A 450920-nucleotide genomic window follows, 5' to 3' on the forward strand; every position below is an offset into this window, starting at 1 on the left:
AGGCCATGGGGGGCGCGGGGGTGCCGGCTGGGGGTCACTGCCCCTGGGTTGCTCAGGTCGCCTGGTGCTCACGTCCTGGTCCTCGGCGTCGTCGTCCGGCGCCTGGGCTCGAGCTCGGCGCCGAGCCTGACGGCGGTGTGAGAGCCGATGCAGAGCGGACCGCAGGGAGTGAGCTCGGCTCGGGCCTGCTTCGCTTCCGCGAGGTCTGCCCAGAACGTCCACTCGGCGGTGCCTGACACGCTCGGGTCGGGATGGCAGACGAGCACAGCGCGAAAGGCGTGTTGATCCTGGTCATCGGTGGGTGTCATGTCTGCTCGGTCCAGGTGCGTAGGCGCTTGCGGCCCGGCGCGGATGCTGTGAAGAAGCGGCGCGGCGGCGGTGTCTTGCCTGGCGGGTGCAGCCCGACCTCGGCCCATGCGGAGTCGTTGTCATCGCTTACGTTGGCCCTGGTGTCCCAGTCGGCTTGCGTGTAAGGCGGGTAGCCGATTTCGGTTAGGACTCCGTATGTTTCGGTCAGTGTCGCGCGCAGTCGTTCGGGGTCTAGAGTGACGCGGGTTGAGATGTAAAGCGCCTCGATCTGGGCTGACTGTGCGCGCCAGGATGGAAGTTTGGGGCTGCCGGGTGGGCGTTGGTGGGGTATGGCGTTGAATGCTCGGATGCGGCCGAGGACGAGATCGAAGCGCCGGTCGTTTCGAACTTGCTGTTCTAACTGCGGCATGCGGATACCGCGGCCTTGGGGGCTTCCGAGTGTGCCGTGTAGCCCTAGCTTGATCAGCCGTTCAGACTGGTCGAGTGCCCGGTACCGGCAGGCTGACGCGTGTTGAACGTCGGCGAGGTTGACCGAACCGTAGAGGCCGCAGGTGCAATCGCGGTGTGGCGGCGTGTGTTCGGGGTTGAGTGGGCAGACGGCATGTGTGACGCCACGAACCCACGGCGACACATCTTTCGCGGAAATGTTGCGTAGGTTGCGGCGCTGGCCGCGTTGCGTAGGGACATGCCAGTAGCGCCACAGGGTGACGGCGGCGATGAAGTCGCCGAAGGGGTCGTCGTTGACGACCGTCATTGCGCGTGCTCGATGAATTGGCGTAGAGCCTCGGCCAGTCGCACTTGCTGGCAGGGGTGCCCGCACGACTGGCAGATGAGGCAGCACGTGCAGCAGGGCCGGTGCGCGAGTCGGACTTCGGCGAGCAGTTCGCAGGCGGCGTGTTCGTCGAGTATGCGGCGGTAGGTCACGGCTAGGGCTCCTAGGTGTCGAACAGGTCGGCTTGATGGATGGGCTCAGTGATGTCCCGGACAGCCACCGGCGGCGTGCTGTTGTGGGTGCATCGCCTCGCTGGTTCGATCGGTGTGTGGTCCGGGCCCAGTCGCCAGCCGCATGGGTCGCAGCGATGGCACCGCGCGATCGCGGACAGGCGTTCCTCGCGCGCGGTCTGCTCGGTCGCTCTGGTGCGCCTCATCGGCCACCCCGGACGCGGCCTTGCGCGCGCGTTGGTGACGTTCCCGAGTAACGCAACGACAGGCTGCCGCCCTCGCTTCGCTCGGTTGCCACGTAAATGGTTCTGGTCGCCAGCCGTTGTTCGAAGTTGCCGTGCTGTTCTCGACGGGAAGGTCGTCTGCGTTGCGTCGTTGGGCGCGCACGACGGCTGATCGACAACGGCTGGTGACCAGAAATCGGATACGTGGCAAGGGAGCGGAGCTCCCGCGGCAGCCTGTTTTTGGGTCTGGACGGTCGCGCTGTGAACGCGGCGGCGGTTACGTCTGCAAACTCATCGCTGACACAAGCTGGCGTGGGTTCGAGACGTACCCAGGTGTCCCGGTGGGACATTGCGCCGTTTATGCAGGTCCCCGGATGTGCGGTTGTAGCAAGGTCTGACACTGCCTTTACCTTGTCCCACCCGGTGTCCCACTGGGACAAGCACTTTCCAGCAAACACATTCACCACCCGCCGGCGGCATCGTCGGACGGCCGGGGCGCGCGCTGTCCACGCTTGCGGCTGGCGTCCTTCGATCGCTTCTCGTAGAACGTCTTGGGCTTGTTCTCTTCTCGCAGATAGACATACCGGTAGCCGCCCAGAACCGGAATCCAGATACTTGCTTCAACCAATTGCTTGGCTTCGCGAGTCGACTTCCAGTAGCGGATCTGCCCGTCGGGGATGAACCACGAATCCAGGTCGCCGAGCACCGATTTGGATGCCAGGAAATCGCGGCCGCGGGTCTGATCTTTCGCCCAGGCGAGCGCGGTCCAGTACAAGCCCCGCGCAGCCATTCCGACGTTGTTCAGCCAGGGGTTGTCCCAATCCTCGTCGCTCATCAGGATCCACATCGACGGGTCGGAACGCTCGTTGGTCGGGCCGGCCCCTGCGGACAACTCCGCATAGGTGCGCATCGTGTCGAGCGCCCGATCGAATAGGGCACGCCGCGACGGCCGGCCTGGTCGACGGCGCCGCCGCGGCATACCCCAGAACGCCAGTTGCTCTGTCATGTCGCCGAGGCGGCGCTTCGCACGTCACGCGACTCAATTTCTCGCAGGTCACGTGATTCGGTTGCCGCGTCGAGCAGCCGGCCGGCCAGTTCGATCGCGAACTCAGGCGTCACCGAGAACGGGTCCGTACCGGAGCCGACCGCGATTGTTACCCGACCGGGCTGACCGGCATTCGGCCCGACATGGACCTGGGGCTCGTCGGCGGGCTTCATGCGCCGCTACCGCTCCGCGCTGTGGCGTTGGCCGGCCGGAACAGTTCAGCGAGACGGATCCTTTGCTCATCGTTCAGCGGCGGCGCCTCGGCGAGCACCTTCTCGATGTAGGCGGCTGCCTGTGCCTCAATCAGGCTGCGCTTGGCTTCGAGCAGTTCTGGGTCATCGCTGGACCGGGACCGGCTCAGGGCCCCGATTTTCGCGCGATGATGTGCTGCGGCCTTCGATAGGGCCATCGTGGAACCTCTTCAAGCAGGAGGGATTACCCTCCGCGAGAGGCTTCTGTAAACCACCCGACCCCTTGAGGCGCCTGTGCTACGACCTCAACATAGCAGCGAGTGTCCTCAAGCCGAGTTCTGGCGCGCCGGATTCGAGCGACACTGGAAAAGTGCTGGCGGCGGCGGCGATTCGGTCGAATACTGGCTCGATCCGTTCTGCGGGCGATGGCAGCGTGAACTTGCACGAGTTGCACTTAAAGTCGAAGTGGCGCCGATAGCCCCGCCCGGCGGTGGCACTCAACCCGTGCCGGTGTTTCCCGTCTTGGTCGAGAATTTTGACTACTCGCGGGCGCGTGCCGCGGTGGCGCGGCTCGCCGTCGATGAGTTCGATAAGTGCTCCCTCACGGCTGGATTCAACCCACACAGCGCCGAATCGGCCCATCTGCCGGATGAATGTCCAGTAGCACGTGGGCTGGTCGTCGGTGTGCGAATCACTACACGCCACGGTCACTAACGCGACCTGAACACCGCCGTCGGCGTTCACTGTCCAGACCTCCGCGACGCCCACTCGAACATCACGCTCTCTGGATCAAAGCCGGGGCCCGGGCGAGTGCGGTTGATGACGACCCGCAGCCCGAGCGCGCTCAGCACCGCGCGCCGCTGCGCCATCGTCATTTCGTCCCAACGCTGCGCGGCGTGCGGGCCCGCCAGCGGTCGCAGCGCTTCGAGGTCCAGCGATACCACCGACGCGGCGCGGCGCTGCTCGGCCTCGTCAAGCTCCGGTTGCAGACGCGCCGTGATCCGGCGCAGCTGCTCGGCGGTGATGGCGCCTTCGGCGAAAGCGTCCGCGGCGTCGGCCATACGCCGGCTGACTTCGTCGATACGCTCCGACCATCGCCGAGCCTCGGCATCGTCACCGAGCAGAAAGTCGAGCGCGTCAGGCATCGACATACGACCAATCACAACACCTTTGACCAGATCGTCAACGGCCGGCTCGGAGCGGCCGACGCAGCCCTTTCCATCGCACACGTAGAGGTCGAGGGGACGACCATACGGTCCGCGCTTGGTGACCGCCCGTAGCTTCTCACCACAGACGCCACATTCGCCGATCCCCCACGAAAGCAGATGCCGGCGCGCCCCCGGCCTGGTGGTGCCGTTCGACTGCCTACCCGGATCAGATAGCAGCGCGACGACCTTCTCGTGCTTAGCGCGATCGACCAGCGCGGGCCAGCACCCGTCGAAACGTTCCTCGTCGGCCTGGGCGCGGTGATGGATCCGCTGCGCGATGTTCGAGTCGCGCAACGCCAGCTTCTTGACCGACGTCTTGCCCCACCGCGACGACTTCGGCGCCATCTCGCCTCGATCGTTCAACCGGTCCGTGATGCCGCGCAGCGACTCACCTGACAGCAGGCGGTCGACGACTTCGCGGACGACGTCGGCCTCGCGAGGGTGTTCGGTCCACGTGGCCGTGGATCCCGTGCCGTGTTTCAACCACCCGTACCCGAGGTCGCCGGATGGCCGGCCAGACTGCGCGCGCCGCACCGCGGCGGCGGTGACGCGCTCGGACTTAATCTCCGACTCCCATGTCGCCAATGCGCCCTGAATATCGACCCAGCTGCGGCCGGCCGCGGTCGACAGATCGTAATCGCCGCCCTGCGCTTCTGAGACGTTGACCTTGCAGGCGTGAAAAGAGTCGATGAACTCGGCGCGCTCGCCGCGGTTCCTTGTCATCCGGGTCAGCTGGTAGACGATGACGCGGTCGATCTTGCGATCCCGAGCCAGCCTCAGCACCTTCTGATAACCGGGGCGCTGCGCGCCGCGGAATGCGCTGATGTCGTTGTCAGAGTGCTCGACAACGATCTGGTAATCCCGCGCGGATGCGAACGTGCGCGCGTGTTCTAGCTGGTTAGCTACGCCTATCGCTTGGCCCGTGGTGTCCTGGCTTATACGCGCGTAAAGGGCGACTCTCTCCTGTTGCGGTGTATTCACGTTTCAGAACCTACTCTATTCCCTGGTGGTGTCGGCAAGACCTGGCAGCCTGGCGATTTCGAGCAGCTGATCGATGACGTGACCACCCGGGTGTTCGACCGCTTCGGCGACGACACCATGGTCTACCCCGGCCACGGCGACGACACCACGCTCGGCGCCGAGCGACCGCATCTGGCCGAGTGGCGCAGCCGGGGTTGGTGAGCGGTGGGTAAACAGCGCCGCGAAACGCGGTGCAGCCCCTAAACTCAGCCCGATGAGGGTGGGGATCGACTTCGGCACTACCTACACCGTGGTTGCGATCGTCGATCGGGGCAATTATCCCGTGGTGTCGTTCGACGGAGTCGATTCGTGGCCGTCGCTGATCGCGGCCAACGGATCCGGCGATCTGCGCTACGGGCCGGAGGCCGCCGCCGTCCGGCATGACCCGGCCTGGTCGGTGCTGCGTTCCTTCAAGCGTCTGCTCAACGACGCCGGACCGACGACCACTGTGGAGTTGGCCGGCCGCTCGCACCGGCTGGCGGACTTGTTCGCGGGCTTCCTGGCCCAGCTGAAATACGATGTGCAGCACCGGTCCAACGCCGAATTGTCGCCCGGCGAGCATGTCGAGGCCGCGATCAGCGTGCCGGCGAACGCCTCGAGCTCACAGCGCTTCTTGACGCTGGACGCCTTCGCGCAGGCCGGCTTCGAGGTGGTCGCTCTGCTCAACGAGCCGTCCGCGGCGGGCTTCGAGTACGCCCACCGGTACCGCTCGACGATCACCGCCAACCGGGAGTACGTGCTGGTCTACGACCTCGGCGGCGGAACGTTCGACGCGTCGCTGCTGCGGATGACGGGCCGGCTCAACGAGGTGGTCAGCAGTGAAGGCATCCAGCGGCTCGGCGGTGATGACTTCGACGAGGCGATCCTCAAGCTCGTTCGCAGCGGCGCCGGACTGCGCAGGCTGCCGGCGGGCGCTCGCGAACTGCTGCGCGAGGAATGCGCCGTTCGCAAGGAGTCCATCGGCCCCAACACCCGCCGATTCCTGGTCGACCTGAGCGCCGTCGGCAAGCAGACGTTCACCTGCCCGATCGACGACGTCTACGAGGCCTGTATTCCTCTGGTGGACAGGACGATTGCTGCCCTCCCCCGCGTTCTGCGCGATCGGGGCAGCGGCGATGTCGACTGGTCCGAGATCGCGGGCATCTACGTGGTGGGCGGTGCCGGCAGCTTCCCGCTGGTGGCTCGGGCGCTGCGCAACGCGTTCGACGAGAAGCGGGTCAAGCGTTCGCTGCACCCGTTCGCTGCGACGGCGATCGGCCTGGCGGCATTTCTCGATCGAGAGGCCGGATTCGCTCTGTCGGAACGTCTTTCGCGCCACTTCGGCGTCTTTCGCGAGGCGTGCGCCGGCGAGGACGTGTACTTCGACCCGATCGTGCCCAAGGGTGCCGAGCTGCCCACCGCGGGCCAGCCTCCCGTCGTTGTGACCCGCAGCTACCGCGCCGCGCACAACATCGGGCATTTCCGGTTCGTGGAATGTAGCCGGCTACGCGACGGCCGACCGGACGGCGACGTCACTCCGTATGACCCGGTGTTTTTCCCGTTCGATCCGGCACTCGACGACGATCGGGATCTTCCGCGGCGCCCGGTGCACCGTCGCGACGACGGCCCGGATGTCGAGGAGCGCTACGTCATCACGTCCAGCGGAGCCGTCGAGGTCACCCTCAGCACGCGCCCGGAGCGGCTGAGCCGCACCTTCCGGTTGGAGCGCCGCGACCTCGCCAGCGCGTAGCGCTTACGAGGTGTGAACGATCAGAACGTCGACTTTCGCCCGACGCGAGACGTTGGCGGGAACGGATCCCAGCAGTCGACCGGCGATCGTGCTGAGGCCGACGTTGCCCACGACCAGCAGATCGGCGCCGACCTCCTCGGCGAGCCCGACCAACGCGTCCACCGGGGCGCCGACGATCGAGCGCTCCTCGACGTTCGCAGCCCCCGCAGCGGCGGCCCGATCTTTGGCCTCACGCAAAATCGCGTAGATCGGGGCACTCCCCGACACCTTGTAGCTCTCGTCCTTCAGAGCGTCGGCAGCCCGCGAGTCCTCGTGTTGAGGCAGATAGGCCGTCGCGACAATCAGCTTCGCGTCCGCGCCGGCGATGCTGCCTGCCTTCTCCACCGCGCGCAGCGACGAATCCGATCCGTCGGTTCCTACCACCACGGTCCGATAGGCGCTCATTTACCCTCCCAGGTGTGTTCGGTTGCTACGCCAACCCCAGACAGTAACGGTTTGCCGCACGCAGATGGTCGAATTGAAATACGCCGATCCGGCTCACAATGCTCGGCTCGCGGTGTGGCACGCGAATTCTGACGCGCCAATCCGACCCGCGGCTTTGCCGGCGTTCGGTCCAGTTCATTCAAATGTGTTGAGGTGCAGATTATTTCGTTGATAACCCACAAGCGGCGGCGCGCTCACGGATGCGGTCACACGAGCAAAAGTAGTGCGTGAGCAGCCACGACAGGTAAGCAGGTTCACCAGAGTGCCTTTACAGTGACACACATCATGGTTGCCACCACAGTCGAGGAACCGACCACAGCGGTCGCCTCAGATGATCCGCCTCCGCGGCGCCCGGGTCGGGCGCTGGACCCGCTCGCGGTCGCGATATCGGCGAGCATCATCGGCAGCGTGGCAGCGGGACATCCCTCGCTGTGGTTCGACGAGAGCGCAACGATTTCAGCCTCCGCCAGTCGTTCCCTGCCCGAGCTCTGGGGCCTGCTGGGCCGAATCGATGCCGTCCACGGATTGTTTTACCTGCTGATGCACGGCTGGTTCTGCCTTACTCCGCCGACCGAGTTCTGGTCGCGCGTGCCCAGCTGCGTGGCCGTCGGGATCGCGGCGGCCGGGGTTGTGGTGTTTGGCAAACTGTTTTTGCCGCGGACCACCGCGGTCTGCTCGGGCCTGGTGTTCGCCATCTTGCCGCGCGTGACGTGGGCAGCGGTCGAAGCCCGCTCGTATGCGCTGACCGCGGCCGTGGCGGTCTGGCTGACCGTGTTATTGGTCACCGCGGTACGACGGCACCGCTGGTGGCTGTGGGCGCTCTATTCGCTCGCGCTCATGTTGGCGATCTTGCTCAACGTCTATCTGGTGCTGCTGGTGCCGGCGTACGCCGTCGTCACACCGGTGCTGCGGCGCCAACGCTCCGTCATCGTGGGGTGGGCGGTCTCGTCGGCGGTTGCGGTGGCCGCACTGACGCCGCTGATGCTGTTCGCCCGGGGGCAGAGCTTCCAGGTCGCGTGGATTCACTCGTTGAGCTGGCACAGCGTGCTCGACGTCGTGTTGCACCAGTACTTCGACAACAGTGTCCCGTTCGCGATCCTGGCGGCACTCATTGTCGTTGTTGCGCTGACGATTCGGATCACTGGCCAATGGCACGCGGTCGTCGACACCCGCCGGATGCTGGTCATCTGCGGGGCGTGGATTGTGATCCCGACTGCTATCAGCCTGATCTATTCGGCGATCAGCGATCCGTTCTACTACCCGCGGTATCTGTTCTTCACCACGCCCGCGATGGCGATCGTGCTGGCCATCTGCATCGTGGCAATCGTCCGCCAGCCGCGGTGGATCGCGCTGATCCTGGTCGTTCTTGCCGCCGCGGGTGTGCCCAACTATCTACTCTCGCAACGCCAGCGCTATGCCAAGGAGGGCTGGGACTACAGCGACGTCGCCGATCTCGTCACCGCCCAGGCGTCGCCCGGTGACTGCCTGCTGGTCGACAACACGGTCAGCTGGCTGCCCGGGCCGGTCCGCGCTCTGCTCGCGGCCCGTCCAGCCGCCTTCCGGCCCCTGGTGGACATCGGCCGTGGCGTGCCGGCACCCAAGCGGGAGACGCTGTGGGACGGCCATATCGCGGTCTGGCTGATCGTCGGCCGACTCTACAGATGCACGACACTGTGGACGATTTCCGACCACGACACCAAACTGCCGGATCATCAAGCCGGCACAAGGCTGCCGCCGGGACGGGTGCTGGCCCACACCCCCGCCTATCTGGTGCCGCAGAACGTGGGGTTCCGCATCGTCGAGCGCTGGCAATTCCATCGCGCTCAGGTGGTCAAGTCGATCCGCTGATCGGGTCGCGGCAGGCGCCCGCCGAAATCGCTTGCGCGCGAACCTGAGCTGCTCACCGCAGACCGCGGACAGCGCGATAGGAAGCGAGCGCGCCCAGCACGCCGACGGCGGCGAACACCGCGAACAGTGCCCGCGCGGCGATCACCACACCGCCCTGCGCGCTGTTGACCACGACACCGGCCAGCCCGGCGCCGCACGCCCCGGCGATCACTTCGATCGTGTTGATCGCGGCGCCCGCTGCGGCCCCGTCCTGCTCGTCGACGCTTTGCATCGCCCACGCGGACAGATGAGGCCAGCCCGCGCCGATGCCGGCTCCGGTGAGTGTCAGCGCCAGCGCCCAGGTGGCGACAAGACTCACCGGCGCGTTCTCGACCTGGGTGACGGCAGCCAGGAGCAGTCCGAGCGCTATCACCAGCGGCGCGGCGATGACGACGCGATTGACGGCTTTCCTGCTTTTCAGCGACGCGCTGAGAAGTTCGCTGACCGCCCAGCCGATTGCCAGTGCTGCGCCCAGGAATCCGGCCACCACGGGAACCAGATGCGCCAACCGCTGCCCGAACAACGGCACGTACATGTCGACCATCGCCGAGGTCATCAGCACCGCCAGCGCCAAATAGATCCATTTCAAAGGCCCTGGCCCAAATACGCTCGGCGGCAGCACCTTTACCGACATCCGTCGGTCCACGACAACGAACAGGACGATCAGGACCACGCTGATCACGAGCAACACGGCGGTCGCAGCGACGTCGGTCGGAACCTGGGCGATGCTAACGGTCAGCGCCGCGGCACTCAACAACAGCACCGACCACACCGGTACCTGCAAGTCAGTCACAACATGATCGGGATCGACGTGACCGGCCGTCAGCACGAGCGGGACGAGGGCGCCCATCGCCACCGACAGCATCGCCATGACGCCGAATGCCCAACGCCACAAACCGAATTGAGCGAACAGGCCACCTGCCGCCGGGCCCACCACCGTGGCGACACCCCACATCGCCGAGACCAACGCTGACGCCCGCGTCCACAGCACCCGCGGAAGAGTGGTCGTGATCAGCGCATAGCCCAGTCCGGCCAGTAGTCCCCCGGCCGCACCCTGCAGCGTGCGGCCCAGCAACAACACCCCCATGCCCGGCGCGATCGTGCACACCACGCTGCCGATCCCGAAGACGGCCAGGCCCATCAGGAATGACCGTCGGGCTCCGAGCCGCAACAGCATCGCGCTGACCGTCGCGGCTGCGACCACGGACCCGACCAGGTACAGCGTCGTCACCCACGCGTAGAGCCGCTCCCCGCCGATCTCGGCGATCGCGCTGGGCAACAGGCTGACCGTCAGGAATTCGTTCGTCGCATACAGCGCCACACCGCCGGCCAGCAGTGTCGATGTGCCGAGGAATTTCGGGCCCAGCAGCGCCCGCCAGCTGTCGTCGGCCGTCGTGCCGCGAGCCGCGCTCACTTCAGCCCGGCGGCGTCCATCCCGCGCAGCTCCTTTTTCAGATCAGAGATTTCGTCGCGGAACCGGGCGGCCAGCTCGAACTGCAGGTCGCGGGCGGCGGTCATCATCTGCGCGGTGAGATCCTTGATTAGGTCGGCCAGCTCGGCCCGGGGCATGTTCGCGGTGTCGCGCCCCTCGAAGACACCGGCGCTGACCGCCCGGCCCGGCTCGCCCTGGGCACGGCGGCCGCGCGAGGAGTTACGGCCGGAACCGCCGATCTCGATGGCGTCGCTGTCGTCGGCCTCGCGGCAGACCTGGTCGAGGATGTCGGCGATCTTCTTGCGCAGTGGTTGCGGGTCGATGCCGTGGGCCTCGTTGTAGGCGACCTGCTTGGCGCGGCGCCGGTCGGTCTCGTCGATCGCCTCTTTCATCGAGTCGGTGATCTTGTCGGCGTACATGTGGACCTCACCGGACACGTTGCGGGCGGCGCGGCCGATGGTCTGGATCAGGCTGCGCGACGAGCGCAGGAAGCCCTCTTTGTCAGCGTCGAGGATCGCGACCAGCGACACCTCCGGCAGGTCCAGTCCTTCTCGCAACAGGTTGATGCCGATCAGCACGTCGTACTCACCAAGCCGCAACTGACGCAGCAGCTCCACCCGCCGCAGGGTGTCGACTTCGGAGTGCAGGTAGCGCACCCGAATACCGAGCTCCAGCAGATAGTCGGTCAGATCCTCGGCCATCTTTTTGGTCAGGGTGGTGACCAGGATGCGCTCGTCGGCCTCGGCTCGCTTGCGGATCTCGCCGATCAAATCATCGATCTGACCCTTGGTCGGCTTGACCACCACCTTCGGGTCCACCAGCCCGGTCGGACGAATCACCTGCTCGACGAACTCCCCGGCGGCCTGGCTCAGCTCGTAGGGACCCGGCGTCGCCGACAGGTACACCGTCTGGCCGATCCGGTCGGCGAACTCCTCCCACGTCAGCGGCCGGTTGTCGCATGCCGACGGGAGCCGGAAACCGAATTCGACGAGATTGCGCTTACGCGACATGTCGCCCTCGTACATGCCGCCGATCTGCGGCACCGTCACGTGCGACTCGTCGATGACCATCAGGAAGTCTTCCGGGAAGTAGTCGATCAGCGTCGCAGGGGGCGAGCCGGGCCCGCGGTCGTCGATGTGCCGCGAGTAGTTCTCGATCCCGGAGCAGAACCCGACCTGCCGCATCATCTCCACGTCGTAGTTGGTCCGCATTCGAAGGCGCTGAGCCTCCAGCAGCTTGCCCTGGCCCTCCAACTCGGCCAGCCGATTCTCGAGTTCCTGCTCGATGGTCGAGATGGCGTGGGCCATGCGTTCCGGTCCGGCCACGTAATGGGTCGCCGGAAAAACGCGCAGCGAATCAACTTGGCGCACAACATCTCCGGTGAGCGGATGCATGTAGTACAGCGCCTCGATCTCGTCGCCGAAATACTCGATGCGAAGAGCGAGCTCCTCATAGGACGGGATGATCTCGACGGTGTCGCCGCGCACCCGGAACGTGCCACGGGTGAATGACATGTCGTTGCGGGTGTATTGCACGTCGACCAGCAGCCGCAGCAGCGCGTCCCGCGGGACCTCGCTGCCGACTTTCAGCTCCACCGACCGATCCAGGTAAGACTGCGGCGTGCCCAGCCCGTAAATGCACGACACCGACGCCACCACCACCACGTCGCGGCGCGACAGCAGCGATGACGTCGCAGAGTGCCGCAGCCGCTCGACGTCGTCATTGATCGAGCTGTCCTTCTCGATATAGGTGTCGGTCTGCGCGATGTACGCCTCGGGCTGGTAGTAGTCGTAGTACGAGACGAAGTATTCAACCGCGTTGTGCGGCAACATTTCTCGCAGCTCATTGGCCAGCTGCGCGGCCAGCGTCTTGTTCGGGGCCATCACCAGGGTGGGCCGCTGCAGCCGCTCGATGAGCCAGGCGGTGGTGGCTGACTTACCGGTACCGGTTGCACCGAGCAGGACGACGTCGCGCTCCCCCGCCCGAATCCGGCGTTCGAGATCTTCGATCGCGGCCGGCTGGTCACCGGCCGGCGCGTACGGGCTGACCACTTCGAAGCGGCCGCCGGCCCGCACCATGTCCTCGACGGGACGGTATTCAGAGTGCGCCAGCACTGGATGTTCGGTAGCAAACGCCATGGTCACCAGGGTAGAGCCCGGCACCGACACGTGCGGCAATCGTCGTGGGTCAGACTCCAGCTGGGGTGATGAGCTCGTCGACAACCCACTGTGCAACGCCGACCGGGAACGGCGCGGTTAATCCCAGCACCAGGTGAGTGAAACCTGCATCAACGGCTTCGCCGATCACGGCGCGGGTGGCAGGGGGTCGGTCGTAGTCCACCGGTACATACATCGAACGCGTGATCGCGCCGGGCTCACGTCCGATCTCAGCGCAGTAGCCATCCAGCAGAGCGCTCCGCTCGACCGCGTCGCCGAGGTCGCCGCCAGGGATGTTCCACAGGTCGGCGTGGCGGGCGGCGACACGCAGTGTCCGCTTCGAGCGACCACCGATCATGATTGGCGGATGCGGGTTTTGGACCGGTTTCGGATTGCCGAAGGCTCCGGTGAGCCGGACATGTTCGCCGGCGAAATCGAACGGCTCGGATGCGGTCCATAGCCGCTTGATCACCGATATTGCCTCATCAAGACTGTCCACCGAGTCAGCGAACTCGTGATAGGGCAGACCGTGCGCCTCATACTCTCGTCGGGCCGCCGGCACGCTCGGGCGCGAGCCCGCACCGATGCCGAAGTCCAGGCGCCCACCGGAGACCACATCGACTGTGGTGGCGATTTTGGCAAGCATGGCCGGCGGGCGAAAGCGGTTGCTGGTGACCAGAAGTCCTAATCGCAACCGGCGGGTCTGCGCGGCCAACGCCGACAACAATGTCCACCCCTCGAAAATCGGACCGTTGGAGTCGCCGGCGATCGGCAGCAGATGATCGAATAGCCACGCATGACTGATCAGTGGCAGCGCGTCGGCCTCACGCCATACGCGAACGATGTCGTCGTAACAGACCTGTTGAGGAGCAGTCGCGATACCGAAACGCACTTCTGAAGTTAGTGACATGCAGACTCCTCTACGATGCAGTAAGCGGAACAACGTTCCAATTTTCAGAATACGGAACCATGTTCCGCTTTTCAAACCGGGAGAGGCTATGGCCGATGGCGGAACGGAAGCGGCCGCGTCGCGGAAGCGATCCGATGCACGGCGCAACGAGGCGACCCTGCTTGCCGCGGCCGCCGCGGCCTTCGTCGCTTCGGGTGTCGACGCGCCCGTCCGTGACATCGCGACTCGAGCCGGGGTCGGCGTCGGGACGATCTACCGGCATTTCCCGACGCGGGCCGATCTCATCGAGGCGGTCTATCGCCATCAGGTCGAGGCGTGTGCGCAAGCCGGTCCAAATCTATTGCGCGACAGCCACTCCCCGCTGGCGGCGCTGGTGGAGTGGGTCGACCAGTTCATCGACTTCCTCATCACCAAACACGGGCTTGCCAGCGCCATTCGGTCAGATTCAGCTGCGCTGCAGGCGCTGCATGCCTTCTTCATCGATCGGCTGGTTCCCACCTGCGCCCAATTACTCGAAGCAGCTGCGGCAGCGGGTGAAATCCCCCCTGAGGTCAACGCCTACAGTCTGATGCGCGCGATCGGCAACCTCTGCATCGGCGCCGACAACGACCCAACCTACGACGCACGAGAGATGGTGTGGCGCCTCATTGCGGGCCTTCGCTCCAAATAAGATTGGGTGGGCAACTCCCGTCAGCTGTGCTGGCTGCTCCAGATCCGAGTACCGGGGTCGCATTCGATGAGATGCCCGTCCTCGGACTTCGACATGGTGAACACCGGTGTATCGGTGCACGCGGTTCCGACCGGATGCACGCCTGTGGTGGCCGGCGCCTTGTCCCAGATATTGGTCTCGCAGACGACCTGCTCGTTGGACGTCGAGTCGTAGGCGACTTTGTCGATGTCGGTACACGGCCCGCCCAGCACGGTCGGCGCCGGGGCCCCGATCGGCGCGGGGGTCTGGTTGGCGGCCTTCGCCGGATCGGCGGTAATCACCTCCGGCGGAATATCGCCGGTGCGCGATCCGACGACCGGGATCCGCAGCGTTGCGCCTTGCGAGCCGCACTCGTTGGTCTGCACGGCCTGGGTTTGGACGCCGCGCAGCGTGCCATCGGGTTCCGGCGTCAAAGACCACACCACCGTCTCGGATTGCGTGACGATCGGCGCCCCACGCGTTTTCTGGCACTGGGCTTGCATCTGCCGCGGCTCGCTCTGCCAGTGACCGTCGACGTAATGCAGGACGCTGGCGTTGCCGGTGCCGGTGCTCTTGGCGGACGTGTGGCTGGCCGCGTCGAGTTTGGTGCCGGTCGCCGCGCACCCGGATGCGGTGCAGGCCGACGAGAAGGCCCACCACGTCGTGTCGCCGCCGTTGGTCCGGATGACGCCATTCGATGTCTGCTTGGCGCGGTCGTAGTCGAGCCGGTAGCTGCCGTTCAAGGGGGGCACCGCCAGAGCCGACCCCGAGGTCGACGTTTTGCTCACCCGCGGCGGTGACGCGTTGTTCACTTGCGGCTGGTCGTCCCAGGAGAAGAATGAGATCGACCACGTGACGGCCAGCGATAGCAGCGCCAGAATCAGGGCGGCGGCGATGCCGGTCTTGAGCGTCAACTTCCGCGCGCGGACCCTGGTGCGCGGACGCCGGATCAGCGGTCGCGGTCGATCGCCCTCGCCGCATCCGGAGATCTGTTCGCCGAACGCCGCCGCGAACTGACGGCACCGCTCGAATCGGTCCGCGGGCTCTTTGGCCAGAGCTTTGACGAACAGGTCGTCCAGCCCGGCCAAATCGGGGCGGTAGTCGCTGAGCCTCGGTGGCGCCGCGTGCAGGTGCTGCCCGATCACCGCGACCGGGTTGGGGTTCGAGAACGGCGGGGCGCCGGTGAGTAGGTGAAACGCCGACGCCGCCAGCGCGTACTGGTCGGCGCGGCCGTCGATGTTGGAGCCGACGAGCTGTTCGGGTGCCGCGTAAGCGACGGTGCCGACCGCGACGTTGGTCTCGGTGATTCCGCTGATGTCGGCGAGTTGACGGGCAACGCCGAAGTCCGCCAACAGGATTCGGTGATCGTCCTCGTCAGGGTGGGTCAGCAGGATGTTGGCGGGTTTGACGTCCCGGTGCAGCAGACCACGGGCGTGCGCGTAGTCGAGCGCGCCCGCGACCGCGGTGACGATCGCGCAGACATCCTGCTCGGGCATCCCGCCCCGGAACTTCTCCCGCATCAACCGGGCGGCATCCGTGCCCTCGACGTAGTCCATGGCGATCCACAAGTGACCGTCGAACTCACCACGATCGTGCACTGCCACGATGTGCGGGTGCCACAGCGTGGCGGCGAGATCGGCTTCCCGGTTGAATCTTTCGCGGAACTCCGCATCCGAGGTCGTCCCTTCGCTCAAGATCTTGAGCGCATCCCGGCGCGGTAGGCGCGGATGTTTGGCGAGGTAGACGTCGGCCATCCCACCGGATCCCAGCGGCCGCAGGATGGTGTAGCCCGCGAACGACGTCGGCGTGGCAAGCGCGCTTTCCGAGGAGTCGTTGGCGCTACGCCGACCGACGGCCACCTCGTCGCGCCGAGGCCGCGACCCGATCAGGGGCACCCGGGTCAACAGCCGAGTGATCCCCATATCCGGAAGCGATGCGTAGCCACGTTCCAGCAGACTGCGCTGGCGCGGCGGTGCCGCCGGCTTCGCGACCGGCCCTGATTGGGCGTCCCAGCGCTGGGTAGCTCTGGTCGCCTCATCCATCGACGCGTTCCCCTTACTTCGCTCGCCCGGCGTGTGCTCCACCACTCGTCCGGTCACCCGCCTGACTCAGATTTGAATCACTTGCGGGCCGGGCATTTTCAACGTCCGCCGTGGTGCCCGAACTGGCTCACCATGGACGATCATGCCGCGGGATGCGGTGCGCCCCTGTTGTGCGTCGTATGAAACAGCTGTGAATCGAGGTCGTGGCGGCAGCTCGCGGCGATACATAGCTGAATCACAGTGCGTCTCTTGCAAGCCATGCCGTCGTGGAGTCGATACTGGTGTGGTGAGTCGACCAGCCCCGCCCATTCTGACCATTTGGCACAACGGCTCAGAAAGCACTTTCGTGCCGGGTCACGACGTCATCATCGGCCGCGACCTGCGTGCCGATGTCCGGATCGCCGACCCGCGGATTTCTCGCGCGCACTTGATTCTGCGTTTCGACGACGGCAAGTGGATCGCCATCGACAACGGCTCGGTCAACGGGACGTTCGTCAACGGCTATCGCCGTCCGGTGATCGACGTCCACGACGGGCAAAGCATCAACGTCGGCAACGCGGGCGGGCCGCAACTGACGTTCGAGATCGGGGAGCGCCGAGGTAGGGGCGCACCGGCCCCCGCCGGTGGACCTCCGCCAACCGCGCAGCAGACGATGTCGTGGTCCACTCCCGCCCGTCCCGTGGCGCCACTGGTCCAGCAGCCGCCTTCGCCTCCCGAACCGCGCCGAGCCGTCGCGCCGCCGGCACCCGTCCCGCAGGGCCGACTCGCTCCGCAGGTCAGGCTGGCGCCGCCGCTGTCACCCTCGGAGTATCCGACCACGGTCCAGGGCGGGCGCCCGCCGCCCGCCGGCCCACCGCCCGACGAGGTCACCGTGACCAACGCGCGCCCGGCACCGGCACAGCACGGCGCGCTACCCACCGAAGTCACCATGCTGGACGCCCGCGTTGGCGAGGGCGCGAATTTCGCCACCCGCTTCGTCAAGCGCATCGCGCCGCGAGCGACGCCGTCCGCCAAGCCTGCCGGGTCGGTCACCATCGGCCGGGCGTCGGACAACGACATCGTGATCCCCGACGTGCTGGCCTCCCGGTATCACGCAACGCTGACCTTGACGCCGCTGGGCACCGAGATCCGCGACACCAGCGTCAACGGCACGTTCGTCAACGGCACCCGGGTCGGGTCGGCGATCCTCAGCGAAGGCGACGTCGTCACCGTCGGCAACATCGACCTGGTGGTCAACGGTGGCTTGCTGGTCCGCCGCAGCGAAACCGAGGCCGCCACCCGCACCGGCGGCCTGGAGGTGCGCAACGTCCAGTACGTCGTCGAGAACGGCAAACAACTGCTCACCGACATCTCGCTGACCGCGCGGCCGGGGACGCTGACGGCGGTGATCGGCGGATCCGGCGCGGGGAAGAGCACGCTGGCCCGTCTGATCGCCGGTTACACCACCCCCAGCGGTGGCTCGGTGACGTTCGAGGGCCACGACATTCACGCCGAGTACGCCTCGCTGCGCAGCAGAATCGGCATGGTCCCGCAGGACGACGTCGTGCACCGGCAGCTGACGGTCAACCAGGCGCCAGCTACGCAGCTGAGCTGCGGCTGCCTCCTGACACCAGCAAAGCCGACCGGACCAAGGTCGTCGCCCAGGTGCTCGGAGAACTTGATCTGACCAAACACGCCCACACGCGGGTCGACAAGCTCTCCGGCGGCCAACGCAAACGCGCCTCGGTGGCGCTCGAGCTGCTCACCGGGCCGTCACTGTTGATGCTGGACGAGCCCACGTCGGGTCTTGACCCGGCGCTGGACCTGCAGGTCATGACGATGTTGCGTCAGCTGGCCGACGCGGGCCGGGTGGTGCTCGTCGTCACCCACTCGCTGTCTTACCTCGACGTCTGCGACCAGGTACTGCTGGTCGCGCCGGGCGGAAAAACGGCGTACTGCGGGCCGCCGGACGGCATCGGCGAGGTGATGGGCACCACCAACTGGGCCAGGATCTTCAGCCAGGTCGGCGCCGACCCCGACGAGGCCAACCGCCGGTTCCGGGAGCGCGACGAGCCGCAGCCGCCCTCGAAAGCGGACGCGCCGGCCGATCTGGGTGAGCCGGTGCACACCAGCGTGCCCCGGCAGATCTCGACGATCGCCCGCCGACAAGTCCGCCTCGTCGTCGCGGACCGCGCGTATTTCATGTTCCTGGCGCTGCTGCCGTTCATCCTGGGGGCGCTGTCGCTGACCGTGCCGGGCGACACGGGATTTCGCGCCACCGGCCCCCATACCGGGACGCCTGACGAGGCGGCGCAGATTCTGGCGTTGCTGTTGCCGGCCGCGGCATTCATGGGTATCGCGCTGACGATCCGCGACCTGGTCGGTGAACGGCCGATCTTCCAGCGCGAGCAGGCCGTCGGGTTGTCGACGACGGCGTACCTGCTGGCCAAGACGCTGGTGTTCTGCGGGTTCGCGATTCTGCAGGCAGCCATCGTCACCACGATCGTGGTGGTCGGCAAGGGCGCACCGAGCAGTGGGGCGGTGCTGCTGGGCCACTCGACGGTGGCCGCTACCGGCGAGCTGTTCCTGACCGTCGCTGCGGCCTGCGTCGCCTCAGCCGTTCTGGGCCTGGCCATTTCGTCGTTGGTTCGCTCCAGCGAGCAGATCATGCCGTTGTTCGTGGTCGCGGTGATGGCGCAACTGGTGCTGTGCGGCGGCATGGTCCCCGTTACCGGCCGGCTCGGCCTGGACCAAATGTCCTGGCTGATGCCCGCGAGGTGGGGCTACGCGGCCGCCGCATCGACCGTCGACCTTCGCCATCTGGTGCCTCCGACGCTGCTCCCCCAGGATCAGTTCTGGCAACACACCCGACATTTCTGGCTGCTCGACATGGGCATGCTGGCCGGCCTGACGGTGTTCTACGCGTGCTTCGTCCGGTGGAAAATCCGGCTGAGGCGCTAGACGGCACATGCATCCGCCCAAGCACGAGACATTCGACCTGCGCGCCCGCACCAACACCGACCCCAAGGGGATTGTGCGGGCGGTCGACGAGTACACCGTGCGGCCTTGGGGTCTCTACCTGGCCCGCCCTACCCCCGGCCGCGCGCAATTCCACTATCTCGAGTCGTGGCTGCTGCCGTCATTGGGCTTGCGGGCCACCGTCTTTCATTTCAACCCGGGCCACGAACGCGACCAGGATTACTACCTCGATGTCGGCGAGTACGCGCCGGGCGCGGACGAGTGGACCTCCGAAGACCACTACCTCGATCTCGTCGTCCGCACCCATGCCGGGGTGGAGCTGGCCGATGTCGACGAGCTACTGGATGCGGTGCGGCACGGCCTTCTGACACCCGAGGCCGGCGAATTGGCGGTGCGACGGTCCGCCGCCACCGTCGATGGCCTGGCCCGCAACCGCTACGACCTCAACGCCTGGCTCGCTGCCGAAGGTATGCAGCTGACCTGGCGTTGAAGGACGTACTCCGTTGAGCGACAATAGATTCAGACGGACAACAGCCGATCGAAGAATTCGCGGTACTGCATCAGGGCCACCCGAAGATCTTCAGTGGAAGCATCGTGGCCTTGAGACCATTGTCCTTCCAGACGTGAGCGCGTCTCGGCGAATCCCGTTGTGAGTTGCTCGACGACGTCGGACACCAGGTGGTCCGCCTTCTGGACACATTCCTTGGGATTGTCGACGAACGCGGCCTGAACGCCCGCCCACCGGGCACGCAGGTCCGCGACATCATCGCCACCGAAAAGTGCTTCGCTGCCGGATGATTCGTGCTCCGGCTCTGTCACGGCGACATCGTCCGGGGCGGGTGCCGGGACATCGTCCGCGGCGGGTGCCGGCTCACGCACGTCGACGCCGGCCTCGTCTGCGACGGTGCCCTCGTCTTCGATCCGGGGTTCGTCGCCGACGGGCGCCGCGAATTCATCACGCGGATCGTCGACGGTGTGTTGTTCGTGAGTGGTCATGCGCTCGCCTCCTGTGATGCGGCGTTGTCGGTAGGGATTTCGAGCAATTTCTCGAACAGTGCGCGATAGTGCATAAACGCCTCCCGTTGCTGCTCGGTATCTGCTTGCTGCTCCGAGGTGTGGATACCGTGCGCCGCCCGGTAGTTGTCCACGATCTGCGGATGGTCGACGGAGATGTCCGCGGCGCGCTGATCGAAATCGTCGACGGGATAACCCCGTTGGCTCATCACCTCAGTCACCAAACGGTCCGCCACGCCGACGGCCGTCGCGGGGTTGTCCACGAAGCCGGCCTGCACCTCTTGCCAGCGGGCGGTGAACTCCGAGAGCGCCGAAGGCGTGAGCGGGACTATGTCGAGCTTGTCGTGCTTGTGTTCCCGCGTTTTGAGTTCGCGGACCGCACCTTTCTCGCTCCCGGTCTCGTCGACCACCCGCTCGTATTCGGTGCCGTAGTGCTCTTTGAGCCGCTTCGTCTTGGTGCGAAACCTGATCATGCCCGCTGCGACCACCGCAGCGACAACCACCACAACGACGACGGCCCCGATCAAAATCCATTGCCAGATAGGCATCGCGTGCTCCTTTCATGCGTGTGTCGAATAACCAGCCGGTCTGCGATGCAAACGCATTTTTGTGACCTGCTGCACAAAAGACCCGTTCGCGCTCAGAAGTAGTGGCGACGGCCGCCGATGGCGTGTCCGGTGGAGCCCACGATGGCCAGGATTGCGCCGACGACGAGAGCGACGATGCCGATGGTCCACAGGATGGAGATCTTGAGTACGAACCCCGCGATCAGCAGGATGATGCCGAGAGTGATCATGACTGAGCCTTCCTTCGATGATGGTGCCTGAACGATCGGATTGACCGATGCACAGAAGTCGACCACCCGTAAGGGGGGTGGCAATACACCCCTAGGGGGGTAATGTCTGTCGGCATGTCACAAAGCTTGAGGGCGCCGATCACCGTCGCACTGGTCGATGACTACGACGTCGTCGTCAAGGGCGTGGCCAACATGCTCGAGCCTTACCGCGACCGGGTCGTCATCGCAGAACTCGACTCCACGATGCCGGTGAAAGACGCTGTCGACATCGTGTTGTACGACTCGTTCGCTCAGCCGGAGTCGGATCATGAGGAGATCGGCGTCCTGGTTGCCAATCCGCAGGCCAGCCGAGTTGTGGTCTACACCTGGAACTTTCACCCTGAACTCGTGGAAAGCGCGCGACGGCACGGTGCGCACGGGTACCTCTCCAAGACCTTGCCCGCGCGCGAATTGGTCGCGGCGTTGGAGGCCGTACACGCCGGCGAGGTGGTGGTCACCGAGGCCGGCGGCCGGGCCCGCGGCGCTCCCGGACAGGACTGGCCCGGTCGCAGCGAGGGGCTCAGCGAGCGCGAGGCGGAGATTCTCGCGCTGATCACCCAAGGCAAGAGCAACGCCGACGTCGCGCGCCTGACGTATCTGAGCCCCAATACCGTGAAGTCCTACATCCGCACGATCTACCGCAAGCTGGGCGTCGACAGCCGCACCCAGGCCGTGTTGTGGGGGGTCCAGCACGGATTTACCCCCGACCATCACCGCATCGAGCACTGGCGCGGGGGTCCATAGCGTCGCCCAGGCGACGAGACCGAGGCGGGAAACCGACCCACGGGGTCGCGGTAATCTATCTGGTCATGGGCACGATGCACAGATGGGTGGCTCTCGCCACGGCGGTTGCCTGCGCGCAACTGATTCCCGCGACAGCGCAAGCCGACATGCACAACATCACATATGTCGCGCGGGTCGACGGTGTGGCACCCGGTAGCCAGGCGACCTTCATCACGGCTGAAAATCAAACCAACATGGCCCAGTTGAGTGCATTGCCCGGCAATGCGTTTCAGGCCAACGCGGTGTTGGCCGATCCCCGTCAGGCCGGCATGCAGGTAGCGGTCAAGTGGCCGTATTCGGCGAATGTGCACTGCGAAATCGAGGTCGACGACAAGGTTTTCGTCCAGGTCGACCAAGTGGTGCACCCGGCCCCCGGCAGTACCGACCCGCTGAACGGCGTGCTGTCCTGTGGCGCAGCGCTACCGGCTACCCCTTAACTGCGCCAGCCCGTCGCGTCCGCCCAATCCCACGCCTCGCGGTAGGCATCGGCAAACCACGGCTCTTTGGCCGCCACATAGGTCGCCATGTCGTCGGTCTGCTCGGCTTCCCGCTTGACGCTCAGATACCGTTCCCGCGCATCAGGATTGGCCGCCAGCCAATCGACGAAGAGCAGTGCGAATTGCTGATTGGGCCAGCCGTCGACGCGCAGATGGACGTATGTCGGTCGGCCCGGATCGGCCGATGCATGAATTCGCTTGTGCCACAAAGCTTCGTCGCTGCTGTGGTCGAACTCTGCGGCGGCGCTGCGAGCGTCTGGCTTGCTCACGTCCGCGGTGATCGGCCGACGCAGATATCCCGCGCTAGTCAGCGCCCCGGCCAAATCGTCGGCCACGTCGAGCGCGGCGACCGTCACCTGGACGTCGATGGCGTCCTTGGCGTCGAGGCCCTCCACCGCTGTCGAACCGATGTGGTCGATGCGGACGGCGTGGTGTCCGCACGCGGTGTTCAGCCGTGCCACGATGCGGCGGGCCTGTTCCGGCCAGGATGGGTCATAGGGCACCAGCATCGGGCCTGCGCGCGCCGGCTCGCCGGCCTCGAGGTTTCGCGCGAACGGCAGGATCCGCCGATGCCACAGCTCACGCGCCCGCTCGACCAATTCCGCTGTGCTGCCGGTGTTGTCGAGCCACACGTCGGCGACCGCGCGACGCTGTTCCTCGGTGGCCTGCGCGGCGATCCTGGCCCGGGCGTCCTCCTCGGTGAAGCCGCGATGTTCGATCAACCGCTTCACCCGGAGGTCTTCGTCGGCGTTCACGATCACCACCAACGGGAACATCGGCGCCATTCCTGATTCCACGAGCAGCGGGATGTCCTCCACCACGACGGCGTCCTCGCCGGCACCGGCGATCAGCTCGGAGCGGCGCTTGCCGACCAGCGGATGCACGATGCTGTTCAGCGTCTGGCGCTTCTCCTCGTCGCTGAACGCGATCGCGGCCAGCTCCGGCCGGTTGAGTGAGCCGTCGCCGGACAGGATCTGGTCACCGAAAGCCTCGACGAGCTTGGCCAGACCCTCGGTGCCCGGCTCGACGACCTCCCGGGAGATCACGTCGCCGTCGACGACGACTCCGCCGAGTTCGCTCAATGTCGAGGACACGGTCGACTTTCCGGCGCCGATCCCGCCGGACAGGCCTATGCGCAGCACCGCACCAGTGTGTCAGGGCCCTGCGGGGCCGGATCCTGCGGCTGTCGCCGGAAACACGAACGCCCCGACTCATGTGTGAGCCGGGGCGTTCGTTGCGATCTGACTGTCAGGCGCTACCTGCGAGCTTCTCCCGCAGTGCGGCGAGCTGCGCGTCGCTGGCCAGTGAGCCACCGGTGGGCGCGTCGTCGCTCGACGAGCTGCTCGACTGCGGACGGGCGGCCTCTTCGGCCTCGGCTGCGGCGAACTTCTCCATCTGCGCGGTGTGCATCTTGTGCCGCCGCTCGGCCTCGGCGTAGCGGGCCTCCCACTCGATGCGCTGTGTGTCGAAACCTTCGAGCCACTCATTGGTTTCGGCGTCGAAGCCCTCGGGGAAGATGTAGTTGCCCTGGTCGTCGTAGCTGTCGGCCATGCCGTACTTGGCGGGGTCGAATTCCTCGGTGTAGTCCTCGTTGGCCTGCTTGAGGCTCAGCGAGATCCGGCGACGCTCCAGGTCGATGTCGATGACCTTGACCATCGCGTCGTCACCGACGGCGACGACCTGGTCGGGCACCTCGACATGGCGCTCAGCCAGCTCCGAGATGTGCACCAGGCCTTCGATGCCCTCTTCGACACGGACGAACGCGCCGAACGGCACCAGCTTGGTGACCTTGCCGGGCACGATCTGGCCGATGGCGTGGGTGCGGGCGAAGTGCCGCCACGGGTCTTCCTGAGTCGCTTTGAGCGACAACGAAACCCGCTCGCGGTCCATGTCCACGTCGAGCACCTCGACGGTGACCTCGTCGCCAACCTGGACCACCTCGGACGGGTGGTCGATGTGCTTCCAGGACAGCTCGGACACGTGCACCAGACCGTCGACGCCGCCGAGATCGACGAACGCGCCGAAGTTGACGATCGAGGACACCACACCCTTGCGAATGGCGCCCTTCTGCAACTGGTTCAGGAACTCGCTGCGCACCTCGGACTGGGTCTGCTCCAGCCACGCACGGCGGGACAGCACTACGTTGTTGCGGTTCTTGTCCAGCTCGATGATCTTGGCTTCGATCTCCTTGCCGATGTACGGCTGCAGATCGCGGACCCGGCGCATCTCGACCAGCGACGCCGGCAGGAAGCCACGCAGACCGATGTCGAGGATCAAACCACCCTTGACGACCTCGATGACGGTGCCCTTGACGGCCTCGTCCTTCTCCTTGAGGGCTTCGATGGTGCCCCAGGCGCGCTCGTACTGAGCCCGCTTCTTGGACAGGATCAGCCGGCCTTCTTTGTCCTCTTTGGTGAGGACCAGGGCTTCAACTTCATCTCCCACGGAAACGACCTCATTGGGGTCGACGTCGTGCTTGATGGACAGTTCGCGAGAAGGGATGACGCCTTCGGTCTTGTAGCCGATGTCGAGGAGGACCTCGTCCCGGTCGACTTTGACGATGGTCCCTTCGACGATGTCGCCATCGTTGAAGTACTTGATTGTTTTATCGATGGCGGCGAGAAAATCCTCGCTCGAGCCAATGTCGTTGACGGCTACTTGCGGCGAGGTGACGGTGGGACTCGGCATATTGTTGGGTTGCTCCGGACAGGTTGAGGTCGTAGGGACAAGTGCTGGATTTAATTCGATCGCCCGGAATTGCTGCCGGACTACCGTGTTGAGGCTACTCGACTAGGCCTATGCAGGCCAAACCCGGCCCACCGGCATCGTGCGACGGGACCGGCGAACTTCTCGTCATCGTTCGGCGGCTGGACGCTAGTGCGCCGCGGTGTCCCAGCTCGGCCCGTAGCCGACCGAGACCTCCAGCGGCACGTCAAGTGGGTATGCGTCGCCCATCTTGTCCCGCACCAGGGCTTCGAGTTGCTCGTGTTCCCCTTCGGCGACGTCGAACAACAACTCGTCGTGGACCTGCAGCAGCATCCGCGACGCCAGGCCGGCGTCGGTCAGCGCCTTATCGACCTCGATCATCGCCACCTTGATGATGTCGGCCGCGCTGCCCTGGATCGGCGCGTTGAGCGCGGCCCGTTCGGCGGACTCGCGGACCTGCCGGTTGCTGCTGTCCAGCTCGGGTAGGTATCGACGGCGGCCGAGCACCGTCGACGTGTAGCCGTCCTTGCGGGCCTGCTCGACGACGTTGTGCAGGTAATCACGGATACCGCCGAACCGGGCGAAATACTGGTCCATCTGCTCCTTGGCTTCTTCGGTCGAGATCTTGAGCTGCGCGGACAGGCCGTACGCGCTCAACCCGTACGCCAAGCCATAGGACATCGCCTTGACCCGGCGCCGCAGTTCGGCGGTCACCTCGTCGATCGGCACGCCGAAGGCCCGCGACGCGACGAACGAGTGCAAGTCCTCGCCGGTGTTGAAGGCTTCGATCAGGCCCTCGTCGCGGGACAGGTGCGCCATGATCCGCATCTCGATCTGGCTGTAATCGGCGGTCATCAGCTCTGCCATTGATCCGTCTGGTCCCCTGCCCACCACGAACGCGTCCCGGATTTGCCGGCCGGCGTCGGTGCGGATCGGGATGTTCTGCAGGTTGGGCTCGGTGGACGACAGCCGGCCGGTCGCCGCGATCGTCTGGTTGAAGGTGGTGTGGATACGACCATCGCCGGCAACGGCATTCAGCAATCCGTCGACGGTAACCTTCAGCCTGGTGACGTCGCGGTGCGCGAGCAGATGCTGCAGGAACGGATGCCCGGTCTTGTCGAACAAGGTCTGTAGCGCATCCGCGTCGGTGGTGTAGCCGGTCTTGGTCCGTTTGGTTTTGGGCATCTCCAACTCGTCGAACAGCACCACCTGCAGCTGCTTCGGCGAGCCGAGGTTGATCTGCTTGCCGATCACGGCGTAGGCCGCCTCGGCGGCGTCGCGGATCTGGTCGCCGAATTGGCTTTGCAACGAGCTCAATTGGTCCAGATCGACGGCGATGCCGACGGCCTCCATGGCCGCCAGCACCCGTTGCACCGGCAGTTCCATTCCCGCCAGCAGCGAGGTGGAGTCGATGCGGTCGAGCTCGACATCCAGTGCGTCGGCGAGATCGACGACGGCACGCGCGCGTAGCACCGAAGTCTGCACGGCCTGCTCGTCGACGCCGTCGCTATCATCGAGCAGCGAAAGCTGTTGCTGCTCCGATGTTTCCGCCCGCAGTTCGCGGCGCAGATAGCGCAACGACAAGTCGTCGAGTGTGAAACTGCGCTGGCCAGGCCGAACCAGGTAGGCGGCCAGCGCGGTGTCGGAGCTGACGCCGTTCAGGGGCCAGCCCCGCCCGGCGAGGTCGTGGATCGCCAACTTGGCCTCGTGCAGGGCTTTCGGCTGCTGCGGGTCGGCGAGCCAGGCAGCGAGCGCGGCGTCGTCCTCGGCCGTCAGCGTCGTGGTGTCGATGAAAGCGCCGTCGCCGTCAGCCGCGGCGATCGCCAGCGCCGTCGCATCGCCGTCGTAGGGCAGATGGGTGCCTACCACCGCCAGGCCGGCTCGGCGTCCGTCAGAGGCGTGGTCGGCCAGCCACTGGGCGACCACGCCGGGCTCCAGCGCTCCCCCGCGGACGTCGAAGCCCTCGTCGACCTCGGGTTCGACAGCGGCCAGGGTGTCGAACAGCCGGTCGCGCAGCACCCGGAATTCCAGCTGGTCGAACAGCTGGTGGATCTGGTCGCGGTCCCAGGGCTGCATCCGCAGCGTGTCCGGCGTCTGCGCCAGCGGCACGTCGCGCACCAGGTCGGTGAGCTCACGGTTGAGCACGACGCTGGACAGATTCGCCCGCAACGCATCACCGACCTTGCCGCGCACCGACTCGACATCGTCGACGAGCGCTTGCAGCGAGCCGTATTCGATGATCCATTTGGACGCTGTCTTCTCCCCGACGCCCGGGATGCCGGGCAAGTTGTCGCTCGGGTCGCCGCGCAGCGCAGCGAAGTCCGGGTACTGCGTGGGCGTCAGGCCGTACTTTTCGACCACGGCTTCCGGGGTGAAGCGGGTCAGTTCGCTGACACCTTTGCGCGGATACAGCACCGTCACGTCGTCGGTGACCAGCTGGAGCGAGTCCCGGTCACCGGTGACCACCAGGACCCGATAGCCCTCGTTTTCGGCCTGGGTCGTCAGCGTGGCGATCAGGTCGTCGGCTTCGAAACCCGGTTCGGCGAGCACCGTGATACCCAGTGCGGCAAGGACTTCCTTGGTGATGTCGATCTGCCCACGGAACTCGTCCGGCGTCGACGAGCGGTTGGCCTTGTATTCCGGATAGCGGTCGGAGCGGAACGTCTGACGTGACACGTCGAATGCGGCGGCGATGTGGCTGGGCGACTCATCCCGCAGCAGGTTGATCAACATCGCGGTGAACCCGTACACCGCGTTCGTGGTCAGCCCACCCTGCGTTTTGAAATTCTCGGCCGGCAGCGCATAGAAAGCACGGTATGCCAGCGAATTGCCGTCCAGCAGCATCAACGTTGGTTTGTCGTCGGTGGCCTTGCCGGCCTGTGTCTTCTTGCTCGCGGTCCTGGCTGGGCTCACGGCCTCAACTCTAAAGCGTGTCGACTAACTGTTGAGGAGTCGGCACCGCCCTTCTCGGGCGTCCTCGGTTCAGGCCGCAGTTGCGGCATGAACGTCGGTTCCCGCGTCTTTAGGGTTGGTTTCGCCGGCACGCGAGTGCAGGTCAGCGCCTTCCCGTCGGCGGGCATTGGTGGTCCGGCCTCCTGCTTGGGGGTCCGGGGATCGATAGGGGTCGTGAGTGGTCTGGCACCCGCGGGCCGGCGCTACGCCCGCCCACACGGAGACTTCGTCTACCCCAGGCAAGTCGCCCTACAACTGCCGCTGCTCGCTGCCCACCTCGTACTCGCACACCGAGGCGGAAACGATCTGGCCTTGTTGCTCGCCGCTGGGCCCACTACCGCGAAATTCATCAAGGGTGGCTCGCGACTCCCAGCGTTCGAAGATGTCGATGCGATCCGGCTCAATCAAGTCGGCACTGATCGCGAAGTCGAGGCAGCCCGGCGAATTTCGGCCTTGCCGCACGACCGCCCTGCATTCTTCGAGGTAGCTGTCGCGCTGCATTGCGTCTACGACGAGGTAACCCGCGACAATCAACATTGGCTGCTCCTTCGGTTGACCCACACATTGACACTGTGACCCCCCATGCCTGCGGAACTCATCGGTGACAGCCACTAACTGCAACACGTTTCAGTTTTATGCCCACGCTGGGTACGCTGACTCGGTGCCCCAGGTCACCAGCCCAGAACCGGCAATCGACGGATGGTTTGCCACCGACGAGACCGGTAACCCGCATCTGATCGGCAGTAAGTGCCCGAAGTGCGGGACCTACGTCTTCCCGCCGCGGGAGAACAACTGCCCCAACCCGGCCTGCGACAGCGATGTACTGCAGGCCGTCCCGCTGTCGCGCCGCGGAACATTGTGGAGCTACACCGAGAACCGCTATCCACCGCCGGCGCCCTATCCCGCCCCGGATCCGTTCGAGCCGTTCGCCATCGCCGCAGTGGAACTCGCGGACGAGGGAATCATCGTGCTGGGCAAAGTCGTCGAGGGCACCCTGGCCGCCGATCTGAAAGTCGGGATGGAGATGGAGCTGGCCACCATGACCCTGTTCACCGACAGCGACGGGGTCGAACGCCTAGTCCACGCTTGGAGGATCGCCTGATGAGCCCCGATCCGCTCTACATTCTCGGCGCCGGCATGCACCCCTGGGGCAAATGGGGCCGCGACTTCACCGAATACGGCGTCGTCGCCGCCCGCGCGGCGCTGGCGGAAGCCGGCCTGGGCTGGCAGCAGATCCAGTTGGTCGCCGGGGCCGACACCATCCGCAACGGCTATCCGGGCTTCATCGCCGGGTCGACGTTCGCCCAGAAGCTCGGCTGGAACGGCGTGCCGGTCAGCTCCAGCTACGCCGCGTGTGCCAGCGGTTCACAGGCACTGCAGAGCGCACGTGCCCACATTCTGGCCGGGTTTTGCGACGTCGCGCTGGTCATCGGCGCCGACACCACCCCCAAGGGCGCGTTCGCCCCGGTCGGCGGCGAACGCAAGAACGACCCGGACTGGCAGCGCTTCCACCTGATTGGCGCGATGAACCCGGTCTACTTCGCGCTCCTGGCCCGTCGCCGGATGGACCTGTACGGCGCGACGTCGGAGGACTTCGCTCAGGTGAAGGTCAAGAACTCCCAGCACGGGCTGCAGAACCCGAACGCCCGCTACCGCAAGGAATCCTCGGTCGAGGACGTGCTGGCCAGCCCCGTCGTCAGCGACCCGCTGCGCCAGCTCGACATCTGCGCCACCTCCGACGGCGCGGCCGCCCTGATCGTGGCCAGCGCGGAGTTCGCGCGTAGGCACCTCGGCTCGCTCGACGGCGTGCCCTCGGTGCGTGCGGTGAGCACGGTGACCCCGCAGTACCCGCAGCACCTGCCCGAATTGCCGGATATCGCAACGGATTCCACTGCCGTCGCACCCGCTCCGGAGCGGGTGTTCAAGGATCAGATCCTCGACGCGGCCTACGCCGAAGCCGGCATTGGACCCGAAGACGTGAGCCTGGCCGAGGTGTATGACCTATCCACCGCGCTGGAGCTCGACTGGTACGAGCACCTGGGCCTGTGCCCCAAGGGTGAGGCCGAGGCGCTGCTGCGCAGTGGCGCCACTGCCCTCGGCGGCAAGGTGCCGGTCAACGCATCGGGCGGGCTGGCCTGCTTCGGTGAGGCCATCCCGGCCCAGGCGATCGCCCAGGTCTGCGAGTTGACCTGGCAGTTGCGCGGTCAGGCCACCGGCCGGCAGGTGGAGGGCGCGACAGTCGGCGTCACCGCGAACCAGGGCCTATTCGGTCACGGATCCTCGGTGGTCGTCGCGCGCTAACGCATGCGCCGAGCAGACAAAGAATCGCACTCCACTGCACGAGTCCGTGCGATTCTCTGGCTGCTCGCGGTTACGCGTCTTTGGACGTATCGAGGGTTTCCAGGACAACCTCAGCGACGTGCTTCATGGTGGTGCGCCGGTCCATCGCCGCGCGCTGGATCCATTTGAACGCCTCGGGCTCGGTCATGCCCTGGTTTGCCTGCAGCAGCCCTTTGGCCCGCTCGACAAGCTTGCGGGTCTCCAGCCGGTCGGACAACGTCTCGACTTCTCGCTCCAACGCCTTGATCTCGCTGAACCGGCTGAGCGCCACCTCGATCGCGGGAATCAGGTCCGAGATTGTGAACGGCTTCACCAGGTAGGCCATCGCCCCGGCATCACGTGCCTTCTCCACGAGGTCGCGCTGGCTGAACGCGGTGAGGATCACGATCGGCGCGATGCGCTTGCTGGCGATCTCCGACGCAGCGTCGATCCCGTCGCGACGCGGCATCTTGACGTCCATGATCACCAAATCGGGCTTCAGCTGTTCGGCCAGCTCGACGGCTTCCTGGCCGTCGCCGGCCTCACCGACGATCTCGTAGCCCTCTTCGCGCAGCATCTCAGCCAGATCAAGCCGGATCAGTGCCTCGTCCTCGGCGATCAGAACCCGGTGCGTCGGACGCGCGTCGTCGTCGGTCATGGGGACATTCTCTCGTGAACCGCGCCGATCCACGACTGCGGGGCTGTGAGTCGGCTCGCACCGGCCGATCCTCTATGGTGGGAGGCCGTAGCGAGCGGGCCCTCGTATCCCAACTGGCAGAGGAAACGGATTCAAAACCCGTCCAGTGTGAGTTCGAATCTCACCGAGGGCACCCAAGTTGGCGCGACGGGCGACTGGTGGCCGGAAGGGTCGACGCCAAATGCGCTCGGGTCGTAAAGGTTGACAAGGTAAGAAAACGGGTTGTCAACAAAAACGCTGCTCCAACCCGTATGGAAGTTGTCCACGCTGGTGTCCAAGGGGTCGGGCTGAACGTCGCCAAATCCGTGTCGGCCCCGGTGGTCCAGGCGTTGATCCCGGTATCGAAAAGGGACTCGAACGCGTCAGATTCGGTGTCGGCGCTGGCTTCGGGAGCGTCGGCCTGGCCGATCAGCGCGACCGCGAAGGCCGCTGCGCCCACACCTAGTAAGGACCGGCGGCGACGCCGGTCTGCTGTAGGACCGCTGCGACTCATCTGCGAGCCTCGTCTTCACAGTTCCCTGCGTGTCTGAATGCGGCGCCGCCATCGATGAGCCGGGTTGTCTGCCGGCATTCGTCGTTGTCGGGCACGCGAGTCCTCGGTCGAATCTCACAGAGGGCACACCAAGACCCCCAAAGCTGTCACCCCAGCCGTTATTCTTTTGTTGTGGTGGCTAAACGGTGCGCCGCCCGACAACCAGCGGGTTCGCGGCGATCACCGGATTGTGTAGCAGCAGTGCGGGCGCAACCACGTGCCCGCAGTCAGGTCTATGCCGAGCGCATCGAGGGGCGCCGCAGCATCCTGACCCTCACCGCGACGATGGCGATGTTTGTCAGCGGGGGTTTCGGCTTCGTCCAGATTTTCACCGCGCCGCAGCTGTGGTGGATCGGCGTCGTCAACATCGTCGCCGCCGCGATCTACGCCACCGTGCCGATGCTGAACCGCTTCGGCGAGTTGATCCCCCCGCTGACCTTCATCGGCACTGCGTATCTTTCGATCTTCACGATCTGCTGGTTTGTCGGTACCGGCTCGGGGTTGCAGTTCTACTTCCTGGTCGCGGCTTGCCTGGTCGTCCTGCAGCTCGGCGTCGACCGCATTTTTCTTGCCGCGATGCTGGCCGCGATCGCAGCCGGCATGGTGATCACGTTGCAATTCCTGGTCCCTCACGACACCGGTGCCCAGCCGGGGTGGGCGCTGTCGCTCAACTTCATCGTCACCACCATCTCGGCCTGTGTCATGGTCGTCACCACGGTCTGGTACGCGGTGCGCGAAATCGTCCGCGCCGAAGCTGCCATGGAAGTGGAGTACGAGCGATCCGAAGCACTGTTGGCGAATATCTTGCCGGCCAGCGTCGCCGAGCGGCTAAAAGACCCGGTGCACAACATCATTGCCGATAAATACGAAGACGCATCAGTGCTGTTCGCTGACATCGCCGGGTTCACCGAGCGTGCCAGCGATATGCCACCGGACCAGTTAATCCTTTTCCTCGACCGGCTTTACGGTGACTTCGATGCACTGGTCGACAAGCATGGTCTGGAGAAGATCAAGGTCAGCGGCGACTCCTACATGGTGGTCAGCGGTGTGCCGAAGCCGCGAGCCGATCACATGGAGGCGCTGGCGTCTTTCGCCCTTGATATGGCTGAAGTCGTACGCGGTTTGAGAGATTCACGGGGTGACCCGTTGCCGTTGCGAATCGGGCTGGCATGTGGGCCCGTCGTCGCGGGTGTCGTGGGATCACGCCGGTTCTTCTACGACGTGTGGGGTGACGCGGTCAACGTCGCGTCGCGAATGGAATCCACCGATTCGATCGGCCGGATCCAGGTGCCGGACGACGTCTATCACCGACTGAAGGATGACTTCGTGCTGCAGGAGCGTGGCGAGGTCGAAATCAAGGGCAAAGGGTGCATGCACACCTGGTATTTGATCGGGCGTAAGCCGGACACCGGTTCCGGTGGCGTCCGTACCGAGGCACCGCAGACCGCTCGCGTCTGAGGCCATCCAAACCTCCCACCCTGGTGGCCGTTTGTGCGAAGATCCGGGCATGGAAACCACTGCCGCTCCAAAACTGTTGCCGCACCTGTGGAAGTCGACCCTGCTGTCGGGGATTCTCTCGCTGACCCTGGGCATCCTGGTTTACGTTCTGCCCGAGCACTCCATCGTCATCGCGGCTGCGCTGTTCGGCATCTACCTGCTGGTCACCGGTGCCGCTCAAGTCTTCTTCGCATTCACCCTGCACGTCAGCGCGGGCGGGCGGGTGCTGTCCTTCATCAGCGGTGCTGCGTCACTGGTGCTGGCGGTGCTGTGTTTCCGGCATTTCGGACAGGGCTATGCGATTCTGCTGCTTGCCATCTGGATCGGCGTCGGCTTCATTTTCCGCGGGGTGGCGACGTCCATCTCGGCGATCAGCGATCCGCACCTGCCGGGCCGTGGCTGGCAGATCTTCCTCGGCTTGGTCAGCCTGCTGGCCGGCGTCGTAATGCTCGGATCTCCCCTGGAAACGATCGAGATCCTGACGCTGGTCGTCGCGATCTGGCTGATCGTGATCGGGGTCTTCGAGATCGTGTCGTCGTTCGGAATCCGCAGCGCGTCCCACCGGATCGAGAAGGCCGTGACAGGAGCGCCGGCAAACACCGCGTAACGGCCGGGCAAGTACTGCACGGACGGCCAATTGGGTTGTGCGCTAAGCCCGAATGCTCAATTCGCGGGTGCGCCGACGCGTATTCTGGGTTGAAGTCGTCCATGTCGCCCGAGCAGAGAGCGAGCCATGACCGGATCGCCGGATCAGCCGGTTAGACGGAAGAACGCCACGGGGGCTCCGCACGCTGGGCCGCTGCTTCCGCACCAGCCCGGTCATGCACCGCCCTACTACGCGCCCCCGACACCGGTAGACCCGAAGAACGGGCTAGGTATCGCCGCGCTGGTGCTGGCCGTGATCGGTCTGTTCAGTGTCGCGACCGTGTTTGCCCCGATCGTTCTTGGTGCCGTCGCGGTGGTGATCGGCGTTGGCGCGCGCGGGCGGGTCCGGCGCGGCGTCGCCGACAACGGCGGCGTCGCGATCGCCGGTATTGTGTTGGGCGGCTTGGCAATCGTTGTTGGCCTGGCGTTCATCGCATTCTGGTCGACGGTCTGGAAGGACGTCCGGGGCGGCGACTACATCGACTGCATCCAGAAAGCCGCGGAAAACCAAGTCGCGCAGCAGCACTGCGCCGATCAGTTCCGGCACACCGTTCAGGACCGGTTGAGCGTCACGTTGACGCCGGCGGCGGTGCCCTGAAATCGTTCTATATTAGAGCTTTTCGCGGTCTTAGCGCGTTTCCGGGAAGTATTTCACCAGGCCCTCTTGCACCACGCTGGCCACCGGACGCCGGGCCCGATCGAAAAAGTAGCCGGTTCCGAGTCCGCGGGAATCCGCCGCCACCGGCGAGGACGTGGAATACAGCACCCAGTCGTTGAAATCGACCTGGCGGTGAAACCAGACCGAGTGATTCACCGTCGCGGCGAAGATGCGGTCGTATCCCCACGACAAGCCGTGCGTTGTGATGATCGAATCCAGCACCGTGGTGTCCGAGGAATACAACAAGGTGGCGTTGTGCAGTACCGGGTCGTCCGGCAGCAGACCGTCGGCTTTGACCCAAACCCGGTTGTAGTCAAGCCGATTGCCCTTATCGCGCATCACCCAGGACGGGTCATTGGTGTAGCGCCACTCGATGGGCTGCAACGCGTTGACGAACAACGGAACTTTATTCTCGTAGCCCTGCAAACGCTCCTTCAGCGGCGGCACGTCCTCCGGATCGGGGACGTCGGGCGGCTCGACACTGTGCTCGATTCCGCGGCCGCCGGCCAGATACGAAACGAATACGGATGCCAAAAGGGTGCCGTCCTGCGTCACGTCGACGCGACGGTTGGCGAAGCGGCGCTCGTCGCGCAGGCGGACCACCTGAAATTCCAGGTCTCGGTCGATGTCGCCGCCGTTGACGAAGTGTGCCGACAGCGCGTTGGGCGGCAGGTCGCGGGTGCGGGTCCGGCTGGCCGCCACGAAGGACTGCGCCATCATCAATCCGCCGAACGTGCGCGGTGGGTTCTTGCTGGGCTGGGTTCCGGCGAACAGGTCGTCGCCCTTGTCCTGTAGGTCCAGCACCGCCATCAGCTCGTCGAAGTCAGACACCGGGCACAGCCTAATCGCCCGACTCCTCAGCCCTCGGCTGCGCCGAACGCATCGTCGACGGGCGGCTATTTAGTAGGCCGCCTTGGCCGAGTCAGACGTCCTCTTCGCCGATGCGATGCACGTGAATCAGGTTGGTCGACCCGACCGTACCCGGCGGAGCGCCGGCGACGATCACCACCAAATCGCCACGTTTGTAGCGGCCCAGCGACAGCAGCGACTTGTCGACCTGGCGGATCATGCCGTCGGTGGTCTGCATGATCCCGACGATGAACGTCTCAGTGCCCCACGTCATCGCCAGCTGGCTGCGCACCTCCGGCAGCGGCGTGAACGCCAGCAACGGAAGCGGCGTGTGCAGCCGGGCCAGCCGCCGAACGGTGTCGCCGGATTGGGTGAACGCGACCAGCGCCTTGGCGTCGAGCCGTTCACCGATATCGCGGGCGGCGTAGCTGATCACGCCGCGCTTGGTCCGCGGCACGTGCGTCAGCGGCGGCGCGGCCGTCGAATTCTCCTCCACCGCACAGATGATGCGAGCCATCGTCTGCACCGCGGCCAACGGATATTTACCGACCGACGTCTCGCCGGACAGCATCACCGCGTCGGCGCCATCAAGCACGGCATTGGCGACGTCGGAGGCCTCGGCCCTGGTCGGCCGCGAGTGCTCGATCATCGACTCGAGCATCTGGGTCGCCACGATCACGGGTTTGGCGTTCTCCCTTGCCATTTGGATGGCCCGCTTCTGAACCAGCGGCACCTCCTCCAACGGCAGCTCCACACCCAGGTCCCCGCGGGCGACCATTACCGCATCGAAGGCCAGCACCACGGCCTCGAGATTATCGATGGCTTCCGGCTTCTCGAGTTTCGCGATGACCGGAACACGGCGGCCCACCCGGTCCATCACCTCGTGTACGAGCTCGACGTCCGAAGGCGAGCGCACGAACGAAAGTGCCACCATGTCAACGCCCAAGTGCATCGCGAACTCGAGATCGTCGATGTCTTTCTCGGACAAGGCGGGCGCCGAGACACTCATCCCCGGCAGCGACATTCCCTTGTTGTTACTGATCGGGCCGCCTTCGGTGACCCTGCACACGACGTCGTCGCCCTCGATGTGGTCGACCACCAAGCCGACGTTGCCGTCGTCGACCAAAACCCGGTCACCGGGCACGGCGTCCTGAGCCAACTGCTTGTAGGTGGTCGAGACTCGGTCGTGGTTGCCGGCACAGTCCGTGACGGTGATCCGCACGAATTCACCGTCGGCCCAATACGTCGGCCCGTCGGCGAATCGGCCGAGCCGGATTTTGGGGCCTTGCAGATCGGCCAGAACGCCCACCGCACGGCCAGTGGCATTGGAGGCGGCCCGCACCCGGTCATAGGAAGCTTTGTGGTCGCTGTAGTCGCCGTGGCTGAAGTTGAGTCTGGCGACGTCCATTCCGGCTTCGACCAGCGCTTTGACGGACTCGTCGGAACTGGTGGCCGGACCGAGAGTACAGACGATCTTTCCGCGTCTTGCCACGAAATCAGCATAGTCGCGCCAGCTGATCATCTCGCGTCAGCTCCGCTTCGCGCAGCAGACTAATGAGTGAGCAACGTGGGAAGCAACGGGAATCCCGGCAGGTTGCGGACCACCGTCCACGCGACAAGTGTGATCATCACCGCTGCTGCGGCCGGGAGTGTCAACGGTAGCTTTCCGCCGCGGCGGCGCAGTGCAACCCAACCCGCCAGCAGCGGGAGGCCGACCAGCATGACAACGTTGTCGTTGATCGCCGCGGCGAGATTGCCGTGCAACACGTCGTGGATCATCCGCAGCGTGCCGCATCCGGGGCAGTTCAATCCGGTCAGCAGCCGGAACGGGCAGATCGGAAAAATCGAGTCCGGCTTGTGCGGGTCGACCAGGCCGATGTAGCCGAGCGTGCCCGCCAGCAGCGCGCCCGTGCCCAGCACCGCGAACAGATTCCGCCGAGACCAGCGTGCGGCGGGCCGGCTGGCACCGTGCGCCGCTGGGCTGGACATCACTCCGCGTCCGCTTTTTTCTCGCTCGAATCGGGCTGCTCGGACTCGGCAACGGTGTCCGCGTCGTCCTGTGTGTCGGCCTGCAGCGGCGTCGCCGCGACCTCGACTTCCCGCGAGTCGGTCTCGGCCGGATCTGCCTCCGCATCGACGGCCTCAGCGTCGGCGTCGACCGCCACGTCCTCCACCGGCACGCCGGGCGCCGCGTCATCGGCAGGTGCCGAGTCGTCGTCCGCAGGCGCCGCGTCGGCATCGAGGGAGTCCGGTTCCAGCAACTCAGCGGCCGAGCCACTCAGCGTTGCCGGGTCTTCGCGGCCCTTGGGCGCCAAGATCAGATACACCACCGCACCGATCAGGACGAACGTCGAGGTGAAGGAGTTGATCCGAATGCCGGCGATGTGCGTGGCGGTGTCGTCGCGGAGCAGTTCGACCCAGAACCGGCCGATGCAGTAGCCCGCGACGTAGGTCGCGAAAAGCCGGCCGTGGCCAAGTGTGAAGCGGCGGTCCACAACGATCAGAACGACGAAAATCAGCAGGTTCCAGAGCAATTCGTACAGGAAAGTGGGTTGGACGACCATCGCCAGCTGCCCGGTCGATACCCCGTCGAGCGAATGCACATCGACGAATCCGGCCGGGTCTCGGCGGTAGAAGATCTCCAGGCCCCACGGCATCGTGGTTTCGCGGCCGAAAAGCTCTTGGTTGAAGTAGTTTCCGAGGCGACCGATCGCCTGCGCGAGAACGAGGCCGGGCGCGATCGCGTCGCCGAACGCCGGAAGCGGGATGTCGCGGCGCCGGCAGGCGATCCACGCCCCTACGCCGCCCAGCGCGACCGCCCCCCAGATTCCCAACCCGCCGTCCCAAATGCGCAGCGCTGCAATGGGTCCGGCGCCACCCTCGCCGAAGTAGGTCCGCCAGTCCGTGGCCAGGTGGTACAGCCGGCCGCCGACCAACCCGAACGGCACGGCCCACAGTGCGATGTCGTAGATCACGCCGCGCTCGCCGCCGCGCGCTTCCCAGCGCCGATCGCCGATCAGCAGGGCAGCGATGATCCCGACGATGATGAACAACGCGTAGGCCCGGAGCGGGATGGGGCCCAGATGCCACACCCCCTGGGGCGGGCTGGGAATGTAGGCAAGCACCGTCGTCGTCATGATGCCGAAAGCCTCTGGCGAACACCGACAGCGAGTTCTTCACTCAAAGCACGCATGGCGGGCAGGCCATCGGTGAGCGCGGAGACCAGCGCCGAGCCCACGATGACACCATCTGCGTAGCCGGCGATCTCGGCGGCCTGTTCGCGGGAACGGACGCCCAATCCCACCCCGACGGCGATGTCAGACACTTCTTTGACCCGGCTGACCAGTTCCGGCGCGGCGTTCGACACCACATCGCGGGCACCGGTCACCCCCATCGTGGATGCGGCATAGACGAATCCGCGCGATGCCGCGACGGTGTCCGACAGGCGCTGGTGCGTCGAAGACGGCGCGACCAGGAAGATCCGATCGAGCTGATGCTGCTCGGATGCCGCCAGCCAGGCGTCCGCCTCGTCGGGAATGAGGTCCGGAGTGATCAGCCCGTAGCCGCCGGCTGCGGCCAGATCACGGGCGAACGCGTCAACTCCGTAGCGCAACACCGGATTCCAGTAGGTCATGACGACGGCACGGCCACCCGCTGCGCTGATCGCCTCGACCGCGTTCAACGTGTCGCGCACCCGCACACCACCGCGCAACGCGACCTCAGCGGCGTTGGCGATCACCGGTCCGTCCATGCCTGGATCGGAATACGGGACACCGACCTCGATCAGGTCGCAGCCGGACTCGGTCAGCGCCTTCATGGCTTCGATCGACGTCGGGACATCGGGATATCCGGTTGGCAGATATCCGATCAGCGCCGCCCGCTGCTCACCGCGGCACGCGGTGAAAAGTGCTTGCAGACGACTCTTTTCGCTCTGCTCGACGATCATGATTTGTCCGGACCCGATTGTCCGTCCAGCAGATCGAACCACTTCGCAGCGGTCTCGACGTCCTTGTCTCCGCGGCCGGACAGGTTCACCACGATGATTGCGCCGGAGCCCATCTCGTGGCCCAGCGTGATCGCGCCGGCGATCGCGTGCGCCGACTCGATCGCCGGGATGATGCCCTCGGTCCGGCACAACAGCCGGAACGCGTCCATCGCTTCGGTGTCGGTGATCGGGTGGTACTGGGCACGCCCGGTGTCTTTGAGCCACGCGTGCTCTGGACCCACTCCCGGATAGTCCAGGCCCGCCGAGATGGAATGCGATTCGATCGTCTGCCCATCCTCGTCCTGCAGCAGAAACGAATACGACCCCTGGAACGCGCCCGGTGTTCCGCCGGTAAAGGTGGCGGCGTGGCGGCCGGTTTCGACGCCGTCACCGGCTGCCTCGTAACCGACCAGTCGCACACCCGGGTCGTCGAGGAAGGCGTGGAAGATCCCGATCGCGTTGGATCCGCCGCCCACGCAGGCGGTCACGGCGTCGGGCAACCGGCCGGCCTGATCCTGGATTTGCACCCGAGTCTCGAGCCCGATCACCCGCTGGAAATCGCGGACCATCGTCGGGAACGGGTGCGGCCCGGCCGCGGTGCCGAAGCAGTAATAGGTGTTGTCCGCGTTGGTCACCCAGTCACGAAACGCTTCATTGATGGCGTCCTTGAGGGTCTTCGAGCCGGACTCGACTGAGACGACCTCAGCGCCGAGCAGTCGCATCCGCGCGACGTTGAGTGCCTGCCGCGCGGTGTCGACGGCGCCCATGTAGATCACGCAGTCCAGGCCGAGCAACGCACACGCGGTCGCGGTGGCCACCCCGTGCTGGCCGGCGCCGGTCTCGGCGATCACCCGGGTCTTGCCCATCTGGCGTGCCAGTAAGGCCTGACCCAGCACATTGTTGATCTTGTGAGAACCGGTGTGGTTCAGGTCTTCTCGTTTGAGAAAGATGCGGGCACCGCCGGCATGCTCGCTGAGTCGGGTCGCCTCGTACAGCGGTGACGGCCGACCGGTGTAATGCGTCTGCAAACGGTCGAGCTCGTCGAGGTAGGCCTGGTCGGTACGCACCTTCTCGTAGGCCGCTGTGACTTCCTCGATGACGGCCATCAAGGCCTCGGCGACGAACCGGCCCCCGTAGACACCGAAATGACCACGGGGGTCAGGGTCGTGGTGGGTCGGTTCAGCGAGTGCGGCGCTGGAACGCGGAAGTTCCGGACGCAAAATGTCTGCCATTACAGATGCTCAACAGGTAAGCGGCGCATGGAATTCAACCACCGCGCCGGGCTAGCGGGCCGGCTTGGGGCAAGACGGATGCTTGCCGGCGGTGACCAGGTCGGCGACCGCCGCGCGGGGATCCCCGCTGGTGACCAGACCTTCGCCGACCAGCACGGCGTCAGCGCCGGCGCCGGCGTAGGCCAACAAATCAGCCCGGCCCCGCACGCCGGATTCGGCGATCCGGATGATGTTCGATGGCAACCCCGGCGCGATGCGTGCGAAGCAATCCCGATCGACGCGGAGTGTGCGCAGGTCGCGAGCATTAACGCCGATCACCCGGGCGCCGGCCGTCAGGGCGCGGTCAGCCTCTTCCTCGGTGTGCACCTCGACGAGTGCCGTCATGCCCAGTGACTCGGTGCGCTCCAGCATCGACTCAAGCGCCGGCTGGTCCAGCGCGGCGACGATCAGCAGCAGCATGTCGGCGCCGTGCGCGCGGGCCTCGTGGATCTGGTAAGGCCCCACCACAAAGTCTTTGCGCAGCACCGGGATTGACACGGCGGCGCGCACTGAGTCGAGGTCGGCCAGGCTGCCGTGGAAGCGGCGCTCCTCGGTCAGCACACTGATGATCCGGGCGCCGCCGTCTTCGTAGGCGCACGCCAGCGCGGCGGGGTCGGCGATCGACGCGAGTTCTCCCGCTGACGGGCTGGCGCGCTTGACCTCGGCGATGACCCCAATACCGGCCTCGCGCAGCGCCGCCAGCACGTCACGAGGTGGCGCAGCAGCTTCGGCTGCGGCCTTGATCTCCGGCATGCTCACGACCGCTTCACGAGCGGAAACGTCGGCGCGAACTCCCTGAATGATGGAGTCAAGCACGCTTGCCGAGCTCATGCTGTCGGTTCCTCTCCCCGGCCGCCACCAGAATATTGACGGCGTCCATCGAAGGGTAGCGAGCGCCGAGGTGGCGTTCGTCACCGACCCTCGGTGTCAGGTTCGGGTGGCGGATCGTGCGCTGGATCGGTCGGATCGCGGCCCTCATCGAGCTCGTCCCACATCGTCCGCTCCGACGGGGCTTCCTGGTCACCCCGTGCCGCCGACCGGCGCGCGGCGGGCGCCAGGTACTTCGTGGCCGTCCGGCCCGCCGAGGCCGCCGCCCGCATCAGCAACACCGCCGCGATCAGCGTTCCGGCTGCGGCCAGCAGCGTGATCACCGGGCCCGCATAGTGCCGCCTACTGCCCACCAACGCCATGACCGGCACGTGCGCGAGTTCGGCACCCCGGGCGGCGACGTCGCGGATCTCCAGGGAGCTGATCGCCAGATATCCCGTCGCCAGGCTGGCGAGGGCCAGCAGCGCCGCCAGTACCCGCAGCGCCCAACTCCGCACCGCCAGTGCGGCCAGTGCGGTCGCCAGCAGGAGCAGGGCCAGCGGGACCAAAGCCGACGACCATCCCGCGCCGGACAGCGCGATGAGCTTCGGCGGCCCCAACCCGTCAAATGTCTGAAGCTCGACCCATTTCAGCCGCGATGCCGCCCACAAACCCGCGGCCGACAGAACCAGCAGAACCTGGGCCGCTCTGATGGTCAGCCGGCCCCCGGTGGCCGTCTGGGCATCAGGCATCCCGGTCGGCGTCCGGGCTGCGCAGCGTCTCCGCGGCGGCGATCGCGCTGAGCACCGCACGCGCCTTGTTGGTCGCCTCGGTGTACTCGTAGGGCCCGTTGGAGTCCGCCACGACCCCGCCACCTGCTTGCACGTACGCGGTTCCGTCACGCATCAGTGCTGTCCGGATGGCGATGGCGAAGTCGGCGTTTCCGGCGAAGTCGAGATAGCCGAGCACGCCGCCGTAGAGGCCGCGCCGGGTTTTCTCGACCTCCTCGATCAGTTCCATCGCACGCACTTTCGGAGCACCCGACAGTGTGCCCGCCGGAAAACACGCGGTCACCGCATCCAGTGCGGTACGGCCGTCGGCGAGCACCCCGGTCACCGTCGAGACCAGATGCATGACGTGGCTGTAGCGCTCGATATGGCTGTAGTCCTCGACGCGGACACTTCCGGGCACGCAGACCCGGCCCAAGTCGTTGCGGCCCAGGTCGACCAGCATCAGGTGCTCGGCGCGCTCCTTCTCGTCGGCCAGCAACTCCTTCTCGAGCAACTGGTCCTCGTCTTCGGACTCCCCGCGCCATCTGGTACCGGCGATCGGGTGCGTGGTCGCCCAGCGGTCCTGCACCGTCACCAACGCTTCCGGGCTGGAGCCGGCAATCGAAAATGCGCTTCCGCCTTCGTCATTGGGCACGTGGAGCAGATACATGTATGGGCTGGGGTTGGACACCCGAAGCATCCGATAGACGTCGATCGCCTCGACGTCGGTGTCCATCTCGAAACGCTGCGACGGCACCACCTGGAAGGCTTCGCCCCGCTCGATCTCGCCGACCAGCCGTTCGACAATCGCGCCGTACTCCTTCACCGTGCGCTGCGCGCGGTGCTGCGGCTCGGGTCTGGTGAACGTCGCGACGGTCGAGGGCAGCGGCTGCTCCAGCGCCGCGGTCATCACGTCCAGCCGGGCGATCGCGTCGTCGTAGGCCTCGTCGACCCGCTCGTCGGTGCCGTTCCAATTCACCGCGTTGGCGATCAGCGTGATGGTGCCCTCGTGGTGGTCGACGGCGGCCAGATCAGTCGCCAGCAGCAGCAGCATGTCCGGCAGGTTCAGGTCGTCGACCGCGAGTTCGGGCAATCGCTCTAGGCGCCGCACCAGGTCGTAGGCGAAAAAGCCCACCATGCCGCCGGACAGCGGCGGCAGCCCCGGCAGCGCCGCCGTGGCCAGCAGCTCCAACGTCTCGTGCAGGGCCTGCAGCGGATCGCCGCCGGTGGGCGCGTCGTGCGGCACCGTGCCGAGCCATACCGCCTGCCCGTCGCGAACGGTCAGCGCGGACGGCGCGCCGGCTCCGATGAACGACCACCGCGACCACGACCGTCCGTTCTCCGCCGACTCCAGCAGGAACGTCCCGGGTCGATTGTCGGCCAGTTTGCGGTACGCAGACAGCGGCGTCTCAGCGTCGGCCAGCACCTTGCGAGTCACCGGCACCACCCGATGCTCGGCCGCCAGGAGGCGAAAATGCTCCCGCGATGTGGTGGCGGCGGCGAGGTTGGCGTGCACGGAGTCATCTTCCCAGATGGGCAGATCGACTCCGCTCGCCACTGGCGTAGCGTGACGGCCATGAAAACCGGTGACACCGTGGCTGACTTCGAACTTCCCGACCAGACCGGCACCCCCCGCAGGCTCAGCGCCCTGCTGTCGGACGGGCCGGTCGTGCTGTTCTTCTACCCGGCGGCGATGACCCCCGGATGTACGAAGGAGGCGTGCCATTTCCGCGACCTGGCCCAGGAATTCGCCGCTGTCGGCGCCAACCGGGTCGGGATCAGCGTCGACCCCGTGGCCAAGCAGGCGAAATTCGCCGACTCACAGGGTTTCGACTATCCGCTGCTGTCGGACACCGACGGCACGATCGCGAGCCAATTCGGGGTCAAGCGCGGGCTTTTGGGCAAGCTGGTGCCGGTCAAGCGATCGACCTTCGTCATCGGCACCGACAGCAAGGTGCTCGACGTGATCTCCAGCGAGTTGAGCATGGACTCCCACGCAGATAAGGCGCTGCAGACGCTGCGTGCCCGCAGCTAGTCGACGGTGTCGCTGCACAACGGCGATGTGTTCGCCGGCTACACCATCATCAAGCGGCTGGGGTCCGGCGGCATGGGTGAGGTCTATCTGACGCAGCACCCACGACTCCCCCGCCGAGACGCCCTCAAGGTCCTGCCGCCCGCGCTGACCGCGGACCTCGAGTTCCGCCAGCGGTTCAGCCGGGAAGCGGACATCGCCTCCGAGTTGTGGCATTCCCACATTGTCGGTATCCACGACCGCGGCGAGTTCGAGGGTCAGTTGTGGTTGTCGATGGACTACGTCGAGGGAACCGATGCCGCCGAACTGCTGCGCAGCCGCTACCCGTCCGGGCTGCCGAGGACCGAGGCGTTCGCGATCATCAGCGCCATCGCCGACGCGTTGGACTACGCGCATCAGCGCGGCCTGCTGCACCGCGACATCAAGCCCGCAAACATTCTGATCAGCGACACCGACCCGCGTGGACGACGGATCTTGCTGGCCGACTTCGGTATTGCCCGACAAGTCGGTGACATCAGTGGTCTGACCGCCACCAATATGGTGATGGGAACGACGGCCTACGCCGCGCCCGAACAACTGCTGGGCCGCGACATCGATGGCCGCGCCGACCAGTACGCGTTGGGCTGCACCGCATTTCACTTGCTGACCGGTGCGGCGCCCTATGACAACTCCAACGCGGCGGTGGTGATCTCCCACCATCTTTCCGCGCCGCCGCCCCAGCTCAGCGCGCGGCGGGCCGACCTCGCCGACCTCGACGCCGTCATCGCCAGGGTGTTGGCGAAAGATCCCGCCAGCCGCTACGTGAATTGTTCGGAGTTCGCGGCAGCTCTGACGGGTGTCGCAGCGGACGCGACGGTCGCCGGTCACGCGGCGGATGGCCCCACCAGACAGATCTCCGCGCCGACGAAGCCGGTCCCGGCACGACGACGGCTGCGCCCCGCGGTGCTGGTTGCTGCTGCAGCTACCGTGATCCTGCTGGTGCTGGCGGGGATCGTCGGGGCTGACGTCCTGCGGCACAGATCGGCGGAGTCCCCCGACAGCGCCACCGCGCCCACCGACCAGCCGAACGCGGCGTCGTTGGTACAGCTCACCCGCTACATCACCGATCCGTCGGGCAAGCTCACCCCTGCGGGTCATACCGCCGTGGAAGGCGCCTTGTCGAAGTTGTCGACCCGACTCAACGTCCATCTCTGGGTCGCCTACGTCGACGACTTCTCCGGACTCACACCGATCAAGTGGGCCGAAAACACTATGCGCGGCAACGGATTCACCGATACCGACGGACTGCTGGCCATCGACACCACCAATCACACCTTTTCGTTTCGGGCACCGAAGGTGATGAAGGTCAACACCGAATTGATCCGTAAGGAGCGAATCGCCCCCGCGGTGCATCGTGACGAATGGGCCCGTGCAGCCGTCGCGGCGGCCACCGGATTGGAAACGGCCGGATAGTGTCGTGAGTCGTTAATTCGTTAGCAGAGTTGCCTGGTCTAGATCCGTGCGCGGGCGCACCGATTGTGCCGCTCAACTACGTGATTTCGCCCCTGCCCGCGCACAAGCTTTACAGTCGGCGCGGACGAGATCCCGAAAGCCACGGCGGACCGTAAAGACGCCTGCGCGCGGGTCGATAGAACCTGACCGATCAAGTCGCGGTCAACCTCGACGTCAGCGCCGGTAGCTTGTGCCAACACGATTCTGGCTTCGTACGTCCAGAGCATGCGCCTGGCGCTGAACTGCACCGACCGTGCCCGCATAGGGCACAGCCAGTGCAGTCCAAGTAGGAGCAGAGTGCGCGGGCACGTGCTGGATCGTCGTCGTTTCGACCACATCGTGCGGTCGCTTGGAGTGATCGAAGCAAGCTTCGCGCGATTAGATCAGAACAGGCCGGTCAGCCACGAGCCGTCCAGGAAATCGGTCAGCCACGAGGCGTCCGTCCCACCGAACAAGTCGGCCGCAGAGTTGGCCGCTGTCAGTGATGGCTCGATGTCGACCGCGTTACCACCTACCGCAGATGCGTTGACCAGGTCTCCGAAGGCGATGGCGAGGTTGTTGTTACCCAGCCCGGCGAACGCCGTGCTGCCATCGCCGAACACGGCGGCGATGTTGTCGTCACCGCCACCAGCGGTCGCGGTGCCCGTAGCATCGGGAAACCCGTTGTCGTTGCCGTTGCCGAAAATTGCGGCGATGTCGTTGGTGCCGTCGGTGAACGCCTGGACGTCGTTGTTGCCGACGATGGTGAGAATGTCTTGGCTGCTGCCGGTGTCGGCTAGGTCATTGGCACCAGACACGCTAGCGAAATCGTTGCTGCCACCAAGGATCGAGACGGTGCTTCCCGTGCCGTTGACGAAGACGTCGTTCCCGTTGCCCAATACCGCGCTCGCACTGCTCTGGTAGCCGGTGGCGTCGACGAAGTTGCTGTTGCCGTTGACGTTGGTGATGCTGTCGGCGCCGTTGGCGATGCTGACGTTGCCCATGCCGCCGCCGACGTATGAGGTGCTGCCGGCGCCGTTGGCGTACACGCTATCGAGCGAGCCGTTATCGATCGCCCTGCTGCCGTCGCCATAAGCGATAGCCAAGCCGAAGTTGCCGGTCACGGTGGTGGCCGACGCGTTGCCTTCCTGAAATAGCGACATCCCGTCGAAGGAGATCGCGATGTCTTGGGTGGACGGCGTGGCTGCCGGTAGGGCAGACGCGTCGACTAGCGACGCCCAGTCGATACCGGCGTCGGCAGAGGCGGTCCCGGTGGTGGCGGCAACCGTCGCGCCGACGCCGAGTCCAGCCGCCAAGATCCCGAGTCGGCCAAGTGCTTTCGTACGATTCATAACATTCCCTCCCGCCGCGCCGAAGGCGCGGATTGTTGACTGCGCTCTTCAGCGCGGATGTAAGCACGCCCCCCGAAAATGCGCAGATTTCGACGCACTCCCCACAGCACGCTTGCCAGAATCGGCCCGGGCGCAGCTTCTCGGCCAGAGCCAACAATTACTGACAGTACCCTAGGAATTGCATAAGGCAAGCCGTGAGTATTCTCAGTTTCGACCGAAGTGTTGTCGCTCGTTCCCGAACGAAAGCCTGCTCCTGCACACGCGGATAGGTTGACGAAATTGAGCGGAATTTCGTTGTGCGCCAGCACATCGCCACTGCGCGGCTGAAGAGCATCAGCGGCGTTCAGTCTGCGTCCAGGGAGAAGACACGCCGAGGAGCACCGCCCTCACCGCAGAATCAAACCGGCCACGCTCTAAGTGCAAATGGACCCACCGAACTTATTACTGCCCCGCGCTCCTCGATCATCGTCTGACCGGCGAGATGGGCCGCGTTGAGTGCGCGCGTTGGAAGAATGTGCGGCGGCGTGCTCGACCGCTGCAAATTCAAACATCATCTGCGCGATCGCATCAGAACAGGCTGGTGAGCCAGGAGCCGTCCAGGAAGTCGGTGAGGAACGAACCGTCCGGGACCGAGCCGCCGAACAGGTCTGTCGCTGCGCTGGTGGCCGCGGGGGTGAGCCCCATGATGGTGGTGAGCCCGTTGGTTCCGTCAGCATCCGCGGTGAGGCCGCCGAAGGCGACGGCGAGGTCGTTATTGGCGAACCCGGCGAAGGCGTTGCTGCTGGTGCCGATGCCGATGGCAATATCGTTGTTGCCGTCTTCGGCAGAAACGATACTGGGGGCGCCGTCGGCGAAGGCAATATCGTTGTTGCCGCTAGCTTGAGCGATGCTGCCATCGCCGTTGGCGCTGGCGAAGTCGTTGTTGCCGCCGTAGGCCGAGGCTGAGGTGTTGGCGCCGTCGGCGCTGGCGAAGTCGAAGTTCCCGCCCGTTGCGAAGGTCGAGCTATTGGAGCCGTCAGCGAACGAGGAGTTGAAGAGTCCGCCGGTGGCGCCGGCGTTCGCGCCGTCGCCGTCGGCGATCGCGAAGTCGAAATTCCCAGCGGTGCCCGAGTTGACGGTCGCGGTGCCGAAGTCGAAGTTCATCCCGTCGAACCCGATAGCGAAATTATTCGGATCGAATGCCTCGGCTGGGTAGGCAACGAGGGTCCCCGCAGCCGCGTCCACCGCCGACCCGACTGATGGGTCGGCAGAAGCGGTACCCGCCGTCGCGACCACCGCCGCTCCGATACCCAGCCCTACTGCCAGCCCCCCGAAACGACCGATATACCTAGCAGATCCCATTGCATTACCTTTCTCATTGGCCGCACCCCTGCCGGACACGGAACTCCCCACCCCAGTCCCGACCACTGAGAATCCTGAGAATACCGCAAGTTCGCGGTATCCGCTCAGCAAAGTTTTAGGCGCCGCTCAGCGGTTCTTTACGTGGGATGCCGAAAGCTGAGCTACGCGAGCGGCGTTGCGGGACAATTGATCACGTGTTGAAGAGACCGCGAGATCCTCACTCGTCCGATTCCAACAGAACGTCGGCGTCGAAGCAGCTGTGGTCGCCGGTATGACAGGCGGCGCCGACCTGGTCGACCACCAGCAGCACCGCGTCGCCGTCGCAGTCCAACCGCACCGAATGCACCCGCTGGGTGTGGCCGGAGGTGGCGCCTTTGACCCACTGCTCACCGCGGGACCGGGAGTAGTAGGTGCCCTCCCGGGTTTCCAGGGTCCGGGCCAGCGCGTCGTCGTCCATCCACGCGACCATCAGCACGTCACCGCTGCCGCGTGCCTGCACGATGGCCGTGAACAGGCCGTCGGCGTTGCGTTTGAGGCGTGCCGCGATGTCAGGGTCGAGGCTCATCGCACCGTGATCCCTTCTGTGGCCATGGCGTGCTTGACCTGCCCGATCGTCAACTGCCTGAAGTGAAACACGCTGGCGGCCAATACTGCGTCGGCACCGGCAGCGACGGCCGGCGCGAAGTGGTCGACCGCTCCGGCGCCGCCGCTGGCGATCACCGGCACCGTCACCGTCGCTCGAACCGCACGCAGCATCGCCAGATCGAACCCTGCTCGGGTGCCGTCAGCATCCATCGAGTTGAGCAGGATCTCCCCCACCCCCAACTCGGCGCCGCGGGCGGCCCACTCGACGGCGTCGATGCCAGTGCCGCGCCGCCCGCCGTGGGTGGTGACTTCCCAACCCGACGGAGTCGGATCCGACCCGGCCGGCACCGTGCGGGCGTCGACCGACAGCACGATGCACTGCGAACCGAACTGGGCTGCCATCTCGGCCAGCAGGTCTGGGCGCGCGATCGCGGCGGTGTTGATCGACACCTTGTCGGCGCCCGCGCGCAACAACACGTCGACGTCGGCGACCGTACGCACGCCACCGCCGACGGTCAGGGGGATGAACACCTGCTCGGCGGTCCGACGGACTACCTCCAGCATGGTGGTGCGACCCGACGACGACGCGGTCACGTCGAGGAAAGTCAGCTCGTCGGCCCCCTCGGCGTCGTACGCGGCGGCCAGTTCCACGGGATCGCCTGCGTCCCGTAGGTTTTCGAAGTTGACGCCCTTGACCACCCGGCCGTCGTCGACGTCCAGGCAGGGAATGACGCGCACCGCAAGGCTGGTGCCGGCGCGAAAGTCAGTAGTCATTGGGCCGTCCTACGCCAAGCAGCATGTCGAGCAGCTGATCGTGCACCCCGGGGGCGGCGGCCAGGGCGGAACGCGAATCGGGTGTCCATTGTTCGCCGGTGAGACTGGTGACGACACCGCCGGCGGCTCGGACCAGCGCCACCCCCGCCGCGTGATCCCATACGTGGTCGCCGAAACTGATCGATCCGCCGAGGACTCCGTCGGCGACGTAGGCAAGGTCGATGCCAGTGGCGCCGTGCATCCGCATCCGCGATGACACCCGGCTGAGCTCTTCGAGCACCGCCACCCGGTACCGCCCCGGAAACCGGCCGCGGGAATCCGCGTTGAAAGTTCCGACCCCGATGATCGATGCCGTGAGGTCGGTCTGTGTCAGCGGCGGTTGCGGCACACCGTTTTTCAGCACCGGACCGCCCACCACCGCGGCGTAGCGTTCGTTCATGAACGGCAGCCAGGTCAGTCCGGCCACCGGGTCGCCGTCGTGCAGCAGACCGAGCAGGATCGCGGCCATCGGAGATCCGGCCGCGTAGTTGAACGTCCCGTCCACGGGGTCGAGCACCCATACCCATTCCGAGTCGAGGTCGGCACCGCCGAACTCCTCACCGTGCACCAGGATTCCGGTCGCCGACACCAGTGCGTCGACGACCTGACGCTCAATGGCCAGATCTACGCTGGTGGCGAAGTCGTCGCCGCGCTTACTGACCGCGGAATCCGCTCGATGACCGGCGACGAACGGTTTGGCGGCCGCGTCGAGGATCGCCGCCGCCTTCGCGACCAAAGCGTCGAGATCCATTGCCGCGGCCCTAATCCGCCACCGCGGCCAGAGCCTGCGGCAGCGTGAATCGTCCGGCGTAGAGCGCCTTGCCGACAATCGCGCCCTCGACCCCACTGTCGGTCAAGGTGGCGATGGCGCGCAGATCGTCGAGACTCGATACACCACCGGAGGCGATCACCGGAATGTCGGTGCGGCCGGCGACCGCACCCAGCAAGTCGAGGTTGGGTCCGGTCAACGTGCCGTCCTTGGTGACATCGGTGACGACGAATCGCGAACAGCCTTCACTGTCAAGGCGATCCAGCACCTGCCACAGATCGCCGCCGTCGGTCTCCCAGCCGCGACCCCGCAGTCGATGGTCACCGTCGATGATGTGCACGTCCAGGCCCACCGCCACCTTGTCGCCGTGCTCGGCGATCGCCCGCGCGCACCATTGCGGGTTCTCGCACGCGGCCGTCCCGAGATTGACTCGCGCGCAGCCGGTGGCCAGCGCGGCGGACAGCGAGTCGTCATCGCGGATACCGCCGGAGAGTTCGACCTTCACGTCGAGCTTGCCGACCACCTCGGCCAGCAGCTCGCGATTAGAGCCTCGGCCGAACGCCGCGTCCAAATCGACCAGGTGCACCCACTCGGCGCCGTCGCGCTGCCAGCCAAGCGCCGCGTCCAGCGCTGAGCCGTAGTCGGTTTCGCTGCCGGCTCTGCCCTGCACCAACCGCACCGCCTTGCCCTCGACGACATCGACGGCGGGCAACAAGATCAACGACACGTCACAACCCTTCAACCCAATTGCTCAAGACAGCCGCTCCGGCATCACCGCTCTTCTCGGGGTGAAACTGGGTCGCGGCCAATGGACCGTCTTCGACCGCGGCCAGGAATGGCACACCGTGGGTGGCCCAGGTCAGCAGGGCGTCGGCTCCGCCCTCCCACTGTTGCGCCGCATAGGAATGCACGAAGTAGAACCGGGCACCGGCATCCAGGCCTTTGAACAGTGCGCTACCAGGCGCGGCGTTCACCACGTTCCACCCCATGTGCGGGATCACCGGCGCTTTCAGCCGGGTCACCGCCCCCGGCCACTGTCCGCAGCCGGCGCTCTTCACCCCGAACTCGACGCCGTGGGCGAACAGAATCTGCATGCCGACGCACACGCCCAGCACTGGGCGGCCGGCGGAAACCCGGTCGGCGATGGCTTGTTGCCCGTTGATCCCCCGCAACCCGGTCATGCACGCCTCGAACGCCCCGACGCCCGGAACAACCAGTCCGTCTGCGGCAGTGGCCTTTTCGAGATCAGCGGTGACCACGACATCGGCGCCCACGCGCTCCAATGCGCGTTGGGCCGAACGGAGGTTACCCGAACCGTAGTCCAGCACTACAACCGCTTTCCGGCGGGAAAGCGCTCTCACAGAGCACCTTTGGTGGACGGCACGCCGGACACCCGTGGATCGGCCTCGACCGCCTGCCGCAGTGCCCGGGCGACCGCCTTGTACTGCGCCTCGGTGATGTGGTGTGGGTCGCGGCCGTAGAGCACTCGGACGTGCAGCGCGATGCGGGCATTGTTGGCGAGCGTCTCGAACACGTGCCGGTTGATCACCGTGTGATACGGCACCGAGCTGCCGGCGATCGTGGTGTGCCGCAGATGATCCGGCTCGCCGGTGTGCACGCAGTAGGGCCGGCCGGAGACGTCGACGATGGCGTGCGCCAGCGTCTCGTCCATCGGAATGAACGCATCACCGAACCGGCGGATGCCTTTCTTGTCGCCGAGTGCCTCGCCCAGCGCCTGACCGAGCACGATCGCGGTGTCTTCGATGGTGTGGTGCCCTTCGATCGCCACGTCGCCCTTGGCGCGCACGGCCAGATCGAAGCTGGCGTGGGTGCCCAGTGCGGTCAGCATGTGGTCGTAGAACGGGACACCGGTGTCGATGTGCACCTGACCGGTCCCATCGAGGTCGAGCTCGACGACGATCTCGGACTCTTTGGTGGTGCGCTCAACGCGTGCGCGACGGCCGGTGGTCATGACGCTCCTAGGGGCTGGGCCAATTCGGTGGCGGCCAGATCTGCGCTGGCTGACAGGAATGCGTCGTTCTCGGCGGTCAGCCCGATCGTGGTGCGCAGGTGTCCGGGAATGCCGACATCGCGGATCAGGACCCCGGCATCCAGGTAACGCTGCCAGGTGGCCGGCGCGTCGGCGAACAGCCCGAACAACACGAAGTTGGAGTCGCTCGGAACGACGTGAAAGCCCATCCCGCTCAACGCCGTTGCCACCCGCTCCCGCTCACCGATCAATGTCGCGACGCTGCCCAACGTGTCGTCGGCGTGGCGCAGCGCGGCCCGCGCAGCCACCTGGGTGACCGAGGACAGGTGATACGGCAGCCGCACCAACAGCATGGCGTCGATGATCGCCGGGGTCGCAACCAGATACCCGAGGCGGCCGCCGGCGAAGGCGAAAGCCTTGCTCATGGTGCGACTCACGACCAGCTTGGTCGGATACTCCTTGAGCAGCACCACAGCGCTGGGCTGCGCGGAGAACTCGCCGTACGCCTCGTCGACAATCACGATCCCGGGGGCGGCGTCCAGCAGGCGGCGCAGATCGGGGAGCGAAACACTCTGACCCGTAGGGTTATTCGGGCTCGTGACAAAGACGACGTTGGGACGTCGGTCGACGATCGCGATCACCGCGGCATCGGTGTCGAGGCTGAAGTCGGCGGCGCGGGGAGTTTCGAGCCATTCGGTACGGGTGGCATCGGAGATGATCGGGTGCATCGAATACGACGGCACGAAGCCGATCGCGCTGCGCCCCGGGCCGCCGAAGGCCTGCAGCAGCTGCTGCAGGATCTCGTTAGATCCGTTTGCCGCCCAGAGGTTTTCCACACCGACCCGCGCCCCGGTCTGCATGCGGACATAGGCGGCCAGGTCGGTGCGCAGGGCCACGGCGTCGCGGTCGGGATAGCGATTCAGATCGACGCCCGCATCGCGGACCGATGCGACCACGTCGTCGACGAGCGCCTGACTGGGCGGGTGCGGGTTCTCGTTGGTATTCAGCCGCACCGGAACGTCGAGCTGCGGCGCGCCGTAGGGCGATTTGCCGCGCAGGTCCGCACGCAACGGAAGGTCATCGAGCGACGGGTGGTTGGGCGATCGGCGGTCGGTCATTGCCCGAACCTCCTCCGTACCGCCTCGCCGTGCGCGGGCAGATCCTCGGCGGCGGCAAGGGTGATCACATGCCCGGACACGTCTTTGAGCGCCGCCTCGGTGTAGTCGACGACGTGGATGCCGCGCAGGAAAGTCTGCACCGACAGACCGCTGGAGTGCGCGGCGCTGCCCGCTGTCGGCAGCACGTGGTTGGAGCCGGCGCAGTAGTCGCCCAGGCTCACCGGTGAATACGCGCCGACGAAGATCGCTCCGGCGGAACGGATCTGCGCGGCGACCTTGTCCGCGTTGACGGTCTGGATCTCCAAGTGCTCTGCCGCATATGCGTTCACGGTGCGAATGCCGGCGTCGATGTCGTCGACCAGGATGATGGCCGACTGGCGCCCGGCCAGCGCGGTCGTCACCCGCTGACGGTGCACGGTGGTCTCCAGCTGGGCGGCCAGCTCGGCGTCGGTGGCGTCGGCAAGCTCGGCGCTGGGTGTCACCAGGACGCCGGCGGCCATTTCGTCGTGCTCCGCCTGGCTGATCAGGTCGGCGGCCACATGCTCCGGGTCGGCCGTGTCATCAGCCAGGATCGCGATCTCGGTGGGCCCGGCTTCGGCGTCGATACCGACCCGCGAGCGGACCAGGCGCTTGGCCGCTGTGACGTAGATGTTGCCCGGCCCGGTGACCAAGTCCACCGGCGCCAGTTCGGCGCCGTCGGTGTCGATGCCGCCGTAGGCCATCAGCGCCACCGCCTGGGCCCCGCCGACCGCCCACACCTCGTCGACACCGAGCAGCCGGGCGGCGGCCAGGATCGTCGGGTGGGGTAGCCCTTTAAACCGGCCCTGCGACGCGGCCTGCGGCGGGCTCGCCACCACCAGCGAGCCGACACCGGCGGCCTGCGCCGGCACCACGTTCATCACGACGCTCGACGGGTACACGGCAGTGCCGCCGGGGACGTACAGGCCGACCCGGTCGACCGGCACCCACCGCTCGGTCACGGTGGCACCTGGGCCCAAGGTCGTCGTCACGTCGGATCGGCGCTGATCGGCGTGCACCGCACGGGTGCGCTCGATCACCACCTCCAGGGCCAACCGGACGTCACGGTCCAGACCGGCCAGCGCGGCGTCCAATTCGCTGCTGGGCACCCGGACCGACGGTGGCCGGACCCCGTCCAGGGATTCGCCGTATGCCAGTGCGGCCTCAGCGCCTCGATCGGCGACGGCGTCGACAATCGGTCGCACCGTGGACAGGGCGGCCTCGACGTCCACTCCGCCGCGGGGCAACGCCGCCCGCAACCGGGCGACGGACAAGTCAGCACCCCGCAGGTCGATGCGCGCCATAACAGTCACGCCAACCATTGTCCCAGAACAGGGCAACTGCATATCGGACCGGTAGTGTGACCGCACCCGAAGAAAACGGAGTCGACATGTCCCGCAAGGACCATCCCAACAACACCCCGGGCATCCCGATGATCTTCCCGGTCTGGTTCGAGAACTTTCAAGTCAAGTACTTCAACCCGTTGGTGAAGCCGATCGCGCGTTACCTTCCGACGTTCTCGGTGATCAAGCACCGCGGCCGCACCTCCGGTAAGCCATACGAAACCATCGTGACCGCCTACCGCAAAGGCAACGTGCTGGCGATCGGATTGGCCCACGGCAAAACGGATTGGGTCAAGAATGTCCTGGCCGCGGGCGAGGCCGACGTGCATTTCATCCGCAAGGACGTGCACATCACCAACCCGCGGGTGCTGCCCCCCGGCAGCGACACCACGGGCCTGCCCTTTTTCGCCCGCCAGCAGATCGGGCGGGTCGCGGTCTTCGTCGGCGATATCGCCTAGGACCGGGTAAAGACGGTCTTGCCGCTCATCGTCGGCCAGGCCTCGGGCGCGTCCGCCCAGTCGACGACCCGGTCGACGACGGGCAACAGATCGCAACCGCCGGCCAACACGTCGAGAATCTCCGGGATCACCGCGCGCGCACTGACCCGGCCAGTGACGAAACGCACACCGCGGGTGTACATCGGCAGCAGCGGCATCTCCACCGTCGGCAAGTAGTAGATCCCGGTATCGGTGCACACTCCGTCCGGCCAGGTGGCCCGCAATGTCGCAGCGAGCACCGCGGGATCGGCGGTGGTGTGCACCGTGACGGGGTAGGGCGCCCAGGATTTGTCGGGCTTGGCCCTGTCGTGCACGGCGGCACCGAGCGACTCGGCGGCGGCCAATCGGGCTGGGTCGGTGTCGATGTAGTCGACGTGAAAGCCGTAGGCCGCGGCGAAGGCCGCCGCATACAGCCCGATGGACAGCCGGCCGATCACCAGTACGCGTCGGTCCGCCGCGTCCAGCTCGGCCAACTCGGCGCGTAACGGTCCGACGGTCCGCCACCCGTCCGGGATGTTGTCCGACAGCGACGCGACCGCGATCGGGTCGACCGTCGGCGGGATCGGGATCAGCATCGCGTCGGCGTAGGGCACCAGCACCAGGTCCGACATGAACCCGCCGCCGTCCAGGCCGGCCAACGGGCCCAACCCGTACATCGCCATCAGCGGCAGCGATCCGCACGACCCGGTGACTCCTCGGCGGCATTCGCGGCAGTACCCGCAGCTGATCTGGAACGGCACGACGACCCGGTCGCCGACGCCGACGGTCGAGACATCGTCACCGACCGCGACCACCTCCGCCAGGCCTTCGTGCCCGACGGCATAACCGGGTGGCAACGGCGCCGCCCCTCGCGCGGCGGCGACATCGAGGTCGCAACAGGCCACCACCAGCGGCCTGACCAGCGCATGTCCTGGCTCCGTGAGGATCGGTTCCGGACCTTCGCGCCAGGCGTACCGCCCGTTGTCCACGCATGTCAGCTGCCTCATCATTGCATTCTTGAGCGATCACTCAAGTAAAGTCAATGGCATGCCCCGACCCGATCGCAGTCGGACCGCGCTGATCGACGCCGCGGCCACCCTGTTCCGCCGTCAGGGCTACGCGGCGACCGGGCTCAACCAGATTCTCGAGGAAGCGGGTGTGCGGCCTGGCTCGCTGTATCACCACTTCCCGCTGGGCAAGCAGCAGTTGGCCGCGGCGGCGGTCGACGGCGGCGGGGCTGCCATTGAAGGGCTGCTGCGCCGACTACTCGCCAAGGATGTTCCGGCGGCCGACATCGTCGATCGCTGGGCCGACCTCCTGATCGCCGGCCTGGCCGTGGACTGGCGAGACGGTTGCCCGATCGAGCCGGTCGCCACCGAGTCCGTCCATGCCAGCGCGCTGGTCCGCGAGGCGTCGGCGCGTGTCTTCCACGGTTGGTGCACGGCCATCGAGCAGCGGTTGCGGCAGGACGGCTGGCCCCCGGACGAAGCGAAAAGCGTTGGAGTCGCGGTTATCTCCCTGATCGAAGGCGCTCTCATCCTCGCCCGGGTCTCCGGAACGCCGGCGCCACTGCAAAGCATCAAACCCGCGGCGCGGCGGCTACTGAACCGCGCTAGACGTCCAACCCGACGTCGAGCACCCGCACCGAATGGGTGAGCGCGCCGACGGCGAGATAGTCCACACCGGTGCCGGCGTACTCGGCGGCGGTGTCCAGCGAGAGCCCGCCCGACGACTCGAGTTTGGTGGCCGGTGACTGCGCATCCCGGCGCTGCACCGCGATCTGGGTCTGCCAGATCGGGAAGTTGTCCAGCAACACCAATTCCGCAGCTTCGGCAAGTACGTCGTCAAGCTGTTCGAGCGAATCGACCTCGACCTCGCACGGCAGATCGGGCGCAGCGGCCCGCACGGCACGCAGCGCCGCGACGACCGATCCCGCGGCGGCGACGTGGTTGTCCTTGATCAGTGCCGCATCGCCCAACCCGAGGCGGTGGTTGACGCCGCCGCCGACGCGGACCGCGTACTTCTGCAGCGTGCGCAGCCCGGGCAGCGTCTTGCGGGTGTCGCGGATCTGGGCCTTGGTGCCGTCCACCGCGTCCACCCACGCTGCGGTGGCGGTCGCGATCCCGGACAGGTGGCACACCAGGTTCAGCAAGGTCCGTTCGGCGGTCAACAGGCCCAGCGTCTGGGCGTCCACCGTCAGCAGCGGCCCGCCCGGCTGCAGCCGAGTCCCGTCAACGACGCGGTCGAGCACGCGGTATCCGTCGGCGCCGAGGACCTCGTCGAGCACCAGCAGGGCGATGTCCACGCCGGCGACCACTCCGGCCTCGCGGGTGATCAGCGACGCCGTCGTCCTGGCGCCGTCGGGGACCGTCGCGCGGGTTGTGATGTCGGGTCCGTAGCGCAGGTCTTCGTTGAGCGCACGGCTGATCGTGGCGCGAGCCTCGACGAGCTCGCCGCTGGACAACATCAGCAGACCGCCGCCAACGTCTCGACCTGTGCGCTGTCGTCGGCGGCCAGCCGGACGATCAGGCTGCGGGCCGGAATCCCTGCGGCATCGGAATATTCGGCCCGATGGTGGCAGCCCCGACTCTCCTCGCGAGCCAGCGCAGAGGCGGCCAGCGCGCGGGCGGTGGCGGTCAGTGCGGCGTCTTCGAGGCCGGCTCGGGTGGCGACCGCGGCGAATGGCGCGGCCGACAACGTGTCGATCAATCCGTGCAGACCGTCAGCGTCGCGAACCACCGACGCGTCGCGGGTCATCGCCCGCTGCAGGTCGCTGCGGACCAGCGCGGCGCGACCGACGGGGTCCGCCGTTCCCGCGCGCACCGGCCCGGAATCCGCCGCGTGTCTGGCCGCGGCCTTGCCGGCCCGCCCACCGACGACCAGACCCTCGAGCAGGCTGTTGGACGCCAGTCGGTTGGCGCCATGCATCCCGGTGCGGGCGACCTCGCCCGCGGCGAACAACCCGGGCAGCTCGGTCTGGCCGTGCACGTCGGTCACCACCCCACCGCAGCTGTAGTGCGCGCCCGGAACGACCGGGATCGGCTGGGCGACCGGGTCGACGCCGGCGGCACGGCACGATGCGGTGACCGTCGGGAAGCGGTGTGTGAAATCGGCGATACCGCGGGCGTCGAGAAATACGCACGGCTCGCCGGTGGCTCGCAGCCGGGCGTCGATAGCGGATGCCACCACATCGCGAGGGGCCAGATCGCCCATCGGGTGCACGCCTGCGGTCACCGAATTGCCTTGGCTGTCAACCAAAAACGCGCCCTCACCACGGATCGCCTCGGTCACCAGAGGTCGGCGTCCCCCGCTGCGGCCGTCATAGAGCATCGTCGGGTGGAACTGGATGAACTCCAGGTCGCTCACCGCAACACCGGCCCAGAGGGCCAGCGCGATCCCGTCGCCGGTCGAGCCCTCGGGGTTGGTGGTCGCACTGTAGAGATGGCCCAGCCCCCCGGTGGCGAGGATGACCGACGGCGCGTGGATGACACCGATCCCCTGCCGACTGGCGACCAGCACACCGGTCACCGACCCCGAGTGCTGCAGCAGTCGCAGCGCGGTGTGCTTGGTGCGGATGTCCAGCGTGCCCGCCGCGTGGTCGAGGGCGCGTTGTACCTCTGCCCCGGTGGCATCGCCGTTGGCATGCACGATGCGCCGCCGGGTGTGCCCGCCCTCGCGGCTCAACGCCCAACCGCCCGAGGCTGACTCGTCGAATCGCGCTCCGGCGTCGACCAGTTCGGTGACGGCCCGGTAGCCGTCGGTGACGATCGAGGTCACCGCGTCCGGGTCGCACAGCCCCGCGCCGGCGGCGAGGGTGTCGGCGACGTGCGCGTCGACCGAGTCCTCGTTACCCGGCAACACCACCGCGATGCCGCCTTGCGCGTAATGCGTGGCCGTGCCACCGGGTTTGCGTCCGGCTTTGCTGAGTACGACGACCCGGCGGCCGGCCCGATGCGCGGCCAGCGCGGCAGCCAAACCGCCGACGCCGGTACCGATGACGACGACATCGGCGCCCTCCTGCCAGGCCGGATGCGGGCTCATTCGCCGCCGCCCGGCTGGCCGATCGAGATCATCCGCTGCACGCTCGTGCGCGCGCGCTCGGCGGTCTGCGCGTCGACCTGGACTTCGTCAGCACCCTCGAGAAGGCAACGCAGCAGCGCGGCGGCGGTGATCATCTTCATGTACTTGCAGGACGCCCGGTCGTTCACCGCGCGGAAGTCGACGTCCGGGGCTGCGTTGCGCAGCTGGTACAGCATGCCCACCTCGGTGGCGACCAGCACCTGCCGGGCGCGGGTCTCCCGGGCGGCGTCGAGCATCCCGCCGGTCGACAGGATCTTCACCCGGTCTTGCGGGAATGCGCCCTCGCCGGCCAGATACAGCGCAGATGTCGCGCAACCGCACTCCGGGTGGACGAACAATTCGGCATCCGGGTGCTGGCGCGCCTGCTCGGTGAGCTCCTCGCCGTTGATCCCGGCGTGCACGTGGCACTCGCCCGCCCATACGTGCACGTTGTCGCGGCCGGTCAGGCGGCGCACATGCGCGCCGAGGAACTGATCCGGGCAGAACAGCACCTCACGGTCGGGATCGATGGAGGCGACGACGTCGACGGCGTTGGACGAGGTGCAGCAGATGTCGGTGAGCGCCTTCACCGCGGCGGTGGTGTTGACGTAGGCGACCACGACCGCGCCGGGGTGTTCGTCCTTCCACGCCTGCAGATCGTCGACGGTGATCGAGTCGGCCAGCGAGCAACCGGCCCGCTGATCCGGGATGAGCACGGTCTTGTCGGGGCTGAGGATCTTCGCGGTCTCGGCCATGAAGTGGACGCCGCAGAACACGATGGTGTCTTCGGGCGCCTCGGCTGCGACCCGGGACAGCGCCAGCGAGTCGCCGACGTGATCGGCGATGTCCTGGATCGCGGGAAGCTGATAGTTGTGCGCCAGGATGGTGGCATTGCGCATATCGGCGAGCCGACGGATTTCCGCGGCCCATTGCTCGTCGGCCTCGACGCCCGCGTAACCGTTGGGGGAGTTCGTGATTCCCGCGGCCAGATCGTGTGTCATGTCTTTTGCCAGCCCGTTCGACAGCAGATCGGTGCGATTCACGACTGTCATAGTCGAAACCTTTCGCCACAACCCGGTTTTCGACTTACAATCGAAAACATGGCCAATGGTAGCACTGAGCACGAAGTGCTCGCTGTCGTGTTCCAGATTCGCGGCCTCGGACCTGACGCGAAATCTGGAAAACCCGAGCTCAGCGTTCTGCTTTGGCAGCGCGCCCAAGACCCTGAACGCGGTGCGTGGGCGCTGCCCGGCGGACAGCTGCGCCACCACGAAGACATGATGACCTCGGTGCGGCGCCAGCTGGCCGAGAAAGTCGACCTGCGAGAGGTTGCTCACCTCGAACAACTCGCGGTGTTCTCCGAGCCCGACCGACTGCCCGGCACCCGGACGATCGCGTCGACCTTCTTGGGCCTGGTGCCCTCCCCCGCCATCCCCGAGCTTCCACCCGACACCCGCTGGCATCCGGTCACTGCGCTGCCGCAGATGGCGTTCGACCACGGGACCATGGTCGACCACGCCCGTACCCGGTTGGTCGCCAAAATGTCCTACACGAATATCGGTTTTGCCTTGGCGCCAACCGAATTCGCGTTGTCGACGCTGCGCGACATCTACAGCGCCACGCTGGGGCACCAAGTCGACACCACGAACTTGCAGCGAGTGCTGGCCCGTCGGGGCGTGATCAGCCCGACCGGCACGGTCGCACAGTCCGGGCGCAGCGGCGGGCGCCCGGCCGCGTTGTACCGCTTTGCAGATTCCCAGTTGCGCGTCACCGACGAGTTCGCGGCGCTGCGACCTCCCGGTTCGGCATAAACGCGCACGCCCCGGCGGGCCGAGTGGATTCTTAAAGCCTTCTTAGGCAAGAATGCCCCGATGGACATTGGCAACCTTGCAAGCGCAACCGGTGCGGAGTGGATCGGTCGTGCGCCCCACGAGGAATTGCAGGCCAAGGCACGCCCCCTGCTGCCGACCGACGACTCGTTCTACCAGCCGCCGCCCGGATACCAGCACGCGGAGCCCGGCACCGTCCTGCGTTCGCGCGACGTTGAGCTGGCGTTTCTCGGCCTGATCCCGCAGCGGACGATGGCGACCCAGCTGCTGTACCGGACCACCGACATGAACGGCCAGCCGGAGGCGACGGCGACGACGGTGATCGTGCCCGCCGACGCCTCTCCCGACCGTCCCTGCCCGGTGCTGTCGTACCAGTGCGCGATCGACGCGGTGTCGTCGCGCTGCTTCCCGTCCTATGCGCTGCGACGGCGCGCCCAGGCGCTGGGTTCGCTGGCGCAGCTGGAATATCTCCTGATCGCCGCCGCCCTTGCCGAGGGCTGGGCCATCTCGATACCCGACCACGAGGGTCGGACCGGAATGTGGGGCGCGCCGTTCGAGCCCGGATACTTCATTCTCGACGGCGTTCGGGCCGCGCTGAACTACGAACGGCTCGGATTGTCCGCATCGGCGCCGGTGGCGCTGTGGGGCTATTCCGGTGGCGGGCTGGCGACTGCCTGGGCCGCTGAGCTGTGCGCCGACTACGCGCCCGAACTCGACATCGTCGGCGCGGTTCTCGGCTCACCGGTCGGCGACCTCGGCCACACCTTCCGGCGGCTCAACGGCACGTACCTTTCCGGCCTGCCTGCGATGGTGATCGCCGCGCTGATGCACGTCTACCCCGACCTGAACCGGGTCATCCAGGAGCACACCAGCGACGAGGGCCGCGCGCTGCTGCGCCGACTGGAAAGCATGACCACGGTCGGTGCGGTCATCCGGATGGTCAAGAAGGACGTCGGTGTCTACCTCGACCGGCCGCTGGACGAGATCCTGAGCATGCCTGAAGTCCAGCACGTATTCGACAGCATCCGGCTGGGAGCCAAGGTGCCCACGCCGCCGGTGCTGATCGTGCAGGCCGTCCACGACTACCTGATCGACGTCGAGGACATCGACCGGTTGGCCGATGCCTACTCCGCCGGCGGCGCTGACGTCACCTATCACCGCGATGCGTTCAACGAGCACCTACTGCTACACCCGCTGTCGGCGCCGATGGCCTTGCGTTGGTTGCAGGATCGCTACGCCCGCAGGCCGCTGTCCGACCACCTGGTGAGGACGAAGTGGCCGACGATGTTCAACCCGACGACCTACATCGGAATGGCCAGGCTGGCCGTGATCGCGGCCAAAGTCGTCACCGGCAAGCCGGTGCATCGCCGTCCGCTATGACGGTGTCGCGGTAGCACTTTCGGCCTGCGGGTACGCCGTCGCGATGGGCGGATAGCCGCCGAGGTCATCGCGCGAGGTGGCCGCGGCGGGCACCGCGTATACCAGCGCAGCCGTCGCTGCCGGCAAGAGCAACGTGCAGGCGATCTGCAGCCGCGAAGGGCCGAAGAACACCGGTGCCGCCTCGGTGAAGTAGTGCAGCGGATGGTCGTGACTCACCGGCACCGTCGCGAAATCGATTGTGCCGTAACGCAAGTGGGCCAACAGTACGCCGACGCCGATCGCGGCAGCGGCCGCGATCACCGTGCCGGTGCACAGCGCGACGACCATCCCGGGTCCGCGATGCGCCCGCCACTGCCAGGCCAGCACCGCCGCCACCGCGGCGACCACGTTGAGCAGCCCGAGCATCAGGAACGCGGCGACGAAAAAGTGATCGGATTCGCTACCCAGGTAGTCGTGGAGTCGCTCACCGCTGTGGGTCAGTGCCACGACGCCGTTGATCGGCGGGGCCAGCCACGCCCACAGGCCACCCACGAGCGCGCCCGCCGGCAGTAGACCCGCAACGACCGCTAGCGCCGCCCGCCGTCGGGTGAAGCGCGGGGCGCCGGGCGCCTGCGCTTCGGTCATCGGTGCGCCTCGAGTTCGGAAGAATCCACCAGCCCGTGGCGCGAACATTTGGCCCACCATCCGTCGGGGCGAACCTGCACCACCATCCGGCGGCCACACTCGGCGCAGAACCGCGGCGGCTCCAGACCCAGCTGAGCCGCTGTCGGGACAGCGCTGCCGGCCGAATCGCCGGTATAGACGTTGTAAGCGCCCGCCCCGACCGGTGCCGGCAGATCGCTGATCATCACCGTCTCGTTTTACAGGCTCGCGTTGAGCGCCTTGATCGGCATCTGCAAATCATCGAGCAGCTCCAGATCGGCTTCGGCGGGACGCCCCAGCGTGGTCAGGTAGTTGCCGACGATCACCGCGTTGATACCGCCCAGGATGCCCTGCTTGGCGCCCAGGTCGCCCAGCGTGATCTCTCGGCCACCGGCGAACCGCAGCATGGTGCGCGGCAGGGCCAGCCGGAACGCAGCCACCGCCTTGAGCGCTTCGCCGGCCGGCAGGACGTCGAGGTCTCCGAACGGCGTGCCCGGTCGCGGGTTGAGAAAGTTCAGCGGCACCTCGTCGGGGTCCAGCTCGGCCAGGTTCGCGGCGAATTCCGCGCGCTGCTCGACGGTTTCACCCATCCCGAGGATGCCGCCGCAGCAGACCTCCATACCGGCCTCGCGCACCATCGACAGCGTCTCCCAACGCTCCTCCCAGCTGTGGGTGGTGACGACATTGGGGAAGAAGGACCGCGCGGTCTCCAGGTTGTGGTTGTAACGGTGCACACCCATCGCGGCCAGCCGCTCGACCTGCTCGGCGGTCAGCATGCCCAGCGAACAGGCGATCTGAATGTCCACGGCGTCGCGGATGGCTTCGATACCGGCGGCCACCTGTGCGAGCAGCCGCTCGTCGGGGCCGCGCACCGCGGCGACGATGCAGAACTCGGTGGCGCCGGACTTGGCGGTCTGCTTGGCCGCCTCAACCAGGCTCGGGATGTCCAGCCATGCGCTGCGTACCGGCGAGGCGAACAGACCCGACTGGGAGCAGAAGTGGCAGTCCTCGGGGCAGCCGCCGGTTTTCAGGCTGATGATGCCTTCGACCTCGACTTCGGGGCCGCAGTGAGCCATCCGCACCTCGTGCGCCAGGGCAAGCAGCTCTTCGAGCCGCTCGTCGGGCAGCTGCAGCACGTCCAGCACTTGCTGCTGGCCCAGCCCTTCGCCGCGCTCCAGCACCTGCCGGCGGGCCACCGCCAGAATGTCGGTGCTGTCGGTGTCAGATGTCGGCCGAGTCGCCGCCTGCGTCACCAGCTACTCCTTAAGTCTTCGTGTTTGTCTTGTCCATCCGCGCGGGACGCAACGTGCTCCCGGCTTATCGCAACCAGCGGTGGACGGTGCCCAGGCTAGGCTAGCGGTGTGCACCTGCACAAACGTCATGCGGTCCGCTCGGCTGTCGCTGGGTACTCCCCCTCGGTGTGCAGCCGAGCAGCGGGTGTGGCCGAAATTGACTGATGCACATGTCGAGTACGTCGCCCACCATTGGTTGCTGCTCGCCGGGCCCGCGTTCTTACCGGCGGTGATCGTGGTCGCCGTGGTGTTGTACGTGGCGATCAAAGACCGGCGGACACCCGACGACGACGATGCACAGCGCAGCGACTCGCCTGCCGACCCGGCTGACAAAAAACGCGACTGAAACACGCCGGTAGCAAATCCGTCGAAGTTTGAGCGTAGGACCCCCGGACTACCTACTGTTGGGTAAGTTCAGCGCCCGACAGACCTCGGGCGGGCCGGTGCAGTGGGAGGTAATTCGGTGAATCTGACACTTCTTGCAGCGGAGCCGCCGGCGCGCGGTGCGGGCCTCAATCAGGTCATCGGGCTGTCAGTCGCCGCGATGATCATCGGCGCAGCGATGCTGTACATCGGCTGGGCGCATCGCACGCACCGCATCACCTGGCTGACCTCCGCCGGAGAATGGCTGGGCGGCAAGTTCAACCGCCCGTCCTGGGTCGCGCTGCCCGTCCTGGTGTTCACCACATCGATCATCTGCGCCCTGTTCGGGTTCATCTGGGACGTCAGCTGGCACATCGGGAACGGCCGCGACCCCGGCCCACTGGCCAACCCGGCGCACTACTTCATCATCATCGGCCTGTTCGGCATCTTCGTTGCCGGCATGCTGGCCGTGGTCATGCCGTTCGACAAACCGGGACCGGCGGCGCTGCGCATCACCCGCAACTGGCACGCGCCGGTCGGCGGATTGCTGATGGCGGCCTGCGGAATGTACGCGATGATCGGCTTCCCGCTCGACGACGTCTGGCATCGCATCTTCGGCCAGGACGTGACGCTATGGGGCCCAACGCATCTGATGATGATCGGCGGCGCTAACTTCTCCCTCTTTGCGGTGCTGATGCTGGAGTACGAAGGCGAGCGTTACCTACAGGCCAGTGCACCGGCCGACGGACCGGAGCGCAAGGACCGCGCCTTCGTCCGATTCGTCCGCTACCTGTCCTGCGGCGGGTTGCTCATCGGAATGTCGGTCTACCAAATCGAATTCGACTTCGGCGTCCCGCAATTCCGGTTGGTGTTCCAGCCGATGCTGATCGCGGCGGCCGCCGCGATCGGAACGATCATCGCGCGCATGACGTTGGGCCGCGGGGCGGCGATCATCGCTGCGCTGTTCGCCATCGCTCTCCGCGGCATCGTCGCGCTGATCGTCGGACCCATTCTGGGCGCACCCATCAACTGGTTCCCGCTGTATCTCGGACCGGCGCTGGTCGTGGAGCTGGTGGCGCTCACTCCGTTGTTCCGCCGGCCGATCCTGTTCGGCGCGGTGTCGGGTCTCGGTATCGGCACGGTTGGCCTGTGGCTCGAATCGCTGTGGGTCGGCAGGGTTTACCACTACCCATGGCCGGTCGATCTGTGGCGCGAGGCTTTGCCGACAGCGGTGCCGGTGGCCATCTTCGCCGGGGTGTGCGCGGCCTTGCTCGGTATGGTGCTGACGGGCCAGCAGCTACCGGGCCGCGCCTTCGGCATCACCGCTGTGGCCCTGACGGTGCTCGTCATCGGCGGCACGGTCGCCAACGGCTTGCACATCAGCGTGCCGAAGCAGGACAGCGCGACCGTCAAGCTGACCGATCTGCCCAGTCCGCCCGGAGAACGCTTGGCGTCGGCCGACATTCAGCTCCACCCGGCCGACATGACCGGCGACCACCCGGATTGGGTCACCATCTTGGCCTGGCAGGGCAAGATGAAAAACCACCGCGGCCTGTTCATCAACCGGCTGCAGAAAGTCGGACCCGGTCACTACGTTTCCACCGAACCCGTTCCGGTGTGGGGCGATTGGAAGACGCTGCTGCGTGTGCACGACGGCCGGGATCTCGCCGCCGTACCGCTGTGGGCGCCGGCCGACGCCGCCATCCCGGTGCCGGAGATTCCGGTGTTGAGCAACGGGACGCGCAACTTCGCCTTCGAGGTATCGATCTTGCAGCGAGAACGTGATCCCGGTGTCCCGGCATGGCTGTTCACCGCGGGCGGAATCGTGGTGCTGTTCTTCACGTTGACTGTCATCAGCTCCCTGACGTGGGGCGCAGGCCGGATCAATGCGAGGGACGCGGTGCCGCCGCAACCGCGGGAACCGGCATTGGACCACCCCACCCCGAAGGCGGCATGACGGCGGCCACGTTGCGTTCAGCATTCGTGTTCCTTGCGGTGGTCGGGGCGACAGCATTGGCGGGGTGCGGTAGCTCACCGAAAACGACTATGGGCGGCGGACTTTCGGTCGACATCACCATCGCACACGGGCAAGTGACACCGGCCAACGCGACGTTGCAGGCAGGCGTTCGACAGCCGATCACGCTGCACGTCACCAGCGATGTACCCGATGAGTTGCATGTGCATTCGGTGCCCGACCACAAGTTCGAGGTAGCCGCGGCCGTTAACCAGACATTCCAATTCAGCGTCGACGTTCCTGGCAGCGTCGACGTCGAGTTGCATCATCTCGACCGGACCGTCGCCACCATCCACGTCAACCCGTGACACGCGCCATCCTCGCTCACGGCCTCGGCGGGTCGAGCGATCTTCCAGTGCCGTATGCCTTTTCGGTCATCGGTGCGGCGTGGGCTCTGACGTTCACCTTCGCTCTCGTCGCGTTCGCGTGGAAGCGGCCACGATTCGATCCGGAAAATCCCGCTCGCCCGCTACCGACGGGGGTGACCACGTTCGTGGACTCGCCCATCAGCCGCGGCATCGCGGCGGCGGTGGCGCTGGTGTTCATCGGGTGGGTGTTGATGGCCGGATTGTTCGGGCCGCAGACACCGAGCAACGCCCTACTCGGCGTCTTCTATGTGCTGTTATGGGTTGGGCTGGTCGCGATTTCGCTGCTGGTCGGCCCGGTGTGGCGGGTCATCTCCCCGGTGCGAACGGTGTATCTGGTGCTACAGCGCGTCACACCGGACCGCGTGGCCCGGTCACGTTTCTCCTACCCAGACTCATGGGGGTACTGGCCGGCGGCGGTGGGGTTGTTTGCGTTCGTCTGGCTGGAATTGGCCAGTCCCAACCCCGCCGCGCTGACGTGGGTCAAGACCTGGCTGCTGGTCTACTTCCTGGTGCTGTTGGTCGGGGCATGGCTGTGCGGGCAACGCTGGTTCGCCCGAGCGGACCCTTTCGCCGTGTACAGCATGGCGGTGTCGCGGCTCTCGCCTTTTCGCCGCTATCCGAAGACCCGAAGGATCGCGGTCGGCAACCCGTTCGACCATCTACTGTCGCTGCCGATTCGACCGGGCGTCGTCGCAGTCCTGGCAGTGTTGCTCGGCTCCACCGCATTCGACAGTTTCTCGTCCTCGGCCACGTGGCGTAACTTCGCCGATGGTCTCGCCCGCACCGTGCACGGCGTGCCGGTGTCAGTGTCGACGTCCGCGTTGCGCACCGCCGGGTTACTGGTCTTCGCCGCGGTAGTGGCGACCACCTTCTCCTTGGCTGCGCGTGCCACCGGCGGTCTCGACCGTGAGCGGCGCCGAGAATTACCCGGTCAGTTGGCGCACTCGCTGATCCCGATCGTGGTGGGCTATATCCTCGCGCACTACCTGTCGTACCTGGTGGAGCGTGGACAGCAGGCGGTTTTCGCTTTGGCCGATCCACTTGGCCGAGGCTGGAATCTACTCGGGCTGGGGCATTTACACGTCGCCTATCTACTGTCCCTGCATCCGACGGTGCTGGCCGTGGTCAAGGTGACGTCCGTGGTAACCGGGCACATCGTCGCGGTGATCGCGGCACATGACAAGGCGCTGCGGTTACTGCCCTCGGGCCATCAGCTCACCGGCCAGCTCACCATGATGCTGGTCATGGTCGGTTACACCTTCACCGGTCTGTATCTGCTCTTCAGCGCCTAGCCCACTGTTCCGGCGAACAACTCGGTGTTGCGGCTGTAGTCGACCAGCACGTCGATGATCGTCACTCCCGGCTCGATCAGCGAGCGAGTGAACGCTTCCTCGAACTCGGCAAGGCGGCTGACCCGGACGCGGCGTGCGCTGATCCGGCTCGGCGGGCCGTACGTTGCCGTCGCCCCCGTAATTGGTAGCAGACGCGTCGAGCACCAGCATCTCGCCGTCCAGACCGTTGACGGTTCCCAGGCCGAAGTTGCCGTCCCGCAGGTTGTGTCGCCGACGCGGACCCTGCTTGGTGTGTGCTGTCACGGTGGTGAAGGCTGGAGGCACCCGGCCTCAGGAGTCAAAGGAGACTGTTATGGCGAAAGTACTGCTCGTTCTTTATCCAGACCCGGTCACCGGATATCCCCCGGTCTACGCGCGGGACAGCATCCCGCAATTGCCCGGTTACCCGAATGGCCAGACCCTGCCGACCCCGTCCGCGATCGACTTCAAACCGGGTCAGTTGCTGGGCTGCGTGTCCGGTGAGCTCGGCCTGCGCACCTTCCTGGAGAGCGGTGGGCACCAGTTGGTCGTGACGTCGGACAAGGAAGGCCCGGACTCGGAATTCGAACGCGAGCTGCCCGATGCCGATGTGGTTATCTCGCAACCATTTTGGCCGGCATACCTGACGGCCGAGCGGATCGCCAAAGCCGAGAACCTCAAACTTGCCCTCACTGCGGGCATCGGTTCAGACCACGTCGACCTCGACGCGGCAATCGCGCGCGGGCTCACCGTGGCCGAGGTGACCTTCTGTAACAGCATCAGTGTGGCCGAGCACGCGGTCATGCAGATCCTGGCGCTGGTGCGCGACTTCGTCCCGTCCCATCAATGGGTGATCGACGGCGGCTGGAACATCGCCGACTGCGTCGAGCGCGCCTACGACGTCGAGGGCATGGACGTCGGCGTGATCGCCGCCGGTCGCATCGGCCTGGCCACGCTGCGCCGGCTGGCCCCATTCGACGTCAACCTGCACTACACCGACACTCGCCGCCTTGCCGACGAGGTCGAAAAGCAATTGAACGTCACCTACCACCCTGACGCCGCGTCGCTGGCGCGTTCGGTTGACGTGGTGTCCATCCACGCGCCGCTGCACCCGCAGACTTATCACCTGTTCGACGAGAAGCTGATCTCCTCCATGCGGCGCGGCTCCTACATCGTTAATACGGCGCGCGCCGAGATCTGCGTGCGCGACGCAGTCGTGACGGCACTGAACAGTGGTCAGCTGGCCGGCTATGCGGGCGACGTCTGGTATCCGCAGCCACCGCCGGCCGATCACCCGTGGCGCAGCATGCCGAACGAGGCGATGACGCCCCACGTGTCGGGGACGACGCTGTCGGCCCAGGCCCGCTATGCTGCGGGAGCTCGCGAGATTCTCGAAGATTTCTTCGCCGACAAGCCGATTCGCGACGAGTATCTGATCGTCTCCGGCGGCGGGCTGGCCGGTACCGGCAAGGCGTCCTACACCGCCGGCGGTGGTTCGAGCCCGGGCAGCAGCGGCAGGTAGGTCAGCCGATCGGATACTCGACCCGTTCGGTGCCGTCCCAGCGGCGCAGACCGGCCAGCCGGCCGCGGATCTCGGTGGGCTGACCCGCTATTCGCAGCACCGGACCCACGTGAGCGTTTTCGATACGGCGGGCCAGCGTGACATGCGCCGTCCACCGATCGGGCAGGCTGTGCGGCAGCGGCCCGGGCAGCAGGTGCGGGCCGCAGACCCGATGCACGTCGGCGTGCAGGGCGAGGAGCGCGGCGGTCGGCACGATCAGCCGGGCCAGCACCGCGTTCGATTGCCCGAACAACACGGGCGCCCCGACGTCGCACTCCAGTGGCAGCCGCTGCGCGATCGGCCGCAGCAAGGCGTCGACGTCGGGTGCGATCCGCTCGGCCACGGCAACCGTGACGTGCGGGCGGCCCGCCGGGAGGCGGCTGGGCAGATCGCCGGCGGCCAGGTCATCCCAGATCCGGCGCAGTGTCGCCTCGGTGTCGGGATCGAAAAGCAGCTCGACCGAGTGCGCCATCAGCCGAGCAAGCTGGTCAGCCAGCCACGGTCGAACGCGTGCGCGCTCATCGCGGTGAACTCCGCGGTGCTCAGCTGCCCCGCTCCCGCGGGCAGCTCGGCGCGCATCGGCCCGAGGCGCACCAGCGCAGACCTGTTCGACGCCTCCACCACACCGGGTGGCAATGGCCAGTTGCCGATCACCAGTCCCGCGAAGGGAAGGTGATGGGCCGCAAGCGCTTCCACCGTCAGCGCGGTGTGGTTGAGGGTCCCGAGCTCGGCGGTGGTCACCACCAGAACCGCGGCTGAAAGATCAGCGGCGAGATCCCGCAACGTCACGCCGCCGTGGGCGAGCTCGACGAGCAGGCCACCGGCACCCTCGACCAGGGTCAGCTGGCCCGGGTGGTCCACTGCGCGAATGAGTTTGAGAATGGTGTTGCGGGTGGGCAGAGCCCGTCCGGCCTGTTCCGCGGCAGCCAGCGGCGCCAGCGGCTGCGGGTAGCGCGCCAGTCCGACCACTTTGTTCAGCCCGGTCAGCCGGGTCACTTCGGCGAGGTCGTCATCCCCAACCGCGATCCCGGTCTGCACCGGTTTGCAGACGGCGACGGCGATAGCGGCCTGTCGCGCGGCCGCCGCCAGGGCCGCCGTCGCGACGGTCTTGCCGACCCCGGTCCCTGTCCCGGTGACGACCAGGACGGTCAACGCCGTGCCGCGGCCAGCACGTCGGTCAGCACCGTCCGGGCCAGCTCGAGGTCGTCGTCATCCAGCGACGCACGGGCGGTCAGGCGCAGCCGTGAGGTGCCGGCGGGAACGGTCGGGGGCCGGAAACAGCCCACCCGGACGCCCGCATCCAGGCAGGCCGTCGAGGCGGCCAACGCCACCTCCGGCGTGCCGAGGATCACCGACACCACCGCGGAGTGCGGCAGCTGCGTCACGCCGCAGATCTCGGCCAGAGCGGTTGCGTGCCGCAAGACAGCGTCGGGCCGCCACGGCTGCGCCTGCAGCACCCGCAAAGCCGCCAGCGCTGCGCCGACCGCCGCCGGCGCCAGACCGGTGTCGAAGATGAACGGTCGGGCCGCGTCGATGAGGTGATCGCGCACCGCAACCGACCCCAGCACCGCGCCCCCCTGACTGCCCAAGGCCTTGGACAGTGTCGTGGTCATCACCACGTCGGACGTGCCGGCCAAACCGAGCTCGTGGAGTAACCCGCGCCCACCGGTGCCGCGCACACCCAGCCCGTGAGCCTCGTCGACGATGAGCAACGCGCGATGCCGGCGACACACCTCGTGCAGGGGACGCAGCGGAGCCAGGGCGCCGTCGGTGGAGAACACCGACTCGGTGACGACGACGGCACGTTCTTCGGTCCGCGCGGCCAGCGCCGCATCGACGGCGTCGACGTCGCGGTGCGGCGTGACCACCACCCGGGCCCGGGACAGCCGGCACGCGTCGACCAGCGAGGCGTGTGACAGCGCATCCGACACCAGTAGCGACCCCGGCCCGGACAGCCCGACGACAGCGCCCAGGTTGGCGGTGTACCCGGACGAGAACACCAAACCCGCTGCGGCGCCGACGAATTCGGCTAGGCTGGCTTCCAGCTCCTCGTGCAGCGACGTGTTGCCGGTGACCAGCCGCGAGCCGGTGGCCCCGGCGCCCCAGGTGCGCAGCGCGTCCACCCCACCCTCGATCACTTGCGCGTGCTGCGAGAGGCCGAGATAGTCGTTGGACGCCAGATCGAGCTCGGCCGCGACCGCCGGGCGCAGCCGCAGTGCACGCCGCAGCCCGGCCTGTCGCCGCTGCTCGGCATGCGCCTCCAGCCAGGCCAGCGGGGGAGTTTCGATCTGCGTCATCGCACTAGAGTTTACGAGAGCCGGTGAGCCGGGCCACCTCGACCATCGCCGAGGTGACCTGCGCGATCTCGTCCGGCGTGCAGATGAACGGCGGCATCGCGTAGACCAGATTGCGGAACGGCCGTAGCCAGACGCCGCGATCCAGGGCCGCCGGCGTGGCGACGGCCAGGTCGACGGGGCGGTCGCATTCGATCACGCCGATGGCCCCGCACACCCGCACGTCGGTCACCCCCGGCATTGTCCGGGCCGGCTCGAGTCCGGCGGCCAGTCCGGCGCCTATCCCGGCGACCGTCGAGCGCCAATCCTGGCCCAGCAGCAGTTCCACGGCGGCCACGGCGACGGCGCAGGCCAGCGGGTTGGCCATGAAAGTCGGGCCGTGCATCAGCGCCCCGGCGTCACCGGTGCTGATCGTGTGAGCGACGTCGGCGGTGCACAACGTCGCGGCAAGGCTGAGGTAGCCGCCGGTCAGAGCCTTGCCGACGCACATGATGTCGGGGCTGACGCCGGCATGGTCGGCGGCGAACAATTCGCCGGTGCGGCCGAACCCGGTGGCGATCTCGTCGAAGATCAGCAACACGTTGTGCCGTCGGCAGATGTCGCGCAGATCGCGCAGGTACCGCGGGTCATGGAAGCGCATCCCGCCGGCACCCTGGACCACCGGCTCCACCACGACCGCCGCCAGCTCGCCGGCGTGCTCGGCCAGCTGCGCCTCGAACGCCGCGATGTAGGCCGGCTCGTAGTCGCGGGGCACCTGCGGGGCGAACACCTGCCGGGCCAGCACCTCGGTCCACAGCTCATGCATGCCGCCGTCGGGATCGCAGATGCTCATCGGAGTGAATGTGTCGCCGTGATATCCCCCCCGCCAGGTCATCATCCGTCGCTTGCCGGGCAGCCCGCGACTACGCCAGTACTGCAGCGCCATCTTTACCGCGACCTCCACCGACACCGATCCGGAGTCGCTGAAGAACACCGTCTGCAGACCGGCCGGGTGATCTCGACCAGCAGCTGGGCCAGCCGCGCCGCAGGCTCGTGGGTGAGCCCGCCGAACATGACGTGGCTCATCGTCGCCAGCTGGCGGGTCATCGCCGCGTCCAGCACCGGGTGGCCGTGCCCGTGGACCGCCGTCCACCACGAGCTCATTGCGTCGATAACCTGCACCTGGGCGCCGTCGCGGACCAGCGTGAGCCAGGCACCATGGGCGCCTACCGCGACCACTGGGGGGATGGCTTCGGCCCCGATCGTGCTGTAGGGGTGCCAGAGGTGGGCCGCGTCGATCGCGCTGATCTGCTCGGGGGTGAGCCCGCGGCTCGTCGCGACCATAACGAACGAGGGTAAAGCAGCCGGCCCGCGTCCCGGATGCCCGGACTTTTCTGGGACCATTGAGTCACCATGGCTTCGCCGCAGCAGTTCGATGACCCGTCCCCCACCCACCACGGCGACCCTGCGCCGCGTGTTCTGCGGCTGCGGCTGGTTCCGTGGGATGTCGTCTCGTTGCTGGCGCTGGTGACGATGCTTGCCGCGCTGGCCTTCGGGACCAATTGGTACACAAGGCTTTTCGGCTTTCTCAAAGACGTCTGCGTCGGCGATTGCCCGCCCGCTCCGTTCGGCGTCGACTATTACATTTACCCGATTGTGTGGGGCGGGATCGGCGCCGCGGTCGCTGCCGCGTTACTCGGGCCACTGGTTGTCACTGCTGAAGGGTTGGTACCTGTCCTTCTGGCCAGCACTGGCGATCGCGCTCCTGCTTTTCGCATCGGTGGCCGGCACGGCGCTGACCGACTTCAGCAGCACGTACTGGCACAGCAACCCCGATGTCGTCGACACCCCTGAGTGAGAGCGAAATCACAACGGCGGCCGTAGTTTTCGAACTAGACGGCCGCAGCGATCACCGTTCGGTCACGGTACGACAAAAAATCCCGCTCAGAGCCCCTGCGAGGTAGCTCTACGAGGCATTTGTTGCCATAGTGTTCGTAGTGACTGTTGTGAATTCAGCGGTTCACCAGCGGGAGCGGTGCGGCTCCCAACGGGGGCGGGACACGCACGAGCTTCTGTGGTGAATCGGCGGAATGGCGGCCGAGGCGTGCAGTCACAACGCTGACGCCACAGAGAGGTGATCCACATGAGACGCAGCATCGCCGTCCCGACGAGCCTGGCCCTGTTGTTGACGCTGCCGATGGTCAATCCTCACATCGCGAGCGCCGACCCCACGGGCCCGACTCTGGTGGGCTACCAGCAGAGCACGAACTACGTGATCCAGCGCGCGCTGTCGCAGCGGAACGTGCCGTTCCTCTACGGCGGCGGCAACTCTGCGGGACCGACCCGCGGCACCGGTCTGAACGCCAACGTCGTCGGCTTCGACGCGTCCGGATTGATCCAGTACGCCTACGCAGGCGCCGGCGTGAAGATGCCGCGTACCTCGGCCGAGCAGTGCAGCGTCGGCCACAAAGTCGCACCCGCGCAGGCACGCCCGGGCGACCTGCTCTGCTACGGGCCCGGCGGTACCCAGAGCGTGGCGCTGTACCTCGGCAGCAACCAGATGATCGAGGCCACCGAGCCCGCCGTCACCGTCACATCGGCCCGGACTACCAACATGGTCCCGTATCTGACTCGCATCCTGGAGTCCTGACCGGAGCGCTCCCCGGCTGGTTTTCGGGCCCACGCGTCGGCCAGCGGGTTAGGTAGATTGTCTGTCAATCATGACGATCTCCCCGACCCGCTCGGCCGACTCCGGCGTTGTGCGGCCCGCGCAACCCGCAGCGGAAAACCGGGCCGGGTTCTACCGCCTCGATCTCGACGGGCTGCGCGGCATTGCCATCGCCCTCGTCGCGATGTTTCACGTATGGTTCGGCCGGGTGTCCGGCGGAGTGGACGTGTTCCTGGCCCTGTCGGGTTTCTTCTTCGGCGGCAAATTGCTGCGCGCGGCGCTCAATCCGACATCGACACTGTCGCCGGTCCCCGAGGTCCTTCGGCTGGTCCGGCGACTGCTGCCGGCGCTGGTGGTGGTGTTGGCGGGATGCGCGGTGCTGACCATCCTCATCCAGCCTCAGACGCGCTGGGAGACCTTCGCCGATCAGAGCCTAGCCAGCCTGGGCTACTACCAGAACTGGGAATTGGCCAGCACGGTCGCCGATTACCTGCGGGCCGGTGAATCGGTCAGCCCGCTGCAGCACATCTGGTCGATGTCGGTGCAGGGCCAGTTTTACATCGCGTTCCTGACGCTGGTTTTCGGCTCCGCGTATATGTGCCGGCGGCGACTGGGCGACCACCTGCGCACCGCGTTCGTGGTAGTGCTCAGCGCACTGGCGATCGCGTCGTTCGTCTACGCGATCGTCGCCCACCAGAACGACCAGGCGGTGGCGTACTACAGCAGCTTTGCCCGCGCGTGGGAGTTACTGCTCGGAGCCTTGGTCGGTGCGCTGGTCCCCTACGTCACCTGGCCGATGTGGTTGCGCACCGCCGCGGCCACCATCGCGTTGGCAGCGGTGCTGTCCTGCGGCGCGCTGATCGACGGCGTCAAGCAGTTCCCCGGCCCGTGGACCTTGGTCCCCGTCGGCGCAGCCGTCCTGTTCATCCTGGCCGGCGCCAACCGGACCGAGGGCCTCGCGTTGCCGCTACCCAACCGGCTACTCGCGACGGCGCCGCTGGTGCGTCTCGGTGAGATGGCCTACTCGCTGTATCTGTGGCACTGGCCGCTGCTGATCTTCTGGCTCGCCTTCAGCGGCCACGCGCACGCCAACGTCGTCGAGGGCACCGCGGTGCTGCTGATCTCCGGCGCGCTGGCGTATCTGACCAACCGGTACATCGAAGAACCGCTACGCCAACGCAAGCCCGCCAGTGCCGCACCCGAGAACACCGTGCCTTGGCGTACCCGGCTGCGCCGACCGACGATGGTGCTGGGTTCCGTGGTCGGACTGCTGGGCGTGACGCTCACCGCGACGGCTTTCACCTGGCGCGAGCACGTCAACGTCGAACGTGCCAGCGGCAAAGAACTCACCGCCCTGAGTTCCAGCGACTATCCCGGTGCCCGCGCACTGATCAAGCACGTGCGCGTGCCCAGGCTGCGGATGCGACCCACGGTGCTCGAGGCGCAGACCGACTACCCGCCGTCCACCCGAGACGGCTGCATCAGCGATTTCAAGAACACCGATGTGCTCAAGTGCAGCTACGGGGACAAGAACGCCAGCAGGACCATCGCGCTGGCCGGTGGCTCGCACGCTGAGCACTGGCTGACCGCGCTGGATCTGCTCGGACACCGGTACCACTTCAAGGTCACCACCTATCTCAAAATGGGATGCGCGCTGTCGACCGAGCAGATGCCGCGGGTGATGGGCAACAACGACCCCTACCCGGAATGCCGCGACTGGGTACCCAAAGCGATGGACGCGGTGGTGGCCGAGCACCCGGACTTCGTCTTCACCACCTCCACGCGGCCGTGGAACATCAAGCCCGGCGACGTGATGCCGGGCACCTACGTCGGGATATGGCAGACGTTCTCCGACAACAACATTCCGATTCTGGCCATGCGCGACACCCCCTGGCTGGTGAAAGACGGCCAGCCGTTCAACCCGTCGGACTGCCTGGCCAAGGGTGGTGACGCAGTGTCGTGCGGCATCAAGCGCTCCGAGGTGCTTGCCGACCGCAATCCCACCCTCGACTGGGTCGAGCAGTTCCCGATGCTCAAGCCGCTGGACATGAGCGACGCGGTCTGCCGCGCCGACATCTGCCCTGCCGTGGAGGGAAACGTGTTGGTATATCACGACGCTCATCACCTGTCCGCCACCTACATGCGCACCATGAGCAACGAGCTGGGGCGCCAGCTGGGACCTGCGACAGGTTGGTGGTAGCCGGGCGACGATGCAGGCCGCGAGGCGGCCTGAGGAGGAGCCCGGCAGTCGGATGTAGCCGGGCGACGATGCAGGCCGCGAGGCGGCCTGAGGAGGAGCCCGGCAGTCGGATGTAGCCGGGCGACTGGACCCCACCGCTACTAAGGTCGAGTGATGCCCCCGTCAGACCGGATCAGTGGCGCCCCCGCGTCGCCACCTGCGCTGGCCACCGTGTGGCCAGGGTCCAGCTACCCGTTGGGCGCCAACTACGACGGCACCGGCACCAACTTCGCCCTGTTCTCCGAGATCGCCGAGAAGGTCGAGCTCTGCCTGATCGACGAGGACGGCCAGGAAACACGCATCCGATTCGACGAGGTCGACGGCTACGTCTGGCACGCCTACCTGCCCGATGTCACCCCAGGACAGCGCTACGGCTTCCGGGTGCACGGCCCGTTCGACCCGCTGGCGGGCCACCGCTGCGACCCCAGCAAGCTGCTGCTCGACCCGTACGGCAAATGCTTCGACGGCGAGTTCAAGTTCACCCAGGCGTTGTTCTCCTACGACCTGGCCGTCGCCGCCGAAGACCCCACCGAGACAGGCACGCCGCCCCGGGTCGACTCGTTGGGCAGCACCATGACCAGCGTCGTGATCAATCCGTACTTCGACTGGGCCAACGATCGCCCGCCCCGCACGCCCTACCACGAGACGGTGATCTACGAGGCGCACGTCAAGGGGATGACCCAGAACCATCCCGCCATTCCCGAGGCGCTGCGCGGCACCTACGCCGGCCTTGGTCACCCGGCGATCATCGAGCATCTCAAGTCGCTGAACGTCACCGCGATCGAACTGATGCCGGTGCACCAGTTCATGCACGATCACCGTCTGCTGAATCTGGGTCTGCGAAACTACTGGGGCTACAACACGTTCGGATTCTTCGCCCCGCACAACCAGTATTCGGCGAACCGGCGCGCCCGCGGCGCGGTCACCGAGTTCAAGTCGATGGTCCGGGCATTTCACGCCCACGGTATCGAGGTCATCCTCGACGTGGTCTACAACCACACCGCCGAAGGCAACCAACTCGGGCCCACCATCAACTTCCGCGGCATCGACAACGCGGCCTACTACCGGCTGATGGACGAGGATCTCTGGTTCTACAAAGACTTCACCGGCACCGGTAACAGCCTCAACGCACGCAACCCGCACACCTTGCAGCTGATCATGGACTCGCTGCGCTACTGGGTGACCGAGATGCACGTCGACGGCTTCCGGTTCGACCTGGCCTCGACGCTGGCCCGCGAGTTCTATGACGTCGACCGCTTGAGCGCGTTTTTCGATCTGGTGCAACAGGATCCGATCGTCAGCCAGGTCAAACTGATCGCCGAACCGTGGGATATCGGCGAAGGCGGATATCAGGTCGGCAACTTCCCAGGTTTGTGGACCGAGTGGAACGGGAAGTATCGCGACACTGTGCGTGATTACTGGCGGGGCGAGCCCGCGACACTCGGCGAGTTCGCGTCCCGGCTGACCGGGTCGTCGGACCTCTACGAGGCGACCAGTCGCCGGCCCGGTGCGAGCATCAACTTCGTCACCGCCCACGACGGCTTCACCCTCAACGATCTCGTCTCGTACAACGAGAAACACAACGAGGCCAACGGCGAACACAACCGGGATGGCGAGAGCCACAACCGGTCGTGGAACTGCGGCGTCGAGGGCCCGACCGACGACCCGGAGATCCTGACCCTGCGTAGGCGACAGATGCGCAACATCATGGCCACGCTGATGCTGAGCCAGGGCACGCCGATGATCGCCCACGGCGACGAAATCGGCCGCGGCCAGCAGGGCAACAACAATGTCTACTGTCAGGACTCCGAATTGTCCTGGATGGACTGGTCTTTGGTCGACGCGAACAGCGAGCAGCTGGAGTTCACCCGTACGGTCACCGCGCTGCGCAGAAAGCACCCGGTGTTTCGCCGCCGCCGGTTCTTCGACGGCGAGCCGATCCGCAGCGGCGACGAGGTCCGCGACATCGCCTGGCTGACATCGGCGGGCAAGGAGATGCAACCGCAGGACTGGGGTGGCGAATTCGGCAAGAGCATCGCGGTGTTCCTCAACGGTGAGGCGATACCCGAACCCAATGCCCGCGGTGAACGGGTCGTCGACGACTCGTTCCTGATGTGCTTCAACGCCCACGATCACGAGGTCGACTTCGTCATCCCGCCCGACGATTACGCCACGCAATGGACAGCCGTACTGGACACCACTGACGCCACCGGATCGGTGGCGCTCGTCGTCAATGACGGCGACGAGGTGTCACTGCCCGGACGGGCACTACTCGTGTTCCGTAAGACCAAGTAACGCATGGTATTTCCAGTCTTATCGACCTATCGGCTGCAATTGCGTGGCGCTGACAGCGGCTTCGCCTTCACCTTGGCCGACGCCGAGCATCTGCTCGACTACCTCGACGATCTGGGGGTCTCGCATCTCTACCTGTCGCCGATTCTGACCCCGGTGGTCGGATCGGCACACGGCTACGACGTCACCGACCCGACCACGGTGTCTGCCGAACTCGGTGGGCCGGCAGGATTGGCCCGACTGTCCGCGGCGGCGCGGGCGCGCGGTCTGGGCTTGATCGTCGACATCGTGCCCAACCACGTCGGGGTGGACCGACCCGAGCAGAACCCCTGGTGGTGGGACGTGCTGCGGCATGGCCAGTCCTCAGCGTACGCGTCGTTCTTCGACGTCGACTGGGACCTGGGCGATGGCCGAATGGTGTTGCCGCTGCTGGGTTCTGACGACGACGTTGCCGATCTCACCGTCGACGGCGATCTGTTGCGGCTGGGCGATCTCGCATTGCCCATCGCGCCGGGCACCGGCGACGGCACCGGCCCGCAGGTGCACGACCGTCAGCATTACCGGCTGATCGGTTGGCGCAACGGCGTGTGCGGATACCGCCGCTTCTTCTCGATCACATCGCTGGCCGGGCTGCGCCAGGAAGATCGCACGGTGTTCGACACCAGCCACGCCGAGGTGGCGCGCTGGTTCGCCGACGGGCTGGTCGACGGGGTGCGCATTGACCATCCCGACGGTCTGGCGGACCCGACCGGATACCTGGCCTGGCTGCGCGAGTTGAGCGGTCCGGATGCTTGGATCGTGATCGAGAAGATTCTCGCCGTCGACGAGCCGTTGGATCCGTCCCTGCCGGTGGCCGGCACCACCGGATACGATGCTCTGCGCGAGATCGGCGGGGTGTTCATCGATCCGCAGGGGGCGCAGGCGTTGACGGAGCTCGTCGCATCCGTCGGGTTCGACTATGGGCAGATCGCGCCGATGCTGGCCGATCTGAAGGTGTCCTCGGCTACCGAGACTCTGGCCAGCGAGCTGGCCCGGCTGCGGCGCTGCATCGTCGCGGCTGCCGGCGCTGACCACCCGCAGCTGCCTGCCGCGGTGGCGGCGCTGCTGACTCACATCGACGTCTACCGCAGCGACTACCTGGGGTTGGCAGCGACTTTGCCGACCGCCCTGGCCGCAACCCAATTGGAGCGCCCGGAGCTCGATGTCGCGCTGCAGCTGATCGCTGCCGCGGTGGCCGACGGAGAGGCGGCGGTGCGACTACAGCAGCTGTGCGGGGCAGTGACCGCCAAGGCGGTCGAAGACTGCCTGTTCTACCGCGATGCCCGACTGGTGTCGCTCAACGAGGTCGGCGGCGAGCCGCAGGAATTCGGCGTCGGTCTGGCCGAATTCCATTCGCGCGCAGCCACGCGGGCCCGGCTGTGGCCGCAGGCGATGACGACATTGACCACCCACGACACCAAACGTGGCGAGGACGTCCGCGCCCGCATCGGCGTGCTGTCCCAGGTGCCGTCGCTGTGGACGGAATTTGTCAGCCGCTGGGAGAAAATCGTCCCATCACCCGACCCGGCGACCGGATTGTTCCTGTGGCAGAACATCTTCGGTGTCTGGCCGGCCGACGGTGAGGTCACCGATGAGCTCCGCGACCGGTTGCACGCCTACGCCGAGAAAGCGATTCGCGAAGCGGCCTGGCACACCACCTGGAACGACCCGGACACCGACTTCGAAGCCGCTGTGCACGGCTGGCTGAACGACATGCTCGACGGCCCGGTGGTGCGTGAGCTCACCAATCTGGTTCTCCGCCTGGACTCACACGCCGAGAGCGACGCGCTGGGCCAGAAGCTGCTGTCGCTGACCTCCCCCGGCATCCCGGACGTGTATCAGGGCACCGAGCTGTGGGACGACAGCCTGGTCGATCCCGACAACCGGCGCGCGGTGGACTACGCCGCCCGCCGCGACGCGCTGAAGTCTCTGCAGCACAGCAAAATTCGGGTCGTCACGGCCGCCCTGCAGCTGCGACGCACCCGGTCAGACACCTTCCTGCGCGGCGACTACCACCCAGTGCTGGCAGTCGGAGCCGGCGCCGATCACCTGGTGGCGTTCCGGCGCGGTCATGACGTGCTGGTCGCGGTGACCCGTTGGACAGTGCGACTCGAGCAGTCCGGCTGGGGCGACACCACCGTCACACTGCCGGACGGCTCCTGGACCAATGCGCTGACCGGCGCTGTGGTAGGCGGGACGCTGCCGGCCACCGAGTTGTTCGCCGAGCTACCGGTCGCACTCCTGGAGCGCACCGATGCCTGAATTCGCGGTCTGGGCACCGAAACCCGACACCGTCCGCCTCCAGGTCGACGGTGCGGTGTCGCCGATGACCCGCGACGACGACGGCTGGTGGCGGGCAAGCGTCGACGCTGCCCACGGCGCGCGCTACGGCTATCTGCTCGACGACGATTCGACGCCACTACCCGACCCGCGTTCGCCACGCCAGCCCGACGGCGTGCACGAGTGCTCCCAGGTCTGGGAGCCCAACCCGCACGAGTGGACCGACGGCGACTGGGCCGGTCGCGCGGTGCAGGGTGCGGTGATCTACGAGTTACACATCGGGACCTTCACCCCGTCAGGCACTTTCGAGGCGGCCATCGACAAGCTGGACTACCTGGTCGATCTCGGTGTCGACTTCGTCGAGGTGATGCCGGTCAACGCATTCTCCGGCACGCACGGCTGGGGCTACGACGGTGTGCTGTGGTACGCCGTCCACGAACCCTACGGCGGCCCAGACGGTTTGGTCCGATTCGTCGATGCCTGCCATCGCCGCGGGCTGGGCGTGTTGATCGACGCGGTGTTCAACCACCTCGGCCCGTCGGGCAACTACCTGCCGCGGTTCGGGCCGTACCTGTCCTCGGCAAGCAACCCGTGGGGCGAAGGCATCAACATCGCCGACGCCCGGTCAGACGAGGTACGCCGCTACATCATCGACTGTGCGCTGCGCTGGATGCGGGACTTCCATGCCGACGGCCTGCGGCTGGACGCCGTGCACGCGCTTTTCGACACCACCGCGATTCACCTGCTCGAGGAAATGGCCGCCGACACCGACGCGCTGGCTGACCAGCTCGGCCGCCCGTTGTCTCTGATCGCCGAGAGCGACCTCAACGACCCGCGAATGATCACCCCCCGCCCCGAGCACGGCCTGGGTATGACCGCGCAGTGGGCTGACGACATCCATCACGCCATCCACACCGCGGTGTCCGGCGAGCGACAGGGCTACTACGCCGACTTCGGCTCACTGGCGACGCTGGCGAAAACGTTGCGCCACGGCTTCTTCCACGCCGCCACCTACTCTTCGTTCCGTCAGCGGCGGCACGGTCGGCCGCTGGACGCGTTCACGATTCCGGCCACCCGGCTGCTGGCCTACACCTGCACCCATGATCAGGTCGGCAACCGCGCGCTCGGCGACCGGCCGTCGCAGAACCTCAGCTACGGTCAGCTCGCCATCAAGGCCGCGCTGGTACTGGCATCGCCCTTTACGGCAATGCTTTTCATGGGCGAGGAATGGGGCGCATCGACGCCGTTCCAGTTCTTCAGCTCGCATCCAGAGCCCGAGCTGGCGCGCGCCACCGCCGAGGGTCGCAAGCGGGAGTTCGCCGATCACGGATGGGACGCCGACGAGATCCCCGATCCGCAGGACCCACAGACCTTCCAGCGGTCGAAGCTGGACTGGTCCGAGCTCGACCGCGCAGACCATGCGAAATTACTCCGGCTCTATCAGAATCTGATTGCGTTGCGCCGCAGCGAAAGCGACTTGCGCGACCCCTGGCTGAACAGCCTGGACGTCGAGTACGACGAGGACGGCCGCTGGATCGCGATGCAGCGCGGCAGCTTGACGGTCGCCTGCAACCTCGGCGCCGAGCCGGTGCCGCTGCCCATCACCGGTGAATTGGTGCTGGGTTCGGAACCGATCAGCGTCGGCGAGCTGAGCACCGAACTACCACCGCATTCGTTTGCGATCGTGCGCACTGTGGATAACTGACTACCAACCTCGTCGTCGACCGCTGATGATGCGCGGATGACCCATTCCGAGCTGTTGCCGATTCCGCCCATCCAGACCGCATGCGATCCCGTCTATTCGACGCAGGACTTGCGTGAGCGGTGGCGTGCGTTGATGGGACCGTTGGGATTTGGAACCCGCCTGCTGTGGTTCGGCCTGATCGGGCCGGACCGTTGCTTTGCCAAGAAGCTCAGCCGCGTCCCCATTCTCCCGCGGCCTCGCGGCCGGATCGTCTGGAACCTGATGTCGTCGCTGCGCACACTGCTCGACGACCTGGACGCGGGAACCACAGTGGCCCTGCTGCTTTCCGGACCGGGCCGCGGGCCGGCCTCGACCATCGAACTGGTGTGGTCGAGATCGTTGACCGACATGGCCGAGCGATTCGCCGTCCCGCTCGAACCGATTTTCCGCGCCAATGACGAATCGGTTGTACTGCTGGGCTAGCTGTCGTGAATCGGGTAGCTTTCGCGGGTGAGCGAAATCGACTGTCGAGAAGCAGCGAAGATTAACGAGCAGGGCTTTCTAGTTTAACTAGATTGCGGCCGTTGTAGGTCGTGCCACTCGTCGATTCGCGCGTTCCTGCTAGCTCTAATACCAACTTGTTCAATACGGTCAGGTCATCGCGGTCTGCAGCCACGATGTCCTAGGCGCCGGTTCGGGATCGCTCGTCCTCATACCTGCCGCCCGTAGGGGTTGGCTCATAGACGGCTTGCGTCCCGGGTCGGTGCCGTCGGCCGGGAGTGGCTGAAGAGAGGCCTGCAAAGCCGAGTTGGTGTGCCCTCCCGCTTCCATTCACCTGAAGCGCAAGGAGGAAGTCCATCCCGTGACTCGAACACAACTCACCGATCGTGTCGTGATCGCCGTTGACCCGCATAAGGCGTCGTGGACGGCAGCTGCTGTCGACGCGTCGCTGCAACCGCTGGATGTCATCCGGGTGGCGGTCAGCCCGCAGGGTTACCGGCAGCTGCGCCGGTTCGCCCGACGGTGGAACGACCCTGGCTGGGCGATCGAAGGTGCGTCCGGCTTGGGTGCCCCACTGACCCAGCGGCTCATCGTCGACGGCGTGGAGGTCACCGACGTGCCCGCCAAACTGGCTGCCCGGGTGCGGGTGCTGTCCACTGGGCATGGGCGCAAAACCGACGAGGCCGATGCGATCTCGGTGGGTATCGCCGCACTGACGGCTACTCGGCTCAATTCCGCCACCATCGACGCAGCAGTTACCGCCATGCGGGCCCTGGTGGAACACCGTGATGACTTGGTGAAAACCCGCACCCAGACCGTCAACCGCCTGCACGTGCTGCTCACCCATTTGACCCCCGCAGGAGCTGCGCGTGGTCTGACCGCAGACCGCGCCGCTGACATCTTGCGCCAAGTCAAGCCTCGCGACCATGCCTACAAGACGCTGCGCAGCCTGGCTGTCGACCTCGTCGGCGAGGTCCGTCAACTCGACCGCCGCATCACCAAGGCCGCCACCGACATCGAGGCCGCCGTCGAATCGTCGGGCAGCACGCTGACCGAGCTTTACGGGATCGGAACGCTCAACGCCGCCAAGATCCTGGCTCGCGTCGGTTCGGTCCATCGCTTCCGCTCCGCGGCCGCGTTCGCCTCCTACACCGGCACCGCCCCCATCGCGGCATCTTCGGGTGACGTCACCCGGCATCGCCTCTCCCGCGCCGGTGACCGCCAGCTCAACTGTTGTCTGCACACCATGGCCATCACCCAAATCGCCCGTGACACCCCAGGCCGTGATTACTACCGACGAAAGCGCGCCGCCGGCAAGAGCCACCGAGAAGCGTTGCGCTGTCTCAAACGACGTCTTTCTGACACCGTTTACCGACAACTTCTGCGTGACGCGACAACATCGATAGGGGCAGGCCCGGCGGGACATGTGGGGGCGACTCTAGCGTCCAGCGCGGCCGGCTCACACCCCATCACCAGCACTTCGGACAAGTCACTCACCGGGCCGGCCAACCGTCACCCTACAACCGGTAACCGCAACGCTTGACACAGAGAGGCGCCGTCTACTGCCACTACGACAATGGACAGATTCATTGATGATTGTCAGTGACGACGACATGACTTTGACTTCAGAATTTCACCGATGACTTCCCGAGAGACTTCATATTTGAAGCGGTGGTGAGACGCGCCGATGTGCCTCTCCGGCAGCCGTTGATGACGTCGTCCGCGGAACCCGCCAAGAAGTATGGTGTGCATCGTGCCTCTCATCGACCATTTTGCCAATCAAATGGTAATCTGGTGCCATGAACGTGACGGTGGATCGACTAGGACGGCTAGTCATTCCGAAAGCCATGCGGACGGCGCTCGGGATCACCCCCGACACACAGCTCGAACTGATTCCGGACGGATCTGGTCTGCGGATTGAGCCCGTCCAGCGGCGTGCCCGCCCCGTCGAGACGCAAGACGGTCTTCCGATGCTCAGCCGGGTGGAAGGTGCGGTGCTGACCGATGACGATGTGCGCCGACTTCGCGATGACGCCCAACGATGACCTTTGGGCATGCGACACCAGCGTTGCCGTCGCCGCTCTTGATTCGACCCACGAAGCCCACACGGTCTGCCGCCGAGCCCTTGTTCAACGTCGCCCCGCGCTCGCGGGCCACGCGGCGTTCGAGGCGTATTCGGTGCTCACCCGCCTTCCACTCCCGCTACGCCTGAGCGCAACTCAAGCAGCCTCTGTGCTGGTGAAGGCATTCCCGGCCGAGTGTTGGCTCGACGCACGTGTGACCGGTGAGCTTTTCGAGCGGCTCGCCGACCTCGAAATCGTCGGCGGATCAGTCTATGACGCGCTTGTCGGTCGGGCCGCGTCGACGAATCGGCGCGTACTGCTCACCCGTGACCGTCGGGCCGAGCGCACATATCGCGCCCTCGATGTGCAGTACCAGTTCGTCGACTGACCAGGTCGGCGCGCCTGACGTAGCATGTCGTACCTCTTCGGAAGACTTCGGCGTATGAGCAGACGCAACCGAAAGAAGCGGGCAGCCAAACACAACGACCGGCGCCGGGACAAGCAAGACCGCGTCGGCTTCGATCCGGGACTGGACCGCGAGCTGCTCCTCAAAAGCCTCGCCGTGGCATTGAGCACGGCCGCTTCGTGTTCTGCCGACCAAGTGCCGCGTCGCGCCACCGAAGTGCTCAAGGAGTGCCGGGCCTTCGTGCGCGAGTTAGCCGTTGCGGCTGACCTGACTATGAATGAGGCCATCAGGGCGGCATGGGAGCATGGCTGGCAACCGTCCGACTTGCACCAAATCGCTTGTCGCCAAGTGCAGCCCGCCGAGGTCCGGTACCTCGACGAGGCCATCGTCATCGAGTCCCGGCGGTACGCCACCACCACACTGCACCCCGACTGGCGCGCCGACATCGCCGAGGTTGCGGCCACAATCGGCGCGAGTACACAGCCGCCACAGATGTGGCGGTGGGCGGCCTCCAACGCCGTCGACCAGTGCGAGGCCCTGACCGTCGTCCTCAAACTTCTCAATTTTCTCGGCAGACTTCCCGTGCTCGAAGTAACCCTCCCGCTGCCCGGTGCTCACCGGCACACGGGAACGGCGGTCAGCGATGCGGGCGAAAAGGCGCTCAGCAAGGTGCGCGCGCTGCTAGTCAAAGCCGAAGCCACCGAGTTCCCCGATGAGGCGGAGGCCCTTTCGGCCAAGGCCCAAGAGCTGATGAGTAGGTACTCCCTGGAAGAGGCGCTGGCCCAGCATGACCGCGGCCGGAAGCCGGCTGCGGCCGCGCGACGGATCTGGATCGACAACCCCTACGCCGCCGCCAAGGTGACGTTGGTGCAAGTGGTGAGTCGGTCCAACCGTTGTCGCGCAGTTTGGGCGGAGCGCCTCGGATTCGTCACCGTCATCGGCTGCGACACCGACCTCGACCTGGTCGATGTGCTCACCACGTCGCTGCTCGTGCAAGCCAACCGGGCAATGCTCAGCGCCGGACGCGACGGCAGTGCGCTAGCACGGTCTAGGTCATTCCGTCAGTCGTTTCTCGTTGCGTACGCCCAACGCATCGGAGAACGGCTCGATAGCGCGAGCGCATCGGTGACCGCTGAGGTGAAGTGCGACGGTCGACTGCTTCCCGTGCTGGCGGCCAACAGTCGGGCGACCGAAGAACTCACCGAACGGCTCTTCCCGTCGACAGTGCCTCGCTCGGTGACGGTGTCCAACGGCGCCGGCTGGGGTGCCGGCCGCGCAGCGGCGAACATGGCGGTGCTTGACACCCGCGATTCGATAGCGGGCTGAAACCGCTTCTCCACCTGGCGTTACTGAAGCACCGCACTTGAGTGCCACCCACGGCGAAACCTCGATGACAGCCGTGTGCTCTTCAGCGAAGATCAGCAAGCCTCCGCGACACGCCGAAGGTTTCTCAAAGTAGGCAGGCGTATTTTGTCAATCTTCGCTGCATCTCGACATCGACATCGACATCGACTACGGCGCCAGACCCCGTCTCGATTACATCGCAACGCAACTCCAGGCGCTGTTCCCCGACAGCTACGTGCCCGCCGGCTTGGCCGAGGCGAAACAGGCCGTCGAAGCGATGCGATGAACCGGTGCGCGTAGTCCCACGGCAATGGGGTATCCCCGTGGAACATGCTCAATACACCGGCCCATGACTTGGCGCAGCGCATGGCCGAGTTGGCCCGATCAGTCGCCGCGCCGCGCGACCTCAACGGCGTCCTGAGCGGCGTCACCGCCACCGTCGTCGAACTTCTCCCTGGCGCCGATACGGCGGGCGTATTACTGGTGTCCAAGGGCGGAAAATTCGAATCGCTGTCCGGCACCTCGGAGCTGATCTATGAAGTGGATCGGCTGCAGGAAAAGCACAACGCAGGTCCCTGTGTCGAAGCGGCGATCAACGAGTTAGTGGTCCGGACCGAGGATTTCGAGACCGAGACGCGCTGGCCCGAGTATTCGCGGGAAGTCTGCACGCTCGGCGTCCGCAGCAGTATCTCCTTCAAGCTCTACACCGGCGAGCGGACCGCAGGTGCCCTGAACGTGTTTTCGCGAAGCCCGCACAACTTCGACGCGGATTCGGAGGTCATCGGGTCGATACTCGCGGCCCACGCGGCCGCGGCCATCCTGGCCAGCCAGGACAGCCAACAGCTCCAGGCCGCCTTGCTCAGCCGGGACGTGATCGGCCAGGCAAAAGGGATCTTGATGGAACGCTTCAGCGTCGATTCCGTGGGCGCATTCGAGATGCTGCGCAAGTTATCGCAACAGATGAACGTCCGGCTGGCCGACATCGCTCAACGCGTTGTCGACACCCGCTGAGCGCTTACAGCAGGTAGCGATAAGCCGGCGAGCCCGGCTCGATGGCTTCGATCTGCATCTCGGTAGCCCGGATACGTTCCAGTAATCCGTCCAGGTCAGCGGCCGACCCGAGCTCGATGCCGACCAGCGCCTCACCGGTCTCGCGATTGTTGCGCTTGACGTATTCGAACAGCGTGACGTCGTCGGTTGGGCCGAGCACGCCGTCCAGGAAGCGGCGCAGCGCCCCGGGCTCCTGCGGAAAGTCGACCAGGAAATAGTGCTTGAGACCGAGGTGGACCAGCGACCGCTCCAGGATCTCCCCGTAGCGCGAGACGTCGTTGTTGCCGCCGGAGACCAGACACACCACCGTGGATCCCGGTTCGATGTCGGCTTCCAGCAGCCCGGCTACCGCGAGCGCACCGGCGGGCTCGGCAATGATCCCCTCGTTTTGGTACAGGTCGAGCATCGCGGTGCACACCGCTCCCTCGTCGACCGTCGTGATCGAGACCATGTTGCCGGCCGCGGCCAGCGCGGCATAGGTCAGCGTGCCGGCCCGGCTCACGGCGGCGCCGTCGACGAACTGGTCGACGTGATCGAGGGTGACCGGTCCGCCGTTGGCGAGTGCGGCGATCATCGCGGCCGCACCCGCGGGCTCGATGCCGAGCACCGAAGTCTTGGTCGTCCGCTCGGCGAGGTAGGTGGTGATGCCGGCGATGCATCCGCCGCCGCCGACCGGGACAACCACCAGGTCGGGCTCATTGTCGAGCTGATCCAGGACTTCGACGGCGATAGTGCCCTGACCGGCCATGGTGCGCGGATCGTCGAACGGCGGCACCAGCGTCGCGCCGGTGCGCCCCACGTCGGCGAGCGCCGCTTCCGCGGCCAGGTCGTAGGTCGATCCGCCGACAATCAGCTCGATGAACTCGCCGCCGTGGTAGCGGATGCGATCGCGCTTCTGCTTCGGCGTCTTGGCCGGGACGTAGACGCGGCCCCGGACGCCCAGCGTCCGGCACGCGTAGGCAAAGCCCTGCGCGTGGTTACCCGCCGATGAGCACACCACGCCGGCGGCTCTTTCGTCAGCGGACAATTGCACGAGCAGGTTGTAGGCGCCGCGCAGCTTGTAGGACCGCACGGTCTGCAGGTCTTCGCGCTTGAGATATACGGTTGCCCCGGTGATCGCGGACAACCGCTCGGACAGCTCCAGCGGAGTGGGCCTGACAACACCGGCAATTCGGGTGGCCGCACTGTCTACGTCGGCCGCTGAAAAGGACGTCAGCGGCCCACCACCCCGCATGCTCGGGCTTTGACTCAGTTCGGCGGACACCGGTCAATGGTGCCACCACGCTGGGCGTTCAGTGCACAGGGGTCAGCACGAACAACGGAATTTGTCGCTCGGTCTTCTGCTGGTAGTCGGCGTAGTCGGGGTAAGCGGCTACGGCCCGCTCCCACCAGACGGCCTTCTCATCTCCGAAAACCTCGCGGGCGTCGTAGTCCTTGGTGACGGTGCCGTCCTGGAGTTCGACCTGCGGGTTCTTGGCGATGTTGAAGTACCACACGGGATTTTTCGGCGCCCCGCCCAGCGAGGCCACCACGGCGTATTCGCCGTTGTGCTCGACTCGCATCAGCGGAGTCTTACGGAGCTTGCCGGTCTTGGCGCCGACCGTGGTCAGCAGGATGACCGGCATGCCCTTCATATCGGTGCCGTCAGTTCCACCGGATCCGGCAATTTTCTCGGCTTGCTCGCGGGACCAATCCCACGGTGATGGGGCATATTCACCTTTAAGTGGCATGCCTGCCACCTTAAACCCCCAGGCTCTGGCATCGAGATCAAGTGGGAACCATGTTGTGATGCGTGCCGTGTAGTGTTCGGCGTGCGACACCGACATAGCACGGTCAGACGGACGGCGTAGAGCCGATAAAGCAGGTACTCACACCCATGCCCCAGCTGTTCAGCTGGCCGTCGCGCGTCTCCGTGCGAACAGGGCCACCCGGCGATCCGGCGTCAGGCCGGTAAGCGTCGATGGCCATCACTGAAATTCCCGAATACGCGCATCTCAACGACGCGGACATCGAGGCCCTCGCGGCCGAGTTGGAAACAATTCGCTGCGACGTCGAGGACTCCCGCGGCGCCAAAGACCGTGAATACATCCGTCGCGCCGTCGCTTTTCAGCGATCCCTGGAGATCGCGGCGAGGCTGACCATCGGCGTGAGCAAGACCAGGTCCGGATGGATGCTCGGAACCGCCGCGCTGGCGGTGGCCAAATGCATCGAGAATATGGAACTCGCCCACAACGTCATCCACGGTCAGTGGGACTGGATGAACGACCCGGAAATCCATTCCGCGACATGGGAATGGGACATGGTTGGGCCCTCGTCACACTGGCGGTCTTCGCACAACCACCGCCACCATGTGTTCACCAACGTCGTGGGTGTGGATGATGATCTCGGCTTCGGCGTCTTGCGGGTCACCCGCGACCAGGATTGGGGACCGAGCAATCTGTTGCAGCCGTTACGCGCGGTGCTGCTGGCTGCCGCCTTCGAATGGGGTGTGGCCTTTCACGACTTGTACTCGATACAGGAAGCCGAAACCACGCAGGAGGGCAAAGATGCCCACCAAAAAGCGTTGCTCCGCAAAATGGCTCGCCAGGCCAGCAAGGATTACCTGTTCTATCCGGCGCTGAGCCTCCGGCGATGGCGGCGCGTACTCGGAGCCAACGTGATGGCCAACGGGCTGCGCAACGCTTGGGCCTACATCGTCATCGTCTGCGGCCACTTCGCCGACGGCGCAGAGAAATTCGACGAATCGGTGTTGGAGAACGAGACGAAGCCGGAGTGGTACCTGCGGCAGATGCTGGGCACCGCAAACTTCCGGGCCGGCCCAGTGTTGTCCTTCATGAGCGGCCACCTCTGCTACCAGATCGAGCATCACCTGTTCCCCGATCTGCCGAGCAACCGCCTGCCCGAGATCTCCGTGCGCGTGCGGGAATTGTGCGCCAAGTACGACTTGCCTTACACGACAGGTTCTTTCCTTCGCCAGTACCTGCTCACGGTGCGCACCATCTGCAAATTGGCCCTGCCGGTGGGATTCATGTCCGCCACTGCGGACGATGCACCAGAGACGGCTTCGGAGAACAAGTTTCGCTACCCGGAGAAGCGACCGTCGGTTTCGGCGATCCCCGACGGCTCCCGGCGAAGCGGACTCGCGACCGCCATCGTGGCCCACCGGGCTCGGCGCAAGGCCAGCTGAGCTTTAGGCCGGTTGGGTCGTTGTTGCCCGAGCAGGCTCGTGGACATCGGGGCCCGGCTCGGCCGCATACAAGTCTTCGATTTCGGCGGCGTACTTCGCCATGATCGGGCGACGTTTCAGTTTCATCGTCTGGGTGATCTCGTCGCCGCCCGGCTCCCACAGCGTCGGCAGCACCCGGAAGCGTTTGATCTGTTCCACCCGCGACAATTTCACATTGCCCTCGGCCACCCCCGCCGAAATCTGCGCGAGTACCTCCGGGTGGGCCGCCAGCGCCTCCGGCGATGCGTCGGCGATTCCGTGCCGTTCCGCGTACGGGCCGACCGAGTCGGCGTCGAACACCACTAACGCGGTGTTGTAGGGACGTCCGTCGCCGATCGCGAGCATCACCCCGATCATCGGGCAGGCCGCCTTCACCGTGTTCTCGATGTTTGCCGGCGACATGTTCTTGCCGGCCGCATTGATGATCAGCTCCTTTTTGCGGTCGACGATCCGCAGGAAACCGTCGGCGTCCTCGTCCAGGATGTCGCCGGTGTGCAACCAACCGTCGGCGTCGACGGCCTCAGCCGTTTTGGCCGGCTCCTTACGGTAGCCCTTCATCACCAGCGGTCCCCGGACCAAAAATTCGCCGTCATCGGCGATCTTGGACTCCAGCCCGGGCAGCAGCTTGCCCACCGAACCCAGTCGCGCCTCGTCGGGATGACTCACGCTCGCAACACAACTCAGCTCAGACATGCCCCACACCTCGGCGATTGGGATGCCGATGCCAATGAAGAAAGCCAGCGTCTCCCGCGGGATGGGCGCGGCCCCCGACACGGCCCAGCGCAACTCGTCGAGCCCCAATTTCTCGCGAAGCTTCGACAAGACCAAGTCGTCGGCCTGCGCCCACTCGGCCGCCACATCGTCGGGCAGCGGCTCGTCGGCGACCAAGGCCGCCGCGCGTTTGGCGGCGACCGACAGCGCCCACTGCAAAGCTTGACGCTTCGTCTCGTCCTGTTCGTGGGCGACCGCGAATTCGACTGCGGCTTTGAGCTTTTCCCACACTCGCGGAACCGCGGCCCACACGGTCGGCCGGGCGTCGGACAGCGCGGCCGCGATCTCGCGAATGTCGGACACGACGGTGACCTGCAGGCCGTACCACTCCTGGTTGTACAGCCCCATCATGCGGTCGGCGATATGAGCCGACGGCAGATACGACGTGGTGCGATCATCCGACCGAACGTCGAGGACAGCGCCGAGTGCGTCGGCCTCGAAAAGCAGGTTGGTGTGCGTCATCTCGACCCCTTTGGGATTGCCCGTCGTCCCCGAGGTGTAGATGAGGGTAATCACGTCGCTGGGCTGTACCGCACGCCAGGCCGCCTCGAAATCGAAATCGTCGCGTCCGGCGGCGTAGAGCTCCTCGAGGGACATCGTTCCCTCCGGCGCACCGTCGATGCACACGATGTGGTCGAGCGTCGCGCCACTGGCCCGGATCCGGTCGACGTACTGCTCCTCGCACATGACGACCTTGGTGCCGGCGTTGCTGAACAGGTAGGTCAACTGCTCGGCGGGCAGGGTGTTGTAGACGGAGAAAGAGGTAACGCCGAGGTGCTGGGCGCCGACTTCCAACGGGTAGAACTCGATCCGGTTGGCCATCATCAGTGACACGGTGTCACCGCGACGGACCCCGATGCCCGCCAACCCGGCCGCGACGCGACGGACCTCGGCGGCGTAGTCGCGCCAGGTCAATGTCTGGGCGTCGCCGGGAGTGCGGAGCGCGACGGCATCGGGTGCTATCGCCGCGGACCGCTGAAACGCCTCGCACATGGTGGTCGGGCCGCTGGGATTTGAATCGCTCACGCAGCCGAGGTTAGTCCTGGGAGTACCTTGCCGGTATGGGTATTGCGATCACCGGCTTGACGCCCGTCGAGCAGACCGCGTTCGTCACCCAGTACGCCCGTGCGGTCGACAGCCGTTGGCTCAGACCGATACTCGGCGACACCCTGGCCGACGACATCGTCGGCAAAATCGACTACGACTTCGACGGTCTGGGCGTGCCAACCAGCGCAATCCGTCAGACCGCGCTGCGGGCGAAACTCCTCGACGACCGGGCCCGCACCTTCATCGCCGAGCATCCCGACGCCGTCGTCGTCGACCTCGGCGCGGGATTGGCCACACCCATGCAGCGGGTCGCACCGCCGCCGACGGTCGACTGGTACAACGTCGACCTGCCCAATGTCATCGCGCTGCGTGAGCAGGTGGTGCCCGCCGATGAGCACGCGCATTCGGTGGCGGCGTCGGTTGCCGATGACTCGTGGAGCGACCAGATCCCCTCCGATCGACCCACCATGCTGATCGCGGACGGCTTGCTGGCGTTCGTCTCCGAGCAGGTGATCGTCAACCTGTTCCGCCACATTCCGGAACACTTCCGCTCCGGCGAAGTAGCGATCAACGATTACGGACGGGTCAGCCCCCTTAACATCGCCGCGATGAAGATCGTCTTCAGCGCGGTCGGAACCCAGTGGGATTACCGGGGTTTCGACGATGCACACGTTCCGGAGAGCTGGAGCCCCAAGCTGCGGTTGATCGAAGAGACAAGCCTGTCGCAGGTGCCGGAGGTCGATCTCTACCCGACCGCCGCCCGGGTGTCGACCCGCCTGATGGGTAAGACCAAATCCGGCGCCCGCACGGCGCGGATCCTGCGCTACCGCTTCTGAAAGGACCACCATGGCTTCGGTGTCTCCGACGCTGATCACGGGTGCGAACGTGTGGGATGGAGTCTCGGCGCAGGCGCAACCGCGGCAGGTGTTGGCGGTCGACGGTCGGATTCAGCGCGTCGCCGAGGTGATCGAAGCGCCACCTGACGCGCGGGTGCTGGACCTGTCTGGGCACACAGTGACGCCGGGGTTCATCGACTGCCACACCCACGTCACGCTGGCACCACCGGTGGGCCTGATGCTGGCTCTCGACTCCTCCACGGCCAAGACGCTCAAGGCCTTACCGGTGATGCGGGCGCTGCTGAACAACGGCTTCACCACGGTGCGCGACGTCGGTTGCGGCGACGTCGATTACCCCACCATCGATCTTCGCAACGCGGTGGCGGCCGGGCTCGTCGTCGGCCCGCGGATGGTGGTCGCGCCGCACATCATCTCGGCGCGGGGCGGCCACGGCGACTTCAGCGGCATGGTGGCCGACGAATACCAAGGCTGCTGCCGGAATTTGGAGTTGGCATCGGCTGACGGCGCCGACGAGATCCGCACCCGGGTCCGGCAGCAGATCCGGGCCGGCGCCGACTGGATCAAGTTCGCGGCTACCGGTGGTTTTGCCTCACCGTCGGACGATCCCGGGCACGCCACCTACAGCCAGGAGGAGATGGACGTGCTGGTTGCGACGGCCTGTGACCTCGACGTCCCGGTCACCCCGCACAGTTACGGCGACGAGGGCATCCGGCGGGCCGTCCGGGCCGGTGTGCGCAGCATCGAGCACGGCAACCTCGCATCGACGGAGACGCTGACGATGATGCGGGACGCCGGGGTGTTCATGGTGCCCACTCAATACGTGATCGTGTCCAAAGCCCGCAACGGCGATGACGATCCGAGCTTGGCCCTCCTGCCGGAGTATGCCCGCCACAAATTCGCGAAATACCGCGGTGCGTTACTGGACGCGGCAGAAGCCTTGGCGGCCAGCGAAGTTCGGATCGCTTTTGGCACGGACGCCGGAATGTTTCCGCATCACGAGAATTGGCGCGAGTTTCCGATGATGGTGTCTAACGGCATCACCCCGTTGCGGGCGTTGCGGGCCGCCACCAGCGAGGCCGCCGAACTGCTGCGCCTCGACGACCTCGGGGTGATCGCCGAAGGCAAGACCGCCGACCTGATCGCCATGCCCGGTGATCCTTTCATCGATATCGACGTCACCGGCAAGGTGGATTTCGTCATGAAAGCCGGCGTGGTCCATAAGGATCCGGCCCCCAGCCCTCAAGCGCCCGGCTAGCGGGGCGCTCGGCGCCCAGCGCTCCGCTAGCCGGGCGCTCGACGAGCCATCCCGCGGGCGAGCTGACACTAGCCGCCCAGGCACCCCGGGCCGAGCAGCGCCTTGAGGTCGCCCATCAATGCCGGGGACATGGTCACCCGCAGCGAGGCGTCCAGCTCGAGGGTGGTGATCCGGTCGCCACTGAGCAGCCGCAGATGTACCTGCGACGTGCCAGGGTGTTGCGCCAGTACCTGTTTGAGCGCGCTGACCTTGTCGATGGTGCACTGACGCGTCGGCAGGCTGACCGCGAGCGGTCGGTTCGCTTGGGCGTTGCTGAAATCGGGCACCACCAGATCGTTGGCGATCAACGAAATCCGGTCGTCGCGGATCGCGACCTTGGCGGTCACCACCACCACGGTGTCGTCGATGACGTCAGCGCCGAACGCGGAGTAGGTGTGCGGGAAGAACATCACCTCGATTCCACCGGTCAGATCTTCCAGTTGAGCTGACGCCCAGGGCATTCCGTTCTTGTTCACCCGTCGGTTCACCGATGCCAGAATGCCGCCGACCTTCACCATCGTCTCGTTGGCGACGTCCCCGTCGAGGATCGCCGGGATGGCGGTGTCGACCTGAGTGGCCAGTAGATGAGCGATCCCGTTGAGCGGATGCCCGGACACATACAGGCCCAGCATCTCGCGCTCCAGCGCGAGCTTGTGCTTGTCGTCCCATTCCTCGTCCGGAACCCTGATGGTGAACACCGCGTCGGCGCCCGCTCCCCCGTCGTTCGGGTCGCCGCCGAACAGGTCGAACTGTCCCATCGCTTCGGCCTTTTTGGTGCCCAGCACCGAGTCGACGGCGTCGGTGTGGACCAGGAACAGCCCCTTGCGCGGGTGCTTCAGCGAGTCGAAGGCGCCGGCTTTGATCAGCGACTCGGTGACTTTCTTGTTGCACGCCGCGATGTCGACTTTGTTGAGGTAGTCGGAGAAGTCGGTGTACCTACCCTTTGCGGTGCGGGTACTGATCAGCGATGCAACGACATTGGCGCCGACGTTGCGTACCGCGCCCAACCCGTAGCGGATGTCGGTGCCCACTGAGGCGAAGTTCAGCCCGGACTCGTTGACGTCCGGCGGCAACACGGTGATGCCGAGCTTGCGGCAGTCGGCCAGGTAGACCGCGGCCTTGTCTTTGTCGTCACCGACCGAGGTAAGCAAGCCGGCCATGTACTCGCCCGGGTAGTTCGCCTTCAAATACGCCGTCCAGTAGGACACCAGGCCGTAGCCGGCGGCATGGGACTTGTTGAACGCGTAGTCGGCGAACGGCAGGACGGTGTCCCACAACGCTTTGACCGCTTTGGTCGAAAATCCGTTGGCCTGCATGCCTTCTGAGAAGCCTTCGAACTCCTTCTCCAGCACTTCGCGCTTCTTCTTGCCCATCGCTTTACGCAGAATGTCTGCTCGGGCGAGCGAGTACCCGGCCACCTTCTGCGCGATGCGCATGATCTGCTCCTGATAGACGATCAGGCCGTAGGTTTCGGCGAGGATCTCGCGCAGCGGTTCCGCCAGCTCAGGATGGATCGGCTTGATCGCCTGCCGATTGTTCTTGCGGTCGGCGTAGTCGTTGTGGGCGTTCATGCCCATCGGGCCGGGGCGGTACAGCGCGAGCACCGCGACGATGTCCTCGAACCCGGTGGGCTGCATGCGGCGCAGCAGGTCGCGCATGGGGCCGCCGTCGAGCTGGAACACCCCGAGCGTCTCGCCGCGACCCAGCAGTTCAAAGGTGGCCGGGTCGTCGAGCGTGAGCGATTCGAGGTCGAGATCGATCCCGCGGTTGTCTTTGATGTTCACCAGCGCGTCACCGATGATCGTCAGGTTGCGCAGGCCAAGGAAGTCCATCTTCAGCAGGCCGATCGCCTCACACGACGGGTAGTCCCAGCCGGTGATGATCGCGCCGTCTTGCGCGCGCTTCCACAGCGGGATCACGTCGGTCAGCGGCTCGCTGCTCATGATCACCGCGCAGGCGTGCACGCCGGAGTTACGGATCAGACCCTCCAGGCCGCGGGCGGTCTGATAGATGGTGCGCACGTCGGGATCGGTGTCGATCAGACCGCGGATTTCGGCGGCCTCTTTGTAGCGTTCGTGGTTGGGGTCGGTGATGCCGGACAGCGAAATGTCCTTGGCCATGATCGGCGGCGGCAGCGCCTTGGTGATCCGGTCGGCGATGGCGAATCCCGGCTGACCGTAGTGGATCCGGGCGGAATCCTTTAGGGCCGCTTTGGTTTTGATGGTGCCGAAGGTGATGACCTGTGCGACCCGGTCATGTCCCCACTTCTCGGCGGCGTAACGCACCATCTCACCGCGGCGACGGTCGTCGAAGTCGATGTCGATGTCGGGCATCGACGCGCGCTCGGGGTTGAGGAACCGCTCGAAGAGCAACCCGTGCTGGATCGGGTCGATGTCGGTGACGCCCAGCGCGTAGGCCACCAGCGATCCGGCCGCCGAACCACGGCCGGGGCCGACCCGGATGTCGACCGAGCGCGCGTAGTTGATCAGGTCGGCGACGATCAGAAAGTAGGACGGAAAACCCTTGTCGCAGATGACTTCGATCTCGTACGCGGCCCGTTCGGAGTAGCCGTCGGGCAGCGTATCGGGGAAACGGCGTTGCAGGCCGGCGGCGACCTCGTGGCGCAGCCAGGAGGCCGGGTTATGGCCCTCGGGCACCGGGAAGGCGGGCATCCGGTCCTTGGGCGCCCACACGTCGGCGTACGAAGTGACCCGCTCGGCGATCAGCAGGGTTGAGTCGCAGGCGCCGGGCACCTCGCCGTCCCAGATCTGGCGCATCTCGGCGGCTGACTTCAGGTAGTAGCCGTCGCCGTCGAATTTGAACCGGGTGGGGTCGGTGAGCGTCTTGCCGGTCTGCACGCACAGCAGCGCCTCGTGGTTGTGCGCGCCGTCGCGGGTGACGTAGTGGCAGTCGTTGGTGGCCAGCGGCGGAATGTTGAGTGCACGACCGATTTCCAGCAGTCCGTCGCGCACCCGGCGTTCGATGGACAGGCCGTGGTCCATCAGCTCCAGGAAGAAGTTCTCGGGGCCGAAGATCTCGCGCCATTTGGCGGCCGCCTCCAGCGCTTCGCGTTGGTGGCCGAGCCGCAGCCGGGTCTGCACTTCCCCGGAGGGGCAGCCGGTGGTGGCGATGATGCCGCTCGCGTTCTCGGCGATCAATTCGGCGTCCATCCGCGACCACTTGCCGAGCTGGCCTTCGAAGGACGCCAGCGACGAAAGCTTGAACAGGTTGCGCAGACCGGTGGCGTTTTCGGCCACCATCGTCATGTGCGTGTAGGAGCCGCTGCCGGACACGTCATCGCTCTTCTGGCCCGGATCGCCCCACAGAATGCGCTTGGTCTCGAAACGGGAAGCCGGCGCGATGTAGGCCTCGATGCCGATGATCGGCGTGATCCCGACCGCGGTGGCCCCGTTGTAGAACTCGCTGGCGCCGAACATGTTGCCGTGGTCGGTCATCCCGATCGCCGGCATCTGCAGTCGTTGCGCCTCCGCCAGCATCGGCGCAACCTTCGCGGCACCGTCCAACATCGAGTATTCGGTGTGGTTGTGCAGGTGCACGAACGACGCGCGATGTGGGGGCACCTCCCGCTTGCGGGGGACGCTTGCGCGAAGAGCAGACGGATCGGCCATAGGGACGCCAGTCTAGGACCGCACGCCGACACACACCCGGCGTGTCGCGGAGTGTGTCGCGCCGAAATGCCCACTCACGAGCGAACGGCCACCGTGTCCGGATCGCTGCGGGCGTGCCGGCCGTGCTGACTCGGGACAAGGGCGTCAGCGGCGCCGTTCGACATTTCGGGCGCTGGTTCCGCGACGGGCGTGGCCGGCGGCGCTGCCCGCCGGAGCGACGTGGGCGGCGGCGGCTTGGACGGCCACCAATTCCACTTGCCGACAAGCACGGCGACTGCCGGCACGGTGATGGTGCGCACCAGGAACGTGTCCAGCAGCAGTCCGGTACCGATGATGAAACCACACTGCACCAAGGTGCTGATGCTGGCGAACAGCATGCCGAACATCGACGCCGCGAAGATGACCCCGGCCGCGGTGATCACACCACCGGTCGAGCTCACGGTGTGGATGACGCCGGACCGGATCCCGTGTGGAGACTCTTCGCGCAATCGCGAAATCAGCAGCAGGTTGTAGTCAGCCCCCATGGCGACCAGCACGATGAAGGTCAGCCCGGGAATGCTCCAGGTCAGCGGTTGGCCGAAGATGAACTGGAAGACGATCACACCGATGCCGAGCGCCGATAAGTACGAAAGCACCACGGACGCAATCAAATACAGTGGCGCCACCACCGCGCGCAGGATCGCGACCAGAATCAGGAACACGATCAGAATGGTCATCACGATGATGAGATTGATGTCGTCCCCGTAGTAGGCGCGGGTGTCTCGAAGCATCGCGGTGACACCCGACGCCGAGATCGACGCCTCTTTCATCAGTGGGCGCGGGTGTGGACCCCGGGCCGCGTCGGTGATCCCGCGAATCTGATTCATCGCCTCGGTGCCGAACGGGTTGAGTTTCGTCTGCACCAGATACCGGGCGGTATGTCCGTCGGGCGAGATGAACGCGGTCAGCGCGCTGTTCAGGCCGCCGCCGGTTTGCGAGGTGTCCTTGATCAGTGCCTTGATTTCGTCGATCATCTGCTGGATCGCGTCCGCGTACGTGTGCGGATCCTTCGGCGGGGGTGCGCTGGCCTTCGCGAGCGGACCGTCGTTGCTCAACGTGCGCAAGTCGTTGCGAGCGTTTTCCACGATGCGGCGGAATTCATGGGAGGCCGCCTCGATCGAGGGCTCATCGGGAAACGACGACAGCTGCTCGGCGAACTCGGACATTTTCTTCAGCGCTCCGCCGTCCCGGTCGGCGGTTGCGACCACGTCGAGCACCGTCACTGGTGCGGCGTTGACCGTGTTGGCAATCTCTGCGACGTCGACGGACATGGCAAAGCCCAGTCCGCGAATAGTGCTGACGAACGTCCCCGTGTCGTCGGCAACTTTTTCCTGGGCCGGCGGGGCGGTCGGCAGGGTCACCCCGGGCGGCAGATTGAGGCTGCTCAGATCCGGTGTCAGATCGACATTTCCGGAGCTGGAGACCGAATACAACAGGGAGGCCACGTTGGGGAACCCTTCGGCCCCCTCGAGGTCTTTATTACCCGATTGGCTGCCCTTGTCGTGCCTGGGGAGCAGTCCGCCGTCGGCCGTGGATTTCTTGTCCGATTTCGCTGATGGCACCGGTGCTTGCCGGATCGCGGCGATGTCACTGAGTTGGCCGACCCGCTGTTCCATTTGCTTCAACTCGACAAGCGCCTGGGGAGTCCGCAGGTCCTGATCCGAATGGACCACGAGATACTCCGGAATAGTGGCATTCAACGGAAAGTGTTGCGCCAGAGTGTCATATCCAACAGAGCTCTCGACGTCTTTCGGAAGGGTCTTGCTGTCGTCGTAGTTGAAATGGGTGAACATCGAGCAGCCCGCCAAGACCAGCAGCACGGTGAGGCTGGCGGCCAAGTGGATCACCGGCTTGCGGACGATACGTGTTCCGGTCACCCGCCAGAAGCGGCTGGCGAGGTCGCGGCGAGGCTTGATCCAGCCGCGCCTACCGGTCAGGACCATCAGGGCCGGAAGGAAGGTCACGGCCGCAATCAGTGCTACCGCAATGGAAATGGCCAACGCCGGACCGACGTTTCGGAACGCGCCGAGCTTGGTGAAGATCATCCCCAGGAAGGTGACAGCCACCGTCGCCGCAGACCCGGCGATGACCTTGCCGATTGACGTCAGCGCCTTCTCGACGGCTTCGTCGGAGTCCAGTCCCTGCCGGAGATAGTCGTGATATCGGCTGATCAAGAAGACCGCGTAGTCGATTCCCGCCCCGAACATCATCGTGGTCATCAGCGTGATGGTCTGGGTGGAGACCCCCAGGCCGAGTTGGGCGACGCCGGATACAAGCGCCTGCGCCACACCGACCGATAGGCCGATGGTGAACAGCGGCAACATCATGGTGAGCAGATTGCGGTAGATCACGAACAGGATGATCAGGACCATCGCCACGACGGCCGCCTCGATCACATGCATGTCGCGGATACCGATGTACATCAGGTCGTCACCGGTGGCCGCGGGGCCGGTCAGGTTCGCCGTCAACGTCGAACCGGCGACGGATTTTTTGACGATGTCAGCGACGCGGCCGAATCCCTCGTGCAGTTCGGGGGTGCCGACCCCGCCCGACAGCACCATCGGCAGATACCAGGCTTTGTGGTCCTTGCTGGTCATCGCCTCACGCAGCGCCGGCGTGTGGACGAAGTCCTGGAGCAGGACGATGTCGCGAGTGTCGGGGCGCAAATTGTCGGCAACCGTGCGGTAGGCGGTCAGGTCAGACGGGTTCAGCCCATTATCGTCGGTCAGCACGACCAGCAGGACATTCTCGTTTTCGGACCCGGACTGGTGATACGCCTCGGAGATCAGTTTCGTCGTCTGCAGCACCGGAGCGTCGTTCGGCAGGATCGGAACCGGCCGTTTGGCGGCCATCTCGGTCAGCGGGGGGAACGTCACCGACAGGACGGCGGCCAGCGCAATCCAGAATCCGATGACGGCCCACGGCCAGCGCCGCACGAGCACGCCGATCCAGCCGAAGGTCCCCCGACCGTCGGCCACCTTGTCTCCATGGCCCCCCAGCAACATCTGGCCAGGCTACCGGCACCATGACTGCCACGTGGGTGTTCGGTCGTCGGCGGGTCGGCCGCGCGGGCTATCCGTACAGCTCGACGAACTGCGCGAGAGATTTCTCGACGTCGCCCTTCACGGCCCGGGCGGCGGTCGCGCCCACCGGGCCGAACAGCGCCCGGCCGCCGAGTTCGAGCCGCACTCCCAGGTTCGATCCCTTTTTGGTGGGCGCAACGCTGAGCGTGACGGTGTATTTCGCCCCGCCCTTGCCGGATCCCGACAGGGCGATCTGATTCGGCGGATCCCAGGTGGTCACCGTCCAGGTGACGCGGTTACGGAAGCCCTTGGCGCGGGCGACGCCGACGATTTGAGTGCCTTCGCTGAGTTCGTCGGGAAGCTCGCTGCGCCACCCCTCGTGCATCGTCAACCATTCGCCGAGCTGGGACAGGTCGGATACGTGGTCCCACATGTCCTGCGGGCTCATCGGCACATCGGCCGTGACGTCGACTTTGGCCATCAGCGGCTGGGGCCGCCGCGGAAGCGGTTGCCGAGCCGCAGGCCGGGCAGCAGCAGGCTGCGCGGTACGTAGCGGCCCCCCATGCTGACGGCTTTGGGCACGATCCCGGGCACGACGCTGCGTTTGCCGGCCAGCATGCCGCCGATCGCCTCCTCGGCGACGTCGTGCGGCGACACTTGGGCGATCGGGATGCTGAACCGCTCGGCGTTGGCGATCTCGCCCCATTCGGTCGGCACCGGGCCCGGACAAAGCACCGTCACCGACACCCCCGTCCCGTGCAACTCCTCATGGACCGCTTCGGAGAAGGTCTGCACGAAGGCCTTGGTCGCCGAATACACCGCCATAAAAGGCATCGGCTGGAAACCGGCGATTGATGCGATGTTGAGCACCGCCCCGGCTCCCCGATCGGCCATTCCGGGCAGGGCGGCATGGGTCAGCTCCATCAGCGTCAGCGAATTCAGCACCACCTCTTCGCTTTCGCGCTCAACCGGCAGCGTCTGAAATACACCGCTGGTGCCGAAGCCCGCGCTGTTGCACAGACCGGCGATCGGCTCGTCGCGCAGCCGCCGGGCCAGTTTTTCGCGGGATCCAGCATCGGACAGATCGAGCGCCTGCACCTCGACGCCGACCGAATACTGGGTGCTCAGTTCGTCGGCAAGCTCGTCCATGCGTTCCTTGCGACGGGCTACGAGCAGCAATGGGTAGCCGCGGCGGGCCAGTCCTTTGGCAAGTTCGGTGCCGATGCCGGACGAGGCACCGGTGATGACGACGGTTGCCTGGTTGTTCGGTTTAGGAAGACTCATGATCGCCTCACCAGTGAATTCCGCGGGTGGCCCGCACGAATGTTTCGCTTCGGTTGTTGAAATCTGTTGTGCTGCTGTCAGATTGGTCGCCTTTTGCTGCGGTCGAATCACCGAACATGCTGAAGGCCCGGTTCCGCACCCGGTCCATCACGGCAGGGTTGACCGCATCGACGACGGCGGCGAACTGGCCGAGCGGCGAGCTGGCCCGCCGGGGGCGCTGCACGATCGCATCGGTGATCACGCCGGCGGCCTGGTCCGGTGTCAGCGCCGGGAACTTGTCATACATCTTGGTGGGGCTGATCATCGGCGTCCGGACCAGCGCCATGTGCACCGTGGTGAATTTGATGTCGTCGTCGACCACCTCGGCCTGCAGCGCGTCGCAGAGGCTGTCCAGCGCGGACTTGCTGGCTATGTAAGCGCCGAACCGCGGCGCCCGGGTCTGCACCCCGACCGAGGACACGTTGATGATCTGTCCGAATCCGCGTTCCCGCATGCCCGGAATGAATTTGAGGATCAACTGCACCGCGCCCAGGTAATTCAGCTGCATAGTGCGCTGATAGTCGTGGATACGGTCATAGGACAGCGCCAGTGAACGCCGGATTGACCGCCCGGCATTGTTGATCAGTATGTCGACGCCGCCGAGGTCGGCCAGCACTTTGTCGGCCATCGCGGCGATGGCGTCCATGTCTGTCAGATCGCACGCGTAGACATGAGCCGTGCCGCCGCTGCTGCGGATGTCGCCGGCGACCTTGTCCAGGTTCTCCTGGGTGCGCGCGACGAGAACCACCTCGCCGCCGGCCTCAGCGATCTTCTTGGCGGCCGCTTCACCGATGCCCGACGAACCGCCGGTGATCAGCGTGATCGTGCCGTCGACGGCGTCGTGCAGCGTGCGGCCCTGCACCGCGTCAAGCAGATTGCGCAGGTAGAAGGGCCGGTATCGGCCGGCGGAGTTCGGCGTGTTGACGAGGCTGGACACGGCGGCGAACGGTTTCTCGACGAGACCGGTCAGATCTCCCAGATTCATAGCTGTTCTCACGCTTCCGCTCGGTGACGTCCCTGGATTTTCACCGAGTCTGCTACACCAGTGCGAGGTAAAGGTGATTCTCCGGCAATCCGGTTGTTACGCCAGGTAATCGCGTGGTGATGGCACCCTAACGGTCGGGCAATGCCGACGTGGTCCGCTATGTCGCATGGGAATGCTCACCCGATTTCGCCGACCCGGGGCGGTCTCGCTATACGACAAGATCGGCGGTCACGACGCCCTCGAAGTCGTCGTCGAGGATTTCTATTGCCGGGTGCTCGACGATGACCTGCTGGCCGGTTTCTACGCCGGCTCGAATATGAAGTGCGTGAAGGCCCGTCAGGTCGAATTCCTCAGCTCCGTGCTCGGCGGCCCGAGTCCCTACACCGGCTCGTCGATGCGGCAGGTCCACGAGGGACGCGGCATCACCATGCATCACTTCGCCATGGTTGCCGCGCACCTGGCCGACTCGCTGTGCGCGGCCGGACTGCACACTGACACCATTACCGACATCCTCCATGCGATCGCGCCACTGGCCGGGGAGATCGCCTCGAAGGACATCAAGGCGGTCGTCTGAGCACCGCCCCCAAGCTTCGCCGAGCGTGCGTGTTCCGCCAGTAAACGGCCTGGTTTATCACGCGGCCGCACGCTCGGCGATCCCCTCGGCGGAATCTGTAAATCTGCCGAATTCTCCTACGGGGCATAGATTGGAGTTCATCGGTTTGTCTGGCGATGAATTCAGCAGAACGGAATCCCGGCCATGTTTTCCGCAGTCATCCGCCGCCTTCCCCACTCGCTGACTGCCGCTGCCCTCATTGCCACGGCGGTGTTCTCGACACCTGCAGCGGCAGTGGCGGACCCGGGTCAGGATCAGAAGTTCTTCGATCTCCTCAATCAACAAGACATTCCTCCCGTCGACAACGACAACAGCCTGATCGACGTGGCTAGAAAGACGTGTTCGCGACTTGATGAGGGCATGTCGGTGGGCGACCTGGTGGAGCTCATCCGAAACAACGGATTCAACGAAAACCCGCTCACCCGTTTGCAAAACCAGGGCCGCATCACTAGAACCATCGACCGATTCATCAACGCTGCAGTGCAGGCCTATTGCCCGAACAACAGGGGCAAGATAGCCTCCATCGCCGCTTACCACAGGCGGCCGGACGGCTCTCGAATCGTCGTGCTGGCGTCGTTCGTCGAACCCCTACCCGCCGGAGACATCCTGCCGACGAAGCCGCTACCGGTTCCCGCGCAGCAGCCCCAGCCGGTACCGCAAGAGATCCAGCCCCAACCTCAACAACCGCCACCGCCGACGCGTCGGGTGCAGCCCGCGCCGCCACAGGCACCGGCACCGGTGCAACAACCCGACCCACCACCCGCAGAGGCGCCAGCCCCGGAGCCCGGACCGCCCGCCGAAGCTCCCGCACCGGGGAGCGGGCCAACGGGTGGGGGCGGTCCAACCGTCGGGGGCGGTTCGCCCGGCGGCGGTTCGCCCGGCGGCGACGCTCCGGCACGCCCGACGCCGGACCAACCCGCACCTCCGGGACACATCAGGCTCGCGCCTTGAGTCACTGACTTCCGTTGGCCGACAATGCAGTGATGGGCCCGACATTCGACGAGCTGGTTACCGAAGCCGCCGCGGCGCCGATCGACGGCTGGGATTTTTCCTGGCTCGACGGTCGCGCCACCGAGGAGCGCCCGTCGTGGGGCTACCAACGACTGATGAGTCAGCGGCTGGCGACGGCGTCGGCGGGTCTGGACATCGACACCGGTGGCGGCGAGGTGCTGGCCGGGGCGGCGGCCTTCCCGCCGACGATGGTCGCCACCGAATCATGGCCGCCGAACGCAGCCCTTGCCACCGCGCTGCTACACCCGCTCGGGGTCGTCGTGGTGGCTACGCGCGACGAGCCGCGCATGCCGTTCGCCGACGAGGCGTTCGACCTGGTGACCAGCCGGCACGTGACCGTGGTGCGGTGGGCGGAGATCTTTCGGGTGTTGCGCCCGGGAGGCAGCTACCTGGCTCAGCAGATCGGGCCCGCAACGATGAGGGAATTGTTCGAATTCTTTCTGGGACCTCAGCCGACCAAATGGGCTGAACTGCAACCGGATACGCAAGCGGCGCAGGCGCGGGACGCCGGGCTGCAGGTCGTGCAGATGCGGATGGAACGTCTGCGGGCGGAGTTCTTCGACATCGGCGCGGTGATCTATTTCCTGCGCAAGGTGATCTGGACGGTGCCGGATTTCACGGTCGAACGTTATCGCGAGCGGCTGCTCGCGATGCACGAGCAGATCGAGGCCGACGGCCCGTTCGTCGCGCACTCGACGCGATTGCTCGTCGAAGCCCGCAAGCCGTAGCGATCACCGCCCGCGGGTGCGCGGCTAACCCTCGGCCCGCAGCACGTCGAGCGCGTGCTGCAGGTCCGCGGGATAAGGGCTGACGATCTCCATCTGCCGGCCATCGCCAGGATGGGTGAACGACAGCGACCGCGCATGCAGCCATTGACGTTCCAGCCCAAGCTTTTCCGCCAGCTTTGGGTTGGCACCATAGGTCAGGTCCCCGCAGCAGGGGTGATGCAGCGCAGCGAAGTGCACCCGAATCTGGTGTGTGCGGCCGGTTTCCAAGTGCACGTCGAGCAGGCTGGCGGCAACGAAAGCCTCGACGGTGTCGTAATGAGTCAGGCTGTGCCGGCCGTCTGAGGTGACGGCGAACTTCCAGTCGTGGCCGCGGTGGCGGCCGATCGGTGCGTCGATGGTGCCGCTGGACGGGTCCGGATGTCCTTGCACCAGAGCGTGATAACGCTTGTCGACGGTGCGCTCTTTGAAGGCGCGCTTGAGCAGGGTGTAGGCCCGTTCGGAGATCGCTACCACCATCACCCCGGAGGTGCCGACGTCGAGTCGCTGAACAATCCCCTGCCGCTCGTGCACGCCGGAGGTGGTGATCCGGTAACCGGCCGCGGCCAGCCCGCCGAGCACTGTCGGCCCAGTCCATCCCACCGAGGCGTGCGCTGCGACGCCGGCCGGTTTGTCGACGGCGACGATGTCGTCGTCGGAGTAGAGGATCGTCATGCCCTCGATGTCGACCGGCGTGTTCTCTACGGGCCCCGGCGGTTCGGGCAGCCGCACCTGCAGCCACGCCCCCGCGGTCAGCCGATCCGATTTGCCCGCCGGCGTACCGTCCAGCTCAACGCCACCGTCCTGGGCCATCGCGGCGGCCGCGGTGCGCGACACCCCTAGCAGCCGCGCGACCCCGGCGTCGACACGCATGCCCGCGAGGCCTTCCGGCACCGGCATCGATCGGTCGGTCATCGCGGCTCGTCGACACCCTCGGCAGGCTCGTCGGCCCTGTTGCCAGCTGCGTCGTCAACCTCGTTGGCCTCGTCGTCGTGCTTAACCCAGCGCCGCTCCTCTGCATCGCTTCGCTCTGCATCGTCGTCGTCGCGGCGGCGGCCGACGGTGTCGAAGTCGAACCCGAGTGCCGACAGCGTGACCAACAGAATCGCTCCGCCGACTACCGACGGGTCGGCGACGTTGAACACCGGCCACCAGCCGATCGACAAGAAGTCCACGACATGGCCGCGCAGCGGTCCCGGCGCGCGGAAAAACCGGTCGACCAGGTTTCCCGTCGCGCCGCCCAGGATCATTCCCAGGCCGATGGCCCACCACGTCGACACGAGCCGGCGGCCCATCCAGAAGATGCCGACCGCGACGGCGCTGGCGATCAGCGTCAGCATCCAGGTGTAACCGGTGGCCATGGAGAATGCGGCGCCGGAATTACGCACCAGCGTCCACGTCACCGTGTCGCCGATGATCGGGACCGGCTGGCCCGGCGTCAGCAGCTTGACTGCCAGCACTTTCGTGACGATGTCCAGCGCCAGCACGACGGCCGCGACCGACAACAGCAAAGACTGCCGCCGCCGAGGAGTGTGGGGTGACACCCCGATGCCCGCGGCTGTGTCGGCCTCGGTCACCGGATCCGCCGATCCTGTCGGTTGGTCAGTCACTCCCACATCATCCACTAGGGCCTGCGGCGACGACGACCCGCCGCGCAGGGCTGCGCCGCCGGCTATCGCCGGGCACGCTATGCGGGATGATCGCACGATGAGTCGCGTGACCGTCATCGCCACCGGCGGGACCATTGCCACCACCGCTGACGCCGACGGCGTTCGGCGACCGACGCAAGGGGGCGCGCAGTTGACCGCGGGCTTGGACGTCGACGTCGTCGAGGTGATGTGCAAAGACAGTTCTGAGCTGGCCCCGCGCGACTGGGATGTCATCGCCGCGGCGGTGCGGGCGGCGGCTCATGGCGGCGCCCGGGGCATCGTCGTGACGCACGGCACCGACACGCTCGAGGAGACCGCGCTGTGGCTCGATATCACCTACCCCGGCGGTGTTCCGGTGGTGCTGACCGGCGCGATGCGCAGCGCGGACGCATCCGATGCCGACGGACCGGCAAACCTCCGGGACGCCATCGCTGTGGCAACCCACCCCGCCGCTCGTGATCTGGGCGTGCTGGTGTGTTTCGCCGGCCGGGTGTTGCGGCCGTGGGGTCTTCGCAAAGTCGCGGCGCAGGGCGGTTTCGCGGGCGATCTGGTGGGCACGGTCGACGGCGGTGTGAGGCTCGAGCGGACCGGGCAACGTGCATTCCTGGCCGAGCTGAGTGCGGCGACCGCCCCACGGGTTGACATCGTCGCGGTCTACCCGGGCAGTGATGCCGTCGCGATGGACGCCTGCGTGGCGGCCGGGGCGCGCGGCATCGTGCTCGAATCGTTGGGAGCGGGCAACGCTGGGGCCGCGGTGGTCGACGGCGTGCGGCGACACTGTGCCAACGACGTAGTGGTAGCGGTATCCACCCGAGTCCCGGGAGGACGGGTCACCCCCGATTACGGCCCCGGTCGCGATCTCGCTGACGCGGGCGCGGTGATGGTTCCGTGGTTGGCGCCCAGCCAGACCCGGGTTCTGACGATCGCCGCGTTGGCAGCGGGGCTACCCCTGCGCGACGTCGTCGACCGACTGTTCTGACGCGGCGTCGGCGAGAACCGTCATATAGCCGGGCCAGTCCAGGCTGTCGAGCGGGTTCGCGGGGGCGATGTCGTCGCTGCCGGAGGCGAAGGTCCGCGCCGGGCCCGGCCCCGTGCCGCGGGTCTCGAAACGCACGGTGACCACGCCGTGGCCCGCGCCCTGGACCCAGCCGTGGCCCCACTCGCGGTGCGTGACGTCGTCTCCGATCCGCCATGTCTGCGACGTCGACGGCACGACAGGGTCACGTTCGGCCGGCGCGCTCTCGGCACTGGGTTCGGCGTCCGACGCCTCCAGCTCCAAATCCGGAAACAGGGAATCTTGCCGAACACTGCTGAGGCCCGAAAAGCCAACGCCCACAAGCCGAATCGGTCCGATCTGGAGTGGGTCGAGCAGCAGCTTCCGGGCCATCGCCGCGAGCGCCGCGGCGTCGGTGGTCGCATAGGGCAGGGTGGCCGAGCGGGTCAGCGTGCTCATGTCCGATTTCTTCAGCTTGACCGTGACCGTTCGGGCGCCGCGGCCGTCACGGCACAGCCGTTCGTGGGCATGCTCGGCGATCGGCACGATCGCGTCGCGCAGTTGCTCGAGGGTGGTCAGATCGACCGCGAAGGTGGACTCGGCGCTGATCTGTTTGGCGACTGCGCGTTCGGCCACCGGGCGGTCGTCGATCCCGCGGGCCAACCGGTGTAATGCGGGCCCGATCGTCGCACCCAGGATGTTGGCCACCTCGGTGTCACTCAAGGCGGCCAGTTGCCCGATCGTGTCGATGCCCAGCCGATGCAGCTTCTCCTCGGCGACCGGGCCGATCCCCCACAGCTTGCGCACCGCGAGACCGTCCAGCATTCGCGCCTCGTCGGCCCGCCGGATCACCGCGATGCCATTGGGTTTGGCGATTCCTGAGGCGATCTTGGCGATCTGCTTGCCCGAGCCGGCACCGACCGAGGCGATCAGCCCGGTCTCCTCGCGCACTCGTTGCCGCAACAGCGCGCAGAACTCTTCGACCTCGATCTCGGTAGCGCCAGCCAGTTCCGCAGGCTCACCGAACGCCTCGTCGAAGGAGAGCTGCTCGACGACCGGCATCACGGTGCGGACGGTGCGGAAGACCCGGCGGCTGGCGACGCTGTACACCGCCCCGCGCGGCGGTAGCACGACCGCCGTCACACCGATCAGCCTGCGCGCCTGGTGCATCGGCATCGCCGACCGCGCCCCGAACACCCGTGACTCGTAGCTGGCCCCGGCCACCACGCCACGTCCGCCCAAACCGCCGACCAGCACCGGCCGGCCTCGCAGGGTGGGCCGGGTGAGCTGCTCGACGGACGCGAAGAACGCGTCCATGTCGAGGTGCAGCACCCAGCGAGAATCCACAATCACCGATGCTATTGCGCGGTCAAGCCTGGACCGCCGTCGAAAGTGCAACCAGCGGGGCGTCTACTCGAGAAATGCCCCGGCAGCCGCACTTTCGCGGCGTCATACCTGCCAGCCGCGTTCGCGTAACGCGTCACGGACCCGGGATATCAGCACATCGGGACGATAGCGCAGCAAGTCAGCGCTCACTCGGACGAGGATCCACCCCAAACGCTGTAATTCCGCGGTGCGGTCGATGTCATTCGTGCGGATACGCGCGTCCGTCCAGTGCTGCGCACCGTCGTACTCGATGCCGACCTTGACCTCCGGCCAACCCATGTCAATACGGGCCAACACCTTGCCCCAGTCGTTGAGAACCTCGATCTGCGTGTGCGGCCGCGGCAGGCCGGCAGCAATCACGAGCAGCCTGGTCCGCGTCTCCGGCGGAGATTCGGCACCGGCGTCCACGAGCGGCAGGACCCGTCGCAACTGCTCGAGACCTCGAGCGCCCCGGTGGACGTCGATCAGCGCTTCGACGTCGGCGACCGTGACACCGGTGGCGCGGGCCAAGGCGTCGATGTGAACCACCGCGGTCTGCAGTCCCGCGCGCCGGCCCAAGTCGAAGGCAGTGCGCGTCGGTGACGTCACTGGAATCCCGTTGACGGTCACCGTCTCACCGGCGAGCAGCGTCTCGTTGCGCGTAATGATCAACGGCGGTGGACGTTTGCGACTCGTAATGAGCTCGGCGGGTGCCCGCGCCTCTACCCACTTCGCACCGAGCAGCGCGGCCGCCGAATTTCCCGCGACCACGGCTTCCTTTCCCGACCACAGCCACGCGGCGACGGCCCGGCTCTCCGCGCTGAGCTCCACTCCACGGCGCAGGTAGACGTTGCGGTAGACCCGCGTGCAGGAGCGCCGCAGCTCATGATCGGTCAACGTCCCCGCACGCAACGCATCCGTTCCGACGAACGGTGAATCCACGGCCTGTCCTCATCGCCGAGAGTGCAGCCAGCGCGGCCTCTACTCGAGAAATACCTCTACAGAAGCACTTTCGCAGTCAGATGGTAGGGACAAACGCTTGGACGCTGGCACCGCCGTCCACAGCCCTGGTACAGCCGAGTTCGTGGTGTAGATGTCGGACACATGTCGATCGAACAGCTGCCGCACCAGATGCGTCAGGTAGCAGAGTCATTCGGAATAGACGCCGACCGGTACGACCGGGCGCGGAGCAGCTGAACACCGTCCTGGAAACGTTGGCGCAGCGATTGATTTGATCGGTGGCGAGTTCACCATGCAGTACGTCACCCTCGCCACCGCTGCCATTCTCAGCTCTTCGAGATAGCGGCCCGAACACCGTCGCCGATCTCGGCGGCGTCGGTTGCCTCGCCGAACTCGAAGCTGGTGGCCAGGATTTCCCCGGCGATCAGAGCACGATGCGCGGCCGCCCACTCCGCCCGTTCCGCGGGAACCGACATCACCACGCTGATCCGGTCGGACACATCGAGGCCCGCCGACTTGCGCAGCTCTTGCAACTCGCGGATGCGGTCCTTGGCCCAGCCCTCGGCCTCGAGGTCGGGAGTCAGCGTGGCGTCCAGCACCACCAGACCGGCGCCGCCCGGCAGCGGTGCGGTGTACTCTGGGTCCGCCGCGACCAACCGCGAGCTGTATTCCCCGGGCTGCAGCACGGCCGGACCGGCCTTGAGCGTGCCGTCGGCGTTGACGACACCCTCGCCGGCCTTGACGGCTTTGATCGCGGCCTGCACGTCCTTGCCCAGCCGCGGCCCGGCGACCCTGGCGTTGACGGTGAGCTCGAAACGGCCGTAGCTGTCGATGTCGTCGGTCAGCTCGACCGCCTTGACGTTCAGCTCATCGGCGATCAGATCGGTGAACGGCGCCAACCGTTCCGGGTTCTCCACCGCCACAGTCAGTTTCGGCAATGGCAGTCGCACCCGCAGCTTCTTCGCCTTCCGCAGCGAGGACGCCACCGAACAGACTTCGCGCACCTGGTCCATCGCGTCGACCAGCGCGGCGTCCGCGGGCAGGAGCCCCTCAGCCGGCCAGTCGGCGAGGTGCACCGAGCGCTCGCCGGTGATGCCGCGCCAGATGATCTCGGTCGTCATCGGTAGCAGCGGCGCCGCGAGCCGCGCCGTCACCTCGAGCACGGTGTGCAGCGTGTCGATGGCGTCGGGGTCCTCTTCCCAGAACCGTGAGCGCGACCGTCGCACATACCAGTTCGTCAGCGCCTCGGTGAACTGGCGCAACTGCTCGCAGGCCCCCGAGATGTCGCACCCGTCCATCGAGGCCGTCAGGTCGTCACGCAACACCGCCAGCTTGGCCAGGATGTAGCGGTCCAGCACATGACGCGAATCGGCCCGCCAGGTACCGACTTTCGGGGCGTAGAGGGCCAAGAAGCTGTAGGCGTTCCAGAACGGCAGCAGCACCTGGCGCACCCCGTCGCGGATGCCCTGCTCGGTCACGATCAGGTTGCCGCCGCGCAGGATCGGCGAAGCCATCAGGAACCAGCGCATCGCGTCGGAACCGTCACGGTCGAAGACTTCGCTGACGTCGGGGTAATTGCGCAGCGACTTGCTCATCTTCTGACCATCGCTGCCGAGCACGATCCCGTGCGCCACACAGGTTTTGAACGCCGGCCGGTCGAACAGCGCGGTGGCCAGCACGTGCAGGGTATAGAACCAGCCGCGAGTCTGCCCGATGTACTCGACGATGAAATCACCGGGGTAGTGCGTGTCGAACCAGTCACGGTTCTCGAACGGATAGTGCACCTGCGCGTACGGCATCGATCCGGAGTCGAACCACACGTCGAAAACATCCGCGATACGCCGCATGGTCGATTGACCGGACGGGTCGTCGGGATTGGGCCGGGTCAGCTCGTCGATGTAGGGCCGGTGCAGATTGTCGGGCCGAGTGCCGAAATCGCGCTTCAACTCGTCGAGGCTGCCGTAGACATCGATGCGCGGGTAGGCCGGATCGTCGGACACCCACACCGGAATCGGCGTGCCCCAGTAGCGATTTCGCGAGATCGACCAGTCGCGTGCCCCCTGCAGCCACTTCCCGAACTGGCCGTCTTTGACGTGCTCGGGGTACCAGGTGATCTGCTGGTTGAGTTCGACCATCCGGTCGCGGAAGTCGGTGACTTTGATGAACCACGACGAAACCGCCCGGTAGATCAGCGGATTGCGGCACCGCCAGCAGTGCGGGTAGGGGTGGTCGTAGGTCTCCTGGCGGATCAGCACCGCACCGTTGGCGGCGGCCGGACCGGTGTGGTTCTTCAGGTCGCGGGTGATCTGCGGGTTGGCCGCGAAGACATGCTGGCCCTGATAGTCGGGGACGGTGGCGTCGAAGCGGCCCTTGGCATCGACGGGTGTCACCGGCACGATGCCGACCCGATCGGCGGTCGCCTTATCGTCCTCGCCGTAAGCTGGTGCCAGATGGACGATCCCGGTTCCGTCGTCGGTCGTGACGAAGTCTGCGTGCAGCACTCGGAAAGCGTTGGGCGAATCCACGAAGTACGGGAACGGTGGGCGGTACCGCGTGCCGACCAGTTCACTGCCGCGGTAGGTGCCCAATACTTCCGGTTCGTCGCCGAATTCCCTTGCGTAGGAAGCCAGTCGAGCCTCGGCGAGGATGACGCGGTGCTCTCCGGCCCGCACCTGCACGTAGGTGACGTCGGGGTTGACGGCTACCGCCTGGTTGGACGGCAGGGTCCACGGCGTCGTCGTCCACACCAGCAGGTGCGTGCCCGCCAGATCGCCATCGGTCACCGCGAATCCGACCGTCAGGGCCGGATCCTGCCGGTTCTGGTAGACGTCGTCGTCCATTCGCAGTTCGTGATTGGACAGCGGCGTTTCGTCGCGCCAGCAGTACGGCAGCACCCGGTAGCCCTCGTAGGCCAATCCCTTGTCCCACAGCTGCTTGAACGCCCAGATCACCGACTCCATGTAGGGCAGGTCAAGCGTCTTGTAGTCGTGGTCGAAGTCGACCCAGCGGGCCTGACGGGTTACGTAGGCCCGCCATTCGTCGGTGTACCGCAGCACTGAATCGCGGCAGGCGTCGTTGAATGCTGCGATACCCATCGCGTCGATCTGAGATTTGTCGGTGATGCCCAGCTGTCGCTCGACCTCGAGTTCGGCCGGCAGGCCGTGAGTGTCCCAGCCGAAACGACGCTCGACCTTGAATCCGCGCATGGTCCGGTAGCGCGGGACGATGTCCTTGACGTAGCCGGTGAGCAGATGCCCGTAGTGCGGGAGTCCGTTGGCGAATGGCGGCCCGTCGTAGAACACGTATTCGGGGCCGTCCGCGCGATGGGCGATGCTGGCCCGGAAGGTGTCGTCACTCGCCCAATAGTCGAGGACCTCGAGTTCCAGCGCCGGCAAGTCCGGTGCACCGCCGGCCGGCTTGGCATAGGTGTTCTCGCTCACTGCGTGTCGTCTCCATAGTGGCCCCAGTGCCGTATAGGCACCATGTGCCGCTGTCAGGCACGGGGACGACGGAGTGCTGTGTGCACTCGCGCCGCGGTACCACCCCGCTTGCCACACCTGGATGTGGCCGCTCGTCATTCGGCTGTGACGGGCCAACCCGTCCGGTTCTACTGAGCCGCTGCGACTACACGTGCCGGCTGTTCTTCCGAAGGCTCCCCGGTGATGGCCGGATCGACGCCGCCGGTTGATTCTACGGCGCGGCGCAAGCTTGGACGGTCACGCCCCGCTGACTCACGGGAATCAGTGTCAGCGGCGCTACGCTGGCGGAATGAGTCCGACATCCGACGTCATGACGTTTCGTGGCCGCATCCCCGGCGAGGATCGGTCGATCGCCCACGAATCGTGCCCCATCGAACGCGCGCTGACGGAGATCGGCACCAATTCCGCGATGCTGCTGCTTCGCGAGATCTTCTGGGGTGCACGACGGTTCGACGAGCTGGCCCGCAGAGCCGACATCACCGAGCAGATGGCGGCGATCCGGCTCAAACAACTTGTCGAAGCCCGGATTTTGACCAAGCAGCCGTATCAGGAACCCGGTCAGCGAACCCGCTACGAGTACGTGCTCACCAGCCGCGGTCGCGAACTCTTCCCGGTGATCGTCAGCCTGATGGAGTTCGGGCTGCTGCTGCAGGGCGATTCCAAACGGGTCGACCTAGTGCACGGCGACGGCTGCGGGGCGAAAATTTTCTCCCAGGTGCAGTGCACGCAGGGCCACGTTGTGCCGCTGGATCAGACCGTAACGCGGATCAGCAAGAAGAAGCGGTGAGTAGCTAACCCTTGAAATAGACGATCTGATAAGTCGTGGCGAGCAATTCGCCGTCGCGGCTCCACAGTCGCGCACTCTGGTCGAAGAATCCCCGGTCAAAGCGGTCCGCGTGCGCCGTCGCGAGAATGTAGTCGCCGTCGAGTGCGCTCAGCTGCTGGCTGTCGGCGTGGAAGTACGTGGTCATGGAGATCGTGCCGGACGGAATCGCACCTCGGCGCAGAAACACTCGCGGAAAGAAAATGTCGGACATCGCCGCGACGGCCGGAAAGTCGACCTGACGCCGGGCGGCGTCGCGCACCCACAACGTGGTCGTCGACGACGGACCGGTCTTTACAACGCCGCCGGAGAACGAGCCCTCGGCAAAACGCATGTCGTACATGTCAATCCACACCGGCAGGTTCTCGCGACTGCTGCGCGCGATCTCCTCCGGCGGCGGCGCATGCGGCGGCATCGCTTCGGTGTCTGACCAGGTGTCGCGGCGGATGCCGAATATCGCGGTGGCCGTCGTTGCGACCACTCCGCCCTGACTGAGCTCGAGCATCCAATGCTGATTGGTGCGGTTGGTACGCGCGGCCCGGCGGGAGATCTCGAATTCACCGTCAGCGATCGGCGTCGCGAAATTCACTGTCAGAGCGACCGGCTCACCGAGACAGTCGGGATGGGATTCGATGGCCCGCAGCAGGACCGCAGCGGTGACTCCACCGAAGGGGCCAACCATGTTCGCCCACTCCGGATGCGTCTTCCCCCACACCACGTCCGGACTCACCACCTCGAGTTCGATCGAGCGGTCCAGCGCGTGTAGTTCGGTCACCGATATGACGTCTCCTGAGTTCGACTCTGCTACAGCAGGGTTCACGATACATCTGGCTCAACAACCCTCAAGACAGGCCATCGATAGCTACACTCCGGCTATGTCATTCGATCCTGCGTTTGCCCGTGACGTGGTGCTGCCGCTCGCGCAGGCCGCCTACACGGTGATGGACGGCAACCCCGCCGTCCTACCGGCCGGCTACAGCCAAACCAGTCTTATCCAGGCCGATGCCGTGATGCTCACCGCATTGACCGATCCACATCCCGCGGTGGTCGCGATGACGAAGAACACCAACATCTTCGGGCTGATGGGCCGTAACGCGACCACCCGCACTGCGTTTCTGTCGTTTCGCGGCACGTCCGATGCCGCGGAGTGGGTGGCCGACATCGACGCCTTACCTGAGGACTACCGCCCGATCAATGGATTTGGACAGGTGCACTCGGGCTTCCAGGCGGTGTACGAGGTTGTCCGCGACAACATCGCCGCTAACCTGGCCATCGCCACAGCTGGCTGCGATCAGATCGTGATCACCGGGCACAGCCTCGGTGCGGCGCTCGCCGTTCTCGCAGCGCCCGACGTCGCCCGCAAAATGCCGCCGAACCCGATCGAGCCCCGGCTGATCACCTTCGCCGGCCCCAAGGTCGGCCTGGGCGATTTCGCCGCCGCGTTCAATGCGCTGATCGAAAGCTGCTATCGGGTGGTGAACAGCCTCGACATCGTTCCCTTCCTACCGCCAACACCGCCGACGGCGTATGTACATGTGGGTGCGCAAATCTCGGTCGACAGTGGCGGAGCAATTTCAGTCGGCTGGCGGCACAGCCTCGCCGCGTACCAACAGGGATTGACCGCGTTCATCGCGGCTCAGCAATAACGCAAAGCTCCCGGTACCGAAGAGCCTTCGGGTACCGGGAGCGTCAAGCGGTATTCAGGCACCGACCTCGATGACGCCGGCCCGCCACAGCGCGGCATAGAGCTGACGCAGCGGGACACACAGCAGCCGGGCAGCCCCGTCGACCAGCGGGTCGGCACCCGTCGTCTGGGGGTTGGGCCGGATGGCGGTCTTCGGCGTCGGCAGGGCCGTCGGCTCCAGGTCGGGCACGACCGTGAGCCGGGGCGCGGACGTCGCCGCTACTACTACTTCGTCGTGCAGAACAGCGGTCATGATCGCCTCCTACGCAGAAAGTCAAACGGGACAAGGGGATTCGGTGTCCGTCCGATACGGCGTCAACCAGGCGAGATGCAGTGTGGGCCGAGAAAGGCTCAGATCAAAGCAATGCGCCGCAGGCCGGATCGGGACGAACGTACGGATATCGACTCGGACTAGAACTGGAACTCATGCGTCCCTCACCTCCTCGCGGCCGCAGCACGTGCGGAACTCCGCACATTTCACACGCAAACAGGGATACAGAACCCGAAAGTTTCGGGACCACACCCCACTCGTAAAAGTTTCGGCACTACACGACGTATCCGGATTTACACCACATAGTGCAATGCCGGAAGCCACTTGGGCTCAACCCTTAAGCCGGGAGGAGCTGTCCTGACCCTGGGCGTCTCTCGACGTTCGGGGTCAGTGGCCTGTATCCGTGTAGACGCCTCACCTAACGAGGTGCTTACCCCGACGACTATGCCCGAACATCCGGCCCAGGTCAATTCGCCACGCCGATCGCTCTGACCTGCCGTTATAGTTTCGTGACCGCACCGCTGGTGGCGCTCGGACGCAATCCGTTCATCACGAAGGAGACGACGAAGTCGGCGGCGTCGGCGGCTGCGGAACAGCAGCTTGGTGGCGGCGCGATCGATGTCGCGCCAAAACCGTTGCGCGCGAACACTTTCTTCGCAGCCGCCCTGATCTGGCCACGGCGCCCATTGGTCAAGGCAAGCCAAGCGCTCCCCTGCAGGTCCGCGTCACGGGTCGACGAGCTCATCAAGCCGCCCCACGGTATCGATGAACTCCGAGACCATTTCCAGCACAACCGCTGAAGTCGGCTGAACCTTGTTCATCGAACCCACCACCTGACCGACGAAGTACGTGGCGAGCTCACGAGCATTCGAATCGCTCTGAGCGGCAGCGCGATTGATTCGGCGCTGCGGATCATCGATCAACGCGGTCTGCAACGGCATTCCCAGCGGGTCGGGACTGTCGGCCCGTTCCCACTCATCGGTCCACGCGGTGCGCAGCATGCGCGCGGGCTTGCCGGTCAACGATCGCGACCGGATGGTGTCCGACGAGGTGGCCGCCAAGAACTTGTCCTTCACGACTTGCGGCGTCTCGGCTTCCTCAGTGGTCAGCCACACCGAACCGCACCACACTCCCTCGGCCCCCAGGGCCAGCGATGCGGCGATCTGTCGGCCGCGGGCAATGCCGCCCGCCGCCAGCACCGGCACCGGGGCCACCGCGTCCACCACGTCGGGGACCAGCACCATCGTCGCCACCTGACCGGTGTGCCCACCGGCCTCGGTGCCCTGGGCAACGATCAGGTCGACGCCGGCCGACGCGTGCTGGCGCGCGTGCGCCGTGGTCCCGGCCAGCGCGGCCACCAGCACGTCGTTGTGGTGCGCGCGGGTGACCAGCTCCGGTGGCGGCGAACCGAGCGCGCTCGCGATCAGCCGGATGCGGTGGGCGAACACGACATCGAGCAGCGGTTCGTAGCCCTTGGGCGAGATATTGAGGCCACCGGATTGCTGCCGCTTCTCTGCGGTCGACGCCGGGACGCCGTAGCGGGACAGCAGATCGTCGACGAATCGACGGTGCTCCTCGGGCAATAACTCCTCGACCTGCGTGGAGTCGATCCCGCCCCGCTCTGCTCCGACGTACTTGGGCGGCAGCAGCAAGTCGACGCCGTAGGGCCTGCCTGCGGTCTGTTCCTCGATCCAGCTCAGCTCGGTCTCGAGCCGCTCCGGGCTGTGCGCGACCGCGCCGAGGACGCCGAAACCGCCCGCATTGGACACCGCGGCCACCACGTCGCGGCAGTGGCTGAACGCGCAGATCGGGAACTCCACGCCAAGCATATCGGCGACCCGTGTTCGCATTGGCGGAACGCTATGACGTGGCCGATCAGCGTGTCAATCGGGCAGGGCTCACCCTGGCGGCTGACCGTCCGGCGGCCAGCTCACCACGTCATCCTCGAGCGGAACGTCCAGGCTCTTCAGGATCGAGGCGATCATTCGCCACGCGCTGATCGCGGTGACCAACTCCACCAGCACGGCCTGATCCGCACCGAACTCCTGCTTGCAGGCCGTCCAGCTTTCGGCGCTCACCGCACCGTCGCGCACCACATCGTCGGTGGCGGCCAACACCGCCCGCTCGGCCGACCCGAATTCTGCACGGGACTGCCAATCCCGCACGCCGGCCAGATCATCGGCGCTCACCCCAAGACCCTGTGCGACGCGCCAGTGTTGTGACCACTCGTATTCACACGCCGTGAGCCAGGCGATCCGCATGATCGCCAATTCCCGCAAGCGGGTGTCCAGCTCGCCCTGCCACAGCATGCGCGCGAGCAGATCGTTGAGACCGAATGCCAGTTTTGGATGGTTGAGCAATACCCGGAAAATGGCGAGTTCGGCCATGTAATCCGGGACACCCGCTTCATCCGCGGCGGCCTTGGCCTCGTCCAGGGGAAGACGGGGAACGCGGGCTTCTCGGTCAGGCGTCACACTCATACGGCAAACCCGTTACCCGGCGACCGCTCCCGCTTCGGCGAAGGGCGAACCGAAGTCGGCCACCCGCTCAAAACCCTCCCTGCGCGCCGCGGCGGCACCCCGTCGGCACAACGCACTGGTCGCGACGAGCCCGGCATGATCAACGAGCACGAACGGCGTCAACAACCGGTTGTGCACGAATCCGATCGCCAGGCCGCTGTCCGGGTCGGCCCACCCGACCGATCCGCCGAGACCGACATGCCCGAACCCGGGAACCACATCCAACGGCAGGCGGTGGTATCCGAGGTGGAAAGCCAGCGGGATCACCAGGTTGCCGTCTGGCCGGAGACTGCGTCGGCCACTCAGGCCCGCGGTCACTTCCGGCGAAAGGAATTGGGTGCCGTCGATCCGCCCGCCGTTGGCGATCGCGCCGTACATGCGCGCCAGACCGCGTGCCGTCGCCAACCCGTTCGCCGCTGGGATCTCCGCGTCCAGCAATGGGATATCCCCCTGGGCAACGGCTTTCACGCCCGGGAAATACATCGAGCTGAAACCCGCGGCCCGAGGGATCGCGGCGATCATGGGTGCGACCGCGTTGAACACCGGATTCTGGAAAGCGCTCTGCGGCATGATGATCTGGGCAGGCCGCGTCGGCGCTTCGACCGGTGGACGGCCCAGATGCAAACCGTCGGTTCCCAGCGGCTCCGCGAGCTCGGTGCGGATCAGTTCACGCATGCCCTTACCGGTCACCGCCCGCGCCAGCCCGGACAACAGCCAGCCATAGGTCAGCGCGTGGTAGGCCGATTTCCCGAACGAGTAGCCCGGGCGCGCTGCGGCAAGGCGGCGTTCCATCAATTCGTGGTTCAGCAGGTCCTGCCCGGTGGCGCCACGCAACGCCGACAGTCCGGCCTGATGACGCATTATCTGCCGGACCGTGATATCGCCTTTCCCGTTGGCGCCGAACTCCGGCCAGTACTGGGCGACCGGGGCGTCGTATTCGATCAGACCGCGATCGACGAGGCGGTGAATGACAGTAGAGGCCATGCCCTTGGTCGCGGAGAACACCATGGTTGCCGTATCCGCCGACCAGGGCACCCGACCGCGCCGATCCTCGTAGCCGGTCCACACGTCGACGACAGGTTCCCCATCGAGGTAGACCGCCAGTGCCCCGCCGCCGAATCGGCGGCCGCGGAACGTGCTGGCGAAGCTGCGCACCGCGCAGGCGAAATGCGGATCGGCTGCGCCGTGAACTCCGCGCGGCAGCACGGAGCGGCGATTGCCCACTACTTCGAGGGTCATACCGTTGAATGTACCGTTACACCTTGCCGAGAACTTGGAAATTACGCTTCCGTTATCGACGCGAGCTTCAATATTTGCTGAGCAGCTAAGGCGGGCGTCAATTCGCCAGTAAGAACTCGACGTTCTATGTCCGCGCGACCTTTGCGGACAGCGCGGTTGGACAGCACCCTGTCCAGCACGGTGTCGCGGACCATCTGCCAGGTCCAATCGACCTGTTGGGCCCGCCGCCGCGCCTCGAAGTCGCCTGCCTCGGTCAGCACATCCCGATGCCGTTCAACGGTGTCCCACAACTCTTCCAGCCCAGTGCCTTCCAGCGCGCTCATGGTGAGAACCGGTGGACGCCAGAGGGTTTCGCGAGGATAAATCAGCCGGATGGCACCGGACAACTCACGGGCGGCTTTGCGGGCCTCCGTAAGGTGATCGCCGTCCGCCTTGTTCACCAGGACGATGTCGGCCAGCTCGAGCACCCCTTTTTTGATGCCCTGCAGCTGATCTCCGGCGCGCGCGAGGGTCAGGAAGACGAAGGTGTCGACCATGTTGGACACCGCGACCTCGGACTGGCCGACTCCAACCGTCTCCACCAGGATCACGTCGAAGCCGGCCGCCTCCAGCAGCACGATGGTTTCCCGGGTGGCTTTGGCCACGCCGCCGAGTGTTCCCGATGTCGGTGACGGGCGGATGTAGGCGTCGGGATGTGTTGCCAGTCGCGGCATTCGGGTCTTGTCGCCGAGGATCGATCCGCCGGTGCGGGTCGACGACGGGTCGACGGCGAGGACGGCGACCCGATGGCCGCGCCCGATCAGGTACATGCCGAGCGCTTCGATGGTGGTCGACTTGCCGACTCCTGGCACCCCGGTGATACCGACGTGCAGCGCGGTGCCGGCCGCCGGCATGAGGTGCAGCAGCAATTGCTGCGCTCGGTCGCGATGATCAGCGCGGGTAGATTCCACCAGCGTGATCGCCCGCGGCAGCGCCGACCGGTCACCGGAACGCACCGCCGCGGCGAGGTCGTCGATTGCGTCGCCGTTGTCAGTCGCCATATGGCTAGAGGGTGTATCCGAGTCGCTCGGCCAGCTTATGCAGCAGATCGATTGCGGCGTCGGCGATCACGGTCCCGGGCGGGAAGATCGCGGTCGCGCCCGCCTGGTACAGCTCGTCGAAGTCACCGGGTGGGATCACCCCGCCGACCACCACCATGATGTCGGCACGGCCCACGTCGGCCAGCGCGTCGCGCAGCGCTGGCACCAGCGTGAGGTGGCCTGCCGCGAGTGAGGACACTCCGACCACGTGCACGTCGTTGTCGGCGGCTTGACGGGCCACCTCGTCCGGCGTGGAGAACAGCGAACCGACGTCGACGTCGAATCCGATGTCGGCGAAGGCCGTTGCGATCACCTTCTGCCCGCGGTCGTGGCCGTCCTGCCCCATTTTGGCCACCAGTATCCGGGGTCGCCGACCATCGGCCTCGGCGAACTTCTCGACGAGGTCGGTGGCATCAGAGAAGGCGGACATGTTGCAACCTCCTTCAGCTCCCGATGCTTCGTCGCGGTAGACCCCGGCGATGGTGCGGATCTCGGCTTTGTGCCGGCCGTAGACCTTCTCCAGCGCGTCGGAGATCTCGCCGACCGTGGCCTTCGTACGGGCCGCGGCGATGGCCAGGGCCATCAGGTTGTTACCGAGTCCGTCCGCCCCGGCACGCCCGCGCGCTTCGGCCGCCCGGGACAGCTCGTTCAAAGCGGCCTCGACGGCGGCGGTGTCCCGATTCGCCCGCAGCTCGTCGAGTTTGGCCAGCTGCTCGGAACGCACCCGGCTGTTCTCGACCTTGAGAACCTCGACCTCTTGGTCCTCTTCGACCTGATACTTGTTGATCCCGATCACCGGCTGGATGCCGGAGTCTATGCGCGCCTGGGTACGCGCGGCCGCCTCCTCGATCCGCAGCTTCGGAATGCCTTCGCTGATCGCCTGCGCCATACCGCCGTGCTCGGCGACTTCGGCGATGTGAGCACGCGCCCGCTGCGCGAGCTGATAGGTCAGCCACTCCACGTAATACGAGCCGGCCCACGGGTCGATCGGCCTGGTGGTACCGGACTCCTGCTGCAGCACCAACTGGGTGTTGCGGGCGATGCGGGCCGAGAAGTCGGTCGGCAACGCCAGCGCCTCGTCGAGGGCGTTGGTGTGCAACGACTGGGTGTGCCCCTGCGTTGCGGCCATCGCCTCGATGCAGGTGCGCGCGACATTGTTGAACGCATCCTGCGCCGTCAGCGACCAACCGGAGGTCTGCGAATGGGTGCGCAATGACCTGGATTTTGGGCTTTGGCTTCCGAGTTCAGCGACCAGCTCGCTCCACAGCAGCCGACCGGCCCGCAGCTTGGCCACCTCCATGAAGAAGTTCATCCCGATGCCCCAGAAGAAGGACAGCCGGGGCGCGAAGGAGTCGATGTCGAGATCGGCGTCCAGGCCGGCCCGGATGTAGTCGACACCGTCGGCCAGTGTGTAGGCGAGCTCCAAATCGGCTGTGGCACCGGCTTCTTGGATGTGATAGCCGGAGATCGAGATGGAGTTGAACTTCGGCATCTTCGCACTGGTGTAGGCGAAGATGTCGGAGATGATCCGCATCGACGGCTTCGGCGGATAGATGTAGGTGTTGCGCACCATGAATTCTTTGAGGATGTCGTTCTGGATGGTGCCGGCCAGCTTCTCCGGGGGCACTCCCTGCTCTTCGGCGGCCACAACGTAAAGCGCCAGGATCGGCAGTACGGCACCATTCATGGTCATCGACACCGATACCGTGGACAAGTCGATGCCGTCGAACAACTGTCGCATGTCGAGAATGGAATCAATGGCGACACCGGCCATTCCGACGTCGCCCTGGACGCGGGGATGGTCGGAGTCATAGCCGCGGTGGGTGGCGAGGTCGAATGCCACCGATAGACCCTTTTGCCCGGCGGCCAGGTTGCGCCGGTAGAACGCATTCGACTCGGCCGCCGTGGAGAATCCGGCGTACTGACGGATCGTCCAGGGCTGGTTGACATACATCGTCGGGTAGGGCCCGCGGACGAACGGCGGCTCACCCGGGAAGGTGTTCAGCGGGTACCCGTCGGACTCGACGGCCGCGCGGTCGGCCGCGATGTAGACGGGTTTGACGTCGATGTCCTCCGGGGTGTGCCACATAAGTTGGTCAGGGGAATACGAGTGGGCAGCAGCCGCGGCCTCGACGTGCCTGCGCACCGCGTCATCGGTCGGCGGTGCGACGCCGCGATCGCTGTGCAGCGGGACGTCGGAGAAGCTGCCCACGGCGGGCGTAGTGGTCGTCATCGCTAAGCTCCCAACCGGTCGAGCAGCTGCGAAAGAGTCTCCACCGCATTGATCTTCGCCGTCAGGAATTCGTCGGGCTGGTGGTCGGCCTCGGTCACCGCTTTCTGCGGACCGGCCAGACAGACATGCGACACCCCCGCGTGGTGAGCCGCCTCGACAACTGCGGACGCCTCGGTGCCGTATCGGCCATCGGTACCGCAGATCACTACGACCGACGCCGATCCCGCGTCGGAGACCGCCTTGGCGACACCGTCGACATCGACTGTCCCCGGGTTGACCGCTTCGATGCCGCCGGATGCCAACAGGTTCGACGCAAACGTCGTGCGAATGTTGTGTTCAGCCAGCGGTCCCAGCGGCAGCAGCAGCGCCTGAGGACGGGTGCCGGTGCGGGCCAGGTAGACGTCCGAGCGGTCACGCAGCGCCTCGAACCCGGCTGCGTAGCGGATCAGTTTGCCCGCCGCCAGCGGTGAATACGACGAATCAGGCTGCGGCAAAGCCGGTTCGGTGAGATTCGGATATTCGTTGACACCGGTGATCGCGGTCTTGCGATGCGCGACGTCGTCGGCGCGCCGGGCGGCGATCTCGGCGATCTGTTCGGCGATGTAATCACGGGCGTCGATGAATCCGCCGCGCTGCTCCACGCTTTGAAAGCTCTGCCACGCCTGGTTCGCCAACTGGTCGGTGAGGTCCTCGACGAACCACGACCCGCCGGCGGGGTCCAGGATCCGGCCGACGTGCGACTCCTCGAGCAGCAGCAGCTGAATGTTGCGGGCCATCCGGCGCGCGAAACTAGTGGCCATACCGGGGAAGCCGCCCTCGATGGCGACGTCGAACGGGAACACCAAGACGGTGTCGGCGCCCCCGACGCCCGCGCCGAACGCGGCCAACGTCGTTCGCAGCATGTTCACCCACGGATCGCGCTGCGTCATCATCGGCAACGATGTCTCGGCGTGCACCACGGCCGCGCCGCCGTCGGGCTCACCGATCACCTCAGCCACCCGCGCCCACAGCCGACGCAACGCCCGGACCTTGGCGATCGTCAAGAACTGGTCGTCGTCGGCGGCCAGCCGGAAGCTGATCTGCGACAGCGCCTTTGCCGCCGGAAGGCCGAACTCGGTGAGCACACGCAGGTAGGACACCGCAGCGGCGATACTGCCGGCGAGTTCCCACGTCGCGTTCGCACCGAGGTTGTGGAACGCCGGCCCGTCCACGGCGATCGCCCGCACCCCGTGGTCGTCGGCCACCTTGGCCGCCATGCCGACAACCTCCTCGAGCGGCGGGGCGGGCCGGTCGCTGAGCGGCGCGGTGAGTGGATCGGCCCCTAAGTCGATCGACAGGACGGCGCGCTGGTCGTCGTCGACACGGCTGACCAGCTCCAGCATCGCTTCACCGGCAGCCCGGTATTCGGCCCCGGCGTCGAGAATGACCGGTGCCATGCTCAGGTAGACGCCGTCGAACACCTTCTCCAGCTGCGCCGGTGTGATACCGGACTCCCCTACCCGCACCAGTAGCGCGCTGACGCCTTCGGCCAGCGCCGCCAGCACGGCCGAATTGACGTCTTCCGCCGCCACCCCGGCAACCCGGTTGGCCGGAATGGCCTCGGCGACCTTCCAGCCGGACTTGACGTCGCGCAATGCGTCGGCGCCCCGCAGGAAGGGCCATTCGCCCGGCAGGGGCGGTTCGGGCAGCTCGTCGAGCGCGGTGTAGAGCGCCCGGATCGCGACGGCCTCGTAGGTCGGTGTTTCCAGCATCTGCTCGGGTTCGGGCCCGAGCTCGTCGACCTCGCGCCCTGTGCTCTTGGCCAGCACCCCGGCCACCGCGGTGCGCCAGCGGGCGCGACACTTGGCCAGGTCGGCAGGTTCAGCGGACACATCGACTGACACCGGCGGCTCCCCATCTCAACATGTGGTAGGTCAGCACGTGACATCCCGACACTGGTCTGTCACCCGACAACCAGGCTAAATGATGCTAGTCAGTGTCGCGGCACACACTGCTGCGACGGGCGTGACGAGCCATGACGCCCATCGGGTACGGAGTACCTTACTAAGGTAGAACGGCTAACGTTAGGGTGATCATGCGTACTCCACCGCAGAGCGCACGCGATCAGTCCGACTCGGTGATCGTGCTCGCCGAATTGACGCCCGGAAACCGTGCCACGGTGGTCGGCACGGTCGCGCAGGCGAACCCGCTCATTGCGAAGCGTTTGGGACAGTTGGGCTTTCGAGCGAGGGCTCACGTCGACGTCATCCGTCGGGCGCCGCTGGGCGATCCGACCATATATCGGGTACACGACACCGAGCTGTGCCTGCGCCGCCGCGAGGCGCAGCTCATCGAAGTGCTTCCCGAAGCAGACCGATGACCGCTTGCCATGACGTCGAAGGCTCCCAGGTTGCCGTTGCCGGCATCCGGCGAGTGGCGTTGGTCGGCAGTCCCAATTCCGGCAAGACCAGCGTCTTCAACCATCTCACCGGGCTGCGCGCCAAGACCGGCAACTACCCGGGCGTCACTGTGGGACGCAGCGTCGGCACCACCAGCGTCGACGGCGTCTCGATTGCAATCGAGGACCTACCCGGTACCTACAGCCTCGACCCGATCAGCCCGGACGAGCAGGTGGTGACCGACCTGTTGGCCGGCACCTACCCCGGCGTCGATGCGCCCGACGCGCTGGTGTTGGTCGCCGACGCCACCACGCTTCGTCGGTCGATCCTGTTGATCGGCCAGGTGCTGCGGCTCGATCTGCCGTGTCTGTTGGCGCTGACCATGGGCGACGAACTGGCCTCTCGCGGCGGCCGCATCGACGTGGCGGCGATGTCGACGGCGCTGGGTATCCCGGTGGCGGCGGTCGTCGCGCATCGCGGGTCAGGAATCGACGACCTGCGATCACAGCTGGCGTCGTTCGATCAGTGGCAGCGCCCGCCGGTGCTGCCACCGACCGGCCAGGACGACATCGACGCCTGGGGCCAGTCGGTGCTCGACGCCTCCGAATACGTTGCCCCGCAAGCGGATCAACGCACCAGGCGAATCGACCGGGTGCTGCTGCACCCGTTGTGGGGCACGATCATCTTCTTCGCGGTGATGTTCTACTTCTTCCAGGTGCTGTTCACCGCCGCAGCGCCCCTGCGCGACGGTATCGGCAACGCCCTGACCTGGCTGGGCGGCCAGGTCGCCGACCATGTCGGCAATCCGATCGTCCGCGGTCTGCTCAGCCAGGGCATCATCGGCGGCGTCGGCACGGTGCTGCAGTTCATTCCGCAGATCGTGTTGCTGTTCTGCCTGCTCGCTTTCCTGGAGAACGTCGGCTACATGTCGCGGGCGGCGTTCCTGATGGACCGCGTGATGGCCAAGACCGGCCTGGAAGGCCGCGCATTCGTCGCCATGCTGTCGTCGTATGCATGCGCGATCCCCGGGATCATGGCCACCCGGACCCTGCCGTCGTCGCGAGACCGGATCGCCACCATCGTCACCGCGCCATTGATGACCTGCTCGGCGCGGCTTCCGGTCTACACCTTGCTGATCGGTCTGCTGGTGGCTCCGCAGACGCACTGGTGGGGGTTCAGCGCGCAAGGCGTCACGATGTTCCTGCTGTATGTCGGTGGCGGGTTGTCCGCGTTGGTCGCGGCGTTGCTGGTCAAGTCGACGGTTCTGCGCGGCGATCTGCTGCCGTTCACCATGGAGCTTCCGCCCTATCGGCTCCCGTCCCCGCAGGCGATGCTGGCCGCGATGTGGAGCGCCACCAGTATGTTTCTGCGCAAAGCCGGAACCATCATCCTGGCCACCTCACTGGTGTTGTGGGCGCTGCTCAACCTGCCCGTCCGGGAGGCGCAGACCCGGGGCATGTCGTCGACCGAGGCCACCGCGTACGTGATGAATCACAGCTACGCTGCGGACGTGGGTCATGCTGTGGCACCGGTGTTTTCGCCGCTGGGTTTCGACTGGCGGACCGACATCGCACTGGTCGGCTCGCTGTCAGCCCGCGAAGTGTTCGTCTCGACGCTGGGCCAGGTGGCGGCCGCGACCGATCCGGCGGCTCCAGAGCAAGCGCTGGCCACCATGACCGACGACCACGGCAGTCGAATCTTCACCGCGCCCACGGTGATCGCGCTGATGGTCTATTTCATGTTCGCGCTGCAGTGCATGTCGACGATCGCGGTGATGCGTCGGGAAACCAACAGCTGGCGATGGCCCGCGTTCGCCTTCGGCTACATGTTCGTCCTCGCCTGGGGCATGGCCTTCGCCGCGCGCTCGATCGCGATCGGACTGGGCGCATGATTCCCATCCACGCCACCGCCACCGCGAACCCGCAACAACTCCGCTGGGCGGCTGCTGCAGACCGGTTGCCGGCCCGCGGCGCAGTACGTCAGGCACCGGGGCGCCTCGGCGCCCTGCTCGGCGACGGTGTCATCGACCACATCGAGGTTCGCCCAGCCGATGTGGTGATCACGCTGCACGCTGGCAACAGCTGGCGAGAATGGGGCGATGACGTGCGTCGAGCGCTGTGCGACGCCCTGCTCGATCCGGCGGGCTGGAGCGTCGATGCGCCCGACGACGGTGGGCTGGCGGCGATCGCCGCCGAACTACTCGCCGGACCGATTGGCGCGCTCGCCGCTTCCCACGGCGGGTCGATCGAGTTGGTGTCGGTCGACGGCGACAACGTCAAGGTGCGGTTGTCCGGGGCGTGCCACGGCTGCCCGGCGGCAGCGGCCACCTTGCATGACAAGCTGCAGCACGAGTTGCGCCGGCAGTGGGGCCGCACGGTGTCGGTGCACGCCGAAAACGAGTCGGCGGCAGTGCCATTGGGCAGAAAGCTGCTCTCGTTGTTCGTCCGCTGACGGTCCTGCTCGATGGCGCCGTAGGCTGTGGCGCGTGACGCGGCCCGCCATCACCCGAACCTTGGACACGCTGCGCGCGCTGGGCTTGACGATCGTGGCCACCGCTCGTCAGCTGTCCACCCGTCGCTTGGTCCTGACCGCCGCGGTGGCAATCGCCGTGGTCGCCATCGCGCTGCTGGTCCGGTTGCCGACAGCGGTGGAGTTGAGGGACTGGTCGACATCGATGGGTCCGTGGTTTCCGCTGGCTTTTCTGGCTGCTCACATCGTGGTGACCGTGTTGCCGTTTCCGCGTACGGCGTTCACGCTGGCGGCTGGGTTGTTGTTCGGGCCCGTACTCGGGGTGACGCTCGCGGTGGCCGCCAGCACGGCCAGCGCGGTGATCGCGCTGGAGTTGGTCCGGGCGGCCGGCTGGCAACTCAGCCGGCTGGTCCGCCATCAAGCGATCGAGATGGTGGATGCCCGACTGCGCGAACGCGGATGGGTTGCGGTCATGTCGCTGAGGCTGATTCCCGCGGTGCCGTTCGCCCCGCTGAACTATGCCGCGGGCGCGTCCGCAGTTCGGGTACTGCCGTACACGCTGGCGACCGTTGGGGGCGTGTTACCAGGCACGGCGGCGGTGGTGACCTTGGGCGACGCGCTCACCGGTCACGTCAGCCCGCTGCTTTTTCTCATATCGCTGTGCACCGGCCTCGTCGGAATGGCGTTGTTGGCGTACGAGATTCGTCTGCACCGTCGGCATCACCGCGCGCCGGCAACCGACGTCGACGACACCGCCGATAAGGCGTTGCGCGGCTGATCGGGCTCGGCGGCCGAATCCGGATCCGCGTATTTCGCTCCTCGCCATAGCCACAGGTCACGTATAGAATTGGGCGTTACCACAATTCGAGACGGCAAGACGGCGACAGATCGCCGTTGGTCTTCCGCTCAGCGACTAGGCAGCTAGTAACCAGCGTGGTGACAGTCTGGGGAGGCACCCGCACCATGAACTCCAAGCGCATAGCCGCAGCGGCGGCGATCGCCGTCAGCGTGTCAACGCTGACCACCTGGATAGGGTCGGCCAACGCCGCGCCGACGGGCCCGCCCCCGAATTGCCCTTCCTGCCAGCAGGATGCGGATGGCCAATGGGGCATTCCGGCCGCAAAATGCTGGGCCTACGGGCGCGTCGGGCCGGGCAGCCCCTTGGGCGGCGGAGGGGTTCCGGGATACCTGCCGCAATGCAAGGTGTCCGCACCGCTGCCAAGCTGACCGCGTCGCATTTGCCTTCTCGCAATAGCCGCATGTCAGGTCTAGTATTGGGCGTTACCACGATTCGAAGGGCAAGACGGTGAGATACTTCGCCGTTGGTTTTTGCCACGTAGCCGGCTAGGCAGCTGATAACCAGCGTGGTGACAGTCTGGGGAGGCACCCGCACCATGAATTTCAAGCGCGTATCCGCCGCGGCGGCGATCGCCGTCGGCGTCGGCATGTCGTTGTCGACCGGCGGGATGGCCCTCGTCAGCGCCGCCCCGTCCGATCCGCCTCCGGGTGTTCCGGTGGTGCAGCCGGATCCCGGCGGTCCGGCGCCGGGCCTTCCAGCCGAAAAATGCTGGCGGTACGGGCGTTCCGGGGGCGGTAACCCTCGAGGCGGCGGCGGAGTACCGGGGTTCTTGCCGCCGTGTGCCGGCCGCTCCTGATCGAGCCGGCGTCGGCTTAGCCGACTCGGCGAGTTCTCCCATTTCTTAGCGAAGTTTTCTCAGCGCTCGGCACGTGGTTATCTCCCCAAATCTGGGTACTCGGCAAACTGGCGTTCGCGCAGCGTGGCGAGGGTGATTTCGGTGTCGCCCAGCCGATCAAGCGCGACAAATGAAAACACACGAAGGAACACGAGCCATGGATATTTCGCGCAAGGCCAAGACTGCGGTTATTGCCGCCGCCGTCGGCATATCAGCATTCACCTTCGGCGTCGGCCCGGTCAGCGCATTTCCGCTGGACCCGCCGCCGTCCCCGGCACCGGGTGGACCGGCGATGAAGGGTCCGGACGCATCCTCACCGGCAACGACAAACATTCCGCGCCCTGGCGTCGGGCCCGGCGGAGCGCACGGCGGCCAGAACCAGACCAAGGCACCCGGAAATTGACAGAGCGAAAGACCCACTACTGAGCCAGTTTCGGGCCGGCGGCACGAGTAGAGCTAGTCGAACCCCTCGACCAAGTCGCGGGCTTCTTGCTCGGTCTCGACCGTCGGCGGCGACCCAGGAAGCCGCTTGCCGGCGACCTCGGGGGTGAACGCCAGCGTCACAATGCCGACCAACCCGGCCACCATGAGCATGTACGCCGGCACCATCGGGTTGCCGGTGCCTGCGACCAACGCTTGGGCAACCAGCGGCGTCGTCCCGCCGAAGGCCGATATCGAGACGTTGTAGGAGATGGCCAGCGCTCCGTTGCGGACTTTGGTCGGAAACAGTGCCGGCATCGTGGCAGGCGAGGTGCTGTCGAAGCACAGTTCCATCAGACCGATCAGCAGCACGCCGAGAAAAATCAGCGGGTAGCCGCCGCCGTGTCGGATGAGGAGGAAGGCCGGGATCGACGCCGCGATCAACAGCACACAACCCGTCCGCATGATGGGTTTCACCCCGATCCGGTCGGACAGCGCAGCGACGAACACCAGCAGGATCGCCAGGATGGTCAACGCCCCGGTGATCATCGCCAGCCCGGCTGAGTGTCCGAGGTGGACGACGACCCCCAAGTAGGTCGGCAGGTACCCGGTCAACATGTAATCGGCGGCGTTGGAGGTGTAGACCAGTGCCGCGCAAATCAGCATCGGCCTCCACTGCTCGGCGATCGTCTGGCGGTACCCCTGCGACTCTTCGCCGGCGGCTTCGGCGTTTCGCTGTGCCTCCTGGAAGGCAGGAGACTCCTCCAGCCTCATCCGCAGGACTATTGCCATGACGCCCAGCGGCGCGCTCAGTAATAGCGGCACTCGCCATCCCCAGGTCAGCCAGTCGTGGCTGGGCAGCCAGGCCTGCAGCGCGGTGACCATCAGACCCGCGGCGATGAACCCGCCGAGATTGCCCAGCGGCAGGAAGCCGACGATCATTCCGCGTTTGCGATCCGGCGCCTGCTCGACGACGTAGGTCATCGCGCCGACGTACTCGCCGCCGGTGGACAGCCCCTGAAAGACTCGTCCGACGACGAGCAGGATCGGCGCCCAAACGCCGATGGCGCTGTAGGTCGGCAGCAACCCCGTCCCCGTGGTGCCGATCGTCATCAGCACGATGGTGATCATCAGCACCCGCTTACGGCCGATCCGATCACCGAGCGGGCCGAAGATGAACCCCCCGATGGGACGCACCACGAACGCTGCTGCCAGCGTGCTGAACGTGGCGATCAGATGGACCGAGCTGACGCTGTTGCCGGGGTAGAAGACCTGCGCAATCGTGGTGGCGATGTAGCCGTAGACGCCGAAGTCGTACCACTCCATGAAGTTGCCGATCGACGCGCCCTTGATGGACCGACGCGTCATCTCGGGGTCGGCAACCTGGATCTGGTCGAGGGTCCATCTGCGCCGGCGCCGCCGACCCAGACCGGGCAACCGGCGCGCAGTATTCATCGCGGCGTTAGGTACCCATTGCCTGCCATTTTGAACGCGACGCGGTCAATGCCGCCTACGGAACGGTTGGGCAACCAGCACCCTCATGCCTGTCTCCGATCGCGCTCGTCCCACCACTTGCGGCGATGGTAGAGGCGAGCCCTGACAAGCCCGCCGCGTTAAGCCTGGTCCGGTCCCTTGGCGGTCAGCGCCGCGTACGTCGCCAGAAACGACGCAGCCGGTATGACGTTGACGAGGCGATCACGGACCCGGAGGTGGGCGCCGACGGCGAGCACGAAGTACAGCGTCAGCATGGCCGTGGTGAGGCGCGCCAACCCCGGAAACCGGCTGGCGGAAACCAGTCCGATCGCCGAGGCCGCTTTCGAGACCGGAAATATCCACCGGATGTCTTGCGGAACTCCAAGACTGTCAAGGGTTTTCGCGATCGGCGCGACCGGGATCGCACACGCTACGGCGTCGACGGCCTGGAATGCAGCCAAACCCGCATAGGTCTTCGGCGACGTCAGAGCGCTCATGTCACGGCCTCAGCTCGTGCTGGGGCGGCAACGTGCCGTCTGAGGTCAGACGCGCGTCCGCCTCCGCCTTGGCTACCGCCTGGACGATCGCCGGGTCGGTCTCGGTGGAGAACCAGCCCTCCATGTCCTCGTCGTCATGCTCTGGCGCCGGGGTGGTGTCGACCGGCGATGGCTCGTACCGGAACACCCCGTCCTGGCCCTGAGTGCCCAGCTGCTTGGCGAAACCCTGCAACGCCGCGTTGAAGTCGCTGGGCACTACCCACACTTTGTTGGCATCGCCGCGCGCCATCTCCGGCAGGGTCTGCAGATACTGGTAGGCCAGCATCTCCGGGGTGGGCCGGCCGGCCTTGATCGCGGCGAACGTCTTCTCGATTGCCTTGGCCTGCCCCTGCGCCCGCATATAGGCCGCGGCGCGCTCACCCTGAGCGCGCAGCATCTGAGACTGCCGACCGGCCTCGGCGGACAGGATCGCGGCCTGCTTTGCGCCCTCGGCGGCCAGAATCTGTGCTTGCTTGGCGCCTTCGGCCTCCGTGATCGCGGCCTGCCGATTCCCTTCGGCAGTCAGGATCATCGCCCGCTTCTCCCGGTCGGCCTTCATCTGCTTTTCCATCGAAGCTTGAATCGACGGCGGCGGGTCGATGCTGCGCAGCTCTACCCGGGCCACCCGCAGACCCCACCGGCCGGTCGCCTCGTCGAGCACGCCGCGCAGCTGACCGTTGATCTTGTCGCGGGAGGTCAGGGTCTGCTCCAGCGTCATGCCACCGACCACGTTGCGCAGCGTGGTGGTGGTCAGCTGCTCGACGCCGACGATGTAGTTGCTGATCTCGTAGACGGCTGCCTGTGGCACGGTGACCTGGAAATACACCACCGTGTCGATGTTCAGCGTCAGGTTGTCCTCGGTGATCACCGGCTGCGGCGGGAACGACACCACCCGTTCGCGCAGGTCCACCCGGGCGCGGACCCGATCGATGAACGGGATCAGCAGGGTCAGCTGCCCACTGATCGTGCGGCTGTAGCGACCCAGCCGTTCGATCACCGCGGCCTCGGCCTGCGGGATCAGCGTCACCGACTTGGCCACCACGATGATTGCGAACACCACCAATACAGCGAACAGCAACAACCCGGCACTAGCGGCCATGAGATTTCTCCTAGTTCTTCAAAAGATTACGGACTTTTCCAGACCACCGCGGTGGCCCCATCGATACGCATGACGGTGACCCGTTCGCCGGGCTCGAACTCGTCACCCTCATTCATTGGCCTCGCGGTCCACACCTGACCGTCCAATTTCACCTGGCCCGCATCGCGCGTCACGTGGTCGAGCACCAGCGCGGGCTTGCCTTCCAGCGCTTCGATTCCTGTCGACAGGCTTTTCGGCGGGGTCAGGCGCCGTCTCAGCTCGGGCCGCACCAACGCCAGCAGCAGCACCGACACCACCAGGAACACCGCGCCGTCGACCCAGATCGGCGCGCCCAGCAGCCAGCTGGATCCGGCCGCGGCCAGCGCGCCGCCACCCAACATGAGCAGGAACATGTCCCCGGTCAGCGCCTCGGTACCGGCCAGCCCCAACGCGACGATGAGCCAGATCACAGCCGCAGACATGCCGTCAGGATATCGCGTGCTCGGCCACACCCATGGTGAACAACTAGACTGCCAATCCATGTGGTGCCCAAGCGCAACGCTCTCGGTCTGGGCCAATGCCTGGCTGGCCGGCCAGGCTGCGCCCGATGACGTCCTTGACGCGTTATCGTGTTGGGCGCCAACACAATCCGTTACCGCCTATGACGCGGTCGCGGCTGGGCATACCGGGCTTCCGTGGCCCGACGTCCATGACGCGGGAGTAGTCTCGCTGCTCCAGACGCTGCGGATGGCCGCTGGACGCCCAGCAACGGGCGAACCGTCGATCACGGTGGTGCTGCCGATTCCCGGCGACGTCCGGCGCCTGCCGCCAGGCAGCCAGTTCGGGCGCGACGCGATCACCGCGGGTGAGGCGGTTATCGTGACCCACCCGGACGATCCCGGCAAGGCCGTCGGCCTGGTGCCCGAATTCGAGTACGGCGACTCCGGGGACGAATTCGAGGCACCGGAACTCGCGGCGCTGTCCTGGACGGTGTACTCGCTGCCCAACGCCCCGGTGATCGACCGCATCGAGTTGGGCGAGGCCGAATACGACCTACGGCTGGCTGTGCGATCCGCCGCGGACACCCTCACCACCATCGGGCTCGGCTCGGCCGGAGTCGATGTCGACGATCCGCGTGGAATGGTAGAGCAGTTGCTGGAATCGACTCGGCACCACCAGATTCCCGAACCGGCGCCGTCACGGGCACTGCGAGTGCTGGAGAACGCCGCCCATGTCGACGCGATCATCGCCGTCAGCGCCGGGCTGAGCAGAATCGGCACCCAGTCGCTTTCGGAGGCACAGATCGCCACTGACGCGTTGCGGCCGTTGGCCGCGGTCGTGCGATCGGCGAGAACGGCTGCGCTCACCGCGATTCTGCACGCCGCCTGGCAGCGCTAGTCCTGACCCGACTGGGCCGGCCAGACCTCAGCGGCGCAGTGCGGCGGGCGGCACGGCTGCCCGTTGATACCAGCCGCGCAGCCGGGCACCGGGTCCGGTCCGCTCACTCGGGCGGGACCCCGGTCGCCGCGAAGTTCGTCGATCAGGTCCACCGCAAGCTGAGCGAACCGTGGGTCGGCGTTGGGCGTGCTCACCCGGGCCAACGCGACCGCGGCCGCATCGGTTTGCTCCCGTAGCTCGGTGTCGAGGTCCCACACCACCTCGATGTGGTCGGCGACGAAACCGATCGGGCAGACGATGACGGCCTTCGTGCCGGCCGCGGTGAGGGCGGCTACGTGGTCGGCCACGTCCGGTTCCAGCCACGGCACTTGCGGCGGGCCCGACCGTGACTGCCAGACCACGTCGTAGTCGTCGTATCCCGCCCTCACGGCGACAAGCTTTGCGGCATAACGCACTTGGCGGCTGTACAGCTGTGGTCCGAGGCGGTCGTCGGCGGCCACCGGCACCGAGTGCGCGGTGAACACCAGCCGCGCGCCGGTGGGCACAGTGCCCGCCGCTTCGACGACGTTGTCGGCGAACATCTCGATGAAGAGCGGGTGGTCGAAGTAGCGCCGCAGTTTGACCAGCTCGGGCGCATCGGGACCGACCGCGCGCCGGGCCCTGTCGAGATCCTCGGCATATTGACTGCAGCCCGAGTATCCACTCCACGCCGACGTGGTGAATACCGCTGCACGCCGAATACCGTTGTCGCGCATGGCCGCAACCGCATCCTCGACGTACGGACCCCAGTTGCGGTTGCCGAAGTAGACCGGGATGTCCAGCGCCGCCTGCAGCGTGGCGATCAGCTCTCGGTTGATCCGGTTGATCGGCGACACCCCGCCGAAGTGCAGGTAGTGCTGCGCCACGTCGTCGAGCCGTTCCGATGGCACATTGCGGCCCCGGGTGACGTTCTCCAGGAACGGTCGCACCTGTTCCGGACCTTCTGGGCCCCCGAAGGACAGCAGCAAAACGGCATCGAAGTCCATTGCGTACTAAAGCAACTGCGTGCTGGCGCCGCCGTCGGCGTAGATGATCGACCCGGTGGTGGCCGGCAGCCACTCGGACAGCAGTGCACACACCGTCTTGGCCACCGGTGTCGGGTCTTTCATGTTCCACCCGATCGGAGCGCGCTGGTCCCAGCCCTCTTCGAGCAACTGCATCTGGGCGCCCGCCTCGTCGCCGAGCGCGCCTCCGACGATGGCGCTCATCGCCAACGTCCGAATCGGGCCTGCGGCAACAAGATTCGACCGGACACCGTACTTACCGGCTTCGCGCGCGACGAAGCGGTTGACCGACTCCAGCGCGCTCTTGGCCACCGTCATCCAGTTGTACGCCGGCATGGCCCGCGTCGGGTCGAAGTCCATTCCGACGATCGAGCCCCCGGGATTGATGATCGGCAGCAGAGCCTTGGCCAGCGAGGCGTACGAATACGCCGAGATGTGAATACCTTTGGAGACATCCTCGTAAGGCGCGTCGAAGAACGGGTTGATACCCATCCCGGTCTGCGGCATGAAGCCGATGGAGTGCACGGCGCCGTCGAGCTTGTTGCCCTCGCCGATCTCGGCGGTCACGCGCTCAGCGAGTGTGTCGAGATGCTTTTCGTCTTGCACGTTGAGCTCGATCAGCGGCGCCTTCTCCGGCAGCCGGTCGGCGATGCGCTGGATCAACCGCAGCCGGTCGAATCCGGTCAGCACCAGCTGAGCGCCCTCTTCCTGGGCCACCCTGGCGATGTGAAACGCGATCGACGCGTCGGTGATGATCCCGCTGACCAGGATCCGTTTACCTTCGAGCAGTCCTGCCATGTCCGTCCCAGTTCTTCAGTTCTCGTGAATCATTCAGTGGCCCATGCCCATACCGCCGTCGACCGGGATGACCGCACCGGAGATGTAGCTCGCATCCTCCGACGCGAGGAAGCTGACGACCCCGGCGACCTCGGCGGCGGTACCGACCCGCTTCGCCGGGATGAAATCCAGCGCACCCTCCTGGATTCGTTCGTCCAGCGAGCGCGTCATGTCGGTGTCGATGTAGCCCGGAGCGACCACGTTGGCCGTCACATTGGCCTTGGACAGCTCTCGGGAAATCGAGCGGGCCATCCCGATCACACCGGCCTTGGAGGCCGCATAGTTGGCCTGGTTGCCGATGCCCCACGTCCCCGAGACCGAGCCGATGAAGATCAGGCGGCCGAACCGCTTCCGCTGCATGCTGCGCGAGGCCCGCTGGACCACCCGAAACGCGCCGGTGAGGTTGGCGTCGATGACCTTTTCGAATCGCTCCTCGGTCATCCGGATGAGGAACGCGTCCGCGGAGACGCCGGCGTTGGACACCACGACCTCGACCGGGCCCTGATGCTCTTCGACAGCGGCGAAGGCGCGATCGACGGCGTCGTTGTCGGTGACGTCGCACTCGACGCCGAACAATCCCTCGGGCGCGCCGGATCCGCGGTGCGTGACGGCGACCTTGTGGCCGTCCGCGGCCAGCCGCTGCGCGATGGCCAACCCGATCCCGCGGTTTCCGCCGGTGACCAGGACCGAACGAGGTACGAACGCAGGCTTACCGCCGTCGGTGGCTATCTCAGTCACCCCGACAACCTATCGCTTGACCGCGGCATCGCCGAAATCGCCCGGCGTTGGTGTGGGGGCCCCGAGCGTAACGCCACAGCCCGATCCGCCGCGTTTCCCCGCGCTGGCGTTACGTTGGCCAATGGTGTCGGCCTGACGCGGCACACTGCCGGTCATGGACTCGCCATTCCTAGGGACCGAGGCGCTTGCCGCGGGCCACGTGACGCCATACGAGCTGCGGACCAAGTTCATCGCACTGCACCGGGATGTGTACCTCGCCAAAGAACTACAGCTGACGCCGGTGCGACGGGCGAAGGCTTGCTGGCTGCGATCGCGGCGGCGCGGGATACTCGCCGGCTTCTCGGCGTCCGCGCTGCACGGTGCGCGTTGGATCAATCCTGCTTGGCCGGCGACGATAATCGATACCAACCGCCGCCCGGTCGAGGGTGCACGGGTCTGGGAAGAAAGCATCGAAGGCGACGAGGTCGGCCTGGCGGACGGCATGCGGATCACCAGTCCGGCTCGAACCGCGCTCGACCTGGCTCGACGGTATCCACGTGACGTGTCGGTCGCTGCCATTGACGCGCTCGCGCAGGCGGTCGAGCTGAAGCCTGCCGATATCGACCTGCTCGTCGAACGCTACAAAGGCCGCCGCGGGATGAGTCGCGCCCGGGTGGCCCTGGAGTTGATCGACGGCGGCGCCCAGTCGCCGAGAGAGACGTGGCTGCGACTGTTGCTGTTGGGCGACGGGCTACCTCCACCGCAGACTCAAATCGCTATTCGCAACGAATTCGGCTATGCCGAAGCATATTTGGATATGGGCTGGGAAGACATGTTGGTCGCCGTCGAGTACGACGGCGACCAACATCGAACCGATCGCGCACAGTATGTCAAGGACATCCGGCGGTCCGAAATGCTTGGCCGCCGCGGCTGGATCGTCGTTCGGGTGATCGCCGAAGACCATCCGCAGGACGTTCTGAGGCGTGTCCGTGAGGCGATGGCCCGCCGCGGGTGGCGCCCAGCGTAACGCTGCTGCCGGAAGCACCGCGATTTTTCGCTGCGGCGTTACGCTCGCCGGCCAACGGACTAGGCCGGCAGCCGCCGGTTGATCAGCAGTGCTGCCAGCCCGGCCAACGCCAGCACCAGCGAACCCAGCCGGAGCCAGCCGACGCTCGCGTCGCCCCGGATCGTCTCGTAGCCGATCTGCTCCTGCAGCGAGGCGTAGACCTGCTTGAGCTCCTGCAGGTTCGACGCGTCGTAATGGCTGCCATTGGAGAGCTCGGCGACCTTCTTCATAGTGCTGTCGTCGACCGGGACGGGCTGACGCTGACCGTTGATCTCCACGAAGCCGTACGGGGTCCCGAACGAGATCGTCGAGATCGGCACGCCCTGGTCTTTAGCGGTACGAGCCGCGGTGAACGCCCCTTTCGGATTGTCCGGGTTCGTCGGCATCGTCTCCTTGCCGTCGGAGAACAGCACGATACGAGCCGGCGGCGGGGTGTCGCCCCCGCCGATCACCGCGCCGACGGTCGCAATGGCCTGCAGCGCGGTGAAGATGCCCTCGCCGGTGGCGGTGCGGTCGGCGAACTGCAGCTTGTCCAGCGCGGCTTTGGTCGCGTCGCGGTTGGTGGTCGGCTGGACGAGCACGGTCGACGTTCCCGCGTAGGCGATCAGGCCGAGGTTGATGCCCGGGGTCAGCTCACCGGCGAACTCCTTGGCCGCCACTTCGGCCGCGGCCATCCGGTTGGGTTCGACATCGGTGGCCCGCATCGACTGCGAGACGTCGATGACGAGCATCACGACCGCGCGGTTGCGTGGAATCCGGACATCGTGGGTCGGGCCGGCCATCGCGACAGTGAACAGCAGCAGCGAGGCCACCAGCAGGATCGCCGACAGGTGACGCCATCGGGTGGGTTGTTTGGGCGCAACGCTTTCCAGCAGCTCCATGTTGGCGAACCGCAGCATGCGCCGCTGGCGGGCCAGCTGAGCGATCACATACAGCGCGGCCAGAGCCAGGATCACCAGCAGGAAGAGGAAGAACCACGGGTGCGAGAACCCGGAAAGCGTCATCGGCCCGAGCAACGGCAATGTCATAGCAGACCCGTCTTGCTGTTAAGGCCCGCCGCGAAGAAAGCGTGAGTCACTGGCGCCCCGCCAGTGCACCGCGTCGGCGGGATTCGACGAAACGGACGATGTCGGCGATCCAATCTCGATCAGTTCGCAGCGACATCAGCGGCGCCCCGCAGCTGCGCAGGGTGCGCGACACGTCGGCGCGATGCGCCGCGGCGGCCTTCGCGAAGTCGTCGCGCAGTTGCTCGTCGATGGTGAATTCGCGGGAGCGCCCCGTCTCGGCGTCCTGCAGGAGCACATCGCCGACGTCGGGGAGCTCGACGTCGCGCGGGTCGAGGATCTCGATGCCGAGCACCTCGTGGCGGGCGGCGATCGCCCGCATCGGCCGCATCCAGTTGATCGGTCCGAGGAAGTCACTGATGACGACTGCCATCCCGCGGCGGCGTTCCGGACGGCGCAGCGCGTCGATGGCCAACGACAGATCACCACGCACCCCGACCGGAGCCTTGGGCATGGTGGCGATGGTGCGTAACAGCGTCTGCTCGTGCTGACGCCCGGAGCGGGCCGGCACCCGAGTTACCCTCTCGCCGTTGGCAATCACCGCGCCGAGCCGGTTTCCGCCGCCACTGTTGAGGAAGGTGATGGCAGCCGCGGCGGCCACCGCCAGGTCGCGCTTCTCGCAGATAGCCGTGCCGAAGTCCAGGCTCGCCGACAGGTCCACCACCACCCAGGTTTCCAGTTCCCGGTCGGCGATCATCTGCCGCACATGCGGGTGGCTGGTACGCGCGGTGACCGCCCAGTCCATCCGGCGCACGTCGTCGCCGGGCTGATACTCGCGCGACTCCCCTGGCTCCGACCCCGGACCCGGGATCAGGCCGAGGTGGTCCCCATGCAACACACCGTCGAGCTTGCGTTTGACCGTGAGCTCGAGGGTCCGCAACGCGGCCGACAGCTTGGGGTCGTCGATGTTGCCGCGCTGCATCGACGGCGGACGATTGGCCGCAGACGAGTCCGCTGCGGATTTGCTATCGGTCACCGACCGCTAGCCGCACCCGCGGCCTGCATCGCCGGGGGCACCGAATGACCTTGTTGCGGAACGGCATTCACCTGCGGCATCCCGATGGTCTGCAGCACCCGGTTGATGACAATTTCCGACGAGATTTCGTCAGCCAGTGCGTCGTAGGTGAGAACCAGCCGGTGCCGAAGCACGTCCGGGATCACCTCGACGATGTCTTGCGGGATCACGTAGTCGCGGCCACGGACCAGCGCCAGCGAACGCGACGCGGCGATGATGCCCAGCGAGGCACGCGGCGACGCGCCGAACGAGATCCAGCTCTTGACGTCGTTCATCCCGAGTTGTTCGGGGTGCCGGGTGGCGGTCACGACCCGGACGACGTAATCGACCAGGGCGTGGTGCACGAAGTTGTTCGCGGCGAGGTCCTGCAACCGCAGCAAATCACCGGTGTCGAGGATCTGCTTGGGCTCCGGGGGCTTGACGCCCATCCGGTAGATGATCTCGCGCTCTTCCTCCGGCGACGGGTAGGTCACGTTGATCTTGAATAGAAAGCGGTCCCGCTGCGCCTCGGGCAGTGGGTAGACGCCCTCGTGCTCGATGGGGTTCTGGGTGGCCATCACCAGGAACGGGTTGGGCAACGGGAATCGCTTGCCACCGATCGACACCTGGCGCTCCTGCATGACCTCCAGCAGAGCCGACTGCACCTTGGCCGGTGCACGGTTGATCTCGTCGGCGAGCAGGAAGTTGGCGACAACCGGGCCGAGTTCGGTGTCGAACTCTTCTTTGCCCTGCCGGTAGATGCGGGTACCGATGATGTCGGTGGGCACCAGGTCGGGGGTGAATTGGATGCGGGCGAACGTTCCGCCGACCACCTTCGCGAAGGTCTCCACAGCCAGCGTCTTGGCGACACCAGGCACACCCTCGAGGAGGACGTGGCCCTTGGACAGCAGGCCGACAAGCATCCGCTCGACGAGCTGGTCCTGGCCGACGATGATCCGTTTGACCTCGAAGATCGCCCGCTCCAAGGTGTGCACTTCGGCCGCCAGGCCGTTGCCGCCACCGCCGGGGGCCGCGTGCGCAGGTGCCGTTGAAGCGCTGCCCGGACCCGAGTAACCGCTGGTGCCCGGCGGCGGCCCGCCTGCTGATGTCATCGATTACCCTCCACGGCTCAACCTTCCAAAGCTCAATCACACACGACTGCTCGCACCACGAACATCGCGGGGCAGCGGCGTGCCCTGGTTCAACTATTCCAGGCCAGTTGGGATCCGTCGACGTGGCCGCCCGCCCGGCGACGATTCAGGCCGCGGGCGGCCTGCGGAGGAGCCGGGCAATCTAGCCCCGCCCGGCGACGATTCAGGCCGCGGGCGGCCTGCGGTGGGGGCACCCCCAGCCGCGCAGCGGCGAGGGGGCGAGCCGGGCAATCCAGCCCCGGCCGCGCCCACCCAAAGCACGTCTCAGTACTCGATGATCCGGGTCAGGAACGGCGTCATGCCGCCCTTGCGCACCGGGCTGACGGTCACCTTTCCGGCGCTCCCGGACGCCTCCAGCATCTGACCGTTACCCAGATAGATGGTGACGTGCTGGCCTCCACCCGGGCCGTAGAAGATCAGGTCGCCGCGCCTGGCCTGCGAGGGCGGAATGTGCCGACCGGCCTTGTACTGGTCGCCGGAGAACCTGGGCAGCAGCACGCCCACCCCGGCGAAGCTGTAACGAACCAGGCCCGAGCAGTCGAACCCGACGATGTTGGCGCCGGAGTCGATGCCCTTGCTCGGCGAGTTGGGAGTACCACCACCCCACGAATACGGAACGCCCATCTGCGAGGAGCCGCGGCGGATCACATATTCGACCGCCTGCCGGCCGTAGACCCGCGGGATCCCATTGGCGCCGGTGCTGGGCGGACTACCGCCCAGGTTGATTCCGAGGCCGCTGAGGAATTGCTGTCCCAGGCCGAGCGTCGTCTGGGTGGCCTGAGCGGTGGCCTGCAGCGACTGGTTGGCCATGGCCACCGGATCCCCCGGCGCCCCCGCGCTGATCGTCGGCGGCAGCGTCGGATCCCACGCGCCGTCCTCCGCGTTCGCGGGAGCCGCCAGCCCGATCAGCAGGCTGACAGCAACCAGCACCGGCCAGGCCACCCTGGTCCGGCGCACACCGCGCGAGTCGTCAAACCCTTGGCGCATAAGTCCTTTCACCGCATCAGTATTCGATGTAGCGGATCACGTACGGCGTCATGCCGCTGGTGCGGACCGGCGCGATACGGACCTTCAGCCCGACATCGGGGGCCTCGAGCATCTGCCCCTGGCCCAGATAGAGCGTCACGTGCTGGCTGCCGCCGGGGCCGTAAAAGATCACGTCGCCGCGGCGCATCTGCGAGGCCGGGATCTTGCGGCCGAGGTCGTACTGCGCGCCCGAATAGTGCGGCAGCTTGATGCCCACACCGGCGAACGCGTAGAGAATCAGGCCGGAGCAGTCGAAGCCGGTGGTGCCCGAGCCCGACCCGATGCCCTTGCCCGGGCCGGCCGCGGTGCCACCACCCCACGAATACGGGACACCGATCTGCGAGCCGGCACGGCGGATCACATACTCGGATGCCTGCCGACCGTAAACCCGCGGGATCTTCCCGTTGGTGAAACCTGATGGCGTAGGCGCCAATCCGAGCTGCTGCAAGAAGCTGCGACCCATGTTGGAGGTGACCTCCGACGAGGTCGACATCGTCCCGAGGACCTTGTTGAGAACCGCGACCGGGTCACCGGGCACGTTGGCGCTGGGCACCATCGGCAGCGTCGGGTCCCACGCGCCGTCCCAGTTGGCACCGTTGCCCTGCGGCCGGTTGGGCGAGCCCGGCGCGGCCGGGTCCCATCGGTCTCCGGGGGACGACACCGCCCGCTGGCCGGCATCCGGTCCGCCCGCGGATGCCGTCCAATTGCGGGCGGCGTCGAGTCTGGATTGGGCCGCGCTACGTTCGTCGGCCAGTCGGGTGACTTCTTGCTGCTGTTCACCGAACTTGTGCTGGGCATCGGTCAGCGCGGCCACCGCCGCGTTCTGGCTGGATTGTGCGTCCCCGACGGACTTGTCGGCCTTCTGCTTGGCCAGCCGCGCGGTGGATTCCTTGTTGAGTTGCTCGGTGCGGGCGCGCTGCAGGTTGTCCATCACCTGCTGCGATCCGGCAGCCAGGGTCTGGCCGGCGGCCGCGGTCGCGATCATGTCGTCGGGATTCCTGGCCGTGAGGTAGCTGTCCGACGGGCCGTTGACGTAGCTGGCGACCGCGAAACGGTCGAACCGCTTCTGCGCGGCGGCAATTGCGACGTCGGCGTCTTTGACCGAGTGCTGGCTGGTTTCGACATCGTGTTGCGCAGCCGCCGCGTTGTCGCGCGCCGTCTCGACATCGACGACCGCCTTATTGACGCTCTCTTCCTCGCTCTGGATCTGCGCATTGAGATCCTGCAGGCGCTGATTGGCCTGCGCCACGTCGGCGATCAGCTTGGCCATCGTGTCCGGGTCGGCTTTGGCCAGACCAGGCGTGCCCAGCAACATGGCCACGCTGAGTACCGCCGGGCAGAGCCGGAGGATGAACGGTGTCGCCGATCGGACAGACGAGCCGCGGCAGTTGCGTCTCATTCGACTCGGGTCTCCTTGGCTCAACGCGGGCGGGCGGCGCTGGAAATTCGGAACCCCAGTTATCACTGGAAGCACGAATAAACCAAATGCATCCTCTGCACGGTAAGTCACATCTGACCCAGTTGAAACTTATGTCACAAATTACAAGTCTGTTCTTCTGAGAACTGTGACCCTACGGTGACATCACTAATTAGCCCGCATTTGCGGTGGCGGCGCCGACGCTATGCGACACACGCGGAATAACTGCCGTTAGGCGTGGTGATCAGCACCGTCTGCGGGGGCCGCGGCGCTCGCGGTGGGCGTTGCTGACCGCCTGCCGCGCAGTTGTATGAACCGGGTGCCGACGACTGCGGCCAGAACCCCGATCAGGACCACGACGGTGAATGGGGTCCAGGGGAACTGCGGCGTCTCGAGTTGATGCAACACATTCTGCGCGGAGAGCACCGTGTTGCCGGTCTTGGCGTGGTCCTCGCCGATCTCCAGCGTCGCCCGCGGAAAGTGGGTGCTGTACGTGCCGACAAAGTTCGGGCTCAGGACCAGCACGGTCGCGTCGGGATGTTGGGAGCCGATCACCGTCGCGATGTCCCGCAGCGGGGTGTCGTTCGGCGGGTTGTGATCGAGCACCACGATCTTCAGATCGATGTTGTGCTTGTGCGCCTGGTTGATCACGTCGAGCAGCGCCGGCGTGACGGCCGGTGGTGCGCTGATGTTTCCCGTGCTGACCTGTTGCTGGACCACGGCCAGGCAGTCGTCGGGCTTGGTCGCTGGATCGAGACCGATGGTGCCGCAGAGTTCACCAGGTATGTAGAGCGGTGCGTGCGGGGTAGTCACGGAGGAAACGGTACCGGCTGACGACGCCTGCGTGACACCAGGTGGCCGGCCGAAAGAGAAGAAATTTCTGAGTCCGGCGCAATGCAGGACAAGCGTACTGTTAGACTCGTCAGTGCCCGTCGACACGGCCCGTCGGCGAGCGGAACGAGCGAGGATCGCCAGCCCGGCCCGGCCGGCGCAGTGGGTCACCGCCGACAACAAAATCTCGGGAGTTGATGTGAGCAGCAAAGATTCGGTGAATTCCTTCGGAGCCCACGACACCTTGAAGGTCGGCGGGGACAGTTACGAGATCTACCGGCTAGACGCGGTTCCGGGTACCGAAAAGCTTCCCTACAGCTTGAAGGTCCTCGCCGAAAACCTGCTCCGTAACGAAGACAGCAGCAACATCACCAAGGACCACATCGAGGCCATCGCCCACTGGGATCCCAAGGCCGAGCCGAGCATCGAAATCCAGTACACGCCGGCACGTGTCGTGATGCAGGACTTCACCGGCGTTCCGTGCATCGTCGACCTCGCCACGATGCGGGAGGCCATCGGCGATCTGGGCGGCAACGCAGAGAAGGTCAACCCCTTGGCGCCGGCGGACCTGGTGATCGACCACTCGGTGATCGCGGACCTGTTCGGCACGGCCGACGCGTTCGAGCGCAACGTCGAGATCGAATACGAGCGCAACGGTGAGCGCTACCAGTTCCTGCGCTGGGGGCAGGGCGCCTTCGACGACTTCAAGGTGGTGCCGCCGGGCACCGGCATCGTGCACCAGGTCAACATCGAATACCTGGCCAGCGTCGTCATGACCCGCGACGGGGTGGCCTATCCCGACACTTGCGTCGGCACCGACTCGCACACCACGATGGTCAACGGACTGGGCGTGCTGGGCTGGGGCGTCGGCGGCATCGAGGCCGAGGCTGCGATGCTCGGCCAGCCGGTGTCGATGCTGATCCCCCGCGTCGTCGGCTTCAAGCTCACCGGCGAGATCAAGCCGGCGGTCACCGCCACCGATGTGGTGCTGACTGTCACCGAGATGCTGCGCAAGCACGGCGTGGTCGGCAAGTTCGTCGAATTCTACGGCGAGGGCGTAGCCGAAGTGCCGTTGGCCAACCGCGCCACTTTGGGCAACATGAGCCCTGAATTCGGCTCCACCGCAGCAATTTTCCCGATCGACGAAGAGACCATCTCGTATCTGAAGTTCACCGGCCGCAGCGATGAGCAGTTGGCTCTGGTCGAGGCCTACGCCAAAGAGCAGGGATTGTGGCACGACCCCAAGCACGAGCCGACGTTCTCGGAGTACCTGGAGCTGGACCTGTCCGAGGTGGTGCCGTCGATCGCCGGGCCGAAACGGCCGCAGGACCGCATCGCGCTGTCGGACGCAAAGTCATCGTTCCGCAAGACCATTCCGAGTTACGTCGGCGACGACCCAGACAAGAAGGACTACTCCAAGCTGGACGAGGAGCTCGACGAGACGTTCCCGGCAAGTGACCCCGGTCAGGTCGCCAATGGACACGCCGACGACCGCGCTCCGGAGCAGTCGGCCGCCGCGCACGCGAAGGGCCGGGTGAGCAATCCGGTGGAGGTGAAATCCGATGAGCGCGGCGAATTCGTCCTCGACCACGGCGCAGTGGTGATTGCCGCGGTCACCTCGTGCACCAACACCTCCAACCCCGAGGTGATGCTGGGCGCGGCGCTGCTGGCCCGCAACGCCGTCGAAAAGGGACTCGCCACCAAGCCATGGGTGAAGACCACAATGGCGCCGGGCTCGCAGGTGGTCAACGACTACTACGAGAAATCCGGCCTCTGGCCTTACCTGGAAAAGCTCGGCTTCTACCTGGTCGGCTACGGATGCACGACCTGCATCGGCAACTCCGGCCCACTGCCTGACGAGATTTCGAAGGCGATCAACGACAACGATCTCTCCGTGACTGCGGTCCTCTCGGGCAACCGTAACTTCGAGGGCCGCATCAACCCCGACGTCAAGATGAACTACCTGGCGTCGCCGCCGCTGGTGATCGCCTACGCGCTGGCAGGCACCATGGACTTCGATTTCGACAAGGACCCGCTGGGTCGCGATAAAGACGGCAACGACGTGTTTCTCAAAGACATCTGGCCGTCGCAGAAGGACGTCTCGGACACCATCGCGTCGGCGATCAACCAGGAGATGTTCACCAAGAACTATGCCGACGTGTTCAAGGGCGACGAGCGCTGGCGCGACCTGCCGACGCCGAGCGGCAACACCTTCGAGTGGGCCGAGGACTCGACGTATGTGCGCAAACCACCGTACTTCGAGGGGATGTCGGCAGACCCCGAGCCGGTGAGCGACATCAGCGGCGCCCGGGTGTTGGCACTGCTCGGTGATTCGGTGACCACCGACCACATCTCCCCCGCCAGCAGCATCAAGCCGGGAACGCCGGCGGCGCAGTACCTCGAGGAACACGGCGTGCAGCGCAAGGATTTCAACTCCTTCGGTTCGCGGCGCGGCAACCACGAGGTGATGATCCGCGGCACGTTCGCCAACATCCGGCTTCGCAACGAGTTGCTCGACGACGTCTCGGGTGGCTACACCCGCGACTTCACCCAGGATGACGCCCCGCAAGCGTTCATTTACGACGCGGCGCAAAACTATGCGGCACAAGGTATTCCGCTGGTCGTGCTCGGCGGTAAAGAGTACGGCTCGGGCTCGTCGCGAGACTGGGCGGCCAAGGGCACGTCGCTGCTGGGAGTCCGCGCGGTGATCACCGAATCGTTCGAGCGCATCCACCGGTCCAACCTGATCGGGATGGGCGTGATCCCGCTGCAATTTCCGGAGGGCAAGTCGGCCGGGGACCTGGGTCTGGACGGCACCGAGGTCTTCGACATCACCGGCATCGAGGAGCTCAACAACGCTAAGACGCCGAAGACGGTTCACGTCAAGGCCACCAAAGATGGCGGAAAGGCCGTGGAATTCGACGCGGTGGTGCGCATCGACACCCCGGGTGAAGCCGACTACTACCGCAACGGCGGCATCTTGCAGTACGTGTTGCGCAACATGCTGAAGGCCTAACGGAGAGCGGCCGTGCCCAAGGTCAGCCAGGATCATCTGGAGGCCCGGCGCCGTCAGATCCTTGACGGCGCCCGCGGCTGCTTCGCCGAGTTCGGCTACGACGGGGCGACGGTGCGCCGCCTGGAGCAGGCGATCGGTTTGTCGCGAGGTGCGATATTCCATCACTTCCGCGACAAGGACACGTTGTTCTTCGAATTGGCGCACGAGGATGCCGAGCGGATGGCCGATGTCGCGTCCCGCGAGGGTCTGGTCCAGGTGATGCGCGACATGCTCGCGGCGCCCGAGCAGTTCGATTGGCTCGCCACACGATTGGAGATCGCGCGAAAGCTGCGCCACGAGCCGGAGTTCAACAAGGAGTGGACCGACCGGTCAGCGGAGTTGGCGGCGGCGACGATCGAACGCCTACGCCGGCAGAAGCTGGCCGGCCGGGTCCGCGACGACATCCCCAGTGACGTGCTGCAGTGCTATCTGGATCTGGTTCTCGACGGGTTGGTGGCCAAGGTGGCCTCCGGCGAAGACACTCAGTTGCTCACTGCTGTCCTCGATCTGGTCGAGGGCTCGGTCCGACAGCGCTAGCTGGGCGCGAGACTAGTGCGTTCTGGTGCGGTGGTTGGGCCCGCCGCGGCTGCGCATCGTGGTGCCGGACTCGCGCAGCATGCTGTGGATCGACCCGTACGACCTTCCGGTCGAGCCGACCAGCGTGCGAATGCTGGCTCCGCTCTCGTAGGCACTGCGTAATTCGCGCAGCACCTGATCGCGCGGCTTTTTCGATTTCCTCACTTGCCCCTCCCCGATTGAACTCAGATCCCCAAAGCACAAAGAGTAGGAAGGGAGGTCGGGTTGCGGGCCGAATTGGCGAAATCCTCTGCTGCACCCCAAAGATTGCGGCAGCAGGCTCAGGCGAGCTCGATGAGATCCCGGTATTCGTCGGACCAATGGTCCTCGGTTCCGTCGGGCAGTAGCACCACGCGTTGCGGGTCGAGGGCTTCGGCGGCGCCCGGGTCGTGGGTGACAAGCACCACCGCGCCCGCGTAGCTGCGCAGCGCATCCAGCACCTGTTCGCGCGAGGCCGGATCGAGGTTGTTGGTCGGCTCGTCGAGCAACAACACATTGGCCGTGGAAGCCACCAAACCGGCGAGCGCCAGCCGGGTCTTCTCGCCGCCGGACAACGTGCCGGCCGCTTGGTCGAGCTGGCTACCACTGAACATGAATGCGCCCAGTAGTCCGCGCAACTCCTGCTCTCCGGTGTCGGGTGCGGCGTGGCGAATGTTCTCCCACACCGTCGTGGCATCGTCGAGCGTGTCGTGCTCCTGCGCGAAATACCCGATTTTCAAACCATGTCCGGGCTCGATCACTCCGGCGTCGGCCTGCTCGACGCCGGCCAGCAACCGCAGCAGGGTGGTCTTGCCGGCACCGTTGAGGCCAAGCACAACCACCCGCGAACCGCGGTCGATGGCCAGGTCCACCCCGGTGAAAATCTCCAGCGAGCCGTAATTCTTCGTCAGCCCGGACGCGGTCAGTGGCGTGCGTCCACACGAGGACGGGCTCGGGAATTTGATCCGGGCCACCTTGTCTGCCACCCGCTCGGCGTCCAGCGCGGCCATCATCCGGTCGGCACGCCGCAGCATATTCTGTGCCGCAACGGCTTTGGTCGCCTTGGCGCCCATCTTCGCGGCCTGGGTGCGTAGCGCGGTGGCTTTCTTCTCTGCGTTGGCCCGCTCACGGCGACGGCGCTGCTCGTCGGTGGCACGGGCATCCAGGTACTTCTGCCAGCCCATGTTGTAGACGTCGGCCTCGCCGCGGACCGCGTCGAGGAACCAGACCCGGTTGACCACGTCGGCCAGCAGGTCGACGTTGTGACTGATCACCACCAGGCCGCCGGTGTGGTTGCGCAGGAAGTCCCGCAGCCACCCGACCGAGTCGGCGTCGAGGTGGTTGGTCGGCTCGTCGAGCAGCAGCGTGGTGGCCGACCCCGCACCGCTGTCGGATGCGGCGAACAGGATCCGGGCCAACTCCACCCGGCGGCGCTGCCCACCGGACAGGGTGCGCAGCTGCTGGGTCAGGACGCGGTCGGGCAGGCCGAGACTGGCGCAGATGCGGCCCGCTTCGCTTTCGGCGCCGTAGCCGCCGAGCGCGGCGAACCGCTCCTCGAGTTGGCCGTAACGACGGATCGCACGATCTCGGGCGGCGTCGTCGGCGACTTCGGCCATCAGCGCCTGCTGCTTCTCCAGATCGGTGAGCAGGCGGTCCAGACCGCGCGCCGACAGCACCCGGTCGCGGGCGAGCACGTCGAGGTCGCCCTCTTTGGGATCCTGCGGCAGATAACCGATCTCACTGGTGCGGGTGACAGCACCCGCGTACGGCTCCCCCTCGCCCGCCAGGATGCGCATCGTTGTGGTCTTACCAGCACCGTTGCGCCCGACGAGCCCGATTCGGTCCCCCGGCTGAATCCGCAGAGCCGGCCCGTCCGCGTAGAGCAGTGTGCGCGCACCTGCGCGGACCTCGAGGTCCGTAGCCGTGATCACGGTCACTCTCCTTGTACGTTGTCCGGCTCCTACGCAGGTCCATGCTGGCCTGCATCGTCGCCAGACGGCACGGATTAACTACTTGTCGTCGGTGAACACCGGCGGGCGCTTCTGGGCGCGCGCGGCAACCGCTTCTTCGAAGTTGCCAGTGAGTAGGCGGACGAAGAGCTGTCCGAGACCTTCGGCCTGCATGTGCCCTTCCAGGCTAGCGGCGTCCAGTCCACTCCATAGTGTCCGCTTGGTCAACTCGACGCCCGGCCGGGAGAACGCGGCGATGCGCTCGGCCATGTCATAACAGGTCTCCAGCAATTGGTCTTCAGGCACTTGGCGGGACACCAGCCCGATCCGCTCGGCCTCCGCGGCGTCGACATCGCGACCGGTCAGCATGATCTCGAAAGCCCGGGACGAACCGATGGCCCGCGGCAGCAGGTAGCTCAGGCCCAGTTCGCTGGCGGTCAGCCCGTTGTTGATGCCCGCGGCCCGGAAATACGCCCCGTGCGCTGCGACGCGGATGTCGGCGGCCAGTGCCAGGCACAGCCCACCGCCGATCGCGGCGCCGTTGACCGCGGCGATCACCGGCTGGTGCAGCCGTCGCAGCGCCAGGATCACGTCATCGAGAAGCGCCATCGAGCGCATTGCATAGGTGGGCCGGGTGAGGTCCTGGACGTGCGGAACCGAGCCGGCCGACTTGTGATCGGCGCCCGAGGAGAAGCCGTTGCCGGCGCCGGTCAGCACCACCACCCGAACGGAATTGTCGTAGGTGATGTCTTCCAGCACCTCTTTGAGCGGGACCATGACGTCGAACGCCATGGAGTTCATCCGCTCCGGACGATTGAGGGTGACCTGTGCGACGTGCGGCCGCGGATGTTCGACGAGGACCATACTCACCGTTGAACGGTAACGCCTCGCGTCGGTGCGGGCAGCAAAGCGTCAGCTCAGGATGGGTCGCCTTGCTGCGTGGCGGCGGCCGCGTCGACATCGAAGGCCTTCACCTGCTGAACCAGGTCTTCCAACGCGGCGCCCGGCAGTGCACCAGCCTGGTTGAAGACCAGCTTGCCCTGTTTGAAGGCCATCAGCGTCGGGATGGACCGGATCTGCGCGGCAGCGGCAAGTTCCTGTTCGGCTTCGGTGTCCACTTTGGCGTGCACCACGTCAGGGTGCTTGTCGGCGGATGCGGCAAACGTTGGCGCGAACTGCCGGCACGGGCCGCACCAGGAGGCCCAGAAGTCGACGAGCACGATGTCGTTGCCGTTGATCGTTTCGTTGAACTGTGCGGCAGTGAGTTCTTGGGTGGTCACCCGCTGATCAACGTTGCAAACCGTCGCTGTGTTCCCCGCGATCAGGTCAAGTGGTCGTAGTCGCCGCGCAGGTCCTGCACAGCCAGAACATGATTAACTTTAATTCGCTGGCGCCGCACCACGAGCCCATCGGGGGCCTCTACCGCCAGCGTTAGACATCCGCTTGCAGCGGGTATCCCGCCCGGTTATGTTCGCGATCGGAGAAGCGTCGATGTGGATCACTTTGCCAGCTCCCTCGCGGACCCGTTTGGTAACCCCTCTACTGGCCGGAGCTGCCGCTTTGTCCATCGCCGCGTGCGGCACATCGAACCACCCAACCCCGCCACCGCCTGGCACCGCGGCAAGCCAACCGACGTCCGCGCCCACGCCACCGCCGCCACCGCCCCCGCCGGTGGGCAAAGATCACGTCGAGGGCCTAGTCAGATCGGTGTCCGGTAACACGTTCCAGCTCACCCAACGGGACCGGAGCGCGGCGACGGTGGACTCCGCCCCGGAGACGATCGTCACCGAGCTCGGCTCGGCCGCGCTGACCGACGTCCAACCCGGCAGTTGCGTCGACGTCAGGTCTGCGCCGCAGAGCGCTTCGCCCGGCGGTGCGATCACTGCGGAATCCGTGGAGATCAGCCCGGCAATAGCCCGCAGGTGCCCCCCGCCGCCGGGGCCCGCGCCAGCCGTTTACGGCACCGTCGACTCCGTCGCGGGCAACGCCATCGAAGTCAACACCACCGATCTCACCGGCAAAACGACGCGTAGCACCGTTACCGTCACCAACACGACCACCTACACCAAACACGCCGTTACCAATGTCCAAGCGGTCCAGGATGGTAAGTGCATGGCGGCGCAGGGAACCAAGGACGGCAGTGTGCTGCACGCTGAGTCGATCGACCTCGAACCGTGTCCGCCGATGGGTGGCCCGCAGCACCATTTCCACCTCCCATGGTGGCTGCACCATCACCACCATTAGAACCGAAACGCGACTCGTCCAACCGCTTTCGCGCGGCCGACCCAGATACACAGCAGGCTCATAATCGGGCCCTCGCCGGCACTCAGCTGAGGCGCCGACAGTGAGAAACGTTGCATGACCGGCCTGCGCAGCGCAGCCGTCAATGGGAAAGGTCCTTCCATGTCTGTCACTTCCCCACCCGCCCGGCTGAGCCGATTGGCGATCGTGATGCTCACCGGTGTCAGCGCGCTTTCGATTGCCGCGTGCGGCGCATCCAACAATGCCAAGCCGACTTCGGCGAATTCGACTAGCCCCGCGCCCTCATCATCGTCGCCGTCGGCCAAGGGCAAGGACTGGGTGAATGGGCTGATCGATTCGGTGTCGGGCAACACAATTCAGGTCAGCCAACGATCCGGAACCGCCACCGTCGACTTCACACCGTCGACGGCGGTCTCCGAAGTCACCCCGGCCCAACTGACCGACATCACCAACGGCAGCTGCGTCAGTGTGCATCCGGACCGGCACAACGCCTCGGGGGATCGCAGCGCGATCACCGCTCGATCGGTGCGTATTAGCACCGCCGTCGACGGCAAGTGCGGCGGCGCGACCAACGCGCCACCGGGCGCACCCGCCGCGCATCACCAAACACGTGGTCAGGTCCTATCCATGACGGGCAATACGATCATCCTGAATGACGCTGATGCAGGCGGCAATTCGGCGCGAACCAGCGTGACGGTCACCAATACCACCACATACACCAAACAGTCAGCCGCTGACGCACAAGCGATCACCCAAGGCAAGTGCATCGAGGCGCACGGGACCATGGATGGCGGCGGCACACTGCAAGCGCGGACCATCTCCGTTCAACAATCCGACAACAGCAGCTGCCCCCAACTCGGCGGTAAGCACCACCGCCATTAGCCGGCCGAAGCGTCGATACCACCGCGGAAATCCGGGGCCGTGGCGCTGCCGCGCCATTACTTCTTGCCGCGCCAGGCCCGTTCGAACGGCAGTCGCCACGAGCGGGGGGCGATCAGCGGATGGACGGCGTTGGGCCCCCACGAGTCGATGTCGTAACTACGCACCGGTGGCGGATCCTCGAGCAGTGGCGCCGAAACCTCCCAGAGCCGTTCGATGCCCTCGGCGGTGTTGTACAGCGTCCGGTCGCCGCGCATCGCGTCGAGGATCAGCCGTTCGTAGGCCTCCAAGACGTCGCCGGCATGGCCGCTCTCTTCCATGGTGAACTGCAGGCTGAGCTTGTCCAGCTTCATTCCCGGCCCCGGTCGCTTGCCGTAGAACGACAACGACATCTTGGACACGTCGGCGAGGTCGAACGTCAGGTGATCGGGACCCTTTTGTCCCACCCCGGATCCCGGCGGGAACATGCTGCGCGGTGGCTCGTGGAACGCGATCGAGATGATGCGCTGCCCCTCGGCCAAGCCCTTGCCGGTCCGCAGGAAGAACGGAACCCCGGCCCAGCGCCAGTTGTCGATCTCGCATTTGAGCGCGATGAAGGTCTCGGTGTCCGATTCAGGCGACACGCCCGACATGTCGCGGTAGCCGCGGTACTGCCCGCGGACCACGTGAGCCGGGTCGAGCGGACGCATGGAGCGAAATACTTTGTTTTTCTCGCTGCTGATGGCGTCCGACGCCAGCTCGGTCGGTGGCTCCATCGCGACGAACGCCAGGATCTGGAACAGGTGGGTGACCACCATGTCTTTGAAGGCCCCGACGGATTCGTAGAACTGGGCCCGGTTTTCGACGGTCAGCCGCTCCGGCACGTCGATCTGGATGTGATCGATGAACTGACGGTTCCAGATCGGCTCGAACAATCCGTTGGCGAACCGGAAGGCAAGAATGTTCTGCGCGGCTTCCTTGCCGAGGAAGTGGTCGATCCGGAAGATCTGTTCCTCGTCGAACCGCTCATGGATGGCCTTGTTGAGCTCCTGCGCGCTCTTGAGGTCGACGCCGAACGGCTTTTCCATGATGACCCGCGAGTTCTCCGCCAGGTCCGCCTTGTGCAGGGTGTCCATCACGGCCATCACCGCTTTGGGCGGGACACTCAGGTAGTGCAGCAAATGCACTTCCCCGCCCAGCGCCTCGGTCTGTTCGGCTACCGCGCTCGCCAGCGCCTCCGGACCATTTTGCTGGGGAACGAAGGTCAAGTTTGCGATGAACTGATCGAACAGCTCATCGCTGACGGCGTGGTGGGCGAACTCCTTGCAGGCCTTATGCGCCTGCTTGCGGAACGCGTCGGTATCGATCTCGTCGAGCGACGTTCCGATGACCCGCATCTCGGGAGCAAGCTTCGAACACGACAGATGCAGCAGACCCGGCAATAGTTTGCGCTGAGCCAAATCACCTGTGGCGCCGAACATTACGACGACGTGCGGAGGAACTTTTGTTCCGGACGGCGTGGGCCCAGGCGTTTTCACGGCATCCGTCACATTCTCGATGGTAGCCAAGGCTGCTTGGATTTAAACCCTGCGCAGGTGAACACTGAGCGGCCCAGGCGACCGATTAGTCCGGAACCTGGTACCAGCCCCGCTCGTCCCCGTACCGCCAGCCGCAGGGCGTGTACTGGAACTTCGTACCGTCATCGCCGCCGTACCCCGCGCATTTCGGGGAGTTAGGGTCGGGTGCCGGTCCCGGTGCGGGGTCTGCGTGGGCGACCCCGGTGCCCAGAAGTGCGGTAGCTGCGCAGAACGCGGCGACAACCAACTTCTTCTTCAACATGCAATCTCCACTCTGGCTCGGTCAGGTGGTGCAATTCTGCGGGAGATCGGCGGCTAGCGCGACACGAACAGTAGCGACAGCCGACGGCTTAACAGGACGTTTACAGCAAGTCAGACGGTGAAGCCTAAAGCGCGCAGCTGATCGCGGCCGTCATCGGTGATCTTGTCGGGACCCCACGGCGGATTCCACACCCAGTTGATCCGCAACTCGTCGACCAGGCCCGCGCCGATCAGCGCGTTACGTGACTGGTCTTCGATGACGTCGGTCAGCGGACAGGCCGGAGACGTCAACGTCATGTCGATCAGCGCGACTGTCCCCTCTTCGGCGTCTTCGAGGTTCACGCCGTACACCAATCCCAGGTCGACGACGTTGATGCCCAATTCGGGGTCGACGACATCGCGCATCGCCTCTTCGATGTCACCGAGCAGTTCGTTGTCCGGTACCGCGGTCTCGCTCATCTGATCTCCTCCACGTCGTGGCTGGCCTGGGCCAACGCATCCTTGAATGCCATCCAACCCAGCAGTGCGCATTTGACCCGGGCCGGGTACTTCGCGACGCCGGCGAACGCCACCCCGTCTCCGAGGACGTCTTCGTCACCCTCGATGTTTCCGCGCGACGACACCATCTCGCTGAACGCGGTGACGGTCTTCAACGCCTGCCCGAGACTCTGGCCAATGACCTGCTCGGTGAGCACCGATGTGGCGGCCTGGCTGATCGAGCAGCCCTGTCCGTCGTAAGAGACGTCGGCGACAGTCTCCCCGTCTTCCGACAGCGCCACCCTTAGCGTGATCTCGTCTCCGCACGTCGGGTTCTTGTGATAGACCTCGGCGCCGAATGGCTCGCGCAGACCGCGGTGCTGCGGATGCTTGTAGTGATCGAGGATCACTTCCTGATACATCTGCTCAAGACGCATGACGCCTCACGCCCTACCGAAGAAGTCGATGGCGCGACGGACCCCCGCGACCAGTCGGTCGACCTCGTCCAGAGTGTTGTAGATCGCGAACGACGCGCGCGCAGTGGCCGCAACCTCGAAGCGGCGGTGCAGCGGCATCGCGCAGTGGTGGCCGACCCGAACGGCGACGCCGTCGTCGTCGAGCACCTGGCCGACATCGTGCGCGTGCACACCGTCGACCACGAAAGACACTGGCGACCCGCGGTCTTCAAGGGTCGTGGGCCCGATGATCCGCACCTCGTCGATGCCGGACAGCCCGTCGATCGCGGCGGCGACCAGTTCGCGCTCGTGGGCTTCGACGGTCGCCATTCCGATGGCGTCGAGGTAGCGAGCGGCCGCACCCAGGCCGACGACCTGAGAGGTCATCGGCGTCCCGGCCTCGAAACGCTGCGGCGGGGCGGCGTAGGTCGTGTTGTCCATTGTCACGGTCTCGATCATCGAGCCGCCGGTGATGAATGGCGGCAGCGCACGCAGCAATTCGGCGCGGGCGTAGAGCACGCCGATTCCGTTGGGGCCCAACATCTTGTGCCCGGAGAACGCGCCGAAATCGACGTCGAGGGCGTGGAAGTCGACCGGCTGGTGCGGCACCGACTGGCAGGCATCCAGCACGGTCAGGGCGCCGACGGCCTTGGCCCGCTGGACCAGTTCGGCAACCGGGGCGATCGCGCCGGTCACGTTCGAATGATGGCTGAAGGAAACGACTTTGACGCTGCCGTCGAGCTGCAGCGAGTCCAGGTCGATGCGACCGTCGTCGGTCACGCCATACCAGCGCAGCGTGGCGCCGGTGCGACGGGCCAGTTCCTGCCACGGAACGAGGTTGGCGTGGTGCTCGAGTTCGGTGACCACAATGACGTCGCTGGGCCCGACAGCATCAGCGAAGCGGCTGTCCCCCAGCACGTAGGACACCAGGTTGAGCGATTCGGTGGCGTTCTTGGTGAAGACCAGTTCGTCGGAGGCAGCTCCGACGAACGAAGCGATGTCGGCGCGGCCCTGCTCGTAGGCGTCGGTGGCCTCCTCCATCAGCTGGTGCGCGCCGCGGTGCACCCCGCCGTTGGAGGTGAGCAGGAATTCCCGCTCGGCATCGAGAACCTGAACCGGCCGCTGTGATGTCGCTCCGGAATCCAAGTACACCAACCGATTTCCGCCCCGCATGACGCGGCGCAGGATCGGGAAGTCGGCCCGGATCGCGGCGAGATCCAGCGCCGCCGAGTGAGTGGCCGAAACCGTCATATATCAGGACCCCGAGGCGGCCGTCCGCGACGATCGCAAGCGCGGCGAAGCCACGCGCAGCGGGTCGTCGCTGTCGGTGTGGGCGAAGCGTTCGTAGCCGTTTTCTTCGAGTGCATCGGCCAATTCCGGGCCGCCCGATTCGACAATCCGGCCGCCGACGAAGACGTGCACGAACTGCGGCTGGATGTACCGCAGGATCCGGGTGTAGTGCGTGATCAGCAAAACGCCACCCTGCTCGGCCTCGGCGTAGCGGTTGACGCCCTCGCTGACCACCCGCAGCGCGTCGACGTCCAGACCGGAGTCGGTCTCGTCGAGGATCGCGATCTTGGGCTTCAGCAGGCCCAGTTGCAGGATCTCATGGCGCTTCTTCTCACCGCCGGAGAAACCTTCGTTGACACTGCGCTCACCAAAGGCCGCGTCGATGTCCAGGTCCGCCATAGCGGCCTTGACCTCTTTGACCCAGTGCCGCAGCTTGGGCGCTTCGCCGCGGACCGCGGTCGCCGCCGAGCGCAGGAAGTTCGACATCGACACGCCGGGAACCTCGACCGGGTACTGCATGGCCAGGAACAGGCCGGCCCTGGCGCGCTCGTCGATGCTCATCTCGAGAACGTCCGCACCGTCGAGGGTGATCGACCCGGAGGTCACGGTGTACTTCGGGTGGCCGGCGATGGCGTAGGACAGCGTCGACTTGCCGGACCCGTTCGGGCCCATCACGGCGTGGGTCTCCCCGGAGCACACCGTCAGGTCGACGCCCTTGAGAATCGGAACTTCTGCGCCCTCGGGGGTGAACACCGAGGCGTGCAGGTCTTTGATTTCCAGAGTGGTCATGGTCAGTTGCTTCTCTCGTAGTTCAATTGATCCCAGCAGTGATCGCCAGTTCTCGTTCAATGGCTTCGGTCAGGCGCTCGCGCACGGCGGGGACGGCGATCTTCGCGATGATCTCGTTGAAGAACCCGCGCACCACCAAGCGTCGGGCCTGTGCTTCGGGAATGCCGCGAGCACGCAGGTAGAACAGCTGCTCGTCGTCGAATCTTCCCGTCGCACTCGCGTGTCCGGCACCGGCGATCTCGCCGGTCTCGATCTCCAGGTTGGGCACCGAGTCGGCGCGGGCACCGTCGGTCAGCACCAGGTTGCGGTTGACCTCGAAGGTGTCCGTCCCCTCGGCTTCGGCACGGATCACCACGTCGCCGATCCAGACCGTGTGCGCGTCCGGCTTCTTGGAATCCGGATCACCTTGCAGCGCACCCTTGTACAGCACGTCGGACTTGCAGTTCGGCTGTGAGTGGTCGACCAACAGCCGGGCCTCGAAGTGCTGGCCGTCGTCGGCGAAGTAGGTGCCGAGCAGCTGCGCGTCGCCGCCAGGGCCGTCGAAGCGCACGGTCGCTGTGGTGCGGACCACGTCGCCGCCCAGCGTGACATTGACGTGTCCCAGCACCGCATCCTTGCCGAGGCGGGCGTGATGGGAGCTGACGTGCACCGTGTCGTCGGCCCAGTCCGCGATCCAGATGACGCCCAAGCCCGCCGAATCGCCGACGATGATCTCGACGTTGTCGGCAATGGTGCCGCTGCCCCGCAGGTCGACCACGACGATCGCGCGCGACAGTTCCTCGACGCGGATCTGCAGGTGCCCATAGGCCACCGCACCCTCGCCGGGCCCGGTGACGTTGATCTCGATCGGCTCGGCCACCTCGGTGTCCCGCGCGACAGTGACGACGGTCGCCGAGTTGAACGACGAGAAGGCTTGCGCGGCAACACGATCAGCGGGAACGCCACCCTGACCGAGTCGCTGGTCACCGCGCCGTACCGATTCGACCGTGACGCCCGGTCGATCGTTGACCTCGATCGTCGCGATACCGGTCGCCGGCGCGGATCCGTCGTGCAGTCCTCGTAGCCGTTTGAGCGGTGTGAAACGCCACAGCTCGTCGCGACCGCCGGGAACCTCGAACGCGTCGACGTCGAACGAGGAGAACCGCTCGCCCTTGTTGGCAACGGCGAAGGCTGAACCCTCAACCGCTTCAGTCAATCCGACCACTAGCCGACCGAGCCTTCCATCTGCAGCTCGATCAGCCGGTTGAGCTCGAGGGCGTATTCCATCGGCAGTTCCTTGGCGATCGGCTCGACGAAGCCGCGGACCACCATCGCCATCGCTTCGTCTTCGGTCAGTCCGCGGCTCATCAGATAGAACAGCTGAGTGTCGCTGACCTTGGAGACGGTGGCCTCGTGGCCCATCGTGACGTCGTCCTCGCGGATGTCGACGTACGGGTACGTGTCACTGCGGCTGATCGTATCCACTAGCAGCGCATCGCATTTCACGCTGGAACGCGATCCGTGCGCCCCTTTGTTCACCTGCACCAGCCCCCGGTAGGAGGCGCGACCGCCACCGCGGGCGACCGACTTGGACACGATGTTGCTCGAGGTGTTGGGCGCCAGGTGCAGCATCTTGGCGCCGGTGTCCTGGTGCTGGCCCTCGCCGGCAAACGCGACCGAGAGCACTTCACCCTTGGCGTATTCGCCGGTCATCCAGACCGCCGGGTACTTCATCGTGACCTTCGATCCGATGTTGCCGTCGACCCATTCCATGGTGGCGCCGGCCTCGGCCCGGGCCCGCTTGGTGACCAGGTTGTAGACGTTGTTGGACCAGTTCTGGATGGTGGTGTAACGGCAACGGCCACCGGGCTTCACGATGATCTCCACGACCGCGGAGTGCAGCGAGTCGCTCTTGTAGATCGGCGCGGTACAGCCCTCGACGTAGTGCACGTAAGCGCCCTCGTCGACGATGATCAGCGTCCGCTCGAACTGGCCCATGTTCTCGGTGTTGATCCGGAAGTAGGCCTGCAGCGGGATATCGACGTGCACGCCCGGCGGGACGTAGATAAACGATCCCCCACTCCAGACGGCGGAGTTCAGCGCTGAGAACTTGTTGTCGCCGGCCGGGATCACCGTGCCGAAGTACTTCTGGAAGAGCTCCGGGTGCTCACGCAGACCGGAGTCGGTGTCCAGGAAGATGACGCCCAGGGCCTCGAGGTCTTCGCGGATCGAGTGGTAGACCACCTCTGACTCGTATTGCGCCGCAACACCGGAGACCAGTCGCTGCTTCTCCGCCTCGGGGATGCCGAGCCTGTCGTAGGTGTTCTTGATGTCCGCAGGCAGGTCGTCCCAGGTGGCGGCCTGCTTCTCGCTGGAGCGCACGAAGTACTTGATGTTGTCGAAGTGGATCCCTTCGAGGTCGGATCCCCAGTTCGGCATCGGCTTGCGTTCGAAGATGCGCAGCGCCTTCAACCGGTGCTCCAGCATCCACGCCGGCTCGCTCTTCTTGCCCGAGATGTCGCGCACCACGGCCTCGGACAGCCCGCGCTGCGCGCTGGCGCCGGCCACGTCGGAGTCCGACCAGCCGTAGCCGTAGCGGCCCAGCGAGGCGATCGTTTCTTCCTGTGTCAGCGTCTCGGCGGGCAGAGCCGTCTTAGCGTCCGGGGTGAGAGTCATGATGACACTCCTTTGGTGCTCGTGGTGGCTTCGGCACGGGCTGTGCGCCGAAGATCAGTCGATGGGGCTTCCGCAGCGGCGAGCGGAACGTGAGTGGTGCAGGCGCAATCACCGTTGACGATTGTCGCCAGACGCTGCACGTGGGTACCGAGTACCTCCGCTATCGCCTGCTGCTCGGTTTCGCACAATTCCGGGAACTCCTCGGCGACGTGCGACACCGGGCAATGATGCTGGCAGATTTGCACACCGTGGATCGGGCCCCCCACCTGCGTGGTGGTCGCGACGTAACCGGCTTTGGACAATGCGCCGGCGATGCGCTCGGCGGTGGCTTCGATCTCTTCGTCGGAGTCCGAACCGGCCGCCTCGACATCGGACAGGATCGTGTCGATGCGCTGCCGCGCGAAGCGGCGGACCGCCTCTTCGCCGCCGATCTCTCGCAGTTGGCGCATCGCGGCCGACGCCAGGTCGTCGTAGCTGTGGTCCAGCTTGGCCCGGCCGGTCGCCGTCAGCCGGTACCGCTTGGCCGGCCGTCCCCGCCCCGCTTGCTGCCATGGCGCTGCGGGCGCCGACTCGGCTTCACCCACGTCGATCAGCACGTCGAGGTGGCGTCGCACCCCGGCCGCGGACAGCCCAAGCCGTTCGCCGATCTGCCCGGCGGTGATGGACCCGGACTCCAACAGCAGCCGAATGACGGCGCTGCGCGTCTGACCGTCGTGCGTCGCCGCAGCAGTTGCTGCTTCGACGCTGGGGACAGAGGGTGCGAATTCCACAACACCAGTGTGACGCAATTCCGGGGACGGGTCTAGCAAGGTTACCCTCTGCCATGGTTGCGCTGGTCACACCTGACCGGTTCGGCAGGGTCGCGGGGGCGATTGGTCACATGGCGGCGACCCGCTGCGCCCGGCTCCGCCGCGCTGGCGATCGCCGCTACGCTGCTGTGATGGCAGACCGCCACCACTCGCTGAGTTCCTCGATCGCCAGCCTGCACGGCGACGAGCAGGCGGTCGGCCAACCCCTCCACAACGCCGAGCGGGTCGCGCTCGGTCGCACTCGGGTATTCGGCGCCACCGGCACGGTCCTGATGGCCATCGGCGCGCTCGGCGCCGGGGCCCGGCCGGTGGTCCAGGACCCGACGTTCGGGGTCCGGCTGCTCAACCTCCCGTCCCGGATCCAGACGGTGTCGCTGACGATGACCACCACCGGCGCGGTGATGATGGCCCTGGCCTGGCTGATGCTGGGCAGGTTCACGCTGGGTAAGCGACGGATGTCGCGGGGCGACCTGGACCGCACGCTGCTGCTGTGGGTGCTGCCGTTGCTCATCGCGCCGCCGATGTTCAGCAAGGACGTCTACTCGTATCTGGCCCAGAGCCGGATCTGCTGGCTGGGACTCGACCCCTACAAGGTGGGCCCGGCGACCGGCCTGGGCCTCGGCCACGTCTTTACACTGTCGGTGCCCAGCCTGTGGCGGGAGACCCCGGCACCCTACGGGCCGCTGTTCTTGTGGATGGGCCGCGGCATCTCCGCGTTGACCGGTGAGAACATCGTCGCCGCCGTGCTGTGCCACCGGCTGGTGGTCCTGCTCGGCGTCGGCCTGATCGTCTGGGCCACGCCGCGACTGGCCCGGCGCTGCGGGGTGGCCGAAGTCAGCGCGCTGTGGCTCGGGGCGGCCAATCCGCTGCTGATCATGCATCTGGTCGCGGGCATCCACAACGAGGCACCGATGCTAGGGCTGATGCTGGCCGGCACCGAGTTCGCGCTGCGCGGTGTCGACTCGACGCGCCCGCTGTGGCCCCGGCCGTGGCCGCGGGCCACCGGCGACCGGGCCGACTGGACGCCGCTGTGCATGTTGTTGGTCGGGGCGATCCTGATCGTGTTGTCGTCGCAGATCAAACTGCCGTCGCTGCTGGCGCTGGGCTTCGTCACGATGGCCCTGGCCCAGCGATACGGCGGCGGCCTCAAGGCCTTCCTGCTGACCGGAACCGTGATGGCGGCGCTGTCGCTGGCGGTGATGGCGGCGGTCGGCTCGGCCAGCCGGCTGGGCTTCGGCTGGATCTACACCCTCGGGACGGCCAACGTGGTGCGCAGTTGGATGTCGCCACCGACGCTGATCGCGCTGGGCACCGGGCAGGTCGGGATCCTGTTGGGTCTGGGCGATCACACCACCGCCGTGCTGTCACTGACCCGTGGCATCGGTGTCCTGATCATCGGCGTCATGGTCGCCTGGCTACTGCTGGCGGTCCTGCGCGGCCGGTTGCACCCGGTCGGTGGCCTCGGCGTCGCGCTCGGCGGGACGGTGTTGCTGTTTCCGGTTGTGCAGCCCTGGTACCTGCTGTGGGCCATCATCCCGTTGGCGGCGTGGGCCACCCGGCCCGGCTTCCGGCTTGCGGTGATCATCGTGACGATCGTCGTGGGCATCTTCGGCCCGACGGCCAACGGTGATCGGTTCGCGTTGTTCCAGATCGTGGACGCGACGGTGGCCAGCACGATTGTGGTGCTGATGCTGATCACGATCACCTACGACCGCCTGCCGTGGCGCCCGCTGCTCGCGGGGGAGCTCACCCACGATGTGGCGAAAGACAATCCGCCGCCTTCCGACGAGACCCCGCAGCCTGATCCGCTGCCCGGCGCTTACGCTCAATCGTCGTGAGCTCAGCATCCGATACCTCTGTGCGGCTCCGCGGGGTGTGCAAGCAGTACGGCTCGGGTGCTGCCGCGACCACCGCCGTCTCGCAGCTCGACCTCGAGGTGCACACCGCGGAGGTGCTGGCGTTACTCGGCCCCAACGGCGCCGGCAAGACCACGACCGTGGAAATGTGCGAAGGATTCGTCCGTCCCGATGCCGGAACCATCGAGGTGCTCGGGCTGAATCCGATCGCGGACAACGCGCGGCTGCGGCCGCGCATCGGGGTGATGCTGCAGGGTGGCGGCGGCTATCCCGCGGCCCGGGCCGGCGAGATGCTCAAGCTGGTGGCCTCCTACGCCGCCGACCCGCTCGACCCGCAGTGGCTCCTGGACACGCTCGGCCTGACGGAAGCGGCCCGAACCACCTACCGGCGACTCTCCGGCGGCCAACAGCAGCGGCTCGCGCTGGCCTGCGCCCTGGTCGGCCGGCCCGAGTTGGTCTTCCTCGACGAGCCCACCGCGGGTATGGACGCGCAGGCCCGAATCCTGGTGTGGGAGTTGATCGATGCGCTGCGCCGCGACGGTGTGACGGTGGTGCTGACCACTCATCAGCTCAAAGAAGCCGAGGAGCTGGCCGACCGGCTGGTCATCATCGACCGCGGGGTGACGGTGGCATCTGGAACGCCGTCCGAGTTGACCCGCAGCGGCGCCAAAGGCCAACTCCGGTTCAGCGCTCCCCCGCGCCTCGACCTGTCGCTGCTGGTGTTGGCCCTGCCGGAGAATTACCAGGCGTCCGAGGCGACGCCGGGCGAGTATCTGGTGGAGGGCGCCGTCGATCCGCAGGTGCTGGCCACCGTCACCGCGTGGTGCGCCCAGATCGACGTACTGGCCACCGATCTGCGAGTGGAACAGCGCAGCCTGGAGGACGTGTTCCTCGAGCTGACGGGACGGGAGCTACGGTCGTGACCATCCAGAGTCATTTCGCTGCAGGGACTTTCGCTCCCAACCCGCGGCCCGCCGCGGTGCCCAAGATGCTGGCCGCGCAATTCGGCCTCGAGCTGAAGCTCCTGCTGCGCAACGGTGAGCAGTTGTTGCTGACGATGTTCATCCCGATCACCCTGCTGGTCGGTCTGACGCTGCTGCCGTTGGGTTCGTTCGGCGACCACCGCGCTGCCACGTTCGTCCCGGCGATCATGGCGCTGGCCGTGATCTCGACAGCGTTCACTGGCCAGGCCATCGCGGTCGCGTTCGACCGTCGCTACGGCGCCCTCAAACGACTGGGCGCGACGGCGCTACCGGTGTGGGGCATCATCGCCGGCAAATCGGCGGCGGTCGTCACAGTCGTATTCCTGCAGTCAATCATCCTGGGCGCCATCGGTTTTGCGCTCGGTTGGCGACCGCATCCACTGGGCCTGGCACTTGGTGCGGCGGTGATCGCGCTGGGCACCGCGGTATTCGCGGCGCTCGGCCTGCTACTCGGCGGCACGCTGCGCGCCGAGATCGTGCTTGCGGTGGCCAACCTGTTGTGGTTCGTCTTCGCCGCCCTCGGCGCGCTGACCGTCGAATCCGGCTTCGTCGGGTCCGGGGTCAAGTGGGCGGCGCGGCTGACCCCCGCCGGTGCGCTGACCGAATCGCTGTCGCGCGCGATGAGCCTGTCGGTGGACTGGTTCGGCGTGCTGGTGCTGCTCGGGTGGGGCACGCTGGCCGGGCTGGCCGCGCTGCGCTGGTTCCGGTTCACCTGAGCGCGAGAGTGACGCTGACTTTTAGCTCGACCCGGCCCTACTACGCGACGTAGTTGCCGTTGCCCTACGATCGGGCGATGCCTGTCGGGCAATCATTGCGGCGTTTCTCGCGGCCCAGCCTTCGCGTGCAGCGGATCATCGCGGCGGCGGTGATCGTGACCCAAGGCGGCATCGCCGTTACCGGGGCGATCGTCCGTGTCACCGCATCCGGGCTGGGCTGCCCGACCTGGCCGCAGTGCTTTCCGGGCAGCTTCACTCCGGTTGCCGTCTCCGAGGTGCCTCTGATCCACCAGGCCGTCGAATTCGGCAACCGCTTGATCACCTTCGCGGTGGTGCTCACCGCGGCGTTCGCGGTGCTGGCAGTCACCCGCGCCCACCGCCGCGGCGAGGTGTTGTTCTACGCCTGGCTGATGCCGGCATCGACGGTGTTGCAGGCGGTGATCGGCGGCATCACCGTGCGCACCGGGCTGCTGTGGTGGACGGTGGCCGTCCACCTGCTGACCTCGATGACGATGGTCTGGCTTTCGGTGTTGCTGTACGTCAAAATCGGCGAGCCCGATGGCGGCCAGGTCCGCGACCACGTCGTCAAGCCGCTGCGACTGCTCACCGCGCTGAGCGCGGTGACGCTGGCCGCGGTGCTCCTGGCCGGGACCTTGGTCACCGCCGCGGGCCCGCACGCCGGTGACACCAGCCCGAACCGGACCGTGCCGCGGCTGCGCATCGAGATCACCACGCTGGTGCATGCGCACGCGTCGCTGTTGGTTGCCTACCTGGCGTTGCTGGTCGGCCTTGGGTTCGGGCTGCTGGCCGTGCAGGCGCCGCGACCGGTGCTGCTTCGGCTGGCCGTTCTGTTGGGGGCGGTGTTCGGCCAGGCCGCGGTGGGGACCGTGCAGTTCTTCACCGGGGTTCCGGCGGCGCTGGTCGCGGTGCACGTCGCCGGAGCGGCGATATGCACGGCAGCCACCGCGGCGCTATGGGCCTCGATGCGAGAGCGGGCCCAGCCCCAGCCGGTCGAGGGCTGACTCGACGCACAGCGCGAACTGACGTTGCGCGTCGTCGCGAGCACCGCCGGAGAGCAACCGCCAACCAAGCGATGGGGCAATCAGATTCAGCTCCCCCAGCTCGGCGTCGCCGGCATCCTGGATCACAACCGCGCGGGCATAGAGCAGCTCGTCGACGCCGACGCCGGTACGGTCGGCGGCCGCCACCAGGGCGGCCTGACCGATTTCCCACAGTTCGAAGTCGGCGTCGACCGGCGCGTCCTCGACGAACGCGTGGGCTTGCACGCCGCCCAGAAACACCAATGCGGTGCGCACCGCGGAGGCTGAGGGACGACGGCCTCGCAGGACCGGCACTCCGGCGCGGCCGAGGTCTCGCAGATGATGCCGGCCGGCGTTCCAGGCCACCACATCGGGCGCGTTCAGCAGATTGGGCACTCGCTTGGTCCACGCCAAAAACTCGGCGTGATCGCGGCTGTCCCGCAGGATCACCAGATCGGCGTCGAGCGTCCGCGGGTCGTCCCAGGCCAGCCAGCGCGCATGCAGGCCGCGCTTGCGCAATGCAGCCACCAAGCCGGCGTCGTCGCCGTCCGCGGATCCGGCCAGCACAATCCGGGGATGACGAATATCGGGGCGGGCCAACTTCATGCGGACTCCATAAGCCAGATATGCGCGGGGGACGACGCCCGTTGGTGTCGGTGCCGGCAGTTACTTTGCGGGTGTGTCTCGCTTTCGATTGTTGCCCACTACGGCTCAGCAGACGGTGTTGGTCGAACATTGCCGGCATGCCCGCTTCGTCTGGAATCTGGTCGTCTCGGCAGCGCTGTCCACCGGGGAACTGCTCCATTCGCCTACCCTCTCACCCAGTGAACGGCTCCGGCTGCGCCGGCAGCAGCAACGCCTCGCGCGCGCCACGCCTGGTTCCAAACGCCGAGCACGCACCAAGCTGGCGATCGCGAAACTTAAAGCCCGGGAGACGGACCGAAGACGGGATTGGGTGGAAAAGATCACCACCGATCTGGCGCGCCGCTTCGAAACCATTCGAGTAGAGGACCTCGACGTACGGGCGATGACCCGTTCTGCGCGCGGCACGGTGGACCAACCGGGTAATCAGGTTGCACAGAAGCGAGGTCTTAACCGCGCGATCAGTCGTCAGGGGTGGGGCCGAATGGTTGCTCGACTCGACCACAAAGCTGCGGGACGCCTCGAACGGGTCCCGGCTGCGTACACGTCGCAACGATGCTCGGCATGTGGGCACGTCGCACCCGAAAACCGCAAGAGCCAAGCGGTGTTCGCGTGCGTGGTCTGCCAGGCAGGGCCGTGCAACGCTGATGTGAACGCGGCCCGTACCATCGCCGCCGGACGGGCGGTGCCAGCACAGGGAGACCTCGCCGCGGGGCGGTCTGTGAACTGTGAACCTCAACCCAGCTCTCCTGCCCCTAGGCTCAGGTGAACGGGTGAAATCTCCGGACGTAAGTCCGCGGAGGACGTCAAGATAGTCAGCATGCACGCAATCGAAGTCGCCGAAATCGGCGGTCCCGAAGTCCTGAGATACGTCGAGAAGCCACCGCCGTCCCCCGCACCGGGTGAGGTGTTGATCGAAGCCGGGGCGATCGGCGTCAACTTCATCGACACGTACTTCCGCTCCGGCACCTACCCACGCGAGTTGCCGTTCGTGCTGGGCAACGAAGTGGCCGGGACGGTCGCCGCGATCGGTGACGGCGTGACCAACCTCGACGTCGGTGACCGGGTTGCGACCGCCGCCGCAGCATCGGGGTCCTACGCCGAATTCAGCACGGCACCAGCACAGTTCACAGCCCGCGTGCCGTCGGAGATCGGACTTGACGTGGCCGCTTCGGCCCTGCTGAAGGGCTTGACGGCGCACTACCTGATCTCGTCGGTGTACCCGGTGCAATCCGGCGACTCCGTCCTGGTGCACGCCGGCGCCGGCGGAGTCGGCCTGATTCTGACGCAGTGGTTGACGCACCGCGGTGCCCGGGTGATCACGACGGTGTCGACACCGGAGAAGGCCGAGCGGTCGCGGCAGGCCGGCGCTGCCGAGGTGCTGGATTACCCCGACGATCCGGCCGCGTTCGGGCAGCGGATCCGCGACCTGACTGACGGCGCCGGGGTTCCGGCCGTGTACGACGGCGTCGGAGCGAGCACCTTCGACGCCAGCCTGGCCAGCCTTGCCGTGCGCGGCACCCTGGCGCTGTTCGGCGCTGCCAGTGGACCGGTGCCGCCCGTCGACCCGCAACGGCTGAACACTGCGGGATCAGTATTTCTGACCCGCCCGGGACTGGTGCACTTCACCCGCACGGGCGAGGAATTTGCTTGGCGCGCAGGCGAATTGTTCGACGCGATCGGCGACGGCACGCTCAGCGTCGCGGTGGGCCACAGCTACCCGTTGGCCGACGCCGCTCAAGCACACCGCGACCTGCAGGGCCGTCAGACCATCGGATCGATCGTGCTTACGCCGTAGGCCTCACTGCTGCCCTCCGTCGGACTCCCAGCTGCCCGGCACCATCGGGATGGTCGGGCCGCTGCCGAACCCATCATCGGCCAGGGTGGCCAGCCCCGCTGCACGCCCGATGGCCTCGTTGCGCATCGCACCGGCAAATCCCAATGGACCCGCGCCGTTGCTTGACGCCAGCGACTCGCCGTCGGGGGGCGCGTCCCAGTCTGGATTCACTTCGATGTTCATGTCGGCGAACTCGTCGCCATGATCGCGCGAAATCGCGCGCCGACGGCGCCGCGCTTGGCGCTGACTACGCACGGCCGCGGCAGCTGCCGCGGCAGCGCTGTCGGGCTCGGGCGCTTTGCGCTTGGCACGCGACGCCGCGGCGGCGCTCATTCCTGAGTCGAACCCGATGCCGGGCGGGCCCACCGCGTACGGCGGCACAAAAGGTGCGCCCGGGGGCGGCAACGCCGGCGCAGGGCCAGCCACCGTGGCGGTGGGCGCCGGCGCCGGTGGGCTCGCCGGGGCGGGAGCCGATGTCGGCGCCGCCGCAGGGGCTACGGCCGATACGACGACGGTCGGGGTCGTCCCGACGGCCGGCACGGCAAGGGGCGCCGGCGCGAACACTGCGGGAATAACGGGCATTGTGATCGGCGGAATCGCGGCCAGGCCCGCGAGGCTGCCGGCAGAGCCGACGGAGGCGATCGCGAAGGCGGGGGCGATGGCCGGCGAGATCAGCGGATACAAGATGGTCGGATAGTCGTCGGCGCTGAGGAGCAATGTGAACGGATTCTGCAGCACCCCAAGCGGATTGGCCAGGAAATTGCTGATGATGTGCTGTACGAATCCCACCGGATCTGTGAGCAATTCGAAGATGTGGTCGCCGCCGAAGCCGTAGTAAAGGTCGGACAGCACAGGGAAGTTGTTCACGAACGATTCGAAGATCTGCTGGGTATATCCCACCGGATTCTGCAGGAACGCCGTCACGTTGAAGTTCTGCACCACATTCAGCAACGACGACTCCAGGTCGGACAGGTTGAGCGTGGACGCGTCATGCAGCAGCTGCTCGATCGCCGCGATGGCGTTGTTTACGCTGGTGCCATACGACGCCGCTGGGCTGATCACCGTCGGCGCCGGTTGGGTTTGCGGCGACATGGCCACCGCCGCGGCAGAGACCGCCTGATAACTCGTCATCGTGGTGGCGGCTTGGACCCACATCCGGACATAGTCGGCCTCGTTGAGCGCGATCGGAATCGTGTTGATGCCAAAGAAGTTGGTGGCGAGCAACACCCCGTGGATCGCATGATTGGCGGCCAGTTCGGCGAGGGTCGGCATGGCCGCCAGCGCGGCGATGTAAGCCGCGGCCGCGGTCTCCTGACGGGCGGCCGCTGCCGTGCTGTCCGTGCTGGCCTGCATCAACCAGGCCAGATAGGGCACATGCGCGGCCGCATACGATTCAGCGCTCGGCCCCTCCCATCCGCCAGCCTGTACCGACGCCAACACGGCGGTGAGTTCGTCAGCCGCCGAAGCGTATTCGGCACTCAACGAACTCCACGCCGCGGCGGCAACCAACAGCGAACCCGGCCCCGGACCGCTGCTCAGCAGGGCCGAATGCACTTCGGGCGGCGAGGCCATCCAAACGGGCGCGGTCATCGTCAGGCGGCGTCGATCGGATGAAAGACTGGTGCCGCGATATCTTCTGCGGCACTGCGGGATTGGGATTCGGCTGCCCCGGCTCGGGTCGCAAGCATCCTGATAACACGGTCGACGACGTCGCAGCGGTATGAATCTGATTCGATAACGACCGACGGAGTTAGCATTGCCTAAGCTAACACGTCGAAGCGCCTAGGTGAAGCGGCGGGGGGCTGCGGGCACTTCTGCAGCGGAGAATCACATCCGCTTGGTCAGCCGCCCCACTTGGCGCCTTCGGCCGAGTCGCGGGCCAGCATCGAGGTGGTGTTGTTCTCATGGGTGTTCGCCATCGCCCGATACGACAACACCAACTGCTCCAGCGCCTGATTCCACTGCGCCTGCCACGCTTGATAACTCAGCCCGGTGTCACCCTGCCACCCCGACTGCAACGCAGCCTGCTCGGCAGAGATATCGGCACCCAAGCTCTGCATCGTGCCCGCATACCCGGCCATATCTGCCGAATGCGCCAGCATCGCCGGGTAGTTGTACATGATCTGCGACATCACAAACCCTTTCGCTTAGAGGTCGACTCAGAAACCGGGGTAGCTGCTCGCCGCAGCACTGTCCGCGGCCACATACGTGCCCGCCGCATCACCCAAGTTGGCCTGAGCGATATCCAGCAGCGAATTCACCTTCGCCGCCGCCGCCACAAAACGGGCATGCGCGGCCTGAAACGCCGCCGCCGAATCACCGGCATGAAACGCCTGCGACGCCATCGCTTCCTGCTCGGCCTGACCGATCGTCGACCGCATCAACCCCGCCTTGGCCCCAAACGCCGACTGCGACGCCACCAACTGCGGAATGTGAGCATCCAACAAACTCATCCCGAAATCCTCTCCTCGTCCGATTACCGTTGCCACACAGACACATTCAGCTGCCACTCCCCTCGTCTGGCGACCCTTCGGGTGACCAGGTGTTGGGCAACATGGGCATTGTCGGCCCGCTTCCGAAACCGTCGTCCGTCAGCGTAGCCAATCCGGTCGCCTGTTCACCGCTCTTCGTCACGGTGCCCGAGAACCCCAGCGGACCCGCGCCGTGGCCCGACGCCTCCGTCGAAACACTCCAGACCGGGCTGACACCGACGTTCATGTCGGCGAATTCGTCGGCGTGGTCGTGCTGCGTCGCGCGCCGGCGCCGCCGTTGCGGCTTTTCAGCGGCGGCGGCGACCGCCGCTGCGGCGGCCTCGGGCGCCTTCGACGCACCGCGCGATGTCGGCTCTTGGGTCTTGGCTTTGGTGCTCATCCACGACTCCGCCGTGGGGCCGCCGACGATATACGGCGGCGAAAAGCCTGGCCCAGCCGCAGGCGGCGGCGACGGGGCGGGTGGCGGCGGTGCGGCCGGTGCGCTTGCTGGACTGGCAGGCGTCGGAGACGGGGGCGGGGCGGTGGGAGTCACAGACGACGCCATAACAGCAGGAGCCGGAGCACTGACCGGGAACAGCGCGGGCGCGCTGGCGGGGTCAACGGGTAGCACCGTCGGCGGTTGAGCCAGCGCACCGAGGCCGGCCAGCCCAGCTGCGCCCGCTCCCAGGGGTGCGAGCGCCGCGCCTCCCGCCGCGACAAAGAGCGCCGGACTCTGGCTGAGGAAAATCGCGACTTCCTCGATGTGAAGCGGAAAGTCGAATAGCTCCCAGCTGAAGAGGTATTGGAAAGCCGCCACCGGGTTTTGCACGAGGTCGGTGCCGAACTGTTGAAAGTCCTCGAAGAGTTCGAGTGCTCGAGCAACGTAGTAGATCGCTACGCCCGGGTTCGCGTAAGAGTCGTAGCTGGCGCCGTTGACGGTGCCCGCCGCCGGGTCCCAATTAATTCCGAAGTCTTTGAGGAAGTTCGCCAGGGCGTCATCAAATGGGTAATCGAGCGTCGGGGCGTGGGCAACCGGGGAGTTTCCAATACCAAGTTTGTCTAAGAAATCCCGGAGCCACTGCGGAAGCCCCAAGGGGTTATCGCCGCTGAGCCCGCTGTAAGGATCCCCGCTATCGGCAGCCCGCGCGCCGTTGGTTTTCAGAATCACGGGCGCAGCGTCGGTGGCGGGCGTCGATGCTACCGCGGTATCGGCGACCATCTGGTAGGCGCTCATCGTGGTGGCGGCCTGGACCCACATCCGGACGTAGTCGGCTTCGTTGACCGCGATCGGAATCGTGTTGATGCCAAAGAAATTCGTAGCCTGCAGCACCCCGTGCACCACGTGATTGGTGGCCAATTCCGGCATGGTGGGCATCGCTGCCAAAGCGGCGGTGTACGCGGCGGCCGCGGTCTCGTGCTGTGTAGCGGCGGCGGCACTGTCGGCGCTGGCCTTGGTCAGCCAGGCCAGATACGGCACGTACGCCGACACGAACGATTCGGCACTGGGCCCCTGCCAGGCTCCGGTTTGTACCTCGGCAAGCACCGAGCTGAGTTCTTCGGCCACCGAGGTGTATTCGGCGCTCAGCGAGTTCCACGCCCCCGCGGCCTCCAGCAGCGAGCTGGGTCCGGGACTACTGCTCAACAACGTCGAGTGCAGCTCGGGCGGCGCTGCCATGTAGATGGGCGCCGTCATCGTCAGCCCCAGACGCCGTGATACGAGCCCGCTGCGGCGGCATCGGCGGCGGCGTACGTTGCGCCCGACTCGGCAACCCCGACACTGGAACGGCCGAGCTCCTCGGTGCCTTGGGCGGCTACCGCCGCGTGCTGGCCCCCGCGGAGACTGAAGTCGGCCGCGGTCTGCAACGACACCGGGTCTGCCGCGGCGGGAACCACTGCGGTGATCAGCGGCGCCGAACCCGCTTGCGCCGACGCCAGCCGAGCCGTCAGGGCTTCGATCCGCGCGCTGGCGGCCACGAGACCTTCTGGTACGACGCGCAGTGTCATGACAGCCCTCCGGAATACCGTGATGAATATGATTTTCATTAGCATTTGTAGCACACCGGGGAGGGATTGGAAACTCGACCGGCCGACGGCGTTTCCTCCCGGTGGCTACCGGCGGGACGCCAGCAGCCGATAGCCGGGCTCGGCGAAACGCTGGGCGGCTTGTCTCATCTCGTCGGTGATCGGACGGCGCTCCGGATCATCGCCCGAAAATTGTTTCGCTTCCATGTCTTTCGAGTAGAACGCGGACAGCTCGGTCATGCGCTCAATCGCCGCGGCGTCAACCTCGATCCCGAAGTGCGGTGCCACCTGCCGCCACACCGCGGTGGGCAACTCGGCGTGGTCGACGCAGACCCGGCGGGCAGGGCCGGTGGCTGCCGAGAACAACATCGCGCCGAGCGCGCGGGCGGCGAACTCAACGCGCGTCATGCTCGACACGGTCGCCGGGTCGATGCCGAATTGCCGCGCGGTCTGCGGCGGCGGTGCCTGGTGTCCGAGCCAGCCCGGCGGAGTCGCCAGCAGCGACGCGACCACCTGCGCCGGGTCGCGCTGAACCCAGACCCACGGCGTGTCCGGAAAGGCCGCGGTCAGGATTTCCTGGCGGCGGATGTTCCAGCTGGTGCACTTGAGCACCAGCAGGTGTTCGTCCCCGTGGCGGCGTCGGCCCAGCGCTCGTACCAACATGCGGACCACCTGGACCAGCACTGCCCCGTCGACTCGCTGCGGGTCGAGGCCCAGAAGCGCGTTCAGCGGCGAGGGCTCGGCAATGACGACGACCCCGGGAACCGTTGCCAGCAAACGTGATACGACCGTCGAACCGCACCGCGAGAAGTGAAAGACCATGCCGGCCGGGGCAAGCGACGGCTCGTCGTCGAGGGCCAGCAACGCATCGAGTCCGGTTCTGACAAGCGGCCGGGCCTGCGGTCCGGTGGCCCAGCGCGCAACGGTCTGGTCGAAGAACGGCTCGACGAAACGCTCGGCCGAGAGATCGGCCCAGTCGACGGTCGGGGTGGACCCGGAGAAGTCGAATCGTATCGGCGTCCACCGGGCCAGGTCGGCGACGTCCATCAGTCGTCCGGCAGCCGGATCAGGAAACCTTGCAGGATCAAGCTTCTGGCGAGCTCGAGACGCTGCACCTCGGACAGCCCGGGCAAATCGCGAATCCGAAAAGGCGCAGTGCTTTTCGCGAGGAACGCCGCGGCGCCCTTGTGGTCAGCGGTGAGATTCACCACGGACTGGGCGAAATGCAACGCCACGGCATCGGATGTCTCGGTTACCCGCGCGTAGAGAGGTTGGCATTTGATTACGCGGGTCTGGTCGCCGATCGCGACCGCGTCCGAGATCCCGGCGACCAGCGGTGTGCATCGGCCGCGCTTGACGAGATCAGCCTCGAGCGAATCGAGGCCGGCGGCAATGGCTTCCGGTTGTTCCAGCGCTTCGGTGATCCCGCGCACGAAGGCGCCCAGACCGGACCGCACGCCAGGATCGGACAAGTAGCGCGGCGGCAGTTGAGCGTGGATACCATCATCAGAGTTGTGCAATGCGTTCAGCGCCCGGGTGGCAAGCAGGAAGAGCGTGGGTGCGTGCAGGCCAACCGTCAAGTGCACCGACAGCTCCGACGTCGATTCGGCGGCATGCACCCGCCCGCGTGGCACATAGAGCACATCGCCGGCCTCCAGACGCATGTCGACCGGGGCGGGCAAATCGGCGGTGGACATCGCTTCATGGCGCCACATCTCGTGCGGGGCCACATCGACGCCCTGGTAGATATGCCAGATCTTGGATCCCTGAAGTTGCACGATCAGCGCGTCGTGGTCGTCGGAATGAGCTGAGAATCCTTGCGATTCCGGCGGGGTGAAATACGCATTGACCTGGGTCGCGAAGTTCAGCTCGACCTCGATGGAGTGTGACAACGCGGCGATCGCGCGCGCATAGCGCTGAACGCTGTCGAGAACGATGGTGTAGCCGTCGGCAAAGTCTCGGCTGATGGCCGCCGCGTCGAAACCACCATCGGCGAGTCGGTAAACGTACTGATCTTTTCGCGTGCTCTCCCGCACCAGGCTGACCAGCGACAGGTGCGGCCGAAACAACGCGAGTAAACCGTCGACCGAGTCGGCGTCTTCACGAAGGCCGTCGAGATAGTCGGCACGATCTCGGCTGACGTGGTGATGGGCGCTCCCCCAGATCGCGCCGAGAAATTCGTCAACCGTGAGCGGGTCGAGCAACCAGGCCAACGAAAAGTGTTCCGGCATCAGCTGTTCTCGGCGCTGCTCAGCGGAGCCAGGAATCCACTGATGATGAGGGTCCGAGCGAAATCCGTCTGCTGGTCGGCGCGCAAGCCCGGCAGCTCGCCGACCCGAAAGGGCTCGACGCTGTGCGCAACGAATCGCATCGCATCTTCGTGGTCGGCGCCGGCTTCGATCGACAAGCTGGCGAACCGCAACGTCACACCATCGCCGGCAGTCTTGACATGTGCATACAGGGGTCGGTGCTTCACCACCCAAGTCTGCCCGTCAATCGCGTTGGCGCTGGTTATTTTTCCGACCGGCGGACATGTTCCGCGCCGTACCAGGACATCCGCCAGTAAGCCGACGCCGTCGTTTAGGGCCGCTGAGTCATCGACCCCGGCAATCGCGTCGCGCACCAGATCCCGGACCGTGGCATCGAGATCGTGGTCGTCGAGATGCCGCGCCGGCAACCGGGCGTTGAGCCGGTCATCCCGGAAACTCTGTGCATGTAGCGCACCGATGGCGAGCATGAGCACGGTGGGCGCGTGGATTCCAACGGTCAGGTGGACCGATGGCTCGGTGTGAGTCTGCGCGGAATGGACACGACCACGGGGGACGTACAACACGTCGCCGGCCTCCAACAGCAACTCCGTTGGCGTCGAGAGGCTTTCGAGCGCGACGGCTTTGTCGGCGTCGCGTTGGATCTCACGGGCCGCCCGGTCGGCGCCGACATAGAGATGCCAGGTTTTGGACCCCTGGAGTTGCAGGACCATGACGTCGTGGTGGTCGTAGTGCGGGACGAGGCCGCTGGATTGCGGCGGCGTGATGTAGGCGTTCACCTGCGTCGGAAAGTTCAGCTCGACCTCGAGCGACCGGGCCAACGTGCCGATCGTCCGGACGTACTGCTCGATGCCGTCCATGACGATGGTGTAGCCGTCGGCGAAGTCGTTGCGGACACCAGCGACATCGAGACTGCCGTCGGCGAGTCGGTAGTTGTCCGGGCCCTTTTTGTCGTGTCCCCGAACCAGTCGTATCCCCGACGGCTGGAGTCGCAACAATTCCAGGAGGCCGTCAGGCGTCGCCGGTTGCGGGAAGAGGCCGTCGAAATAATCGGCACGGCCCCGCGCGACGTGGTGGTGGTCGTTGCCCCAGCTCTCGCCGAGAAAAGTGTCGACGGGAATTGGGTCAAGCAGCCATGCCAGCGACAAGACGGGGGGAACGCCCGGTGAGCGCTGCCGCATCAGTCGTGTTCTCCGCCTGCTTCCACTTCGCCGTCCTGATCGGCGTTCCAGGTGCTCGGCACCATCGGCAGCACCGCGCCGCCGCCGAAGTCATCATCGTCGAGGGTAGCCAAACCCGCTGCGGCCGAGACCTTTTTGCGTGCGGTGCCGGCGAATCCCACCGGTCCGGCGCCGCGGTCAGAGGTCGAGGTCGATCCCGCATGGGTCTCAGCCCATACCGGAGCGACATTGATATTCATTTCCATAAACTCGTGAGCGTACCCGCGCATCCCCGCCCGTCGGCGCCGCCTCGACCGGAGTTGCCCGCGCGCTGCCGCAGCGCCTGTGGTGGCGGCGGCAGTGGGCTCAGCGGCGTTGTTCTTATTGCCCGCACCGGCGCCGCTGCCCATGCCTGAACCCGACCCGATCCCGGGCGGCCCGACGGCGTAGGGCGGGACAAAGCCTGGCCCCGCGGCGGCCGGCGGCGGCGGCGACGCGAGGGTCGCGACGGATCCCGCCGGGGAAACCGGCGCCGATGTGGGCGCTGCCGTCGGCGTGCCCGGGGCTCCGATCGCGACGGGACTGCCGGTCGCGGCCGGCAAGGTCGAGATTTGGGGCGCCGGCGCCGGAACCTCGGCAGGGATCTGCGCGGCCTCGGGCTGAACTCCAGCCAAGCCGGCCAAGCCGGCGACGCCCCCCGCCAACGCGATCGGCGCGATCAGCGGAAGCGCGTACACCTCGGGGAACGCGCTGAGAAACTCCCCGACGTGGCCCACCTCGTCGGTGACCAGTCCGCCGATGTCCGCCGAGAGCTGCGTCAGCCCCTGAACCGGGTTCTGTTCGATCAGGCCGATGTCGCGCTGCAGGGTCTGGGTGATCTCCGTGATGCGATTGACGTACCAGCTCAGTTGGTACGGGTCCCCGGAGTCGTCGTCGACGATGGGCAGTGTCGAACTGTCTCCGGACTGGCTGTCCGCGGGCTGGGCACTGGTGGCATTGACGATCTTCGGCGCCACGTCGGTCTGCGGGGCCGCAGCCAATGCTGTGGTCGACACCGCGTGATAAGTGGTCATGGTGGCGGCGGCCTGGACCCACATCCGCACGTAGTCCGCCTCGTTGAGCGCAATCGGAATGGTGTTGATACCAAAGAAGTTGGTCGCCGTCAGCACGCCGTGCACCACGTGGTTGGCGGTCAACTCCGGCACGGTCGGCATGGTCGCGAGCGCGGTCGTGTACGCGGCCGCCGCCGTCTCGTGCTGGGTGGCCTCGGCAGCGCTTTTGGCACTGGCCTGCATCAGCCACGCCAGGTAGGGCACATGGGCTGCCACGTAACGCTCGGCACTCGGGCCCTGCCATGCGCCGGCCTGCACCCCGGCCAGCACGTCGCTGAGTTCGTCGGCGACTGAGGCGTATTCGCCGCTCAACGAACTCCACGCATTCGCCGCGGCCAGTAGCGACCCCGGCCCCGGCCCGCTGCTCAGCAACGCCGAATGCACCTCCGGCGGCGCGGCCATCCACACCGGTGCCGTCATGGCCTCGTACCCGAGGCACAGCCGACACCGGTCCAAATCATGTCAGAAGTCAATACGACGGGCTGTCGTAGAACAAGACGGGATACAGGTAAGGGGTATCTGCGGCGCAGCTCAGCGCCGCTTTTCGGCGGGCGCCCAGGTGCTGGGCAACATGGGCATGCTCGGACCCCCGCCGAACCCCTCATCGGACAGCGTCGCGAGCCCGGTCGCCCGCTCGGTGCCGGTGGCGGTCGTTCCGGAAAATCCAAGCGGACCCGCGCCGCGACCCGACTCCGCCGTCGGCACCGTCCATTCCGGCTCGACGCCGACGTCCATGTCCATGAACTCACGCGAGTGCAGGCGCATGCGCTGCCGTCGCCGCGTCCGGGTGCGGTCCGGCGCGCCGGCGGCGACCGCTGCGGCTGCCGCGGGCGCTTTCGAGCCGCCACGCGAGGTCGGCTCCTGGGTCTTGGCCTGCGCACTCAGCGCAGACGCCAGCGATGCGCCGCCGACCGCGTAGGGGGGCGAGAAGCCCGGCCCGCTTCCCGGCGGCGGGCTGCCAGATGCGCTGACAGTGCTCGGCGCCGGAGCGCTGGACACGGCCGGCGTATGGCCGGCGCCGGGTTCGATGCTGCCGATGCCGGACGTCGACGGCGTCGCGCTGACCGGCGCGGGAGTGACCGGGGTGGCTGGCACCGCCGCGACCACCGGGACAGACGCACCCGGGATGCCCGCTACCCCGGCGAGGCCCGCGAACCCGGCGAGGCCCGCCCCTAAGGCCGCGGGGATGGCAAAGGGCAACAGGAACGGCGCTGCCTGCACCAGAGGCCAGAACAGGACCAAGGTGTGAAAGACCGTCCAGCCCAGCGCGGAGGCCAACGCCGGCGAGAGGCCTGGGATCGCCGACTGCAGCGCGCTGGCCACGCCGCTGGCGAACGGAAACGCCGGCAACGGCCAGCCGTTCGGATAGAGCAGCTCGCCCAGCGGTTGAGCGAAACCCTGGGTGTAGTGGCTGAGTAGGGTGGCGAGCTGGTCCTGCCAGGAAGTGCCCGCGGCTTGCGTTGCGGCAGAGGATGATTGGGCGACGGCCGTCAATATCTGCGGCGCGGGCTCGGCGGTCGGTACCGCGGCGAGGGCCGATCCGGCGACGGCCTGATAGGTGCTCATCGTGGTGGCGGCCTGCACCCACATCCGCACATAGTCGGCCTCGTTCAGCGCGATCGGAATGGTGTTGATGCCAAAAAAATTCGTCGCCGTCAGCACGCCGTGCGCCACGTGGTTGGTGGTCAACTCCGGCACGGTCGGCATGGCTGCCAGCGCGCCGATGTAGGCCGCGGCCGCGGTCTCGTGTTGCGCGGCGGCCGCCGCGCTGTCGGCGCTGGCCTGTGCCAGCCAGGCCAGGTACCGAGCGTGCGCAGCGACGTACTGCTCAGCGCTCGGGCCCTGCCAGGCGCCGGATTGCACGCCCGCCAGCACGGTCGTCAGCTCGTCGGCGACGTCGGCGTATTCGGTGCTCAGCGACGACCACGCGCCGGCGGCAGTCAACAGTGACCCCGGACCGGGGCCGCTGCTGAGCAATGTCGAATGCACTTCGGGCGGCAACGCCAGCCAGATCGGCGCGGTCATGAAGTTCGGTCGGAATCGTACACGGAGTCAGCCGTCGAAGAGGTCACGACAGCATTGAAAACTACACCGCGTCGTAGTCGCAAGACCCCGTCGGGGTATAGGGTATTCGCAGGTCCGGGACCTTGCGGCGAGTATCAGACCTTCAGAACCGTCGGCAGCGCCAGCGCCGAATCGAGCGCCAGAGCACAGAACACGACGGCCAGATAATTGTTCGATTGCAGGAACAAGCGCAGCGGTTTGACCGGCTCTCCGCGACGCACGCCGGCGTAGAGCTGATGGGCCATCGCCAGGAACCAGACACCAGCGACCGCGGCCACCGCGGTGTAAAGCCAGCCGGCGGCCAGCGACAGCGCCAACGTCGCCGCCACGGTCAGCCAGGTGTAGATGAGGATCTGCTTGGTGACCTGACGCTCGGTCGCGACGGCCGGCAGCATGGGGATCCCAGCCGCCTGGTAGTCCTCCTTGTAGCGCATCGCCAGCGCCCAGGTGTGCGGCGGCGTCCAGAAGAAAATGATCGCGAACATGACCAGGGCCGGCCAGGCAATCGTCCCGGTGACCGCGGACCAGGCGATCATCACGGGCATGCAGCCGGCGGCACCGCCCCACACCACGTTTTGCGATGTGCGGCGCTTGAGCAGCAACGTGTAAATGAAGACATAGAAAGCGATCGTGCCCACCGCGAGCAGACCCGACAGCACATTCGTCGTCCACAACAACCAGGCGAACGACGCGGCGCTCAACGCCAGCCCGAACACCAGTGCGTGGGAAGTCGGCACCGCCGCGCGGGCCAGCGGACGTCGCGCGGTCCGCTTCATCAGCTTGTCGATGTCGGCGTCAGCCACGCAGTTCAACGTGTTGGCCCCGCCGGCGGCCAGCATTCCGCCGATCAAGGTGTTGAGGATCAGCAGCGGGTGGACGCTGCCACGATGAGCCAGCAACATCGCCGGAATTGCGGTGACCAGCAACAGCTCGATGACCCGCGGCTTGGTGAGCGCCAAATACGACAGCACAACGGTGCTGATTCGGCTCGGCGCAACGCGCTCGCGAATGCTCACGCAATGACTCCTCGGATCACAGCAGCGCGCAGCTTCTACTACGCACGATGGTAGACCGGACAACTTGCACAGCATGCACCGCACGGGCCATCGACAGCCAATCGGCAGACCTGAGGGCGCGACACATCGTTGACGGCGGCTGAACAGTCGGGAAGCTGAACAGCCTTTGACACGCACGCAGCGTTCCGGCATTAGGGTGGGCTTGGAGCCTTCTAAAAAAACATCGATCAATCTGCCGACCCCGAGGACTGCAGTTCGTGACCACACTCGAAGACATCTCGTCCCTGACCCAACCGCACCACCCGGATGACTGGACCGAGCTCGATTCGGCCGCGGTCGACACCGTCCGAGTGCTGGCCGCCGACGCGGTTCAAAAGGTGGGCAACGGCCATCCCGGGACCGCGATGAGCCTCGCGCCGCTTGCCTACACGCTTTTCCAGCGGGCGATGCGGCACGATCCCAGCGACATCCACTGGCTGGGCCGCGACCGCTTCGTGCTCTCGTGCGGACACAGCAGCCTGACCCTGTATCTGCAGCTCTACCTCGGCGGTTTCGGGCTCGAGCTGTCCGACATCGAGTCGCTGCGTACCTGGGGATCCAAGACGCCCGGGCACCCGGAGTTCCGACACACCGACGGGGTCGAGATCACCACCGGCCCGCTGGGCCAGGGCCTGGCCTCTGCCGTCGGATTCGCGATGGCGGCCCGCTACGAGCGCGGCCTGTTCGATCCGGACGCCCCCGAGGGGACCAGCCCGTTCGACCATCACATCTACGTGATCGCCTCAGACGGTGACATGGAAGAAGGGGTGACCTCGGAGGCGTCGTCGCTGGCCGCAGTGCAGCAGCTGGGCAACCTGATCGTGTTCTACGACCACAACGAGATCTCGATCGAGGACGACACCGACATTGCGCTGTGCGAGGACACCGCCGCCCGCTACGAGGCCTACGGGTGGCACGTGCAACGCATCGAGGGCGGCGAGAACGTCGTCGATATCGAAGAGGCCATCGCCAACGCCAAAGCCGTCACCGACAAGCCGTCGTTCATCTCGCTGCGGACCATCATCGGCTACCCGGCGCCGAAGTTGATGAACACCGGCAAAGCGCACGGGTCCGCTCTCGGCGACGAGGAAGTCGCAGCGGTCAAGGAAGCCCTGGGCTTCGACCCCGACAAGAAGTTCGAGGTCCGCGACGCGGTCCTTGAGCACACTCGCGAGCTGGTGCAGCGCGGCAAGGAAGCCCACGAAAATTGGAACGCTGCCTTCGAAGCGTGGGTCGAGCGTGAACCCGAGCGCAAGAAGCTGCTGGACCGACTGACCGCCGAGGAATTGCCGGACGGCTGGGATGCGGACATTCCGCACTGGGAGCCGGGCGATAAGGATCTCGCCACCCGGGCGGCGTCCGGCAAGGTGCTCAACGCGGTAGGCCCGAAACTGCCCGAGCTTTGGGGCGGATCGGCCGATTTGGCCGGCAGCAACAACACCACCATGGACAACGTCAAATCCTTTGGTCCGCCTTCGATTTCGACGAAGGACTTCACCGCGGACTGGTACGGCCGCACGCTGCACTTCGGAATCCGCGAGCATGCGATGGGCGCAATCCTGTCCGGCATCGTGCTGCACGGCCCGACCCGCGCCTACGGCGGTACGTTCCTGCAGTTCTCCGATTACATGCGTCCGGCGGTCAGACTGGCCGCGCTGATGGACATCGACACGATCTACGTCTGGACCCACGACTCGATCGGGCTCGGCGAAGACGGCCCTACCCACCAGCCCATCGAGCACTTGGCCGCCCTGCGCGCCATCCCCCACCTGTCGGTGGTGCGCCCCGCCGACGCCAACGAAACCGCGTTCGCGTGGCGGTCGGTGCTGGCCCGGGGCAACGGCAGCGGTCCGGTGGGGCTGATCCTGACCCGGCAGGGCGTGCCGATCCTCGAGGGCACCAACTACGAAGGTGTGACCAAGGGTGGGTACATCCTGGGCGACGCCGGCGGAGACCAGCCCGATGTGGTGCTGATCGGTACCGGATCCGAGGTTCAGCTCGCCGTCGAGGCGCAGAAGTTGTTGGCGGACAAGGACATTGTCGCGCGGGTCATCTCGATGCCATGCGTCGAATGGTTCGAGTCCCAGTCCGAGGAATACCGCAACAGCGTGTTGCCACCGTCGGTGTCGGCTCGGGTCGCGGTCGAGGCCGGCGTCGCGCAGAGCTGGCACAAGCTGGTCGGTGACACCGGTGAAATTGTTTCGCTCGAGCACTACGGGGAATCCGCTGATGCGAAGACCTTGTTCCGCGAATTCGGGTTCACACCGGAAGCCGTTGTCGACGCCGCTGAACGAACGATAGACAACTAACCGAAAGGTTTTCCCATGACTCAGAATCCCAACCTCGCCGCTCTGTCCGCCGCCGGCGTCTCCGTCTGGCTGGACGACCTGTCCCGCCAGCGTCTGCAGTCCGGCAACTTGCAGGAGCTGATCGACACCAAGAGCATCGTCGGGGTCACCACCAACCCGTCGATCTTCCAGAAGGCACTGGCCGAGGGCGACGCCTACGACGGCCAGGTGACCGAGCTCGCCGAGCGCGGCGCCGACGTCGACGCGACCATCCGCACGGTCACCACCGACGATGTCCGCAACGCCTGCGACGTGCTGACCCCGCAATGGGAAGCCTCCGACGGAGTCGACGGGCGGGTCTCGATCGAAGTAGACCCGCGACTGGCGCATGACGCGGATAAGACCGCCAAGCAGGCCATCGAATTGTGGAAGATCGTCGACCGACCGAACTTGTTCATCAAGATTCCGGCCACCGAGGACGGCATTCCCGCGATCAGCGCGACGCTCGCGGAAGGCATCTCGGTCAACGTAACGCTGATCTTCTCGGTCGAGCGCCACCGCGCGGTGATGGACGCCTACCTCGAGGGACTCGAAAAGGCCAAGCAGGCTGGGCATGACTTGTCCAAGATCCACTCGGTTGCATCGTTTTTCGTCTCGCGGGTCGACACCGAGATCGACAAGCGCCTGGAGAAGATCGGCTCGGACGATGCGAAGGCGTTACTGGGCAAGGCTGGCGTGGCCAACGCTCGGCTGGCATACGCCGCTTACCAAGAGGTCTTCGTCGGCGGCGAGCGTTTCGCGAAGCTCGAGGCCGACGGGGCGCGGGTCCAGCGTCCGCTGTGGGCCTCGACCGGCGTGAAGAACCCCGACTACTCCGACACGCTTTACGTCACCGAGCTGGTCGCACCGAACACGGTGAACACCATGCCGGAGAAGACGATTGACGCGGTCGCCGACCACGGCGAGGTGACCGGCGACACGGTCACCGGCACCGCTGCCCTCGCCCGGGAAGTCTTCGACAAGCTCGACGCGATCGGGATCGACCTGACCGACGTGTTCTTGGTTCTCGAAGACGAAGGTGTGCAGAAGTTCGAGGAGTCTTGGACCGAGCTGCTCGAGGAGACTCAAAAGCAGCTCGACTCTGCCGACAAATGAGTCGTGCCAACACTCGGACAGGCGCCGAGACTTGGCAAAACCCGTTGCGGGACAAGCGCGATAAGCGTTTACCGCGGATTCCCGGCCCCTGTGCCGTCGTGATCTTCGGCGTGACCGGGGATCTGGCCCGTAAGAAGGTCGTGCCGGCCATCTACGACCTGGCCAACCGCGGCCTGCTGCCCCCGACCTTTTCCCTGGTTGGATTCGGACGACGGGATTGGGACGACGAGGCCTTCGCCAACGAGGTCCTCCAACTGGTCAAAGACCATTCCCGCACACCTTTTCGGCAGGCGATCTGGGACCGGTTGGCGGAAGGATGCCGATTCGTCACAGGCGCCTTCGACGACGACGAGGCCTTCGCCCGGCTCGCCGAGACGCTGGAGAAGCTCGACGCCGAGCGTGGCACCGGAAGCAATCACGGGTTCTACCTGGCGATCCCACCGAAGAGTTTTCCCGCGGTGTGTGAGCAGTTGGACCACGCCGGGCTGGCGAAGCCGCAGGACGGCAGTTGGCGACGGGTCGTCATCGAAAAACCGTTCGGCCACGACCTCGACAGCGCACGCGAGTTGAACAAGGTCGTCAACAGCGTTTTCCCTGAAGAGTCGGTCTTCCGCATCGATCACTACCTGGGCAAGGAGACGGTCCAGAACATCTTGGCGCTGCGATTCGCCAATCAGTTGTTCGACCCGATCTGGAACGCCCATTACGTCGACCATGTGCAGATCACCATGGCCGAGGATATCGGCCTGGGCGGACGCGCCGGCTATTACGACGGCATCGGCGCGGCGCGCGACGTGATTCAGAACCATTTGATGCAATTGCTTGCCCTCACCGCGATGGAGGAGCCGGTCAGCTTTCGTCCGTCGGAGTTGCAGACCGAGAAAATCAAGGTGCTCTCGGCGGTCAAACTGGCTGAGCCATTGGATGAGACGACGTCGCGCGGGCAGTACAACGCGGGCTGGCAGGGCGGCGAGCACGTGATCGGGCTGCTCGACGAGGACGGCTTCTCCAAAGACTCGACCACCGAAACATTCGCAGCGATCACCGTCGAGGTCGATACCCGTCGCTGGGCCGGTGTGCCGTTCTACCTGCGCACCGGAAAACGACTGGGACGCAGGGTGACCGAGATCGCGCTGGTCTTCAAGCGGGCCCCGCATCTCCCGTTCGACGCCACCATGACCGACGAGTTGGGCGCCAACGCGCTGGTGATCCGGGTCCAGCCGGACGAGGGCGTGACACTGCGATTCGGGTCCAAGGTGCCCGGCAGTGCCATGGAAGTCCGCGACGTCAACATGGATTTCTCCTACGGCGCTGCGTTCACCGAGGAGTCGCCCGAGGCATACGAACGGTTGATCCTCGACGTGTTACTCGGTGAGCCGTCGTTGTTCCCGGTCAACGACGAAGTCGAATTAGCTTGGGAAGTACTGGATCCCGCGCTCGATTATTGGGCGGAGCACGGTAATCCCGATCCGTACGAGGCGGGTACCTGGGGTCCGGCATCGGCCTTCGACATGCTGCGCCGGACCGGGCGTGAATGGCGGAGACCATGACGAACCCGGCCGGCAATGACGAGGAGCGGCGCCGATGATCGTGGATTTGCCGGAGACCAGCACTGCCCAGATCGCCAAGAAACTCACCTCGCTGCTCGAGGAATCCGGCGCGGTCAACCTCGGCCGTGTCTTGACGCTGGTGATCGCACCGGGCAGCGACACGCTGCTCGAGGAATCGATCAAGGCCGCCAACGCCGCCAGCCATGAGCATCCCAGCCGGGTCATCGTCGTGACGACCGGTGATGCCGATGCCGCCGAGGCGCGCCTGGATGCGCAACTACGGGTGGGCGGTGACAGCGGCGCCGGCGAAGTCGTGGTGCTGCGACTCTCCGGTTCGCTGGCCGGGCACGACGGTAGCGTCGTCGTGCCGTTTCTGTTGCCCGATATCCCTGTGGTGGTGTGGTGGCCCGATGTCGCTCCCGCCGTACCGGCACAGGATCCATTGGGCCAATTGGCAATTCGCCGGATCACCGACGCAACCAACGGAGTCGATCCCCTGTCGGCGATCAGAAGCAGGCTGCCGGGCTACACCCCGGGTGATACCGACCTGGCCTGGAGCCGCATCACGTACTGGCGCGCGCTGCTCACGTCGGCGATCGATCTGCCACCACATGAGCCGATCAACTCGGCGGTGGTGTCCGGCCTCAAAGACGAACCCGCGCTCGACATCCTGGCCGGCTGGCTGGCCAGTCGAATCGACGGACCCGTCCGTCGTGTCGTCGGCGAACTCAAAGTCGAACTCGAACGGCTCACCGAGACGGTGACGCTGCGAAGACCGCAGAAGGGACTGACCGCGACGTTGAGCCGAACCGGTAAACCCGACGCGCTCGTTCCGCTGCAACGCCGAGACGTGCCCGAGTGCCTCGCCGAAGATCTCCGCCGGTTGGATGCGGACGTCATCTATTTTTCAGCGTTGGAGGGTATCGACCGGGTGGAGTACGCGTGAGCGTGCCGCGACGATGCAGATTGCAGCGATGAGGAGGAGCGGCACTGGTGAGTGAGACGTCAGTGGAGAAGTTCGACGACAGCGACGGACTGGTGGCCGCGGCAGGCGAACGGCTGATCGGCGTGGTCGAGGCCGCGATCGCTGCTCGCGGCAAGGCCCAGGTCGTGTTGACCGGAGGTGGCAACGGCAACAAGCTGATGCGTTTCCTCGCAGCGCAGACCGGGCGGGTCGACTGGGCCAAGGTGCACCTGTTCTGGGGCGACGAACGATATGTCACCGAGGACGACGACGAACGCAACGACAAGCAGGCTCGCGAGGCCTTGCTGGATCACGTCGACATCCCGGCGCGCAACGTGCACGCCATGCCCGCGGCCGACGGTGAATTCGGTACCGACCTCGCCGCTGCCGCATTGGCCTACGAACAACTTCTGGCCGCGAACGCCGACCCGGGTGACCCGGCGCCGAATTTCGACGTCCATCTCCTTGGCGTTGGTCCCGAGGGCCACATCAACTCGCTGTTTCCCGATACTTCGGCCGTGCACGAGACCACGCGATTGGTGGTCGATGTCGAGGATTCACCGAAGCCTCCGCCATTGCGAATCACGCTGACGCTGCCCGCGATTCAACGCTCGCGCGAGGTATGGCTGCTGGTGGCGGGCGAAGAAAAGGCCGAGGCCGTCGCCGCCGCGGTCGGTGGCGCCGACCCGGTCTCGATTCCGGCGGCCGGCGCGATCGGCCGCGAGCACACCGTCTGGTTCCTCGATTCCGGAGCCGCCAGCAAGCTGCCCGGTTAGCGCGCCCGCCGCTCGGCCCTCCCGTCGTTGTAGCCGCGCTGGTATTCCTGCAGCCGTCGAATGACGTCGGGCGGTATCGCGTTGCGGATCACTGCTGCACAGCAGTGATCGCCATTTTGCCGATGCATATCCGATCAGATGGATATTCGGTCCCCGAGGTTCCGTCGACCGCCATAATGAGCGGCATGGCAGATAACAGCGCCGGCGATCGCCCAGCGCGGCAGCGGATCAAGACGCTCACCCAAGCGGCGATGAACGCCGACGTCACCGTCAACCAGCTGGAAGACGTGTTGGGTGGCCTCGGCGACACGTTGGGGGACCTGAACACCTCACTGTTGAACCTCAACAGCGCGGTCGACCGCCTCGACAACGGGCTCGACCACTTCGAAGCCACCCTCGGCAGGATCGACGACCTGATGAAGCGGCTGGTGACCCTCGTTGCGCCGGTCGAGGCCATCGTCGAACGCATCGACTACATGGTCGGCGTCGGCGAAACCGTGATGTCGCCGCTGTCGGTCACCGAACACGCAGTCCGCAACGCATTCAACGCCTTGCGCAAATCGCGGTAGTCGCTAGACCGTGCCGCATCCCCGACCGGCTCCCGATCCGCCGTACGCCGAGAACACCGGCCTGCCGTGGGATGTCTCGGTCGCGGACGCGGTCGCCGCCATCGCGGAAGCCCGCGCCCAGCACGGCGACACATTCGCCCTGCGCAGCGGCGACGATCACTACCTGTTCACGTTCTCCCCCGCCGGTGTCGAATCGTTCTATCGCTTGCCCGAGGACAAGGCCAGCAAGGGCGTCGCGGACTACCTGATGCTGCGGCGCAAGCTGCCCGACGAGATCTTTCAGGGGCGTCGCATTTTGCCGAGCACACTGTTCCGGCGCGACGACGTCGCCGGTTATCTGACCAATCTGGATCGGGCGCTCGACCAGACCATCGACGAGTTGGGCTCGTCGGGGTCCGTGGACGTCTTCGCCCTGACGCGCCGACTCGGCCACCGGATGGGGCTGGCCTCCTGGGCCGGGCCGGGGTCGGCGCACGGCGAGGCGTTCGAGCGCCTGGTGCGGGCCTTCGACACCTTGGACGGCTCGGACGCGTTCGTCCATCCCGACGCGATGGCCGCGGTCGCCGCATCCGGGAAGCGGGCCGAGCGCGCAGCTCTCGACGAGGTGGCCGAGATCGTCGCCGACGCCGTGCACCGTCCGGCGGATGACGACGGCCTGTTCGGCAGAATCGTCGCCGAATGGCGGAACGACCCGGACGACAACCGGATTCGCGGTATCGCCCTGGACGTTGCGCTGATCCACATCGCGTCGATGTCCAACCTGGCTGCCGCGCTGGGATGGGCGCTGGTGGACCTGCTCGAGCATCCGGGGTATCTGACGCGCGTCGTGACCGATGCGGATCTTGCGCAGCGATGCGCGCTGGAATCGACCCGGCTGGCGCAACGATCGATCATGGCGCGCAGCGTCTTGTCGCCGGTCGACCTCGACACCGGCGACGTGAGCTACCAGGTGCCACCCGGGTGGACCATTGCGACGCTGCTACCGCTGCTCAACACCACCGTGGCGCCCGGGCTCGAGAAATGGGATCCGGATCGCTGGTCTCGGCATCGGCTCACCGACGAAAAGTCGCTCCCGTCGCCGATGTTGGTGACGGCATTCGGACACGGACGGCATTCCTGTCCGGCGCAGCCTTTTTCACTGTCAGCCATGACCGCCACCATGACGCGGTTGCTCGGCCGCTACCAGATGACGCCGGAATGGACCGCGCATCCGCGTCCGGTGCCGGCCCAGATCGGCGGTGTGGCGCGTGCGGATGGACCGTGTCTGCTCAGCTACACCGCGGTCTGAATCGGCAACTGCAGATACGACGCGCGGCTCCCGCCGGTGTGGATGACGTGCGTGCCGGTGTTCTGCGGCACGTATTCGCGGAGGGCGGGCATCCATGGGCCGAACAGATTCTGCGCGCCGATGACCAGCCGCAGCTGCTCGCCAGGGTGGAACACCAGACCGATTGGCAGCAGGTCGATTTCGACCTCGACGACCGCGCCGGGCGTGAGTTTCTCGACTCGGTCGAAGCTGTGGACGGGCACGTCGTCGGTCGAGAGTCGCTCGTCCAGGTGCCGCATCGACACGCGCAGACGACCGGCGGAGCCCTTGTAGCGCAGGATGGACGCACCTCGCTCGGTGACGTCGTGAATCATCGCGCCGCGATTGGGCACGGTGAATCCCTGCAGCGGCGTGCCTTGCACATTCAGCTTCTGGACGAAGACGAAGAGGTCCATGTCGTCGGCGCCCTCCGCTTCGACCCATAGACGTGCCTTGGGGTAGCCGACCAAAGTGGTCTCCTCGGGGAATCGGGTGATGAACGAGACCAGGCCCGGATTGGTTTCGGCGCTATAGGCCGTCGTCACCTCCCCCGCGGGCGCCTCGGTGCGCAGCGTGCGCGAGCGGCCGTCCAGGTAATACTTGGTGTTGACGACGCCGCGCGGGGGGAACTGGTCTGCGGGCAGGTTGACGCGGTCTGCCCCTTCGAGGTCGAGAACGGAGTAGCGGACCCGTGGGGTGTGCTCCCAACCGTTGTCCTCGCCCTTGAGGAAGTGATCGAAGAATCGGCGCAGATCTTCTCGGCTGGCCTCGTCGTAGTAGTCGGGCCATTCCTGGCTGTTGTGAATGCGCAGCCATTTCTCCTCCGAGCCCATCCGCCGCCACGCACGGAATGTGCCGCCCGTATGCAACGAATTCGAATAACTTGCCACGACGTAGGCCGGCACGGTGATCCGGTCGACGCGCGGAATCTTGTTGCGCCACAGGTCATTCATCAGTGGATAGCGCTCGGCCTCGGCGAGAATGTCTTCCTTGCGGCCGTTGCCCCAGTAGCTGTTCTCCTGGAGCTGTCGGGCGAAACCGGTGTCGGGCATGCCGCCGCGCAGCACGAGGTCGCGGTAGACGTCGCTGACGCCTTCCCACGGATTGATCGCCGCCAGATGCTTAGGCTGTTCGGCGGCGGCAAACCATTGTGCGACCGCGAGATAGGAGGTCCCGCTCATCGCGACCTTGCCCGTGCACCACTCCTGGCCGGCCAGCCACTCGATCAGATCGTGCGCATCCTCGCCCTCTTGGCGATCCCATAAAACGCTGTCGCCCTGCGAATCTGAGACACCTCGCACGTCGGGGTTGCAGATCGCGTAACCGCGGGCGCACCAGTAGGCCGGATCAGGCCCCTCGAATTTGTGCAGACCCGAGACGATCCCGTTGTCAAGACCGACCAGCTCGAACACCCCCCTGGCGGCCGGAGAGCTCCCCTGACCTTTGCCGTACGGGCTCCACGCCACGATGACCGGGACCTGCTCCGAGCCTGCCGGTCGCAAGATATCGACGTAGGTCGTCACACCGTCACGCATGGTGACGCTGACGTCCTTGTCCAACACGATGTCGACCGGCAGCGCTGTGAATTCCGGCGCAAGCCGAAAGCCCGCCGCGAGCGTGCGGGTGCCCGGGTCGAACCCGCTCAGCACGCCGTATCTATCACCTGGCTCCAACGGGAGCGACGGCGTGAATAGCTTCTCAACGTCGGTCATTGCCGCCTCTAACTTCAGTGAACTCATGCGTCTACTCGACCGTAGATGTTCGGAAGGATTAAATCAACATCTGTTTATATTTTTACGATCCACGGTAAGTTCTCCTCTGTGACCACGAAGAGCGCGCAGACGGCACCGGTTCGCCGAGGACGGCGCCCCGGCGCGAGTACCACCCGTCAGGCCATCCTCGACGCCGCCCGGGTCCGGTTCGCCTCCGACGGATTCGCCGCGACGACGATCAGGCGGGTCGCATCGGAAGCGGGGGTCAACCCGTCGCTGGTGATCCAGTTCTTCACGTCGAAGGAGGAGTTGTTCGCCGCGGTGATGTCGATATCGTCAAAATCGTTGGAGCGCATCAACACTGTCTTCGACGGACCCGACGAACATCTGGGTGAACGGGTCGTGCGCGCTCATCTCCAAGTATGGGAGGGAGCTCCGGAAGATTCGGAGCCCATGATGGCGATGCTGCGGGCCGCCATCACCAACGAGCAGGCGGCGTCACAGCTGCGGGAGTTCATCCAGGCCCGACTGCTCGACGCCATGGGTGCGGGTCGAGGCAACGCTCCTGACGCCGCTCTGCGAGCGGGGCTGGCGTCGTCGATGCTGGTCGGCGTCGTCGTGGGCCGGCGGGTCGTCGGAGTTCCCATCCTGGCGCAGGCGGATACCGAAACGCTCGTGGCGATGATCGCACCGGCCATCCAAAGCGTGCTGGTCTAACCACCACACCAGGTATGGAGCAGCGCCGCGGTTTGGGTGGCGGCAAGCAGAGTCGGGGTGTTGCCGTGACCGAGTGCATCGCGCGCCTCGGCGATCCGCTCACGTGCCTGGTCGAGAAGATCCGAGCCGATGCAGACCGGCTGATCCGGTAGCTCCGGCGGTAGTGGCCGGCTCATCGACGCTTCAAAGGCCGATGCGTCGCTGGGCACAGCGGGCTGATGGAGAAACGGTGCGGCGAGTATCTCCTCCATGGCACGGATTTTGATGGCGCACCTGCGGTATTCCTCACCGACCCAGCCGATCACATCGCCGGCGACACCGAACTGTGCGGCATCGTCGTCGGCAATACCTTCGACGCGACCAAATTTGGCGAAATGGGCGAACTGGTGGGCGACACTGTCGAAACACGCCGCGGCGAGTTCGAGCCGAAGGGCGTCGAGATCAGGACTCAGGGACATGGGCGTTCTACCCGCTGTTGCGCAGCGCGCTGGCCAGCCCGTTCATTGTCAACAGGATCCCGCGCTGGACCAATTCATCGTCGTCACCGGAGCGGTAACGCCGTAGCAATTCGACCTGCAGATGATTCAGCGGCTCCAGATACGGGAAGCGGTTGAACACCGAACGGGCCAACGCCGGGTTGTCGGCGAGCAGGTTGTCCTGGCCGGTGATCAGCTTGTGCGCGTTGATGCTTCGCTGGTGTTCCGCAGCGATCTTGTCGAATACCCGTCGCCGCAGTGTTTCGTCTTCAACAAGCTCGGAGTAACGGGCCGCCAGACCGAGGTCAGTCTTGGCGAGGACCTGCGCCATGTTCGACAGCACGGTCTGGAAGAACGGCCAACGCTCATAAAGCTCACGCAGTGTTTCCAGGCGGCCTTCGCCGCCGGCGATCCACTCCTCGATCGCCGTACCGGTTCCGTACCAGCCCGGCAACATCACCCGCGACTGGCTCCATGCCATCACCCAGGGAATCGCGCGCAGGTCGGAGATCGACGACGTCTGTTTGCGCGACGTCGGGCGGCTGCCGACGTTGAGCGCACCGATCTCGCTGACTGGCGTGGACTGCAGGAAGTACTCCACGAAACCCTCTGTCTCATGGACTAATTCGGAATATGCCCGCTGCGCCCGGTCGGCCAGCTCGTCGAGAATCTCGTAGGCCGGGCCGGCCGCGTCGCCGAGTCCCTCGACGTCGAGCAGGGTCGACTCCAGGGTCGCCGCCAGCAAGGTCTCCAGATTGCGCTGGGCGATGATCGGCTCGGCGTACTTCGCGGCTATCACCTCGCCTTGCTCGGTCAGTCGCAGGGAGCCGTTCACCGCTCCCGGCGGCTGAGCGAGGATGGCTTCGTAACTGGGCCCGCCACCGCGGCCCACGGTGCCGCCACGGCCGTGGAAGAGCCGCAACCGAATTCCGGTTTTGCGGGCCGATTCGACGAGGTCGAGTTCGGCGCGGTAGAGCGCCCAGTTGGCGGTCAGATAACCGCCGTCTTTGTTGGAGTCGGAGTAGCCGAGCATCACCTCTTGGCTGTCACCGCGAGCCCGGACTACGCTTTGATAGACCGGAAGATCAAGTGCCGCTTCGAGAATCGATGCGCCGCGGTGCAGATCGTCGATTGTCTCGAAGAGGGGGACGATGCCGACCGGACAGTAGGGCTCGTCGGCGGCCGCGTCGATCAGTCCGGATTCCTTCAGCAGGATGCCGGCCTCGAGAAGGTCGGAGACAGAGCGACACATCGAGATGATGTAGTTGGGCACCGCGGGTGGGCCGTAGATCTCGACTGCCCGCGCCGCCGCCGCGATGATCGCGAGTTCTTTTTGAGCAAGCTCCGACAACTGCTCGCGATCACCGATCAACGGTCGCCGGGTGCCCAGCTCCTCGGCCAGGATGTTGACCCGCTCGTCTTCGGTCAGCGAGAGGTAGTCCGGGTGGACTCCGGCCCAGGCTAGGAGCTCGGCGACCACTTCTTCGTGAACGTCGGAGTTCTGCCGCAGGTCCAGGCCTGAGAGGTGAAACCCGAAGACGTGCAGGGCTTCCCGCAGTCGTGCCAGTCGATCATCGGCCAGCAGCCGGCTGCCGTTCGCGCGCAGCGAGGCGTCGACGGTGTCGAGGTCGGCCAGCATCTCCCCCGGCGTCGGGTACGGCGGCAGACCGAGGTCGAGGAGATTGTCCGGCTCTTCGTCCAGGATTTGTTTGGCGGTGGCGGTGAGCCGGCCGTGAATGACGCGCAAGGCGCGGCGGTAGGGCTCGTCGCCACGCGCCGGCTCGTCGCAGTCCTCGGCCAGGCTGCTCAGCTCGTCGGTCACGGCGACCAACCGCGACGACATCGACAACTCCTGCTCCAGCGCACTCAGCTCGGCGGTGTAGTGGTTCAGCGCGGTGTAGGCGGCGCTGCCGGTGGCCAGACGCACCACGTCGGCGGTGACATTGGGGTTGCCGTCGCGGTCGCCGCCGATCCACGAGCCGGGCCGCAGGATCGGTTCGGGGAGTAGCTCGGCGTCGGGCCAGCGACCGCGCAACGCGTCGCGAACTCCGGCGTTGACCTTGGGTACCACGTCGAAAAACGCTGTTGCGTAATACCGCAACCCGACGGCGATCTCGTCGGAGATCTGCAGGCGGGACAGCCGCACCAATGCCGTCTGCCACAGCATCAGCACTTGGCGTCGCAGCTCGGTTTCGATGTCGCCGCCGTCGTCGGCCTCGGTGTGGCCGTGCGCGCGCAGCCGCATCAGCTGGGTGATGCGGTGCTGGGTGTCGAACACCGTGCGGCGGCGGGTTTCGGTCGGATGGGCGGTGATCACCGGCGAGACCAGGGCGCCGGTCAGCGCCTCGGCCACGATCGCGGAGTCCAAATCCGCCGCATCCAGCTTCTGGTAGGTGGCGGCCAGGCTGCTGTCCTGCGGCGGGTCACCCGCCTCCACGTGGATGGCGCGGCGGCGTTCCCGGTGGATGTCTTCGGCGACGTTGGCCAGCAACGCGAAGTGACTGAACGCGCGGATCACCGGGATTGCCCGGCGGATGTCGATCCCGTCGAAAATCTGCGCCACCTCGGAACGCTCGATCTCCGAGCGACGCACCCGGAACGACGCGACGCGGGCCCGCTCCACAAGGTCAAAGACCTCGTTGCCGTGCTGCTCGCGGACGGTGTCACCGAGGATGGCGCCGAGCAGCCGGATGTCGTCGCGCATCGGCTCGGTCGCTTCGCGACCTATTCGGGTGCGTTTTACCGCGCCGAAGGGCTCGAGCGAGTCGGGTGCTTCAGCCATACCTACCAGTATCAGGGTGGTTGGCTGTCTTCGCCGTTCGTGGGTCAGGCGTTGTCACCACTCCGCACGCCCAACATTAGAGCGTGATGATGTGCAGGAGCGGCTGCAGACCATCGAAATCGTAGGTATTGCGGGTGGCCAGCGCTGCCCCGTCCCCGATGGCGGTCGCCGCAATCATCAAATCGATGCGACGCTTACCTCCCGGAGTCCGTCCTGCGGTCGCGACGAGTGAGCAAAGCTCGCGGTAAATATCAGCTTCACGCTGACTGAAGGGCAGGCCACCGCCATAGGCGGCCCGGTGCTGTATGAGATCGATGCGCGCCCGCGCGGCGACGTCCGGGTTGGGATGCACTGTGCCCTCGCTGAATTCAGCGAATACCAGCGCCGAAACCAGATATTCGTGGTCTCCCGGAGGTAGCAGCTCCCAGCGGGGCTTACTGATCAGCAGGTTGGTGTCCAGGTGAATTCTCACTGTGCGCGATCGCCGACGCGCCCCGACTCGTCTCGGCCGCGCTCGACCATCTCCAGCATGGCCTCCTCGTAACCGTCAGGGGCTGTCTGCGCGTAGGTGCCAGCCTGTTCGATGTGGTTCAGGGTGACGCCTCGTCGACGTTGAGCAGGAGGCATGGATGCCCGCTTGGCGATGACGACGCCGGTGTCTTCGCCGCGGACGGTGACGTGAAATGCCTGGCCGGCCTCGGCGGCCTTGATGATCTCCGAGGCGTTTTGACGTAGCTCACGGATACCGACGGTGTCAGCCATCCGAGCAGAGTAGCACTTATGTAGCACAAGCGGCGGGACGTCGCGCCTACGGCCGGAACGCCGGCCGCCGAACCTCAGGCGTTGTATTTGATGCGCAGCGCCACGCCGACGATGGCGACCAGCCAGATGCCGACGACGAACAGCGTCAGCCGGTCGAGGTTCTTCTCCACCACGGTCGACCCGGACAGGCTGGACTGCACGCCGCCACCAAACAGCGTCGACAGACCGCCACCCTTGGCGCGGTGCAACAGCACCAACAAGACCACCAGGATGCTGGTGACCACGAGGGTGATCTGCAGAGCCAATTCCATGGCCCACACCTTACCGGCCGGTGACTGACCGGGATGGACCGGCGCCAGCCGAGCCACGGGATGAACGGGCTGAAATACGTCGTGCCGGTCGCTCCGGTGTCGTAGTCCAGCTAGACCGAGTAATTCAGGAACGGCAGCACGCCGATGTCGATCGAGTTGCCCGAGACGACCGTTGGGCTGTCTGACACCAGCTTCGTGCCGATATCGAAGTTGTCGCTCGTCGTGTAGGTGTGGTGCACCTGATGCGCGGCGTTGGTAACCGCTGAACGGGATCGTCCCGGACACGCCACCCGAGTCGATGTTGTTGGACCCCGCGACGGGCGGGCCGTCGTGGAGTGACTCGAGCTTTCTGCCAGACAACTCGGATGCGTACCACACTAACCATTTTGGGGTATCCACCCTCGGAGAACGCCAAGCGCGAGCTCAGGTCGGTCCTAGCTGCCCGCTACGTCAAGCGATGTCGTGTCGTGGGCGTAGTCGATGTAGAGCGCATGGGTCAGGAACGGCTCGACGCCGCTGTCGATTGTGGTTCCCGACGCGATATCCGGTGACCCGCCGGCGCCCACTGCGTAGGAGTACAGCACCGTGCTGCCCTCGGACACCGTGACGATGTCACCCTGCGCCAGACCCGATGACGAAATCGACGACGGGATCGTTCCGTAAACGCCGCCGGTGTCGAGGTCATCAGAGACCGGGACCGCGCTGCTCCCGACGACCGCCCCGGTGTTGGTCGTCACCGTTTCGGTGAGACCACTGCCGATGGACCCATTGCCTGAGACGGTGTCGAGGACCGAGTACGGGTTGGTTCCGCCGATGACGAGCTCGCCATGCTTGAGATCGACGAGCGCGCTGCCGTAGCTGTCAAACGGACTCGCACCCGCCGCGCCACCAACGTTGTCGCCTATGCCCAGGATCCCGCCTTCCGAGGCGTTGCCGGACAGGAAAGTTTGGAAGGCGTCGTTGGTGAAGTAGCTCAAGAAGTTAGACGGGTCCCAGGAGTACACCTCAACCTCGACGGGACCGGTCGTGCCGAGGCCATCGGCGTAACTGACGGGCACGCTGTTGTAGGTCAGGTAGATGTAATCCACCCCGCCGCTGTAGCCGCTCTCGCTGATGCCGGTGGGGGTGCCGAGGCTGAACAGGCTCTCGAGCTGCGAGAAAGGGTTCGAGCCGAGATCGGTATACGGGACAACCAGGCCGCTGGACCCGGAATCGACGAGCACCGGCAATGAGCTACCGCCGTCAACGGCGGCGTTCACGGTCGGCTCGGTGCCTTCGGAGAGGGTGATGGGAAGGTCGTAGGTGGCGGCGGCTGCAGCGGCGGGCTCAGCTGCTGTCGTGGCGGCTGCCGCCGCGGTGTCGGTCGTCGGCAGCGCGAAATCGAACGACGTGTTCAGGCTGGCGAGCAGGCTGTCGGTCCAGCTGGTCAAATCCAGGGCAGCCGCCGGGTCGAAGACCGCAACCGAGTCGGTGAATGACGTCAGCAGCGGTTGGATGATCGGGTCAAGGAGATCCTCGAAGTCCGCCTTGGCGGGTGCCGCTGAACCGGTCGCCATCGCTGCTGCGGCAACAAATGCGCCGACAGCTGCGCCCATGACAACGCCGCACCGCCGGATGGACGTGTTGCGTGGGCGCTGTTTACCGTTCCGACCAGCCATTAGTCGCCTTCCCCCGGTGTACGTGGACCTACAAGCAAAACTTAACGACCCTGTGGTTCTGACAGGTTTCCTTAAGCTAAGCGTGACCTCACCGAGATCGCAACCCGTACTGCCGATGTTTTACGGCAGCGGTCCCCCGGCGGCGATCGCCGACAGCGTCGCGAATTGCTCGCCGTCCAGCGAAGCGCCGCCCACCAGGGCGCCGTCCACGTCTTCCTGCGCCACGATGTCGGCGATGTTCTTGGCATTTACCGAGCCGCCGTAGAGCACCCGGACGGTGTCGGCGATCTGCGCTGACGCCAGCGAGCTCAGCTCCTTGCGAACTGCCGCGCACACTTCCTGCGCGTCGGCGGCACTGGCCACCCGCCCGGTGCCGATCGCCCATACCGGTTCATAGGCGATGACGGTCTGGCCGATCTGCTCGGCTGACAATCCAGCCAGCGAGCCGCGCAGCTGATTCTGGCAGTGGTTGACGTGCTCGCCGGCTTCCCTGACTTCGAGGTGTTCGCCGATGCAAACGATCGGCGTCAGCTCGTGCTTGAGCGCCGCAGCGGCTTTGGCGGCAACCAGCGCATCGTCCTCGTGGTGATAGGTACGCCGCTCGGAGTGCCCGACGACCGCGTAGTGGCAACCCAGCTTGGCGAGGAACGCCCCGCTGATCTCGCCGGTGTAAGCACCGGAATCGTGCTGCGAAACGTCCTGTGCGCCATAGGTGAGTCGCAGTTTGTCACCGTCGACCAGCGTCTGCACGCTGCGCAGGTCGGTGAATGGCGGAATGACAGCGACATCGACCCTGTCGAAGTACTTGTCAGGCAAGGAGAATGCGATTTTTTGCACCAGAGCGATGGCCTCGAAGTGGTTGAGGTTCATCTTCCAGTTGCCCGCAATCAGCGGCTTGCGACTCATACCCACCGCCGACGATGCAGAGCGGAGCGATGAGGAGGAGGCGGAACAATCATCGAGGTCCTTTGCTCACGTGTTCAACACTTCGAGGCCGGGCAGCGTCTTGCCCTCAAGGTATTCCAGTGACGCCCCGCCGCCGGTGGAAATGTGCGAGAAGCCGTCGTCGGGCAGGCCCAATGCGCGCACCGCGGCCGCCGAGTCGCCGCCGCCCACCACACTGAACGCGCCCTTGGCTGTTGCGGCGGCGATCACTTCGGCGAGGCCTTTGGTGCCTGCAGCGAAGGCCGGGAACTCGAAGACGCCCATCGGGCCGTTCCAGAAGATGGTCTCCGCGTTGGCCAGCAGCTTGGTGAACCGGGCAACTGATCCCGGGCCGATGTCGAGGCCCATCATTTCGTCCGGAATCGACTCGGCGGCAACGGTTTCCGACCGAGCATCGGCAGAGAACGTGTCGGCCACCACGATGTCGACCGGCAGGCGGATGACGTCGGCGTAGGTGTCGAGTAGTTGGCGGCAGGTGTCGATCATCTCGGTCTGCAGCAGCGACGTCCCCACCGAATGCCCCATCGCGGCGAGGAACGTGTAGCACATGCCGCCACCGATCACGATGCTGTCGGCTTTGGTGGCCAACTTCTCGATCACGCCGAGTTTGTCGGAAACCTTGGAGCCGCCCAAGATCACCGCGTACGGCCGCTTCGTCGAACCGGTCAGGCGCTCGAGCACACCGACCTCTTCGGCCACCAAGGTACCGGCATAGTGCGGCAGCAGCGTCGCGACGTCGTAGACCGATGCCTGCTTGCGGTGCACCACCCCGAACCCATCGGACACGAAAGCGCCGTTGCTGCCGACCAATTCGGCAAGCTCCCTGGCAAGTGCCAACCGCTCCCCGTCGTCCTTGCTGGTTTCCCGCCGATCGAAGCGGATGTTTTCCAGCAGCAGGACGTCGCCGTTAGTCAGCTCCGCGGCGCGGGTCCGGGCGTCATCGCCCACGACGTCGGCGGCCAGCGGCACGTCCTTGCCCAGCTGGTCACTCAGCGCGGCAGCGACCGGCGCGAGTGACAGTGACGGGTCGAACTCGCCCCTGGGACGTCCCAGGTGCGCGGTTACCACGACCTTGGCGCCGGCATCGGCGAGCGCCTTGATCGTCGGCACCGATGCGGTGATGCGGCCGGGATCGGTGATGATTCTAGCGTCGTTGAGCGGCACGTTCAGGTCGGAACGCACGAGCACGCCGCGACCCGAAACTCCCTGTGCCAGAAGGTCGTCCAGGTTGTGGATGGCCACGGCTACAGGGACTTGCCGACCAGCGCGACCAGGTCGACGAGGCGGTTGGAGTAGCCCCACTCGTTGTCGTACCAGGACACCACCTTGGCCTGGTTGTCGATCACCTTGGTCAGCCCGGAGTCGAAGATCGAGCTGTGCGGGTCGGTCACGATGTCGCTGGAGACGATCGGGGCGTCGTAGTACTTCAGGATGCCCTTCATCGGTCCGTCGGCGGCGGCCTTCATTGCGGCGTTGATCTCCGCGGCGGTACCCGACTTGGCCAGTTCAACCGTGAGGTCAGTGACCGAGCCGGTGGGGATCGGCACCCGCAGCGCGTAGCCGTCCAACTTGCCCTTGAGTTCGGGCAGCACCAGACCGATGGCCTTGGCGGCACCGGTCGAGGTGGGCACGATGTTCAGCGCCGCGGCCCGGGCCCGGCGCAGATCCTTGTGCGGACCGTCCTGCAGGTTCTGGTCCTGGGTGTACGCGTGGATCGTGGTCATCAGGCCTTTGACGATGCCGAACTCGTCATTCAGCACCTTGGCGATCGGCCCGAGACAGTTCGTCGTGCACGACGCGTTGGAGATGATGTTCTGGCTGCCGTCGTACTTATCGTCGTTGACGCCCAGCACGATGGTGATGTCCTCATCGGTGGCCGGAGCGGAGATGATGACCTTCTTGGCGCCGGCGTCCAAGTGGCCCTTGGCTTTCGCTGCGTTGGTGAAGATGCCGGTGGACTCGACCACGACGTCGACACCAAGGTCGCCCCAGGGCAACGCGGCCGGGCCCTCTTTGACCTCCAGCGCCTTGATCTTGTGGTCGCCGACGACGATGGTGTCGTCGCCTTCGAGGCTGACGTCGTAGGGCAGCCGGCCCAAGATCGAGTCGAACTTCAGCAGATGCGCCAGCGTCGCGTTGTCGGTCAGGTCGTTGGCCGCGACCAGCTCGATGTCGGTGTCGGCGCCCGCGGCCTGCTGCAACAGCAGGGCCCGGTAGAAATTGCGCCCGATGCGACCGAAGCCGTTGATGCCTACCCGGACCGTCACATTTATCTCCTTCGATGCCGACGAAATGCTCGCTGCCAGCCTAGTAGCTGCGGCAATGCCTAGCGAATTCGGTGGTTCAGGTCACCCCGAGCGGGCCCTTCACCGCGTCGTGATCGGGTGGACCGGCAGTTCGTCGCCGGGTTCGGGCCAGGGCTGGCGCGCCAGCATGTCGTCGACCGCGACGTAGCCCTCCTCGATCGATCCGGTCTTGGCGTCGACGATGCGATACCACTGCTTTTTGGTCTGGATCGGCTGACCCTCCAGGATGATCACCCGCAAGTCACCCTCTTCCAGTTGGCAGCGTCGCTGCACGGCCTCCACCAACTGCTCGTTGTGCAGATGACCTTCGCCGAAGTTCCAGCCGATCAGCGGCCCGGCGACGGTTTCGCCTTCGCGTAGGGAGTACTCGGCCTCGTCGTCGATTGCACGCTGCACCAAACCGTTGAGCGCGCGACCATGGACGTGCATGGACCGGAAGGCGCGGGCCTTGTCGCTGATGATCTCCGCGGTACTCGCGTCGTACAGCCGGGCAATCTGTTTGGCGGTCAGTGCGGAGCTCTTGATGACGCCGGCCTCGATCTTGTCCTCCACGCCCGCGCGGAAGCACCAGACACTCGATGCCCAGTTACCGGCGTAATACCGCAACGCCGGCAGGAAGGAAATCTGTTGCGGGAACATGTTTCCCACGACTGGGATCACGGCCAGGGTCGCCATGAGTATCGCCAGCAGCAAAGGTGAGCTGAGGTCGTAGATCACGATGTTGCTGTAGTGACCGAACAGGTAGAACAACGAGAAGATGAAGAAGATGTTCCACTCCAGCGGAACACCCATCGGCAGGTTGGAAATGATGTTGAGGTGAAACATCACCATGAAGGCGATCAACGCCCACCGCCAGGGGTGGTTGCCGGCGGCGAACACCAGGATCGCCGGCACGATGAGTTCCGCTGTGGTTCCGCCGACGTGGGCCATCACCTTCGGAATCCAGGTGGGGCGGATGTCGTTCACCGGATCGCGGTAGAGCCTGCGCTTCAACCAGTTGAACGGCTTGCCGCGCAGCAGTGCGTTGTTGCTCGTCATCGCCGCTACGACGTACGGGAAATGGTGATTGAGCTTGGAAGTCGCTGCACCCCACCACAATCCGAGCATCACAATCTTGAAAGCCGCGATCTGGTCGGTGAACGGGAAGAAGAAAATCACGAGCTTCAGCCAGTAGTGCTCGCCGCGGGCGGCCAAGAAGATGGTCTTGTCGCGCAGGCCCAGGAGCGCGAGGGCGACGATTGTCGGCAGCAGCAGGAGTGGGTCGATCAGGCCCACATCTCCGCTGTCGGTGACCGACCCGCCGTGCCCGGGAGCGAGCAACGCCCAGACGCCGGAGCTCAGCACGATCGCGTACAGGGCGACGTCGAAGATCGTGCGGCTGTCGCCGCGAGTGAACGGAACCTCGTTGGGCCACGGTGGCAGGCGAATCGTCTTGGGCCGCAGCCAGTACAGGAAGCCACCGATCGGCGGCCAGAATCGCGCGGTCAGCGGTCCCGATCCGCAGCCCAGGCCCAGCACCTCGAACAGCAGCGTGAAGACGATCAGTTTTTGATAGACGATCGGCTGCGTCCACCACAACGCGATGTCGGCCAGTCCACCGAGGCCTGGGGTGAGCGAGATGACCGCGGCCGCGCCCCCGGTGTAGGCGGCCATCTTGAATACGTACAGCAGGTAGATCGCCGACGGAGTGCCGAAGCCGTGCTCGACCCAATGGCGGGTCACCACCTGCATCCGGTCCGCTGCGGACCGGGTGTGCCAGGTTTCGGGGTCGACGTCCGGAAGATCCGGGGTGATGAATCCCATCACGGCCTCGTTTCAGGTCTGCCACCGTTGGCGAGACCAATCTAGCGGGATTGCCAAGCCGGTCTCGAGGACTCTCGGCCTTTAGGCGTCTTCCAGCAGATCCGGGGTCACCGCGGACTCGGTGTCGGGAATCCCGTCGACCTTCGCTTTACGATCGGCCATCGACAGCAGCCGCCGAATACGGCCGGCCACAGCATCTTTCGTCATCGGCGGGTCGGCCAGCCGGCCCAATTCCTCCAACGAGGCCTGACGATGTTCGACCCGCAGCTTGCCCGCCGCGGCCAGATGGTCGGGGACACCGTCGCCGAGAATGTACAGCGCCCGTTCGACGCGCGCGGCGGCTGCGACTGCGGCACGCGCCGAGCGGCGCAGATTGGCGTCGTCGAAGTTGGCCAGCCGGTTCGCCGTCGCCCGGACCTCGCGGCGCAGCCGCCGCTCCTCCCAGATCAACCGGGTGTCCTGGGCGCCCATCCGGGTGAGCAGCGCTCCGATGGCCTCGCCGTCGCGCACCACCACCCGGTCGGCGCCGCGAACCTCACGCGCCTTGGCGCTGATGCCGAGCCGGCGAGCTGCGCCCACCAGCGCCAGCGCAGCCTCGGGACCGGGGCAGCTGACCTCCAGTGCCGATGAGCGACCCGGCTCGGTGAGCGAACCGTGTGCCAGGAAGGCGCCGCGCCAGGCAGCTTCGGCGTCGCCGATGCTGCCCCCGACGACCTGGGCCGGCAAGCCACGCACCGGCCGTCCACGCAAATCGAGCAACCCGGTCTGTCGAGCCAAGGCCTCGCCGTCGTTGGCAACGCGCAACACATAGCGCGTGGTCTTACGAATTCCACTGGCGGACAACACATGTACGACGGCGTTGTAGCCGTAGAGATCGAAGATGTCCTTGCGTAGCCGTCGCGCGATGCTGCCCAAGTCCACTTCGGCTTCGACGACCACCCGACCAGCCACGATGTGCAGCCCGCCGGCGAACCGCAGCAGCGCCGTCACTTCGGCGCGCCTTGCGCTCACCGCAGTCACCGTCAGGCGGCTCAATTCGTCTTTGACTTCGGCCGTCATCGCCACGCGTCGTCACCCCTTGGTCCGTTGCGACCCCGTTCAACTGCGTCGGTGGACGTCGCGGCCGGCAGCGGCCGACCGGTATCGCGCACCCCTACTCCGTCCAGCTCAGCAGCCAGTTTGCCCGGGTCATGTAAAGGTGTACCAGGCCTGGCCACGTCGGCGAATTGAACCTCGGCATTGAGCAGAGTCGCCGTCCGCCGCAGTTGCTCACGCTCTCGCTCGCTCGGCACCCGCTCGGCGTCGATGATCACGTCGTGAACGGTGAAGCCCGGCGCGTGCTGGGCCAGTACATGCAAATGGCGTTCAACCGAGAACCCGGCCGTCTCCCCCGGTTCGGCCACCAGATTGAGCACCAGCGCACGTCGGGCCGTGGTCGCCTGCAGCGCCGCGGCCAGTCCGGGCACCAGCACGTGCGGCAGAACGCTGGTGAACCACGACCCGGGACCCAGCACCACCAGATCGGCGGACATGATCGCGTCGACGGCCTGACGGGTTGCGGGCGGATCTGCGGGCAGCAGTCGGACCCGGCGCACCTTGCCCGGTGTGGTCGCGATCGCCACCTGACCGCGGATCGCCCGGAACATCCGCGGGTCGGTTTCCAAGCCGGAAACGTCCGCCTCGATCTGCAGCGCGATCGGACACATTGGCAACACCCGCCCACGCACGCCCAGAATCCGGCCGACCTCGTCGAGCGCGGCAACGGGATCGCCGAGCACCTCGTTGATGCCGGCCAGCAGCAGATTGCCGATCGGGTGCCCCGACAGGGCGCCGCTCCCGCCGAACCGGTGCTGCAGGATGGTCGCCCACAGCCGGCCTTGCGGGCTGTCAGATGCCAACGCCGCCAACGCCATTCGCAGGTCTCCCGGCGGCACCACGTCGAGCTCGCTGCGCAGCCGCCCGGACGACCCGCCGTCATCCGCGACGGTGACGATGGCCGTCACGTGCGGGGTCAGTCGCCGGGCAGCCGACAGCGTTGCGTACAAGCCGTGCCCTCCGCCCAGGGCGACGATGCGGAGGCTCATTGGCGCCGCTCCTCTTGTCCATCTCTGATCGCACTGCCCTGTCTATCGTCGACGGCGCGGCTCATTCGCGGCCCAGATCCCGGTGCAGTACCCGCACCGTCAGCTGCTCGTCAGGCTCGAGCAGTCGCGCTAATGCCTCGGCGATGGCGACGCTGCGGTGTTTACCACCGGTGCAGCCGATCGCCACAGTCATATAGCGCTTCCCTTCCCTGCGGTAGCCGTCGACAATCAGGGACAGCAACCGATGGTATGTCTCCAAGAACTCTGCCGCGCCGCTCTGGCCAAGCACGTAGTCACGAACCTCGGGATGTTGACCGGTGAGCGGGCGTAGCTCGTCGACCCAGTGCGGATTGGGCAGGAATCGGACGTCCATCACGGTGTCGGCGTCCATCGGCAGACCGTATTTGAAGCCGAAGGACTCGACGGTGACGGCGGTCTGGGCGACCGTCTCGCCACCGAAGGCGCGCTCGATGCTCTCCCGTAGCTCGCGCACCGCGAGCGTCGAGGTGTCGATGACCAGGTCGGCGGTGGCGCGAACCGGGGCGAGCATCTCGCGCTCGGCGGCAATACCTTCGGCCAACGTCTGCGCACCCTGCAGCGGGTGGCTGCGGCGGTTCTGTTCGTAGCGACGCACCAACATGTCGTCGGAGGCCTCCATGAACAACACCTGCGGGGTGATGTCGCGAGTTGCCAGGTCGTTACGCACCCAGTCCAGATCACCGGTGAAGCCGCGCGAACGGACGTCCATCACGATGGCCAGCTGCGTGATCCGGGAGCCCGCATCCAGGCCGAGGTCGACCATCCGGGTGATCAACTGCGGCGGAAGATTATCGGCGACATACCAGCCGAGGTCTTCGAGCACCTTGGCCGCAGTGCCGCGACCGGCACCGGACAGCCCAGTAACCAGAACCACGTCGATACCGGATTCGCTTGTGGCAGCTTGACTGTCAGCCTGTTCCAGCGAGCCCGTTTGATTCGAGCCTTCCATCCCCTCGCCCGTCATCCCGATGCCCGTTCCGCGATCCGGTCTTGCGCCGCAGTGTCCGTTCCAGCGTCGTCCGATCCGGCGGCGTCTCCCCGCAGCGCATCGAGCACGGCCGTGGCCGTCGCAACCCCGATGCCCGGAACGGAAGTGATCTCGTCGACGGTAGCCTCCCTGAGCCGGGCCAGTGAGCCGAAATGCGCAACCAGTGCCTTGCGGCGATGCTCACCCAGCCCGGGAACCGAATCGAGCGCCGACGCTGTCATCCGTTTCGACCGCTTGCTGCGGTGGTAGTTGATCGCGAACCGGTGTGCCTCGTCGCGGACCCGCTGCAGCAAGTACAGCCCCTCGCTGTTGCGTGGCAGGATGATCGGATCGGGCTCCGAGGGCACCCACACCTCTTCGAGTCGCTTCGCCAGTCCGATCACTGCGACATCGGTGACGCCCAACTCGTCCAGCACCGCGCTGGCGGCGTTGACCTGAGGAGCGCCGCCGTCGACCACGTACAGGTTGGGCGGATAGGCGAACCGGCGCGATTTGCCCTCCGGTGACAGGATTTTCGAGTCCTCTTGGTCTTGGAGGTGCCGAATGAAACGACGGCGGGTGACCTCCGCGATCGACGCGACGTCGTCAGAGCGGCCTTCGCCGGCTGCTTCCCGGATACCGAAATGGCGGTAATCAGACTTGCGCGGCAACCCGTCTTCGAACACCACCAACGACCCCACCACGTCGGTGCCCTGCACGTGGCTGATGTCGACACACTCGATCCGTAGTGGCGCGTCCGCCAGGCCTAGAGCCTCTTGAATATTCTGCAGCGCAGCGGATCTGGCGTTGAAGTCGCCGGCGCGCTTCAGCTTGTGCTGCTGCAACGCATCTTTCGCATTGCGCTGCACGGTCTCGGCCAGCGCCCGCTTGTCGCCACGACGAGGCACCCGTAGCGCAACCCGCGAACCACGAAGGCCGGACAGCCACGTGCCCAACTCCTCGGCGTTCGGCGGCAGGCACGGAACCAGGACCTCGCGGGGCACCGGGTTGGCTGATTCGTCGGCGGCTCCGCCGAGTTCGGCCTGATCGCCGTAGAACTGGGTCAGGAATTGCTCGACCAGTTGCGCCTCGCCGGAATCACCGGGATCGCCGGGCTTTTCGACGATCCAGCCGCGTTGCCCCCGAACGCGTCCTCCCCGGACGTGGAACACCTGGACGGCGGCTTCGAGATCGTCGTCGGCGAAAGCCATCACGTCGGCGTCGGTACCGTCGCCGAGCACCACCGCCTGCTTTTCCATCGCCCGTCGCAGCGCACCGAGATCGTCGCGTAGTCGTGCGGCGCGCTCGAAACTGAGTTCGTCGGACGCGACGTGCATCCGGTGCTCTAGCTCGCGGGCGAACCTCTCGGTCTTGCCGGACAGGAAATCGCAGAAATCCAGCACGATCTGTCGATGTTGTTCGGCGCTGACCCGCCCGATGCACGGGGCCGAACATTTGTCGATGTAGCCGAGCAGGCATGGGCGATCGATTTGGTTGTGCCGCTTGAAAACTCCCGCGGAGCAGGTTCGCGCCGGGAAGACCCGGGTCAGCAAATCCAGGGTTTCCCGAATGGCCCAGGCATGCGAATAGGGCCCGAAGTAGCGGACGCCTTTCCGGCGCGGGCCGCGGTAGACCATCAGCCGCGGGTATTCCTCGTTGAGGGTGACCGCGAGTACCGGGTAGGACTTGTCGTCGCGGTAACGAACGTTGAATCGAGGGTCGAACTCCTTGATCCAGTTGTATTCCAGCTGCAGCGCCTCGACCTCGGTGTTGACCACCGTCCACTCCACCTTGGCAGCGGTTGTCACCATCTGCCGCGTGCGCGGATGCAGGCTTGCGATGTCAGCGAAATAGGAGTTCAGCCGGCTGCGCAGGCTCTTGGCCTTGCCGACGTAGATCACCCGGCCGTGCGGATCGCTGAACCGGTACACGCCGGGCTGGACCGGGATGGACCCGGTAGCAGGGCGGTAGGTCGCGGGATCAGCCACGGTATCTAAGGCTAGTCGTGCCAGCCGACGCCGACGACGCATACTCGAGGCGCAGCGAACGTGAAGCCAGCTGCACGCTCGGCGACCAGCGTGCAGCTGGCTTCACGCTCGACGATCGCCACTGACACGTCAGTGCGTTGCGAGATCAGGCCGGTAGCGCGCCAGCACATCCCGCACGGTGTCCATCGCGGCCACGGCGCGGTCTTTGTCGACGGACTGGATGGCCATCAGCGGCACGTACTCGTCGTCGGGCAGGTCGATGCGCGCCCAGCGGGCACCGACCGGAAATGACACGCCGACAACGTCGCTCCAGGGCACCAAGCGGTCGCTGAGCACGTTACGCACCGACAGCCCGGCCGCGCCGACCCGCAGCCGCGGCCGGGCGAACAGCAACACGAGGCCCGCGAGAACGACGCCGAGCAGCACCATCGCGATCTGATCGGAGGTTTGGAAGATCACGCCGGTCGATCCCATTTTGAGGAGCAGACCGATCACCACGTGCGCGACGACGAGGACAACCGCCACGGCGTAGGCGGCGTACGGCGTCCGGCGCGGCCGAAGCTCTGCGTCCCAGGTGTCCTGGTCGGGTTTGGCGGTCACTTTCCGAGAAGCTGACGCAGAGTCAGTGCGGTGCTCAGCGCCGCGGCTGTCGCCTGGCCGCCGTTGTCCTCCGCGGAGTCCGGTAGTCCAGCTCGGTCCAGTGCCTGCGCTTCGTCGTTGGTGGTCAACACACCGTTGGCCACCGGAGTGGACTCGTCCAGTGAAACCCGGGTCAGACCCTGGGTTACCGCGTCGCACACGTAGTCGAAATGCGGTGTCTGCCCGCGGATCACCACACCCAGGGCGACGACGGCGTCATGGTCACGCGCTACGGCTTGCGCGACCACCGGAATTTCGATCGCGCCGCGTACCCGCACCACTGTGGGGTTTTCCACACCCCAGTCGTCGGCAATGCGCTGAGCACCGCTCAGCAGTGCATCGCAGATCTGGCTGTGCCAGGTGCTCACTACGATTGCCAACGTGAGTGCGGATGCGTCCTGTGACGCGATGTCGGGGACACCGGCACCGCTCATCTACGCCGCTCCTCGGTCACAAAGCACCGCCGAATTCACCTGGCAGATGCATGGATTCGTGGTAATCGTCCAGCCCGACCAGGTCGTGACCCATCCGGTCGCGCTTGGTCATCAAATAGCGGATGTTCTCCGCGTTGACCCGCACCGGCAGCGGCACTCGCTCGAGGATGTGCAGGCCGTAGCCGTCCAGGCCGACCCGCTTCGCGGGGTTGTTGGTCAGCAGTCGCATGGAGCGGACGCCGAGGTCGACCAGGATCTGGGCGCCGGTGCCATAATCCCTTGCGTCAGCGGGCAATCCGAGCTTGAGATTCGCATCGACGGTGTCGTCGCCGGCGTCCTGCAGCTGGTACGCCTGCAGCTTGTGCATCAGGCCGATGCCGCGTCCTTCGTGGCCGCGCATGTAGAGCACCACACCCCGGCCTTCGCGAGCGACCATCGCCATCGCGGCGTCCAGTTGCGGGCCGCAGTCGCAGCGGCGTGAACCGAACACGTCACCGGTCAGACATTCGGAGTGGACGCGGACCAGTACGTCGTCGCCGTCGAAGTTGGGTCCGGCAATCTCGCCGCGGACCAGCGCCACGTGCTCGACGTCTTCGTAGATGCTGCTGTAACCGACCGCCCGGAATTCGCCGTGCCGGGTCGGGATGCGGGCCTCGGCGATCCGCTCGATGTGCTTCTCGTGTTTGCGGCGGTACTCGATCAGGTCGGCGATGGCGATCAGCGCCAGGCCGTGCTCGTCGGCAAAGACCCGGAGTTCGTCCGTCTGCGCCATCGCGCCTTCGTCTTTTTGGCTGACGACCTCACAGATCGCCCCGGCCGGCGACAGTCCGGCCATCCGGGCCAGGTCGACCGCTGCTTCGGTGTGACCCGGACGGCGCAGCACGCCACCATCCTTGGCCCGCAATGGAACTACGTGACCTGGCCGGGTGAAGTCCTCGGCGACACTGGTCGGGTCGGAAAGCAGCCGCATGGTTGTCGCTCGGTCTGAAGCCGAAATACCGGTGCCGACACCGTTTTTCGCATCAACCGTCACTGTGTAGGCGGTACCGTGCTTGTCCTGGTTGATGGCGTACATCGGCAGCAGCCCGAGTCGGTCGCAGATCTCGCCATCCAGGGGCACACACAGGTAGCCCGACGTGTAGCGCACCATGAACGCGACCAATTCCGGGGTCGCCTTCTCGGCCGCGAAGATGAGGTCGCCCTCGTTTTCCCGATCTTCGTCGTCCACGACGACGACCGCCTTGCCCGCCGCGATGTCGGCGATCGCGCGCTCGACCGAGTCCAACCTCGTCATCGCAGCCACCTCGTCAGAGAATCACACCTGACCTTCTCAGGTGTTGTGTCCAGTATGAACCACCACGTCGCCACAGTTATTGCCACTGCTCACTGACCGGACATCTTGGTCAGGCGATTCCGCAGAAGTTTTCCAGAGGCCGCTCGTAGCTATTTCATAGCAAGGCTATCTAACGTTCAGCACGTGGGGGCAGGCGTCCGTTGAATAGCCGACTAGACAGGTGAAGGACATGAAACTCAAGCAACTGATGGCCGGAGCGACCATCGCCGGTGCCCTTGGCGCTGCCGCACTGGGGGTGGGCACCGGAATCGCCAGCGCAGCACCCGTGCCACAACCCGGCGGCCACGGCGCACCCGCCGTCGCACCCGCGCCGCAGGACCCGGGTGGCGGCCACGGTCCGGGGGGACCTGGCGGACCGGGCGGCAGTGGACCCGGCGGACCGGGTGGTCCCGGTCCGGGCGGTCCCGGTGGTCACGGGCCTGGTGGCCCGGGCGGACCCGGCGATCACGGGCCTGGCGGACCTGGTGGCGCGGGTGGACCCGGTGACCACGGACCCGGCGGACCTGGATTCCACGGACCGGGCGGACCGGGTGGTCCGGGTGGTCCGGGTGGACTGTGGCACGGTGACGACCACCGCGGCTACTTCAACGGAGCTCCGTGGGGTAACGGTCCCGCGCCTTGGGGTGCCGGCGAGCCGCCGCGGCCCAACTGGGGTCGGCCGCTTCCCCCGCCCGGCGGGCCCTGGAACTACGGGCCGATCAACTATTACGGGTACAACGAAACTCCGTTCTGGAACCCGCAGTTCAACCAGTTCGGTTTCAACTTCTTCGGAGTTTGGATCCCGCTGTAAAGACTCACCTCACCAGACGCCCGCTTCGCCGATTGGCGGAGCGGGCGTTGCCCTTTTCGGGGTTCGCTGAATCTTTCCGCTGAGTAACGCTTTGCCTACAACCTGGTGCTACTTCGGCGACGGCGCACAGAATCTCGGCAAAGGTGCCGGCGCCCGGAGTTATTGTGAATGCATGGCGATGTTGCCTAAGAAGCAGTTCGTGCGGGCCCTGGCCGTCGGGCTGGCCCTCGCTGGAGCCGCATTTGTCGGCCCCGGACCCGCAGCACACTTCTCGGCATCCGCTCACCGTGGTGTGCCGGCTGTTGTCGAGGAGCCACCCCCACCACCAGACCCGGTGCCCGTCATCGACAGACCAGCGAACCCGGCACCCAACGACGAGTCACCGATGCCGCGTCACCGTCGTCATCACGGCGACCCGGTCATGGGTAGGTGACGGCGGACCACCCCGCCTCCTACGTGTGCGTTATCAGCCGCTCAACGTATTTCGCGATCACGTCTACTTCCAGGTTGACCTGGGCTCCGGCTTCGGCCGGGCCCAATGTGGTCAGCTCGCGGGTGGTGGGGATCAGCGACACCTCGAACCAGTCGTCGCCGAGCGCGGAAACCGTGAGCGAGATGCCGTCGACTGTGATCGACCCTTTCTCCACCACGTAACGGGCCAGTTCGACCGGCAATCCGATCCGAACGACTTCCCAATGCTCAGCGGGTGATCGGCTCAGAATCTGGCCGGTGCCGTCGACGTGGCCCTGCACGATATGCCCGCCGAGCCGACTGTTCAGGGCCGCGGCCCGCTCGAGGTTGACCGGACTGCCCGCGACCAGCCGGCCCAAACTGGATCGGCTCAGCGTCTCGCCCATCACGTCTGCGGTGAATTGGCCGCCGGGCAGTACCTCGACGACGGTCAGACACACGCCGTTCACCGAGATCGAATCGCCGCGACCGGCATCGGAAGTGACCACCGGACCCTCAATCGTGAAGCGCGCGGAGTCGCCCAGCTCATCCTTGCCGACGACCTCACCCAGCTCTTCAACGATTCCGGTGAACACCGCCTCAGGTTAATGAGTCTTGCGCCCCTGCGCGACGTCCCCGTCACCTTGCGCGTCGCGGGCCGGTCAGCGTGACCCGCTACGCTGCAACTTATGCAGACGCCCCGCCCTGTAGGCCCAATCCTCGCCGTTCTCGCCGCCTTCTCCATAGCCGCCGCTCTGATCAGCGGTTGCTCGTCGTCCAAGCCCTCCGGTGGTGCGCTGCCGGACGCGGCGACCCTGATCAAGGAATCCATCCAGAGCACCAACAAAGTCACGAGTGTTCACTTGGCCCTGTCCGTCAACGGCAAAATCAAGGGACTCCCAGTCAAGTCGTTGACTGGCGACCTGACCACCACCCCGCAAACTGCAGCCCAGGGCAATGCGAGCATCATCTTCGGCGGCTCCGACATCGACGCGCCGTTCGTGGTGATCGACGGAACGCTGTATGGAGCACTGACACCCGGGCAATGGGACAGCTTCGGCAAGGCCTCCGACCTGTACGACCCGTCCACCATCCTCAAGCCCGATCTCGGTCTGGCCAACGTTTTGACCAATCTCAGTAACCCGAAGGCCGAGTCACGGGAAAACGTCGGCGGGCAGACCACCATCAAGATCACCGGAACGGTCTCTGCGGACGCCGTCAACGGCATCATGCCGCGGTTGAAGGCGACGCAGCCGCTGCCCTCGACGGTGTGGATCGAGGAGAACGGCGACCACCAGCTGGTGCAGACCACGCTGGAGCAGAGCCCCGGTAATTCGCTGCAGCTGACGCTGTCGAACTGGAACGCGCCGGTGCAGGTGACCAAGCCCCCCGTGGCCCCAGCTCCGTGACGGCACCCCAACCGCACCAAGCGGGGCGAGTCGTCGCGATCAGCGCCGGCAGCCTGGCTGTACTGCTCGGTGCCCTCGACACCTACGTCGTGGTCACGATCATGCGCGACATCATCGGGACCATCGGGATCCCGGTCAACCGCCTGCAGCGGATCACCCCGATCATCACCTGGTACTTGCTGGGCTACATCGCCGCGATGCCGTTGCTGGGCCGGGCCTCGGACCGGTTCGGGCGCAAGCTGCTTCTGCAAGTCAGCCTGGGCACCTTCCTGATCGGATCGGTGATCACAGCGCTGTCCACCGACCTGGACATCCTGGTGGTGGGCCGCACCATCCAGGGTGTGGCCAGCGGCGCTCTGCTGCCGGTGACGCTCGCACTGGGCGCCGACCTGTGGTCCCAGCGCAACCGCGCGGGAGTGCTGGGCGGGATCGGTGCCGCACAGGAACTGGGCAGTGTGCTCGGTCCGCTCTACGGAATCTTCATCGTCTGGCTGACCAGTCGCTGGCAGGACGTGTTCTGGATCAACGTGCCGCTGGCGCTGGCTGCGATGGTGATGATCCACTTCAGCCTGCCGTCGCGGGACCGCAGCGCCGAGCCGGAGAAGATCGATGTGATCGGTGGGCTGTTGCTGGCGATCACGCTGGGTTTGGCAGTCGTCGGTCTGTACAACGCAAATCCGGACGGCAAGCAGGCGCTGCCCAGCTACGGGCCGCCGCTGATTGTCGGGGCCGTCGTGTTCGCGGTGATTTTCTTTGTGTGGGAACGGTTCTCACGGACCAAATTGATCCAGCCCCAGGGCGTGCACTTCCGACCGTTCCTGTCCGCGCTCGGCTCGTCGCTGTGTGCCGGCGCCGCGTTGATGGTGACACTGGTCGACGTGGAGCTCTTCGCCCAGGGTGTGCTCGGCAAGGATCAGGACCAGGCAGCGATCATGCTGCTGTGGTTCCTGGCCGCGTTACCGGTCGGGGCGCTGGTGGGTGGCGCGATCGCGACCAAGATCGGTGATCGAGCGGTGGCCTTCGCGGGACTACTGCTCGCCGCGGGTGGCTACTGGCTGATCTCGAAGTGGTCGATCGATCTATTGAAGATGCACCACAACATCTTTGGACTGTCGCTGCCCGCGATGGATACTGATCTGGCAATCGCCGGCATCGGTCTGGGTCTGGTAATCGCGCCGCTGACATCTGCCAGCTTGCGGGTGGTGCCGTCGGCCCAGCACGGCATCGCCTCTGCAGCAGTGGTGGTGGCGCGCATGACCGGCATGTTGATCGGCGTAGCCGCCTTGAGCGCGTGGGGCTTCTACCGGCTGCCGCAATTGGTCGCCAAGTTGGCCTCGCAGGTTCCCAAGGATGCCAGCCTGGCCGAGCGGGTCTTGCATCAAGCCACCCTGTACCGCGAAGCCTTCGCCGGAATGTACGGCGAGATCTTCACGGTCACCGTCGTGGTCTGCATCGTGGGTGCCTTACTGGGCCTGTTGATCGGCAGCCGACGCGTGCACGCCGACGAACCCGAGGCACTGGAAGCCGAACCCGTCGCGCCCCGGCTCTAATCGCGCATACCGTTCGCGAGGGGCGACAGGGCGCTGATCCAATCGTCGTTGGACGCGACGTAGAACGCGACCTCGCCCGAGCGTAATTGCACGATCATGCGAACGGCCGCCCCGGACAGACGTTTTGAACACCTTCGCTTCGCGCACACCGATGATGTGGGCAGCCGGAATGTCAATCTGCCTGCCGGTCACGGTGATAAAGATCAGCCGCCGCGCGGTGAGCGCGATGGTCCCGTTGTTACTGACGGCGGGATATCCCGGGGCAGTTGCCCCGCGGTAAACACCCTTCTCCGGTAGACGGATGGCGGTCTCGGATTCGATCGCCGCGGCACGCTTGGCCTTGGCGGCGCGGGCCTTGCGTCGCCACCGCCGGATGATCGGAATCCAGATGAGAGCCTGAACGGCAGCGATTCCCAGAACAAGCAGCGCAACGAAACTGACGATGTTCCCGGCGGTGTGCACGATGCCCTCCAGCAGCTACGGCGAACGCGGCTGAGTCTTGACGTCGAACTCGATGTTGTCACCGTTGACCTTTGTGATGCGCATGTGCGCGACGTAGGGCCCCTCGGGTCCGGTGAAGCCGCAGTCGAACTGGCCGCCGACTTTGGCTTTCACCGCTGACGGACAATGCACATCGCTGGGCTTGAATCCTGTCTGGCGCGAGACCACGTCGACGACCGATCTCGCGGCGCCGTCCGGTTTGACGGTCGCGCCGCAACCGCTCAGCTGAAGAGTCGCGACGCCGATTAGTGCGCCCAAACCACACCGCAAACCGATGTCGAGGCATTTCATCAGGGCCCTAGTATGGATTACGGCCTCAGTTATTCACAGTCTGTTCGCAGGTAAAACCACTGGCGTGATTCAACCAGCACGCCTCGGGACCTTTGGCCATGTATCGTCTTGACTTCTAGCAACGGTCAGTTTTTTTCGCTCGTGGTTGGGGACATGGTCGAATACCAGCTGTCCGGCGCGGTAGGTGCACGCGTCGGGGGGGCAGTAGCGCCTCTGGGCGGCCCGAAACAGCGCTGCGTCCTGGCGGTGCTGTTGGCCCACCATGGCACGGTCGTCAGCGTCGATCGGCTCATCGATGCCGTTTGGGACGACACACCCCCGCCCAAGGCATTGGCCTCGCTGCGCGCCTACGTCACGAATCTGCGCCGCATCCTGCCGCTGTCGCCGGATACCGGCTCTCCGGCGAAAATGCGGCTGGCCTCTCGGGCCTACGGCTACCAGCTCACCCTGCTTGACGAAGACTCTGTCGATCTGCACCGGTTCGAAGCACTGGTCAAGGACGGCCGGACCGCACTCGTCCGAGGCGCGGCGGCGGACGCCTTCGAGAAGCTCAGCACCGCACTGACGTTGTGGCGAGGCGATCCTTTCGGCGAGTTCACCCATCGCGACTTCGCACACGCAGATGCGACGCGCTATATCGCGTTGCGCCACACAGCAATCGAAGCCCGGTTCGACGCGGCCCTGCAGTCCGGCGACGGGGGCGACCTCGTGCCCGAAATCGAGGCCGCCATCGCGTCCGATCCGACCGAGGAACGGCTGTGGGGCCACTTGATGGTCGGGCTGTACCGGGCGGGCCGCAGCTCCGACTCCATCCGCGCCTTCGACCGGGCGCGGGTGGCGCTGGATCGCGAACTCGGCACGTCACCCGGCGACGGGCTGCAAACCCTCTACCGCAAGATCAGCGAGAAATCCCCCGACCTCCATTTCACACCTCCGCCGGCTGAGTCGGCCGTCTCCCCCGGACCCGACCCGCACGGAAAGTTACCGTTTGTCGGGCGCGCTTCGGAACTGAACACCATCACCGCCGCGCTGAGCAGCGCCCGCGCGGGATCCGGCGGCCTGATTCTGCTCACCGGCGACAGCGGAATTGGTAAAACCGCTCTTGCGCAAGCTGTTTCGGCGCAAGCGAAGCAAGCCGGGATGGCGGTCGCGTGGGCCGCGCACCCCCCTGGCATCCGGCTGCCACTGATGTGGACGTGGATTCAGCTCTTACGCCGACTCGGTGACGAACTCGGCGAGCTCGGCCGGCAAGCGGTGCGACGCGTAGGCCCCGGTGTGGTTGATGCGCTGGTCCCGGAATGGACGGATCGGGACACCCTGAGCTCGGGTGTGCGTGCGGCTGCGACCGGTTTCGCGCTCATCGAAGGTGTGGTCGCCGCGGTATGCGAGCTGTCGACCATTCGCCCTTTGCTGTTGGTTCTCGACGATCTTCACCTTGCCGACCCGCCATCCGGTAATGCGTTGTCCGTCCTGAGCGCGCAGCTCGGCCGCGCTCCGATCCAGGTGATTGCGAACTGGACGTATTTCGGCAGCGGCCGACCGGTCAATCGGTCCACCCTGGAGCGGCTGGTCCGACTGGAGGCCGCGAGGTCCATCCACCTCGACGGAATCGGGCCGGATGCGGCTGCCGCGCTCGTCGATGCGCTGGCCGGAACCGCGGCCAAAGACGAAGTGTCGCAGTATGTGTGGAACCGCACCGGTGGAAACCCGTTGTACATCCGGGAACTCGTCTCCGTCCTGGCTGCCCACGATCGACTGCATGACGTGTCCGACGGTCATAGCGACGACGTGTCTGCGGGACTCGCGGGCATGGTCGGCCAGCGGCTGAGCCACCTCGACCGACCCAGCCGGCGGGCGCTGGCAGCCGCCGCGGTGATCGGCCCGGAGTTCGACATCGCCGACCTTGCCGACGTCGTCGACCTGTCCGTGTCGACCGTCCGAGCCCGGTTACGACCCGCATACGAAACCGGACTCCTGGATGAGGTCGCCGACCGCCCGGGCTGCTACCGGTTCGGCCATGGCCTGCTGCACGACGCCGTTCTGGTACAGATTCCCGGCTCCGAACGGGCCGGAGTGCATGCGTCCATCGCCGCCAACAGTGCCGCGGGTGTCGCGACCGCCGCCTATGAGGACGTCATCTCCGTCGCCGACCACGCATGGCAAGCCGGGTCCGAGCTCAATCCCGAGACCGCGCTGGAGATTTACGAAATCGCGATCCAGCGCGCGCTGACCCGTTCGGCGTACGACGACATCGCCATCCTCGCCGAACATGCGCTGCAGGTGTGCCGCCGGCTTCCGCCCAAACCCGAACCGCTGCAACGCCAGGCCTCGCTTTGGCTGCATTTGGCCGGTGCGCACGCAATCCTGGACGGCCAGAACAGCCCGGCGGCCGCCGCTGCCGTCCAACGCGCGTTCGACATCGGCGAACACGCCAGCGGCCGGCACTACCACGGCGCGGTCGCCATGCAGTGCTACATGCTGTGTGTGCGTGGACGTCTCGACGAAGCACAGGCCTTGGCCAGCGGGCTGGCTGCGCAGTACGCCGCGTCCGGCGATCCTGATATCGGCCTGTCGAGTCACTTCGTCACGGTCATGCTGCACACGCTTCGCGGCGAACTCGACGCGCAGGAGGCGGCCGCCGGAGCCATGATGGCGCGCTTTCCCCCACCTGAGACGGTTGCCGACCCGCTGGTGTTCTTCCATCCACGGGTGTACTGCTGGCTGGCTCTGGGCAGGGCGCTGCGCGGCGACCGAGCGGGCGCTCACCGGCAGCGCCTGGTCGCATTGGAATTGGCGCAGAGCCGGCGGGCCCACTTCGATGTCCTCGCCGCCAAGTTGGCGCTGGTCGAAATCGACGCGATCCTGGGTGTCACCGACGGCACGGTCGCCGCGGCAGACGACGTGTATCAGGAGATGCTCGCCGCGGGCTCTCCCCAATGGGCGGCATGCGCTCTGATGATCAGCGTTTGGGCTCAGACCCTTTCGGGCGGCGGTGGCGATCCCGAGGTCGCGTTCGAGGCGTTCGACGACTACACCCACGACGGCAGCGTAGTCATGACGCCGTTCTTCCTGGGGCTGCTCGCCGAGATCGAAAACCACCACGGCCGCGTCGACCACGCAGAACAACTGCTGGCGCGCGCCCGCGCGGTGGGCGATGCCACCGGCGAACACGCGTGGGACGAGCAACTGTCGCGCCGCGCCGCGGTTGCCGCGGCCGCCAACAGGTAGTCCGAGTCCCGCCGCTCCAATCAGGATCCAATTCGGCCTGGCTAGCCTCGCGGCTTACGAATGCGCCCTCAGACAGCCGGGTAAAGGAGATTGGCCGATGACCACCAGCGAACCGCCGCCACCGGAGCGCGGACTGACCCGTGCCGAGCGGGGCCGCGACGTCAGTGCGGCTCAGGCTGAGGCAGAAGCGGAAACATCGACGGGCCGGCGCCTTCTGCTCTCGATGAGCCCGCGTTTCGTCTTGTCCCAGGCCGACGGCTACCCGGTCGTGATCAAGCAGTTTCTGCAGTTCTGCCTCATCCTCATCTACCCAGCCTGGGTCTTCGGGGTTCTGGTCTCGGCGGCGGTCTACTACGCGGTGTATTCCGTTCTGTGGATGCTATTTTGGCCCGTCCGGGCGTGGATGAAGAAGAACCGTCCCGAGGACTACGCCGCGAGCCAACTGAAATAGTGCGACGTCTACTACGCTCGGCCCGCGCGCAGGTCACCGTATCGCCATCCGTCGTCGCACCGTGTCAGTCGATCGACGTGCGGGTGAGCTCGCCCAAACCCATCCGCGACGTGACCTCGGCACGAATCGAATTGGGCTACGACAACTTCTTTCGGTACCGGTGGGCCGGGCACGCCGACGCGGCGGCGACCGCCGCGACCAGCGCGATGTGGTTGACCGAGGATGTGGGCACCACCTACGGCACCGATCGCAACACCAAGGAATGGATCGGTATCTTCGCAGCTGAGATACCCACGCCGACATCCGAATTCACGGAGGGATCGGCGACATTTCGGATTCCCTCCTGGGCGCCGGCGTCGTCATCCCAGATCGCCGGCTGGTCGTGTCGTCTGGTCGTACAGCGTCGGGGGGTCGATATCGACGAAGCCGCCGAATTCAGCGTGGTCACCGGCGTTAACGACGCCCCGAACGATGTCGGGGTGCTGGAACAGGTCACCGGTGGTGCAGCATCCCGGCTCGATATCGAGTTGCCGCGAGCGGTGTTCCGGGCCGGTGAGACGATCAAGGGCGCGGTCATTGTCACGCCAAGCCAGATTCTTCCGCCGGGTGACGTCCGCGTGAGGTGGCAGTGGCAGCGGGACTCCCATCCACGAACTCGCACACCGGGATTCGATGAAGTGGCCAGCGGGCGGACCGTGCAGCTCGAAAAGCACCTCGTACTCCGGGAAGGCACACCGGTGCGACTGCCGTTTCAGACGGAGCTGCCCGTGGACGCCGCTCCCAGCGCCAGCGCCGTCAACTCCTCGATGCGCTGGTTCGTCAACGCGACGATGTGCTACGCCGGATTCTCCAGTCCCGGTACCGAATCCGTGCGACAACCCATCACCGTGGTCAGCGCCGTAGCGGCGGAATAGCCACTTTCTCAGTCGCGCAGAACACGGCCATGAGCGTCCTGCACTTTGCCGGTCAGAATCATGACGGCATCGATCAACGGCCATAACCCGCCGATGCCGCAGGTCAACCAGGTCACCGCGATCTGCGCGATACCCATCCCGGCATAGCCGAGGTAGAACCGGCCGAGACCGAGGGATCCGAAGAAAATGCCCAACAGACCAGCGGTGACTTTGCTTCGGTCCGAGAGTGGACGGCCGTAGGCATCCACGGCCATTGGCGGCCAACCGGGGGGCGGCGGGTATGCCGGCGGGTAACCGGGGCCCGGCGGCCGGTTGGGGAAATCCTCGTCCGAGTACGGGTATTCGTGCGTTGTCATATCAGGGAAACCGGCCTGCCTCGTTGAATGCGCCTTGCCGTTGCGTCGTCTTGGGTTGGGCCTGTCCGCCTTGCCCACTTGGGCGGCCTTGCCCGTTTTGGCGGCGCGCGAGCACACGCCGGATGCCAATCACGCTGAACACCACCACGCCGGTCAGCGCCAGAGCCGCGTAGATGCAGAATGCGATCACTAACACGCTCATCAGCACTTCGACCACCGCAACTACGGCACCCAGAGCCATAAAACCCATGGAGAACCCCAGAAGTGTGAACACGGTCAGCGGGTCACGCAGGCTTTGGCACCGTTCATCACCCCATCGCGGTACGCGTCGACGCGAACCGAACCATGCCCTTGCCGCTCGACGTCACCGGAACCGCGGAAGACGATCAGCGCGGTGATCCCCTTGTCGAGGTCACCCGGTGACATCTTGAAGCCGCTCTCCGGGCGGTCCTCGAGCAGAATGCTGGCCGCCCACGCACCGGCCATGCAGTCCGCACGCAGCGACGTGAGCTTGTTGGTGGCGTCCTGACCGCCGTGCGAGAGCACTGCCAATCCGTACTGGGTCGCGATCAGCGTGGCAACGGCGAAATCACCGCCCTGGTCGTAGATCTGGGGCATCGCCTTCACCGCGTCGAACCCGACGTAATCCTCCGGGACACAGTAGAAGAGGACATAGTCGGCGGTGGGCTGACCGCCGCAGGTGGGCGCATCGGCCGGGTTGAACGCCTTGGCGGGTTGCAGCGGCGCCCATGGCTGGCCGGTCAGTTTGGGAAAGACCTGCGACCAGTAATCCTCCAGGTCGGTGGGCACGCCGGTGATGATGTCCTGGTAGGGCGCGTTGCCCCCGCTCTCCACATCGGCTGCGCTGTTGAACGGTATCTCGACCACCGGCGGGTCACCGACCTTATAGCCCTTGCATGCCCCCGCCCCATTGTCGAACCCGGTTTGAAACGAATTCACCCGATCGAACCCGCTGCCGTGCGCTTGCGGGTCACGCTTCTCGGTGCCGGGCTCGTCGCGCAGAAACAGGAAGCCAGCCAGTGCGTTGTCGAGGTCGTCGGCGCTGGGCTTGAACGCGTCGCTCTTGGACGCGTGCGCCGCCCAGGCTCCGGCGAAGCAGTCGGCCTGGATCTCCTTGACCACCGTCGGGCCCTGGAAGTTGGCCCGGGCCTGGATCGCGTGGCCCCACTCGTGGGCCAACACGACCGGAATGACGAAGTCGCCGAAACGCTTTCGCAGATCGGGCAACAACTGCTCGATGTCCCAGGCGACGTCGTCGGCCTTCGAGCAGTAGAACGCGTTACCCGAAATGTCGGAGGCCGCCGTCGCGCACGGCGCCAGCTGTCCGGACGACGGCTTGACCGCGTAGAAGCCGCCCTTCACCGGTGTGTAGTCATGGCCGTACAGCTTGGGGAACTCGCCACCCCAGAACGTCTGCAGGTCGGCGATCGCCTTTACGACGATTTTGTTCACCGGGTCGGAGGCATCGCCGTGGATCTGCACCGAATCAGCCGCGCTGTTGGCGCTGCTCGCCGGTGTCGACGACTTGCCAGAGCTGCAGCCGGCACATGCCAGCAGTAACGCCGCAGCAAACACTGCCGCGCGCGAATACCAATTAATTGCCGGCATCAGCCGCCCTTCTAGAGCCACCATTTATGCATGCTGGCGCGAAGACCATACGCAGCGGTGTTTGGAAATCTATTGGAAAACGATTGCGTCTATTGTTTTGCCTGATCGTCGACCTTGAAATCGAAGTGCACGTCGCCGGCGTCAACGTCGGTGACCGTTACGGTGACGCCGTAAGTCTGGCCGCCGTCCTTGAGGTCGCAGCGCAGCGTCGAACCCGGGGTGCCCTTCAAGTTGTCAGGGCACGTCACGGCGTCCGGCTTCTGCCCGACCTTTTGGGTGAGCCCCTCGCTCACCTTGCTCGCGACCAGGTTTTTGTCGACCGTTTCCACCATGTCGAACTCGACGTCGTCGCCTTTCACGCTGGTAGCGGTCACGTTGACGTTGTAGTCCTGCCCCTTGATCTTCATCCCGCAGTTCAGCTGCGCGCCCACTTCGCCTTTCAGCCCGTCCGGGCAGGTGACCGAATCCGGCTTGTTGCCCTGCGCGTCGGTCATCTTGGTGGTGATCTGCTTGGCGATGTCGTCCTTGCTCACCATCTTCGGGCCGCTCGAGCAGGCCGAGACGCCGATCAGGGTGCCTGCAATTGCACCAGCGACAAATAAAGTCCGCGAAATCGAGTGAGCCATGTCCGCCTTTCAGGCATCTGAGATGGATGAATCGGGCGAAGTATTGCATGTGAAAGGAGCACTTTGTGTTGCAATAAATGTAAATATTAGGTTAACTGCGACCGTAAAAACCCAATAACTATCGACATCGACAGCCGGGCATCAGTTACGGTGCCAGCAACCCCGGAAGCGTTTCGCACCCCACGGCGGGACGGACGGGCTACTCGACAAGGAGCGCATTGATGAAAACCCCGATGATCGCGGTAGCGGGCGTGACGGCAGCTACCGTGCTGGTGGTGGGTCTGTCCGTGACGGGCTGCAGCAGCAAGTCGGACAAACCGGCGGCAACGTCGTCGTCAGCGTCGGCCACCACCAAGAGTTCCGCCAGCTCGGAACCGAGCTCGTCGGACACCGCGTCGGGTGGCTACGCCAAGCTGTTGATCAAGCCCGAAGACATCGCGCTCCCCGGTGACACCTTCAGCGTGGCCCCTCCGACCGAGAACCCAAACGGAAAAGAGGGTGTTGCAGCGGTTTTCAGTAACCAGGGCGACACGCGTGAAATCGGCGACACCATCATGATTTTGCCGGACTCGGCCGGTGCCGCGACCGCCCTGGACGGTGCGAAGTCGGCGCTCAGCAGCGCTGTGACCGGCGGAGAACCGCAACCTGCCGCCGTCGGCGAAGGCGGCACGATCGTGCAGGGAGCCTCACCGGACGGCTCTAAGTCGGTGACGGTGTTGATCTTCACCGAGGGCAGAGCCTTTGTCACGCTTGAGTTTGACGGCAAGCCGGACGACGCCGTGCCGCCCGCGTTCGCCACAGACATCGGCCAGAAGCAGGACGCCGCCATCAAGAGCGGTCTGGCCGGCTGATCAGCTTGGTGCCGCGATTCCGGGACGGCGCTCTGCGTCTATCGCGGCACCAAGCTCAGCACCCTGGAGGACAATAGCGCTGTGAGCCAAAGCAGTGGGCCTGCGCCGCGACCCGCCGGCAGTGCCGCGGGTGGTGTTGCTGTCGCGGTCTACGGCGTGCTCGTCTACGGCCTTTTTCTTCTCGTATTCCTGTACCTGATCGGGTTTGTCTCCAACGCCGACGTCACGGTCGGTCGTGTCGCGCTGATCGGGAAGAGTATCGATCGCGGCGGCGACGGCGCCGCCACGGTCGCGACGTTGATGATCGATGCGGCGCTGCTCATGCTGTTCGGTGTGCAGCACAGTCTGATGGCACGGCCCGCCTTCAAGCGCTGGTGGACCCGCGTCGTCCCGCCCAGTGCAGAACGATCCACCTACGTCCTTGCCACCAACGTGTGTCTGATCGTTCTGGTCGTCGCGTGGCATCCCGTCACCGTCGATGTCTGGCACGTGACCACCCAGCCTTGGCGAGCCTTACTGATCGCCGTCAGCGCCGTCGGTTGGCTCATGGTGCTGGTCAGTACTTTTCTCATCGATCATTTCGACCTGTTCGGTCTGCGTCAGGTGTTCGCGCGGTTGACCGGCCGGCGTCCTGCCGAGCATGAGTTCTCGACGCCCTTCCTGTACAACATGGTCAGGCACCCGATCTACACCGGCTTCATCTTGGCGTTCTGGGCTGCGCCCTCGATGACGTTGGGACACTTGAGTTTTGCGGCAGCAATGACTGGATACATCCTGCTTGCCGTGCAATTCGAGGAACGCGACCTGATCACCGTCTTCGGGGATCGATACCGCGACTACCGGCGCCGCGTGCCGATGCTCATCCCGCGCCTGGGCGGTCATTCCTGACCGCGGAGTCGCGCGGCACCAAGCTCAGCAACAGGTCCGGCCCGACGCGCTCGACGCCGTCGTAGCGCCAGCGCAGGGCTCGGGCGATGCTTGGTACCCCGACGTCGTCGACCGCACTGATCGGTCCGCCGAGCAGGATGGGCGCGACGTAGGCCAAGATGCGGTCGATCAACCCCGCCCGCAGGAAGACTCCGGCGAGTGTCGGGCCACCTTCGAGCAACACGTCGGTGCGATCGGACATTGCTTTGAGCACCTCGGCCGGTTCGTGCGTGCGAATCACCATCGTGCGTGAGTCGTCGTTGAGAACCTTTGCCTCCGAGGGTATGTCGCGCATTCCGACCACCACCCGCATCGGCTGGCGATCCGCGAGACTGCCGTCGGCCAGGCGGGCGGTCAACGTCGGGTTGTCGACGAGTACCGTGCCGGTGCCCACCACGATCGCGTCGGCAGTTGCGCGTCGACGGTGCACGTCGGCACGGGCGGCGTCGCTGGTGATCCATTGACTCGAGCCGTCCGCGGCTGCGCTGCGGCCGTCGATGCTGGTGGCGCACTTCCACGTCACGTGGGGCAGGCCCGTGCGCTGCTTGTGCAGCCATTCGCGCAACGGTCCGGCCGTGACCAGATCGGCCTGCACCTCGCCGATGACGTCCACACCAGCCGCGGCCAACCGCGCCGCGCCTCCGGCGGCAGTCGGATTCGGGTCACTGACCGCGTAGACGACCGTGGCGACGCCGGCGTCGATCAGTGCGTCGACACACGGCGGTGTCTTGCCTTCGTGGTTGCAGGGTTCCAGGGTGACCACGGCGGTTCCACCGGCCGCCAGTTGTCCCGCTCGGCGCAACGCCATCACCTCGGCGTGGGCGCTGCCCGTTCGCTGGGTGCCGCCGACGCCGACGACTCGGCCGTCACGGTCCAAGATGACCGCTCCGACTGGCGGATTCGGATACGTCTTTCCCTTGACCAGATCGGCTTGCTCGACCGCCAGCCGCATGGCGGCTTCATAGCCCAGAGCCGGGTCAGTCATCGGTGCAGATGCGGTGACACGGCACCGGCCTGTCGCCGCAATGCCTCGACCGCGGCGGCCGGGTCATCGGCACCGTAAACGGCCGATCCGGCGACGAAGCAGTCGACCCCGGCCTCAGCGGCCTGCTCGATCGTGTCGGCGTTGATGCCGCCGTCGATCTCGACCAGGATCGTCAACTCACCGGAGTCGACGAGCTTTCGCACCGCGCGCACCTTGCTCAGCACCTCGGGGATGAATTTCTGGCCGCCGAAACCGGGCTCGACGGACATCACCAGAAACGTGTCGAAGTCTTTGAGGATGTCCAAGTAGGGGTCCAGCGGCGTGCCGGGTTTGATACTCAGCCCGGCTTTGGCGCCGGCGGCGCGGATGTCGCGCGCCACGCTGACCGGGTTGTCGGTCGCCTCGGCGTGGAACGTGACGTTGTAGGCGCCGGCTTCAGCATACGGCGGGGCCCAGCGGTCGGGATCCTCGATCATTAGGTGGCAGTCCATCGGAATGTCGCTGGCGGCCAACAGGCTTTCCACCACCGGCAGCCCGAGCGTGAGGTTCGGTACGAAGTGCGCGTCCATCACGTCGACGTGTAACCAGTCCGCGCCTTCCACGTCGGCGGCCGCTTCGGCCAGCCGGGCGAAATCGGCGGCCAGTATCGACGGTGCAATCAGCGCCCGGTCGGTCTTGCCTGACATGAACGTCACCTTACTGGGGGCTAGCCGTCCGACTTGATCAACGCGGCGGCGAACATCGCGTCGGTGCCCTGGCGGTGCGGCCACAGCTGGACGTACGGGCCGTCACCCAGATCAGTGGCCGGCTCGAACAGCGGCCGGGTGTCCAACGCGCACAACGGATACCGGCGAAGCGCGTCACCGACCACGCCGACCGTCTCGGCCAGATGCGGCGAGCAGGTCGCGTACAGAATCACGCCGCCGGCCCGGGTCAGCGCGATCGCGGCAGCCAGCAATTCGCGTTGCAGCCGGGCCAGCGCCGGCACGTCGGCGGGCTGACGCCGCCACCGCGCGTCGGGGCGCCGCCGCAGAGCGCCGAGACCCGTGCACGGTGCGTCGACCAGCACCCGGTCGAACCCGGGGTCGAGGCCGCTGCTGCGCCCGTCGACTCGTACGACGTCGACCGGGAGGCCGCGAGTGTTCTGGACGACGAGGTCGGCGCGGTGTTCGGCGGGTTCCACCGCGGTGACCCGGGCACTCGACCCGGCAGCCAGCGCGGCCAGCAGCGCAGTCTTTCCGCCGGGACCGGCGCACAGGTCCAGCCATCGGCCGGCATCGTCGGCGACCGGTGCCAGAGTGAGTGCGCGAGCGACCAATTGGCTGCCTTCGTCCTGGACCAGCGCCTGGCCGTCGCGCACCGCCGCTATCTGCGCGGGATCCCCGGCGTTCAGGTACACGGCGTACGGCGAGTACCGGCCCACGCTGCCGTCGACGGCCGCGGCCAGTTCCTCGGCGGTCAGCACGCCGGGCCGGGCTGCAAGATGCACCTGGGGGCGGGCATCGTCGGCGGCGAGTGCCGCGCTGAGCTCGCCAGCGGCGGCGCCCAGCGCGTCGACGAATGACTGTGCGACCCAGCGCGGGTGTGCATGCAGGAACGCGGCGTTGCCCACCGGGTCGACCGATCGGTCGGGAGCCAACTCCTCGAGCCAGGACTGCTCGTCGCGGGTGGTGATCTTGCGCAGCACGCCGTTGACGAAACCTGCTCGGGCCGAGTCGAATTCGACGGCTGCCTGCTCGACTGTGGTCGAGACAGCGGCGTGCGCGTCGACGCGGGTGCGCAGCAGTTGATACGCCCCGAGCCGCAGCAGGTCGAGCAGCACCGGGTCGATGGTGTCCGGCGACCGGTCGGCCGCGGCGCCGATGATCGCGTCCAGCACTCCTCGCACTCGGCTGCTGCCGTAGGTCAACTCGGTGGCGAAGGCGGCATCGCGGCCGGTGATTCCGCGCTCGCGCAACAGAACTGGCAACAGCAGGTTCGGGTAGGCGTCGCGCTCACGGACGGCCTGTAATACATCGAACGCGGCACGACGGGCTGGATCCAGTTGCTTGCGCCGCGGTGATCCTTGGGAGTTGCGCGTAGCGGACCGATCACGGCGCGGCTTCCCCTGCTGTGGGCTCATGATGCGCGCACCTCGGCGTCGAGACGGGCTCCCCTGGCCCAATCGACGGCGTTCATCAGCTTCTTGCCCGGCGCCTGAACCTGGCCGAGGCGCACCGCCTGCGACGCGGTGCCGATTCGCACATTGCGGCGATCCATGTGAATCTCACCGGCTGCCAATGGTTTTGGGAGAGTCGTCCCGTCGGTGTCGAGATATACCGGTCCAAGTTTGACCCGTAGGTCGCCGATCAGGGTCCATGCCCCCGGATTCGGCGTGACAGCCCGGATGCGTCGCTCAACGACTTCGGCCGGAAGGTCCCAGCGCACCCGCGCCTGCTCGACGGTGATCTTCGGCGCAACGCTGATGCCATCGACCGGCTGCGAAACCGCCGTGAGCGTCCCGTCGGCGATGCCGTCGAGCGTTGCAGACATTAACCCGGCCCCTGAAATGGCCAGCCGGTCAAGCAAATCCCCGGCGGTGTCGATCGGGCGCACCGCCTCGGTGACGACTCCGTAGACCGGCCCAGAGTCCAGGCCTGATTCGATCTGGAACGTCGTCGCGCCGGTGACAGTGTCGCCCGCGGCGATCGCCGCCTGAACCGGAGCCGCCCCGCGCCACGCGGGCAGCAGCGAGAAGTGCAGGTTCACCCATCCGCGCGCCGGCACCGCCAGAAGGTCGTCACGCAGCAGCGCTCCGAAAGCCACCACCGGACAGCAGTCAGGCGCCAACTCCGACAGCTCGGCGACAAACTCGGCTGAGTTCGGCCGCTCCGGTCGCAGCACCGGGATGTGTTGCTCCAGAGCCAAGCGGGCGACCGGTGATGGCTTGGGTGTGCCGTTGCGGCCCGACGCGGCGTCGGGCCGGGTGAGCACTGCGATCACCTCGTGGCGCGGTGAGTCGATCAGACTCTGGAGCGCGGGCAGCGCGGGTTCGGGGGTTCCGGCAAAGACGAGGCGCACCGGCACAGTGTAGGAAGTAGTCGCGGCAAACGATCAAACTAGCTGGCTGAGGAGCGCGCGTTGACGTTGACCACGATTTCGGGGCTTCCCGCCCACGTGCTGCTCGTACACGCTCTGGTGGTGTTAGTGCCGCTGACGGCATTGCTGGAAATTCTGTGCGCGCTGTGGCCGGCAGCGCGGCGGCGCTTAGTCTGGCTTGTGCTGACGTTCGCCGCGGTCACGACCGTGCTGACGCCGATTACCGCCGATGCCGGCGGGTGGCTCTACGAGCAGGAACACCATCACCGCGACATCTTGAACACCCACGCCGACCGCGGTAGCCGGCTGATCTACTTCTCGATCGCATTGCTCGTCGTCGCCGTGGTGTTGGCACTGCTGCACCGGCGCGAAGGCCGAGCGACCCAACCCGGGTCCGTCGTCCGCGTGCTGGTGGTCGTCCTCGCGATCGCGGTGGGCGCCGCCGCCATCGTGCAAGTGGTCCGTATCGGCGACTCCGGCGCCCAGTCGGTGTGGGGCAATGAATTGACCAAGTCGGACAAACCCTAGTCACGTCGGGGTGAACTCGCTCAGGTCGTAGATGCTGAGGCTCTTCTCGATATCGGCGACCCTTTCCACCACGCCTTGGAAGCCGGCCTGACCGAACCGCTGGTGCTCCTCGTCTTCGAAGCGTTCAGCAAGGTCACGAAACTCCCTAGGCGCCAGCACATCCCGCAAAGCCGGGAATACGACGGTGTCTTCGCGCGCCTCATGCGGCTCATACATCCGGATAAAGGCCGACATGTCGTGCACCAACGCTTCTCGCGCGGGTGGATCAAGCGCAGTCGCTCCAACGGTCGCACTGAGCATCCGATCCGTGAGCGCGCGCCCACGCTGGTGCTGAGTACGCAACACACTGGTGATATCGGTCAGCCGCCCTGCTTGTTCCAATTTGGGGAAGACGTACTGCTCTTCGAGGTGTTCGTGGTAGTCCTCGATGAAACTTCGGATAATGCCTGCGCTGGCATTGAGCGCGTGCGATAGATCCTGCTCGTCAGCCTGCAGGCGGCGGATGCCTTCTCGATAGATCAGCAAGATGCGCTTGAGCACGCCATGCTCGCGCATCAGATCCTCGGGTGGCGTAACTGGCACATCCTGTGCGTCGGGTGCGCCGGCCTGAGTTGGGCCTGGCTTGGGTGGCGTGCTGCCGCACGCCGACAGCGCAATCACGCTGACTGCGGATATCGAGATTCCGAGGAGGTGACGCCGGCCGACGGCCGGTGGCATCGGGTCTGTCACGGCCACAGCCTACGCGCTATTTGTCGTCTTCGGCGAGCTGTGAAATCAGTCCGCCGGCCAAAACATCGTGGACCTGCCGCTGCGAAAGACCTTGTCGCACTGTGAAAAACGAATCCTTCGTACCCCCATAGGTCAGACACCAAGCGTCACGCCTATGCGGTGATCTTGGTCTTCTCGTCGATGGTGATCGTCGCAGGCAGCGCCTTATCTACCTGGTCTTCGAGGCAGTCAGCGTTGAGTCGCAGCAGATAGAGCGCGCCGCCGGCCGGAATGACGACCGTTTTCTGCGCAACAGCTTTGGTTCTGCCGTTGTCGGACCAGGTGCCGCCCAGTTCATAACCCGGAAAGTCACTCAGGGTGGTGGACGATCCATCGCTCATCGGCTTGAACTCGGGCGCGTTCCTGTCGGACGCGCTCACCACCCGCGCCAGGGTAGCGATAGCAGACGGTGAGCCGGAGCAGACCGAGCGCGACGCGCAGGACGCGCTCGCGGGTGCTGCCGAAGTCAAGGCGTACCTGTTCGTCCCGGACATCCTGGAGTGCCTCGCCACTCTGGCCGGTCAGGACGACAGCAATCGCGAAGCCGCCCGCCTATTCGCTGCGGCATCCAGCATCCGGCAACGTATTGACTCAGTCCGGTTCAAGATCTATGACGCCGACTACGACGCCTCGGTGACGGCGGTGCGAGAGGCGCTGGGTCAGAACGACTTTGACTCCGCGTGGGCCGAAGGAGCGGCCCTGTCCACCGAGGAGGCGATCGCCTACGCTCAACGCGGCCGCGGCCAACGCAAACGCCCGGCCAGCGGCTGGGCGTCACTCACGCCCACCGAACTTGACGTCGTGCGACTGGTCAGTGAAGGGCTGACCAACAACGACATCGCGGCAAGGCTTTTCGTCTCACCCCGTACAGTGCAGACCCACCTCACGCACGTCTACACCAAGCTCGGCCTCACGTCCCGCGTGCAGCTTGTTCAGGAAGCGGGCCGCCACACGTGACTAATCCGCCTGCTCGCCGAGTTCGCGGCGATCGAAGCTGTCGTGTATCACCCGCCACGACGAAAACCCATCGCCTGCAACGTGCACCGTGATCTCCGGCTCGCAGCCACATTCCTCGACGCGATGGGGCTGCACATCATCGATCGGGACGACATGGATTTCACGGGGTCCGATCCAACCCGCCCACCAGCGATCACCGGGACGGATGCAGCCCGTCTCGGCGCGCTGGAGGGGATCAATGATCACGCCGACCGCGGCCACGCGTCGATGAACTCGTCCATCACCGCATGCCACTGCATGGCCCGGATCTCATCGCCGGCAGCGCGGGCCTGGTTGAGGTGATCGCGCACGAACACCAGGCAGCGTCCAATCCGGGTGGTGTCTGCGATTGTTGCCATATCTGACCTCCCTCGACACGGGAAAGAAAGACCGGTAGTCGTCATTGGCGCTCGGCCGACACTCGCATCGTCGCATGGAAAACATGGTCTTCGCGCGCCGACACACGGTGTGTTAGCCGATATGGAGGGGATCGATCTGCACCCGGACCGGCTCGTGGGCCTGACGGGCGCTGACCACGGCGACGCCACGACGCAGCTCCCCGGCCAGCGCCAGACCCTGCTCGCGGTCCACCCGCACCAGCATCCGGCTTACCGGCTCGTCGGCCGCCATACCCGGCGGTCGGCGGACTCCCAGCGGCAGCGGAACTGGCCCGAGCAACTCGGCGGTGTCCGGCAGACGGACCTCCTCGAGCAGCATCGTCACCGCTGCGCCGGGGCCGTCGAGCGCGGCCATGTGCACAGTCGGCGGCAACGCGACCTCGGTGCGGGCGGCCAACTCGGCGTCGGCGTGGGCCACCGGGTCCCAGCGGATCAGCGCCTGCACGGTCGGCACGGATGCCTCCGCGACGACGGCCACGACTCCGCCGTCGCCCCGGGATCGGACAAGCGATGCGGCCGCCATCCACCGCCGCAGGGTGTCCTCGGCCGCGCGTAGATCCTGGCGGCCCAGCAGCGCCCAACTGTCCAGCAGCAACGCCGCCCCGTACCCGCCGGCCGCGCGCGGTTCGGCGCCGGGCGTGGCGACCACTAAGGCCGGGCGGTCATCGACCTCGGACACCATGGCTTCACCCGCGGAGGTGATCACCGGGGTGCCGGGAAACGCGCGGCCCAACTCCTCGGCCGTCCGGCGGGCGCCCACCACGACGGCGCGCACTGCGTCCGATCCGCAAGCGCCGCAGCGCAGCGCGGCATCCGCGCGGCCACACCAGCGACATACCGGCGCTGTCGGATGCCGGTCGTCCAGCGACAGCGGGCCGGTGCAATGCCGGCAGCGGGCGATCGTCCGGCAGCGTGCGCAGGCCAACGAGGGAACGTAGCCCCGCCGCGGCACCTGAACCAGCACCGCCGCCTCGGCCTGCAGCGCGGTCCGAGCGGCGCGCAACGCCACCGACGGCAGCCGGGCGGTACGCGCTGCCGGGTCGCGTTCTTCGGCGTACCCGCCGTCGTCGAGGGCCACCACGCGCGGGGTTCGTGCGCGCACCACCGCCCGCGTCGCCACCAGGTCGTGCGCCCAGCCGCTGCGCACCAGCGCCTGGGCTTCGGCGGTTCGGGCGTATCCCCCGATCATTGCGGCGCAACGCATTTGGTGGGCGCGCAGCATTGCCACCTCCCGCGCATGCGGATAGGGGGCCCGCGGCTCGGACAGGGTGTCGTCGCCGTCATCCCACACCATGACTAGACCGAGATCGCGCACCGGCGCGAATACCGCGCTACGGGTGCCGATCACCAGCCGTGCGCTGCCCCGCAGCGCGGCCAGCCAGCGGCGGTAGCGCGCAGACGGACCCAGGCCCGCCGACAAAGCCACCACCCCCGCCTCGTCGAGCAGCGCCGTCGCGGCGCGCGACAACGCGTCCACGTCGCGCTGATCCGGAACGATCGCCAGCACCGCGCGACCGGCCTGCACGGTCTGCGCGGCAGCTTCGGCAAACCGGTCGGCCCACGATTCGCCGGGCAGCGCCTGCCACACCGCGCGGGCGGCGCGCGTCGCGGCAAGCGCCGTCAGGAACTGAGCGCCGCTGCCGTAGGCCTCCCACCCGGTCCGGTCGACCTCGGCCACTGCGGAAAGCTTTGGCGCCAATGGGTTTTCGCGCTCGACTTTGGCGTGCCGCGGCGGAACCGCCAATCGCAGCACGTCGGCGCGGGTGCCGGCATACCGCGCCGCGACGGCATCGACGAGCCGGCGGATCTCCGGGGTGAGCACCGCCTCGGCCGACACCACCCGGTCCAGCCAGGCCAGCTTGCCGACATGGTCGGTGTCGGTGCGGCGCTCCAAGACGAATCCGTCGACCAGCCGGCCGTGAAACCGCAGCCGGACCCGCACACCTGGCTGCGCGTCATCGGACTGCTCTTCGGACACCAGATAGTCGAACTCGCGGTCCAGGTGCGGCACCGAAAGCATCGGTAGCACCCGGGCAATCGGCTCGAATGCGGCGGCCTGCCGAGTCCGCGTGGTCACTCGCCAGGTGTAGCAGAACTGGTCGACATGCGGCCGAAGAAGAAGCCCGCTGTGATCAGCACCTGCGCCGCCGCATACGTCCACCAGATCGGCACTGCCAGCGCCTCGGTGCCGAGGACAAATCGGCTGGTCCCGATCATCGCGTCCGACCAGGCGAAGCTCACCGCACCGAACGCCGTCCACAGTGTCGGCAGCCGCGCCAGCAGCGCCGCCGACACCATGGCGACCAGCACCAGCATGTACACCGTGACCGGAATCGTCATGCCGTTACGGCCCAGTTGCGGCCAGAACCACGTCAGGAGCGCCACGCACGCGACGCACACCAACGCGACGGCGATCAAGCGGGGACGCGACCGACCCGACCCTCTCGCCAAAGGCAGCAGCACGCCCAGGAAACACAAGTGCGCCAACAGAAATGCGCCCAATCCGGGCACGAAGGACGCCGCCCACCAAGGAACGGCCAGCAGCACGTCGCCGACCGCCGAGAACAGCAGCGCCAACATCAGCCAGCGCCGTTCGCGGACAATCGGATGCGCGGCGGCCGCCAGAGCCAGCAACAGCGCCATCGAGGCCTTGAACGCCGGCTGCGCGCCCCACTGCCCGGTCAGCTCGATCCCGGGCGGCAAGCGCAGCGCCACGATGGTCAGGAAAACGCCGTACGCGACACCGGCCCAACCGGCGGCGACCCAGGCGCCGAGCATGACCCGCGGTGCGTACGGTGTCTGCATGCCCAGCGTCGCCGACCCCGGATCCGCCATCGATCCCATCCTGCAGAAGGTACTGGACGCGGTCCCGTTCCGGTTATCCGCCGACGACGGGGTCGATGCGGCCCGCCGCGCGCTGCGTGAACTGCCACGGCGCAGCTTCCATACCGAGCTTCGGGTAGAAGACCGCGCCATCGACGGGCCGGGCGGTCCGCTCAACATCCGGATTTACTGGCCGCCAACCGATGACGCCGCTCCGCCGGTGGTGATGTTCTTCCATGGCGGCGGTTTCGTCGTCGGCGACCTGGACACCCACGACGGGACGGCCCGTCAGCACGCCGTCGGCGCCTCGGCGGTGGTGGTGTCAGTCGATTACCGATTGGCGCCCGAACATCCCTACCCCGCCGCGATCGACGACGCCTGGGCCGCAACACTATGGGTCGCCGGACACGGCGACGAGCTCGGCGCAGACGCCAGCCGGCTCGCAGTTGCCGGCGACTCGGCGGGTGGCAACATCTCCGCCGTGGTCGCGCAGCGTGCGCGTGACGAGGACGACGCGCCGATCGCGTTCCAGTTGTTGTGGTATCCGGCCACGCTGTGGGATTCGTCGCTGCCCTCGTTCAGCGAAAACGCCGGTGCGCCAGTCCTGGACAGCGCAGCCGTCGCCGCGTTCAGCCGCTACTACGCCGGTGAGATCGACCTCTTTAATCCCCCGGTCGGCATGGCACCAGGCCGGGCGGCGAACCTGGCCGACCTGCCCGCCGCGTATATCGCAGTGGCCGGGCATGATCCGCTGCGCGATGACGGAAAGCGATACGGCCAATTGCTCGCCGCCGCCGGTGTTCCCGTCGAAGTCCACAACGCCGAGACGATGGTCCACGGCTATCTCGGCTACGCCGGGGTGGTCCCGGCGGCCACCGAGGCGATGGACCGTGGGTTGTCCGCGCTGCGTCAGGCGCTGCACGTACGGTGAGTCCATGACGGAGCCGACCACCCGACCGCAGATCGATCCGATGCTGAAGGCGCTGGTCGACGCATTCCCGATGACGTTCAAGGTATCTGACGGCGTCGAGGCCGCCCGCGAGCGGCTACGCCTGCTGAAAGCGCCGCCGGAGATGCTGCCGGATCTGCGCATCGAGCACCGCAACGTCGGCTACGGCGACGTCACCGACGTTCCGGTCCGCATCTACTGGCCGCAGTCCGAGCCCGGCAACCTGCCGATCGTCGTCTTCTATCACGGCGGGGGCTTCGCGCTGGGAGACCTCGACACCCACGACCCGGTCGCGCGGGCACACGCCGTCGGCGCCGACGCCATCGTGGTGTCCGTCGACTACCGGCTGGCACCCGAGCATCCCTACCCGGCCGGGCTGGACGACTCCTGGGCCGCCCTGCAGTGGACCGCCGAACACGCCACCGAACTCGGTGGCGACCCCGCCCGGATCGCCGTCGCCGGCGACTCGGCCGGCGGCAACTTGGCCGCGGTGGTCGCCCAGCGGGCACGCGACGAAGGCGGACCCGCGCTGGCGTTCCAACTGCTCTGGTACCCGTCGATCACCGCCGACCTGTCGCTGCCGTCGTTCACCGAGAACGCCGACGCGCCGATCCTGAACCGCGACGTCATCGACGCATTCCTGACTTGGTACGCGCCCGGGGTGGACATCAGCGACCCGAAGACGCTGCCGGCCGCGCTGGCGCCCTGCAACGCCTCTGACTTCTGCGGGCTGGCCCCGGCCTTCATCGGCAGTGCCGAGCACGACCCGCTGCGCGACGACGCCGCCGTCTATGCCGGGCTGCTGAACGCCGCCGGCGTACCCGCCGAACTGCGCAACGAGGGCAACCTGGTGCATGGCTACGTCAGCTTCGCGCTGATCATCCCGGCCGCCGCTGAGGCGACCAACCGCGGCCTGGCCGCCCTGAAAGCGGCGCTGCATTAGCTTCACTCCGCGTCCAGAACGCGGTACCGTCGGTACCGACTAACCGGACTGGCGGTTCGCGAAGGAGGCATAAGTGAGCGGCAATCGACCCGATTACCACTGCCTGATCGTCGGTGCGGGATTCTCCGGCATCGGCGCTGCGGTCAAACTCGATCAAGAAGGCTTCGGCGACTACCTCATCGTCGAGGCCGGCGACGCGGTCGGCGGAACCTGGTACTGGAACACCTATCCCGGCATCGCCGTGGACATTCCTTCGGCGTCGTATCAGTTCTCGTTCGAGCAGCGGCCGGACTGGTCGCGCACCTACGCCCGTGGCAGCGAACTGAAGGCCTACGCCGAACACTGCACCGACAAGTACGGGATCAGGTCGAAAATCCGGTTCACCACCACGGTGCTGGCTGCCGAGTTCGACGACGAGCGCTCATTGTGGCGAGTCCAGCTCAATCCGGGCGGAGAAGTCACCGCGCGATTCGTGTACAACGCCAGCGGCGTTCTCACCGTGCCCAAGCCACCCGACATCGACGGCGTCGACTCCTTCGACGGCGCCGCCGTGCACACTGCGCGCTGGGACCACGATCTCGACCTGACCGGCAAACGGGTCGCCGTGATCGGCACCGGCGCTTCGGCCGTGCAGCTGATCCCTCAGATCGCGCCAATTGTCAAAGAGCTGACCGTATTTCAGCGCACACCGATCTGGTGCTTTCCCAAGTTCGACGTTGCGCTGCCCAAGCCGGCGCACTGGGCGCTGCGGCTGCCCGGCGCCAAGACGTTGCAGCGGCTGTTCACCCAGAGCTACGTCGAGGTGACCTTTCCGCTGCCCGCCCAGTACTTCACCGTGTACCCGCTGGCCAAATGGATGGAGTCACTAGGCCGCGCGTATCTGCGGCGGAAGGTGCGCGACCCCGCGGTACGCCGGCAGCTCACCCCGAAATATGCGATCGGCTGCAAACGGCCCGGTTTCCACAACAGCTATCTGGCGACTTACAACCGCGACAACGTCCGACTTGTGACGCAGCCGATTGACAAGATCACGCCCTCGTCGGTGGCCACCACCGACGGCACCAATCACGAGATCGATGTCTTGGTGCTGGCCACCGGTTTTCACGTCTTCGACGCTGAGAGCACCCCGACGTTCGCCGTCACCGGCAGCGGCGGCCGGCCGCTGCAACGGTTTTGGGAAGAGAATCGGGCGCAGGCCTACGAGGGAAACTCGATCCCGGGCTTTCCCAATTTCTTTTCCACGATGGGTCCGTACGGCTATGTCGGCTCGTCGTATTTCGCGTTGATCGAGGCCCAGACGCACCACATGGTGCGCTGCATGAAGCGGGCCCGGCAGCGCGGCGCCACCCGCGTCGAGATCAGCGAAGAAGCCAATGCGCGCTACTTCGCCGAGCAGTTGAGCCGTCGGCATCGGCAGGTGTTCTGGCAGGACAGCTGCCAGGGCGCCAATAGTTACTACTTCGACAAGAACGGCGATGTGGCGCTGCGGCCCGCGAACACGTTCGAGGTCTACCTGCGCAGCCGGCGTTTTGACCTCGACGACTATCGGTTCACCGGTTAGGCGGCAATCCCCAGTGCTGCGGTCGCAGCCGAGAAACGCAGCCCGCCGGGGCGTCAGCGGTCGCCGTCGCGTAGCGGGGGTTCGCCGATGAAGATCGCATCCGTGGTCGCCCGCCAGCTGCTGGACTGCAAGGCTCGGCCGCTGGTGGAGGTTGAAATCACCACCGACACCGGCCATGTCGGTCGCGGCGCGTCGCCGACCGGCAGTTCGGTCGGTGTGCACGAGGCGTTCGTGCTGCGTGACGGAGACCGGGCCGAATACAACGGGTTGGGCGTGCACCGGGCCGTCTCCGCCGTGGCCGACGAAATCGCCCCCGCTCTGCTCGGTGCCGAACTCGACGACCCGCGGACCCTGGACCGGGTCATGATCGAACTCGACGGCACGCCCGACAAGCACCGCTTCGGCGGAAACGCGATCTACTCCACCTCGGTCGCGCTGCTGCGCGCGGCGTCCGCGGCCGCGGGCCTGCCCGCGTATACCTACATCGGAGCTCTGCTGGGACTCGAGCCGCCGACCACCGTGCCGTTACCCAGCTTCAACATGATCAACGGTGGCCGCTACGGGGATGTCTTCCAGCCGTTCAACGAGTTCCTCGTGATGCCCTACCGCGCCGACTCCATCGAATCGGCAGTCGAGAAGGGCGTGACCTTGTTCGGCGTGCTGGGCGACGTGCTGGCCGAGCGGATCGGCCGCGCGCCACTGATAGCGCCGTCCTACGGGTACGTCGCTCCCTCCAGCGATCCCCGGGTCGTCATGGAGGTGTTGGCCGAGGCGGTCGAGCGTGCCGGCTGCGCCGACGTCATGGCTTTCGCCTTGGACTGCGCGTCGAGCGAGGTGTACGACAAGAACTCGCAGACCTACCCACTCAACGGCGAGCGGGTGACCGCGGAGGCGCTGATCGACTACGCCCGGGTCCTGTCGGAGGACTTCCCGATGGTGTTCATCGAGGACCTGCTCGACGGGGACGACTGGGATGGCTTCACCAAAGCCGTCCACAGCATTGACCGCTCGATCATCCTCGGCGACGATCTGATCGTCACCAACCGCGACCGCCTTGCGCGGGCCGTAAAGACCTCAGCCGTCGAGGGATTCATCCTCAAGCCCAATCAGGTCGGGACCATCGCCGAGGCACTGGACTGCTTCGAGTACGCCGCGCAGAACTCTATTTTGGCGATCCCGTCAGGCCGATCAGGCGGCGTCATCGGCGATATCGTCATGGACCTGGCGGTGGGACTGAGGGCGCCGTTCCAGAAAAACGGCGCGCCGCGCTCGGGCGAACGCATCGAAAAGCTCAACTTCCTGCTGCGCGCGGCCGAAGGCATCCCCGGTTGCGCGCCGGCGGACGTGCCGGCACTGGTGCGGTTCTGACCCAGAACCGGCTACCCGCCCAACGCCAGCTGCGCCGCCACGGCGGCCGCGCACACCACCGCCGCGATCGACAGCGCCACCCAGTCAGCCCGTTTCGGGCGCGACGGGGCCGCCGAGATCTGACCGATGCCGCCCCGGGCGGTGATCGCATCGCCCATCTCGTCGGCGCGGCGCAGCGTTACGGTGACCACCGCGACGGTCAGGTCGAGGACCTCCGTTGCCAGTCGCCGGAGTCGGGCCCGGCGGGTCGGCGCGCTCTGTTTGGGCCGCAACCGGCGAGCGGCCAACAGCACCCCGAACTCGTCGACCAGCATCGGGAAGGTGCGCAGCGCGAGCGCCACCGCCGCCGCCCACTCGTCGACCGGTATCCGGACCAGCCGTAGCGGTCGGCCCAAAGTCGCAATGGCGGGCGCGATTTCGGCGACATTGGTGGTCCACGACACCATCGCGCCCAGACCGAGCAGCACGATCGACAGCGCGGTGAGACGCAGGAAGTTCAACAGGCCGCCGAGCCCGAGGGCGACGGTGCCCAGGTGGACCACCGGAGCACCGCCGGCCAACGCCGTAACGATGCCGGCGATGACCAGCAGGATCCACAAGCCGCGCGGCACCGACGGCAGCGCGCCACGCGGAATGCGCGCAACCCGAGCGGCCACCAGCACCAGCGCGGCCAACAGCCCGATCGGCGCCCATCCCGGGTAGATCGTCAACAACAACGAAATACCAAAGACGACAACCAGTTTGGTGCCGGCCCACAACTCGTGGATGGGTGAGCGCCCGGGCACCGGGCGCAGCAGCACCACCGGGCGCGGCGGGCGGCGGGTCGGGCGCTTGGCCGGTGCGGTCGCGGTCACATCAGTCCCCCAAGGCTTTCCCCAGGGAAGGAACCGACGCCGCTTCCAGCACACCGTTGTTCAGGTGCACGGTGCGCGGGCACAGCTCCTCCATCCCGGCGAAGTCATGTGAAATGACCACCACGGTCAGACCGGTGTCACGACGCCGATCCGCGAGCAGCCGCAGCAGCCGGCGCTGGCTGGCGGCATCCAGCCCCGCCAGTGGCTCGTCGAGGATCAGTGCCCGCGGCGAGCGCGCCAGCAACCCGGCCAGCACCACGCGGCGCATCTGGCCGCCGCTGAGCTGGTCGATGCGCCGCTTCGCCACCGCGGCCTCCAGGCCGACCACGGCCAGCGCCGCGGTCACCCGGTCGTGATCGTCGGGCGAAAACCCGGCCGCCGAGGCCACTTCCAGGTCGACCCGGGGGCGCATCAACTGCAACCGGGCGGCCTGGAATTTGAGTGCGACCGCGCCGACCTGCTCGGCGATCGGGCGCCCGTCCAGCAGGCAGGTGCCGGTGGTCGGCGTCGTCAACCCGGCCATGATCCACGCCAGCGTCGACTTACCGGAGCCGTTGCCGCCGTGGATCAGCAACCCGTCGCCCTCATGCACCACGAAGCTGATATCGCGCAGCGCGGTCTTCGCCCAGGGGGTGCCGGGGGCGTATTCGTGGCCGACACCGGCGAGTTCGAGCATCGGCGCCCGCGAGTGGTGGCCCACCGCGACGGTCGGCGCCGGCGCGGCCGCGGTCTCGACCATCGCGGTGTTATCCAGTGAATCGCTGAGGTTGATTGTGCGGTCGGCGGACTCGGCCTCGTTGTTGTAGTGGGTGATGTACACCAGGGCCGTTTTATGTCGATCGGTCAGGCCGGACAGCACGCCCAGCAGCGCCTCCCGGCCGCGCTGATCGACCATCGCGGTGACCTCGTCGGCGATGAGCAGCGCCGGCTCCCGCGCCAGCGCCCCGGCCACGGCCAGCCGCTGCAGTTCACCGCCGGAAAGCCCGCCGGTGTCGCGTTCGGCGAGGCCAGCCAGCCCGACTTCGCCGAGCAACCGGTCGACGTCGGTGACCTTGCCCGGCGGCAGTCCCCAGACCACGTCGTCGGCGACCCGGGTGCCCAGCACCTGGCTTTCGGAGTGCTGCACGACGACGGCGGTGCCACCGAGCTGACCCAGGCCCACCGCGCCGGGGCGTTCGACAGTGCCCGACGTCGGTTCGCGGCCGGCCAGGATCAGCGCAAGCGTGGACTTGCCGGAGCCGTTTTCGCCGGTGACTGCGACGTGTTCACCCGTCTGCACGTCCAGGCTGATCGCACGCAGCGCGTCGTGCTCGGTGTGCGGATAGCGGTAGCGCACGTCGTCCAGCCGGACCGGGACCGGCTGAATGGCCCCGCCGCCGACCGGTGCGTCCAGTTTGTGCACATCGGGAATGCCGCGCAGCCGCTGCAGCACCCGTGACAGCGCCCACCAACCGATCACCGAGGCGCCCACGATCGCGACGGCGGCGTATCCCAGGACCAGCCACGGCCAGTAATTCAGCGCGCCGGCGACGAACCGCGTGAGGTCCTGGGCGGCCTCCCGCAGGTGCGGCACCAGGGCGATGGCCCTCGCGACTCCGTCCGCGGTGGCGGTGATCGTGTGGAAGGCCAACTGCCGTAGACCCGTCAGGATGGTCAACGCGATGACGGCCGCGCCGCCGATGGCGAGACCCGCGATTAAGGACGCGACGATCACGGTCGGCGTGCCGCGACCGCGGCGTTTCACGGTTCCGGCCAGCCCGCCGACATAGGCGCAGAGCGCGACTGTCAAAAAGCCGCTGAAGCCGGCTATCAGGAAGCCGATCACACCGGCGGCGATCGTCGCGGTGATCGCCGCGCGGATCCGGTAGCGATAGGCCAGCAGCCCGATCGGAAGGGTGCCCAGAAGTCCCAGCTCCCCGCCGAAGGGGATGACGACCGCGATGATGGCGATCGCCGCGCACAATGCGCCCATCACCGATGCCTGCGCGAGCTCGCTGGGTGGTAGCGATCGAGCCGGCAGCGCCGACGTCGCAGGGACGGGCAGGGTCACGACGCGCGCTAGACGGCGCGCTTGAGGTCGTCGACCTTGTCCAGGCGCTCCCACGGCAGGTCGATGTCGGTACGGCCGAAGTGGCCGTACGCGGCGGTCGGAGCGTAAATCGGCCGCAGCAGGTCGAGATCGCGAACGATCGCACCCGGCCGCAAGTCGAAGACCTCGGGCACGATCTTCTCGATCTTGACCGGGTCGACGGTGGCGGTGCCGAACGTCTCGATGAACAAGCCGACCGGGGCCGCCTTGCCGATGGCATAGGCCACCTGCACCTCGACGCGCTCCGCCAGTCCGGCTGCGACGATGTTCTTGGCCACCCAGCGCATCGCGTACGCCGCCGACCGGTCCACCTTTGACGGGTCCTTGCCGGAAAACGCGCCGCCGCCGTGGCGGGCCCAGCCGCCGTAGGTGTCGACGATGATCTTGCGACCGGTCAGGCCGGCGTCACCCATCGGTCCGCCGACGACGAACTTTCCAGTCGGGTTGACCAGCACCCGAGTCGAGGAGGAGTCCAGCGTCTCGTGCGCCAGCTCCTTGAGGACGGTCTCGAGGACGTGCTTGCGGATGTCGGGATCCAGCGTCTTCTCCAGGTCGATCCCGTCGGCGTGCTGGGTCGAGACCACGACGGTGTCCAGCCGGGCAGGGACGTTGTCCTCGTACTCGATGGTGACCTGCGTCTTGCCATCCGGCCGCAGGTAGTCCAGGGTGCCGTTCTTGCGGACCTCGGTCAGCTTCCGTGCCAACCGGTGTGCCAGCGCGATCGGCAGCGGCATCAACTCCGGGGTGTCACTGATCGCGTAGCCGAACATCAGGCCCTGGTCGCCGGCGCCTTGAGAGTCCAGCGGGTCCGCAGCACCCTCGACCCGCGTCTCGTGCGCGGTGTCCACCCCCTGGGCGATGTCGGGCGACTGACGGCCGATGCCGATGTTGACCCCGCAGGTCTCACCGTCGAAGCCCTTGTCCGAGTGGTCGTAGCCGATGTCGAGGATGCGCTTGCGGACGGTGTTGGTGATGTCGGCGAAGGCCTCCTTGGCCGACGTCGTCACCTCGCCGACGACGTGCACCTGCCCGGTGGTCACCAGCGTTTCGACTGCGACACGTGAGCGCGGGTCCCCTGCCAGCAGCGCGTCGAGCACCGAGTCGCTGATCGCGTCACAGATCTTGTCTGGATGCCCCTCGGTCACCGATTCGCTGGTGAACAACCGACCGTTTTCGCTCACACTCTCTCCCCTTCAAGACACACACGGAAAATCGTTAGTTAGGCAAATTATATCGCCGGGCTGGTACATGCTACCGAGCAGTCCGCGGTGCTTCGAACGCTAGGTGGCTTCTCCGGTACCGCGCTGCAGGAACGTGGCGATCGCGTCCACGATACGGCTGGCCATCAAAGTCTTCGAGCCGGGCTGCAGCGCCGACTCGGTGCCGTCAGCCGCCAGCAGCCAGCCGTCGTTGTTGTCCACCTCGAACGCTTTGCCGTCGCCGACGGCGTTGACCACCAGTAGGTCACATCCCTTGCGCCGCAGCTTGGCCCGCGCATGAAACAGCACGTCGCCGTTGGCGTCGCCGGTCTCGGCGGCGAAGCCGACGATGGCCCGCATGTTCGGCAGCTGCCCGGCGGCGCGGGCCTGCACGGTCGCAGCCAGCACGTCGTCATTGCGGATCAGGTCGATTTGCGGCGCTGAGTCCTCGGTGGCGCTCTTTTTGATCTTGGCGGTTGCGACGTGCGCGGGCCGGAAGTCGGCGACGGCGGCCGCCATCGCCAGCACATGGACGTCGGGTGCGTGCTTGGAGACCGCGTCCCGCAGCTGTTGGGCCGTGCTGACCTGCACCACCTCGACACCCGCCGGGTCGATCAGCCCGGCGGTATGCCCAGCGATCAACGTGACCTCCGCGCCGCGCTGGGCGGCGACCCGGGCCAGCGCGTAGCCCTGCTTGCCCGAACTGCGGTTGCCGATGAAGCGGACCGGGTCGATCGGTTCGCGGGTGCCGCCGGCGGTGACCAGCAACCGAACGCCGGCCAGGTCGTAGGGCATCGCGTCCCGGCGGTCCAGCAGCAGCTGGGCGAAGGTGGTGATCTCTTCGGCTTCGGGCAGCCGGCCCGCGCCGCTGTCCTCTCCGGTCAGTCGCCCGGACGCCGGTTCAAGCACGACCGCGCCGCGGCGTCGCAGCGTGGCGACGTTCTCGACGGTGGCGGGGTGCTGCCACATCTCGGTGTGCATCGCCGGGGCGAACAGGACCGGGCATCGCGCGGTCAGCAGCGTGGCGGTCAACAGGTCGTCGGCACGGCCGTGGGTGGCACGCGCCAGCAGGTCGGCGGTGGCGGGGGCGACGACAACCAGGTCGGCACCCTGGCCTATCGCGACATGCGGCACCCGCGGCACGTCCTCGAACACCCCGGTCTGGACCGGCTCGCCGGACAGCGCCTCGAAGGTGGCGGCCCCGACGAACCGCAGCGCGGATTCGGTGGGTATGACGCGGACCTGATGGCCTGCCTCGGTGAGCTGGCGGACGACGGTGGCGGCCTTGTATGCGGCGATGCCCCCAGCGACCCCGACGACGATCCGCTTCCGGTCCGTCCGCTTCTCACCTGAGAGGCTCATTCCAGGCCCGCCTCGATCCCGCTACTCGCCTTCGGTGTGCTCGAGCAGGTCGCCGTGGATCTCGCGCATCGCGATCGACAGCGGCTTCTCCTGCAGGCCCGGCTCGACCAGCGGGCCGACGTATTCGAGGATGCCCTCGCCGAGCTGGTTGTAGTAGTCGTTGATCTGCCGGGCACGCTTGGCCGCGTAGATCACCAGAGCGTATTTGCTGGACACCCGGGCGAGCAGCTCGTCGATGGGCGGGTTGGTGATACCCAGCGGCGTGTCGTACGCGCCGATGCCACCCGCTGACGGGTCGAACTGGTCGGGGACGGCGGTCAATGCTGCGTCGGTCTGCGAACTACTCACGTAAATTCTCCTGGCGGCCTGTGGCCATGTGGGGCTAAATCATGAATTGAGTCTGTTGAGACGGTCACGCCGTATCGGGCGCGGGTCCGACCAGCAATGATACCAATTCTGAGCACGCTGTTTCCAATTGACGATTCACCACGACCTCGTCGAAGTCGCTTTGAGCCGCCAATTCGGTGCGTGCGGTGGCGAGCCGGCGCTCGATCACCTCGGGTGTCTCGGTCCCGCGGCCGACGAGCCGGGCTTGCAAAGTCGCCCAGCTCGGCGGCGCCAGAAACACCGTGATCGCCTCCGGCATGGCCTGCTTCACCGCGCGGGCCCCGGCCAGGTCGACCTCGATGAGAACCGGGTGTCCGGCGGCGACGGCGTCGCGGACCGGGTCGGCCAGCGTGCCCGATCGGTGCAGGCCACCGTGGATTTCCGCCCATTCGAGCAGCGAACCGTCATCGATCAACTGCTGAAAGCTTTCCGTCGACACGAAGTGATAATCGACCCCGTCGACCTCCCCGGGCCGAGGGGCCCGAGTGGTCGCCGAGACGCTGAAATGGAGATCTGCGATCCGCTCGCGAAGGCAGCGGACCACCGTCGATTTCCCCACCGCGGACGGACCGGACAGCACGATCACGCGTCCCGTGCCGACCGGTCCCCCGTCGGTGCTCAACGACTCTCCGGGCTTACCCGCCGGTCCGACTCTCCCCCGTGCCGCTGCGCGGCTGGGGGTACCCCCACCTCAGGCCTGCCGGCCTGCATCGTCGTCGGAACTAAGAGAAGTCGAACTTTTCCAACAGAGCCTTGCGCTGACGGTCGCCGAGACCGCGCAGACGGCGCGTCGGGGCGATCTCCAGCTCGGTCATGATTTCCTGCGCCTTGACCTTGCCCACCTTCGGCAGTGCCTCCAGCAATGCGGAAACCTTCATCTTGCCCAAGACCTCGTCGGTCTCGGCATCCTTGAGCACCTGCTTGAGATTGGTGCCGCCACGCTTCAGCCGGTCTTTGAGCTCGGCTCGCGCTCGGCGTGCGGCGGCAGCCTTCTCCAACGCTGCCGCGCGCTGCTCGTCGGTCAACTGGGGAAGGGCCACGATTCCTCCGTATCGATCAGCAACAGATTTTCGATCTTTATTTGTCCTGGCCAGGTAGTCCAGCCAGCGGTGACGACCGTACCCACGCCTCCAGACGAAATCTAACCCGCCCCCCTGCTTGAAGCTACAAAGACGCAGCTTATGGCGTCGAGAAGGTGCCCCCGCCAGTGCGCCGAAGGGGGTTCGTCGACCGCGGATTCGCTGCTGCCGACCAGTCGCTTCCGGCTCCGTCAAATTGCTTCTACCTGGACTTTTGTCGCGCGCGGCAGGATCGGCCAGCTGCTGGAAAACGCTTCGCCTGACCAACTCGACACTGGTCAAAAACCCGAATCCGGCCCGATAAGGAATTTTGCGGCGTGTCGCGCGTGTCGTCGCGAACAGCCGGTCTGGTGGAAAGTGAACGACGCCGTGTTGTAGGTCGGCCCGGAAGCGAATCAACCGGCCAGGTAGGCCACTGCGTCGCGCATCCGCTCCGCCGCTGTACGCACCGCTGTGACGTCCGGTCCGGCCCGCAGCACGTCGCGCGACACTGCGGGCAGGAGCTGGCCGGGCAGCGCTCCACCGAGGCCGCTGAGGGCATCGGGTTGCCCGCCCTGAAAGCCGACACCGGGGACCAGAACCGGCCCGCCGAGTCCGCTGACGTCGGGCACCTCGGTCACGGTGGCGCCGACAACGACTCCCACGGTTCCAGGGCCCAGGACCTGGTTGGCGGCGGCGGCCTGGTCGACGATCATCTGCGCGACCGGGCGGCCCTCGGTCAGGGCGCGCTGCACGCTGGCACCCTCCGGGTTGGAGGTCGCCGCCAGCACGAACACCCCTCGACCGTGCTCCGCGGCGCTGTCCAGCAGCGGCTGTAGCGAGCCGAAACCCAAGTAGGGCGACGCTGTCACCGCGTCGGAGGCCAGTGGCGAGTCGCCGGTCCACGCGGCCGCGTAGGCCGCCATCGTGGATCCGATGTCACCGCGCTTGGCGTCGGCCAGCACCAGCACACCGGCGGCGCGCAGGTCCGCGATAGTGCGTTCCAGCACGGCATAACCCGCGGCGCCGTAGGTCTCGAAGAACGCCACCTGAGGCTTGACGACGGCGAAACCGGCATACGCCGCCACACAGGTCTCGCAGAACGCTGCCAGTCCCTCTACGCTCACCGGCAGACCCCAGGCCGTCAACAGCTCTGGATGCGGGTCGATACCCAGGCACAGGGGCCCTCGACGGGCTACCGCATCGGCCAGCCGGGCGCCAAACCCGAGCACGGTTACTTGCCACCGCGATTCAGCGTGCTGTGCAGCTCCTGCAGAGAGCGCACACCGATGTCGCCGCGGATGCCGGCTTCGATGCCCTGCACGGCCGCCGACACGCCCTGGACCGTCGTGACGCACGGGATGTTTACTCCGACTGCCGCCGAGCGGATCTCGTAGCCATCGATGCGCGGGCCGGAGTTTCCGTACGGCGTGTTGAACACCATGTCAACCTCGCCCGCGCGAATGGCGTCGACGGCCGACATCGAGGGCCGGCCCGGCTGCGCCTCCTCGAAGTGCTTGCGAACCTCGTCGCACGGAATCCCGTTGCGGCGCAGCATCTCCGCGGTGCCCTCGGTGGCCAGCACCCGGAAACCCAAGTCGGCCAGCCGCTTCACCGGAAACACCAGCGAACGCTTGTCCCGGTTGGCCACCGAGACGAAGATCGTCCCCGAGACCGGCAGCGACCCGTAGGCCGCGGTCTGGCTTTTCGCGAACGCGCTGCCGAAGTCGCGGTCGATGCCCATCACCTCGCCGGTCGACTTCATCTCCGGGCCCAGCAGCGGGTCGACACCGGAGCCGTCGGCGCGGCGGAACCGGTGGAACGGCAGCACCGCCTCCTTGACCGCGATCGGCGCGTCCGGTGCCGCGTTGCCGCCGTCACCGACGGCTACCAGCAGTCCTTCGTCGCGAAGTTGAGAGATCTTGGCGCCCAGCATGATCCGGGCACACGCCTTGGCGAGCGGTATCGCGGTGGCCTTGGAGACGAACGGCACGGTGCGGCTGGCCCGCGGATTGGCCTCGAGCACGTAGAGCACGTCGTCCTTCAGCGCGTACTGCACATTGAGCAGACCCACCACGCCGATGCCGTGCGCGATCGCCTCGGTCGCTTGGCGTACCTTCTCGATGTCGCTGCGGCCCAGGGTCACCGGTGGCAGCGCACACGCCGAGTCGCCGGAGTGGATGCCGGCCTCTTCGATGTGCTCCATGATGCCGCCGATGTAGACCTCGTCGCCGTCGCAGAGCGCATCGACGTCGATCTCGATGGCGTCTTCGAGGAAACGGTCCACCAGCACTGGGTGTTCGGGCGAGAGCTCTGTGGCGCGGGCGATGTAGCCCTGCAGCGTCTCGTCGTCGTAGACAATCTCCATGCCGCGCCCGCCGAGGACGTACGACGGCCTCACCAGTACCGGATATCCGATGTCGGCGGCGATCCGCCGCGCCTGCGCGAACGTGGTCGCCATTCCGTAGCGCGGCGCCGGCAGCCCCGCCACCGACAGCAGTTCACCGAACGCGCCGCGGTCCTCGGCCAGGTCGATGGCCGCGGGCGGCGTGCCGACGATGGGGACACCCGCGTCGGCGAGCCGCTGCGCCAGCCCGAGCGGGGTTTGGCCGCCGAGTTGCACGATGACACCCACCACGCCCGGCCCGCCGGCGCCGGAAAGCTGCTCGGCGTGAAAGACCTCCAGGACGTCCTCGAACGTCAACGGCTCGAAGTAGAGCCGGTCGGCGGTGTCGTAATCGGTGGAGACCGTCTCCGGGTTGCAGTTGACCATCACGGTCTCGAAGCCGACCTCCGACAGGGTCGTGGCGGCGTGCACACAGCTGTAGTCGAATTCGATGCCCTGACCGATCCGGTTCGGTCCCGAGCCCAGGATCAGCACCTTGGGTCGCTCGGTCTGGGGGGCCACCTCGGACTCCGCAGACGGGTCGAGCTCGTAGCTGCTGTAGTGGTACGGCGTCTTGGCCTCGAACTCCGCGGCGCAGGTGTCGACGGTCTTGTAGACCGGGTGGATGTTCAACCGCCCCCGCAGCGAGCGCACACCGTCCTCGCCGGCCAATTCCGGTCGCAGCGCGGCGATTTGACGATCCGACAAGCCGTTGTGCTTGCACCTTCGCAGCAGGTCGCCGTCAAGGACGGGTGCACCGGCGACCTCCTCCCGCAATGTCAGCAGCTCCGCGATCTGGGCGACGAACCACGGGTCGATCCCGGAGGCTTCGGCCACCCGGTCCACCGATGCGCCCAGCCGCAGTGCCAACTCGACGTCGTAGAGCCGGCCCTCGGTGGGTGTCAGCAGCCGCTCCAGGGCATCCTCGGCGGTACCTTCGGTGTCGGGCTTGGTCCAGAAGCCGGCGCGGGTGGTCTCCAGCGAGCGCATCACCTTGCCGAGCGCCTCGATGAAGTTGCGGCCCAACGACATCGCCTCGCCCACCGACTTCATCGTGGTGGTCAGCGTCGGGTCGGCACCGGGAAACTTCTCGAACGCGAAGCGTGGCGCTTTGACGACCACGTAGTCCAGCGTGGGCTCGAAGCAGGCCGGGGTCTCCTTGGTGATGTCGTTGAGGATCTCGTCGAGGGTGTAGCCGACCGCGAGCTTCGCGGCGATCTTGGCGATCGGGAAGCCGGTGGCCTTGGAGGCCAACGCACTTGACCGCGACACCCGGGGGTTCATCTCGATGACGACCAGCCGCCCGTCGTGCGGGTCGACGGCGAACTGGATGTTGCAGCCGCCCGTGTCGACGCCGACCTCCCGCAGGATGTCGATGCCGAGGTCGCGCATCCGCTGGTATTCCCGGTCGGTGAGCGTCATCGCCGGCGCCACCGTCACCGAGTCGCCGGTGTGCACGCCCATCGGGTCGACGTTTTCGATCGAGCATACGACGACGACGTTGTCATGGGAGTCGCGCATCAGCTCGAGCTCGAATTCCTTCCAGCCGTAGATCGATTCCTCGATCAGCACGTTGGCGCTCGGCGACGCGGCCAGCCCGGCGCCCGCCATCCGGTCGACCTCTTCGGCGGTGTGGGCCAGGCCCGAGCCCAGCCCGCCCATGGTGAACGACGGCCGGACCACCACCGGCAGGCCGAGTTCATCGACGGTGTCGCGTACCTCGTCCATGGTGAAACAGACTCGGCTACGGGCTGATTCACCGCCGACCTTGGCGACGATGTCCTTGAACATCTGCCGGTCCTCGCCGCGCTGGATGGCGTTGAAGTCGGCGCCGATCAACTCGACGCCGTGGCGCTCCAAGGCGCCGTTCTCATACAGCGCGACGGCGGTGTTGAGCGCGGTTTGACCGCCCAGGGTGGCCAGCAGGGCGTCGATCTTGTTGCCCCGCTCGGCCTGCTGGATGATCACCTTCTCCACGAAGGCAGCGGTGATGGGTTCGACGTAGGTGTGATCGGCGTATTCCGGGTCGGTCATGATCGTCGCCGGGTTGGAGTTGACCAGGCTCACCTGCAGGCCCTCGGCCCGCAGCACGCGGCAGGCCTGGGTTCCGGAGTAGTCGAATTCGCAGGCCTGTCCGATGACGATCGGCCCGGAGCCGATCACCAGGACGTGCTTGAGATCAGTCCGCCGTGGCATTACGTGCTCTCCCCTGTCATCAGGTCGACGAATTGGTCGAACAAGTACTCCGCATCGTGTGGCCCGGCCGCGGCTTCGGGGTGGTACTGCACCGAAAATGCTTTTCCGTCCACCAGTTTCACGCCCTCGACGACCCCGTCGTTGGCGCAGGTGTGGCTGACCACTGCCGCACCGAACGGAGTGTCGAACCGTTGCCCCGCCTCACCTTCGAGCGCGAACCCGTGGTTCTGGGCAGTGACCGCGACCCGTCGGGTCTCGTGGTCCATCACCGGGATGTTGATGCCCCGGTGTCCGAAGGCCATCTTGTACGTCGACAGACCCAGCGCGCGTCCCAGGATCTGATTACCGAAACAGATGCCGAACAACGGGATTCCGGCGCCGAGTACCTCGCGGGTCACCGCGACGATGTGGTCAGCGGTGGCCGGGTCCCCCGGGCCGTTGGACAGGAACACTCCGTCAGGTTTGAGTTCGGCGATCTGCTCGAACGGCACCGACGAGGGCAGCACGCGGGTGCGCACTCCACGCCGGGCGAAGTTACGCGGGGTGTTGGTCTTGATCCCGAGGTCGATCGCGGCAACGGTGAACCGTTGCGGCCCTTCGGCGTTTACGATGTAGGCGTCGGCGGAGCTGACCTGGCCGGCGAGGTCGGCACCGAGCATCGGGTGCTGGCCACGTACCCGTTCGGTCAGCTCTTCGGGCGGCGCGAGCGAGTCGCCCGAGAACACGCCCGCCTTCATCGAGCCGCGGCTGCGCAGGTGCCGGACCACCGCGCGGGTGTCGATGCCGGCGATACCCACGACCTGTTGGCGGATCAGTTCGTCCTCCAGCGTGCCGGTGGCACGCCAGTTCGATACCCGCGGCGACGGGTCGCGCACCGCGTAACCGGCGACCCAGATCTTGTCGCCGCGACTCTCCCCGTCTTCACCGTTCCAGCCGGTGTTTCCGATCTGCGGGGCCGTCGCCACCACGATCTGCCGGTGATAACTGGGATCGGTCAGCGTCTCCTGGTACCCGGACATCCCTGTGGAAAACACCGCCTCGCCCAGTGTTTCGCCGATCGCGCCGAAGGCCGCACCGCTGAATGTCCGGCCGTCGTCGAGAACCAGCATCGCCTTCACTGCGTGACTCCTTCCGGCCAGCTCTGCAGCCATCCTTTGTACTCATCCCGATTGTCGGCGCGAAACCCGGTGTCGATCTTGACGCCGGACGGTAGCCGCCATCGAATCGCCAAGATTCCGTCGCGGGCGGCGACCTTTCCGGCGATGACGTGTTCGGTGCGGATCCCGGAGATCGACTTGCTCGGAATCCAGATCGGCTGCGCGCGAACCCGTTGCACCAGAATGCCTTCGGGGTGACGAGTCAGCACCGCCTTGCTGCGGTAGCCGAGGTCGCCGGCGGTGATCCGTTGGCTCCAGGCCGGAGCCATGGTGCAGCCGACATAGACGCCAGGCGTGCTGATGACCGCCGGGCCGACCTGGGTCGGGAGCTCGGGCAGGGTGCCGAGCATTTCGGTCTGGCGTTGGGCGCGTTTTCGCCAGCCACGCATCATCATTTGGATGACGAACGCGATCACCAGCACCAGCACCGCGGCGACGATCAGCGACGCGACCAGCGTTCCGGAGTTCATATGCGCCGCTCCTCCCCGGGACCGCCCGCATCGTCGCCAGCGCGATTCAAGCCGGGCTCTTTCCGTCGCGTGCGGTGAGCTTGCCGCGCAGCAGGGTTGCCGTCACGGTGGCGGGCAGCGTCATCGTCTCGTAGGGGGTGTTGGCCGATCGGCTGGCGAACTCGGCGCCGACGACGGTCCAGGTGGCGTCCGGGTCCACGACCGTCAGGTTGGCCGGCTCCCCGATCTCCAGCGGACGGCCCTGATCGGGCAGCCCGGCGATACGGGCCGGGTTCTCGCTCATCACCCGAGCGACATCACGCCAGCTCAGCAGGCCGGGAATCACCATGGCCTGCACCACGGCCGACAATGCGGTCTGCAGACCGAGCATCCCCGGCAGCGCGGCGGCGAACTCGACGCACTTCTCGTGTTCGGCATGCGGCGCGTGATCGGTGGCCACGCAATCGATCACCCCGTCGACCAGTGCCTGCCGCAGCGCGCCCGCGTCGGCGGCCTCGCGCAGCGGCGGGTTGACCCGGTTCACCCCGTCATAGCTGGCGAGGCGACTGTCGTCGAGCAGCAGGTGATGCGGGGTTACCTCCGCGGTGATCGAAATACCCTGCGCCTTGGCCCATTTGATCAGCTCGACAGTGCCCGCGGTGGAGGCATGGCAGATGTGTACCCGGGCTCCGGCATCGCGGGCCAGCAGCGCATCACGGGCCACGATGGACTCTTCGGCCGCCCTGGGCCAGCCGGACAGCCCCAGCCACGCGGCGGTAGGACCCTCGTGCGCGACCGCACCGACGGTCAGCCGCGGCTCCTCGGCATGCTGGGCGATCAGCACACCCAGACCGGTGGCGTATTCCAGTGCACGGCGCATGATCAGCGGATCGTCGACGCATTTGCCGTCGTCGGAGAACATCCGAACCTGAGCGGCGCCGGCGGCCATCATGCCCATCTCGGTGAGCTCTCTTCCGGCCAGACCCACGGTGACAGCGCCGACCGGGTGGACATCGACCAGACCGACCTGCTGCCCGCGGTGCCAGACGTGGTCGGTGACCACCGGGCTATCGGCGACCGGGTTGGTGTTCGCCATCGCGAACACCGCCGTGAAACCGCCGAGGGCCGCTGCGGCCGAACCGGTTTCGATGTTTTCGGCGTATTCGCGGCCGGGTTCACGAAGGTGCGTGTGCAGATCGACGAACCCGGGTAGGAGGACCTGCCCGGTGGCATCGATGACGTCGGCATCGTCGGGGATATCGAGAGCGGTGCCGATGTCGGCGATCTGCCCGTCCGCAACCAGAACGTCGACCGCGTCGCCCTCGCCGTACAGCCGTACCCCGCGCAACGAAACGCTCATGCCATCACCCCTTTGCCGGCGAGACCCGTGGCGGCCGACTCGGTGCCCACCAGCACATGAAACAGCACCGCCATTCGGATGTGAACACCATTGGAAACCTGTTGCAGCACAACCGATTGCGTCGAATCGGCCACCGATGACGATATCTCCATGCCGCGTAGCATCGGCCCGGGATGCAGCACAATCGCGTGACCCGGCAGCAGCACCTGGCGTCGGTCGGACAACCCGTAGCGCACCGAGTACTCCCGGGCAGACGGAAAGAAGCCGCCGTTCATCCGTTCGGCCTGCACGCGCAGCATCAGCACGGCGTCGGCGGCCGGCAGTTCGGCGTCCAGGTCGTGCGACACCGTCACCGGCCATTCGGCGACACCGACCGGCAGCAGTGTCGGCGGCGCCACCAGCACCACCTCCGCGCCGAGGGTGGCCAGCAGGTGGACGTTGGACCGGGCGACCCGGCTGTGCAGGATGTCGCCGACGATGACGACCCGGCGATCCTCGATGCCGCCGAGCCGCTGCCGGATGGTCAGAGCGTCCAGCAGTGCCTGGGTCGGGTGCTCGTGGGTGCCGTCGCCGGCATTGATCACCGCCGGTCCCGAGTCGTCCACCGTGGACGTCCATTGCGCAAGCTGGTGTGCCGCACCGGAAGCCGGGTGCCGGATGATCAGGGCGTCGGCGCCGGCCGCACGCAGGGTCAGCGCGGTGTCCCGCAGCGATTCACCTTTACCCACCGACGATCCCGCGGCGCTGACGTTGATCACGTCCGCGCTCATCCATTTGCCCGCGACCTCGAAGGAGACCCGGGTGCGGGTGGAGTTCTCGTAGAACATCGTGATGATCGTCCGGCCGCGCAGCGTCGGCAGCTTGCGGACCTCGCGCCCGACCAGCGCCTGGGCGAAGCGGTCGGCGTCGTCGAGGATCGCGGTCGCTTCGTCGCGGGACAGATCGCCGGCGGCCAGCAGATGCCTGCTCATGGCGCCTCCTCCCGGGAGATGATCACGGCGTCACGACCGTCCTGCTCGGCCAGTTGTACATGCACGTTCTCGGTTCTGGAGGTCGGCACGTTCTTACCGACGTAGTCGGCCCGCAGCGGCAGCTCGCGATGGCCGCGGTCGACCAGCACCGCCAACTGGACCGCCCTCGGGCGGCCGACGTCGCGCAGAGCATCCAGCGCGGAGCGCACCGAGCGGCCGGAATACAGCACGTCGTCGACGAGGATCACCAGGGCGTCATCGATCCCGCCGGCCGGGATCGAGGTGTTCTCCAGCGGCCGCGGCGGCTTGGTCATCAGGTCATCGCGGTAGAGCGTGATATCCAGTCCGCCGTGCGGAACCTCGGCGCCGGAGAATTCGGCGATGTTGACCGCGAGCCGGCTGGCCAGAGTCACTCCGCGGGTAGGGATTCCCAGCAACACCACCCGAGGTGCGTCGGCACCGTCGAGGGCGGTCTTTTCGATGATCTGATGCGCAATGCGCGAAATGGTACGAGCCACATCGGCCGCCGACATCAATTCCCTAGGTCCGCTGCGGAACGCGGCGTCACCCACGGCACCCATTCGAGATCCTGACCTCCTTCTCCGCCTCTCTGGACGGATCGTTAAAGGATGTCGACTGCCGGGCAGCGTAGCATTCGCGGCTCACCCTGGGAAAATGACAGGCGCACATTCAACCTCAGAATCATCGACACAGCCAACAGCCTTCCCCCAGGAATGCTCGGTAGCCTCATCCGCGTTCCAACGAGTCACGGCTGCCCAGCCTGTGGCAGTGTTTCCGCCGATGACGACCGTCAAGTGGACCAGCGGTCGCCGCGGCGGATTCGCGGCGTTCGCCCTCTATTTACTCGTGGCCGTAGTCGTCACGCTGGGCGCCTGGCGAGGCCCGACGTCCGGCTGGGCCGGCGGCTGCTGCGATCAGGAACAGGCGATCTGGTACCTCGGTTGGACCCCGCACGCGCTGGGGCATGGCCTCAATCCGTTCTTCACGACCCAGATCGGTGCGCCCGCCGGGGTGAACGTGATGTGGAGCCCCTCGATGCCGCTGCTCGGGATTCTCGGCTGGCTCCCAGCAAAGATCGGCGGTCCGCTCTTCGGGTTCAACGTCCTTGTAGTCGTGGGCATTTCGCTCAGCGGACTCGCGGCGTGGCTGGCGATCCGCCGCTGGAGCGGTGACGGCTTCAGCCCGATCATCGGCGGCGCGGTGTACGCCTTCTCCCCCTATGTCGTCTCGCACGCGGCGCTGCATCTGAATCTGGCCACAGCCTGGGTCCCGCCGCTGCTGGTGATCGCGATCGACGAGATTCTTGTGACGCGCCGCCGACCGCCATGGCAACCGGGGGTGGCGCTGGGGGTCCTCGCCGCCGCTCAACTGCTGATCAGCGAGGAAGTGCTCGCGACCAGCGTGGTGGCGGCCGGAATCTTGGTCGCCGTCATGGCTGTCGCCCGCCGTGACGGGCAGATCCGCCACATCGCCGTCACCCGTGTGGTCCCGGCGTGTGCGGCGGCCGCCGCGGCATTCCTGCTACTCGCAGGCTGGCCATTGGCCGCGCAGTTCTTCGGGCCGCAACGAATCAGCCGGCAGGTGCAGGATCCGGCGACCTTCTCGACAGACCTGCTGAACCTCGTTTTGCCGACCCGCCATCAGCTGATCGCGCCCGCAGCGGCGACTCGGATCTCCGACGAGTTCAGCGGCTTATCCCACGAGGCGACCGGGTATCTCGGCCTGCCGCTGCTCGTCCTCCTGGTCGTGGTGACCGTCCGCCGCTGGGACGATCTGCGGATCCGCGTCGCCAGCGTCACCGGGGTATTGATCCTCGTGCTGTCGTTGGGGCCGTGGCTTCACATCGGCGACGTCGGGCTGCATATCCCGCTTCCGTGGCTGGTGTTCGGGAAACTGCCGCTGCTCGAGCACGTGCTGCCGGGCCGTTTCACCGTCTTCGTCTGGTTGGCGGTGGCCGTTGTCGTCGCGGTCGTCATCGCTGGGGCGACCCGCCTCGCCCCGCGACCGGCAGCGCAATGGATGCTGGCGGTGAGCGCGTCACTGATTGTGCTGCTTCCGGCTCCGCTGGCCCGGGCACCCTTCGCGACGCCGGCCTTTTTCCGCACCTGGGCAAGCCACCACATCGGACCCGCCGAAACAGTGCTCGTCGCACCGTATTTCGTCAATGGAGGCGAGGCCGCGCCGATGGTGTGGGCCGCGGTGGCCGACTACGGCCTGCGGATGCCTGAGGCCTACGCGTACGTGCCGCAACCCGACGGCGGGACCTATTCTGGGCCGCCACAATCGCAGCTCACCTTCACCATGTTCGTGATCCAGCAGCGCGGCGCCCGGCTGGTGGCGCGCGGCGCGGTACGGGCGCAGATCGCGGCCGACCTCAAAGACACTGACGTGCGCCACGTGATCGTCGGACCTACCGAGCACTGGCGGGAGCTGCTTGCCTTCTTCACCGACCTGTTCGGCCGGGCACCCGAGCTGGTCGACGAGGTCGCGATCTGGCGTGACATCAACGTCCGGGAAATCGCCGCCACACCCGCCCACTAGCCTGAATCGGGTGAACCTCGACGGCAATCAGGCCTCCATTCGCGAGGCCTGCGACGCAGGCCTGCTCGCCGGCGCGGTGACAATGGTGTGGCAGCACGGAAAAGTGTTGCAGGTCAACGAAATCGGCGACCGCGACGTTGACGCTCGATTGCCCATGCAGCGCGACACGGTGTTTCGTATCGCCTCGATGACCAAGCCGGTCACCGTCGCCGCCGCGATGAGCCTGGTCGACGAGGGCAAACTGACGCTGCGCGACCCGATCGTGCGCTGGCTGCCGGAATTCGCCGATGTGCGAGTCCTCGACGACCCGACCGGGCCGCTGCACCGGAGGCATCCGGTCGAACGGGCGATTCTGGTGGAGGATCTGCTCACCCATACCAGTGGCCTCGGATACGGGTTCTCGGTCGGCGGCCCGATCTCGCGGGCCTACATGCGACTGCCTTTCGGGCAGGGTCCCGACGCGTGGGTGGCCGCGCTAGCCGACTTGCCGCTGGTGCATCAACCGGGTGAGCGAATGACCTACGGCCACTCCAGTGACGTGGTCGGTGTGCTGGCCTCGCGGGTCGCAGGTAAGCCGTTCCGCGAAGTACTCGACGAGCGAATCCTGCACCCGCTGGGCATGATTGATACCGGCTTCCACGTAACCCCGGAGGGCCGCCGTCGAGCCGCGACCATGTACCGGCTGGACGAAAAGAATCAACTTCAGCACGATGTGATGGGCCAGCCGCACGTCGCTCCGCCGGCGTTCAGCAACGCGGGCGGTGGACTGTACTCCACTGCGGACGACTACTTGCGATTCATCGAAATGCTGCTCAGCGACGGGACTCTCGACGGCGTGCGGGTGCTCTCACCGGAATCGGCACGGCTGATGCGCACCGACCGGCTCAGCGTCGAACACAAGCGTCATCCGTTTCTCGGCGCACCATTCTGGATCGGACGTGGCTTCGGGCTCAACCTGTCGGTGGTGACCGACCCGGCGAAGTCGATGCCGTTGTTCGGGCCCGGCGGTGTGGGAACGTTCAGTTGGCCCGGCGCCTACGGGACCTGGTGGCAGGCCGACCCGGCTGCCAACCTGATTCTGCTGTACCTGATCCAGAACATGCCCGCGCTGACCGCCGATGCGGCTGCGGCTGTCGCGGGTAACACGTCGCGCGCGAAACTACAAGCGGTACAACCGAAATTCGTGCGCCGGACCTACCGGGCGCTCGGGCTGTAATGGCCGAGTTCACTCCCGAGCGCATCGAGGGACCGCGGCTGCTGTTACGCATGCCGGCGATCGACGACGCCGGCCCGCTCTTTCAGCGCGTCGCCCGCGATCCTCAGGTCACCAAATACCTGCTGTGGACACCGCACCCCGACATGGCGGTCACCCAACGAGTGATCGCCGAACGAATGAATGTCGACGCACACCTACGGACCTGGGTGATGGCGTTGCAGCACAGCGGCGAGATCGTCGGGATGATCAGTTGCGGCCGCCCACTGAGCTATGCCGCCGAGGTCGGGTACTGCGTCGGTCGACGTTGGTGGGGCAAAGGATTGATGTCCGAGGCGCTCGGCATGCTGCTGAACACGCTGCAAGCCGACCCCGACGTCTACCGGGTCTGGGCGACCTGCCATGTGGACAACGAGCGGTCCACGCGCCTGCTGGAGCGTGCCGGGTTCACCCGTGAAGGTCGACTCGCGCGTCATTGCGTCTATCCCAACCTCGGGACCGAGCCACTCGACAGCCTGTTGTTCGCCAGGGCGATGCGCTAGACCATCGCGATGGCATTGCTGATCACGCTAGCCGAGTACGGTGTCGGAGCCGCGTGCCGCGTTGATCCGTTTCAGCACGTCCTCGGTGAACACCGACAACCCGAGATCGGGGTTGTATCCGTGAATCTCCTTGACGTCGAGTTGAGCCAGGAAGTACAGGATCTGCTTGGACACCAATTGCCCGGGCACCAGCACCGGGAAGCCCGGCGGGTAGGGTACTACGAATCCGGTTGACACCAAAGACTTTCCGTCGGCGAGTCGTCGACCCGCCTCCCCCAGCATGACGTGTTCGCGGTCGGCGTCTTCGTAGCCCGCGTAGAACGCCGAGCGCATGTCGCCGAAAGAGCTGGCGTCATCCGGCCGGAAGGCGTTGTCGAAATGGCTGAAGTCCGGCAGTGGCGGCAGGTCCTCGGTGATCTCTTCGACACGGCGTTGGTGCAGGGCGCGGTCGTCTCGACTCGCCGCGTCCTCGGTGTGGTCGAAGTCGGTGGCGACCCGGCGCAACACGTCGAGCAGGTAGTGCACGCTCGACCAGGTCACCCCGATGGTGAAGATCAGCAGCACACTGTTGATCGACGTCTTGTTGATCTGGATGCCGAACCGGTCCATCAGGATCTTCTCGCGGAAGTCGTAGCCGTTCATCCCGGTCTTGCCGATGAACAGGGTCACCCGGGTCGGGTCGAGCACGAACTGGTCGGACCGCCACGCCTCGTTCCAATCCGCCAGCGCGCCTTGGCGCACCTGCCGGTACGAGCTGACCGCCGACAGCCTGAATTCGTCTGGCACCAAATCGGATTCGTCAAGGATGCGGAACCACTTGCTGATCAACCGGTCCTTGCGGACGCGATGGCGGAAGACCAGCGCCATGTCGTAGACGTAGCGCACCATCTGGAAGCCCTCGATGTCGACCTGACGACGGGCCAGGTCCAGCGAGGCGAGCAGTTGCTGGTTGGGCGAGGTCGAGGTGTGCGTCAGGAACGCCTCACCGAACGCGTCGCGGGACTGCGAGTTGAAGTCCTGGTCGCGGACGTGGATCATCGACGCCTGCCGCAGCGCCGACAGCGACTTGTGGGTGGAGTGGGTGGCATACACCCGGACCCGAGCCTGACTGGGGTCAGGTAGCAGCCGATGCTCGCCCCACTGGCTGCGGTCGATGCCTTGCATGTCCTGCTTCCACTGCAGGTACTCCTGGGCGTACGCCGGCGACGACAGCATCAGTTCGAGTTGCTCGGCGGCGACCATCGCGGTGCGTTGCCGCGCCCACGGGACAGCGGTGGCGAACGCGTACCAGGCCTCGTCCCACAGGAAGCAGATGTCCGGCTTGATTGCCAGCACTTCCTCCATCACTCGCCGCGGGTTGTAGACGACACCGTCGAACGTGCAGTTGGTGAGCAGCAGCATGCGCACCTTGCCCAGCTGCCCAGCGGCTTCGAGGTCGAGCAGCGCCTTCTTGATCGTCTGCAGCGACACGGCGCCGTAGATCGCGAACGGCTGCAGCTCGTAGGCGTCGAGGTAGAGCGGGTATGCCCCGGCCAGCACCAGGCCGTAGTGGTGCGACTTGTGGCAGTTGCGGTCGATCAGCACGATGTCGCCCGGCCGGGTCAGTGACTGCACGACGATCTTGTTCGCGGTCGAGGTTCCGTTGGTGACGAAGTAGGTGTGGTCGGAGTTCCAGGTGTGCGCGGCCTTGTCCATCGCCTTCTTGATGTTGCCGTGCGGGTCAAGCAGCGAATCCAGGCCACCCGAGGTGGTCGAGGTCTCGGCCATGAAGATGTTGCGGCCGTAGAACTCGCCCATGTCCTGCAGCGTCTTGGAGTTGAAAATGCTGGCGCCGCGCGCGATCGGCAGCGCGTGGAATTGGCCGGCGGGGCGCGCCGCATAGGCGCGCAAGGCATCGAAAAACGGTGTGGAATAACGGTTTCTGATGCCACCGAGCACCGTGCTGTGAAGGTCGGTGACGTCGTTGAGCCGGTAGAAGGTGCGGTCGTAGACTCCCGCGTCGTCCTCGGTCTCGGCCGCGATCGACTCGTCGGTGAGCAGATAGAGATCGATGTGCGGCCGCAGCTCACGGATCCATTCGCCGCACTCGATCCAGTCGTGGGTGCGGTCGGTGGCCACCACCTCGTCGTTCGGCCCGAGCAGCGTGGTCATCAGCGGCACCCGGTCACCGGACCGCAGCGGGATGTCGTGCCGGATGATGGCGGCTTGGATCTCGCCGTTCAGCGCGACCGCGGTGATGGCGTCCTCGACGCTGGAGACCACCAGCAGCTCGAACTGCACGTCGTCGCCGATGTCGCGGATCGCGCGCAGGCGTTCGGCCAACCCCTCGGGCGCGCTGATCGGCGCATCGTCGGCGAGCAGGACCGTGTAGAACTGCTGCTCCTTGGCCCGCGACACCAGCTCCTGGTCGGCCAGCGACAGCGATGTATCGAACAGGGCTGCGCGATCGCCGTATTCGGAGAGCAGCCGGACCGCCAGCGACACCTGCTCGGCCAGGCTGACGGTAGCGAGCTGATCCAGATAGGCGCAGTACGTCGCGAGGTTCTCCGGGCCCGGGTAGATCCAGTAGCGCTCGTAGGCGCTGAGCCGATTGAGCAGGCGCCGGACCCGCGCGGCCTCGTGGGTGGTGTCCATCCCGGCGCGGTCGACGACGGCCAGCTGGTGACACGCGTCATCGAGCAGGTTCCAGGTGTCGATGCGCGAATAGGACGGGTTCGCCACCGCCGCCAGCGCGGAGACACACAGCCGCCTTGGATGTCTGCCGTCTCGATCCATCACGCCAGTGTGTCCCTCCGTCCACGACGATGCGGGCGTTTTGTCACCTGTACCCGCATTGCCCCATCTGTCACAACAGGCTGGTGTCAGACCTCGAAGTCGTCGTCGGTTTTTCGACCGCGGGTGATCGGAATCCAGCGCCTCGGCGGCGTCACCTCGGTGACATCGGTCAGGGCTCGCACGACGACCTGGGTCAGCGCCATGATCGCGGCCATCACCGGAAGCAGCGGTCGCAATGGCGTCGCCGCGGTGCGCACCGTCTCGATGCGGCGGGCCAGCACGAGACGCTCGATCGAGTGATACAGCCACGCACCGACGCCGAGCGCGTAGATCGCCAGCGCCGCCGCGATCGCCGCCTGCCCGTAGGCCGCGCAGAGCACCGCACCCAGCACCACGGTCGCCGCGAGGATCGCGGCGATCGCGACGCGTAACTCCAACCTGGTCATGACTCCGCGGCGGGCTCGGGGTTCGATCGACCGGATGGGCCTGATTGGCTCGCCTGGACCGCCTGCGCGGCCGCCCGGATCTGGGGGGTCACCAACATGACCTGGCCCAGCACACCGTTGACGAAACCCGGTGAGTCGTCGGTGGACAGCTCCTTGGCCAGCTCCACCGCTTCGTCGACGGCGACCGGCGCCGGTACGTCGTTGGCGTGCAGCAGCTCGTACACGGCGACCCGCAGTATGGCGCGGTCCACCGCGGGCAGCCGATCCAGTGTCCAGCCCTGCAGGTGCGAGGCGATCAGGTCGTCGACGTGGACGGCGTGTTCGGTGACGCCGTGAGCGACGGTCACCGTGTAGGGATGCAGGGCCGCGACATCGTCTTTGGCCGCCGCCAGCGCGGTGCGCGAGTCGGCTGCCTCGGCCGGGGTCAGCCCGCGGGCCTCGGCTTCGAACAACAAGTCGACGGCGCGCTTACGAGCCTGGTGGCGTCCTTTGACAGGACGCGCGGGTCGGCTCACGCGTTGACACGTCCGAGGTAGCTGCCGTCGCGGGAGTCGACCTTCAGCTTGTCGCCGGTGTTGATGAACAGCGGAACCTGAAGCTCGGCGCCGGTCTCCACGGTCGCCGGCTTGGTGCCGGCGCTGGACCGGTCGCCCTGCAGGCCGGGCTCGGTGTGGGTGACGACGAGTTCGACGGTCACTGGCAGCTCGAGGTACAGCGGCGCGCTGTTGTGGAACGCCACCTGCACCGGCAGGCCCTCCAGCAGGAACCGGGCGGCGCCGCCGACGAGCGACTCCGACAGCGGGTGCTGCTCGTAGTCCTGGCTGTCCATGAACACGAAATCGGTGCCGTCGCGGTAGAGGAAGGTGGCGTCGCGCCGGTCCACCGTCGCGGTCTCCACCTTCACTCCGGCGTTGTAGGTCTTGTCGACGACCTTCCCGGAGAGCACGTTTTTCAGCTTGGTGCGCACGAAGGCCGGGCCCTTGCCCGGTTTGACGTGCTGGAAGTCGGTGATCTGCCACAGGTTCCCGTCGATCACCAGTACAAGTCCATTTTTGAAGTCGGCAGTGCTTGGCACGGTCGGTGAATCTCCTACAGGATCGCCAGTTCCTTGGGGAACCGGGTGAGCAATTCCGGTGCGTGTCCGGAGGTCTCGCCTGCCACCACCAGCGTGTCCTCGATGCGGACGCCGCCACGCTCGGGCAAATAGACGCCGGGCTCCACAGTCACGACAGAGCCCGCACGCAGTGTACCGGCGGCGGTGGCGCCGATTCCCGGCGCTTCGTGGATCTGCAGGCCGACACCGTGGCCCAGACCGTGGCCGAAGTGCTCGCCGTGGCCCGCATCGGCGATGACCAGCCGTGCGGCGGCGTCGACGTCGCGTAGGTCGGCCCCGGGTCGCAGCGCTTCCCGGCCGGCTCGTTGCGCGTCGACGACCAGCTGATACACCTCCAGCTGCCAGGCCGCCGCTTTACCGGCCTTGCCCAGCACGAAGGTGCGGGTCATGTCGGAGTGATAGCCGCCGACCAGCGCACCGAAGTCGATCTTGACGAAGTCGCCGGGGGCCAGCACTGCTTCGGTGGGCCGGTGATGCGGGATTGCCGAATTCGCCCCGCTGGCCACGATCGTCTCGAAGGAGATCCCGTCGGCGCCGTGGTCGAGCATCAGCGCCTCGAGCTCGCGGCCCACCTCACGTTCGGTGCGGCCGGGTCGCAGCTCCCCGCGGTCGACCAGATCGGTCAGCGCGTTGTCGGCGGCCTCGCAGGCCAGCCGCAGCAGCGCGACTTCGCCGGCGTCCTTGATCTCCCGCAGCGCCTCCACGGTCTGCGAGGCGCGAACCAACTCGGTGCCACCATCGGCATCTACCAGCGAAGCCACCAGCGCGTCGTAGCCGTCCACGGTGACGACATGACTCTCGAAGCCCACCCGCCGTGTCTTGGCGGCCGCCGCGCGCCCAGCCAGATACCGGCCGCAGGCCCGTTCGATCGCCACTTCGAGGTCGGGCGCCTGCTGGGCGGCCTGGGTGCGGTAACGCCCGTCGGTGGCCAGGACGGCGTCATCGCTGTCGGCAAACACCAGCAACGCCGCATTCGACCCGGTGAAACCTGACAGGTAACGCACGTTGACAAGGTCCGTGACCAGCATCGCGTCCAGTTCGGCCGCGCGGAGTTCAGCTCCGAGTGCGGCTCGCCGCTGGGAATGTGTCACGCCAACTGACGCTACTCGCTACGCTGTGGCCCCATGACTAACTGGATGCTGCGCGGCCTGGTCTTCGGCGCCGCGATGGTCGTCGTTCGGCTGTTTCAAGGAACGCTGATCAGCGTATGGCAGACACAGGCGGCTGTGATCAGCATCGTCCTGCTGGTTCTGTTCATCGTGGGCGTGGTCATCTGGGGTGTCATCGACGGACGCGAGGACGCCTCATCCAACCCCGACCCGGACCGCCGCGAAGACCTGGCGATGACGTGGCTGCTGGCCGGTTTGGTCGCCGGGTTGCTCAGCGGCGCGGTGACGTGGCTGATCGCAGTCTTCTACAAAGCCCTCTACGTCGGCGGCCTGATCAACGAACTCACCACGTTCGCGGCGTTCACAGCGCTGGTGGTGTTCCTCGGCGCGATCGCCGGGGTGACCGTGGGCCGCTGGCGGGTCGACCGTTCCGGCGCGTACAAGCCGAAAGACGGCTCAACCGCTGGGGGCGACGACGAGCGCGCCGACACTGACGTCTTCGCCGCGGTTCGGTCAGAGCAGCCCGCCACCGAGGGGGGTGCGGTCGCCGAATGGCCGCACGAGCAGTCGACCGCGGTCGCGACCGCCGAGCGCGGCGAGCACCACCACGCGCCGACGGCCTACAGTCACGAAGCCGCGGAGACGGCCGAGGCTCCCGCGCGCGGCACCGAGAAGACCGATGCGCTGCCGTCCCACGAACCGGCCACCGAGCACATCGAGAAGCCGAAGGCCGACAGCTAGCCGTTCAGGCTGGCCAGAAAACGCAGCGCGAGCAGGTAGCCCTGCACGCCGCAGCCCACGATGATGCCGGTCGCGACCGGGCTCAAGTACGAATGGTGCCGGAACTCTTCGCGGGCAAAGACATTGGAGATGTGTACCTCGATCAACGGCGCCCTCAACTCCGCGCAGGCGTCGCGCAGCGCGATCGACGTGTGCGTCAGCCCACCGGCGTTGAGGATCACCGGCTCCCCGGCGTCAGCAGCCAGGTGGACCCAATCCAGCAGCTGAGCCTCGCTGTCACTTTGGCGGACAACGGCTTTCATCCCGAGTCCGGCAGCCTCGCGTTCGACGAGTGCCACGAGGTCGTCGTGGGTGGTGTCGCCGTAGACCTCCGGCTCGCGGCGGCCCAGCCGACCGAGGTTGGGCCCGTTGAGGACATGTACCGTCGCGCTCATCGCGTGCCCACCTCCGCGTAGGCGGCCGCCAACAGCGCCGGGTCGGGGCCCTCCAGTCGGCCTGGCTTGGCCAGCCCGTCGAGTACGACGAACCGCAGCACCCCCGCCCGGGTCTTCTTGTCGCCGACCATCGACTCCAGAAGTTGCGGGAGCGCGTCGGAGTCGTAGCTGATCGGCAGTCCGAGGGAGGTCAGGATGTCGCGATGGCGCTGCGCGGTGGCGTCATCGAGACGCCCGGCCAGCCGGCCCAGCTCGGCGGCGAACACCATGCCCACCGAGACCGCGGCGCCGTGACGCCACTGGTAGCGCTCGCGGCGCTCGATTGCGTGGCCCAGAGTATGGCCGTAATTCAGGATTTCGCGCAGGTCCGATTCCTTCTCGTCGGCGGCCACCACCTCGGCCTTGACGGCGATCGCGCGCCGGATCAGCTCGGGCAGCACCTCCCCCGACGGGTCCAGCGCGGCCCGCGGATCGGCCTCGATCAGGTCGAGGATCACCGGGTCGGCGATGAAGCCCGCTTTGACGACTTCGGCCATACCGGCCGCGATCTCGTTGGGCGGCAACGTCTGCAGCGTTGCGAGGTCGACCAGCACGGCGGTCGGCTGGTGGAATGCGCCGACCAGATTCTTGCCGGCATCGGTGTTGATGCCGGTCTTGCCGCCGACCGCAGCATCGACCATCGCCAACAGCGTGGTCGGCACATGCACGATCGATACACCGCGCAGCCAGGTCGCCGCGGCAAAGCCGGCGACGTCGGTCGCGGCGCCACCACCGAGACTCACCAATGCGTCCTTGCGGCCGATCCCGATGCGGCCCAGCACTTCCCAGATGTAACCGACAACGGGCAGGTCCTTGCCGGCCTCGGCGTCTGGGATTTCGATCTGGTGTGCATCAATGCCCTTGTCGGCCAGATGGTTTCGGATCGCCTCGGCGGTGTGGACCAGCACGGGCTGGTGCAGGATGGCGACCCGGTGCCGGCCGGCGAGCAGTTCGCCGAGCTCGCCCAGTAGCCCGGTGCCGATGACGACCGGATAGGGCGGCTCGACGGCCACTTGCACGGTGACCGGTTGGCGGGAGTCCGTCATCTGCCCGCCTCGCGACGAGCCGCGGCCAGCGCTGCCGGCGTGGCGGGCGTCGGCGGTGGTCCGGTGCGGGCCTCGGGCGCGCTGGACTCCCCTGGGGCCGGCGTGCGGCGCCACGGCGGTCGGCGTCGATTGCGGGCAGCGATGCCGAGTTTCGGATCGTTGAGGCGGCACACGATGTGGCGGACCACGGCGCCGGGGTTGCGACGGTTGGTATTCACCCGGATCGTGGCGACCTTCCGATAGAGCGGCACCCGCTGGGTCATCAGCGCGCGGAACTTCTCAGCGCGGTCCGGTCCGGCCAGCAACGGCCGCACGGTGTTCCCGCCGGTGCGCCGAATCCCCTCGGCTGCAGTGATTTCCAGGTATACGACGGTGTGACCGGCCAGCGCGGCGCGCACCCCAGCGGTGGTGACGGCGCCGCCGCCCAGCGACAGGACGCCGTCGTGGGATTCCAGCGCCGCCCGGATCACCTCTTCCTCGATCCGGCGGAACTCCTGTTCCCCGTCGGTGGCGAAGATGTCGGCGATGGCGCGTCCGGTCTGCTGCTCGATGGTCGCGTCGGTGTCGAGCATGGCGACGTCGAGCGCTTTGGCCAGGCGTCGCCCTATCGTGGACTTACCGGATCCCGGCAGTCCCACCAATACGGCTTTGGGGCCCATGAGCAGCTACCCGGACGCCCGAGCTTCGCTGACCGGCTCTCGCTCGGCGACCGACCGCAGGTACGACTCGATGTTGCGCCGCGTCTCGGTCAGCGAATCTCCGCCGAACTTCTCCAGCGCAGCGCGAGCAAGGACCAGGGCCACCATGGTCTCGACGACGACGCCGGCAGCCGGCACCGCACAGACATCGGAGCGCTGGTTGATCGCGACGGCTTCTTCGCCAGAGGTCATGTCCACGGTGGCCAGCGCGCGCGGAACGGTGGAGATCGGCTTCATGGCGGCGCGCACCCGCAGCGGCTCACCGTTGGTCATGCCACCCTCCAGACCACCGGCCCGGTTGGTCGAGCGGATCACACCGTCGGGACCGGGGTACATCTCGTCGTGGGCACGACTGCCGCGTCGCCGGGCGGTTTCGAAACCATCGCCGATTTCGACGCCCTTGATCGCCTGGATGCCCATCACCGCGGCGGCGAGCTGGCTGTCGAGTCGATGGTCGCCGCTGATGAACGATCCCAGACCGACGGGTAGACCGACCGCGACCGCTTCGACCACGCCGCCGAGGGTGTCGCCGTCTTTTTTGGCCGCTTCGATCTCGGCGATCATCGACGCCTCGGCCGCCTTGTCGAATGCCCGCACCGGGCTGTCGTCGATCGCCGCGAGGTCAGCAGCCTGCGGCGGCGGACCGTCATACGGCGTGGAATCGCCGATCGAGACGACGTGGGAGATCACCTCGACGCCGAGGGCCTGTCGGAGGAACCGCCGCGCGACGGTGCCGGCCGCGACACGGGCGGCGGTCTCGCGGGCGCTGGCCCGCTCGAGCACCGGTCGGGCGTCGTCGAATTCGTACTTGAGCATGCCGGCATAGTCTGCGTGGCCGGGCCGCGGACGGGTCAGCGGGGCATTGCGCGCCCCACCTTCCTGGTTCAACGCGCGTTCGTCGACCGGATCGGGGGCCATCACGGTTTCCCATTTCGGCCATTCGGTGTTGCCGATCTCGATGGCGATCGGACCGCCCAACGTCACACCGTGCCGCAAGCCAGCCAGCACGGTGACCTGGTCGCGCTCGAATTTCATCCGGGCGCCGCGGCCGTAACCGAGACGGCGCCGGGCCAGCTGCTCGGCGATGTCGTCAGACGTGATGGTCAGCCCGGCGACCATGCCTTCCACCACAGCCACCAACGCGCGGCCGTGGGATTCACCAGCAGTAGTCCATCGCAACACGAGTCCCATCTTCCCACGACGAGCCCTGTCAGAGAAAAAGCCTTACAGCCGACGCAAGGGTTTACTTACTCGTGAGTAGGGTAATCCCCGCCCGCGTGACCACGGTCACATCGTCCGCGAGCGAGAGGCAGTGAATGACCACACCCCTGAGAAGTGCACTGCGCTGGGCCCGATCCCCGGCTAAAGATGTGGATTCGACGTCCGGCTCATGGGTCAACATGGTCCGCGGCCTAGCCGCGCGAGCGACGACACCGCTGCTCCCGGACGACTACCTGTCGTTGATCAATCCGCTGTGGTCGGCTCGTGAACTGCGCGGCGAGATCGTGGCCGTCCAGGCCGAAACCGATGACACCGCAACGGTCGTCATCCGGCCGGGATGGGGGTTTTCCGGCGACTACGAACCGGGCCAGTACGTCGGAATCGGCCTGCGCGTCGACGGCAAGTGGCATTGGCGGTCGTATTCACTGACGTCGGTTCCCGAACGCGGCGACGAGAAGATCTCGATCACCGTGAAGGCCACTCCCGAAGGCTTCTTGTCAGCCCACCTGGTCAACGGCGTCGAACCGGGCACCATCATTCGGCTGGCATCGCCCAAGGGTGACTTCGCGCTGCCGAACCCACCACCGGAGACGCTGCTGTTCATCACCGCCGGCAGCGGTATCACCCCTGTGATGGCGATGCTGCGAACGTTGCGGGCGCGGGGCCAGACCCCGGACATCGTCCATCTGCACTCGGCCACGTCGAAAAACGCGGTGATCTTTCACGACGAGTTGCGCCAGATCGAGCAGGAGCAGAACGGCTACCGGCTGCATCTCCAGCTGACCGATACCGACGGCAAGGTCGACTTCGCCGAACTGGACGACATCGTCGCCGATTGGCGAGACCGTTCGGCCTGGGCCTGCGGGCCCGGGGCCATGCTCGACGCGGTCGAGAAGGTGTGGCGGGACAACGACATCGACGACGTTCTGCACATGGAGCGGTTCAACATCGCCGCGACCGACAAGGGCGGTGAAGGCGGCACGGTCACGTTCGCCATCTCCGACCAGGAAATCGAGATCGATGGCGCGACAACCATTCTGGAGGCAGGCGAGGAGCAGGGCATCCAGATGCCGTTCGGCTGCCGAATGGGCATCTGCCAGACCTGCGTGCTGCCACTGGAAGACGGCCACGTTCGTGACGTGCGCTCGGGTCAAGAGCATGGCGCCGGCGATCGCATACAGACATGCATCTCAACAGCATCGGGAAACTGCACCATCAAGGTTTGAGAGGAAACCGGTTTCTATGGCTATCACTGACATCAAGGCGTACGCCCATCTGAGTCCACAGGACGTCGAGGATCTGGCGGCGGAATTGGACGCTATCCGCAGCGACATCGAGGAATCGCGCGGCGAACGCGATGCGCAGTACATCCGCCGCGCGATCCAGTTGCAGCGCGGCCTCGCCGCGTTCGGGCGCCTCGCGTTGTTCGCCAGCAGCAGTAGAATCGCTCGCCTGGCCGGTATCACATCCCTGGCGAGCGCCAAGATCATCGAGAACATGGAGTTGGGGCACAACATCATTCATGGTCAATGGGACTGGATGAATGATCCCGAGATCCACTCCACCGAGTGGGAGTGGGACACCGCGTGCCCGTCGTCGCAGTGGAAGCACTCGCACAATTTCGTGCACCACAAGTACACCAACGTCGTCGGTCTGGACAGTGATGTCGGCTACGGGATCATGCGAGTGACCCGAGACGAACGCTGGTCGCCGTGGATGATCGGCAACCCGGTCTACAACCTTTTGCTGGGAACACTTTTCCAGTGGGGCGTCGCGCTGCACCACGTCGAGTCCGCGAAGATCCGGAAGAAAGAAAAAACGTGGGCCGAGGCGCGAAAAGACTTACGCGTCATGGGAAAGAAGATGGGCAAGCAGGCCGGTAAGGATTACATCATCTACCCGGCCCTGGCCGGCACCAACTGGAAGCACACGCTCAAGGCGAACGCCATCGCGAACCTGATCCGGAACTACTGGGCCTACATGGTGATCTTCTGTGGCCATTTCCCCGACGGCGCAGAGAAATTCACTCGGGAAAGCTTCGAAGAGGAGACCCGCGGCGAGTGGTACCTGCGCCAAATGCTCGGCTCGGCGAACTTCAATGCCGGCCCGATCATGGCGTTCATGAGCGGAAACCTCTGCTACCAGATCGAACACCATCTGTTTCCCGACCTGCCCAGCAACCGATACGCCGAGATCGGCGTGCGCGTGCGCGCGGTCTGCGAAAAGTACGACCTGCCCTACACGACCGGGCCGATTCTGCGGCAGTACTGGCAATCGTTCTGGACCATCCTGAAACTCGCCGTCCCGGACAGCTGGCTGCCCGGCACCACCGACGATGCGCCAGAGACCCATTCGGAACAGAAGTTTTCGGATCGGGAGCCGCGCGAGGTCAACGGCAAGCGCTACGGATTGCGCAGCGCGATCGAACGCCGCAGCCCCGCGGCGGCCTAACGCCGCCGCAGCGCGGTCAGCTGCCAGGTACCCAACACCAGCATGACGGCGGCCGCGTCGGCCAGCGCCCAGTTGCCCGCACCGCTCAATCGCGGCCAGCCGAACCATGCCGCCGCTGCGGCGAGCGGTGCCAGCAGGAAGTTGGTGACCACGAAAGCGGCCACCAGTCCGCGCGTCGGTCGGGTCCGGTTTACGACCAGGAGCAGGATCGGCCCGAGGATGGCGAAGGCCAACCCGCCATCGAGAAGCACCGCCTGCGGAACACCCCACCAGTGGGCCAGCGGTCCGCTGAGTGCGGCAACCACCGCGCCTGCGGTGGTCCAGAAGGCGAGGTCGGCGTTGATCGACCGGCGGCGCGGTGCATCGGCTTGCGGTGATCTGGCTGAAAGTGATGTCGTTGTCATACCCAAATGGTCCGACACGATGCGCTGCCGACTCCAGTAACGGCACTGCCAAACGCTGCCAATCAGCGGCGGAGCTGAACTTCAACCGCAGTCAAAATCTGTTCCAGGTCTGCTTGCGCGGCAGGTGAGAACGTATCGGCTTACCGACCGCGCGACTCCTCGGCCCTTTTGCGGCCGAGGAAGGCACCGAAGTCGAACGGTGTCGAGGTGCCGCTGCGTTCGCCGGCGTCGAGTGCTTCGCGTAGTGCCCGCAGCTGAGTCTCGCGGTCCTCAGGCAAACGCATTTCTTCCCTCCCTGCCGCATCAATTATGTGGGTGAGCTTCGCCCGTGGTACTAGCCTGCTCCCTACTGCGAGCTCCGACGCCGATCCGGGGCTGATGTCAGTGTGGGTACCCACTGTTCGACTCGCGACCATCACGATGACGGCGCCAAATAAATATATTTCACTAATGAATTGCTATATAATCGGCGTATGTCCAGACGTACAACCATCGACATCGATGATGCACTCCTGACCAGTGCGCGAGCTGCGCTCGGCACTACCGGGTTAAAGGACACGGTCGATGCCGCCTTGCGAGCGGCGGTGCGGCAGTCGGCACGCGCACGGCTTGCTGCGCGAATCGTCTCGGGTGCGGGTATCGATCGGTCCGAGACACTACTTGCGCAGACTCGTCCTGCGCGGTGACATTGTTCTGCGTCGATACAAGCGCGTGGCATCACGCGGCGACGCCGCAAGTCGCGAACCGATGGTTGGCGGCCTTGTCTGCGGATCAGGTCGGTATCTGTGACCAGGCGCGGTTGGAGATTCTTTACTCGGCGAGGTCCGCCGCCGACTACGACGCACTCGCCGATGAACTCGAAGGCATGGCCCGGATCCCGATTGACAGTGAAACCTTCGCTCGCGCATACCAAGTGCAGCGTGAGCTCGCCCACGCCGGCGGTCTGCATCACCGCAGCGTGAAGATTGCGGACCTAATCATCGCAGCGGCGGCCGAACTCTCGGGCACTGTCTTGTGGCATTACTACGAAGACTACCGACCGGGTCGCTGCGATCACCGGCCAGCGCACGGAGTGGATCGCACCTCGCGAAACCCTTTGACAGGCAGCGTATTTCGGCCTTGCACGACAACGGGGTAAAGACGTCCGGGGTGCGCCAATCGCGTGTCCGATCACCGGGGCCCCCAAGACTTTCAGTTAAGCGCTAGCGCGACGGCAGCCGCACTCGTCAGACACATCGACGGACCGTGCGGCACCGTCCTGGCCGACCAGCCGATCCGCGCCACAATGCCGACTAGAGCGGTCAACAAGGGCGCCGCAATCGCGGCGAGCAACCACACGTCGGCACCGAAACACCCTGTCAACGCGCCTAATCCGAGGGCCAGCTTCACGTCGCCGGCGCCCATCGCCGACGGAGCCAGCAGATGCACCGTGAGATAGGCGAGCGCCAACGCCGCGGCACCGGCCAGCGCCGCCCGACCGTGGCCCGCGCTAACCGCGGCCAGCGTGATCGCCGCGAAACCCGGAATGGTCAACCGATTAGGCAGCCGGCGCTGTCGCACGTCGTAGCGGCTCAGCACCGCCATCCACGCCAGCACCACACCGATCAGCATGGACGGCAGGCTAATCCAACGCGGCCTCCATCGCCGCTCGCGGCGCGGGTAGGCCTGTGAATTGTTCGACTTGCGCGAACGCCTGATGCAGGAGCATCTGCAGACCGCCGATCACCCGACCGCCGGCGGCGCTCACCGCGGCCGCCAGGGGCGTCGGCCATGGGTTGTAGATCGCGTCCAGCAATACCGGCGCGGCGGCGAAGTCGTCGGAGTAGCCCGCAGCCACGTCGGCGGGCAGCGTGCTGACCAACACCTGGGCGGACGCGACCGCATCGGCGACCGAGCCGCCGTTCAGGTCGCAGAACCGCGCGGTGACGCCGACCCGATCGGCGAGCTCGACCAGACCGGTGGCCGAGTCCGCATTGCGGGCTGCCACGGTGATGTCGGTGACGCCCAACTCGGCCAGCGCCACGATCGCCGCCGGTGCGGTGCCGCCGGAGCCGGCGACCACGGCCGCTCCGGACGCGGCGCCGAGTGCACCCATCACGCCGTCGACATCGGTGTTGTCCGCCCGCCAACCACGCGCTGTCTGCACCAACGTGTTGGCCGACCCGACCAACTCGGCCCGGTCGGTGCGCTCGTCGGCACATCGCAGCGCGGCGAATTTCCCGGGCATCGTCACCGACACCCCGACCCATTCAGGCCCCAATCCGCTTACCAGAGCCGGTAATTCATCGGCGTTGCATTCGATGCGCTGGTACGTCCAGCCATCCAGACCCAGTGCCCGGTACGCGGCCAGGTGCAGCTGCGGAGAGCGCGAATGCGCGATCGGCGACCCGAGAACTGCTGCCTTCTTGGGCGTCCGACTATCGGGCACTGTCGAGTACACCGTTGCGCTTGGCCAATTCGATGTTGGCCAGGTGCTGTTGATAGTCGCGGGTGAACAGCGTGGTGCCCTGCGGGTCGATGGTGACGAAGTAGAGCCAGTCACCGTCCTCGGGATGCTCGGCCGCTGTCAGCGCGTCGGTGCCGGGCGAACAGATCGGTGTCACCGGGAGTCCGTCGGTCGCGTAGGTGTTCCACGGCGTGGTCTGGGCGCGGTCGCCGTCGGTGGTGGCCACCTCGCGCCGATCCAGTGGATAGTTCACCGTCGAGTCGAACTCCAACTTGCGATGCTCCGTGAGCCGGTTGTAAATCACCCGAGCGACTTTCGCGAAATCCTGCGGCTTGGCCTCACGCTGAACCAACGACGCCACCACCAGAACGTTGTACGGCGACATGTTGATGACGGTGGCGTTGTCCTGCAGACCCAACTTCGAGTACAGCTGCGAACTCGAGTTGATCAGCCTCGATAAGATCTCTTCCGGCGACGCCGACGGGTTGACGTTCCACGTTCCAGGCGCGATCAGCCCCTCGATCCGGCGGTGATCCGAAGCCATCGCCGTCACCGACGACACCGCCCAGGGCGGCACCAAAAGTGAAGGCCCGGATGCTTTTTCGGCAGCCGCGCGCAAATCGGCGTCGGCCACGCAGTGCTTGTTGCCGTCCAATTCGACGCAGGTGGCCTTGGCGATCATCGTGAAGATGCCGGGCGTGGTGGCGTTGGTCTTGACGTCGGAGGTGTCGTCGAGTTGCTGACCCTCGGGTATCACCAGCTTGCCCACTCGGCTGCCCGGATCGACGAGCCGCTTCACCGCCGTCGCCGCCGGAAGCTCGGTGCGTAGTCGGTAGTAACCGGGCTGGATCGCCGAGATCGCCTGATTGCCTTGCGCAGCTTCGAGAAACACCTTGACGGTCCGGACCACATCTTGCTTGTGCAGCGTCTCGCCGATCGCCGTGGTCGAGTCTCCGGCGTGCACCTCGATCACCAGATCTTGCTTGCCGTCACCGGCGAAGTCGTTCTGCGGGCCGAACCCATGCCACACTTTGGACCCGACGAACACCGCGGCGATGACAACCCCGATCGCCAGGCTGACCAGGATTCCGCGGGTCGTTTGGCGTCGACGACGTTCCCGCTCGGCACGCATCCGATCGGCGCGCGAACGCCCGCGACGCGATGACCCGACCGACACTGGACGAGCACGAACGCTGCTACCGGCTTCGCCGGCCTTGCGAACGCCACGGGTCTCTGGCGGCGTCCCGCTGCTACCGGCTTCGCCGGCCTTGCGAACGCCACGGCGCCGGGCGCGCTGTCGGCCGTCAGACACCGTTGACCTCCCCGGGCAGCATGGCACGGCGCTCATCCAGCCATCCCTGAAGGATCGCCACCGCCGCCGCCTGGTCGATGACCCTACGCTGACCTTTGGCCCGGACCCCGGCCTGGCGCAGCGAGCGCTGCGCGCTGACGGTCGTCAATCGTTCGTCGGCCATTCGGACCGGGACCGGCGCAATCCGGCCGGCCAACGTGTCTGCCAACTCGATCGCGTCGAGGGCGGATGGGCCGGTGCGGTCGGCCAGGGTTCGCGGTAGCCCGACGATCACTTCGACGGCCTGCAATTCCGCGACCAGTTCGACCAGCCGTCGTACGTGTTTGGCATTACGGTCGCGGCGGACCGTCTCCACCGGGGTGGCCAGGATCCCGTCCGGGTCGCTGGTGGCCACACCGATGCGCACGCTGCCCACGTCGATGCCGAGCCGTCGTCCACGTCCAGGGTCGTCCCCGCCGGGCCGGTCCGGCAGCCGATGCAACGGGTCCACTCAACCGGCCCTAGCGATCTCGGCCCGCAGCGCGTCGAGCGCGGTCTCGATGCCCGACGAGTTCTTCCCCGAGCCCTGGGCGAGATCGGCCTTGCCGCCGCCGCGACCGTCGACCGCTGCGGCGAGCTGTTTGACCAAGTCGTTGGCGCGCAGGCCGAGATCCTGGGCGGCGGAGTTGGTTGCGACGGCGTAGGGGACGCTACCGCCGTCACCCTCGGCGATCAGCGCGACGACCGCGGGGTCCTCGCCGAGCTTTCCGCGGATGTCACCCACCAGGGAACGCAGATCGGTGGCCGTCATGCCGGCCGACATACGCTGCGCCACTACCCGGACGTTACCGATGTGCTGCGCTCCGGCCGCGGCGTTTGCCGCACCCACCCGCGCACTGGCCAGCCGGTTGCGTTCGATCTCTTTCTCCGCGGCCTTCAGCCGCTCCACCAGATTCGCCACCCGCGCCGGTACCTCGTCGGAGGGCACTTTGAGCGACGATGCCAGCCCAGCCATCAGCGCACGTTCCTTGGCCAGGTGCTGATAAGACTCCAGACCGACGTAGGCCTCGACGCGGCGCACCCCGGAGCCCACCGACGATTCGCCGAGGATCGTCACCGGCCCGATCTGCGCCGAATTGTGCACGTGGGTTCCACCGCACAATTCCAGCGAGAACGGCCCGCCGATCTCTACCACGCGCACCTCGTCCGGGTAGGCCTCACCGAACATGGCCATCGCGCCCATCGCCTTGGCCTTCTCCAGCTTTTCCAGGAACGTGTGCACCTCGAAGTCGGCTTGGACGGCCTCGTTGGTGACTTCCTCGACCTGGCTGAGCTGCTCGGCGCTCAGTGCGCCCTGGCTGTTGAAGTCGAACCGCAGGTAGCCCGGGCGGTTCAGCGATCCGGCCTGAACAGCGTTGGGTCCCAACACTTGCCGCAGCGCCGCGTGCACCATGTGCGTGCCCGAGTGTCCCTGGGTCGCGCCTTTGCGCCAGTCGGGGTCAACGGCCGCGACGACGGTGTCGCCCTCGACGAACTCCCCCGACTCCACATTGACGCGGTGCACCCACAGGGTTTTCGCGATTTTCTGCACGTCGGTGACGGCCGCCTTGGCTGTCCCGCTGGATCCGGTGCCGCTGATGGTGCCTGCGTCGGCGACCTGGCCACCCGACTCGGCGTAGAGCGGCGTGCGGTCCAGAACGAGTTCCACGCGGTCGACGCCCGCCGATTCCTCGGTACCGTGCGCGACCACCGGCACCCGCTTGCCATCAACAAAGATCCCCAGAATTGTTGCCTGCGAAGTCAATTCGTCGAAGCCGGTGAACTCGGTTGGCCCGGCGTCGACCAGTTCGCGATACGCCGTCAGGTCGGCGTGCGCATGCTTGCGCGCGGCCGCGTCGGCCTTCGCACGTCGGCGCTGCTCGGCCATCAGTTCCTGGAACCCGAGCTCGTCGACCTGCAGATTCGCTTCGGCGGCCATCTCGAGGGTGAGTTCGATCGGGAACCCGTAGGTGTCGTGCAGCGTGAAAGCATCCGAGCCGGACAGCACGGTCGCACCGGATGCCCTGGTGGCCCGCGCCACGTCCTCGAAGAGCCGCGAGCCCGACTGCAGCGTCCGGTTGAACGCGGTCTCCTCGGCGACCGCGATGCGGTTGATCCGGTCGAAATCGGCGACCAACTCGGGGTAGGACGGGCCCATCGCCTCGCGGACGGTGGCCATCAGTTCACCGACGATCGGGCCGTCGATATCGAGCAGCCTGGCCGAACGAATCACCCGTCGCAGCAACCGGCGCAGCACGTAGCCGCGTCCGTCATTGCCGGGGCTGACACCGTCGCCGATCAGGATGGCCGCGGTACGGCTGTGATCGGCGATGATGCGGTAGCGCACGTCATCGGAGTGATTGCCGGCGTCGTACCCGCGAGGGGCGCGCCGGGCTACTACGTCAATGACCGGACGCAGCAGGTCTGTCTCGTAGACGTTGGCCACGTTTTGCAGCAGGAACGCGACCCGCTCGACCCCCATGCCGGTGTCGATGTTCTTGCGTGGCAACGGACCCAGGATCTCGAAGTTGTCCTTGCTGGTCCCCTCGCCGCGCTCGTTCTGCATGAACACGAGATTCCAGATCTCGATGTAGCGGTCCTCGTTGGCTTCCGGGCCGCCGTCGATGCCGAACTCCGGCCCCCGGTCGAAGTAGATCTCCGAGGACGGGCCGCACGGGCCGGGGATGCCCATCGACCAATAGTTGTCGGCCATGCCGCGCCGCTGAATTCGCTCAGCGGGCAGGTCCGCGATCTCGCGCCACAACTCCACTGCCTCGTCGTCGTCGAAATAAACTGTGGCCCAGAGCTTCTCCGGATCGAGACCGTACCCGCCGTCGTCGACCGGGTTGGTCAGCAAAGTCCAGGCCAGCTCGATGGCTTCGCGTTTGAAATAGTCGCCGAAGGAAAAGTTGCCGGCCATCTGAAAAAACGTGTTGTGCCGGGTGGTGACCCCGACCTCGTCGATGTCGGGCGTGCGGATGCATTTCTGGATGCTGGTCGCAGTCCGGTACGGCGGCGTGCGCTGGCCGAGGAAGAACGGCACGAACTGCACCATGCCCGCGTTGACGAACAGCAGATTGGGGTCGTCGAGAATCACCGAGGCGCTTGGCACCTCGGTGTGGCCCGCATTCACGAAATGATCGAGGAACCTCTTCCTGATCTCGTGTGTCTGCACTTCTTCGCTTCCTCTTCGCCCAGCATTTGTCCGGCCGTATCGGCTGGGGATCCAGCCTCTTTCGACCGCACCACAGTACCGGGCCGCTTATTCGAGGCGGACACGCGACGAGCCGGACTCCGGTTCAGCCCGGGAGGAACGACAAGCGCACCGAGCGCCGTGGGTTGTCCCGGTTCAGGTCGACCAGGACCACGCTCTGCCAGGTGCCGAGCAGAGGCTCCCCCGCCTGGACCGGCACCGTGATCGACGGCGCGATGATCGCGGGCATCACGTGGTCAGCGCCGTGACCGAACGACCCATGGGCGTGCCGGTAGCGATCATCGCGTGGTAGCAGCCGCTCCAGGGTGTCGATCAGGTCGTCGTCGGAGCCGGCGCCGGTTTCGATGATCGCCACCCCAGCCGTCGCATGCGGAACGAAAATGTTGCACAAACCGTCGCCCCGCGGAAAGCAGAACGCGCGCACTGAGTCGGTCAAATCGACGATACGGCGACGCGCGGTGTCCACGTCCAGCACATCGGTATTCACCTGACCAGCCTACGTATTTGCCCATTGCCACGGCGAATCCAGCGGAGGAAGGTGGTCAAAGGACCGGTGGCGCCACCGGGGCGCCGCCATCCTGGCGAAGTCGGGTCGAACAGAAAGGTGTGTTCATGTACGCGCGCTCCACGACAATCCAGGCGAACCCGTCGTCCATCGACGCCGGAATCGCGCACGTTCGCGACGCGGTGATGCCCGCGCTGCGCGAGGTCGACGGTTGCGTCGGCCTGTCGTTGCTGGTCGACCGCGAGTCGGGCCGCTGCATCGCGACTACCGCATGGGATGACGAAGCTGCCATGCACGCCAGCGCCGAAGCCGCCCGCCCGCTGCGCGATCAGGCCGCGCAGACCTTCGGCGGCAGCCCGGCGATCGACGAGTGGGAGATCGCCGTGTTACACCGCGACCACCGCTCCGGCCCGGGCGCCTGTGTCCGCGCCACCTGGCTGCGGATGCGGCCCGACCAGTTCGACCGGGCCATCGGGTTCTACCGCGAGTCGGTGCTGCCCGCGATCGAAGAACTCGACGGCTTCTGCAGCGCCAGCCTGATGATCGACCGAGCTTCGTGGCGGGCGGTGTCGTCGTCGACGTTCGACAGCCGGGAGGCGATGCAGCGCAACGAAGATCGGGCCCGGTCGCTGCGGACCGCCCGGCTACGCGACCTCGGCGCCGACCAGCACGACGTCGGCGAGTTCGAGCTGGCGCTGGCACACCTGCGGGTGCCCGAGTTGGTTTAGCGTTTCGTAGCCTCGCGGCTACGGCAGCGAGTCGCCAGGAAACCCGAGGCAACCGTGCACCTCGAAGGTGAACACTCCGGCTTGCACGCCTGGATCGTCGTTCATTACTGCGACGGTCTCGTCGACGGTCCCGGTGAATACCGCAACTCCGCAGACATCGGAGCCATCGGGAACCAGCAACACCACCGCGAGCACGCCGCCGTGGCGTAACCCGAAGTTACGCCGGCCGTGCTCCCAGATGACCGCCGGCGCCGTGTCGTCAGCAAAGTTCGGGCCCCGCTTGAGGATCATCACGCTGTATGCCTTGGCGGTGGGCAGCAGCGCACCCATCTTGTCGTCGGTGAACGCCTTCATCCGCCGTCTCCTCCACGCCCGATCAGGGCGGCGCGCGCCAGCGTCGCCTGAGCCATCTTGACATGCGCCGCGTCGACCAGAACCCCGTTGACTCCCACCGCACCGAGGCCCTTCTTCTCCCCTTCGCGGTAGGCCGCGACATTCCGTTCGGCGAGCGCGATCTCTTCGTCGGTCGGCGCATAGACCCGGTTGGCCACCTCGATCTGACTCGGGTGAATGGCCCACTTGCCGGTGTACCCCATCAGGGCGGCGCGTCGCGCGTCGCGCTCGTAGCCCGCCAGATTGCCGTAGTCGGGGTAGGGCGCGTCGATCGCATCGATGCCGGCGATCCGGGCGGCGACGATCACCTTGTTGCGGGCGTAGGCCCAGAAGTCACCGGGGTATTCGCCCAACGGCTCGAAGTTGGTGTCGACCCGGGCTCCCTGGGATAGCGAAAAGTCACCGACGCCGAAGATCAGCGCGTCCAGTCGCGGGCTGGCGACGGCGATCTCCTCGGCATTGGCCAACCCCTCGACTTCTTCGATCAGCACCTCGAGGCGAATCTGACGCGTCAGGCCGAGCTTGGCCTCCAGCTGGGTGAGCAACACATCGACCCACCAAACATCGCGTGCCCGAACTGCTTTCGGGACGATGATGGTGTCGAGGTTTTCCCGCGCGCCGGTGACAACCTCGATGACGTCGTCGTGGCACCACTGGGTGTCGAGGCCGTTGATCCGGATCGCCCGCACGGTTTGACCCCAGTCGAGGTCGTTGAGCCCCGCGATGGCTTTGGCGCGGGCCGCCTCTTTGTGCGCGGGCGCGGTGGCGTCCTCGAGGTCAAGGAAGACCAGATCGGCCTCGGACGCCGCAGCTTTGGCGAACATGTGGTCGTTGGCTGCGGGGACGGCGAGCTCCGAGCGGCGCAGCAATGCTCGTTTCGAGGTCATGGGTCCGTTCCTTTCACAGGACGCCCCGGGCATGCAGGTCGTCGATGTCATTGCGGCCCAGGCCAAGTAGCTCGCCGTACACCTCGGCGTTGTTCGCACCGATCCGCGGGCCGAGATGATCCACGCGACCGGTCGCGCCGGAGAATCGTGGCACCGGAGCCTGGACCGTCATCGCTCCCAGTTCGTCGTCGGCGACCTTGACGAAGACCTCGCGGTGGGCGAGCTGCTCGTCGGCCACCAGATCGGTGATGTCGTAGACCGGCGCGGCGGCCACCTCGGCGGCGTCGAAGATCGCCATCGCCTCGTCCAGCGTCTTGGTGGCCACCCACTCGGCGACCACCTGATCCACCTCGCGCGCGCGCGACAGCCGCCCCTGCGGACTGGAGAAGTCGACGTCGTCGACCAGATCGGCGCGACCGATGGCGCGAAAAACCCTCAGTGCCAACGTCGGCGAGCTTCCCGACATCGCCAGCCATCGATCGTCGGCGGTGCGATAGGTGTTGCGCGGCGCTGAGATGTCCCAGCGGTTGCCCGCCCTGGTGGGTACCAGGCCGAGCTGGTCGTAGCCCAGCAGAGTCTGCTCGAGCAGCCGAGCCAATGGATCGATCAGGTTGATGTCGATCAGCTGTCCCGATGCGCCGTGCACGTCGCGGTGGTAGAGCGCCATCATCACCGCGTACGCAGCGTTGAGTGACGCCACCCCGTCGGCAAGCATGAACGGCGGCAACGTCGGTGGGCCGTTCTCCTCGCCGGTGATGTTGGCGAACCCACTCATCGCCTCGCCGAGCGTGCCGAAACCGGGCCGCTCGCTTTTCGGCCCGGACAGCCCGTAGCCGGTGATGTGCAGCATCACGATCTTGTCGTTGACCGCGCGCAGCGCCTCGTAGTCCAGCCCCCAGGTGCGCAAGGTCGCCGGCCTGGTGTTGACGATCACCACGTCGGCGTGGTCGACCAGTTGCCGTAGCAATGCCTGGCCTTCGGCCACCCGCAGGTTCAGCGTGATCGACCGCTTGTTGCGCGACAACGATTTCCACATCAGCCCGACGCCGTCGACCTGGTTTCCCCAGGTACGGATCGGGTCGCCGCCGTCGGGTTGCTCGATCTTGATGACGTCGGCGCCGAATTCGCCGAGGTACGTCGCCGCCAAGGGTGCCGCGGCCAGCGTCGCGACGTCGAGAACCCGGATGCCTTCCAGCATCATGCGTTGACAGGCACGCCGGCCGGCCGTTGCAGCCCGAGGTGATCGCGCAGCGTCGACCCGCTGTAGGAGTCGCGGAACAACCCGCGGTGTTGCAATTCCGGGATCACCATCCGAACCACGTCTTCGAACGCTCCGGGCAGATGCGTTGCGGCCAAGACGAATCCGTCGCAGGCACCACCATGGAACCACTCCTCCATCTGGTCGGCAACCTGCTTTCCGGTGCCGACGAAGCGCGGGCCCTGCAGCAGGGTGGCGCGGTGGCCGGCGAGGTCGCGCAGGGTGATCTTGTCGCCGATGTGGGCGCGCAGGTTCTGTACCAGCCCACGGATCCCGGACACATTCTCGATGAGTTCGTCGGTGATCGGGTCGTCGAGGTCGTGCTTGGCGAAGTCGTAGTTCATCAACTCCGAGAGTAGGGTCAACGACGCCATCGGGTGCACGAGATCGTTCAGGAACACCTGCTCGCGTTCCTTGGCGTGATCCTCGCTCTCGCCGACCACCGCATAGGCCATCGGGCAGAGCTTCACCGAGTCCGGGTCGCGGCCGGCCGCCCCGAGGCGCTCTTTCTGGTCCGCGTAATGGTTGCGGGCCACCTCGATGCCCGGGTCGCCGGTGAAGATCAAATCCGCCCAGCGCGAGGCGAATTCGCGCCCACGACCTGACGATCCGGCCTGGATGAGCACCGGACGCCCCTGTGGGGTGCGTGGCACGGTGAGTGGTCCGCGCACCGAGAAGAACTCACCTTTGTGATGCAACTCGTGGACCTTGTCGGGGTCGGCGTAGATGCCGTTGACCCGGTCGTGCAGGATCGCGTTGTCTTCCCAGGTGTCCCAGAGTCCGACGGTGGCCTCGAGGAATTCCTCGGCGCGGTCGTAGCGGGCGTCGTGGCCCAGATGTGTTTCCAGGCCGAAGTTTTGCGCCTCGCTGTCGTTGACCGACGTGACGATGTTCCACGCCGCCCGACCGCCGGACAAGTGGTCGAGGGTGGCAAAGGTGCGGGCGATGTGGAACGGCGTGTAGTACGTGGTGGAACCGGTCGCACCCAAGCCGATGTGCGATGTCGCCTGCGCGAGCACGCCCAGCACGATGGACAGGTCCAGCTTCACCGGGCGCGCGCCGTACTTGACCGCGTCGGCGACCGAGCCGCCGTAAATACCCGGCATGGCCAGCCGATCGTCGAAGAACATCAGGTCGAAGCAGCCTTCTTCGAGTGTCCGGCCGATCTTGGCGTAGTAGGACGCGTCGAGGTATCCGTGCTCGGTGGCGGGGTGACGCCAGGAGCCGGCGTAGACCGACGTGCTGCCCGCTTGCATAAAGGCGACGAGCGCCATCTGTCGATTAGTCATCACTGATGTTTAACATCTGATATATTAGATTTCAAGTACGTCACCCATGTGAATCCCCACTGCCTTTAAGGTCCTCGCCATGGCTCCGAACGACGGTGTTGATATCGGCGGCACGGTCCGCGAGCGGGCCGCGCGCGAGCTGCGCGACCGCATCCTCACCGGTGCGTTGCCCGCTGGCACCCGCCTCGACCTCGACGCGATCACCAAAGAATTCGCCACTAGCCGCACACCCGTGCGTGAGGCCCTGCTGGAGTTGTCCTACGACGGGTTGGTGCGTGTCGCGCCGCGCAGCGGCATCACCGTGATCGGCATGAGCCCCCAGGACGTGCTGGACAGTTTCACGATCTTGGGCGTACTGACCGGTCAGGCCGCCGCGTGGGCAGCGCAGCGGGTGACTGACGAGGGCATCGCCCGATTACGTGCGCTGGCAACCGATGTCGAGGCCCACGCCGGCGAAGGCGGCATCGTCGACGCGAATTGGCAGTTCCACCGGGAGATTCATCGGGCATCTCATTCGCGGCGGTTGATGGCGCAGATCCGACAGGCCGTCCGGGTGGTCCCGTCGAATTTCTTCGGGATGTTTCCCGAGCACGAGCACAACGCGATCGAGGAGCACGAGGCCTTGGTGGCCGCGCTCGCCGATCGCGACGTCGACAAAGCCCGCCACATCGCCGAGCGACACGTGCTCGACGCGGGCCGGTCGCTGGCGGACTGGCTCGAACAGGCGGACACCGCTACCCCGTGAAGCTTCGACACGTAAACCGTTGCGAAGACTCGCCGATGCACGTCGCAGTGCTTTGACTCTCGGCGATGGCGACCGCCGCCGTCACCCCCGCTTGCGCCGGATGATCGCTCGCAGCTTGTCGAGCCGACCGCCGATCTCCCGTTCGGCGCCGCGGTTGGTCGGCTGATAGTAGTCGACGCCGACCAGCTCGTCCGGCGGATATTGTTGCGGCACAACACCATCTGGGTCGTCGTGCGCGTACTTGTAGCCTTGAGCGTTGCCCAGCGCCGCAGCCCCCGAATAGTGACCGTCACGCAGATGCGGCGGCACCAGACCGGCCTTGCCCGCGCCGATGTCTCCCATCGCCGCCCCGATCGCGGTGGCGACGGCATTCGACTTCGGCGCCGTAGCCAGATAGATGGTGGCGTGCGCCAAGGTCAGTTTGGCCTCCGGCATGCCGATCAGCGCCACCGTCTGCGCGGCGGCGACTGCGACCTGTATTGCGGTCGGGTCCGCCATGCCGATGTCCTCGCTGGCGAGGATCATCAGTCGGCGCGCGAGGAAACGCGGATCCTCTCCGGCGACGAGCATTCGGGCGAGGTAGTGCAGCGCGGCATCGACATCGGAACCGCGCACCGACTTGATGAAGGCGCTGACCACGTCATAGTGCTGGTCGCCGTCGCGGTCGTAGCGGACTGCCGCCTTGTCCAGCGATTGCTCGACGGTTTCGACGGTGACCTCATCCCCCGCCTCGGCCGCCACCTCCAATGCGGTCAGCGCCCGCCGGGCGTCCCCGGCCGCCAGCCGGACCAACAGGTCAACTGCCTCGGGTGTCAGCTGCACCCGGCCGTCCAGTCCACGCGGATCATCGATCGCGCGCTGCACGACCGCGCGGACGTCCTCGGCGGTCAACGGATGCAACTGCAGGATCAACGACCGTGACAACAGCGGCGCGACAACGGAAAACGACGGGTTCTCGGTTGTCGCCGCGACCAGCAAGACCACCCGGTTCTCGACCGCGGCCAGCAGTGCGTCCTGCTGTGTCTTGGAGAACCGGTGTACCTCGTCGATGAACAGCACGGTCTGCTCGCCGTGCACGGCGGCTCGTCGCGCCGTATCGATCACGGCGCGGACTTCCTTGACCCCGGCCGACAACGCCGACAGCGCCTCGAACCGGCGTCCGGTGGCTTGCGACACCAGCGACGCCAGTGTCGTTTTTCCGCTGCCGGGCGGGCCGTAGAGGATGGCCGACGCCATGCCCGAGCCTTCGACCAGTCGCCGCAGCGGAGAGCCGGGCTGCAGCAAGTGAGCCTGCCCCACGACCTCCTCGAGACTGGCCGGGCGCATCCGTACGGCCAGCGGCGCGGCGGCCGAGGCGGCGTGCGTGAGATCGCCACGACTGGTCTCGTCGGGGACGTCGAACAGACCGTCGGACACGGAGTCAGGCATACCACGTCGGCACGACACGTGGACGCGCAGAGTGAGGTCTGAGCGTCGCCGCCGAATACTTGCTAAGTTCGCGAAGGCGCACGCCAGGACAACTCCCCGACGACGATGCAGGAGCGGCTATGAGCCACCCTCCGGAGCACCCCGGCAATCCGAACCAACCCTATGGCAGTAACCCCAACCCGGATGACTATCCGCCACCGCCCGCCTACGGGCCTCCTCCGGGGTACGGACCCCCAGCAGGGCAGCCGCCGCCCGGCTATGGGCCGCCACCAGGGCAGCCGCCGCCCGGCTACGGACCGCCGCCCGGATATGGCGGGCCCCCACCGCCTCCCGGCTACGGACCGCCGCAACCGGGCTACGGTCCTCCTCCCGGCTACCCGCCACCACCGGGCTACGGGCCGTCGCCCGGTTACCCGGCGCATCCCGGATACGGGCCCCCGCCCGGGTCGGGTTTCGACGTCGGGCACGCGTTCGGTTGGGCGTGGAACAAGTTCACCAAGAACGTGGGCCCATTGGTCCTCGCGGCGCTGGTGTACCTGGTCCTCTTCGCCGTCGTGCAGTCCCTGGTATTCGTCGTATTGGGTGGCGCCTCGGCCAACACCAATACCGACGGCGAGTACGGCGCGTCCTTCTCGGCAGGTCTGGACGCCGGCGGACTGTTCATCCTGCAGATCGTCACCTTCATCTTCGGCATTTTCGTGCAGGCGGCGATTTGGTCGGGATTGCTCGACATCCTCGACGGCAGGCCGGTGACTGTCGGCTCGTTCTTCAAACCGCGCAACTTCGGCAACGTCATCCTGGCCGGAGCGCTGATCGCGGTGATCTCAGCGGTGCTGAACTCACTGTCTCTACTGCCCGGCTTCGTGTTCGCACTGCTGTCGCTGGTGTTGATCTTCGTCTTCGCGTTCTTCACGCTGTTCACGATCGCGTTCGCGTCCGATCGCGCCCTGCCACCGATCGACGCGGTGAAGGCCAGCTACGGAGTGGTGAAGGCGAACATCGGCGCAACCCTGCTGTCGTTGCTCGTGCAGGCCTTGATCCTGGTGGCCGGGTTCATCGCCTGTGGCATCGGCGTCATCGTGGCCGGCCCGGTTGCCCTGCTGATCCAGGCCTACACCTACCGTCGGCTTTCCGGGGGGCCGATCGCGCCGCTTACTCCGTAACCGCTGGGGCTAGAACCGCTACGGCTGGGTGACGAAGTCGATCAGCTCTTCCACCCGGCCGATCAGCGCCGCGTCGAGGTCGGTCCAGTCGCGGACTGTTCCGCGGATGCGGTGCCACGCGGCAGCGATGTCGGCCTGGTTGGCGTGCGGCCAGCCCAGCGCCTGGCAGATGCCGTGTTTCCACTCCGTTCCGCGTGGGATCACCGGCCACTCCGACAGCCCGAGCCGGGCCGGTCTGACGGCCTGCCAGATGTCGACGAACGGATGGCCGACGACCAGCGTGTGCGCGCCACCCGAGCCGCGGTGCACCGCGTCGGCCAGCCGCGATTCCTTCGAACCGGCGACCAGGTGATCGACAAGCACCCCCAGCCGCCGTCGCGGGCCCGGCCGGAACTGCTCGACGATGCCGACGAGATCGTCGACGCCGCCGAGGTATTCGACCACCACACCCTCGATCCGCAAGTCGTCGCCCCACACCTGCTCGACGAGTTCGGCGTCATGGCGGCCCTCGACGTAAATTCGGCCGGTCCGGGCGATCCGGGCACGCGCCCCGCTCACCGCCACCGAGCCGGATGCGGTGCGGGCCGCGGCCTTGGGTGCCGGGCCGCGCGGCGCGGTCAGGATCACCGGCTTGCCGTCGACGAGATAGCCCTGGCCGACCGGGAACGGCTTGCGGCGACCGTGCCGGTCTTCGAGTTGCATGCGGCCGTACTCGACGCTCACCACCGCGCCGACGTAGCCGGTCTGCGGGTCTTCCACGACCACGCCGATTTCGACGGGCATCTCAGCGGACCGCGGTCTGCGCCAGTTATGCGGGTCGCGGGCGAGAATGTCTGAGCCGTAACGATCATCCACTCGAGCGATCCTAGGAACACTTGGCGGCCATTCCCGGTTACGCCACTCCCAACTCCACCCGAAAAGGCTGACTATGCTGCGCTGCGTCAATCAGGTTCGCGTGATGAGATGGCGGTTATGACCATCAAAGTTGCGCTGGAGCATCGCACCAGTTACACCTTTGACCGGCCGGTCCGGGTGTTCCCACACGTCGTAAGGCTGCGTCCGGCGCCTCACTCGCGCACGGAGATCGAGGCCTACTCGCTGCGAGTCGAACCGGCGGACCATTTCGTCAACTGGCAGCAGGATGCCGTCGGCAACTTCGTCTACCGGCTGACGTTTCCCAATCCGACGGACCGGCTGACCATCACCGTTGGGCTGATCGCCGACCTCAAGGTGATCAACCCGTTCGATTTCTTCATCGAGGATTGGGCCGAAACGTGGCCCGCCGGCGGATTCACCTATCCCGAGCCGTTGGCAGATGAGCTCAAGCCCTATCTGCGACCGGTCGACGAGGACGGCGCCGGCTCGGGCCCCGGCGAACTGGTGCAGGCCTGGGTGCGCACCTTCGCCGTGCCACCGGGCACCCGCACGATCAACTACCTAGTGGAACTCAACAGACGAATCAATGCAGACCTCGGTTACAGCGTGCGAATGGAACAGGGTGTGCAGACACCGGATTTCACGCTGCAAACTGGAATCGGGTCGTGTCGTGACTTCGCCTGGCTGCTGGTCTCGGTGGCGCGGCAGATGGGTCTGGCCGCCCGATTCGTGTCCGGCTACCTGGTCCAGCTGACCTCCGACGTCAAGGCACTCGACGGGCCGTCCGGCCCATCCGCCGATTTCACCGACCTGCACGCCTGGGCCGAGGTCTTCATCCCCGGCGCGGGTTGGATCGGTTTGGATCCGACATCGGGTCTGTTCGCCGGCGAGGGCCACATCCCGCTCGCCGCCACACCGAGTCCGGCGAGCGCGGCGCCGATCACGGGCGGCGTCGAGCCGTGCGAGTCCACCCTGGAATTCTCCAACACCGTCACCCGCATCCACGAAGATCCGCGGGTCACCCTGCCCTACACCGACGAGGCCTGGGCGACCATCCAGGACGTCGCCCGCAGGGTCGACGAGCGACTGACCGCCGGCGATGTCCGGCTCACCGTCGGTGGCGAGCCCACCTTCGTGTCGGTCGACAACCAGGTCGACGACGAGTGGAGCACTGACGCCGACGGCCCGCACAAGCGTCAACTCGCCTCCGAGCTGGCCGCTCGACTGAAGAAGCAGTGGGCACCGCAGGGCCTGGTGCACCGCGGACAGGGCCGGTGGTATCCCGGTGAACCGTTGCCCCGCTGGCAAATTGGACTGTACTGGCGCACCGACGGTCAGCCGCTGTGGCCCGACGACACATTGCTGGCTGACCCCTGGAGCACCGCTCCGGCCGGGCCACCGGCGGACATCACGACGGCCCAGGACCTGCTTGCGGCCATCGCCGCCGAGTTGGGCCTGCCCGATTCGCAGGTGCGTGCCGCCTACGAAGATCCGCTGACCCAGTTGGCGACCGAAACCCGTTTGCCCCAAGGCGATCCGGTGGAGTCCAGTGCCGATCTGAACCCCGAGACGGACAGTCCGGCCGCCCGGGCAGCGCTGGTGTCTAAACTCGACGAATCCACCATCACACCAAGCGCATTCGTGCTTCCCATTCACCGTCGCGAGGACGACCTGGGCTGGGCCAGCGCCAATTGGCGGCTGCGGCGCGGCCGCGTCGTACTGATCGCGGGCGATTCGCCGGCGGGTCTACGGCTGCCACTGAGTTCGATCAGCTGGAAGCCGCCGCGGGTGTCATTCGTCACCGATCCGACCGCGGTCGGTGAGGACCTCACGTCGTCGGAGGTCGAGGCCGTCGTCGATGACGATGACGACGCACCGACGACAGCGATGGTCGCCGAGGTGCGCGACGGCTTGCTGTACGTCTTCATGCCGCCCACCGAAGCCCTGGACAACTTCGTCGACCTGATCGGCCGGGTGCATGCGGCGGCCGCGAAAATCGGCCGCCCGGTGGTCATCGAGGGTTACGAACCACCGGCGGACCCGCGGCTGATGTCGACGACGATCACCCCCGACCCCGGTGTCATCGAGGTCAACGTCGCACCCACCGCCAGCTTCGCCGATCAGACCCAACAGCTTGAAACCCTCTACGAACAAGCCAGATTGGCGCGCCTGTCCACGGAGTCATTCCAGTTCGACGGCAGTCACAGCGGCACCGGCGGTGGCAATCACATCACCCTGGGCGGCGTCACTCCGAAGCACTCTCCGCTGCTGCGCCGCCCAGACCTGTTGGTTTCGCTGCTGACGTATTGGCAGCGACACCCCTCGTTGTCCTATCTGTTCGCCGGCCGGTTCGTCGGGACCACCTCGCAAGCGCCGCGCGTCGACGAGGGTCGCGCCGAGGCGCTGTACGAGCTCGAAATCGCATTCGCCGAAATCGACCGGCTGACTTCGGGTTCCGCGGCAGATTCGCCCCGGCCGTGGATCATCGACCGGGCACTTCGGCATCTGCTCACCGACATCACCGGCAACACGCATCGAGCCGAATTCTGCATCGACAAGCTCTACAACCCGTACAGCCTGCGGGGCAGGTTGGGTCTGCTGGAGTTGCGCGGTTTCGAGATGCCACCGCACCTGCGAATGGCGATGGTGCAGTCGCTGCTGGTGCGCTCGCTGGTGGCGTGGTTCTGGGACGACCCGCTGCGGGCTCCGCTGATCCGACACGGTTCGAACCTTCACGGTCGATACCTGTTGCCGCACTTCTTGATTCATGACATTGCCGATGTCGCCGCAGATCTGCGGGCACACGGCATCCCGTTCGAGACCAATTGGCTGGACCCGTTCACCGAATTCCGTTTTCCACGGATCGGCACCGCGGTCTTCGACGGCGTCGAGATCGAACTGCGCGGGGCCATCGAACCGTGGAACACCCTCGGCGAGGAGTCCACCGCGACCGGCACCGCTCGCTACGTGGACTCCTCGGTCGAACGTATCCAGGTACGGGTCATCGGCGCCGACCGCCACCGCTATCTGCTGACCTGCAACGGATATCCGGTGCCGCTGCTGGCCACCGACAACCCCGACGTGCACGTCGGCGGCGTGCGGTTCCGCGCGTGGCAGCCGCCCAGCGCGCTGCACCCGACCATCGCGAAAGACGGTCCGCTGCAGTTCGAGCTCATCGACCTCACCACCTCGACGTCGCGTGGTGGCTGCACGTACCACATCGCTCATCCCGGCGGTCGCGCGTACGACGAGCCTCCCGTCAACGCCGTGGAAGCCGAGTCTCGGCGAGCGCGACGTTTCGAGGCAACCGGATTCACCCCGGGCAAGCTCGAGCTGTCCGACATCCGGGAAATGCAGGCGCGAATTTCCACCGACATCGGCGCGCCGGGCATCCTTGATCTGCGGCGCGTGCGTACCGTTCTGCGGTAATGGCTATTGGCGACATGGCTGAGATAATTCAGCAACCCAGCGATTCGTCGGCAGCTTTTCACGACCGCTCCGACGTCGATCGGCTGCTTGCCGGGTACCGAACCGCACGTGCTCAAGAGACCCTGTTCGACTTGCGGCCACCCTCCCTTCAGGGGCCGGTGATCGGCTTCGACGAATTCCTCGACGAGAACGGGAACGTCCGCCCGGCGTGGTCCGACCTCGCCGACGCGGTCGGTGATCGCGGACGGGCCGGCATGAGTCGGTTGAGCTCCGCTGTACGCCGGCTGGTGGACAACGACGACATCACCTACACCGGTGTCGATCCCACCAAGCCGCCCGTCGCCGGTAGTCACGACGAGTCCCAGCCGTGGCGGCTGGACCCGCTGCCACTGGTGGTGTCGGCTCCCGACTGGGACGTGCTTGAGACCGGACTGGTGCAACGATCCCGGGTGCTCAACGCCGTGCTGGCCGATGTGTACGCGAGCCGACGCTCGCTGACCGAGGGCGTGCTGCCGCCGGAACTGCTATTCGCCCATCCCGGTTATGTGCGTGCCGCCAACGGAATCGAGGTGCCTGGGCACCACCAGCTCTTCATGCACGCCTGCGATGTCGGCCGGCGCTCCGATGGCAGCTATCAGGTGAATGCCGACTGGACCCAGGCCCCGTCCGGGGCCGGATACGCCCTCGCCGACCGGCGGGTGCTTGCGCAAGCACTGCCCGACCTCTACGAGAAGGTCGGACCTCGGCCGACGACGCCGTTCGCTCAGGCGTTGCGGCTGGCGTTGATCGATGCCGCGCCTGACGGTGTGCAAGACCCCGTGGTCGTCGTCCTCAGCCCAGGCATCTACTCCGAAACCTCGTTCGATCAGGCGTATCTGGCCACGCTGCTGGGTTTCCCGTTGGTGGAGAGCGCGGATCTGGTGGTTCGCGACGGGAAATTGTGGATGCGCTCCCTGGGTACGCTGAAACGCGTCGACGTGGTCTTCCGCCGCGTCGACGCGACCTACACCGACCCGCTCGATCTGCGCGCCGACTCGCGGCTCGGCGTGGTCGGCCTGGTGGAGGCACAGCATCGCGGGACGGTGACCGTGGTGAACACCGTCGGCAGTGGCATCTTGGAAAGTGCTGGGCTACAACGATTCCTGCCCGAGCTCGCCGCACGACTGCTCGGCGAAGCGCCGCTGTTGTCGACCGCACCCAGCTATTGGGGTGGCATTGACAGCGAACGCTCCCATCTGCTGGCGAACCTGCCGTCGTTGTTGATCAGGCCTACCATCGGCGGGCAAACGCTTGTCGGCCCGACACTTTCGTCGGAACGACTGGAGGATCTCACCGCCTGCATCACCGCGATGCCGTGGCAGTGGGTCGGTCAGGAGTTGCCGCAGTTCTCCTCCGCTCCCACCAGTTCCGACACTGAACTGTCGGCCGGTGGGGTGGGCATCCGGCTATTCACCGTGGCGCAGCGCGGCGGCTACGCCCCGATGCTCGGCGGCCTCGGCTACGTGCTGACCCAGGGGCCATCGGCGTACACCCTGAAAACCCTTGCGGCCAAGGATGTCTGGGTTCAACCCACCGACCGGTCGCGGACCGAGACGGTCACCCTGCCGGCCCCGGAGATACCCGCGAAGACAGGTGCGGGCACGTTGGGAGTCAGCTCGCCGCGCGTGCTGTCCGATCTGTTCTGGATGGGACGCTACGGCGAGCGCGCCGAGAACATGGCCCGGTTGCTGATTGCTGCTCGCCGGCGGTACTACGAATTCCGGCACCGCCAAGAGATTTCCGAAAGCCAGTGTGTGGCAGTCCTGATGGCTGCGCTGAGCCGCATCACCGGGACTGACCCCGGACCCGAAGACCAAGCCGAAACGATCGCGATCGCCCCGTCGACGTTGTGGTCGCTGACCATGGACCGCGATCGCCCCGGCGCACTGGTGCACTCGGCGGACCGGCTGGCGCTGGCCGCCCGTGGCGTGCGTGACCAGTTGTCCAGCGACACCTGGGTCGTGCTGGCCGGCGTCGAGCGAGCGCTGGCCCACAAGGCCGAACCGCCGGACTCCCTCGCCGAGGCCGACGCCGTGCTGGCGACCGCGCAGTCGCAGACCCTGGTGGGGATGCTGACGCTGGCCGGCGTGGCCGCGGAGTCGATGGTGCAGGACGTCGGCTGGACCATGATGGACATCGGCAAACGCATCGAGCGCGGCCTGGGCCTCACCGCTTTGTTCAGCGCTACGCTGACCACCGTCCTGGCGCCGGCGGCCGAGCGAACGGTAATCGAATCAACGCTTATCGCAACGGAATCCGCGGTGATCTACCGGCGCCGCACAGCCGGCCGGGTCAGCGTTGCAGCCCTGGCAGAACTGATGCTGTTCGACGCGACCAACCCCCGGTCGCTGGTATACCAATTGGAGCGGCTGCGGACTGATCTCGGCGACCTGCCCGGATCGTCGGGGTCATCACGACCGGAGCGAATGGTCGCCGAGATCGGCACCCTGCTTCGGCGGTCGTCGCCCGCCGAGTTGGAATCGGTCTCCGAGGACGGGCACCGCAAGAACCTGGCCGAGTTGCTGACCGCAATTCACGCGGCATTACGCGAACTCGCCGAAGTGATCACCGCGACCCAATTGGCGCTGCCCAGCGATATGCAGCCGCTGTGGGGTGGTGACGAGCGGAGGAGCATGCCGTGACGACGGGCGCGGTCAGGCCCGGACCGGGTCGCGTTTGCCGCTCAACGCCGTCACCTCGTCGATCACGTTGTGGATGAACTTCATCTTCTCCAGCACCTTGACCGGCAGCACGAACGGATAAAGATCGTCGTGACCCATTGACCGGTTGACCATGTTCAGTGACCACGACACCGGGAGCCACATGTCGATGATGGTGGCGAAAGCGCTGGGCCCCAACACCGGTCGATCGAAGGTTGCCGTGGCCGGCGCGAAACCCGACCAGGCCGCGGTGTCCAGCGTGTCCCGGATGTGCAGGTAGTGCGCGAACGTCTCGGCCCAGTCCTCGGCCGGATGCATGGTCGCATACGACGACACGTAATTCTTATGCCAACCGTCGGGCGCACCCTCGCTGTAGTGCCGGTCCAGCGCTTCCTGGTAGTCCGCGTTGGCGTCGCCGTACAACGCGGTGAACCGCTCCACGTATTCAGCGGACGGCGTGATCAGCCGGTAGTAGTAATAGTGTCCGATCTCATGTCGGAAGTGGCCCAGCAGCGTGCGGTAAGGCTCGTCCATCTCCACCCGCAATTGCTCGCGGTGCACATCGTCGCCCTCGGCGAGATCGATGGTGATGACGCCGTTTTCGTGCCCGGTCAGCACCTTCTCGTGTGCGCTGGACAGCAGCCGGAAACCCAACCCGTAGTCGGGGTCCTCGAGACGGCCGACGATCGGCAGCTTCAGCTCATGCAGTTCGACGACGAGTCGACGTTTGGCCGCCTCGGCGCTGGCGAACTCGACAAGGCCATCTTTGTCGGCGTCGTTGGGCCGCTCGATGGTCAGCCGGCAGGACTCGCACAGCCCGCCGGAATTGATGGGTACCAACCAATTGCATTCGGCGACATAACGGTTGGAGCACAGGTCGTAGTCACTGGCGCTGACGAAGCCGGCATGATCGGCGTCCTCGCCCGTCGTGATGACCAGCAGGGCCATCTCGTCGAGCGAGAATCCCAGGGCGCTGCCACACGCCAGACACGCCGAGTTTTCGAACGTCAGACGCTGGCCGCAGTTGGGGCAGTGGAAATCACGCATACAGTTCGTCACCTTCATAGGGCACAACGTCGACCGCGACGTCGATCTTGCTGGTCTTGGAGTTGGTGTAGATGATGCCGCGCAGCGGCGGCACGTCGGCGTAGTCGCGGCCGCGCCCGACGATGACATACCGCTCGTCGACCGTCTGGTCGTTGGTGGGATCCAGTCCAAGCCACTCGAATTGGCCCGGCGCTTGCGGCGTCCACACCGCCGCCCAGGCATGGGTCGCGTCGATACCGATCATGCGCTCCTTTCCGGGCGGCGGGTTGGTGGCCAGGTATCCGGACACGTAGCTGGCTGCCAGCCCATGAGCGCGCAGGCAGGCGATCGCCAGTCGCGCGAAGTCCTGACATACCCCTTCCCGCGCCGATAGAACCTCATTGACGCCGGTGGAAACCGTTGTGGAGCCGGAGCGGTAGGCGAAGTCGGTGTGGATCCGCGTCGTGAGGTCACGCAGCACCTCCACCAGCGGTCGTCCGGGGGCGAAACTCGGTGCGGCGTATTCGCGCACCTCGTCGGTGATCTCCGGCGGGTTCAGGTCGAGGGCGAACTCGGTGGCCAGCGCTCCCCGCGCACCCACCGGACGGGCTTGTTCCCACGGTGCCAGCGCCGGTCCGGCCCCCCACCGCTCCGGCGGTGACGGGTACACCTCGACGATTGACTCGCTGGTGACCGTCAGCGTCTGATGCGGCTCGGTGACATGGAAGTACGAACTGATGTTGCCGTAGGTGTCCGGGCTCGTCGAGCTGTCTGCGGGTGTCGGCGAGATCCGCAACTCGTGAAACAGACAGCGCTGGCGCAAAAGGTCCCGCGGAGTGAGGAATCCGCGACCGTAGGAACTGGTCACCACGTCCGAGTAGCGGTATTGGGTGCGATGGGTGATCTGGTAACGGGCGCCCAAGCCCGCCGGGTGCAGATCCCGTGACTGCCCTGGATCGCCGGCAGGGCTCAACGACGTCACGCTGCAACACTAGTGAGGCCCGCGGTCACGCGCAGCGGCGCTGCCTGATCTGCTCCTTGGCGTGCCCACCGGGAGCACAATGGGTCATGGCCACCTGGGATGACGTCGCCGGCGTTGTCGGAGAGCTGCAACTCACCGGGGAGTCGTCGCCGCACGAATGGCGGGTCGGCAAGAAGCTGATCGCCTGGGAGCGTCCGCTGCGGACCTCCGACCGTGAAGCGCTGGCTGCAGGTGGGACCCAGCCGCCCCGGGGCGACATTCTCGGCGTCCGGGTGGCCGATGAAGGCGTCAAGTTCGCGCTGATCGCCGACGAACCCGACGTCTACTTCACCACGCCCCATTTCGACGGCTATCCGGCCGTGCTGGTCAGGCTTGCGGCCATCAGCGAGCGCGGCCTCAGGGAGCTGATTGTCGAGGCTTGGCTGACCCAGGCGCCAAAACGCCTGGTCCAAGAGTTTTTGGGCCAAACGCGCTAGTGCGTGCTTCCGCTCCTTCTGTCACTTGGGTAACAGGAGTATCACAGGCCACTCTAGTTTACTTCATCACGACAAGATAACTTGAACCGCATATAACACTCTAGTTATGAACAGCCCCAATGGGCTCAGTAGTTAACTTCAATAGACATCAGCAACAGAAAACGCATATTAAACAATTATCTCACTGAATTGCTAATGTCCCACGCATTGACTCTTTTCCCGCGTGTTTGTTAGAAGTGTTAAATGAGTCATTTAGGTGGGCTATTGAGCACGATGTGCAAGCATCTGGTGATAGCCGCGCTAGTCGTTCTGGGCATGACGCTGCTGGTGAATCCGACCACTGGGGTCGCGTACGCAGACGGTATGAACTGGGACGCTGTCGCGCAGTGCGAATCGGGTGGCAACTGGCACGCCAACACCGGCAACGGGTTCTACGGTGGGCTGCAGTTCAAGCCGTCTACCTGGGCCGCAAACGGCGGCATGGGTGACCCGGCCATGGCGTCGCGGGAGCAGCAGATTGCGGTGGCGAACCGGGTGCTGGCAACTCAGGGTCCCGGAGCGTGGCCCAAGTGCGGCGGAAATGGCCAGCTGTTCCCGATCCAGATCGTGAACATCTTCTTGCACCCGGTGCGCGGCACGCTGCAAACGATCATGTCGCTGGTCCCGCACTAGCCACTTCGAGGTGGTGTAACCGCCCCGTGATAGGCGCCGTGATTGCGCCGTGACCGGACGCTTCCCCGGGTCGGTTGACGACCTAACTACGCGGCTGGGCTAACTGGCCGGCTGCAGCTCGAAGACCGGTATGATCCTCGTGGTTTTTGCCTGATACCCGGCGAACCCCGGGGAGGCCGCAGCGATTCGGCCGAACAGATCGTCGCGCTCATCAGACGGCAACTCGCGGGCGATCACGTCTGCGGAGTCGTTGCCGAACTCGATGTGCGCCGACGGATTCGCCCGCAGATTGTGCACCCAGGCCGGGTTCACGTCGGCGCCGGCGAAGGACCCGATGATGAGCAGCTTTCCGTCGACCCGGAAGTAGGCCAACGGCGAGAGTCGCGGCTGGCCAGATTTGGCGCCCGTCGTGGTCAGCAGCAGCAGGTTTGCACCTTCGAACTGGCCGCCGACCTTGCCGTTGTTCGACCGGAACTCCTCGGCGATGGTCTCGTTGAACGCTTTGATCGCGTCGGTGTCGGGCATTTCACTCATGCCTGGTCAACTCGTCGGGCTTCACATCGATTCCCGACTCCTTGCGCTGCTGCGCGGTGATGGGTGCCGGGGCATTGGTCAGCGGGTCGACGCCGCCGCCGGACTTCGGGAAGGCGATCACCTCGCGAATGGAGTCAGCACCGGACAGCAACTGGACGATCCGGTCCCAGCCAAACGCGATCCCGCCGTGCGGCGGCGCACCAAAAGTGAACGCGTCCAATAAGAATCCAAATTTCTCCTGCGCTTCGGCGGCGCCGATCCCCATCATCGCGAATACGCGTTCCTGGACATCGCGGCGATGGATACGAATGGAACCGCCACCGATCTCGTTGCCGTTGCAGACGATGTCGTAGGCGTCGGCGAGAGCGTTGCCCGGGTCGCTGTCGAAGGTCGCCTCCGACTCGGCCTTGGGCGAGGTGAAAGCGTGGTGCACCGCGGTCCACGCACCGCTGCCCAGCGCGACGTCACCGGCGGCGGTCGCGTCGTCGGCCGGCTCGAACAGCGGGAAGTCCACCACCCAGGTGAACGCCCAGGCAGCCGGATCGATCAGGTCGAGTCGCTTGGCGATCTCGTCACGGGCAGCACCGAGCAGCGCACGCGATGCTTTTGCCGGCCCCGCCGAGAAGAAGATGCAGTCACCGGGTTCGGCGCCGACGTGGGCCGCCAAGCCGTCACGCTCGGCGTCGGAAAGATTCTTGGCGACCGGCCCGCTCAGCGTGCCGTCGTCGCCGACCAGCACATAGGCCAGGCCCTTGTGGCCGCGCTGCTTGGCGAACTCTTGCCAGCCGTCCAGCGTCCGGCGCGGCTGCGACGCCCCACCGGACATCACGACCGCGCCGACGTAAGGCGCCTGGAACACCCGAAACGTGGTGTTGGAGAAAAACTCTGTGCATTCGACAAGCTCAACCCCGAACCGCAGGTCGGGTCGGTCCGTGCCGAACCGTGTCATCGCGTCGGCGTAACTGATCCGCGGCACCGGCGTGGCAAGGTCGTAGCCGATGAGCGCCCACACCGCTTTGAGCACCCGCTCGGCCGTGGCGATGACGTCGTCGGCCTCGACGAAGCTCATCTCCATGTCGAGCTGGGTGAATTCCGGCTGCCGGTCGGCCCGAAAATCCTCGTCCCGGTAGCAGCGAGCGATCTGGTAGTACCGCTCCATGCCGGCCACCATCAGCAACTGCTTGAACAGCTGCGGGCTCTGCGGCAGGGCGTAAAAGGAGCCGGGCTGCAGCCGGGCCGGAACCAGGAAGTCGCGCGCGCCTTCCGGCGTCGAACGCGTCATCGTCGGAGTCTCGATCTCGACGAAGTCACGACCTGTTAGCACCGCACGTGCCGCGGCATTTACCTTGGAGCGCAACCGAATCGCGTTGCCCGGACCTTCGCGGCGCAGATCCAGATAGCGATAGCGCAACCGAACTTCCTCACCGGCGGGCTCGTCGAGCTGAAAAGGCAGTGGCGCGCACTCCCCCAGCACCGTCAGCGACGTCGCGTTGACTTCGATATCTCCGGTGGCGATCTCGGAGTTCGCGTTACCCTCCGGGCGGATTTCGACGATGCCTTCGACGGCCACGCAGAACTCGGCGCGCAGACGGTGGGCTTGATCCAGCACGTCGGCGGCACGGAACACCACCTGCGACACACCGGTGGCGTCGCGCAGATCGATGAAGATCACCCCGCCGTGATCGCGCCGGCGTGCGACCCAGCCGGCCAGCGTCACCTGTTGACCGGCGTCGGTGGCCCGCAATGAACCTGCGGCGTGACTGCGCAGCACAAATACTCCTCGCGAAGGTGGAAACGACAGCCCAGTCTATGAGGCGGTAATTTCGAGGACGGTCATGGATGTCATTGGAGATGTAGCCGTTGTCGGTCCAGGTGCCGTCGGCACGACGGTCGCCGCTTACCTGTCCGCCGACGGGCACCGGGTCCGAGTCTGCGGACGGACCCCGCGATCGCAGATCGAGCTTCGGCCCGACGGCGCCGATCCGATCACGGTGCCGGGTCCGGTGTGCACCGAGCCCGCCGAGATCACCGAGCCGGCCGGATGGGTTGTTCTGACGGTCAAGGCAACTCAGAACGCCGACGCGGGGCGCTGGCTGACCCGGTTGTGCGATGAGAACACCACCGTCGTCGTCCTGCAGAACGGTGTCGAACAGGTCGAGCAGGTGCAGCCGCTCTGCGCATCGTCGACGGTCATCCCCGGCATTGTCTGGTTCTCGGCCGAGACACAGCCGGACGGCTGGGTACGACTGCGCACCGATCCGCGGCTGGTGTTGCCGACCGGACCGGCTGCAACGGCATTCGCCGACCTGTGGTGCAGCGCGGGCGGCTCTGCGGACTGCGACCCTGACTTCGTCACCGCCGCATGGCGCAAGCTGCTGGTCAACGCGGTGGCCGGACTGATGGTGCTGACCGGCCGGCGGTCGGGGATGTTTCGTCGGCATGATCTGGCGGAGCTCGCGCGCCAATACGCCGGCGAATGCCTCGACGTCGCCCGCGCAGAAGGCGCACAGCTGGCCGACGACGCGGCCGCCGGCACGGTAGCGATGTTTCGCGAGGCGCCCGCCGACATGGGCACCTCGATGCTGGCCGACCGCGAAGCCCGTCGCCCGCAGGAGTGGGACATCCGCAACGGGGTGATCGTTCGCAAGGCCCGCGCCCACGGAATCGCGACGCCGATCAGCGACGTGCTGGTGCCGCTGCTGGCCGCGGCCGGCGACGGCCCGGGCTAGTCAGAGCCCGGCGAACGCCAGACTGCCGATCAGCTCAATCTGTCCGGGCAGGATGAATTCGTCGATGATCGACTGCGCGTTGAGCAACGCCGCGTCGGCGAAATCGGTTGTGGGCAAAGCGTTGATCATGCTGATCAGCGTGGTGGCGCCCTCGGTGTAGATCGTGTTGGCCTCGGTGATGGATTCAGCGGCGCTGGTCGGCGCGGAGAAGTCGAACGGCAGGGCGGAGCCGATTTCGAAATCGGTGGGCGAGATGACCGCCACGCCCTGGAGCTCGTCGGTCAAGGCCACCTCGAGAAAGTTCGGCACACCGATCAAGTCGTCGTCGAGACCGATGAACAGCTGCGTCAAGCCCGCGGCTTCGGTGGCGGGACTGGCCAAGTCCGACTCGGCGAGCCCGAAGGCGGTGTTGGCCGCGGACTCGATGGCGGTGATGTCGGTGATGATCGAATCGTCGGCGTGGGCGGCCGGTGACGAGATCATGGCTACAGCAACGACGGCGCCGAATGCACCGACCGCCGCGCCCAGGATGGCCTGGGGGTGCACATAACTCATGGAAGCTCCAATCTCTTGAAGCCCGAACATATCCGGGTTACTGAGAGAATGAGCAGCGGGACCTGAGAATTTCCTCAGTTGTCTACCTGTCGTTCGCAATCAACGCCGAGCACGTGCAGTGGTTTGCCGGTTTTGTCCGAGAGTCCGAATGCTTGGTAGACGGACCCGGGTCGGCCCGGATCGTAGTGTGCGAAGCTGATCTGGCCGGGCGAAGAAAGCCCAACAGCGATGCCATGAACCGCAACGGAGAATGCGATGACCTTCAACGAGGGTATGCAGATCGACACCAGCACGACGGCGTCGTCCGGCGGCGGTGGGGGGCGAGGAATCGCGATCGGCGGCGGACTGGGCGGCCTGTTGTTCCTCGTGGTCGCGTTGCTACTCGGGGTCGACCCCGGCAAGGTGGTCAATCAGTTGCCGGCGCCGGGCGCCAGCCAGGACGTCGCACCCGGGTTCGATCTAGGCAAGTGCAAAACCGGCGCCGACGCCAACCAGTACGTGCAGTGCCGGGTGGTCGCCACCGGCAACTCCGTCGACGCGGTATGGAAGCAACTGATGCACGGCTACACCCGGCCCCATATCCGGTTGTTCAGCGGTCAGGTCAGCACCGGATGTGGACCGGCCAGCACCGAGGTGGGCCCGTTCTACTGCCCGGTGGATAAGACTGCCTACTTCGACACCGGCTTTTTCGACGTGCTGCGCACCCAATTCGGTTCGAGTGGTGGACCCTTGGCACAGGAATACGTGGTGGCTCACGAATTCGGCCATCATGTGCAGGATCTGCAGGGTTCACTCGGCCGCGCTCAGCAGGGCGCGCAGGGCGCCGGCGGCAATGGGGTGCGCACCGAGCTGCAGGCCGACTGCTACGCCGGGGTGTGGGCTCATTACGCCTCCACGACCAAGCAGGAAGGTAGCGGCGTGCCGTTCTTGGAGCCGTTGAGCGACAAGGACATTGCCGACGCATTGTCGGCAGCTTCGTCGGTCGGCGATGACCGCATCCAGAAGGCCTCCACCGGCCGCGTCAACCCCGAGTCGTGGACCCATGGTTCCTCGGAACAGCGCCAGCACTGGTTCACTGTCGGCTACCAGACTGGCGACCCCAATCAGTGCGACACTTACCACGCACCGGACCTTAACTAGCTCAAAACAGCGTCGGCGGGGCCGATTCGGCGACCTGTTGCGGCTTTCCGGTCCCATGCCGACGCCGGTCGCCGGCCAACCCGTGTCTGACGATCAGCGGGTCCGCTTTCGCCCGTAGCTCGTCCCGGTAAGCCGGCGGCAAATAGGCTCCGCGCCGGAATAATTCGCGATACCGGCCGACCAAGTGCGGATAGGTCTGCGACAGCCACGACATGAACCAACTACGGGTCGAGCCGCGCAGATGCAGCCCGAACACCGTGGCACCGCTGGCCCCGGCCGCCGCGATCTCGCCCAGCAGACCGTCGAGATGCTCGACGGAATCCGTGAGATAAGGCAGCACCGGCGCCACCATCACGTGACAGTTCAAGCCGGCGTCCCGGATCGCGGCGATCAAGCCCAGCCTCGCCTGCGGGCTCGGTGTGCCGGGCTCCAGTTGCTTATGCAGGTCAGCGCCGCCGACGGCAAGGGAAACCGAGACCCCGACCGGCACCTGTTCCGCGGCAGCGGCGATGAGAGGCAGATCGCGGCGCAGCAGAGTCCCTTTGGTCAGAATCGACAGTGGCGTTCCCGACTCGGCGAGCGCGCCGATGATGCCCGGCATCAGGGCGTAGCGACCCTCGGCGCGTTGGTAGGGATCGGTGTTGGTGCCCAAGGCGACGGTCTCGCGACACCAGGACCGCCGGCTCAGCTCGCGGCGCAGCACGTCGACGACGTTGGTCTTGACGACGATCTGGGTGTCAAAGTCATTGCCGTAGTTGAAGTCTAGATACTCGTGTGTCGGCCGGGCGAAGCAGTACCGGCAGGCGTGCGAGCAACCGCGGTAGCCGTTGATGGTGAATTGAAACGGTAGGACGGCACCGCCGTTCGGAACTTTGTTCAGCGCCGACTTGCACAGCACCTCGTGGAACGTGACCCCGTCGAACTGCGGCGTGCGCACGCTGCGGACGAAACCGATGCGCTCCAGGCCGGGCAGCGCGCCGTCGTCCACCCCGACACTCTGACCGTCCCATCGCATACTGTATTCGAACTTACGTTCGATAAAAAGTCAACCCTGTTAGCGGCCTGAGAAAGCCCGCGTTCATTACCGGCCCGCAGTCAAAACACCTGCGGTAACGGGGTTGTCATTTAAGCTGATCCACCGTGACGTCTGATACTGACGGCCCAAAAGACAATAGAAATCTGAAATGGGCCATGGGTGGGGTCGCTGCGGTTGCTGTGTTGGCAACAATCGTTGCGGCGGTATTGCTGTTCGGCGACGGGGGTTCCGGGGGGCCGAAAGATGGGTCCGACAACGGGCCAGGCCAGGAGACCGCGGCGGTAGCCAGCGCGAAAGACACTGGGCCGGTGGCGGTGATCACCGACGACCCGAGCTGCACGGCGTGGGCATCGATCAACAACGAATTGGCGAACAGCGGCCAGGGGCTCTGGAACGACCGCGACCGGTCGGTGCCGGCATCAGCGTGGACACCGAAGCAGCGTGCGCAGTTCATCGCGGCGGGCCAGTCGATGCGCAGCGCGGCGGCGCAGACGGTCGGTTTGGTCAAGCTGACGCCGCACCGCGTCATGCGCGAGCTGTATCAGCAGTTCATCGCTTACGCACGCGCATACTCCGAGCGGATCCCGAAATACACTCCGGCAGACAACAATCTGGCCGGCGCGGCAAACAGCGCCTCGTCGGCGCTGGGATCGATCTGCGCATCCATCAGCGACGGTCCGGCCGCGGCGCGGGGCCCGCTGGTGACGCCGTCGGCGCCGCCATCCGACATCGCCCCGGTGGGTAATCTAGCGAGCCCGCAGCCTTTCCTGACGTCAGACAACAATGTCTGCCCGGAATGGAAGTCGGCGCTGGATCAGTTCGGCCAGCAGACCGCTCAATGGCAGCAACTGGATCCTAACGTCCCGTCGATCTATTGGAACAAAGAACAGAAGGCAGTCAATTACGCGGTCGGACCGGTGATGAACTCGTTCGCCGGCAAGCTGGAACAGCTTGGCCGGCAAAGCGATAATTCGATCTGGCAGGACATCGCCAACCTTTCGGCTCAGTACCGTCGCGCGTTCGTCACCGCACTCCCGACCTACACGCCGACCGACAACCATCTGGCCAACGCGGCCAACTTTGCGTCGACCACCATCCTCGGTGGTTGCGCCGCTGTTGCGGAGTAGGCACCGGGCTGACGCCTACTCGCGCACCTGGTTCGCTAGAACAGCGTGAAGAGATCGACCACCGAGCCACTGGCACTGGGCGCAAGGTCGCCGGTCAGCAGCGAAGTGACGTCCGCGGTGGCGGCGGGCACTTGCTGCTTAAGCATTGAGAAATCTCGCGCGACCTCCCGAGCAGCCCGGAAGGTTGTCACCTGGGGCGCCCTCATAGCTCGCCACGCCTTGAAAAAACGCGAGGTCGCTGAACGTCTGCACGGGCGACATCTCGGATGCTATTCCCGTACCTGTGCCCTGATGCTCCGCATGCCTTTGGAATCAGCCTGCACCCGGGGGTGCGCGATAAGCACTTGAATCAGGATTGGCTGCAACGGGTTTGGCCGCGACGAATTCATCAAGTGGCCACAAAGCAAAACACACCGGGCATCGAGATGCGCGGTGTGTTTTGACCCCCAGTGGGGTTGAGCGTCAAGCCCAGCTGGACCCGACGGCGGAGTCGGTGCTCGACATGTTGTTGCCGGCGGTCTGCACCTTCTGGCCGTGGCTGTTGGCCTGCTCGTAGATGGTCTGGAAGTTGCGACCCAACTGGGTGATGAACTCCTGGCAAGCTACCGAACCCGAACCACCCCAGAAGTCACCGGCAGCCAGCACATCGCGAACGATGGACTGGTGCTCGGCCTCCAATGAAGCGGCCTGCGAACGGATCATCGCGCCGTGGGCATCGACATCACCGAACTGATAACTGATCGACATGACTGTTCTCCTACAGGGTTTCGGTGATCGACTAGCTGGACAGGATCTGCTGCGAGCCCTGCTCTTGGGCCTCGTAGTTGTTCGCGTCACGGATCAGCCCATCGCGCACACCGTGCAGCATGTTGACGATGTTGCGGAACGCGGTGTTCATCTGGCCCATGGTGTCGTGCGACGTGGCATCTGAGCGGTACCGCTCCAGCCAGCTCCGGCGATGTTCTGCGAAGACGCCCACATCTTGCGGGCCTCGTCCTCCACCGTCTGCGCATGCACGTCGAAACGGCCCGCCATCGACCGCATCTCGTGCGGATCAGTCATAAAACGAGTAGGCATATCTCTCTCCTTATCTACCTGTCATGTCCTGGGTTAATGCGTCCTGCATCAAAGGCATCCCCCACTTCTCATCCGCCGGCCGGCGTGCGAGTCTCAACTTTCACGGACGCCGTCTTGGCGGCCTGCGTGCCCATGCCGCGTCCGTTCATTGCACCCATGAGGGCCTGCGTGTAGGGGCTGGTGGGCAGGTTCGCGGAGGTAATGGGTGACGCGATGCTGTTGGGAGGCAATACCGGCGCGGCGCGAACCATCTCCGGTGCGGCCTGCGCCCAGCCGTTCGGAACCGACATGCCGCCCAGCCTCCCGGCGCCCGCCAGCTGCGCGGTGATCTGGGATCCGAACCCGCGCATCTGGCCGGAAATGCTGGCCAGCAACGCCTTCAGCTTGCCGTCGACCAGCGTCTGGACTTCGGCGAGCATGGCCTGCTGGCCAGCCTGCATCGCCTGGCTAGCGCCCATCGAGTTGCCTAGGCTGATCAGCATCTTGGCGGGCATGCTGGCGAGCATGGTCGCGTAGTAGGTGCCCTGGATCGGGAGCAGCGTTCCGGCTGCCGAGCCAAGCAAACTGGTAACCGGAGCCGTGGTGGCCGCCGTCGTGGCACCCGAGGTGGCTGCGGCTGCCTGCGCGCCCGTACTCGCGCCGCTCAAGTTGCTCGCGGCCGAGGTGAGCGCGGACGACACGGTGTTGGCAGACGTGCCCGCAGTGGTGTTTCCGCTCAGCAGCCCCTGGAGGGCCGAGGTCAGGTTGTTCACCGTGTTGGTGACGGAGTTCTCGATGGATTGCACGGCCGCGGCAAGATCGGAGGACAGCCCGCCGTCGCTGGTCGACGGCGCCGGGGTCTGCTGCGGCAACACGACTGCCTGCTGCGAGGCCGCCGCGTAGCTGTCCATCGTCAGGCCGTCCTGAAACCACATCTCCATGTAGTGCGCTTCGGTGGCCATGATCGCCGGGGTGTTCTGCCCGAGGAAGTTGGTGGCCACCAATGCCGCCAGCAGCGCTCGATTGGCCGCAATGACCGCCGGCGGAACCGTCGACGCGAAGGCGCCCTCGTACGCCGCGGCGGCAAACTGGGCCTGAGCCGCGGTCTGCGCGGCCTGGCCCCCGCTGGTCACCAGCCAGTCGATGTAGGGAGCCGTCGCCGCGGCCATCCGTGCCGACGACGGACCCAGCCACGTGGACCCGGTCAGCTGCGCAAGCACCGACTGATACGCGGCGGCGGTTGATTCGAGATCGGCAGACAGCTCGCTCCACGCTGACGCGGCCGCCATCAGCGGCCCCGACCCCGCGCCGCTGTACATCAAGCTGGAGTTGATTTCCGGCGGAAAAATCATGAAACTCATCGACCCAGGCCCCCCTTAGCCGGCAGCAGCTGCATTCGCCGCCTCAGTCAGCGCGTATGCGCCCGCCCCGGACCGCAACGCGGCTACTACTTGTTCGTGCACCATCGCCGCTTGGGCGGCGATCTGCTGATATGTGGCGCCCTGCTTACCGAACTGCGCCGCGGTCACTGCCGAAACCATATCCGAAGCGGCCGGTGCCAGGCCGGTAGTCGGCGTCGCGGCAGCGGCGTTTCGTGCCGCCATCGCATCGCCGAGACCTGCGAGATTGGCGGCTGCCCCGGATAGATCCTCCGGCTGTGCAGTTACGAACGACACCGACCCTCCTTCACACAGGCGTCAGACCCTCCGATGGCTGCGAGATAAGTTAATGTAATTAACTTATCTGAAAAGAGCGCATGTTCGAGGTCTGACAGTTGCGCAATCTTAAATCACAGAAGTGCATCCTGTGCTGAGAAAAACCAAAGAGACATTGTGGCGACGACAATTTTCTTCGCCGCACATACAGGAAGTTCCCAGATAGCCCGGGGCGGACGTGAAAAGGCTCCTAACGGGAGGTAGCTATTAGGCATAGGTCAGCGGCTTCCACGGCGCTAACCCTCTCCGGACCCGAGGGTGGCGCCCGGCGCGGAGCTAACGCCCGATCTGGGGCGTCGGCCGGCAGAGGATGCGCTCTGCCCCGCTCATCGATGACGGGCTTCGAATTGCCGTAAATGCCTTGCAATCTTGATGATTGGGTTGCCGCGGCGGGATCGCGCGGCCGGTGCGGATGGACCCCCGCCGCCGCGCCGCGATGACGCCACCCGTCTCCCTCGTCGCGGGGAACGCGCCTCCTCGGGGCCGCGAGGCCATCGCGAAATGACACCCGTGCGCTACGCGAGGGATTGCCAGGTAAAAGCTTGTCGACCATTGTCCAGTTGGCGTTGATTGTGAACAGAACCCGCCCCTATTCTCCGGCCGTTGAACATCATGATCGAAATTTCGGATACATCACGAAAGCTGAGGAAAATACTGAAAGATCGAGTTTTCACCGTGCCACCGATCGACGCAGCGGTGGCGGACCGGCGAGCCAGGTGTTACGAAGCCTCGATGAGTGAGCTGCTGTTCTCGTACGGGACCCTCCGACAACGTGAGGTCCAAATTGCCACATTCGGCAGGGAATTGGACGGCTACGTCGACGCGGTCATCGGCTATGAACTACATCACCTCACGATCATAGATCCGCAGGTCATCGCTACCAGCGGTAGCGACAGGCATCCGGTTCTGCGGCCCACCGACCGGCCGGAAGCGCACGTGGACGGGATTGTCTTCGCCATCAGCGAGGCCGATTTGGCCGCGGCCGACAACTACGAAGTCGATGACTACCGCAGGATCTCCGTGCCGCTGAGGTCCGGACCCCACGCCTGGGTCTACGTCTTCGCCGGTTAGCGTCGAGCGGCCCACGGGACCAACCCAGGTAAGAAAGAAGAATGGCCGAAGCGTCGCAGCCGGAAAGCAACGGCGACCCGGTGCCGGGCATCAGCCGCCGAACGCTGCTGACCACCGGCGCGGCAACGAGCATCGTCGGTGTAGGTCTCGGCGCCGGCGCCGTCGCCCTCTTCGGGTCGCCGGGTCGCGGGCCGAGTTTGTGGACCCGGCCCGATCGCAGCGGCGCTCAACCGGTGGGCGGACTGCATCTGCAATTCGGCCGCGATGCCTCGTCCGAGGTCGTCGTTTCCTGGCACACCACCGATCCGGTGAGCAATCCGCGAGTCATGGCAGGCACGTCGACCGCCGGCTTCGGCCGTACCGTGCCGGCCGAAACCCGTACCTATCGGGACGCCAAATCAAAGACCGAAGTGCAGGTCCATCACGCACGGCTCGACAATCTCACGCCCGACACCGACTACGTCTACGCCGCAGTGCACGACGGCACCGACCCAGACCTGGGGGCCGTTCGGACCGCGCCCTCGGGCCGCAGTCCCTTGCGCTTCACCAGCTTTGGCGACCAGGCGACGCCGACTCTGGGCCGGCTCAACAAGAAGAGATATGGCAGCGACAACTTGGGAGCGCCGGCGGCCGGAGACATCACCACCGCGATCGAGAAACTCGGTCCGCTGTTCAACTTGGTCAACGGCGACCTGTGCTACGCAAACCTGGCCCACGATCGCATCCGCACCTGGTCGGACTGGTTCGACAACAACTCGCGCTCGGCACGCCATCGGCCGTGGATGCCTGCCGCGGGCAACCATGAGAATGAATTGGGCAATGGCCCAATCGGTTTCGCGGCCTACCAGACTTACTTCACCCTGCCCGACGCTGGATCCGACGGCGAGCTGCGCGGTCTGTGGTACTCGTTCACAGCCGGCTCGGTGCGGATCATCAGCCTCAACAACGACGACATCTGCTTCCAGGACGGCGGCAATTCTTACGTCCGCGGATACTCTGGCGGTGCGCAAAAGCGTTGGTTAAAAAAAGAACTCGCGAATGCGCGGGCAGACAACCGCGTCGACTGGGTGATCGTCTGTATGCACCAGACCGCGATTTCGACGGCCGATCACACCAATGGAGCCGACCTTGGCATTCGTCAGGAATGGCTGCCGCTGTTCGACGAGTACCAGGTCGACCTGGTGGTCTGTGGTCACGAGCATCACTACGAGCGCTCCCACCCGCTGCGCGGCGCGCAGGACAGCGAAACCAGGACGCCGATTCCGGTGGCCGACCACGGCGATGTCATCGACACCACCAAAGGGACCGTGCACATGGTCATCGGCGGCGGCGGTACATCGTCGCCGTCGAACGGTCTGTTCTTCCCCGAGCCCCGATGCCGGGTGCTGACCGGCATCGGTGCCGCAACCGACACGCTCGGACGTAAAGCCCCCATCTATGTGGTGGAGGAAGCGCCGTGGTCGGCGTTCAGAGACAGCCAAAACCCCTATGGCTTCGTCGCGTTCGACGTCGAGCCCGGGCCGCCCGGCGGTAACACGACGATCAAGGCGACCCACTACGCGGTCAACGGCCCCTACGGCGCGATCGGCGTGGTCGAGCAACTCACGCTGTCGCGGCCTCGCGGCGGCTGAGCGTCTAGCCGATCCCGGTCCGCCGACCTGCTGATAATGTCATTACCGCTTTAAGTTAATGAAACTCTCGGAGGCGGTATATGACGGAGTCGGTGGCGGAATTCGCCCGGCGGGCCCGGGCTTGGCTGGCCGACAACATGCCGCGCATCGACGACCCGGCCGACCCGCCGTTCGCCGATCGCGGCGAGGCCGACTCCTGGCAGCACGTCCGGCAATTGCAGCGACGGCTTCACGACGGCGGCTTCGCCGGAATCTGCTTCCCTGCCGAATACGGCGGGCTCGGCCTCGACATCGCTTACCAGAAGGCATTCGACGACGAGAGCGCCGACTACGAGATGCCGCTGATTCTGAACACGCCGACGTTCACCATCTGCTGCCCGACGATCCTCGACACCGGCAGCGAAGACCAGAAGCGGCAACACATTTCGGCGGCGCTGCGCGGCGACGAGGTGCTCGTCCAGCTGCTGTCGGAGCCCAGTGGCGGCTCAGACCTAGCGGGAGTGATCACCCGCGCCGAGCGACGCGGCCACACGTGGATCATCAACGGCGCCAAGACATGGAGCACCGGTGCCTTCGCCGCCGACTACGGACTGCTGCTGGCACGGACCAACTGGAATGTTCCCAAGCACGAGGGTCTGACGATGTTCCTGGCGCCCCTGGACAGCCCGGGCATCACGTTGCGCCGGATCAAGCAGGTCAACGGCTCCACCGAGTTCTGCGAGGAATTCTTCGACGACCTCGAACTCGGCGACGACGCGGTCGTCGGCGACGTCGACCAGGGCTGGGCGGTGGCCTCGCGGCAGCTATACCACGAGCGGCGCGCGGTGGGCGGCGGCTCGGAGTTCGCCAGTGGCAGTGGCGCCGAGAACAACCAGGAGCAAGCGCCCGACTACCACGCGATGATGCGTGCGGCCGGGCTCACCGACAACGAGCGGGTGCGCGAGTTGGCCGGCCGTGCGCTGACGCGTCGCGCGGTCTGGGAGCAACTGATCGACCACGTCTACCACGGCGTGCTGGACGGAACGCTGCCGCCGACCGGTGGCTCACTGATCCGCCTGTTCCAGGCCGAGGAGGTGGCGCTCGAGATCGACACTGCCCTGGCCATCGTGGGCAGCGCCGGCGTCGTGGACGGGGCTGCCGACCTGATGTCCATCGGCGAGCGCTACCTGTCCCGGCAAACGTCCGCGCTCGGTGGCGGCACAACGGAGATGGCACGCAACGTGATTGGCGAACGGATGCTCGGCTTCCCGCGCGAGTTCGCCGCCGACCGGGGCGTCCCGTTCAACCAGGTCAAGCACGGCCGGTCCTGACCTCGACCTCTTTCGCCGAGTGTGAATCCTTGGCGTCGAGTGTGAATGTAGGGCGGCATTTTCGCGCTTTTCCCGCCCTGGCTTCACACTGAAAGCCAGTAGTTCACAGTGGATGCAGACGCGAAAGCACGTCGCCGACAACGGCATCGGTTGCTACCTCGACCTGCTCGCCCGTCATCAGGTCCTTGATCCCGATCGTGCCTGCCTCGATGTCGCGATCGCCGGCTACCAGCGCCACGCGTGCGCCGGACCGGTCGGCCGCACGCATCGCGCTCTTGAGGCCGCGGGCGCCGTAGGCCAGATCGACACGTACACCCGCCGCGCGCAGTTGCCCGGCCAGCACCGCCAGCCGTAGCTTGGCCTGCTCGCCCAGTGGAGCACCGAACACGTCGCAACGCGCGGTGGGTCCGACGTCTTTGCCCTCGGCACGCAGGGCCAGCAGGGTGCGGTCGACACCGAGGCCAAACCCGATGCCCGAGAGGTCTTGTCCGCCGAGCTGACGCATCAGCCCGTCGTAGCGACCCCCGCCGCCGATACCGGACTGGGCACCCAGCCCGTCGTGGACGAACTCGAAAGTGGTCTTGGTGTAGTAGTCCAGTCCGCGCACCATGCGCGGGTTGATCACGTAGGGCACACCCATACCGTCGAGGTTGGCCAGCACGGTGTCGAAGTGCTGCTTGGCCTCGTCGGAGAGATGGTCGAGCATCACCGGGGCACCAGCCGTCATCGCCTTGATCTCGGGACGCTTGTCATCGAGCACCCGCAGCGGGTTGATCTCGGCGCGCTTGCGGGTTTCCTCATCGAGATCGAGATGAAACAAGAAGTCCTGCAACAGTTCCCGATACTGCGGTCGGCAGGTGTCGTCGCCCAGTGAGGTGATCTCCAGGCGGAACCCGTCAAGGCCCAGCGAGCGGAAACCCGCATCGGCAACCGCGATCACCTCGGCATCCAGCGAAGGGTCGTCCACGCCGATGGCTTCGACACCGACCTGCTGGAGCTGGCGGTAGCGGCCCGCCTGCGGGCGCTCGTAACGGAAGAACGGTCCGGCATAACAGAGCTTGACCGGCAGCGCGCCGCGGTCCAGACCGTGCTCGATCACCGCACGCACCACTCCGGCGGTGCCCTCCGGCCGCAGCGTCACCGAGCGGTCCCCGCGGTCGGCGAAGGTGTACATCTCCTTGGAGACGACGTCGGTGGACTCCCCGACCCCGCGGGCGAACAGCGCGGTGTCCTCGAAGATCGGCAACTCGATGTCGCTGTACGCGGCTAGACGGGCGGCGTCCAGCAGTGCCGCGCGGACCGCGACGAACTGGGCCGACTCCGGCGGGATGTAATCCGGTACACCTTTCGGCGCGGAGAACGACGACATTGCGCTCACGGGCTGAGCCCCTCGATGTAGGGATTGAAGCGGCGCTCGTCCCCGATGGTGGTGGAGTTGCCATGGCCGGGCAGCACCACTGTGCTGTCGTCGAGCACCAGCAACTTGTCCACGATCGACCGCAGCAGGTCGCGGCCGCTGCCGCCGTACAGGTCGGTGCGGCCGACCGATCGCTGGAACAGGGTGTCGCCGGTGAACACGAGATCTTTGGGGCCGGTCACCCGGAACACCACCGATCCGCGGGTATGGCCCGGTGTGTGGTTGACGGTGACGCTGATCCCGGCGAGATCGATTTTGTCGCCGTCGCGGTCGAGTTCGACGACCTGCTTGGGTTCGCGGAAGATCGCGGCGAGCAGCAGTTGGCCCAGCTTGGGCCCGAAGTCCTTGATCGGATCGGTCAGCATGAACCGGTCTTCGGGATGGATGTAGGTCGGGCAGCCGAACGTGTCGGACACCTTCTGCGCCGACCAGATGTGGTCGATGTGGCCGTGGGTGAGCAGGACCGCCGCCGGCGTCAGCCGATTCTCGTCGAGGATGCGCCGCAGTTGACCCATGGCGCGCTGGCCAGGGTCGACGACAATCGCGTCCGCTCCGGGGTGCGGTGCCAGCACGTAGCAGTTGCACTGCAGCAACCCGGCGGGAAATCCGGTGATCAACACGCTGTCCAGTTTCCCATCCAGGTGATCGCCGACGGGTCGCGCCACCCTCAATGAGCGTGAAATGGCACACTCGTGCTGACCCAGCCCGCGATCACGAAGGGACAGGCGGTGCCGAGCAACGAACAGCGACGAGAGACAGCCAAGCGCAAATTGGAACGGCAGCTCGAGCGCCGCGCCCAGCAAGCCCGTCGTCGTCGCACCCTTGCCATCGTTGGAGGATCGGTCGCAGCAGTTGTCGTGGTCACCGCGATCGTGGCCACCGTCATCGTCACCAACCGTGACGACAAGAAGGCCACGGCCAGCTCAGACACGTCGGCCAGCGCCGCTGCCAACGCGTCCGGTCCGGCGCTGCCGGCCTTCAAGCCCAACCCCGACCTCGGCGCCAACTGCCAGTACCCGGCGTCGACCGAGCCGGCGGCCAAGCCGGCCAAGCCGCCCAGAACGGGCAAGGTGCCGACGGATCCCGCGAAGGTCAGCGTCAGCATGGAAACCAACCAGGGCCACATCGGCCTGTTGCTCGCCAACAACGAATCACCCTGCACAGTCAACAATTTCGCGAGCCTGTCAGGGCAGAAATACTTCGACGGCACCAAGTGCCACCGCCTGACCTTGTCGATCCTGCAGTGTGGCGACCCGAGCGCCGACGGCACCGGTGGACCGGGCTACAAGTTCGCCGACGAATACCCGACGGACCAGTACCCGCCGGGTGACCCCGCGCTGCGCGAGCCGGTGATCTACCCGAAGGGCACGTTGGCGATGGCTAACAGCGGGCCGAACACCAACGGCAGCCAATTCTTTCTGGTGTACAAGGACACTCCGTTGCCGCCCGCGTACACCGTCTTCGGCAAGATCCAGCAGGACGGGCTGGACACCCTGGACAAGATCGCCAAGGGCGGCACCGCCGGCGGTGGCGCGGACGGACCGCCGGCCACCGAGGTCCTCGTCAAGTCGATTCTGCTGGACGAATGACAAAACTCACCCGAATCGCGGTCGCGCTGGGCCTCGTCGCCGTGGCCATCACGGCGTCGTGTAGCCGGCACAACTCCGGCACGACGGCCACCGCCACCTCGGCCAGTCCAGCGGCGACGTCGACCTCGACGCGACCACCGGCCGCACCGGTGACCGGCCCGCTCCTGCCGCCGTTCTTCCCCTCGGCCAGCGTGGGAGCGAACTGCCAGTACCCGCGGACCACCGAGCCGGCCGGTAAACAGGCCGCGCCGCCGCCCACCGGCAAGGCGTCGACGGATCCCGCGCAGATCGGGCTGACCATCGTCACCGATCGCGGCCGGATCGGACTACAGCTCGCCAACAACGAATCACCCTGCACCGTCATGAGTTTCGTCACCCTGGCCCAGCAAGGATATTTCGACAACACCGAGTGCCATCGGCTGACCACGGCACGCGCGCTTTCAGTGCTGCAATGCGGGGACCCCAAAGGCGACGGAACCGGCGGACCGGGCTATCAGTTCGCCAACGAATTCCCTACTGTGCAATATCCGCCCGGGGAGCCGGCGCTGAAGGTACCCGTCATCTATCCCAGGGGCACACTGGCGATGGCCAATGCCGGGCCCGGCACCAACGGCAGCCAGTTCTTCATGGTCTACCGCGATTCGCTGTTGCCGCCCACCTACACCATTTTCGGGTCGATCACCCCGGCCGGTCTGGGCGTCGTCGACAGGATAGCGTCCGGCGGTGTCACCGGCGGCGGCGACGATGGCGCGCCGGTCGACGAAGTCGGCATCACCTCAGCGCGCCGGGACTGACCGCTCTAGATAGGTGTGCGCCGCGCTCCGGATGAAAACTTCGGTGGGCGTCGGCTGCCAGCCGAGTTCACGGGTCGCTTTGGCATGGCTGGCCGGCGAGGTCAACTCCACCAATCTCGCGCTTTGCCTGCTCATCGGAAGATCCTTACCCAACAACGCTTTCGCCACGTCGGACAGCCAGCCAACGCCGTACATCACCGCCATCGGGAGCCCCACCCGCGGCGGCCGGGCGCCGACGGCCTGCGCGGCGATGGTGATCAGTTCGCGCTGGCTCATGTAACGCTCGGAGATGATGTAGCGCTGCCCGACCCGCCCGCGCTGCGCGGCCAGCAGCATGCCGTCGGCAGCGTCGTCAATGCCGACCACCTCGGAGCCGACGTCTCGAACATAGAACGGTAGTTTCCCCTGGGCGGCGAGCTTGACGAACATCCCTTGGCGCGGCTGCCAATCGGGTGGCCCGTAGGGATTCGACACGTTGGTCACCACGGCGGGCAGCCCGTGATCGGCGACGTAGGACAACAACAGTTGCTCGGCGGCGCGGCGAGATTCGATGTAGCTGCCGGCTTGGTCGGCCCAGTTGAAAGGGGTGTCCTCGTCCACGGTTTCGCCGTTGCGGCTTACGGCGATGGTGCCGATGGTGCTCAGGAAGACGAACCGCTGAAGGTTCGCCCGCACCGCGACATCGAGTACCCGACGCAGGGCTTCGACATTGGTCTTGAACAGCGGCGCGGGATCTCGCAGCTCTGCCCGGGTGTCGACGACGCAGTAGTATACGACGTCGCGGTCCGCCATCGCGGCCGCCACCGCCGCGCTGTCGACAAGATCACCGTACGCGCGCTCGAGGTCCAGCCCGTCGATTCCCTTGGTGGAACTCGACTTTCGCAGCAACACCCGAACATCGGCGCCGCCGGCTACGAGACGCCTGGTCACGCATGCGCCGACGTTGCCGCTGGCTCCCATCACCAGCGCACGCTGTCCGGCTACGCGCACCCGTCAGGCCGCCGACGTCACCCGGTAGACGTCGTAGACGCCTTCGACATTGCGGACCACATCGAGCAGATGCCCGAGATGCTTGGGGTCGCCCATCTCAAAAGTGAAGCGGCTGATCGCTACTCGATCGCCAGCGGAGGTGGTCACCGACGCCGAGAGGATGTTGACACGCTCATCGGCCAGCACGCGGGTGACGTCGGACAGCAGCCGGTGCCGGTCGAGAGCTTCGACCTGGATGGCCACCAGGAACACCGACGACGGTGACGGCGCCCAGTGCACCTCGATGATGCGCTCGGACTGCTGCTGCAGCGAGGTGGCATTGGTGCAGTCGGTGCGGTGCACGCTCACTCCCCCACCGCGAGTGACGAACCCGAGGATCAGATCGCCGGGCACCGGTGTGCAGCACTTGGCCAGCTTGCTCAGCACACCCGGAGCTCCCGGCACCGCGACGCCGACGTCGTCGCTGCGCGGGCGGCGCGGGATCGCGGTCAGCGTCGAGCGTTCGGCAAGATCTTCTTCGGCCTGGTCGATCCCGCCGAGTTCGACCAGGAGGCGTTGCACCACGTGCTTGGCCGAGATGTGACCCTCGCCCACCGCCGTGTAGAGCGCCGACACGTCGGTGTAGTGCAGCTCGTTGGCCACTGCGCCCATGGAGCCGCCATTGACCAGGCGCTGCAACGGAAGCCCGCCACGACGCACCTCGCGGGTGATCGCATCCTTACCGGTCTCGAGCGCCTCTTCACGACGCTCTTTGGCGAACCATTGCCGGATCTTGGTCTTGGCGCGCGGTGAGACCACAAACTGCTGCCAGTCGCGCGACGGTCCGGCGGTGGCCGCCTTCGAGGTGAAAACTTCGACCACTTCGCCGTTTTCCAGCTTGCGTTCCAGCGCCACCAACCGGCCGTTGACCCGGGCGCCGATGCAGCGATGACCCACCTCGGTGTGCACGGCGTAGGCGAAGTCGACGGGCGTGGACCCGGTGGGCAGCGTAATCACATCGCCCTTCGGGGTGAAGACGAAGATCTCTTGCACCGCAAGGTCGTAACGTAGCGACTCGAGGAACTCGCCGGGGTCGGCAGCTTCCCGCTGCCAGTCGAGAAGCTGGCGCATCCAGGCCATGTCGTCGATCTCGGCTGCGGCCTGCAGATGCGGAACTCCGTTGCGGCCCTTGGTCTCTTTGTAGCGCCAGTGCGCTGCAATGCCGTACTCCGCGGTGCGGTGCATGTCGCGGGTCCGGATCTGCACCTCCAGCGGTTTGCCCTCCGGCCCGACGACCGTGGTGTGCAGTGACTGATACACCCCGTACCGCGGTTGGGCGATGTAGTCCTTGAACCGGCCGGCCATCGGCTGCCACAGCGAATGCACCACGCCGACAGCGGCGTAACAGTCCCGGATCTCTTCGCACAAGATGCGGATGCCGACCAGGTCGTGGATGTCGTCGAAGTCGCGGCCTTTGACGATCATCTTCTGGTAGATCGACCAGTAGTGCTTGGGCCGTCCCTCCACCACCGCGTTGATTTTCGATGCGTTGAGGGTGTTGGCGATCTCGGCGCGGACCTTGGCCAGATGGGTGTCCCGCGACGGCGCGCGGCCGGCCACCAGTCGCACGATCTCCTCGTACTTCTTGGGATGCAGGATCGCGAAGGACAGATCCTCCAACTCCCACTTCACCGTGGCCATCCCGAGCCGATGTGCCAGCGGCGCAATGACTTCCAGTGTCTCGCGGGCCTTACGGGCCTGCTTTTCCGGCGGCAGGAAACGCATGGTCCGCATGTTGTGCAGCCGGTCGGCCACCTTGATCACCAGCACCCGCGGGTCGCGTGCCATCGCGGTGATCATCTTGCGGATCGTCTCGCCCTCGGCGGCGCTTCCCAGCACCACCCGGTCGAGCTTGGTCACCCCGTCGACGAGATGACCGACCTCGTCGCCGAAATCTTCGTTCAACGCCTCCAGCGTGTAGCCGGTGTCTTCCACCGTGTCATGCAGCAACGCCGCCACCAGCGTGGTGGTGTCCATGCCCAACTCGGCCAGGATGTTGGCCACCGCCAACGGATGGGTGATGTACGGGTCCCCCGAATGCCGCAGCTGGCTGGCATGCCGGTACTCGGCCACCTCGTAGGCCCGCTGCAGCAACGACAGGTCTGCCTTCGGATAGACCTCCCGGTGCACCGCCACCAATGGCTCTAGCACTGGGCTGAGCGTGCTGCGCTGCGCGGTCATGCGTCGCGCCAACCGGGCGCGGACCCGGCGCGAAGCACTGCTGGGCGCCTTGAGGCCGATCCCGGGCTCGACCGACGTCGAAATGTCGGCGAGTTGCAGTGGCTCGGTGGGCGGCTGTATCGCCGTCCCCTTGTCGTCCGCCACGTCTGTCACCTCCGGAGCCTCAAGGATAACGTCCGTCGCGCTGTGCGCTAGAGAACCGCAACGCTGTGCACCGGCAGCGGCGCGACCAGCTCACGGCCGGCCAGCCCGGCCAATTCGATGACCACCGCCGCAATCCGCACCTGCGCGCCCGCACGTTCGAGCAGCCGGTGCGCCGCCGCGAGCGTCCCGCCGGTGGCCAGCACGTCATCCACGATGACAACGCTGCGACCGGTCACATCGATCCCGTCGGCAGGCAGCTCCAGGCTCGCGGTGCCGTACTCGAGCTGGTAATCCTCGGTGTGCACCGGCGGCGGCAGCTTGCCGCCCTTGCGAATGGCCAGCACGCCGGTGCCCAGCCGGGCCGCGAGAGCGCCACCGAGCAGGAATCCGCGCGCGTCGACACCGGCGATCAGATCGGCCCCGGAGGCAACGTCCGCCAGCTCGTCGGTGACCGCGGCCAAGCCGCGCGCATCGGCGAACAGCGGGGTCAGGTCCTTGAACTGGATTCCCGCCGAGGGGAAGTCGGCGACCTGCCGGGTCAACGCAGCGACCAGCTCGGCTGCCGTCACCTCACCAGCACCCATCGGTCCATGTTCCAGCCGGCGCCCCAACGGCTGGGATTGGTGCCGACGGCGTACATCTTCTTCGACGTCAGCAGGGTCCGCTGTTGGCGATAGAGTGGCAACGTTGGCATTCCGGCCCACAGCACCGGTGCGCTCTCGGTCAGCAGCCGGACCAGGTCGGCAGGATCGGCCGACACCGCGAGCGAGGCGATAATGCCGTCGATTTGGCCGTTGGTGTAGCCGGACACGTTGTTGCCGTTCCCGGTGTGCAGGTCGTAGGCGTCCATGGCGGGCGATCCGCTCGAACCGCTGCCGGTCGCTCCGCCGGTGCTGGCCAGGAGCACGTCGATCTTGCCGTCCTTGAGCGCTTGGGGGCCGACCGAATCCGACGTGACATCGGAGACTGTGATGCCGGCTGGGCCGCAGGCCTTGGCGATCGCGCCGACGATGGCGGCCAGTCGCGCGTTGGGCCCCCGATAGCCGATCCGCACCGGCAGCGGCTTGTTCTTCAGCTCCGCGCGCGCCGCCACCGGGTTGGCTGCGACGAATTGGCCTGCCTCAGGCACGTTTTCGGCCTGACCGATGGCGTCATCGGCGGCCGCATGCAGCCGCGCGTTGGCGATCGGCGACTGTGCGTCGCGCGCGATCACGTCGCGTGGGGTGCAGAACGCGACCGCGCGCCGGGCCGCGACGTCGCCGAGCGGCCCGCTCGGCGCGAAGATCAGCTGCTCGATGCCGTCGGCCGCCGCGTCGGTGCGGCGGTAGGTATCTGGGGTTGCCAGAGCTCCCGACGAACCGGCGGCTACGTCGACAACGTCGGCGCTCTTGGCGTTGACCCGATCCTGGATGTCGGCCTTCTGCGGCCAGACCGTGACTCGCTTGGTCATCGGCTTGGCGCCCCACCATTTGTCGTTGGCGACGAGAACTACTGCGCCACCGTCTAATACCGATTCGATCTTGTACGGCCCGGTCGACGGAAAGTGCTTGGCGACGACGCCCGGGTCGGTGCCTGACTTGAGGTTCCAGGTGGTGTTCCACAGCTGCGCGATGCGCGCGATGACTGGGCCGTTGTTGCCCAGCAGCGCTCCGGTGACGTCCACGCCGAGCTCGTCGGCGATGACGTGCGAGGGCATGATCGAGGTCGCGGTGAACAGCTGGTTGTAGTCGACGATGTTGCGGTCGGGAGCGAACGAGACCCGCGCTTTCTTCTGCCCCGGTTGGCAATCGATCGACGTGACATCGACGTATCCCGCCTGGCTGGCCGCATCGAAGCCGGGAAAGCGGCCCGATTGGGCAGCCCAGGTCAACACCAGGTCGTCGCAGGTGACCGGCTTACCGTCGGAATAGGCGGCGTTGTCTGCGATCTGGTAATCCAGCACCAGCGGCGAACCGCCGACCAACGAGATCGCGCCGAAGTCGCGGTCGGCGACGACCTGGCCGTCCGGCCCGTGGTAGCCGAAGCCGGTGAGCGTGCGCGCGAAGGCCTGCGCTCCGGCGGAGGCCGCGCCGCCGACCGTGTTGGTGTTGTAGGTGTCCAGCGCGCCGTCGACGACGTAGTCGACCTGCCCCGCTGCGCTTCCGGAGCACGCCGTCAGCGCAGCCGTTGCGGCTGCGGCGAGCGTGACCGCCAGACAGCAGGCGGCCATCCGCCGACGCCAGGCCATCATCGGGTTAGCGTTTGTTCTGCTTGCCGGTCGGACGCGCATGGCGGCCGGCGGATTGCCGCACCGGCCGGGCACCCGGGGCCGGCTTGCTGGGCGCCGCTTCGCCGGTGTCGACGAGGGACGCCCGCGTCGGCGCCGAGGACCCAGTGAGCTCCTTGTCCGCACTGTCTGCCTTTGCGCCAACCGGCCCGCGTCGCCGGAGCACCCGGCGGGTGTGGGTCTGCACCAGTTCGGTGCGCTCGCGCAGCGTGACCAGAAGCGGAGTGGCGAAGAAGATCGACGAGTAGGTGCCGACGATGATGCCGACCAACTGCACCAGGGCAAGATCCTTGAGCGTCCCCACCCCGAGCAGCCACACGGCCACCACCATCAGAGCCAGCACCGGCAGCGTCGAGATCAAGCTCGTGTTGATCGACCGCATGAACGTCTGGTTGACCGCGAGATTGGCCTCCTCGGCGAAAGTTCGCCGAGCCGTGTGCTGAAAACCATGGGTGTTCTCTTCGACCTTGTCGAACACGATGACCGTGTCATACAGCGAGAACCCCAAGATCGTCAGCAGACCGATGACGGTGGCCGGGGTGACTTCGAAGCCCACCAGCGAGTAGATCCCGGCGGTGACCGTCAGGTCGAAAACCATTGTGGTCAGCGCCGACACCGCCATGAAACGCTCATAGCGGACGGTGATGTACAGGCTGACCAGCACCAGGAAGACCACCAGGGCGATGACCGCCTTTTTGGTGATCTGCCCGCCCCACGTCGAGGACACCGCCGAATCCGAGATGGCCTTCTTGCTGGGCTGACCGTCGGGTCCCGTGGGGTGGTACTTGTCGAACAGCGCGTCGCGCAGCTTCTCGGTCTTGTCGTTGGGCAACGTCTCGGACCGGAGTTGCACGGTCGCCGACGAGCCGCTGCCGACGATCACCACGGATTCCGGGTCGTGGCCCAGTGCCTGGCGGAAGACGCCCTCGACCTCGCTGACGGTTGCGGTCCCGCGCGGGAATGACACCGTGGTGCCGCCCTTGAAATCGATGCCAAAAGTGAATCCGCGCAACAGAATGCTGAGGACCGCGACCGCGACGATGACCCCGCTGACCGCGTACCACAGCCGACGGCGACCGACGACCTCGAAAGCACCGGTACCGGTGTAGAGCCGGGAGAAGAAGCCGTGCTGCGGCCCGGCGCCGGTGTCCTTGCCGAGCTCGACGGCAGTCGTGCTGTCAGCGCCGCTCGTGTCCGCCTTTGAAGCCATCTCGCTACCCCCGTCCCGTCGGGTAGGCCCCAGTGGTCGCGGCGCGGCGCTCACGGGCGATCTGCTGGACCGCTCCCAGGCCGTTGTAGGCCGGCTTTGCCAGCGTCTTGGAGTTACCGGCCAGGTAGATCAGTGGCCACGTCACCAGGAACACCACGACGGTGTCGAGTGCGGTGGTGAGCCCCAAGGTGAATGCGAACCCTTTGACCTGACCGATCGCCAGCACATACAGGACGGCGGCGGCCAGGAAGGTCACGGCGTTACCCGACAGGATTGTCTTCCGGGCCCGTCGCCAGCCTCGCGGGATCGCCGACCGGAACGATTTACCCTCGCGCATCTCGTCTTTGATGCGCTCGAAGAACACCACGAACGAGTCCGCTGTCGTACCGATACCGATGATCAGACCCGCGATACCGGCCAGGTCCAGCGTGTAGTTGATATACCGGCCGAGCAGCACCAGGATCGCGAAAACCATTGCGCCAGAGGCTGTTAACGACAATGCGGTCAGCACGCCCAGCGCCCGGTAGTACAGCAACGAGTACAGCAGAACCAGACCCAGTCCGATCGCGCCGCCGATCAGGCCTGCTCGTAGCGACGTCAATCCCAGTGTTGCCGAGACGGTTTGGGCTTCCGACGACTCGAACGACAGTGGCAGCGAGCCGTACTTGAGGACGTTGGCCAGCTCCTTGGCCGAGCTGGCGGTGAATGGCGGGTCTCCCCCGTTGATCTGGGTGCGGCCGCCGGGGATGGCCTCCCGGATCTGCGGCGCGCTGACCACCTGTGAGTCCAGCGTGAACGCGGTCTGGGTGCCGATGTGAGCGGCGGTGAAGTCGGCCCAGGTGTTGGCCGCGCCGCTCTTGAACTGCACGTCGACGATGTAGCCGCCGCTGCGCTGGTCCATGCCCGAGCTGGCGTTGTCGATCTGGTCGCCGCTGATGATCGACGGCGCCAGCAGGTAGGCCTGCTTGTGTTGCGTATCGCAGGTCACCAGCGGCAGCTCGGGGTCGTCGTTGCCGGCCAGGATGTCGTCCTGGAAGCAGCGGGTGGCCTGATATTGCAGTGCCAGGAATTGCACACCCTTGTTGGTGCTCTGCCGCCACTCTCGCTCCTTGGCGATGCGCTCCGCGAGATCCTTGCGGGGGTCCGGCGGTCCGGGCTGGATCGGCGGAATCACCGGAGGTGCGGGCTGCGCAGTTGCGTCGGGCGCGGGGGCGGGTGCAGGGGCCGGCGGTGCGGGCGTCGGCGTGGAGGGCGCGTCCAGGGGGTAGGGCCGGGGCTGGGGTGGGACGCCGGGGGTGTCGGGCAGCAACGGCAGGTCGCCCGGCAGGCCGGGGTCTAGCGCGGGGCCGCCGGGCGCTGCCCCCGGTGCGGGTGCACCCGGGATGCCGCCGGGTGCCGGTGCGCCCGGTGCACCTGGCACTTGACCGCGCGGTCCCTTCGGCCCCCCGCGCGGCACGGGCAGCCGCGGGCCACCCTGGGCGCCGGCGCTGTCCACCGGCAGAGCGTTGATGACGGGGCGGATGTACAGCCGCGCGGTCTGGCCGAGGTTGCGCGCCTCGTTCCCGTCGGTTCCCGGCACGGTGATGACCAGGTTGTCGCCGTCGACAATGACCTCAGAACCGGATACGCCCAGTCCGTTGACCCGGGAGCCGATGATCTGCTGCGCCTGCGACAGCGCCTCTTTTGTCGGTCGTGACCCGTCCGGTGTGCGTGCGGTCAGCGTGACCCGGGTGCCGCCCTGCAGGTCGATGCCGAGTTTTGGGTCGGCGTGCTTGTTGCCGGTGAGGAACACCAACAGGTAGACGCCGATGAGCAGGACCAGGAAAACCGCCAGGTAACGGCTGGGGTGCACCGGCGCCGATGGCGATGCCACGTGTTGAGTCTCCTCCGCTCATGCGCGATGCGCTTTGGTGCAGGTCGTCAGCCCGCCGTTCGCCGCTCGCGTCCCGATCAGTTCGACCGCATCGAAAGGGTACGTGGCGGACCGTCGACCTCAGTCGTTGGGCAGTCGGCCCGGATCGTCGGCGGGTTCGCCGACCTCGGCAATCTCGTCATCTTCGGTGTCGAGAACCTCCGGATCGACGCGGCTCCCGATCGCCATCTTGACCCACGTCGTCACCACTCCGGGGGCGATCTCGAGGTCCACCGTGTCGTCGGTGATGTGCGTAATGGTGCCGTATAGCCCGGAGGTGGTCTGCACCTTGTCCCCGGTCGTCAGCGAATCGTGCAGATCGATGGTCGCTTGCATCGCGCGCTTCTGCCGGCGCGACGCGAAGAACATGAACGCCCCCAAGACGATCAGCATCGGCAGGAAGACAACCGTTTGGTTCATGACGGCGTAGATCTCTCTCGTCGAGGTCGTGGGACGTCACCAGTGTGCCATCAGGCCGTCTCGATACCTGATCATTGGGAAATGGAGCTGACTGAAGCGTTGCGCACCACCGGCGCCGTGCGTGACTTCACCGACCGGCCCGTTGACGACGCCGTACTGGCGCGGGTGCTTGATAGCGCACGTTTTGCGCCCAGCGGAAGCAACGCTCAGGCCTGGCGGGTGGTGGTCGTCAAGGATCCGGCACACCGGCGCCGATTACGCGATTGCTACCTGCGCGGTTCCCGGGACTATCTGGCCCTGGCGGCCGCCGGCCTGCGACCGTGGTCGCCGACCAGCGATCGCGAGGCCGAGGCACGGGCCCTGGCCGCCGAAAATACTGCGACCCCAGGGGATTTCGCGGAGAAGTTCGACGAGACGCCGGTGTTGCTGGCGCTGTTCGCCGACTTGTCGAAGCTGGCGGCAATCGATCGGGACGCGGACCGATACACCTTCGCCGGCGGTGCGTCGATCTACCCGTTCGCATGGAATGTCCTGCTGGCCGCTCGCGACGAAGGTCTGGGCGGCGTCATCACCACCATCGCGATTCGGGAGGAAGAGCAGGTGAAAACCATTCTGGGAGCGGCGGACCCGCTGGCACTGGCCGCGGTGATCGCGCTGGGCTATCCGGTCCGGCAGCCTCGTCGACTTCGACGCGCGCCGGTGAGCGCCTTTGTTACGGTCGATTCGATCGAGGGTCCGGCATTCGGGGTTTAGACCCGGCCGGAATGCGGCAAGAATGTATTTGTCGCTTTCCAGTGTGTTCACACGCTGGCTACCGAGGAGGATCGAATGAGCAACCTAATCGGCCGGTTTTCGGGTGCCGTAGTGCTGGCGGCGGCGGCCGTGGCGTTCGCAACGCCGTCCACGAGCTGGGCCGACCCGCCGGGCTGCCAGTCCGGCGAGTACTGGGACGGCTACAGCAACATCTGCCGGCCGGTCGGTCAGGGTCCGGCACTCAACTGTCCCCCGGGCCAGTACTGGGACCCGACGACCAACGTGTGCCGCGAATTGGGACACACCGCCGCCGGCTGATACCACGGGTAGCCGGGCGCTCGACGTGCCGCGATTCACCGTCTCGTCATCTCGTCGAGCCTCGCGGCCCGCAACGTCGTCGAGCTAGGCTTTCGGCGTGTCTGCCATCGAACAGAGCCGCCATCTCGCCACCGAAATTCCCGGTCCGGCATCGCTCGAGCTGACCAAACGCCGCGCGGCGGCGGTGTCGGCCAGCGTCGGCAAGACCATGCCGGTATTTGCCGCTCGTGCCGCGGGCGGGATTGTCGAAGACGTCGACGGCAACCGGCTGATCGACCTGGGCTCTGGCATCGCGGTCACCACCATCGGCAGCTCCGCCCCGCGGGTCGTCGACGCGGTGCGTGCACAGGTCGCCGACTTCACCCACACCTGTTTCATGGTGACGCCCTACGAGCAGTACGTCGCGGTCGCCGAACAGCTCAACCGGCTCGCCCCGGGCTCGGGGGAGAAACGTTCGGTGCTGTTCAATTCCGGCGCAGAGGCGGTGGAGAACGCCGTCAAGATCGCGCGGGCCTACACGCGCAAAGACGCGGTGGTGGCGTTCGACCACGCTTACCACGGCCGCACCAACATGACCATGGCGCTGACCGCCAAATCCATGCCCTACAAGAGCGGATTCGGGCCGTTCGCCCCGGAGATCTATCGGGCGCCGCTGTCCTATCCCTACCGCGACGGACTCATCGACAAGGAACTGGCCACCGATGGCGAGGTGGCCGCCCGACGAGCCATCGAGGTCATCTCCAAACAGGTCGGCGCCGACAATCTCGCCGCGATCATCATCGAACCCATCCAGGGCGAGGGCGGTTTCATCGTCCCGGCCGAAGGGTTCCTGCCCGCTCTGCTGAGCTGGTGTCGGCAGAACAACGTCGTCTTCATCGCCGACGAGGTGCAGACCGGTATCGCGCGCACCGGAGCCATGTTCGCCTGCGAGCACGAGGGCATCGAACCCGACCTGATCTGTATCGCCAAGGGCATCGCCGACGGGCTGCCGCTCTCCGCGATCACCGGCCGCGCCGAAATCATGGACGCCCCCCACACCGGCGGCATCGGCGGCACCTTCGGCGGCAACCCGCTGGCCTGCGCGGCGGCGCTGGCCACCCTCGCCACCATCGAGGCCGACGGGCTCGTCGAGCGGGCCCGTCAGATCGAACGACTGATGAAAGACCGGCTCCAGGCTCTGCAAGCCGGCGACGATCGCATCGGCGACGTCCGTGGGCGCGGCGCGATGATCGCCGTGGAGTTCGTCGAACCCGACAGCGCCGAGCCCGATGCCAAGCTGACCAGCGCGCTCGCGGCCGCCGCACACGCCGCCGGCGTCATCGTGCTGACTGCAGGCACATTCGGCAATGTCGTGCGTTTTCTGCCGCCACTGACGATCAGCGACGAGCTACTGATCGAAGGACTCGACATCGTGGCCGGTCTGCTGGCTGACATCTAGACGGTTAGCCACCTCACATTTCCTGATCTTCCATTGTCTATCGGAAATATCGTTACCTTTGCTAACGTAGTAGTCATTAGGCGCAGCGTTGCGTCCGTTAGATTTTCCAAATTCGCACATTGTGAGGTTCCCTTATGTCGATAGACACCCAAGAAGTCCAGGAACAACGCGCCGCGAAGTTGGCCGCCGCCGACGCCGAGTTCGCCGCGGCGCAGCCTGTTCAGGCCGTCAGCGACGCCATCGAGGCCGCCGCGCCGCACCTCGCCTCGGTCGTCGAGGCCGTGCTGCAGGGTTACTCCGACCGACCCGCGCTGGCCCAGCGCGCATACGAGCTGGTGACAGACCCGCAAAGCGGGCACACCACCGCCAAGCTGCTGCCCTGGTTCTCTCATGTCAGCTATGGCGAATTGGCCGACCGCGTCGGCGAGGTGTCCCGCGCGCTGACCGACGGGCTGATCAACGCCGGCGACCGGGTCTGCGTGCTCGGCTTCACCAGCGTCGACTACACCACCATCGACGTCGCTCTGGGCGTCGCCGGCGCCGTCTCGGTTCCGCTGCAGACCAGCGCGGCGATCACCCAGCTTCTGCCGATCGTCACCGAGACCGAGCCCGCCGTTTTCGCCGCCAGCGTCGACTACCTGTCCGACGCTGTCGACGTGATTCTGGCTGGCGCCGAAGCGGGTCACACGCCCGGACGGCTGGTGGTGTTCGACTACCGCGGGGAGCTCGACGACAACCGCGAAGCGCTCGAGAGCGCACGGCAGCGGCTGGCCGACCTGACGCTGGTCGTCGAGACGCTCAACGACGTCCGCGATCGCGGCGCCGCACTGCCCCCGACCACCGCCGCAGCCGACGGGGACGACCCGCTGGCACTGCTGATCTACACCTCGGGCAGCACCGGCGCCCCCAAGGGCGCGATGTACCCCCAGAGCAACGTCGCCAAGATGTGGAATCGCTCGGCCAAGAACTGGTTCGGACCCAGCGCCGCGTCTATCAGCCTGAACTTCATGCCGATGAGCCACGTCATGGGTCGCGGCACCCTGTACGGCACGCTCGGCAACGGCGGCACCGCCTACTTCGCCGCCAAGAGCGACCTGTCGACGCTGCTGGAGGACCTGCGGCTGGTGCGCCCCACCGAGCTGAACTTCGTTCCGCGCATCTGGGAGATGCTCTACAGCGATTTCCAGGGCGAGGTCGCTCGGCGGACCGCTGAAGGTGTCGACCGGAAGACCGCCGAATCTCAGGTCATCGTCGAGCAGCGCCAAGAACTGCTCGGCGGACGCTTCATCTTCGCGATGACGGGATCGGCTCCGATCTCCCCCGAGTTGCGGAGCTGGGTTGAGTCGCTGCTCGACATCCACCTGGTGGACGGCTACGGCTCCACCGAGGCCGGCATGGTCCTGCTCGACGGCGAGATCCAGCGCCCGCCGGTGCTCGACTACAAGCTGGTCGACGTGCCGGACCTGGGCTACTTCGCCACCGACCGGCCGCACCCCCGCGGTGAGCTGCTGCTCAAGACCCCGAACATGTTCCCCGGCTACTACAAGCGGGCCGAGACCACGGCAGGCGTCTTCGACGAGGACGGCTACTACCGGACGGGCGACGTCTTCGCCGAGACCTCCCCGGACCACCTGTTCTACGTCGACCGGCGCAACAACGTGCTGAAGCTGGCGCAGGGCGAGTTCGTCACCCTGGCCAAGCTGGAGGCAGAGTTCGGCAACAGCCCACTGGTCCGCCAGATCTACATCTACGGAAACAGCGCCCAGCCGTACCTGTTGGCGGTCGTCGTGCCGACGGACGCGAACGCGTCGAAGTCGGAAATCGCCGAGTCGTTGCAGACCGTCGCCCGCCAGGCGAACCTGCAGTCTTACGAGGTGCCGCGTGACTTCATCATCGAGACAACGCCTTTCAGCCTGGAAAACGGCCTGCTGACCGGGATCCGCAAATTGGCGTGGCCGAAGCTCAAGCAGCACTACGGCGAGCAACTGGAGCAGTTATACGCGGACGTGGCCGAAGGCCAGGCCAACGAGTTGTCCGAGTTGCGGCGCACCGGTGCGGGCGCGCCTGTGTTGACGACCGTCAGCCGGGCCGCCGCGGCGATGCTCGGTGCGGCCGAGTCCGATCTGACGCCCGACGCCCACTTCACCGACCTTGGTGGAGACTCGTTGTCCGCGTTGACATTCGGCAACCTGCTGCATGAGATCTTCGACTGCGACGTGCCGGTCGGCGTGATCGTCAGCCCGGCCAATGACCTGCAGGCCATCGCCGACTACATCGAGGCTGAGCGACAGGGCAGCAAGCGGCCCAGCTTCTCTTCGGTGCACGGTCGCGACGCCGTCGAGGTGCACGCCAGTGACCTGACGCTGGGCAAGTTCATCGACGAGGCAACCTTGGCCGCCGCGCGCGGGCTGCCCGGGCCTGCCAGCGAGGTGCGCACCGTGTTGCTCACCGGCGCAACAGGATTCCTCGGCCGCTACCTGGCGCTGGAGTGGCTGGAGCGGATGGACCTGGTCGACGGCAAGGTGATTGCCCTGGTGCGCGCCAAGTCAGATACCGACGCCCGGGCGCGCCTTGACAAGACGTTCGACAGCGGAGATCCGAAGCTGCTGGAGCACTACCAGAGCCTGGCCGCCGATCACCTCGAGGTCATCGCCGGCGACAAGGGTGAGGCCAACCTGGGCCTGGACGACGCGACCTGGCAGCGGCTGGCCGACACCGTCGACCTGATCGTGGACCCGGCCGCTCTGGTCAACCACGTGCTGCCGTACAGCGAGCTGTTCGGCCCCAACGCGGTGGGCACCGCCGAGCTGATTCGGATCGCGCTGACCACCAAGTTGAAGGCGTTCACCTACGTCTCGACAATCGGTGTGGGCGACCAGATTCAGCCCGGCAAGTTCATCGAGGACGCCGACGTCCGGCACATCAGTGCCACCCGCCAGATTCACGACGGCTACGCCAATGGCTACGGCAACAGCAAGTGGGCCGGCGAGGTGTTGTTGCGCGAGGCCAACGACCTCTGCGGGCTGCCGGTCGCGGTGTTCCGTTGCGACATGATCCTGGCCGACACCACCTACGCGGGTCAGCTGAACCTGCCGGACATGTTCACCCGGCAGATGCTCAGCTTGGTCGCCACCGGTATTGCACCCGGCTCGTTCTACGAGCTCGACGCAGAAGGTAACCGGCAACGCGCCCACTACGACGGGCTGCCAGTGGAATTCGTCGCCGAGTCGATCTCGGAGCTGGGACCACGGTCGGCGGAGGGGGAAGCCGGCTTCCAGACGTATCACGTGATGAACCCGTACGACGACGGCATCGGCTTCGACGAGTACGTCGATTGGCTGATCGACGCGGGGTACTCGATCCAGCGGGTGGGCGACTACGGCACCTGGCTGCAGCGGTTCGAGACGACGCTGCGGGCGCTGCCCGAGCGTCAGCGTCAGTACTCGCTACTGCCGCTGCTGCACAACTACCAGAAGCCGCAGGCGCCGCTCAACGGGTCGATGGCTCCGACAGACCGGTTCCGCGCCGCGGTGCAAGAGGCGAAAATTGGTCCCGACAAAGATATTCCGCACGTCTCGCAGCCGGTGATCGTCAAGTACGTTACCGATCTGCAGTTGCTCGGACTGCTCTAAACAGAAGCCTGGGTCGTGGATGCTCGTGATCCACGACCCAGGCTTCTGTCTGGCGTTTCCGCGGTGTCAGTGGCTCGTCGCGCCGGCACTGGTGCGCCTGAACAAGCCGCCCTTGCTCTCGCGCCGATGACGTCGGGGCGCGGGCGTCAACACTTCAGTTCGCGCGGACTCCGCGAAGGCGTCAAAGGTGTCCGATGCTGCGCCCGTGGATAGCTCGGCGGCCCGCTGAGACCACTCCACATCCTTCGCCGTCCGGATCGTCACTCGCGCCAGGACCGCCCCACCGATGAAGACGATGAACGCTCCCAGTCCGGAAAAGGATGCGATCTCGATGGCGGCGCGTTTGGCATCGGTGGCCGCGATCGGCTGGCCGACGTCGCCAAGGCGCAGTGTCGACGCCAGCGTGCGGCCGACGACGAACCAGGCGCCGGCGATCACTGCGAGCCAGCCGCCGAACATCGCAGTTGCGCGGTTCCCGGAGATCAACACCAAGAACCCACCCGCTGCGGTGACGGCTCCGGGCAACACCTCCAGCCAGGCTCGTGCCGTGTTCCACACCCAGGCTTGGCCGGGCTCGTAAGCGAAATGAAAGTAGGGGCCTATGAAGGGGATCAACGCACCCCACACACCGAGAACGAGTAGGAGCAATCCGCTCACTGCGCCGCGGCTGCGCGGCATGTGCAGGCTACCGAAGCCTGATCGTGAGTCCGTCATTTCGAGTTCTCCTCAAACAGTGGACACAAAAGTGTCGTTTGCGTGCTGAGTGCCCCTTCGCCGACGAGCAAACCCATGCTGTCAGCGTGCGCGTGACGCTAGCCCTCGCGCCTTAGATCCACCTCAGAGCTGACCGGCTCGAACGGCGCCCGGCAACGACACGGTGCGGGGTCAAAACGGCTAGTGCAAGCTTTATCAGCAAGGTAACCGATCTCAGCAACTGCTGAGTTTATTCAGAATCGGACTAGTGGAGTCCCGCGACGAGTAGGACGACGGCGATTGCCGGCAGCGTGCCCTGGGTCAGCGCCGCCCGCGCCTTGTCCGGCGCCGAGGCCAGCAGCACGGCCGCCGCGGCCGCCATCGACCCGACGCCCGCGAAGATCAGGGCAGCGCCAATACCTATGTGTCCCAACTCGATTGCCCCGATACCCACGCCGGTGACAATCGCCAGGAAAAGGTTGTAGAAGCCCTGGTTGAATGCCAGCAGCTTGGTGGTCTCCGCTTCCTCGGCGGTGGTACCGAACGCGGCACGAGTGCGCTTACTGGTCCAGGTCAGCGACTCCATCGTGAAGATGTAGACGTGCAGCAGCCCGGCCAGCCCGGCGAATACCAATGCGGCAGTGATCATTCCGACCTCCTCGTCCTCGTCAAAGGCGTCGACCCACTTCGCCCGGCTCCGCCGCGCTCGTGATCGCCGCTAGTCGAACAGTCCCGACTGCCCTAAACCACTGGCTCGCGGGGGTGGTGTCATCCCTAAGTGCGTCCACGCCCGCGGGGTCGCCACCCTGCCGCGCGGCGTGCGGGCGATCATGCCCGCCCGCACCAGGAAAGGCTCGCACACCTCCTCGACGGTGGTGGCCTCTTCGCCGACAGCGACCGCCAGCGTCGACACACCGACCGGGCCGCCGCCGAAGCTACGGGTCAGCGCCGACAGCACCGCCCGGTCCAGCCGGTCGAGACCGAGCTCGTCGACGTCGTACACCGCGAGTGCGGATTTGGCGACGTCGCGGGTGATCACACCGTCAGCGCGCACCTCGGCGAAGTCGCGTACCCGGCGCAGCAGCCGGTTGGCGATGCGGGGGGTGCCCCGCGAGCGTCGCGCAATCTCCGTGCCCGCCTCGGCGCCCAGCTCGATACCGAGAATCCGGGCGGAGCGGGTCAGCACCCGCTCCAACTCGGCCGGCTCGTAGAAGTCCATGTGTGCGGTGAACCCGAACCGGTCGCGCAACGGGCCGGTCAGCGCGCCGGACCGAGTGGTCGCACCCACTAGGGTGAACGGGGCCACCTCGAGCGGAATCGATGTCGCCCCAGGGCCTTTGCCGACGACGACGTCGACCCGAAAATCCTCCATCGCCAGGTACAGCATCTCTTCGGCAGGACGGGCGATGCGATGAATCTCGTCGATGAACAACACGTCGTGGTCGACGAGGTTGGACAGCATCGCCGCGAGGTCTCCGGCGCGTTCCAGTGCCGGACCTGATGTCACCCGTAGCGAGGAACCGAGTTCGGCAGCGATGATCATCGCCAACGACGTCTTGCCCAGCCCCGGCGGACCCGAGAGCAGGATGTGATCCGGTGTGCCACCGCGGTTCTTGGCGCCCTCGATGACCAGCTGCAACTGTTCCCGCACCCGCGGCTGGCCGATGAACTCCCCTAGCGAGCGGGGGCGCAGGCTGGCGTCGACGTCGCCCTCTCCGACGGTCAGCGCTGCGGAGACCTCCCTGTCCTCGGGGTCTTCGTCGTCGGCGTGATTCATTTCGTCTTCCCCAGCAACGACAGCGCCGACCGCAGCGCGGTTGACGTGGTGGCCTCCTCGTCGGCCGCCAATACCTTATCGGTGGCCTCTTCGGCCTGCTTAACCGCAAAGCCAAGCCCCACAAGGGCTTCTATGACAGGGCCGCGGACACCGTGGCCGCTCGGCAATGTCGACGTCCCGCCGGTGCCCACCGGGCCGATTTTGTCACGCAGCTCGAGCACCATCCGCTCGGCGCCGCGCTTGCCGATGCCGGGGACGCGGGTCAACGCAGTGACGTCGCCGTCGGAGAGCGCCTGCCGCAGCGCGGTCGCGTCGTAAACGGCTAGCGTGGCCAGCGCGATCTTGGGGCCGACCCCGGAAACGCCGAGCAGGGTCAGGAAAAGGTCGCGGGCGTCCGCGTCGGGAAATCCGTAGAGCGTCATCGAGTCTTCGCGGACGATCATCGCTGTGATCAAGCGGGCTTCGTTGCCGCGACGCAGAGTCGCGAGCGTGGACGGGGCCGCCATCAGCTTGTACCCCACGCCCGCCGCCTCGATCACGACGTGATCGAGCGCCACGTCGAGCACCTCGCCCCGCACCGACGCGATCATCTGGCCGCCCTGAGCTTGGCCTTGTAACTGCGAAGCTGTTCGGCCGCGAGCGCCTCGGCGAGGGCCATCCGCGCAATCATCGGTGCGCGCCAGCAGTGGCAGATCGCCAACGCAAGTGCGTCTGCGGCGTCCGCCGGCGTCGGTTTCGTCTGCAGTGCAAGGATTTTCGTGACCATGGCGGTCACCTGAGCTTTGTCAGCGCGGCCGTTGCCGGTCACGGCGGCCTTGACCTCACTGGGTGTGTGGAAGTGGACACCGATGTTGCGCTTAGCGGCGGCAAGTGCGATCACGCCGCCGGCCTGCGCTGTCCCCATCGCGGTGTTCGCGTTCTGATTGGCGAACACCCGCTCGATCGCGATGACGTCCGGCAGGTGGGTGTCCATCCAGTGGTCGACGGTGTCGCTGATGGTGAGCAACCGGCGCTCCAGCGGCTCATCGGACGGCGTGCGCACCACATCGACGTCGAGTGCGATGAGCTGGCGGCCACGTCCGCTCTCGACGACCGATAGCCCGCAGCGCGTCAGGCCGGGGTCGACGCCCATCACACGCACGCGCACTCCTAGCTGTACCGAACGGTTGTTCGACACCTTAACGGGCGGGGCAAACAGGCCCGGGTAGGACACGCGGTTCCTAATGTCTTGGAATACGTGTCGCGGTCGTCACTGATGTCTGCCACCCCTGCCCGAGAAAGTTCGTTGAGCAAATACCGGGAAAGCGAATCGGTGTCTGTCGGGGCTATTCGACATAGCGCGAGGCCACGTCGCTCAGGCTGCCCTGAGGTCAGGGACGCACAGCGCGACCGGCTGCTGCTGGTCCAGTACGAAATCCTGACCACTGACCCAGCCCCCGGCGTGGACGCCGCCGATCATCCGTAGAACTCGAGCCGCTGCGAAGCGAAGCTGCTAGGTTTCACCCCCGGGGGCTAGAAGGTAGGGAAGGCCTGGGATGGGCACTGTGCTGCTGGTACTCGCGGCGGCGCTCTTCATCGCGGCGGTGGTCGTCTTCGTCGTTGCGTTGCGCCGCCCCAAGCAACCGCACAGCGGCCGCCAAGACCCGCTCGCGTTCGCCGCGGCGGCACCGCAATTCGGACCGCGCCAATTGGGCCCCGGCGCGATCGTCAGCCACGGTGGAATCGACTACGTCGTCCGCGGCTCGGTCACCTACCGCGAGGGGCCGTTCGTCTGGTGGGAACACCTGCTGGAAGGTGGTGACGAGCCGATCTGGTTCAGCGTCGAGGAGGACGACGGGCGGCTCGAGCTCGCGATGTGGACTGCCCGCAAGGATCTCCAGCTGCAGCCGGGCGGCGAGCATGTCATCGAAGGCTTGACATATAACGAGTCGGAGCGCGGACACGCCGGCTACACCACCGAGGGCACCACGGGTTTGCCCGCCGGCGGAGAGATGGACTTCGTCGACTATGCCAGCGCGGACAAGACGGCCTTACTCTCCTTCGAGCGCTGGGCGCCGGACACGCCCTGGGAGGTGTCGACCGGCAAGTCGGTGCTGACCGGCGAGCTCACCGTGTACTCAGCCCCGGCGCCGGAATCCGAGTAGGGCCGACATCAGTGCCCCTTCATCACCTGTCGGTCATCCCTGTCGACGTCCGCGGCTCTGAGCTCGGGCTGGCGCTCAACAGCCCGGCCCCGCTCCCGCTAGCCACCTGCCGCCTCGACCATCCCGACGGCGGCGCGCTGGTGCTGGGCGTCTTGGGGGCCTCGCACGTCGTCACGGTTGAGCATTCCAACACCGTTTTCTCCGAGCAGGTTTCGTGCGACCTCGAGGGCGATCTCCCCGATCAGACGCGGGCACCGGGTTACCATCTCGAGTCGCGGATCGACCTCCACGACGAGTCCGAGTTCCGTCAGCTTGCCGACCAATTGCGTGAACAATGCTCAACCGAGACCGGTTGGCTCGGCGGCACATTCCCGGGTGACGATGCCGCGCTCACCGCGCTTGCCGCCGAGCCCGACGGCGCCGGGTGGCGTTGGCAGACCTGGCACCTCTACCCTGCCCCGGGCGGGGGCACGGTCGTCTACACCACAAGCCGGTGGCGCCCATGAGCCGCAACGCATTGTTCGTGATGGCAGTGGGTCTGGCCGTATCGTCGATCATCAGCCTGGTCCTTGGAATATCGCTGCAGCACAAGGACATACGCTCGTATATCGCGTCGCACTACCAGGAGTATTCGCGCGATGCGAGTGGCACCCGGTACCTGTGCACCGGCTCGCCCACCCGGGTGGCCGACACGCTCAGCAATTACCAGAGCCCGGCAGCGCGCGCCGCCAACGGCGGCAGCCAGTACCTGCGCTACGACGACGCGATCGTGTCGGTCGGCGCCGACGGGACACATCCGTGCAGCATCCGGGTCGAGGACCTGGCCGCCGGCTACAGTCACGGGTCGTTCATTTTCCTCGGGCCCGGGTTCTATCCCGGCTCCCCCTCGCGCGGCTCGGGCGGGAGCACAGGCGGCCCGGGTGGAACCAAATGACCTGCGGGAAAAGGAGATAACAATGTATCTAGCAGTCGAATTAGGGTCCATCGACCTCAACCCAGTTTTGCAAGGCGCGCTCGCAACCATTTCATACTTCTTGGTCGGCACCGCGGTACTCATCCTCGGTTTCGTCGTCGTGGACGTGCTCACGCCGGGAAAGCTGCGGGAACTGGTGTTCATCGATCGCCGCCCCAATGCCGTGATACTCGCCTGCGCCAACTACATCGCGGTGGCCGCCGTCGTCATCTGCGCCATCACCAGCAGTTACCGCCAACTCGGCCAGGGACTGATCGGGGTGGCGGTGTACGGGCTCATTGGCGTCGTTCTGCAGGGGGTCGCCGTTCTGACCATGCACTGGGTCATCCCGGGTAATTTTCATGAACACATCGACGAACCCGAGTTGCATCCTGCTGCGTTCGCCACGGCTGTGATGCTGCTGGCCGTGGGAGGAGTGACCGCCGCCGCGCTGTCATGACATCGACTGATCAGCAACCCGATTCGGCGGTGAGCACACCCTGGCGTGCGGTGTTGCTAGCCGCGGTGGCCGCGTGCGCGGCATGCGGCATCGTGTACGAACTCGCGCTGCTTACCCTGTCGACGAGCCTGAACGGCGGCGGCATCGTCGCCACCTCACTGATTGTCGCGGGTTACATCGCCGCGTTAGGCGCTGGCGCACTGCTGGTCAAGCCGCTGTTACGTTGGTCGGCAATCGCTTTCGTCGCGGTCGAGGCACTGTTGGCGATCGTCGGCGGGCTGTCTGCCGCCGCGCTGTATGTGATGTTTTCCTTCGTCGGCGGGTCGCTGCTGATGTTGGCACTGGGCACCGGGCTGGTCGGCGCGCTGGTCGGCGCCGAGGTGCCGCTGTTGATGACGCTGCTGCAGCAGGGTCGAACCGCTGGTGCCACCGATACCGGCCGGACGCTGGCCAACCTCAACGCCGCAGACTATCTGGGCGCGTTGGTCGGCGGGCTGGCGTGGCCGTTCGTGCTGCTGCCCCACCTGGGCATGATCCGTGGTGCCGCCGCCACCGGCATCATCAATTTGTTTGCCGCGGGAGTTGTTTCGATCTTCCTGCTGCGGCGTGTGGTGAGCGCGCGACAACTGGTCACCGCGCTCGGTGCCTTGGGCCTGGCGCTGGCGCTGCTGGCTGCCCTGCTGATCCGCGCCCAAGACATCGAAATGACCAGCCGCCAGCGGCTTTACGCCGACCCGATCATCGCCTTCCGGCAGTCGGCGTACCAAGAGATCGTAGTCACCCGCCGCGGGAACGACATGCGGCTCTATCTTGACGGTGGTCTGCAGTTCTCCACCCGCGACGAGTACCGCTACACCGAGAGCCTCGTCTACCCCGCCCTAGGGGCCGGCGCGCGGTCAGTCCTCGTGCTGGGTGGCGGCGACGGCCTGGCGGCGCGCGAACTGCTGCGCGCTCCCGGCGTCGAGAACATCGTGCAGATCGAACTCGATCCGGCGGTCATCGAATTGGCCCGCACCACAATGCGTTCTGCGAACGGCGGGTCGCTGGACAATCCACGCGTGCACATCGTGACCGGCGACGCCATGACGTGGCTGCGTAAAGCAACGGCGCCGTCTTTCGACGCCGTGATCGTGGATCTCCCCGATCCCGATACTCCGGTGTTGGGCCGGCTGTACTCCACCGAGTTCTACGCGTTGGTGTCCCGGGTGCTCGCGCCCAAGGGGCTGATGGTGGTGCAGTCGGGGAGCCCGTATTCGACCCAAACAGCCTTCTGGCGAACGGTTTCCACGATCACGGCCGCCGGGTACGCGGTGACGCCGTACCACGTGTTCGTGCCCACCTTCGGCGACTGGGGATTCGCGCTGGCGCGCCGGGGTGACACCGCCCCGGTGCCAGTCCTGCCGCGCAATGCCCCTGCGCTGCGATTCCTCACCAGGCCGGTGCTCGAGGCGGCGACGGTATTCGCGGCCGATGTGCAACCGCGCACGTTGGAGCCCTCGACGCTGGAACACCCGCGCATCGTCGAAGACATGCGCCACGGATACGACTAGCTACACCGAGATCGACGTCAGCGCGAGAAAGTGCGAGAGGGCAGCACGCTGGCGTGGATCTGGATGCCACCCGCGACGAGCCAGGGCGCGATATACCCGGCTGACGGTGTGGCGGGGCCGGTGCTCGGAGACCACCCGGATGACGATCCAACCCTCGTCCTCAGCAAAACCGAGTTTGTCGATGTCCTTGACGAACCGCTTACGGTCGCTGCGGTGATAGTCGCCGTCGTACTCGGCGGCGACCCGGTATTCCTCCCAGCCCAAATCGAACACAGCGATCAATTGCCGACCACGAAGCAGGGGTAGCTGTGAGGTGGGCTTCGGGAAGCCGGCGTCAAGCAGCAACAACCGTAGCCAGGTTTCCTTTGGCGACATCGCGCCTCCGTCGACCAAAGCCAGCGTCGACCTCAACTTGCGCACACCGCGCACTCCTTTGCGCTGCGCCGCAAGCACATTCACCTCGTCAGCCGAGAACGAGGTGGCCCGCATGAGCGCATCCAGTCGCGGCACTGCCGCACGGCGGGGCAGGTGTCGGCCCAAGTCGAAAGCGGTGCGGCATACCGTCGTCACGGGCAGCCCTCGTAACTGGGCAATCTCATGACATTCGAGCGATTCGTCGCGGACCACCAGACCGCGTTGCGGGCGGACACTCTTCCCGATCAACTCGATCGGGACATCCACGTCAACCCATGCTGCGCCGTGCAGAGCGGCGGCAGCCGCGCCGGCAACCACCCCGCGTCTGCGCGACCAGAGCCAAGCCCCGACAATCCGATCAATCAGCGACGGCTGGCGGTCCCGCGGGACGTAGACGTCACGGAATATCGGTCGATACCAACGGCGCAATTGGTGCTCGGTCAGCGCCGCTTCGCGCAGCGCTTCGCTGCCGCGGAAGACCTCGCCCATGAACGAGATCCTGCTTGGTATCGCCGAAGCGGCGCCTACCACTGTCCACACCCTCACCGAGATCGACGTTAGCGAGCTTGTCACTCGAGATAACGCCTCGCTGATGTCGATCTCGGCGACAAGCCGGCGACTATTCCGAGTCGAGCGCGGCCAATACCTCGTCGGACAGATCCACGTTGGTGTAGACGTTCTGCACGTCGTCGCTGTCTTCGAGCGCGTCAACCAATTTGAATACCTTACGCGCCCCGTCGACGTCGACCGGCACGCTGACCGACGGCTGGAAGCTGGCCTCGGCGGAGTCGTAGTCGATCCCGGCGTCCTGCAGCGCGCTTCGCACGGCCACCAGATCGGTGGGTTCGGAGACGATTTCGAAGCTCTCACCGAGATCGCTGACGTCCTCGGCGCCCGCCTCCAAGACCGCGGCAAGGACGTCGTCCTCGCTCAGGTCGTTCTTGTCCAGCGTCACGACCCCCTTGCGGGAGAACAGGTAGGACACTGATCCCGGGTCGGCCATGCTGCCGCCATTGCGGGTCATCGCCACCCGAACCTCGCCCGCGGCACGGTTGCGGTTGTCGGTCAGGCACTCGATGAGCACGGCGACGCCGTTGGGGCCGTAGCCCTCGTACATGATGGTCTGCCAGTCGGCCCCGCCGGCTTCCTCGCCGGCTCCACGCTTGCGGGCCCGTTCGATGTTGTCGTTGGGCACCGACGTCTTCTTGGCCTTCTGGATGGCGTCGTACAGCGTCGGGTTGCCCCCCGGGTCACCACCACCGGTTCGCGCGGCGACCTCGATGTTCTTGATCAGCCGGGCGAATTCCTTGCCGCGGCGCGCGTCCTTGACGGCCTTCTGGTGCTTGGTGGTGGCCCACTTGGAATGGCCGCTCATCGGCTAATTACCTCTTCTGTCGCTCACGATTCGCTTGCCGAGTCTACGTGTGCCCGGCGATCAGGGCGCCCCCGCGGCACCCAGCCTGACCAGCGGCAAGAAAACGTCATCGACGATCTCCTCGATCACGTGGTCGGGAACTGGGCTAAGCGTCATCATCCGCTCGTGACGGAACAGGTCGATCGGCAGCCGTGCCACCCGCTCGCTGATCTGCCCCGGTCTGACTTCGCCACGCGCCACGGCGTGTTGAATCACTTCGTCGAGAACGGTGTCGACGTGGCGTGCCGGCATGAGCTTGGCGGGCAGAACATTCGGAAGCCTCGCCGTGGAGAAAATCGCACTGCCGGACTACTCGCTCACCCCGGTTTGATCCACCGCCACTGCATCGATCCCCACGAGCCGGCGTCGGGCAGAGTGTCGCTGACCGCGTCCACCACGCCGGCCCACCAGTCGGGCTGGTAGTCGTCGCCGGACAACCAGCCGCCGGGTACCACTTTGGGCGCCCATGCGCGGATATCCGCGACGACGCTGGCGTAGTCATGACGGGCGTCGATGTGCACCCAGGCGAACGACTCGTCGGCGAACAACTCGGCTGCCACGACCGAGTCACAAATGACCAGTTGAATGGTGTCGGCCAGTCCGCAGTCAATGATGTTGCGGTGCAACAGGCCTGCGAAGGTCCCGCCGCCATGGTCGACCGCGGCGCCGTGTGCGTCGATATCACCGCGACCTTCGTGCCCACTGCCCCGCGCAGTGTCGACCCCGACGATCCTGGTGCTCGATCTCGCTTTCCGCACCACCTCGCCCAGCGAGCAGATGCTGCGTCCCAGATAGCAGCCGACCTCGGCGAACCGGCTCGCATTCGGGAACTGAGCGACGGCCTCCTCTTGGAGCGCCCGCCACTGGAACCAGCCCGGAATATCGCGCCAACTCCGGACGGGATCGTCGAAGGCACTGGTGGCCGCACCGCCAGCAGAAGAATTCATGCTCAGCCTTTACACCACAATGCCTCACTTCAAACGCTGCGTAGGGTGGTTATGTGACGACACAAAGCCCGCTGCGAGCGGTACGGGACGCATTGGGCAGCAGCTTGTTCGAAATGGTCGCCGGTCCCGACGGTCCGGCGCAGCGCGAGCGCATCCACCACACTCCGGGTCCGCGCTGGTTCGCCGACGACAGCCCGATCCGGCAGGTGCACGCGGACGCCTCGATGTTCGTCGGTGGATTGCGCGCCCTGCTGCTGCAGTCGTTGCATCCCTTGGCCATGGCCGGTGTCGCCGAACACTCGAACTATCGCGAGGACCCCTGGGGCCGACTGCAGCGCACCAGCACCTTTCTGGCCGAGACGACTTTTGGGTCCGCGGCCGACGCGCAACGTGCGGTTGATCGGGTCCGCGGAATCCATCGGTACGTGCACGGGGTGGCGGCCGACGGCAGGGCGTACACCGCCACCGATCCGCACCTGCTGGAGTGGGTGCACGTCGCCGAAGCCGACAGCTTCCTACGGGCCCATCAGCTCTACGGCGCCTCGCCGCTGGACCAGGCCGGCCGGGACCGCTACGTCGCCGACATGGCGGAGATCGCGTCCAAGCTCGGCGTGATCGACCCACCACGCTCCGAAGATGAACTGGCGCAACGGCTTCAAGCCTTCCGGCCGGAGTTGCACAGCACGGCGGTGGCACGCGATGCGGCCCGTTTCCTGCTGTTGACGCCGCCGCTGTCGTTGCCGGCGCGCGCCCCCTACGGCGTGCTGGCCGCGACCGCGGTCTCGATGCTGCCGCTGTGGGCTCGGGTGCCGCTGCTGCTTCCCTACTTTCCGCCTGTCGAGCTCACCGTCGTGCGCAGTGTCGGTCGCGTTCTGATCGGCGGCATCCGGTGGGCGCTGCCGGCCCCCGAGGTCAACGCCGGCCGTTGACAATGTCGACGAACAGGCGATGGATGCGGCGATCGCCCGTCACCTCGGGATGAAATGCCGTCGCCAGCACCGCGTCCTGACGTACCGCAACGGGGTGGTCCGCGGCCCGCGCCAGCACCTCCACACCCGCGCCGAACCGTTCCACCCACGGCGCGCGGATAAAGACCGCGTGCACCGGCTCATCGAGGCCCTCGAACGCTATGTCGCCTTCGAATGAGTCGACCTGGCGTCCAAAAGCATTGCGCCGCACCGAAATGTCGATTGCCGACAGCGGGAGTGCCTCGCGGCCGACCGTTCCGGCGTCACGGATCTCGCTGGCCAGCAGAATCATTCCCGCACATGCACCGTAGGCGGGCAGCCCACCGGCCAGCCGGGCACGTAGTGGTTCCAGTAACTCGAGCTCGCGAAGCAGATGAGTCATTGTGGTGGACTCCCCACCGGGAAGCACCAGCCCGTCAACAGCTTCCAGTTCGTCGCGCCGCCGGACGCTGACCGCGTCGGCACCGGCATCGCGAAGTGCCGCAAGGTGCTCGCGAACATCGCCCTGCAGCGCCAGAACGCCGACTCGGGGGCCAGTCACTGGCCGGACAGCCGCGGTTCGCTCGGGAAGCGCGTCAGCCCCTCCTGCATCACGGCGGCGACCATCTCGCCGTACTGGTTGAAGATCTTTCCCTGGCACAGCGCACGGCCACCGCACGCCGATGGCGACGACTGGTCATACAGCAGCCACTCGTCGGCGCGGAATACCCGCATGAACCACATCGCGTGATCCAGCGAGGCCACCTGCAGATGCTCGCGCTCATCGAGGTGGGTGACCTGCGCCGACCCCAGCAGGGTGAGGTCGCTCATGTAGGCCAGCGCGCAGATGTGCAGCACCGGGTCGTCGGGCAGCGGATCGCGGTGGCGAAACCACACCTGTTGCTGGGCTGCCTTGCCCGGCAGTTTGTGCACCTGGTCGCGCGGCACGATACGGATGTCCCACTCCTGGAACTGCTTGAATCCGTCGTCGTCGAACACCTTCATCGACTTGAGCCCCGGCAAATCGTCCGGCGGCGGCGCCGAGGGCATCACGTCCTGGTGGTGGATCCCCTCCTGATCGGTCTGAAACGACGCCGACATCGAGAAGATCGTTTTGCCGTGCTGGATCGCGTTGACCCGCCGGGTGGCGAACGAACCACCGTCGCGTAGTCGCTCGACGATGAAAATCGTTGGTGCCGAGGAATCTCCGGGCCGGATGAAGTAGCCGTGCAGCGAGTGCACCAGGAAATGCGGATCGACCGTGCGCACCGCGGAAACCAGCGACTGGCCGGCGACCTGCCCACCGAAGGTGCGCTGAAAGTTGCCCTGCTCGGGGCTGAACACACTGCCGCGGTAGATGTCGACCTCGAGTTGCTCGAGATCAAGGATCTTTTCGATCGACACGGAGTTGTTTTTACCAGCCGCGCTGGGCCAGGCGATGCGGCTCCGGAACCTGCTCGACGTTGATGCCGACCATCGCCTCACCCAGCCCGCGGGACACTTTGGCCAGCACATCGGGGTCGTCGTAGAAGGTGGTGGCCTTCACGATCGCCGCGGCGCGCTGTGCCGGGTCCCCGGACTTGAAGATTCCCGAGCCGACGAACACGCCTTCGGCGCCGAGTTGCATCATCATCGCGGCGTCTGCCGGAGTGGCGATACCACCGGCGGTGAACAACGTGACCGGCAGTTTGCCTGCCCGCGCGACCTCGACGACAAGGTCGAAAGGTGCGGCCAATTCCTTTGCTGCTACGTACAATTCGTCTTCGGAAAGCGAGCCGAGCCGCCGGATCTCTCCCCCGATGGCACGCATGTGAGTGGTCGCGTTGGAGACGTCACCGGTGCCGGCCTCACCCTTGGACCGAATCATCGCCGCGCCCTCGTTGATTCGCCGCAGCGCCTCGCCGAGATTGGTCGCGCCGCACACGAACGGCACCGTGAACTTCCACTTGTCGATGTGGTGGGTGTAGTCGGCGGGAGTCAGCACCTCGGACTCGTCGATGTAATCCACCCCGAGGCTCTGCAGAATCTGCGCTTCGACGAAGTGACCGATACGCGCCTTGGCCATCACCGGGATGGTGACCGCGGAGATGATGCCCTCGATCATGTCGGGGTCGCTCATCCGCGACACCCCACCCTGAGCACGGATGTCGGCGGGTACCCGCTCCAGTGCCATCACCGCGACGGCGCCGGCGCCCTCGGCGATCCGGGCCTGTTCCGGGGTGACGACGTCCATGATCACGCCACCCTTGAGCATCTCGGCCATGCCGCGCTTGACGCGCGCGGTTCCGGTCCGCGCGGTGCCGTTCACGCCATTGGGCTTAGCGCTTTCCACTGCTACCTCTATCGTCGGTGTCTCTGTGCCCGATATCGCCACCCATTCTAGTGGTCGGACACCAGCCGATTTCCTCCCGGCAGCCGAGCGGGACTGTCAGCGGGTGGCGGCGTCGAGAAGCAGCGCCGCGGCGGTTCTCGCCGACGCCGCAACATCTGGATCGCGATCCATCTGCGCGGCCAGGCCGCCGCCGTCGTACAGCAATTGCAATTGCCGGCCCAACGCTGCGGGATCGGATGCGCCGGCCTCACCGGCGAGCCCGGTGAGCAGGTTGCGGATGTCGGCGCGGTAATCGTCGGCGGCGTGTTCGATCAGCCCGCCCTCAGGTGCTTCGGCGCTGGCCGTGATGAACGCGCAGCCGTGGAACGCCGGTTCGGCGAACATCTCGGCCTGGGCGTCGAACACCGCCAACAGCCGCTGCCTGGGGTCGTCGTGTTGCCCGACGGTGCGCAGCAGCCGTTGCAAAGTCGCTTGGTGCCGAGTCTCCAGATAGGCCTGAACCAGGTTCTCCTTGCTGCCGAAGGTGTTGTACAGCGAGGCTTTGGCCACTCGCGCGCGCTCGATCACCCGGTCGATGCCGACGGTCTGCACTCCCTCGGCGTAGAACAGTTCGTTGGCCGCCGCCAGCAGCCGTTCGCGGGCAGTCTGCCTGGTCGCGGTCGTCACGACTGGCCCACCGGCTCCAACACCAGCACGGGAATCTCCCGGGCGCCGGCCTTGGCGCGGTATTCGGGAAAGTGCGGCCAGAATCGCTCCGCGACGGCCCAGGCTCGGGTCTTCTCGTCGCCGGACACCTCTCGAGCCCGGAATCGGCCTTTCGCCGCCCCGTCCTGCACCCAGAGCTCGGGATGCGCGGTCAGGTTGCGGTACCACGCCGGGTCGGTTGCCGCACCGGCATACGACGCCACCGCAATGTAGTTGTCGCCGTCGGGAATTCGCATCACCGGGTTCTTGCGGATGGCGCCGGTGCGGGCGCCGGTCGTGGTCAGAATGACCACCGGACGCCCTTCCAGGGTGCCGCCCTCTGCCCCATTGCTCGCTTCGTAACGAGCCACCTGGTCCGCGACCCGCTCAGTGGGGCTGGGTACATAGGCGTCAGTCATGGTCGTGTCGTCCTTTCCGGGTTTGACGGCTCAGATCGCGGTGCGTCCACCGTCGACGGGGATCAGTGCGCCGGTGATGTAGCTGGCCTTGTCGGAGGCCAGGAAGGCGATCACGTCCGCCAACTCCTTCGGGTCAGCCGCCCGGCCCAGCAAGGTGGTGGCACCGAGGCCGTCGAAGAACTCCTTGTCCGCGGCGTTGGTGTACACCGGTCCGGGCGCGACGGTGTTGACTCGCACGCCCGACGGGCTGAATTCGGCGGCCCACGACTTGCTCATCGTCGTCAATGCCGCCTTCGTTGCGCCGTAGGCGGCCGAACCCGACATCCCGACGTGGCCGGCCATGCTGTCCACGCTGACGATGCTGCCATGCCCGCGCGCTGCCATTCCTGGCGCAAAGGCGGCGACCAGCTGATAGGCGCTGCGGACGTTGGCGGCGAACATCTCGTCGAAGGTGACCTCGTCGAGCTGGTCGGTCGGGCCGAACCAGGCGAATCCGGCGTTGTTGACCAACACGTCAACCGGACCCACTGCAGCGGCCAGGTCAGCGGCCGCACCGGAGGCGGACAGATCCGCGGCGACGAAGCGGGCCCGGCCACCTCTACTTTCGATGGTCTTGACAGTCTCGGCGCCGCGAACGACGTCGCGCCCGTGCACGACGACCTCGTAGCCTTCATCGGCGAGCGCGAATGCGGTGGCCCGGCCGATGCCGGAGGTAGCTCCGGTGACCAGGGCTTTGCGCTCGGTGGTGGTGGTGATGGTGGTCATGACGACTCCCTTAGTTGATTAGACCTGTCTGGCTGCTGATTAATTAGACAGACAGGTCTAATCAATCATTCCACGGATGGGTGTGACTTCGCTCTCACCGCGAGCCTTGCGAATATCAGCGGATGGACTGCAGCTGCCGCGGTCGCTCCGGCGCTCCGGCCAGCACTGCCGCCTCGGCGAGCAACTCGGAGAGCTGAAGCGGATACACCGTCTCCCCCGCGTCGGCCAGCTCGTTGATATCGGCGGGCGCGCACCATCGGTGGCCGTGGATGTAGCGGCTCTCCAGCTCGGTGCGGCCTACAGTCGACGGCTCGAAGCGCCGGGTGCGGTGGACGAAGAAGAACTCCTCGCTGTCGATCTCTGCGCCGTTGAAATCGAATACCGCATCACGCCGCCAGACAGGCCCGATCAGATCGGCCGCGTCGACCTGCAGACCGGTCTCCTCGGCCAGCTCGCGCGCGGCTGCCTGGCCGAGCAACTCCCCCTCGCCGACCTGACCGCCCACGGTGAACCACCACCGCGGCGCCCCCGCGCCGACCTGGTCGGGCGCCGCGGGGTCGGACCCGCACAACAGCAACACCGCGCCGGTCTCATCGAGTAGCACCACCCTCGCCGAGGTTCGCCGGCCAACGGCCGGATGATCGGCATGGCGGAGCGCATGCGAGCGCTCGGCAATCTCGAAATAGCTTGGCAGCTTGGCTGTTCCGGCCAACCGGAACAACCGGACCAAACGTCGCTCGCGGAGCGAGAGCGTGTCACGGACCGCGTCGTTGTGGAATCGGCGGGCCAGCACCACGCGCGCCTCGGCATCGGCCAGCTCCGCGATCACACCGGTCGGCACCGAGGCTGGTTCGATCATCGCCAGCGCGGCCGCCAACTCGTTCTCGCAGCGTTCACGAGCCGCGCGCGCAGCACTCTCGGCGGCGTCGGCACGCACCACCAACTCCCGGGCCGCAGCGTCCGAATGCCCGCCGAACGCGTTCGCCGCAACCGCGCGGGCCACCACGGCCCGGCGGGCTAGCGCCGCGTCGAGAGCCTGCCAGGACAGGTCGTAGCGCACGTGCAGTCGGTCCAGCCGGTTTGCCGTGCGAAATCCCCACGCAACTAACGCAAGTAGCACGGCTACCAACAAGACCGAGGCCGCGACCAGCCCAATTGTCCACCACATCAGCTCGCCACCTGGACCTTGCTGCCGCGCACGGCGACCGTCTCGTAGACCCGCATGATCTGGTTGGCCACCACCGACCAGTCGTAGCGTTGCACCGCCACAGTGCCTGCCGCGGCGTAGCGGTCGGCCAGCGACTTGTCGTCGAGCACCGCGATCAGACCTTCGGCGAGCGCAGCGCTGTCGTCCACCTGCACCAGGCGTCCGGCCTCTCCGTCGCGCAGCACCTGCCGGAAGGCATGCAGATCGCTGGCCACCACCGGGGTGCCGGCCGCCATCGCCTCGACGAGCACGATGCCGAAGCTTTCCCCGCCGAGATGCGGTGCACAGTAGACGTCGGCGCTGCGCATCGCGGACGCCTTGGCGGCATCGTCCACCAGACCGAGGAATCGCAGATGGCCGGCCAGACCGCCCACCTTGTCGCGCAATTCGTCTTCGTCGCCGCGGCCGACGATCAGCACCTGCAGTCCCGGAAACCGCTCGATCAGGCTGGGTAGCGCTTCGATCAGCACCGCCATGCCTTTGCGGGGTTCGTCGTAGCGGCCCAGAAACAGCACCGTCTTGGCCGGCCGGGGATACCCGTCCAGCAGCGGCGCCGAGGCCATCGCGTCCACGTCGACGCCGTTGGGTATCTCCACCGCGTCAGATCCCAGCGCCTCCATCTGCCAGCGCCGGGCCAAGTCGGACACTGCGATGCGGCCGACGATCTTCTCCTGCATGGGCCGCAGCAGACCCTGAACTACCGAGAGTGTCAGCGATTTGGTGGTCGAGGTGTGAAACGTGGCCACGATGGGTCCCTCGGCGATCCGCAGCGCCCACATCGACAAGCTGGGCGCATTGGGTTCGTGCAGATGCAGCACGTCGAAGTCGCCCTCGGTCAGCCAGCGCCGGACCTTGCCGTGCACGGTCGGGCTCACCTGGATGCGGGCCACCGAACCGTTGTAGGGAATCGGCAGGGCCCGGCCGGCCGAGACCACGTACTCGGGTAACTCCACGTGCGGTGAGGCGGGCGCCAGCACGCTGACGTCTTGGCCGCGGTCCCGCATCACCTCCGCCAGCTGCAGCACGTGCGACTGCACACCGCCCGGCACGTCGAATGAATACGGGCACACCATCCCGATCCGCATCAGGCTTGCCCTTGATCCCCGGGTGGCTCCGCTCCCCCCCGCTGAACCCCCAATCGGTCCTGGCGTTCCTGGGACAGATCCGTTAACCACTGCGGCTGAAGCATGTGCCAGTCGGCGGGATGCGCGGCGATGTTATGGGCGAAGACGTCGGCCAGTGCCTGGGTGACGACACCGACGTCGCCGCTGCTGCAATCCACCGCCGGATCGATGTCGACGCGACAGATGTCGCCGTCGTACCAGCTGTGTGTCGGCAGCAATGCCGCCCCGGTGTCGATCGCGAGCTTCGCCGGACCGGCCGGCATCTGGGTCGCCGCACCGAAGAAGTCAACCTGAACGCCGGTCCGGCTGAGGTCACGCTCGGCCATCAAGCAGACCACTTTGTTGTCTTTTAGCCGCTCGCTGAGCAACGGGAACGGTGGCTGTTCTCCGCCCGACAGCGGAATCACCTCGAAGCCAAGGCTTTCCCGGTACTCGACGAATCGCAGATACAGCGACTCGGGTTTGAGCCGCTCAGCGACAGTGGTGAACCGGCCGTAGTTCTGCACCATCCACACCCCGGCCAGATCCCAGTTGCCGCTGTGCGGCAGGGCCATCACTACGCCTCGGCCAGCAGCCAACGCGGCAACGAGATGTTCTTGTCCCACCGCTGTTTCGGCCATTTGCCGGCCGATTGCGGAGTGATCCATCGACGGCAGCCGAAACGCCTCGCGCCAGTACCGCGCGTACGAGGCCAGCGACGCTCGCATCAGGCCGGCGGGCACGTCTTTCGGCGCGACGCCGGTGACGCGAGCGAGATTCTTGCGAAGTTGGTCCGGTCCCCCGCTGCGCGACGCATACAACGCTCCCGCATCGAAGACATTGCGGGCCGCGAATTCCGGTATGGCGCGCACCGTCAGCCAACCGGCCGCATATCCCCAATCGGCTAAACGACTCCCGAGCGAAAGATCGCTGAGACCAGTCAGTTTCAGGCCGGCCGGGACGATCACGAGTCGGCCTGTCCCGGCGTGCCTGGCGGCGGCAGCGGGGTCGCCGCGCCGGTCGAGTGCCGCACGGTGTGCAGCCGCTGAGCACAGGTGACCATGCTGGCCGCGGCCAGAAACCACAATGCCACCGGCAACGCCCACGGCAACGGGAAGATCGGCAAGTCGGACAGGCCCACACCGGCCAGCACGATGATCAACCGTTCCGGTCGCTCGATGAAGCCGCCATCGCCGCGCAGCCCACTGGCTTCGGCGCGGGCCTTGATGTAGGAAATCACCTGAGAGGTCACCAGGCAGATCAAGCTCGCCACCACTAACGGCCGGCTTTCGAGGCCGAACGTCGCCCACCACGCCAGCCCGCAGAACACCGCGCCGTCGCTGATGCGATCGCAGGTGGCATCCAGCACGGCGCCAAAGCGCGTGCCGCCGCCACTCTCTCGCGCCATCGCCCCGTCGACCATGTCGAACATCACGAAGAAACAGATCACCACGGCCCCGGCGAACAACCGGCCGGTCGGAAACAGCGTCAGCGCCGCCAGCACCGCAGCCGCGGTGGCGACTATCGTCACGCCGTCGGCGGTGAAGCCCGCGCGCAGGAACGCCCGGGCCACCGGCGTGGTGACGCGCGCTACGCCCTCGCGGGATAAAAGTTTGCTCATGATTGCCGGGCCCACTCGGTGGCCAGCAGGCGACGGGTGTCGCGCAGCAACTGCGGGATCACCTTGGAGTCGCCGATGATCGTGATGAAGTTGGCGTCGCCGCCCCACCGCGGGACCACATGCACGTGCAGGTGCTCGGCCAGCGAGCCGCCCGCCGAGTGGCCCAGGTTGACCCCGACGTTGAATCCGTGTGGCCGCGACACGTTCTTGATGACGCGAATTGCCTTCTGGATGAAGGCCATCAGCTCGCCGCTCTCCGGCTCGGTCAGATCCTCGAGTTCGGATAGCCGGCGATACGGCACCACCATCAGGTGGCCGGGGTTGTACGGATAGAGGTTCAGCACCGCGTAGACCAACTCACCGCGCGCCACCACCAGCCCGTCCTCGTCGGACAGTTGCGGGATGTCGGTGAACGGCTGCTCCTTATTGCCGTTGTCCTGCTTGAGCGGACCCTCGGCCAGGTAGCTCATCCGGTAGGGCGTCCACAGGCGCTGGAGGTGGTCGGCCTCGCCGGCGCCCCTGTCGACGAGTGAATCGTCCTCAGCCACGCGTGCTCACTTTGACGAAATCGGCAGTGGGAAAGTCGTTTTCACGATCGGCGATCCACTGCTTGATGACGGCAACGGCCTCGTCGCGGGGAACACCGTTGATCTGCGTGCGATCACCGAAACGGAAACTGACCGCGCCGGCTTCGACGTCGCGATCGCCGGCCAGCAACATAAATGGCACCCGCTGGTTGGTGTGGTTGACGATCTTCTTGGCCATCCGGTCGTCGCTGGCGTCCACGTCGACACGGATGCCCTGCGACTTCAGCTGCGTGGCAACGTCTTCCAAATAAGGCACGTGACCGTCGGCGACCGGAATCCCGACCACCTGGACCGGCGCCAGCCAGGCTGGGAAGGCGCCGGCGTAGTGCTCGGTGAGGATGCCGAAGAACCGCTCGATCGACCCGAACAAAGCCCGGTGGATCAGCACCGGGCGCTGCCGCGAACCGTCAGCGGCGGTGTACTCCAGCTCGAAGCGATCCGGCATGTTGAAGTCGACCTGCAACGTCGACATCTGCCAACTACGCCCCAGTGCGTCTTTGACCTGAACCGAGATCTTCGGCCCGTAAAACGCCGCGCCGCCGGGGTCCGGCACGAGTTGCAGGCCGGAGGCCTCACCGACTTCGCGCAGAATCTCGGTGGCCTCGTCCCACACCTCGTCGGAGCCCACGTATTTATCGGGGTCCTTGGTGGACAGCTCCAGGTAGTAGTCGTTGAGCCCGTAGTCGGCCAACAGGTCGAGCACGAACCGCAGTACCGAGGTCAGCTCGTCGCGCATCTGCTCGCGGGTGCAGTAGATGTGCGCGTCGTCCTGGGTCATGCCGCGCACCCGGGTCAGACCGTGGATCACACCGGACTTCTCGTAGCGGTAGACGCTACCGAATTCGAAGAGTCGCAACGGTAGTTCGCGGTACGACCGTCCCCGCGACCGGTAGATCAGATGGTGCATGGGGCAGTTCATCGGCTTGAGGTAGTAGTCTTGGCCGGGTTTGCGCACCGTGCCGTCTTCGTTGAATTCCGCGTCGAGATGCATCGGCGGATACATGCCGTCGGCGTACCACTCGAGGTGGCCCGACGTGACGTACAACTGCTCCTTGGTGATGTGCGGGGTGTTGACGAACTCGTAGCCCGCCTGTTCGTGTTTGCGCCGCGAGTACTCCTCCAGCTCCCGACGGATGATGCCGCCCTTCGGGTGGAAAACCGCTAAGCCCGAACCGATTTCGTCGGGAAAGCTGAACAGGTCCAGTTCGACGCCCAGCTTGCGGTGGTCGCGACGCTGGGCTTCTTCCAGCAACTCCAGGTGGCGGTCGAGCGCCTCCTGTGATTCCCACGCCGTCCCGTAGATGCGTTGCAGGCTGGCGTTGTTCTGATCGCCCCGCCAGTAGGCGGCCGAGCTGCGAGTGAGCTTGAACGCGGGGATGTGCTTGGTGGTGGGGATGTGCGGGCCGCGACACAAGTCGCCCCAAACCCGTTCGCGGGTACGCGGATTCAGGTTGTCGTAAGCGGTGAGTTCATCGCCGCCGACCTCCATGATTTCGGCCATGTTCTCGGTTCCTACGGACTTGTCGTCAACGAGTTCGAGTTTGTAGGGCTCACCGGCCAATTCGCCACGGGCCTGGTCCTTGGACTCGTAGACCCGCCGGTCGAAAAGCTGCCCCTCTTTCACGATCTGGCGCATCCGCTTTTCCAGCTTGTCCAGATCCTCGGGTGTGAACGGCGCCTCGACGTCGAAGTCGTAGTAGAAGCCGTCGGTGATCGGCGGCCCGATGCCGAGCTTGGCGTGCGGGAACAGATCCTGCACCGCCTGGGCCAGCACGTGCGCGGCCGAGTGCCGGATCACGCTGCGTCCGTCGTCGGTGTCCGCTGCCACCGGGATGACGTCGGTGTCGGTGTCGGGAATCCAGCTCAGGTCGCGCAGTGCACCGTCTGCATCGCGCACCACCACGATCGCGTCGGCAGCGCCCCGCCCCGGCAGTCCGGCTTCGCGGACCGCGGCCGCCGCAGTCGTGCCGGCAGCGACCCGGATCGGGGCTGCTGGCGCGGGGTGTGCGAGGGCGGTCATCGACGCGGTCTCCGTGACTTTCAGGTGTTCAAACGGACCCGACCATGCTATCGGGGCGTTTGTCGCCCGACGGTTGCAGCCTTAAGGCTGGTCCGGTTTCAGGAGGACGAACAACGCCTCGGCGTCGGCCAGTACGGTGTCCCCGTCGCTCAACCGGCCAGCCACGAAGATCTTGCGGCCCTCGACCCGGTCGACGGCGGCGTCGATGTCCAGCTTCTTCTCGATCGGCACGATCTGGCGGTAGTTGATGTGAAGGTAGGCGGTGCGTTGCCGCGGCCCGCCGGTGAGCACTGATGACGTCAACCCCAACACGGTGTCGAACAGCATGCCGACCGAGCCGCCGTGAACCGCGCCGTTGCGGCCCAGGTGAAAGCGGGCGAACCGGGCCCAGCCCTGGATGCGACCGTCCTCGGTTTTGTACGCCGACATCGGCACGGTCAAGATGTTGCCGCGCACCGGCAGATCCATCCGCCGACCCGACGGCGAGGACCACTCGTCGCTGTCGAACGGAGTGAGCAGCGTCGACACCGTGTCCAGTAAGTCGGCAGCCTCGGTGATCACCTCGTCGGGCGCGTCCGCGGCGCGCGCGTGGTCCTGCAACCGGCGGACAGCGTCGATGAATCGGCCGTAGTCTGGCCCGCCCCTGATTGTCGGTTCGGGCGGGTTGAATCCGCCGCCCGGATGTCGTGCATGTTCGCCGGTCACGAGAACACCGTATGGCCCGGCGGCTCGTGTCGGCCGGAGGCTAGTCGTTCTGTTGCTCGCCCAGCGCGCTGAGCTTCTCGAACTCGTCGTCGCTGAGCTCGATCTCGGCGGCGGCAACGTTCTGCTCCAAATGCGCCACGCTCGAGGTCCCCGGGATCGGCAGGATCACCGGCGATCGTTTCAGCAACCAGGCCAGTGCCAGCTGCGACGGACTCGCGTGACCGTGCTCGGCGCCGAGCTTCGCCAGCGGTCCGTCGGGAGCGGCCAGCGGACCGGAGGCCAGCGGGAACCACGGGATGAAACCGATCCCCTGCCTGGTCACTTCGTCGACGAGTGCTTCGGCCTTGCGGGTCGTCAGGTTGTACAGGTTCTGCACCGAGACAATCTCGGCGATCTTTTGCGCCGCGTGCAGCTGGTCGACGTCGACCTCCGACAAACCGATGTGCCGAATCTTGCCTTCCTCCTGCAGCTTGACCAGCTCTCCGATCTGGTCCTCCAGCGGAAACTTGTCGTCGATGCGATGCAGCTGGAACAGGTCGATGGTGTCGACGCCGAGCCGCCGCAGGCTCAGCTCGGCTTCCTGGCGCAGGTAGGCGGGAAAGCCCAGCGGAACCCAGACATCGGGTCCGGTGCGCAGCAGCCCAGCTTTGGTGGCAATGACCAGCCCGTCGTAGGGATGCAGCGCCTCGCGGATGATCTCCTCGGCGACGTAGGGGCCGTAGGAGTTTGCGGTGTCGATGAAGTTGACGCCGAGTTCCGCCGCGCGGCGCAGCACCTGCACTGCATCGGCGCGGTCGGCGGGAGGGCCCCAAATCCCCTTGCCGGTCAGACGCATCGCGCCGTAGCCAAGTCGGTTGATGGTGAGATCCCCACCGAGGGTGAACGTTCCGGACGCTTGAGCGGGAGCCTGGGTAGTCACATCGCCGACGGTACGCGAGCCGGGAAAAACCGGCCACGCCCCCGTGGCAAGCTGGACCGGTGGATTTGCACACCATCGCCCAGTTGCCGTACACGTATCCGGAAGTCGGAGCGACCGCTGGGCCGTTTCCACCGGGCTACAAGCACATGGGCTACTCAGCTCACATCGGCATGGGGCAACTGCGCTTCGAAGAAGCTGCCGAACGGATCATGCAGTGGGGCATGCAGCGGGGGTCCGGTTTGAAGGTTCAGCCCAGCAGCGAGCTCATCACCGCCGGCACGGTGGTCGTGGTGAAAGTCGGTTTTCTCAAAGCGCCGTGCCGGGTGGTCTACGTCGTCGACGAGCCGCATGTGCGCGGCTTCGCCTACGGCACGCTGCCGGGTCATCCCGAGTCCGGTGAGGAGCGATTCGTGGTGCGCCATGATCCCGTCACATCCGCGGTGTTCGCGGAAGTCTCGGCGTTCTCCCGGCCGGCAACGTGGTGGAGCAAAGCCGGCGGACCGTTCACCTCGCTGATGCAGCGGGTGATGAACAAGCGCTACGTCCGGGCGGTCTGACCCCGGTATATCTGTCGGAGTACGCAACTAGTCGTCGCCGACTCGCTGACCCCAGCCGGTGAGGAGGTCGTGCGCGCCGGTGCACAGGCGGTCGATGACCTCGGCCACCGGCGACACATCGGTCACCATCCCGACACCCTGGCCCGCGTCGACCGCCGCGATTCGACAATCGTCGGCAGCGATCGCCGAGGCGAATTCGGCTTGCGCGTCGGCGTCGTCGGCCAAGGCATCCTCATGCCCGGTCCAGCGCGCGACGAAGTCGTTACGCAATACGCGCGACGGAAACCGCTCTGCCCACGGCAGACGACGGACGATGTCGTACACCCGGGTGCTGGTGGTGTCGGTTTCGCCGGCCGCCACCAGCGCGTGGCGTCCGGCGTCGGTGGTCAGGGCCTCCACTGACGCGGACAGGCAGGTGCCCAGCCAGGCTCCGCTGGCCCCGGCGGCCAGCACCGCGGCGAGGCTGCGCGCCGATGCGATTCCGCCGGCGGCCAGCACCGGCACCGACACGGCGTCCAGCACCACGTCCAGCAGCGGCAGTGTGCCGATGGTCGCGTCCCCGTGGCCGCCGCCTTCGCAGCCGCGAGCCACCATCACGTCAATGCCGGCGTCTTGCGCTCGGCGGGCCTCGTCACTGTTGTAAACCTGTGTGGCGGCAGCGATTCCGGCATCGTGAACACGGCTCACCCAGGACAGGTCGGTGCCGAAGCTGACCGATATCAGCACCGGCTGCGCGGCCAACGCAGCCTCGAAGAGTCCCGCTTCTTTGCGCATCACCCAGTCCACCAAGCCAATTCCGAAGGTCTGAGTCACATGCGGCAGTTCGGCGTGCAGCGCCGACGTCGACCCGGCGGTGCCCATGCCGACCATCCCCAGACCGCCGGCAGCGCTCACCGCGGCGGCCAACCGTCCGCCGGCAACGCCGCCCATCGGCGCGTTGACGATCGGCACCCGCAAGCCCATTTCCCGGGACCACGGCGTCGACAGCATCTGATTACGCGGAAGGGAGGCTCTTGAAAACAGTCAGCATGACCACCGAATCGTCGACTGCCTGCAGGGAGTGCCGTTGCGGTGGGATTACGACGTAATCGCCCGTTTTGCCGTCCCACATATCGTCACCGGCAGTGAGGTGCACATGTCCTTGCAAGACCTGCAGTGACGCCTGTCCGGGGCTGTCGTGTTCGGAGAGCTCATGCCCGGCAACTAAGGCCATCACGGTCTGCCGCAGTTCGTGGGTGTGCCCCCCATGCAGTGTGTGGGAGGCCCGACCACTGTGCGCCTGTTGCGCCTCTGCCAGCTTTTCGGCGGCCAGGCTGGTCAGCGAAACGGTTTGCATCAATATCCTTCCGTCGGCCGGTTGTCTCAGCTGGATAGTAGAAGAACACCGCCCACGGCCAAGGCGAACACCTTGATCGCCTCGAGACCTAAGTAGATGTAGTGGCCTCGCGAGCGCGGCGCATCCAGGCCGGCGAGCACCTGGTCTGCACGGCGAACCAGGCTGGGCCGCACTCCCACGATCTGCACGGCCAACGCGCCACATGCAACTGCCAGGGGTGTGATCACGCGAGCCGGTGGCGGGCTCGCGATGACGGCCGCCAAGACGACGATCGCAAGCAGGACTTCGACGGTGTTCAGCGCGCGAAAGACCAGCCGGCCGATACCGAGGCCGATCAGCAGCGTGACGTTGGGTGCACGGAATTTCAGTGGCGCCTCCAGGAACGAGATAGCCAACACCATGCCCAGCCAGACAAAGACGACCGCGACGGCCACCGCTGCCGCGGGGCTCATGTCATCGATCCGCGAAGGCGAAACATGCCGCGCCTCCCGTGTCGTCGGCCTCAGGCCCCAATTCGAACGTACCGCCGATGCGACCCCGAGAAAGCCGGTTGGCGGCTGGTCGCCGCCGCCACCTGACGACGGGTCGGGCATCCTTTACGCATGACGGTGGATGCCCTCTTGCAGTCGGTCCCCCCGCTTGCCGTGTACGGCATGGTCGGCGCCGTCGTTGGTCTGGAGAGCCTGGGCATCCCCCTGCCCGGCGAGATCGTTCTGGTCAGCGCCGCGTTGCTGTCCTCGCGGCACGAGCTCGCGGTCAACCCCATCGGAGTGGGTGTCGCCGCGGTGATCGGGGCGGTGATCGGCGATTCGACCGGCTACGCCGTCGGCCGCCGCCTGGGCTTGCCACTGTTTGACCGGCTGGGACGTCGTTTCCCGAATCATTTCGGTCCCGGCCACGTCAGGTACGCCGAGCGGCTGTTCGACCGCTGGGGGGCCCGGGCGGTGTTCTTCGGCCGGTTCGTCGCGCTGCTGCGGATCTTCGCCGGGCCGCTGGCCGGTGCACTGAAGATGCGTTACGCCCGATTCCTGCTCGCAAACGTCTGCGGCGCCCTGTGCTGGGCGGGCGGCACGACGGCTTTGGTGTACTACGCGGGCATGGCCGCCGAGCGGTGGTTGACGCGGTTCTCCTGGATCGCGTTGCTCGTTGCCGTGGTGGGCGGGGTGACCGCCGCAATAGTGCTGCGCGAGCGGACATCCCGCGCGATCGCCGACCTCGAAGCCGAACCCGTCGACGAGTCTGGGCCGGCTGCCCGATAGACGTGGCCGGCGGCACCAGGAAATTGACCGCGCCTTCCTAGCAAACAATTCTTCGCATTTTGCAAAATCGGACAAAAATCCGGCAGCAATTGTGGCCCATGAGTTTCAGGGATTGCCGACCATCGACCGACTCAGCTCACTGCGGTCACCACTTGATACAGCGACTGACCCGACCTCGTTCAACCAGATGAAATACCATGTCTGAGCATACTTTCAGTTTTCATCGAGCCCACAATTCCGACGTCGACGACGGCTCGACACTGCCGCCAGAGTTCGTCCATAAGCCCACAGTTTTCCGCCTTTCTCAACCAATTCTCAGGCGGTCTCACATGGACACGGCCGATACCTTTCTGTTATAAATGTTTACATCTGCTAACGACGTCAGTCTTAAGCTTCTAGGGCAGGCATCCATATCGAGGCGCCAGCCGCCCGTGGATCAGGAACACTATGAGCACTTTCGCTATCGCCGATTCGACTTTCCACCCGCTGATGCTGAGCAGCCGTCTTATCTCAGAACTTTCTCGAGCGCGAAGCACTCTGCGAGCGACCACCGAGCGCAGCGGCCTCGCCGTGATCGTCAGCGCCGGCGGTGAACTGGATGCGTCCAACGACGCCACCTGGCGGCGCCTGTTGAGCGAAGCAACTGCCGCGGCGGGCCCTCCCGGTCCGCTCGTGATCGACCTCAGCGGTCTCGACTTCATCGGATGCTGCGCGTACGCGGCTCTCGCCGAGGCGTCCGAGGTATCCCGGGACCGCGGCGTCGAAGTGCGACTGGTGAGCAACCAACCGGTCGTCGCGCGGATCGTCCGGGCGTGCGGGTTGAGCGAACTGCTGCCCGTGGATACCAGCGTGGACGCTGCGTTGTCCGCCTTCATTCCCATCGACTAATCCGCTTCTCAGCGAAGCGAATTCGACGCGTCAGGTCGGAAGACCGAACAGCTGAACCACTCCGTGATCGCGGCCGGCGGTGTAGCCGCCGTCAACCGCGATGGCTTGTCCACTGACAAACGACGCGTCCGGCGACACCAGGAATGCCGCCATCGCGGCGACTTCCTCGGATCGGCCCATCCGCTGTAAAGCGTGCTCTTGGGTGACCGAGGCTCGTGGACCTTCCATCCCCGGCAGCCCGAATACGCCTACGGTCAAAGGTGTTTCGATGAAGCCGGGGCAGATCGCGTTGGCCCGGATACCGCTGGGTCCGTAATCCAAGGCGATGTTCTTGGTCAGCAACACAACCCCGCCCTTGGACGCGTTGTACACGCTGCCGCCCGCGGTGCCCTCCAACCCCTCCACGCTGGCCAACGTCACGATCGAGCCCCGTTCGCCGTCGACGCGGGGTTGTTCGATCATGCGGGCCAGTGCCGCCTTGGCGACGACGAAGGTGCCGGTGAGATTGATCGCGATCACCCGTTCCCATTCGGCGCGATCAAGCAGATGGACCGGACCTCCGCCGGCGACACCCGCGGCGTGGACGATGCCGTCGAGTCGGTCCGGTACGGCAGCCAGCACCGCCGCGATCGCCGATTCGTCGGTGATGTCGGCCGTCACGCAATGGAAGCCGGGGCCGAGGTCAGGAGGCGCGGCCAGGTCGGCGCCGACGACGGTGCCGCCTTCGGCCAGCAGACGTTGCGCTGTGGCCAGACCGATGCCGGATGCGGCGCCGGTCACCACGAACGTCCGGGAGCGGGCCCGATCAGCGTTCACCATGGCTGTCCTCTCGGAATCAATTGCGGCGCAGTCAGAGTCCGAACTGGTCGTCGACGATACCGAGCCAGATCTGCGCGACGTCCATGGCCACCTTCTCGCTGATGAACGCGTGCTGGGTGCCGGTGTAGATGTCGCGGAAGGCACGCTCGAGTCGGCTGCCCTCTCTGATCGCGGTGGTGCCGGCCACCAGGTGTGCCCATTCCGCGACCGCCCGCGCGGTGTCAGTGGCATAGACCGCCGCCACCCTCATGTCGGCACGCAACCGGGGTGTCAGGTCGTCACCGGATTCGACGGCCGCCTCGGCCACTGCGAACGCGTCGAGCACCAGCAGTCGGGCCGCCCGCCAGGCCGCGACGTGATGCGCCAGTCCCTTCTGGAAGGTTTGCCGGCTGGCCAGCGTGGCCATGTCGCTCATCCGCACTTTTGTGGCGGCCAGCTCTTCGACGTCGTCGAGCATGCTCTTGGCGACGCCCAGCGCGAACGACGCGTGACCGGCGGCGGTGACGGGCATCAGACCCATCCGACTCGCCGCGGAATTACCCCGCGCCGGCTCACGGGTGAACAGTGGGATGGTTCGGCACTCCGGCACGAAGACGTCAGCGACGGTGTAGTCGTAGGAGCCGGTTCCCTTGAGCCCCTGGACATGCCAACCGTCGGCGAAGGTCACCTCGTCACGCGGCAGAAAGGCCACCCGCATATCCGGGATGCCTTCACTGACCCACCGCATCTCGCCGTCGTCCATCGGGAAGAACCCCGCACCGATGTATGCCGAGTGTCCGGTGCCGGAGCCGAAACTCCACGTGCCGCTCAGCCGGTACCCGCCGTCGACCGCCGAGCCCTGGCCGTTTGGAAAGTACTGGCCGCCGATGGTGATGTGGTTGTCGTTCGCGGTGAACATCTCGGCGAAGCCATCGTCGGGAAGATACGTCGCGGCCGCGAATGTCGACGGCAGGTTCGCAATGCCGATCCAGCCGAAAGAGCCGTCTTGCCAGGCCATCTCGATCCAGGTATCGATCATGTCCCGAAAAGACGGCTCAACACCTCCGGCCGCTTTCGGGTTGAACGCCGGCATCAGGCCGCACGCCCACATCCCGTCGACGATGACCGGCGACAAAGTGCGCAATCGTTCGGATTCGGCGGCCTCAGCGCGGACCAGGTCGCGCATCCCGCGAGCTCGATCGATCACCGACACGTCAGCCATCGCGGCGCTCCTCTCGTCTGCCGCCTCACATCATCGGCGATGGAGACCGCTTCGCGTCACTGATTGGCTTCCGGCCAGACCTCACTGGTCGGGAAGGCTCCCTGACTACGTCCGGGGCGCCAATCCTTCACCCGTGCCTTTTCCGCCGCCCGGGCTTTGGCTTCGGCCTTCTTTCGGGCCTCGAAGGTGTCGGGGTCCTCGTCTTCCTCGTCGTCGGGGTTGTCGTCGACCTCGAAGACGACCTCGTACCACCGCTTGTGGGGCTGTACCCGGGTCTCGACGTCGCCCGTTGGAGTTGCTCGCCTGATCTGAACGTTCTCCAGGGACGGATCGCGTCGGGTGATAAAGATTTCGAGTGCCTCGCCCAACGGATGTCCGGTGAGATTGATGTCCGCGAGCGCTCTGCCTTGGTACATAGCCACGCCGCACATCTTGCAACGGAATTGGGACGGACGCATTCTTTTCCGGCCGCGTGGCGCCACACCGTGGCCGACAGCGCAGACGGCTGACCTCCCGCCTTCGTCGCAGTCGCGTGGAAGACGGGAGGTCAGCCGGGTTACGCCCGACTCAGGTCAGTACAGCGGGATCCAGGTACCGAAGAACCAGAAACCCCAGCCGCCGAACACCGGGTTGAAGAGCGGTGTGGCGTTGTACCCGTTGTAGTTGAACGCGCCATAGTTTGTCTGCCCCCAACCGATGTCGTGGGCCGGTCCGTCCCAGTGTTGGTTCCAGCCTCCGGGAGGAGGCGGTCCGTTCCAACCACCGGGAGGCGGCGGACCATCCCAGTTGGGCGGCGGCGCTCCGGGAGGAGGCCCATCATGCCACCCGAATCCGTTCGGGGGCGGAGGCGGGGGTGCACCGTAACCCGGGGCGCTGAAGCCGTGCGGTGCGTCCCGCGGACCACCCCACTGCGGGCCGCCGCGGTCGTAGTGGCCGCGTTGCACATATGGCGGCGGTGGCGGTCCACCGGGACCGCCCGGTCCACCGTGCTCCGTTCCACCGTGCTCCGGTCCACCGTGCTCCGGTCCACCGGGACCACCAGGTCCACCGTGCTCCGGACCGCCGGGGCCATTGGGGCCACCGGGTCCGCCCGGGCCAGCAGGTCCGTTGGCACCAGCCGGGCCACCGGGGCCATTCGGCCCGCCAGGTCCGCCGGGTCCATTCGCTCCAGGACCACCGGGTCCACCAGGTCCACCAGGACCATTCGGTCCAGGACCACCAGGTCCACCGGGACCATTCGGTCCGGGGCCGCCGGGACCACCAGGCCCATGAGACCCACCCGGTCCGCTGGGTCCATTCGGTCCAGGACCACCAGGTCCACCGGGACTACCCGGACCACCCGGTCCTCCAGGGCCGCCGGGCCCATGAGACCCACCCGGTCCACCTGGGCCACCCGGGCCACCCGGTCCTCCGGGTCCACCCGGGCCACCAGGCCCGGGACCACCAGGACCGGGACCACCAGGACCACCCGGGCCACCAGGCCCAGGACCACCAGGTCCAGGACCACCTGGGCCAGGACCACCTGGGCCGCCGGGACCTCCAGGTCCTGGCGCATCAGCCACCGATCCGCAGTGGATGCAGGCCGGATCTGTCTTGAGTGGGACGGCGTTGGAGAACCCCGCGCCGACCGTCAGTCCTGACACGCCGAGTGCTGCCGCGAAGGCCGCGCCTGCCACCCGCTTCACATACATATCTGTCGGTTCCTTCCGAGCTTGAAGTGCAACCACATCTGCTTGTTGCGTCGATGGCGACGGCACCCTAGGGGCACGTCACGTCGATCTCGAACGGCTTGGAGATCGGCTGGTCCGGATTCGCCTGATTGACGCCGGTCGCGGTGCCCTTGATCGTGTAGGCGTTACCGCTCTTCATGGCTTGGGCGTTCGCTTGATTAGGCGCCCCCGCCGAATACCCCAGCGTGGCGCCGGTCAGGTTGCCCAGCCCGACCGCTTGAACGACCGGCGGGTCAGCGTTGGTCACCACCGCGCCGATGCCCGTCGACGGGTCACCGATTCCAATGCTGAGATTGCCGTTCACCTGAGTGCAGCTGACGGGCCCGGTGACGTTCTGAGCCTGGCCGTCGATGACGACCTTGTTGCCGACCGGTGCCGCGGAGCCAGCGCTACTGCTTGCGCCGGTGCTGGACTTGTTGCTCGAACAGCCGGCCAGACCTGCGACGACCGTGGCCGCGGCCGCGATACCTACTAGAAACCCGTGCTTTGCCACCGTTCTCCTTTGCCTTTCGCTGTCCATTCCGACGCCCTCAGACTCACAGTCGGCCCGTCGGAACCGAACCATACGCCGACCAAGCCGCCTGATACAGCGTTGATCTCCTCGACGTCCTACACGGACTTCTGTGAATGGTATTGCCGTGAGCCAACATCGGACTTGACGTCGGTGAATCCGATTGTTCCAGTCGGCAGAATCCTCCCCACTCGCTGCGATGTGACGACCCATCAGTGCTACCCGGGCGCGGCGCGTCTAAACGCGAAAGGTCGTCTCGAATTTTCAGACCTCGGCCGACGGTGGCGACGGTCCTACCGTGGCCAATTCACTGAAGCCGCTGATGTCGAAAATGCGGACCAAGAAGGGGTGGGCGATGACGCAGAGCCGTTCGGCGTAGGGAAACAGCACATTTACGGCCGCACTGTCGAGGTAATCCACACCAGTGAGATCGAGGGTCAACGTCCTGTCACTGCCCGCGACGGCGGTGTTAAGCGCGTCGCTGAACTGTTGGACGTTGCTCAGGTCGATTTCTCCCGTCGCGGTCAACACGAGTCTGCCGTCGACAGACGGCGCGGTATCGAGAGTAAGCAAGGTGGGCATCAGACAATCCTGGCCGTCAAATGCACTGTGGTCCCGTCGGTTTCGGGATGAATCGTGACGTCCTGCATGAGTGCCTGCATGAGTTTGATACCCCGACCGCGATGGTGCTGGTCGGCCGACTGCGGTGGCTTCCACGAGCCGGAGTCGACGATGCTCAACCGCACTAGGTCTGCGCTGGCAGTTGCGCGCAACGTGATGACCCCACCTCGCCTGTCACGGTGCCCGTGCTCGATGGAGTTGCTGACGGCTTCGCCGGCGGCGATGAGCACGTCGTGAGTCTGGTCGGAATTCACATCGGCGTCAATCAACCAGTCGCGCAACGTATTCCTGACATCGGCCAGACGATTGACATCGGCCGGAAACTCGATCTGGAGTGGTGCAGGATGGCGGTAGAGCAGTAATGCCACGTCATCCTGATAGCCGTCGCTTGGCGCAAGCCGCTGCATGATCTGACTTGCCAGATGCTCCAATTCGGCGTTGCGACCCTCGCGCAGGAGCATGCAGACCTCGGCAATGCCGTCGTCCAACCCGCTATGACGACGCTCGACCAGACCGTCGGTGTACAGCAGCAAGACCGCGCGCGCCGGCAGTGTCATCCGAGCTTCGGGGCGGCTTCGGTCGGGCCGCACACCTATCGGAATGGTGCGACCGTCCTCGATGACCTGCGTGCTGCCGTCCGGGTGCATCATGATGGCGGGCGGATGCCCGGCACTGGAATACACCAGTTCACCGGTTTCCGAATTGATTACCGCGCAGATGGCGGTGGTGCATCGAGCACCCGGAAGGCGGGTGGCGAAGCGGTCCAAACCCGCGAGAGCTAAACGGGGACTGGGACGTTCGAGCAGCAACGCTCGGCACGCACTGCGCAGTTGGCCCATGATGGTGGCGGCGGCAAGGCCGTGTCCGACACAGTCGCCGACGACCAACCCGATACGCCCGTCTTCCAGATCGATAACGTCGTACCAGTCGCCGCCTACCTGTAACGGCCGGCTGGCTGCCTGGTAACGCACCGCGAATCCCTGTGGGAGATAAGCCGGCCCCAGGATCGCATGCTGCAGCGCCAACGCCGTTTCGCGTTGTTGGTCGACCTGATGCACCCGGTGCAGAGCCTGGCCGAGGCGACCCGCTTGCATGGTGAGCAAGGTCTGATCCTCGAGAGTGAATGCGCGTTGCTCCGCGAGTTCGATCCACACAACGAGCACACCGTCTGGATGTTGGAGTGCGATGCCCGCGGTCCCCGGCTCCGGTGCGTACGGCCTGAGCTGATCGCCGTCGCGCAGCGAAAACAGCCGCTGCTGGAGATCGGTTGGTAATTCCGCCCACTGCACGGCGTCACCCACCGATATCAAATCTATTCCGTCACTGGATGTTTCGGCGGCATGCCGACTATCGGAGAAAGTGACGATGAGAACGCGACGAGCTCGCCACAGTCGTCGCAGCTCTTCAGCCGCGACGACGAGCGCGTCGTCGACGGTATCGGCTTGGGCGAGTTGCCTGTTGAGAGCGTGTTCGCGACCTGCTGCGAGCGCCAGGGCCAACGCGGCATGCCGCGCGAAGTCGCTGACCAGGTCCAGGTAATCGCCGCCGAACGACGGCTGCTGCGGATTCCGCGCCACGGCGATGACGCCCAGCGCAGCGTCATCGGCAACCAGAGGCATGACGATCGCCGACCGCTCGCCCACGTCGGTGAAGCCTTCGATCGGGTATTGAAATGAATCGGTGATCAACGGAATACCGCGCCGCGCAACACCACCCGTAGTCGAACCGTCCATCGGAATCTGTTGGCCGATCACCTGTGTGGAATAGCGGCCCGCCGTCGCCGCGACGACGAGAGTGTCGATGTCGTCGGCGATCACGTCGGATTCGATGGGCACGAGCAAGATCGCCTGTTCCGCTTCGGACAGTTCGAGCGCACGGTTCACGATGAGCTGCAGCGGTCCGGTCTGAGGGTCGCCCGAGAGCAGGGCGGTCGTGATCTCGCGACTGGCCCGCGTCCATTTGGCGGTCTCGCGTTCCTGCTCGAAAAGCCGTGCGTTGTCGATCGCCACAGCCGCCGCCGATACCAGGGCCCGCACGGCCCGCTCCTGGGAGTCGGAGAAAACGCGTCCCGGTTGGTCGTCGGCCAGATAGAGGTAGCCGAAGTCAGCTTTGCGTACTCTGATCGGTATCGCGAGCACTGCCCGCATCGGTGTTGCGCCGCCGTCAGGGCTCACCGCCAACGAGTGAGCAGCGAGGTCGTCAATGCGGAGACCTTCGCCGACCGTCAGGGTGCCGAACAGCCGAGTGACATTTGCATCGACACCGGCGTGGATGAAGGAGGAAAGTCCGCCGTCGGCCGCGGAAACGGACAGGGCGCCAAGACGGGCCCCAGTCAGCTCGATCGCTGCTTTGACGATCCGGTGCAGCGTCCCGTGTAATTCGCGATCAGAACCGATTTCGACGATGGCTTGGACAAGCTGCTCTATCTGGTCTTGAGCTACCTGCAGCTCGCTGAGCTGATTAGTCATCGAGCTCACCCGCCGACCCCGGCAGGATTGCGATGATTGCGCTTGTCGTTTGGTCGCAGTCCATTAGCGCCAACCCTACGTTTCGGTGATTCCGCGCGCCGTAACTATTGGCGGCACCAGGTCACGATCGTCCGGGAATGCCGAAGGGCGAAGATGAGGGGTGGTCCCGGCTGGGTTCGAACCAGCGACCTCCCGCGTGTGAGGCGGGCGCTCTTCCACTGAGCTACGAGACCGGTGCCGAGAGGCGAACGAGGACGAAGATTAGCACGTGTCACGCTACCGGCAGAAAGTACCGTCTGAGTTCACCGAGCGGCGCGCCATTGCCGTCAAGGAATTTGTGCGGCTCCGCTCAGGTGGACTATCGTCGTGCTTCGCACCGGGCGACGATCTCGTCCGTTGCGCGCGGATGTAGCGCAGTTGGTAGCGCATCACCTTGCCAAGGTGAGGGTCGCGGGTTCGAATCCCGTCATCCGCTCGAAGGTGCACATGGCATCAATCCAGCGGTGGAGTGGCCGAGTGGTGAGGCAACGGCCTGCAAAGCCGTGCACACGGGTTCGATTCCCGTCTCCACCTCCAGATTTGTTTCCCCGGCGCGATTAGCTCAGCGGGAGAGCGCTTCCCTGACACGGAAGAGGTCACTGGTTCAATCCCAGTATCGCGCACCACGTTCTAGCAGCTAAAAGGCTGTATCTAGTCTAGCTACACGAACCGCGTGCCAAGCTCGTGCCAATGCAGCGCATGAGCCCGCCGCGGTCTACGGGAGAGTCCCGCAGGGGGCGGGTCTCCTCGCGTGAACAGGGCGGCCAGAAACACTCCCCCCGCTGGGTATATCTCCCCTCGACGAAAAACCGAATATTCTTCTGGCTGCGAAACGCGCGCCGCGGCAGCAGGTTTCCCAAGTTCACGGGGTGCTTGTACAACAACGATGTCGCCGAACAACCGAACGCGGGGCGCGCACCTTGACGACGCCGTTCTAGCCGGTGGTCCGGGGGAAGTGGCCAGCGTGATTCGCGCCCAAACTAGGCGACGTTCGCGCATTGCAGCGGGCGGGGAATTCTGGCTTGGAGGCCGGTATCGATCCGAGCGTCCTTCATTTTCATCACCAGGGAAGCAGCCGTTACCCCTCCACCTTCAGGCGGTGGCCGAGGGTTCGTCGGGGACGCCAAGCCCAAGGTGTTCGATGTGGTACACGGCTTCGTCGAGGAGCATCGCGACGTGGTTGTCATAGAGCGCGTAGATCACGCTGCGCCCGTTGCGAGCTCCGGTGACCAACCCCATGGCACGTAGTAGGCGTAGCTGGTGGGAGACCGCGGACTGCTCCATTTCCACAGCTGCGGAGAGGTCGTTGACCGAGCATGCGCCGTGACGAAGCCGGGTCAGGATCCGCAGCCTGCTCGGTGTCGCCAGCGCCTGTAGCGTGGCCGCGACCGATGCCGCGGAATCCGCGTCGAGTTGTGCAGGCGGAGTGTTTCTCCCCTCGATGCCGTGACCCATGCAGGCATCATACCTAATGAGCTTATGAAGACGTGTTCATACTTTCCTGTATGGTGGCGGTGTCCTGCCGTCTTGCCCAACTGGAGTCCGCTATGTCGCGTCCGGTCTTGGACCGCTCCCGCGCCGCCGTTGCCCCCGATCGCCAACCACGAACCCGGACAAGGCCTTTCGCGTTGCCCGAGGTCCGGTGGGCATCTGTGGCGACAGTCCTGTTCGTGCTGGGTTTGGCCGCCCAGTTCGGCGGAGCTCCGGTGTCGGTGTGGTGGGCGCTGTATCTGGCTTGCTATGTCACCGGCGGCTGGGAACCCGCGCTCGCCGGCCTGCAGGCGTTGCGTGAAAAATCCTTAGATGTCGATCTGTTGATGATCGTCGCTGCAATCGGGGCGGCCGCGATCGGCCAGGTCCTCGACGGCGGACTCTTGATCGTCATATTCGCCACATCAGGTGCGCTGGAAGCGTTTCTGACGCAACGCACCGCCGACTCAGTGCGCAGCCTGCTTGATCTCGCCCCGGAGAGCGCCACCGTCGTCAACGAACCCGCAGACGAGACCGTGGTCGATGCGGCCACGCTGTCGGTCGGGGACGTGATCGTGGTGCGCCCCGGTGAGCGGATTAGCGGCGACGGGCAGGTAATCTCCGGGGCCAGCGACGTGGATCAGGCTTCCATTAGCGGTGAACCGCTACCAGTCGCCAAAAACCTCGGAGATGAAGTGTTCGCCGGGACTTTGAACGGCACTGGGACACTGCGGATTCGGGTCGACCGCGCTGCCGCAGACACCGTCATTGCGCGCATCGTGACGATGGTGGAGGAAGCCTCGGCCACCAAGGCGAAGGCCCAATTGTTCATCGAAAAGGTCGAGCAGTACTACTCGATCGGCGTTGTGGCCGCCACTTTGGCGGTGTTCTTCATCCCCCTGGCCTCGGGCGCAGCGTTGCAACCGGCGCTGCTGCGGGCGATGACGTTCATGATTGTCGCCTCGCCATGCGCGGTGGTGCTGGCGACCATGCCACCGCTGCTGGCCGCGATGGCCACCGCCGGACGTAACGGCGTGTTGGTCAAATCGGCGGTTGTGATGGAACAACTCGGCTCGATCACCGCCGTCGCCTTCGACAAGACCGGCACCCTCACCGAGGGCACACCCCGACTGACCGATGTTGCGGCGCTCGAAGAGATGCGCTGCGCCGCCGACACCATCCTTGCCTGGGCTGCAGCTGCCGAACACCCCAGCGAACACCCGCTGGCGCGAGCGATCGTGGCCGCCGCCGCCGAACGCGGTCTGCGCCTGCCGGTGGCCCAGGATTTCGGCTCTACGCCCGGACGCGGTGTCCGTGCAACCATCGACGGTCGTACCGTCCAAGTCGGCAGCCCACGGCATCTACTGTCCGACGTCGGCAATCCGACCGTAATTAGCGAGGCGGTGGCCGACTTGGAAGCCGCCGGCAAAACCGTGGTCATCGTCGTCGCCGACGGTGTCCCAGTCGGCGTCCTCGCACTGGCCGACCAACTTCGCCCCGGGGCCGCTGACACCGTCGCCGAATTGACCACACTGACCGGTATCGCGCCGGCCCTGCTAACTGGCGACAACGCCCGCGCCGCAACCGCGCTCGCCGCCCAGATCGGAATCACCGACGTGCGCGCCGGGCTACTGCCGCAGGACAAAGTCACCGCCGTCCGTGACCTTGAAGACACCGGACAGCGTGTTCTTCTCGTCGGGGACGGCGTCAACGACGCCCCTGCCCTTGCCGCCGCACACACTGGCATTGCGATGGGCCGCGCCGGATCCGATCTGGCCCTTGAGACCGCCGACGCCGTCATCGTCCGTGACGACCTGGCCACCCTTCCAGCAGTGATCACCTTATCGCGCCGTGCGCGCCGCATCGTGATCGCCAACCTAGCCATTGCGACCACCTTCATCACCGGACTCGTGCTTTGGGATTTACTGGGACACTTACCGTTACCGCTCGGCGTCGCTGGACACGAGGGATCCACTGTCGTTGTCGGACTCAACGGCATGCGCCTGCTTGGCCGACGTGCCTGGACTTCCACCTGACACCGACCACCCCCAGTAAAGGAAGGCTCGCGAAACGCCGGCTGGTCCGCACCGCTGTCTGCCCAAGGCGGATCAACTCGGCCGACGGTCAATGTCATTGCGCTGGAACTCAATCGTTTCCCCGAAACGCATCGCGCACCGACCATGGGCGTCCAGACGCTGCTCGGGCACTGCTCGATCGTCACAACAGAGCGGCACCTCGCGGTCGACGACGGAGACCCGCGGCGATGCTCTCGGCGCTATGACAGGGGCCGAGTCGCCGTAACACGCGCCTGATAAACCCAGACGGGTATTACATCAGGTATTGAAGTCCGGGAGCGGTCCGGCGGGCTTGGTTTCCGTCGGCAACTCCTGGTCTTGTTCAGCTCCTTGTTGGATGACCTCTTCGGTGCGGCGTACGTCGTCCTCTGCGCTGTCCGCGCCTTCGGCTGGTGTGCTCATGGCGTTGTGTACCCGCATGTCGTTCGCTGTAGGCGTAGAGGGGCACGCCAATCCGAGCAACGTCGCCCGCACGCCTAGACCGGGCTTTGGTCGATAACCTCCATCTCGCGGAGTCCCCGTCGACGTCAGGTTTGAAATCCGGCTGAAGCGGTATCCGAGATTGCCGTCAGCCGGGGCGTCTGACGGACCCTGACCGTCGTCGCTATTTGAAGGAGACTCGTCGTGGTCCTACACATCATTTTGATGATCGTTCTCGGTCTCGTTGTCGGCCTGATTGCGCGAGCTGTCGTGCCAGGCCGGCAGCCCATGGGTTGGATCGCAACCGCAGCGCTCGGCATCGTCGGCGCCTACGTCGGCGGCACGCTGGGTAGCGTCGTTTTCCCCCCGCACCAGTTCGATATCCACCCACCGATCAAGCACGCATTCCTGGGAGCCCTGGTCGGCGCGGTGCTACTGCTGTGGATCTTCAAACTCGTCACTTCGCGTACGCGGACCTTGTAGGAGCGAGTGAAAAGCGATTCGCTGGGTATCCAAACTGCCGCGGAGACCGCCCAGATGTTGCGTATGGGGTTGCCCGCCTTCAGCAGTTAGCCAGCAGCTGCCGAGCCCCACCCGGCCGGTCGTCGGGGGCTTGTATTACTTCGCTGGAGGAGCCGCGCGCATGATCGGTGACCGCGATTTCGCTCAAGCCGAGGCGCTGATTCACGCCTTGAACAACGTGCGAGCCGAAATGGTGAGTCGAATGACGCGGCTGGAAAAGCACAACGCGCAGCGAGGTGCGGCGGCGCTACGGCGAGACATCAACGAAGCCGAGGCGCACATCAGTCGTTTGCAAAGTCGTTATCTTGGTCGCGAGATTCCAGCGCCGGCCCCGCGCGTCCAGGCGAACCGGCGCACCTCCTAGCTCGGAAGCTGCCGTCGGCTGAGAAACGGCGTCCTCACTCTCTCCGCGAGGGGGGCGCGTCTTCGGCGAAGGTCTGTCGGACCAAGCAGACCTTCTTCGTCATATACGTAGATGCGTGAAATGCGCGAAAACACGACGGAGAAGGAAACGCAGTGAACATCAAACTCGACGACACCGCACGCCGGCTCATTGGTTCCAATCCTGCAACGCTGGTCACGATCAATCGCGACGGCAGCCCGCAAATCAGCTTGGTCTGGGTGACGGTGCAGAGAACGGCCGACGGCGGTGATGAGCTGGTCACCGCTCATCTGCAGGAGCATCAAAAGATCCGTAACATCCGCCGCGATTCCCGCGTGGCGGTGACCATTGTGTCCACCGACCGCAGCGGGCCGCAGACTCCTTATCTGTCGATCAAGGGCATCGCCAATGTCGAGGAAGGCGGTGCTCCCGAACTGCTCGACGAGATCGCCACGACCATCTTCGGCCCCGGCACCGGATTTCCGCCGCCCGACGCACCTCCCGGGTATCTGACTCACATCACAGTCGAAAAGGTCGCCGGCGTGGGCCCCTGGGCGACTTGACCTCGGCTCCGCACGCGGCTGCGATGACAAACCTATGGATCCCAGCGACTATGAGTCGACCGCCCGATGAGATCGCGGCGGATGTGTTGGCGAGAGTTCGCGCCCGGAACTTGGTCCGCGACGACGCGGAACTGAGCCTGCTTCCACTCTGCCTTCCATTACTTATCACTTGCGCTCAGTCGGGTACGCCTGGTGCTTCTCGAAGATGTGCACCGGGGTTCCCTTGCCGCACAACGTATCCCGTCTACGTCTGGTGACGCGTCCCTGACGCCGGACCAACGCTGGAAAAGCCGACGTCGTCGCTGACATACGGATCGGTGAGATGGCGCGGGCAATAGACTTCCGCTGATACGGCGATGAATCTGATCGCGGTTCGATGAACTCGACCGGACTCTTGGCGGAAAGCAGGATTATCGTCGAACATGAAGTTCATCTCTTCGTCTACCACGGTGTACACCGAGGCGCCGCCGTCGAGTTCGCCGCAGATTTTATGAGCCCGGGCGACCAGAGCAGGCAAGTTATCGACGACGGGAACCTGATCTTGTTCGAGCAGCGCCACAAACTGATCCTGCTGGCTTGGGTCGGCGCTTGCCGCGCCGGCGCACACAATTGCGACGGTCAGCACCGACGAGGCGCTGACCAAAGCGTCTATAAGGCTGGTGATGCCGGTGCGCACGGCAGAATTTCTATTCCTTCGGTGTCACTGCTCGGTAACCAAATTCAACCCGAATGACGACAGGACGTCCATAGGCAGCCACGGATCTGACCGCCGGCAACGAGAACGCGGTGTTGTTACGTCCGTTGTATCGCGGGTTCTGGCAGGCTTCTAATCATGGAATTTGACGAGACACGGTGGCGCGAGATCCAAGGGTTCGCGTCTGTCCCAGGCACAACAGCACCGCAGGCGGTCGTTGTCGCATTGAATTCCGTCATCGACAAGTCGGTCAGCGCGGCGACCTGGTCGTCGATGGAGACCACGGCATCGACAACGGTGTGGAAATGCTGGGCCGTCACCGAGCGGTCCGTCGGCTACGTCCTCATCAGGTACAAGAAGGCTGATTATGACGAACGTGCGGAGCGCCAGAACGCGCTCACCCCGTCGAACTGGTCGGTCTGGGTCCGCCCGCTTACCGACATCATCGGAATTCGATACGGGGCGTTCTCCGCGGCCGAAGGCAACCCGACTGTGTTCTATCCGGCCCAACCCATCAAGGTCATCTTCAGTGATGGCGCAGTGAGTATCCCAGCCACTCCCATTCCGATCGATCAACGTGCAGAGGTAGGCCGGGTCATTACCGCACTCCGCGAGTTCGTGAAGTTCTGAGACCGATCGGCGCCGCGTGACGTCTAGGGACGCACGTTCGCCGAATAGCTGCGCCAGCCGTCCGCGCGACTCCACAGGAGCACCCGCGGAGACCCCGCAGGCGCCAGCCACAGATGTGTGACTGAATCGGGGACCACCGGCGGGTCGGGCGGCAGAGTCTCCTTGAACATGAGTTCCGACGACACGCTGACGGGCAGCGCGCTGTCATGCAACGCGATAAAGAGGTGGCGCTCATCGGCGTCGGCTCGTGCGAGCTTGTCGAAATGCTCCTGAATGTGCGGCTTCTCAAAAGCTTTGGCGAGTCCGGCAGCGAATCCTGACAGCCTTTCGTCCGCGAATCCGGCTCCGACCCGCGGCACGACCTCCGTCATCGGGCGTTTCAGATTCTTGGCCGGAGTGTTCGGAAAGCCGGTCATCTCCGAGGATGACTCGCGGACCAGCCATCGCAGATTTGGGTGCGTAGGCCATCCGCCCTCGACGCGGCGCGGGTCCGGTTCCCCCGCGGCTTCACAGATCTGAACGATTTCGTCGTAGCACAGCTTCAGCCGATCCAGGTCGGCGACCGACCCAACCGCGATGCGCCAGAACCAATCCCCCACCACGGGCCACTTGTACTTGATCTTTTCCAACAACCTCGCCAGAGCGAGCGCGTCGTCTTGGCCAAGGTTCGTCACCTCGACTGCGGCCGTCCGACCGTCGCGCAAGTTGAGCATCACATCGACAGCATCATGCCGGTGATCGACATCCCACGCTTCCGCCTGCGCAACATCTAGCGTCTGCACGACCAACAAGCACGCGGCCCGCTCTTGCGCATCCAACTCAGAAAGTCCGATGAGGCGCGGCTGTGGTCGAGTCACGCAGCCAGGCTACGTTTCCACCCCTAGCCGGCGATCTGCGCCTGTGCCTCCGCGTTCGCGGTCTGGTCCGGGCAGTGCTGGCGGATGGTGGTGCCGGTCAGGACGCCGGCGTTCGTTGCGTTATAGCCGCGGGCTTCGAGGGTGGTTTCGATCGCCGCGAGAGTGGTGCCACCGCGCAGGGCGGCGCAGATGTCGTAACGAGAGTCGATGGTGGCGGCCTCCGCCGGCTCGGCGAGCGTCAACGTCGCGATCAACGCGGCCCCGGCCGCCAACAAGGACAAACGGAAGACGCTGTGCCCGTTGATCGTGGTGTGTCGCATCTGGGCCTCGCCGGTCCGTGGTCACCGTTCTGATTTAGTGGCCGTTGCCGTCTACCAACGCCGCGGTCGCCCGAAGGCTGCCCGATTCAACAAGAAGGTGACCCAAGTCACGATGGCGGCCCATTATCGTTTGTTGCGCGCGCTCAGCACATAAGCTGGAGCTCGCCCAAAGTCGCACCGAGATCCGCACGGAGGCCTGCTATGACAGGGTTTCTTGGCCGTATCGCCGCCGCTGTTGTGGTCGGGGCAATCCCGCTGTCGGCTGCCGCGGTCGCGACGTCGGCCGTCACCGTCGCAGCGCCCGGAGTCAGTTCGCCGCGTTGCGACGAGACCGTGTCGTCACATTGTGTGAGCAGTTCGCCGCAGTGCGACCCCAGCTGGTCCCGCAATGTCTGGACGGGTGAGTGCCATCCGCAGCCAGCATTGCCGGATTGGTACGTGGTCCGGCCGGCTTACGCACCGCCGTACGCACCCGTCGACGTGCCGCCGCCTCCTCCCCCGCCGCCATGGGCACAGCACATGCAGCCGAGGTGGGACGAAGGCAGTCAGCGCTGGTTCTGGGCCGGGGTCTGACGGCGGCGCAAGCTATTTTCGCCTGGGCCGCCAAACCGACTTTCACCACTAACCCCCGACGACCGTCACGCTATTGCTGAACACTGCCGCTGACCCGCTTCAGATGTTGAGGACAATAGGCGCTCGCCGCGATCGCGGTGAATTTCGCGGCGCTCACAATACCGATGTCCGAATTCTGTTGCGTCACAAGCTGAACGATCTCAAGTTGCGACCTCCCCTGATCCATCAATCCGCACGCCGCCTTGCCCGCGTCGATGGCGCTGGAAGAATTGTTGAAGGAGATGCCGGCTTTGGTCAGCGCGTCGATGAAGCTCGCGTCCACGTTCGGGTCGGCGTGTGCCGGTACCGCGAGGGTCAGCGCCGAGGCGACGACGAGCACAGCCACGAGACCTCTCATCGCCCCATCATCCACGCCGGTGCGCCAGTGCGACGTCTAACCCGCCGGCGGCGCAGTGGCACCCGTCGGCGGCGCTGCAGTGGCACCCGCGGGCGGCGGCTCAGCAGCGTGCTGGAGGTGTTCCGGGCAGTAGGCGCTGGCGGCGATAGCGGTGAACTGCGCCGCCCGGGTGGTATCCAGACCCGGGTTCTGCTTCGTCACGAGTTGGACCACATCGATCTGCGGCCGACCCTGGTCCATCATTCCGCAGGCGGCTTTCCCGGCCTTGACCGCGCCGCTTTCGCTCTTGATGGTGATGCCCGCTTTGGTGAGCGACTCGAGAAAGCTCGCGTCGAGGGCCGGGTCAGCGTGAATTGGACCCGCTTGCAGCAGTGCGGCCGAACCCAGCGCGACGACTCCCAGCAGGATCGCCAGCCGAGGTGTCATCGCTCCATGGTCGCGCACTCCGACACCTTTGTCTCGCTCACCGAAGCGCCACATCGATTCCGGCGTCCTGCAAAGATCGGACGAATGGCCGAAAGAATCGAAGTCCAGCGCACGATCACCGCCCCGCCAGCCGACATCTTCGCCGTGCTCTGCGATCCGCAGGGTCACGTCGCGATCGACGCATCCGGGATGTTGCAGGATGCCGACGGCGCAGCGGTCGCCGCCGCCGGGGACAGCTTCGTGGTGCACATGGACCGCGACGCCCTGAACGACTTTCCGGAGCTCGGCAAATACGACGTGACGGTCACCATCCGCGAGTTCGAGCAGGATCGGCTGATTGCGTGGACGGTGCTGGGGCAGATTCGCCCACAGATCGGCCACGTGTACGGCTACCGCCTCGAGCCCGATCACCAGGGCGAGGGCACGATCGTGACGTCGTTTTACGACTGGTCGCGGATCGACGAAAAGTGGCGCGAAGCCGGCATCTTCCCGGTCATCTCCGAGGCGGCTCTGCGGGCGTCGTTGGGAATTTTGGATCGCACAGTCCGGCGGGGCTACCCGAAGGGCTGATCTACCCACTCGAAGACGGCAGTCGCCGGCCGCCGGCAGGAAAGTCTGAGGGTTGTGCATCCGCGCAACGTGAGCCGCGCGGTGTGCCATCATGCGATGGTCTCCGAGGAGGAAAGATGCGCCGCCATTTGGTTGTCGCGAGTACGGTCGTCGCCGCCACGTTGATCGCGGTACCCGGCGCGTCCGCCGGTGACGCACCGATCGGCCACCTCGGCGACACGCTGCGGGTCGACACCGGAAAGATGATCGCCGACATCACGGTCAGCAGCGTGCAGCCGGTCGACCCGCCACCCGGGTTCGGTTACAACCGGGTTGGCGTCCCGGTCAAGAGTTTCCCAAACAGCGCGGTCATGCGAGCCGACGTCGCGATCCACGCGGTTCGGATGCCGAATCCGTATCAGATGGCCACCGACTTCACCTTCGACGGCGTCACCCCGTTCGGCGACGCATACAAGTCCCGTGCCTCCGACGCGCCCGACGCGCTCGACGCTGTGCTGATGAACGCGCCGGCCGGCACCATCGTTGGCGACGGCGTGTTTTGGGAGGCCTACCGCGATCCGGTTTCCACGGTTGTTCTGCTGGACAAGAAGACGGGTTATCACTTAGCGCAGTGGAACCTGTAGCTCGCATCGCCACCGCGGATTCGGTCGACGCGGTCGAACTCGCTGCGGTCGCCGCGCGCACGTTCCCGCTGGCCTGTCCCCCGTCGGTCGCCCTCAACGACATCGCGTCGTTCATCGACGCCAACTTGTCGGATGCGCGCTTCGCCGACTATCTGGCCGACCCGCAGCGGCTGATCGTCACCACCCATCAAGACGAGCGAATTACCGGTTACGCCATGCTGATCGACGGGGTGTCCGACGATCCCGACATTGCGGCCGCGGTGCACGTTCGACCCGCGGTCGAGCTCTCGAAGATGTATGTACTGCCGGCGCATCACGGCTCGGGTGTGGCGGCGGCATTGATGGAGACCGCGCTCACCGCGGCAGCGGGCCGCGATGCTGCCTGCGTCTGGCTCGGTGTCAACCAGAAAAATCAACGCGCTCAACGGTTTTACACCAAGCACGGCTTTACCGTCAGCGGCAACAGGACCTTTCGACTGGGCGGACACCTCGAGAGCGACTACGTGATGGTCCGACCCTGCTAGGCGTTGACGGCGGCGCCGAGCGCCAATAGTCGCGCAGTGGCCCGCTCGCAGAAGCGTCGGCAGGCTCCGACGGCGACGGACTGGGTCGGCTCGGCCGGTACGACACGGTCGGCTGCCGGTCGACCAGCAGAGCAACCCCGTGCATGCACGCACCCTATCGACGTGTTGCAATCAAGCACATGGCTGACCAAGCAGCTGACGACTCCGGCGCGGTGCAGTTGCGGCTGCTCGGTTCTTCACGCGACGTCGACGGCGGCGAGCTGCCCGATCTCTACGACTACCCCGCCGATCACACCGGCGTGTGGCTGCGCGCCAACTTCGTCGCCAGCCTCGACGGCGGTGCGACCTTCAGCGGTAAGTCCGGCGAACTGGGCGGCCCCGGCGATCAGGCGGTGTTCGCCGCACTGCGGGAGATGGCCGACGTGATCCTGGTCGGTGCCGGCACGGTGCGGACCGAGGGCTACGCCGGCGCGCGACCAACCGTCGCGCAGCGGCAACGCCGGCAAAGCCGCGGGCAGAGCGAAGTGCCCCAGCTGGCCATCGTCTCCAAATCCGGCCGCCTGGAGCGGGATATGCCGGTATTCACCCGCACCGAGGTACCGCCGCTGGTGTGCACCTGCACGACCGTGGCCGACCAGACCCGACGAACGCTGACCGGCCTCGCCGAGGTAGTCGACTGCTCGATCGACGACCCCGACAGCGTCGACTCGGCCGCAGTGCTGACCATTCTGGGCGACCGCGGGCTGCCGCGCGTGCTGACCGAGGGCGGCCCGACGTTGTTCAGCTCGTTCGTCGAGCGCGACCTGCTCGACGAGCTGTGCCTGACCATCGCGCCGACCCTAGTCGGCGGTGAAGCCGGACGTATCGCCACCGGCTCGGAGCAGGTGCACACGAGGATGCGATGCGCGCACGTCCTCACCGACGACGACGGCTACCTGTACACGCGCTACGTGCGGCAATCGGCCTGATCGGTCAGCTACTCGCTACTGTGGTCGGCATGAGCAGGCGCGCCGCATTCACCACCTCGCTGATCGTGGTGACCGCGTTGCTGGCTGGCTGCGCGCCCGGACTGGCCGCCAATCCTCGGTTCGCCACCAACGCCGGAGCCCGGCCGCAGGGCAAGCCACCGAAGACAACCACGTCCAACGGGCCGGCGCCGATCGCCAAGCCGAGGAACGAGTTGTCCTGGCACGACTGCACTTCGAAGGAATTCAGCCAGGCCGCCGCCCCCGCGCCCGCCGGCGTCAGACTGGATTGCGCCAACTACGACGCCGACCTCGACCCGGTGAACGGCGCGGCCGGGTCGTTGAGCATCGGTGTGGTGCGCGCCCGCTCGCCGCAGACGCCCGACGGCGCCGGGCCGCTGGTGTTCACCACCGGGTCCGACCTGCCGTCGTCGCTGCAGTTGCCGGTCTGGCTGGCCCGCGCGGGCGCCGACGTGCTGAGCAAGCACCCCATCGTTGCCGTCGACCGGCGCGGTATGGGCACCTCGAGCCCGGTGGACTGCCTCGAGCAGTTCGATCGGCAGGAGATCCACGACCAGGCGCAGTTCGAGGCCGGTAACGACCCGGTCGCCAATCTCGCTGACATCGTCCAGACGTCGACCACCAGCTGCACTGACACCATCGCGCCCGGCGACTCCGCCTACGACAACACCCACGCCGCCACCGACATCGAGCGGCTGCGCAGCATCTGGGATGTGCCGGCGCTGGCGCTGATCGGCGTCGGTAACGGTGCCCAGGTGGCGTTGTCGTACGCCAGCTCACACCCGGACAAGGTGGCCAGACTGATCCTCGACTCTCCGGTGGCGTTGGGTGTGGGCGCCGAAGCCGCCGCCGAGCAGCGGGTCAAGGGCCAACAGGCGGCCCTGGACGCCTTCGCTGCTCAGTGCGCCGCGGTGAACTGCCCGCTGGGACCCGACCCGAAAGGGGCCGTCAGTGCACTGCTGGCCGACGCCCGCGCCGGCCACGGGCCTGCGGGCGCCTCAGTCGCCTCGATCGTCAGCGCGATCAGCACCTCGCTGGGTTTTCCCACCGGCGACCGGATCGGCACGACCAACGAGTTGTCCACCGCGCTGGCCACCGCCCGCAGCGGCGACACCAATCTGCTGGCCGGCCTGATCACCCGGGCAGAGGGCATGCGCGGCACCGACGGTCAGTTCGTCAACACTTGCAGCGACGCGGTCAACCGGCCCACCCCCGACCGCATCCGGGAATTGGTCGTCGCCTGGGCAAAGCTCTACCCGCAGTTCGGCACTGTCGGCGCGCTCAGTCTGGTCAAGTGCGTCTCCTGGCCAAGCGCGACGCCGCCCCAGCCGCCGAAAAAGCTCACCGTCAATGTGCTGCTGATGGGGGTCCAAGACGACCCGATCGTCGGATCCGAAGGCGTCTCGGCCACCGCCGCCACCATCATCAACGCCACCGCCGCAAGCAAGCGCGTGATGTGGCAAGGCATCGGCCACGGCACCAGCATCTACTCGTCGTGCGCGGTCCCGCCGCTGGTCGGCTACCTCGACAGCGGCAACTTACCAGCCACCGACACCTACTGTCCCGCCTGATTCAGCGAGCCTTATAAAGTGCGCTCGTGACTGCAGTCGACTCACCACGTAGCGGTTTGCGCGACCGGGTGCACTCCACCTTCGCTTCCCGTACTGCGGCGCCGAGCACCGCGACCGTACTGCGCTCGGCACTGTGGCCGATCGCCATCCTCGCGGTCATCCACCGCACCATCGTGGTCACCACCAACGGCAACATCACCGACGACTTCAAGCCCGTCTACCGCGCGGTGCTGAACTTCCGGCACGGCTGGGACATCTACAACGAGCACTTCGACTACGTCGATCCGCACTACCTGTATCCCCCCGGCGGCACGCTGCTGATGGCGCCGTTCGGCTACTTGCCGTTCGCCGATTCGCGATACCTGTTCATCGCGATCAACAGCGCCGCGATCGTCCTCGCCGGGTATCTGCTGCTGCGAATGTTCAACTTCTCTCTCACCTCAGTCGCGGCCCCGGCACTCCTGCTGGCGATGTTCTGCACCGAATCCGTCACCAACACACTGGTTTTCACCAACATCAACGGCGTCATCCTGCTGCTCGAGGTGCTGTTTCTGCGGTGGCTGCTCGACGGCCGCAAAAGTCGGCAATGGTGGGCCGGCATTGCGATCGGATTGACCGTCGTGGTCAAGCCGGCGCTGCTCCCCCTGCTGCTGCTGCCGCTGTTGAAACGGCAGTGGCGCCCGCTGGTGCCGGCCTTCCTCGTGCCGGCGGCATTCAACCTGGTCGCATGGCGTCTGGTCGTTCATCCCGAAGACTTCATCCGCCGCACGGTCCCTTACATGTTGGGCGTCCGCGACTACTTCAACAGCTCGATCGAAGGTAACGGCGTCTATTTCGGTTTGCCGTTCTGGCTGATCCACCTGCTGCGAGTCCTGTTCACGCTGTTGACCATTGGCAGCCTGTGGCTGCTATACCGCTACTACCGGACCCGCGACCCGCTGTTCTGGTTCACCACCTCGTCGGGCGTGCTGCTGCTGTGGTCGTGGTTGGTGCTGGCACTGGCCCAGGGTTACTACTCGATGATGCTGTTCCCGTTCTTGATGACGGTGGTGCTGCGCAACTCGGTGATCCGCAATTGGCCCGCGTGGCTGGGCATCTACGGATTCCTGACCATGGACCGCTGGCTGCTGTTCAACTGGATGGACATCGGCCGGCCGCTGGAATACCTCAAGATCACCTACGGGTGGTCGCTGCTGCTGATCGTCGTGTTCTGCGTGCTGTACTTCCGCTACCGGGACGCCAGGGCCGAAAACCGCTTGGACCATGGCATTGACCCGGCCTGGCTGACGGCCGAGCACGCTGACGCTAACGTGGAGGCATGACCTCCACTCCGGCGCCGAAGCTGCAACTCAGCGATGACGAATGGCGTAAGAAACTCAACCCGCAGGAGTTCGACGTGCTGCGCCGCGCCGGCACCGAGCGCCCGTTCGTCGGTGAGTACACCGACACCAAGACCGAGGGCGTCTACCAGTGTCGGGCCTGCGGCGCCGAGCTGTTCCGCAGCAGCGAGAAGTTCGAATCCCACTGCGGCTGGCCATCATTCTTCGATCCCGCGGACTCCGACGCGGTGATTTTGCGCCCTGACCACTCATTGGGTGCGAACCGGGTCGAGGTGCTGTGCGCCAACTGCCACGGCCACCTGGGCCATGTATTCGAGGGCGAGGGCTATCCGACGCCGACGGACCAGCGCTATTGCATCAACTCGATTTCGCTGCGCCTCGTCCCCTCCTGAAGTTCACGGCTGCGGTCAGCCCGTGTTCCAGGACGCCGATCCCGGGCTGCTCGACCATCCCGTCTGGCCCGCGCTCACCGGACCGCATCGCCGCTTCGCAGTTGCATCCACACGTCCCGCGCGCGCCCACCGATACCGCCTCGATGTGGCACCCTTCGCCGCCCTATGTGATGTCGCGGATCCAGCAGCCTGGGACGAACTCGCCGAGCTGTGCGGACCCCAGGGACGTGCGGCCCTCGAAGCACCGACAGTGATCAGCGCGCCGGCTGGCTGGACGGTGACTACCGTTTTCCCGATCGCGCAGATGATCGCTCCGACCGACGGGCTGACCACCGATGGCGCGTCGGATCTCGTTGTCCGACTTGGCAAGAACGACGCAGCCGAGATGATCGCCCTGGCCGAGCTCACTCATCCCGGCCCGTTCGCGGCCTCGACCGTCGAGCTGGGCGGCTACCTGGGAGTGCGGCGCGAAGGTCAGCTTGTCGCGATGGCCGGGCGTCGCATGCACCTGCCGGGCTGGATCGAGATCAGCGCGGTGTGCACCCACCCGGACTTCCGTGGCCAGGGGCTGTCCCGGCTATTGATCGCGGGCGTCGAGACAGCGATCCGCCAACAGCGCCACCGGGCGTTCCTGCACGTGCTGCACGACAACACCGTTGCCATCGCGCTTTATCGCAAGCTGGGTTTCACCACGCGCGCAGACATGACGATCACGGTGGTGCGCTCAGACTCCTAATCCACCCGGGTGGCGTGCACTTCCCAGAAGGGTGCATGCACGCGGCCATTGGTCAACCACGGCTCGAACGTCCGGAAGCGTTCGGCCACCGGCTTCATCTGCTCAGCCCGCTCGGGATCGCGCTGCAGCATCCGGTCGAAGTTCTCCGAGCTCATGTTGATCAGGTAGGTCGTCGGCCCCAGATAGGTGATCTCCCAACCGGCGTCGGGCAATACCGTCCGGAAGTCGTCCTCGGACAGCGCACGCGGCATGTAGAACCCGTTGACGTTTCCCGCACCGAATTCGAACATGAAAAGCCTCGCCCCTGGTTTGGTAGCTCGATGCAAGGCTCGGGCATAGGACCTCTGCAGCTCCGGCTCAGTCGAAAAGACATGGTAGAACGCGCAATCCACGACGGTGTCGAAATGGTCATCCAGGCCGTCGAGCTTGGTCGCATCAGCCAGCTGGAAGTTCACCGACACCCCGGCTTTGCGGGCATTCTCGCGGGCCCGCGCCACCGCGGTCTCCGAGCCATCAATTCCGGTGGCCGAGTAGCCCTTTGACGCGTAGTAGATGGCGTGATGACCCGGGCCGGTGCCCGGATCGAGGACCTCGCCTCTGATCGCGCCGAGCGCGACCAGTTGCTGCACCACCGGCTGCGGACCGCCGATGTCCCACGGGGTGGCGGCCGGCAGTCCGTGCGCGACGGAGGCGTCGCGGTACATCTCTTCAAAGCGGGCGGGATCGTTGGGATCGAATTGCGTGGTCATGTTTCCCCTTCTGATTGCCCACTCAGGGCAGCGAATTCACTAGCTGCTCGACCGGCACCCGCGGCCCGGTGAAGAACGGCGTCTCTTCACGGGTGTGCCGACGCGCATCGGTGGCCCGCAGTTCCCGCATCAGGTCGACGATGCGGTGCAATTCCGGCGCTTCGAACGCCAGCAGCCACTCATAGTCGCCGAGCGCGAACGCGGGCACGGTGTTCGCCCGGACGTCCTTGTACTCGCGGGCCGCCATGCCGTGCTCGGCCAGCATGCGCCGCCGCTCCTCGTCGGGCAGCAGGTACCACTCGTAGGACCGCACGAACGGGTAGACGCAGATGTAGGCGCCCGGCTCCTCACCGGCCAGAAACGCCGGGATGTGGCTCTTGTTGAACTCGGCCGGCCGATGCAGCGCGACGCTGCTCCACACCGGCGTGGACGCCTGGCCCAGCGTGGTGGTGCGGCGGAAGTCGGAGTAGGCGGCTTGTAGCGCCTCGACGCGTTCGGCGTGCGTCCAGATCATGAAGTCGGCGTCGGCTCGTAAGCCCGCGACGTCATAGAGTCCGCGCACCACGACGCCGTGCTCCTCGCGCTGCTTGAAGAAGGTCGCGGTTTCGTCGACCACCTTTTCCCGTGAGTCGCCGAGCGCACCGGCGCGCACCGAGAACACCGAGAACATCAGGTAGCGGACGGATGCGTTGAGAGTGTCGTAGTCCAGGCGTGCCATCAGTGCGCCCCGAGGGGAGCGGCGGCTTTAACCGTCGGAGGAATCTGGGCTGGTGAACAGCGTGGTCTGGCGGGTTTTGTCGGTGTCATTGCATAGGGTGCGGTCATGGTGAGCCGTCGCCTTCCTTATCGCGGAGTGGATCTGTTGTGAGGCGGGCGTACGTATTTCGGTTGCGGCCTACCGCCCGTCAGCATGTGGCGTTGGCGGCGTGTGTGGAGGCGCACCGCGAGGTTTACAACGCGGCGTTGCAGGAGCGCAGGGATGGGTGGTCGCACGCCAGTAAGACGCGGATCGGCCATGGGGATCAGTCGGCGCAGCTGACCGCGATGCGCGCGGTGCGCCCGGATCAAGCGGTGTGGTCGTTCTCCAGTCAGCAAGCGACGTTGCGGCGGTTGAACAAGGCGTTTGCCGGCTTTTTCCGCCGGGTGAAGGCAGCGCAAACCGGTGTGAAGCCGGGGTATCCACGCTTCAAAGGTGCTGGCCGATTCGGCAGTGTGGAGTGGCCCAAAGACGGTGATGGTGCCCGCTGGCTGCCCGAGCAGCGGCGGGTGTATCTGCAGGGTATCGGCCAGGTCAGGGTTGATCTGCACCGCGAGGTGGCGGGCCGGGTGAAGACGATTCAGATAAAGCGGCAAGGGCGGCGCTGGATACTGGTGCTGTCGTGTGATGATGTCCCAACCAATCCGTTGCCCGTGACCGGCCGTCAGGCTGGTATCGACGTCGGCATCGTTCGTTTTGCCACCACCAGTGACGGGCAGCACGTCGACAATCCGCGGTGGGCGCGCGCCTCGGCGGCTCGGCTGGCCGCGGCCCAGCAGCGGCTGGCTCGGGCCCGCCGTGGTGGCAGGAATCGTGCGGCCAAGCGGGAAACCGTCGCCGCGCGGCATCGCAAGATAGCCAACCAGCGCAGGGACTTTCATCATAAACAAGCTCGTGAGCTCGCCGCCCGATACGACCTGATCGTCGTGGAGGACTTGAAGATCGCGAACATGCTGCGCCGGGCCAAACCCGTCGCCGATCCCGCTAACCCCGGGCGCTACCTGCCCAATGAGGCTCGGGCGAAAACGGGCCTCAACCGTTCGATCAGTGACGCTGGCTGGGGCCAGTTCGTCTCGATACTGCGCGCCAAAGCGGAAGAGGCTGGGCGGGCTTGGATTGAGGTGAACCCCCGGCACACCTCCGATGGGTGTGAGTGCTGCGGATACGCAGCGCGCGCGAACCGCGTCACGCAAGCGGAATTCGTCTGCCAACGATGCGCGCATCGCGCCCCGGCAGACGAACACGCAGCACGCAACATCCTGCGGGCCGGACTGGCCCATTACGCCCAAGCGGCATGAAAAGAAGCTGGCGGCTTCAGCCGTCAGAGAAGTCACGAGAACTATCGTGCCACGTTTCGACGGCACGGACGGCGGCAGCGGCGGCCCGCCCGGCCCCGCCGATGCAGGCCGGCACCCCGATCCCGTCGAGATAGCTGCCGGCCACCTGACACGTCGGCGGCAGGCCGGCCCTCAGTTCCGCGATCAGCTCGCGATGGCCGGGCCCGTATTGCGGCATCGCATCTGGCCAACGCTGCACATGGACGTCCACCGGTTCGATTGTGAGACCGAAGACGGTGGCCAGATCCTCGAGCGCCCAGACCAGCATCGCGTCGTCGGACGCGCGCGTCGCCAGGTCGTCACCGAAGCGCCCGAACGAAAGTCGCAACAGCTCCACATCGGTCCGCCGACCCCATTTGCGCGAGGACAGCGTTATCGCTTTGGCGCGCAGACGTTCTCCGCTGGCCACCAGGACGCCGGAATTCTGTGGGAAGTCGATGCCGCGGGGCACCGCCATCGCGAGCACCGCCGAGGAGGCGCTGTCGATCCGGCCGGCCGCCGCCGCGGTGCGCGGCGCGACGGTGCCGACCAGGCGGGCCAGTCGCGCCGGCGGGACGGCAATGATCACCGCGTCGGCGTGCCACTCGGCGCCGTCAACGTCCCGCAGCGTCCAGCCCCGGCCGTCGGCGTCGATACTCTCGACCGCGGTCTGCACCCAATCAATCCGGCTCAGGCGGATGAGTTCCTCGACCAGCACGGTGTATCCCCCGCCCACCGCACCGAAGATCGGACCGGCGGTGATGCTCGTCAGCGCCTGGCGGACCGCGTCGGTGAGACTCGCGGCGCCGGCGTCCAGACCCGCCGCCAGTGTCGGGGCCGCGGAGCGAAGGCCGATCGTGGCCGCCGATCCGGCATAGACCCCGCTGAGCATCGGATCCACCGATCGGGCTACCACCTGCTCGCCGAACCGTTCGGTGATCAGGTCGCCGACGGGAGGGTCGGCGCCGGGCTGCCAGCTCAGCGCTTGATCCTGCTCGGCGGCGATCTGGGCGAGCGTCGCGTCGTTGACCAGACCGGTCATCGACTCCGCCGACGACGGGATGCCGTTGAGCGTTCCCGCCGGCAGTGGATGCAGCCGGTCCTGGCTGTAGATCAGCGGACGCGCCCCGGTGGTACCCAATTGCTCGTTCGCCAGGCCCAGTTCGGCCAGCAAAGCCGGCATTTCGGGCCGGCGTACCACGAACGCTTCGGCGCCGACATCGACGGCAACTCCGCCGACCTGCTCGGTACGTAGCACCCCGCCAAGCCGGTCAGCCGGGTCGAACAGGGTGATGGTTGCCTCGTCACCGGCGTTCTGGCGTAACCGATACGCGGCGGTCAGACCTGAAATACCGCCGCCGACAACACAGTACGAGCGCTTGGCAGAAGTCATAGCGAGTGGATCAGCGCTACCAGGTCGGTGAGGATCGCCGGGTCGGTCTCCGGTAGCACGCCGTGGCCGAGGTTGAAGACGTGCCCGGCGGCGCCGGCGTCCACCGCCCGACGTCCGTCGTCGACCACCGCGCGGGCGGCCTGCTCCACCGTCGACCAGCCGGCCAAGAGCACCGCGGGATCCAGGTTGCCCTGCAACGCTTTTCCGGTCTCGACCCGCGCCGCGGCGTCGACCAGTGAGGTCCGCCAATCGACCCCCACCACCGTCGCTCCGGCTTCTGACATGGCACCCAGCAATTCAGCGGTGCCGACCCCGAAGTGCGTCATCGGAACGCCGCGGTCGGCCAGCGCGGCGAACACCCGCGAACTGTGCGGCAACACCAACCGGCGGTAGTCGGCCAGCGACAGCACGCCGGCCCACGAGTCGAACACCTGGATCGCGTCCACCCCGGCGTCCAGCTGTACCTGCAGGAACCCGATCGTCAGGTCGGTCAACTTGTCCATCAGCGCATGCCAGGAGGCCGGCTCGGACAGCATCATCGCCTTCGTGTTGGCGTGGTTACGGCTCGGGCCGCCCTCGACCAGGTAGGACGCCAGCGTGAACGGCGCCCCGGCAAAGCCGATCAGCGGTACCTGACCCAGCTGGCCCACCAGCAGCGAGACGGCGTCCGACACCGGTTGCACGCCGCCCGGATCGAGCGGCTGCAGGGCGTCGACGTCGGCGGCGGTGCGTACCGGCGCCGCGATCACCGGGCCGACATCGGCGACGATGTCGACGTCGATGCCGGCGCCGCGCAGCGGAACCACGATGTCGGAGAACAGAATTGCGGCGTCGACATCGTGGCGGCGGATCGGCTGCAGCGTGATTTCGGCGATCAGTTCGGCGTTGAAGCAGGCTTCCATCATGGTGTTCTGCTTGCGCAGCGCCCGGTACTCCGGCAGCGAACGGCCGGCCTGGCGCATGAACCACACCGGCACCCGGTTCGGTTTACGGCCGGCGGCCGCGGCCAGATACGGCGATTCGGGAAGCGTGCGGCGGTCACTCATCAGCCTCAATGCTGCCACGACCGCCGGATCGACGGGTGCGGCGGGCGGGGGCCCGAGCCCTGCGTAATCTCGTCGTCGGTAGTAAGCGTGAGCCAGCCGTCAGGAGCCCGGATGCCAGTCGTCCACCCCGCAGTCAGCTATGACGAGTTCCCCAGCCTGCGAATCGAACGCGCTGAGCACGGCGTGCTGCATGTGATCCTCGACTCCCCCGGACTCAACTCCGTCGGGCCGCAGATGCACCGCGACCTGGCCGACATCTGGCCGGCCATCGGCCGCGACCCGGACGTGCGCGCGGTGCTGGTCCGCGGTGAAGGCAAAGCGTTCTCCTCCGGCGGCAGCTTCGACCTGATCGACGAGACCGTGGGTGCGTTCGACGACCGGATGCGGATCATGCGTGAGGCCCGCGACCTGGTGCTCAACATCGTCAACCTGGACAAGCCGGTCATCTCGGCGATTCACGGCGCTGCGGTGGGCGCGGGTCTGGTCGTCGCGCTGCTGGCCGATGTCTCGGTGGCCGGGCGCACCGCCAAGATCATCGACGGGCACACCAAGCTCGGCGTTGCCGCCGGTGACCACGCCGCCATCTGCTGGCCACTGCTGGTCGGAATGGCCAAAGCCAAGTACTACCTGCTCACCTGCGCGCCGCTGTCCGGCGAAGAAGCCGAACGCATCGGGCTGGTCTCGTTGTGCGTGGACGACGGCGAGGTGCTCGACACCGCCACCCGCATCGCGAATGAGCTCGCCCAAGGCGCGCAATCGGCGATCCGGTTCACCAAGCACAGCTTGAACCACTGGTACCGGATGGCCGCGCCAGCGTTCGAAACCTCGCTTGGCCTGGAGTTTTTGAGCTTCAGCGGTCCCGATGTGGGCGAGGGTCTGGCCGCTCACCGGGAGAAGCGGCCCGCGCGCTTCACCAGCGACTGAGGCGCCGTGACAATGCTGCAACCGTCCGCGGCCGCCCCACCCCCGCCGCCCAAACGGCGCGCCTGTGTCCGCGTGTCGCCGGAAAGGTCTACCGTCAAACGCTGTGAACCGCCAGCAACGCTGCGAAGCGGAGCGAAGCGAGGAGAAGGAGCGGCGCGTATGACAGCAGCCGAGCCGGTCCCGTTTCGCGAGGCCGTCGAGGCGATGAGCGGAGCCAGCGTCCGGCCGGAAATCGAGCTGGGCCCGATCCGCCCGCCGCAACGTCTCGCGCCGTACAGCTACGCACTCGGCGCCGAGGTCAAACGGCCCGAGGTCGACGTCGTCCCGGAACGGTCCGACGGTGACGCGTTCGGCCGACTGATCCTGCTCTACGACCCCGAGGGCGCCGACGCGTGGGACGGCACCATGCGCCTGGTCGCCTACATCCAGGCCGACCTGGATTCGAGCGAAGCCGTCGACCCGCTGCTGCCTGAGGTCGCGTGGAGTTGGCTGGGCGACGCACTGGACGCGCGCGCTGAGCAGGTGACCGCCCTGGGCGGCACGGTCACGGCCACCACCTCGGTGCGCTACGGCGACATCTCGGGACCGCCACGGGCCCATCAGCTGGAGCTGCGCGCGTCCTGGACCGCACTCACCACCGACATCGGTACCCATGTCGAGGCGTTCTGCGAGGTGCTCGAGCACGCCGCGGGATTGCCACCAGTCGGGGTGACAGATTTGGGCACCCGGTCGCGCGTTTGACATGGCCAGCGAGCCGATAGAAGAGCCCACCGACACGCCTGAGGCCGCCGAACCCGACGTCACGCCGTTGGTCTGTCCTGCCGATGGAGTGCCCGACCTGTCGACCACCACCGACGAGATCAAGGCCGCGGCATCGCGACTGGCCGGCGGCCATGGCCCGTTCGCGGTGGACGCCGAGCGGGCTTCGGGATTCCGCTACTCCAACCGCGCCTACCTGATTCAGATCCGGCGCGCCGGCGCCGGCACCGTGCTGATCGACCCGGTGAGCCACGGCGGCGACTCGGCGACCGTGCTGCGGCCGGTCGCCGACGTGCTGGCCGAAGACGAGTGGATTCTGCACGCGGCCGACCAGGACCTGCCGTGCCTGGCCGAGGTCGGGATGCGGCCACCGGCTCTGTACGACACCGAGCTGGCCGGGCGACTGGCCGGCTTCGACCGGGTCAACTTGGCGGCGATGACGCAACGCCTGCTCGGTGTGGGGTTGGCCAAAGGCCACGGCGCCGCTGACTGGTCGCGGCGTCCGCTGCCGGCCGCGTGGCTCAACTACGCGGCTCTCGACGTCGAGGTGCTCATCGATCTGCGCGAAGCGATCGCCGGAGTGTTGACCGAGCAAGGCAAAAGCGCTTGGGCCGCAGAGGAATTCGACTACCTTCGGGCCGTCGGCCAGTCCCCGCCGACGACCCGCCGGGATCGCTGGCGCCGCACCTCCGGCATCCACAAGGTGCGCAATCAGCGTGCCCTGGCCGCCGTTCGTGAGTTGTGGGCGGTACGAGACGAAATCGCCCAGCGACGCGACATCGCGCCGGGTCGGATCTTGCCCGACTCGGCGATCATCGAGGCCGCGACCGCCGACCCCAAGACTCTCGACGACTTGGTCGCGTTGCCGATCTTCGGCGGAAAGAGGCAGCGTCGCAGCGCCTCCACCTGGCTGGCAGCATTGCACGCCGCACGCGAAAAGCCCGCTCCCGCAGAGGAAGCCGAGCCGCCTAACGGCCCGCCGGCGCCGGCACGTTGGGCCCGCCGACGGCCGGAGGCCGCCGCGCGGCTCGATGCGGCCCGCTCAGCGCTGCGGGAGTTGTCGGAGCGAGTGACGGTGCCGACCGAAAACCTGGTGACGCCTGATCTGATCCGACGGCTGTGCTGGGATTGGGAAGGCGGAGCCGGTGACGTGGCAGTGGCGGTCGATGAGTTCCTCGCCGCCGGGCAGGCCCGCAACTGGCAACGCACGCTGACCGTCCCAGTGTTGGCCGTGGCGTTGCAGACCCCGCCAAGCGCCGACACGTAAGCCACTGCGGCGTTTCTCGGCGTGTCCTGGCAGAGGTTTACGTGTCGCGAAGCGTCCGGCGACTAGTCCAACTGCTCGGTGATCTCGGTCCCGGACTCGACGCCGTCGCGAGACAACGCCGCGATCCATCCGGTGATACGACGGGACACGTGCTGGTCGGTCAGGCCGGCATCGGCGAGCACCTCACCGCGCGATGCGTGATCGAAGAACTGTTGCGGCAGACCAAGATCGCGGCACGGGACGTCGATCTCGGCGGCCCGCAGGGCGGCTGACACGGCCGAGCCGATACCACCGGCCACGCCGTTGTCTTCCAGCGTCACCACCACCTTGTGCGCGACCGCCAGCTCCCCCAGCGCCGCCGACACCGGCAGTACCCACCGCGGGTCGACCACCGTCACGCCGATACCCTGGCCGCGCAGCCGGTCGGCCACCGCCAACGCCATCGACGCGAACGCGCCGACCGCCACCAGCAGCACGTCGGCGCCCAGACCATCGGCGGGTACCGCGAGCACGTCCACCCCGCCGTGCTGTTGCACCGCCGGAATATCTTCGCCGACATCGCCTTTCGGGAATCTGACCACGGTCGGCCCGTCGTCGACGGCCAGTGCCTCACCGAGTTCCTCACGCAACCGGGCGCCGTCTCGGGGTGCCGCTACCCGGATGCCCGGCACGATGCCCAACATCGACATGTCCCACATGCCGTTATGGCTGGCGCCGTCGCTGCCGGTGACACCGGCGCGGTCCAGCACGACGGTGACGGGCAGCTTGTGCAGCGCGACGTCCATCATGATCTGGTCGAACGCGCGGTTGAGGAAGGTCGCGTAAATCGCGACGACGGGATGCATCCCGCCCATGGCCAGCCCGGCCGCCGAGGTCATGGCGTGCTGCTCGGCAATTCCGACGTCAAACAACCTGTCCGGGAAGCGTGCTCCGAACGCGCTCAGACCGGTCGGCCCCGGCATCGCCGCGGTGATCGCGACAATGTCGCGACGCTTCGTCGCCGACTCGATCAGCGACTCGGAGAACATCGCTGTCCAACTCGGCCCGGGAACCTTGGTGGCGATCCCGGTCAGCGGATCGATCACCCCGCAGGAATGCATCTGGTCGGCCTCGTCGTCCTCGGCCGGGCCGTAGCCCCGGCCTTTCTGGGTGACGACATGCACCAGCACCGGGCCGTGGAACCCGCGCGCCCGGCGCAGCGCGGCCTCAACGGCGTGCTCGTCGTGGCCGTCGACCGGCCCCAGATACTTCAGCCCGAGGTCAGTGAACAGCAGTTGCGGCGAAAGTGCGTCCTTCACACCGGCTTTGATGCTGTGCATGAACTGGTAAGCCAGGTCGCCGAAGACCGGCATTCCGCGCACCGCGCTGCGGCCGCGCTCCAGCAGACTCTCGTAACCGGGCTGCAGTCGCAGCATGGCCAGATGGTTGGCCAGGCCGCCGAAGGTCGGCGCGTAGCTGCGGCCGTTGTCGTTGACGACGATCACCACCGGTCGGCGGGCCGCGGCGATGTTGTTCAACGCCTCCCAGCACATGCCGCCGGTGAGCGCGCCGTCGCCGACCACCGCGACCACGTGCCGATTACGATGCCCGGTCAGTTCGAAGGCCTTGGCCAGCCCGTCGGCATACGAGAGTGCGGCGCTCGCGTGGCTCGACTCGACCCAGTCGTGCTCGCTCTCCGAACGCGAGGGGTAGCCGGACAGCCCGTCCTTTTTGCGCAACGTCTCGAAGTCCGCGGCGCGGCCGGTCAGCATCTTGTGTACGTAGGCCTGGTGGCCGGTGTCGAAGATGATCGGATCGTGCGGTGAATCGAACACCCGGTGTAACGCCAGAGTCAACTCGACGACGCCGAGGTTCGGACCGAGGTGGCCGCCCGTCGCCGCGACTTTGTGAATCAGAAAGTTGCGGATCTCGGCGGCCAGATCGCGCAGTTCCGCCTGCGAGAGGTGCTGCAGATCGGCGGGCCCACGGATCTGTTCAAGCATCCAGCCAGTGTACGCAAAGCCGCCAACTTGGCGCGCGGACCAGCGCAGATACCGCGCTGGACACACCCCGTCTCGCTCAGAAACACCACAGATAAGCCTGCTAACGTACGCTGCGGTGTGCCGGGAAGCCTGGTCGGCGTTCTTTCGTGCTGTTCGGGTCTTCCTGCGATGACGGGCTATTCGGGAGAGCGGCATGGCTTGCACGGTCGGCGCGTCCGCGCTCAGCGGGCGGACGTCAGAGTTCAACGGCGCTGTCACGGCGGCACGCTCATTGGCTTCGGTGCTCATATCTTGAGGGCCTCCTACCTGCCCGTGCCGACCCATTCACACCCCCGCCGGCAGGGCCGCAGATGAGCAGCGCGCTGTTCCACTCCGTCTACGCGTCGGTCGTGTTCGTGGTCTGTTACGTGCTGATCACCACCGAGCGCTTCAACAAGACCAAAGTGGCGCTGGCCGGCGCGACGTTGATGTTCTTCCTGCCGCTGATCAGTTCCGACGAGACGTCTTTTACGCACGCGACACCGGAGTCAACTGGGACGTCCTGTTCCTGCTGCTCGGCATGATGATCATCGTCAGCGTGGTGCGCCAGACCGGCGCCTTCGAATACGTGGCGATCTGGTCTGCCAAGCGCGCCAAGGGATCTCCGTTACGGATCATGATCCTGCTGATCCTGGTCACGGCGCTCGGAACGGCCGTCCTGGACAACGTCACCACGGTGCTGTTGATCGCGCCGGTCACCCTGCTGGTGTGCGATCGCCTCGCGATCAACCCTGCGCCGTTTCTCGTCATCGAGGCGATCGCCGCCAACATCGCCGGCGCCGCGACCCTGGTCGGTGACCCGACCAGCATCATCATCGGCACCGGCGCCCACCTGAGCTTCATCGAATTCAGCGCCAACATGGCGCCGGCGGTGCTGCTCGTGCTTGTCGCACTGATCGCCATGCTGCCGCGGCTGTACCCGGGCTTCTTCGTCACCGATCCGGAGCGGGTCGCCGACGTCATGTCGCTGGACGAACGCGAAGCAATCCGCAACCCGAAGCTGCTGCTGCAGTGCGGGATCGTGCTGACGGTGGTGTTCGCCGGATTCGTTCTGCACCGGCAGATCCACATGGAGCCGTCCCTGGTGGCAATGGCCGGCGCCGGGATCCTGGTTGTGATCTCGGGTCTGGAACGCGAGTTCTATCTGGCCAGCGTCGAGTGGGAAACGCTGCTGTTCTTCGCGGGGCTGTTCGTCATGGTCGGGGCGCTGGTGAAGACCGGCGTCATCAACGAACTGGCGAAGGTGGCCAGCCACTACGCCCAGGGTGACGCCTGGAAGGCGACACTGCTGATCCTGATCATCTCCTTCACGCTCGGCAGCTTCATCAACAATGTTCCGTATGCGGCCGCGATGACACCGATCGTCGCGACATTCGCCGACTCCATCCCCGGGCACGCCGGCTCCGGCGTGCTGTGGTGGGCCCTGCTGCTGGGCACCGTGCTCGGCGGCAATCTCACCCCGGTCGGCGCCAGCGCCAACATCGTCGCGGTCGGGATCGCGAAACGCGCCGGCCATCCGGTCTCGTTCTGGGACTTCACCAAACGCGGAGCGGCAGTGACCGCCGTGTCATTTCGTTCCTGCTCTCGCTCGGCTACCTGTGGCTGCGCTACTTCGCCTAGCGGCGAGATTTGGTCGTATGGTGGCCTAGTGCGAGCAGAGGACCTCGACGAACAGTTTCTCATCGTGGACGTGGATTCCGACGCACTCGAGGCCGCCCGCATGATCGCCGAGCACAGCCTGCCGGGCCTCGTCGTGACCGACGCTTCCCAAAAGCCCTACGCGGTGTTGCTGGCTTCCGAGGTACTGCGCCTGATCCTGCCGCGATACGTGCAGGACGACGTGACGCTGGCCGGCGTCATGGGCGACGCACTCGCCGACTACGCCCAGAATTTGGCGGGCAGGACTGTCGGAGATGTGGTGCCCAAGCCCCCGACCAAACTTCCCTCGGTCGACGCGCGCGACGGCGTCATCAAGGTGGCCGCGGAGATGGCGCAGCAGCGCTGCCCGCTGATCTCCGTCACTAAGGACGGCAAGCTGCACGGCGTGATAACCGCGTCGCGTCTGCTGGCTGCCGCACTCAAATCCTGAGTCACATTTCCAGGCCGGAGCAGCAGGTTTTCGCCACCATTTCGAACGCAACCTGAGAAAGCCCTTACGCCCGTCCCATTAACCGTTTCCCCGCAGCAGACGTATTGTGTCGGTGTGCGGGCAGAGGATCTCGACGAGAAGTTTCCGGTAGTAAAAATCGACTCGAATGCGCTTGACGCAGTTCGTCTGCTCGCTGAGCATCGGCTGAACGGGCTGGTCGTCGTCACCGACACGTCCGAGACGCCGTTCGCGGTGCTTCCGGCATCCCAAGTCGTGCGCTTCATCGTTCCTGGCTACGTGCAGGACGACCCTGGACTAGCCAGCGTGGTCACCGAGTCGATGGCTGATCACGCAGCGGAGAAGTTGAGCGGCAAGACCATTCGCGACATGCTGCCCAAGCAACGCCAGCACATCCCGGTGGCTGAAGCCGACGACACCATCATCGAAGTGGCAGAGGTCATGGCGCGGCTACGAAGTCCGCTGGTCGCCGTGGTCAAAGACGGCAGGTTGCACGGCGTGATCACCGCGTCACGGTTGCTGGCCGCAGCCCTAAAAGAATAACCGGTCGTCTGCGGCCCGCGGCTACATCGACCGACGACATTCTAAGCGTCCCTGAGTTTCTCGTAACACCCTGCGGCAAATCCTTCGCGAGCTGACAGCGCTCTACGACGCTGCCCTGCCGGTAACGTGCGACCAGGCTCAGCTCAAGATCGGGCTGCCTTGTTATAGGCTGCACCCGTTCCGAAGACCTCGTGGAGGAGTCCCCGGTCGTGACCATCGAGGCCGAAGTAATGGAAGGTTGATCGAGCTTCGATGCCGGCGCTGATGACCTATTTCGCAATTGCGGTGTTCGTCGCCGCGTACGCGGCCATCATCAGCGAGCGTTTCAACAATGCCACGGTCGCACTGGTCGGCGCAGGCCTGATGATCCTCCTGCCCGTGATCGAGTCCCGCGACGTGTTTTACTCCCAGGCCAGCGGAATCGACTGGGACGTTATTTTTCTGATGCTGGGCATGATGATCATCGTCAGCGTCCTGCGCCAGACCGGGATCTTCGAATACGCCGCTATCTGGGCCGTCAAGCGCGCCAACGGTTCTCCCCTGCGGATCATGATTTTGCTTACGCTGATCATGGCACTCGCGTCGGCTGTGCTGCCCAATGTCGTCTCGGTCCTACTCATCGCCCCAGTCACCCTGCTGGTCTGCGACCGCTTGGCAATCAACCCGGTCCCGCTGCTGATGGCCGAAGTCTTCGCCTCGAACATCGGCGGTACCGCGACGCTGGTCGGCGACCCGCCCAACATCATCATCGGCGCACGTAAAGGCCTCTCGTTCAACGCTTTCCTATTCAACATGGCGCCGATCGTGATCATCATCATGCTCGTCTTTACGGCATTGCTGCCGCTGATGTTCCGCGGCCTCTCGACGGTGTCTCCCGAAAAGCTTGCTGACGTCATGGCAGTGGACGAACAGGAAGCTCTGCAGAACCGCCCGCTGCTGATCAAATCCGTTGCCGTCATGGTCGTGGTATTTGTGGGATTCATTGTCTCCGAGGCAATTCACCTTCAGCCGTCGTTGGTTGCACTATTGGGTGCAGGCGCTCTCATCCTCATCTCCGGGTTGGAACAGTCCGACTATTTGTCCAACGTCGAATGGGACACGCTGCTATTCATGGTCGGCCTATTCGTCATGGTGGGTGCGCTGTTCAAAACCGGCGTGATCAAAACGGTCGGCCAAATGGCTGCGGACGTCACCGGCGGCAATGTGCTGGTGACCACAATGCTGATCCTTGGTGTATCGATGTTGCTGTCCGGCATCATCGACAACGTCCCGTATGTCGCCACCATGACTCCGATCGTCAGCCATCTGGCGGCGGTCATTCCGGGTCAGGCGCACCACGATGTCATGTGGTGGTCGTTGGCGTTGGGCGGAGACCTCGGCGGCAACCTCACCGCCGTGGGGTCCAGTGCCAACATCGTGATGGTCGGAATCGCCCTGAAGTCGGGCAATCCCATCTCTTTTTGGCAATTTACTCGGAAGGGCGCACTGGTGACCGCGATGTCGACCGTTCTGTGCGCACTGTATTTATGGCTGCGCTATTTCGTTCTGAGCTGAACGCTCGACGCGATGACCGCTAAGAGCGCGTAAAGATTTCACCGCACCTGCGCACATCAGGGCCGGCGATCCATCGCAATAGCTGCGTCTTTCGACCGATCGGGACGGATGAGTCGTCAAGAAGCATGCATAGCCTGCTATAGGCTGCCTGCGTGCGCGCGGAGGAGTTCGTGGACGAGTTTCCGATCGTCGACATCGACTCTCCGGCACGCGACGCCGTTGAACTGCTCGCCGACCATCGGCTGACCGGACTGGTGGTCAACACGCACACCTCGAAAAAGCCGTATGCGGTGTTACCTGCCTCCCAAGTGGTCCGCTTCTTGGTGCCCGCCTACGTGCAAGACGACCCGGGACTGGCCAGAGTGCTGACCGAATCGATGGCCGATCATGCAGCGGACAAATTGAGCGGCAAGACAATCCGCGACCTGCTGCCCAAGAAGGCGCAGCACATTCCGGTCGTCGACGCCGAGGACACCATCATCGAGGTGGCCGAGGTCATGTCCCGCATGCACAGCCCGCTGGTGACCGTGGTCAAAAACGGCAAACTGCACGGGGTGATCACAGCATCGCGCCTCCTGGCCGAGGTCGTTGAAACAGAGACCGGGCATCCTGATGGAGCGGCGGCGGTGACAACGACGATCATGATGTACCTGGCCGTCGCCATCTTTGTCGGCCTCGTACGCCTTTATCATCAGCGAGCGCTTCAACAAAACCACCGTTGCGCTGATTGGCGCCGGATTGATGATCCTGCTGCCGGTGGTCGACTCGCCTGACGTCTTCTATTCGGCCGAGACCGGAATCGACTGGGACGTCATCTTTTTGATGCTCGGCATGATGATCATCGTCAGCATCCTGCGCCAGACCGGCGTCTTCGAATACGCTGCAATCGTGGCCGCGAAGCGCGCCAACGGCTCTCCGCTGCGCATCACGATCTTGCTGACACTGGTCATGGCGATGGCCTCGGCGCTGTTACCCAACGTCGTCTCGGTGCTGTTGATCGCCCCGGTCACGTTGCTGGTGTGCGACCGCCTGGCAATCAACCCGGTACCGATGCTGATGGCGGAGGTGTTCGCCTCCAACATCGGAGGCGCAGCGACGCTCGTCGGCGACCCGCCCAACATCATCATCGGCGCGCGCAAAGGCTTCTCATTCAACGCGTTCCTGTTCAACATGGCACCGATCGTGATCATCATCATGCTAGTTTTCGTCGCGATCACGCCACTGCTGTTCCGCGGCTTCTCCAGGGCCTCGCCTGAGCGGGTCGCAGACGTCATGGCACTAGAAGCGAGCGAGTTGCTCAAGGATCGCAGGCTGTTGATCCGCTGCGGCGCGGTCATGAGCGTGGTCTTCGTGGGATTCATCGTGTCCCCCACCATTCACATTCAGCCGTCGCTGGTGGCACTGCTGGGCGCCGGCGCCCTCATCATCATCTCGCAGATGGAGAAGTCCGACTACCTGGCCAACGTCGAATGGGACACGCTGCTGTTCATCGTCGGCCTGTTCATCATGGTCGGCGCCTTGCTCAAGACCGGCGTGATCAAGCATCTGGGCGAGTTGGCGGCCAACGCCACCGGGGGCAGTCCGCTGGTGACGACGATGCTCATCCTCGGCGTGTCCACTGTGGTGTCCGGGGTCATCGACAACGTCCCGTATGTGGCCACCATGACGCCGATCGTCACGCACCTGACCACCCTCATGCCCCACCAAGAGCACGGCAATGTGTTCTGGTGGTCGCTGGCGCTGGGCGGTGACCTGGGCGGCAACCTGACCGCAGTAGGGTCCAGCGCCAACATCGTAATGATCGGCATCGCCGTAAGGTCCGGCTACAACATCTCATTCTGGGAGTTCACCCGCAAGGGCGTCGTCATCACGACGATCTCCGCAGTGCTGTGCGGGCTCTATCTATGGCTACGGTATTTCGTCCTCGGCTAAGGCGGCGTCCGACAAATGCCGGCCACAATATACGGAATGAGTTCTGCCCATTTGGATTTCGTTCGCTGCGTCTTAACAGCATCTGATGGATATCTGAGTTGCGCGGCAAATCTCACGCAGTCTGGTGACCGCAAAGAATCCGTTAAGAAGGGTGCCTTTCTTACAGCTGAAGCCTAAGTTCGTACTGGATCCTCGACGCCGAGGACGTCATTTTTTGCCGGTACGAAGGCTTGTACTTCGAGCCACCTGGCCAGCTTCTTGAGTGGAGAACAAAGGCAGTGGCCACCTACATCCCGGTGACAGTGAGGATGTTAGCCGCAATGGGCTGGGTGCAAACGCTGGTCGAGACGGCGTGAACCTCGACGTTCTCATCGGCCTCGCGCTAGCGGGGACGTTCGCCTTATACCTGCTTGACCTGTTCGCGCGGGTGGAAATTCCGGACGGCGCCGCCGGCGACGAGAACCAGCGCCGCGAGGACCGACAACGGTGCCAGGATGCGCAATACCCGGCGGAAAGCGTTCGCGTGCAAGGCGCGCAGTACGGCCAGTACTACTCCATCAGTCAACTGGTTCCGATACGCGGCCAGGCACCAGATCAACCCCGAACCTTCCCCGCCGAATACCGCTAGCTCACTAAGGGACGGGACACATATGGCTGTGACAAACGTGACAGAACTGCCAGATGACCAGAAAATTTCGTCCACATTCGCCGACGCGTGGAAGCGGTTCTTTCTTGGCAAGCCGCTGATCAACGAACACCTGGAGAACGAGAGTTTATCGAATATCGTTGCGCTGGGCGCACTTTCGCCGGATGCGATCTCATCAACAGTCTACGGCCCCGAGCAGATCATGGTCGAACTACTGCCGGCTGCCGGGCTGGCCGCGTTTATCCTGGTGCTTCCGATCGCGGTCGTCATCCTACTGATTTTGGCGCTTGTGACCGCATCGTATCGGGAGGTCGTCATGGCCTACACACAACGGGGCGGCTCGTACGTAGTGGCGCGAAGTAATTTTGGGCCGCGCATCGCCCAGATCTCGTCGGCGGCACTATTGATCGACTACGTGGTGACCGTGGCTGTGCAATGCGCGTCGGGCACGTTCGCTGTCGTGTCGGCGGTACCTCGGCTGGGTCCCTACCACCTGGAGATCACCGTCGCGGCGTTACTGTTGATCTCTTTTGCCAACCTGCGCGGAATGAAAGAAGCGGGCCAGATATTCGCGGTCCCCGTTTACGCATTCATCGCGATGCTTACAGTGCTCATCGTGACCGGTGTCGTACGTGACATCTTCTGGGGCTTACCCAAATACGATTCCGAGCACATCGTCGGTGCGGTGCCCGTTCATCATGGCAGCGGGCTGATAATGGGCGCCACGGTCTTGATTTTGCTGCGCGCGTTCGCCAACGGCGGCACCTCGTTGACCGGTGTTGAGGCAATTGCTGACGCGGTTAACGTGTTTCGGCGGCCGCAGGGTCCCAACGCACGTCGCGTGCTGACCGCGATGGCCTGCATTCTCGGTTTCTTACTGGTCGGGGTCATCTACCTGGTACATGCGACCCATGCAACCCCCTATGTCGCCGAGTACCCGTCCATGCTGTCCGAGATCGGCCGCGCGGTCTTTGGCAACGGCTTAATCGGCAAAGTCATGTACGTCTTGCTGCAGACGGCAAGCGCAGCGATTTTGTTCTTTGGCGCTAACACCAGTTTCAACGGCTTCCCCGCGTTGACCAGTTTCGTCGCCGAGGACAGCTTCTTGCCTCGCCCGATGATGAAGCGGGGTCATCGGCTGGTGTTCTCCAACGCCATCCTCGTTCTCACTGCCCTTGCGGTGACATTGGTGATAGTGACTGGCGGATCAGTTGACGCGGTAGTGCCGCTATTCGCGATGGGCGTGTTCACCGGGTTCTCGATGGCTGGCTATGGCATGACCAAACACCATCTGACGCATCGTGATCCAGGCTGGCGGCATAAACTGGTAATCAACCTGTCCGCGGCGATCTTATCAACGACGGTAGTGGGGATCTTCGCGGTCGCGAAGTTCACCGAGGGCGCCTGGCTGGTCGTCGTGGTCTTCCCGATCCTGGTGGTGGGCTTGATGCGGCTCAATCGCCAATACCGCGCCGAAAGTTCAGTTTTGGAGATGTCACGCACCGAGCCGACCGAGTTCGACAAGCATGACCGGCACCGAGTGTGTGTATTCATAGATCACATCGACCTCGCGACGATCGAGACTCTGCACTATGCAACCCAGCTGCACGCGGAGCAGCTGATCGCGGTTCATTTTTCGATCGATGAGGCACATGCCAAGCGACTGCAACAACGGTGGGAGCACTTCGAGGAGCAGATTCCGCTGCTGATACTCCCGTGCCCAGATCGCCATCTGAGTGAGGCTGGACAAAAGCTTGTCATACAGCAAATTCACGACCACGCCGGCAGCAAGGTGACTGTGCTACTGCCGCGCCGTACCTACACGCCCCTTACAGGTCGGCTGCTGCATGACCGCACCGCTGATAAATTGGCGACCGTGATCAGCCGGATCCCGGATGCGACCGCACAAATCTTGGTCTACGACGTCCGATCTCGGATCGCGCGAGCGGCCGGCGGCAAGAACGCGTCCCGCACCGAACACTGAATCAGCTGCTTCGCCACCAATCGAGTCGCACAGCGTGACGCTGGCCAAAATTCGGGTGGGCCACTTGGGTAAAGCCGTCACCGCGTGAGCAGTGCGACGCACTCGATGTGATGGGTCAGCGGGAACGAGTCGAATACCGAGAGCTTGCAGACGGCGTAACCGTGACGCTGGTACAGTCCGATGTCACGGGCGAATGATGCTGCCTCGCAACCGATGTGAACGATCCGCGGGACCTCCGCCGCGGCCAGCAGGTCGATCACCTCACGTCCGGCGCCCCCCCGCGGTGGATCCAGCACCGCCACGTCCGCGCTGGCCCGCTGCGCCGTCAACGCCCGCCGGACCGAATCACTGATGACCCGCACCTGCGCACGATCGGCCAGGGTTGCGCGCGCCGCCCGTGACGCCGCCCGCGCGCTGTCGACGCTGACCACCTGCCCGGACTCCCCTACCAAGTCGGCCAGGACCGCCGCGAAAAGTCCTGCGCCCCCGTAGAGATCCCACGCGGTCATGCCGTGCTCGGATCCAGCCCAGTCGGCCACCAGATCGCTGTAGGTCCGTGCCGCGTCCCGGTGCGCCTGCCAGAAGCCCGTCACCGGCACCTGCCAGCTGTATCGCCCAGCCCGCTGCACACCAACATGGCTGCCCTCGACCACATCGGTCGCATTGCGCCGGCCGATGCGCACCGTGCGTGCCACATGCCGATGGCCGTCATCGTCGAGCACGACGTGCAGGTGGGCGCCCGGCGGCCATGTCGTGTCGGTCAGTCCGTCGGTCATTCCCGCCGGCAGCTGACCGCAGTTCAGATCGGCGACCAGATCATCGCTGCGGTACCGGTGAAAACCTGGGTGACCGTCGGGTCCGACATCGAGCCGGATCCGCGTCCGCCAGCCGGTCGAGCCGGTGGGCGACAGCGCCTGGACCTCGCCGCTCCACTGGTAATTACCCAGGCGCGCAAGCTGATTGGATACTACATCGGCTTTCAGGGCGCGCGCCGCGACCGGGTGGACGAAGGCGAGGTCGCAGCACCCGGCGCCGTCGATGCCGGCGATCGGGCACAGCGAATCGGCGCGGTCATCGGACGGTTCGATCACCTCGATGGTCTCGGCGTGCCAGTACGACCCGCGGTCGGCGGTGACGCGCACCCGTACCTGCTCGCCGGGCAACGCGTAGCGGACGAACACCACCCGGCCGTCGTGACGCGCCACGCAGCTGCCGCCGTTCGCCGGCGCACCGACGGTCAGGGTCAGCTCTTGAAGGGGTGGTGATGGCACCGCTGTGGTTTCCGAGGTCAATCGAATATCCCTCTACGCGCATCGCCGGGAGCCGCATGCGGTTGCATCGTCTTGACCCGCTCCGACGAATTGAGTTGCCAGGGAACCGATGTCACCATTACTCCCGGCATGAACAGCAGCCGGCCTTTCAGCCGTAACGCGCTCTGATTATGCAGCACCTGCTCCCACCAGTGGCCGACCACGTATTCCGGGAGGAAGACTGTCACCACGGTGCGCGGCGACTCCTTGCTGACGCGCTTCACGTAATCCAGTATCGGACGGGTGATTTCGCGGTATGGGGAAGCGATCACTTTCAACGGCACGTTGAGTTTGCTGTCCTCCCAGCGGCGGACCAGCTTACGAGTGTCGGGGTCGTCGACGCTCACCGTGATCGCTTCCAGCACATCCGGCCTCGTCGCTCGCGCGTAGGCCAGCGCGCGCAGCGTGGGCAGGTGCAACTTCGACACCAGCACGATCGCGTGATTACGGCTAGGTAACACGACCTCGTGGTCGGCGTGCTGATCGATTTCCCGGCTGACCGTGTCGTAGTGCTTGCGGATCAGCTTCATCAGTACGAACAGCAATGTCATGGCGACCACGGCGATCCACGCGCCGGCCAGGAATTTGGTGACCATGACGACGAGAAGCACCGCGCCGGTGGCCACGAATCCGATCGTGTTGACGATCCGGGAGCGGATCATCGTCCGTCGGACCGCGGGATCGGTTTCGTTGCGCAACAACCGAGTCCAGTGCCGAACCATGCCGATTTGGCTCAGGGTGAACGAAATGAACACCCCGACGATGTAGAGCTGAATCAGCGCGGTGACTTGCGCGCGGAAGGCGATGATCGCCGCGAGGGCCGCCAGCGCCAGGAACACGATTCCGTTGGAGAACGCCAACCGGTCGCCACGGGTGTGCAACTGCCGGGGCAGGTAACTGTCCTGTGCCAGCACCGAGCCGAGCACCGGAAAACCGTTGAAGGCGGTGTTGGCCGCCAACACCAGGATGAGTGCGGTCACGACGGCGATCAGCAGGAAACCGATGTGGAAGCTGCCGAAGACGGCCTGCGCGATCTGGGTGACCAGGGTCTTCTGTTGATAGTCGCGCGGAACCCCGGTGAGTTGGGCGACAGGGTTATCGACGATCTGAACGCCAGTTTCCTTGGCCAGCAGGATGATGCCCATCAACAAGCTGACCGCGATCGTGCCGAGTAGCAGCAGCGTCGTTGCCGCGTTGCGTGACTTGGGCTTTTGAAACGCCGGCACCCCGTTGCTGATCGCCTCGACACCGGTCAGCGCCGCACACCCCGACGAGAACGACCGTGCCACCAGGAACGCCAACGCAAAGCCGGTGACGGAACCGTTCTCGGCGTGCATGACAAACCCGGCGGATTCGGCGCGCAGCGGATCGCCCAGCACGTAGATCCGGAACAGCCCCCACCCGAGCATGAGGCCCACCCCGACGATGAACGCATAGGTCGGAATGGCAAACGCCACACCGGATTCGCGAATTCCGCGCAGGTTCAGCGCCATCACGAGCAGGATCGCACCGACGCAGAACAGCACCTTGTGAGCCGCCACGAACGGGATCGCGGAGCCGATATTCGACATCGCCGATGCCGTCGAAACCGCTACCGTGAGAACGTAATCCACCATCAGAGCGCTGGCCACGGTCAGGCCGGCGTTGGAACCGAGGTTAGTGGTGACCACTTCGTAATCGCCGCCGCCGGACGGGTAGGCATGCACGTTCTGCCGGTAACTGGCCACCACGACCAGCATCACCGCCGCCACCGCGACACCAATCCACGGCGACAGCGAATACGCCGCCAGGCCCGCCACCGAGAGCATCAGAAAGACCTCTTCGGGGGCGTATGCGACCGACGAGAGCGCATCGGAGGCGAACACCGGCAAGGCGATCCGCTTGGGCAGCAGCGTGTGGCTCAGCCGGTCGCTGCGAAACGGCTGACCCAGGACCAGTCGCCGCGCCGCAGTCGAAAGTTTGGACACGAGTGCCAAGAGTAAGCGCAACCGTGCCTGCCGGTACGGTTCCCTAGACCAGAATGTCTCCCAAACCGGCTGGCCACTGCGGCTGACCGGGCCGAGAGGACGCATGCGTGCGAGTCGTTGTGATGGGCTGCGGCCGGGTGGGATCGTCGGTCGCCGACGGCCTGTTCCGGATCGGTCACGAGGTCGCGGTGATCGACAGCGACGCCGCGGCGTTCAGCCGGCTGAGTCCCGAGTTCGGCGGTGAACGCGTGCTCGGTCTGGGATTCGACCGAGATGTACTCCTGAAGGCCGGCATCGAGGGTGCCGACGCGTTCGCCGCGGTGTCCTCCGGCGACAACTCCAACATCATCTCGGCCAGACTGGCCCGAGAAACCTTCGGTGTGCGCCGGGTGGTCGCGCGCATCTATGACGCCAAGCGCGCCGAAGTCTATGAACGTCTCGGCATTCCCACGATTGCCACCGTGCCGTGGACCACCGATCGACTACTGCACGCGCTGACCCGCGAGAGCGAGACCGCCAAGTGGCGGGACCCGACCGGGACCGTCGCGGTCGTCGAGGTGGTGTTGCACGAAGACTGGGTGGGCCGGCTGGCGACGGATCTGGAGTCCGCGACGGGAGCGCGGGTGGCGTTTCTGATCCGGTTCGGTACCGGAGTGCTCCCGGAATCGAAGACGGTCATCCAATCCGGAGACCAGGTCTACATCGCCGCGATCTCCGGACACGCGGCCGAGGCGCTGGCCATCGCGGCGCTGTCGCCGAGCGAGGACGCCGACTCATGAAGGTCGCTATCGCCGGCGCCGGCGCGGTCGGCCGTTCGGTGGCCCGCGAGCTGATCGACAACAAGCACGACGTGACACTGATCGAGCGGAAGACCGAACACGTCGACGAGGAGGCCATTCCGGCCGCGCACTGGCGCCTGGGCGACGCGTGCGAGGTGAGCGTGCTGGAGGCGATGCAGCTGCACGAGTTCGACGTGGTGGTGGCCGCCACCGGCGACGACAAGGCCAACGTGGTGCTCAGCCTGCTGGCCAAAACCGAGTTCGCGGTGCCCCGGGTGGTGGCCAGGGTCAACGATCCCCGCAACGAGTGGCTGTTCACCGACGCGTGGGGCGTCGACGTGGCGGTGTCCACCCCGCGGATGCTGGCGTCGTTGATCGAGGAAGCCGTGGCGGTCGGAGATTTGGTCCGGCTGATGGAATTCCGGAAGGGTCAGGCCAACCTGGTCGAGATCACCCTGCCGGACAACACACCCTGGGGTGGCAAGCCGGTGCGCAAGCTGCAACTGCCGCGCGACGTTGCGCTGGTGACGATTCTGCGCGGGCCCCGGGTGATCGTGCCGCAAGACGACGAGCCGCTGGAAGGCGGCGACGAGCTGTTGTTCGTCGCGGTCACCGAGGCGGAAGAGGAACTGCGCCAGCATCTGCTGCCGTGACAGCGTCCCCCGCCACGCCGTCCAGTGCGCGCTGTGCCGCCCTGATCGCCAGGAAGGTCACCAGCGCCGCCAGCGCGGCCAGCGGCCAGCCCATCGCGATCCGGGCCACCACCAGCCAGCCTTCGTGGTTGGTGTCATAGAGCACCCGCTGCACCACGAAGCGGGCGGCGAACACCACCACCCAGGTGAGCGTGGCGACGTCGAATGCGTACACCGCGCGACGCACGCGGCGCCAGCCGCGGTCGTGGCCGTGCAGCCAGCTCCAGATGTAGCCGACGACCGGCCGGCGGATCACGATCGACACCGCGAACACCGCCGCGTACAACAGTGACGTCCAGATGCCCAGCAGGAAGTAGCCTTTGGACTCGCCCAGCAGGTAGGCGATCAACACGCAGACGCCGACACCGATCAGCCCGGACACGGCCGGCTGCACCGACTCGCGGCGGACCAGGCGCCACAGCAGGATCAGCGTGGCGACGCCCAGGGCGGCACCGGATGCCGCCGGTAGGCCCAGCAGCCGCGAGGTGCCGACGAAGACCAGCACCGGCAGCGACGAGTAGACGATCCCCGCAACGCCGCCCAATTGCGCCATCATCTTCTCGGCCGGAGTGCGGCCGTCAGCAATCTTCAATTCGCCGTCGGCGGCGTCAGCCGCGTCGCCGGCGTCAGTCGCACGGTTCACCTGACGAGCCTCACCGCTGAATCTCGTAGTGCGGGTTGTAGATTGCTTTGCTGCCGTTCTCCAGCTTGCCGAGCCGGCCCTGCACACGCAGCGTCCGGCCTGATTCGATACCGGCAATCTTGCGCTGTCCCAACCACACCAGCTCGATCGTGTCGGTGCCGTCGAAGAGCTCGGCGCGAACGCCGTCGGCGCAGCCTTTGCCGTTGCAGTCGACGCTGCGCAACGTTCCGACCACGGTGACCTCCTGGCCGCGCTGGCAGTCGATGGCCCGCTGGGCACCGGTCGTCGCTGCCTCGTCGGACAGTTCCTCGGCGTCACGCTGCTCGGGGTCCTCCGTCAACCGACGTGTCAGCCGGCGCAGATAACCTCCTGCCGCCATGGCTTCTCCTGAGCGTTCTCATTGCTGCACATCGGGCCGGGTGACACCGATCCTGACATTCCAACGGACACCGTAGACCGAATGGTTCCCCAATGCCACGCGGCGCCCGGGCAGTATCGAGGGGGTGATCATCGACCTTCGCGGCGTCCGCGCCGTCGTACTGCCGGGCACGGGGTCGGACGACAGCTACATCATGCGGGCATTCGACGGTCCGCTGCGCGAGGCCGGCGCGCTGTTGATTGCACCGCGGCCGCAACCGACCCGGTTGATCGCCGGCTATCTGGACGACCTGGACGCGGCCGCGCGCGGCGGACCTATCGTGGTCGGTGGCGTGTCGATCGGCGCCGCGGTGGCCGTGGCCTGGGCGTTGCGGCATCCCGAGCAGACCGTCGCTGTGCTGGCCGCGTTGCCGGCCTGGACGGGCGCCCCCAACGGTGCGACAGCCGCGATCGCGGCAGAGCACTCCGCACGACAACTACGCGACGACGGAATCGAGGAGACGACGGCGCAGATGCGCGCGTCGAGTCCGGCGTGGCTGGCCGAGGAATTGGCCCGGTCGTGGCTCGGCCAGTGGCCGGATCTGCCCGATGCTATGGAGCAAGCCGCGACCTACGTGGCGCCGACTCGTGCGGAACTCCAGCGGCTGACACCGCCGCTCGGTGTCGCCGCGGCCGTCGACGACCCGATTCATCCGGTCGAGGTCGGTCGTCAGTGGGCGTGCGCAGCGCCGCGTGCGGCGCTGCGCACCGTCATGCTAGATCAGATCGGCGCGGACCCCGCCGCGCTGGGCGCCGCCTGTCTGGCGGCGCTGCAAGCAATTCGGCGACCGAGCTAGCGCGAGCGACCCGCTGCGCCCGGCTCCGCCGCGCTTGCGAGCCGGGTGGGCTAGCCGCCGGTGCCGCGCAGTTGCTGCATCGCCGACCCCGAGGCGCTGCGACGCTCGGGCTCGGGCGGCTCTTCGTCGCCGACGGCATCGGCGTCCGGCGTCGCGGCCGGTTGCCCCGCAGCGGCACCCTGAGCGGCGGCGGCCTCACGAAGTTGCGTTGCCATCGGCTCCGGCAGTTCCACGGGCAGCGGAGTGCGAACCGGTAGCGGCGTGTCGCCGCGTCGAATCACCGTGTCCGATAACGCAGTTAGCGCCTCTTCGGTCAGCGCGCCGATACCCTCGATCGAGCCGTTCACCACGCAACGGATCATCCAGCGGTAGCCGTCGACCCCGATGAACCGCACCACGCCGGTTGCGGTGCCGACAACTTCACGGCCCCAGCGGCCGTCTTCAATGGCCACCGATGCGCCGTCGTTGCGCAGCGACTCGGCAAGCTCACCGGCCACCTCGCGCCACAACCCACCGGTCTTGGGCGCGGCGTAGGCGGCGATGGTGAAGCGACCGTTGGCTGTCACCACCCACACCGCACTCGGGACGCCGACTTCGGTCAGCTCCACCTGCAACTGCGCCGCCTCAGGCAACGGCACCAGCACCGAACCGAGGTCGAGGCGGCCCTCTGTGACGACTGCCGAGTCGTCGAAATCCTCGATGTCGAAGGGGCCATCCAGATCGTCGGCTGCCGAGGATTCGGCGGCGGTTTCCAGGCTTCGGCCGCTACCCACTGCTTCCGCCTCGTCGACTGGCTGCTGGTCTTTGGGTTTACGCCTACCGAATGCCATCACAAGCTCGCATGTCCGCCAGAGGAACCGTGGCCGCCATCGCCACGGGAGGTATCGGCCATTCCGGCCTGGTCGAACGACGACACCTCAACCAGGTCGACCAACTCGACGCGCTGCACCAGCAGCTGCGCGATGCGGTCGCCGCGGGTGATCATGATCGGCGTCGCGGGGTCGAGATTGATCAATGAGATCTTGATCTCACCACGGTAACCCGCATCGATGGTGCCGGGGCTGTTGACGATCGAAAGTCCCACCCGCGCAGCCAATCCGGATCGCGGGTGCACCAGACCCACCATTCCGACCGGGATGGCCACCGCGATCCCCGTCCGCACCAGTGCCCGGTGTCCGGGCGCCAGCTCGACGTCTTCGGCACTGTAGAGGTCCACGCCGGCATCGCCGTGATGGGCCCGGACGGGCAGCGGGAGCCCAGGGTCGAGACGAACAACCGCCAGACTGGTGGACACGGAGGCAGAGATTACCCTTGGCCGGGTGTCAGAGACGCCAGTCACGCCGCAAAGTGCGCGGTATCGCGAACGTTTGTGGGTGCCCTGGTGGTGGTGGCCATTGGGTTTCGGGTTCGCGGCGCTGATTTCGGTCGAAGTCAACATGGGCGTGCCGAGCGTGCCCGACTGGCTGCTGTTTGCGGTCTTGTTCGTCGTAGCGGCCGGGACGCTGCTGTGGCTGGGCCGCCACGAGGTTCGGGTCACCTCGCAGGACGGCGCGGTCGAGCTGTGGGCCGGCGAGGCGCATCTTCCGACCAGCGTCATCGTCCGCTCCGCGGAGATCCCTCGTTCGGCCAAATCCGCTGCGCTGGGACGTCAATTCGACCCGGCCGCCTTCGTCCTACACCGCGGCTGGGTTGGCCCCATGGTCCTGGTTGTGCTGGACGACGCAGACGACCCGACCCCGTACTGGCTGGTGAGTACCCGCCACCCCGAGCGGGTTCTGTCGGCTTTACGCAGTTAGTCGGCGGCGGCCCGACGATCAAAGTCAGGCCGCGCAGTCCGTACAAATCATGACGCCGCCCTTTTCGCTGGCCAGTCGGCTGCGGTGCTGCACCAGGAAGCAGCTCGAGCAGGTGAACTCGTCGGCCTGCTTCGGAATCACGCGGACGGACAACTCTTCACCGGACAAGTCGGCGCCGGGCAACTCGAAGGATTCGGCAGACTCTGACTCGTCGACGTCAACCACCGCCGACGCCGCCTCGTTTCGCCGTGCCTTGAGTTCCTCGAGGGAGTCCTCTGAAACGTCGTCGGTTTCGGTACGCCTTGGGGCGTCATAATCAGTAGCCATGTCTGTCCCCTCTTTACCCCGCAAGCAAAGGTTTGTACCAGCGTCGAACGCATCCGCAAAACGATTCGTGCCCATATCGCTGGGTGTTCGAGTGTGAATTACGTCACATCAGCGATTTAGCCGCACTACCTCGCGCTAAACATCGCGCCTTAGAGTGCGTACGTGGTCGCTCAAATCACCGAAGGTACAGCGTTCGACAAGCACGGTCGCCCATTCCGCCGTCGCAACGCCCGGCCAGCCGTCGCCGCGCTGGTGGTCCTGCTGGTGGCAAGCGCCGTGGTGTGGTCGATCGCACTCACCCGTCCGGCCGAAGTGCACGAGGCGACGGTGTGCAATCCGCCGCCGGAGCAGCCGGATCCGGCTCAGCCGCACCTGGGCAGCGCGGTGTCGCGCAGCACGATGGTCAACGTCGCACCGGCCAAACTGGCCGACGCCAAAGTCCGCGTTCTCAACGCGAGCGGACGCGGGGGCCAGGCCGCCGACGTCTCCGGTGCGCTGCGTGATCTGGGATTCGCGCAGCCGACCGCAGCCAACGACCCCGTCTACGCCAAAACTCGGCTGAACTGCCAGGGCCAGATACGATTCGGCGAAGCCGGGCAGGCCGGCGCCGCCGCGGTCTGGTTGGTCGCACCCTGCGCCGAGCTGTACCGCGACGACCGCAGCGACGACTCTGTCGACCTGGCGATCGGCACCGAATTCGGCGCGCTGTCCCACAGCGACGACATCGCTGCGGTACTGGCCGGCCTACGCCCGGGCAACGCCGAACCGGCCGATCCCGCGCTGCTGGCGAAAATTCACGCCGGCAACTGCTGACCAGTCAGCCCGGAATCGGCGCCAAGCCGTCGTATCGGCCTAGTGCAGCGAGCAGCTGATCAGCGATGCCGGGCGCCGCAGCGACCACCAGGGCCGCGTGGCGCTCCGGGTCCCCCGGCGCGGGCAGCAGCACCCGTGCGCCGGCCTCGGCGGCGACGAGGGCTCCTGCCGCGGAGTCCCACACATGCAGACCGTGCTCGTAGTAGGCGTCAAGCCGGCCTGCCGCGACCATGCACAAATCCAGTGCGGCAGAGCCCATTCGGCGCACATCCCGGACGCTCGGCAAGACTTTCGACACCAGCTCCGCCTGCACGCTGCGGCGTCGATGGGAGTAGGCGAAACCGGTGCCCACCAATGCCCGCGACAGGTCGTCGACAGCGCTGCACCGCAGGCGGCGGGTGCCCTCGGCGTCAGTGACGTGGGCGCCCAAGCCCACCGCGGCCGAGTACCGCCGCCCGCCGACCACATCGGCGACCGCGCCGGCCACCGAGACGCCGTCGACCTGCGCTCCTATAGACACCGCATACGCCGGAATCCCGTAGACAAAGTTCACCGTGCCGTCGATGGGATCGAGCACCCAGGTGACCGCACCCGGCACCCGGCTCGCCGGATCGGTCGGTCCACCGATTTCCTCGCCGAGGATGGCGTCGCCAGACCGCAAGTGCGCCAACCGATCACGCAGCAGCCGCTCGGTCTCGGTGTCGACGATCGTGACCGGGTCGGTCGGGGTCGTCTTGGATTGCACTGCGTCATCACGGTCGGCGCCCGCATCGGCACCGAAGACCTCGGCACGTCGTCGCCGGACGAATGCGGCGGCTTCATCGGCCAGTCCCTCGGCTACCGCGCGAAGCTGCGCCGGCTGGTTCTCAGGTGTGCTCACCGACTCATCGCATCACAGGTGACTCAGGTGACAAAGGACCTGTCAACGTGGCGACAAAGGACCCGTCAACGTCCGGCCAACGCGCCAACAACCGTCCGGGCACGCATTAGGGTTTGCTTGGTCGACGCCCAACGTCTCGCCGAGGAGATTCGATGACCACTGCCGACTCGCCACGCTCCGCACCGACGAGCGGAGGAACCGTGACGCCGGCGAGGCGCGGTTTCGGCATCGACGTCGGCGGCAGCGGCATCAAGGGCGGCATCGTCGACCTCGACACCGGTGAACTGGTGGGCGACCGCTACAAGCTGCCGACACCCCAGCCGGCCACTCCGTCGGCAGTGGCCAAGACGATCGGCGAGGTGGTCGGTCAATTCGGCTGGACCGGCCCGCTCGGCGTGACGTACCCCGGCGTTGTCACCAACGGCATCGTGCGGACCGCCGCCAACGTCGACAAGAAGTGGATCGGCACCAACGCCCGCGAGATCATCAGCGCCGGATTGAACGGCCAGCAAGTCGTCGTGCTCAACGATGCCGACGCCGCCGGTCTTGCCGAGGAGCGCTACGGCGCGGGCAAGGACACCAACGGCGTGGTTGTGCTCCTCACATTCGGCACCGGAATCGGATCGGCGGTCATCCACAACGGAATTTTGCTGCCCAACACCGAATTCGGACATCTAGAGGTGGGGGGCAAGGAAGCCGAACACCGCGCCGCCTCCTCGGTCCGCGACCGAAAGGGCTGGAGCTTCGAGAAATGGGCTAAGCAGGTGACGAGGGTACTGGTCGCCATCGAGAACGCGATGTGCCCTGAGTTGTTCATCGCCGGCGGCGGAATCAGCCGAAAGGCCGACAAATGGGTGCCATTGTTGAAAAACCACACCCCGGTGGTAGCCGCCGCCCTACAGAATTCCGCCGGTATCGTCGGCGCCGCGATGGCCGCGACGCGCGACGTGACGCACTGATTTACCCGCTCTGGCGAGGGTATGGCCGCGCTGTCGTTACAATGGTCACCGGCAGCCGCCGAGGAGATAGCGGCGAATATCCACCCTGATAATCGACGCCGACATCCGACATAGCTGACATCGTCCGGTTGAGCATGCCTACGGCGCCGGAAGCGAGTTCTACCGAAGGGGTTTACGTGGCAGCGACCAAAGCACGACCGGCGACCGATGAGCCGGTGAAGCGCACCGCCGCCAAATCTCCCGCCAGCGCCCCGACAAAACGCACGCCGGCCAAAGCGACCAACGGCGCTGCCACCAAGGCAGCCAAGGCACCCGCGAAAGCCGCCACCGCCACCAAGACCCGCACCGCCACCAAGAACGCCGCAGCCAAGGCCGCGCCGACCCGTGGGCGTCCGAAGAAAGCGACCTCCAAGGGTGCCGACGAGGCAGAGGCCACCCCCGATCTCGAGTCCGACGAGCAGGATATCGAGGCCGACGCCGAACCCGGCGAAGACATCGAGATCGATGTCGAGGACCTGAACCTCGAAGACCTCGAGGTCGACGCGCCCGACGACGCCGACACCAGCGAGAAGCCCGATGGCGATGAGGCGGTCGTCAAGAAACCGGCCAAGGCCGCAGTAGAAGAACCCGGCGAAGACGAGGAAATTGTCGAGCCGAGCGAAAAGGACAAGGCTTCAGGCGATTTCGTCTGGGACGAGGACGAGTCGGAAGCGTTGCGGCAAGCCCGCAAAGACGCCGAACTGACCGCTTCGGCCGACTCGGTTCGCGCTTACCTGAAACAGATCGGCAAGGTGGCGCTGCTCAACGCCGAAGAAGAAGTCGAACTGGCCAAGCGGATCGAGGCCGGTCTGTACTGCACCCAGCTGATGACCGAGTTCGCCGAGAAAGGCGAGAAGCTTCCTGCCGCTCAACGTCGTGACTACCAGTGGATCTGCCGCGACGGTGACCGAGCGAAGAACCATCTGCTGGAAGCCAACTTGCGACTCGTGGTGTCGCTGGCCAAGCGCTACACCGGCCGCGGCATGGCGTTCCTCGACCTGATCCAGGAGGGCAACCTCGGCCTGATCCGTGCGGTCGAAAAGTTCGACTACACAAAGGGTTACAAGTTCTCCACGTACGCGACCTGGTGGATCCGCCAGGCGATCACCCGCGCCATGGCCGATCAGGCCCGCACCATCCGTATCCCGGTGCACATGGTCGAGGTGATCAACAAGCTGGGCCGCATCCAACGCGAGCTGCTGCAGGATCTGGGGCGCGAACCGACGCCCGAAGAGCTGGCCAAGGAAATGGACATCACCCCGGAAAAGGTGCTGGAAATCCAGCAGTACGCCCGGGAGCCGATCTCGCTCGACCAGACCATCGGCGACGAGGGCGACAGCCAGCTCGGTGACTTCATCGAGGACAGCGAAGCAGTGGTTGCCGTGGACGCGGTGTCGTTCACACTGCTGCAGGATCAGCTGCAGTCGGTCCTGGAGACCCTGTCCGAACGCGAAGCCGGCGTCGTGCGACTGCGCTTCGGCCTCACCGACGGCCAGCCCCGTACCCTTGACGAGATCGGTCAGGTCTACGGCGTGACCCGCGAGCGCATCCGTCAGATCGAGTCGAAGACGATGTCAAAGCTGCGACACCCCAGCCGTTCGCAGGTCCTGCGCGACTACTTGGACTAGGCGCGATGCACTTTCGGCAAGTCAGGCACGCGGCGGGAACCTGGCTCAACTAACTGGTCATGAACGACCCTGCGGAGGCCGCAGTGATCAGTGCATCCCACAGCTCGATGGTGGTGAGCGTCGGAATGTCGTGGAAGGTCGTCAGTCCTTCGGTCACCGATGTGGCTGAGTCGATCTCTGCCGCCGTCAACCCCATGTACGCCTCATGCAGTTCCGCCCCGAGCATGACGTCCTGCCAACTCGTGCCCAGGACGCCGGGTTCCGCGAACGCGTCGCCGTGAATGTCGTAGATCTCGGTCGGGAAAAGATCGTTGGGGACGCCGGTGGGGTTGGCGCCCAGCAGCACGAAGCGCAGTGCGTCGCTGGGCACGCCCTCGTTAGCGAGTTGCTGTTCGGCGAGTGCGGCGATGGCGCTGCTTTGTGAGTACGTGAGAACAGTCAGCGGATCGCTGCACACGCCGGCGGCGTCGCAACCCATATCGCCGGCGTTGTAGTCCGCGAGGATCGCATTTTCGAGGATGGTCTCGCCTTGCGGCACACTCGTGGTGAAATCGTTGGTTTCCGGAGTGGTCAGTGCCAGCGTCGTCGCGGTGGTGCCGTCGTACCCGTTCGGGTAGAGGTACAGGTTTTCCGCGTCGGTGATGTAGGCGGCATTGGGTGTCGGGATGCCGGTCGGGCCCAGGATCAGCGCGTTGGTTGAGCCGGACAGGAAGTCGACAGTCGCATCGGCTTCGGTTGCGCCGACCAGGGAGTCGCCGGTGGCGGCGGCGGTGGCCGGCCCCAGCAACCAGTCGCTGATCGCGTTGGTGGCAGCCGTCCAGAAGTCGCTGGACGTGTCGGCATGAGTCGGACTGGCTAACGCTACTGCGGCGCTCCACAGCGCGGCCCCGAGAATCACTTTCTTCATTTGTTTCCCCCTAGCTCGAATCACAGACGGCGTCGCCGCGCTTGGATGCATGACAGATAACTGCGTCGCCCAATTCCTCAGAAGATGTCGATCGGAAATACTCAGTCGTGATTAAGTTATCGCTTAAGATTTGTGCGAGTAAAGGTAATTAATCTCAAACTTTTAGACTTTTTTCAATAGCCTATTGATGCTGGCAGAAGCGCTTTTTGCGCGAAAAAGGCCGCTTATCACCTACCTGAGAACGATCGCGCCGACTCGGCGGCTGATAATCTAGATCGAAAGTCCGGAAGCTCGGATTCCTTCGCGTTTTATAGACGGACGCAGCCGAAACCGCGAGTATCGTTTCGATCGAATAAACCTTCATTTCGTCTGACCGCAGTTAATCGGCGTGATCGCGATCTGCCGTGTGACGGCAGGCCGCTTCGGCACGACGCCCCGCACCAGCAACCTGCAGAAGGGTTTGCGCGAGGTACGGCTTGATCACGCGTGGCCGTCGGTGACCGCACATCGAGCGCCCTAACGCTGGTCGCCCGCCAGGCGGATGTCCACCTACTACGGCGCGGCTGCAAACGCGTCGAATCGCCATAAGAGATCCGATGAAATCCAGTGACAAGCGAGTAGCAATTGTTGTCACACTAAAGTCGCTGGCTCTTTCCGGGCCCGTCAGCTTCAACGGAATCCCCTGGCATTGCCGGCTAAAAGTGCCTGGCGCGCAACCTATCCCGGCCCTCTGCCCTAGGTTGACCGCATATCAATGACATGCATCCTCGTTTCGTCGGGAACGGAATTCGAGACGGCCGTCTTCTATTCGCGCCCTCGGACCATCCAAGGCCATGAGAGGCAAACGCGAGAAGCGTTGCGGTGCATGGAAATCGCACCAGATGATGCGGGCTCGGCTTTGTTCGACGTCGTCCGCACCCGCATCTAGGTCACCGACTTAGGGGCCGGCGTGAGGTTGCGGCCGTGCATGCCGAAATTCTCGGCGACACCGAAGATCATGGTCGAGGTGTCCGCACTGATCGCGCCCGGACTGCTGGACCAGATCGAAGCCAGTGCCTACTCGCCGCCGAGCTCCGGGAAGGCGCCATCGGCGCCCGGGCGATAGCTGGTGACATTGATCACAGCGCCAACAGGCAAGGGACCGTAGAGATGCGGGAACACCATCGACTCCGGATCCGTTGCTACCCCTAGCTCCCAAAGAACAGGCGAAGCCAAATGAGTCGGATCGATGTGCAGCAGAACAAGGTCGTCGCGACCGCGGTAGAGGCGGTTGGCCGGCAGGTGTACTTGCTCGGGCGTCGACAGGTGAATAAAGCCAACGCTGGCGAGGGACTCGGGCCGGATGTCGCCGTCAGCCTGAGCCGCGGACCAATCGTGGGTGGAGCACAGGTGCACCAGCACGTGCGCTGACTTACCCATGTGGCCATCTAACCCGATGGGTAAACCGCGGGTTGAGGTGAGAAACGACACAACCGGTAAACCCCGGGTGAAGACGGCCAAAACGCCCGACATCTGAGACAGTGAAGTAGGCAGAACGGAGTAGCCATGAACGCAACGTTGACGACCAGTCCGGAGTTGACCCGGGCCGATCGGTGTGATCGGTGCAGCGCTGCTGCGCGGGTTCGCGCCACGCTGCCCTCCGGCGCAGAACTTCTGTTCTGCCAACACCATGCCAACGAACATGAGGCGAAGTTGATCGAGTTGTCTGCCGTGCTGCACATCAGCGGCGACACCGTCGAGGCGTAAAACGCGGCTCACGACCAGCAGACCTGGCGGGGAACGCATTCGTCGGGAATCCTGAACGGGTCATGACCGACCTCCCAGCACGACCCTCACGGCATCATCTCTGGCGTATCACTCGGCGAGCATTGTCGAAAAGCTGGGACGATTCGATCTTTTCGGAGTCCGCGCAAGCGGCGTTCTGGTCGGCCCTGTCGCTACCGCCGCTGCTACTGGGAATGCTGGGCAGCCTCGCGTACGTGGCGCCGCTGTTCGGTCCCGACACCATGGCCGTGATCGAGCACTACTTGGTCTCGATGTCGAACAAGATCTTCTCGCATAGCGTCGTGCACGAGATCATCGAGCCGACCATCGCCGACATCGACCGCGGCGCTCGCGGTGAAGTGGTGTCCTTGGGTTTCTTGATTTCCTTGTGGGCGGGATCGTCGGCAATCTCGGCCTTCGTCGACGCGGTAGTCGAGGCCCACGATCAGACTCCCCTGCGCCATCCGGTGCGTCAGCGCCTCTACGCCCTGGCGCTGTACGTGGTGATGCTGCTGTTCGTGATCGTCACGGCCCCACTGATGGTGCGCGGGCCGCGCAAGCTTGCTGAGTTCATCCCGGACGGCCTGCAGGATGTCCTGGCCTACGGCTACTACCCGGCGCTGCTAGCCGGGCTGATCGCCACCGTGGTCATCCTGTACCGCGTGGCCCTCCCGGACCCGCTGCCGACCCACCGGCTGATCTTCGGCGCGGCCCTGGCCAGCGTGGCGTTCGTCATCGCGACACTGGGCTTGCGGATCTATCTGCGCTACATCACCGGTACCGGCTACACCTACGGCGCGCTAGCCACCCCGATCGCATTTCTATTGTTCGCGTTCTTCGCCGGCTTCTCGATCATGTTGGGCGCGGAGTTCAACGCGGCCATCCAGGAAGAGTGGCCAGCCCCGCGCACGCACGCCCACCGGATGCGACGCTGGCTGGTCACGCGGGCCCAGGAAGTCGCCGACGAGGTCAGTACGGTGACGGACGACGACGAACCGTCCCCGGCGAGCTCCGGCCGGGTCAGCTCTTCTTGAGGGCCTGGTAGATACGTTTGCAGTCCGGGCACACCGGCGAACCGGGCTTGGCCGACTTGGTCACCGGAAACACTTCACCGCACAACGCCACGACATGCGTGCCCATCACGGCGCTTTCGGCGATCTTGTCCTTCTTGACGTAGTGGAAGAACTTGGGGGTGTCGCTGTCGGTCCCGTCGTCGACGCGTTCGTCGGTGTCGGTCCGCTCGATCGTCTGGGTGTCCATGTCACACATTGTGCCGCAACCGGATCCTCCGCCCTAGGCCAAGTTGTGCAACAGTGGAGTGATGAGGCGCAGCCAGGAGCTGGGTTTCGACGACGATGGTCGACCGATCCTCATCACCGCCGCCGCACCCTCCTACGAAGTCCAACATCGTCAACGCGTGCGGAAATATTTGACGATCATGTCGTTCAGGATTCCGGCGCTACTGCTTGCCGCGGTCGCGTACGGCATGTGGCACAACGGCCTCGTCTCGCTGGCGATCATTGCCGCGTCAATTCCGTTGCCGTGGATCGCAGTGCTGGTCGCTAACGACCGCCCGCCGCGCCGCGCCGACGAACCACGTCGTTTCGACCAACCGATCCGACGGACGCCGCTCTTCCCCACAGCGGAACGACCCTCGATCGAAAGCCGCAGTCGTTCAGCGTCGCAACCGGACTGGCCGCACCCGACCACCGACGGTTCCGAATAACCCCAATCGTTAGGGGTTCTCAGTACATTCTCAGGGCTGGCGGACATTCGCGCACGTCAGCGGGTGTGAGATCGCTGCCTCGTGGGAACTACTTGACCCAATGGGTCGTTGTAACCCATGACAGCTCACGCCGATCAGGAGGCCGCCATGGCAAATGCCACCAAACGCCGGGATAGCGATCTGGATGCTCAGAGCCCAGCCGCTGACTTGGTGCGCGTGTATCTGAACGGGATCGGTAAAACGGCTTTGCTCAACGCGGCCGATGAGGTCGAACTTGCCAAGCGCATCGAGGCCGGCTTGTACGCCAAGCATCTGCTGGAAACCCGCAAGCGCCTCGGCGAGAATCGCAAGCGCGACCTCGCCACCGTGGTGCGCGATGGCGAAACCGCGCGAAGCCACCTGCTGGAGGCCAACCTCCGGCTGGTCGTCTCGCTGGCCAAGCGCTACACGGGTCGCGGGATGCCGCTGCTGGACCTCATCCAGGAGGGCAACCTCGGTCTGATCCGCGCGATGGAAAAGTTCGACTACGCAAAGGGATTCAAGTTCTCGACGTACGCGACGTGGTGGATCCGCCAGGCCATCACCCGGGGCATGGCCGACCAGAGCCGCACCATCCGGCTCCCGGTCCACTTGGTCGAGCAGGTGAACAAGCTGGCCCGGATCAAGCGCGAGATGCACCAGAACCTCGGCCGCGAAGCCACCGACGAGGAGCTCGCCGAGGAGTCCGGCATCCCCGTCGAGAAGATCAATGATCTTCTCGAGCACAGCCGCGACCCGGTCAGCCTCGACATGCCGGTGGGCTCCGAAGAAGAAGCGCCGCTGGGCGATTTCATCGAGGACGCCGAGGCGATGTCCGCGGAGAACTCGGTGATCGCCGAGTTGCTGCACACCGACATTCGCAGCGTGCTCGCCACGCTCGACGAGCGGGAGCATCAGGTGATCCGGTTGCGCTTCGGGCTCGACGACGGGCAGCCGCGCACGCTCGACCAGATCGGCAAGTTGTTCGGCCTGTCCCGCGAGCGGGTGCGCCAGATCGAGCGCGAGGTGATGTCCAAGCTCCGCAATGGCGAGCGGGCCGATCGGCTCCGCTCCTACGCGAGCTGACCACCCCCACCAGTATCGGAAAGTATGCCCGTCGCTGCTGCGGCGGGCATACTGCTGCGCTGGAGTGTTAGCGAACCATTCGCGCAGCTGGGCAAGTAGACTCGGCGGCAATGGAGGGTGCGGAATGAACGACCTGGTTGATACCACCGAGATGTACCTGCGGACCATCTACGACCTCGAGGAAGAGGGCGTCACCCCGCTGCGTGCCCGTATCGCCGAACGACTCGACCAGAGTGGTCCCACGGTCAGCCAGACCGTGTCGCGGATGGAACGTGATGGGCTGCTGCACGTGGCCGGCGACCGTCACCTCGAGCTGACTGACAAGGGCCGGGCGCTGGCCGTCGCGGTGATGCGCAAGCACCGGCTTGCCGAACGACTGCTGGTCGACGTCATCGGCGTGCCGTGGGAAGAGGTTCACGCCGAGGCGTGCCGCTGGGAGCACGTCATGAGCGATGACGTCGAACGCCGCCTGATGAAAGTGCTCAACAACCCAACGACCTCCCCGTTCGGCAACCCGATTCCGGGGCTCCTCGGTCTTGGCATCGGCGACGGGTTCGGCGCCGACGACGGCAACCTGGTGCGGTTGACCGAGCTGCCGGCCGGTGCCCCCGTCGCAGTCGTGGTGCGGCAGCTGACCGAGCACGTGCAAGGCGACATCGATCTGATCACCCGCCTGAAAGACGCCGGCGTCGTCCCGAACGCGCGCGTGATCGTCGAGTCCAACCAGGCCGGCGGCGTGACGATCGTCATCCCGGGCCACGAGAATGTGAGCCTGCCGCACGAGATGGCTCACGCCGTCAAGGTCGAAAAGGTCTAGCCCCGAAGCTGTTTCAGACTGCTCGACGTCTGAACGCTCGTCGCGGAGGCAGTCGCACGCCGACGCGCTCGGCCAGCTGATAGCCGGTGACCGCCAGTTCCCGGATGTGCTCAGGCCGCAGACCCGACTGCAACGCTGTATCGAGCATGCCCGCCATCCGGTGTCCCGGCTCGCAGCGCAGCGCGGCTTCCAGCGACACACCGGCCAGCGGGCCGTCGCCTCGGGCGTACGCGCTGAAGGCGAGCAACACCAGCGCCTCGGCACGCCACGGAGTCGGTAGGGTGCGCGACAGCAGCGCCCACAACGACTCGGCATCGCCCGAGCTGTGGCCGACCGCCAGCGCGTACAGCGTGTCGCGCACCTCGATATCGGCCAGCGCGCACGCCAACCCGGCAAGGTCTGGGTCACCGATGTGCTGTCCGTCGGCGACCGCTGCGGCGGCCGCCATCGCCGCCTCAACCCCGCGACGGACACAACCATCCGGGTCGTCACGACGTGTCTCGTCGCGCAGTGCGGCCTGCTCAGCAATCAGGTCGGTCAACGCCGCGCTGCGGGCCCGGTCGTCGACCGCGATCACGGCCTGCAGGTCGGCTCGCCGCGCGTAGAGGCGACGCCCGTCCAGCACCGCCGCGACCGCGAGCGGTGACGCGGACGGGTCGTCGACTACTCCCCCGGCGCCGCAACCGTCGACGCAGTGCCAGCGGCCGCCGAGTGCTACCCGGTCGACGACGTGCACGGCCCACAGTGCGATGTCGTGGTGTTCGAGTTCGTCGGTCAACGACGCACACACGTCGCGGTATTGGTCGTTGCACATCGGGCAGTCGGCGCCGTCGGCGTCGACGATCACCGCGATGGCCGCCTCGGGGCTCGCGGCCGCGGCGACCTCCACGAGATGGCCGATCTGGTCGGCGACCGCCTCGGACAGGTCGACGCGGAGCACCGATCCGAGTTCACCCCCGTCGATCGACAGCAACACCAACGATTTCTCCGGCACGAAGCCCAATACCGCTGGGAGCGCGGCAATCACTGTGCCGGGCCGATTCAGTTCAAAGTCACGTCGCTGCTTTGTCATGACGACGACGCTGGCAACTGGCACCGTCAGCCCGTCCGCGGCGCGGGCGGGAAGGCGCCCTGCTGTGCATCGGCACACAACTGGGGATAACACTTGGCGCAGCAACCGGATTGTTCACGTGTCTGTAGCCGGATTCGACGTGCGCCGCAACGCAACGGGCGTATTCGTCTTCCCACGGGTTCGATACTCGAGTACGACATGGTCGTCATCGGCTCAGGTCCGGGCGGCCAGAAGGCCGCGATCGCCGCCGCCAAGCTAGGCAAAGCGGTGGCCGTCATCGAGCAGCGTCCGATGCTCGGCGGGGTCTGCGTCAACACGGGCACCATCCCGTCCAAGACGCTGCGCGAGGCCGTGCTCTACCTGACCGGAATGAACCAGCGCAAGCTCTACGGCGCCAGCTATCGGGTCAAAGACAAGATCACGCCCGCTGACCTGCTGTCACGAACGCAGCATGTGATCGGCAAACAGGCCGAAACCGGCGACTCATACGGAATGCTCAAGCTGCTGGTCTGCACCGAGGACCTCACGCTGCTCGGTGTACACATCTTCGGCAGCAACGCCACCGAGATGGTGCACATCGGCCAGGCGGTGATGGGCTGCCGCGGCACTGTTCAGTATCTGGTCGACGCGGTGTTCAACTACCCGACGTTTTCTGAGGCCTACAAAGTCGCCGCGCTGGACGTGATGAACAAGGTGCGCGCGCTCAGCCAGTTCGATGTCTAGCTAGCACTGGTCGTCGTAGCCGCTCGGCGGCACGTCGCCCGGCCCGCCCGCCTGTGCCCGCGCGAACAGCTCGGCGATGTGCTCGTCAAACCGCGATGTGTAGGACAGGTTCTGCGCGCAGCCACCGCCGTGCAGGCCGCCGATCACCCCGGTGACGGTCGAGCCGTTGATCCAAGGCGCGCCGCTGGTGCCGTCGACCAGGCCCGCGCAGGGTAACTCCGGGAACCCGCCGTCGCTGAGCCCGGTGCCGGTCCGGCAACCGATCGGCGTCCCACCGACACCTGCAGGGTAGGCAACCACCGTGACCTGGCTCCCTCGCGCCGGTGCGGCAGCCAGTGACAGCGCCGAGCCGACCAGCGCCTCCACCGATCCACCGGCCGGCCGGCCGACCCTCCCGATCGCATAATCGGCCTGCGGATCCCGGTCGGCCAGCCAGCGCGGATCCAAGTAGAGCGCGTCGAGAGTCCAGACGTTCTCGGGCGCGGCTTCGCGGGCGAAGCCGGGGACGAAACGGGCTGGGACGTCGCCGGTCAGGCAATGCGCCGCGGTGAGCACCAGATTGCCCGCCGCCGAATGCAGCACCGAGCCGGTACAGGTGTGTAGATCGCCGCCGGACACGAAAAATGCGCCCACCCGCGGGTCGGGATGCACCGGAGCGGCGATGACCTGGTTCACCATTCCGGCGACCGCCCGGTCGGGCGTACTGGTGACGGGTGCCGATCGGGCCTGATGCCCGCAGCCGACCAGTATCAAGGCCAGCCCCAGCCCCGCTGCCAGAATTCGCATCGCCGTCGATCATGCCCGATTTCGGCTCGGCGCGGCGCGAAGCGGGTACTCACTGGAATGCCGCTGGTGCTGATCGTGTTATCCGAGCACCGGAGCGGGCGGTCGGTCACGGATCAGGTATCCGCTGCTCGCCGATCTGAGGGACACTATCTGGACGTAGTGCGCTGCAACGCGCTGCGGCAAGGAGGCAACACGAATGGGCCACAACGAGCCCCCCGACACACCTGAGCGGGAAAAGCGTTACCAGCCCGAGCACAACGCCATGTATGAGCTCGAGTTCCCGGCGCCCCAGTTGTCGCTGACCGATGGGCGTGGCCCGGTCCTGGTTCATGCCTTGGAAGGGTTCTCCGACGCCGGCCATGCGATCAAGCTGGCCGCGGGTCATCTCAAAGACACTTTGGACACCGAGCTGGTTGCGTCGTTCGCGATCGATGAGCTTCTCGACTACCGCTCTCGGCGTCCGCTGATGACGTTCAAGACCGACCACTTCACCCACTACGAGGATCCCGAGCTGAGCCTCTACGCCATGCACGACAGCGTCGGGACGCCGTTTCTCTTACTGGCCGGGATGGAGCCGGATCTGAAGTGGGAGCGGTTCATCACCGCAGTGCGGTTGCTGGCCGAGCGCCTCGATGTGCGCCAGACCATCGGCTTGGGCGCCATCCCGATGGCGGTTCCGCACACGCGCCCGATCACGTTGACCGCCCACTCCAACAATCGCGACTTGATCGCCGAGTTCACGCCGTGGATTTCGGAGGTGCAGGTTCCCGGCAGCGCGTCGAATCTTCTGGAGTTCCGGATGGCCCAGCACGGACACGAGGTGGTCGGATACACCGTCCACGTTCCCCATTACCTGGCGCAGACGGACTACCCGGCGGCCGCGCAGGCGTTGCTGGAGCAGTTGGCCAAGACCGGGTCGCTGCAGCTGCCGCTGAACGCACTGACCGAGGCGGCGACCGACATCAAGGTCAAGGTCGACGAGCAGGTCGAGGCCAGCTCGGATGTCGCTCAAGTGGTGGCAGCGCTGGAGCGACAGTACGATGCCTTCATTGCTGCGCAGGAGAATCGGTCGCTGCTGACGCGGGATGAGGATCTGCCCAGCGGCGACGAACTCGGCGCGGAGTTCGAGCGTTTCTTGGCTCAGCAGGACGAGAAGAAGTTCGACGACGACGATCCGACCTGATCGCCGTCGGCGGGCCCGACAGCGAAGTTGGCGACATGACTCAGCGCAAGCCCAATCTTCGCTCGGTGCGCGAGGTTACGCCGCAGCTGCAGTTCCGGACGGTGCACGGTTACCGGCGCGCGTTCCGTATCGCAGGATCCGGTCCGGTGATCCTGCTGATCCACGGCATCGGTGACAATTCGACGACCTGGTCGGCGGTGCAATCGAAACTTGCGCAACGCTTTACCGTCATCGCGGTAGACCTTCTGGGCCACGGCGAGTCGGACAAGCCACGGGCGGATTACTCGATTGCGGCCTACGCGAACGGGATGCGCGACCTGCTTTCCGTGCTGGATATCGAACGCGTCACGGTTGTCGGCCACTCGCTCGGCGGCGGTGTCGCCATGCAGTTCACCTATCAGTTTCCGCAACTGGTCGAGCGGCTGATTCTGGTCGGCGCCGGCGGGGTCACCAAAGACGTCCACCTCATGTTGCGGCTGGCGTCGTTGCCGCTGGGCAGCGAGGCGCTGACATTGCTGCGACTGCCTTTGGTATTGCCGGCTTTACAGATCTTCGGACGCGCAGCCGGAATGGTGCTGGGCTCCACCGCTGTAGGCCACGACCTGCCTGACATGCTGAGAATATTGGCGGGCCTCCCGGAGCCGATGGCCTCAGCGGCATTCACCCGGACCTTGCGCGCGGTGGTGGACTGGCGTGGCCAGAGTGTGACCATGCTGGACCGATGTTATTTGACGCAATCTGTTCCGGTGCAAGTCATCTGGGGCAGCGACGATGTTGTCGTTCCGGTTAGTCACGCTCACATGGCCCACGCCGCCATGCCGGGCTCCCAACTCGAGATCTTCGAGCGTTCGGGGCATTTCCCGTTCCACGACGACCCCGACCGCTTCATCGAGGTCGTCCAGCGCTTCATCGACACCACCGCGCCCGCTGACTACGACCAGACCGCGCTTCGCGAACTGCTGCGCACCGGCGGCGGCGCACAAACCGTCTCCGGGCCCACCGACACCCGGGTCGCGGTGCTCGAAGCCATGGGCGCCGACGAGCGAAGTGCCACCTGATCGCTGAGCCTCGGTGACGTCGTACAGTCGCTCTCATGAGCGTCGACGTGACAGTGTTGCGAGTATTCACGGACGCCGAAGGCAGCTTCGGCAATCCGCTCGGCGTCGTCGACGCCGCTACTGTCGAACCTGATCAACACCAGCGTGTTGCAACCGAATTGGGTTACAGCGAAACAATTTTCGTCAGCCTCCCCGCTGCCGGCGCCATGACCGCTGATGGGCGGATCTATACACCGCTTATCGAGTTGCCGTCCGCCGGGCATCCGACGGTCGGGGCGTCGTGGTGGCTGCGATCCATCGGCGCACCTATTCGCACAATGCGTGTGCCGGCAGGCGTGGTGCAGGTCCACTATGACGGCGATGTCATCAGTGTCAGCGCCCGTTCGGAGTGGTCGCCGGAGTTCGCCATTCACGATCTGGACAGTGTCAACGAGCTTGCTGCCGCCGACCCGGCCGATTTCGCGGATGACGTCGCGCACTATCTGTGGGTGTGGACTGACGAAGCCGCCGGAAAGCTGCGCTCGCGGATGTTCGCGCCAATCTCGGTGTGGTAGAAGACGAAGCGACGGGCTCGGCGGCGGTACGGATCACCGACTATCTCAGCCGTGACCTGCACATCACCCAGGGCACGGGATCGGTGATCGAAACGACCTGGAGTCCGCAGGGTTGGATGCGGGTCGGCGGTCGTGTGGTGGCTGACTGCGTGCGGCGGACTTCTTAACCTTTGCGGTGCAGTACCGCTGAAAGGTGATGCTGCAGCGGCTGTCCGACAGCACCCATCTCCACGGTGTAGGAGAGTTCGTCGCCATCGAGCCGGAAGCGGCGACCAAGAGCTGTCACTTCCTTGGCGGTCGGTGCCACGCCGATCTGGGTCGTCGACATCTCAAGCTCGATCGTGGCGCCGTCGGCGATGAATCTGCCGACCTCGATCTCGGTGATGCCGCTGGGATGTGCCAGCACGAGTTCGATCTCGTTGAATCGCGGCACGCGGAGATAGCCGGTTTCAGCGTGCAGCGGTGCCCCGTCGGCTGCGGCTTTGGTCTTCTGCCCGTAGATCAAAAACGGTTTTCCCAGATGGGAAAACGTGACCTCTTCGAGGTAGTCGAACGGCTCGATGGTGGGGTATTCGCCGGATCCGCACCCCTGCCAGGTCCCGAGCAACGGCGCCAGCGCCATCAGGTTGGGATGCAGCTCGGGCGGCATTCGGTCAGCCTAGTCCGGCGACGATGCGGCCCAAAATGGGCCGCTGAGGAACCGGACACAACGCAACAGCCGGTGACGCACCGGCTACGCGGCGTGAGCGTCGGGCGTGCGGACGTGCTCGGGACGGAACCCGCGACCGACGATGATCGGCGGGATGAACTGCAACGGTCCCCGTCCGACGATCCTCGGAACCCGAATCGGCGACAGGTCACCGGCCAGGTTCGGTTCGATCGCGTTGTTTTGCACGAATACTTGACCGGCCTGGATGATTCGGGCCGGAAGCTCACGACGGCGCTGCACCTTTGCGAGATCGGCTTCGGTCAACCGGTTTTCACGTAACGGGCCGCAGAGGATGTTCGCGGCGGCAACGGCGTCGGCGACCGCGAGGTTGATGCCGACCCCACCGACCGGCGACATCGCATGCGCGGCGTCACCGATACACAGCAGACCTTTGCGCCACCAGGTTTTCAGCCGATCCACCCGCACATCGAGTTGGCTGGTGTCATTCCACGAGTGCAGGTCGTTGACGTGGTCGGCCAAGTTGGGCTGCACCGAGACCAGCCGCTCTTTGAACGCCTCCAGCGATCCGTCGAGCGGGTTCGAACCCTTGGGCATCACGTAGGCGATTTGCCAATAGTCGCCCCGATAGATCATGGCCATCATCAGACCCTTGCGGACCACCCCGACGAGTTCTCGAGGGTCGCCCGGACGCCAGTTCAGCCGGAACCACAAGACGTCTATCGGCGAATTCGCGCTGCCAATCGGCAAACCCGCCGCGGCGCGCACCGCAGATTTGCGTCCGTCGGCACCGATCACAAGATCGCAGCGGACCTCGAGTTCTGGTGTACGCACCCCCACGACGCGGTCGCCGTCGAACACCAGGTCCGTCACCTCGGCATTGCGGATCAACGTGAATTCCGGGTAAGCGCTGGCCTTTTCGGCGAGGAAGTCCAGGAAGTCCCATTGCGGCATCAGCGCGATGTAGGGCTGTTTGAAACCTAGCCGTGAGAGTGCGCTGAAGTTCCCGAACGTTCGTAGCGTCCCGTCGGTGTTGAACGCCAGACGCGTGACTTTGGTGTGCGGGAGACGCAGAAACTCATCGATGAGCCCCAGTTCGTCCATGACCCGCAGCGTGCTTGGATGCACAGTGTCGCCACGGAAGTCGCGCAGAAAGTCGTTGTGTTTCTCCAACACGGTGACGTCGATTCCGGCACGGGCCAGCAGGAGCGCATGAACCATTCCCGCGGGGCCACCGCCGGCAACACACACCTGGGTTCGCACGACTTGCGTCATGGTCCGACCTTACGATGCCGGTCAACCGGACGCGGGCACCTTCCGGTGGGTACGCAACGCCTTGATCTCACGCTCGAAATCCTCAGCGGACTCGAAAGACCGGTACACGGAAGCAAATCGCAAGTAAGCCACTTCATCGAGTTCTCGCAGTGGGCCGAGGATCGCAAGGCCTACCTCGTTACTGGGAATCTCCGCCGACCCGCCGGCGCGCACGGCATCTTCGACTTGCTGCGCCAGCAGATTCAGTGCGTCGTCGTCGACCTGACGGCCCTGGCACGCGCGCCGCACCCCGCGCATGACCTTCTCGCGGCTGAACGGTTCGGTGACGCCGCTGCGCTTGACAACCGCCAGCACCGCGGTTTCCACGGTGGTGAATCGCCGGCCGCACTCCGGGCAGGACCGACGGCGCCGGATCGCCTGTCCCTCATCTGTTTCGCGGGAATCGACGACTCGAGAATCCGGATTGCGACAGAACGGACAGTGCATGGCCGCTCCTTCGCCCCGCTGACCTCGGAATGTCCCAGGCCACCTCGAGCGTACCTGCGCTCCCGCGCGCGGGCCTGACATCCTCGAGTGTCGCGGCTGGTAGCTGCTCAGCCCACCGGCGCGATCAACGTCTGGCCGGCGGTCACCGCGGACGAGTCGAGTTCGTTCAGTTCGCGGATGCGGGCGGTCACCTGCGCGGTCGGGGCATCCGGGGCGACCCGAGCGGCCAAGCGCTGCAGCGTCTCCCCAGGCTCAACCCGCACCACAGCGAGCCGGTCCGGCATCTGGACCGCAGCCTTCTCCGGGCCGGCATGCAGCATGCCGCCGAAGTGCGCCACGAATCCCAGCCACACCGTGATGCCTGCCGCGACCAAGGCGAGCGCCACGGTCGTCGCCGGAGTGATCGGGCGAGGCCGGTGCGACGCCGTCGACATCAACACGCCCGTGCCCCGGTAACGGGGAGGCGCCGCGACCGGCCGGGAGGGTAGCGGGCCTCTTGTTCCCAGGCGTCCACCACGGCCCGCCGGACGTACCTGAACCGGGCGAACCCGGATCGATGTTCTCGCCGAAATCGTCTCAATGTGCATCATGTGCGTTCCTCCAGTCGGCTCGTGGTCGATCACTTGTTCGAATAATAGTCGATAGTGTGTTCGAATACCGAACATGTGATCGAACTGTTGCACACGCCAACGATGATAAGACGGGCCACCGACAAGGTTCACGGGCTCACTTGGGTCGAAAACGCGACATACCTCGAACACATGTTTGAAATCCAGGCAAAATGCCGTTACATTCGTTCGCATGAGCGATAGCGATAGTTCGAGCGCCGACTCCGACCGTGCCATGCGACCTGCGGAGTCGTTGCTGACGCCGCGCCAGCGCACCATCCTTGACGTCATTCGCGCCTCGGTCACCAGCCGTGGCTATCCCCCCAGCATTCGGGAAATCGGTGATGCCGTCGGCCTGACGTCGACCTCGTCGGTGGCGCACCAACTGCGCACGCTGGAGAAGAAGGGGTATCTCCGCCGCGACCCGAATCGCCCGCGCGCCGTCGATGTCCGCTCCGCCGACGATGCGTCGAGGACACCGGTGGTCACCGATGTCGCCGGCTCGGACGCGCTGCCGGAGCCGACGTACGTTCCCGTACTGGGCCGAATCGCTGCCGGTGGCCCAATTCTGGCCGAAGAAGCGGTCGAGGATGTCTTTCCGCTGCCGCGCGAACTTGTCGGCGAGGGCGCGCTTTTCCTCTTGAAGGTGGTTGGCGAGTCGATGGTTGACGCGGCCATCTGCGACGGCGACTGGGTGGTTGTCCGTCAGCAGAATGTGGCCGACAACGGCGACATCGTCGCAGCCATGATCGACGGCGAGGCCACCGTCAAGACCTTCAAGCGCACCGGGGGCCAGGTCTGGCTGATGCCACACAACCCAGCGTTCGATCCCATTCCGGGCAATGACGCGGCTGTGCTCGGCAAGGTCGTCACGGTCATCCGCAAGATCTGACGCCGCTTCGGCTACCCGGCCTTATGAAATCCGTTCGCCGTGGCGACTTCCTCACTGGCGAACCAGATTTCGGCTTGTGTGTCTTCGTATAGGGCGCTGTCGGGCATGTAGTACAACCCGGAGCTGGCGTTGGCCTTGACCGGGTATCCGTCCGGTACCTGGTACGGATCGTCCATCGGAAGATGAATCGCTAACTGCCCAGGCGCAATTCGCGGTATCGGTACGGCCTCGGTGACCAAGGCGTCCTCGCCGTCCGTGGCGGCGTGCCGCCCGGCGCGAGCGTCGGCGTCGGCTACCGGAATCCCGGTCGGGTCGGTGTCGACCTCATCGGGATCCTCGTCGAAGTGCTCGTCCACATCGCGCTCGAACCCCAGGCCGCGATCTAAGTCCTGGTCATGACCGAGCTCGTCGAATTCGGAAAACTCTTCGGGACTGTCGGTTTCGTCCTCCGCGAGCAGCTCGTCGACGAGACTCTTGCGCCCCGGCGGCATCCACGCGCTGGACGGCTGACCGGGCAATCGCACGGTCCGCGGCCGCGGGCGAAACTCCGGCGACAAGCTCGACGACGCCAGGTCGCTGTCGGCCTCCGGCGACCATTGCGCCACGGATTCGGTGACGGCCTCATAACCGGAGTCGTCCGGGTCGCTGTCGTCGGATCTCGCGGCGCGTTTCGCCCCACGACGCCGACGCCACCGGCGCGCCGGCAGCGCCGACAGGGTCAGCAGCAACAGCGCGGCGGCAGCGGCCACCAGCCACAACCAGTGGCTGTTCAGCCAGCTGACCCCCGCGTTGGGCGATGCCGACCCGGTCGGCGTCTTCTGCCCCGGAACCTGAAGACCAGAAAGCGCCGAGGCCAAATTCGGCGGTTGCGTGGTGAAGGTGTTCTTCGTCTTGTTCCAGGCGATCTGACCGCCGGTGAACTTCTGCGTCACGACGTCCCTGGCGATCACCTGATCGCCAAGTGGTGGGCCCAGTTTGCCGGTTGCACCGAGGAGTTTGTCCCATGCGACCCTAATGGCCCCGCGAACCACGAATGCGCCGTGATCCGGGGTCCAGAAGATCACCGGTTTGTCGCTGGCGGAGAAGGGGCTCACCTTGCTGGCCGGCTTGACGGTACCGTCGGCCTCGTTGGAGATGGGGAAGCCGAGGTCGCTGTTCGCGGGTCCGCCGAGCGCCTCGTATTTGGTCAAGATGTCGGTTTCGACGGCATTGGCACCCGTAGCGGGGCTGAAGAAGATCTTCCCGCCGGTGAAATTCTGAGCCAACCCGTCAGCGCCGACCGGATATTGATCGCCTTGCTTGGCGCCCAGCGGACCGGAGGCGCCGCCGGCGGCCCGCCAGGCCATGTTGATGTCTGCGGTCGGATCGATCGGCACCTGCAACCCGCTGAGCTGACCTGCCAGGTCCGGTGGGACGGTGGTGAACGCCTTGGTCAGCCGGTTCCACGACACCTTGCCGCCGCTGAACGCCTGGGTCGCGAGTTCGCCGTCATAGGTTTCGTCGCCGATCGGGACGCCCAAGGCGCCGCCCGAACTGCCTAGCTTGTCCCACGCCGCGTTGATCGCTCCGCGAACGACGAACGCCCCGTGGTCGGCAGTCCAGTAGATCAGTGGCTTGTCGCTCGCCGAAAACGTACTGACCCGACTGTCGGGACCGGCGAGCCCGCGTACTTCACTGGTGATCGGAAAGCCCAAGTCCGAGGCTGCCGGACCGCCAAGAGCTTCGTATTTGTCGAGGATGGCGCCCATCATCGACCGGGGACCGCTCGCCGGCGTGAAGAACATCTTGCCGTGCAGGAAGTCCTGAGCGAATCCCTGACCGGCGACGTAGCACTCACCCTGCTTGGCACCGAGGTCCGAGGTATCGCCACCGGCTTCTTTCCAGGCTGCGGTGATCGCGTTGTCGGCATCGCCTATCGGGGATGCGTTCGCAACGGGTGTCAGCAAAGCCATGCAGGTGAGTCCTGCTGCCAGCGCCACCAGGCCACGCACCGCGCGGGTGAAGCTGCGCGGTCGTCTTCGCTGCCTTGTCATCCCGCCCTCCCCGTAGTCGCCAGTCCGAAATACTGGGCCAATGTCAACCGCCCTGCGGGCCGCCACAACTCTGTTGCGGGCGTCGACGCGAGAGAAGTCATAGGAAGACCCTACGGAATGGTCATCGCGTCGATGCCGAATTCCCATTCATAGGGCCGGTTGTGTCGTTCGCCCTTTAGATTACGGTCCGCCGATATAAGAGTGCACGGCGCGGCAACATTGGCCGACGAAACTGCGCTGAAGGAGCGCTTGCGGACCTCTGACCTCGGGTGGGGAAGCTCGATCTCTGTTCGCCGGTGCGCTCACCTCGCGGCCATTTTTCGAAATGACTGCCGCCCGGTTGAATCGCTATGGCGAGTCAGAGTATTTCGCGTGCAGAGAATCCGCCCCGGTCAGACGCCCAGGCTGCGGCCGATGATCTCTTTCATGATCTCGGTGGTACCGCCGTAGATGGTCTGCACGCGCGCATCGAGATACGCACGTGCAACCGGGTATTCGCGCATGTAGCCGTAGCCACCGTGCAGCTGGAGGCAGCGGTCGATCAGGTACACCTGCTTCTCGGTGGCGTACCACTTGGCCATCGCGGCCTGTTCGGCGGTCAGCTCTCCTTCGAGGTGCAGCGCGATGAACTCGTCGACCATGATGCGGACCACGGTGGCCTCGGTCGCCAATTCGGCGAGTAAAAACCGGCTGTTCTGGAAACTGCCGATCGACTTGCCGAAGGCCTTGCGCTCCTTGGTGTATTGCAGCGTCTGCTCCAGCACCTGCTCCATGGCCGCAATGGCCATGATGGCGATCGAGATACGCTCCTGCGGCAGGTTCTGCATCAGGTAGATGAAACCTTGACCCTCCTCGCCCACCAGGTTCTCGACGGGCACCTTGACGTCGGTGAAGGACAGCTCGGCGGTGTCCTGAGCGTCCAGGCCGATCTTGTCCAGGTGCCGGCCGCGCTCGAATCCCTCCATGCCGCGCTCGATGGCCAGCAGCGAAAAGCCTTGCGCGCCTTTGGCGGGATCGGTCTGAGCCACCACGAGCACCAGGTCAGAGTTGATGCCGTTGGTGATGAACGTCTTTGAGCCGTTGAGTACGTAATGGTCGTCGTGCTTGACCGCCCGGGTCTTGATGCCCTGCAGATCGCTGCCGGTGCCGGGCTCGGTCATGGCGATCGCGGTGATGAGCTCGCCTGTGCAGAATTTCGGCAGCCAGCGCTGCTTCTGCTCCTCGGTGGCCAGATGCAGTAGGTACGGCGCGACGATGTCGTTGTGCAGACCGAAACCAATGCCGCTGTAACGGCCGTAGGTGGTCTCCTCGGTGATGATCGTGTTGTAGCGGAAGTCGGAATTGCCGCCGCCGCCGTACTCCTCGGGGATCGACATGCCCAGAAAGCCCTGCTTACCGGCTTCCAGCCATACGCCCCGGTCGACGATCTTCTCCTTCTCCCATTCGTCGTGGTAGGGCGCGACGTGTCGTTCCAGGAACGACCGGTACGACTCGCGGAACAAGTCGTGTTCGGGCTCGAACAGCGTGCGCTGGTATTTGACGGCGCTACCCATGAGATGACCTCCGGCGGGGTTGGGAACTCTGCGCCCAAGATATACCAACCAGATGGTTGGTAGGTCGGGGTGCTGGTCCGCGCCTACAGTCGTCGGGGTGGACGAGACAATCCTGGTGCAGGAACTCGGGCAATTGCTCGAATTCTCCTACACCGACATGCTGTGTTACGCCGGGCCGTTTTCTCGGGCGGGCGTAGCCAGCGCGCTCAAAGTGCTGCAGCGGGCTTTCGCCGCGCTATCCCCTAATCACCCGCCGCAGCGGCGATCAATTGGCATTCGCGCCGCTTTTGACGAGCCAGGTATTCGCGACGGAATCGAGGCAGTGACCCGCGCGGTGACCGATGGCCGGTATTCCGTCGAACCCGCTCTGGTGCGACCCGAGCGCGGACGCATTCTGCAAGGCTTCGTTTTTCAGGTCACCCTTAAGGGCCGCACCGCGACACTGCTAATGCGCCCTGGCTTTATCACCGACAAATTCTTCGCGCTGACCGCTAAAACTGATCGCGACCAGGCCGAGGAGGCGCACCTCGACGAACTGAATGTAGAGATGGCCCGCCGGATTCTGGCGGCTCCCGCCGAGGATGTCTACGAGTTGGTCCTCTGACCGGAGGCCGGGCTACCTTCCCGGATTAAGTTGCTACTGCCTATTTTTGCCTGCCATTAAGCGGTGTTCGAATCGGTCTTGTTGCCCCGAAAAACCCTTCTATCGGACTCCGGCGCTCTCTGTATCCAGGGGCCCCTTGAGGTGGCCGAGCCAGGTGGCCGAGTCAGGTGGCCGAAAATTCGCGCAAGCTGGCGGCGAGCGCCACCGGCACGCGCGCCTTGATATGCGTGCCGTCGGTGATGTGTTCGGTCTCCTGAACCCGGCCGTCGGCGTGCACGCGCGACACCAGATCGCCGCGATCGTAAGGGATCACCACGTCGACCGCGGTGTCGGTGGGAGCGGCCAGTTCGGACATCCGCCGGCGCAGTGCCTCGACGCCGTCGCCGGTATGGGCTGACACGAACAACGCACCAGGCAGCGCACGGCGCAGCTTGGCCAACGCCAAATCGCCTGCGGCGTCGATCTTGTTGACGACGATCAGCTCGGGCGCGGGGCCGCTGTCATGATCGGCGAAGACCTCGGTGATCACTTGCCGCACCGCGCTGATCTGGGCCAGCGGGTTGACGTCCGCGCCGTCGACGACGTGGACCAGGAGATCAGCGTCGACCACCTCTTCCAGCGTCGAGCGGAACGCCTCGACCAATTGCGTCGGGAGGTGACGGACGAAACCGACCGTGTCACTGACCACGAACGCCCGCCCGTCGTCGAATTGTCCACGGCGCGTAGTGGGTTCCAGGGTGGCGAACAGCGCGTCCTGCACCAGCACCCCCGCGCCGGTCAGCGCATTCAGCAGACTGGACTTTCCAGCGTTGGTGTAGCCGACAATCGCAATGGACGGCGTTTCGCTGCTCCGCCGGCGGCTGCGCTGGGTGTCGCGGACCTGCTTCATATCCTTGATCTCGCGGCGCAGCTTCGACATTCGCTCACGGATCCGGCGCCGATCGGTCTCGATCTTCGTCTCACCGGGTCCGCGGGTTCCCACACCGCCGCCGCTGCCGCCCGCGCCACCGCCCTGCCGCGACATCGACTCACCCCAGCCCCGCAGCCGCGGCAGCATGTACTCCATCTGCGCCAGCGACACCTGCGCCTTGCCCTCCCGGCTGGTGGCATGCTGAGCGAAGATGTCGAGGATCAGCGCGGTGCGGTCGATGACCTTGACCTTGACGGCCTTCTCCAGCGCGTTCAGCTGCGCCGGGGACAGTTCGCCGTCGCAGATCACGGTGTCGGCGCCGGTGGCGAGCACTACGTCACGCAATTCGATCGCCTTACCCGACCCGATATAGGTCGAGGGATCGGGCTTGGTCCGCCGCTGGACCATGCCTTCGAGCACCTCAGATCCCGCGGTTTCGGCGAGCGCGGCCAATTCGGCGAGGCTGGCGTCGGCGTCAGCGGCGCTGCCGTCGGTCCACACGCCGACCAGCACCACCCGCTCGAGCCGCAGTTGGCGGTACTCGACTTCGGAGATGTCGGTGAGTTCGGTGGATAGCCCCGCGACTCGGCGTAACGCTGCGCGATCGTCAAGCGCGAGCTCACCGGTGCTCGGGATGTTGGGCAATTCTGGATATGTCATAGGCGACTTCCGATGGTGCCCGCCGAAGCGACCGCTCGCATCCGATTTATCGTGACGCCTCCTGCCACCATTGATCGCTGAGTTCGCCGTGGGCCACCAGAACCGACGGCCCCCGCAGGTAGCTGGTGGCCTCGGTGACGGTGACGACGACGTCGCCGCCGGGCACCCGCACGGTCAGGGTGCCGCTGGCCGCGCCGCCATGGGAGAGCGCGGCGACGGCGGCGGCGACGGTTCCTGTTCCACAGGAACGGGTTTCGCCCACTCCCCGCTCGTGCACCCGCATGCACACCACGCCGTCGACCGGCGCGGTGAGAATCTCGATGTTGACGCCATCGGGGAATTGGTCGTGATCGAAGCTGACCGGCGACGCGACATCCAGCTCCCGCAGCGCCGGAGGAGTGAGCGCAGAGTCGACGCAGGCCAGGTGTGGGTTGCCGACGTCCACCGCCAAGCCGTTGAAGGTCCGGCCGCCGACAATCACCTCGAAGGCGCTGCCCCCTTCGCCGAGTCGGTTGGCCTTGCCCATGTCGACCCGCACATCGGCGTTGGTCGCATCGACGTGCTGCATGAGGACGGGCCTCGGGCCGGCCAGTGATCCGACGACGAATTCGTCGAGGGTCTCCAAGCCACCGGCCCGCAGGTAGTGCGCGAAGACCCGCACCCCGTTACCGCACATCTGCGCAATCGACCCGTCGGCGTTGCGGTAGTCCATGTACCAGTCGTCGGCGTTGACGCCGTCGGGTATGCGGTCGAAGACGCCGGCTGCCAGCGCCGCCCCAGCGGTGGTGACCCGCAGCACGCCGTCGGCACCGAGGCCGCGGCGTCGATCGCACAATGCGGACACGGCCTCCGGCGTCAACGCCAGCGCAGCATCCAGGTCTTCCAGCACGACGAAGTCGTTCTGGGTGCCATGGCCTTTGGCAAACCGGATCACCTGCTCAGGATACGTGGCGCCACGTCTGCAACGCCGCCTCGGCGTTACCGCTGGCGGTCGCATCCAGCCAGTGGATGCGGTGGTCGCGACGAAACCACGACCGCTGACGGCGCACATAGCGTCGGGTGCCGATGAAGGTCGGCTCCCGGGCAGCGTCGCCGTCACCGCCGGAGTCGAGATCGTCGAGAACCTGGGCGTAGCCCAGCGCCCGCGACGCGGTCACGCCGTCACGCAGGCCGCGGTCGAGCAGCGCGATCACCTCGCCGACGAGCCCTTGAGTGAACATCGTCTCGGTGCGCCGGGCCAGTCGCTGGTCGAGAAGTTCTGTCTCGCAATCTAATCCGATAATCACCGTGTCCCATCGTGGCGGACCGATGACGGGCGCCGACGCGGCGAACGGTTGACCGGTCAGTTCCACCACCTCCAACGCGCGCACGACGCGCCGCCCATCGGTCGCCAGAATCGAGGCCGCGGCAGCGGGGTCGCGGTCGGCCAGCTCGCCGTGCAGGGCGCCGACGCCGACCTCGGCGAGCCGCTGCTCCCATTTCGCCCGCACCGCGGGGTCGGTCGCCGGAAACGACCAGTCGTCGAGCAGTGATTGGACGTACAGCATCGAGCCGCCCACCAACACTGGAACGTTGCCGCGCGCGGCAATCGCCTCGACCTCGAGGGCGGCGTCGCGCTGATAGCGGGCCACCGAGGCGGTTGCGGTGACATCGAGGACATCGAGCTGATGATGCGGGATGCCGCGGCGTTGCGCGACGGGCAGTTTCGCGGTGCCGATGTCCATGCCGCGGTAGAACTGCATCGCGTCGGCGTTGACGATCTCGGCGTCACCGCCGAGCCGCTCCGCAACATCAAGGGCCAGTTGCGATTTGCCGGTTCCAGTTGGCCCGACGATCGCCACCGGCCTCACGGCTGCCAGACGCCGGCGAAGTACCCGACGCCGTAGGGTGCCGCGCGATAGATCTCCTTCGCCGACCGGGGCGCCGGCTCGGCCAGCCCCGCCAGAACACCGAACGCAACCCGTCCCCTGACCTGCGCGGGCAACTGAACCAATGCGGCCACGTCGCCGCCGGCCAGTGCATCGTCCAAGGCTACTTGCACCTCGACGTCGGCGGGTTGATGACCGCCGGGAGCGGCCGGAGTCAACGTGTTGGCGCCGTCGGCGACCACCAGCACACCGGTCGGCTCGGTTGACCGGTCGATCTCTGTGCGCAGCCGCCGGCCCAGCTCGACCGCCGCGGCGGCGTCGTGGGTTTCGGCGAAGATACGGACCTGCGCCCGCGCGTCCGGCTGGGCCTGCGAACGGATCCAGCCGCCGATCAGTGCACACAGCGGCATCGCGCGCGGCGGCCCGCCGGCTTGCGGCGAAAGATGCACCAGCACGTCGACGCCGAAACCGGCGAACGTCCCGACGCCCTCAGGGCCGATGACGTCATCTCCGGCGCCCACCCCGACCACAACCCACCGTTGCGGCAGCGTGGCGGCCGCGGCGACCATCGCCGCCCGCAACTCCGCCACCTCGTCGGCCGCCCGACCGGCGAGCTCGGGAACCAGCACCGGCGCTGACGGGATGATCGCGATGGCGCTCAGCACGCCACCAAACTAACGGGTCGACGTGATCGCAGCGAACGTATCCGTGTGGGCTTCGACGGTTTTGGCCTCACCCCGAGCCAGGGCAGCGGTCGCGATCACCATCACCGCGACCGCGATCCCGAGGACGAATACGGTCTCGTCGCCGGAGTTCACCGTCTCGCCGAGGACGAACACCCCCAACAGCGCACCCACTGTCGGCTTGGCCACCGTCATGGTCGGCATCGACGCGTTGAGCGGGCCGCCCCGATACGCCGACTGCTGGAACACCATCCCGGCAACGGCGGCGCCGATGCAGGCGTAGAGCTCAGGAGTGACCAGCAGCGCCACAATGCCGCCCTTGGCCGCGTCGACCGCACCCTTGACCAGCACCGCGAACAACGCCAGCGACGCGCCGGACACCGCGGCCAGCAGCACCGCCGCGACCGCCCGATCCGGCCATAGCCGCGCTCCGAGCAGACAGAGTCCCACCAGCGGGCCCACGACGGCGGCGACCACCAGCCACATCTGCAACGAGGCACGCGAGTTCCCCGCCTCCGGATTTCCAACAGTCACAACGACAGCCAGTGCGGCCGCCAGGATCGCCGCCCAACTCCAGTCCCACCGGCTCACCGGAGCCCCGCTCATCCGCGCGTACAGCGGTAAGGCGAACAGCAACGCCGTCACCTGCAGCCCGGTCACCAAAATCACCGAGCCCAGGCTCAGCGCCCCGGCCTGCAGACCGTAGTTGGCGACCGCGGCCACCGCCCCGAGCCGCCAGTCGCGGTTACGCCAGGACATGAAAAACAGGGCCAAGTAGCCGACCCGCTCTTCAGTGACCTCATGAGCGGACCGCTGCCGCGCCACGTTGCCGATCGCCGACGCGAATGCAGCGGCTAATGCCAACACGACAGCGATATCTGCTTTCGGCACGGTTCTACCCCCTCACGTCATCTCTTCCACGCCACGGTACTGATGTCGGCCATGAAAACCCCGGCGCGGCGCGGCGCGGCGCGGTCAGCGATTCGACGGCTCTTTCTCAGACACGACCACGTCCTGACCGGCTCCGGCCGCGATGGTCGCCGCCTCGCCCCGGGCCAGGGCGATCGTGGAAATCACCACCAACACGCCCACGCCGAGCAACGTCCACAGCCGAGCGCCCCCGGCGTTCAGCGTCTCACCGAGAACCAGAACGCCGAGCAGCGAGGCGACTACCGGCTTGGCGACGGTCACCGTGGGCAACGACGCGGTCAATGCCCCGGCACGAAAAGCCGACTGCTGGAAGATCATCCCTGCCAGCGCGGCCGGCAACAGGCAGTAGGACTCCGGCGCGCGCAGAAATGCCCCGAAACCGCCCGATGCTGCGCCGACGGCGCCTTTGGTCAGCACGGCGAACAGCGCCAGCGACGAACCGGCCACCACCGCCAGCAGCACGGGCGCAACCGCGCTGCGGGCCCACAACCTCGCGCCCAGCACGCACACCACCAAGAGCGGACCCATCACGGCGGCGACCACCAGCCAACTGCCCAGCGAGCCCCGCGCGCGCCCGGCGTCTGGATCGCCTACTGTGACCAGCACCGCCAGCGAACCGGCCAGCATCACGGCCCACGTCCATTCCCACGGCGTGACCCGGTGATGGGCCAGCCGCGCGTAGATCGGCAGAGCGAACAGCAGCGCCGTGACCTGCAATGCGGTCACCAGCATCACCGAACCCAGCGCGAGCGCGCCGGCCTGCAGGCTGTAGTTGGCCACCGCGCCCAAGCCGCCCATCCACCACCGCGGGTCGCGCACCGACAGCCAGAAAAGCTCCAGGTGGCCGACGTCCTTATCGGTGATCTCCTGAGCCGATCGCTGACGGATCACGTCGCCGATTGCCGACGCCAACGCAGCGCACAGCGCGAGCAGCGCCGCCACGTCCGCCATCGACATCGTTCACCGTCCATTCATCTCCGATTTCGGCAACCAGCCTAAGTCGACGGGGCGACCTATCGCCGATCAGGCGTCGTCGCGGCCGGGTTTTCGGCTCACCCCGGCCGCCAACTCAAAACGCTCCGGCCAACAAGCTGCTTCAATACTGATGGGGCGCCTACGTGAGTGCCCCGTGTCGACGGCGCCGCAATGCGCGGCAGGTGCGCGGTCAATAACCGCGCGAAGGGTAGGTAACGGCAGTTCATGACGCCTGACGAGCCAGCTAACACGCCCCGGCCCATCCCGCGACCGGGACCGCGGCCGGGCCCCAAGCCGACACCACGCCCGCACGCCCACCCGGTGGTCGCGACCACAATGCCGGCCAGCGACCCGCACCGATTCGGCCGGGTCGACGCCGACGGCACGGTCTGGTTGATCAGTTCGGCCGGCGAGCGCATCATCGGCTCCTGGCAAGCGGGCGACACCGAGGCGGCGTTCGCCCACTTCGGTCGACGCTTCGACGACTTGAGCACCGAGATCGCGCTGCTCGAAGAACGCCTGACGGCCGGTACCGGTGACGCACGCAAGATCAAAGCCACCGCCGCGGGGCTGGCTGAGACGCTGCCGACCGCGAATGTGCTCGGCGATGTCGACGCGCTGGCGGCCCGCCTGACCAGCATCGCCGAGCATGCCAATGCCGCCGCTGCGGCCGACCGCAGTCGGCGCGACGAGCATCGCGCAGCCCAAACCGCGCGCAAGGACGCCCTGGCCGCCGAGGCGGAGGAACTGGGTAACGCCTCGACGCAGTGGAAGGTCGCCGGCGATCGGCTGCGCGCGATTCTGGACGAATGGAAGACGATCAACGGGCTCGACCGCAAAACCGACGACGCGCTGTGGAAGCGCTATTCCGCGGCGCGCGAGGCGTTCAACCGGCGGCGCGGATCACATTTCGCGGAAATGGACCGCGATCGGGCGGGTGCGCGCGAGGCAAAAGAAAAGCTCTGCGTCAAGGCCGAATCGCTTGTCAATTCCACGGATTGGGGCGCGACCAGCGCTGAATTCCGCAAGCTGCTCGTCGATTGGAAGGCTGCCGGCCGCGCAGCCCGCGACGTCGACGACGCCCTGTGGGCCCGCTTCAAGGGCGCCCAGGACACCTTCTTCAAAGCCCGCAACGGCGCGACCGCCGAACGGGATGCCGAATTCAACGCGAACGTGAGCGCCAAAGAGGCGCTGCTGGCTGAGGCCGAGAAGCTCGACGCCGGCAACCACGACGCGGCGCGGGCGGCGTTACGAACGATCGGCGACAAATGGGACGCGATCGGCAAGGTTCCGCGGGAGAAGTCTGCCGACCTCGAGCGGCGGATGCGCGCGGTCGAGAAGAGGGTGCGCGACGCCGCCGAGCCGTCCGGGCCCGACCCGCAGGCTCAGGCACGAGCGGAGCAGTTCCGCGAGCGTGCCGAGCAATACGAACGTCAGGCGCTGAAGGCTGAGGCCGCGGGCCGCACCAAGGACGCCCGAGAGGCCAAGGCCAACGCCGAGCAATGGCGGCAATGGGCTGACGCCGCGAACGATGCGCTGACCCGCAAGCGCTAGCCGGCCCCCGGCGTCTCGCCGTCGGGTTTGGGTGATTTCGCTGCGTCTGGGCCGTCGAGGGTTTCCAGCAACGTGCGGGCGTGTTGCTGCGCTGCGGACTGACGACGCTGTTCCTCGGCGGCGAGTTGCACGATCGTGCGTGACCACACCACCCGCGCCCAATGGAATGTCAGCAGGAGGATGGCGATCCATCCCACGATCAGCCCGATGCCGGGACCGGGATGTCCCGAGGCCACCGTCTGCCGTGACCAGATCGCCAGCAGCCCGGCAGCACTGGCCACCGCGGAGCCGGCCAGCGCGACCCAGGCCAGAGCCCAGCGCCGAGTCAACAGTGCCAGCATCGAGAAACCGACGCCGAAAACCAAAGCCAGCCAGCTGAATACGCGCGACGGCAGCGCGATTGCCGCCTTTCCGGCGCCATGCGTGGAAAACAACACGTCCCAGCCGCGCACGTCGCCGGTGTGCGGCAGGGCGAATGATCCGATCAACACGAACACCAGGATGGCGACGACCAGCGCGCGTGCGCCCGGTTCTATTTCACGGGCAATACGTTGTTCGGCCGCCTCGATGTCGTCGCGGAAGGCATCGAACTCGCCCGGTTGGCCGCTCATCGCGCGCACCCCAGCGCTTCAGCGGTCGCGGGTGGTTGCCCGATCGTCGGCATGCCGAGACCGGTGCCGCTACGGCGCGGGCGTTGCCCGGCAGCGTGAGCGTCACCGGCTCGCGTGCGGCGACAGTCGATGATGCCGGCGTCCGCGATCAGATGGTGCGGCGCGGCGCCCGTGACCGTAGTGATGACGACGTCACCCGGGCGTACCTGCCGCTCACCGGGCGCGAAATGCACCAGCCGCCCGTCGCGTGCGCGACCGCTCATCCGCGCGGTGCTGCTGTCCTTGCGACCTTCGCCGGTGGCCACCAGTAACTCGACGGTTCGGCCGATCTGGCCTTGGTTCTCTTCCAGCGCGATCTGGTCCTGCAGCGCGATCAATCGCTCATAGCGTTCTTGCACAACGGCTTTCGGGAGCTGACGATCGAGCTCGGCAGCCGGCGTGCCAGGACGCTTGGAATACTGGAACGTGAACGCGTTGGCGAAGCGGGCCTGCCGGACCACATCGAGCGTGGCGGCGAAATCTTCCTCGGTTTCACCGGGAAAGCCGACGATCAGGTCGGTGGTGATCGCGGCGTGCGGCATGGCCGCTCGTACCCGGTCGATGATCCCTAGGTAACGCTCGGCCCGGTAGGACCGCCGCATCGCACGCAACATCCGGTCCGAGCCAGACTGCAGCGGCATGTGCAGGGCCGGGCAGACATTCGGGGTCTGCGCCATCGCTTCGATGACGTCGTCGGTGAACTCAGCGGGGTGTGGCGAGGTGAATCGCACCCGTTCCAGCCCGTCGATGCACCCGCACGCGGTCAACAACTCGGCGAAGGCGCCACGATTGCGCGGTATCTGCGGGTCGGCGAACGACACCCCGTAGGCGTTGACGTTTTGACCCAGCAGGGTGACCTCCAGCACGCCGTCGTCCACCAGCGAGCGCACCTCGGCGAGGATGTCGCCTGGGCTGCGGTCCACTTCTTTGCCCCGCAGGGCCGGGACGATGCAGAACGTGCAGTTGTTGTTGCATCCCACTGAGATGGAAACCCAAGCGGCGTAAGCGGATTCGCGGGCGGCCGGCAGCGCCGAGGGAAACTCCTGCAACGCGTCGGCGATTTCCACCTGCGCGACCCTGTTGTGCCGGGCCCGTTCGAGCAGCGTCGGTAGCGATCCGATGTTGTGGGTGCCGAACACGACATCGACCCATGGTGCTTTGCGCAGCACGTCGTCTTTGTCCTTTTGGGCCAGGCATCCGCCGACCGCGATCTGCATGTCGGGGTTGCTCCGCTTTTGCGGCGCCAGATGACTGATGTTTCCGTAGAGCTTGTTGTCGGCGTTCTCCCGCACCGCGCAGGTGTTGAAGACCACCACGTCGGCGTCGTCGCCGTCCGGAGCCCGCTGGTAGCCAGCCGCTTCGAGCAGACCCGCCAGGCGCTCGGAATCGTGGACATTCATCTGACATCCGTACGTGCGGACCTGGTAGGTGCGCTGCGACGGCGACGACACCGCTAAGGGCGCTGCATCCGATGCCACCGTAGACGTCACTGGGCCATGGTACGGCGGGACGGCATCGCGGCGTTCGGCCAACCTAGACCCGCCTGCGCTCGCGCTCCCCCGCCAACTCGACGCGAGCCACGTCGAGGGCCATGCTCTGGCTGAAACCGCGTCGCGCGAGCATGCCCATGAGTCGGCGGGTCACCCGGGCATCGGCGGCTTCGTCGCTGAGGTCCTCGCGCCGTAACTTCTTGCGAACCAGTTCTTCGGCGCGGCCACGCTCATCGGCGGGATAGATGCCGCCGAGCACCGACGTGATCACCTCTTTGTCGACGCCTTTGGTGTGCAGCTCAGCGGCCAACGCGCGCTTGCCTTTTCCTGCGTTGGCCAGCCGGGAGTGCACCCACTGTTCGGCGAAGTCGACGTCGTTTAGCAGCCCGACATCGGTCAGCCGGTCCAGCACCCGGGTGCTGACCTCGTCGGGGTAGCCGCGCTTGGTCAGTTGGCCGGTCAGCTCGGCGCGGGTACGCGCCCTCGCGGTGAGCAGGCGCAGGCACAATGCCCGCGCCTGCTCATCGCGAGAAGGCTCAGAAGTCGACGGGGGCGGGCAAGACGTCGACATTTGCGGGCTCATCCGTCACTACCGCGCCGATACCGAGCTTTTCTTTGATCTTCTTCTCGATCTCGTTGGCCACGTCGGGGTTCTCCATCAGAAAGTTGCGGGCGTTCTCCTTGCCCTGCCCCAACTGCTCGCCCTCATAGGTGAACCACGACCCCGACTTACGGACGAAGCCCTGATCCACACCCATGTCGATCAGCGAGCCTTCGCGGCTGATGCCCCGGCCGTAGAGGATGTCGAACTCGGCCTGCTTGAACGGCGGCGACACCTTGTTCTTGACGACCTTGACCCGGGTGCGGTTGCCGACCGCATCGGTGCCGTCCTTGAGTGTCTCGATCCGTCGCACGTCCAGACGCACCGACGAGTAGAACTTCAAAGCTTTACCACCCGTAGTTGTTTCGGGCGAGCCGAACATCACGCCGATCTTCTCGCGAAGCTGGTTGATGAAGATCGCCGTCGTGCCCGAATTACTCAGTGCACCGGTGATTTTCCGGAGCGCCTGGCTCATCAGCCGGGCCTGCAGGCCGACGTGGCTGTCGCCCATCTCACCCTCGATCTCGGCGCGCGGCACCAATGCGGCCACCGAGTCGATGACCAGGATGTCCAGCGCGCCCGAGCGGATCAGCATGTCGGCGATCTCGAGGGCCTGCTCGCCGGTATCCGGTTGGCTGACCAGCAGTGAATCAGTGTCCACGCCCAGCTTGCTGGCATAGTCGGGATCCAGCGCGTGCTCGGCGTCGATGAACGCCGCGATGCCGCCTGCGGCCTGGGCGTTGGCCACCGCGTGCAGTGCGACGGTGGTCTTACCCGAGGACTCCGGGCCGTAGATCTCGATGATGCGGCCGCGGGGCAGGCCGCCGATGCCTAGGGCGACGTCCAGCGCGATCGACCCGGTCGGGATGACCGAGATCGGTACGCGCACTTCGTCACCAAGGCGCATCACCGACCCTTTACCGTGACTCTTCTCGATTTGGGCCAGTGCCAATTCGAGGGCCTTTTCGCGGTCTGGGGCTTGTGCCATGGTGCTACCTCTCGGTGTAGTCGTTGTTCGCTTTGACCGGTCTTGGTCAGTTGGCCGTGACGTTAAAGCAGCCCACCGACAAGTCGGGCCCGTCGAACAATCACCACAGTAACGAACACCTGTTCGAACGCAAGGAGGCGCGCCGCTGGCGTGTCTCGCGTCGGCGGCCTGGCGCTGGACGCGGTTAGTTCACCACTGCTCGCGGGGCACGTCGAAGTCGACACACAGTGCCCGCCAGACGTCGCGCGGCTCGATTCCGTCCTCGATCGCCTGCGCGGCGGTGCGCCCATCGAACCCGGTCAGCACGTGATCAGCCAGCACAGAGGTGCCGTAAGTGGCGCCGAATCGCAGGGTGACCCGCTCGTTGAATTCCGTGAGTCGCACCCCGCCAAGCTACCTACTTGGCGGGCGTCAGCGCCTGATGGCACACCTGCACGGGGTCGGCCACATCGGCGGCGCTGGCCGCTGCGCACTGTGCGGCGGCGCGGTAGGCGGGTGTCGCCAGCACGTCGGCAGCCGCACCGGCCAGCGCCTCCCCCGTCAACGGCCGCACCAGCCGCCCGCTACCGTGCCGCGCCACCCGGTTGGCGATCTCCCACTGGTCGCCGCCGCCGGGGACCATCACCAGCGGCACGCCCGCCAACAACGTCTTGGCCACCATCCCGTGGCCACCGCCGCAGATCACCAGATCGGCCTCGGCGAGCAGATCGTCTTGCCGGCCCAGCCCGGCCACCGCCCACGACGGCAACCTCAGCTCCGGACCGCCCAGCCGCGACACCACCACCCGGGCGCCGGATGGCAGCCCGGCCCCGGGCACCAAACTGTCCAGGGCCGTCTCGGCCATCCCCTTCGCTCCGGTCGTCGCCGTCGACGGCGCAACAACCACTACGGGCCCCGAGCCCGACGGAATGGACAGCACCTGCTCGGTCGGCTCGAAGTGCAATGGACCCACCACGACGGCCTCGGCCGGCCAGTCCGGGCGCGGAACCTCCAGGGCGGGCAACGTCGCGATCAGCCTGCGCAGCGGGCCGGGATCGCGTGCCGGCAAACCGATTTCGGTGCGGGCCTGCGATCGCTGCCGGTCACCGGCCCGCAGGGACCGCGCCGTCAACGCCCGCATCGTGGCGTCACGCAGCCGGCCGCGAATCCCGGTGCCGGGCGCCAGTCCACTGCCGATCGGCGGTAATCCCGCGGACGGCCGGTAGAGCGGGTGCGGGTTGAGCTCGATCCACGGGATCCTCAGCAGCTCCGCGGCCATGCCGCCGCACGCGGTGATCACATCGGACACCACCAAATCCAGCTGCATCGCCTGCAGCTGAGGGAGGTTCAGCACGGCCATTCGCGCGGCCCGCTGGTTGATCTTGGCGCCGGCGTCGCCGTCGTCGTCGTCCGCGGTCGGATCCAGCCCGACCAATTCCACAGCGTCGACATCGGCGGCACGGGCGGTGTCCAGCCATTCGGTGCCAGTCAGCAGCGTGGGTATATCGCCTGCCGCCAGGAATCGCCGGCACAGCGCGATCGCCGGAAAGGAGTGCCCGGGGTCCGGTCCGGCCACCACCGCGACGCGCATCGCCCTACCCTGCCACAGCGACTGGTTAGGCTGTTGATCATGACCGAGCTGACTCTCGACAACACCCGCACTGTGGAGGTCTTCCTGCACGCACTGCAGGACGCCGACCTCGACACCGCAGGCGCTGCGCTGGCCGAAAATCTGGTGTACCAGAACGTCGGATTGCCAACCATTCACGGACGTCGCCGGGCCATGAAGCTGTTCAGCTCGCTGGGCGGCGCCAGCGGCTTCGAGGTAAAGATCCACCGGATCGCCGCCGACGGCGCCGCCGTGCTCACCGAACGCACCGACGCGCTGATCTTCGGCCCGCTGCGGCTGCAGTTCTGGGTGTGCGGCGTCTTCGAGGTCCACGACGGGCAGATCACGCTGTGGCGCGACTACTTCGATTTCTTCGACATGTTCAAGGCGACCCTGCGTGGCATCGCGGGCCTCGTGATCCCAGCACTGCGGACGTCGCTCTGACGGCGATGACTGCAAGCTCCGTGCGGCCCAACGCACTTCAGTTCATCCGGTACTGCTGCGGCGGCCGGCTGCCCGACTCGATGCGGGACTGGGTGCGCAAGGATTTGACCAGTAAGGGCGCGACGGGCCGGATGATGCGGCGGGTCGCTGTCCCAGCGGTGCTGGTACTCATCCCGTTCTGGCTGATCCCGACGACGCTCGACGTGCACCTGAGCATGACGCTGCCGATCCTGATCCCGTTCGTCTACTTCTCGCACGCGCTCAACAAAGTGTGGCGTAGGCACATGCTGCAGGTGCATGGCATGGACCCGAATCTGGTTGACGCACAACGCAGTAAGCGTGACGAGCAGATGCGCCAGTCGTACATCGAGCGGTACGGCCCCCGGGACGATTGACGAATAGGCCCGAACGCCCCGCCAGCCGGGCGCTCGACGTCGAATGTGCGGCCCGCCGGGCGTTCGACGTAACGGCTACGCTCGCCGCGGCAGCCCGCCGAGTTCATCAAATGCCCGCGACCAGCCGATCAGTCGATCGGTCGCGCCGGCCAGTTCGTCGCGGTAGCGCTGACGCGATGCGACCAGCGCGGCGCCGGCGTCGGCGTTCGCGGATGACACCAATTGGGCTGCAGCGGTGACCATTTCGTTGTACTGGCGCACCCCGGCGCTCAACTGCGCAGTGAACGCGTTGATCGTGGGCGCCAGGTAGGGGCGGGACTGCGAAGTTGCATTGGCCGCACGTTCCATCGACACCACTTCCGCGGCGGTGGTCGCCATCGCAGCCGAACTCTGCTTGGCCGCTGCGGTCAGATCACGAATCTCGGTGTCGGGCAGCATGTTGCCGCGCTCGATGACGCCGAGCAGCGAGAAGAACCCTCGCTCGGAGGCGCCGAGCGCGTACATCGCCGGCCGTGCCGCCGAACTCGGAGGCGGCAGGCGCCGGCTATTGGTGGGCCGCTGCGCGGGCAGCGGATCGGCTCTCAGCCACCGGTAGCGGATCAGCAGCAGCGTAGCGATCATCGCTTGCACGACCGCCACTCCCCCGGTGATCTCCAGCAGCAGCGCGAACCATCCCCACGCCGCCAGGATCGCCGTCACCACGCCCCAGAACACGGTGCCGGCGGCGAAGATCAGACCCCAGCGCAGCGCGCGCCGGCGCCGGCGCAGCTGTCGCTCTCGGGGATCGGTTGCAGAGCTGATCTTTTGGAAGATCAGCTCGGAGAGGTCGCTGGCCGTGTCGAGGCCGCGCAGCAGAAGCGTCCGCCATACGCCGCTGTGGCCGGACTGCACTGCCATGGGCTTGGTCGTCCCCTACTGACCGAGAGGTTTCTCGGTCGGCGTGGCCTGCGGTGCCACGGCCGGGGTCGCGGGAGCGACCGTGGGATCGGCGGTCGCCGACCCGCCGGCCGGCAACGCGTCACCACGCATCGACGCCCGGATCTGCTCCAGACGGGAGTGACCGGCCATCTCCACACCGGCCTGTTGGACCTCGATCATGCGGCCCTGCACCGAGTTCTGCGCGAGCTCAGCCTGGCCCAGCGCGTTGGCGTAGCGGCGTTCGATCTTGTCGCGGACCTCGTCGAGGTTCGGCGTGGTACCCGGCGCGGCGATCTCGCTCATCGACCGCAACGACTTGCTGACCTGCTCCTGCATCTTGGCCTGCTCGAGCTGGCTGAGCAGCTTGGTGCGCTCGGCGATCTTCTGCTGAAGCACCATGGCGTTCTGCTCGACGGCTTTCTTGGCCTGCGCAGCGGCACCGAGCGCCTGGTCGTGCAGCGCCTTGAGGTCTTCCACGCTCTGCTCGGACGTCACCAACTGGGCTGCGAACGCCTCGGCGGCGTTGTTGTACTCGGTGGCTTTGGCGGAGTCGCCCGCGGCGGTGGCCTGATCGGCGAGTGTCACAGCTTGACGGACGTTGACCTGCAGTTTCTCGATGTCAGCCAGTTGACGGTTGAGCCGCATCTCGAGTTGACGCTGGTTGCCGATCACCTGCGCGGCTTGCTGGGTCAGTGCTTGGTGCTGACGCTGCGCATCCTCGATGGCCTGCTGGATCTGGACTTTCGGGTCGGCGTGCTCGTCGATCTTCGCGTTGAACAACGCCATG

General features: G+C 66.0%; 430 protein-coding genes, 5 tRNA genes, 21 pseudogenes and 1 riboswitch (1 of these 457 only partly in view). Of the genes and pseudogenes, 175 read left to right on the plus strand and 281 right to left on the minus strand.

The genetic code is table 11. From position 1 onward, the window contains the following. Positions 1 to 304 precede the first annotated feature (304 nt). The 7 genes from ACQY5A_RS08685 to ACQY5A_RS08715 all read right to left on the minus strand — a co-directional run bounded on the left by ACQY5A_RS08685 (position 305) and on the right by ACQY5A_RS08715 (position 4900). On the minus strand, positions 305 to 1063 hold the full coding sequence (locus ACQY5A_RS08685) for a hypothetical protein (RefSeq protein WP_428339990.1): 759 nt from the start codon (positions 1061 to 1063) through the stop codon (positions 305 to 307). A 181-nt stretch (positions 1064 to 1244) separates the two neighbouring features. After that, positions 1245 to 1457, minus strand: coding sequence for a hypothetical protein (locus ACQY5A_RS08690; protein ID WP_428339991.1), 213 nt, complete (start codon positions 1455 to 1457; stop codon positions 1245 to 1247). Between the two features lie 478 nt (positions 1458 to 1935). Beyond that, entirely contained in the window at positions 1936 to 2481 is a 546-nt protein-coding gene (locus tag ACQY5A_RS08695) for a hypothetical protein (protein ID WP_428339992.1), read from the minus strand. Beyond that, the gene (locus ACQY5A_RS08700; protein WP_428339993.1) at positions 2478 to 2693 is read right to left on the minus strand and encodes a hypothetical protein; all 216 of its coding nucleotides are present in this window, start codon (positions 2691 to 2693) and stop codon (positions 2478 to 2480) included. The genes ACQY5A_RS08695 and ACQY5A_RS08700 overlap by 4 nt, the downstream gene beginning before the upstream one ends. Beyond that, the gene (locus ACQY5A_RS08705; RefSeq protein ID WP_428339994.1) at positions 2690 to 2929 is read right to left on the minus strand and encodes a hypothetical protein; all 240 of its coding nucleotides are present in this window, start codon (positions 2927 to 2929) and stop codon (positions 2690 to 2692) included. The genes ACQY5A_RS08700 and ACQY5A_RS08705 overlap by 4 nt, the downstream gene beginning before the upstream one ends. Before the next feature lie 79 nt (positions 2930 to 3008). Then, complete coding sequence (locus ACQY5A_RS08710; protein WP_428339995.1) at positions 3009 to 3455, minus strand: hypothetical protein; 447 nt, start codon at positions 3453 to 3455, stop codon at positions 3009 to 3011. Next, complete coding sequence (locus tag ACQY5A_RS08715; protein ID WP_428339996.1) at positions 3452 to 4900, minus strand: recombinase family protein; 1449 nt, start codon at positions 4898 to 4900, stop codon at positions 3452 to 3454. The genes ACQY5A_RS08710 and ACQY5A_RS08715 overlap by 4 nt, the downstream gene beginning before the upstream one ends. Before the next feature lie 15 nt (positions 4901 to 4915). Here ACQY5A_RS08715 and ACQY5A_RS08720 point away from each other — a divergent pair. Further along, positions 4916 to 5101: pseudogene (locus ACQY5A_RS08720) on the plus strand (MBL fold metallo-hydrolase); the annotation flags it as partial. A gap of 52 nt (positions 5102 to 5153) precedes the next feature. Then, positions 5154 to 6668 (plus strand): Hsp70 family protein, encoded by a 1515-nt coding sequence (locus ACQY5A_RS08725; RefSeq protein ID WP_428339997.1) that lies wholly within the window; start codon positions 5154 to 5156, stop codon positions 6666 to 6668. A gap of 3 nt (positions 6669 to 6671) precedes the next feature. Here the strand turns inward: ACQY5A_RS08725 and ACQY5A_RS08730 are convergent, their stop codons facing one another. Continuing rightward, the gene (locus tag ACQY5A_RS08730) at positions 6672 to 7112 is read right to left on the minus strand and encodes a universal stress protein (protein WP_428339998.1); all 441 of its coding nucleotides are present in this window, start codon (positions 7110 to 7112) and stop codon (positions 6672 to 6674) included. A gap of 324 nt (positions 7113 to 7436) precedes the next feature. On the opposite strand from ACQY5A_RS08730, the gene ACQY5A_RS08735 reads away from it, so the two are divergent. Continuing rightward, a complete protein-coding gene (locus tag ACQY5A_RS08735; protein WP_428339999.1) occupies positions 7437 to 8999 on the plus strand; it encodes a glycosyltransferase family 39 protein in 1563 nt (520 codons plus the stop codon). A gap of 52 nt (positions 9000 to 9051) precedes the next feature. Here ACQY5A_RS08735 and ACQY5A_RS08740 read toward each other — a convergent pair whose 3' ends face one another. From ACQY5A_RS08740 to ACQY5A_RS08750, 3 genes are read right to left on the minus strand one after another with little or no spacing between them, the layout of a single operon-like run. Beyond that, entirely contained in the window at positions 9052 to 10452 is a 1401-nt protein-coding gene (locus ACQY5A_RS08740) for an MFS transporter (protein ID WP_428340000.1), read from the minus strand. Then, on the minus strand, positions 10449 to 12608 hold the full coding sequence (gene uvrB, locus ACQY5A_RS08745; protein ID WP_428340001.1) for an excinuclease ABC subunit UvrB: 2160 nt from the start codon (positions 12606 to 12608) through the stop codon (positions 10449 to 10451). Before uvrB ends, ACQY5A_RS08740 begins: the two co-directional genes overlap by 4 nt. A 49-nt stretch (positions 12609 to 12657) precedes the next feature. Next, positions 12658 to 13536 (minus strand): LLM class flavin-dependent oxidoreductase, encoded by an 879-nt coding sequence (locus tag ACQY5A_RS08750; protein WP_428340002.1) that lies wholly within the window; start codon positions 13534 to 13536, stop codon positions 12658 to 12660. 88 nt (positions 13537 to 13624) lie between these two features. On the opposite strand from ACQY5A_RS08750, the gene ACQY5A_RS08755 reads away from it, so the two are divergent. Continuing rightward, positions 13625 to 14206: a TetR/AcrR family transcriptional regulator gene (locus tag ACQY5A_RS08755; RefSeq protein WP_428340003.1), complete on the plus strand. Its 582-nt coding sequence runs from the start codon at positions 13625 to 13627 to the stop codon at positions 14204 to 14206. Between the two features lie 20 nt (positions 14207 to 14226). On the opposite strand, the gene ACQY5A_RS08760 is transcribed toward ACQY5A_RS08755, so the two are convergent. After that, the gene (locus tag ACQY5A_RS08760; protein WP_428340440.1) at positions 14227 to 16266 is read right to left on the minus strand and encodes a serine/threonine-protein kinase; all 2040 of its coding nucleotides are present in this window, start codon (positions 16264 to 16266) and stop codon (positions 14227 to 14229) included. A gap of 142 nt (positions 16267 to 16408) precedes the next feature. Between ACQY5A_RS08760 and ACQY5A_RS08765 the strand changes: the two are divergent. The 3 genes and pseudogenes from ACQY5A_RS08765 to ACQY5A_RS08775 all read left to right on the plus strand — a co-directional run. Continuing rightward, a pseudogene (locus ACQY5A_RS08765) lies at positions 16409 to 16762 on the plus strand (FHA domain-containing protein); the annotation flags it as partial. Between the two features lie 161 nt (positions 16763 to 16923). Further along, entirely contained in the window at positions 16924 to 19206 is a 2283-nt protein-coding gene (locus ACQY5A_RS08770; protein ID WP_428340441.1) for an ABC transporter permease, read from the plus strand. A 73-nt stretch (positions 19207 to 19279) separates the two neighbouring features. Further along, positions 19280 to 19714, plus strand: coding sequence for a DUF402 domain-containing protein (locus ACQY5A_RS08775; RefSeq protein ID WP_428340442.1), 435 nt, complete (start codon positions 19280 to 19282; stop codon positions 19712 to 19714). A 29-nt stretch (positions 19715 to 19743) separates the two neighbouring features. Here the strand turns inward: ACQY5A_RS08775 and ACQY5A_RS08780 are convergent, their stop codons facing one another. From ACQY5A_RS08780 to ACQY5A_RS08790, 3 genes are all read right to left on the minus strand, one after another. Then, positions 19744 to 20220, minus strand: a complete 477-nt coding sequence (locus ACQY5A_RS08780) for a hypothetical protein (protein WP_428340004.1) — start codon at positions 20218 to 20220, stop codon at positions 19744 to 19746. Further along, complete coding sequence (locus ACQY5A_RS08785; protein ID WP_428340005.1) at positions 20217 to 20786, minus strand: hypothetical protein; 570 nt, start codon at positions 20784 to 20786, stop codon at positions 20217 to 20219. Before ACQY5A_RS08785 ends, ACQY5A_RS08780 begins: the two co-directional genes overlap by 4 nt. A 92-nt stretch (positions 20787 to 20878) precedes the next feature. Continuing rightward, positions 20879 to 21034 (minus strand): DUF6131 family protein, encoded by a 156-nt coding sequence (locus ACQY5A_RS08790; RefSeq protein ID WP_428340006.1) that lies wholly within the window; start codon positions 21032 to 21034, stop codon positions 20879 to 20881. A 114-nt stretch (positions 21035 to 21148) separates the two neighbouring features. Between ACQY5A_RS08790 and ACQY5A_RS08795 the strand changes: the two genes are divergently transcribed. Next, a complete protein-coding gene (locus ACQY5A_RS08795; protein WP_428340007.1) occupies positions 21149 to 21817 on the plus strand; it encodes a LuxR C-terminal-related transcriptional regulator in 669 nt (222 codons plus the stop codon). Between the two features lie 65 nt (positions 21818 to 21882). Beyond that, positions 21883 to 22293: a hypothetical protein gene (locus ACQY5A_RS08800; RefSeq protein ID WP_428340008.1), complete on the plus strand. Its 411-nt coding sequence runs from the start codon at positions 21883 to 21885 to the stop codon at positions 22291 to 22293. On the opposite strand, the gene coaE is transcribed toward ACQY5A_RS08800, so the two are convergent. The 4 genes from coaE to ACQY5A_RS08820 form a co-directional block, all read right to left on the minus strand. Beyond that, positions 22290 to 23495 (minus strand): dephospho-CoA kinase, encoded by a 1206-nt coding sequence (gene coaE, locus ACQY5A_RS08805; protein WP_428340009.1) that lies wholly within the window; start codon positions 23493 to 23495, stop codon positions 22290 to 22292. The two genes, ACQY5A_RS08800 and coaE, sit on opposite strands and share 4 nt — an antisense overlap. 106 nt (positions 23496 to 23601) lie before the next feature. Then, complete coding sequence (gene rpsA, locus ACQY5A_RS08810; protein ID WP_428340010.1) at positions 23602 to 25041, minus strand: 30S ribosomal protein S1; 1440 nt, start codon at positions 25039 to 25041, stop codon at positions 23602 to 23604. 186 nt (positions 25042 to 25227) lie between these two features. Continuing rightward, a complete protein-coding gene (polA, locus tag ACQY5A_RS08815; protein ID WP_428340443.1) occupies positions 25228 to 27903 on the minus strand; it encodes a DNA polymerase I in 2676 nt (891 codons plus the stop codon). 357 nt (positions 27904 to 28260) lie between these two features. After that, positions 28261 to 28548, minus strand: a complete 288-nt coding sequence (locus ACQY5A_RS08820; protein WP_428340011.1) for a putative quinol monooxygenase — start codon at positions 28546 to 28548, stop codon at positions 28261 to 28263. 124 nt (positions 28549 to 28672) lie between these two features. Between ACQY5A_RS08820 and ACQY5A_RS08825 the strand changes: the two genes are divergently transcribed. Both ACQY5A_RS08825 and ACQY5A_RS08830 read left to right on the plus strand, forming a co-directional pair. Beyond that, positions 28673 to 29113 (plus strand): Zn-ribbon domain-containing OB-fold protein, encoded by a 441-nt coding sequence (locus ACQY5A_RS08825; RefSeq protein ID WP_428340012.1) that lies wholly within the window; start codon positions 28673 to 28675, stop codon positions 29111 to 29113. Beyond that, positions 29113 to 30312 carry a lipid-transfer protein gene (locus ACQY5A_RS08830; protein ID WP_428340013.1) on the plus strand — a complete coding sequence of 400 codons (1200 nt, stop codon included), beginning with the start codon at positions 29113 to 29115 and terminating at the stop codon, positions 30310 to 30312. Before ACQY5A_RS08825 ends, ACQY5A_RS08830 begins: the two co-directional genes overlap by 1 nt. 70 nt (positions 30313 to 30382) lie before the next feature. On the opposite strand, the gene ACQY5A_RS08835 is transcribed toward ACQY5A_RS08830, so the two are convergent. After that, a complete protein-coding gene (locus ACQY5A_RS08835; protein WP_428340014.1) occupies positions 30383 to 30988 on the minus strand; it encodes an ANTAR domain-containing response regulator in 606 nt (201 codons plus the stop codon). 98 nt (positions 30989 to 31086) lie between these two features. Here ACQY5A_RS08835 and ACQY5A_RS08840 point away from each other — a divergent pair. The 4 genes from ACQY5A_RS08840 (at position 31087) to ACQY5A_RS08855 (ending at position 34299) form a co-directional block, all read left to right on the plus strand. Next, positions 31087 to 31160: transfer RNA gene (locus tag ACQY5A_RS08840), tRNA-Leu, on the plus strand. A gap of 531 nt (positions 31161 to 31691) precedes the next feature. After that, positions 31692 to 33017, plus strand: coding sequence for an adenylate/guanylate cyclase domain-containing protein (locus ACQY5A_RS08845; protein ID WP_428340015.1), 1326 nt, complete (start codon positions 31692 to 31694; stop codon positions 33015 to 33017). Positions 33018 to 33090: 73 nt separating this feature from the next. Then, positions 33091 to 33663, plus strand: coding sequence for an HdeD family acid-resistance protein (locus ACQY5A_RS08850; protein WP_428340444.1), 573 nt, complete (start codon positions 33091 to 33093; stop codon positions 33661 to 33663). A gap of 126 nt (positions 33664 to 33789) precedes the next feature. Continuing rightward, positions 33790 to 34299: a DUF4190 domain-containing protein gene (locus tag ACQY5A_RS08855; RefSeq protein ID WP_428340016.1), complete on the plus strand. Its 510-nt coding sequence runs from the start codon at positions 33790 to 33792 to the stop codon at positions 34297 to 34299. Between the two features lie 30 nt (positions 34300 to 34329). Here the strand turns inward: ACQY5A_RS08855 and ACQY5A_RS08860 are convergent, their stop codons facing one another. The 9 genes and pseudogenes from ACQY5A_RS08860 to ACQY5A_RS08900 all read right to left on the minus strand — a co-directional run bounded on the left by ACQY5A_RS08860 (position 34330) and on the right by ACQY5A_RS08900 (position 43557). Then, positions 34330 to 35169 (minus strand): acyl-CoA thioesterase II, encoded by an 840-nt coding sequence (locus tag ACQY5A_RS08860; protein ID WP_428340445.1) that lies wholly within the window; start codon positions 35167 to 35169, stop codon positions 34330 to 34332. 112 nt (positions 35170 to 35281) lie between these two features. Then, complete coding sequence (gene pyk, locus ACQY5A_RS08865; RefSeq protein WP_428340017.1) at positions 35282 to 36700, minus strand: pyruvate kinase; 1419 nt, start codon at positions 36698 to 36700, stop codon at positions 35282 to 35284. A 59-nt stretch (positions 36701 to 36759) separates the two neighbouring features. Next, positions 36760 to 37197 (minus strand): DUF2752 domain-containing protein, encoded by a 438-nt coding sequence (locus ACQY5A_RS08870; RefSeq protein WP_428340018.1) that lies wholly within the window; start codon positions 37195 to 37197, stop codon positions 36760 to 36762. A gap of 2 nt (positions 37198 to 37199) precedes the next feature. Continuing rightward, positions 37200 to 38345, minus strand: a pseudogene (locus ACQY5A_RS08875) (prolipoprotein diacylglyceryl transferase); the annotation flags it as partial. Beyond that, positions 38342 to 39157, minus strand: a complete 816-nt coding sequence (trpA, locus tag ACQY5A_RS08880; protein ID WP_428340446.1) for a tryptophan synthase subunit alpha — start codon at positions 39155 to 39157, stop codon at positions 38342 to 38344. The gene trpA and the pseudogene ACQY5A_RS08875, both read right to left, overlap by 4 nt. Further along, positions 39151 to 40425 carry a tryptophan synthase subunit beta gene (trpB, locus tag ACQY5A_RS08885; RefSeq protein WP_428340019.1) on the minus strand — a complete coding sequence of 425 codons (1275 nt, stop codon included), beginning with the start codon at positions 40423 to 40425 and terminating at the stop codon, positions 39151 to 39153. The genes trpA and trpB overlap by 7 nt, the downstream gene beginning before the upstream one ends. A 51-nt stretch (positions 40426 to 40476) precedes the next feature. Beyond that, the gene (gene trpC / locus ACQY5A_RS08890) at positions 40477 to 41295 is read right to left on the minus strand and encodes an indole-3-glycerol phosphate synthase TrpC (RefSeq protein ID WP_428340020.1); all 819 of its coding nucleotides are present in this window, start codon (positions 41293 to 41295) and stop codon (positions 40477 to 40479) included. A gap of 80 nt (positions 41296 to 41375) precedes the next feature. After that, positions 41376 to 42023, minus strand: a complete 648-nt coding sequence (locus ACQY5A_RS08895; protein ID WP_428340021.1) for a TIGR02234 family membrane protein — start codon at positions 42021 to 42023, stop codon at positions 41376 to 41378. Next, positions 42016 to 43557 carry an anthranilate synthase component I gene (locus tag ACQY5A_RS08900; RefSeq protein WP_428340447.1) on the minus strand — a complete coding sequence of 514 codons (1542 nt, stop codon included), beginning with the start codon at positions 43555 to 43557 and terminating at the stop codon, positions 42016 to 42018. The genes ACQY5A_RS08895 and ACQY5A_RS08900 overlap by 8 nt, the downstream gene beginning before the upstream one ends. 60 nt (positions 43558 to 43617) lie before the next feature. On the opposite strand from ACQY5A_RS08900, the gene ACQY5A_RS08905 reads away from it, so the two are divergent. Both ACQY5A_RS08905 and ACQY5A_RS08910 read left to right on the plus strand, forming a co-directional pair. Beyond that, positions 43618 to 44076, plus strand: coding sequence for a peroxiredoxin (locus tag ACQY5A_RS08905; protein ID WP_428340022.1), 459 nt, complete (start codon positions 43618 to 43620; stop codon positions 44074 to 44076). Positions 44077 to 44082: 6 nt separating this feature from the next. Next, complete coding sequence (locus ACQY5A_RS08910; protein ID WP_428340023.1) at positions 44083 to 45525, plus strand: serine/threonine-protein kinase; 1443 nt, start codon at positions 44083 to 44085, stop codon at positions 45523 to 45525. Positions 45526 to 45947: 422 nt separating this feature from the next. Here ACQY5A_RS08910 and ACQY5A_RS08915 read toward each other — a convergent pair whose 3' ends face one another. The 10 genes from ACQY5A_RS08915 to hisD all read right to left on the minus strand — a co-directional run bounded on the left by ACQY5A_RS08915 (position 45948) and on the right by hisD (position 54851). Continuing rightward, entirely contained in the window at positions 45948 to 46895 is a 948-nt protein-coding gene (locus ACQY5A_RS08915) for a hypothetical protein (RefSeq protein ID WP_428340024.1), read from the minus strand. 567 nt (positions 46896 to 47462) lie between these two features. Further along, positions 47463 to 48236, minus strand: a complete 774-nt coding sequence (locus tag ACQY5A_RS08920; RefSeq protein WP_428340025.1) for a hypothetical protein — start codon at positions 48234 to 48236, stop codon at positions 47463 to 47465. Positions 48237 to 48453: 217 nt separating this feature from the next. Next, the gene (hisI, locus tag ACQY5A_RS08925; protein WP_428340026.1) at positions 48454 to 48801 is read right to left on the minus strand and encodes a phosphoribosyl-AMP cyclohydrolase; all 348 of its coding nucleotides are present in this window, start codon (positions 48799 to 48801) and stop codon (positions 48454 to 48456) included. Then, positions 48798 to 49595 carry an imidazole glycerol phosphate synthase subunit HisF gene (gene hisF, locus ACQY5A_RS08930; RefSeq protein ID WP_428340027.1) on the minus strand — a complete coding sequence of 266 codons (798 nt, stop codon included), beginning with the start codon at positions 49593 to 49595 and terminating at the stop codon, positions 48798 to 48800. The genes hisI and hisF overlap by 4 nt, the downstream gene beginning before the upstream one ends. Next, positions 49585 to 50385: an inositol monophosphatase family protein gene (locus ACQY5A_RS08935; protein WP_428340028.1), complete on the minus strand. Its 801-nt coding sequence runs from the start codon at positions 50383 to 50385 to the stop codon at positions 49585 to 49587. The genes hisF and ACQY5A_RS08935 overlap by 11 nt, the downstream gene beginning before the upstream one ends. A 10-nt stretch (positions 50386 to 50395) precedes the next feature. Next, positions 50396 to 51130 (minus strand): bifunctional 1-(5-phosphoribosyl)-5-((5-phosphoribosylamino)methylideneamino)imidazole-4-carboxamide isomerase/phosphoribosylanthranilate isomerase PriA, encoded by a 735-nt coding sequence (priA, locus tag ACQY5A_RS08940; RefSeq protein WP_428340029.1) that lies wholly within the window; start codon positions 51128 to 51130, stop codon positions 50396 to 50398. A gap of 1 nt (position 51131) precedes the next feature. Then, positions 51132 to 51764 (minus strand): imidazole glycerol phosphate synthase subunit HisH, encoded by a 633-nt coding sequence (gene hisH, locus ACQY5A_RS08945; protein WP_428340030.1) that lies wholly within the window; start codon positions 51762 to 51764, stop codon positions 51132 to 51134. Continuing rightward, positions 51761 to 52375 carry an imidazoleglycerol-phosphate dehydratase HisB gene (hisB, locus tag ACQY5A_RS08950; protein ID WP_428340031.1) on the minus strand — a complete coding sequence of 205 codons (615 nt, stop codon included), beginning with the start codon at positions 52373 to 52375 and terminating at the stop codon, positions 51761 to 51763. The genes hisH and hisB overlap by 4 nt, the downstream gene beginning before the upstream one ends. Beyond that, positions 52372 to 53511, minus strand: coding sequence for a histidinol-phosphate transaminase (locus ACQY5A_RS08955; protein ID WP_428340032.1), 1140 nt, complete (start codon positions 53509 to 53511; stop codon positions 52372 to 52374). Before ACQY5A_RS08955 ends, hisB begins: the two co-directional genes overlap by 4 nt. Beyond that, positions 53508 to 54851, minus strand: coding sequence for a histidinol dehydrogenase (gene hisD / locus ACQY5A_RS08960; protein WP_428340033.1), 1344 nt, complete (start codon positions 54849 to 54851; stop codon positions 53508 to 53510). The genes ACQY5A_RS08955 and hisD overlap by 4 nt, the downstream gene beginning before the upstream one ends. Before the next feature lie 68 nt (positions 54852 to 54919). On the opposite strand from hisD, the gene ACQY5A_RS08965 reads away from it, so the two are divergent. Next, positions 54920 to 55330, plus strand: coding sequence for a nitroreductase family deazaflavin-dependent oxidoreductase (locus ACQY5A_RS08965; RefSeq protein ID WP_428340034.1), 411 nt, complete (start codon positions 54920 to 54922; stop codon positions 55328 to 55330). On the opposite strand, the gene ACQY5A_RS08970 is transcribed toward ACQY5A_RS08965, so the two are convergent. Next, positions 55327 to 56355, minus strand: coding sequence for an alcohol dehydrogenase catalytic domain-containing protein (locus tag ACQY5A_RS08970; protein WP_428340035.1), 1029 nt, complete (start codon positions 56353 to 56355; stop codon positions 55327 to 55329). The genes ACQY5A_RS08965 and ACQY5A_RS08970 overlap by 4 nt on opposite strands. A gap of 40 nt (positions 56356 to 56395) precedes the next feature. Here ACQY5A_RS08970 and ACQY5A_RS08975 point away from each other — a divergent pair, with 40 nt between their 5' ends. Then, positions 56396 to 57004, plus strand: a complete 609-nt coding sequence (locus ACQY5A_RS08975; RefSeq protein ID WP_428340036.1) for a TetR/AcrR family transcriptional regulator — start codon at positions 56396 to 56398, stop codon at positions 57002 to 57004. On the opposite strand, the gene nadC is transcribed toward ACQY5A_RS08975, so the two are convergent. The 3 genes from nadC to nadA are packed head-to-tail and all read right to left on the minus strand — an operon-like array spanning position 56961 to position 60459. Continuing rightward, positions 56961 to 57818, minus strand: coding sequence for a carboxylating nicotinate-nucleotide diphosphorylase (gene nadC, locus ACQY5A_RS08980; protein WP_428340448.1), 858 nt, complete (start codon positions 57816 to 57818; stop codon positions 56961 to 56963). The two genes, ACQY5A_RS08975 and nadC, sit on opposite strands and share 44 nt — an antisense overlap. Then, positions 57815 to 59389, minus strand: coding sequence for an L-aspartate oxidase (locus ACQY5A_RS08985; protein WP_428340037.1), 1575 nt, complete (start codon positions 59387 to 59389; stop codon positions 57815 to 57817). Before ACQY5A_RS08985 ends, nadC begins: the two co-directional genes overlap by 4 nt. Next, positions 59386 to 60459, minus strand: coding sequence for a quinolinate synthase NadA (nadA, locus tag ACQY5A_RS08990; protein WP_428340038.1), 1074 nt, complete (start codon positions 60457 to 60459; stop codon positions 59386 to 59388). Before nadA ends, ACQY5A_RS08985 begins: the two co-directional genes overlap by 4 nt. A 48-nt stretch (positions 60460 to 60507) precedes the next feature. On the opposite strand from nadA, the gene ACQY5A_RS08995 reads away from it, so the two are divergent. Further along, positions 60508 to 61218 (plus strand): NUDIX hydrolase, encoded by a 711-nt coding sequence (locus ACQY5A_RS08995; protein WP_428340039.1) that lies wholly within the window; start codon positions 60508 to 60510, stop codon positions 61216 to 61218. A 60-nt stretch (positions 61219 to 61278) separates the two neighbouring features. Next, positions 61279 to 62616: a lipase family protein gene (locus ACQY5A_RS09000; protein WP_428340040.1), complete on the plus strand. Its 1338-nt coding sequence runs from the start codon at positions 61279 to 61281 to the stop codon at positions 62614 to 62616. Here ACQY5A_RS09000 and ACQY5A_RS09005 read toward each other — a convergent pair. The 3 genes from ACQY5A_RS09005 to bioB are packed head-to-tail and all read right to left on the minus strand — an operon-like array spanning position 62611 to position 64511. Next, the gene (locus ACQY5A_RS09005) at positions 62611 to 63240 is read right to left on the minus strand and encodes a DUF2567 domain-containing protein (RefSeq protein WP_428340041.1); all 630 of its coding nucleotides are present in this window, start codon (positions 63238 to 63240) and stop codon (positions 62611 to 62613) included. The genes ACQY5A_RS09000 and ACQY5A_RS09005 overlap by 6 nt on opposite strands. Further along, positions 63237 to 63464, minus strand: a complete 228-nt coding sequence (locus ACQY5A_RS09010) for a hypothetical protein (protein WP_428340042.1) — start codon at positions 63462 to 63464, stop codon at positions 63237 to 63239. The genes ACQY5A_RS09005 and ACQY5A_RS09010 overlap by 4 nt, the downstream gene beginning before the upstream one ends. 12 nt (positions 63465 to 63476) lie before the next feature. Continuing rightward, positions 63477 to 64511, minus strand: a complete 1035-nt coding sequence (gene bioB, locus ACQY5A_RS09015) for a biotin synthase BioB (RefSeq protein ID WP_428340043.1) — start codon at positions 64509 to 64511, stop codon at positions 63477 to 63479. Between the two features lie 196 nt (positions 64512 to 64707). On the opposite strand from bioB, the gene ACQY5A_RS09020 reads away from it, so the two are divergent. The 4 genes from ACQY5A_RS09020 to ACQY5A_RS09035 all read left to right on the plus strand — a co-directional run bounded on the left by ACQY5A_RS09020 (position 64708) and on the right by ACQY5A_RS09035 (position 68587). Continuing rightward, the gene (locus ACQY5A_RS09020) at positions 64708 to 64896 is read left to right on the plus strand and encodes a hypothetical protein (RefSeq protein ID WP_428340044.1); all 189 of its coding nucleotides are present in this window, start codon (positions 64708 to 64710) and stop codon (positions 64894 to 64896) included. A gap of 123 nt (positions 64897 to 65019) precedes the next feature. Next, entirely contained in the window at positions 65020 to 66870 is a 1851-nt protein-coding gene (locus tag ACQY5A_RS09025; protein WP_428340449.1) for a hypothetical protein, read from the plus strand. Then, on the plus strand, positions 66867 to 67235 hold the full coding sequence (locus ACQY5A_RS09030; RefSeq protein ID WP_428340045.1) for a hypothetical protein: 369 nt from the start codon (positions 66867 to 66869) through the stop codon (positions 67233 to 67235). Before ACQY5A_RS09025 ends, ACQY5A_RS09030 begins: the two co-directional genes overlap by 4 nt. Beyond that, positions 67232 to 68587 carry a hypothetical protein gene (locus ACQY5A_RS09035; RefSeq protein WP_428340046.1) on the plus strand — a complete coding sequence of 452 codons (1356 nt, stop codon included), beginning with the start codon at positions 67232 to 67234 and terminating at the stop codon, positions 68585 to 68587. Before ACQY5A_RS09030 ends, ACQY5A_RS09035 begins: the two co-directional genes overlap by 4 nt. Here ACQY5A_RS09035 and ACQY5A_RS09040 read toward each other — a convergent pair. Continuing rightward, positions 68489 to 68911 (minus strand): acetolactate decarboxylase, encoded by a 423-nt coding sequence (locus ACQY5A_RS09040; protein ID WP_428340047.1) that lies wholly within the window; start codon positions 68909 to 68911, stop codon positions 68489 to 68491. The genes ACQY5A_RS09035 and ACQY5A_RS09040 overlap by 99 nt on opposite strands. Before the next feature lie 28 nt (positions 68912 to 68939). Between ACQY5A_RS09040 and ACQY5A_RS09045 the strand changes: the two genes are divergently transcribed. After that, the gene (locus ACQY5A_RS09045) at positions 68940 to 70127 is read left to right on the plus strand and encodes an NAD-dependent formate dehydrogenase (RefSeq protein WP_428340048.1); all 1188 of its coding nucleotides are present in this window, start codon (positions 68940 to 68942) and stop codon (positions 70125 to 70127) included. Position 70128: 1 nt separating this feature from the next. Here the strand turns inward: ACQY5A_RS09045 and ACQY5A_RS09050 are convergent, their stop codons facing one another. The 4 genes and pseudogenes from ACQY5A_RS09050 to ACQY5A_RS09065 all read right to left on the minus strand — a co-directional run bounded on the left by ACQY5A_RS09050 (position 70129) and on the right by ACQY5A_RS09065 (position 73783). Then, positions 70129 to 70638 carry a 2'-5' RNA ligase family protein gene (locus ACQY5A_RS09050; protein WP_428340049.1) on the minus strand — a complete coding sequence of 170 codons (510 nt, stop codon included), beginning with the start codon at positions 70636 to 70638 and terminating at the stop codon, positions 70129 to 70131. Next, a complete protein-coding gene (bioD, locus tag ACQY5A_RS09055) occupies positions 70638 to 71318 on the minus strand; it encodes a dethiobiotin synthase (RefSeq protein ID WP_428340050.1) in 681 nt (226 codons plus the stop codon). Before bioD ends, ACQY5A_RS09050 begins: the two co-directional genes overlap by 1 nt. After that, entirely contained in the window at positions 71315 to 72463 is a 1149-nt protein-coding gene (locus ACQY5A_RS09060; protein WP_428340051.1) for an 8-amino-7-oxononanoate synthase, read from the minus strand. Before ACQY5A_RS09060 ends, bioD begins: the two co-directional genes overlap by 4 nt. Positions 72464 to 72467: 4 nt before the next feature. Beyond that, positions 72468 to 73783 (minus strand): annotated as a pseudogene (locus tag ACQY5A_RS09065) (adenosylmethionine--8-amino-7-oxononanoate transaminase). 69 nt (positions 73784 to 73852) lie between these two features. Between ACQY5A_RS09065 and ACQY5A_RS09070 the strand changes: the two are divergent. The 12 genes and pseudogenes from ACQY5A_RS09070 to ACQY5A_RS09125 all read left to right on the plus strand — a co-directional run bounded on the left by ACQY5A_RS09070 (position 73853) and on the right by ACQY5A_RS09125 (position 88966). Next, a pseudogene (locus ACQY5A_RS09070) lies at positions 73853 to 74297 on the plus strand (hypothetical protein). A gap of 285 nt (positions 74298 to 74582) precedes the next feature. After that, on the plus strand, positions 74583 to 75089 hold the full coding sequence (gene ripD / locus ACQY5A_RS09075; RefSeq protein ID WP_428340052.1) for an NlpC/P60 family peptidoglycan-binding protein RipD: 507 nt from the start codon (positions 74583 to 74585) through the stop codon (positions 75087 to 75089). 67 nt (positions 75090 to 75156) lie between these two features. Then, positions 75157 to 77307, plus strand: a complete 2151-nt coding sequence (locus ACQY5A_RS09080; RefSeq protein ID WP_428340450.1) for an acyltransferase family protein — start codon at positions 75157 to 75159, stop codon at positions 77305 to 77307. A 153-nt stretch (positions 77308 to 77460) separates the two neighbouring features. Next, entirely contained in the window at positions 77461 to 79641 is a 2181-nt protein-coding gene (glgX, locus tag ACQY5A_RS09085; RefSeq protein WP_428340053.1) for a glycogen debranching protein GlgX, read from the plus strand. Positions 79642 to 79644: 3 nt separating this feature from the next. After that, a complete protein-coding gene (gene treY / locus ACQY5A_RS09090; protein WP_428340054.1) occupies positions 79645 to 81939 on the plus strand; it encodes a malto-oligosyltrehalose synthase in 2295 nt (764 codons plus the stop codon). Continuing rightward, entirely contained in the window at positions 81932 to 83662 is a 1731-nt protein-coding gene (gene treZ, locus ACQY5A_RS09095) for a malto-oligosyltrehalose trehalohydrolase (protein WP_428340055.1), read from the plus strand. Before treY ends, treZ begins: the two co-directional genes overlap by 8 nt. Before the next feature lie 36 nt (positions 83663 to 83698). After that, positions 83699 to 84124, plus strand: coding sequence for a hypothetical protein (locus tag ACQY5A_RS09100; protein ID WP_428340056.1), 426 nt, complete (start codon positions 83699 to 83701; stop codon positions 84122 to 84124). Positions 84125 to 84503: 379 nt separating this feature from the next. Beyond that, entirely contained in the window at positions 84504 to 85685 is a 1182-nt protein-coding gene (locus ACQY5A_RS09105) for an IS110 family transposase (protein WP_428340057.1), read from the plus strand. Between the two features lie 256 nt (positions 85686 to 85941). Then, positions 85942 to 86187 (plus strand): AbrB/MazE/SpoVT family DNA-binding domain-containing protein, encoded by a 246-nt coding sequence (locus ACQY5A_RS09110; RefSeq protein WP_428340058.1) that lies wholly within the window; start codon positions 85942 to 85944, stop codon positions 86185 to 86187. After that, the gene (locus ACQY5A_RS09115) at positions 86147 to 86593 is read left to right on the plus strand and encodes a type II toxin-antitoxin system VapC family toxin (protein WP_428340059.1); all 447 of its coding nucleotides are present in this window, start codon (positions 86147 to 86149) and stop codon (positions 86591 to 86593) included. The genes ACQY5A_RS09110 and ACQY5A_RS09115 overlap by 41 nt, the downstream gene beginning before the upstream one ends. Before the next feature lie 54 nt (positions 86594 to 86647). Beyond that, positions 86648 to 87937, plus strand: a complete 1290-nt coding sequence (locus ACQY5A_RS09120; RefSeq protein WP_428340060.1) for a DUF2786 domain-containing protein — start codon at positions 86648 to 86650, stop codon at positions 87935 to 87937. A 348-nt stretch (positions 87938 to 88285) separates the two neighbouring features. Continuing rightward, a complete protein-coding gene (locus ACQY5A_RS09125) occupies positions 88286 to 88966 on the plus strand; it encodes a GAF and ANTAR domain-containing protein (protein WP_428340061.1) in 681 nt (226 codons plus the stop codon). Between the two features lie 4 nt (positions 88967 to 88970). Here the strand turns inward: ACQY5A_RS09125 and ilvA are convergent, their stop codons facing one another. Both ilvA and ACQY5A_RS09135 read right to left on the minus strand, forming a co-directional pair. Beyond that, a complete protein-coding gene (gene ilvA, locus ACQY5A_RS09130; RefSeq protein ID WP_428340062.1) occupies positions 88971 to 90269 on the minus strand; it encodes a threonine ammonia-lyase in 1299 nt (432 codons plus the stop codon). 28 nt (positions 90270 to 90297) lie between these two features. Then, positions 90298 to 90735, minus strand: coding sequence for a nitroreductase family deazaflavin-dependent oxidoreductase (locus ACQY5A_RS09135; RefSeq protein ID WP_428340063.1), 438 nt, complete (start codon positions 90733 to 90735; stop codon positions 90298 to 90300). Positions 90736 to 90965: 230 nt separating this feature from the next. On the opposite strand from ACQY5A_RS09135, the gene ACQY5A_RS09140 reads away from it, so the two are divergent. Continuing rightward, on the plus strand, positions 90966 to 92192 hold the full coding sequence (locus ACQY5A_RS09140) for a fatty acid desaturase family protein (protein ID WP_428340064.1): 1227 nt from the start codon (positions 90966 to 90968) through the stop codon (positions 92190 to 92192). A gap of 3 nt (positions 92193 to 92195) precedes the next feature. Here ACQY5A_RS09140 and fadD11 read toward each other — a convergent pair whose 3' ends face one another. After that, complete coding sequence (gene fadD11 / locus ACQY5A_RS09145) at positions 92196 to 93995, minus strand: fatty acid--CoA ligase FadD11 (RefSeq protein ID WP_428340451.1); 1800 nt, start codon at positions 93993 to 93995, stop codon at positions 92196 to 92198. 68 nt (positions 93996 to 94063) lie between these two features. Between fadD11 and ACQY5A_RS09150 the strand changes: the two genes are divergently transcribed. Further along, positions 94064 to 94885 (plus strand): class I SAM-dependent methyltransferase, encoded by an 822-nt coding sequence (locus tag ACQY5A_RS09150; protein WP_428340065.1) that lies wholly within the window; start codon positions 94064 to 94066, stop codon positions 94883 to 94885. Positions 94886 to 94895: 10 nt separating this feature from the next. Continuing rightward, positions 94896 to 96161: an amidohydrolase family protein gene (locus ACQY5A_RS09155; RefSeq protein WP_428340066.1), complete on the plus strand. Its 1266-nt coding sequence runs from the start codon at positions 94896 to 94898 to the stop codon at positions 96159 to 96161. Between the two features lie 68 nt (positions 96162 to 96229). Here the strand turns inward: ACQY5A_RS09155 and dnaE are convergent, their stop codons facing one another. From dnaE to ACQY5A_RS09180, 5 genes are all read right to left on the minus strand, one after another. Then, positions 96230 to 99757 carry a DNA polymerase III subunit alpha gene (gene dnaE, locus ACQY5A_RS09160; RefSeq protein ID WP_428340452.1) on the minus strand — a complete coding sequence of 1176 codons (3528 nt, stop codon included), beginning with the start codon at positions 99755 to 99757 and terminating at the stop codon, positions 96230 to 96232. Between the two features lie 146 nt (positions 99758 to 99903). Continuing rightward, on the minus strand, positions 99904 to 102873 hold the full coding sequence (locus tag ACQY5A_RS09165) for an RND family transporter (protein WP_428340067.1): 2970 nt from the start codon (positions 102871 to 102873) through the stop codon (positions 99904 to 99906). Between the two features lie 67 nt (positions 102874 to 102940). Beyond that, positions 102941 to 103372 (minus strand): type II toxin-antitoxin system Rv0910 family toxin, encoded by a 432-nt coding sequence (locus ACQY5A_RS09170; RefSeq protein ID WP_428340068.1) that lies wholly within the window; start codon positions 103370 to 103372, stop codon positions 102941 to 102943. Continuing rightward, positions 103372 to 104175, minus strand: coding sequence for an SDR family NAD(P)-dependent oxidoreductase (locus ACQY5A_RS09175; RefSeq protein WP_428340069.1), 804 nt, complete (start codon positions 104173 to 104175; stop codon positions 103372 to 103374). The genes ACQY5A_RS09170 and ACQY5A_RS09175 overlap by 1 nt, the downstream gene beginning before the upstream one ends. 7 nt (positions 104176 to 104182) lie before the next feature. Beyond that, on the minus strand, positions 104183 to 105199 hold the full coding sequence (locus ACQY5A_RS09180) for an SDR family NAD(P)-dependent oxidoreductase (protein WP_428340070.1): 1017 nt from the start codon (positions 105197 to 105199) through the stop codon (positions 104183 to 104185). Between the two features lie 166 nt (positions 105200 to 105365). Here ACQY5A_RS09180 and ACQY5A_RS09185 point away from each other — a divergent pair, with 166 nt between their 5' ends. The 3 genes from ACQY5A_RS09185 to ACQY5A_RS09195 all read left to right on the plus strand — a co-directional run bounded on the left by ACQY5A_RS09185 (position 105366) and on the right by ACQY5A_RS09195 (position 107551). Beyond that, positions 105366 to 105773 (plus strand): group I truncated hemoglobin, encoded by a 408-nt coding sequence (locus ACQY5A_RS09185; protein ID WP_428340071.1) that lies wholly within the window; start codon positions 105366 to 105368, stop codon positions 105771 to 105773. 183 nt (positions 105774 to 105956) lie between these two features. Further along, positions 105957 to 106763: a DUF732 domain-containing protein gene (locus tag ACQY5A_RS09190; RefSeq protein ID WP_428340072.1), complete on the plus strand. Its 807-nt coding sequence runs from the start codon at positions 105957 to 105959 to the stop codon at positions 106761 to 106763. A gap of 32 nt (positions 106764 to 106795) precedes the next feature. After that, on the plus strand, positions 106796 to 107551 hold the full coding sequence (locus ACQY5A_RS09195; RefSeq protein WP_428340073.1) for a class I SAM-dependent methyltransferase: 756 nt from the start codon (positions 106796 to 106798) through the stop codon (positions 107549 to 107551). Positions 107552 to 107575: 24 nt separating this feature from the next. On the opposite strand, the gene ACQY5A_RS09200 is transcribed toward ACQY5A_RS09195, so the two are convergent. Then, positions 107576 to 108502, minus strand: a complete 927-nt coding sequence (locus ACQY5A_RS09200; protein ID WP_428340074.1) for an RluA family pseudouridine synthase — start codon at positions 108500 to 108502, stop codon at positions 107576 to 107578. After that, the gene (gene lspA, locus ACQY5A_RS09205) at positions 108499 to 109197 is read right to left on the minus strand and encodes a signal peptidase II (protein WP_428340075.1); all 699 of its coding nucleotides are present in this window, start codon (positions 109195 to 109197) and stop codon (positions 108499 to 108501) included. Before lspA ends, ACQY5A_RS09200 begins: the two co-directional genes overlap by 4 nt. Positions 109198 to 109294: 97 nt before the next feature. Between lspA and ACQY5A_RS09210 the strand changes: the two genes are divergently transcribed. Next, positions 109295 to 110215, plus strand: coding sequence for an asparaginase (locus ACQY5A_RS09210; RefSeq protein WP_428340076.1), 921 nt, complete (start codon positions 109295 to 109297; stop codon positions 110213 to 110215). On the opposite strand, the gene ACQY5A_RS09215 is transcribed toward ACQY5A_RS09210, so the two are convergent. The 3 genes from ACQY5A_RS09215 to ileS all read right to left on the minus strand — a co-directional run bounded on the left by ACQY5A_RS09215 (position 110180) and on the right by ileS (position 115995). Further along, a complete protein-coding gene (locus ACQY5A_RS09215; protein WP_428340453.1) occupies positions 110180 to 111562 on the minus strand; it encodes a DNA polymerase IV in 1383 nt (460 codons plus the stop codon). The two genes, ACQY5A_RS09210 and ACQY5A_RS09215, sit on opposite strands and share 36 nt — an antisense overlap. A 117-nt stretch (positions 111563 to 111679) precedes the next feature. Continuing rightward, positions 111680 to 112537: a DUF559 domain-containing protein gene (locus ACQY5A_RS09220; RefSeq protein ID WP_428340077.1), complete on the minus strand. Its 858-nt coding sequence runs from the start codon at positions 112535 to 112537 to the stop codon at positions 111680 to 111682. 344 nt (positions 112538 to 112881) lie between these two features. Then, complete coding sequence (gene ileS / locus ACQY5A_RS09225) at positions 112882 to 115995, minus strand: isoleucine--tRNA ligase (RefSeq protein WP_428340078.1); 3114 nt, start codon at positions 115993 to 115995, stop codon at positions 112882 to 112884. 328 nt (positions 115996 to 116323) lie between these two features. Between ileS and ACQY5A_RS09230 the strand changes: the two genes are divergently transcribed. Then, positions 116324 to 116821, plus strand: coding sequence for a winged helix-turn-helix transcriptional regulator (locus tag ACQY5A_RS09230; RefSeq protein ID WP_428340079.1), 498 nt, complete (start codon positions 116324 to 116326; stop codon positions 116819 to 116821). A 4-nt stretch (positions 116822 to 116825) separates the two neighbouring features. Here the strand turns inward: ACQY5A_RS09230 and ACQY5A_RS09235 are convergent, their stop codons facing one another. After that, the gene (locus ACQY5A_RS09235) at positions 116826 to 117632 is read right to left on the minus strand and encodes a thioesterase family protein (protein ID WP_428340080.1); all 807 of its coding nucleotides are present in this window, start codon (positions 117630 to 117632) and stop codon (positions 116826 to 116828) included. 100 nt (positions 117633 to 117732) lie between these two features. On the opposite strand from ACQY5A_RS09235, the gene ACQY5A_RS09240 reads away from it, so the two are divergent. Then, on the plus strand, positions 117733 to 118503 hold the full coding sequence (locus tag ACQY5A_RS09240) for a lipase family protein (RefSeq protein WP_428340081.1): 771 nt from the start codon (positions 117733 to 117735) through the stop codon (positions 118501 to 118503). A 54-nt stretch (positions 118504 to 118557) separates the two neighbouring features. Here the strand turns inward: ACQY5A_RS09240 and ACQY5A_RS09245 are convergent, their stop codons facing one another. The 7 genes from ACQY5A_RS09245 to mutA all read right to left on the minus strand — a co-directional run bounded on the left by ACQY5A_RS09245 (position 118558) and on the right by mutA (position 127765). After that, positions 118558 to 118794 (minus strand): Rv1535 family protein, encoded by a 237-nt coding sequence (locus tag ACQY5A_RS09245; RefSeq protein ID WP_428340082.1) that lies wholly within the window; start codon positions 118792 to 118794, stop codon positions 118558 to 118560. A 263-nt stretch (positions 118795 to 119057) separates the two neighbouring features. Continuing rightward, a riboswitch (M-box (ykoK) riboswitch) is annotated at positions 119058 to 119245 on the minus strand. 292 nt (positions 119246 to 119537) lie between these two features. Next, positions 119538 to 120662, minus strand: coding sequence for an NAD(P)H-dependent flavin oxidoreductase (locus tag ACQY5A_RS09250; protein WP_428340083.1), 1125 nt, complete (start codon positions 120660 to 120662; stop codon positions 119538 to 119540). 48 nt (positions 120663 to 120710) lie between these two features. Continuing rightward, positions 120711 to 121292: a carboxymuconolactone decarboxylase family protein gene (locus ACQY5A_RS09255; protein WP_428340084.1), complete on the minus strand. Its 582-nt coding sequence runs from the start codon at positions 121290 to 121292 to the stop codon at positions 120711 to 120713. A 12-nt stretch (positions 121293 to 121304) separates the two neighbouring features. Beyond that, positions 121305 to 122570, minus strand: coding sequence for a serine hydrolase domain-containing protein (locus ACQY5A_RS09260; RefSeq protein ID WP_428340085.1), 1266 nt, complete (start codon positions 122568 to 122570; stop codon positions 121305 to 121307). Between the two features lie 41 nt (positions 122571 to 122611). Continuing rightward, entirely contained in the window at positions 122612 to 123610 is a 999-nt protein-coding gene (meaB, locus tag ACQY5A_RS09265) for a methylmalonyl Co-A mutase-associated GTPase MeaB (protein WP_428340086.1), read from the minus strand. A gap of 4 nt (positions 123611 to 123614) precedes the next feature. Then, positions 123615 to 125882, minus strand: coding sequence for a methylmalonyl-CoA mutase (gene scpA, locus ACQY5A_RS09270; protein WP_428340087.1), 2268 nt, complete (start codon positions 125880 to 125882; stop codon positions 123615 to 123617). A 2-nt stretch (positions 125883 to 125884) separates the two neighbouring features. Further along, positions 125885 to 127765 (minus strand): methylmalonyl-CoA mutase small subunit, encoded by a 1881-nt coding sequence (gene mutA, locus ACQY5A_RS09275; RefSeq protein WP_428340088.1) that lies wholly within the window; start codon positions 127763 to 127765, stop codon positions 125885 to 125887. Between the two features lie 191 nt (positions 127766 to 127956). Between mutA and ACQY5A_RS09280 the strand changes: the two genes are divergently transcribed. The 7 genes from ACQY5A_RS09280 to ACQY5A_RS09310 all read left to right on the plus strand — a co-directional run bounded on the left by ACQY5A_RS09280 (position 127957) and on the right by ACQY5A_RS09310 (position 132826). After that, a complete protein-coding gene (locus tag ACQY5A_RS09280; protein WP_428340089.1) occupies positions 127957 to 128241 on the plus strand; it encodes a FeoA family protein in 285 nt (94 codons plus the stop codon). Next, a complete protein-coding gene (gene feoB / locus ACQY5A_RS09285) occupies positions 128238 to 130151 on the plus strand; it encodes a ferrous iron transporter B (protein ID WP_428340090.1) in 1914 nt (637 codons plus the stop codon). The genes ACQY5A_RS09280 and feoB overlap by 4 nt, the downstream gene beginning before the upstream one ends. Beyond that, on the plus strand, positions 130148 to 130711 hold the full coding sequence (locus tag ACQY5A_RS09290; RefSeq protein WP_428340091.1) for a NifU family protein: 564 nt from the start codon (positions 130148 to 130150) through the stop codon (positions 130709 to 130711). Before feoB ends, ACQY5A_RS09290 begins: the two co-directional genes overlap by 4 nt. Positions 130712 to 130745: 34 nt before the next feature. Beyond that, positions 130746 to 131507 carry a TVP38/TMEM64 family protein gene (locus ACQY5A_RS09295; protein WP_428340092.1) on the plus strand — a complete coding sequence of 254 codons (762 nt, stop codon included), beginning with the start codon at positions 130746 to 130748 and terminating at the stop codon, positions 131505 to 131507. A 158-nt stretch (positions 131508 to 131665) separates the two neighbouring features. Next, positions 131666 to 131956, plus strand: a complete 291-nt coding sequence (locus ACQY5A_RS09300; protein WP_428340093.1) for a hypothetical protein — start codon at positions 131666 to 131668, stop codon at positions 131954 to 131956. Positions 131957 to 132123: 167 nt separating this feature from the next. Then, on the plus strand, positions 132124 to 132384 hold the full coding sequence (locus ACQY5A_RS09305; protein ID WP_428340094.1) for a hypothetical protein: 261 nt from the start codon (positions 132124 to 132126) through the stop codon (positions 132382 to 132384). Positions 132385 to 132580: 196 nt separating this feature from the next. Further along, positions 132581 to 132826, plus strand: a complete 246-nt coding sequence (locus ACQY5A_RS09310) for a hypothetical protein (RefSeq protein ID WP_428340095.1) — start codon at positions 132581 to 132583, stop codon at positions 132824 to 132826. A 53-nt stretch (positions 132827 to 132879) separates the two neighbouring features. On the opposite strand, the gene ACQY5A_RS09315 is transcribed toward ACQY5A_RS09310, so the two are convergent. The 4 genes from ACQY5A_RS09315 to ACQY5A_RS09330 form a co-directional block, all read right to left on the minus strand. Then, entirely contained in the window at positions 132880 to 134211 is a 1332-nt protein-coding gene (locus ACQY5A_RS09315; protein WP_428340454.1) for an MFS transporter, read from the minus strand. Between the two features lie 245 nt (positions 134212 to 134456). Beyond that, positions 134457 to 134813 carry a DoxX family protein gene (locus tag ACQY5A_RS09320; protein ID WP_428340096.1) on the minus strand — a complete coding sequence of 119 codons (357 nt, stop codon included), beginning with the start codon at positions 134811 to 134813 and terminating at the stop codon, positions 134457 to 134459. 1 nt (position 134814) lies between these two features. Then, positions 134815 to 135951: an SPFH domain-containing protein gene (locus ACQY5A_RS09325; protein WP_428340097.1), complete on the minus strand. Its 1137-nt coding sequence runs from the start codon at positions 135949 to 135951 to the stop codon at positions 134815 to 134817. Between the two features lie 26 nt (positions 135952 to 135977). Continuing rightward, a complete protein-coding gene (locus tag ACQY5A_RS09330) occupies positions 135978 to 136412 on the minus strand; it encodes an NfeD family protein (RefSeq protein WP_428340098.1) in 435 nt (144 codons plus the stop codon). A 58-nt stretch (positions 136413 to 136470) separates the two neighbouring features. On the opposite strand from ACQY5A_RS09330, the gene ACQY5A_RS09335 reads away from it, so the two are divergent. After that, entirely contained in the window at positions 136471 to 137328 is an 858-nt protein-coding gene (locus tag ACQY5A_RS09335; protein ID WP_428340099.1) for a hypothetical protein, read from the plus strand. Here the strand turns inward: ACQY5A_RS09335 and ACQY5A_RS09340 are convergent. Genes ACQY5A_RS09340 through fabG1 form a run of 3 tightly spaced genes read right to left on the minus strand, consistent with a single transcriptional unit; the run spans position 137325 to position 139946 of the window. After that, on the minus strand, positions 137325 to 138353 hold the full coding sequence (locus tag ACQY5A_RS09340) for a ferrochelatase (protein ID WP_428340100.1): 1029 nt from the start codon (positions 138351 to 138353) through the stop codon (positions 137325 to 137327). The genes ACQY5A_RS09335 and ACQY5A_RS09340 overlap by 4 nt on opposite strands. A 6-nt stretch (positions 138354 to 138359) precedes the next feature. After that, positions 138360 to 139169, minus strand: coding sequence for an NADH-dependent enoyl-ACP reductase InhA (inhA, locus tag ACQY5A_RS09345; protein ID WP_428340101.1), 810 nt, complete (start codon positions 139167 to 139169; stop codon positions 138360 to 138362). 33 nt (positions 139170 to 139202) lie between these two features. Then, entirely contained in the window at positions 139203 to 139946 is a 744-nt protein-coding gene (fabG1, locus tag ACQY5A_RS09350; RefSeq protein ID WP_428340102.1) for a 3-oxoacyl-ACP reductase FabG1, read from the minus strand. A gap of 154 nt (positions 139947 to 140100) precedes the next feature. On the opposite strand from fabG1, the gene ACQY5A_RS09355 reads away from it, so the two are divergent. Next, positions 140101 to 140952: a hypothetical protein gene (locus ACQY5A_RS09355; RefSeq protein ID WP_428340103.1), complete on the plus strand. Its 852-nt coding sequence runs from the start codon at positions 140101 to 140103 to the stop codon at positions 140950 to 140952. Between the two features lie 59 nt (positions 140953 to 141011). Here ACQY5A_RS09355 and ACQY5A_RS09360 read toward each other — a convergent pair whose 3' ends face one another. The 6 genes from ACQY5A_RS09360 to ACQY5A_RS09385 form a co-directional block, all read right to left on the minus strand. Beyond that, on the minus strand, positions 141012 to 142019 hold the full coding sequence (locus tag ACQY5A_RS09360; RefSeq protein ID WP_428340104.1) for a VWA domain-containing protein: 1008 nt from the start codon (positions 142017 to 142019) through the stop codon (positions 141012 to 141014). Positions 142020 to 142065: 46 nt separating this feature from the next. Beyond that, positions 142066 to 142977, minus strand: coding sequence for a DUF58 domain-containing protein (locus tag ACQY5A_RS09365; protein WP_428340455.1), 912 nt, complete (start codon positions 142975 to 142977; stop codon positions 142066 to 142068). A 50-nt stretch (positions 142978 to 143027) separates the two neighbouring features. Continuing rightward, positions 143028 to 144161 (minus strand): AAA family ATPase, encoded by a 1134-nt coding sequence (locus ACQY5A_RS09370; RefSeq protein ID WP_428340105.1) that lies wholly within the window; start codon positions 144159 to 144161, stop codon positions 143028 to 143030. Between the two features lie 303 nt (positions 144162 to 144464). Beyond that, the gene (ripB, locus tag ACQY5A_RS09375) at positions 144465 to 145157 is read right to left on the minus strand and encodes an NlpC/P60 family peptidoglycan endopeptidase RipB (RefSeq protein ID WP_428340456.1); all 693 of its coding nucleotides are present in this window, start codon (positions 145155 to 145157) and stop codon (positions 144465 to 144467) included. Positions 145158 to 145203: 46 nt separating this feature from the next. Next, positions 145204 to 146625 (minus strand): NlpC/P60 family peptidoglycan endopeptidase RipA, encoded by a 1422-nt coding sequence (gene ripA, locus ACQY5A_RS09380; protein ID WP_428340106.1) that lies wholly within the window; start codon positions 146623 to 146625, stop codon positions 145204 to 145206. A 249-nt stretch (positions 146626 to 146874) separates the two neighbouring features. Then, positions 146875 to 147456, minus strand: coding sequence for a DUF6676 family protein (locus ACQY5A_RS09385; RefSeq protein ID WP_428340107.1), 582 nt, complete (start codon positions 147454 to 147456; stop codon positions 146875 to 146877). 217 nt (positions 147457 to 147673) lie between these two features. On the opposite strand from ACQY5A_RS09385, the gene ACQY5A_RS09390 reads away from it, so the two are divergent. Next, on the plus strand, positions 147674 to 150490 hold the full coding sequence (locus tag ACQY5A_RS09390; RefSeq protein ID WP_428340108.1) for an aconitate hydratase: 2817 nt from the start codon (positions 147674 to 147676) through the stop codon (positions 150488 to 150490). 12 nt (positions 150491 to 150502) lie between these two features. After that, the gene (locus tag ACQY5A_RS09395) at positions 150503 to 151066 is read left to right on the plus strand and encodes a TetR/AcrR family transcriptional regulator (protein WP_428340109.1); all 564 of its coding nucleotides are present in this window, start codon (positions 150503 to 150505) and stop codon (positions 151064 to 151066) included. A 12-nt stretch (positions 151067 to 151078) separates the two neighbouring features. Here ACQY5A_RS09395 and ACQY5A_RS09400 read toward each other — a convergent pair whose 3' ends face one another. From ACQY5A_RS09400 to trxA, 4 genes and pseudogenes are all read right to left on the minus strand, one after another. Then, positions 151079 to 151270 carry a helix-turn-helix domain-containing protein gene (locus ACQY5A_RS09400; RefSeq protein WP_428340110.1) on the minus strand — a complete coding sequence of 64 codons (192 nt, stop codon included), beginning with the start codon at positions 151268 to 151270 and terminating at the stop codon, positions 151079 to 151081. A gap of 116 nt (positions 151271 to 151386) precedes the next feature. Then, a complete protein-coding gene (locus ACQY5A_RS09405) occupies positions 151387 to 153015 on the minus strand; it encodes an ABC-F family ATP-binding cassette domain-containing protein (protein WP_428340111.1) in 1629 nt (542 codons plus the stop codon). Positions 153016 to 153093: 78 nt separating this feature from the next. Further along, positions 153094 to 153915: pseudogene (locus tag ACQY5A_RS09410) on the minus strand (enoyl-CoA hydratase); the annotation flags it as partial. A 35-nt stretch (positions 153916 to 153950) separates the two neighbouring features. Next, the gene (trxA, locus tag ACQY5A_RS09415) at positions 153951 to 154313 is read right to left on the minus strand and encodes a thioredoxin (RefSeq protein ID WP_428340112.1); all 363 of its coding nucleotides are present in this window, start codon (positions 154311 to 154313) and stop codon (positions 153951 to 153953) included. Between the two features lie 427 nt (positions 154314 to 154740). On the opposite strand from trxA, the gene ACQY5A_RS09420 reads away from it, so the two are divergent. Both ACQY5A_RS09420 and ACQY5A_RS09425 read left to right on the plus strand, forming a co-directional pair. Beyond that, complete coding sequence (locus ACQY5A_RS09420; RefSeq protein WP_428340113.1) at positions 154741 to 155277, plus strand: DUF5666 domain-containing protein; 537 nt, start codon at positions 154741 to 154743, stop codon at positions 155275 to 155277. A gap of 159 nt (positions 155278 to 155436) precedes the next feature. Continuing rightward, positions 155437 to 156177, plus strand: coding sequence for a DUF5666 domain-containing protein (locus ACQY5A_RS09425; protein ID WP_428340114.1), 741 nt, complete (start codon positions 155437 to 155439; stop codon positions 156175 to 156177). Positions 156178 to 156233: 56 nt separating this feature from the next. Here ACQY5A_RS09425 and zwf (ACQY5A_RS09430) read toward each other — a convergent pair whose 3' ends face one another. The 9 genes and pseudogenes from zwf (ACQY5A_RS09430) to ACQY5A_RS09470 form a co-directional block, all read right to left on the minus strand. Continuing rightward, positions 156234 to 157634, minus strand: a complete 1401-nt coding sequence (gene zwf, locus ACQY5A_RS09430) for a glucose-6-phosphate dehydrogenase (RefSeq protein WP_428340457.1) — start codon at positions 157632 to 157634, stop codon at positions 156234 to 156236. Positions 157635 to 157776: 142 nt separating this feature from the next. Beyond that, positions 157777 to 157992: a hypothetical protein gene (locus ACQY5A_RS09435; RefSeq protein WP_428340115.1), complete on the minus strand. Its 216-nt coding sequence runs from the start codon at positions 157990 to 157992 to the stop codon at positions 157777 to 157779. 110 nt (positions 157993 to 158102) lie between these two features. After that, positions 158103 to 158450: a metal-sulfur cluster assembly factor gene (locus ACQY5A_RS09440; RefSeq protein ID WP_428340116.1), complete on the minus strand. Its 348-nt coding sequence runs from the start codon at positions 158448 to 158450 to the stop codon at positions 158103 to 158105. Next, positions 158410 to 158905: pseudogene (sufU, locus tag ACQY5A_RS09445) on the minus strand (Fe-S cluster assembly sulfur transfer protein SufU). The gene ACQY5A_RS09440 and the pseudogene sufU overlap by 41 nt, the downstream one beginning before the upstream one ends. 6 nt (positions 158906 to 158911) lie before the next feature. Beyond that, positions 158912 to 160174 (minus strand): cysteine desulfurase, encoded by a 1263-nt coding sequence (locus tag ACQY5A_RS09450; RefSeq protein WP_428340117.1) that lies wholly within the window; start codon positions 160172 to 160174, stop codon positions 158912 to 158914. Positions 160175 to 160177: 3 nt separating this feature from the next. Next, the gene (gene sufC, locus ACQY5A_RS09455; RefSeq protein ID WP_428340118.1) at positions 160178 to 161002 is read right to left on the minus strand and encodes a Fe-S cluster assembly ATPase SufC; all 825 of its coding nucleotides are present in this window, start codon (positions 161000 to 161002) and stop codon (positions 160178 to 160180) included. Positions 161003 to 161024: 22 nt separating this feature from the next. Then, positions 161025 to 162206 (minus strand): Fe-S cluster assembly protein SufD, encoded by a 1182-nt coding sequence (gene sufD, locus ACQY5A_RS09460; RefSeq protein ID WP_428340119.1) that lies wholly within the window; start codon positions 162204 to 162206, stop codon positions 161025 to 161027. Next, a complete protein-coding gene (gene sufB / locus ACQY5A_RS09465) occupies positions 162206 to 163657 on the minus strand; it encodes a Fe-S cluster assembly protein SufB (protein WP_428340120.1) in 1452 nt (483 codons plus the stop codon). The genes sufD and sufB overlap by 1 nt, the downstream gene beginning before the upstream one ends. Beyond that, positions 163654 to 164466 carry a helix-turn-helix transcriptional regulator gene (locus ACQY5A_RS09470; RefSeq protein WP_428340121.1) on the minus strand — a complete coding sequence of 271 codons (813 nt, stop codon included), beginning with the start codon at positions 164464 to 164466 and terminating at the stop codon, positions 163654 to 163656. Before ACQY5A_RS09470 ends, sufB begins: the two co-directional genes overlap by 4 nt. 131 nt (positions 164467 to 164597) lie before the next feature. Here ACQY5A_RS09470 and mptB point away from each other — a divergent pair, with 131 nt between their 5' ends. The 4 genes from mptB (at position 164598) to ACQY5A_RS09490 (ending at position 169043) form a co-directional block, all read left to right on the plus strand. Continuing rightward, positions 164598 to 166304 carry a polyprenol phosphomannose-dependent alpha 1,6 mannosyltransferase MptB gene (gene mptB / locus ACQY5A_RS09475; protein WP_428340122.1) on the plus strand — a complete coding sequence of 569 codons (1707 nt, stop codon included), beginning with the start codon at positions 164598 to 164600 and terminating at the stop codon, positions 166302 to 166304. Continuing rightward, positions 166301 to 167245 (plus strand): ABC transporter ATP-binding protein, encoded by a 945-nt coding sequence (locus ACQY5A_RS09480; RefSeq protein ID WP_428340123.1) that lies wholly within the window; start codon positions 166301 to 166303, stop codon positions 167243 to 167245. The genes mptB and ACQY5A_RS09480 overlap by 4 nt, the downstream gene beginning before the upstream one ends. 65 nt (positions 167246 to 167310) lie before the next feature. Next, positions 167311 to 168021: an ABC transporter permease gene (locus ACQY5A_RS09485; RefSeq protein ID WP_428340458.1), complete on the plus strand. Its 711-nt coding sequence runs from the start codon at positions 167311 to 167313 to the stop codon at positions 168019 to 168021. Positions 168022 to 168080: 59 nt separating this feature from the next. Further along, a complete protein-coding gene (locus tag ACQY5A_RS09490; RefSeq protein WP_428340124.1) occupies positions 168081 to 169043 on the plus strand; it encodes a COX15/CtaA family protein in 963 nt (320 codons plus the stop codon). Here ACQY5A_RS09490 and ACQY5A_RS09495 read toward each other — a convergent pair. Continuing rightward, complete coding sequence (locus tag ACQY5A_RS09495) at positions 168993 to 169667, minus strand: hypothetical protein (RefSeq protein ID WP_428340125.1); 675 nt, start codon at positions 169665 to 169667, stop codon at positions 168993 to 168995. The genes ACQY5A_RS09490 and ACQY5A_RS09495 overlap by 51 nt on opposite strands. A gap of 73 nt (positions 169668 to 169740) precedes the next feature. Here ACQY5A_RS09495 and ACQY5A_RS09500 point away from each other — a divergent pair, with 73 nt between their 5' ends. Both ACQY5A_RS09500 and ACQY5A_RS09505 read left to right on the plus strand, forming a co-directional pair. Beyond that, positions 169741 to 170472 carry an RNA-guided endonuclease TnpB family protein gene (locus ACQY5A_RS09500; RefSeq protein WP_428340126.1) on the plus strand — a complete coding sequence of 244 codons (732 nt, stop codon included), beginning with the start codon at positions 169741 to 169743 and terminating at the stop codon, positions 170470 to 170472. Positions 170473 to 170523: 51 nt separating this feature from the next. Next, complete coding sequence (locus tag ACQY5A_RS09505) at positions 170524 to 171501, plus strand: quinone oxidoreductase family protein (RefSeq protein WP_428340127.1); 978 nt, start codon at positions 170524 to 170526, stop codon at positions 171499 to 171501. Positions 171502 to 171504: 3 nt separating this feature from the next. Here ACQY5A_RS09505 and ACQY5A_RS09510 read toward each other — a convergent pair whose 3' ends face one another. From ACQY5A_RS09510 to ACQY5A_RS09560, 11 genes are all read right to left on the minus strand, one after another. Further along, complete coding sequence (locus ACQY5A_RS09510) at positions 171505 to 173130, minus strand: PPE family protein (protein ID WP_428340128.1); 1626 nt, start codon at positions 173128 to 173130, stop codon at positions 171505 to 171507. 251 nt (positions 173131 to 173381) lie between these two features. Next, the gene (locus tag ACQY5A_RS09515) at positions 173382 to 173672 is read right to left on the minus strand and encodes a WXG100 family type VII secretion target (RefSeq protein ID WP_428340129.1); all 291 of its coding nucleotides are present in this window, start codon (positions 173670 to 173672) and stop codon (positions 173382 to 173384) included. 27 nt (positions 173673 to 173699) lie between these two features. Continuing rightward, on the minus strand, positions 173700 to 173993 hold the full coding sequence (gene esxG, locus ACQY5A_RS09520; RefSeq protein WP_428340130.1) for a type VII secretion system protein EsxG: 294 nt from the start codon (positions 173991 to 173993) through the stop codon (positions 173700 to 173702). 46 nt (positions 173994 to 174039) lie between these two features. Beyond that, a complete protein-coding gene (locus tag ACQY5A_RS09525) occupies positions 174040 to 175704 on the minus strand; it encodes a PPE family protein (RefSeq protein ID WP_428340131.1) in 1665 nt (554 codons plus the stop codon). Positions 175705 to 175706: 2 nt separating this feature from the next. Next, the gene (locus ACQY5A_RS09530) at positions 175707 to 176015 is read right to left on the minus strand and encodes a PE family protein (protein WP_428340132.1); all 309 of its coding nucleotides are present in this window, start codon (positions 176013 to 176015) and stop codon (positions 175707 to 175709) included. A gap of 105 nt (positions 176016 to 176120) precedes the next feature. Next, entirely contained in the window at positions 176121 to 177080 is a 960-nt protein-coding gene (locus ACQY5A_RS09535; protein WP_428340133.1) for a hypothetical protein, read from the minus strand. Beyond that, entirely contained in the window at positions 177080 to 178264 is a 1185-nt protein-coding gene (locus tag ACQY5A_RS09540; RefSeq protein ID WP_428340134.1) for a JmjC domain-containing protein, read from the minus strand. Before ACQY5A_RS09540 ends, ACQY5A_RS09535 begins: the two co-directional genes overlap by 1 nt. Then, positions 178264 to 179481: a cupin domain-containing protein gene (locus ACQY5A_RS09545; RefSeq protein WP_428340135.1), complete on the minus strand. Its 1218-nt coding sequence runs from the start codon at positions 179479 to 179481 to the stop codon at positions 178264 to 178266. Before ACQY5A_RS09545 ends, ACQY5A_RS09540 begins: the two co-directional genes overlap by 1 nt. Next, a complete protein-coding gene (locus tag ACQY5A_RS09550) occupies positions 179481 to 180992 on the minus strand; it encodes a PPE family protein (RefSeq protein ID WP_428340136.1) in 1512 nt (503 codons plus the stop codon). Before ACQY5A_RS09550 ends, ACQY5A_RS09545 begins: the two co-directional genes overlap by 1 nt. Before the next feature lie 111 nt (positions 180993 to 181103). After that, positions 181104 to 182597: a PPE family protein gene (locus ACQY5A_RS09555; RefSeq protein WP_428340137.1), complete on the minus strand. Its 1494-nt coding sequence runs from the start codon at positions 182595 to 182597 to the stop codon at positions 181104 to 181106. 134 nt (positions 182598 to 182731) lie between these two features. Beyond that, on the minus strand, positions 182732 to 183652 hold the full coding sequence (locus tag ACQY5A_RS09560; RefSeq protein WP_428340138.1) for a heme o synthase: 921 nt from the start codon (positions 183650 to 183652) through the stop codon (positions 182732 to 182734). Between the two features lie 257 nt (positions 183653 to 183909). On the opposite strand from ACQY5A_RS09560, the gene tkt reads away from it, so the two are divergent. The 7 genes from tkt to ACQY5A_RS09595 all read left to right on the plus strand — a co-directional run bounded on the left by tkt (position 183910) and on the right by ACQY5A_RS09595 (position 192281). Continuing rightward, entirely contained in the window at positions 183910 to 186000 is a 2091-nt protein-coding gene (gene tkt / locus ACQY5A_RS09565) for a transketolase (protein ID WP_428340139.1), read from the plus strand. A gap of 15 nt (positions 186001 to 186015) precedes the next feature. After that, a complete protein-coding gene (gene tal / locus ACQY5A_RS09570) occupies positions 186016 to 187134 on the plus strand; it encodes a transaldolase (protein WP_428340140.1) in 1119 nt (372 codons plus the stop codon). Continuing rightward, positions 187131 to 188684, plus strand: a complete 1554-nt coding sequence (zwf, locus tag ACQY5A_RS09575; RefSeq protein WP_428340141.1) for a glucose-6-phosphate dehydrogenase — start codon at positions 187131 to 187133, stop codon at positions 188682 to 188684. The genes tal and zwf (ACQY5A_RS09575) overlap by 4 nt, the downstream gene beginning before the upstream one ends. 34 nt (positions 188685 to 188718) lie before the next feature. Then, complete coding sequence (gene opcA / locus ACQY5A_RS09580; protein ID WP_428340142.1) at positions 188719 to 189630, plus strand: glucose-6-phosphate dehydrogenase assembly protein OpcA; 912 nt, start codon at positions 188719 to 188721, stop codon at positions 189628 to 189630. Between the two features lie 47 nt (positions 189631 to 189677). Further along, the gene (pgl, locus tag ACQY5A_RS09585; protein WP_428340143.1) at positions 189678 to 190424 is read left to right on the plus strand and encodes a 6-phosphogluconolactonase; all 747 of its coding nucleotides are present in this window, start codon (positions 189678 to 189680) and stop codon (positions 190422 to 190424) included. 176 nt (positions 190425 to 190600) lie between these two features. Continuing rightward, complete coding sequence (locus tag ACQY5A_RS09590; RefSeq protein WP_428340144.1) at positions 190601 to 190993, plus strand: ATPase; 393 nt, start codon at positions 190601 to 190603, stop codon at positions 190991 to 190993. Positions 190994 to 191003: 10 nt separating this feature from the next. Continuing rightward, the gene (locus tag ACQY5A_RS09595; RefSeq protein ID WP_428340145.1) at positions 191004 to 192281 is read left to right on the plus strand and encodes a cytochrome P450; all 1278 of its coding nucleotides are present in this window, start codon (positions 191004 to 191006) and stop codon (positions 192279 to 192281) included. Here ACQY5A_RS09595 and ACQY5A_RS09600 read toward each other — a convergent pair. Then, positions 192266 to 194038: a CocE/NonD family hydrolase gene (locus ACQY5A_RS09600; protein ID WP_428340146.1), complete on the minus strand. Its 1773-nt coding sequence runs from the start codon at positions 194036 to 194038 to the stop codon at positions 192266 to 192268. The genes ACQY5A_RS09595 and ACQY5A_RS09600 overlap by 16 nt on opposite strands. Before the next feature lie 81 nt (positions 194039 to 194119). Here ACQY5A_RS09600 and ACQY5A_RS09605 point away from each other — a divergent pair, with 81 nt between their 5' ends. After that, complete coding sequence (locus ACQY5A_RS09605; RefSeq protein WP_428340147.1) at positions 194120 to 194728, plus strand: TetR family transcriptional regulator; 609 nt, start codon at positions 194120 to 194122, stop codon at positions 194726 to 194728. Here ACQY5A_RS09605 and ACQY5A_RS09610 read toward each other — a convergent pair. From ACQY5A_RS09610 to ACQY5A_RS09695, 18 genes are all read right to left on the minus strand, one after another. Next, positions 194725 to 195186: a hypothetical protein gene (locus tag ACQY5A_RS09610; RefSeq protein WP_428340148.1), complete on the minus strand. Its 462-nt coding sequence runs from the start codon at positions 195184 to 195186 to the stop codon at positions 194725 to 194727. The two genes, ACQY5A_RS09605 and ACQY5A_RS09610, sit on opposite strands and share 4 nt — an antisense overlap. A gap of 7 nt (positions 195187 to 195193) precedes the next feature. Beyond that, complete coding sequence (gene ppc, locus ACQY5A_RS09615; protein WP_428340149.1) at positions 195194 to 197986, minus strand: phosphoenolpyruvate carboxylase; 2793 nt, start codon at positions 197984 to 197986, stop codon at positions 195194 to 195196. Between the two features lie 76 nt (positions 197987 to 198062). Further along, positions 198063 to 198458 carry a PIN domain-containing protein gene (locus ACQY5A_RS09620; protein WP_428340150.1) on the minus strand — a complete coding sequence of 132 codons (396 nt, stop codon included), beginning with the start codon at positions 198456 to 198458 and terminating at the stop codon, positions 198063 to 198065. Beyond that, the gene (locus ACQY5A_RS09625; protein ID WP_428340151.1) at positions 198455 to 198748 is read right to left on the minus strand and encodes a type II toxin-antitoxin system Phd/YefM family antitoxin; all 294 of its coding nucleotides are present in this window, start codon (positions 198746 to 198748) and stop codon (positions 198455 to 198457) included. Before ACQY5A_RS09625 ends, ACQY5A_RS09620 begins: the two co-directional genes overlap by 4 nt. Positions 198749 to 198822: 74 nt before the next feature. Then, the gene (gene secG / locus ACQY5A_RS09630) at positions 198823 to 199059 is read right to left on the minus strand and encodes a preprotein translocase subunit SecG (RefSeq protein ID WP_428340152.1); all 237 of its coding nucleotides are present in this window, start codon (positions 199057 to 199059) and stop codon (positions 198823 to 198825) included. 110 nt (positions 199060 to 199169) lie between these two features. After that, positions 199170 to 199349, minus strand: coding sequence for a hypothetical protein (locus ACQY5A_RS09635; protein ID WP_428340153.1), 180 nt, complete (start codon positions 199347 to 199349; stop codon positions 199170 to 199172). Between the two features lie 144 nt (positions 199350 to 199493). Beyond that, the gene (locus tag ACQY5A_RS09640; RefSeq protein WP_428340154.1) at positions 199494 to 200654 is read right to left on the minus strand and encodes a hypothetical protein; all 1161 of its coding nucleotides are present in this window, start codon (positions 200652 to 200654) and stop codon (positions 199494 to 199496) included. A gap of 183 nt (positions 200655 to 200837) precedes the next feature. Next, positions 200838 to 201623: a triose-phosphate isomerase gene (tpiA, locus tag ACQY5A_RS09645; protein WP_428340155.1), complete on the minus strand. Its 786-nt coding sequence runs from the start codon at positions 201621 to 201623 to the stop codon at positions 200838 to 200840. Between the two features lie 66 nt (positions 201624 to 201689). After that, positions 201690 to 202904 carry a phosphoglycerate kinase gene (locus ACQY5A_RS09650; protein WP_428340156.1) on the minus strand — a complete coding sequence of 405 codons (1215 nt, stop codon included), beginning with the start codon at positions 202902 to 202904 and terminating at the stop codon, positions 201690 to 201692. 2 nt (positions 202905 to 202906) lie between these two features. Beyond that, a complete protein-coding gene (gene gap / locus ACQY5A_RS09655; protein WP_428340157.1) occupies positions 202907 to 203929 on the minus strand; it encodes a type I glyceraldehyde-3-phosphate dehydrogenase in 1023 nt (340 codons plus the stop codon). Between the two features lie 99 nt (positions 203930 to 204028). Continuing rightward, positions 204029 to 205771: a DUF3556 domain-containing protein gene (locus ACQY5A_RS09660; protein ID WP_428340158.1), complete on the minus strand. Its 1743-nt coding sequence runs from the start codon at positions 205769 to 205771 to the stop codon at positions 204029 to 204031. 81 nt (positions 205772 to 205852) lie between these two features. Continuing rightward, a complete protein-coding gene (whiA, locus tag ACQY5A_RS09665; RefSeq protein WP_428340459.1) occupies positions 205853 to 206830 on the minus strand; it encodes a DNA-binding protein WhiA in 978 nt (325 codons plus the stop codon). After that, positions 206827 to 207855, minus strand: a complete 1029-nt coding sequence (yvcK, locus tag ACQY5A_RS09670) for a uridine diphosphate-N-acetylglucosamine-binding protein YvcK (RefSeq protein ID WP_428340159.1) — start codon at positions 207853 to 207855, stop codon at positions 206827 to 206829. Before yvcK ends, whiA begins: the two co-directional genes overlap by 4 nt. A 61-nt stretch (positions 207856 to 207916) precedes the next feature. Next, complete coding sequence (rapZ, locus tag ACQY5A_RS09675; RefSeq protein WP_428340460.1) at positions 207917 to 208843, minus strand: RNase adapter RapZ; 927 nt, start codon at positions 208841 to 208843, stop codon at positions 207917 to 207919. An 11-nt stretch (positions 208844 to 208854) separates the two neighbouring features. Beyond that, positions 208855 to 210849, minus strand: a complete 1995-nt coding sequence (gene uvrC / locus ACQY5A_RS09680; protein ID WP_428340160.1) for an excinuclease ABC subunit UvrC — start codon at positions 210847 to 210849, stop codon at positions 208855 to 208857. A gap of 129 nt (positions 210850 to 210978) precedes the next feature. After that, positions 210979 to 211449, minus strand: coding sequence for a PH domain-containing protein (locus ACQY5A_RS09685; protein WP_428340161.1), 471 nt, complete (start codon positions 211447 to 211449; stop codon positions 210979 to 210981). Then, positions 211446 to 211922, minus strand: a complete 477-nt coding sequence (ribH, locus tag ACQY5A_RS09690; protein WP_428340162.1) for a 6,7-dimethyl-8-ribityllumazine synthase — start codon at positions 211920 to 211922, stop codon at positions 211446 to 211448. Before ribH ends, ACQY5A_RS09685 begins: the two co-directional genes overlap by 4 nt. A gap of 16 nt (positions 211923 to 211938) precedes the next feature. After that, on the minus strand, positions 211939 to 213216 hold the full coding sequence (locus ACQY5A_RS09695) for a bifunctional 3,4-dihydroxy-2-butanone-4-phosphate synthase/GTP cyclohydrolase II (protein ID WP_428340163.1): 1278 nt from the start codon (positions 213214 to 213216) through the stop codon (positions 211939 to 211941). Between the two features lie 229 nt (positions 213217 to 213445). Between ACQY5A_RS09695 and ACQY5A_RS09700 the strand changes: the two genes are divergently transcribed. Next, positions 213446 to 214066 carry a chitin-binding protein gene (locus ACQY5A_RS09700; RefSeq protein WP_428340164.1) on the plus strand — a complete coding sequence of 207 codons (621 nt, stop codon included), beginning with the start codon at positions 213446 to 213448 and terminating at the stop codon, positions 214064 to 214066. A gap of 172 nt (positions 214067 to 214238) precedes the next feature. After that, complete coding sequence (locus ACQY5A_RS09705; RefSeq protein ID WP_428340165.1) at positions 214239 to 214499, plus strand: hypothetical protein; 261 nt, start codon at positions 214239 to 214241, stop codon at positions 214497 to 214499. A gap of 19 nt (positions 214500 to 214518) precedes the next feature. Here ACQY5A_RS09705 and ACQY5A_RS09710 read toward each other — a convergent pair whose 3' ends face one another. Next, positions 214519 to 215112 (minus strand): riboflavin synthase, encoded by a 594-nt coding sequence (locus ACQY5A_RS09710; protein WP_428340166.1) that lies wholly within the window; start codon positions 215110 to 215112, stop codon positions 214519 to 214521. A 93-nt stretch (positions 215113 to 215205) separates the two neighbouring features. Between ACQY5A_RS09710 and ACQY5A_RS09715 the strand changes: the two genes are divergently transcribed. Together ACQY5A_RS09715 and ACQY5A_RS09720 are read left to right on the plus strand one after the other, a co-directional pair. Then, a complete protein-coding gene (locus ACQY5A_RS09715; RefSeq protein ID WP_428340167.1) occupies positions 215206 to 215925 on the plus strand; it encodes an LppX_LprAFG lipoprotein in 720 nt (239 codons plus the stop codon). Next, on the plus strand, positions 215922 to 217475 hold the full coding sequence (locus ACQY5A_RS09720; RefSeq protein WP_428340168.1) for an MFS transporter: 1554 nt from the start codon (positions 215922 to 215924) through the stop codon (positions 217473 to 217475). Before ACQY5A_RS09715 ends, ACQY5A_RS09720 begins: the two co-directional genes overlap by 4 nt. Positions 217476 to 217952: 477 nt before the next feature. Here ACQY5A_RS09720 and ACQY5A_RS09725 read toward each other — a convergent pair whose 3' ends face one another. Next, positions 217953 to 218234 (minus strand): DUF4333 domain-containing protein, encoded by a 282-nt coding sequence (locus ACQY5A_RS09725; protein ID WP_428340169.1) that lies wholly within the window; start codon positions 218232 to 218234, stop codon positions 217953 to 217955. A gap of 186 nt (positions 218235 to 218420) precedes the next feature. Here ACQY5A_RS09725 and ACQY5A_RS09730 point away from each other — a divergent pair, with 186 nt between their 5' ends. The 3 genes from ACQY5A_RS09730 to ACQY5A_RS09740 all read left to right on the plus strand — a co-directional run bounded on the left by ACQY5A_RS09730 (position 218421) and on the right by ACQY5A_RS09740 (position 222860). Further along, a complete protein-coding gene (locus tag ACQY5A_RS09730; RefSeq protein ID WP_428340170.1) occupies positions 218421 to 221495 on the plus strand; it encodes a BTAD domain-containing putative transcriptional regulator in 3075 nt (1024 codons plus the stop codon). A 97-nt stretch (positions 221496 to 221592) separates the two neighbouring features. Beyond that, positions 221593 to 221946 (plus strand): hypothetical protein, encoded by a 354-nt coding sequence (locus ACQY5A_RS09735; RefSeq protein ID WP_428340171.1) that lies wholly within the window; start codon positions 221593 to 221595, stop codon positions 221944 to 221946. A gap of 83 nt (positions 221947 to 222029) precedes the next feature. Further along, positions 222030 to 222860 carry a hypothetical protein gene (locus tag ACQY5A_RS09740; RefSeq protein ID WP_428340172.1) on the plus strand — a complete coding sequence of 277 codons (831 nt, stop codon included), beginning with the start codon at positions 222030 to 222032 and terminating at the stop codon, positions 222858 to 222860. An 8-nt stretch (positions 222861 to 222868) separates the two neighbouring features. Here ACQY5A_RS09740 and ACQY5A_RS09745 read toward each other — a convergent pair whose 3' ends face one another. The 5 genes from ACQY5A_RS09745 to ACQY5A_RS09765 form a co-directional block, all read right to left on the minus strand. Further along, complete coding sequence (locus ACQY5A_RS09745) at positions 222869 to 223216, minus strand: TM2 domain-containing protein (RefSeq protein WP_428340173.1); 348 nt, start codon at positions 223214 to 223216, stop codon at positions 222869 to 222871. 1 nt (position 223217) lies between these two features. Continuing rightward, a complete protein-coding gene (locus tag ACQY5A_RS09750) occupies positions 223218 to 223466 on the minus strand; it encodes a hypothetical protein (protein ID WP_428340174.1) in 249 nt (82 codons plus the stop codon). Positions 223467 to 223492: 26 nt separating this feature from the next. After that, entirely contained in the window at positions 223493 to 224869 is a 1377-nt protein-coding gene (locus ACQY5A_RS09755; RefSeq protein ID WP_428340175.1) for a neutral zinc metallopeptidase, read from the minus strand. A 65-nt stretch (positions 224870 to 224934) separates the two neighbouring features. Then, positions 224935 to 225471 (minus strand): DUF4333 domain-containing protein, encoded by a 537-nt coding sequence (locus ACQY5A_RS09760; RefSeq protein WP_428340176.1) that lies wholly within the window; start codon positions 225469 to 225471, stop codon positions 224935 to 224937. A gap of 199 nt (positions 225472 to 225670) precedes the next feature. Continuing rightward, positions 225671 to 225862, minus strand: a complete 192-nt coding sequence (locus ACQY5A_RS09765; protein WP_428340177.1) for a hypothetical protein — start codon at positions 225860 to 225862, stop codon at positions 225671 to 225673. Between the two features lie 25 nt (positions 225863 to 225887). Here ACQY5A_RS09765 and ACQY5A_RS09770 point away from each other — a divergent pair, with 25 nt between their 5' ends. Together ACQY5A_RS09770 and mddA are read left to right on the plus strand one after the other, a co-directional pair. Beyond that, positions 225888 to 226322, plus strand: a complete 435-nt coding sequence (locus tag ACQY5A_RS09770) for a hypothetical protein (RefSeq protein ID WP_428340178.1) — start codon at positions 225888 to 225890, stop codon at positions 226320 to 226322. Positions 226323 to 226403: 81 nt separating this feature from the next. Beyond that, complete coding sequence (mddA, locus tag ACQY5A_RS09775) at positions 226404 to 227210, plus strand: methanethiol S-methyltransferase (protein ID WP_428340179.1); 807 nt, start codon at positions 226404 to 226406, stop codon at positions 227208 to 227210. On the opposite strand, the gene ribD is transcribed toward mddA, so the two are convergent. From ribD to fmt, 4 genes are read right to left on the minus strand one after another with little or no spacing between them, the layout of a single operon-like run. Further along, a complete protein-coding gene (ribD, locus tag ACQY5A_RS09780; protein ID WP_428340180.1) occupies positions 227182 to 228234 on the minus strand; it encodes a bifunctional diaminohydroxyphosphoribosylaminopyrimidine deaminase/5-amino-6-(5-phosphoribosylamino)uracil reductase RibD in 1053 nt (350 codons plus the stop codon). The two genes, mddA and ribD, sit on opposite strands and share 29 nt — an antisense overlap. Next, positions 228231 to 228920 carry a ribulose-phosphate 3-epimerase gene (gene rpe / locus ACQY5A_RS09785; protein ID WP_428340181.1) on the minus strand — a complete coding sequence of 230 codons (690 nt, stop codon included), beginning with the start codon at positions 228918 to 228920 and terminating at the stop codon, positions 228231 to 228233. Before rpe ends, ribD begins: the two co-directional genes overlap by 4 nt. A gap of 20 nt (positions 228921 to 228940) precedes the next feature. Further along, complete coding sequence (locus ACQY5A_RS09790) at positions 228941 to 230356, minus strand: RsmB/NOP family class I SAM-dependent RNA methyltransferase (protein ID WP_428340182.1); 1416 nt, start codon at positions 230354 to 230356, stop codon at positions 228941 to 228943. Continuing rightward, positions 230353 to 231294 (minus strand): methionyl-tRNA formyltransferase, encoded by a 942-nt coding sequence (fmt, locus tag ACQY5A_RS09795; protein WP_428340183.1) that lies wholly within the window; start codon positions 231292 to 231294, stop codon positions 230353 to 230355. The genes ACQY5A_RS09790 and fmt overlap by 4 nt, the downstream gene beginning before the upstream one ends. 66 nt (positions 231295 to 231360) lie before the next feature. Between fmt and ACQY5A_RS09800 the strand changes: the two genes are divergently transcribed. Further along, a complete protein-coding gene (locus ACQY5A_RS09800; protein WP_428340461.1) occupies positions 231361 to 231840 on the plus strand; it encodes a DUF2231 domain-containing protein in 480 nt (159 codons plus the stop codon). On the opposite strand, the gene ACQY5A_RS09805 is transcribed toward ACQY5A_RS09800, so the two are convergent. Then, the gene (locus ACQY5A_RS09805; protein ID WP_428340462.1) at positions 231841 to 232557 is read right to left on the minus strand and encodes a hemerythrin domain-containing protein; all 717 of its coding nucleotides are present in this window, start codon (positions 232555 to 232557) and stop codon (positions 231841 to 231843) included. A gap of 164 nt (positions 232558 to 232721) precedes the next feature. Further along, complete coding sequence (locus ACQY5A_RS09810; protein ID WP_428340184.1) at positions 232722 to 232949, minus strand: LpqN/LpqT family lipoprotein; 228 nt, start codon at positions 232947 to 232949, stop codon at positions 232722 to 232724. Positions 232950 to 232971: 22 nt separating this feature from the next. On the opposite strand from ACQY5A_RS09810, the pseudogene ACQY5A_RS09815 reads away from it, so the two are divergent. After that, positions 232972 to 233565: pseudogene (locus tag ACQY5A_RS09815) on the plus strand (helix-turn-helix transcriptional regulator); the annotation flags it as partial. Here ACQY5A_RS09815 and ACQY5A_RS09820 read toward each other — a convergent pair. The 4 genes from ACQY5A_RS09820 to ACQY5A_RS09835 form a co-directional block, all read right to left on the minus strand. Next, a complete protein-coding gene (locus ACQY5A_RS09820; protein WP_428340185.1) occupies positions 233566 to 233826 on the minus strand; it encodes a hypothetical protein in 261 nt (86 codons plus the stop codon). After that, the gene (locus ACQY5A_RS09825) at positions 233808 to 233963 is read right to left on the minus strand and encodes a hypothetical protein (RefSeq protein ID WP_325685422.1); all 156 of its coding nucleotides are present in this window, start codon (positions 233961 to 233963) and stop codon (positions 233808 to 233810) included. Before ACQY5A_RS09825 ends, ACQY5A_RS09820 begins: the two co-directional genes overlap by 19 nt. A gap of 112 nt (positions 233964 to 234075) precedes the next feature. After that, complete coding sequence (locus tag ACQY5A_RS09830) at positions 234076 to 236022, minus strand: primosomal protein N' (protein ID WP_428340463.1); 1947 nt, start codon at positions 236020 to 236022, stop codon at positions 234076 to 234078. A 53-nt stretch (positions 236023 to 236075) separates the two neighbouring features. Further along, a complete protein-coding gene (locus tag ACQY5A_RS09835; protein ID WP_428340464.1) occupies positions 236076 to 236807 on the minus strand; it encodes a lysoplasmalogenase in 732 nt (243 codons plus the stop codon). Here ACQY5A_RS09835 and ACQY5A_RS09840 point away from each other — a divergent pair. The 4 genes from ACQY5A_RS09840 (at position 236806) to eno (ending at position 241646) form a co-directional block, all read left to right on the plus strand. Continuing rightward, the gene (locus ACQY5A_RS09840) at positions 236806 to 237756 is read left to right on the plus strand and encodes an alpha/beta hydrolase (RefSeq protein ID WP_428340186.1); all 951 of its coding nucleotides are present in this window, start codon (positions 236806 to 236808) and stop codon (positions 237754 to 237756) included. The genes ACQY5A_RS09835 and ACQY5A_RS09840 overlap by 2 nt on opposite strands. A gap of 4 nt (positions 237757 to 237760) precedes the next feature. After that, positions 237761 to 238717, plus strand: coding sequence for an alpha/beta hydrolase (locus tag ACQY5A_RS09845; RefSeq protein ID WP_428340187.1), 957 nt, complete (start codon positions 237761 to 237763; stop codon positions 238715 to 238717). A 73-nt stretch (positions 238718 to 238790) separates the two neighbouring features. Then, positions 238791 to 240278, plus strand: coding sequence for a flavin-containing monooxygenase (locus tag ACQY5A_RS09850; protein ID WP_428340188.1), 1488 nt, complete (start codon positions 238791 to 238793; stop codon positions 240276 to 240278). 87 nt (positions 240279 to 240365) lie between these two features. After that, entirely contained in the window at positions 240366 to 241646 is a 1281-nt protein-coding gene (gene eno, locus ACQY5A_RS09855) for a phosphopyruvate hydratase (RefSeq protein WP_428340189.1), read from the plus strand. Positions 241647 to 241657: 11 nt separating this feature from the next. On the opposite strand, the gene ACQY5A_RS09860 is transcribed toward eno, so the two are convergent. The 14 genes from ACQY5A_RS09860 to pyrR all read right to left on the minus strand — a co-directional run bounded on the left by ACQY5A_RS09860 (position 241658) and on the right by pyrR (position 257695). After that, positions 241658 to 242500 carry a CbiQ family ECF transporter T component gene (locus ACQY5A_RS09860; RefSeq protein ID WP_428340190.1) on the minus strand — a complete coding sequence of 281 codons (843 nt, stop codon included), beginning with the start codon at positions 242498 to 242500 and terminating at the stop codon, positions 241658 to 241660. Position 242501: 1 nt separating this feature from the next. Further along, entirely contained in the window at positions 242502 to 244550 is a 2049-nt protein-coding gene (locus ACQY5A_RS09865; RefSeq protein WP_428340191.1) for an ATP-binding cassette domain-containing protein, read from the minus strand. 8 nt (positions 244551 to 244558) lie between these two features. After that, the gene (gene metK / locus ACQY5A_RS09870; RefSeq protein WP_428340192.1) at positions 244559 to 245770 is read right to left on the minus strand and encodes a methionine adenosyltransferase; all 1212 of its coding nucleotides are present in this window, start codon (positions 245768 to 245770) and stop codon (positions 244559 to 244561) included. Positions 245771 to 245869: 99 nt separating this feature from the next. Then, positions 245870 to 247150 (minus strand): bifunctional phosphopantothenoylcysteine decarboxylase/phosphopantothenate--cysteine ligase CoaBC, encoded by a 1281-nt coding sequence (gene coaBC, locus ACQY5A_RS09875; RefSeq protein ID WP_428340193.1) that lies wholly within the window; start codon positions 247148 to 247150, stop codon positions 245870 to 245872. Positions 247151 to 247171: 21 nt separating this feature from the next. Continuing rightward, positions 247172 to 247498 carry a DNA-directed RNA polymerase subunit omega gene (gene rpoZ, locus ACQY5A_RS09880; protein ID WP_428340194.1) on the minus strand — a complete coding sequence of 109 codons (327 nt, stop codon included), beginning with the start codon at positions 247496 to 247498 and terminating at the stop codon, positions 247172 to 247174. A gap of 64 nt (positions 247499 to 247562) precedes the next feature. Then, positions 247563 to 248159: a guanylate kinase gene (gene gmk, locus ACQY5A_RS09885; protein WP_428340195.1), complete on the minus strand. Its 597-nt coding sequence runs from the start codon at positions 248157 to 248159 to the stop codon at positions 247563 to 247565. A 100-nt stretch (positions 248160 to 248259) separates the two neighbouring features. Next, entirely contained in the window at positions 248260 to 248577 is a 318-nt protein-coding gene (gene mihF / locus ACQY5A_RS09890) for an integration host factor, actinobacterial type (protein WP_003932123.1), read from the minus strand. 434 nt (positions 248578 to 249011) lie between these two features. Next, positions 249012 to 249827: an orotidine-5'-phosphate decarboxylase gene (gene pyrF, locus ACQY5A_RS09895; RefSeq protein WP_428340196.1), complete on the minus strand. Its 816-nt coding sequence runs from the start codon at positions 249825 to 249827 to the stop codon at positions 249012 to 249014. A 2-nt stretch (positions 249828 to 249829) separates the two neighbouring features. After that, complete coding sequence (gene carB / locus ACQY5A_RS09900; protein ID WP_428340197.1) at positions 249830 to 253177, minus strand: carbamoyl-phosphate synthase large subunit; 3348 nt, start codon at positions 253175 to 253177, stop codon at positions 249830 to 249832. Beyond that, positions 253177 to 254286, minus strand: a complete 1110-nt coding sequence (gene carA, locus ACQY5A_RS09905) for a glutamine-hydrolyzing carbamoyl-phosphate synthase small subunit (protein ID WP_428340465.1) — start codon at positions 254284 to 254286, stop codon at positions 253177 to 253179. Before carA ends, carB begins: the two co-directional genes overlap by 1 nt. A gap of 5 nt (positions 254287 to 254291) precedes the next feature. Next, positions 254292 to 254804, minus strand: a complete 513-nt coding sequence (locus tag ACQY5A_RS09910) for a transporter (protein ID WP_428340198.1) — start codon at positions 254802 to 254804, stop codon at positions 254292 to 254294. Positions 254805 to 254850: 46 nt separating this feature from the next. Beyond that, positions 254851 to 256143, minus strand: a complete 1293-nt coding sequence (locus ACQY5A_RS09915; protein ID WP_428340199.1) for a dihydroorotase — start codon at positions 256141 to 256143, stop codon at positions 254851 to 254853. Further along, positions 256140 to 257114, minus strand: coding sequence for an aspartate carbamoyltransferase catalytic subunit (locus ACQY5A_RS09920; protein ID WP_428340200.1), 975 nt, complete (start codon positions 257112 to 257114; stop codon positions 256140 to 256142). The genes ACQY5A_RS09915 and ACQY5A_RS09920 overlap by 4 nt, the downstream gene beginning before the upstream one ends. Beyond that, positions 257111 to 257695: a bifunctional pyr operon transcriptional regulator/uracil phosphoribosyltransferase PyrR gene (pyrR, locus tag ACQY5A_RS09925; RefSeq protein ID WP_428340201.1), complete on the minus strand. Its 585-nt coding sequence runs from the start codon at positions 257693 to 257695 to the stop codon at positions 257111 to 257113. Before pyrR ends, ACQY5A_RS09920 begins: the two co-directional genes overlap by 4 nt. Before the next feature lie 220 nt (positions 257696 to 257915). On the opposite strand from pyrR, the gene ACQY5A_RS09930 reads away from it, so the two are divergent. Genes ACQY5A_RS09930 through ACQY5A_RS09940 form a run of 3 tightly spaced genes read left to right on the plus strand, consistent with a single transcriptional unit; the run spans position 257916 to position 261431 of the window. Then, complete coding sequence (locus ACQY5A_RS09930) at positions 257916 to 259676, plus strand: hypothetical protein (protein ID WP_428340202.1); 1761 nt, start codon at positions 257916 to 257918, stop codon at positions 259674 to 259676. A gap of 10 nt (positions 259677 to 259686) precedes the next feature. Beyond that, complete coding sequence (locus ACQY5A_RS09935) at positions 259687 to 260892, plus strand: serine hydrolase domain-containing protein (RefSeq protein ID WP_428340203.1); 1206 nt, start codon at positions 259687 to 259689, stop codon at positions 260890 to 260892. After that, positions 260892 to 261431, plus strand: coding sequence for a GNAT family N-acetyltransferase (locus ACQY5A_RS09940; RefSeq protein WP_428340204.1), 540 nt, complete (start codon positions 260892 to 260894; stop codon positions 261429 to 261431). Before ACQY5A_RS09935 ends, ACQY5A_RS09940 begins: the two co-directional genes overlap by 1 nt. Positions 261432 to 261461: 30 nt before the next feature. Here the strand turns inward: ACQY5A_RS09940 and ACQY5A_RS09945 are convergent. The 5 genes and pseudogenes from ACQY5A_RS09945 to ACQY5A_RS09965 form a co-directional block, all read right to left on the minus strand. Beyond that, a pseudogene (locus ACQY5A_RS09945) lies at positions 261462 to 264206 on the minus strand (aminotransferase class I/II-fold pyridoxal phosphate-dependent enzyme); the annotation flags it as partial. An 86-nt stretch (positions 264207 to 264292) separates the two neighbouring features. Beyond that, positions 264293 to 264652, minus strand: coding sequence for an antitermination protein NusB (locus tag ACQY5A_RS09950; RefSeq protein WP_428340205.1), 360 nt, complete (start codon positions 264650 to 264652; stop codon positions 264293 to 264295). After that, the gene (gene nusB, locus ACQY5A_RS09955) at positions 264649 to 265167 is read right to left on the minus strand and encodes a transcription antitermination factor NusB (protein WP_428340206.1); all 519 of its coding nucleotides are present in this window, start codon (positions 265165 to 265167) and stop codon (positions 264649 to 264651) included. Before nusB ends, ACQY5A_RS09950 begins: the two co-directional genes overlap by 4 nt. Next, positions 265164 to 265727 carry an elongation factor P gene (gene efp / locus ACQY5A_RS09960; RefSeq protein ID WP_428340207.1) on the minus strand — a complete coding sequence of 188 codons (564 nt, stop codon included), beginning with the start codon at positions 265725 to 265727 and terminating at the stop codon, positions 265164 to 265166. The genes nusB and efp overlap by 4 nt, the downstream gene beginning before the upstream one ends. A 14-nt stretch (positions 265728 to 265741) precedes the next feature. Further along, positions 265742 to 266857, minus strand: a complete 1116-nt coding sequence (locus ACQY5A_RS09965) for a M24 family metallopeptidase (protein WP_428340208.1) — start codon at positions 266855 to 266857, stop codon at positions 265742 to 265744. Between the two features lie 33 nt (positions 266858 to 266890). Here ACQY5A_RS09965 and ACQY5A_RS09970 point away from each other — a divergent pair, with 33 nt between their 5' ends. Continuing rightward, entirely contained in the window at positions 266891 to 267616 is a 726-nt protein-coding gene (locus tag ACQY5A_RS09970) for a B-4DMT family transporter (protein ID WP_428340209.1), read from the plus strand. Here the strand turns inward: ACQY5A_RS09970 and aroQ are convergent. The 4 genes and pseudogenes from aroQ to aroC all read right to left on the minus strand — a co-directional run bounded on the left by aroQ (position 267613) and on the right by aroC (position 271015). Then, on the minus strand, positions 267613 to 268050 hold the full coding sequence (gene aroQ, locus ACQY5A_RS09975) for a type II 3-dehydroquinate dehydratase (RefSeq protein ID WP_428340210.1): 438 nt from the start codon (positions 268048 to 268050) through the stop codon (positions 267613 to 267615). The genes ACQY5A_RS09970 and aroQ overlap by 4 nt on opposite strands. Next, positions 268047 to 269135 (minus strand): 3-dehydroquinate synthase, encoded by a 1089-nt coding sequence (gene aroB / locus ACQY5A_RS09980; RefSeq protein ID WP_428340211.1) that lies wholly within the window; start codon positions 269133 to 269135, stop codon positions 268047 to 268049. Before aroB ends, aroQ begins: the two co-directional genes overlap by 4 nt. Positions 269136 to 269269: 134 nt before the next feature. Beyond that, a pseudogene (locus ACQY5A_RS09985) lies at positions 269270 to 269794 on the minus strand (shikimate kinase); the annotation flags it as partial. 6 nt (positions 269795 to 269800) lie between these two features. Beyond that, positions 269801 to 271015 carry a chorismate synthase gene (gene aroC, locus ACQY5A_RS09990; RefSeq protein ID WP_428340212.1) on the minus strand — a complete coding sequence of 405 codons (1215 nt, stop codon included), beginning with the start codon at positions 271013 to 271015 and terminating at the stop codon, positions 269801 to 269803. 134 nt (positions 271016 to 271149) lie between these two features. Between aroC and ACQY5A_RS09995 the strand changes: the two genes are divergently transcribed. Continuing rightward, a complete protein-coding gene (locus ACQY5A_RS09995; protein WP_428340213.1) occupies positions 271150 to 272280 on the plus strand; it encodes a ferredoxin reductase in 1131 nt (376 codons plus the stop codon). A gap of 16 nt (positions 272281 to 272296) precedes the next feature. Next, on the plus strand, positions 272297 to 273505 hold the full coding sequence (locus ACQY5A_RS10000; protein WP_428340466.1) for a fatty acid desaturase family protein: 1209 nt from the start codon (positions 272297 to 272299) through the stop codon (positions 273503 to 273505). On the opposite strand, the gene ACQY5A_RS10005 is transcribed toward ACQY5A_RS10000, so the two are convergent. Together ACQY5A_RS10005 and ACQY5A_RS10010 are read right to left on the minus strand one after the other, a co-directional pair. Then, on the minus strand, positions 273502 to 273909 hold the full coding sequence (locus tag ACQY5A_RS10005; RefSeq protein ID WP_428340214.1) for a hypothetical protein: 408 nt from the start codon (positions 273907 to 273909) through the stop codon (positions 273502 to 273504). The two genes, ACQY5A_RS10000 and ACQY5A_RS10005, sit on opposite strands and share 4 nt — an antisense overlap. Positions 273910 to 274049: 140 nt before the next feature. Then, positions 274050 to 274202, minus strand: a pseudogene (locus ACQY5A_RS10010) (type II toxin-antitoxin system ParD family antitoxin); the annotation flags it as partial. 144 nt (positions 274203 to 274346) lie between these two features. Between ACQY5A_RS10010 and ACQY5A_RS10015 the strand changes: the two are divergent. Both ACQY5A_RS10015 and ACQY5A_RS10020 read left to right on the plus strand, forming a co-directional pair. Continuing rightward, positions 274347 to 274595, plus strand: a pseudogene (locus ACQY5A_RS10015) (type II toxin-antitoxin system VapB family antitoxin); the annotation flags it as partial. Then, positions 274592 to 275009, plus strand: a pseudogene (locus ACQY5A_RS10020) (PIN domain-containing protein). The pseudogenes ACQY5A_RS10015 and ACQY5A_RS10020, both read left to right, overlap by 4 nt. Positions 275010 to 275100: 91 nt before the next feature. On the opposite strand, the gene ACQY5A_RS10025 reads toward ACQY5A_RS10020, so the two are convergent. From ACQY5A_RS10025 to ACQY5A_RS10050, 6 genes are all read right to left on the minus strand, one after another. Then, on the minus strand, positions 275101 to 275520 hold the full coding sequence (locus ACQY5A_RS10025; protein WP_428340215.1) for an A24 family peptidase: 420 nt from the start codon (positions 275518 to 275520) through the stop codon (positions 275101 to 275103). Positions 275521 to 275530: 10 nt separating this feature from the next. Then, positions 275531 to 276337, minus strand: coding sequence for a shikimate dehydrogenase (locus tag ACQY5A_RS10030; protein WP_428340216.1), 807 nt, complete (start codon positions 276335 to 276337; stop codon positions 275531 to 275533). Next, a complete protein-coding gene (gene mltG, locus ACQY5A_RS10035) occupies positions 276327 to 277487 on the minus strand; it encodes an endolytic transglycosylase MltG (protein WP_428340467.1) in 1161 nt (386 codons plus the stop codon). The genes ACQY5A_RS10030 and mltG overlap by 11 nt, the downstream gene beginning before the upstream one ends. Positions 277488 to 277659: 172 nt before the next feature. Next, positions 277660 to 278157 (minus strand): Holliday junction resolvase RuvX, encoded by a 498-nt coding sequence (ruvX, locus tag ACQY5A_RS10040; RefSeq protein WP_428340217.1) that lies wholly within the window; start codon positions 278155 to 278157, stop codon positions 277660 to 277662. After that, the gene (alaS, locus tag ACQY5A_RS10045; protein WP_428340218.1) at positions 278158 to 280860 is read right to left on the minus strand and encodes an alanine--tRNA ligase; all 2703 of its coding nucleotides are present in this window, start codon (positions 280858 to 280860) and stop codon (positions 278158 to 278160) included. Between the two features lie 124 nt (positions 280861 to 280984). Next, the gene (locus ACQY5A_RS10050; RefSeq protein ID WP_428340468.1) at positions 280985 to 281374 is read right to left on the minus strand and encodes a secondary thiamine-phosphate synthase enzyme YjbQ; all 390 of its coding nucleotides are present in this window, start codon (positions 281372 to 281374) and stop codon (positions 280985 to 280987) included. A 137-nt stretch (positions 281375 to 281511) separates the two neighbouring features. Between ACQY5A_RS10050 and ACQY5A_RS10055 the strand changes: the two genes are divergently transcribed. Next, entirely contained in the window at positions 281512 to 282132 is a 621-nt protein-coding gene (locus tag ACQY5A_RS10055) for an antibiotic biosynthesis monooxygenase (RefSeq protein WP_428340219.1), read from the plus strand. A gap of 18 nt (positions 282133 to 282150) precedes the next feature. On the opposite strand, the gene ACQY5A_RS10060 is transcribed toward ACQY5A_RS10055, so the two are convergent. Genes ACQY5A_RS10060 through ACQY5A_RS10075 form a run of 4 tightly spaced genes read right to left on the minus strand, consistent with a single transcriptional unit; the run spans position 282151 to position 285959 of the window. Further along, on the minus strand, positions 282151 to 282486 hold the full coding sequence (locus ACQY5A_RS10060; RefSeq protein ID WP_428340220.1) for a hypothetical protein: 336 nt from the start codon (positions 282484 to 282486) through the stop codon (positions 282151 to 282153). Beyond that, positions 282483 to 283412, minus strand: coding sequence for an HpcH/HpaI aldolase/citrate lyase family protein (locus tag ACQY5A_RS10065; RefSeq protein ID WP_428340221.1), 930 nt, complete (start codon positions 283410 to 283412; stop codon positions 282483 to 282485). The genes ACQY5A_RS10060 and ACQY5A_RS10065 overlap by 4 nt, the downstream gene beginning before the upstream one ends. 13 nt (positions 283413 to 283425) lie before the next feature. Further along, on the minus strand, positions 283426 to 284610 hold the full coding sequence (locus ACQY5A_RS10070; RefSeq protein WP_428340469.1) for a CaiB/BaiF CoA transferase family protein: 1185 nt from the start codon (positions 284608 to 284610) through the stop codon (positions 283426 to 283428). Continuing rightward, positions 284610 to 285959 carry an LLM class flavin-dependent oxidoreductase gene (locus ACQY5A_RS10075; RefSeq protein ID WP_428340222.1) on the minus strand — a complete coding sequence of 450 codons (1350 nt, stop codon included), beginning with the start codon at positions 285957 to 285959 and terminating at the stop codon, positions 284610 to 284612. The genes ACQY5A_RS10070 and ACQY5A_RS10075 overlap by 1 nt, the downstream gene beginning before the upstream one ends. 79 nt (positions 285960 to 286038) lie before the next feature. Between ACQY5A_RS10075 and ACQY5A_RS10080 the strand changes: the two genes are divergently transcribed. Then, complete coding sequence (locus tag ACQY5A_RS10080; RefSeq protein WP_428340223.1) at positions 286039 to 286704, plus strand: GntR family transcriptional regulator; 666 nt, start codon at positions 286039 to 286041, stop codon at positions 286702 to 286704. A gap of 81 nt (positions 286705 to 286785) precedes the next feature. Here ACQY5A_RS10080 and ACQY5A_RS10085 read toward each other — a convergent pair whose 3' ends face one another. Then, positions 286786 to 288132, minus strand: a complete 1347-nt coding sequence (locus tag ACQY5A_RS10085) for a replication-associated recombination protein A (RefSeq protein ID WP_428340224.1) — start codon at positions 288130 to 288132, stop codon at positions 286786 to 286788. Between the two features lie 119 nt (positions 288133 to 288251). Here ACQY5A_RS10085 and ACQY5A_RS10090 point away from each other — a divergent pair, with 119 nt between their 5' ends. Continuing rightward, on the plus strand, positions 288252 to 289295 hold the full coding sequence (locus ACQY5A_RS10090) for a hypothetical protein (RefSeq protein WP_428340225.1): 1044 nt from the start codon (positions 288252 to 288254) through the stop codon (positions 289293 to 289295). A gap of 18 nt (positions 289296 to 289313) precedes the next feature. Here the strand turns inward: ACQY5A_RS10090 and ACQY5A_RS10095 are convergent, their stop codons facing one another. Further along, positions 289314 to 290150, minus strand: a complete 837-nt coding sequence (locus tag ACQY5A_RS10095; protein WP_428340226.1) for a DUF3097 domain-containing protein — start codon at positions 290148 to 290150, stop codon at positions 289314 to 289316. Between the two features lie 117 nt (positions 290151 to 290267). Here ACQY5A_RS10095 and ACQY5A_RS10100 point away from each other — a divergent pair, with 117 nt between their 5' ends. Together ACQY5A_RS10100 and ACQY5A_RS10105 are read left to right on the plus strand one after the other, a co-directional pair. Then, complete coding sequence (locus tag ACQY5A_RS10100) at positions 290268 to 293600, plus strand: DUF2126 domain-containing protein (RefSeq protein ID WP_428340227.1); 3333 nt, start codon at positions 290268 to 290270, stop codon at positions 293598 to 293600. Positions 293601 to 293614: 14 nt separating this feature from the next. After that, a complete protein-coding gene (locus ACQY5A_RS10105) occupies positions 293615 to 296281 on the plus strand; it encodes a circularly permuted type 2 ATP-grasp protein (protein WP_428340470.1) in 2667 nt (888 codons plus the stop codon). Positions 296282 to 296293: 12 nt separating this feature from the next. On the opposite strand, the gene ACQY5A_RS10110 is transcribed toward ACQY5A_RS10105, so the two are convergent. Both ACQY5A_RS10110 and ACQY5A_RS10115 read right to left on the minus strand, forming a co-directional pair. Continuing rightward, complete coding sequence (locus ACQY5A_RS10110; protein WP_428340228.1) at positions 296294 to 297346, minus strand: zinc-binding metallopeptidase family protein; 1053 nt, start codon at positions 297344 to 297346, stop codon at positions 296294 to 296296. Continuing rightward, positions 297339 to 298262 carry a transglutaminase family protein gene (locus ACQY5A_RS10115; RefSeq protein ID WP_428340471.1) on the minus strand — a complete coding sequence of 308 codons (924 nt, stop codon included), beginning with the start codon at positions 298260 to 298262 and terminating at the stop codon, positions 297339 to 297341. The genes ACQY5A_RS10110 and ACQY5A_RS10115 overlap by 8 nt, the downstream gene beginning before the upstream one ends. 131 nt (positions 298263 to 298393) lie before the next feature. Between ACQY5A_RS10115 and ACQY5A_RS10120 the strand changes: the two genes are divergently transcribed. Together ACQY5A_RS10120 and ACQY5A_RS10125 are read left to right on the plus strand one after the other, a co-directional pair. Further along, on the plus strand, positions 298394 to 298783 hold the full coding sequence (locus ACQY5A_RS10120; RefSeq protein ID WP_428340229.1) for an MmcQ/YjbR family DNA-binding protein: 390 nt from the start codon (positions 298394 to 298396) through the stop codon (positions 298781 to 298783). A 315-nt stretch (positions 298784 to 299098) separates the two neighbouring features. After that, the gene (locus ACQY5A_RS10125; protein ID WP_428340472.1) at positions 299099 to 299455 is read left to right on the plus strand and encodes a transglycosylase family protein; all 357 of its coding nucleotides are present in this window, start codon (positions 299099 to 299101) and stop codon (positions 299453 to 299455) included. Positions 299456 to 299554: 99 nt separating this feature from the next. Here the strand turns inward: ACQY5A_RS10125 and ACQY5A_RS10130 are convergent, their stop codons facing one another. Further along, the gene (locus tag ACQY5A_RS10130) at positions 299555 to 299989 is read right to left on the minus strand and encodes a nitroreductase family deazaflavin-dependent oxidoreductase (RefSeq protein ID WP_428340230.1); all 435 of its coding nucleotides are present in this window, start codon (positions 299987 to 299989) and stop codon (positions 299555 to 299557) included. Then, positions 299982 to 301760, minus strand: a complete 1779-nt coding sequence (gene aspS / locus ACQY5A_RS10135; RefSeq protein ID WP_428340231.1) for an aspartate--tRNA ligase — start codon at positions 301758 to 301760, stop codon at positions 299982 to 299984. Before aspS ends, ACQY5A_RS10130 begins: the two co-directional genes overlap by 8 nt. Before the next feature lie 64 nt (positions 301761 to 301824). Between aspS and ACQY5A_RS10140 the strand changes: the two genes are divergently transcribed. Continuing rightward, positions 301825 to 302718, plus strand: coding sequence for an oxidoreductase (locus ACQY5A_RS10140; protein WP_428340232.1), 894 nt, complete (start codon positions 301825 to 301827; stop codon positions 302716 to 302718). On the opposite strand, the gene ACQY5A_RS10145 is transcribed toward ACQY5A_RS10140, so the two are convergent. Continuing rightward, a complete protein-coding gene (locus tag ACQY5A_RS10145; protein WP_428340233.1) occupies positions 302719 to 303273 on the minus strand; it encodes a hypothetical protein in 555 nt (184 codons plus the stop codon). It abuts the gene before it with no gap. 255 nt (positions 303274 to 303528) lie between these two features. Here ACQY5A_RS10145 and ypfJ point away from each other — a divergent pair, with 255 nt between their 5' ends. Beyond that, positions 303529 to 304413, plus strand: coding sequence for a KPN_02809 family neutral zinc metallopeptidase (ypfJ, locus tag ACQY5A_RS10150; protein ID WP_428340234.1), 885 nt, complete (start codon positions 303529 to 303531; stop codon positions 304411 to 304413). 1 nt (position 304414) lies between these two features. On the opposite strand, the gene ACQY5A_RS10155 is transcribed toward ypfJ, so the two are convergent. Continuing rightward, positions 304415 to 305428, minus strand: coding sequence for an Rv2578c family radical SAM protein (locus ACQY5A_RS10155; protein ID WP_428340235.1), 1014 nt, complete (start codon positions 305426 to 305428; stop codon positions 304415 to 304417). A gap of 125 nt (positions 305429 to 305553) precedes the next feature. Between ACQY5A_RS10155 and ACQY5A_RS10160 the strand changes: the two genes are divergently transcribed. Beyond that, complete coding sequence (locus tag ACQY5A_RS10160; RefSeq protein ID WP_428340236.1) at positions 305554 to 306576, plus strand: hypothetical protein; 1023 nt, start codon at positions 305554 to 305556, stop codon at positions 306574 to 306576. Positions 306577 to 307038: 462 nt separating this feature from the next. On the opposite strand, the gene ACQY5A_RS10165 is transcribed toward ACQY5A_RS10160, so the two are convergent. From ACQY5A_RS10165 to ACQY5A_RS10180, 4 genes and pseudogenes are all read right to left on the minus strand, one after another. Beyond that, positions 307039 to 307323 (minus strand): WXG100 family type VII secretion target, encoded by a 285-nt coding sequence (locus tag ACQY5A_RS10165; protein WP_428338374.1) that lies wholly within the window; start codon positions 307321 to 307323, stop codon positions 307039 to 307041. A 31-nt stretch (positions 307324 to 307354) separates the two neighbouring features. Continuing rightward, a pseudogene (locus ACQY5A_RS10170) lies at positions 307355 to 307653 on the minus strand (WXG100 family type VII secretion target). 68 nt (positions 307654 to 307721) lie between these two features. After that, positions 307722 to 308993 carry a PPE family protein gene (locus ACQY5A_RS10175; protein ID WP_428340237.1) on the minus strand — a complete coding sequence of 424 codons (1272 nt, stop codon included), beginning with the start codon at positions 308991 to 308993 and terminating at the stop codon, positions 307722 to 307724. A gap of 15 nt (positions 308994 to 309008) precedes the next feature. Beyond that, a complete protein-coding gene (locus ACQY5A_RS10180) occupies positions 309009 to 309308 on the minus strand; it encodes a PE family protein (RefSeq protein WP_428340238.1) in 300 nt (99 codons plus the stop codon). 771 nt (positions 309309 to 310079) lie between these two features. On the opposite strand from ACQY5A_RS10180, the gene ACQY5A_RS10185 reads away from it, so the two are divergent. The 3 genes from ACQY5A_RS10185 (at position 310080) to ACQY5A_RS10195 (ending at position 313359) form a co-directional block, all read left to right on the plus strand. Then, complete coding sequence (locus ACQY5A_RS10185; RefSeq protein ID WP_428340239.1) at positions 310080 to 310418, plus strand: gamma-glutamylcyclotransferase family protein; 339 nt, start codon at positions 310080 to 310082, stop codon at positions 310416 to 310418. A gap of 41 nt (positions 310419 to 310459) precedes the next feature. After that, positions 310460 to 312049, plus strand: a complete 1590-nt coding sequence (locus ACQY5A_RS10190; RefSeq protein ID WP_428340240.1) for a purple acid phosphatase family protein — start codon at positions 310460 to 310462, stop codon at positions 312047 to 312049. Positions 312050 to 312129: 80 nt separating this feature from the next. After that, the gene (locus tag ACQY5A_RS10195; RefSeq protein ID WP_428340241.1) at positions 312130 to 313359 is read left to right on the plus strand and encodes an acyl-CoA dehydrogenase family protein; all 1230 of its coding nucleotides are present in this window, start codon (positions 312130 to 312132) and stop codon (positions 313357 to 313359) included. A gap of 103 nt (positions 313360 to 313462) precedes the next feature. Here the strand turns inward: ACQY5A_RS10195 and hisS are convergent, their stop codons facing one another. Both hisS and ACQY5A_RS10205 read right to left on the minus strand, forming a co-directional pair. Further along, a complete protein-coding gene (gene hisS / locus ACQY5A_RS10200; protein ID WP_428340242.1) occupies positions 313463 to 314737 on the minus strand; it encodes a histidine--tRNA ligase in 1275 nt (424 codons plus the stop codon). Further along, positions 314734 to 315396: an MBL fold metallo-hydrolase gene (locus ACQY5A_RS10205; protein WP_428340473.1), complete on the minus strand. Its 663-nt coding sequence runs from the start codon at positions 315394 to 315396 to the stop codon at positions 314734 to 314736. Before ACQY5A_RS10205 ends, hisS begins: the two co-directional genes overlap by 4 nt. 108 nt (positions 315397 to 315504) lie before the next feature. Between ACQY5A_RS10205 and ACQY5A_RS10210 the strand changes: the two genes are divergently transcribed. Both ACQY5A_RS10210 and ACQY5A_RS10215 read left to right on the plus strand, forming a co-directional pair. Next, the gene (locus tag ACQY5A_RS10210) at positions 315505 to 316365 is read left to right on the plus strand and encodes a peptidylprolyl isomerase (RefSeq protein ID WP_428340474.1); all 861 of its coding nucleotides are present in this window, start codon (positions 315505 to 315507) and stop codon (positions 316363 to 316365) included. Continuing rightward, entirely contained in the window at positions 316362 to 317159 is a 798-nt protein-coding gene (locus ACQY5A_RS10215) for a peptidylprolyl isomerase (RefSeq protein ID WP_428340243.1), read from the plus strand. Before ACQY5A_RS10210 ends, ACQY5A_RS10215 begins: the two co-directional genes overlap by 4 nt. Here the strand turns inward: ACQY5A_RS10215 and ACQY5A_RS10220 are convergent. The 7 genes from ACQY5A_RS10220 to yajC form a co-directional block, all read right to left on the minus strand. Further along, positions 317142 to 318119, minus strand: a complete 978-nt coding sequence (locus tag ACQY5A_RS10220; RefSeq protein WP_428340475.1) for an NAD-dependent epimerase/dehydratase family protein — start codon at positions 318117 to 318119, stop codon at positions 317142 to 317144. The two genes, ACQY5A_RS10215 and ACQY5A_RS10220, sit on opposite strands and share 18 nt — an antisense overlap. Before the next feature lie 33 nt (positions 318120 to 318152). Further along, a complete protein-coding gene (locus ACQY5A_RS10225) occupies positions 318153 to 320468 on the minus strand; it encodes a RelA/SpoT family protein (protein WP_428340476.1) in 2316 nt (771 codons plus the stop codon). Between the two features lie 92 nt (positions 320469 to 320560). Further along, on the minus strand, positions 320561 to 321097 hold the full coding sequence (locus ACQY5A_RS10230) for an adenine phosphoribosyltransferase (protein ID WP_428340244.1): 537 nt from the start codon (positions 321095 to 321097) through the stop codon (positions 320561 to 320563). Further along, positions 321079 to 322740, minus strand: coding sequence for an ABC transporter substrate-binding protein (locus ACQY5A_RS10235; RefSeq protein WP_428340477.1), 1662 nt, complete (start codon positions 322738 to 322740; stop codon positions 321079 to 321081). The genes ACQY5A_RS10230 and ACQY5A_RS10235 overlap by 19 nt, the downstream gene beginning before the upstream one ends. Before the next feature lie 7 nt (positions 322741 to 322747). Beyond that, positions 322748 to 323989 carry a protein translocase subunit SecF gene (gene secF / locus ACQY5A_RS10240; protein WP_428340245.1) on the minus strand — a complete coding sequence of 414 codons (1242 nt, stop codon included), beginning with the start codon at positions 323987 to 323989 and terminating at the stop codon, positions 322748 to 322750. A gap of 4 nt (positions 323990 to 323993) precedes the next feature. After that, positions 323994 to 325862: a protein translocase subunit SecD gene (secD, locus tag ACQY5A_RS10245; protein ID WP_428340246.1), complete on the minus strand. Its 1869-nt coding sequence runs from the start codon at positions 325860 to 325862 to the stop codon at positions 323994 to 323996. A gap of 120 nt (positions 325863 to 325982) precedes the next feature. After that, positions 325983 to 326321, minus strand: a complete 339-nt coding sequence (gene yajC / locus ACQY5A_RS10250) for a preprotein translocase subunit YajC (RefSeq protein ID WP_428340247.1) — start codon at positions 326319 to 326321, stop codon at positions 325983 to 325985. An 81-nt stretch (positions 326322 to 326402) separates the two neighbouring features. On the opposite strand from yajC, the gene ACQY5A_RS10255 reads away from it, so the two are divergent. The 4 genes from ACQY5A_RS10255 (at position 326403) to car (ending at position 332462) form a co-directional block, all read left to right on the plus strand. Then, a complete protein-coding gene (locus ACQY5A_RS10255; protein WP_428340248.1) occupies positions 326403 to 327074 on the plus strand; it encodes a nitroreductase family protein in 672 nt (223 codons plus the stop codon). 75 nt (positions 327075 to 327149) lie between these two features. Then, complete coding sequence (locus ACQY5A_RS10260) at positions 327150 to 327392, plus strand: hypothetical protein (RefSeq protein ID WP_428340249.1); 243 nt, start codon at positions 327150 to 327152, stop codon at positions 327390 to 327392. A gap of 97 nt (positions 327393 to 327489) precedes the next feature. Then, positions 327490 to 328830 carry a 4-aminobutyrate--2-oxoglutarate transaminase gene (gene gabT / locus ACQY5A_RS10265; protein WP_428340250.1) on the plus strand — a complete coding sequence of 447 codons (1341 nt, stop codon included), beginning with the start codon at positions 327490 to 327492 and terminating at the stop codon, positions 328828 to 328830. 134 nt (positions 328831 to 328964) lie between these two features. After that, entirely contained in the window at positions 328965 to 332462 is a 3498-nt protein-coding gene (car, locus tag ACQY5A_RS10270) for a carboxylic acid reductase (protein ID WP_428340251.1), read from the plus strand. A 66-nt stretch (positions 332463 to 332528) separates the two neighbouring features. On the opposite strand, the gene ACQY5A_RS10275 is transcribed toward car, so the two are convergent. The 5 genes from ACQY5A_RS10275 to ruvC form a co-directional block, all read right to left on the minus strand. Next, positions 332529 to 333176 carry a hypothetical protein gene (locus ACQY5A_RS10275; RefSeq protein ID WP_428340252.1) on the minus strand — a complete coding sequence of 216 codons (648 nt, stop codon included), beginning with the start codon at positions 333174 to 333176 and terminating at the stop codon, positions 332529 to 332531. Between the two features lie 244 nt (positions 333177 to 333420). Then, complete coding sequence (locus tag ACQY5A_RS10280) at positions 333421 to 333804, minus strand: DUF1304 domain-containing protein (RefSeq protein WP_428340253.1); 384 nt, start codon at positions 333802 to 333804, stop codon at positions 333421 to 333423. 69 nt (positions 333805 to 333873) lie between these two features. Next, positions 333874 to 334932 carry a Holliday junction branch migration DNA helicase RuvB gene (ruvB, locus tag ACQY5A_RS10285; protein ID WP_428340254.1) on the minus strand — a complete coding sequence of 353 codons (1059 nt, stop codon included), beginning with the start codon at positions 334930 to 334932 and terminating at the stop codon, positions 333874 to 333876. After that, positions 334929 to 335522, minus strand: coding sequence for a Holliday junction branch migration protein RuvA (gene ruvA / locus ACQY5A_RS10290; protein ID WP_428340255.1), 594 nt, complete (start codon positions 335520 to 335522; stop codon positions 334929 to 334931). The genes ruvB and ruvA overlap by 4 nt, the downstream gene beginning before the upstream one ends. Continuing rightward, positions 335519 to 336073 carry a crossover junction endodeoxyribonuclease RuvC gene (ruvC, locus tag ACQY5A_RS10295; protein WP_428340256.1) on the minus strand — a complete coding sequence of 185 codons (555 nt, stop codon included), beginning with the start codon at positions 336071 to 336073 and terminating at the stop codon, positions 335519 to 335521. Before ruvC ends, ruvA begins: the two co-directional genes overlap by 4 nt. Before the next feature lie 394 nt (positions 336074 to 336467). Between ruvC and ACQY5A_RS10300 the strand changes: the two genes are divergently transcribed. From ACQY5A_RS10300 to ACQY5A_RS10320, 5 genes are read left to right on the plus strand one after another with little or no spacing between them, the layout of a single operon-like run. After that, positions 336468 to 337076, plus strand: a complete 609-nt coding sequence (locus ACQY5A_RS10300; protein ID WP_428340257.1) for a DUF4178 domain-containing protein — start codon at positions 336468 to 336470, stop codon at positions 337074 to 337076. An 11-nt stretch (positions 337077 to 337087) separates the two neighbouring features. Further along, positions 337088 to 337582 carry a DUF2617 family protein gene (locus ACQY5A_RS10305; RefSeq protein WP_428340258.1) on the plus strand — a complete coding sequence of 165 codons (495 nt, stop codon included), beginning with the start codon at positions 337088 to 337090 and terminating at the stop codon, positions 337580 to 337582. Further along, positions 337579 to 338010: a DUF4247 domain-containing protein gene (locus ACQY5A_RS10310; RefSeq protein WP_428340259.1), complete on the plus strand. Its 432-nt coding sequence runs from the start codon at positions 337579 to 337581 to the stop codon at positions 338008 to 338010. Before ACQY5A_RS10305 ends, ACQY5A_RS10310 begins: the two co-directional genes overlap by 4 nt. A gap of 22 nt (positions 338011 to 338032) precedes the next feature. Further along, positions 338033 to 338488: a DUF350 domain-containing protein gene (locus ACQY5A_RS10315; RefSeq protein ID WP_428340260.1), complete on the plus strand. Its 456-nt coding sequence runs from the start codon at positions 338033 to 338035 to the stop codon at positions 338486 to 338488. After that, on the plus strand, positions 338485 to 340038 hold the full coding sequence (locus ACQY5A_RS10320; protein WP_428340261.1) for a polyamine aminopropyltransferase: 1554 nt from the start codon (positions 338485 to 338487) through the stop codon (positions 340036 to 340038). The genes ACQY5A_RS10315 and ACQY5A_RS10320 overlap by 4 nt, the downstream gene beginning before the upstream one ends. On the opposite strand, the gene ACQY5A_RS10325 is transcribed toward ACQY5A_RS10320, so the two are convergent. From ACQY5A_RS10325 to ACQY5A_RS10340, 4 genes are all read right to left on the minus strand, one after another. Further along, on the minus strand, positions 340039 to 340941 hold the full coding sequence (locus ACQY5A_RS10325) for a hypothetical protein (protein WP_428340262.1): 903 nt from the start codon (positions 340939 to 340941) through the stop codon (positions 340039 to 340041). 130 nt (positions 340942 to 341071) lie between these two features. Then, positions 341072 to 341827, minus strand: a complete 756-nt coding sequence (locus ACQY5A_RS10330; protein WP_428340263.1) for a YebC/PmpR family DNA-binding transcriptional regulator — start codon at positions 341825 to 341827, stop codon at positions 341072 to 341074. 60 nt (positions 341828 to 341887) lie between these two features. Continuing rightward, complete coding sequence (locus ACQY5A_RS10335) at positions 341888 to 342118, minus strand: TetR-like C-terminal domain-containing protein (RefSeq protein ID WP_428340264.1); 231 nt, start codon at positions 342116 to 342118, stop codon at positions 341888 to 341890. A 65-nt stretch (positions 342119 to 342183) separates the two neighbouring features. Beyond that, positions 342184 to 342813 (minus strand): class I SAM-dependent methyltransferase, encoded by a 630-nt coding sequence (locus ACQY5A_RS10340; protein ID WP_428340265.1) that lies wholly within the window; start codon positions 342811 to 342813, stop codon positions 342184 to 342186. Between the two features lie 113 nt (positions 342814 to 342926). Here ACQY5A_RS10340 and ACQY5A_RS10345 point away from each other — a divergent pair, with 113 nt between their 5' ends. Then, positions 342927 to 343742 carry an oxygenase MpaB family protein gene (locus tag ACQY5A_RS10345; RefSeq protein ID WP_428340478.1) on the plus strand — a complete coding sequence of 272 codons (816 nt, stop codon included), beginning with the start codon at positions 342927 to 342929 and terminating at the stop codon, positions 343740 to 343742. On the opposite strand, the gene pdxT is transcribed toward ACQY5A_RS10345, so the two are convergent. The 14 genes from pdxT to ACQY5A_RS10415 all read right to left on the minus strand — a co-directional run bounded on the left by pdxT (position 343726) and on the right by ACQY5A_RS10415 (position 356122). Continuing rightward, on the minus strand, positions 343726 to 344322 hold the full coding sequence (pdxT, locus tag ACQY5A_RS10350) for a pyridoxal 5'-phosphate synthase glutaminase subunit PdxT (RefSeq protein ID WP_428340266.1): 597 nt from the start codon (positions 344320 to 344322) through the stop codon (positions 343726 to 343728). The two genes, ACQY5A_RS10345 and pdxT, sit on opposite strands and share 17 nt — an antisense overlap. Continuing rightward, positions 344319 to 345164, minus strand: a complete 846-nt coding sequence (gene tesB / locus ACQY5A_RS10355; RefSeq protein WP_428340267.1) for an acyl-CoA thioesterase II — start codon at positions 345162 to 345164, stop codon at positions 344319 to 344321. The genes pdxT and tesB overlap by 4 nt, the downstream gene beginning before the upstream one ends. 10 nt (positions 345165 to 345174) lie before the next feature. Next, positions 345175 to 346023 (minus strand): pyridoxal 5'-phosphate synthase lyase subunit PdxS, encoded by an 849-nt coding sequence (gene pdxS, locus ACQY5A_RS10360; protein ID WP_428340479.1) that lies wholly within the window; start codon positions 346021 to 346023, stop codon positions 345175 to 345177. A gap of 165 nt (positions 346024 to 346188) precedes the next feature. Continuing rightward, entirely contained in the window at positions 346189 to 346758 is a 570-nt protein-coding gene (locus ACQY5A_RS10365) for a TetR/AcrR family transcriptional regulator (RefSeq protein ID WP_428340268.1), read from the minus strand. After that, positions 346755 to 347195 carry a nitroreductase family deazaflavin-dependent oxidoreductase gene (locus ACQY5A_RS10370; protein WP_428340269.1) on the minus strand — a complete coding sequence of 147 codons (441 nt, stop codon included), beginning with the start codon at positions 347193 to 347195 and terminating at the stop codon, positions 346755 to 346757. Before ACQY5A_RS10370 ends, ACQY5A_RS10365 begins: the two co-directional genes overlap by 4 nt. A gap of 30 nt (positions 347196 to 347225) precedes the next feature. After that, entirely contained in the window at positions 347226 to 347960 is a 735-nt protein-coding gene (locus ACQY5A_RS10375) for an SDR family NAD(P)-dependent oxidoreductase (protein WP_428340270.1), read from the minus strand. A gap of 115 nt (positions 347961 to 348075) precedes the next feature. After that, entirely contained in the window at positions 348076 to 349128 is a 1053-nt protein-coding gene (locus ACQY5A_RS10380; protein WP_428340271.1) for an NUDIX hydrolase, read from the minus strand. Then, entirely contained in the window at positions 349128 to 350252 is a 1125-nt protein-coding gene (locus tag ACQY5A_RS10385) for a glycosyltransferase family 4 protein (protein ID WP_428340272.1), read from the minus strand. Before ACQY5A_RS10385 ends, ACQY5A_RS10380 begins: the two co-directional genes overlap by 1 nt. Beyond that, positions 350252 to 351235 (minus strand): phosphatidylinositol mannoside acyltransferase, encoded by a 984-nt coding sequence (locus tag ACQY5A_RS10390; RefSeq protein WP_428340480.1) that lies wholly within the window; start codon positions 351233 to 351235, stop codon positions 350252 to 350254. The genes ACQY5A_RS10385 and ACQY5A_RS10390 overlap by 1 nt, the downstream gene beginning before the upstream one ends. Beyond that, entirely contained in the window at positions 351235 to 351891 is a 657-nt protein-coding gene (gene pgsA, locus ACQY5A_RS10395; protein WP_428340273.1) for a phosphatidylinositol phosphate synthase, read from the minus strand. Before pgsA ends, ACQY5A_RS10390 begins: the two co-directional genes overlap by 1 nt. Beyond that, the gene (locus tag ACQY5A_RS10400; RefSeq protein ID WP_428340274.1) at positions 351888 to 352439 is read right to left on the minus strand and encodes an HIT family protein; all 552 of its coding nucleotides are present in this window, start codon (positions 352437 to 352439) and stop codon (positions 351888 to 351890) included. Before ACQY5A_RS10400 ends, pgsA begins: the two co-directional genes overlap by 4 nt. Beyond that, positions 352432 to 354498 carry a threonine--tRNA ligase gene (gene thrS, locus ACQY5A_RS10405; protein WP_428340275.1) on the minus strand — a complete coding sequence of 689 codons (2067 nt, stop codon included), beginning with the start codon at positions 354496 to 354498 and terminating at the stop codon, positions 352432 to 352434. Before thrS ends, ACQY5A_RS10400 begins: the two co-directional genes overlap by 8 nt. A gap of 81 nt (positions 354499 to 354579) precedes the next feature. Beyond that, entirely contained in the window at positions 354580 to 355203 is a 624-nt protein-coding gene (locus tag ACQY5A_RS10410; protein WP_428340276.1) for a PaaI family thioesterase, read from the minus strand. A 40-nt stretch (positions 355204 to 355243) separates the two neighbouring features. Next, the gene (locus ACQY5A_RS10415) at positions 355244 to 356122 is read right to left on the minus strand and encodes an aldo/keto reductase (protein WP_428340277.1); all 879 of its coding nucleotides are present in this window, start codon (positions 356120 to 356122) and stop codon (positions 355244 to 355246) included. 59 nt (positions 356123 to 356181) lie between these two features. Between ACQY5A_RS10415 and ACQY5A_RS10420 the strand changes: the two genes are divergently transcribed. Continuing rightward, entirely contained in the window at positions 356182 to 356679 is a 498-nt protein-coding gene (locus ACQY5A_RS10420; RefSeq protein ID WP_428340278.1) for a DUF1990 family protein, read from the plus strand. A gap of 27 nt (positions 356680 to 356706) precedes the next feature. On the opposite strand, the gene ACQY5A_RS10425 is transcribed toward ACQY5A_RS10420, so the two are convergent. From ACQY5A_RS10425 to ACQY5A_RS10435, 3 genes are read right to left on the minus strand one after another with little or no spacing between them, the layout of a single operon-like run. Then, positions 356707 to 357669: an NAD(P)H-dependent flavin oxidoreductase gene (locus ACQY5A_RS10425; protein ID WP_428340279.1), complete on the minus strand. Its 963-nt coding sequence runs from the start codon at positions 357667 to 357669 to the stop codon at positions 356707 to 356709. Between the two features lie 4 nt (positions 357670 to 357673). Next, entirely contained in the window at positions 357674 to 358015 is a 342-nt protein-coding gene (locus ACQY5A_RS10430; RefSeq protein WP_428340280.1) for a cupin domain-containing protein, read from the minus strand. Between the two features lie 26 nt (positions 358016 to 358041). Continuing rightward, positions 358042 to 358467 (minus strand): hypothetical protein, encoded by a 426-nt coding sequence (locus ACQY5A_RS10435; RefSeq protein WP_428340281.1) that lies wholly within the window; start codon positions 358465 to 358467, stop codon positions 358042 to 358044. Between the two features lie 150 nt (positions 358468 to 358617). On the opposite strand from ACQY5A_RS10435, the gene ACQY5A_RS10440 reads away from it, so the two are divergent. Both ACQY5A_RS10440 and ACQY5A_RS10445 read left to right on the plus strand, forming a co-directional pair. Further along, positions 358618 to 359274, plus strand: coding sequence for a DedA family protein (locus tag ACQY5A_RS10440; protein ID WP_428340282.1), 657 nt, complete (start codon positions 358618 to 358620; stop codon positions 359272 to 359274). Positions 359275 to 359721: 447 nt separating this feature from the next. Beyond that, positions 359722 to 360162, plus strand: a complete 441-nt coding sequence (locus tag ACQY5A_RS10445) for an anti-sigma factor antagonist (RefSeq protein ID WP_428340283.1) — start codon at positions 359722 to 359724, stop codon at positions 360160 to 360162. 30 nt (positions 360163 to 360192) lie between these two features. Here the strand turns inward: ACQY5A_RS10445 and ACQY5A_RS10450 are convergent, their stop codons facing one another. From ACQY5A_RS10450 to ACQY5A_RS10485, 8 genes are all read right to left on the minus strand, one after another. Beyond that, positions 360193 to 360981, minus strand: coding sequence for an SDR family NAD(P)-dependent oxidoreductase (locus tag ACQY5A_RS10450; RefSeq protein WP_428340284.1), 789 nt, complete (start codon positions 360979 to 360981; stop codon positions 360193 to 360195). A gap of 31 nt (positions 360982 to 361012) precedes the next feature. Beyond that, positions 361013 to 362182 (minus strand): acyl-CoA dehydrogenase family protein, encoded by a 1170-nt coding sequence (locus ACQY5A_RS10455; protein WP_428340285.1) that lies wholly within the window; start codon positions 362180 to 362182, stop codon positions 361013 to 361015. 56 nt (positions 362183 to 362238) lie between these two features. Further along, positions 362239 to 362604 carry a hypothetical protein gene (locus tag ACQY5A_RS10460; protein ID WP_428340286.1) on the minus strand — a complete coding sequence of 122 codons (366 nt, stop codon included), beginning with the start codon at positions 362602 to 362604 and terminating at the stop codon, positions 362239 to 362241. A 150-nt stretch (positions 362605 to 362754) separates the two neighbouring features. Continuing rightward, on the minus strand, positions 362755 to 363873 hold the full coding sequence (locus ACQY5A_RS10465; protein WP_428340287.1) for an MAP_0585 family protein: 1119 nt from the start codon (positions 363871 to 363873) through the stop codon (positions 362755 to 362757). Between the two features lie 67 nt (positions 363874 to 363940). Further along, positions 363941 to 364405 carry a lipoprotein LpqH gene (locus ACQY5A_RS10470; RefSeq protein ID WP_428340288.1) on the minus strand — a complete coding sequence of 155 codons (465 nt, stop codon included), beginning with the start codon at positions 364403 to 364405 and terminating at the stop codon, positions 363941 to 363943. 282 nt (positions 364406 to 364687) lie between these two features. After that, entirely contained in the window at positions 364688 to 365005 is a 318-nt protein-coding gene (locus ACQY5A_RS10475) for an STAS domain-containing protein (protein ID WP_428340289.1), read from the minus strand. Next, positions 365005 to 367512 carry a SpoIIE family protein phosphatase gene (locus ACQY5A_RS10480; protein ID WP_428340290.1) on the minus strand — a complete coding sequence of 836 codons (2508 nt, stop codon included), beginning with the start codon at positions 367510 to 367512 and terminating at the stop codon, positions 365005 to 365007. Before ACQY5A_RS10480 ends, ACQY5A_RS10475 begins: the two co-directional genes overlap by 1 nt. A gap of 161 nt (positions 367513 to 367673) precedes the next feature. Beyond that, positions 367674 to 367745, minus strand: a tRNA-Val gene (locus tag ACQY5A_RS10485). Positions 367746 to 367914: 169 nt separating this feature from the next. Here ACQY5A_RS10485 and ACQY5A_RS10490 point away from each other — a divergent pair. The 3 genes from ACQY5A_RS10490 to ACQY5A_RS10500 all read left to right on the plus strand — a co-directional run bounded on the left by ACQY5A_RS10490 (position 367915) and on the right by ACQY5A_RS10500 (position 368177). Further along, positions 367915 to 367987, plus strand: a tRNA-Gly gene (locus tag ACQY5A_RS10490). Positions 367988 to 368014: 27 nt separating this feature from the next. Beyond that, positions 368015 to 368088: transfer RNA gene (locus ACQY5A_RS10495), tRNA-Cys, on the plus strand. 14 nt (positions 368089 to 368102) lie between these two features. Beyond that, positions 368103 to 368177: transfer RNA gene (locus tag ACQY5A_RS10500), tRNA-Val, on the plus strand. A gap of 466 nt (positions 368178 to 368643) precedes the next feature. Here the strand turns inward: ACQY5A_RS10500 and ACQY5A_RS10505 are convergent. Continuing rightward, a complete protein-coding gene (locus ACQY5A_RS10505) occupies positions 368644 to 369006 on the minus strand; it encodes an ArsR/SmtB family transcription factor (RefSeq protein WP_428340291.1) in 363 nt (120 codons plus the stop codon). 92 nt (positions 369007 to 369098) lie between these two features. Here ACQY5A_RS10505 and ACQY5A_RS10510 point away from each other — a divergent pair, with 92 nt between their 5' ends. After that, complete coding sequence (locus ACQY5A_RS10510) at positions 369099 to 371057, plus strand: heavy metal translocating P-type ATPase (RefSeq protein ID WP_428340292.1); 1959 nt, start codon at positions 369099 to 369101, stop codon at positions 371055 to 371057. A gap of 297 nt (positions 371058 to 371354) precedes the next feature. Here ACQY5A_RS10510 and ACQY5A_RS10515 read toward each other — a convergent pair whose 3' ends face one another. Continuing rightward, the gene (locus tag ACQY5A_RS10515; protein WP_428340293.1) at positions 371355 to 371498 is read right to left on the minus strand and encodes a hypothetical protein; all 144 of its coding nucleotides are present in this window, start codon (positions 371496 to 371498) and stop codon (positions 371355 to 371357) included. A gap of 222 nt (positions 371499 to 371720) precedes the next feature. On the opposite strand from ACQY5A_RS10515, the gene ACQY5A_RS10520 reads away from it, so the two are divergent. From ACQY5A_RS10520 to ACQY5A_RS10530, 3 genes are all read left to right on the plus strand, one after another. Continuing rightward, positions 371721 to 371999, plus strand: a complete 279-nt coding sequence (locus tag ACQY5A_RS10520) for a GlsB/YeaQ/YmgE family stress response membrane protein (protein ID WP_428340294.1) — start codon at positions 371721 to 371723, stop codon at positions 371997 to 371999. Positions 372000 to 372159: 160 nt separating this feature from the next. Next, complete coding sequence (locus ACQY5A_RS10525) at positions 372160 to 372402, plus strand: hypothetical protein (RefSeq protein WP_428340295.1); 243 nt, start codon at positions 372160 to 372162, stop codon at positions 372400 to 372402. 152 nt (positions 372403 to 372554) lie between these two features. Continuing rightward, positions 372555 to 372983, plus strand: a complete 429-nt coding sequence (locus ACQY5A_RS10530; protein WP_428340296.1) for a TIGR03618 family F420-dependent PPOX class oxidoreductase — start codon at positions 372555 to 372557, stop codon at positions 372981 to 372983. Between the two features lie 244 nt (positions 372984 to 373227). Here the strand turns inward: ACQY5A_RS10530 and ACQY5A_RS10535 are convergent, their stop codons facing one another. Next, a complete protein-coding gene (locus ACQY5A_RS10535) occupies positions 373228 to 373659 on the minus strand; it encodes a DUF732 domain-containing protein (RefSeq protein WP_428340297.1) in 432 nt (143 codons plus the stop codon). A gap of 156 nt (positions 373660 to 373815) precedes the next feature. Here ACQY5A_RS10535 and ACQY5A_RS10540 point away from each other — a divergent pair, with 156 nt between their 5' ends. After that, positions 373816 to 374307 carry a hypothetical protein gene (locus ACQY5A_RS10540; protein ID WP_428340298.1) on the plus strand — a complete coding sequence of 164 codons (492 nt, stop codon included), beginning with the start codon at positions 373816 to 373818 and terminating at the stop codon, positions 374305 to 374307. A 23-nt stretch (positions 374308 to 374330) separates the two neighbouring features. Here the strand turns inward: ACQY5A_RS10540 and ACQY5A_RS10545 are convergent, their stop codons facing one another. Next, the gene (locus ACQY5A_RS10545; RefSeq protein WP_428340299.1) at positions 374331 to 375164 is read right to left on the minus strand and encodes a hypothetical protein; all 834 of its coding nucleotides are present in this window, start codon (positions 375162 to 375164) and stop codon (positions 374331 to 374333) included. A gap of 23 nt (positions 375165 to 375187) precedes the next feature. Continuing rightward, positions 375188 to 375484 carry a DUF732 domain-containing protein gene (locus ACQY5A_RS10550; RefSeq protein ID WP_428340300.1) on the minus strand — a complete coding sequence of 99 codons (297 nt, stop codon included), beginning with the start codon at positions 375482 to 375484 and terminating at the stop codon, positions 375188 to 375190. Between the two features lie 201 nt (positions 375485 to 375685). On the opposite strand from ACQY5A_RS10550, the gene ACQY5A_RS10555 reads away from it, so the two are divergent. Continuing rightward, positions 375686 to 376057: a hypothetical protein gene (locus ACQY5A_RS10555; protein WP_428340301.1), complete on the plus strand. Its 372-nt coding sequence runs from the start codon at positions 375686 to 375688 to the stop codon at positions 376055 to 376057. A gap of 70 nt (positions 376058 to 376127) precedes the next feature. On the opposite strand, the gene ACQY5A_RS10560 is transcribed toward ACQY5A_RS10555, so the two are convergent. Continuing rightward, on the minus strand, positions 376128 to 376442 hold the full coding sequence (locus tag ACQY5A_RS10560) for a DUF732 domain-containing protein (RefSeq protein ID WP_428340302.1): 315 nt from the start codon (positions 376440 to 376442) through the stop codon (positions 376128 to 376130). Positions 376443 to 376490: 48 nt separating this feature from the next. Beyond that, positions 376491 to 376898: a DUF732 domain-containing protein gene (locus ACQY5A_RS10565; RefSeq protein ID WP_428340303.1), complete on the minus strand. Its 408-nt coding sequence runs from the start codon at positions 376896 to 376898 to the stop codon at positions 376491 to 376493. Positions 376899 to 376964: 66 nt separating this feature from the next. Between ACQY5A_RS10565 and ACQY5A_RS10570 the strand changes: the two genes are divergently transcribed. The 8 genes from ACQY5A_RS10570 (at position 376965) to ACQY5A_RS10605 (ending at position 383622) form a co-directional block, all read left to right on the plus strand. After that, a complete protein-coding gene (locus tag ACQY5A_RS10570) occupies positions 376965 to 377450 on the plus strand; it encodes an SRPBCC family protein (RefSeq protein WP_428340304.1) in 486 nt (161 codons plus the stop codon). Between the two features lie 116 nt (positions 377451 to 377566). Next, positions 377567 to 378073, plus strand: a complete 507-nt coding sequence (locus ACQY5A_RS10575; protein WP_428340305.1) for a hypothetical protein — start codon at positions 377567 to 377569, stop codon at positions 378071 to 378073. Next, positions 378061 to 378597, plus strand: coding sequence for a GNAT family N-acetyltransferase (locus ACQY5A_RS10580; protein ID WP_428340306.1), 537 nt, complete (start codon positions 378061 to 378063; stop codon positions 378595 to 378597). Before ACQY5A_RS10575 ends, ACQY5A_RS10580 begins: the two co-directional genes overlap by 13 nt. Positions 378598 to 378776: 179 nt before the next feature. Continuing rightward, the gene (locus ACQY5A_RS10585; protein ID WP_428340307.1) at positions 378777 to 379565 is read left to right on the plus strand and encodes a pyrimidine reductase family protein; all 789 of its coding nucleotides are present in this window, start codon (positions 378777 to 378779) and stop codon (positions 379563 to 379565) included. A gap of 29 nt (positions 379566 to 379594) precedes the next feature. Next, on the plus strand, positions 379595 to 381154 hold the full coding sequence (locus tag ACQY5A_RS10590) for an alpha/beta fold hydrolase (RefSeq protein ID WP_428340308.1): 1560 nt from the start codon (positions 379595 to 379597) through the stop codon (positions 381152 to 381154). 26 nt (positions 381155 to 381180) lie between these two features. Next, entirely contained in the window at positions 381181 to 382476 is a 1296-nt protein-coding gene (aftC, locus tag ACQY5A_RS10595) for an arabinofuranan 3-O-arabinosyltransferase (protein WP_428340309.1), read from the plus strand. After that, positions 382473 to 382886, plus strand: a complete 414-nt coding sequence (msrB, locus tag ACQY5A_RS10600; RefSeq protein ID WP_428340310.1) for a peptide-methionine (R)-S-oxide reductase MsrB — start codon at positions 382473 to 382475, stop codon at positions 382884 to 382886. The genes aftC and msrB overlap by 4 nt, the downstream gene beginning before the upstream one ends. Before the next feature lie 22 nt (positions 382887 to 382908). Then, a complete protein-coding gene (locus ACQY5A_RS10605) occupies positions 382909 to 383622 on the plus strand; it encodes a GNAT family N-acetyltransferase (protein WP_428340311.1) in 714 nt (237 codons plus the stop codon). Here ACQY5A_RS10605 and ACQY5A_RS10610 read toward each other — a convergent pair. Both ACQY5A_RS10610 and hemQ read right to left on the minus strand, forming a co-directional pair. Continuing rightward, positions 383619 to 384371, minus strand: coding sequence for a class I SAM-dependent methyltransferase (locus ACQY5A_RS10610; RefSeq protein ID WP_428340312.1), 753 nt, complete (start codon positions 384369 to 384371; stop codon positions 383619 to 383621). The two genes, ACQY5A_RS10605 and ACQY5A_RS10610, sit on opposite strands and share 4 nt — an antisense overlap. Before the next feature lie 22 nt (positions 384372 to 384393). Further along, the gene (gene hemQ, locus ACQY5A_RS10615; protein ID WP_428340313.1) at positions 384394 to 385089 is read right to left on the minus strand and encodes a hydrogen peroxide-dependent heme synthase; all 696 of its coding nucleotides are present in this window, start codon (positions 385087 to 385089) and stop codon (positions 384394 to 384396) included. 146 nt (positions 385090 to 385235) lie between these two features. Here hemQ and ACQY5A_RS10620 point away from each other — a divergent pair, with 146 nt between their 5' ends. Further along, positions 385236 to 386426 (plus strand): RNA-guided endonuclease InsQ/TnpB family protein, encoded by a 1191-nt coding sequence (locus tag ACQY5A_RS10620; RefSeq protein ID WP_428340314.1) that lies wholly within the window; start codon positions 385236 to 385238, stop codon positions 386424 to 386426. Between the two features lie 16 nt (positions 386427 to 386442). On the opposite strand, the gene ACQY5A_RS10625 is transcribed toward ACQY5A_RS10620, so the two are convergent. Together ACQY5A_RS10625 and hemE are read right to left on the minus strand one after the other, a co-directional pair. Beyond that, positions 386443 to 387837, minus strand: coding sequence for a protoporphyrinogen oxidase (locus ACQY5A_RS10625; protein WP_428340315.1), 1395 nt, complete (start codon positions 387835 to 387837; stop codon positions 386443 to 386445). Next, positions 387834 to 388883 carry a uroporphyrinogen decarboxylase gene (gene hemE / locus ACQY5A_RS10630; protein ID WP_428340316.1) on the minus strand — a complete coding sequence of 350 codons (1050 nt, stop codon included), beginning with the start codon at positions 388881 to 388883 and terminating at the stop codon, positions 387834 to 387836. Before hemE ends, ACQY5A_RS10625 begins: the two co-directional genes overlap by 4 nt. Before the next feature lie 111 nt (positions 388884 to 388994). Here hemE and ACQY5A_RS10635 point away from each other — a divergent pair, with 111 nt between their 5' ends. The 3 genes and pseudogenes from ACQY5A_RS10635 (at position 388995) to ACQY5A_RS10645 (ending at position 391833) form a co-directional block, all read left to right on the plus strand. After that, positions 388995 to 389807 carry an enoyl-CoA hydratase/isomerase family protein gene (locus ACQY5A_RS10635; RefSeq protein ID WP_428340317.1) on the plus strand — a complete coding sequence of 271 codons (813 nt, stop codon included), beginning with the start codon at positions 388995 to 388997 and terminating at the stop codon, positions 389805 to 389807. Between the two features lie 103 nt (positions 389808 to 389910). Next, a pseudogene (locus tag ACQY5A_RS10640) lies at positions 389911 to 390548 on the plus strand (DUF3000 domain-containing protein). Between the two features lies 1 nt (position 390549). Further along, positions 390550 to 391833: an HRDC domain-containing protein gene (locus ACQY5A_RS10645; RefSeq protein WP_428340318.1), complete on the plus strand. Its 1284-nt coding sequence runs from the start codon at positions 390550 to 390552 to the stop codon at positions 391831 to 391833. A 62-nt stretch (positions 391834 to 391895) separates the two neighbouring features. Here ACQY5A_RS10645 and dxs read toward each other — a convergent pair whose 3' ends face one another. After that, on the minus strand, positions 391896 to 393815 hold the full coding sequence (gene dxs / locus ACQY5A_RS10650; protein WP_428340319.1) for a 1-deoxy-D-xylulose-5-phosphate synthase: 1920 nt from the start codon (positions 393813 to 393815) through the stop codon (positions 391896 to 391898). Positions 393816 to 394165: 350 nt separating this feature from the next. On the opposite strand from dxs, the pseudogene ACQY5A_RS10655 reads away from it, so the two are divergent. From ACQY5A_RS10655 to ACQY5A_RS10685, 7 genes and pseudogenes are all read left to right on the plus strand, one after another. Further along, positions 394166 to 395474 (plus strand): annotated as a pseudogene (locus ACQY5A_RS10655) (SLC13 family permease). Positions 395475 to 395502: 28 nt separating this feature from the next. Continuing rightward, entirely contained in the window at positions 395503 to 395943 is a 441-nt protein-coding gene (locus tag ACQY5A_RS10660; RefSeq protein ID WP_428340320.1) for a CBS domain-containing protein, read from the plus strand. A gap of 114 nt (positions 395944 to 396057) precedes the next feature. Next, positions 396058 to 396504, plus strand: coding sequence for a CBS domain-containing protein (locus tag ACQY5A_RS10665; RefSeq protein WP_428340321.1), 447 nt, complete (start codon positions 396058 to 396060; stop codon positions 396502 to 396504). A gap of 264 nt (positions 396505 to 396768) precedes the next feature. Further along, positions 396769 to 398058, plus strand: coding sequence for an SLC13 family permease (locus ACQY5A_RS10670; protein ID WP_428340481.1), 1290 nt, complete (start codon positions 396769 to 396771; stop codon positions 398056 to 398058). 152 nt (positions 398059 to 398210) lie between these two features. Further along, a pseudogene (locus ACQY5A_RS10675) lies at positions 398211 to 398654 on the plus strand (CBS domain-containing protein); the annotation flags it as partial. 45 nt (positions 398655 to 398699) lie between these two features. Further along, positions 398700 to 399990 (plus strand): annotated as a pseudogene (locus tag ACQY5A_RS10680) (SLC13 family permease). 665 nt (positions 399991 to 400655) lie between these two features. Continuing rightward, positions 400656 to 402584: pseudogene (locus tag ACQY5A_RS10685) on the plus strand (APC family permease); the annotation flags it as partial. 113 nt (positions 402585 to 402697) lie between these two features. Here the strand turns inward: ACQY5A_RS10685 and ACQY5A_RS10690 are convergent. Both ACQY5A_RS10690 and ACQY5A_RS10695 read right to left on the minus strand, forming a co-directional pair. Further along, positions 402698 to 403912: a class I SAM-dependent RNA methyltransferase gene (locus ACQY5A_RS10690; RefSeq protein ID WP_428340322.1), complete on the minus strand. Its 1215-nt coding sequence runs from the start codon at positions 403910 to 403912 to the stop codon at positions 402698 to 402700. Then, a complete protein-coding gene (locus ACQY5A_RS10695) occupies positions 403909 to 405897 on the minus strand; it encodes an APC family permease (RefSeq protein ID WP_428340323.1) in 1989 nt (662 codons plus the stop codon). The genes ACQY5A_RS10690 and ACQY5A_RS10695 overlap by 4 nt, the downstream gene beginning before the upstream one ends. Positions 405898 to 406004: 107 nt before the next feature. On the opposite strand from ACQY5A_RS10695, the gene ACQY5A_RS10700 reads away from it, so the two are divergent. Both ACQY5A_RS10700 and ACQY5A_RS10705 read left to right on the plus strand, forming a co-directional pair. Continuing rightward, positions 406005 to 406676: a potassium channel family protein gene (locus ACQY5A_RS10700; protein WP_428340324.1), complete on the plus strand. Its 672-nt coding sequence runs from the start codon at positions 406005 to 406007 to the stop codon at positions 406674 to 406676. Continuing rightward, complete coding sequence (locus ACQY5A_RS10705; RefSeq protein ID WP_428340325.1) at positions 406673 to 407329, plus strand: potassium channel family protein; 657 nt, start codon at positions 406673 to 406675, stop codon at positions 407327 to 407329. The genes ACQY5A_RS10700 and ACQY5A_RS10705 overlap by 4 nt, the downstream gene beginning before the upstream one ends. On the opposite strand, the gene ACQY5A_RS10710 is transcribed toward ACQY5A_RS10705, so the two are convergent. Then, a complete protein-coding gene (locus ACQY5A_RS10710; RefSeq protein ID WP_428340326.1) occupies positions 407286 to 408011 on the minus strand; it encodes a DUF3159 domain-containing protein in 726 nt (241 codons plus the stop codon). The genes ACQY5A_RS10705 and ACQY5A_RS10710 overlap by 44 nt on opposite strands. 10 nt (positions 408012 to 408021) lie before the next feature. Then, the gene (locus ACQY5A_RS10715) at positions 408022 to 408390 is read right to left on the minus strand and encodes an OB-fold nucleic acid binding domain-containing protein (RefSeq protein ID WP_428340327.1); all 369 of its coding nucleotides are present in this window, start codon (positions 408388 to 408390) and stop codon (positions 408022 to 408024) included. Positions 408391 to 408514: 124 nt separating this feature from the next. On the opposite strand from ACQY5A_RS10715, the gene ACQY5A_RS10720 reads away from it, so the two are divergent. Beyond that, positions 408515 to 409225, plus strand: coding sequence for an alpha/beta fold hydrolase (locus ACQY5A_RS10720; RefSeq protein ID WP_428340328.1), 711 nt, complete (start codon positions 408515 to 408517; stop codon positions 409223 to 409225). A 50-nt stretch (positions 409226 to 409275) separates the two neighbouring features. Here the strand turns inward: ACQY5A_RS10720 and ACQY5A_RS10725 are convergent, their stop codons facing one another. Both ACQY5A_RS10725 and dut read right to left on the minus strand, forming a co-directional pair. After that, positions 409276 to 410055 (minus strand): DUF3710 domain-containing protein, encoded by a 780-nt coding sequence (locus tag ACQY5A_RS10725; protein ID WP_428340329.1) that lies wholly within the window; start codon positions 410053 to 410055, stop codon positions 409276 to 409278. Next, a complete protein-coding gene (dut, locus tag ACQY5A_RS10730; protein ID WP_428340330.1) occupies positions 410055 to 410519 on the minus strand; it encodes a dUTP diphosphatase in 465 nt (154 codons plus the stop codon). Before dut ends, ACQY5A_RS10725 begins: the two co-directional genes overlap by 1 nt. A 25-nt stretch (positions 410520 to 410544) precedes the next feature. Between dut and ACQY5A_RS10735 the strand changes: the two genes are divergently transcribed. After that, positions 410545 to 411021 (plus strand): DUF3093 domain-containing protein, encoded by a 477-nt coding sequence (locus ACQY5A_RS10735; RefSeq protein WP_428340331.1) that lies wholly within the window; start codon positions 410545 to 410547, stop codon positions 411019 to 411021. A 24-nt stretch (positions 411022 to 411045) separates the two neighbouring features. Here the strand turns inward: ACQY5A_RS10735 and ACQY5A_RS10740 are convergent, their stop codons facing one another. Next, on the minus strand, positions 411046 to 411348 hold the full coding sequence (locus ACQY5A_RS10740) for a DUF4193 domain-containing protein (protein ID WP_067332485.1): 303 nt from the start codon (positions 411346 to 411348) through the stop codon (positions 411046 to 411048). 162 nt (positions 411349 to 411510) lie between these two features. On the opposite strand from ACQY5A_RS10740, the gene cei reads away from it, so the two are divergent. Then, on the plus strand, positions 411511 to 412161 hold the full coding sequence (gene cei / locus ACQY5A_RS10745) for an envelope integrity protein Cei (protein ID WP_428340332.1): 651 nt from the start codon (positions 411511 to 411513) through the stop codon (positions 412159 to 412161). 4 nt (positions 412162 to 412165) lie between these two features. On the opposite strand, the gene ACQY5A_RS10750 is transcribed toward cei, so the two are convergent. Beyond that, positions 412166 to 413041, minus strand: coding sequence for an inositol monophosphatase family protein (locus ACQY5A_RS10750; protein ID WP_428340333.1), 876 nt, complete (start codon positions 413039 to 413041; stop codon positions 412166 to 412168). Between the two features lie 152 nt (positions 413042 to 413193). On the opposite strand from ACQY5A_RS10750, the gene ppgK reads away from it, so the two are divergent. Continuing rightward, complete coding sequence (gene ppgK / locus ACQY5A_RS10755; protein WP_428340334.1) at positions 413194 to 414000, plus strand: polyphosphate--glucose phosphotransferase; 807 nt, start codon at positions 413194 to 413196, stop codon at positions 413998 to 414000. 134 nt (positions 414001 to 414134) lie between these two features. Continuing rightward, positions 414135 to 415667, plus strand: a complete 1533-nt coding sequence (locus ACQY5A_RS10760) for an RNA polymerase sigma factor (RefSeq protein ID WP_428340482.1) — start codon at positions 414135 to 414137, stop codon at positions 415665 to 415667. Between the two features lie 49 nt (positions 415668 to 415716). On the opposite strand, the gene ACQY5A_RS10765 is transcribed toward ACQY5A_RS10760, so the two are convergent. After that, positions 415717 to 416574 carry a PE-PPE domain-containing protein gene (locus ACQY5A_RS10765; protein ID WP_428340335.1) on the minus strand — a complete coding sequence of 286 codons (858 nt, stop codon included), beginning with the start codon at positions 416572 to 416574 and terminating at the stop codon, positions 415717 to 415719. Between the two features lie 748 nt (positions 416575 to 417322). Between ACQY5A_RS10765 and ACQY5A_RS10770 the strand changes: the two are divergent. After that, positions 417323 to 417679, plus strand: a pseudogene (locus ACQY5A_RS10770) (Rid family hydrolase). On the opposite strand, the gene ACQY5A_RS10775 reads toward ACQY5A_RS10770, so the two are convergent. Beyond that, positions 417631 to 417993: a DUF952 domain-containing protein gene (locus ACQY5A_RS10775; RefSeq protein WP_428340336.1), complete on the minus strand. Its 363-nt coding sequence runs from the start codon at positions 417991 to 417993 to the stop codon at positions 417631 to 417633. The pseudogene ACQY5A_RS10770 and the gene ACQY5A_RS10775 sit on opposite strands and share 49 nt — an antisense overlap. 126 nt (positions 417994 to 418119) lie before the next feature. On the opposite strand from ACQY5A_RS10775, the gene ACQY5A_RS10780 reads away from it, so the two are divergent. Together ACQY5A_RS10780 and ACQY5A_RS10785 are read left to right on the plus strand one after the other, a co-directional pair. Continuing rightward, positions 418120 to 418320, plus strand: coding sequence for a DUF7455 domain-containing protein (locus ACQY5A_RS10780; protein ID WP_428340337.1), 201 nt, complete (start codon positions 418120 to 418122; stop codon positions 418318 to 418320). A 62-nt stretch (positions 418321 to 418382) separates the two neighbouring features. Then, complete coding sequence (locus tag ACQY5A_RS10785) at positions 418383 to 419372, plus strand: YihY/virulence factor BrkB family protein (RefSeq protein WP_428340338.1); 990 nt, start codon at positions 418383 to 418385, stop codon at positions 419370 to 419372. Here ACQY5A_RS10785 and ACQY5A_RS10790 read toward each other — a convergent pair. Further along, complete coding sequence (locus ACQY5A_RS10790; RefSeq protein WP_428340339.1) at positions 419359 to 419598, minus strand: DUF3039 domain-containing protein; 240 nt, start codon at positions 419596 to 419598, stop codon at positions 419359 to 419361. The two genes, ACQY5A_RS10785 and ACQY5A_RS10790, sit on opposite strands and share 14 nt — an antisense overlap. Positions 419599 to 419659: 61 nt before the next feature. On the opposite strand from ACQY5A_RS10790, the gene ACQY5A_RS10795 reads away from it, so the two are divergent. The 3 genes from ACQY5A_RS10795 (at position 419660) to ACQY5A_RS10805 (ending at position 421985) form a co-directional block, all read left to right on the plus strand. Continuing rightward, on the plus strand, positions 419660 to 420064 hold the full coding sequence (locus ACQY5A_RS10795) for a DUF3099 domain-containing protein (protein ID WP_428340340.1): 405 nt from the start codon (positions 419660 to 419662) through the stop codon (positions 420062 to 420064). A 117-nt stretch (positions 420065 to 420181) separates the two neighbouring features. Next, a complete protein-coding gene (locus ACQY5A_RS10800) occupies positions 420182 to 421168 on the plus strand; it encodes a sigma-70 family RNA polymerase sigma factor (protein ID WP_428340341.1) in 987 nt (328 codons plus the stop codon). Between the two features lie 124 nt (positions 421169 to 421292). Continuing rightward, a complete protein-coding gene (locus tag ACQY5A_RS10805) occupies positions 421293 to 421985 on the plus strand; it encodes a metal-dependent transcriptional regulator (RefSeq protein WP_428340342.1) in 693 nt (230 codons plus the stop codon). A gap of 13 nt (positions 421986 to 421998) precedes the next feature. Here ACQY5A_RS10805 and ACQY5A_RS10810 read toward each other — a convergent pair whose 3' ends face one another. After that, positions 421999 to 423057: a DUF4192 domain-containing protein gene (locus ACQY5A_RS10810; RefSeq protein WP_428340343.1), complete on the minus strand. Its 1059-nt coding sequence runs from the start codon at positions 423055 to 423057 to the stop codon at positions 421999 to 422001. Positions 423058 to 423255: 198 nt separating this feature from the next. Between ACQY5A_RS10810 and ACQY5A_RS10815 the strand changes: the two genes are divergently transcribed. Then, positions 423256 to 423780 (plus strand): FAD-dependent oxidoreductase, encoded by a 525-nt coding sequence (locus tag ACQY5A_RS10815; protein WP_428340344.1) that lies wholly within the window; start codon positions 423256 to 423258, stop codon positions 423778 to 423780. Here ACQY5A_RS10815 and ACQY5A_RS10820 read toward each other — a convergent pair whose 3' ends face one another. After that, a complete protein-coding gene (locus ACQY5A_RS10820; protein WP_428340345.1) occupies positions 423781 to 424566 on the minus strand; it encodes a trypsin-like peptidase domain-containing protein in 786 nt (261 codons plus the stop codon). Between the two features lie 196 nt (positions 424567 to 424762). Between ACQY5A_RS10820 and ACQY5A_RS10825 the strand changes: the two genes are divergently transcribed. The 3 genes and pseudogenes from ACQY5A_RS10825 (at position 424763) to ACQY5A_RS10835 (ending at position 427528) form a co-directional block, all read left to right on the plus strand. Beyond that, on the plus strand, positions 424763 to 425749 hold the full coding sequence (locus tag ACQY5A_RS10825; RefSeq protein ID WP_428340346.1) for a proteasome assembly chaperone family protein: 987 nt from the start codon (positions 424763 to 424765) through the stop codon (positions 425747 to 425749). Positions 425750 to 425784: 35 nt separating this feature from the next. Next, positions 425785 to 426807 (plus strand): alpha/beta fold hydrolase, encoded by a 1023-nt coding sequence (locus ACQY5A_RS10830; RefSeq protein ID WP_428340347.1) that lies wholly within the window; start codon positions 425785 to 425787, stop codon positions 426805 to 426807. Between the two features lie 35 nt (positions 426808 to 426842). Continuing rightward, positions 426843 to 427528 (plus strand): annotated as a pseudogene (locus ACQY5A_RS10835) (PhzF family phenazine biosynthesis protein). Here the strand turns inward: ACQY5A_RS10835 and ACQY5A_RS10840 are convergent. From ACQY5A_RS10840 to ACQY5A_RS10855, 4 genes are all read right to left on the minus strand, one after another. After that, positions 427525 to 428010, minus strand: a complete 486-nt coding sequence (locus ACQY5A_RS10840) for a peroxynitrite isomerase (RefSeq protein ID WP_428340348.1) — start codon at positions 428008 to 428010, stop codon at positions 427525 to 427527. The pseudogene ACQY5A_RS10835 and the gene ACQY5A_RS10840 sit on opposite strands and share 4 nt — an antisense overlap. Before the next feature lie 84 nt (positions 428011 to 428094). Next, complete coding sequence (locus ACQY5A_RS10845) at positions 428095 to 429303, minus strand: FAD-dependent oxidoreductase (RefSeq protein WP_428340349.1); 1209 nt, start codon at positions 429301 to 429303, stop codon at positions 428095 to 428097. A 21-nt stretch (positions 429304 to 429324) separates the two neighbouring features. Then, positions 429325 to 429789, minus strand: coding sequence for a transcriptional regulator NrdR (gene nrdR / locus ACQY5A_RS10850; protein ID WP_428340350.1), 465 nt, complete (start codon positions 429787 to 429789; stop codon positions 429325 to 429327). A gap of 107 nt (positions 429790 to 429896) precedes the next feature. Continuing rightward, positions 429897 to 430379, minus strand: coding sequence for a LysM peptidoglycan-binding domain-containing protein (locus tag ACQY5A_RS10855; protein ID WP_428340351.1), 483 nt, complete (start codon positions 430377 to 430379; stop codon positions 429897 to 429899). 211 nt (positions 430380 to 430590) lie between these two features. On the opposite strand from ACQY5A_RS10855, the gene lexA reads away from it, so the two are divergent. Continuing rightward, positions 430591 to 431289 (plus strand): transcriptional repressor LexA, encoded by a 699-nt coding sequence (lexA, locus tag ACQY5A_RS10860; protein ID WP_428340352.1) that lies wholly within the window; start codon positions 430591 to 430593, stop codon positions 431287 to 431289. Positions 431290 to 431300: 11 nt separating this feature from the next. Here lexA and ACQY5A_RS10865 read toward each other — a convergent pair whose 3' ends face one another. Further along, positions 431301 to 433322, minus strand: a complete 2022-nt coding sequence (locus tag ACQY5A_RS10865; RefSeq protein WP_428340353.1) for an LGFP repeat-containing protein — start codon at positions 433320 to 433322, stop codon at positions 431301 to 431303. 392 nt (positions 433323 to 433714) lie between these two features. After that, positions 433715 to 434875: an acyl-CoA dehydrogenase family protein gene (locus tag ACQY5A_RS10870; protein ID WP_428340354.1), complete on the minus strand. Its 1161-nt coding sequence runs from the start codon at positions 434873 to 434875 to the stop codon at positions 433715 to 433717. Positions 434876 to 434972: 97 nt separating this feature from the next. Between ACQY5A_RS10870 and ACQY5A_RS10875 the strand changes: the two genes are divergently transcribed. Next, entirely contained in the window at positions 434973 to 435479 is a 507-nt protein-coding gene (locus ACQY5A_RS10875) for a hypothetical protein (protein WP_428340355.1), read from the plus strand. Positions 435480 to 435642: 163 nt separating this feature from the next. On the opposite strand, the gene hflX is transcribed toward ACQY5A_RS10875, so the two are convergent. From hflX to ACQY5A_RS10905, 6 genes are all read right to left on the minus strand, one after another. Then, positions 435643 to 437049 carry a GTPase HflX gene (gene hflX / locus ACQY5A_RS10880; protein WP_428340356.1) on the minus strand — a complete coding sequence of 469 codons (1407 nt, stop codon included), beginning with the start codon at positions 437047 to 437049 and terminating at the stop codon, positions 435643 to 435645. A 46-nt stretch (positions 437050 to 437095) separates the two neighbouring features. Further along, on the minus strand, positions 437096 to 437980 hold the full coding sequence (gene dapF, locus ACQY5A_RS10885) for a diaminopimelate epimerase (protein ID WP_428340483.1): 885 nt from the start codon (positions 437978 to 437980) through the stop codon (positions 437096 to 437098). Positions 437981 to 437987: 7 nt separating this feature from the next. Then, positions 437988 to 438899, minus strand: a complete 912-nt coding sequence (gene miaA, locus ACQY5A_RS10890) for a tRNA (adenosine(37)-N6)-dimethylallyltransferase MiaA (protein WP_428340357.1) — start codon at positions 438897 to 438899, stop codon at positions 437988 to 437990. Continuing rightward, on the minus strand, positions 438896 to 439582 hold the full coding sequence (locus ACQY5A_RS10895; protein WP_428340358.1) for a hypothetical protein: 687 nt from the start codon (positions 439580 to 439582) through the stop codon (positions 438896 to 438898). The genes miaA and ACQY5A_RS10895 overlap by 4 nt, the downstream gene beginning before the upstream one ends. A gap of 9 nt (positions 439583 to 439591) precedes the next feature. Further along, positions 439592 to 440491: a DMT family transporter gene (locus ACQY5A_RS10900; protein ID WP_428340359.1), complete on the minus strand. Its 900-nt coding sequence runs from the start codon at positions 440489 to 440491 to the stop codon at positions 439592 to 439594. Between the two features lie 84 nt (positions 440492 to 440575). Beyond that, on the minus strand, positions 440576 to 441487 hold the full coding sequence (locus tag ACQY5A_RS10905; protein WP_428340360.1) for a DMT family transporter: 912 nt from the start codon (positions 441485 to 441487) through the stop codon (positions 440576 to 440578). Between the two features lie 243 nt (positions 441488 to 441730). Between ACQY5A_RS10905 and ACQY5A_RS10910 the strand changes: the two genes are divergently transcribed. Beyond that, positions 441731 to 443059 (plus strand): DUF349 domain-containing protein, encoded by a 1329-nt coding sequence (locus tag ACQY5A_RS10910; protein WP_428340361.1) that lies wholly within the window; start codon positions 441731 to 441733, stop codon positions 443057 to 443059. Here ACQY5A_RS10910 and ACQY5A_RS10915 read toward each other — a convergent pair. The 6 genes from ACQY5A_RS10915 to ACQY5A_RS10940 all read right to left on the minus strand — a co-directional run bounded on the left by ACQY5A_RS10915 (position 443056) and on the right by ACQY5A_RS10940 (position 448358). Beyond that, positions 443056 to 443670, minus strand: coding sequence for an Rv2732c family membrane protein (locus ACQY5A_RS10915; RefSeq protein WP_428340362.1), 615 nt, complete (start codon positions 443668 to 443670; stop codon positions 443056 to 443058). The two genes, ACQY5A_RS10910 and ACQY5A_RS10915, sit on opposite strands and share 4 nt — an antisense overlap. Continuing rightward, a complete protein-coding gene (miaB, locus tag ACQY5A_RS10920) occupies positions 443667 to 445199 on the minus strand; it encodes a tRNA (N6-isopentenyl adenosine(37)-C2)-methylthiotransferase MiaB (protein ID WP_428340363.1) in 1533 nt (510 codons plus the stop codon). The genes ACQY5A_RS10915 and miaB overlap by 4 nt, the downstream gene beginning before the upstream one ends. Before the next feature lie 43 nt (positions 445200 to 445242). Further along, positions 445243 to 445770, minus strand: coding sequence for a recombination regulator RecX (recX, locus tag ACQY5A_RS10925; protein ID WP_428340484.1), 528 nt, complete (start codon positions 445768 to 445770; stop codon positions 445243 to 445245). Then, a complete protein-coding gene (recA, locus tag ACQY5A_RS10930) occupies positions 445736 to 446788 on the minus strand; it encodes a recombinase RecA (protein ID WP_428340364.1) in 1053 nt (350 codons plus the stop codon). Before recA ends, recX begins: the two co-directional genes overlap by 35 nt. 189 nt (positions 446789 to 446977) lie before the next feature. Then, positions 446978 to 447172: a DUF3046 domain-containing protein gene (locus ACQY5A_RS10935; RefSeq protein ID WP_428340365.1), complete on the minus strand. Its 195-nt coding sequence runs from the start codon at positions 447170 to 447172 to the stop codon at positions 446978 to 446980. A gap of 13 nt (positions 447173 to 447185) precedes the next feature. Then, on the minus strand, positions 447186 to 448358 hold the full coding sequence (locus tag ACQY5A_RS10940; RefSeq protein ID WP_428340366.1) for a glycosyltransferase: 1173 nt from the start codon (positions 448356 to 448358) through the stop codon (positions 447186 to 447188). 39 nt (positions 448359 to 448397) lie between these two features. Here ACQY5A_RS10940 and ACQY5A_RS10945 point away from each other — a divergent pair, with 39 nt between their 5' ends. Further along, positions 448398 to 448820 (plus strand): limonene-1,2-epoxide hydrolase family protein, encoded by a 423-nt coding sequence (locus ACQY5A_RS10945; protein WP_428340367.1) that lies wholly within the window; start codon positions 448398 to 448400, stop codon positions 448818 to 448820. A 5-nt stretch (positions 448821 to 448825) separates the two neighbouring features. Continuing rightward, positions 448826 to 449215 (plus strand): DUF5313 domain-containing protein, encoded by a 390-nt coding sequence (locus ACQY5A_RS10950; RefSeq protein WP_428340368.1) that lies wholly within the window; start codon positions 448826 to 448828, stop codon positions 449213 to 449215. A 75-nt stretch (positions 449216 to 449290) separates the two neighbouring features. Here ACQY5A_RS10950 and pspM read toward each other — a convergent pair whose 3' ends face one another. Together pspM and pspA are read right to left on the minus strand one after the other, a co-directional pair. Then, positions 449291 to 450112, minus strand: coding sequence for a phage shock envelope stress response protein PspM (pspM, locus tag ACQY5A_RS10955; protein ID WP_428340369.1), 822 nt, complete (start codon positions 450110 to 450112; stop codon positions 449291 to 449293). 15 nt (positions 450113 to 450127) lie between these two features. Continuing rightward, positions 450128 to 450920, minus strand: partial view of a phage shock protein PspA gene (pspA, locus tag ACQY5A_RS10960; protein WP_428340370.1) — the 3' portion only. Its footprint extends 35 nt past the window's final position; only the last 793 of its 828 coding nucleotides appear in the window; the start codon falls outside the window, past its right edge — the gene reads right to left on this strand; its stop codon occupies positions 450128 to 450130.

The organism is Mycobacterium sp. (assembly GCF_965277065.1).
Taxonomy (GTDB): domain Bacteria; phylum Actinomycetota; class Actinomycetes; order Mycobacteriales; family Mycobacteriaceae; genus Mycobacterium.

What these genes read in the sequence shown, in the direction of transcription:
- ACQY5A_RS10455 (WP_428340285.1), bottom strand. Translation starts at nt 362,182, where the DNA reads ATGGCTGACGTGTCGGTGATCGATCGAGCTCGCGGGATGCGCGACCTG.
- ACQY5A_RS08735 (WP_428339999.1), top strand. Translation starts at nt 7,437, where the DNA reads ATGGTTGCCACCACAGTCGAGGAACCGACCACAGCGGTCGCCTCAGAT.
- ripA (WP_428340106.1), bottom strand. Translation starts at nt 146,625, where the DNA reads ATGAGACGCAACTGCCGCGGCTCGTCTGTCCGATCGGCGACACCGTTC.
- ACQY5A_RS09305 (WP_428340094.1), top strand. Translation starts at nt 132,124, where the DNA reads ATGAATTTCAAGCGCGTATCCGCCGCGGCGGCGATCGCCGTCGGCGTC.
- ACQY5A_RS09165 (WP_428340067.1), bottom strand. Translation starts at nt 102,873, where the DNA reads ATGTTGCTGGGGGGCCATGGAGACAAGGTGGCCGACGGTCGGGGGACC.
- ACQY5A_RS10590 (WP_428340308.1), top strand. Translation starts at nt 379,595, where the DNA reads ATGAGCAGGCGCGCCGCATTCACCACCTCGCTGATCGTGGTGACCGCG.
- ACQY5A_RS10575 (WP_428340305.1), top strand. Translation starts at nt 377,567, where the DNA reads ATGCGCCGCCATTTGGTTGTCGCGAGTACGGTCGTCGCCGCCACGTTG.
- ACQY5A_RS10145 (WP_428340233.1), bottom strand. Translation starts at nt 303,273, where the DNA reads ATGAGTTATGTGCACCCCCAGGCCATCCTGGGCGCGGCGGTCGGTGCA.
- tal (WP_428340140.1), top strand. Translation starts at nt 186,016, where the DNA reads ATGACTCAGAATCCCAACCTCGCCGCTCTGTCCGCCGCCGGCGTCTCC.
- ACQY5A_RS10120 (WP_428340229.1), top strand. Translation starts at nt 298,394, where the DNA reads ATGGCCACCTGGGATGACGTCGCCGGCGTTGTCGGAGAGCTGCAACTC.
- ACQY5A_RS10300 (WP_428340257.1), top strand. Translation starts at nt 336,468, where the DNA reads ATGGGCACTGTGCTGCTGGTACTCGCGGCGGCGCTCTTCATCGCGGCG.
- secG (WP_428340152.1), bottom strand. Translation starts at nt 199,059, where the DNA reads ATGGAATTGGCTCTGCAGATCACCCTCGTGGTCACCAGCATCCTGGTG.
- ACQY5A_RS09755 (WP_428340175.1), bottom strand. Translation starts at nt 224,869, where the DNA reads ATGGTGGCTCTAGAAGGGCGGCTGATGCCGGCAATTAATTGGTATTCG.
- ACQY5A_RS10705 (WP_428340325.1), top strand. Translation starts at nt 406,673, where the DNA reads ATGAAGGTCGCTATCGCCGGCGCCGGCGCGGTCGGCCGTTCGGTGGCC.
- recA (WP_428340364.1), bottom strand. Translation starts at nt 446,788, where the DNA reads ATGGCACAAGCCCCAGACCGCGAAAAGGCCCTCGAATTGGCACTGGCC.
- ACQY5A_RS09700 (WP_428340164.1), top strand. Translation starts at nt 213,446, where the DNA reads ATGAAACTCAAGCAACTGATGGCCGGAGCGACCATCGCCGGTGCCCTT.
- ACQY5A_RS09030 (WP_428340045.1), top strand. Translation starts at nt 66,867, where the DNA reads ATGACGGCGGCCACGTTGCGTTCAGCATTCGTGTTCCTTGCGGTGGTC.
- ACQY5A_RS10845 (WP_428340349.1), bottom strand. Translation starts at nt 429,303, where the DNA reads ATGACGCAAGTCGTGCGAACCCAGGTGTGTGTTGCCGGCGGTGGCCCC.
- treY (WP_428340054.1), top strand. Translation starts at nt 79,645, where the DNA reads ATGGTATTTCCAGTCTTATCGACCTATCGGCTGCAATTGCGTGGCGCT.
- mltG (WP_428340467.1), bottom strand. Translation starts at nt 277,487, where the DNA reads ATGCGTGCCGAGCGGGAACGTCGTCGACGCCAAACGACCCGCGGAATC.
- ACQY5A_RS09450 (WP_428340117.1), bottom strand. Translation starts at nt 160,174, where the DNA reads ATGACGGTTTCGGCCACTCACTCGGCGGCGCTGGATCTCGCCGCGATC.
- ACQY5A_RS10165 (WP_428338374.1), bottom strand. Translation starts at nt 307,323, where the DNA reads ATGTCGATCAGTTATCAGTTCGGTGATGTCGATGCCCACGGCGCGATG.
- ACQY5A_RS10060 (WP_428340220.1), bottom strand. Translation starts at nt 282,486, where the DNA reads ATGAAGGCGTTCACCGACGACAAGATGGGTGCGCTGCTGCCCACCGCC.
- ACQY5A_RS10370 (WP_428340269.1), bottom strand. Translation starts at nt 347,195, where the DNA reads ATGACTGACGCCTATGTACCCAGCCCCACTGAGCGGGTCGCGGACCAG.
- ACQY5A_RS10220 (WP_428340475.1), bottom strand. Translation starts at nt 318,119, where the DNA reads ATGGGAGCCAGCGGCAACGTCGGCGCATGCGTGACCAGGCGTCTCGTA.
- ACQY5A_RS10540 (WP_428340298.1), top strand. Translation starts at nt 373,816, where the DNA reads ATGGAATTTGACGAGACACGGTGGCGCGAGATCCAAGGGTTCGCGTCT.
- ACQY5A_RS09250 (WP_428340083.1), bottom strand. Translation starts at nt 120,662, where the DNA reads ATGCGAACACGGGTCGCCGATATGCTTGGCGTGGAGTTCCCGATCTGC.
- thrS (WP_428340275.1), bottom strand. Translation starts at nt 354,498, where the DNA reads ATGACCGCCCTCGCACACCCCGCGCCAGCAGCCCCGATCCGGGTCGCT.
- meaB (WP_428340086.1), bottom strand. Translation starts at nt 123,610, where the DNA reads ATGGCGACTGACAACGGCGACGCAATCGACGACCTCGCCGCGGCGGTG.
- rapZ (WP_428340460.1), bottom strand. Translation starts at nt 208,843, where the DNA reads ATGGAAGGCTCGAATCAAACGGGCTCGCTGGAACAGGCTGACAGTCAA.
- carA (WP_428340465.1), bottom strand. Translation starts at nt 254,286, where the DNA reads ATGCTGGTTCTCGACGACGGCCGGACATTCAGCGGTGCGGCCTTCGGC.
- ACQY5A_RS10005 (WP_428340214.1), bottom strand. Translation starts at nt 273,909, where the DNA reads ATGACAACGACATCACTTTCAGCCAGATCACCGCAAGCCGATGCACCG.
- ACQY5A_RS09790 (WP_428340182.1), bottom strand. Translation starts at nt 230,356, where the DNA reads ATGAGCCCACAGCAGGGGAAGCCGCGCCGTGATCGGTCCGCTACGCGC.
- ACQY5A_RS10510 (WP_428340292.1), top strand. Translation starts at nt 369,099, where the DNA reads ATGTCGCGTCCGGTCTTGGACCGCTCCCGCGCCGCCGTTGCCCCCGAT.
- ACQY5A_RS10055 (WP_428340219.1), top strand. Translation starts at nt 281,512, where the DNA reads ATGTACGCGCGCTCCACGACAATCCAGGCGAACCCGTCGTCCATCGAC.
- ACQY5A_RS10065 (WP_428340221.1), bottom strand. Translation starts at nt 283,412, where the DNA reads ATGACCTCGAAACGAGCATTGCTGCGCCGCTCGGAGCTCGCCGTCCCC.
- ACQY5A_RS09735 (WP_428340171.1), top strand. Translation starts at nt 221,593, where the DNA reads ATGACCACCAGCGAACCGCCGCCACCGGAGCGCGGACTGACCCGTGCC.
- ACQY5A_RS09660 (WP_428340158.1), bottom strand. Translation starts at nt 205,771, where the DNA reads ATGGGATTCATCACCCCGGATCTTCCGGACGTCGACCCCGAAACCTGG.
- ACQY5A_RS09240 (WP_428340081.1), top strand. Translation starts at nt 117,733, where the DNA reads ATGTCATTCGATCCTGCGTTTGCCCGTGACGTGGTGCTGCCGCTCGCG.
- ACQY5A_RS08955 (WP_428340032.1), bottom strand. Translation starts at nt 53,511, where the DNA reads ATGACCGACCGCCGATCGCCCAACCACCCGTCGCTCGATGACCTTCCG.
- ACQY5A_RS08920 (WP_428340025.1), bottom strand. Translation starts at nt 48,236, where the DNA reads ATGGGATCTGCTAGGTATATCGGTCGTTTCGGGGGGCTGGCAGTAGGG.
- ACQY5A_RS10080 (WP_428340223.1), top strand. Translation starts at nt 286,039, where the DNA reads ATGGCTCCGAACGACGGTGTTGATATCGGCGGCACGGTCCGCGAGCGG.
- feoB (WP_428340090.1), top strand. Translation starts at nt 128,238, where the DNA reads ATGACCGCTTGCCATGACGTCGAAGGCTCCCAGGTTGCCGTTGCCGGC.
- ACQY5A_RS10635 (WP_428340317.1), top strand. Translation starts at nt 388,995, where the DNA reads ATGCCAGTCGTCCACCCCGCAGTCAGCTATGACGAGTTCCCCAGCCTG.
- rpe (WP_428340181.1), bottom strand. Translation starts at nt 228,920, where the DNA reads ATGTCAGGCAAGACCGACCGGGCGCTGATTGCACCGTCGATACTGGCC.
- ACQY5A_RS10810 (WP_428340343.1), bottom strand. Translation starts at nt 423,057, where the DNA reads ATGACAAAGCAGCGACGTGACTTTGAACTGAATCGGCCCGGCACAGTG.
- ACQY5A_RS10475 (WP_428340289.1), bottom strand. Translation starts at nt 365,005, where the DNA reads ATGCCCACCTTGCTTACTCTCGATACCGCGCCGTCTGTCGACGGCAGA.
- hemE (WP_428340316.1), bottom strand. Translation starts at nt 388,883, where the DNA reads ATGAGTGACCGCCGCACGCTTCCCGAATCGCCGTATCTGGCCGCGGCC.
- ACQY5A_RS10255 (WP_428340248.1), top strand. Translation starts at nt 326,403, where the DNA reads ATGGAGCTGACTGAAGCGTTGCGCACCACCGGCGCCGTGCGTGACTTC.
- ppgK (WP_428340334.1), top strand. Translation starts at nt 413,194, where the DNA reads ATGACCACTGCCGACTCGCCACGCTCCGCACCGACGAGCGGAGGAACC.
- ACQY5A_RS10550 (WP_428340300.1), bottom strand. Translation starts at nt 375,484, where the DNA reads ATGCGACACACCACGATCAACGGGCACAGCGTCTTCCGTTTGTCCTTG.
- eno (WP_428340189.1), top strand. Translation starts at nt 240,366, where the DNA reads ATGAAGATCGCATCCGTGGTCGCCCGCCAGCTGCTGGACTGCAAGGCT.
- ACQY5A_RS08820 (WP_428340011.1), bottom strand. Translation starts at nt 28,548, where the DNA reads ATGTTGATTGTCGCGGGTTACCTCGTCGTAGACGCAATGCAGCGCGAC.
- rpsA (WP_428340010.1), bottom strand. Translation starts at nt 25,041, where the DNA reads ATGCCGAGTCCCACCGTCACCTCGCCGCAAGTAGCCGTCAACGACATT.
- ACQY5A_RS09510 (WP_428340128.1), bottom strand. Translation starts at nt 173,130, where the DNA reads ATGACCGCGCCCGTTTGGATGGCCTCGCCGCCCGAAGTGCATTCGGCC.
- ACQY5A_RS10430 (WP_428340280.1), bottom strand. Translation starts at nt 358,015, where the DNA reads ATGCAAACCGTTTCGCTGACCAGCCTGGCCGCCGAAAAGCTGGCAGAG.
- ACQY5A_RS09715 (WP_428340167.1), top strand. Translation starts at nt 215,206, where the DNA reads ATGCAGACGCCCCGCCCTGTAGGCCCAATCCTCGCCGTTCTCGCCGCC.
- ACQY5A_RS08915 (WP_428340024.1), bottom strand. Translation starts at nt 46,895, where the DNA reads ATGAATCGTACGAAAGCACTTGGCCGACTCGGGATCTTGGCGGCTGGA.
- ACQY5A_RS08895 (WP_428340021.1), bottom strand. Translation starts at nt 42,023, where the DNA reads ATGCCTGATGCCCAGACGGCCACCGGGGGCCGGCTGACCATCAGAGCG.
- ACQY5A_RS10465 (WP_428340287.1), bottom strand. Translation starts at nt 363,873, where the DNA reads ATGTATGTGAAGCGGGTGGCAGGCGCGGCCTTCGCGGCAGCACTCGGC.
- ACQY5A_RS09230 (WP_428340079.1), top strand. Translation starts at nt 116,324, where the DNA reads ATGAGTCCGACATCCGACGTCATGACGTTTCGTGGCCGCATCCCCGGC.
- ACQY5A_RS10915 (WP_428340362.1), bottom strand. Translation starts at nt 443,670, where the DNA reads ATGAGCGGCCAACCGGGCGAGTTCGATGCCTTCCGCGACGACATCGAG.
- ACQY5A_RS09290 (WP_428340091.1), top strand. Translation starts at nt 130,148, where the DNA reads ATGATTCCCATCCACGCCACCGCCACCGCGAACCCGCAACAACTCCGC.
- ACQY5A_RS10820 (WP_428340345.1), bottom strand. Translation starts at nt 424,566, where the DNA reads ATGCGAATTCTGGCAGCGGGGCTGGGGCTGGCCTTGATACTGGTCGGC.
- hflX (WP_428340356.1), bottom strand. Translation starts at nt 437,049, where the DNA reads ATGACATATCCAGAATTGCCCAACATCCCGAGCACCGGTGAGCTCGCG.
- ACQY5A_RS09245 (WP_428340082.1), bottom strand. Translation starts at nt 118,794, where the DNA reads ATGACCGCTGTTCTGCACGACGAAGTAGTAGTAGCGGCGACGTCCGCG.
- esxG (WP_428340130.1), bottom strand. Translation starts at nt 173,993, where the DNA reads ATGAGTTTGTTGGATGCTCACATTCCGCAGTTGGTGGCGTCGCAGTCG.
- ACQY5A_RS08870 (WP_428340018.1), bottom strand. Translation starts at nt 37,197, where the DNA reads ATGTCCAGCCCAGCGGCGCACGGTGCCAGCCGGCCCGCCGCACGCTGG.
- ACQY5A_RS10795 (WP_428340340.1), top strand. Translation starts at nt 419,660, where the DNA reads ATGAGGCGCAGCCAGGAGCTGGGTTTCGACGACGATGGTCGACCGATC.
- sufC (WP_428340118.1), bottom strand. Translation starts at nt 161,002, where the DNA reads ATGACCACTCTGGAAATCAAAGACCTGCACGCCTCGGTGTTCACCCCC.
- treZ (WP_428340055.1), top strand. Translation starts at nt 81,932, where the DNA reads ATGCCTGAATTCGCGGTCTGGGCACCGAAACCCGACACCGTCCGCCTC.
- ACQY5A_RS09060 (WP_428340051.1), bottom strand. Translation starts at nt 72,463, where the DNA reads ATGACGCAGATCGAAACTCCCCCGCTGGCCTGGCTGGAGGCGCATGCC.
- ACQY5A_RS09435 (WP_428340115.1), bottom strand. Translation starts at nt 157,992, where the DNA reads ATGTTGAAGAAGAAGTTGGTTGTCGCCGCGTTCTGCGCAGCTACCGCA.
- ACQY5A_RS10425 (WP_428340279.1), bottom strand. Translation starts at nt 357,669, where the DNA reads ATGCTGTCGACGCCGTGGTCCCGGGAAATGGGCTTGCGGGTGCCGATC.
- ACQY5A_RS08830 (WP_428340013.1), top strand. Translation starts at nt 29,113, where the DNA reads ATGAGCCCCGATCCGCTCTACATTCTCGGCGCCGGCATGCACCCCTGG.
- ACQY5A_RS09485 (WP_428340458.1), top strand. Translation starts at nt 167,311, where the DNA reads ATGCTGGCCGCGCAATTCGGCCTCGAGCTGAAGCTCCTGCTGCGCAAC.
- ACQY5A_RS10715 (WP_428340327.1), bottom strand. Translation starts at nt 408,390, where the DNA reads ATGGCGGCAGGAGGTTATCTGCGCCGGCTGACACGTCGGTTGACGGAG.
- ACQY5A_RS09010 (WP_428340042.1), bottom strand. Translation starts at nt 63,464, where the DNA reads ATGATCAGCGATCTGCCGGCACCGGTCGGGGCGGGCGCTTACAACGTC.
- ACQY5A_RS10905 (WP_428340360.1), bottom strand. Translation starts at nt 441,487, where the DNA reads ATGTCGATGGCGGACGTGGCGGCGCTGCTCGCGCTGTGCGCTGCGTTG.
- ACQY5A_RS10790 (WP_428340339.1), bottom strand. Translation starts at nt 419,598, where the DNA reads ATGGACACCCAGACGATCGAGCGGACCGACACCGACGAACGCGTCGAC.
- nadA (WP_428340038.1), bottom strand. Translation starts at nt 60,459, where the DNA reads ATGACAGTCGTGAATCGCACCGATCTGCTGTCGAACGGGCTGGCAAAA.
- ACQY5A_RS09260 (WP_428340085.1), bottom strand. Translation starts at nt 122,570, where the DNA reads ATGACCCTCGAAGTAGTGGGCAATCGCCGCTCCGTGCTGCCGCGCGGA.
- ACQY5A_RS10330 (WP_428340263.1), bottom strand. Translation starts at nt 341,827, where the DNA reads ATGAGCGGCCATTCCAAGTGGGCCACCACCAAGCACCAGAAGGCCGTC.
- ACQY5A_RS08860 (WP_428340445.1), bottom strand. Translation starts at nt 35,169, where the DNA reads ATGGCGGTGCTGGACCTACAGGACAAGGGCGACGACCTGTTCGCCGGA.
- ACQY5A_RS09310 (WP_428340095.1), top strand. Translation starts at nt 132,581, where the DNA reads ATGGATATTTCGCGCAAGGCCAAGACTGCGGTTATTGCCGCCGCCGTC.
- ACQY5A_RS09125 (WP_428340061.1), top strand. Translation starts at nt 88,286, where the DNA reads ATGCTCAATACACCGGCCCATGACTTGGCGCAGCGCATGGCCGAGTTG.
- ACQY5A_RS08755 (WP_428340003.1), top strand. Translation starts at nt 13,625, where the DNA reads ATGGCCGATGGCGGAACGGAAGCGGCCGCGTCGCGGAAGCGATCCGAT.
- polA (WP_428340443.1), bottom strand. Translation starts at nt 27,903, where the DNA reads ATGCTGCTGGACGGCAATTCGCTGGCATACCGTGCTTTCTATGCGCTG.
- ACQY5A_RS09970 (WP_428340209.1), top strand. Translation starts at nt 266,891, where the DNA reads ATGACTAACTGGATGCTGCGCGGCCTGGTCTTCGGCGCCGCGATGGTC.
- uvrB (WP_428340001.1), bottom strand. Translation starts at nt 12,608, where the DNA reads ATGGCGTTTGCTACCGAACATCCAGTGCTGGCGCACTCTGAATACCGT.
- ACQY5A_RS08705 (WP_428339994.1), bottom strand. Translation starts at nt 2,929, where the DNA reads ATGGCCCTATCGAAGGCCGCAGCACATCATCGCGCGAAAATCGGGGCC.
- ACQY5A_RS09750 (WP_428340174.1), bottom strand. Translation starts at nt 223,466, where the DNA reads ATGGGTTTTATGGCTCTGGGTGCCGTAGTTGCGGTGGTCGAAGTGCTG.
- ACQY5A_RS09120 (WP_428340060.1), top strand. Translation starts at nt 86,648, where the DNA reads ATGAGCAGACGCAACCGAAAGAAGCGGGCAGCCAAACACAACGACCGG.
- ACQY5A_RS10505 (WP_428340291.1), bottom strand. Translation starts at nt 369,006, where the DNA reads ATGGGTCACGGCATCGAGGGGAGAAACACTCCGCCTGCACAACTCGAC.
- ppc (WP_428340149.1), bottom strand. Translation starts at nt 197,986, where the DNA reads ATGGCTGAAGCACCCGACTCGCTCGAGCCCTTCGGCGCGGTAAAACGC.
- ACQY5A_RS10555 (WP_428340301.1), top strand. Translation starts at nt 375,686, where the DNA reads ATGACAGGGTTTCTTGGCCGTATCGCCGCCGCTGTTGTGGTCGGGGCA.
- ACQY5A_RS10075 (WP_428340222.1), bottom strand. Translation starts at nt 285,959, where the DNA reads ATGACTAATCGACAGATGGCGCTCGTCGCCTTTATGCAAGCGGGCAGC.
- ACQY5A_RS09830 (WP_428340463.1), bottom strand. Translation starts at nt 236,022, where the DNA reads ATGCTTTCGGTGCCGCACCTGGACCGCGAGTTCGACTATCTGGTGTCC.
- carB (WP_428340197.1), bottom strand. Translation starts at nt 253,177, where the DNA reads ATGCCACGGCGGACTGATCTCAAGCACGTCCTGGTGATCGGCTCCGGG.
- ACQY5A_RS08730 (WP_428339998.1), bottom strand. Translation starts at nt 7,112, where the DNA reads ATGAGCGCCTATCGGACCGTGGTGGTAGGAACCGACGGATCGGATTCG.
- ACQY5A_RS10000 (WP_428340466.1), top strand. Translation starts at nt 272,297, where the DNA reads ATGGCTATCACTGACATCAAGGCGTACGCCCATCTGAGTCCACAGGAC.
- ACQY5A_RS09705 (WP_428340165.1), top strand. Translation starts at nt 214,239, where the DNA reads ATGGCGATGTTGCCTAAGAAGCAGTTCGTGCGGGCCCTGGCCGTCGGG.
- yvcK (WP_428340159.1), bottom strand. Translation starts at nt 207,855, where the DNA reads ATGAGCCTCCGCATCGTCGCCCTGGGCGGAGGGCACGGCTTGTACGCA.
- ACQY5A_RS10070 (WP_428340469.1), bottom strand. Translation starts at nt 284,610, where the DNA reads ATGCTGGAAGGCATCCGGGTTCTCGACGTCGCGACGCTGGCCGCGGCA.
- pspM (WP_428340369.1), bottom strand. Translation starts at nt 450,112, where the DNA reads ATGGCAGTGCAGTCCGGCCACAGCGGCGTATGGCGGACGCTTCTGCTG.
- ruvB (WP_428340254.1), bottom strand. Translation starts at nt 334,932, where the DNA reads ATGAATCACGCCGACGACGAAGACCCCGAGGACAGGGAGGTCTCCGCA.
- ACQY5A_RS09535 (WP_428340133.1), bottom strand. Translation starts at nt 177,080, where the DNA reads ATGGACGTCGCCGACCTGGCCCGGTGGACGCCGATACGATTCGACTTC.
- ACQY5A_RS10445 (WP_428340283.1), top strand. Translation starts at nt 359,722, where the DNA reads ATGAGCACTTTCGCTATCGCCGATTCGACTTTCCACCCGCTGATGCTG.
- ACQY5A_RS10315 (WP_428340260.1), top strand. Translation starts at nt 338,033, where the DNA reads ATGTATCTAGCAGTCGAATTAGGGTCCATCGACCTCAACCCAGTTTTG.
- hisI (WP_428340026.1), bottom strand. Translation starts at nt 48,801, where the DNA reads ATGAGCCTCGACCCTGACATCGCGGCACGCCTCAAACGCAACGCCGAC.
- zwf (WP_428340457.1), bottom strand. Translation starts at nt 157,634, where the DNA reads ATGTTCGGCGCCACAGGTGATTTGGCTCAGCGCAAACTATTGCCGGGT.
- pdxS (WP_428340479.1), bottom strand. Translation starts at nt 346,023, where the DNA reads ATGGCCGAGATGCTCAAGGGTGGCGTGATCATGGACGTCGTCACCCCG.
- ACQY5A_RS10570 (WP_428340304.1), top strand. Translation starts at nt 376,965, where the DNA reads ATGGCCGAAAGAATCGAAGTCCAGCGCACGATCACCGCCCCGCCAGCC.
- ACQY5A_RS10310 (WP_428340259.1), top strand. Translation starts at nt 337,579, where the DNA reads ATGAGCCGCAACGCATTGTTCGTGATGGCAGTGGGTCTGGCCGTATCG.
- ACQY5A_RS10130 (WP_428340230.1), bottom strand. Translation starts at nt 299,989, where the DNA reads ATGAGTGAAATGCCCGACACCGACGCGATCAAAGCGTTCAACGAGACC.
- ACQY5A_RS10585 (WP_428340307.1), top strand. Translation starts at nt 378,777, where the DNA reads ATGGCTGACCAAGCAGCTGACGACTCCGGCGCGGTGCAGTTGCGGCTG.
- ACQY5A_RS09950 (WP_428340205.1), bottom strand. Translation starts at nt 264,652, where the DNA reads ATGACCAGGTTGGAGTTACGCGTCGCGATCGCCGCGATCCTCGCGGCG.
- ACQY5A_RS09045 (WP_428340048.1), top strand. Translation starts at nt 68,940, where the DNA reads ATGGCGAAAGTACTGCTCGTTCTTTATCCAGACCCGGTCACCGGATAT.
- ACQY5A_RS10815 (WP_428340344.1), top strand. Translation starts at nt 423,256, where the DNA reads ATGGTCGTCATCGGCTCAGGTCCGGGCGGCCAGAAGGCCGCGATCGCC.
- nrdR (WP_428340350.1), bottom strand. Translation starts at nt 429,789, where the DNA reads ATGCACTGTCCGTTCTGTCGCAATCCGGATTCTCGAGTCGTCGATTCC.
- ACQY5A_RS09325 (WP_428340097.1), bottom strand. Translation starts at nt 135,951, where the DNA reads ATGGCCGCTAGTGCCGGGTTGTTGCTGTTCGCTGTATTGGTGGTGTTC.
- ACQY5A_RS10345 (WP_428340478.1), top strand. Translation starts at nt 342,927, where the DNA reads ATGGTCGCCGGTCCCGACGGTCCGGCGCAGCGCGAGCGCATCCACCAC.
- ACQY5A_RS09135 (WP_428340063.1), bottom strand. Translation starts at nt 90,735, where the DNA reads ATGCCACTTAAAGGTGAATATGCCCCATCACCGTGGGATTGGTCCCGC.
- ACQY5A_RS10780 (WP_428340337.1), top strand. Translation starts at nt 418,120, where the DNA reads ATGAACGCAACGTTGACGACCAGTCCGGAGTTGACCCGGGCCGATCGG.
- ACQY5A_RS09730 (WP_428340170.1), top strand. Translation starts at nt 218,421, where the DNA reads ATGGTCGAATACCAGCTGTCCGGCGCGGTAGGTGCACGCGTCGGGGGG.
- dxs (WP_428340319.1), bottom strand. Translation starts at nt 393,815, where the DNA reads ATGCTTGAACAGATCCGTGGGCCCGCCGATCTGCAGCACCTCTCGCAG.
- secF (WP_428340245.1), bottom strand. Translation starts at nt 323,989, where the DNA reads ATGGCTTCAAAGGCGGACACGAGCGGCGCTGACAGCACGACTGCCGTC.
- ACQY5A_RS08855 (WP_428340016.1), top strand. Translation starts at nt 33,790, where the DNA reads ATGACCGGATCGCCGGATCAGCCGGTTAGACGGAAGAACGCCACGGGG.
- ACQY5A_RS09495 (WP_428340125.1), bottom strand. Translation starts at nt 169,667, where the DNA reads ATGAAGTTGGCCCGCCCCGATATTCGTCATCCCCGGATTGTGCTGGCC.
- ACQY5A_RS08795 (WP_428340007.1), top strand. Translation starts at nt 21,149, where the DNA reads ATGTCACAAAGCTTGAGGGCGCCGATCACCGTCGCACTGGTCGATGAC.
- ACQY5A_RS10215 (WP_428340243.1), top strand. Translation starts at nt 316,362, where the DNA reads ATGACAAAACTCACCCGAATCGCGGTCGCGCTGGGCCTCGTCGCCGTG.
- ACQY5A_RS09590 (WP_428340144.1), top strand. Translation starts at nt 190,601, where the DNA reads ATGAGCGGCATGGCAGATAACAGCGCCGGCGATCGCCCAGCGCGGCAG.
- ACQY5A_RS10280 (WP_428340253.1), bottom strand. Translation starts at nt 333,804, where the DNA reads ATGATCACTGCCGCATTGGTATTCGCCGGGCTGGCCGGGCTGCTGCAC.
- ACQY5A_RS09315 (WP_428340454.1), bottom strand. Translation starts at nt 134,211, where the DNA reads ATGACGCGTCGGTCCATCAAGGGCGCGTCGATCGGCAACTTCATGGAG.
- ACQY5A_RS10610 (WP_428340312.1), bottom strand. Translation starts at nt 384,371, where the DNA reads ATGACCACGCAATTCGATCCCAACGATCCCGCCCGCTTTGAAGAGATG.
- ACQY5A_RS10190 (WP_428340240.1), top strand. Translation starts at nt 310,460, where the DNA reads ATGGCCGAAGCGTCGCAGCCGGAAAGCAACGGCGACCCGGTGCCGGGC.
- ACQY5A_RS10450 (WP_428340284.1), bottom strand. Translation starts at nt 360,981, where the DNA reads ATGGTGAACGCTGATCGGGCCCGCTCCCGGACGTTCGTGGTGACCGGC.
- car (WP_428340251.1), top strand. Translation starts at nt 328,965, where the DNA reads ATGTCGATAGACACCCAAGAAGTCCAGGAACAACGCGCCGCGAAGTTG.
- ACQY5A_RS08835 (WP_428340014.1), bottom strand. Translation starts at nt 30,988, where the DNA reads ATGACCGACGACGACGCGCGTCCGACGCACCGGGTTCTGATCGCCGAG.
- ACQY5A_RS10380 (WP_428340271.1), bottom strand. Translation starts at nt 349,128, where the DNA reads ATGTGGTGGACAATTGGGCTGGTCGCGGCCTCGGTCTTGTTGGTAGCC.
- ACQY5A_RS09330 (WP_428340098.1), bottom strand. Translation starts at nt 136,412, where the DNA reads ATGTCTGCGGCTGTGATCTGGCTCATCGTCGCGTTGGGGCTGGCCGGT.
- ACQY5A_RS09000 (WP_428340040.1), top strand. Translation starts at nt 61,279, where the DNA reads ATGGACATTGGCAACCTTGCAAGCGCAACCGGTGCGGAGTGGATCGGT.
- ACQY5A_RS08700 (WP_428339993.1), bottom strand. Translation starts at nt 2,693, where the DNA reads ATGAAGCCCGCCGACGAGCCCCAGGTCCATGTCGGGCCGAATGCCGGT.
- ACQY5A_RS09550 (WP_428340136.1), bottom strand. Translation starts at nt 180,992, where the DNA reads ATGACGGCACCGGTGTGGATGGCCGCGCCGCCGGAGGTGCATTCGGCG.
- ACQY5A_RS09050 (WP_428340049.1), bottom strand. Translation starts at nt 70,638, where the DNA reads ATGGCGCACTCGGTCGAGCTGCTTTTCGATCCCGACACCGAGGCGACA.
- hisF (WP_428340027.1), bottom strand. Translation starts at nt 49,595, where the DNA reads ATGACTACTGACTTTCGCGCCGGCACCAGCCTTGCGGTGCGCGTCATT.
- hisB (WP_428340031.1), bottom strand. Translation starts at nt 52,375, where the DNA reads ATGACCACCGGCCGTCGCGCACGCGTTGAGCGCACCACCAAAGAGTCC.
- ACQY5A_RS10440 (WP_428340282.1), top strand. Translation starts at nt 358,618, where the DNA reads ATGACGGTGGATGCCCTCTTGCAGTCGGTCCCCCCGCTTGCCGTGTAC.
- ACQY5A_RS10830 (WP_428340347.1), top strand. Translation starts at nt 425,785, where the DNA reads ATGACTCAGCGCAAGCCCAATCTTCGCTCGGTGCGCGAGGTTACGCCG.
- ACQY5A_RS08725 (WP_428339997.1), top strand. Translation starts at nt 5,154, where the DNA reads ATGAGGGTGGGGATCGACTTCGGCACTACCTACACCGTGGTTGCGATC.
- ACQY5A_RS09365 (WP_428340455.1), bottom strand. Translation starts at nt 142,977, where the DNA reads ATGCAGCGCGGCAACATCGACGACCCCAAGCTGTCGGCCGCGTTGCGG.
- ACQY5A_RS09920 (WP_428340200.1), bottom strand. Translation starts at nt 257,114, where the DNA reads ATGAGCAGGCATCTGCTGGCCGCCGGCGATCTGTCCCGCGACGAAGCG.
- ruvA (WP_428340255.1), bottom strand. Translation starts at nt 335,522, where the DNA reads ATGATCGCGTCGGTGCGGGGCGAGGTGCTCGACGTGGCGCTCGATCAC.
- ACQY5A_RS09360 (WP_428340104.1), bottom strand. Translation starts at nt 142,019, where the DNA reads ATGACATTGCCGTTGCTCGGGCCGATGACGCTTTCCGGGTTCTCGCAC.
- ACQY5A_RS08785 (WP_428340005.1), bottom strand. Translation starts at nt 20,786, where the DNA reads ATGCCTATCTGGCAATGGATTTTGATCGGGGCCGTCGTCGTTGTGGTG.
- ACQY5A_RS09280 (WP_428340089.1), top strand. Translation starts at nt 127,957, where the DNA reads ATGCGTACTCCACCGCAGAGCGCACGCGATCAGTCCGACTCGGTGATC.
- ACQY5A_RS09610 (WP_428340148.1), bottom strand. Translation starts at nt 195,186, where the DNA reads ATGTCCCTGAGTCCTGATCTCGACGCCCTTCGGCTCGAACTCGCCGCG.
- ACQY5A_RS08935 (WP_428340028.1), bottom strand. Translation starts at nt 50,385, where the DNA reads ATGGATCTCGACGCTTTGGTCGCGAAGGCGGCGGCGATCCTCGACGCG.
- ripD (WP_428340052.1), top strand. Translation starts at nt 74,583, where the DNA reads ATGAGACGCAGCATCGCCGTCCCGACGAGCCTGGCCCTGTTGTTGACG.
- ACQY5A_RS09100 (WP_428340056.1), top strand. Translation starts at nt 83,699, where the DNA reads ATGACCCATTCCGAGCTGTTGCCGATTCCGCCCATCCAGACCGCATGC.
- ribH (WP_428340162.1), bottom strand. Translation starts at nt 211,922, where the DNA reads ATGAGCGGTGCCGGTGTCCCCGACATCGCGTCACAGGACGCATCCGCA.
- ACQY5A_RS10785 (WP_428340338.1), top strand. Translation starts at nt 418,383, where the DNA reads ATGACCGACCTCCCAGCACGACCCTCACGGCATCATCTCTGGCGTATC.
- ACQY5A_RS09200 (WP_428340074.1), bottom strand. Translation starts at nt 108,502, where the DNA reads ATGACCGACCGATCGATGCCGGTGCCGGAAGGCCTCGCGGGCATGCGT.
- ACQY5A_RS08760 (WP_428340440.1), bottom strand. Translation starts at nt 16,266, where the DNA reads ATGGATGAGGCGACCAGAGCTACCCAGCGCTGGGACGCCCAATCAGGG.
- ACQY5A_RS09845 (WP_428340187.1), top strand. Translation starts at nt 237,761, where the DNA reads ATGACGGAGCCGACCACCCGACCGCAGATCGATCCGATGCTGAAGGCG.
- trpB (WP_428340019.1), bottom strand. Translation starts at nt 40,425, where the DNA reads ATGGCAGACATTTTGCGTCCGGAACTTCCGCGTTCCAGCGCCGCACTC.
- tpiA (WP_428340155.1), bottom strand. Translation starts at nt 201,623, where the DNA reads ATGAGTCGCAAGCCGCTGATTGCGGGCAACTGGAAGATGAACCTCAAC.
- ACQY5A_RS10185 (WP_428340239.1), top strand. Translation starts at nt 310,080, where the DNA reads ATGAGTGAGCTGCTGTTCTCGTACGGGACCCTCCGACAACGTGAGGTC.
- ACQY5A_RS10385 (WP_428340272.1), bottom strand. Translation starts at nt 350,252, where the DNA reads ATGCGGATCGGGATGGTGTGCCCGTATTCATTCGACGTGCCGGGCGGT.
- ACQY5A_RS09555 (WP_428340137.1), bottom strand. Translation starts at nt 182,597, where the DNA reads ATGACCGCGCCGATCTGGCTGGCGTTGCCGCCCGAAGTGCATTCGACA.
- opcA (WP_428340142.1), top strand. Translation starts at nt 188,719, where the DNA reads ATGATCGTGGATTTGCCGGAGACCAGCACTGCCCAGATCGCCAAGAAA.
- ribD (WP_428340180.1), bottom strand. Translation starts at nt 228,234, where the DNA reads ATGACTGACCCGGCTCTGGGCTATGAAGCCGCCATGCGGCTGGCGGTC.
- aroB (WP_428340211.1), bottom strand. Translation starts at nt 269,135, where the DNA reads ATGACGGACTCCCGCCAACCGGTCACCGTGCAAGTGGCCGTCGAGCCG.
- ACQY5A_RS10155 (WP_428340235.1), bottom strand. Translation starts at nt 305,428, where the DNA reads ATGCGATGGGACGGTCAGAGTGTCGGGGTGGACGACGGCGCGCTGCCC.
- ACQY5A_RS09805 (WP_428340462.1), bottom strand. Translation starts at nt 232,557, where the DNA reads ATGCCACCGGCCGTCGGCCGGCGTCACCTCCTCGGAATCTCGATATCC.
- ACQY5A_RS10725 (WP_428340329.1), bottom strand. Translation starts at nt 410,055, where the DNA reads ATGGCATTCGGTAGGCGTAAACCCAAAGACCAGCAGCCAGTCGACGAG.
- fadD11 (WP_428340451.1), bottom strand. Translation starts at nt 93,995, where the DNA reads ATGTGCGAGGCGTTTCAGCGGTCCGCGGCGATAGCACCCGATGCCGTC.
- ACQY5A_RS10525 (WP_428340295.1), top strand. Translation starts at nt 372,160, where the DNA reads ATGATCGGTGACCGCGATTTCGCTCAAGCCGAGGCGCTGATTCACGCC.
- ACQY5A_RS10175 (WP_428340237.1), bottom strand. Translation starts at nt 308,993, where the DNA reads ATGAGTTTCATGATTTTTCCGCCGGAAATCAACTCCAGCTTGATGTAC.
- ACQY5A_RS10195 (WP_428340241.1), top strand. Translation starts at nt 312,130, where the DNA reads ATGACGGAGTCGGTGGCGGAATTCGCCCGGCGGGCCCGGGCTTGGCTG.
- ACQY5A_RS08685 (WP_428339990.1), bottom strand. Translation starts at nt 1,063, where the DNA reads ATGACGGTCGTCAACGACGACCCCTTCGGCGACTTCATCGCCGCCGTC.
- mptB (WP_428340122.1), top strand. Translation starts at nt 164,598, where the DNA reads ATGGCAGACCGCCACCACTCGCTGAGTTCCTCGATCGCCAGCCTGCAC.
- ACQY5A_RS10090 (WP_428340225.1), top strand. Translation starts at nt 288,252, where the DNA reads ATGAGCCACCCTCCGGAGCACCCCGGCAATCCGAACCAACCCTATGGC.
- ACQY5A_RS10325 (WP_428340262.1), bottom strand. Translation starts at nt 340,941, where the DNA reads ATGGGCGAGGTCTTCCGCGGCAGCGAAGCGCTGCGCGAAGCGGCGCTG.
- ACQY5A_RS09540 (WP_428340134.1), bottom strand. Translation starts at nt 178,264, where the DNA reads ATGCCGGAACACTTTTCGTTGGCCTGGTTGCTCGACCCGCTCACGGTT.
- ACQY5A_RS08985 (WP_428340037.1), bottom strand. Translation starts at nt 59,389, where the DNA reads ATGAGCCCGCATCCGGCCTGGCAGGAGGGCGCCGATGTCGTCGTCATC.
- ACQY5A_RS10320 (WP_428340261.1), top strand. Translation starts at nt 338,485, where the DNA reads ATGACATCGACTGATCAGCAACCCGATTCGGCGGTGAGCACACCCTGG.
- ACQY5A_RS08975 (WP_428340036.1), top strand. Translation starts at nt 56,396, where the DNA reads ATGCCCCGACCCGATCGCAGTCGGACCGCGCTGATCGACGCCGCGGCC.
- ACQY5A_RS10865 (WP_428340353.1), bottom strand. Translation starts at nt 433,322, where the DNA reads ATGACAAGGCAGCGAAGACGACCGCGCAGCTTCACCCGCGCGGTGCGT.
- ACQY5A_RS09940 (WP_428340204.1), top strand. Translation starts at nt 260,892, where the DNA reads ATGGCCGAGTTCACTCCCGAGCGCATCGAGGGACCGCGGCTGCTGTTA.
- ACQY5A_RS10670 (WP_428340481.1), top strand. Translation starts at nt 396,769, where the DNA reads ATGACCTATTTCGCAATTGCGGTGTTCGTCGCCGCGTACGCGGCCATC.
- ACQY5A_RS08965 (WP_428340034.1), top strand. Translation starts at nt 54,920, where the DNA reads ATGTCCCGCAAGGACCATCCCAACAACACCCCGGGCATCCCGATGATC.
- ACQY5A_RS10945 (WP_428340367.1), top strand. Translation starts at nt 448,398, where the DNA reads ATGACCGAGCTGACTCTCGACAACACCCGCACTGTGGAGGTCTTCCTG.
- ACQY5A_RS10800 (WP_428340341.1), top strand. Translation starts at nt 420,182, where the DNA reads ATGACAGCTCACGCCGATCAGGAGGCCGCCATGGCAAATGCCACCAAA.
- ACQY5A_RS09320 (WP_428340096.1), bottom strand. Translation starts at nt 134,813, where the DNA reads ATGAGCGCTCTGACGTCGCCGAAGACCTATGCGGGTTTGGCTGCATTC.
- ACQY5A_RS09150 (WP_428340065.1), top strand. Translation starts at nt 94,064, where the DNA reads ATGGGTATTGCGATCACCGGCTTGACGCCCGTCGAGCAGACCGCGTTC.
- ACQY5A_RS10740 (WP_067332485.1), bottom strand. Translation starts at nt 411,348, where the DNA reads ATGGCTACTGATTATGACGCCCCAAGGCGTACCGAAACCGACGACGTT.
- ACQY5A_RS10805 (WP_428340342.1), top strand. Translation starts at nt 421,293, where the DNA reads ATGAACGACCTGGTTGATACCACCGAGATGTACCTGCGGACCATCTAC.
- yajC (WP_428340247.1), bottom strand. Translation starts at nt 326,321, where the DNA reads ATGAACCAAACGGTTGTCTTCCTGCCGATGCTGATCGTCTTGGGGGCG.
- ypfJ (WP_428340234.1), top strand. Translation starts at nt 303,529, where the DNA reads ATGACCTTCAACGAGGGTATGCAGATCGACACCAGCACGACGGCGTCG.
- ACQY5A_RS09625 (WP_428340151.1), bottom strand. Translation starts at nt 198,748, where the DNA reads ATGGCTGACACCGTCGGTATCCGTGAGCTACGTCAAAACGCCTCGGAG.
- ACQY5A_RS10855 (WP_428340351.1), bottom strand. Translation starts at nt 430,379, where the DNA reads ATGATGCACATTGAGACGATTTCGGCGAGAACATCGATCCGGGTTCGC.
- ACQY5A_RS08995 (WP_428340039.1), top strand. Translation starts at nt 60,508, where the DNA reads ATGGCCAATGGTAGCACTGAGCACGAAGTGCTCGCTGTCGTGTTCCAG.
- ACQY5A_RS10375 (WP_428340270.1), bottom strand. Translation starts at nt 347,960, where the DNA reads ATGACCACCATCACCACCACCACCGAGCGCAAAGCCCTGGTCACCGGA.
- ACQY5A_RS08780 (WP_428340004.1), bottom strand. Translation starts at nt 20,220, where the DNA reads ATGACCACTCACGAACAACACACCGTCGACGATCCGCGTGATGAATTC.
- ACQY5A_RS09140 (WP_428340064.1), top strand. Translation starts at nt 90,966, where the DNA reads ATGGCCATCACTGAAATTCCCGAATACGCGCATCTCAACGACGCGGAC.
- ACQY5A_RS09190 (WP_428340072.1), top strand. Translation starts at nt 105,957, where the DNA reads ATGTTTTCCGCAGTCATCCGCCGCCTTCCCCACTCGCTGACTGCCGCT.
- ACQY5A_RS08970 (WP_428340035.1), bottom strand. Translation starts at nt 56,355, where the DNA reads ATGAGGCAGCTGACATGCGTGGACAACGGGCGGTACGCCTGGCGCGAA.
- ACQY5A_RS10110 (WP_428340228.1), bottom strand. Translation starts at nt 297,346, where the DNA reads ATGCGTGATTTCCACTGCCCCAACTGCGGCCAGCGTCTGACGTTCGAA.
- ACQY5A_RS10340 (WP_428340265.1), bottom strand. Translation starts at nt 342,813, where the DNA reads ATGAATTCTTCTGCTGGCGGTGCGGCCACCAGTGCCTTCGACGATCCC.
- ACQY5A_RS09840 (WP_428340186.1), top strand. Translation starts at nt 236,806, where the DNA reads ATGCCCAGCGTCGCCGACCCCGGATCCGCCATCGATCCCATCCTGCAG.
- scpA (WP_428340087.1), bottom strand. Translation starts at nt 125,882, where the DNA reads ATGACGACCACTACGCCCGCCGTGGGCAGCTTCTCCGACGTCCCGCTG.
- ACQY5A_RS09910 (WP_428340198.1), bottom strand. Translation starts at nt 254,804, where the DNA reads ATGAACTCCGGAACGCTGGTCGCGTCGCTGATCGTCGCCGCGGTGCTG.
- ACQY5A_RS09835 (WP_428340464.1), bottom strand. Translation starts at nt 236,807, where the DNA reads ATGCAGACACCGTACGCACCGCGGGTCATGCTCGGCGCCTGGGTCGCC.
- ACQY5A_RS09695 (WP_428340163.1), bottom strand. Translation starts at nt 213,216, where the DNA reads ATGACGAGGTTGGACTCGGTCGAGCGCGCGATCGCCGACATCGCGGCG.
- pgsA (WP_428340273.1), bottom strand. Translation starts at nt 351,891, where the DNA reads ATGAGCAAACTTTTATCCCGCGAGGGCGTAGCGCGCGTCACCACGCCG.
- ACQY5A_RS10235 (WP_428340477.1), bottom strand. Translation starts at nt 322,740, where the DNA reads ATGGCCTGGCGTCGGCGGATGGCCGCCTGCTGTCTGGCGGTCACGCTC.
- ACQY5A_RS09340 (WP_428340100.1), bottom strand. Translation starts at nt 138,353, where the DNA reads ATGGACTTCGATGCCGTTTTGCTGCTGTCCTTCGGGGGCCCAGAAGGT.
- ACQY5A_RS10275 (WP_428340252.1), bottom strand. Translation starts at nt 333,176, where the DNA reads ATGACGGACTCACGATCAGGCTTCGGTAGCCTGCACATGCCGCGCAGC.
- ACQY5A_RS09335 (WP_428340099.1), top strand. Translation starts at nt 136,471, where the DNA reads ATGTGGTGCCCAAGCGCAACGCTCTCGGTCTGGGCCAATGCCTGGCTG.
- ACQY5A_RS09915 (WP_428340199.1), bottom strand. Translation starts at nt 256,143, where the DNA reads ATGAGCGTTTCGTTGCGCGGGGTACGGCTGTACGGCGAGGGCGACGCG.
- ACQY5A_RS10870 (WP_428340354.1), bottom strand. Translation starts at nt 434,875, where the DNA reads ATGGGTAGCGCCGTCAAATACCAGCGCACGCTGTTCGAGCCCGAACAC.
- ACQY5A_RS10100 (WP_428340227.1), top strand. Translation starts at nt 290,268, where the DNA reads ATGACCATCAAAGTTGCGCTGGAGCATCGCACCAGTTACACCTTTGAC.
- ACQY5A_RS09440 (WP_428340116.1), bottom strand. Translation starts at nt 158,450, where the DNA reads ATGAGCGAGACCGCGGTACCGGACAACGAACTGCTCGGTGACATCGAA.
- ACQY5A_RS10645 (WP_428340318.1), top strand. Translation starts at nt 390,550, where the DNA reads ATGGCCAGCGAGCCGATAGAAGAGCCCACCGACACGCCTGAGGCCGCC.
- whiA (WP_428340459.1), bottom strand. Translation starts at nt 206,830, where the DNA reads ATGACGGCCGAAGTCAAAGACGAATTGAGCCGCCTGACGGTGACTGCG.
- ACQY5A_RS10775 (WP_428340336.1), bottom strand. Translation starts at nt 417,993, where the DNA reads ATGGGTAAGTCAGCGCACGTGCTGGTGCACCTGTGCTCCACCCACGAT.
- ACQY5A_RS10335 (WP_428340264.1), bottom strand. Translation starts at nt 342,118, where the DNA reads ATGCCGGCACGCCACGTCGACACCGTTCTCGACGAAGTGATTCAACAC.
- hemQ (WP_428340313.1), bottom strand. Translation starts at nt 385,089, where the DNA reads ATGGCACGCCTGGACTACGACACTCTCAACGCATCCGTCCGCTACCTG.
- ACQY5A_RS10480 (WP_428340290.1), bottom strand. Translation starts at nt 367,512, where the DNA reads ATGACTAATCAGCTCAGCGAGCTGCAGGTAGCTCAAGACCAGATAGAG.
- hisD (WP_428340033.1), bottom strand. Translation starts at nt 54,851, where the DNA reads ATGGTTGGCGTGACTGTTATGGCGCGCATCGACCTGCGGGGTGCTGAC.
- ACQY5A_RS09195 (WP_428340073.1), top strand. Translation starts at nt 106,796, where the DNA reads ATGGGCCCGACATTCGACGAGCTGGTTACCGAAGCCGCCGCGGCGCCG.
- ACQY5A_RS10140 (WP_428340232.1), top strand. Translation starts at nt 301,825, where the DNA reads ATGGATGTCATTGGAGATGTAGCCGTTGTCGGTCCAGGTGCCGTCGGC.
- ACQY5A_RS09810 (WP_428340184.1), bottom strand. Translation starts at nt 232,949, where the DNA reads ATGAGCGATGGATCGTCCACCACCCTGAGTGACTTTCCGGGTTATGAA.
- ACQY5A_RS09255 (WP_428340084.1), bottom strand. Translation starts at nt 121,292, where the DNA reads ATGAGTGTGACGCCTGACCGAGAAGCCCGCGTTCCCCGTCTTCCCCTG.
- ACQY5A_RS10765 (WP_428340335.1), bottom strand. Translation starts at nt 416,574, where the DNA reads ATGAAGAAAGTGATTCTCGGGGCCGCGCTGTGGAGCGCCGCAGTAGCG.
- aroQ (WP_428340210.1), bottom strand. Translation starts at nt 268,050, where the DNA reads ATGAGCGCGACGGTACATGTCCTCAACGGGCCCAACCTCGGTCGGCTG.
- pyrR (WP_428340201.1), bottom strand. Translation starts at nt 257,695, where the DNA reads ATGGGTGCCGTGGGTGACGCCGCGTTCCGCAGCGGACCTAGGGAATTG.
- ACQY5A_RS08790 (WP_428340006.1), bottom strand. Translation starts at nt 21,034, where the DNA reads ATGATCACTCTCGGCATCATCCTGCTGATCGCGGGGTTCGTACTCAAG.
- ACQY5A_RS09825 (WP_325685422.1), bottom strand. Translation starts at nt 233,963, where the DNA reads ATGGCAACAATCGCAGACACCACCCGGATTGGACGCTGCCTGGTGTTC.
- ACQY5A_RS08750 (WP_428340002.1), bottom strand. Translation starts at nt 13,536, where the DNA reads ATGTCACTAACTTCAGAAGTGCGTTTCGGTATCGCGACTGCTCCTCAA.
- ACQY5A_RS10230 (WP_428340244.1), bottom strand. Translation starts at nt 321,097, where the DNA reads ATGGGTGCTGGTGAGGTGACGGCAGCCGAGCTGGTCGCTGCGTTGACC.
- zwf (WP_428340141.1), top strand. Translation starts at nt 187,131, where the DNA reads ATGAGTCGTGCCAACACTCGGACAGGCGCCGAGACTTGGCAAAACCCG.
- ACQY5A_RS10125 (WP_428340472.1), top strand. Translation starts at nt 299,099, where the DNA reads ATGACGCTGCTGGTGAATCCGACCACTGGGGTCGCGTACGCAGACGGT.
- recX (WP_428340484.1), bottom strand. Translation starts at nt 445,770, where the DNA reads ATGTCGACGTCTTGCCCGCCCCCGTCGACTTCTGAGCCTTCTCGCGAT.
- lexA (WP_428340352.1), top strand. Translation starts at nt 430,591, where the DNA reads ATGAGCGATAGCGATAGTTCGAGCGCCGACTCCGACCGTGCCATGCGA.
- ACQY5A_RS09110 (WP_428340058.1), top strand. Translation starts at nt 85,942, where the DNA reads ATGAACGTGACGGTGGATCGACTAGGACGGCTAGTCATTCCGAAAGCC.
- msrB (WP_428340310.1), top strand. Translation starts at nt 382,473, where the DNA reads ATGACCTCCACTCCGGCGCCGAAGCTGCAACTCAGCGATGACGAATGG.
- ACQY5A_RS09180 (WP_428340070.1), bottom strand. Translation starts at nt 105,199, where the DNA reads ATGAATCTGGGAGATCTGACCGGTCTCGTCGAGAAACCGTTCGCCGCC.
- ACQY5A_RS09505 (WP_428340127.1), top strand. Translation starts at nt 170,524, where the DNA reads ATGCACGCAATCGAAGTCGCCGAAATCGGCGGTCCCGAAGTCCTGAGA.
- ACQY5A_RS09355 (WP_428340103.1), top strand. Translation starts at nt 140,101, where the DNA reads ATGGACTCGCCATTCCTAGGGACCGAGGCGCTTGCCGCGGGCCACGTG.
- ACQY5A_RS09115 (WP_428340059.1), top strand. Translation starts at nt 86,147, where the DNA reads ATGACGATGTGCGCCGACTTCGCGATGACGCCCAACGATGACCTTTGG.
- ACQY5A_RS09515 (WP_428340129.1), bottom strand. Translation starts at nt 173,672, where the DNA reads ATGTCGCAGATCATGTACAACTACCCGGCGATGCTGGCGCATTCGGCA.
- ACQY5A_RS09525 (WP_428340131.1), bottom strand. Translation starts at nt 175,704, where the DNA reads ATGACGGCGCCCATCTACATGGCAGCGCCGCCCGAGCTGCACTCGACG.
- ACQY5A_RS10515 (WP_428340293.1), bottom strand. Translation starts at nt 371,498, where the DNA reads ATGAGCACACCAGCCGAAGGCGCGGACAGCGCAGAGGACGACGTACGC.
- ACQY5A_RS09930 (WP_428340202.1), top strand. Translation starts at nt 257,916, where the DNA reads ATGACGACCGTCAAGTGGACCAGCGGTCGCCGCGGCGGATTCGCGGCG.
- inhA (WP_428340101.1), bottom strand. Translation starts at nt 139,169, where the DNA reads ATGGCAGGACTGCTCGAAGGTAAACGGATCCTGGTCAGCGGGATCATC.
- ACQY5A_RS10085 (WP_428340224.1), bottom strand. Translation starts at nt 288,132, where the DNA reads ATGCCTGACTCCGTGTCCGACGGTCTGTTCGACGTCCCCGACGAGACC.
- ACQY5A_RS10025 (WP_428340215.1), bottom strand. Translation starts at nt 275,520, where the DNA reads ATGCTGATCGGTGTGGTGCTGGCGTGGATGGCGGTGCTGAGCCGCTAC.
- ACQY5A_RS10950 (WP_428340368.1), top strand. Translation starts at nt 448,826, where the DNA reads ATGACTGCAAGCTCCGTGCGGCCCAACGCACTTCAGTTCATCCGGTAC.
- trpC (WP_428340020.1), bottom strand. Translation starts at nt 41,295, where the DNA reads ATGAGCTCGGCAAGCGTGCTTGACTCCATCATTCAGGGAGTTCGCGCC.
- ACQY5A_RS10940 (WP_428340366.1), bottom strand. Translation starts at nt 448,358, where the DNA reads ATGCGCGTCGCGGTGGTGGCCGGACCGGACCCCGGGCACTCCTTTCCG.
- glgX (WP_428340053.1), top strand. Translation starts at nt 77,461, where the DNA reads ATGCCCCCGTCAGACCGGATCAGTGGCGCCCCCGCGTCGCCACCTGCG.
- ACQY5A_RS08690 (WP_428339991.1), bottom strand. Translation starts at nt 1,457, where the DNA reads ATGAGGCGCACCAGAGCGACCGAGCAGACCGCGCGCGAGGAACGCCTG.
- ACQY5A_RS10910 (WP_428340361.1), top strand. Translation starts at nt 441,731, where the DNA reads ATGACGCCTGACGAGCCAGCTAACACGCCCCGGCCCATCCCGCGACCG.
- ACQY5A_RS09995 (WP_428340213.1), top strand. Translation starts at nt 271,150, where the DNA reads ATGACCACACCCCTGAGAAGTGCACTGCGCTGGGCCCGATCCCCGGCT.
- ACQY5A_RS10105 (WP_428340470.1), top strand. Translation starts at nt 293,615, where the DNA reads ATGGCTGAGATAATTCAGCAACCCAGCGATTCGTCGGCAGCTTTTCAC.
- ACQY5A_RS10825 (WP_428340346.1), top strand. Translation starts at nt 424,763, where the DNA reads ATGGGCCACAACGAGCCCCCCGACACACCTGAGCGGGAAAAGCGTTAC.
- ACQY5A_RS09760 (WP_428340176.1), bottom strand. Translation starts at nt 225,471, where the DNA reads ATGGCTCACTCGATTTCGCGGACTTTATTTGTCGCTGGTGCAATTGCA.
- ACQY5A_RS10260 (WP_428340249.1), top strand. Translation starts at nt 327,150, where the DNA reads ATGAGCAACCTAATCGGCCGGTTTTCGGGTGCCGTAGTGCTGGCGGCG.
- ACQY5A_RS10435 (WP_428340281.1), bottom strand. Translation starts at nt 358,467, where the DNA reads ATGAGCCCCGCGGCAGCGGTGGCCGTCGCGGTCGTCTTTGTCTGGCTG.
- ACQY5A_RS09005 (WP_428340041.1), bottom strand. Translation starts at nt 63,240, where the DNA reads ATGACCGAAGCGCAGGCGCCCGGCGCCCCGCGCTTCACCCGACGGCGG.
- ACQY5A_RS09185 (WP_428340071.1), top strand. Translation starts at nt 105,366, where the DNA reads ATGGGAATGCTCACCCGATTTCGCCGACCCGGGGCGGTCTCGCTATAC.
- ACQY5A_RS10625 (WP_428340315.1), bottom strand. Translation starts at nt 387,837, where the DNA reads ATGACTTCTGCCAAGCGCTCGTACTGTGTTGTCGGCGGCGGTATTTCA.
- ACQY5A_RS10840 (WP_428340348.1), bottom strand. Translation starts at nt 428,010, where the DNA reads ATGCCGCCCGAGCTGCATCCCAACCTGATGGCGCTGGCGCCGTTGCTC.
- ACQY5A_RS09545 (WP_428340135.1), bottom strand. Translation starts at nt 179,481, where the DNA reads ATGCGGCAGCGCTCACCGGGCGTTCCCCCCGTCTTGTCGCTGGCATGG.
- ACQY5A_RS09745 (WP_428340173.1), bottom strand. Translation starts at nt 223,216, where the DNA reads ATGACAACGCACGAATACCCGTACTCGGACGAGGATTTCCCCAACCGG.
- ACQY5A_RS09155 (WP_428340066.1), top strand. Translation starts at nt 94,896, where the DNA reads ATGGCTTCGGTGTCTCCGACGCTGATCACGGGTGCGAACGTGTGGGAT.
- ACQY5A_RS09170 (WP_428340068.1), bottom strand. Translation starts at nt 103,372, where the DNA reads ATGGCCAAAGTCGACGTCACGGCCGATGTGCCGATGAGCCCGCAGGAC.
- ACQY5A_RS09210 (WP_428340076.1), top strand. Translation starts at nt 109,295, where the DNA reads ATGAGTCGCGTGACCGTCATCGCCACCGGCGGGACCATTGCCACCACC.
- coaBC (WP_428340193.1), bottom strand. Translation starts at nt 247,150, where the DNA reads ATGAGCCTCTCAGGTGAGAAGCGGACGGACCGGAAGCGGATCGTCGTC.
- ACQY5A_RS08905 (WP_428340022.1), top strand. Translation starts at nt 43,618, where the DNA reads ATGAAAACCGGTGACACCGTGGCTGACTTCGAACTTCCCGACCAGACC.
- ACQY5A_RS09640 (WP_428340154.1), bottom strand. Translation starts at nt 200,654, where the DNA reads ATGGGCGCAGCTGTCGGCGCATTTGTTGCCGCAGCAGCGATGGCGACC.
- sufB (WP_428340120.1), bottom strand. Translation starts at nt 163,657, where the DNA reads ATGACTCTCACCCCGGACGCTAAGACGGCTCTGCCCGCCGAGACGCTG.
- ACQY5A_RS09530 (WP_428340132.1), bottom strand. Translation starts at nt 176,015, where the DNA reads ATGACACTGCGCGTCGTACCAGAAGGTCTCGTGGCCGCCAGCGCGCGG.
- ACQY5A_RS09370 (WP_428340105.1), bottom strand. Translation starts at nt 144,161, where the DNA reads ATGACATCAGCAGGCGGGCCGCCGCCGGGCACCAGCGGTTACTCGGGT.
- ACQY5A_RS09600 (WP_428340146.1), bottom strand. Translation starts at nt 194,038, where the DNA reads ATGAGTTCACTGAAGTTAGAGGCGGCAATGACCGACGTTGAGAAGCTA.
- ACQY5A_RS09425 (WP_428340114.1), top strand. Translation starts at nt 155,437, where the DNA reads ATGTCTGTCACTTCCCCACCCGCCCGGCTGAGCCGATTGGCGATCGTG.
- ACQY5A_RS10760 (WP_428340482.1), top strand. Translation starts at nt 414,135, where the DNA reads ATGCCTACGGCGCCGGAAGCGAGTTCTACCGAAGGGGTTTACGTGGCA.
- ACQY5A_RS09175 (WP_428340069.1), bottom strand. Translation starts at nt 104,175, where the DNA reads ATGAGTCTTCCTAAACCGAACAACCAGGCAACCGTCGTCATCACCGGT.
- ACQY5A_RS08695 (WP_428339992.1), bottom strand. Translation starts at nt 2,481, where the DNA reads ATGACAGAGCAACTGGCGTTCTGGGGTATGCCGCGGCGGCGCCGTCGA.
- ACQY5A_RS08800 (WP_428340008.1), top strand. Translation starts at nt 21,883, where the DNA reads ATGGGCACGATGCACAGATGGGTGGCTCTCGCCACGGCGGTTGCCTGC.